The sequence below is a fragment of the Arthrobacter pascens genome (genome assembly GCF_030816475.1).
GTDB lineage: Bacteria > Actinomycetota > Actinomycetes > Actinomycetales > Micrococcaceae > Arthrobacter > Arthrobacter pascens_B.
In genome coordinates, this window is sequence record NZ_JAUSXF010000001.1 from 2807244 (window position 1) to 3268616 (window position 461373).

Annotated in this window: 401 protein-coding genes, 5 tRNA genes, 3 pseudogenes and 2 riboswitches (1 of these 411 cut by a window edge); of the genes and pseudogenes, 169 read left to right on the top strand and 240 right to left on the bottom strand. The window is 64.7% G+C overall.

Annotated elements, in window-relative coordinates; genetic code table 11:
• The 6 genes from kynU to truB all read right to left on the bottom strand — a co-directional run.
• Positions 1 to 94, bottom strand: the beginning of a protein-coding gene (gene kynU, locus QFZ40_RS12885) for a kynureninase (protein ID WP_373427429.1). The gene continues 1142 nt to the left of window position 1, outside the view; only the first 94 of its 1236 coding nucleotides appear in the window; it begins with the start codon at positions 92 to 94; its stop codon lies beyond the left edge, outside the window.
• 20 nt (positions 95 to 114) lie between these two features.
• A complete protein-coding gene (kynA, locus tag QFZ40_RS12890) occupies positions 115 to 969 on the bottom strand; it encodes a tryptophan 2,3-dioxygenase (protein ID WP_306904847.1) in 855 nt (284 codons plus the stop codon).
• A gap of 38 nt (positions 970 to 1007) precedes the next feature.
• Complete coding sequence (locus tag QFZ40_RS12895; protein WP_306904848.1) at positions 1008 to 1991, bottom strand: bifunctional riboflavin kinase/FAD synthetase; 984 nt, start codon at positions 1989 to 1991, stop codon at positions 1008 to 1010.
• 96 nt (positions 1992 to 2087) lie between these two features.
• Positions 2088 to 2564 carry a hypothetical protein gene (locus QFZ40_RS12900; RefSeq protein WP_373427430.1) on the bottom strand — a complete coding sequence of 159 codons (477 nt, stop codon included), beginning with the start codon at positions 2562 to 2564 and terminating at the stop codon, positions 2088 to 2090.
• A gap of 19 nt (positions 2565 to 2583) precedes the next feature.
• Complete coding sequence (locus QFZ40_RS12905; RefSeq protein WP_306904850.1) at positions 2584 to 2937, bottom strand: hypothetical protein; 354 nt, start codon at positions 2935 to 2937, stop codon at positions 2584 to 2586.
• Between the two features lie 2 nt (positions 2938 to 2939).
• On the bottom strand, positions 2940 to 3863 hold the full coding sequence (gene truB / locus QFZ40_RS12910; RefSeq protein WP_306904851.1) for a tRNA pseudouridine(55) synthase TruB: 924 nt from the start codon (positions 3861 to 3863) through the stop codon (positions 2940 to 2942).
• A 153-nt stretch (positions 3864 to 4016) separates the two neighbouring features.
• Here truB and QFZ40_RS12915 point away from each other — a divergent pair, with 153 nt between their 5' ends.
• The gene (locus tag QFZ40_RS12915; RefSeq protein WP_306904853.1) at positions 4017 to 5216 is read left to right on the top strand and encodes a pyridoxal phosphate-dependent aminotransferase; all 1200 of its coding nucleotides are present in this window, start codon (positions 4017 to 4019) and stop codon (positions 5214 to 5216) included.
• Here QFZ40_RS12915 and trxA read toward each other — a convergent pair.
• Positions 5178 to 5624, bottom strand: coding sequence for a thioredoxin (gene trxA / locus QFZ40_RS12920; RefSeq protein ID WP_306904855.1), 447 nt, complete (start codon positions 5622 to 5624; stop codon positions 5178 to 5180). The two genes, QFZ40_RS12915 and trxA, sit on opposite strands and share 39 nt — an antisense overlap.
• A gap of 1 nt (position 5625) precedes the next feature.
• A complete protein-coding gene (locus tag QFZ40_RS12925; protein WP_306904856.1) occupies positions 5626 to 6111 on the bottom strand; it encodes a nucleoside deaminase in 486 nt (161 codons plus the stop codon).
• A 204-nt stretch (positions 6112 to 6315) separates the two neighbouring features.
• Between QFZ40_RS12925 and QFZ40_RS12930 the strand changes: the two genes are divergently transcribed.
• A complete protein-coding gene (locus QFZ40_RS12930; RefSeq protein WP_306904857.1) occupies positions 6316 to 7323 on the top strand; it encodes a ScyD/ScyE family protein in 1008 nt (335 codons plus the stop codon).
• 192 nt (positions 7324 to 7515) lie between these two features.
• Here QFZ40_RS12930 and rbfA read toward each other — a convergent pair whose 3' ends face one another.
• The 5 genes from rbfA to rimP all read right to left on the bottom strand — a co-directional run bounded on the left by rbfA (position 7516) and on the right by rimP (position 13580).
• Complete coding sequence (gene rbfA / locus QFZ40_RS12935; protein ID WP_306904858.1) at positions 7516 to 8025, bottom strand: 30S ribosome-binding factor RbfA; 510 nt, start codon at positions 8023 to 8025, stop codon at positions 7516 to 7518.
• Between the two features lie 300 nt (positions 8026 to 8325).
• Positions 8326 to 11268 (bottom strand): translation initiation factor IF-2, encoded by a 2943-nt coding sequence (infB, locus tag QFZ40_RS12940; protein WP_306904860.1) that lies wholly within the window; start codon positions 11266 to 11268, stop codon positions 8326 to 8328.
• A 152-nt stretch (positions 11269 to 11420) separates the two neighbouring features.
• Positions 11421 to 11783, bottom strand: a complete 363-nt coding sequence (locus tag QFZ40_RS12945) for a YlxR family protein (protein ID WP_306906915.1) — start codon at positions 11781 to 11783, stop codon at positions 11421 to 11423.
• Positions 11784 to 11985: 202 nt separating this feature from the next.
• The gene (gene nusA, locus QFZ40_RS12950; RefSeq protein WP_306904861.1) at positions 11986 to 12966 is read right to left on the bottom strand and encodes a transcription termination factor NusA; all 981 of its coding nucleotides are present in this window, start codon (positions 12964 to 12966) and stop codon (positions 11986 to 11988) included.
• Complete coding sequence (gene rimP / locus QFZ40_RS12955; protein ID WP_306904862.1) at positions 12966 to 13580, bottom strand: ribosome maturation factor RimP; 615 nt, start codon at positions 13578 to 13580, stop codon at positions 12966 to 12968. Before rimP ends, nusA begins: the two co-directional genes overlap by 1 nt.
• A 106-nt stretch (positions 13581 to 13686) precedes the next feature.
• Here rimP and QFZ40_RS12960 point away from each other — a divergent pair, with 106 nt between their 5' ends.
• The 3 genes from QFZ40_RS12960 (at position 13687) to QFZ40_RS12970 (ending at position 17007) form a co-directional block, all read left to right on the top strand.
• Positions 13687 to 14979, top strand: a complete 1293-nt coding sequence (locus QFZ40_RS12960; RefSeq protein WP_306904863.1) for a DUF4439 domain-containing protein — start codon at positions 13687 to 13689, stop codon at positions 14977 to 14979.
• A gap of 145 nt (positions 14980 to 15124) precedes the next feature.
• A complete protein-coding gene (locus tag QFZ40_RS12965) occupies positions 15125 to 15898 on the top strand; it encodes a VIT1/CCC1 transporter family protein (RefSeq protein ID WP_306904864.1) in 774 nt (257 codons plus the stop codon).
• 68 nt (positions 15899 to 15966) lie between these two features.
• Complete coding sequence (locus tag QFZ40_RS12970) at positions 15967 to 17007, top strand: aminoglycoside phosphotransferase family protein (RefSeq protein ID WP_306904865.1); 1041 nt, start codon at positions 15967 to 15969, stop codon at positions 17005 to 17007.
• 16 nt (positions 17008 to 17023) lie between these two features.
• Here the strand turns inward: QFZ40_RS12970 and QFZ40_RS12975 are convergent, their stop codons facing one another.
• The 3 genes from QFZ40_RS12975 to QFZ40_RS12985 form a co-directional block, all read right to left on the bottom strand.
• On the bottom strand, positions 17024 to 18421 hold the full coding sequence (locus tag QFZ40_RS12975; protein ID WP_306904866.1) for a pyridoxal phosphate-dependent decarboxylase family protein: 1398 nt from the start codon (positions 18419 to 18421) through the stop codon (positions 17024 to 17026).
• 106 nt (positions 18422 to 18527) lie between these two features.
• Positions 18528 to 19322, bottom strand: coding sequence for a sulfite exporter TauE/SafE family protein (locus QFZ40_RS12980; protein WP_306904867.1), 795 nt, complete (start codon positions 19320 to 19322; stop codon positions 18528 to 18530).
• A gap of 19 nt (positions 19323 to 19341) precedes the next feature.
• Positions 19342 to 21153: a proline--tRNA ligase gene (locus tag QFZ40_RS12985; protein WP_306904868.1), complete on the bottom strand. Its 1812-nt coding sequence runs from the start codon at positions 21151 to 21153 to the stop codon at positions 19342 to 19344.
• Positions 21154 to 21576: 423 nt separating this feature from the next.
• Here QFZ40_RS12985 and QFZ40_RS12990 point away from each other — a divergent pair, with 423 nt between their 5' ends.
• Genes QFZ40_RS12990 through QFZ40_RS13000 form a run of 3 tightly spaced genes read left to right on the top strand, consistent with a single transcriptional unit; the run spans position 21577 to position 23839 of the window.
• Positions 21577 to 22446, top strand: coding sequence for an ABC transporter ATP-binding protein (locus tag QFZ40_RS12990; protein WP_306904869.1), 870 nt, complete (start codon positions 21577 to 21579; stop codon positions 22444 to 22446).
• 8 nt (positions 22447 to 22454) lie between these two features.
• A complete protein-coding gene (locus QFZ40_RS12995; protein ID WP_306906916.1) occupies positions 22455 to 23198 on the top strand; it encodes an ABC transporter permease in 744 nt (247 codons plus the stop codon).
• The gene (locus QFZ40_RS13000) at positions 23195 to 23839 is read left to right on the top strand and encodes a TetR/AcrR family transcriptional regulator (RefSeq protein ID WP_306904871.1); all 645 of its coding nucleotides are present in this window, start codon (positions 23195 to 23197) and stop codon (positions 23837 to 23839) included. The genes QFZ40_RS12995 and QFZ40_RS13000 overlap by 4 nt, the downstream gene beginning before the upstream one ends.
• On the opposite strand, the gene QFZ40_RS13005 is transcribed toward QFZ40_RS13000, so the two are convergent.
• From QFZ40_RS13005 to dxr, 8 genes are all read right to left on the bottom strand, one after another.
• Complete coding sequence (locus QFZ40_RS13005) at positions 23832 to 24590, bottom strand: hypothetical protein (protein ID WP_306904873.1); 759 nt, start codon at positions 24588 to 24590, stop codon at positions 23832 to 23834. The genes QFZ40_RS13000 and QFZ40_RS13005 overlap by 8 nt on opposite strands.
• Positions 24591 to 24628: 38 nt before the next feature.
• Positions 24629 to 25519 (bottom strand): GNAT family N-acetyltransferase, encoded by an 891-nt coding sequence (locus tag QFZ40_RS13010; RefSeq protein ID WP_306906917.1) that lies wholly within the window; start codon positions 25517 to 25519, stop codon positions 24629 to 24631.
• Positions 25482 to 26648, bottom strand: coding sequence for a flavodoxin-dependent (E)-4-hydroxy-3-methylbut-2-enyl-diphosphate synthase (ispG, locus tag QFZ40_RS13015; RefSeq protein WP_306904874.1), 1167 nt, complete (start codon positions 26646 to 26648; stop codon positions 25482 to 25484). The genes QFZ40_RS13010 and ispG overlap by 38 nt, the downstream gene beginning before the upstream one ends.
• Positions 26649 to 26694: 46 nt before the next feature.
• Complete coding sequence (locus QFZ40_RS13020; protein ID WP_306904875.1) at positions 26695 to 26988, bottom strand: YciI family protein; 294 nt, start codon at positions 26986 to 26988, stop codon at positions 26695 to 26697.
• 82 nt (positions 26989 to 27070) lie between these two features.
• Entirely contained in the window at positions 27071 to 27595 is a 525-nt protein-coding gene (locus QFZ40_RS13025) for a hypothetical protein (RefSeq protein ID WP_306904876.1), read from the bottom strand.
• Positions 27592 to 28296, bottom strand: coding sequence for a MarR family transcriptional regulator (locus QFZ40_RS13030; protein WP_306904877.1), 705 nt, complete (start codon positions 28294 to 28296; stop codon positions 27592 to 27594). The genes QFZ40_RS13025 and QFZ40_RS13030 overlap by 4 nt, the downstream gene beginning before the upstream one ends.
• A 113-nt stretch (positions 28297 to 28409) precedes the next feature.
• The gene (locus tag QFZ40_RS13035; RefSeq protein WP_306904878.1) at positions 28410 to 29741 is read right to left on the bottom strand and encodes a M50 family metallopeptidase; all 1332 of its coding nucleotides are present in this window, start codon (positions 29739 to 29741) and stop codon (positions 28410 to 28412) included.
• A gap of 18 nt (positions 29742 to 29759) precedes the next feature.
• Positions 29760 to 30944: a 1-deoxy-D-xylulose-5-phosphate reductoisomerase gene (gene dxr / locus QFZ40_RS13040; RefSeq protein ID WP_306904879.1), complete on the bottom strand. Its 1185-nt coding sequence runs from the start codon at positions 30942 to 30944 to the stop codon at positions 29760 to 29762.
• Positions 30945 to 31250: 306 nt separating this feature from the next.
• On the opposite strand from dxr, the gene QFZ40_RS13045 reads away from it, so the two are divergent.
• Positions 31251 to 33056, top strand: coding sequence for a vWA domain-containing protein (locus QFZ40_RS13045; RefSeq protein WP_306904880.1), 1806 nt, complete (start codon positions 31251 to 31253; stop codon positions 33054 to 33056).
• A gap of 110 nt (positions 33057 to 33166) precedes the next feature.
• A complete protein-coding gene (locus tag QFZ40_RS13050; protein ID WP_306904881.1) occupies positions 33167 to 34639 on the top strand; it encodes a lipase maturation factor family protein in 1473 nt (490 codons plus the stop codon).
• A gap of 9 nt (positions 34640 to 34648) precedes the next feature.
• Here QFZ40_RS13050 and QFZ40_RS13055 read toward each other — a convergent pair whose 3' ends face one another.
• From QFZ40_RS13055 to QFZ40_RS13085, 7 genes are read right to left on the bottom strand one after another with little or no spacing between them, the layout of a single operon-like run.
• Positions 34649 to 35488 (bottom strand): HpcH/HpaI aldolase/citrate lyase family protein, encoded by an 840-nt coding sequence (locus QFZ40_RS13055; RefSeq protein WP_306904883.1) that lies wholly within the window; start codon positions 35486 to 35488, stop codon positions 34649 to 34651.
• Positions 35485 to 36078 (bottom strand): MaoC family dehydratase, encoded by a 594-nt coding sequence (locus QFZ40_RS13060; protein ID WP_306904884.1) that lies wholly within the window; start codon positions 36076 to 36078, stop codon positions 35485 to 35487. The genes QFZ40_RS13055 and QFZ40_RS13060 overlap by 4 nt, the downstream gene beginning before the upstream one ends.
• Positions 36075 to 36836 carry a CoA transferase subunit B gene (locus QFZ40_RS13065; RefSeq protein WP_306904885.1) on the bottom strand — a complete coding sequence of 254 codons (762 nt, stop codon included), beginning with the start codon at positions 36834 to 36836 and terminating at the stop codon, positions 36075 to 36077. Before QFZ40_RS13065 ends, QFZ40_RS13060 begins: the two co-directional genes overlap by 4 nt.
• Before the next feature lie 2 nt (positions 36837 to 36838).
• Positions 36839 to 37678: a CoA transferase subunit A gene (locus QFZ40_RS13070; protein WP_306904886.1), complete on the bottom strand. Its 840-nt coding sequence runs from the start codon at positions 37676 to 37678 to the stop codon at positions 36839 to 36841.
• A gap of 20 nt (positions 37679 to 37698) precedes the next feature.
• A complete protein-coding gene (locus tag QFZ40_RS13075; RefSeq protein WP_306904887.1) occupies positions 37699 to 38862 on the bottom strand; it encodes an acyl-CoA dehydrogenase family protein in 1164 nt (387 codons plus the stop codon).
• A gap of 2 nt (positions 38863 to 38864) precedes the next feature.
• Entirely contained in the window at positions 38865 to 41117 is a 2253-nt protein-coding gene (locus QFZ40_RS13080; RefSeq protein WP_306906918.1) for an acetyl/propionyl/methylcrotonyl-CoA carboxylase subunit alpha, read from the bottom strand.
• Between the two features lie 26 nt (positions 41118 to 41143).
• Positions 41144 to 42751: a carboxyl transferase domain-containing protein gene (locus QFZ40_RS13085; protein ID WP_306904888.1), complete on the bottom strand. Its 1608-nt coding sequence runs from the start codon at positions 42749 to 42751 to the stop codon at positions 41144 to 41146.
• A gap of 189 nt (positions 42752 to 42940) precedes the next feature.
• Here QFZ40_RS13085 and QFZ40_RS13090 point away from each other — a divergent pair, with 189 nt between their 5' ends.
• Positions 42941 to 43621, top strand: coding sequence for an SACE_7040 family transcriptional regulator (locus QFZ40_RS13090; RefSeq protein ID WP_306906919.1), 681 nt, complete (start codon positions 42941 to 42943; stop codon positions 43619 to 43621).
• 111 nt (positions 43622 to 43732) lie between these two features.
• Here QFZ40_RS13090 and QFZ40_RS13095 read toward each other — a convergent pair whose 3' ends face one another.
• Genes QFZ40_RS13095 through pdhA form a run of 3 tightly spaced genes read right to left on the bottom strand, consistent with a single transcriptional unit; the run spans position 43733 to position 47471 of the window.
• Positions 43733 to 45274 (bottom strand): dihydrolipoamide acetyltransferase family protein, encoded by a 1542-nt coding sequence (locus tag QFZ40_RS13095; protein ID WP_306904889.1) that lies wholly within the window; start codon positions 45272 to 45274, stop codon positions 43733 to 43735.
• An 8-nt stretch (positions 45275 to 45282) separates the two neighbouring features.
• Positions 45283 to 46293: an alpha-ketoacid dehydrogenase subunit beta gene (locus QFZ40_RS13100; protein WP_306904890.1), complete on the bottom strand. Its 1011-nt coding sequence runs from the start codon at positions 46291 to 46293 to the stop codon at positions 45283 to 45285.
• Positions 46293 to 47471, bottom strand: coding sequence for a pyruvate dehydrogenase (acetyl-transferring) E1 component subunit alpha (gene pdhA / locus QFZ40_RS13105; RefSeq protein ID WP_373427431.1), 1179 nt, complete (start codon positions 47469 to 47471; stop codon positions 46293 to 46295). The genes QFZ40_RS13100 and pdhA overlap by 1 nt, the downstream gene beginning before the upstream one ends.
• 195 nt (positions 47472 to 47666) lie before the next feature.
• On the opposite strand from pdhA, the gene QFZ40_RS13110 reads away from it, so the two are divergent.
• The 4 genes from QFZ40_RS13110 to QFZ40_RS13125 all read left to right on the top strand — a co-directional run bounded on the left by QFZ40_RS13110 (position 47667) and on the right by QFZ40_RS13125 (position 50108).
• Positions 47667 to 48140 carry an Lrp/AsnC family transcriptional regulator gene (locus QFZ40_RS13110; RefSeq protein WP_306904891.1) on the top strand — a complete coding sequence of 158 codons (474 nt, stop codon included), beginning with the start codon at positions 47667 to 47669 and terminating at the stop codon, positions 48138 to 48140.
• 157 nt (positions 48141 to 48297) lie between these two features.
• On the top strand, positions 48298 to 48972 hold the full coding sequence (locus tag QFZ40_RS13115; RefSeq protein ID WP_306904893.1) for a hypothetical protein: 675 nt from the start codon (positions 48298 to 48300) through the stop codon (positions 48970 to 48972).
• Positions 48973 to 49101: 129 nt separating this feature from the next.
• On the top strand, positions 49102 to 49506 hold the full coding sequence (locus QFZ40_RS13120; protein WP_306904894.1) for a DUF4383 domain-containing protein: 405 nt from the start codon (positions 49102 to 49104) through the stop codon (positions 49504 to 49506).
• A 5-nt stretch (positions 49507 to 49511) separates the two neighbouring features.
• Positions 49512 to 50108, top strand: coding sequence for a hypothetical protein (locus tag QFZ40_RS13125; RefSeq protein ID WP_306904895.1), 597 nt, complete (start codon positions 49512 to 49514; stop codon positions 50106 to 50108).
• Between the two features lie 120 nt (positions 50109 to 50228).
• Here QFZ40_RS13125 and QFZ40_RS13130 read toward each other — a convergent pair whose 3' ends face one another.
• The gene (locus QFZ40_RS13130; protein ID WP_306904896.1) at positions 50229 to 51845 is read right to left on the bottom strand and encodes a solute symporter family protein; all 1617 of its coding nucleotides are present in this window, start codon (positions 51843 to 51845) and stop codon (positions 50229 to 50231) included.
• Positions 51842 to 52222 carry a DUF485 domain-containing protein gene (locus tag QFZ40_RS13135; RefSeq protein WP_306904897.1) on the bottom strand — a complete coding sequence of 127 codons (381 nt, stop codon included), beginning with the start codon at positions 52220 to 52222 and terminating at the stop codon, positions 51842 to 51844. Before QFZ40_RS13135 ends, QFZ40_RS13130 begins: the two co-directional genes overlap by 4 nt.
• A gap of 178 nt (positions 52223 to 52400) precedes the next feature.
• Between QFZ40_RS13135 and QFZ40_RS13140 the strand changes: the two genes are divergently transcribed.
• From QFZ40_RS13140 to QFZ40_RS13160, 5 genes are all read left to right on the top strand, one after another.
• Positions 52401 to 53630: a sensor histidine kinase gene (locus QFZ40_RS13140; RefSeq protein WP_306904898.1), complete on the top strand. Its 1230-nt coding sequence runs from the start codon at positions 52401 to 52403 to the stop codon at positions 53628 to 53630.
• A gap of 10 nt (positions 53631 to 53640) precedes the next feature.
• Positions 53641 to 54360 carry a LytR/AlgR family response regulator transcription factor gene (locus tag QFZ40_RS13145; protein ID WP_306904899.1) on the top strand — a complete coding sequence of 240 codons (720 nt, stop codon included), beginning with the start codon at positions 53641 to 53643 and terminating at the stop codon, positions 54358 to 54360.
• Positions 54357 to 54704, top strand: coding sequence for a hypothetical protein (locus QFZ40_RS13150; RefSeq protein WP_306904900.1), 348 nt, complete (start codon positions 54357 to 54359; stop codon positions 54702 to 54704). Before QFZ40_RS13145 ends, QFZ40_RS13150 begins: the two co-directional genes overlap by 4 nt.
• 7 nt (positions 54705 to 54711) lie before the next feature.
• Entirely contained in the window at positions 54712 to 56178 is a 1467-nt protein-coding gene (locus tag QFZ40_RS13155) for a sodium/solute symporter (RefSeq protein ID WP_306904901.1), read from the top strand.
• A 73-nt stretch (positions 56179 to 56251) separates the two neighbouring features.
• Positions 56252 to 56953, top strand: a complete 702-nt coding sequence (locus QFZ40_RS13160; protein WP_306904902.1) for a hypothetical protein — start codon at positions 56252 to 56254, stop codon at positions 56951 to 56953.
• Between the two features lie 21 nt (positions 56954 to 56974).
• Here QFZ40_RS13160 and QFZ40_RS13165 read toward each other — a convergent pair whose 3' ends face one another.
• From QFZ40_RS13165 to rpsB, 6 genes are all read right to left on the bottom strand, one after another.
• Positions 56975 to 57559, bottom strand: coding sequence for a DivIVA domain-containing protein (locus QFZ40_RS13165; RefSeq protein ID WP_306904903.1), 585 nt, complete (start codon positions 57557 to 57559; stop codon positions 56975 to 56977).
• Positions 57560 to 57648: 89 nt separating this feature from the next.
• Positions 57649 to 58572: a phosphatidate cytidylyltransferase gene (locus tag QFZ40_RS13170; RefSeq protein ID WP_306904904.1), complete on the bottom strand. Its 924-nt coding sequence runs from the start codon at positions 58570 to 58572 to the stop codon at positions 57649 to 57651.
• Positions 58572 to 59129 (bottom strand): ribosome recycling factor, encoded by a 558-nt coding sequence (gene frr, locus QFZ40_RS13175; protein ID WP_306904905.1) that lies wholly within the window; start codon positions 59127 to 59129, stop codon positions 58572 to 58574. The genes QFZ40_RS13170 and frr overlap by 1 nt, the downstream gene beginning before the upstream one ends.
• Positions 59130 to 59255: 126 nt before the next feature.
• Positions 59256 to 59993 (bottom strand): UMP kinase, encoded by a 738-nt coding sequence (pyrH, locus tag QFZ40_RS13180; protein ID WP_306904906.1) that lies wholly within the window; start codon positions 59991 to 59993, stop codon positions 59256 to 59258.
• Positions 59994 to 60119: 126 nt separating this feature from the next.
• Positions 60120 to 60956: a translation elongation factor Ts gene (gene tsf, locus QFZ40_RS13185; RefSeq protein ID WP_306904907.1), complete on the bottom strand. Its 837-nt coding sequence runs from the start codon at positions 60954 to 60956 to the stop codon at positions 60120 to 60122.
• Positions 60957 to 61085: 129 nt separating this feature from the next.
• Positions 61086 to 61973, bottom strand: a complete 888-nt coding sequence (gene rpsB, locus QFZ40_RS13190; protein ID WP_306904908.1) for a 30S ribosomal protein S2 — start codon at positions 61971 to 61973, stop codon at positions 61086 to 61088.
• A gap of 475 nt (positions 61974 to 62448) precedes the next feature.
• Here rpsB and QFZ40_RS13195 point away from each other — a divergent pair, with 475 nt between their 5' ends.
• On the top strand, positions 62449 to 63003 hold the full coding sequence (locus QFZ40_RS13195) for a M23 family metallopeptidase (protein ID WP_306904909.1): 555 nt from the start codon (positions 62449 to 62451) through the stop codon (positions 63001 to 63003).
• A gap of 2 nt (positions 63004 to 63005) precedes the next feature.
• On the opposite strand, the gene QFZ40_RS13200 is transcribed toward QFZ40_RS13195, so the two are convergent.
• From QFZ40_RS13200 to QFZ40_RS13225, 6 genes are all read right to left on the bottom strand, one after another.
• Positions 63006 to 64196 (bottom strand): acyl-CoA dehydrogenase family protein, encoded by a 1191-nt coding sequence (locus QFZ40_RS13200; RefSeq protein ID WP_306904910.1) that lies wholly within the window; start codon positions 64194 to 64196, stop codon positions 63006 to 63008.
• Positions 64197 to 64403: 207 nt separating this feature from the next.
• Positions 64404 to 64477, bottom strand: a tRNA-Ile gene (locus tag QFZ40_RS13205).
• 79 nt (positions 64478 to 64556) lie between these two features.
• A complete protein-coding gene (locus QFZ40_RS13210; RefSeq protein ID WP_306904911.1) occupies positions 64557 to 65753 on the bottom strand; it encodes a glycosyltransferase in 1197 nt (398 codons plus the stop codon).
• Positions 65754 to 65865: 112 nt separating this feature from the next.
• Positions 65866 to 66774, bottom strand: coding sequence for a DMT family transporter (locus QFZ40_RS13215; protein WP_306904912.1), 909 nt, complete (start codon positions 66772 to 66774; stop codon positions 65866 to 65868).
• Positions 66774 to 67400: a CDP-alcohol phosphatidyltransferase family protein gene (locus QFZ40_RS13220; protein ID WP_306904913.1), complete on the bottom strand. Its 627-nt coding sequence runs from the start codon at positions 67398 to 67400 to the stop codon at positions 66774 to 66776. The genes QFZ40_RS13215 and QFZ40_RS13220 overlap by 1 nt, the downstream gene beginning before the upstream one ends.
• Before the next feature lie 109 nt (positions 67401 to 67509).
• On the bottom strand, positions 67510 to 68364 hold the full coding sequence (locus QFZ40_RS13225; protein ID WP_306904914.1) for a phage holin family protein: 855 nt from the start codon (positions 68362 to 68364) through the stop codon (positions 67510 to 67512).
• 142 nt (positions 68365 to 68506) lie between these two features.
• Between QFZ40_RS13225 and QFZ40_RS13230 the strand changes: the two genes are divergently transcribed.
• From QFZ40_RS13230 to QFZ40_RS13240, 3 genes are all read left to right on the top strand, one after another.
• Positions 68507 to 69763 carry a multidrug effflux MFS transporter gene (locus QFZ40_RS13230; protein WP_373427432.1) on the top strand — a complete coding sequence of 419 codons (1257 nt, stop codon included), beginning with the start codon at positions 68507 to 68509 and terminating at the stop codon, positions 69761 to 69763.
• 58 nt (positions 69764 to 69821) lie between these two features.
• A complete protein-coding gene (locus QFZ40_RS13235; protein WP_306904916.1) occupies positions 69822 to 70001 on the top strand; it encodes a hypothetical protein in 180 nt (59 codons plus the stop codon).
• Positions 70002 to 70119: 118 nt separating this feature from the next.
• A complete protein-coding gene (locus QFZ40_RS13240; protein WP_306904917.1) occupies positions 70120 to 70527 on the top strand; it encodes a hypothetical protein in 408 nt (135 codons plus the stop codon).
• A 102-nt stretch (positions 70528 to 70629) separates the two neighbouring features.
• On the opposite strand, the gene QFZ40_RS13245 is transcribed toward QFZ40_RS13240, so the two are convergent.
• From QFZ40_RS13245 to QFZ40_RS13290, 10 genes are all read right to left on the bottom strand, one after another.
• A tRNA-Asn gene (locus tag QFZ40_RS13245) sits at positions 70630 to 70702 on the bottom strand.
• Between the two features lie 124 nt (positions 70703 to 70826).
• Positions 70827 to 70899 (bottom strand) — tRNA-Asn (locus QFZ40_RS13250).
• 136 nt (positions 70900 to 71035) lie between these two features.
• Positions 71036 to 72961, bottom strand: coding sequence for a DNA primase (dnaG, locus tag QFZ40_RS13255; RefSeq protein ID WP_306904919.1), 1926 nt, complete (start codon positions 72959 to 72961; stop codon positions 71036 to 71038).
• Between the two features lie 52 nt (positions 72962 to 73013).
• Entirely contained in the window at positions 73014 to 74312 is a 1299-nt protein-coding gene (locus QFZ40_RS13260; RefSeq protein ID WP_306904920.1) for a deoxyguanosinetriphosphate triphosphohydrolase, read from the bottom strand.
• Complete coding sequence (dusB, locus tag QFZ40_RS13265) at positions 74296 to 75477, bottom strand: tRNA dihydrouridine synthase DusB (protein ID WP_306904921.1); 1182 nt, start codon at positions 75475 to 75477, stop codon at positions 74296 to 74298. The genes QFZ40_RS13260 and dusB overlap by 17 nt, the downstream gene beginning before the upstream one ends.
• Positions 75478 to 75565: 88 nt before the next feature.
• On the bottom strand, positions 75566 to 76177 hold the full coding sequence (locus QFZ40_RS13270) for a response regulator transcription factor (RefSeq protein ID WP_306904922.1): 612 nt from the start codon (positions 76175 to 76177) through the stop codon (positions 75566 to 75568).
• A complete protein-coding gene (locus QFZ40_RS13275) occupies positions 76174 to 77277 on the bottom strand; it encodes a sensor histidine kinase (protein ID WP_306904923.1) in 1104 nt (367 codons plus the stop codon). Before QFZ40_RS13275 ends, QFZ40_RS13270 begins: the two co-directional genes overlap by 4 nt.
• A 22-nt stretch (positions 77278 to 77299) precedes the next feature.
• A complete protein-coding gene (locus tag QFZ40_RS13280; RefSeq protein ID WP_306904924.1) occupies positions 77300 to 78076 on the bottom strand; it encodes an ABC transporter permease in 777 nt (258 codons plus the stop codon).
• The gene (locus QFZ40_RS13285; RefSeq protein WP_306904925.1) at positions 78073 to 79014 is read right to left on the bottom strand and encodes an ABC transporter ATP-binding protein; all 942 of its coding nucleotides are present in this window, start codon (positions 79012 to 79014) and stop codon (positions 78073 to 78075) included. Before QFZ40_RS13285 ends, QFZ40_RS13280 begins: the two co-directional genes overlap by 4 nt.
• Before the next feature lie 157 nt (positions 79015 to 79171).
• Positions 79172 to 80617 (bottom strand): YibE/F family protein, encoded by a 1446-nt coding sequence (locus QFZ40_RS13290; RefSeq protein ID WP_306904926.1) that lies wholly within the window; start codon positions 80615 to 80617, stop codon positions 79172 to 79174.
• A 160-nt stretch (positions 80618 to 80777) separates the two neighbouring features.
• Between QFZ40_RS13290 and QFZ40_RS13295 the strand changes: the two genes are divergently transcribed.
• Positions 80778 to 81461: an alpha/beta hydrolase gene (locus QFZ40_RS13295; RefSeq protein WP_306904928.1), complete on the top strand. Its 684-nt coding sequence runs from the start codon at positions 80778 to 80780 to the stop codon at positions 81459 to 81461.
• 1 nt (position 81462) lies between these two features.
• On the opposite strand, the gene QFZ40_RS13300 is transcribed toward QFZ40_RS13295, so the two are convergent.
• From QFZ40_RS13300 to QFZ40_RS13310, 3 genes are all read right to left on the bottom strand, one after another.
• Positions 81463 to 82506 carry a GNAT family N-acetyltransferase gene (locus QFZ40_RS13300; RefSeq protein WP_306904929.1) on the bottom strand — a complete coding sequence of 348 codons (1044 nt, stop codon included), beginning with the start codon at positions 82504 to 82506 and terminating at the stop codon, positions 81463 to 81465.
• Between the two features lie 2 nt (positions 82507 to 82508).
• On the bottom strand, positions 82509 to 83894 hold the full coding sequence (locus QFZ40_RS13305) for a glycine--tRNA ligase (RefSeq protein WP_306904930.1): 1386 nt from the start codon (positions 83892 to 83894) through the stop codon (positions 82509 to 82511).
• A 146-nt stretch (positions 83895 to 84040) separates the two neighbouring features.
• Complete coding sequence (locus tag QFZ40_RS13310) at positions 84041 to 85039, bottom strand: DMT family transporter (RefSeq protein ID WP_306904931.1); 999 nt, start codon at positions 85037 to 85039, stop codon at positions 84041 to 84043.
• A 33-nt stretch (positions 85040 to 85072) separates the two neighbouring features.
• On the opposite strand from QFZ40_RS13310, the gene QFZ40_RS13315 reads away from it, so the two are divergent.
• Positions 85073 to 85306 (top strand): RNA-binding S4 domain-containing protein, encoded by a 234-nt coding sequence (locus QFZ40_RS13315; protein ID WP_306904932.1) that lies wholly within the window; start codon positions 85073 to 85075, stop codon positions 85304 to 85306.
• Positions 85307 to 85334: 28 nt separating this feature from the next.
• Here QFZ40_RS13315 and QFZ40_RS13320 read toward each other — a convergent pair whose 3' ends face one another.
• Positions 85335 to 85985 carry an alpha/beta hydrolase gene (locus QFZ40_RS13320; protein WP_306904933.1) on the bottom strand — a complete coding sequence of 217 codons (651 nt, stop codon included), beginning with the start codon at positions 85983 to 85985 and terminating at the stop codon, positions 85335 to 85337.
• Positions 85986 to 86080: 95 nt separating this feature from the next.
• On the opposite strand from QFZ40_RS13320, the gene QFZ40_RS13325 reads away from it, so the two are divergent.
• From QFZ40_RS13325 to QFZ40_RS13335, 3 genes are read left to right on the top strand one after another with little or no spacing between them, the layout of a single operon-like run.
• The gene (locus tag QFZ40_RS13325; RefSeq protein WP_306906921.1) at positions 86081 to 86932 is read left to right on the top strand and encodes an SGNH/GDSL hydrolase family protein; all 852 of its coding nucleotides are present in this window, start codon (positions 86081 to 86083) and stop codon (positions 86930 to 86932) included.
• Between the two features lie 37 nt (positions 86933 to 86969).
• Positions 86970 to 88169 carry a winged helix DNA-binding domain-containing protein gene (locus QFZ40_RS13330; RefSeq protein WP_306904934.1) on the top strand — a complete coding sequence of 400 codons (1200 nt, stop codon included), beginning with the start codon at positions 86970 to 86972 and terminating at the stop codon, positions 88167 to 88169.
• Positions 88170 to 88182: 13 nt separating this feature from the next.
• A complete protein-coding gene (locus QFZ40_RS13335; RefSeq protein WP_306904936.1) occupies positions 88183 to 88665 on the top strand; it encodes a hypothetical protein in 483 nt (160 codons plus the stop codon).
• Between the two features lie 29 nt (positions 88666 to 88694).
• On the opposite strand, the gene metX is transcribed toward QFZ40_RS13335, so the two are convergent.
• Positions 88695 to 89810, bottom strand: coding sequence for a homoserine O-acetyltransferase MetX (gene metX, locus QFZ40_RS13340; RefSeq protein WP_306904937.1), 1116 nt, complete (start codon positions 89808 to 89810; stop codon positions 88695 to 88697).
• Between the two features lie 12 nt (positions 89811 to 89822).
• A riboswitch (SAM riboswitch) is annotated at positions 89823 to 89938 on the bottom strand.
• A 113-nt stretch (positions 89939 to 90051) separates the two neighbouring features.
• Entirely contained in the window at positions 90052 to 91392 is a 1341-nt protein-coding gene (locus tag QFZ40_RS13345; protein WP_306904938.1) for a bifunctional o-acetylhomoserine/o-acetylserine sulfhydrylase, read from the bottom strand.
• 44 nt (positions 91393 to 91436) lie between these two features.
• Positions 91437 to 91550, bottom strand: a riboswitch (SAM riboswitch).
• Between the two features lie 170 nt (positions 91551 to 91720).
• On the opposite strand from QFZ40_RS13345, the gene QFZ40_RS13350 reads away from it, so the two are divergent.
• Positions 91721 to 92359 carry a VOC family protein gene (locus QFZ40_RS13350; protein ID WP_306904939.1) on the top strand — a complete coding sequence of 213 codons (639 nt, stop codon included), beginning with the start codon at positions 91721 to 91723 and terminating at the stop codon, positions 92357 to 92359.
• A gap of 163 nt (positions 92360 to 92522) precedes the next feature.
• Here the strand turns inward: QFZ40_RS13350 and QFZ40_RS13355 are convergent, their stop codons facing one another.
• Positions 92523 to 93302, bottom strand: coding sequence for a CPBP family intramembrane glutamic endopeptidase (locus QFZ40_RS13355; protein WP_306904940.1), 780 nt, complete (start codon positions 93300 to 93302; stop codon positions 92523 to 92525).
• A 111-nt stretch (positions 93303 to 93413) separates the two neighbouring features.
• Here QFZ40_RS13355 and QFZ40_RS13360 point away from each other — a divergent pair, with 111 nt between their 5' ends.
• Positions 93414 to 94094, top strand: coding sequence for a histidine phosphatase family protein (locus tag QFZ40_RS13360; protein WP_306904941.1), 681 nt, complete (start codon positions 93414 to 93416; stop codon positions 94092 to 94094).
• Positions 94095 to 94145: 51 nt separating this feature from the next.
• Here the strand turns inward: QFZ40_RS13360 and QFZ40_RS13365 are convergent, their stop codons facing one another.
• The 5 genes from QFZ40_RS13365 to tdh form a co-directional block, all read right to left on the bottom strand.
• Positions 94146 to 94940 carry a DeoR/GlpR family DNA-binding transcription regulator gene (locus tag QFZ40_RS13365; RefSeq protein WP_306904942.1) on the bottom strand — a complete coding sequence of 265 codons (795 nt, stop codon included), beginning with the start codon at positions 94938 to 94940 and terminating at the stop codon, positions 94146 to 94148.
• Positions 94941 to 95044: 104 nt separating this feature from the next.
• Positions 95045 to 96256 (bottom strand): imidazolonepropionase, encoded by a 1212-nt coding sequence (gene hutI / locus QFZ40_RS13370; RefSeq protein WP_306904943.1) that lies wholly within the window; start codon positions 96254 to 96256, stop codon positions 95045 to 95047.
• A gap of 11 nt (positions 96257 to 96267) precedes the next feature.
• A complete protein-coding gene (locus QFZ40_RS13375; protein WP_306904944.1) occupies positions 96268 to 97374 on the bottom strand; it encodes an NAD(P)/FAD-dependent oxidoreductase in 1107 nt (368 codons plus the stop codon).
• A gap of 70 nt (positions 97375 to 97444) precedes the next feature.
• Positions 97445 to 98653: a glycine C-acetyltransferase gene (locus tag QFZ40_RS13380; RefSeq protein WP_306904946.1), complete on the bottom strand. Its 1209-nt coding sequence runs from the start codon at positions 98651 to 98653 to the stop codon at positions 97445 to 97447.
• Between the two features lie 8 nt (positions 98654 to 98661).
• Positions 98662 to 99708 (bottom strand): L-threonine 3-dehydrogenase, encoded by a 1047-nt coding sequence (gene tdh / locus QFZ40_RS13385; protein WP_306904947.1) that lies wholly within the window; start codon positions 99706 to 99708, stop codon positions 98662 to 98664.
• A gap of 133 nt (positions 99709 to 99841) precedes the next feature.
• Here tdh and QFZ40_RS13390 point away from each other — a divergent pair, with 133 nt between their 5' ends.
• On the top strand, positions 99842 to 100753 hold the full coding sequence (locus QFZ40_RS13390; protein WP_306904948.1) for a LysR family transcriptional regulator: 912 nt from the start codon (positions 99842 to 99844) through the stop codon (positions 100751 to 100753).
• A gap of 104 nt (positions 100754 to 100857) precedes the next feature.
• Here QFZ40_RS13390 and QFZ40_RS13395 read toward each other — a convergent pair whose 3' ends face one another.
• The 5 genes from QFZ40_RS13395 to QFZ40_RS13415 form a co-directional block, all read right to left on the bottom strand.
• A complete protein-coding gene (locus QFZ40_RS13395; protein ID WP_306904949.1) occupies positions 100858 to 101472 on the bottom strand; it encodes a hypothetical protein in 615 nt (204 codons plus the stop codon).
• A 188-nt stretch (positions 101473 to 101660) separates the two neighbouring features.
• Positions 101661 to 103169 (bottom strand): Asp-tRNA(Asn)/Glu-tRNA(Gln) amidotransferase subunit GatB, encoded by a 1509-nt coding sequence (gene gatB, locus QFZ40_RS13400; RefSeq protein WP_306906922.1) that lies wholly within the window; start codon positions 103167 to 103169, stop codon positions 101661 to 101663.
• Positions 103166 to 104773 carry an Asp-tRNA(Asn)/Glu-tRNA(Gln) amidotransferase subunit GatA gene (gene gatA, locus QFZ40_RS13405; protein WP_306904950.1) on the bottom strand — a complete coding sequence of 536 codons (1608 nt, stop codon included), beginning with the start codon at positions 104771 to 104773 and terminating at the stop codon, positions 103166 to 103168. Before gatA ends, gatB begins: the two co-directional genes overlap by 4 nt.
• Before the next feature lie 6 nt (positions 104774 to 104779).
• Positions 104780 to 105076, bottom strand: a complete 297-nt coding sequence (gatC, locus tag QFZ40_RS13410) for an Asp-tRNA(Asn)/Glu-tRNA(Gln) amidotransferase subunit GatC (RefSeq protein WP_306904951.1) — start codon at positions 105074 to 105076, stop codon at positions 104780 to 104782.
• Positions 105077 to 105221: 145 nt separating this feature from the next.
• Positions 105222 to 106694: a CitMHS family transporter gene (locus tag QFZ40_RS13415; protein WP_306904952.1), complete on the bottom strand. Its 1473-nt coding sequence runs from the start codon at positions 106692 to 106694 to the stop codon at positions 105222 to 105224.
• A gap of 171 nt (positions 106695 to 106865) precedes the next feature.
• Here QFZ40_RS13415 and QFZ40_RS13420 point away from each other — a divergent pair, with 171 nt between their 5' ends.
• Together QFZ40_RS13420 and QFZ40_RS13425 are read left to right on the top strand one after the other, a co-directional pair.
• A complete protein-coding gene (locus QFZ40_RS13420) occupies positions 106866 to 108623 on the top strand; it encodes a sensor histidine kinase (RefSeq protein ID WP_306904953.1) in 1758 nt (585 codons plus the stop codon).
• Positions 108616 to 109278 (top strand): response regulator, encoded by a 663-nt coding sequence (locus QFZ40_RS13425; protein WP_306904954.1) that lies wholly within the window; start codon positions 108616 to 108618, stop codon positions 109276 to 109278. The genes QFZ40_RS13420 and QFZ40_RS13425 overlap by 8 nt, the downstream gene beginning before the upstream one ends.
• Before the next feature lie 58 nt (positions 109279 to 109336).
• Here the strand turns inward: QFZ40_RS13425 and QFZ40_RS13430 are convergent, their stop codons facing one another.
• Positions 109337 to 109720, bottom strand: coding sequence for a RidA family protein (locus QFZ40_RS13430; protein WP_306904955.1), 384 nt, complete (start codon positions 109718 to 109720; stop codon positions 109337 to 109339).
• Between the two features lie 46 nt (positions 109721 to 109766).
• On the bottom strand, positions 109767 to 110270 hold the full coding sequence (locus QFZ40_RS13435) for a GNAT family N-acetyltransferase (protein WP_306904956.1): 504 nt from the start codon (positions 110268 to 110270) through the stop codon (positions 109767 to 109769).
• Between the two features lie 332 nt (positions 110271 to 110602).
• Between QFZ40_RS13435 and QFZ40_RS13440 the strand changes: the two genes are divergently transcribed.
• Positions 110603 to 111952 carry an LLM class flavin-dependent oxidoreductase gene (locus QFZ40_RS13440; RefSeq protein ID WP_306904957.1) on the top strand — a complete coding sequence of 450 codons (1350 nt, stop codon included), beginning with the start codon at positions 110603 to 110605 and terminating at the stop codon, positions 111950 to 111952.
• A 110-nt stretch (positions 111953 to 112062) separates the two neighbouring features.
• On the opposite strand, the gene QFZ40_RS13445 is transcribed toward QFZ40_RS13440, so the two are convergent.
• Together QFZ40_RS13445 and ligA are read right to left on the bottom strand one after the other, a co-directional pair.
• Entirely contained in the window at positions 112063 to 112881 is an 819-nt protein-coding gene (locus QFZ40_RS13445; protein WP_306904958.1) for an inositol monophosphatase family protein, read from the bottom strand.
• Positions 112878 to 115160: an NAD-dependent DNA ligase LigA gene (gene ligA / locus QFZ40_RS13450; RefSeq protein ID WP_306904959.1), complete on the bottom strand. Its 2283-nt coding sequence runs from the start codon at positions 115158 to 115160 to the stop codon at positions 112878 to 112880. The genes QFZ40_RS13445 and ligA overlap by 4 nt, the downstream gene beginning before the upstream one ends.
• Positions 115161 to 115326: 166 nt before the next feature.
• Here ligA and QFZ40_RS13455 point away from each other — a divergent pair, with 166 nt between their 5' ends.
• Complete coding sequence (locus QFZ40_RS13455) at positions 115327 to 115866, top strand: hypothetical protein (RefSeq protein WP_306904960.1); 540 nt, start codon at positions 115327 to 115329, stop codon at positions 115864 to 115866.
• Between the two features lie 120 nt (positions 115867 to 115986).
• On the opposite strand, the gene QFZ40_RS13460 is transcribed toward QFZ40_RS13455, so the two are convergent.
• From QFZ40_RS13460 to QFZ40_RS13530, 15 genes are all read right to left on the bottom strand, one after another.
• A complete protein-coding gene (locus QFZ40_RS13460) occupies positions 115987 to 116553 on the bottom strand; it encodes a hypothetical protein (RefSeq protein WP_306904961.1) in 567 nt (188 codons plus the stop codon).
• Positions 116554 to 116694: 141 nt separating this feature from the next.
• Positions 116695 to 121140 carry an FtsK/SpoIIIE domain-containing protein gene (locus QFZ40_RS13465; protein WP_306904962.1) on the bottom strand — a complete coding sequence of 1482 codons (4446 nt, stop codon included), beginning with the start codon at positions 121138 to 121140 and terminating at the stop codon, positions 116695 to 116697.
• Positions 121137 to 121841, bottom strand: coding sequence for a hypothetical protein (locus QFZ40_RS13470; RefSeq protein ID WP_306904963.1), 705 nt, complete (start codon positions 121839 to 121841; stop codon positions 121137 to 121139). The genes QFZ40_RS13465 and QFZ40_RS13470 overlap by 4 nt, the downstream gene beginning before the upstream one ends.
• Before the next feature lie 63 nt (positions 121842 to 121904).
• Positions 121905 to 123740, bottom strand: coding sequence for a serine/threonine-protein kinase (locus QFZ40_RS13475; RefSeq protein ID WP_306904964.1), 1836 nt, complete (start codon positions 123738 to 123740; stop codon positions 121905 to 121907).
• A complete protein-coding gene (locus QFZ40_RS13480) occupies positions 123737 to 125569 on the bottom strand; it encodes an FHA domain-containing protein (RefSeq protein WP_306904965.1) in 1833 nt (610 codons plus the stop codon). Before QFZ40_RS13480 ends, QFZ40_RS13475 begins: the two co-directional genes overlap by 4 nt.
• Complete coding sequence (locus QFZ40_RS13485) at positions 125556 to 126470, bottom strand: PP2C family protein-serine/threonine phosphatase (protein WP_306904967.1); 915 nt, start codon at positions 126468 to 126470, stop codon at positions 125556 to 125558. The genes QFZ40_RS13480 and QFZ40_RS13485 overlap by 14 nt, the downstream gene beginning before the upstream one ends.
• Complete coding sequence (locus tag QFZ40_RS13490; protein WP_373427433.1) at positions 126467 to 127909, bottom strand: RDD family protein; 1443 nt, start codon at positions 127907 to 127909, stop codon at positions 126467 to 126469. Before QFZ40_RS13490 ends, QFZ40_RS13485 begins: the two co-directional genes overlap by 4 nt.
• Positions 127906 to 130233, bottom strand: a complete 2328-nt coding sequence (locus tag QFZ40_RS13495; RefSeq protein ID WP_306906923.1) for a transglutaminase domain-containing protein — start codon at positions 130231 to 130233, stop codon at positions 127906 to 127908. The genes QFZ40_RS13490 and QFZ40_RS13495 overlap by 4 nt, the downstream gene beginning before the upstream one ends.
• Before the next feature lie 86 nt (positions 130234 to 130319).
• Positions 130320 to 131651: a DUF58 domain-containing protein gene (locus QFZ40_RS13500; RefSeq protein ID WP_306904969.1), complete on the bottom strand. Its 1332-nt coding sequence runs from the start codon at positions 131649 to 131651 to the stop codon at positions 130320 to 130322.
• 43 nt (positions 131652 to 131694) lie between these two features.
• A complete protein-coding gene (locus tag QFZ40_RS13505) occupies positions 131695 to 132666 on the bottom strand; it encodes an AAA family ATPase (protein WP_306904970.1) in 972 nt (323 codons plus the stop codon).
• A 76-nt stretch (positions 132667 to 132742) separates the two neighbouring features.
• Positions 132743 to 138823: an Ig-like domain-containing protein gene (locus QFZ40_RS13510; RefSeq protein WP_306904972.1), complete on the bottom strand. Its 6081-nt coding sequence runs from the start codon at positions 138821 to 138823 to the stop codon at positions 132743 to 132745.
• A 280-nt stretch (positions 138824 to 139103) separates the two neighbouring features.
• On the bottom strand, positions 139104 to 140285 hold the full coding sequence (locus QFZ40_RS13515) for an adenylate/guanylate cyclase domain-containing protein (protein ID WP_306904974.1): 1182 nt from the start codon (positions 140283 to 140285) through the stop codon (positions 139104 to 139106).
• Entirely contained in the window at positions 140275 to 140874 is a 600-nt protein-coding gene (locus tag QFZ40_RS13520; protein WP_306904976.1) for a PH domain-containing protein, read from the bottom strand. The genes QFZ40_RS13515 and QFZ40_RS13520 overlap by 11 nt, the downstream gene beginning before the upstream one ends.
• Positions 140867 to 141775 (bottom strand): biotin--[acetyl-CoA-carboxylase] ligase, encoded by a 909-nt coding sequence (locus QFZ40_RS13525; protein WP_306904977.1) that lies wholly within the window; start codon positions 141773 to 141775, stop codon positions 140867 to 140869. Before QFZ40_RS13525 ends, QFZ40_RS13520 begins: the two co-directional genes overlap by 8 nt.
• 114 nt (positions 141776 to 141889) lie before the next feature.
• Positions 141890 to 142789, bottom strand: a complete 900-nt coding sequence (locus QFZ40_RS13530) for an SDR family oxidoreductase (protein ID WP_306904978.1) — start codon at positions 142787 to 142789, stop codon at positions 141890 to 141892.
• Positions 142790 to 143035: 246 nt separating this feature from the next.
• Here QFZ40_RS13530 and QFZ40_RS13535 point away from each other — a divergent pair.
• From QFZ40_RS13535 to QFZ40_RS13555, 5 genes and pseudogenes are all read left to right on the top strand, one after another.
• Positions 143036 to 144620 (top strand): annotated as a pseudogene (locus tag QFZ40_RS13535) (acyl-CoA carboxylase subunit beta).
• Positions 144617 to 144847: an acyl-CoA carboxylase subunit epsilon gene (locus QFZ40_RS13540; protein ID WP_306904979.1), complete on the top strand. Its 231-nt coding sequence runs from the start codon at positions 144617 to 144619 to the stop codon at positions 144845 to 144847. Before QFZ40_RS13535 ends, QFZ40_RS13540 begins: the two are co-directional and overlap by 4 nt.
• A gap of 78 nt (positions 144848 to 144925) precedes the next feature.
• On the top strand, positions 144926 to 146611 hold the full coding sequence (locus QFZ40_RS13545) for a DUF885 domain-containing protein (protein WP_306904980.1): 1686 nt from the start codon (positions 144926 to 144928) through the stop codon (positions 146609 to 146611).
• Positions 146612 to 146782: 171 nt separating this feature from the next.
• Positions 146783 to 148216 (top strand): dicarboxylate/amino acid:cation symporter, encoded by a 1434-nt coding sequence (locus QFZ40_RS13550; RefSeq protein WP_306904981.1) that lies wholly within the window; start codon positions 146783 to 146785, stop codon positions 148214 to 148216.
• 209 nt (positions 148217 to 148425) lie between these two features.
• Entirely contained in the window at positions 148426 to 149460 is a 1035-nt protein-coding gene (locus QFZ40_RS13555) for an AAA family ATPase (RefSeq protein WP_306904983.1), read from the top strand.
• Between the two features lie 166 nt (positions 149461 to 149626).
• Here the strand turns inward: QFZ40_RS13555 and QFZ40_RS13560 are convergent, their stop codons facing one another.
• Positions 149627 to 150193: a hypothetical protein gene (locus QFZ40_RS13560; protein WP_306904985.1), complete on the bottom strand. Its 567-nt coding sequence runs from the start codon at positions 150191 to 150193 to the stop codon at positions 149627 to 149629.
• A gap of 191 nt (positions 150194 to 150384) precedes the next feature.
• On the opposite strand from QFZ40_RS13560, the gene QFZ40_RS13565 reads away from it, so the two are divergent.
• From QFZ40_RS13565 to QFZ40_RS13590, 6 genes are all read left to right on the top strand, one after another.
• Positions 150385 to 151074: a TetR/AcrR family transcriptional regulator gene (locus QFZ40_RS13565; RefSeq protein ID WP_306904986.1), complete on the top strand. Its 690-nt coding sequence runs from the start codon at positions 150385 to 150387 to the stop codon at positions 151072 to 151074.
• 1 nt (position 151075) lies between these two features.
• A complete protein-coding gene (locus QFZ40_RS13570; RefSeq protein WP_306904988.1) occupies positions 151076 to 153607 on the top strand; it encodes an MMPL family transporter in 2532 nt (843 codons plus the stop codon).
• 65 nt (positions 153608 to 153672) lie between these two features.
• Complete coding sequence (locus QFZ40_RS13575; protein ID WP_306904989.1) at positions 153673 to 154320, top strand: Maf family protein; 648 nt, start codon at positions 153673 to 153675, stop codon at positions 154318 to 154320.
• Between the two features lie 128 nt (positions 154321 to 154448).
• A complete protein-coding gene (locus QFZ40_RS13580; protein WP_306904991.1) occupies positions 154449 to 156266 on the top strand; it encodes an acetyl/propionyl/methylcrotonyl-CoA carboxylase subunit alpha in 1818 nt (605 codons plus the stop codon).
• Positions 156267 to 156285: 19 nt separating this feature from the next.
• Positions 156286 to 156726 carry a YybH family protein gene (locus tag QFZ40_RS13585; RefSeq protein ID WP_306904993.1) on the top strand — a complete coding sequence of 147 codons (441 nt, stop codon included), beginning with the start codon at positions 156286 to 156288 and terminating at the stop codon, positions 156724 to 156726.
• A 74-nt stretch (positions 156727 to 156800) separates the two neighbouring features.
• Positions 156801 to 157532: a glutamine amidotransferase gene (locus QFZ40_RS13590; protein WP_306904994.1), complete on the top strand. Its 732-nt coding sequence runs from the start codon at positions 156801 to 156803 to the stop codon at positions 157530 to 157532.
• Between the two features lie 230 nt (positions 157533 to 157762).
• Here QFZ40_RS13590 and QFZ40_RS13595 read toward each other — a convergent pair whose 3' ends face one another.
• Positions 157763 to 159175 carry an MFS transporter gene (locus QFZ40_RS13595; RefSeq protein WP_306904995.1) on the bottom strand — a complete coding sequence of 471 codons (1413 nt, stop codon included), beginning with the start codon at positions 159173 to 159175 and terminating at the stop codon, positions 157763 to 157765.
• Positions 159176 to 159438: 263 nt separating this feature from the next.
• On the opposite strand from QFZ40_RS13595, the gene QFZ40_RS13600 reads away from it, so the two are divergent.
• Genes QFZ40_RS13600 through QFZ40_RS13610 form a run of 3 tightly spaced genes read left to right on the top strand, consistent with a single transcriptional unit; the run spans position 159439 to position 164712 of the window.
• Entirely contained in the window at positions 159439 to 160914 is a 1476-nt protein-coding gene (locus tag QFZ40_RS13600; RefSeq protein ID WP_306904996.1) for an MFS transporter, read from the top strand.
• 1 nt (position 160915) lies between these two features.
• The gene (locus tag QFZ40_RS13605) at positions 160916 to 163156 is read left to right on the top strand and encodes a molybdopterin oxidoreductase family protein (protein WP_306904997.1); all 2241 of its coding nucleotides are present in this window, start codon (positions 160916 to 160918) and stop codon (positions 163154 to 163156) included.
• Positions 163153 to 164712, top strand: a complete 1560-nt coding sequence (locus QFZ40_RS13610; RefSeq protein WP_306904998.1) for an FAD-dependent oxidoreductase — start codon at positions 163153 to 163155, stop codon at positions 164710 to 164712. The genes QFZ40_RS13605 and QFZ40_RS13610 overlap by 4 nt, the downstream gene beginning before the upstream one ends.
• 445 nt (positions 164713 to 165157) lie before the next feature.
• Here the strand turns inward: QFZ40_RS13610 and QFZ40_RS13615 are convergent, their stop codons facing one another.
• Positions 165158 to 165343 (bottom strand): PspC domain-containing protein, encoded by a 186-nt coding sequence (locus QFZ40_RS13615; protein WP_306905000.1) that lies wholly within the window; start codon positions 165341 to 165343, stop codon positions 165158 to 165160.
• Positions 165344 to 165409: 66 nt separating this feature from the next.
• Positions 165410 to 166825, bottom strand: coding sequence for an NAD(P)H-quinone dehydrogenase (locus QFZ40_RS13620; protein WP_306905001.1), 1416 nt, complete (start codon positions 166823 to 166825; stop codon positions 165410 to 165412).
• 127 nt (positions 166826 to 166952) lie between these two features.
• On the opposite strand from QFZ40_RS13620, the gene QFZ40_RS13625 reads away from it, so the two are divergent.
• Positions 166953 to 167771: a purine-nucleoside phosphorylase gene (locus QFZ40_RS13625; RefSeq protein ID WP_306905002.1), complete on the top strand. Its 819-nt coding sequence runs from the start codon at positions 166953 to 166955 to the stop codon at positions 167769 to 167771.
• A gap of 86 nt (positions 167772 to 167857) precedes the next feature.
• Here the strand turns inward: QFZ40_RS13625 and QFZ40_RS13630 are convergent, their stop codons facing one another.
• Positions 167858 to 168361 (bottom strand): RrF2 family transcriptional regulator, encoded by a 504-nt coding sequence (locus tag QFZ40_RS13630; RefSeq protein ID WP_306905004.1) that lies wholly within the window; start codon positions 168359 to 168361, stop codon positions 167858 to 167860.
• Positions 168362 to 168476: 115 nt separating this feature from the next.
• On the opposite strand from QFZ40_RS13630, the gene QFZ40_RS13635 reads away from it, so the two are divergent.
• Positions 168477 to 170216, top strand: coding sequence for a phospho-sugar mutase (locus QFZ40_RS13635; RefSeq protein ID WP_306905005.1), 1740 nt, complete (start codon positions 168477 to 168479; stop codon positions 170214 to 170216).
• A 34-nt stretch (positions 170217 to 170250) separates the two neighbouring features.
• Here the strand turns inward: QFZ40_RS13635 and nirD are convergent, their stop codons facing one another.
• A complete protein-coding gene (gene nirD, locus QFZ40_RS13640) occupies positions 170251 to 170616 on the bottom strand; it encodes a nitrite reductase small subunit NirD (protein ID WP_306905006.1) in 366 nt (121 codons plus the stop codon).
• A gap of 322 nt (positions 170617 to 170938) precedes the next feature.
• Here nirD and nirB point away from each other — a divergent pair, with 322 nt between their 5' ends.
• From nirB to QFZ40_RS13670, 6 genes are all read left to right on the top strand, one after another.
• Positions 170939 to 173584, top strand: a complete 2646-nt coding sequence (nirB, locus tag QFZ40_RS13645; protein ID WP_306905008.1) for a nitrite reductase large subunit NirB — start codon at positions 170939 to 170941, stop codon at positions 173582 to 173584.
• A 2-nt stretch (positions 173585 to 173586) separates the two neighbouring features.
• Positions 173587 to 174621: a uroporphyrinogen-III C-methyltransferase gene (gene cobA, locus QFZ40_RS13650; protein WP_306905009.1), complete on the top strand. Its 1035-nt coding sequence runs from the start codon at positions 173587 to 173589 to the stop codon at positions 174619 to 174621.
• A 14-nt stretch (positions 174622 to 174635) separates the two neighbouring features.
• Positions 174636 to 175790: a uroporphyrinogen-III synthase gene (locus QFZ40_RS13655; protein WP_306905010.1), complete on the top strand. Its 1155-nt coding sequence runs from the start codon at positions 174636 to 174638 to the stop codon at positions 175788 to 175790.
• A gap of 229 nt (positions 175791 to 176019) precedes the next feature.
• Complete coding sequence (locus tag QFZ40_RS13660) at positions 176020 to 176877, top strand: FAD-dependent oxidoreductase (RefSeq protein WP_306905012.1); 858 nt, start codon at positions 176020 to 176022, stop codon at positions 176875 to 176877.
• 228 nt (positions 176878 to 177105) lie between these two features.
• Complete coding sequence (deoC, locus tag QFZ40_RS13665) at positions 177106 to 177831, top strand: deoxyribose-phosphate aldolase (protein WP_306905013.1); 726 nt, start codon at positions 177106 to 177108, stop codon at positions 177829 to 177831.
• Positions 177832 to 177882: 51 nt separating this feature from the next.
• The gene (locus QFZ40_RS13670) at positions 177883 to 178128 is read left to right on the top strand and encodes a hypothetical protein (RefSeq protein WP_306905015.1); all 246 of its coding nucleotides are present in this window, start codon (positions 177883 to 177885) and stop codon (positions 178126 to 178128) included.
• Between the two features lie 126 nt (positions 178129 to 178254).
• Here QFZ40_RS13670 and QFZ40_RS13675 read toward each other — a convergent pair whose 3' ends face one another.
• Together QFZ40_RS13675 and mfd are read right to left on the bottom strand one after the other, a co-directional pair.
• Positions 178255 to 179076, bottom strand: a complete 822-nt coding sequence (locus QFZ40_RS13675; RefSeq protein ID WP_306905017.1) for a metal-dependent hydrolase — start codon at positions 179074 to 179076, stop codon at positions 178255 to 178257.
• A gap of 4 nt (positions 179077 to 179080) precedes the next feature.
• On the bottom strand, positions 179081 to 182737 hold the full coding sequence (gene mfd / locus QFZ40_RS13680) for a transcription-repair coupling factor (protein ID WP_306905018.1): 3657 nt from the start codon (positions 182735 to 182737) through the stop codon (positions 179081 to 179083).
• Between the two features lie 224 nt (positions 182738 to 182961).
• On the opposite strand from mfd, the gene QFZ40_RS13685 reads away from it, so the two are divergent.
• The 3 genes from QFZ40_RS13685 (at position 182962) to nhaA (ending at position 185069) form a co-directional block, all read left to right on the top strand.
• Positions 182962 to 183459 (top strand): DUF2505 domain-containing protein, encoded by a 498-nt coding sequence (locus tag QFZ40_RS13685; protein WP_306905020.1) that lies wholly within the window; start codon positions 182962 to 182964, stop codon positions 183457 to 183459.
• 3 nt (positions 183460 to 183462) lie between these two features.
• Complete coding sequence (locus tag QFZ40_RS13690; protein WP_306905022.1) at positions 183463 to 183684, top strand: SCO4848 family membrane protein; 222 nt, start codon at positions 183463 to 183465, stop codon at positions 183682 to 183684.
• Positions 183685 to 183755: 71 nt separating this feature from the next.
• Positions 183756 to 185069, top strand: coding sequence for a Na+/H+ antiporter NhaA (gene nhaA, locus QFZ40_RS13695; RefSeq protein ID WP_306905023.1), 1314 nt, complete (start codon positions 183756 to 183758; stop codon positions 185067 to 185069).
• A 103-nt stretch (positions 185070 to 185172) separates the two neighbouring features.
• On the opposite strand, the gene sufU is transcribed toward nhaA, so the two are convergent.
• From sufU to QFZ40_RS13740, 9 genes are all read right to left on the bottom strand, one after another.
• Positions 185173 to 185622, bottom strand: coding sequence for a Fe-S cluster assembly sulfur transfer protein SufU (gene sufU, locus QFZ40_RS13700; protein ID WP_306905025.1), 450 nt, complete (start codon positions 185620 to 185622; stop codon positions 185173 to 185175).
• Between the two features lie 25 nt (positions 185623 to 185647).
• Complete coding sequence (locus QFZ40_RS13705) at positions 185648 to 186973, bottom strand: SufS family cysteine desulfurase (protein ID WP_306905027.1); 1326 nt, start codon at positions 186971 to 186973, stop codon at positions 185648 to 185650.
• Positions 186974 to 187606: 633 nt separating this feature from the next.
• A complete protein-coding gene (locus QFZ40_RS13710; protein ID WP_444861240.1) occupies positions 187607 to 190363 on the bottom strand; it encodes a LuxR C-terminal-related transcriptional regulator in 2757 nt (918 codons plus the stop codon).
• Positions 190350 to 193088, bottom strand: a complete 2739-nt coding sequence (locus QFZ40_RS13715) for a helix-turn-helix transcriptional regulator (RefSeq protein ID WP_306905031.1) — start codon at positions 193086 to 193088, stop codon at positions 190350 to 190352. Before QFZ40_RS13715 ends, QFZ40_RS13710 begins: the two co-directional genes overlap by 14 nt.
• A gap of 111 nt (positions 193089 to 193199) precedes the next feature.
• The gene (gene pth, locus QFZ40_RS13720; RefSeq protein ID WP_306905033.1) at positions 193200 to 193799 is read right to left on the bottom strand and encodes an aminoacyl-tRNA hydrolase; all 600 of its coding nucleotides are present in this window, start codon (positions 193797 to 193799) and stop codon (positions 193200 to 193202) included.
• A gap of 78 nt (positions 193800 to 193877) precedes the next feature.
• The gene (locus QFZ40_RS13725; protein WP_306905035.1) at positions 193878 to 194462 is read right to left on the bottom strand and encodes a 50S ribosomal protein L25/general stress protein Ctc; all 585 of its coding nucleotides are present in this window, start codon (positions 194460 to 194462) and stop codon (positions 193878 to 193880) included.
• Between the two features lie 255 nt (positions 194463 to 194717).
• Positions 194718 to 195698, bottom strand: a complete 981-nt coding sequence (locus QFZ40_RS13730; protein ID WP_306905037.1) for a ribose-phosphate diphosphokinase — start codon at positions 195696 to 195698, stop codon at positions 194718 to 194720.
• Positions 195698 to 197194 carry a bifunctional UDP-N-acetylglucosamine diphosphorylase/glucosamine-1-phosphate N-acetyltransferase GlmU gene (glmU, locus tag QFZ40_RS13735; RefSeq protein WP_306905039.1) on the bottom strand — a complete coding sequence of 499 codons (1497 nt, stop codon included), beginning with the start codon at positions 197192 to 197194 and terminating at the stop codon, positions 195698 to 195700. The genes QFZ40_RS13730 and glmU overlap by 1 nt, the downstream gene beginning before the upstream one ends.
• A 109-nt stretch (positions 197195 to 197303) precedes the next feature.
• A tRNA-Gln gene (locus tag QFZ40_RS13740) sits at positions 197304 to 197375 on the bottom strand.
• A gap of 133 nt (positions 197376 to 197508) precedes the next feature.
• On the opposite strand from QFZ40_RS13740, the gene QFZ40_RS13745 reads away from it, so the two are divergent.
• Positions 197509 to 198135, top strand: a complete 627-nt coding sequence (locus tag QFZ40_RS13745; RefSeq protein WP_306905041.1) for a TetR/AcrR family transcriptional regulator — start codon at positions 197509 to 197511, stop codon at positions 198133 to 198135.
• A gap of 480 nt (positions 198136 to 198615) precedes the next feature.
• Here the strand turns inward: QFZ40_RS13745 and QFZ40_RS13750 are convergent, their stop codons facing one another.
• The 5 genes from QFZ40_RS13750 to QFZ40_RS13770 all read right to left on the bottom strand — a co-directional run bounded on the left by QFZ40_RS13750 (position 198616) and on the right by QFZ40_RS13770 (position 204802).
• Positions 198616 to 200442, bottom strand: a complete 1827-nt coding sequence (locus QFZ40_RS13750) for an ABC-F family ATP-binding cassette domain-containing protein (protein WP_306905043.1) — start codon at positions 200440 to 200442, stop codon at positions 198616 to 198618.
• A 38-nt stretch (positions 200443 to 200480) separates the two neighbouring features.
• On the bottom strand, positions 200481 to 201443 hold the full coding sequence (locus QFZ40_RS13755; RefSeq protein ID WP_306905045.1) for a 4-(cytidine 5'-diphospho)-2-C-methyl-D-erythritol kinase: 963 nt from the start codon (positions 201441 to 201443) through the stop codon (positions 200481 to 200483).
• The gene (rsmA, locus tag QFZ40_RS13760; protein WP_306905047.1) at positions 201440 to 202312 is read right to left on the bottom strand and encodes a 16S rRNA (adenine(1518)-N(6)/adenine(1519)-N(6))-dimethyltransferase RsmA; all 873 of its coding nucleotides are present in this window, start codon (positions 202310 to 202312) and stop codon (positions 201440 to 201442) included. The genes QFZ40_RS13755 and rsmA overlap by 4 nt, the downstream gene beginning before the upstream one ends.
• Before the next feature lie 147 nt (positions 202313 to 202459).
• Entirely contained in the window at positions 202460 to 203614 is a 1155-nt protein-coding gene (locus QFZ40_RS13765) for a resuscitation-promoting factor (RefSeq protein ID WP_306905049.1), read from the bottom strand.
• A 279-nt stretch (positions 203615 to 203893) separates the two neighbouring features.
• The gene (locus tag QFZ40_RS13770; RefSeq protein ID WP_306905051.1) at positions 203894 to 204802 is read right to left on the bottom strand and encodes a TatD family hydrolase; all 909 of its coding nucleotides are present in this window, start codon (positions 204800 to 204802) and stop codon (positions 203894 to 203896) included.
• Between the two features lie 166 nt (positions 204803 to 204968).
• On the opposite strand from QFZ40_RS13770, the gene QFZ40_RS13775 reads away from it, so the two are divergent.
• Genes QFZ40_RS13775 through QFZ40_RS13785 form a run of 3 tightly spaced genes read left to right on the top strand, consistent with a single transcriptional unit; the run spans position 204969 to position 210137 of the window.
• On the top strand, positions 204969 to 206087 hold the full coding sequence (locus QFZ40_RS13775; RefSeq protein WP_306905053.1) for an AAA family ATPase: 1119 nt from the start codon (positions 204969 to 204971) through the stop codon (positions 206085 to 206087).
• Between the two features lie 13 nt (positions 206088 to 206100).
• Positions 206101 to 207549, top strand: a complete 1449-nt coding sequence (locus tag QFZ40_RS13780) for a DUF58 domain-containing protein (protein WP_306905055.1) — start codon at positions 206101 to 206103, stop codon at positions 207547 to 207549.
• Positions 207546 to 210137, top strand: coding sequence for a DUF3488 and transglutaminase-like domain-containing protein (locus tag QFZ40_RS13785; RefSeq protein WP_306905057.1), 2592 nt, complete (start codon positions 207546 to 207548; stop codon positions 210135 to 210137). Before QFZ40_RS13780 ends, QFZ40_RS13785 begins: the two co-directional genes overlap by 4 nt.
• 87 nt (positions 210138 to 210224) lie before the next feature.
• Here the strand turns inward: QFZ40_RS13785 and QFZ40_RS13790 are convergent, their stop codons facing one another.
• Both QFZ40_RS13790 and rsmI read right to left on the bottom strand, forming a co-directional pair.
• On the bottom strand, positions 210225 to 211724 hold the full coding sequence (locus tag QFZ40_RS13790; RefSeq protein ID WP_306905060.1) for an NAD-dependent succinate-semialdehyde dehydrogenase: 1500 nt from the start codon (positions 211722 to 211724) through the stop codon (positions 210225 to 210227).
• A gap of 275 nt (positions 211725 to 211999) precedes the next feature.
• On the bottom strand, positions 212000 to 212902 hold the full coding sequence (gene rsmI, locus QFZ40_RS13795) for a 16S rRNA (cytidine(1402)-2'-O)-methyltransferase (RefSeq protein WP_373427434.1): 903 nt from the start codon (positions 212900 to 212902) through the stop codon (positions 212000 to 212002).
• Positions 212903 to 212948: 46 nt separating this feature from the next.
• On the opposite strand from rsmI, the gene QFZ40_RS13800 reads away from it, so the two are divergent.
• Positions 212949 to 214676, top strand: coding sequence for a dolichyl-phosphate-mannose--protein mannosyltransferase (locus QFZ40_RS13800; RefSeq protein WP_306905062.1), 1728 nt, complete (start codon positions 212949 to 212951; stop codon positions 214674 to 214676).
• A 93-nt stretch (positions 214677 to 214769) separates the two neighbouring features.
• On the opposite strand, the gene QFZ40_RS13805 is transcribed toward QFZ40_RS13800, so the two are convergent.
• Both QFZ40_RS13805 and QFZ40_RS13810 read right to left on the bottom strand, forming a co-directional pair.
• Positions 214770 to 215954 (bottom strand): TIGR01906 family membrane protein, encoded by a 1185-nt coding sequence (locus QFZ40_RS13805; RefSeq protein WP_306905064.1) that lies wholly within the window; start codon positions 215952 to 215954, stop codon positions 214770 to 214772.
• Between the two features lie 123 nt (positions 215955 to 216077).
• Positions 216078 to 217070 carry a stage II sporulation protein M gene (locus tag QFZ40_RS13810; protein ID WP_306905067.1) on the bottom strand — a complete coding sequence of 331 codons (993 nt, stop codon included), beginning with the start codon at positions 217068 to 217070 and terminating at the stop codon, positions 216078 to 216080.
• 73 nt (positions 217071 to 217143) lie between these two features.
• Here QFZ40_RS13810 and QFZ40_RS13815 point away from each other — a divergent pair, with 73 nt between their 5' ends.
• Complete coding sequence (locus QFZ40_RS13815; protein ID WP_306905069.1) at positions 217144 to 217944, top strand: RDD family protein; 801 nt, start codon at positions 217144 to 217146, stop codon at positions 217942 to 217944.
• Between the two features lie 109 nt (positions 217945 to 218053).
• Here QFZ40_RS13815 and QFZ40_RS13820 read toward each other — a convergent pair whose 3' ends face one another.
• The 4 genes from QFZ40_RS13820 to QFZ40_RS13835 form a co-directional block, all read right to left on the bottom strand.
• The gene (locus QFZ40_RS13820; protein WP_306905071.1) at positions 218054 to 219316 is read right to left on the bottom strand and encodes a L,D-transpeptidase; all 1263 of its coding nucleotides are present in this window, start codon (positions 219314 to 219316) and stop codon (positions 218054 to 218056) included.
• A gap of 63 nt (positions 219317 to 219379) precedes the next feature.
• Positions 219380 to 220864, bottom strand: coding sequence for an adenosylhomocysteinase (gene ahcY, locus QFZ40_RS13825; protein WP_306905073.1), 1485 nt, complete (start codon positions 220862 to 220864; stop codon positions 219380 to 219382).
• A 69-nt stretch (positions 220865 to 220933) separates the two neighbouring features.
• Positions 220934 to 221200, bottom strand: coding sequence for a Trm112 family protein (locus QFZ40_RS13830; protein ID WP_306905075.1), 267 nt, complete (start codon positions 221198 to 221200; stop codon positions 220934 to 220936).
• A gap of 77 nt (positions 221201 to 221277) precedes the next feature.
• On the bottom strand, positions 221278 to 221667 hold the full coding sequence (locus tag QFZ40_RS13835) for a DUF3499 domain-containing protein (RefSeq protein WP_306905077.1): 390 nt from the start codon (positions 221665 to 221667) through the stop codon (positions 221278 to 221280).
• 116 nt (positions 221668 to 221783) lie between these two features.
• On the opposite strand from QFZ40_RS13835, the gene QFZ40_RS13840 reads away from it, so the two are divergent.
• Positions 221784 to 222299 carry a metallopeptidase family protein gene (locus QFZ40_RS13840; RefSeq protein ID WP_306905079.1) on the top strand — a complete coding sequence of 172 codons (516 nt, stop codon included), beginning with the start codon at positions 221784 to 221786 and terminating at the stop codon, positions 222297 to 222299.
• A 54-nt stretch (positions 222300 to 222353) separates the two neighbouring features.
• Here the strand turns inward: QFZ40_RS13840 and QFZ40_RS13845 are convergent, their stop codons facing one another.
• The 3 genes from QFZ40_RS13845 to QFZ40_RS13855 are packed head-to-tail and all read right to left on the bottom strand — an operon-like array spanning position 222354 to position 228017.
• Complete coding sequence (locus QFZ40_RS13845) at positions 222354 to 224126, bottom strand: DUF5719 family protein (protein ID WP_306905081.1); 1773 nt, start codon at positions 224124 to 224126, stop codon at positions 222354 to 222356.
• Positions 224119 to 227448 carry a glycosyltransferase family 2 protein gene (locus tag QFZ40_RS13850; RefSeq protein WP_373427475.1) on the bottom strand — a complete coding sequence of 1110 codons (3330 nt, stop codon included), beginning with the start codon at positions 227446 to 227448 and terminating at the stop codon, positions 224119 to 224121. The genes QFZ40_RS13845 and QFZ40_RS13850 overlap by 8 nt, the downstream gene beginning before the upstream one ends.
• A gap of 29 nt (positions 227449 to 227477) precedes the next feature.
• On the bottom strand, positions 227478 to 228017 hold the full coding sequence (locus tag QFZ40_RS13855) for a WhiB family transcriptional regulator (protein WP_306905085.1): 540 nt from the start codon (positions 228015 to 228017) through the stop codon (positions 227478 to 227480).
• A 412-nt stretch (positions 228018 to 228429) separates the two neighbouring features.
• On the opposite strand from QFZ40_RS13855, the gene QFZ40_RS13860 reads away from it, so the two are divergent.
• Positions 228430 to 229128, top strand: coding sequence for a TIGR03089 family protein (locus QFZ40_RS13860; protein WP_306905088.1), 699 nt, complete (start codon positions 228430 to 228432; stop codon positions 229126 to 229128).
• Positions 229129 to 229173: 45 nt separating this feature from the next.
• Here QFZ40_RS13860 and QFZ40_RS13865 read toward each other — a convergent pair whose 3' ends face one another.
• On the bottom strand, positions 229174 to 229758 hold the full coding sequence (locus tag QFZ40_RS13865; RefSeq protein WP_306905089.1) for a GtrA family protein: 585 nt from the start codon (positions 229756 to 229758) through the stop codon (positions 229174 to 229176).
• Between the two features lie 170 nt (positions 229759 to 229928).
• On the opposite strand from QFZ40_RS13865, the gene QFZ40_RS13870 reads away from it, so the two are divergent.
• The 5 genes from QFZ40_RS13870 (at position 229929) to QFZ40_RS13890 (ending at position 235666) form a co-directional block, all read left to right on the top strand.
• The gene (locus tag QFZ40_RS13870) at positions 229929 to 231125 is read left to right on the top strand and encodes a 5-(carboxyamino)imidazole ribonucleotide synthase (RefSeq protein WP_306905091.1); all 1197 of its coding nucleotides are present in this window, start codon (positions 229929 to 229931) and stop codon (positions 231123 to 231125) included.
• A complete protein-coding gene (purE, locus tag QFZ40_RS13875; RefSeq protein ID WP_306905094.1) occupies positions 231122 to 231706 on the top strand; it encodes a 5-(carboxyamino)imidazole ribonucleotide mutase in 585 nt (194 codons plus the stop codon). The genes QFZ40_RS13870 and purE overlap by 4 nt, the downstream gene beginning before the upstream one ends.
• A gap of 10 nt (positions 231707 to 231716) precedes the next feature.
• The gene (locus QFZ40_RS13880; RefSeq protein WP_306905097.1) at positions 231717 to 233372 is read left to right on the top strand and encodes an LCP family protein; all 1656 of its coding nucleotides are present in this window, start codon (positions 231717 to 231719) and stop codon (positions 233370 to 233372) included.
• Between the two features lie 80 nt (positions 233373 to 233452).
• The gene (manA, locus tag QFZ40_RS13885; RefSeq protein WP_306906925.1) at positions 233453 to 234703 is read left to right on the top strand and encodes a mannose-6-phosphate isomerase, class I; all 1251 of its coding nucleotides are present in this window, start codon (positions 233453 to 233455) and stop codon (positions 234701 to 234703) included.
• Positions 234704 to 234706: 3 nt separating this feature from the next.
• On the top strand, positions 234707 to 235666 hold the full coding sequence (locus QFZ40_RS13890) for a lipid II:glycine glycyltransferase FemX (RefSeq protein ID WP_306905099.1): 960 nt from the start codon (positions 234707 to 234709) through the stop codon (positions 235664 to 235666).
• Between the two features lie 200 nt (positions 235667 to 235866).
• On the opposite strand, the gene glpX is transcribed toward QFZ40_RS13890, so the two are convergent.
• Positions 235867 to 236889: a class II fructose-bisphosphatase gene (gene glpX, locus QFZ40_RS13895; RefSeq protein ID WP_306906926.1), complete on the bottom strand. Its 1023-nt coding sequence runs from the start codon at positions 236887 to 236889 to the stop codon at positions 235867 to 235869.
• 216 nt (positions 236890 to 237105) lie between these two features.
• Between glpX and QFZ40_RS13900 the strand changes: the two genes are divergently transcribed.
• The 5 genes from QFZ40_RS13900 to QFZ40_RS13920 all read left to right on the top strand — a co-directional run bounded on the left by QFZ40_RS13900 (position 237106) and on the right by QFZ40_RS13920 (position 242383).
• Positions 237106 to 237786, top strand: coding sequence for a DUF4245 domain-containing protein (locus tag QFZ40_RS13900; protein WP_306905101.1), 681 nt, complete (start codon positions 237106 to 237108; stop codon positions 237784 to 237786).
• 9 nt (positions 237787 to 237795) lie between these two features.
• Positions 237796 to 238410: a carbonic anhydrase gene (locus tag QFZ40_RS13905; protein ID WP_306905102.1), complete on the top strand. Its 615-nt coding sequence runs from the start codon at positions 237796 to 237798 to the stop codon at positions 238408 to 238410.
• Positions 238411 to 238486: 76 nt separating this feature from the next.
• Positions 238487 to 239908, top strand: a complete 1422-nt coding sequence (locus QFZ40_RS13910) for a class II fumarate hydratase (RefSeq protein WP_306905103.1) — start codon at positions 238487 to 238489, stop codon at positions 239906 to 239908.
• 187 nt (positions 239909 to 240095) lie between these two features.
• The gene (locus QFZ40_RS13915) at positions 240096 to 240755 is read left to right on the top strand and encodes a TetR family transcriptional regulator (RefSeq protein ID WP_306905104.1); all 660 of its coding nucleotides are present in this window, start codon (positions 240096 to 240098) and stop codon (positions 240753 to 240755) included.
• Positions 240752 to 242383, top strand: coding sequence for an MDR family MFS transporter (locus QFZ40_RS13920; RefSeq protein ID WP_306905105.1), 1632 nt, complete (start codon positions 240752 to 240754; stop codon positions 242381 to 242383). The genes QFZ40_RS13915 and QFZ40_RS13920 overlap by 4 nt, the downstream gene beginning before the upstream one ends.
• Positions 242384 to 242392: 9 nt before the next feature.
• Here the strand turns inward: QFZ40_RS13920 and QFZ40_RS13925 are convergent, their stop codons facing one another.
• Both QFZ40_RS13925 and QFZ40_RS13930 read right to left on the bottom strand, forming a co-directional pair.
• On the bottom strand, positions 242393 to 242863 hold the full coding sequence (locus tag QFZ40_RS13925; RefSeq protein ID WP_306905106.1) for an NUDIX hydrolase: 471 nt from the start codon (positions 242861 to 242863) through the stop codon (positions 242393 to 242395).
• Between the two features lie 54 nt (positions 242864 to 242917).
• The gene (locus QFZ40_RS13930; protein WP_306905107.1) at positions 242918 to 243475 is read right to left on the bottom strand and encodes a prepilin peptidase; all 558 of its coding nucleotides are present in this window, start codon (positions 243473 to 243475) and stop codon (positions 242918 to 242920) included.
• 59 nt (positions 243476 to 243534) lie between these two features.
• Between QFZ40_RS13930 and QFZ40_RS13935 the strand changes: the two genes are divergently transcribed.
• Positions 243535 to 244326, top strand: a complete 792-nt coding sequence (locus QFZ40_RS13935; protein ID WP_306905109.1) for a hypothetical protein — start codon at positions 243535 to 243537, stop codon at positions 244324 to 244326.
• Positions 244327 to 244376: 50 nt separating this feature from the next.
• The gene (locus QFZ40_RS13940) at positions 244377 to 245024 is read left to right on the top strand and encodes a GNAT family N-acetyltransferase (RefSeq protein WP_306905110.1); all 648 of its coding nucleotides are present in this window, start codon (positions 244377 to 244379) and stop codon (positions 245022 to 245024) included.
• 77 nt (positions 245025 to 245101) lie between these two features.
• Here QFZ40_RS13940 and QFZ40_RS13945 read toward each other — a convergent pair whose 3' ends face one another.
• Together QFZ40_RS13945 and QFZ40_RS13950 are read right to left on the bottom strand one after the other, a co-directional pair.
• Positions 245102 to 246532 carry a PhoH family protein gene (locus tag QFZ40_RS13945; protein WP_306905112.1) on the bottom strand — a complete coding sequence of 477 codons (1431 nt, stop codon included), beginning with the start codon at positions 246530 to 246532 and terminating at the stop codon, positions 245102 to 245104.
• Positions 246533 to 246799: 267 nt separating this feature from the next.
• A complete protein-coding gene (locus QFZ40_RS13950; protein ID WP_373427435.1) occupies positions 246800 to 247606 on the bottom strand; it encodes an isoprenyl transferase in 807 nt (268 codons plus the stop codon).
• A 196-nt stretch (positions 247607 to 247802) separates the two neighbouring features.
• Between QFZ40_RS13950 and trhA the strand changes: the two genes are divergently transcribed.
• Complete coding sequence (gene trhA, locus QFZ40_RS13955; RefSeq protein ID WP_306906928.1) at positions 247803 to 248444, top strand: PAQR family membrane homeostasis protein TrhA; 642 nt, start codon at positions 247803 to 247805, stop codon at positions 248442 to 248444.
• 27 nt (positions 248445 to 248471) lie between these two features.
• Here the strand turns inward: trhA and QFZ40_RS13960 are convergent, their stop codons facing one another.
• From QFZ40_RS13960 to mca, 3 genes are all read right to left on the bottom strand, one after another.
• On the bottom strand, positions 248472 to 250778 hold the full coding sequence (locus tag QFZ40_RS13960) for a thioredoxin domain-containing protein (RefSeq protein ID WP_306905113.1): 2307 nt from the start codon (positions 250776 to 250778) through the stop codon (positions 248472 to 248474).
• Positions 250741 to 251082 carry a hypothetical protein gene (locus QFZ40_RS13965; protein WP_306905115.1) on the bottom strand — a complete coding sequence of 114 codons (342 nt, stop codon included), beginning with the start codon at positions 251080 to 251082 and terminating at the stop codon, positions 250741 to 250743. The genes QFZ40_RS13960 and QFZ40_RS13965 overlap by 38 nt, the downstream gene beginning before the upstream one ends.
• A gap of 104 nt (positions 251083 to 251186) precedes the next feature.
• Complete coding sequence (gene mca / locus QFZ40_RS13970; protein WP_306905116.1) at positions 251187 to 252092, bottom strand: mycothiol conjugate amidase Mca; 906 nt, start codon at positions 252090 to 252092, stop codon at positions 251187 to 251189.
• 135 nt (positions 252093 to 252227) lie between these two features.
• Between mca and QFZ40_RS13975 the strand changes: the two genes are divergently transcribed.
• Entirely contained in the window at positions 252228 to 252683 is a 456-nt protein-coding gene (locus QFZ40_RS13975; RefSeq protein ID WP_306905118.1) for a DUF4307 domain-containing protein, read from the top strand.
• A gap of 157 nt (positions 252684 to 252840) precedes the next feature.
• A complete protein-coding gene (gene greA, locus QFZ40_RS13980) occupies positions 252841 to 253335 on the top strand; it encodes a transcription elongation factor GreA (protein WP_306905120.1) in 495 nt (164 codons plus the stop codon).
• 33 nt (positions 253336 to 253368) lie between these two features.
• Here greA and QFZ40_RS13985 read toward each other — a convergent pair whose 3' ends face one another.
• The 4 genes from QFZ40_RS13985 to QFZ40_RS14000 all read right to left on the bottom strand — a co-directional run bounded on the left by QFZ40_RS13985 (position 253369) and on the right by QFZ40_RS14000 (position 257684).
• Positions 253369 to 253986: a rhomboid family intramembrane serine protease gene (locus QFZ40_RS13985; protein WP_306905122.1), complete on the bottom strand. Its 618-nt coding sequence runs from the start codon at positions 253984 to 253986 to the stop codon at positions 253369 to 253371.
• Positions 253987 to 253994: 8 nt separating this feature from the next.
• Positions 253995 to 255233, bottom strand: coding sequence for a threonine ammonia-lyase (ilvA, locus tag QFZ40_RS13990; RefSeq protein WP_306905123.1), 1239 nt, complete (start codon positions 255231 to 255233; stop codon positions 253995 to 253997).
• Positions 255234 to 255236: 3 nt separating this feature from the next.
• Positions 255237 to 256496 (bottom strand): AI-2E family transporter, encoded by a 1260-nt coding sequence (locus QFZ40_RS13995; RefSeq protein WP_306906929.1) that lies wholly within the window; start codon positions 256494 to 256496, stop codon positions 255237 to 255239.
• A 228-nt stretch (positions 256497 to 256724) separates the two neighbouring features.
• Positions 256725 to 257684 (bottom strand): aldose 1-epimerase family protein, encoded by a 960-nt coding sequence (locus tag QFZ40_RS14000; RefSeq protein WP_306905124.1) that lies wholly within the window; start codon positions 257682 to 257684, stop codon positions 256725 to 256727.
• 108 nt (positions 257685 to 257792) lie between these two features.
• On the opposite strand from QFZ40_RS14000, the gene QFZ40_RS14005 reads away from it, so the two are divergent.
• From QFZ40_RS14005 to galK, 3 genes are read left to right on the top strand one after another with little or no spacing between them, the layout of a single operon-like run.
• Positions 257793 to 258704 carry a DeoR/GlpR family DNA-binding transcription regulator gene (locus QFZ40_RS14005; protein ID WP_306905125.1) on the top strand — a complete coding sequence of 304 codons (912 nt, stop codon included), beginning with the start codon at positions 257793 to 257795 and terminating at the stop codon, positions 258702 to 258704.
• Positions 258701 to 259861, top strand: coding sequence for a galactose-1-phosphate uridylyltransferase (galT, locus tag QFZ40_RS14010; RefSeq protein ID WP_306905126.1), 1161 nt, complete (start codon positions 258701 to 258703; stop codon positions 259859 to 259861). The genes QFZ40_RS14005 and galT overlap by 4 nt, the downstream gene beginning before the upstream one ends.
• Complete coding sequence (gene galK / locus QFZ40_RS14015; protein WP_306905129.1) at positions 259858 to 261036, top strand: galactokinase; 1179 nt, start codon at positions 259858 to 259860, stop codon at positions 261034 to 261036. Before galT ends, galK begins: the two co-directional genes overlap by 4 nt.
• A 127-nt stretch (positions 261037 to 261163) precedes the next feature.
• Here galK and QFZ40_RS14020 read toward each other — a convergent pair whose 3' ends face one another.
• From QFZ40_RS14020 to QFZ40_RS14160, 29 genes are all read right to left on the bottom strand, one after another.
• The gene (locus QFZ40_RS14020) at positions 261164 to 262063 is read right to left on the bottom strand and encodes a Bax inhibitor-1/YccA family protein (RefSeq protein WP_306905130.1); all 900 of its coding nucleotides are present in this window, start codon (positions 262061 to 262063) and stop codon (positions 261164 to 261166) included.
• 129 nt (positions 262064 to 262192) lie between these two features.
• Positions 262193 to 262906: an ABC transporter ATP-binding protein gene (locus tag QFZ40_RS14025; RefSeq protein WP_306905131.1), complete on the bottom strand. Its 714-nt coding sequence runs from the start codon at positions 262904 to 262906 to the stop codon at positions 262193 to 262195.
• Complete coding sequence (locus tag QFZ40_RS14030) at positions 262893 to 263828, bottom strand: ABC transporter ATP-binding protein (RefSeq protein WP_306905133.1); 936 nt, start codon at positions 263826 to 263828, stop codon at positions 262893 to 262895. The genes QFZ40_RS14025 and QFZ40_RS14030 overlap by 14 nt, the downstream gene beginning before the upstream one ends.
• Positions 263825 to 265072, bottom strand: coding sequence for a branched-chain amino acid ABC transporter permease (locus QFZ40_RS14035; protein WP_306905135.1), 1248 nt, complete (start codon positions 265070 to 265072; stop codon positions 263825 to 263827). Before QFZ40_RS14035 ends, QFZ40_RS14030 begins: the two co-directional genes overlap by 4 nt.
• The gene (locus tag QFZ40_RS14040) at positions 265069 to 266076 is read right to left on the bottom strand and encodes a branched-chain amino acid ABC transporter permease (RefSeq protein WP_306905137.1); all 1008 of its coding nucleotides are present in this window, start codon (positions 266074 to 266076) and stop codon (positions 265069 to 265071) included. The genes QFZ40_RS14035 and QFZ40_RS14040 overlap by 4 nt, the downstream gene beginning before the upstream one ends.
• 192 nt (positions 266077 to 266268) lie before the next feature.
• Positions 266269 to 267501 (bottom strand): branched-chain amino acid ABC transporter substrate-binding protein, encoded by a 1233-nt coding sequence (locus QFZ40_RS14045; protein ID WP_306905138.1) that lies wholly within the window; start codon positions 267499 to 267501, stop codon positions 266269 to 266271.
• A 320-nt stretch (positions 267502 to 267821) separates the two neighbouring features.
• A tRNA-Leu gene (locus QFZ40_RS14050) sits at positions 267822 to 267895 on the bottom strand.
• 20 nt (positions 267896 to 267915) lie between these two features.
• Positions 267916 to 268860, bottom strand: coding sequence for an N-acetyltransferase (locus tag QFZ40_RS14055; RefSeq protein ID WP_306905139.1), 945 nt, complete (start codon positions 268858 to 268860; stop codon positions 267916 to 267918).
• Positions 268861 to 268997: 137 nt separating this feature from the next.
• Positions 268998 to 270479, bottom strand: coding sequence for an NAD(P)/FAD-dependent oxidoreductase (locus QFZ40_RS14060; RefSeq protein WP_306905141.1), 1482 nt, complete (start codon positions 270477 to 270479; stop codon positions 268998 to 269000).
• Between the two features lie 38 nt (positions 270480 to 270517).
• Positions 270518 to 271894, bottom strand: a complete 1377-nt coding sequence (locus tag QFZ40_RS14065) for a S8 family serine peptidase (protein ID WP_306905142.1) — start codon at positions 271892 to 271894, stop codon at positions 270518 to 270520.
• An 18-nt stretch (positions 271895 to 271912) separates the two neighbouring features.
• Positions 271913 to 272860 (bottom strand): Ppx/GppA phosphatase family protein, encoded by a 948-nt coding sequence (locus tag QFZ40_RS14070; RefSeq protein ID WP_306905144.1) that lies wholly within the window; start codon positions 272858 to 272860, stop codon positions 271913 to 271915.
• On the bottom strand, positions 272857 to 273528 hold the full coding sequence (locus QFZ40_RS14075) for a DUF501 domain-containing protein (RefSeq protein ID WP_306905145.1): 672 nt from the start codon (positions 273526 to 273528) through the stop codon (positions 272857 to 272859). Before QFZ40_RS14075 ends, QFZ40_RS14070 begins: the two co-directional genes overlap by 4 nt.
• A gap of 26 nt (positions 273529 to 273554) precedes the next feature.
• Positions 273555 to 274223: an FtsB family cell division protein gene (locus QFZ40_RS14080; RefSeq protein WP_306905147.1), complete on the bottom strand. Its 669-nt coding sequence runs from the start codon at positions 274221 to 274223 to the stop codon at positions 273555 to 273557.
• Positions 274224 to 274379: 156 nt separating this feature from the next.
• Entirely contained in the window at positions 274380 to 275660 is a 1281-nt protein-coding gene (gene eno, locus QFZ40_RS14085) for a phosphopyruvate hydratase (protein WP_306905149.1), read from the bottom strand.
• A 117-nt stretch (positions 275661 to 275777) separates the two neighbouring features.
• A complete protein-coding gene (locus QFZ40_RS14090) occupies positions 275778 to 276407 on the bottom strand; it encodes a MazG nucleotide pyrophosphohydrolase domain-containing protein (RefSeq protein ID WP_306906930.1) in 630 nt (209 codons plus the stop codon).
• A gap of 151 nt (positions 276408 to 276558) precedes the next feature.
• Entirely contained in the window at positions 276559 to 277710 is a 1152-nt protein-coding gene (locus tag QFZ40_RS14095) for an adenosine deaminase (RefSeq protein ID WP_306905150.1), read from the bottom strand.
• Between the two features lie 39 nt (positions 277711 to 277749).
• Entirely contained in the window at positions 277750 to 278478 is a 729-nt protein-coding gene (locus QFZ40_RS14100) for a DedA family protein (protein ID WP_306905152.1), read from the bottom strand.
• An 82-nt stretch (positions 278479 to 278560) separates the two neighbouring features.
• On the bottom strand, positions 278561 to 279196 hold the full coding sequence (locus tag QFZ40_RS14105; protein ID WP_306905153.1) for a DedA family protein: 636 nt from the start codon (positions 279194 to 279196) through the stop codon (positions 278561 to 278563).
• A 4-nt stretch (positions 279197 to 279200) separates the two neighbouring features.
• Positions 279201 to 280550 (bottom strand): thymidine phosphorylase, encoded by a 1350-nt coding sequence (locus tag QFZ40_RS14110; protein WP_306905154.1) that lies wholly within the window; start codon positions 280548 to 280550, stop codon positions 279201 to 279203.
• On the bottom strand, positions 280547 to 280987 hold the full coding sequence (locus QFZ40_RS14115) for a cytidine deaminase (RefSeq protein WP_306905155.1): 441 nt from the start codon (positions 280985 to 280987) through the stop codon (positions 280547 to 280549). Before QFZ40_RS14115 ends, QFZ40_RS14110 begins: the two co-directional genes overlap by 4 nt.
• Positions 280987 to 282489: an ABC transporter permease gene (locus QFZ40_RS14120; RefSeq protein WP_306905156.1), complete on the bottom strand. Its 1503-nt coding sequence runs from the start codon at positions 282487 to 282489 to the stop codon at positions 280987 to 280989. Before QFZ40_RS14120 ends, QFZ40_RS14115 begins: the two co-directional genes overlap by 1 nt.
• Positions 282486 to 283877: an ABC transporter permease gene (locus tag QFZ40_RS14125; RefSeq protein WP_306905157.1), complete on the bottom strand. Its 1392-nt coding sequence runs from the start codon at positions 283875 to 283877 to the stop codon at positions 282486 to 282488. The genes QFZ40_RS14120 and QFZ40_RS14125 overlap by 4 nt, the downstream gene beginning before the upstream one ends.
• Positions 283870 to 285459, bottom strand: coding sequence for an ABC transporter ATP-binding protein (locus QFZ40_RS14130; protein ID WP_306905158.1), 1590 nt, complete (start codon positions 285457 to 285459; stop codon positions 283870 to 283872). Before QFZ40_RS14130 ends, QFZ40_RS14125 begins: the two co-directional genes overlap by 8 nt.
• Positions 285460 to 285640: 181 nt before the next feature.
• Positions 285641 to 286753, bottom strand: coding sequence for a BMP family lipoprotein (locus tag QFZ40_RS14135; protein WP_306905159.1), 1113 nt, complete (start codon positions 286751 to 286753; stop codon positions 285641 to 285643).
• A gap of 243 nt (positions 286754 to 286996) precedes the next feature.
• Positions 286997 to 288019, bottom strand: coding sequence for an NADP-dependent oxidoreductase (locus tag QFZ40_RS14140; RefSeq protein ID WP_306905161.1), 1023 nt, complete (start codon positions 288017 to 288019; stop codon positions 286997 to 286999).
• Positions 288016 to 288447 (bottom strand): organic hydroperoxide resistance protein, encoded by a 432-nt coding sequence (locus tag QFZ40_RS14145; RefSeq protein ID WP_306905162.1) that lies wholly within the window; start codon positions 288445 to 288447, stop codon positions 288016 to 288018. Before QFZ40_RS14145 ends, QFZ40_RS14140 begins: the two co-directional genes overlap by 4 nt.
• A gap of 87 nt (positions 288448 to 288534) precedes the next feature.
• A complete protein-coding gene (locus tag QFZ40_RS14150; RefSeq protein ID WP_306905164.1) occupies positions 288535 to 288969 on the bottom strand; it encodes a MarR family winged helix-turn-helix transcriptional regulator in 435 nt (144 codons plus the stop codon).
• Positions 288970 to 289061: 92 nt separating this feature from the next.
• The gene (locus QFZ40_RS14155; protein ID WP_306905165.1) at positions 289062 to 290261 is read right to left on the bottom strand and encodes an amidohydrolase; all 1200 of its coding nucleotides are present in this window, start codon (positions 290259 to 290261) and stop codon (positions 289062 to 289064) included.
• Between the two features lie 77 nt (positions 290262 to 290338).
• The gene (locus tag QFZ40_RS14160) at positions 290339 to 291472 is read right to left on the bottom strand and encodes a mannose-1-phosphate guanylyltransferase (RefSeq protein ID WP_306905166.1); all 1134 of its coding nucleotides are present in this window, start codon (positions 291470 to 291472) and stop codon (positions 290339 to 290341) included.
• 256 nt (positions 291473 to 291728) lie between these two features.
• Here QFZ40_RS14160 and sdhC point away from each other — a divergent pair, with 256 nt between their 5' ends.
• The 6 genes from sdhC (at position 291729) to QFZ40_RS14190 (ending at position 300201) form a co-directional block, all read left to right on the top strand.
• Positions 291729 to 292109, top strand: coding sequence for a succinate dehydrogenase, cytochrome b556 subunit (sdhC, locus tag QFZ40_RS14165; protein WP_214958684.1), 381 nt, complete (start codon positions 291729 to 291731; stop codon positions 292107 to 292109).
• A 3-nt stretch (positions 292110 to 292112) separates the two neighbouring features.
• Complete coding sequence (locus QFZ40_RS14170) at positions 292113 to 292592, top strand: succinate dehydrogenase hydrophobic membrane anchor subunit (RefSeq protein ID WP_306905168.1); 480 nt, start codon at positions 292113 to 292115, stop codon at positions 292590 to 292592.
• 103 nt (positions 292593 to 292695) lie between these two features.
• The gene (sdhA, locus tag QFZ40_RS14175) at positions 292696 to 294501 is read left to right on the top strand and encodes a succinate dehydrogenase flavoprotein subunit (protein ID WP_306905170.1); all 1806 of its coding nucleotides are present in this window, start codon (positions 292696 to 292698) and stop codon (positions 294499 to 294501) included.
• 1 nt (position 294502) lies between these two features.
• On the top strand, positions 294503 to 295285 hold the full coding sequence (locus QFZ40_RS14180; protein WP_306905172.1) for a succinate dehydrogenase iron-sulfur subunit: 783 nt from the start codon (positions 294503 to 294505) through the stop codon (positions 295283 to 295285).
• 100 nt (positions 295286 to 295385) lie between these two features.
• Complete coding sequence (locus QFZ40_RS14185) at positions 295386 to 296156, top strand: alpha/beta hydrolase family protein (protein WP_306905174.1); 771 nt, start codon at positions 295386 to 295388, stop codon at positions 296154 to 296156.
• Between the two features lie 124 nt (positions 296157 to 296280).
• Positions 296281 to 300201, top strand: a complete 3921-nt coding sequence (locus QFZ40_RS14190; protein WP_306905176.1) for a galactose oxidase-like domain-containing protein — start codon at positions 296281 to 296283, stop codon at positions 300199 to 300201.
• Positions 300202 to 300220: 19 nt separating this feature from the next.
• On the opposite strand, the gene QFZ40_RS14195 is transcribed toward QFZ40_RS14190, so the two are convergent.
• From QFZ40_RS14195 to glyA, 13 genes are all read right to left on the bottom strand, one after another.
• Positions 300221 to 301282 carry a YihY/virulence factor BrkB family protein gene (locus tag QFZ40_RS14195; protein ID WP_306906931.1) on the bottom strand — a complete coding sequence of 354 codons (1062 nt, stop codon included), beginning with the start codon at positions 301280 to 301282 and terminating at the stop codon, positions 300221 to 300223.
• A 55-nt stretch (positions 301283 to 301337) separates the two neighbouring features.
• Positions 301338 to 301925 (bottom strand): 2'-5' RNA ligase family protein, encoded by a 588-nt coding sequence (locus QFZ40_RS14200; protein WP_306905177.1) that lies wholly within the window; start codon positions 301923 to 301925, stop codon positions 301338 to 301340.
• Positions 301926 to 301929: 4 nt separating this feature from the next.
• Positions 301930 to 303069 (bottom strand): tryptophan--tRNA ligase, encoded by a 1140-nt coding sequence (gene trpS, locus QFZ40_RS14205; RefSeq protein ID WP_306905178.1) that lies wholly within the window; start codon positions 303067 to 303069, stop codon positions 301930 to 301932.
• An 18-nt stretch (positions 303070 to 303087) separates the two neighbouring features.
• Positions 303088 to 303921, bottom strand: coding sequence for an exodeoxyribonuclease III (locus QFZ40_RS14210; RefSeq protein ID WP_306905179.1), 834 nt, complete (start codon positions 303919 to 303921; stop codon positions 303088 to 303090).
• 10 nt (positions 303922 to 303931) lie between these two features.
• The gene (locus QFZ40_RS14215; protein WP_306905180.1) at positions 303932 to 304501 is read right to left on the bottom strand and encodes a hypothetical protein; all 570 of its coding nucleotides are present in this window, start codon (positions 304499 to 304501) and stop codon (positions 303932 to 303934) included.
• A gap of 140 nt (positions 304502 to 304641) precedes the next feature.
• Positions 304642 to 305475, bottom strand: coding sequence for an ABC transporter permease (locus tag QFZ40_RS14220; RefSeq protein WP_306905181.1), 834 nt, complete (start codon positions 305473 to 305475; stop codon positions 304642 to 304644).
• Complete coding sequence (locus tag QFZ40_RS14225) at positions 305472 to 306323, bottom strand: ABC transporter permease (protein ID WP_306905182.1); 852 nt, start codon at positions 306321 to 306323, stop codon at positions 305472 to 305474. Before QFZ40_RS14225 ends, QFZ40_RS14220 begins: the two co-directional genes overlap by 4 nt.
• Positions 306316 to 307293 carry an ABC transporter ATP-binding protein gene (locus QFZ40_RS14230; RefSeq protein WP_373427436.1) on the bottom strand — a complete coding sequence of 326 codons (978 nt, stop codon included), beginning with the start codon at positions 307291 to 307293 and terminating at the stop codon, positions 306316 to 306318. The genes QFZ40_RS14225 and QFZ40_RS14230 overlap by 8 nt, the downstream gene beginning before the upstream one ends.
• Positions 307294 to 307377: 84 nt before the next feature.
• On the bottom strand, positions 307378 to 307680 hold the full coding sequence (locus tag QFZ40_RS14235) for an SHOCT domain-containing protein (RefSeq protein ID WP_306905184.1): 303 nt from the start codon (positions 307678 to 307680) through the stop codon (positions 307378 to 307380).
• A gap of 133 nt (positions 307681 to 307813) precedes the next feature.
• Entirely contained in the window at positions 307814 to 308479 is a 666-nt protein-coding gene (locus tag QFZ40_RS14240) for a response regulator (protein WP_306905185.1), read from the bottom strand.
• The gene (locus QFZ40_RS14245) at positions 308476 to 309618 is read right to left on the bottom strand and encodes a sensor histidine kinase (protein ID WP_306905187.1); all 1143 of its coding nucleotides are present in this window, start codon (positions 309616 to 309618) and stop codon (positions 308476 to 308478) included. Before QFZ40_RS14245 ends, QFZ40_RS14240 begins: the two co-directional genes overlap by 4 nt.
• A gap of 102 nt (positions 309619 to 309720) precedes the next feature.
• Entirely contained in the window at positions 309721 to 310632 is a 912-nt protein-coding gene (locus tag QFZ40_RS14250; protein ID WP_306905189.1) for a bifunctional methylenetetrahydrofolate dehydrogenase/methenyltetrahydrofolate cyclohydrolase, read from the bottom strand.
• A gap of 8 nt (positions 310633 to 310640) precedes the next feature.
• The gene (glyA, locus tag QFZ40_RS14255; protein ID WP_306905191.1) at positions 310641 to 311939 is read right to left on the bottom strand and encodes a serine hydroxymethyltransferase; all 1299 of its coding nucleotides are present in this window, start codon (positions 311937 to 311939) and stop codon (positions 310641 to 310643) included.
• Between the two features lie 284 nt (positions 311940 to 312223).
• Here glyA and purU point away from each other — a divergent pair, with 284 nt between their 5' ends.
• The 3 genes from purU to QFZ40_RS14270 are packed head-to-tail and all read left to right on the top strand — an operon-like array spanning position 312224 to position 314320.
• Positions 312224 to 313084: a formyltetrahydrofolate deformylase gene (purU, locus tag QFZ40_RS14260; RefSeq protein WP_306905193.1), complete on the top strand. Its 861-nt coding sequence runs from the start codon at positions 312224 to 312226 to the stop codon at positions 313082 to 313084.
• Between the two features lie 6 nt (positions 313085 to 313090).
• Positions 313091 to 313774, top strand: coding sequence for a class I SAM-dependent methyltransferase (locus tag QFZ40_RS14265; protein ID WP_306905195.1), 684 nt, complete (start codon positions 313091 to 313093; stop codon positions 313772 to 313774).
• Between the two features lie 24 nt (positions 313775 to 313798).
• Positions 313799 to 314320 (top strand): gamma carbonic anhydrase family protein, encoded by a 522-nt coding sequence (locus tag QFZ40_RS14270; protein WP_306905196.1) that lies wholly within the window; start codon positions 313799 to 313801, stop codon positions 314318 to 314320.
• 19 nt (positions 314321 to 314339) lie between these two features.
• Here the strand turns inward: QFZ40_RS14270 and QFZ40_RS14275 are convergent, their stop codons facing one another.
• Positions 314340 to 316073 carry a flavin monoamine oxidase family protein gene (locus tag QFZ40_RS14275; RefSeq protein WP_306905197.1) on the bottom strand — a complete coding sequence of 578 codons (1734 nt, stop codon included), beginning with the start codon at positions 316071 to 316073 and terminating at the stop codon, positions 314340 to 314342.
• Complete coding sequence (locus QFZ40_RS14280; protein WP_306905198.1) at positions 316073 to 317608, bottom strand: amino acid permease; 1536 nt, start codon at positions 317606 to 317608, stop codon at positions 316073 to 316075. The genes QFZ40_RS14275 and QFZ40_RS14280 overlap by 1 nt, the downstream gene beginning before the upstream one ends.
• A gap of 228 nt (positions 317609 to 317836) precedes the next feature.
• Between QFZ40_RS14280 and QFZ40_RS14285 the strand changes: the two genes are divergently transcribed.
• Complete coding sequence (locus QFZ40_RS14285) at positions 317837 to 319459, top strand: PucR family transcriptional regulator (protein ID WP_306905199.1); 1623 nt, start codon at positions 317837 to 317839, stop codon at positions 319457 to 319459.
• On the opposite strand, the gene QFZ40_RS14290 is transcribed toward QFZ40_RS14285, so the two are convergent.
• Positions 319438 to 320232, bottom strand: a complete 795-nt coding sequence (locus tag QFZ40_RS14290; protein WP_306905200.1) for a nitrilase-related carbon-nitrogen hydrolase — start codon at positions 320230 to 320232, stop codon at positions 319438 to 319440. The genes QFZ40_RS14285 and QFZ40_RS14290 overlap by 22 nt on opposite strands.
• Positions 320233 to 320436: 204 nt before the next feature.
• On the opposite strand from QFZ40_RS14290, the gene QFZ40_RS14295 reads away from it, so the two are divergent.
• From QFZ40_RS14295 to QFZ40_RS14345, 11 genes are all read left to right on the top strand, one after another.
• Entirely contained in the window at positions 320437 to 321627 is a 1191-nt protein-coding gene (locus tag QFZ40_RS14295; RefSeq protein ID WP_306905202.1) for an ROK family transcriptional regulator, read from the top strand.
• A 133-nt stretch (positions 321628 to 321760) separates the two neighbouring features.
• Positions 321761 to 323320, top strand: coding sequence for a multiple monosaccharide ABC transporter ATP-binding protein (gene mmsA, locus QFZ40_RS14300; RefSeq protein ID WP_306905203.1), 1560 nt, complete (start codon positions 321761 to 321763; stop codon positions 323318 to 323320).
• A gap of 46 nt (positions 323321 to 323366) precedes the next feature.
• Positions 323367 to 324650 carry a multiple monosaccharide ABC transporter permease gene (gene mmsB, locus QFZ40_RS14305; protein ID WP_306905204.1) on the top strand — a complete coding sequence of 428 codons (1284 nt, stop codon included), beginning with the start codon at positions 323367 to 323369 and terminating at the stop codon, positions 324648 to 324650.
• A gap of 72 nt (positions 324651 to 324722) precedes the next feature.
• Positions 324723 to 325823, top strand: a complete 1101-nt coding sequence (locus tag QFZ40_RS14310; protein WP_306905205.1) for a substrate-binding domain-containing protein — start codon at positions 324723 to 324725, stop codon at positions 325821 to 325823.
• A gap of 230 nt (positions 325824 to 326053) precedes the next feature.
• A complete protein-coding gene (locus QFZ40_RS14315; protein WP_306905206.1) occupies positions 326054 to 327499 on the top strand; it encodes an ABC transporter permease in 1446 nt (481 codons plus the stop codon).
• A 2-nt stretch (positions 327500 to 327501) separates the two neighbouring features.
• Positions 327502 to 328212, top strand: coding sequence for an ABC transporter ATP-binding protein (locus QFZ40_RS14320; RefSeq protein ID WP_306905207.1), 711 nt, complete (start codon positions 327502 to 327504; stop codon positions 328210 to 328212).
• 131 nt (positions 328213 to 328343) lie between these two features.
• Complete coding sequence (locus QFZ40_RS14325; RefSeq protein ID WP_306905208.1) at positions 328344 to 329414, top strand: Gfo/Idh/MocA family protein; 1071 nt, start codon at positions 328344 to 328346, stop codon at positions 329412 to 329414.
• Between the two features lie 439 nt (positions 329415 to 329853).
• The gene (locus QFZ40_RS14330; protein ID WP_306905209.1) at positions 329854 to 330525 is read left to right on the top strand and encodes a hypothetical protein; all 672 of its coding nucleotides are present in this window, start codon (positions 329854 to 329856) and stop codon (positions 330523 to 330525) included.
• A gap of 87 nt (positions 330526 to 330612) precedes the next feature.
• Positions 330613 to 332184: an LPXTG cell wall anchor domain-containing protein gene (locus tag QFZ40_RS14335; RefSeq protein ID WP_306905210.1), complete on the top strand. Its 1572-nt coding sequence runs from the start codon at positions 330613 to 330615 to the stop codon at positions 332182 to 332184.
• 323 nt (positions 332185 to 332507) lie between these two features.
• A complete protein-coding gene (locus QFZ40_RS14340) occupies positions 332508 to 333761 on the top strand; it encodes a serine/threonine-protein kinase (protein WP_306906932.1) in 1254 nt (417 codons plus the stop codon).
• On the top strand, positions 333758 to 334261 hold the full coding sequence (locus QFZ40_RS14345; RefSeq protein ID WP_306905211.1) for a hypothetical protein: 504 nt from the start codon (positions 333758 to 333760) through the stop codon (positions 334259 to 334261). Before QFZ40_RS14340 ends, QFZ40_RS14345 begins: the two co-directional genes overlap by 4 nt.
• 128 nt (positions 334262 to 334389) lie before the next feature.
• Here QFZ40_RS14345 and QFZ40_RS14350 read toward each other — a convergent pair whose 3' ends face one another.
• Positions 334390 to 336609: an NADP-dependent isocitrate dehydrogenase gene (locus tag QFZ40_RS14350; RefSeq protein WP_306905212.1), complete on the bottom strand. Its 2220-nt coding sequence runs from the start codon at positions 336607 to 336609 to the stop codon at positions 334390 to 334392.
• Positions 336610 to 336825: 216 nt separating this feature from the next.
• Here QFZ40_RS14350 and QFZ40_RS14355 point away from each other — a divergent pair, with 216 nt between their 5' ends.
• Both QFZ40_RS14355 and QFZ40_RS14360 read left to right on the top strand, forming a co-directional pair.
• Positions 336826 to 337044 carry a hypothetical protein gene (locus QFZ40_RS14355; protein ID WP_306905213.1) on the top strand — a complete coding sequence of 73 codons (219 nt, stop codon included), beginning with the start codon at positions 336826 to 336828 and terminating at the stop codon, positions 337042 to 337044.
• 273 nt (positions 337045 to 337317) lie between these two features.
• Positions 337318 to 338301, top strand: coding sequence for a trypsin-like serine peptidase (locus QFZ40_RS14360; protein WP_306905214.1), 984 nt, complete (start codon positions 337318 to 337320; stop codon positions 338299 to 338301).
• A 248-nt stretch (positions 338302 to 338549) separates the two neighbouring features.
• Here the strand turns inward: QFZ40_RS14360 and purH are convergent, their stop codons facing one another.
• On the bottom strand, positions 338550 to 340226 hold the full coding sequence (purH, locus tag QFZ40_RS14365; RefSeq protein ID WP_306905216.1) for a bifunctional phosphoribosylaminoimidazolecarboxamide formyltransferase/IMP cyclohydrolase: 1677 nt from the start codon (positions 340224 to 340226) through the stop codon (positions 338550 to 338552).
• A 152-nt stretch (positions 340227 to 340378) separates the two neighbouring features.
• Here purH and QFZ40_RS14370 point away from each other — a divergent pair, with 152 nt between their 5' ends.
• Complete coding sequence (locus tag QFZ40_RS14370) at positions 340379 to 341731, top strand: MFS transporter (protein WP_306905218.1); 1353 nt, start codon at positions 340379 to 340381, stop codon at positions 341729 to 341731.
• Positions 341732 to 341797: 66 nt separating this feature from the next.
• Here the strand turns inward: QFZ40_RS14370 and QFZ40_RS14375 are convergent, their stop codons facing one another.
• Complete coding sequence (locus QFZ40_RS14375; RefSeq protein WP_306905219.1) at positions 341798 to 342307, bottom strand: hypothetical protein; 510 nt, start codon at positions 342305 to 342307, stop codon at positions 341798 to 341800.
• 546 nt (positions 342308 to 342853) lie between these two features.
• Positions 342854 to 343435 carry a phosphoribosylglycinamide formyltransferase gene (gene purN / locus QFZ40_RS14380; RefSeq protein WP_306905220.1) on the bottom strand — a complete coding sequence of 194 codons (582 nt, stop codon included), beginning with the start codon at positions 343433 to 343435 and terminating at the stop codon, positions 342854 to 342856.
• Between the two features lie 39 nt (positions 343436 to 343474).
• On the opposite strand from purN, the gene QFZ40_RS14385 reads away from it, so the two are divergent.
• Positions 343475 to 343906 carry a hypothetical protein gene (locus QFZ40_RS14385; protein ID WP_306905221.1) on the top strand — a complete coding sequence of 144 codons (432 nt, stop codon included), beginning with the start codon at positions 343475 to 343477 and terminating at the stop codon, positions 343904 to 343906.
• A 39-nt stretch (positions 343907 to 343945) separates the two neighbouring features.
• Here QFZ40_RS14385 and QFZ40_RS14390 read toward each other — a convergent pair whose 3' ends face one another.
• Positions 343946 to 345256 (bottom strand): cell division protein PerM, encoded by a 1311-nt coding sequence (locus QFZ40_RS14390; protein WP_306906933.1) that lies wholly within the window; start codon positions 345254 to 345256, stop codon positions 343946 to 343948.
• A 176-nt stretch (positions 345257 to 345432) separates the two neighbouring features.
• Here QFZ40_RS14390 and QFZ40_RS14395 point away from each other — a divergent pair, with 176 nt between their 5' ends.
• Positions 345433 to 345894 (top strand): DUF4383 domain-containing protein, encoded by a 462-nt coding sequence (locus QFZ40_RS14395; protein ID WP_306905222.1) that lies wholly within the window; start codon positions 345433 to 345435, stop codon positions 345892 to 345894.
• A gap of 254 nt (positions 345895 to 346148) precedes the next feature.
• On the opposite strand, the gene QFZ40_RS14400 is transcribed toward QFZ40_RS14395, so the two are convergent.
• Positions 346149 to 346958, bottom strand: coding sequence for a PRC and DUF2382 domain-containing protein (locus QFZ40_RS14400; RefSeq protein ID WP_306906934.1), 810 nt, complete (start codon positions 346956 to 346958; stop codon positions 346149 to 346151).
• A gap of 281 nt (positions 346959 to 347239) precedes the next feature.
• Here QFZ40_RS14400 and QFZ40_RS14405 point away from each other — a divergent pair, with 281 nt between their 5' ends.
• The 10 genes from QFZ40_RS14405 to QFZ40_RS14450 all read left to right on the top strand — a co-directional run bounded on the left by QFZ40_RS14405 (position 347240) and on the right by QFZ40_RS14450 (position 361627).
• The gene (locus QFZ40_RS14405; RefSeq protein ID WP_306905223.1) at positions 347240 to 348169 is read left to right on the top strand and encodes a hypothetical protein; all 930 of its coding nucleotides are present in this window, start codon (positions 347240 to 347242) and stop codon (positions 348167 to 348169) included.
• Between the two features lie 472 nt (positions 348170 to 348641).
• Positions 348642 to 350075, top strand: coding sequence for a flotillin family protein (locus tag QFZ40_RS14410; protein WP_306905225.1), 1434 nt, complete (start codon positions 348642 to 348644; stop codon positions 350073 to 350075).
• A 33-nt stretch (positions 350076 to 350108) separates the two neighbouring features.
• A complete protein-coding gene (locus QFZ40_RS14415) occupies positions 350109 to 350363 on the top strand; it encodes a hypothetical protein (RefSeq protein ID WP_306905226.1) in 255 nt (84 codons plus the stop codon).
• A 97-nt stretch (positions 350364 to 350460) separates the two neighbouring features.
• On the top strand, positions 350461 to 351627 hold the full coding sequence (locus QFZ40_RS14420; RefSeq protein ID WP_306905227.1) for a glycosyltransferase family 4 protein: 1167 nt from the start codon (positions 350461 to 350463) through the stop codon (positions 351625 to 351627).
• Positions 351624 to 352994 carry a UDP-glucose dehydrogenase family protein gene (locus QFZ40_RS14425; RefSeq protein ID WP_306905228.1) on the top strand — a complete coding sequence of 457 codons (1371 nt, stop codon included), beginning with the start codon at positions 351624 to 351626 and terminating at the stop codon, positions 352992 to 352994. Before QFZ40_RS14420 ends, QFZ40_RS14425 begins: the two co-directional genes overlap by 4 nt.
• Positions 352995 to 353184: 190 nt before the next feature.
• Positions 353185 to 353451 (top strand): GlsB/YeaQ/YmgE family stress response membrane protein, encoded by a 267-nt coding sequence (locus QFZ40_RS14430; protein ID WP_306905229.1) that lies wholly within the window; start codon positions 353185 to 353187, stop codon positions 353449 to 353451.
• Between the two features lie 237 nt (positions 353452 to 353688).
• Positions 353689 to 355812 carry a sensor domain-containing protein gene (locus QFZ40_RS14435; RefSeq protein ID WP_306906935.1) on the top strand — a complete coding sequence of 708 codons (2124 nt, stop codon included), beginning with the start codon at positions 353689 to 353691 and terminating at the stop codon, positions 355810 to 355812.
• Between the two features lie 77 nt (positions 355813 to 355889).
• On the top strand, positions 355890 to 357224 hold the full coding sequence (locus QFZ40_RS14440; protein WP_306905230.1) for an MBL fold metallo-hydrolase: 1335 nt from the start codon (positions 355890 to 355892) through the stop codon (positions 357222 to 357224).
• Between the two features lie 105 nt (positions 357225 to 357329).
• On the top strand, positions 357330 to 360722 hold the full coding sequence (locus tag QFZ40_RS14445; protein ID WP_306905232.1) for a response regulator: 3393 nt from the start codon (positions 357330 to 357332) through the stop codon (positions 360720 to 360722).
• The gene (locus QFZ40_RS14450) at positions 360719 to 361627 is read left to right on the top strand and encodes a GGDEF domain-containing protein (RefSeq protein ID WP_306905233.1); all 909 of its coding nucleotides are present in this window, start codon (positions 360719 to 360721) and stop codon (positions 361625 to 361627) included. Before QFZ40_RS14445 ends, QFZ40_RS14450 begins: the two co-directional genes overlap by 4 nt.
• An 88-nt stretch (positions 361628 to 361715) precedes the next feature.
• Here QFZ40_RS14450 and QFZ40_RS14455 read toward each other — a convergent pair whose 3' ends face one another.
• Entirely contained in the window at positions 361716 to 362204 is a 489-nt protein-coding gene (locus QFZ40_RS14455) for a hypothetical protein (RefSeq protein WP_306905234.1), read from the bottom strand.
• Positions 362205 to 362367: 163 nt separating this feature from the next.
• Between QFZ40_RS14455 and QFZ40_RS14460 the strand changes: the two genes are divergently transcribed.
• Complete coding sequence (locus QFZ40_RS14460) at positions 362368 to 362919, top strand: dihydrofolate reductase family protein (RefSeq protein WP_306905236.1); 552 nt, start codon at positions 362368 to 362370, stop codon at positions 362917 to 362919.
• A gap of 69 nt (positions 362920 to 362988) precedes the next feature.
• Here QFZ40_RS14460 and QFZ40_RS14465 read toward each other — a convergent pair whose 3' ends face one another.
• The gene (locus QFZ40_RS14465; protein WP_306905237.1) at positions 362989 to 364401 is read right to left on the bottom strand and encodes an aminotransferase-like domain-containing protein; all 1413 of its coding nucleotides are present in this window, start codon (positions 364399 to 364401) and stop codon (positions 362989 to 362991) included.
• Here QFZ40_RS14465 and QFZ40_RS14470 point away from each other — a divergent pair.
• The 3 genes from QFZ40_RS14470 (at position 364400) to QFZ40_RS14480 (ending at position 366813) form a co-directional block, all read left to right on the top strand.
• Positions 364400 to 365341: a DMT family transporter gene (locus QFZ40_RS14470; RefSeq protein ID WP_306905238.1), complete on the top strand. Its 942-nt coding sequence runs from the start codon at positions 364400 to 364402 to the stop codon at positions 365339 to 365341. The genes QFZ40_RS14465 and QFZ40_RS14470 overlap by 2 nt on opposite strands.
• Before the next feature lie 22 nt (positions 365342 to 365363).
• On the top strand, positions 365364 to 366002 hold the full coding sequence (locus QFZ40_RS14475; RefSeq protein ID WP_306905239.1) for an FMN-binding negative transcriptional regulator: 639 nt from the start codon (positions 365364 to 365366) through the stop codon (positions 366000 to 366002).
• 289 nt (positions 366003 to 366291) lie between these two features.
• The gene (locus tag QFZ40_RS14480) at positions 366292 to 366813 is read left to right on the top strand and encodes a hypothetical protein (protein ID WP_306905240.1); all 522 of its coding nucleotides are present in this window, start codon (positions 366292 to 366294) and stop codon (positions 366811 to 366813) included.
• Between the two features lie 75 nt (positions 366814 to 366888).
• Here QFZ40_RS14480 and QFZ40_RS14485 read toward each other — a convergent pair whose 3' ends face one another.
• A complete protein-coding gene (locus QFZ40_RS14485) occupies positions 366889 to 367707 on the bottom strand; it encodes an SDR family NAD(P)-dependent oxidoreductase (protein ID WP_306905242.1) in 819 nt (272 codons plus the stop codon).
• Between the two features lie 188 nt (positions 367708 to 367895).
• Between QFZ40_RS14485 and QFZ40_RS14490 the strand changes: the two genes are divergently transcribed.
• Positions 367896 to 368273: a TfoX/Sxy family protein gene (locus tag QFZ40_RS14490; protein WP_306905243.1), complete on the top strand. Its 378-nt coding sequence runs from the start codon at positions 367896 to 367898 to the stop codon at positions 368271 to 368273.
• A gap of 161 nt (positions 368274 to 368434) precedes the next feature.
• Positions 368435 to 370189 (top strand): aa3-type cytochrome oxidase subunit I, encoded by a 1755-nt coding sequence (gene ctaD, locus QFZ40_RS14495; RefSeq protein WP_306905244.1) that lies wholly within the window; start codon positions 368435 to 368437, stop codon positions 370187 to 370189.
• A 134-nt stretch (positions 370190 to 370323) separates the two neighbouring features.
• Here the strand turns inward: ctaD and QFZ40_RS14500 are convergent, their stop codons facing one another.
• Together QFZ40_RS14500 and QFZ40_RS14505 are read right to left on the bottom strand one after the other, a co-directional pair.
• Positions 370324 to 370527 carry a cold-shock protein gene (locus QFZ40_RS14500; protein WP_024365339.1) on the bottom strand — a complete coding sequence of 68 codons (204 nt, stop codon included), beginning with the start codon at positions 370525 to 370527 and terminating at the stop codon, positions 370324 to 370326.
• A gap of 401 nt (positions 370528 to 370928) precedes the next feature.
• Positions 370929 to 372464, bottom strand: coding sequence for an LCP family protein (locus tag QFZ40_RS14505; RefSeq protein ID WP_306905249.1), 1536 nt, complete (start codon positions 372462 to 372464; stop codon positions 370929 to 370931).
• Between the two features lie 239 nt (positions 372465 to 372703).
• On the opposite strand from QFZ40_RS14505, the gene QFZ40_RS14510 reads away from it, so the two are divergent.
• Genes QFZ40_RS14510 through QFZ40_RS14525 form a run of 4 tightly spaced genes read left to right on the top strand, consistent with a single transcriptional unit; the run spans position 372704 to position 375066 of the window.
• Positions 372704 to 373054 carry a PadR family transcriptional regulator gene (locus QFZ40_RS14510; protein WP_306905250.1) on the top strand — a complete coding sequence of 117 codons (351 nt, stop codon included), beginning with the start codon at positions 372704 to 372706 and terminating at the stop codon, positions 373052 to 373054.
• 2 nt (positions 373055 to 373056) lie between these two features.
• Positions 373057 to 373434: a DUF1048 domain-containing protein gene (locus QFZ40_RS14515; RefSeq protein ID WP_306905251.1), complete on the top strand. Its 378-nt coding sequence runs from the start codon at positions 373057 to 373059 to the stop codon at positions 373432 to 373434.
• 4 nt (positions 373435 to 373438) lie between these two features.
• Positions 373439 to 374305: an ABC transporter ATP-binding protein gene (locus QFZ40_RS14520; RefSeq protein WP_306905253.1), complete on the top strand. Its 867-nt coding sequence runs from the start codon at positions 373439 to 373441 to the stop codon at positions 374303 to 374305.
• Complete coding sequence (locus QFZ40_RS14525) at positions 374302 to 375066, top strand: ABC transporter permease (protein ID WP_306905255.1); 765 nt, start codon at positions 374302 to 374304, stop codon at positions 375064 to 375066. Before QFZ40_RS14520 ends, QFZ40_RS14525 begins: the two co-directional genes overlap by 4 nt.
• A gap of 31 nt (positions 375067 to 375097) precedes the next feature.
• Here the strand turns inward: QFZ40_RS14525 and QFZ40_RS14530 are convergent, their stop codons facing one another.
• The 6 genes from QFZ40_RS14530 to QFZ40_RS14555 all read right to left on the bottom strand — a co-directional run bounded on the left by QFZ40_RS14530 (position 375098) and on the right by QFZ40_RS14555 (position 378946).
• Positions 375098 to 375841 (bottom strand): class I SAM-dependent methyltransferase, encoded by a 744-nt coding sequence (locus QFZ40_RS14530; protein ID WP_306905257.1) that lies wholly within the window; start codon positions 375839 to 375841, stop codon positions 375098 to 375100.
• A 115-nt stretch (positions 375842 to 375956) separates the two neighbouring features.
• Positions 375957 to 376229, bottom strand: a complete 273-nt coding sequence (locus tag QFZ40_RS14535; RefSeq protein ID WP_306905259.1) for an SRPBCC domain-containing protein — start codon at positions 376227 to 376229, stop codon at positions 375957 to 375959.
• Between the two features lie 306 nt (positions 376230 to 376535).
• Positions 376536 to 376877, bottom strand: a complete 342-nt coding sequence (locus tag QFZ40_RS14540; protein ID WP_306905261.1) for a PRC-barrel domain-containing protein — start codon at positions 376875 to 376877, stop codon at positions 376536 to 376538.
• Positions 376864 to 377259, bottom strand: a complete 396-nt coding sequence (locus QFZ40_RS14545) for a hypothetical protein (RefSeq protein WP_306905262.1) — start codon at positions 377257 to 377259, stop codon at positions 376864 to 376866. Before QFZ40_RS14545 ends, QFZ40_RS14540 begins: the two co-directional genes overlap by 14 nt.
• Positions 377256 to 378485, bottom strand: coding sequence for an Nramp family divalent metal transporter (locus QFZ40_RS14550; protein WP_306905264.1), 1230 nt, complete (start codon positions 378483 to 378485; stop codon positions 377256 to 377258). The genes QFZ40_RS14545 and QFZ40_RS14550 overlap by 4 nt, the downstream gene beginning before the upstream one ends.
• Complete coding sequence (locus tag QFZ40_RS14555) at positions 378482 to 378946, bottom strand: hypothetical protein (protein WP_306905266.1); 465 nt, start codon at positions 378944 to 378946, stop codon at positions 378482 to 378484. Before QFZ40_RS14555 ends, QFZ40_RS14550 begins: the two co-directional genes overlap by 4 nt.
• A 182-nt stretch (positions 378947 to 379128) precedes the next feature.
• Between QFZ40_RS14555 and QFZ40_RS14560 the strand changes: the two genes are divergently transcribed.
• Both QFZ40_RS14560 and QFZ40_RS14565 read left to right on the top strand, forming a co-directional pair.
• Positions 379129 to 379908: an alpha/beta fold hydrolase gene (locus QFZ40_RS14560; RefSeq protein WP_306905268.1), complete on the top strand. Its 780-nt coding sequence runs from the start codon at positions 379129 to 379131 to the stop codon at positions 379906 to 379908.
• 138 nt (positions 379909 to 380046) lie between these two features.
• A complete protein-coding gene (locus tag QFZ40_RS14565; RefSeq protein WP_306905269.1) occupies positions 380047 to 380451 on the top strand; it encodes a carboxypeptidase-like regulatory domain-containing protein in 405 nt (134 codons plus the stop codon).
• A 60-nt stretch (positions 380452 to 380511) separates the two neighbouring features.
• Here QFZ40_RS14565 and QFZ40_RS14570 read toward each other — a convergent pair whose 3' ends face one another.
• From QFZ40_RS14570 to QFZ40_RS14590, 5 genes are all read right to left on the bottom strand, one after another.
• Positions 380512 to 381762 carry a CBM96 family carbohydrate-binding protein gene (locus tag QFZ40_RS14570; RefSeq protein ID WP_306905270.1) on the bottom strand — a complete coding sequence of 417 codons (1251 nt, stop codon included), beginning with the start codon at positions 381760 to 381762 and terminating at the stop codon, positions 380512 to 380514.
• Between the two features lie 552 nt (positions 381763 to 382314).
• Positions 382315 to 383367, bottom strand: a complete 1053-nt coding sequence (locus QFZ40_RS14575; protein ID WP_306905272.1) for a CU044_5270 family protein — start codon at positions 383365 to 383367, stop codon at positions 382315 to 382317.
• The gene (locus QFZ40_RS14580) at positions 383333 to 383929 is read right to left on the bottom strand and encodes an RNA polymerase sigma factor (RefSeq protein WP_306905273.1); all 597 of its coding nucleotides are present in this window, start codon (positions 383927 to 383929) and stop codon (positions 383333 to 383335) included. The genes QFZ40_RS14575 and QFZ40_RS14580 overlap by 35 nt, the downstream gene beginning before the upstream one ends.
• A 97-nt stretch (positions 383930 to 384026) precedes the next feature.
• Entirely contained in the window at positions 384027 to 385496 is a 1470-nt protein-coding gene (locus tag QFZ40_RS14585) for an HNH endonuclease signature motif containing protein (protein ID WP_306905275.1), read from the bottom strand.
• A gap of 60 nt (positions 385497 to 385556) precedes the next feature.
• Positions 385557 to 386114, bottom strand: coding sequence for a TetR/AcrR family transcriptional regulator (locus tag QFZ40_RS14590; RefSeq protein ID WP_306905276.1), 558 nt, complete (start codon positions 386112 to 386114; stop codon positions 385557 to 385559).
• A 115-nt stretch (positions 386115 to 386229) separates the two neighbouring features.
• Here QFZ40_RS14590 and QFZ40_RS14595 point away from each other — a divergent pair, with 115 nt between their 5' ends.
• Positions 386230 to 387639, top strand: coding sequence for an MFS transporter (locus tag QFZ40_RS14595; RefSeq protein WP_306905278.1), 1410 nt, complete (start codon positions 386230 to 386232; stop codon positions 387637 to 387639).
• Between the two features lie 20 nt (positions 387640 to 387659).
• Here the strand turns inward: QFZ40_RS14595 and QFZ40_RS14600 are convergent, their stop codons facing one another.
• From QFZ40_RS14600 to QFZ40_RS14625, 6 genes are all read right to left on the bottom strand, one after another.
• Complete coding sequence (locus QFZ40_RS14600; protein ID WP_306905279.1) at positions 387660 to 388271, bottom strand: hypothetical protein; 612 nt, start codon at positions 388269 to 388271, stop codon at positions 387660 to 387662.
• Between the two features lie 249 nt (positions 388272 to 388520).
• Positions 388521 to 388973, bottom strand: a complete 453-nt coding sequence (locus QFZ40_RS14605) for an SRPBCC family protein (protein ID WP_306905280.1) — start codon at positions 388971 to 388973, stop codon at positions 388521 to 388523.
• 58 nt (positions 388974 to 389031) lie between these two features.
• Positions 389032 to 389862 (bottom strand): IclR family transcriptional regulator, encoded by an 831-nt coding sequence (locus QFZ40_RS14610; protein WP_306905281.1) that lies wholly within the window; start codon positions 389860 to 389862, stop codon positions 389032 to 389034.
• 87 nt (positions 389863 to 389949) lie between these two features.
• The gene (locus QFZ40_RS14615) at positions 389950 to 391206 is read right to left on the bottom strand and encodes an aminopeptidase P family protein (RefSeq protein ID WP_306905283.1); all 1257 of its coding nucleotides are present in this window, start codon (positions 391204 to 391206) and stop codon (positions 389950 to 389952) included.
• A 48-nt stretch (positions 391207 to 391254) separates the two neighbouring features.
• Positions 391255 to 392589, bottom strand: a complete 1335-nt coding sequence (locus QFZ40_RS14620; protein ID WP_306905284.1) for an MFS transporter — start codon at positions 392587 to 392589, stop codon at positions 391255 to 391257.
• A 394-nt stretch (positions 392590 to 392983) separates the two neighbouring features.
• The gene (locus tag QFZ40_RS14625) at positions 392984 to 394531 is read right to left on the bottom strand and encodes a PucR family transcriptional regulator (protein WP_306905285.1); all 1548 of its coding nucleotides are present in this window, start codon (positions 394529 to 394531) and stop codon (positions 392984 to 392986) included.
• A 109-nt stretch (positions 394532 to 394640) separates the two neighbouring features.
• Here QFZ40_RS14625 and QFZ40_RS14630 point away from each other — a divergent pair, with 109 nt between their 5' ends.
• Both QFZ40_RS14630 and QFZ40_RS14635 read left to right on the top strand, forming a co-directional pair.
• On the top strand, positions 394641 to 396170 hold the full coding sequence (locus tag QFZ40_RS14630) for a purine-cytosine permease family protein (protein ID WP_306905288.1): 1530 nt from the start codon (positions 394641 to 394643) through the stop codon (positions 396168 to 396170).
• A 17-nt stretch (positions 396171 to 396187) separates the two neighbouring features.
• On the top strand, positions 396188 to 397147 hold the full coding sequence (locus QFZ40_RS14635; RefSeq protein WP_306905290.1) for a polysaccharide deacetylase family protein: 960 nt from the start codon (positions 396188 to 396190) through the stop codon (positions 397145 to 397147).
• A 31-nt stretch (positions 397148 to 397178) separates the two neighbouring features.
• Here the strand turns inward: QFZ40_RS14635 and QFZ40_RS14640 are convergent, their stop codons facing one another.
• Positions 397179 to 397598, bottom strand: a complete 420-nt coding sequence (locus QFZ40_RS14640) for a hypothetical protein (protein WP_306905291.1) — start codon at positions 397596 to 397598, stop codon at positions 397179 to 397181.
• 312 nt (positions 397599 to 397910) lie between these two features.
• Between QFZ40_RS14640 and QFZ40_RS14645 the strand changes: the two genes are divergently transcribed.
• Both QFZ40_RS14645 and QFZ40_RS14650 read left to right on the top strand, forming a co-directional pair.
• Positions 397911 to 398753 carry a phosphotransferase gene (locus tag QFZ40_RS14645; protein ID WP_306905294.1) on the top strand — a complete coding sequence of 281 codons (843 nt, stop codon included), beginning with the start codon at positions 397911 to 397913 and terminating at the stop codon, positions 398751 to 398753.
• A 103-nt stretch (positions 398754 to 398856) separates the two neighbouring features.
• Entirely contained in the window at positions 398857 to 399123 is a 267-nt protein-coding gene (locus QFZ40_RS14650) for a type II toxin-antitoxin system Phd/YefM family antitoxin (RefSeq protein WP_306905295.1), read from the top strand.
• 68 nt (positions 399124 to 399191) lie between these two features.
• Here QFZ40_RS14650 and QFZ40_RS14655 read toward each other — a convergent pair whose 3' ends face one another.
• Entirely contained in the window at positions 399192 to 400079 is an 888-nt protein-coding gene (locus tag QFZ40_RS14655; RefSeq protein WP_306905296.1) for an SDR family oxidoreductase, read from the bottom strand.
• Positions 400076 to 400528 (bottom strand): nuclear transport factor 2 family protein, encoded by a 453-nt coding sequence (locus tag QFZ40_RS14660; protein ID WP_306905298.1) that lies wholly within the window; start codon positions 400526 to 400528, stop codon positions 400076 to 400078. Before QFZ40_RS14660 ends, QFZ40_RS14655 begins: the two co-directional genes overlap by 4 nt.
• A 97-nt stretch (positions 400529 to 400625) precedes the next feature.
• On the opposite strand from QFZ40_RS14660, the gene QFZ40_RS14665 reads away from it, so the two are divergent.
• Complete coding sequence (locus tag QFZ40_RS14665; protein WP_306905301.1) at positions 400626 to 401306, top strand: TetR/AcrR family transcriptional regulator; 681 nt, start codon at positions 400626 to 400628, stop codon at positions 401304 to 401306.
• A gap of 44 nt (positions 401307 to 401350) precedes the next feature.
• Here QFZ40_RS14665 and QFZ40_RS14670 read toward each other — a convergent pair whose 3' ends face one another.
• A complete protein-coding gene (locus QFZ40_RS14670; protein WP_306905303.1) occupies positions 401351 to 401908 on the bottom strand; it encodes a hypothetical protein in 558 nt (185 codons plus the stop codon).
• A 130-nt stretch (positions 401909 to 402038) separates the two neighbouring features.
• On the opposite strand from QFZ40_RS14670, the gene QFZ40_RS14675 reads away from it, so the two are divergent.
• From QFZ40_RS14675 to QFZ40_RS14705, 7 genes are all read left to right on the top strand, one after another.
• Positions 402039 to 402254 (top strand): hypothetical protein, encoded by a 216-nt coding sequence (locus tag QFZ40_RS14675; RefSeq protein WP_306905305.1) that lies wholly within the window; start codon positions 402039 to 402041, stop codon positions 402252 to 402254.
• Positions 402229 to 402645, top strand: a complete 417-nt coding sequence (locus QFZ40_RS14680) for an alpha/beta fold hydrolase (protein WP_306905307.1) — start codon at positions 402229 to 402231, stop codon at positions 402643 to 402645. The genes QFZ40_RS14675 and QFZ40_RS14680 overlap by 26 nt, the downstream gene beginning before the upstream one ends.
• Before the next feature lie 1108 nt (positions 402646 to 403753).
• Complete coding sequence (locus QFZ40_RS14685) at positions 403754 to 405115, top strand: ice-binding family protein (RefSeq protein WP_306905309.1); 1362 nt, start codon at positions 403754 to 403756, stop codon at positions 405113 to 405115.
• Between the two features lie 100 nt (positions 405116 to 405215).
• Positions 405216 to 407312 (top strand): alkaline phosphatase D family protein, encoded by a 2097-nt coding sequence (locus QFZ40_RS14690; RefSeq protein ID WP_306905311.1) that lies wholly within the window; start codon positions 405216 to 405218, stop codon positions 407310 to 407312.
• A complete protein-coding gene (locus QFZ40_RS14695; protein ID WP_306905312.1) occupies positions 407266 to 407538 on the top strand; it encodes a hypothetical protein in 273 nt (90 codons plus the stop codon). Before QFZ40_RS14690 ends, QFZ40_RS14695 begins: the two co-directional genes overlap by 47 nt.
• An 85-nt stretch (positions 407539 to 407623) precedes the next feature.
• Positions 407624 to 408709 carry a C2 family cysteine protease gene (locus tag QFZ40_RS14700; RefSeq protein ID WP_306905313.1) on the top strand — a complete coding sequence of 362 codons (1086 nt, stop codon included), beginning with the start codon at positions 407624 to 407626 and terminating at the stop codon, positions 408707 to 408709.
• 8 nt (positions 408710 to 408717) lie between these two features.
• The gene (locus tag QFZ40_RS14705; RefSeq protein ID WP_306905314.1) at positions 408718 to 408981 is read left to right on the top strand and encodes a hypothetical protein; all 264 of its coding nucleotides are present in this window, start codon (positions 408718 to 408720) and stop codon (positions 408979 to 408981) included.
• 24 nt (positions 408982 to 409005) lie between these two features.
• On the opposite strand, the gene QFZ40_RS14710 is transcribed toward QFZ40_RS14705, so the two are convergent.
• Both QFZ40_RS14710 and QFZ40_RS14715 read right to left on the bottom strand, forming a co-directional pair.
• Positions 409006 to 410268, bottom strand: a complete 1263-nt coding sequence (locus QFZ40_RS14710; RefSeq protein ID WP_444861238.1) for a S8 family serine peptidase — start codon at positions 410266 to 410268, stop codon at positions 409006 to 409008.
• Positions 410269 to 410580: 312 nt separating this feature from the next.
• Positions 410581 to 410955: a hypothetical protein gene (locus QFZ40_RS14715; RefSeq protein WP_306905315.1), complete on the bottom strand. Its 375-nt coding sequence runs from the start codon at positions 410953 to 410955 to the stop codon at positions 410581 to 410583.
• 162 nt (positions 410956 to 411117) lie between these two features.
• Between QFZ40_RS14715 and QFZ40_RS14720 the strand changes: the two genes are divergently transcribed.
• Together QFZ40_RS14720 and QFZ40_RS14725 are read left to right on the top strand one after the other, a co-directional pair.
• Positions 411118 to 411759 (top strand): response regulator transcription factor, encoded by a 642-nt coding sequence (locus tag QFZ40_RS14720; RefSeq protein ID WP_306905316.1) that lies wholly within the window; start codon positions 411118 to 411120, stop codon positions 411757 to 411759.
• Positions 411756 to 413504: a sensor histidine kinase gene (locus QFZ40_RS14725; RefSeq protein ID WP_306905317.1), complete on the top strand. Its 1749-nt coding sequence runs from the start codon at positions 411756 to 411758 to the stop codon at positions 413502 to 413504. Before QFZ40_RS14720 ends, QFZ40_RS14725 begins: the two co-directional genes overlap by 4 nt.
• A 44-nt stretch (positions 413505 to 413548) precedes the next feature.
• Here the strand turns inward: QFZ40_RS14725 and mgtA are convergent, their stop codons facing one another.
• Positions 413549 to 416227 carry a magnesium-translocating P-type ATPase gene (gene mgtA / locus QFZ40_RS14730; RefSeq protein WP_306905319.1) on the bottom strand — a complete coding sequence of 893 codons (2679 nt, stop codon included), beginning with the start codon at positions 416225 to 416227 and terminating at the stop codon, positions 413549 to 413551.
• 507 nt (positions 416228 to 416734) lie between these two features.
• On the opposite strand from mgtA, the gene QFZ40_RS14735 reads away from it, so the two are divergent.
• A complete protein-coding gene (locus QFZ40_RS14735; protein ID WP_306905320.1) occupies positions 416735 to 417919 on the top strand; it encodes a cation:proton antiporter in 1185 nt (394 codons plus the stop codon).
• Positions 417920 to 417989: 70 nt separating this feature from the next.
• On the opposite strand, the gene QFZ40_RS14740 is transcribed toward QFZ40_RS14735, so the two are convergent.
• The gene (locus QFZ40_RS14740) at positions 417990 to 418112 is read right to left on the bottom strand and encodes a hypothetical protein (protein ID WP_306907017.1); all 123 of its coding nucleotides are present in this window, start codon (positions 418110 to 418112) and stop codon (positions 417990 to 417992) included.
• Between the two features lie 2 nt (positions 418113 to 418114).
• Here QFZ40_RS14740 and QFZ40_RS14745 point away from each other — a divergent pair.
• The 7 genes and pseudogenes from QFZ40_RS14745 to QFZ40_RS14775 all read left to right on the top strand — a co-directional run.
• Positions 418115 to 418336: pseudogene (locus QFZ40_RS14745) on the top strand (DeoR/GlpR family DNA-binding transcription regulator); the annotation flags it as partial.
• A 220-nt stretch (positions 418337 to 418556) separates the two neighbouring features.
• A complete protein-coding gene (locus tag QFZ40_RS14750; protein ID WP_306905321.1) occupies positions 418557 to 419900 on the top strand; it encodes an MFS transporter in 1344 nt (447 codons plus the stop codon).
• 66 nt (positions 419901 to 419966) lie between these two features.
• Positions 419967 to 422321: a polysaccharide lyase family protein gene (locus tag QFZ40_RS14755; RefSeq protein WP_306905323.1), complete on the top strand. Its 2355-nt coding sequence runs from the start codon at positions 419967 to 419969 to the stop codon at positions 422319 to 422321.
• 268 nt (positions 422322 to 422589) lie between these two features.
• Positions 422590 to 423423 (top strand): alpha/beta fold hydrolase, encoded by an 834-nt coding sequence (locus QFZ40_RS14760; protein ID WP_306905324.1) that lies wholly within the window; start codon positions 422590 to 422592, stop codon positions 423421 to 423423.
• Between the two features lie 543 nt (positions 423424 to 423966).
• On the top strand, positions 423967 to 424596 hold the full coding sequence (locus QFZ40_RS14765) for a hypothetical protein (RefSeq protein ID WP_306905325.1): 630 nt from the start codon (positions 423967 to 423969) through the stop codon (positions 424594 to 424596).
• A 125-nt stretch (positions 424597 to 424721) separates the two neighbouring features.
• On the top strand, positions 424722 to 425297 hold the full coding sequence (locus QFZ40_RS14770; RefSeq protein ID WP_306905326.1) for an HNH endonuclease: 576 nt from the start codon (positions 424722 to 424724) through the stop codon (positions 425295 to 425297).
• Between the two features lie 128 nt (positions 425298 to 425425).
• On the top strand, positions 425426 to 426151 hold the full coding sequence (locus tag QFZ40_RS14775; protein ID WP_306905327.1) for a hemerythrin domain-containing protein: 726 nt from the start codon (positions 425426 to 425428) through the stop codon (positions 426149 to 426151).
• Between the two features lie 67 nt (positions 426152 to 426218).
• On the opposite strand, the gene QFZ40_RS14780 is transcribed toward QFZ40_RS14775, so the two are convergent.
• The 3 genes from QFZ40_RS14780 to QFZ40_RS14790 all read right to left on the bottom strand — a co-directional run bounded on the left by QFZ40_RS14780 (position 426219) and on the right by QFZ40_RS14790 (position 429266).
• The gene (locus tag QFZ40_RS14780; RefSeq protein ID WP_306905328.1) at positions 426219 to 426389 is read right to left on the bottom strand and encodes a dihydrofolate reductase family protein; all 171 of its coding nucleotides are present in this window, start codon (positions 426387 to 426389) and stop codon (positions 426219 to 426221) included.
• 748 nt (positions 426390 to 427137) lie between these two features.
• Positions 427138 to 428220 carry a hypothetical protein gene (locus tag QFZ40_RS14785; RefSeq protein WP_306905329.1) on the bottom strand — a complete coding sequence of 361 codons (1083 nt, stop codon included), beginning with the start codon at positions 428218 to 428220 and terminating at the stop codon, positions 427138 to 427140.
• Positions 428221 to 428678: 458 nt separating this feature from the next.
• Positions 428679 to 429266 (bottom strand): DUF4268 domain-containing protein, encoded by a 588-nt coding sequence (locus tag QFZ40_RS14790; protein WP_306905332.1) that lies wholly within the window; start codon positions 429264 to 429266, stop codon positions 428679 to 428681.
• Positions 429267 to 429717: 451 nt separating this feature from the next.
• Here QFZ40_RS14790 and QFZ40_RS21710 point away from each other — a divergent pair.
• Positions 429718 to 430010 (top strand): annotated as a pseudogene (locus QFZ40_RS21710) (DUF4383 domain-containing protein).
• A gap of 38 nt (positions 430011 to 430048) precedes the next feature.
• On the opposite strand, the gene QFZ40_RS21715 reads toward QFZ40_RS21710, so the two are convergent.
• The 3 genes from QFZ40_RS21715 to QFZ40_RS14805 form a co-directional block, all read right to left on the bottom strand.
• Positions 430049 to 430243 (bottom strand): hypothetical protein, encoded by a 195-nt coding sequence (locus tag QFZ40_RS21715; protein ID WP_373427437.1) that lies wholly within the window; start codon positions 430241 to 430243, stop codon positions 430049 to 430051.
• A 191-nt stretch (positions 430244 to 430434) separates the two neighbouring features.
• Positions 430435 to 430890 carry a hypothetical protein gene (locus QFZ40_RS14800; RefSeq protein ID WP_306905334.1) on the bottom strand — a complete coding sequence of 152 codons (456 nt, stop codon included), beginning with the start codon at positions 430888 to 430890 and terminating at the stop codon, positions 430435 to 430437.
• On the bottom strand, positions 430887 to 432233 hold the full coding sequence (locus QFZ40_RS14805) for a hypothetical protein (protein WP_306905336.1): 1347 nt from the start codon (positions 432231 to 432233) through the stop codon (positions 430887 to 430889). The genes QFZ40_RS14800 and QFZ40_RS14805 overlap by 4 nt, the downstream gene beginning before the upstream one ends.
• A gap of 212 nt (positions 432234 to 432445) precedes the next feature.
• On the opposite strand from QFZ40_RS14805, the gene QFZ40_RS14810 reads away from it, so the two are divergent.
• On the top strand, positions 432446 to 432943 hold the full coding sequence (locus tag QFZ40_RS14810) for a hypothetical protein (RefSeq protein WP_306905337.1): 498 nt from the start codon (positions 432446 to 432448) through the stop codon (positions 432941 to 432943).
• Between the two features lie 222 nt (positions 432944 to 433165).
• Here QFZ40_RS14810 and QFZ40_RS14815 read toward each other — a convergent pair whose 3' ends face one another.
• Positions 433166 to 434422, bottom strand: a complete 1257-nt coding sequence (locus tag QFZ40_RS14815; protein ID WP_306905339.1) for a serine/threonine-protein kinase — start codon at positions 434420 to 434422, stop codon at positions 433166 to 433168.
• Positions 434423 to 434654: 232 nt separating this feature from the next.
• Between QFZ40_RS14815 and QFZ40_RS14820 the strand changes: the two genes are divergently transcribed.
• Positions 434655 to 434921, top strand: coding sequence for a helix-turn-helix domain-containing protein (locus tag QFZ40_RS14820; RefSeq protein ID WP_306905340.1), 267 nt, complete (start codon positions 434655 to 434657; stop codon positions 434919 to 434921).
• A 289-nt stretch (positions 434922 to 435210) separates the two neighbouring features.
• Here QFZ40_RS14820 and QFZ40_RS21720 read toward each other — a convergent pair whose 3' ends face one another.
• The 3 genes from QFZ40_RS21720 to QFZ40_RS14830 are packed head-to-tail and all read right to left on the bottom strand — an operon-like array spanning position 435211 to position 439368.
• Positions 435211 to 436161 (bottom strand): DUF3883 domain-containing protein, encoded by a 951-nt coding sequence (locus QFZ40_RS21720; RefSeq protein WP_373427438.1) that lies wholly within the window; start codon positions 436159 to 436161, stop codon positions 435211 to 435213.
• The gene (locus QFZ40_RS14825) at positions 436158 to 437945 is read right to left on the bottom strand and encodes a DEAD/DEAH box helicase (RefSeq protein WP_306905341.1); all 1788 of its coding nucleotides are present in this window, start codon (positions 437943 to 437945) and stop codon (positions 436158 to 436160) included. Before QFZ40_RS14825 ends, QFZ40_RS21720 begins: the two co-directional genes overlap by 4 nt.
• A gap of 1 nt (position 437946) precedes the next feature.
• A complete protein-coding gene (locus QFZ40_RS14830) occupies positions 437947 to 439368 on the bottom strand; it encodes a transcriptional regulator (RefSeq protein ID WP_306905342.1) in 1422 nt (473 codons plus the stop codon).
• A gap of 900 nt (positions 439369 to 440268) precedes the next feature.
• Here QFZ40_RS14830 and QFZ40_RS14835 point away from each other — a divergent pair.
• Complete coding sequence (locus tag QFZ40_RS14835; RefSeq protein WP_306905343.1) at positions 440269 to 441288, top strand: DNA cytosine methyltransferase; 1020 nt, start codon at positions 440269 to 440271, stop codon at positions 441286 to 441288.
• 959 nt (positions 441289 to 442247) lie between these two features.
• Here the strand turns inward: QFZ40_RS14835 and QFZ40_RS14840 are convergent.
• Entirely contained in the window at positions 442248 to 443186 is a 939-nt protein-coding gene (locus QFZ40_RS14840; RefSeq protein ID WP_306905344.1) for a DNA-methyltransferase, read from the bottom strand.
• 659 nt (positions 443187 to 443845) lie between these two features.
• On the opposite strand from QFZ40_RS14840, the gene QFZ40_RS14845 reads away from it, so the two are divergent.
• A complete protein-coding gene (locus QFZ40_RS14845; RefSeq protein ID WP_306905345.1) occupies positions 443846 to 444298 on the top strand; it encodes a helicase associated domain-containing protein in 453 nt (150 codons plus the stop codon).
• A 384-nt stretch (positions 444299 to 444682) separates the two neighbouring features.
• Here QFZ40_RS14845 and QFZ40_RS14850 read toward each other — a convergent pair whose 3' ends face one another.
• From QFZ40_RS14850 to QFZ40_RS14860, 3 genes are all read right to left on the bottom strand, one after another.
• Entirely contained in the window at positions 444683 to 445525 is an 843-nt protein-coding gene (locus tag QFZ40_RS14850; RefSeq protein ID WP_306905346.1) for a sulfite exporter TauE/SafE family protein, read from the bottom strand.
• Between the two features lie 301 nt (positions 445526 to 445826).
• A complete protein-coding gene (locus QFZ40_RS14855; protein ID WP_306905347.1) occupies positions 445827 to 447017 on the bottom strand; it encodes an McrC family protein in 1191 nt (396 codons plus the stop codon).
• A gap of 3 nt (positions 447018 to 447020) precedes the next feature.
• The gene (locus tag QFZ40_RS14860; RefSeq protein ID WP_306905348.1) at positions 447021 to 449192 is read right to left on the bottom strand and encodes an AAA family ATPase; all 2172 of its coding nucleotides are present in this window, start codon (positions 449190 to 449192) and stop codon (positions 447021 to 447023) included.
• 152 nt (positions 449193 to 449344) lie between these two features.
• Between QFZ40_RS14860 and QFZ40_RS14865 the strand changes: the two genes are divergently transcribed.
• The 4 genes from QFZ40_RS14865 (at position 449345) to QFZ40_RS14880 (ending at position 456142) form a co-directional block, all read left to right on the top strand.
• Positions 449345 to 449743 (top strand): ATP-binding domain-containing protein, encoded by a 399-nt coding sequence (locus QFZ40_RS14865; protein WP_306905349.1) that lies wholly within the window; start codon positions 449345 to 449347, stop codon positions 449741 to 449743.
• A 77-nt stretch (positions 449744 to 449820) separates the two neighbouring features.
• Positions 449821 to 449961 carry a hypothetical protein gene (locus tag QFZ40_RS14870; RefSeq protein ID WP_306905350.1) on the top strand — a complete coding sequence of 47 codons (141 nt, stop codon included), beginning with the start codon at positions 449821 to 449823 and terminating at the stop codon, positions 449959 to 449961.
• Between the two features lie 56 nt (positions 449962 to 450017).
• Positions 450018 to 452846, top strand: a complete 2829-nt coding sequence (locus QFZ40_RS14875) for a PD-(D/E)XK nuclease family protein (protein WP_306905351.1) — start codon at positions 450018 to 450020, stop codon at positions 452844 to 452846.
• Positions 452843 to 456142 (top strand): UvrD-helicase domain-containing protein, encoded by a 3300-nt coding sequence (locus QFZ40_RS14880; protein WP_306905352.1) that lies wholly within the window; start codon positions 452843 to 452845, stop codon positions 456140 to 456142. Before QFZ40_RS14875 ends, QFZ40_RS14880 begins: the two co-directional genes overlap by 4 nt.
• Positions 456143 to 456265: 123 nt before the next feature.
• On the opposite strand, the gene QFZ40_RS14885 is transcribed toward QFZ40_RS14880, so the two are convergent.
• Entirely contained in the window at positions 456266 to 456460 is a 195-nt protein-coding gene (locus QFZ40_RS14885; protein ID WP_306905353.1) for a hypothetical protein, read from the bottom strand.
• 12 nt (positions 456461 to 456472) lie between these two features.
• A complete protein-coding gene (locus QFZ40_RS14890) occupies positions 456473 to 456718 on the bottom strand; it encodes a hypothetical protein (RefSeq protein ID WP_306905354.1) in 246 nt (81 codons plus the stop codon).
• Positions 456719 to 457220: 502 nt separating this feature from the next.
• Here QFZ40_RS14890 and QFZ40_RS14895 point away from each other — a divergent pair.
• On the top strand, positions 457221 to 458138 hold the full coding sequence (locus QFZ40_RS14895) for an endonuclease NucS domain-containing protein (protein WP_306905355.1): 918 nt from the start codon (positions 457221 to 457223) through the stop codon (positions 458136 to 458138).
• Between the two features lie 262 nt (positions 458139 to 458400).
• Positions 458401 to 458589, top strand: a complete 189-nt coding sequence (locus QFZ40_RS14900) for a response regulator transcription factor (protein WP_306905356.1) — start codon at positions 458401 to 458403, stop codon at positions 458587 to 458589.
• A 111-nt stretch (positions 458590 to 458700) separates the two neighbouring features.
• On the opposite strand, the gene QFZ40_RS14905 is transcribed toward QFZ40_RS14900, so the two are convergent.
• From QFZ40_RS14905 to QFZ40_RS14915, 3 genes are all read right to left on the bottom strand, one after another.
• Positions 458701 to 459837 (bottom strand): epoxide hydrolase family protein, encoded by a 1137-nt coding sequence (locus QFZ40_RS14905; RefSeq protein ID WP_306905357.1) that lies wholly within the window; start codon positions 459835 to 459837, stop codon positions 458701 to 458703.
• Positions 459838 to 459922: 85 nt separating this feature from the next.
• Positions 459923 to 460282 (bottom strand): hypothetical protein, encoded by a 360-nt coding sequence (locus QFZ40_RS14910; protein ID WP_306905358.1) that lies wholly within the window; start codon positions 460280 to 460282, stop codon positions 459923 to 459925.
• Positions 460279 to 461292, bottom strand: a complete 1014-nt coding sequence (locus QFZ40_RS14915; RefSeq protein WP_306905359.1) for an NADP-dependent oxidoreductase — start codon at positions 461290 to 461292, stop codon at positions 460279 to 460281. Before QFZ40_RS14915 ends, QFZ40_RS14910 begins: the two co-directional genes overlap by 4 nt.
• Between the last annotated feature and the right edge of the window lie 81 nt (positions 461293 to 461373).

A 461373-nucleotide genomic window follows, 5' to 3' on the forward strand; every position in this document is an offset into this window, starting at 1 on the left:
TTCCGATGAAGAGGTCGCGGTAGTGGGCCAGGGGGTCCTGGCCATCGAGGTGGGCAGCCCTTTCGCGCAGCGCGCCGTCGTCGTGATTTTCCACTGCGGGCTGTCCTTCCTCCCTCATTGGCCGATCTCCGTCCGGACGGCGAACAGTTCGGGGAAGAAGGTCAGTTCCAGGGCCTTCTGCAGGAACGCGGCGCCGGTGGAGCCTCCGGTTCCGGATTTCATTCCGATGGTCCGCTGCACCGTGCGCAGGTGCCGGAAGCGCCACAGCTGGAAGTTGTCCTCGAGGTCAACGAGTTCCTCGCAGGCTTCGTAGGCGCCCCAGTTGTCCGCTGCGTTTTCGTAGATGTGCTTGAACAAGGGCACAAGTTCGGGGCGGAACTCGTGGGCCCTGGTGACATCCCGTTCCAGGACTGACTGCGGCACGTCGAAGCCCTGCCTAGCGAGGTAGGCGAGGAATTCGTCGTAGATGCTGGGGGCGTTGAGCAGTTCCTCGAGCATGGCGTGCGCTTCGGGGTCGGATTCAAACACGGGAAGCATTTTGCGGTTCTTGTTTCCCAGGACGAACTCCACGGCACGGTACTGGCTGGACTGGAAGCCCGATGAGTTGCCCAGGAAGCCGCGGAACTGCGAATATTCGGTGGGCGTCAGGGTGGCCAGGACGGACCACTGCTCCGTCAGGGTCTTCTGGATGTGCTTGACCCGGGCGATGCCCTTGAGCGCGGAACCGAGATCGTCTTCACGGAGCCAGGCAGCGGCACTTCGGAGTTCGTGCAGGACCAGTTTGAGCCACAGCTCAGTGGTCTGGTGCTGGATGATGAACAGCAGTTCGTCGTGGTGCTCAGGCTCGCTGACGGGCTGCTGGGCACTGAGCAGGATCGGCAGCTGCAGGTATGATGCATAGCTCATCCGGGAACTGAAGTCGCGGACGATGCCCTTGTCCAGCTTACGGGTGTTCTTTTCAACGGACACAGGTGCCGCCTTCCTGGCTGATGGTTCCCGGGACCGGGTCAGCGCCGAACCAGGAGATCATGCGCCTGGACCACGTCGAGGCGCATCTGGTCAACGAGTGCTTCAGGCCCACGGTATGCCACCATGCCACGGAGCCTGGCCACGAATTCCACCACAACTGTCTGGCCGTAGAGATTGAAGTCCTCCACTGACTCTTCCGGGCGGTCGATCACGTGGGCCTCGACCTGGCGGCTGACGCCGTCGAAAGTGGGGTTGGAACCGACGGAGATGGCTGCCGGCCAGCGGGTCCCGGCCTGGTCGACGAGCCAGCCGGCGTAGATCCCGTCCGCGGGGATGAGCCCGCTCGCGTTGCTTGCCAGGTTCGCGGTGGGGAACCCGAGCGCGCGGCCCCGGGCGGCCCCATGCACTACTTCGCCACGCATCCGGTGCGGACGGCCGAGCACTTCAGCGGCAGTGGCCACATCGCCCTCCTGCAGCGCCTCACGCACCCAGGTGGACGAGCAGCGGCGGTCCTTGCCGTCGTCGTCGTGCAGGGGGTAGCCCTCGGAGCCGAACTCGCTGATGACCTGGACGTCGAAGCCGAACTTCTCGCCCAGCTTCTTCATGGTGTCCAGGTCGCCGGAATTCCCACGGCCGAAACGGGCGTCGTGCCCGATCACCACGTGGCTGGCGTGGAGGCTGTCCACCAGCACCTGGCCCACGAACTCCTCAGGAGTGAGGCTGGCAAGGTTCAGCGAATATTTCATCACCAGGATGGCGTCAAGGCCCAGCTCTCCGAGCGCCTCCAGCTTGTCCTGCAGCCCCATGATCATCTCCGGGGCGGACTCCGGACGGTGAATCAGGGCCGGATGGGGGTCAAACGTCACCGCTACCGCCTTGGTCCGGTTGAGACGGGCGGAGCGGATGAGCTGGGACAGCACCTGCTGGTGGCCACGGTGGACGCCGTCGAAATTGCCAAAGGTGACAACTGATGGACCGAAGTCCGCCGGGACCTCGGACGGATCGTTCCAGATGTAGACCATCACCCTCGCCTTTTACTGCCTGCAACTGACATGTCCCGGAACCTGACCGGCCGCGGAACTCTCTAAGATTACCCGCAAACCCGGCGGGCCCGACTGCTAGCCCCTGGCGCTGGCCGGACGCTTGCCTGGCCGCCGCCGGTACAGCCAGGCCAGCCCCAGGATGGGCAGCAGCAGCGGAATGAAGGCGTAGCCGCGGCCAAAGAGGGACCAGACTGTTTCGTGCGGGAACTGGACCGAATCGAAGATGCTCAGTGCGCCGACCACCAGGACGCCGACCAGCTCCACGAGTACAGCCGTCACGGACACCTTGAACCAGGTGCGGCCCGGCTTGGCCAGGGACACCGTGGCTATGACGTACACCAGGGCCGCAAACGCGGAGAGCAGGTAGGCAAGCGGTGCTTCGGAGAACTTGGTGAGGATCTGGTAGCCGGCGCGGGCGGTGGCCGAGATGGCAAACACCGCGTACACGGCAATCAGGAGGCGGCCGGGTCCGGTGTTGCGTGTGTCCTTGGCCGGTACGGGCGTTATCCCCGGTGTCGCTTCGGAGCTGGATTTCGCAGGACGGGGATTCACGTTGCGGGCTTCTTCCACTTCAGTACCAGATCTGGTTCATTCGGGCGGTCATCACCAGGGCGGTGACGCCGACGGCGGCCAGGACAAAATTGCTCCAACGGGTCCGTTCCAGGATGGACCAGTACACGGCGCCGACGGGGAGCAACAGGGCGGTTGCCTGGTATCCCCAGAATTCCCAGGCTTCGCCGGCCATGTGTTCACCGGCGGCGACCCTGACGATGGAGCCCACGAGGTACACCAGCAGGCCCAGTTCAACGGCGGCGACGGAGAGGATGGTGACGTCATTGGGAGCTTTTTTGAGGATGCCGGCCACCAGGCAGATTCCGCTGGAGACAAGACCGACCACCAGGATGATGTAGAAATATGCGTCCACGCTTAGGCCTCCGGGCCTGTGGAGTTGCCGGGCGCGAACACCAGTACGGGTTTGGCAAAGCTGCCTGAATCCGCCAGCAGCGCCACGAGGCTGCCGTCGGGGGCAAATGCCGCGGCCGGATGCTCTGCCGAGGCCGCCCCCGGGCTTCCTGCCGGTGCGCCGGCCGCAATCCTGCGGCCGAAGGAGATCTCGGTGGTTTCTTCAGGGGTGAGTTCCCTGTTGGGCATAAGGGCGCGGGCGGCTTGTGACATTTCCAGGACATTGAGTTCCTCTGCCAGCTGCTCCAACGTGCCCGCCTGCTCCAGGGAGTAGGGCCCGACCTGCGTGCGCCGCAGCGCGGTCAGGTGGCCGCCGACTCCGAGTGCGTTGCCGAGGTCGCGGGCGAGGGCCCGGATGTAGGTGCCGGAGGAACATTCCACGGTGACGTCGACGTCCACCACGTCCCCGCTTGGTTCCCGCCTGATGCCGTGAACCTCGAACCGGTGGATGGTGACAGGGCGCGCCATGAGTTTTACTTCTTCACCGGACCGCACCCGCGCATAGGCCCGTTCACCGTTGACCTTGATGGCGCTGACGCTGCTTGGCACCTGCTGGATCAGCCCCGTCAGGGCCGCGACGCCGTCGTGGATTGCCTCATTCGTGATTGCTGCAGTGCTGGCGGATGCGATCACGTCACCTTCGGCGTCGTCAGTGATGGTGGACTGGCCAAGCCGGATGGTCGCGGTGTACGTCTTGGACGTCCCCACAATGTAAGTGAGCAGGCGGGTCGCCTTGTTGATTCCCAGCACCAGGACACCGGTGGCCATGGGGTCAAGGGTCCCGGCATGGCCCACTTTCCGGGTACCGGCGAGGCGCCGCATCCGGCCAACCACATCATGGCTGGTCCATCCCTGCGGTTTGTCCACTATCACCAGTCCAGAAAGCACGCTTCCCAGTATATCGGCGCTCGTTCCCGCCCCGACCCACGCTCGTTCCCGCCCTCCCGCGGGTCCCCCGTGCCCGCTCCCTCGCTCCCAGAGCTCCTTCCCACGACCCCTCGCGCCCTCCCCCAAGGAAGGTGCACGGTTAGGATGGCAGACATGCCAGAGCTTGCCCCGCATGTCCGCGACGTTCCCGTCAACCAGATCCGCGAGATCACCGAGGCTGCATGGCGTATTCCCGAAGCGGTGGTGCTGAGCATTGGCGAGCCGGGCTTCCCCCTCCCCCGGCACGTCCTGGACGCCGGCATTGCGTGCCTGGACCGGGACGAGACCAACTACACGCCAAACGCCGGCCTTCCGGCACTGCGGGAGGCTTTCGCCGCCAGGTTCCGGGAACAGCACGCCGCGGGCGGCCACCAAATCGGCATTGGCGCCGACCGTATCTATGTCGTGGCTGGCGCGCAGCAGGGACTCCACCTGGCGATGAGCCTCCTGCTCTCCCCCGGGGATGAAATCCTGATCCCGAATCCCGGTTACCCCACGTTCGCCATGACCAGCAGGCTCCTCAATGCTGTACCGGTTGGCTATCCGCTATATCCCGAACAGGACTTCCAGCCCCGGATCCAGGACATTGAGGCACTCATCACGGAACGGACAAGGGTGCTGATGCTCAACTCACCGTCCAATCCGCTGGGGGCAGTGCTTGGCGAGGACCTGACCCGCCAGCTGGTGGATCTTGCCAGGCGGCGTGACCTCTGGATCATTTCGGATGAATGCTATGAGGCGTTCACCTATGGTGTCCCGCATATCAGCCCGGCGAGCTTCGACAGCGACGTTCCCGGCGAGGCACGCGTATTCACGTCGCTGACGCTTTCCAAGACGTACGGCCTCACCGGGCTCAGAATCGGCGCTTTGGTGTGCCCGCCGGGGCTGGAGCAGAAAATGAACAACGTGATGGAGGCTGTCGTCTCCTGCGTTGCCGCGCCCTCGCAGTATGCAGCGCTCGCCGCGCTGACCGGTCCGCAGGACTATGTGGAGCAGGCCCATGCCCATTACCTGGCCAACAGGGACGCAGCCTCCGCCATCCTCAAGGCGAAGGGCATTCGCTACCTGACGGCACAAGGTGCGTTTTACCTCTGGGCCGACGTCTCGCATGCCAGCGGCGGCGACGTGCGCGCCTGGACACATCAGTTCCTCGCCGAGTCAGGGGTTGCGCTGGCGCCCGGGACCGCCTTTGGTTCCATCGGCGAGGGCTGGGTGCGGATCGCACTGTGCGGCACCCTTCCGGATCTGATGGAAGGCGTGGGCCGGCTGCCGGCGCTAGCCGCGGTTGTTGGCCAGGGCCCCATCCAGCCATGAGCGCAGGACCTGGGCAGGAGCGGCACCTGCCTGGCGGGCCACCACCCTGCCGTCGACGATGACCATCAAGGTGGGAATAGCCTGCACATCAAACCGCCTGGAAAGCCCCGGAGCGTTGTCCACGTCAACTTTGACCAGCTTGATACGGCCGGCCTTTTCGCGGGCCAGCTTGTCCAGCACCGGAGACACCATGCGGCAGGGGCCGCACCATTCGGCCCAGAAATCGATAAGGGCCGGAACCGGTGACTGTTCGGCAACCAGGCCGAAGTCGTGATCGCCGGCGTCGACAATCCAGGGCAGGTCCTGCCGGCAACTGCCGCAGCGCGGGCGGCCGGATGCTGCCGCCGGGATCCGGTTCGTCTTCCCGCAGTTGGGGCATGTGACCAGCGCTGAGCCCGAGTCCGCCACGTCAGTACTCCACCCGGTCCACGAAGTGGCGCCATGCCTCAAAGGGTGCGTTCGACGTCGGAATGTCACTCCTGGTGACGGGCATCAGTTCAGGACGGGAACCTTCGAAGTACTCGTAGAACATAGCGTCGTCGAATCCGGCGGCGGCTGCGCCGTGGCGGTCCGCCGCAAAATGGACTCTCACGATTCGCGCCCACAGGGCCGCAGACAGGCATAACGGGCAAGGTTCGCAGCTCGTGTACAGTACCGAGCCTGCAAGATCGAAGTTCCCAATGGCGGCGGCCGCCGTGCGGATGGCCACTACTTCCGCGTGGGCTGTGGGGTCATTGTCCCGGGTGACCCTGTTGACCCCCTCGTACACCCGGCCGTCCGGTGTCACCACCACCGCGCCGAAGGGTCCGCCGCCATCCCCGACATTTCCTGTGGCGAGCTCCACAGCCTGTTTCAGGTACCGGGCGGACTGGTCGGAATCTTGTGCCATGGTCATAGCTCGATCCTAGTCATGGGGATTCAGGTTAGGGGATGAAATAGGGGGCGCATTAGGGGGCAGCTCCCCAACAACTACCCGCCGGTACAGGCCTAGAGTCTTTACGCCGGGAGCTGCCTGGTCTCGACGCCGGGAGCTGCCTGCCGTTCCTCCCATCCACTCCATATCCCCAGCCCGTCAAGCGCAAAAATCACGGAGTACCCAATGATGAAACGAAAACTCGCGTTTATTGCCTGCTTAGCCGCGATGCTCCCAGCCGCTCCGGCTTACGCGTCCAGCCAGGAACCTGGTATCGAAGTCATGGCAACCGGCCTGGTCTCGCCCCTCCACCTGGCTGTCGGCCCGGGCGAATCCGTCCGCGTCAGCCAGGACTTCGCCGGCATTCTCACCCGGGTGGAGTCCGATGGTGCCAGGAAAGATGTGTACACCACTAAACCGGGCTGGGAAGTGGCCGGCGTGGAAATCCGTAGCGCCGGCACGTATTTCCTCGAGAGCGTGGGCGCGGGCCAAGGTGATCCTGCGAAACTCGAGGGCTACCTGAAACTTCTGGGACCGGAGAATGACGTCCGTACCCTCGCCAGCTTCGCCGACTTCGAACGGAATCATAACCCGGACGGGGACCAGCACTACGGCTTCGCGCCTGATGCCAGCGAGAAATGCCTTGCTGAAGCAGCGTCCCTCCCGAATGCACCTGCACCGCAGTACACGGGGGGCGTGGACTCCCATCCGTACGCCCTGGCGGTCCGGGCAGACACAGCCTATGTTGCGGATGCCGGCATGAATGCTGTCCTTAAGGTTGATCTCGAATCCGGCAAGGTATCAACCCTGGCCGTCCTTCCACCGCGTCCGGTGAAGCTCTCCACGGATGTTGCGGGGTCTTTGGGCGTGCCTGCCTGTGCTGGGTACGAGTACGCTTTCGAACCGGTGCCCACGGATGTGGAGATTGGTCCGGACGGCTGGCTGTACGTCTCATCGCTGCCTGGCGGTCCGGAGGTACCCGGACTCGGCGCACGGGGTGCGATCTTCAAGATCAACCCGTGGAGCGGTGACACGAGCGTTTGGGCCGACCATATCTTGAGTCCTACCGGCCTGGCCGTGGCGGAGAACGGCGACGTGTATGTGGCGTCCCTGTTCGGGGGTGGAGATCCTGAAGTTCAACGGCAATGCAGAGCGGTCCCAGTTCCTGGCCGTGAACCAGCCCGCGGATGTTGAGTATAGGGCCGGTGACGTCTTCGCCACTGTGGACGCCCTGGTGGGGCTGCCGGACCCGTCAGCTCCGGACGCCCCCGCCTCTCAGCCTGGAGGCAGGGTGATCGAAGTCGATTAGTTGCTCAGGAGAGCATTAAATGAAACAGGACCCGGATTCGCATCCGGGCCCTGTTTCATGCTTGCCGGCGTCTGCCGTTACTTGTTGCTGTCTTCTTCGAATTCGCCGTCGTCGCTGAGGTCCAGGTCCTCTTCGTCGAAGTCGTCCTCGTCGATCTCCACATCCGCGGGGATGTCGCTCTTGTACGGATCAGCATCGCCGGCGTGCTTGGCGTTTTCAGCCAAAGCCGCCACCTCGGCGTCGCGCTTCTTCGCCGCCCGGAGGAGTTGCTCCAGGTTAGAGGCGTTCACGGGGATCTGGTCCGCTACAAACTCCAGGGTAGGTGTCAGGCGGACAGTAACGTTGCGGCCCACTTCCTGACGAAGCACACCCTTGGCCTTCTCCAGCCCCTTGGCAGCATCAGCCTGCACAGCCTGGTCGCCGAAAACCGTGTAGTAGATCGTGGCATGCTGCAAATCGTTGGTCACCCGGGCATCCGTAACAGTGATGCCCTCCAGCCGGGGATCCTTAACCTTCCGGCCCAAGGCCTCAGCAACAACAACCTTAATCCGCTGCGCCAACTTGGCAGCCCGTGCGGGATCAGCCATGAACAACTCCTAAAAAAAATTTGGATGTACGACGGCGGCTTACGCCAGCGCACACAGGTTCAGTAATTGCCACGAACTCAGGCGAGGTCACAGCGGACCCGCGTTGGATTTTTCCGGCGGCCAGGGAGTGGCATCCAAGGCGGCAGCCGAGGGCCCCGATGCGAGCTTGCGAGCATTGGGACGGCTGACGCCGCTGCCGGAGCTGGGCGGCCGACGTCGTAAGACGTTGGCCGCCCAGCGTAGGGGCGGGGCCGCCGGAAAAATCCGACGCCCCCGACCCGGCACAGCTAAACGAACAGCTTAGACGCGCGGCTTTTCGCGCATCTCGAAGGTCTCGATGATGTCGCCTTCGGTGATGTCGTTGAACGAGCCAAGACCGATACCACACTCGAAGTCCGTGCGGACCTCAGTGGCGTCGTCCTTGAAGCGCTTGAGCGTCTCAACGGTGAGGTTGTCACCGATGATCTTGCCGTCGCGGCTGATGCGTGCCTTCGTGTTGCGTCGGATAACACCCGAGCGGACGATGGAACCGGCGATGTTTCCGAACTTGGAGGAACGGAAGACTTCGCGGACCTCGGCGGTGCCCAGCTGGACCTCTTCGTACTCCGGCTTGAGCATGCCCTTGAGGGCCATCTCGATGTCATCGATTGCTGCGTAGATGACGGAGTAGAAGCGCATGTCCACGCCTTCGCGGTCTGCCAGTTCGGCAACCCGCTCGGCAGGCTTGACGTTGAAGCCGATGATGACGGCGCTGTCGACGGTTGCCAGGTTGACGTCGTTCTGCGTGATGGCACCGACGCCGCGGTGGATGACGCGCAGCTGCACGCCTTCGCCGACGTCGATCTTGAGCAGTGCGTCTTCGAGGGCCTCCACGGCACCGGACACGTCACCCTTGAGGATGAGGTTGAGGGTGTCGATCTTGCCTTCGGCCACGGCCTGGTCGAAGTCTTCCAGGCTGATGCGCTTGCGGCGCTTGGCCAGTGCGGCGTTACGGTCGGCTGCTTCACGCTTCTCGGCGATCTGACGGGCGGTGCGCTCGTCGGCGGTCACAAAGAAGGTGTCGCCTGCGCGCGGCACGTTGGACAGACCCAGTACCTGCACGGGGCGGGACGGGCCGGCCTCGGTCAGGGCGCTGCCGTCGTCGTCGAACATTGCACGGACACGGCCGTGGGCGGTGCCGGCAACAATCGTGTCACCGACACGGAGGCTACCGGACTGCACCAGGACAGTGGCCACGGAACCGCGGCCCTTGTCCAGGTTGGCCTCGATTGCGATACCGCGGGCGTCCTTGTTCGGGTTGGCGCGCATGTCCAGGGCGGCATCTGCGGTCAGCAGGACGGCCTCGAGCAGCTCGTCGATGTTGAGGTTCTGGCGGGCAGAGACCTCTACGAACATGGTGTCGCCACCGTATTCTTCGGGAACCAGGCCGTACTCGGTCAGCTGGCCGCGGACCTTGTCCGGGTTGGCGCCTTCCTTGTCGATCTTGTTCACGGCCACCACGATGGGCACATTGGCTGCCTGCGCGTGGTTGAGGGCCTCAACGGTCTGCGGCATCACGCCGTCGTCCGCTGCGACCACCAGGATGGCGATGTCGGTGACCTTCGCACCACGGGCACGCATTGCGGTGAACGCCTCGTGGCCAGGGGTGTCGATGAAGGTGATCTTGCGGTCTTCGCCTTCATGGTTGTGCGTGACCTGGTAGGCACCGATGTGCTGCGTGATGCCGCCGTGCTCGCCGGCCATGACGTCGGACTTGCGGATGGCATCGAGCAGGCGGGTCTTACCGTGGTCGACGTGGCCCATGACGGTGACAACAGGAGGACGTGCCTCGAGGTCTTCATCGCCTTCAGCTTCGAGCTCTGCTTCGAAGTCGATGTCAAAGGTGGAGAGCAGCTCGCGCTCCTCGTCCTCCGGTGACACAACCTGGAGCTTGTAGCCGAGTTCTTCACCCAGGAGGGCGAAGGTTTCCTCGTCCAGCGACTGGGTAGCCGTTGCCATTTCACCAAGGTGGAACAGCACGGTCACCAGTGCGGCGGGGTTCGCCTCGATCTTGTCGGCAAAGTCCGTGATGGACGAGCCACGGCGAAGCCGGACGACGGTGTTGCCGTCCCCGCGGGGCACACTGACGCCACCCAGCGACGGAGCACTCATCTGCTCGAGTTCCTGGCGCTTGGCACGCTTCGACTTGCGCTGCTTGCCGCGTCCTGCGCCACCCTTACCGAAGGCACCCTGGGTACCACCGCGCCCGCGGCCACCCTTGCCGAAGCCGCCGCCTGCGGGAGCTCCGCCGCCGGCACCGGGAGCGCCACCTGCACCTGGAGCGCCACCCGGGCGTCCGGGGCCGCGACCGCCGGCAGCCGGGCGTCCGCCGGCACCAGCCGGTGCGGGACGCTCAGTGCGGTTGGGCATCATGCCCGGAGTAGGACGGTTTCCGCCGGCGCCCGCGGGGCGGGGGCCGCCGGGACGGGGGCCACCGGCACCTGCTGCGGGACGGGGACCGCCCGGACCACCTGCGGTACGCGGAGCACCAGCCGGACGGGGACCACCGGCACCTGCTGCGGGACGGGGGCCACCTGGACGGTCGCCGTCGGTGCGGCTTCCACCCGGGCGGGGCATGCCCTGTGAAGGAGCGAACGGGTTGTTACCCGGACGCGGGGGACGTTCTCCGTCGCCGCCGCGGCCGCGGGGCATGCCCTGGGACGTGGCGAACGGATTGTTGCCCGGACGGGGACCGCCGGGACGGGGTGCTGATCCGCCCTGAGCTGATCCACCCTGGCGGGTGGAAGGAGCCGGGGTCTCAGCTTTGGGGGCAGGCCTCGCACCGGGCTTGGCGCCGGTGGAAGGTGCACTTACGGACGGGGCACTTGCAAACGGGGCAGTGGCCGTGGGGCCAGTTGCGGCCGATGCCGCCGGTGCTGCGGGGGCAGCCGGCGCGGCAGGTGCCGAAGCCGCAGCGGGTGCCTCGGCCGGAGCCTTGGGTGCTGCGGGGCGGGAGTCTGCCGACGGGGCAGGCGCCGCGGGACGTGATTCAGCCGACGGGGCGGTCGCCTTGGGCGCAGCAGCCGGAGCTGACGCCTTAGCAGCAGCGTCGGGGTAGGCGTTGCGGAGTTTCCGCACCACCGGGGCCTCAATGGTGGAAGAGGCGGAGCGAACGAATTCGCCCAGTTCCTGCAGTTTTGTCACTGCATCTTTGGAAGTAATACCGAGCTCTTTTGCAAGCTCATGTACGCGGACCTTGGCCACATTTCTCCTGTCTCGGTCCGCACCGAGCCAGGCACGAACCGTCTACTTCTTACTGCGGACCCTCGCCGCGGTTGCAGCTGAAGGGCCCATTGCAGAGCGCAACAAAGTTGTCATCGTTGCGCACTCATCGCTGGGAACTCATCGGGTTTCCATCAGATTTCTGACCCGCTTTCAGGTTGGACGGTTGGTGCTGCTTCTACCGGAGGTATCGGCAGCGTGCCTGCAGCATTCGTGCCCGGCTTGATCCGGCGTTCGACGGCGGCGGTTCCGGTTGCGCCGTTGAGGGCACGTCCGAAAGCTCGCCGCTTGACCGCCAGAGCCAGGCACGATTCGCTGGGGTGCAGCCATGCACCCCGGCCAGGCATCCGGCGTCGTTCATCCACCAGGACAGCGGCGGAACCGCTGCCTTCGGCGACGAGCCGGAGTAACTCAGACCGCGGGGCCTTCTTCCGGCATCCGATGCAGGTACGCTGCGGTTGATCCTCGCTGTGAAGCACTTCTGCCACGGTGAGCATCTTCCTGACGTACATATCTGCCGGCCTGGACCGGCCTGTTCCCCCTTGTCAGCGGAACGGGCAGGCGCAAGGCACACGAATACCGGCCGTTAGGCGCGGTCATTGTCTATTCTAGCCCCTTCGGGCCGTTGTACCGGAAACGCACGCGCGATCCGACACGGCAGGCGTGCTGCCGCGCCCTCGGTCCTGCCCGGCTTCGGCGTCAGTTCTCGCGTGGCGTCGCAGCGTCGGAGACGATGTCGATGCGCCAGCCGGTCAGCTTGGCTGCCAGCCGGGCGTTCTGTCCCTCTTTGCCGATGGCCAGCGAAAGCTGGTAGTCCGGCACTACGACCCGGGCGGACCGGGTGGCCTCGTCAACGATGGTGACGGAATTCACGCGTGACGGCGACAGTGCGCTGGCGATGAACGTGGCTGGATCCTCGCTGAAGTCCACAATGTCGATCTTTTCATCGTTGAGCTCCGTCATGACCGCGCGGACGCGGGAACCCATTTCACCGATGCAGGCACCCTTGGCGTTGATGCCGGAGGTGTTGGCCTTGACGGCGATCTTGGTGCGGTGGCCCGCCTCGCGTGCCAGGGCAACAATCTCAACGGACCGGTCGGCGATCTCCGGCACTTCCAGTTCGAAGAGCTTCCGGACCAGGCCCGGGTGCGAGCGGGAGAGCGTCACGGACGGGCCCTTGGTGCCGCGGTGCACATCGATGACCAGCGCGCGGAGCCGGTTGCCGTGGATGTACTTCTCCCCCGGCACCTGCTCGGGCGGCGGCAGCAGTGCCTCCACCGTGCCCAGGTTGACCTGGATCATGTGCGGGTTGTTGCCCTGCTGGATCAGGCCGGACACGAGTTCACCCTCCCGGCCCTTGAACTCGCCCAGGACGTTGTCGTCCTCCACATCGCGCAGGCGCTGCAGGATGATCTGGCGGGCGGTGCTCGCAGCGATGCGGCCAAAGCCCGCCGGGGTGTCCTCGAACTCGCCGATGGGTGCTCCGTCGTCGTCGATTTCCACAGCCCAGATGGTTACGTGGCCGCTCTTGCGGTCCAGTTCCGCGCGGGCCTTCTCAAAGGCGCCGGGCGACTTGTGGTAGGCCACCAGGAGCGCCTGCTCGATGGTGGGGATCAGGAGGTCCAGCGGGATTTCACGCTCACGCTCCAGGAGTCTCAGTGCGCTCATGTCAATATCCATCAGGCCTCCTCAGAAGGTCCATTGTGCTCAGGTTCCAGACCAGCCTCGTCGAGGTGGCTGAATTCGATCTCGACTTTTCCGGTGCGGATCCTGTCGAAAGGAAGTTTCACGGGCTCGCCCTGCTTGGGCTTCATGCCTTTCTTCACTGCGATTTCCGGGACAATGGTCACTCCGGAATCATCCACGGACTGGAGCCGGCCAGTGACGTTCTCACCCTGGATGACATTGACCTTCACCATGCGGCCGCGGGCCCGGTGCCAGTGCCGGGGCTCGGTCAGCGGCCGGCCGACGCCGGGCGATGAGACTTCAAGGTCGTAGGGACGGCCGTCATCGTTGGGATCGTTGTCCAGGACGTCCGAGAGGACCTTGGAGATGTCCGCGATGACGTCCAGGTTGACGCCGCCTGTTTCCTCCTGCGGCAGGTCCACCACCACGTGGACCACCCGGTGCGAACCGGCGATGATGGAGACGTCCTCAAGGTACAGGCGGTTGGCCTGGACCGCGGGTTCAAGCAATGCCCGGAGCCGGGCGGCTTCCGGATTCTGGGCAGGCGAAGCGTCAGCCCTACCCGAACCGGTATGGCCTGATGAAGTCGTGGCTTCTGCGCTACTCACGATGCCGGACGCCTCCCGATAGATGATGTTGTGACTACTAGCCTAACGATTTTCCGGAGGCAGTGGTGCACGGAGTATGCCCCCAGGCGTGACAACATGGTCTGTTGTGAAAGACGACAGCCAGGAAATCAGCCCCAACAGGCGCTATTTCCGGTACGCAGTCTTTTCGCTCACAGCCCTCCTAGTCCTGAGCCTGGGCATCGCCCTCATCCCCCGGCCACCCGCTCCCCCGGCGGAGCCGCCGTTTTCGGAGAAAGCCAGGGCAGCGGCCTTTGCGGACACCGTGTCCCTGCGCTCCGCGACCCTGGAACTGGCGGGCGCTGCGGGCGGCCCCGGTTCGGCAGTTGCTCCGGCGGCCGGCTCCGGGGCGTTGGACCGCATTGTGAATTTGCTGACTACCCAGGCCAGGGCCCTGATGCTTGCCGGAGACCTCATGCCTCCCGGAGATTCATCATCAGCCCCCGGGACGTCGGATTCGCCTGCGGCCGGAACGACGCCAGCACCCACGGCAGGAACCACTACAGCCACCGGAGGAACCACGGCAGGACCTGCCGGCGGTCCTTCCGCCCGGGCATCAATGCCTCCGCGCCCGTCCTCTACAGCGGAGCTGGCTGTGGCGCTGTCGGCCAGCGGGGTGCAGCGGCTCAAGGATTCGGAAACGGCCGACGGCGGCATGGCCCGCCTTCTCGCCGGCGCCGGTACGGCACAGCTCCTGGCTGCCCAGGACCTGGCCGCCACTGCCGGGGTACCCGCGGACGCGCTTCCTGCTCCCGCCCCGGACCCGGGATCCGCGACCGGTCAGGCCGGGGACCTCGGCGGAGCCGGGGACCTCGGCGCCACAGAACAGCCCGAAGCCACTCCCGCCCCGTCAGGGACCCAGGCTGGCCCGGCCTGTGCCGGCCCTGTTCCGTCGGCCGGCGCTTCCGCTGCCCCGTCCGCCGCCGCATCCGGAGCGGCGACCAGTGCAAGCCTGGCGTCGGCCTTGTCAGCAGCCGTGGAAAGTGAACAGGAAGTGGTCTACGGCTACCAGGCGGCGCTCACGAGGTTGGACCAGGCGTCAGTTGTTCCGGCATCCCACCTTCTGGAACAGCATCAGGAGCTAGCAGCCGAGGCTGCGGCGCAGGGCAGGATGCATTGCGCCGCTGTTCCGCCGCAGCAGCCGGGCTATGCCCTTACCGAGGCCTTCCTTGCCGCTCCGGCAGCCGGACTGGGGCAGCTGGAAGCCGGCACATTGACGGTCTATGGAGATGTAGTGGCCCTCAGCGCGGGCCCGACCCGGAGCTGGGCTGTCGCGGCGCTCCTGGGGGCCGCCCGGCGGACGCTTCATTGGGGCGCCGACACCGGGCCACTCCCCGGCGTACTCCTGGACCAATCCGAGCTACCGCAGCTTCCCGGCTAGCCTACCCAAGAGCGTCCCCGGCCCGCAGGAACGTTCCGCCCCCGCACCGGTTATGCGGCCCCGGACCGTTCCTGAAGCAGGATTGTTCCCCTCGCTCCAGCCGGGGCTGCTGGCACTGGGCTGCAAGTGGTGGTTTGCTGAATTCATGGATTCCCACAACCCATCCGAGCCGGCCGAACCAACAGGCGTCGCGGGTAACCGAGACCTGGAACGCCACCTAGAAAGTGAGCCGCATGACAACGATGCGGCACAGCGGCTCAACTGGCTCCGCGCCGGGGTGTTGGGGGCCAATGACGGCATAGTCTCCGTCGCCGCCATCGTGGTGGGCGTGGCCGGAGCGACTTCGGCCACAGGGCCGATCCTCGCCGCCGGGGCAGCCGGGCTGGTCGGCGGAGCTGTCTCCATGGCCCTTGGCGAATATGTCTCCGTGAGCAGCCAGAGCGACAGCCAGAAAGCACTGATCGAAAAGGAACGCCGGGAACTTGCCGAAGAGCCCGAGGAGGAACTTGCCGAGCTGACTGCCATCTACCGTGAGAAGGGCCTCAGCCCCGAAACCGCCCGCGCTGTAGCGGTCGAGCTGACAAACCACGATGCCCTCGCGGCGCATCTTTCAGCAGAGCTCAACATCGACGAGTCCGATATCGTCAGCCCCTGGCACGCCGCTGTAGCCTCGGCGGTCGCATTCACCCTGGGCGCCGCCCTGCCGATGCTTGCCATCCTCCTGCCGCCGCAGGGCATCAGGGTTCCGTTGACCTTCGGCGCCGTACTGGTGGCGCTGGCCCTGACAGGGGCAGTGGGCGCCTGGATCGGCGGCGGTTCGAAGTCGCGGGCTGCCGTCCGTGTGGTGGTTGGCGGTGCATTGGCCCTTGCCGCGACGTTCTCGATCGGCAACCTACTGGGTGCCACCGGCGTCGTCTGAGCCCGACGCGCTGCTTTGATGGCGTGCGCCGCGGACCGCAAAACCCAGTGTCAACTACGCTGGAGCTGATGAACCAGCAGACCGAAGTTCCGATTCCCCCGGATCTCACCGCGCGGTACAGCCGCAGCAGTGCAGGCCGGGCATGGCTGGCTGCGCTGCCCGGCCTGCTGCAGGGCCGGCTTGAGCACTGGGAGCTGGAGGCGGAGCTGGCCCCCGGCGCCTTCCCGTGGAACGGTCATGGTGGCCTGGTCATTCCCGTCTGCCGGTACGACGGCACGCCAGCGGCGCTGAAGATCGCCTTCCCGCATGATGAAGCGCGGGTCGAGCGCCACGCCCTGACCCTCTGGGGCGGGCACGGCGCTGTACGCCTCCTGGAATCCGATGCCGGTACCTGCGCCATGCTGTTGGAGCGCCTTGACGCGGACTACTCGCTGCAGACCGTCGCGATGGAAGACGCCGCGACCGTCTGGGGCGCACTGATGCGACAGCTCAGCCTGGTTCCCGATGGCAGGCAGCAGTGGCAGGAGTTCGACCACATCGCCGGGCGGGCCGAGCAGTGGAGCGATGACCTTCCGGCGGAGTGGGAACAGCAGGGCCGCCCGTTTCCGCGCTGGCTGCTGGAAGCCGCCCTCGAAGTCTGCCAAACCCGGGGCGCGGTGGGACGGCGTTCGGGCCACGACGTACTGGTACACACGGACTTCCATTTCCTGAACATCCTGGCCAGGCCAGACACCGCAGGCGAACGCTTGCTTTCCGGGGACGGCTTCGCCGCCATCGACCCGCAGCCGATGATCGGCGAGCCGGAGTTTGCGGTGGCTCCGCTCCTGTGGAACCGGATCGGGGACCTCCCGCGAAGCGACCCGCAGGAAGGCCTCAGGCAGCGCTGCCGGGACTTCAGCGTCGCGGCAGGCCTGGATGCGGAAGTGGCCCGCCAATGGGGCATCGCCCGGGAGGTCGACAACGCTCTCTGGTACGCGTCCAAGCCGCACCACCAAGGGGATTTGGCACGTTCGCTGTGGGTAGCCAGCACCCTGGCAGGCAGGACTTTGGACAGCCTTCCCGCTGCGCATTCCCTGCCCGAACCAGGACAGGAACAGACCGCCGGCTGACGGACTGCCTTCCGGGTCAGCCGGATTGCGACCGGACGGCCGCGAAAGCCGAACTGACGGCGTCCACCGCCGTGCCGACGTCGTCCGTGTCAGTGCTCCAGTTGCTGACCGACACGCGCAGCACATCGCGGCCCTTCCAGCGTGACCCGGACATCCAGACTTTGCCGTCCTCGATGACGCGGGCCGTCACGGCGCGGGTGGTGGCGTCGTCTCCGAAGGCAAGCGAAACCTGGGTGTAATCGACAGGGTTCAGCACCTCGATGCCTTCCACCTGGTCCAATCGTTCGGCGATCAAGGAAGCGGCTTCCGCAAGTCCGCGGACCTGCGCTGCCACCCCTTCCCGGCCCAGCGAGCGGAGGGCGGCCCACACCGGGACGCCGCGTCCGCGCCGGGAGAGCTCAGGCACTTTCTGGAACGGATCGCCCGGGCCTTCGGCGTCCGGGACCAGGTAGCTCGTGGTCAGCCCCATGGCACTGCGAAGCGCCACCGAATCGCGGACGATGCTGATTCCGCAGTCGTAGGGAACGTTGAGTGTCTTGTGGGCGTCAGTCCCCCACGAATCGGCCGCTTCCATGCCCTCAGTAAGGGAGGCAAATTCCGGGACTGCTGCTGCCCACAGGCCGAAGGCGCCGTCGATGTGGACCCAGGCGCCATGCCGGCGGGCAACCCTAATTGCATCGGCGAACGGGTCGAAGGCCCCTGAATGCAGGTTCCCGGCCTGGAGAAAGACAAGGGCGGGCCCCGTGTCCTCTGAGAGCAGCCTGTCCAACTCGGCGGGAATCAGTCTTCCCCGGTCGTCAGCGGCTACCGCAGTGGGCCGGCCAAGGCCGAGGTAGCGCAGGCCCAGGTCGATCGTCTCGTGCCGTTCCTGCCCTGCGAAACACCTGATCCGCGGCGCTCCCGACAGCCCCTCCCGGTCAAGGTCCCAGCCGGCATCAGTCATCAGCCGCCACCGGGCAGCTGCCATTCCGGTGAAGTTGGCCATCGTGGCACCTGTCGTAAAGCCGACGTCGGCCTCCTCCGGAAGCCCCAGGAGCTGCAGCAGCCAGTTGCCGGCGGCTTCTTCGATGGCTGCAATCGCAGGGGTGGCGTAGCGCATGCCCGAGTTCTGGTCCCACGCGCTGACCAGCCAGTCCGCGGCCAGCGCGGCCGGCAGGGTACCGCCGATCACCCAGCCGAAGAACCGGCCGGAAGGCATGGCCATCAGCCCCGGCTCCGCCTTGGCTGCGAGGTAGTCCACGACGTCGGCGGCGGGCATCCCGCCGTCAGGGAGGGGCCCGCCGAAGTCCTTCGCCAGGTCATGGGCTGTCACTCCGGGACCGACGTGCCGGCCAGGCAGGCTCCCCAGCCAGTCAGCCGCATGACCGGCCGCAGCGGACAATGCTGCCGAATACGGTTCAGCGCCTGCGGACATACCAGCATGCTACGCCTGCCCCGGACCAGGCACGAGGCCTTGAATGTGACCTGCCGCGGACCGCGGGCAGGGCGCGTTCCGCTGGCGGAGAGCCGGCAGAAGCGGGCTAGGTGAAGTTTTCCTGCCACACGTCATAGCCGAGCTTGATGATCAGGGCGCCCACCACGAGCAGGAAGACAACCTTGATGAAGCCGCTTCCCTGCTTCACCGCGGTCCGCGCGCCGAGGTAGCCTCCCGCCATGTTGGCCACCCCCAGCAGCAGGCCGACACCCCACAACAGGGAGCCGTGCGGCAGGAAGAAGAGCAGGGCGCCGGCGTTGGTGGCCATGTTAACGATCTTGGCTTTAGCGCTGGCCTCCAGGAAGGCGTACCCCATGGCGGAGACCAGCGCGATGACCAGGAAGGAACCGGTGCCCGGGCCGATCAGCCCGTCGTAAAAGCCGATCACGGCCCCAATGAGGCAGGCCACCACATAGTGTTTGCGGCCGTTGTGCCGGAGCACCGTGATCTCCCCGACGTCAGGCTTGAGGGCGGTGAAAAGGGCGACGGCGACCAGCGCCACCACGATGATGGGCTTGAAGACACTCGAGGGCAGGTTTGCCGCCAGGACGGCGCCCCCGAAACTGCCGCCCAGGGCGATCACCGCCATCGGCACGGCAGTTCGGAGGTCCGGCTTAATGCGTCCGTAGTAGGTGACGGCACTGGTGGTGGTGCCGAAAATGGACCCCATCTTGTTGGTGGCAAGGGCCTGGACAGGCGTAATGCCGGGTACCAGCAGCAGGGCGGGGAGCTGGAGCAGTCCGCCCCCGCCGACCACTGCATCCACCCAGCCTGCGGCGAACCCTGCCACCACAATCAGGATGAGAGTGCCGAGCTGAACCGACTCGAAACCCGAAACCATTGCCTACAGCGAACGCGTATCAGCTGGCGCGGACGGCATTGACCACATAGTCAACAGCCTTGTCCACTGCCACGTTTTCCGCGTCGCCCGTGCGGCGGTCCTTGATCTCGACCACGCCGTCCACCAGCCCGCGGCCGACGGCGAGGATGGTGGGGACGCCCACCAGCTCGGCGTCGCCGAACTTCACGCCGGGGGAAACCTTCGGGCGGTCGTCATAGATGACGTCCAGGCCGGCTGCTTCAAGATCCAGGGCGAGCTGCTCCGCAGTGGCGAAGATCTCCTCGCCGCGGCCGACAGCCACCACGTGAACATCGGCGGGGGCGACGGCGCGAGGCCATACCAGGCCCTTCTCGTCGTGGTTGGACTCCGCGAGGGCTGCGACTGCCCTGGTGACACCCACGCCGTAGGAACCCATGGTGACCACCACCTGCTTGCCGTTCTGGTCCAGCACCTTCAGCTCGAGGGCTTCGGCGTACTTGCGGCCCAGCTGGAAAATGTGGCCCATTTCGATGCCGCGGGCGAGAGCCAGCGGTCCGGACCCGTCCGGGGCGGGGTCGCCTTCGCGGACGTCCGTGCATTCGATGACGCCGTCCCAGCTGAAGTCGCGCCCGGCCACCAGGCCGTACACGTGCTTGCCGGCCTCATTGGCTCCGGTGATCCAGGCGGTGCCGCTGACAACGCGGGGATCAACGAGGTACAGGAGCCCGGTCGTGCTTTCGGCGCCCAGCAGGGGCTCGTCCAGGGCCAGGCCGGGGCCAAGGTAGCCCTTGACGATGAGGGGCTGCTTCTTGAGGTCGTCGTCATTGGCAGCCTCCAATCCGATCTCCCCCGCGATGGGCAGGAAGGAACCGATGTTTGCTTCCACTCGCTTCAGGTCAACGCCGCGGTCACCCGGCAGGCCAATGACCACAAGCTGGCGTTCACCGGTGGGCAGGGTGACCGCGAGGACAACGTTCTTGAGGGTATCTGCGGCAGTCCAGGCGCCGCCGTCGGCCTCGCTGCGGGGAGCCAGTTCGTTGGATGCCGCCACCAGGGTATCGATCGTGGGGGTATTAGGTGTGTCCAGCACCTCGGCGGGGGGAGCTGCGGTGAAGTTGATGTCGGCCGGGACCACTGTGGTAACGGCCTCGACGTTGGCAGCGTACCCGCCGGCTGAGCGCACGAAGGTGTCCTCGCCGACCTCGGTGGGATGCAGGAACTCTTCGCTCTTGGACCCGCCCATGGCGCCTGCGGTGGCGGCCACCGGAATCACTTCCAGGCCCAGCCGCTCGAAGATCCGCAGGTAGGCGCCGCGGTGGGCCGCGTAGCTGGCATCCAGGCCGGCGTCATCCACGTCGAAGGAGTAGGAGTCCTTCATGATGAACTCACGGCCGCGGAGGAGCCCGGCACGGGGCCGTGCCTCATCACGGTACTTGTTCTGGATCTGGTACAGGCTCAGCGGCAGGTCCTTGTACGAGGAGTACAGGTCCTTGACCAGGAGGGTAAACATTTCCTCGTGCGTGGGGGCCAGCAGGTAATCGGCGCCCTTGCGGTCCTGGAGGCGGAAGAGGCCCTCGCCATACTCGGTCCAGCGGTTGGTGACCTCATACGGCTCACGCGGCAGCAGGGCCGGGAAGTGGACTTCCTGGGCGCCGATGGCGGCCATCTCCTCACGGATGACGGCTTCAACCTTTCGCAGGACGCTGAGGCCCAATGGCAGCCAGGTGTAAATTCCGGGTGCGGCACGGCGGATATAGCCGGCGCGGACCAGGAGCCGGTGGCTGGCGACCTCGGCGTCGACGGGGTCTTCACGCAGGGTGCGCAGGAAAAGCTGGGACAGTCTGAGGACCACGGGCGGGTATCCGTTTCTGGGGGAAGTGCTGCTGGGAAAGCAGGGCCGGGCAAATCGTCTGCGTACTAATCTACCGGCAAAGCCCGCCTTGCCCTGCGGAGCTTGTCCGCAGCCGGGGTCCTGGACGGGACAGCGAAGAGCCACGTCCGGTGCTGCAAAGCCCCTGGCCCCCCATTCGGGCTGGTCATTGCAACCGGACGTGGCTCCTCTTGCGTTAACGCCGTTGATACTGGTGAGGACTGGTGAGACCGTCCACCCCACTCCAGCGCAGCTAGATCGAACCTATGTGATCGCCGTCCCCGTGACAAGGGTTTTTTCAATTCGACAGGTTATTGACGGACTTATTGACGGACGGACAGGTGAGGCCTACTTTCAATTCATCAGCTGGTGAATTAAGCCGGAACCGCGACGATGGAGGCATTGATGTCCCATTCAGCAACAGCAGCAACAAGTGTCACCCTGGCTGGCGACGCAGCGGTGGTGACGAGCGGCCTGCAGGTGACGAGGGGCAGGACTCCTGTCCTCCGGGGGCTGGATTTTTCGATTCCCGCGGGCCGGATTACAGGCCTGCTGGGGCCGTCCGCCAGCGGCAAGACCACCCTGATGCGGGCCATCGTGGGAGTCCAGCGGTTCTCTTCCGGAACTGTGCAGGTCCTCGGCCTTCCCGCAGGCCATCCCGCGCTCCGGCACCGTGTGGGCTATGTGACACAGTCTCCCAGCGTCTACCCCGATCTGACGGTGGAAGCCAATGTCAGGTATTTCGGCGCCATGCACCGGAAGGGCCGGGCCGACGCGGCCGAGGCGATCGCCGCCGTCGGACTTGAACCCCAGGCCAGGCAGAAAACCGGCGACCTGTCGGGCGGGCAGCTAAGCCGGGTGTCACTCGCCTGCGCTTTGGTGGCGCATCCCAAACTCCTGGTGCTGGACGAGCCCACCGTCGGCCTTGACCCTGTGCTCCGGGCCGACCTGTGGGACCGTTTCCGGTCGATGGCCCAGGCCGGCACCACCCTGCTGGTTTCCAGTCATGTCATGGAAGAGGCAAGCCACTGCGAATCCCTCCTGCTGCTAAGGGAGGGCAGGCTGCTGGCCCAGATGACGCCGCAGGAGCTGAGCCGGCGCGGGCATAGCACAGACCTGGAAAAGGCCTTCCTGCACATCATCCGGGACGCGGAGGCAACGCCCGACGGCGGTGCGGAGTCCTCGGGAACGGCACCTTCCGATACAGGTCCGGTTCCGGAAAGCGGACCGCCCCTGCCGGGCCGTCCGACTCCTGAAAGCACGGTGCGGTCATGAACCTGCTGATGATGCTGGCCACCACCAGGCGGGTTTTGGACCAGCTGCGCCATGACCACCGAAGTGTGGCGCTGATCCTTGTGGTGCCGGCCCTGCTGCTGGCGGCAGTCTACTTTCTCTTCGAGAACGAGACGCTGCCGCCGGGGATTCCCCGGACATTCGACCGCGTAGGCCTGATGATGCTGGCCATCTTCCCGTTTGTGGTCATGTTCCTGGTCACGTCCATCACCATGCTTCGGGAACGGACCTCCGGGACCCTGGAGCGGCTGTTGACCACGCCCATCCACAAGGCAGACCTGCTCTTCGGCTACGGCCTGGCGTTTTCCATCATGGCCGCCCTGCAGTCACTGGTTGCCACGGCCGTTGCCTACTGGATTTTCGGCCTGGACATCAAAGGCAGCCCCGGCCTGGTGGTCTTGATCGCGGTAATAAACGCGGTCCTTGGCGTCGCGTTGGGGCTGCTCTGTTCAGCCTTTGCCCGGACGGAGTTCCAGGCCGTGCAGTTCATGCCGGTGGTAGTGGTGCCGCAGATACTGCTCTGCGGACTGTTTGTTGCCCGCGACCGGATGAACGAGGTCCTCGAGGCGGTATCGAACGTCCTGCCGCTCACGTTCTCGGTGGATGCCCTGGAGGAGGTTGCGGCCAACGCAGAGGCGACAGAGCAGCTCTGGCAGGATGCCGGAGTGATGCTGGCGATAGTCCTGGGCGTCCTGGTGCTCGCATCACTCACGTTGCGCCGGCGGACGGCATGACGGGGACCCGGCCTGTTGAGCGCGCCGCAGCTGTCCGCAGGGGCCGGAGGGGCGGGAGCACCCAATCCCGGGCCCACATCCTGGAAACGGCCCGCAGGCTGTTCGCCGAGCACGGCTTCGACGGCACAAGCCTCCGGCAGGTGGCCCGCGAGGCCGGTGTTGACCCGGCCATGATCCACCATTTCTTCAAGGGCAAGGACGAACTCTTTGCCCGAAGCGTGGCCCTGCCGGCGGACCCCGCCCAGGTCCTCGCGGGCGTTGACCGCGTCGATCCCCGGCAGCGCGCCGAGGCGATCGTGTGGGCTGTGCTCCGTCTTTGGGAGAGCCCCGCCCAGCACAGCCTGGAGGCGTTCTTCCGGGGCGCCATCGGGTCGAAGGCAAAGACTTTGCTGCTACGGGAGATGGTGACCCGGACCGTCCTCACCCGGATCATGGCCGGTGTGCCGGGTCCGCCCGGGGAGGTCGCCACTCGGGCTAACCTCGTGGCGACCCAGGTGGTCGGGCTCATGCTGGTCCGTTACGTGGTCAGGCTGGAACCCCTGGCCTCGGCCCGGCCAGAAGATGTGGTCACGCTGATCGCACCGAACATCCAGCACTATCTGACCGGTGACCTGAAGATGACGGGGCCATCAGCTACTTGATTTGGGCAGCCGCCTGGTCCAACATTGCTCCGGTCCTGGAATATGCGGCTTCCTCGGTGGCCCCACCCATGGAAATGACGGTAACCAGGACGCTGTGGACTACTGCCTGTGCCGTGATTATTGACTGCTTCCGGCCATCGGGCAAGGTAGTGTCCGTGCGGTAAGCCACGGATCCGGGAACCGTGCCGATCCCGTCAACCTTGGCGAGGGCGACGTCGAGTTTAGTTCCGGCCGTACCGATGGACATTTTTGCGCATTTTGAGAGTTGGTCCGCTTGGGCCATCCCCTTCTCCAGGAACGCCGGATCGAGCCCGGAAGTCATGGACACGATTGTGGTTGCTCCCTCGGCCGCGTCCAGGCTGGTCCCCATGGCAAGCGTCGCGCCCTCCACGGAAGGTGCCGTTCCGGAAACGGCCATTTCCTGGCACTCCGCAGGTTCTACGGACATGGAGGAGATCATGGCTTTGCTCTGGGCCAGGGATCCGGTCAAATCAGTGCTGGACATCACGGAGAGCTTGACTCCCTTGGCGTCGTTCAGCTGACCCAGCAGAGCACCGAGTTCATCGCTTGAATAGATCTTTGCAGGCGTCGGAGTCGGCGAAGGCGTTGGGCTGGGGGAAGGCGTGGAGACTGCAGATGATTCGGTGACTGCGCTTTGTGCCCCGTTGTCCGCAGGTGCGCCCGCGCAGCCCGTCAGTCCGATGACGAGCAAGGCAACGAATCCGATGGCACGTGCCACGACTGTATTCAAGTGTGTTCCCCCAAGTTGACCGGGGCAGCCGTCTGTCCCTAGAAAAGAACTGTAGCGAAGGTTCCAACCTCGCGGAAACCGACCCGCTGGTAGGAAGCCCTGGCCCGCGCATTGAAGCCATTGACATACAGGCTAGTGACCGGCGCGATCTTCCTGGCCTGTTCCACCACCGCAGCCATGTAGCCCGCACTCAGGCCCTGGCCGCGGAACAGGGGGTTCATCCATACTCCCTGGATCTGCGTGACGTCGGCCGTCACTGCGCCCAGTTCGGCCTTGAACACCACTTCGCCGTCTGCGTTGAGGTGCACCAGCGAATGTCCTTGCCTGATCAGCCCCTCCACCCTGCGGCTGTAGAACTCCCTGCCGCCGAGGAAGGGCGAATAGCCCACTTCCTCTTCGAACATGGCGGCGCAGGCGGGGAGGATACGGTCAAAGTCAGCCATCCGGCCCAGCGTCAGATTCCTGTTCGGTTCCACTGACGGCGGCCCGGCAAGCGTCATGAGCGGCTGTTCGTGGCGTACTTCGTGGGCGGCGTGGCCGAGTTCTTCCAGTTCCGCATGCAGTGCAAGGACAGGCTCCGCGGGACCAAAGGCCGAGGCGTAACGGCGTCCGGCACTGTGTGCAGCTGCGGCAACGGGTCCGGCAAGGGAAGGGTCGAGCTGGACCGGGACAAGATTGGCACCTGTCCAGCACGCACCCACCAGGATGCCGTCGTCGAACACCCCCAGGACACTGGCGCCCCCGGTGGTGGGCGCGGCGGTGCCGGCCGTGCGCAGGTGCGCCAGGATAAAGACGTTAGCTACAGGATCCTGCAGGGCAAGGCCCCGAAGGGCAGCCGTGTCCGCCCCGCCCAGGGTGCGGACCAGAACGCCTGCGGGTGCGGCGCCGTCCTTATGAGACGCTAACCACGGGGCTACCCTTGACAGCATCTTCGCCATCGGCCTCCCCCATCTCTTCGGCAATACGCATGGCTTCTTCGATCAGTGTCTCAACAATCTGGCTCTCAGGCACAGTCTTAATGACTTCACCCTTCACGAAGATCTGCCCCTTGCCGTTGCCGGATGCGACTCCAAGATCGGCTTCGCGGGCTTCGCCCGGTCCGTTAACCACGCAGCCCATGACAGCCACCCGGAGCGGGATCTCCATGCCCTCGAGGCCCGCGGTGACCTGTTCGGCCAGGCTGTAGACGTCCACCTGGGCCCGTCCACAGGAGGGGCAGGAGACGATTTCGAGCTTGCGCGGCCGCAGGTTGAGCGATTGCAGGATCTGGTTGCCCACCTTGATTTCCTCCACTGGCGGGGCGGAAAGGGAAACCCGGATGGTGTCGCCGATGCCCTTGGACAGGAGCGCACCGAAGGCCACGGCCGATTTGATGGTTCCCTGGAAAGCCGGGCCGGCCTCGGTCACGCCGAGGTGCAGCGGCCAGTCACCCTTTTCTGCCAGCATTTCATAGGCGGCAACCATGATGACGGGGTCGTTGTGTTTGACGGAGATCTTGAAGTCGTGGAAGCCGTGCTCCTCGAACAGGGAAGCCTCCCACACGGCAGACTCCACGAGTGCCTCGGGCGTGGCCTTGCCATACTTCTTCAGGATGCCCGGCTCAAGCGAACCGGCGTTCACGCCGATGCGGATGGACGTCCCGTGGTCCTTGGCCGCCTTGGCGATCTCCTTGACCTGGTCATCGAACTTGCGGATGTTGCCGGGGTTGACGCGCACGGCGGCGCAGCCGGCTTCGATGGCCGCAAACACATACTTGGGCTGGAAGTGGATGTCCGCGATGACAGGGATCTGCGACTTGCGGGCAATGATGGGCAGCGCGTCGGCGTCATCGGCTGACGGGCAGGCGACGCGCACGATGTCACAGCCTGAGGCGGTAAGTTCGGCGATCTGCTGCAGGGTGGCGTTGATGTCCGTCGTGGGCGTGGTGGTCATGGACTGCACGCTGATGGGAGAGTCCGAGCCCACTCCCACCGATCCGACCTTTATCTGGCGCGTCTTGCGGCGGGGGGCAAGGACGGGCGGGGGTGCTGACGGCATTCCCAGGCTGACCGAGGTCACGTGGACTCCTAGAGTTGGAAGGTGGATCTGTTGAGGAGATCCGGGATCAGGACGCGTGCGGTGCGAGAATGCCGATCACGGGCGTCCATTCGGTGGTCCGGATACCTGCAATGGTGCCTGCCAGGGCGAAGGGATCCTGCTTGAGCAGTTCGTTCAGCTCGGGCTCACCGTTGGCCTTGAAGATCAGCAGGGCGCCTGCCCCGTCCCCGTACGGACCGCTGGTCAGCAGCTGACCGGCATCGGCAAGGCCGGAAAGCCAGGCACGGTGGGCGGGCCGGTTCTCATCGCGGGCAGGTGCGGAATCGGCGGCATAAACGTACTCAACGGCAAAAACAGTCATACCGCTACCCTATCGCCCCGGCAGCATTCCTTCCCATCCGGGCAGGTACCGGAACCGGGAACAACCCGCCGCCGACGGGTCCTTAGCCAAGGAACAGTGCTTTGACCGTGGCCGCAACACCTGCCGCCCACAGCATGGAAGTGAGCGTCCCGATGATGAACCTTTCAGCCGCGACAGGGGTTTCCTTCAGCTCCGCGAACCTTCCCAGGCCTTTGATGGCCACAACATAGGCGATGGCCACAGGCTGCCCGGCGAGTATGGCAAGGCACACAGCGAGCCGTTCGAGGATGCCGATGATGGCCCCGCCGCGAAGAATCCGCTGGCTTGGAGCCGCAGGCTGGCTTGCACCGGGCGGCGGCTGCTGGCCGGGCTCGGCCGTCAACTCACCATCGACCGCCTGCCCTGCGCCCGCACCGGCGCCCGCGGGAAACGAATCCGCCGTCACATCGGCCGACGGATCTTCGGCTTTCCGTGCAGCCTCGTCGCCTGCGGTGGCGGCATCGGCTTTATCGTCGATGGTCCTGGCCAGCTTGAACACGAGGGCGGTCACGGGCCAGCCCAGGAGTCCGGCCACCAGCAGGGCCGCGGTTATCCAGAGTGCGTTCACCGGTCTCCTTCGTTAGGTGTTCCAGCTGCTTGGATGCTTCCGGATGCCAGGATCCGCGAGTGCGCGTAATCCAGGAGCATCGCCGCTGCCGGCCTGGCAGCCCATTCTTCCTGCCATCCGGACCTCAGTACGGCACGGCTCACCGATTGTTCCGTTATTCCCAGTTCCTTGGCCACGCTCTTCTGGCTGCCGTGCTTGCCGCCGCTGCGCTGGATGATGCGGAGCAGGTCAACAACCCTCCATTGGGCCTCTGTCCTTTCCTGGACAAGCCGTCCGATCAGGCGGAGCACAGCTTCGGCATTGGCGCAGGCCAGGGCTCCTTCTTGGGCGTCGCGGGGTATATCCATTCCACGACCGATATTGCCGGAGACCACCGACAATGGGACCTGGCCCGCCGCGTTCTTGGCCCGGTCAACGGCTTTCCGGGCCGCAACGAAGCCGCTTCCGGTTCCCTCGCGGGGCGGGGCAGCGGCGGCAAGCTGAACCCTGCCGATGCCGATGCCCACATACCAATGCCCCCCGCGCAATGCATGCAGGGCGATATCCACCACCGCATCGGCATCATCCACCACACCCTGGAGTTCATCGCCGACGGAACGTTCAAAGACGGCGGAAGTAATACCACGCAGTTGTGAGACGAGTTCTGGCACCCGGTCCACGTCATTGCTGCTGCCGCGCTGGTCGATAGTCATGACGTACATACCTCAACCATAGCCGGCTGATTTTTAATAATCAATCAGATTAGGCTGATGTGCTGATATCAGCCTAAATCGGCTAACTATGGCTTATCAGCCAGAAAGGGATTCTCCCTTACCTAGCCGAACAGGTTTACCGGCTTCACGATGTCGGCGTAAATCAGCAGCGCGCTCATCCCTATCAGCAGGACCGCCACCACGTAGGTCACCGGGAGCAACCTGGCAATATCGAAGGCGCCCGGATCCGGCTTGCCGAACAGCTTCGCCACCCGACGTCGGGCACCTTCATACAAGGCGCCGGCAACATGGCCGCCGTCGAGCGGCAACAGCGGGATGAGGTTGAAGACAGCAAGCGCGAAGTTCAGCCCGGCGAGCAGCCCCACCAGGGCTGCAAGCCTGGACTGCACCGGTACCTGTTCCATGGCTGCCACCTCACCGGCGACCCGGCCCACGCCCACCACGCTGATGGGTCCGTTGGGATCACGCGGTTCGGAGCTGAAAGCTGCCTTCGCCACCCCGACAACGCGTGCTGGCAGGTTGAACACGACCCCCGCCACCTGACTGATGTTTTCCCCCGCCACGGGCAGGACGGACGACGCCGGCTGGGGCACCAGTGCGGTCTGCGCACCGATGCCGAGGAAGCCGACGTCCTGGTACAGGAGGTTGCCGGCGTCGTCCTTTGCCTGGCGACCGTCAGGTCCGATGACCGGCCGGGCGGACAACACCGGCGTGATGGTCATGGTGACAGGAGAGCCGGCACGGTCAACGGTAATGCTGACCTCCTTGCCGGCCGAAGCACGGATCCACTCTGTCAACTGGTCCCAGGCAGTCACCGCTTTTCCGTCAAAGGAGGTGACCACGTCGTTGGGCTTGAGCCCCGCCGCAGCGGCCGGAGTCAGTTTGCAGTCCGGAGAGTCGGGATCAACCGTCTGCCCGGCAGCGACCTGGCATTTCGAGACATCCGAGATGGTGGTGGTAGCCGTGGCAACGCCAAAGCCCATCAGCAGGACGGCGGTAAGCACTACCCCGATCAGCAGATTCATGGCCGGCCCGCCGAGCATCACGATGATTTTCTTCCACACGGGCAGCCGGTAGAACACGCGGTTCTCATCCCCCGGCCCCACATCCTCATGGGCAAGGGACCGTGCTTCCGTGGCCAGGGTCTGGAACATGCCGGTGCTGGACGGACGCACCGTTCCGTCATCCTTGTTGGGCGGGTACATGCCGATCATGGACACGTAGCCTCCGAGCGGAATGGCCTTGATGCCGTATTCGGTCTCCCCTTTGCGTTGTGACCAAAGCGTCGGGCCGAAGCCGATCATGTACTTGGTGACCCGCACCTTGAACAGCTTGGCAGGAACCAGGTGCCCCACTTCGTGCAGCGCGATGGACACGGCGATGCCGATCGCCACGAAAATGACACCGAGGACAAAAAGTAGAACGGGACTCATGGGTGGTTCTGCTGCTTCCTAGAGACTGCTGACTGCTAAACGTTCATGGGCCCGCGCGCGTGCCCAGCTTTCAGCATCCAGTACCGACTCCAGCGTCAGCCCGGAGGATCCTGAGTGTTCGCTGAGAACAGAATGGATGGTTTCCACGATGTCCGTAAATCTGATGCGGCCATCATGGAAGGCGGTCACCGCCTCCTCGTTCGCGGCGTTGAAGACTGCGGGGAAGGTGCTGCCCTGTTTGGCGGCATCCTTGGCAAGGTCCACGGCAGGGAAGGCTGTGGTGTCCAGGGGCTCGAATGTCCAGCTTGTGGCCTTCGTCCAGTCACACGGCCGGGCAGCCTGGGGCACCCTGTCCGGCCAGCCCAGTCCCAATGCTATCGGCAGCCGCATGTCCGGCGGGGAAGCCTGGGCGATGATGGAACCGTCCACGAACTGGACCATTGAATGGACCACCGACTGCGGATGGACCACAACATCGATCCGGTCCAGCGGGACGTCAAAGAGCAGGTGCGCTTCGATCAGCTCCAGGCCCTTGTTCACCAGGGTGGCGGAGTTGGTGGTGACCATCGGTCCCATGTCCCACGTGGGGTGCGCCAGCGCTTCCCCGGGAGAGACGTCATGGAGTTCTTCCCTGCTCCGGCCACGGAAGGGGCCGCCGGACGCTGTGAGGATAAGCCTCTCGACCTCGTCGGCGGAGCCGGAGCGCAGGCACTGGGCAATGGCCGAATGTTCTGAATCCACCGGTACGATCTGGCCTTGCGCTGCGGCGGCTTTGACCAGCGCCCCGCCCACGATCAGTGATTCCTTGTTCGCCAGTGCCAGTACGGCACCAGATTTCAGCGCGGCAAGCGTGGGGGCAAGGCCGATGGAACCCGTAATGCCGTTGAGCACCACGTCGGCTTCCACTGCGGCGATGCGGGTCGAGGCATCAGGCCCGGCGAAGATTTCCGGGCGGAAATCTGGCCTTCCGGCGGTCCGTGCGGCATCGGCAATGAGTTCCTGCAGCCGCAGGGGGTCGCCGGTGGCGATACCGACAAACGCGGCACCCGTGTGAACAACCTGGCGCGCCAGAAGCTCCAGGTTCCCACCACCGGCACTGAGTGCCACTACCTCAAACAGGTGCGGGGCGCCGTCGACGACGTCAATCGCCTGGGTGCCGATGGAACCGGTGGATCCGAGGAGGACGATTTTGCGTGGCTGCATTGCTTAAGTATCCCGCACGGCCCTCGATCCGAACGTGGCACGATCCCTTGCCCGGTTGGCGGATGACCTGAATGTGACGTGGATTTCACCCCTCCGCGGCCGGCCTTGTATACCATCGAAGGTGCGTATCCGGGTGCCATGTGCATCGGGGCGGGGGCTAGACGCATTGACGGCAACCCCGCCGCGAACCAGTTTCTGACGGTATGTCGCCACTGCGACATACCCCTGGATATCAAGGATACGAATATGGGCCGTCGCCGTGCCCCCACCAGGCCTAGCTACCCACGTTGGATCCGGAAGGCAGTAGTGGCTGCAGCTGTACTTGCCGGCCTCATCGCCGGGGCTCTGGTTCTCCCGGCCTTAATCAGTCCGGCCCGTGTGGGCTCCGCACCGTCCACCGCCCCGGAAACGCAGGCAGAAGTTGTCCTTTCGGAGGACCGCCCTGCCGTCAGTGCGGGCGCAGGGCCCTGCATTTCCCTCAAAGTCCTCGCATCGCTCGAAAACGCCGACATGGTGCGGTCGCTGGCGGCTTCCTACATTGCCAAGCCCCGCAGCGTGGACGGCAGGTGCGTCACGGTGGACGTAAGCCAGGATAAATCCGGGGTAGCGGCCATCAATGCGGCAGGCGGGTTTGCCTCCATTCCTGCGTCCGGGCGTCCTGCCGTGTGGCTTCCTGATTCCAGCGCCTGGCTGCGCGTGGCCGAGGACCAGGCCGGGAATTCCCTCCACCTGGACGGCGGCAGCGTGGCCAGGAGCGGGATTGTGGTCGCTATGCCGGCCTCCATGGCCAAGGCCATCGGTTGGGACACGAAGGCGCCCAGCTGGGCCGACGTCATTGCCGCCTCAAAGGACCCGGGCGTCTGGGCACGCCTTGGCCATGGGGACTGGGGCAAATTCAAGTTCGGCAAAGCCAGCCCCACGGTTTCCACGTCCGGACTCATGGGCCTGCTGGCGTCCTATGGCGTGGCCGCAGGGAACCTTACGGACTTGACGAAGGAACAGCTGGCTCAGCCCGCTGTCATCAGCAAAGTCAAGGATGGCGAGCTGAGCATAAGCCATTACATGGCCACCCCGGAGCACTTCCTCTGGCATGCCCGGCAGGCGGACGACGGCGGTGCGGTTTCAGATTTCCTCTCAGCGGTCATTGTCGATGAAAAATCGGTATGGGACTACAACAGGGGAATTTCAAGTAACGACGGCGTCACCAAACAGGCAGGCTCGCCGCCAAAAGAACAACTGCTTCCCATCTACCCCAGTGGCGGCGTCCTGGTTGCCGACAATCCAGCTGTGAGCCTCACCGGTGACTGGGTCAGCAGCCAGCAGCGCCTTGCCGCCGATGACTTCCTGGCGTACGCACGGACGCAGCAGGGACAGGAGGCAGTCAAGACCACCGGATACCGCACCATTCAGGACAAGACGGATCCTGGGATCGCCGAAACAGGCCACTACGCGCAGTCCCTTCCGACGGTCCCGCTTCCCGGCGCAGACGTCCTGGTCAGTGTCCAGAAGAGTTTTCCAGAGGTCCGCAAAAGGGCCCGGGCGCTGTTCCTGGTTGACGTCTCCGGATCCATGGGCCAGGAGATTGCCCCGGGCCGCACCCGGCTGCAGGGCGCCAAGAACGCCATTACCCGCGCCCTGGACCACTTCACCGGCGATGACCAAGTCGGACTGGCAGCGTTTTCCCAAGTGGGGAACGGCCCGCTGGCGCCCGGTCTGGTCAGCCCGGTGTCTGCCTTCAAGACAAACAAGACGGACCTGTTGGCAAAACTGAACGCCCTGCAGCCTATGACCGCCACGCCGCTATTCGAAGCCGTGGGCGAGTTCGCCGCCAAACAGGCAAGGGAATACAACGAATCCGAGATCAACACGATAGTGCTCCTCAGCGACGGCAAGAATGACACAACCCACCCTGGTGACCTCAAGTCGCTGACCGAGCTGCTGGGTCACCAGCACCACAGCACCCCGGTGCTGGTGTTCACGCTGGCCTATGGTGCCGACGCCGACACCGATTCCCTGCGGGCGATCGCCAAGGCCAGTGGCGCCCACTTCTATGACGCGACTGACCCGAATCGCCTGGACGCCGTGCTGGGCGATCTCGTAACCAGCTTCTAGGCAGGACCAGCTTCCAGGCGTGACCAACTAGGCCCGGACCTTCCGACGGGGCGGGCAACGTCGTCCGATGCTATGGCGGCGCCGGGATTTTCCGGCGTAACGTGGATTGCGTGGACTGGCTTTCCTGGTTGGATGCGCCGGATTACGAGTTCGCCCGGCAAGTGCTGCAGCGCGGCGTCGCGGCACTCTACTTCGTTGCGTTCTTGTCCTCGCTCAACCAGTTCCCGGCGCTCCTCGGTGAACGCGGGCTTCTTCCCGTTCCCGACTATCTGGAGGGATTCGGCACACGAGGCCGGCCCACCCTTTTCCGCTGGCGCTATTCGGACCGGCTGCTGCGTGCGGTCTGCGCAATCGGACTGGCCGTCTCGGCGCTGCTGGTGGCCGGCCTTCCGCAGCTCGGGCCGCCATGGCTGCCCCTGATTGCATTCCTCTCGCTGTGGCTGCTGTATATGTCGATCGTTAATGTTGGCCAGACCTTCTACGGCTTCGGCTGGGAAATGCTGCTCCTCGAGGCAGGCTTCACTGTGGCTTTCCTGGGCTCGGACCAGACGGAACCGCCCCGCACCATCATGATCCTGGTGGCATGGCTGGTGTTCCGACTGGAGTTCGGCGCGGGCATGATCAAGATCCGGGGCGGCCGGGAATGGCGTGACCTGACCGCCCTGTACTACCACCACGAGACCCAGCCAATGCCGGGGCCGCTGAGCCGGCAGGCGCATCTCCTGCCGCGTCCGTTCCACCGGCTGGAGGTGCTGGGCAACCATTTCGCGCAACTGGTGGTGCCCTTCTTCCTCTTCGCACCCCAGCCACTTGCCAGCGCGGCCGCCGGCATCGTCATCTTCACCCAGCTGTGGCTCGTGGCCACCGGAAATTTCGCCTGGCTCAACTGGATCGCCATCGTGCTGGCGTTCTCTGCGGTCAGCGACCAGGCCGCCCATGCCGTGCTGCCATTCCTGCCGCTGGACTGGCATCCGGAGGTCACCCCCGGCAGCCGGGTCACTCCGCTGTGGTGGCTGGTTATCACGCTCGCCGCGACGCTCCTGCTGGTGGTCCTTAGCTACTGGCCCGTGCGCAACCTGTTCTCGAAGCGCCAGCTGATGAACGCGAGCTTCAACCGCTGGCAGCTGGTCAATACCTATGGGGCCTTCGGCACTGTCACCAAGCAGCGGATCGAGATTGTGGTGGAAGGCACCCTGGATGAGATTCCGGACGACTCCGCGGACTGGCGCGAATACAGCTTCAAGGGAAAGCCCGGGGACGTGCGCCGGGTGCCGCGGCAATGGGCCCCTTACCACCTGCGGCTGGACTGGCTGATGTGGTTCCTGCCGCTGCGTACCGTGCATGAGGAATGGTTTTACGCCTTCCTCTCCAGGCTGCTCGAAGCGGACCGGCAGGTCCTGCGCCTGCTGCGCCACGACCCGTTCGACGGCGGCCCGCCCCGCTGGGTGCGCGCGCGAAGTTACCTGTACCGCTTCGCCACCCGGGCCGAGTTCCGCGAAACCGGCGACCGCTGGGTCCGGACTCCGCTCTATGAGTCGATCCCGCCGCTGTCCCTCCGCCGGTCCCCGGGGCGGGCCGTCTAGGAGCGGAGGCTAGGTGCGCGCTCCGGCCCTGCGCAGCGTGGCTTCAGCGTGCTTGAGGATGGGACCGTCGATCATCCTGCCGTTGTACTGGAAGACGCCTGTCCCTGCCCGCGCGGCGGCCTGCAGCAGGGAGTTGGCGGCGGCGACGTCGGACTCGGACGGCTCGTAGGCACTCCGGACCACGTTCGCCTGGCTGGGATGGATGCACGCTTTGGAGCTGAACCCTGAGGCCACTGCATCGCCGGCTTCCACGGAAAGGCCGGCGAGGTCCGGGATGTTGACGTAAACGGCGTCCACCGCTTCCTTCCCGAGGGCCCGCGCGGCCAGCAGCACGGAGGAGCGGGCGTGCAGGGCAACAGCCCGGTAGCCGCCGGCATCCGTCCTGCTGGACGTGCCGCCGAGCGAAGCCAGGAGGTCCTCCGCGCCCCACATCAGCGCCACGACGTTGGGCTCGGCCGCGATGGCCGGGGCATTCAGGACCCCTATGGCTGTCTCGCACAGGGCGATCACGTGGTAATCCTCAAGTAGCCTAAGTTGTTCAGCGGTCTCGGCCTTGGCCAGCATCACTGTCTTGTAGGGCGTGTGCGCAAGGCAGTGGAGGTCCTTTTCGAACTCTTCGGTTCCTGCCGGGTTGATCCGGACGATGGTGCGGCTGGGATTCAGCTCCGGCACCTCGCCGCCGGAGCCGAGCTGCGCCAGGATGGCTCCCCGGGCACGCTGCTTGTCCCCCGGGGCTACCGCATCCTCCAGATCCAGGATCACGGCGTCCGCGCGTTCGGCGGCCTTCTGGTAGCGCTCCGGCCTGTCGGCAGGGCAGAACAGCAGGGCAGGTCCCATCACGAAGGTCATAAGGACATTCTCCCCTTTTCGCGCCCCTGCCGGCTCCCCTTCCGGCGCTCCTGTTGGCTGTTTTGTGGCTCCTCCGGGGCGCTGTCCACCTGACGTCCGCCGTGCGCTTCCCGTGTCCACATCAGGCAGCTTCGGCTGGCCAGGGCCACCACCGTTCCGTCCTGGTTCCTGCCGGTGTGCGCCATGGTCACGATTCCCTGGCCGGGCCGGGAATCCGACAGCCGCTTCCGCGTGATCACGGTCTCGGTGTAGAGCGTGTCGCCGTGGTAGAGCGGATGCGGGAAGGATACGTCCGTCAGGCCCAGCTGGGCGACGATGGTGCCCTGGGTCAGCTGGGAAACGGACTGGCCCACCAGCGTGGCCAGGGTAAACATCGAGTTCACCAGGCGCTGGCCGAACGGCTGCCCGGCGCTCCAGGCCGCGTCCAGGTGGAGCGCCTGGGTGTTCATGGTCAGGGTGGTGAACAGGACGTTGTCCGCTTCCGTCACTGTCCGCCCGGGCCGGTGGGCGTACACCACCCCTTCTTCGAGTTCCTCGAAGTAGAGGCCACGCTGTTCGATGATGCGGGGCGGCGGCGGCATGTCCGTCATACGGTCAGTTCCCGGTCCTCTTCGAACAGCTCAGCCCCGGTTGCTGCCGCCACATCCTCAATGGACACATTCGGCGCCAGCTCGCGCAGCACCAGCCTTGACGCCCGCCCGTCAGGGACGACGTCGATCACGGCAAGATCGGTGATGATCCGGTCCACGCAGGCCTTGCCTGTCAGCGGCAGCGTGCACTGCTGCACGATCTTGGGCTTGCCGTTGCGGTCCACGTGTTCCATCATCACAATCACCTTCTTGGCGCCGAAGACCAGGTCCATGGCTCCACCCATGCCCTTGACCATCTTCCCCGGGATCATCCAGTTGGCCAGGTCCCCGTTGGCAGCGACCTCCATGGCACCGAGCACTGCGACATCCACATGCCCGCCGCGGATCATGCCGAACGATGACGCGGAGTCGAAGAAGGCCGCGCCTTTGTTGACCGTGACGGTTTCCTTGCCCGCATTGATCAGGTCCGGATCCACCTCATCCTCGCCCGGATAGGGCCCGACGCCGAGGATGCCGTTCTCGGAATGCAGCACCACTTCAACACCGGCCGGAATGTAGTTGGGGATCAGGGTGGGCATGCCGATGCCCAGATTCACGTACTGCCCGTTGCTCAGTTCCTGTGCCACCCTTGCCGCCAGTTCGTTGCGGGTCCAGCCTTTGCTGCCGGGCGCGGCGGCTGACGGGTGCGCGACGGCGGCACGGCGGTACTCAGGCCGGACCCCTTCCGGCCGGGGAGCCTGGGGGCTGTTCGGGTCCATGGCTAAGCTCCTGCCTGATCTGATGCCGGTGTATTTGCTGTAGCTGCTGTTGCCGTGGTTGCTGCTGCCGGCGGGTGGGATGCGGACCCCGCCGCCAGGGACACCGTCCTCTTTTCGATGCGTTTCTCGGTCTGTCCTGCCAGAACTACCCGCTGGACGAAGATGCCCGGTGTGTGCACGTGCTCCGGATCCAGTTCCCCCGGCTCCACCAGCTCCTCCACCTCGGCAATGGTAATCCTGCCTGCCATGGCGCAGAGCGGGTTGAAGTTCATGGCCGTCGCGTGGAAGACCAGGTTGCCGTGGCGGTCACCCTTCCAGGCGTGGACCAGGCCGAAGTCCGGCGTCAGCGATTCCTCCAGGACATAGTCAACGCCGTCGAACGTGCGCACTTCCTTGGCTGCAGAGGCTATGGCGATGCCGCCGTCGGGGTCGTACTTCTGCGGCAGGCCGCCGTCGGACACCTGTGTGCCCACCCCCGCCTTGGTGTAGAACGCGGGGATGCCGGCCCCGCCGGCCCTCAGTTTCTCGGCCAGGGTTCCCTGCGGCGTCAGCACCACCTCCAGTTCACCGGAAAGATACTGGCGGGCGAACTCCTTGTTCTCGCCCACGTAGGAGCTGACGGTGCGCCGGATGCGGCCGTCGCGCAGCAGGACGCCCAGGCCCCAGTCGTCCACCCCGCAGTTGTTGCTTACCGTTTCCAGGTCCTTGGTGCCGCGGCGGTGCAGGGCATCAATCAGGGCCACCGGAATCCCACAGAGACCGAACCCGCCGACAGCCAGGGACGCGCCGTCGGGAATGTCCGCGACGGCTTCCTCGGCGCTGGCAACAACCTTGTTAATCATCAGTGATCCTCTCAGGCCGGCTACAGTCCCAGTTCACGGGCGATCAGCATCAGCTGGACCTCCGTGGTGCCCTCCCCCACTTCGAGGATTTTGGAGTCGCGGTAGTGGCGCGCCACGGTGAATTCGTTGATGAAGCCATAGCCGCCAAATACCTGGGTGGCATCCCGCGCATTGTCCATGGCTGCCTCGCCTGCGACCATCTTAGCGATGGCCGCCTGGGTCTTGAACGGCTTGCCCGCCAGCATCCTCGCGGCGGCGTCGTAGTACGCCAGCCGGGCTGTGTGGGCCCGGGCCTCCATCCGGGCGATCTTGAAGGAGATGGCCTGGTACTTGCCGATATGGTGCCCGAAGGCCTTCCGCTCCTTTGCGTACTTCACTGACAGGTCCACGCATCCCTGCGCGGCTCCAGTGGCCAGGGCGGCGATGGCGATCCGGCCCTCGTCCAGGATGGAGAGGAAGTTGGCGTAGCCGCGGCCTTCCTCGCCCAGCAGATTTTCTTCCGGGACGCGGACGTTATTCAGGGTCAGCGGATGGGTATCCGACGCGTTCCAGCCCACCTTGTTGTACGCCTTCTCCGCTTTGAAGCCCGGGGTGCCGGTGGGCACCAGGATGGTGGAGATCTCCTTCTTGATGCTGCCGTCCTTGCGCTCCTTCTGGCCCGTGACGGCGGTGACGGTGACCAGGCGGGTGATGTCGGTCCCTGAGTTGGTAATGAACTCCTTGTTGCCGTTAATCACCCAATTCCCGTCCTCACGCCGGGCGTGGGTCTTGGTGCCGCCGGCGTCCGAGCCGGCTTCCGGCTCGGTCAGGCCGAAGCCGGCGAGCGCCTTTCCTGAGGCGAGCAGGGGCAGCCATTCCTTCTTCTGCGCGTCGGACCCGAACCGGTACACGGGCATGGCGCCCAGGGAGACCCCGGCCTCCAGCGTGATGGCTACAGATTGATCCACCCTGCCCAGCTGCTCCAGCGCCAGCGCGAGCGCAAAGTAGTCGCCTCCCATCCCGCCGAACTCCTCCGGAAACGGCAGCCCGAAGAGGCCCATGTCCGCCATGTGGGAGATCACTTCATAAGGGAAGCTGTGTTCCTCGTCGTGCCTGGCGGATACGGGCGCCACGACGTTGTCCGCGAAGTCACGGACAGTATCGCTGAGGTCCTGGTATTCCTCGCTGAGGTCAAAATCCGGCATGTCTAGGCTCCTTTGCCAGTGGTGGTTGGATCCCCGTTTGTTGGATCCGCGTTTGTTGGATCCCCGTTTGTTGGGTCCCCGGCGGCGGGGCCGGTTCCTGGGGGTGTTTCCGGGTGGATGGTGGCGACCACCTGGTCAACCTTCACAAGGTCGCCGGACCTGATGCTGATGTGGACAGTACCGTCCAGCGGCGCCAGAAGTTGATGTTCCATCTTCATAGCCTCCACGGAGAGCAGCACCTGTCCGGCTTTCACGGTGTCGCCGTCGCGCACCGGAACTGACACCACGGTTCCGGGCATCGGCGAGCGCACCGCCGGGTCCGCGGTTCCCTCCTCGCGTTCGATGGCAGCCAGCACACGGGCCAGCCGCGATTCACGGGTGAGCACCTCAAGCCGGCAGGACCAGCCGCCGTTGCCTACGTAGACGGTCAGGGGGTTCCCCTCCCGCGGGCTTTCTTGCAGGGGCGGGCCAAGGGCGAACCTCAGTTCCCCGCCGTCGATCTCCAGGAACACGTTGTCATCCGAGAGCCCGATGACGTTCACCAGGTGCTCTGCGCCCCCGTTTACTCTTACTCTGGCGTCCCCCGTGCCGCTGTTGCCCTGCCAGGTGACTGCCACGGTGGACATCGTGCCGTCGGGGACGCCGAAGCTCTTCGTCCAGGGGGCGCGTGTACCCAGGCGCCAGCCTTCGACGGTATTCCACGGGGAGTGCACCGACGCCGGAGGCCCGGCCAGGATCCGGAGCTGCATGGCTGCGGCGATGAGTTCGGCATCGCCGACCTGGCGGAAGCTGAAGTGCGGCATCTTGCGCTCGATCAGGCCGGTGTCGAGCCGGCCGGCCCTGACGTCAGGGTCGTTGATCAGCAGGCGCAGGTATTCGACGTTCGTGTCGATGCCCAGCACCGTGTAGCGCCCGAGTGCCTCGTCCAGTTTGTCCAGCGCGGCTCCTCGGTCCTGGCCCCAGGCAATGACCTTGGAGACCATGGGATCGTAGTCGCTGGAGATCATGAGTCCCGCCAGCAGCGAGGAATCGATCCGGACGGCAGGGTCCGCCGGCGCCTGGGTACGCCCATGGTGCGAGCCGGTGAGACTGCCCCGCTCATCCAGGAGCACTACCTCGCCGGCCGACGGCAGGAAGTTCCGTTCCGGGACCTCGGCGTAGACACGCGCCTCCACGGCGTGACCGTTGAGGACGACGTCGGCCTGTGCCACGGTCAGCTGCTCACCCGCGGCGATGCGCACCTGCCATTCGACCAGGTCGACGCCGGTGACCATTTCCGTGACGGGATGTTCGACCTGCAGCCGGGTGTTCATCTCCATGAAGAAGAACTCGTCCGGCGCGTCGTCCGAGACCAGGAACTCCACAGTGCCGGCCCCACGGTAGTTGACGCTGCGGGCCGCGTTGCAGGCGGCTTCTCCGATCCGGGCGCGGGTGGCGCCGCCATTATCCAGCGATTCCAGGAGCGGTGACGGTGCCTCCTCGATGACCTTCTGGTGCCGGCGCTGCAGGGAGCATTCACGCTCGCCAAGGAAGATGACATTGCCGTGGTTGTCCGCCAGGACCTGCACTTCGATGTGTCGCGGCGCCTTGATCAGCCGTTCCAGGAACAGGGTGTCGTCGCCGAATGCGCTGGCCGCCACGCGGCGGGCCGCAGCCAGGGTGGCCTGCAGTTCTTCGGGACGCTCCACAACATGCATGCCCTTGCCGCCGCCGCCCGCGGAGGGCTTGATGAGCAGCGGAAAGCCGACGCCGGATGCGGCCTCGGCCAGCTCGGCATCAGTCAGGCCCGGCCGCGCGATGCCCGGGACCACGGGAACCCCGTACCCTGCCACGTGGTTCTTTGACCGGATCTTGTCGCCCATGATGTTCAGCGCCTCGACGCCGGGACCGATGAAAGTGATGCCTGCCTTTTCCAGTGCCCGGGCAAAGTCCACGTTCTCGCTCAGGAAGCCGTAGCCGGGGTGGACGGCATCGGCGCCGGTGTCCCGGCATGCCTGGATGATGGCTTCGGTCTTGAGGTAGCTCTCGGAGGCGGCGGCGGGGCCGATCAGCACCGCTGTGTCCGCCTCGCGCACGTGCCGGGCGCCGGCGTCGGCCTCGCTGTAAACGGCGACGGAACGGATGCCCAGGGTGCGCAGGGTCCGGATCACGCGACAGGCAATCTCGCCCCGGTTGGCCACAAGGACGGTGTTGAACAGCGCAGGATCGAACTGGGCAGGATTGAACGGTGCAGGCTCGGCTGCACTCTGGGGCATGTGGGGTGCTTGGCTCATGTGCTGGCTCACATCCTGAAGAGGCCGAAGGAGGTCTCCGGCAGCTGGGCGCGGGAAACGACGTCGAGCGCCAGCCCCAGGACGGTGCGGGTGTCAGCGGGGTCGATCACGCCGTCATCCCATAGCCGGGCCGTGGAGTAATACGGGCTGCCCTGCTCCTCATACTGCTGCCTGATCGGGGCCTTGAAAGCTTCCTCGTCCTCGGCGGGCCAGTCCTGGCCCGCCGTCTGGTACTGGTCCCGCTTAACGGTGGCCAGCACGCTGGACGCCTGGTTGCCGCCCATCACCGATATCCGGGATGCAGGCCACATCCACAGGAAACGCGGTGAATAGGCCCGGCCGCACATGGAGTAGTTGCCCGCGCCGAAGGATCCGCCAATCACCACCGTCAGCTTGGGCACCCGGGCCGTGGCCACGGCAGTGACCATCTTGGCGCCGTTCTTGGCGATGCCGCCTTGCTCGGAGTCCTTGCCCACCATGAAGCCCGAGATGTTCTGCAGGAAAACCAGCGGGATGCCGCGCTGGTCGCACAACTCGATGAAGTGCGCGCCCTTGAGGGAGGACTCACTGAACAGCACGCCGTTGTTGGCCACAATGCCCACCGGGTGGCCGTGCAGCCTGGCGAAGCCGGTGACCAGGGTGGCGCCGTATTCCTTCTTGAATTCGTGGAACCTGCTGCCGTCCACCAGCCGGGCTATAACCTCGCGCACGTCGTACGGCGCGTTGACGTCCGTGGGCACCGCACCGTAGAGCCCGGCGGGATCGACGGCGGGTTCGACGGCGGCATCGACATCCCAGGCGGGCGCGGCCGGGCGGGGCAGGGTGGCCACGATGTCGCGGATGATCTGCAGGGCGTGTTCGTCGTTTTCGGCCAGATGATCCGTGACGCCGGAAATCCTGGAATGGACCTCGCCCCCGCCCAGTTCCTCCGCAGTGACGATTTCGCCGATGGCCGCCTTCACGAGCGGCGGCCCGCCCAGGAAGATGGTGCCCTGGTTGCGGACAATGACTGTTTCGTCGCTCATGGCCGGCACGTAGGCGCCCCCGGCTGTGCAGGAGCCCATCACTGACGCGATCTGCGGGATCTTGGCAGCGGACAGCCGCGCCTGGTTGAAAAAGATCCGGCCGAAGTGCTCCTTGTCAGGGAAGACCTCATCCTGTTTGGGCAGGAAGGCCCCGCCGGAGTCCACCAGGTAGATGCACGGCAAACGGTTTTCGAAGGCAATTTCCTGCGCCCTCAAGTGCTTCTTTACCGTCATGGGATAGTAGGTGCCGCCTTTGACCGTGGCGTCGTTGGAGATCACCAGCACATGGCGGCCGTGGACCAGCCCGATTCCGGTGATGACCCCTGCCCCCGGGGAGTCGTCGTCATACATTCCGTTGGCGGCGAGCGCCCCGATCTCCAGGAACGGGCTGCCGTCATCCAGCAACCGGTCGATGCGTTCGCGGGGCAGGAGCTTCCCCCTGGCCACGTGGCGCTCACGCGACTTTTCCGGCCCGCCCTGCGCAGTCCGGGCCAGCCTGTCCCGCAGCTCTTCCGCGAGCACCTGCTGCGCTTTGCTGTTTGCGGCGAAAGACTCGCTGGATGCGTCAAGCCGGCTGACGAGGGTCTCCATGGACTGGATCCGTTCCTGTTCCGTTCAAAGCCGTAAAAGGCAACTCGGTTAGTGCTCAGTAACTGGGATTTAGGTTAGTCTCTATTAACTGTGATGTCCAACACGTAGCAGCCAAGCTAGAATTTTCAGGTCCGAGGAGGAAATGTGCCCACCACCCAGGCCCGGCAATCAGAGCAGCGCAGCGCTTTGGTGCAACCTGGCCAGTTAGCCCAATCAACACAGCCAGGCCAATCAACCCAGCCAAGCCAATCAACGCAGCCGGCCCAGGCGACCCAGCGCAGCCAGGCCAAGGAGAACCGGCGCCAGGCGCTGCTGGCGGCGGCAGCCTCCCTGTTCGCCGTGAACGGATTCAACCGCGTGTCGCTGGAGGACCTGGGCGCGGCTGCCGGGGTCAGCGGACCTGCGGTGTACCGGCACTTCTCCGGCAAGCAGGCTGTCCTGGGCGACCTTCTGCTCACCGTGAGCCGTGAACTGCTCGACGGCGGCCGGCGGGTGGTGGCCGAATCGGCAGATCCACTCGTGGCCTTGGGCCGGCTGGTGGAATTCCAGGTGGACTTTGCGCTGGGCAAGCCCGACGTGATCCGCGTCCAGGACCGGGACTTCAGCAACCTCACCGAACAGGACCAGGCCGAGGTGCGGGCTTTGCAGCGCAACTATGTCGAGGTATGGGTTGAGGTCCTTGCGGCACTGCATCCCGACACCGACGCCGCAGATCTCCGGATGCGCGCCCATGCCACCTTCGGCCTCATCAACTCCACGCCCCATTCGGTCCGCAGCCATGGCCGCAGGATGGCGCCCAAGACCGCCAGGCCGCTACTGGAGAGCATGGCCCTGGCTGCCCTCACGGTTGACGCAAGGCCGGCCTCCTAGCAGGCACGACTCCTAGCACGTACGAACGGCCCGGACCCGCATGAGCGTTGCCGGGCAGCAACGCTCATGCGGGCGCGGGCCGCTTGTGAGGCGGAGGCGGAGCCTGGCCGCCTAGATCATCGTCAGGACCATGCCGGGTTCGGCCAGGATCATGCCGACGTCGGCCAGGAACCTCGAGCCCTGCTCCCCGTCCACGAGCCGGTGGTCAAAGGACAGGCTCAGTGTCATGGCCTGGCGCAGGGCCACCTCGCCGCGATACTCCCAGGGAGCCTTCCGCACGGCTCCCACGGCCAGGATGGCTGCCTCGCCGGGGTTGAGGATGGGCGTTCCTGCATCGATGCCGAAGACCCCGATGTTGGTGATGGAGATGGTGCCGCCGGACAGCTCGGCCGGCGATGTCTTGCCGGCCCGGGCAGTCTCGGTCAGTCCTGTCAGGGCTTCGGACAGTTCCGTCAGGGAAAGGGTGTCTGCGTCCTTGATGTTCGGTACGGTCAGTCCGCGGGGCGTTGCCGCGGCGATGCCCAGGTTCACGTAATTGAACTGCACGATCTCCTGGCTGGCATCGTCCCACCGTGAGTTCAACGTGGGGTTCCGACGGAGCGCAATCAGTACTGCCTTGGCCACCAGTGTCAGCGGCGTGAGCTTGTACCCGGCAAAAGCGTTGCTTGCCTTCAGCCTGGCGAGCAGGTCCATGGCGGGCGTGACATCAACGGTCAGGAACTCGGTCACGTGCGGGGCGGTGAATGCGCTGGCGACCATGGCTGCAGCGGTGAACTTGCGTACTCCCTTGATGGGCGTGCGGATCTCCCGCTCCCGAACAGCGCCCGCGCCGGCAGCCGTTCCCTGCCCGTCCCTGGCCGGGGTAGGGTACTCGGCCGCCGCGGGAAGTTCCCCGCCGCCGACAAAGTCCAGGACGTCGTCCCGGGTGATCAGCCCGTCCGGCCCGCTGCCTTTAACCTCTGCCAATTCCACGCCAAGATCCTTGGCCAGCTTCCGCACCGGGGGTGTGGACCTGGGCCGTTCACCCGCGGGGGCACCTCGGGTTTCCGGAACATGAGGCTCCGGAACAGGTGCCACCGGGGCTTGCACCGTACCCGCTGGCAACGCGCCGGCAGACGCAGTGCCTGAAGACACAGTGCCCGCAGACGGAGTGCCCGCAGACGCAAAAGTGCGGGCGGCAGGGGCGCTTGCGGCGGCACCGGGGGCGGCAAGAGCGCGGGGCCGCCGGACCGGCCGCCCTGAACTTTCGACGACGGCGCCGTACCCGACCAGGTTCGGCTGCCTGGTGGGCGTCCCCGCTTCAGCCGTCTCGGCGCCGGTGCTGCCAGTGCCTGAGCTGGCGGCCGACCCGGCCCGTCCACCCTGTGTGTCCGCCGCGGCGGGCCTGGCAGCGGAAGGCGATTCGCCGCCGTCGTCCGCTACCTCGAAGGAGACGATCGGCTTGCCCACCTCCACGATGGTCCCGGGCTGTTCGTGGAGGGCCGTGATAACCCCCGCGAATGGTGACGGCAGTTCCACCACGGCCTTGGCGGTTTCAACCTCGGCAATGACCTGGTTGAGGCTGACGGTGTCGCCGACTCCTACCTTCCAGCTGAGGATTTCGGATTCCGTGAGGCCTTCGCCGAGATCCGGGAGCCTGAATTCCTTGATCATGGTGGCGTTCACCCTTCCAGCCCGCTGAGCGAGTTCGGACGGCCAAGGGCGCGGTCCACACCGTCAAGGATCCTGTCGAGGCCGGGAAGGTGATGCATTTCCAACTTTGAGTACGGGTACGGGATGTCGAAGCCGGTGACCCGGACCGGCGCGGCTTCCAGGTGGTAGAAGCAGCGTTCGGTGATGCTGGCTGCCACCTCTGCTCCGAGGCCGCCCGACTGGCCCGCTTCGTGGGTGACCACCAGGCGGCCCGTCTTCCGCACGGATGCTTCGAGGGTGGCGTAGTCCACTGGTGCCAGCGAGCGCAGGTCGATGACCTCGATGGAGATGCCCTCGTCAGCGGCGGCCGTGGCGGCATCCCGGGCGGTCTTGACCAAGGGGCCGTAGGCCACGAGCGTCACGTCGGCGCCTTCGGTGAGCACGCGCGCCTTGTCCATGGGCAGGGCAGAGCCGGGATCAAGGGACTCGTCGACCTCGCCCTTGTCGTGATAGCGCCGCTTGGGTTCGAAATAGAGGACGGGGTCGTCGCAGGAGATTGCCTGCTGGATCATGGTATGCGCGTCCTGCGGGTTGGAGACGCTCACCACCCGGAGCCCGGATGTATGGGTGAAGTAGGCCTCCGGCGATTCGGAGTGGTGTTCGGGCGAGCCGATTCCGCCCCCGAAGGGCACGCGGATGGTGATGGGCATCTTCACAGCGCCCTGGGTCCGGTAGTGCATCTTGGCGACCTGGCTGACGATCTGGTCGAAGGCCGGGTAGATGAAGCCGTCGAACTGGATTTCCACCACGGGCCGGTAGCCGCGGTAGGCCAGGCCGACGGCGGTGCCCACAATGGCCGACTCGGCCAGGGGCGTATCCACCACGCGGTGCTTGCCGAAGTCTTTCTGGAGGCCGTCGGTCACCCGGAACACACCGCCGAGGGTCCCGATGTCCTCCCCCAGCAGGATGACCTTGGGATCGTTCTCGAGTGATTTGCGCAGGCCGGCGTTAATGGCACGGGCAAACGTCATCTGGGTCATCAGCGTGCACCTTCTTCTGAAACGGCTCCTGCGGGATCACCAAAGGAAGCCAGGTAACGTGAGTAGTGGTCCTGCTGACGGTCCAGCCAGGTGTTCGGTGAGCTGTAGACATGCTTGAAAATATCCAGCGGCTCCGGGTCAGGCATGGTGGTGCAGCCCAAGCGCATCTCCCGGGCCACGGCATCCGCCTTCGCCTGGACGAGCTGCCGCAGTTCATCGGTGAGGAGGCCCTTGCGGTCCAGGAGGGACTCGAGGCGGGAAATGGGGTCCTTGGCTGCCCAGTCCTCCAACTCGTTGGCGTCGCGGTAGCGGGTGGGGTCATCGGCCGTGGTGTGCGGGCCCATGCGGTATGTGACGGCTTCGATGAAGGTCGGTCCGCCGCCGCGCCTGGCACGGTCAAGGGCAACGCGGGTCGCGGCCATCACGGCCAGGACATCGTTGCCGTCCACCCGCATGCTCGGAATGCCGAAGCCTGCAGCCCTGTCAGCAAGCTGGATGTGGGACTGCAACCGCACCGGCTCCGAAATGGCCCACTGGTTGTTCTGGCAGAAGAAGACCACGGGCGCCTGGAAGCTGGCAGCGAAGACCATGGCCTCATTGACGTCGCCTTCGCTGGTGGCACCATCGCCGAAGTAGGTGATGGCCACCGAATCCGCACCGTCGTTCTGGATTCCCATGGCATAGCCCGTGGCATGCAGGGTCTGCGCTCCAATGATGATCGTCGGCGTGGCCATGTTGATGGTGTAGGGATCCCACCCTGATGATGCGTTTCCCCGCCACACCCTGATGATGTCTGTCAGGCCCACGCCGCGGCAGTACGCCACCCCGTTTTCGCGGTAGCTGGAAAAGACAAAGTCGTCACCGCGCAAGGCCCTGCCTGAACCGATCTGGGACGCTTCCTGTCCCAGCAAAGGGGGCCAGAGAGCCAGCTCTCCTTGCCGCTGGAGTGCGGTTGCCTCCACATCGATCCGCCGGACAACCATCATGTCCTCGTACAGGGAGCACAGGGTTTCGTCAGTGATGTCCTGCACCCAGGGATCGAATTCCGGATGGCTGATCCGCTCCCCCGCGGGGGTGACCAGCTGGATCAGGTTCCCTTTTGGACCGCCGTGTTCTTCTGTGCTGTTGCCGGGGCCTCCGGCGCTTGGTCCGCCCTGGCCCGCTTCGTCTGTAGACACGATCGCCCGCCAACCTTCTCACGTCGTTTGACCGGCTCCTAGGGACTTGTGGTCCCGCCATTGCCGGCCGCCCGGGCACCGTTGCCCCGGTTAATTGTGACCCTACTCACAATGCTCAATGGGTACAACTACCGCGCGAATCGCTGAGCATAATGCTCTGTCTGGCGCCTCCGGACCGTGCTAGCGTTGCGCATTATGCAAGCTTTGGATGGCACTGATACCCGGCTGCTTTCGGCCCTGGCACGGGACCCCCGGCGCACGGTCGTGGCGCTCGCGCAGAAGCTTGGCCTGTCCCGGAACACGGTCCAGGCCAGGATGGCCCAGCTGGAGAAAAAACACGTCTTCCTGTCTTTTGAGCGGCGCATTAATCCGGTGTCACTTGGATATCCCTTGATGGCATTCATCTCGGTCCATGTGCAGCAGCAGAAGCTGGGCCAACTGGCCAGGGACCTGGCCGGCGTCCCTGAAATCCTTGAAGGATACGGCCTTACCGGTTCCGCCGACCTTCTGCTGCGGGTCGTGGCGCTGGACGCTGAAGACCTGTTCAGGATCAACGGCAAGATCCTGGCGTGCGACGGGGTGGAACGGACCGACACGGCACTGGCCATGAGCGAGCTCATTCCTTTCCGTATCCAGCCGCTGCTGGAGCGGAGGTCCGCAGAGGGCTAGGACACTGCTGGCAGACCGCGGCTCATTGACCTGAAGGACCCAGTCAGGACGCCGCCCCGGATTCCGGGTTATAGGCTGGTGCAGGTTGAATACAGGGGGCGCCGCACAGGGGTCCCTGCAATAAGGCAGCGCCCCGCCCTGCCGGAAAGGCTCCATCTTGGGCATTCCTCCGGAACCGCACCGGCCGCCGCGCCAGCCTGACACGGTGCCGCCGGCACAGCAGCACCCGGCAGAGCCGCCAGAACAGGAGCCCCTGGCAGAGCCACTGGAACAGCAGTTCCAGCCGAATGCAGCAGCCCCCGACGCACCCCGATTCCGGCGTCGGTATGTGGCACCGGGCAACTTCGCCACTGCGGGCAAGGATAGTTCCCCTTTCGGGCTCCCGGGCCGGCCACGGGGCAACGGCCGCAGAAAGCTGTGGACGGTCCTGGGAATCGTGGGCGGTGCGCTCCTCCTGGTGATCATCGGAGTAGTCATCCTGGTCAACGTGGCGGGCGGAGCGACCAACAAGGCCAGGGGCCTGGCAGACAACTTCACGAAACTGGTCATCGCGGGCGAAAGCTCCCGGGCCTACGACGACTATCTGGACCCCGCGCTGAAGGAACAGCTGTCGAAGGAGGACTTCATCGCCGGCGTCCAAAGCCTGCAGATGGACGATACCTGCAAGACCGCCTATGACAACCTCAAGGTCAGCTCGGACAACGGCACCAATGCGGCCGAGGTGACAGGTCACATCTCCTGTAAAGGCGATAAGAACATTGACCTGGCATATCGCTTTGCCGGCAGGGACGAGCTCAGGATGATGGACATCAAACTGAAGCCCAAGGTGTAGCCCCGGCATCTGCCGAAAACTTCACCCATCCGCGCCAGCCCGTGCCCCGAATTGCTTCCTGAGGATCCCGTCCGGGATCCCGTAGTCAGGCGGGACCGAATCGTCCTGCCTTACCGGAAGGACTCGGCCATGCGCACATCCCCGAACCGTCTTATCGCCACCGTTTTCGGCGCCGTTTACCTGCTTGTCGGCCTTCTCGGCTTCGCGGTAACCTCCGGCGTCGGCTTTTTCGCGACCGAGGGCAACAACCTCATCATTTTCGAAGTCAACCCGCTGCACAACGTCATCCACCTCGCCATCGGTGCGGCCCTGCTGTCCGCCGGCCTCAAGAACACCACTACGGCCCGCACAGTGAACGCCGCCGTGGGCGGGGTGTACCTCCTGGTCGGTGTAGTCGGTCTGTTCCTCCTGTCATCGCCGCTGAACATCATTGCCCTCAATGGCGCTGACAACGTGCTGCACCTCGCCAGCGCCGTCCTCCTCCTCGGCGTGGGCCTGTCCCTGGACAAGTCCCCCGCCACTGCCCGGGCCTAGCGGCCATGGCGCCCGTGCCGGCGGAGGGGTCGGCCGCGATCGCTGTCCGGCTCTTCGCCGGCTTCGCAGGATTCGGGGCAGGGGCAGTGAACCTGGCCCTCTCGTCCAGCCTCCTGGTGGCGCCGGCAGGAGGCGGCACTCCCCTGCAGGCCGCATCGGGGATCCTCGCAGGACTGTGGGGAACCGCGCTTATCCTGGCGGCAGTTCTTTCGCTGTATCGCGCCCGCGTTCCGGCAGGTCCAGGCTGGTTCGCTCTGCTGGCGGCGGCTGCGGGGATCCACGCGGCTGCCCTCCTGCTAAGCCGCGGACCCGCTTCCAGCCTCAACATCAGCCATCTCGCGGCCCTGCTGCTGACACTGATGATTGTCGCTTCGACCGCCTGGCTTGGCAGGCAACGAACGGGGCACGACGACGGCGGGGCTCCCGCCGTCGTCCGGCCGGGAGTGCTGTTGCTGGCGGCCTTCGGCGGCGCCGTACTGGTTGCCGGAATCGCGACGCCGGGCCTTGCCGCTTCCGCTGCCGGCCAGTATGCCGTTCCCCATGGCCAGCACGGGGAGCCGGCCGTGCCAGGTGACCATAATCCGGGCCATCATCAGCAGTGACCACATGCCGGTCCAGAAGCTGCAAACGGAAAGAGTCCCTGTGGCTCGCGAGCTGTCCGCTCCACAGGGACTCTTTCCGTTCCTCAACTGCTCAGCTCACGGCTGACGGACCTCCGGGCGTCAGTGGTTGACCGCCTTCTCGGCGCCCACTCCCGTGAGTGACCTGACTTCCATCTCAGCCTGCTTGGCGATGTCCTCACGCTTCTTGTCAAGAACCGTGCCAAGCCAGCCCAGCAGGAACGCCAGCGGAATGGACACTATGCCCGGGTTGCTCAACGGGAAGAGGGCGAAATTTGCACCCGGAATCATGGACGTCTTGGCGCCGGAAACCACCGGCGAGAAGATGATCAGGATGATCGCCGAACCCAGGCCGCCGTACATGCTCCACACGGCGCCCTGGGTGGTGAACCTGCGCCAGAACAGCGAGTAGACAATGGTGGGCAGGTTTGCCGAGGCGGCCACGGCGAAGGCGAGCGCCACGAGGAAGGCAACGTTCTGGCCGTTGGCGAAGATGCCGCCCAGGATCGCCAGCACGCCGATGACCACCACGGTCCGACGCGCCACCTTCACTTCAGTGTCGGCGTCGGCCTTCCCCTTGGAGATGACGCTGGCGTAGATGTCATGGGCGAAGGAGGCGGCTGCGGTGATTGTCAGGCCGGCCACCACTGCCAGGATAGTGGCGAAAGCAACCGCGGAAATGAAGCCCAGGAGCAGCGGTCCACCGAGGTGGAAGGCAAGCAGCGGGGCCGCTGAGTTGACGCCGCCCGGCGCCGCCTTGATCGTTTCTGCGCCCACCAGCGCTGCAGCGCCGTAGCCCAGGACCAGAGTGAACAGGTAGAAAAGGCCGATCAGGCCAATGGACCACACCACGGATTTGCGGGCTTCCTTGGCGGTCGGAACCGTATAGAAGCGCATCAGCACGTGCGGCAGGGCAGCGGTGCCCAGAACCAGCGCCAGGCCCAGGGACATGAAGTCCAGCTTCGACGTTTCGGTCTTGCCGTACTGCAGGCCCGGGTTGAGCATGTTCGGGTTGCCCGAGGTCTCCACGGCGCCGCCCAGCAGGTCGGAGAGGTTGAAGCCGTAGATGGCGAGGACCCAGAAGGTCATCACGGCGGCGCCGGCAATCAGGAGCATTGCCTTGATGATCTGGACCCAGGTGGTGCCCTTCATTCCGCCGATCAGTACGTACATGATCATCAGGGCGCCGACGACGATAATTACCAGCGCCTGTCCGCCCCAGTCGCTAATGCCCAGGAGCAGGGAGATCAAGCTGCCGGCGCCCGCCATCTGCGCCAGCAGGTAGAAGAAGCAGACGGCAAGTGTGGAGATGGCAGCGGCAATCCTGACCGGACGCTGTTTTAGCCGGAAGGAGAGCACATCGGCCATGGTGAACTTCCCGGTATTGCGGAGCAGTTCGGCGACGAGCAACAGCGCAACCAGCCAGGCAACCAGGAAGCCGATGGAGTACATAAAGCCGTCGTAGCCGTTGATGGCAATGGCACCTGTGATCCCCAGGAACGATGCTGCGGAGAGGTAGTCGCCGGCGATGGCGGTGCCGTTCTGCGGGCCGGTGAACGAGCGCCCCGCGGCGTAGTAGTCCGCCGCCGTTTTGTTGTTTCGGCTGGCCCGGACCACGATCACCATGGTCACGGCGACAAACAGGCCGAATATCCCCATATTGAGGAGTGTGGTTTCTTTGAGGTCGGCGACGTCAACCGCAGTGGCAATCCCGATCATTTGCTGACTCCACTCACTCGGTTGCCGTCCTTGTCGAACTCATGGCCTTCAATTTCGTTGCGGATCTCGGCCGCGATGGGGTCCAGCCGGCGGTTGGAATAGCTGACATACCAGCCGGTGATGGCGAACGTCGACACGAACTGGAGCAGGCCCAGGATTAGGCCGACGTTGATGTTGCCCCATACCTTGGTGGACATAAAGCCAGCCGCGTAGTCGGCCAGCAGGACATACGCGAAGTACCACAGCAGGAACGCGATGGCCATGGGGAAAACAAAGCTGCGGTGACGTTTGCGCAGTTCCTGGAACCGCTCGGTCGACTGGACCTGCTCGAAGTCCACGGACGCCGCAGCGTCCGGAGTCGGGGCATCATGACCCATCTTTCCTCCTCATTGAGACTTGCCTGGTTCACGCCGGCGAGCGCCTTACGCAAGATGCCGCCAATGTGACTGCAATCACTGTGCATCGTGAATGGTGCGGGACACCATGGACTGCGAGGGGCGCTCGCCCAGCGGTCCCAATGCTGCGGCAAACGGCACCCGCGCTACGCTGGGCACCATGCCGGACTCCCCACTCCTGACCGCCGCGGCAGTTGCCGTCATCGCCCTGGCGGTTGCCGCCGTCGTGGCCGTGGGACTCAAGGTGCTGCATTCCTTCCGGGCGCTGGGTACCGACGCGGAGCGCGCAACCTACACCACCCTTCATGCGGCATCCGTAGCGGGGCAGCATCTGCGCTCGGGCCTGAACCCCGCCGGGGCGGCCAAGGCGAGCCGCCAGCTGCGTACCCTGCTCGGGTGCGACGCCCTGGCCATCACCGATACAGCCGGCGTGCTCGCCTGGGACGGCGCCGCCGAGGACCTGGAGCTGCGGCTGATGGATCTGGCTGCAGGCGTCCTGGCCGGAGGCAGGACCACCGTGCTCCACGCGGGTGATCTCGCGGGGACCAATGCGGCTGGCGCAATTCCGGCCGGCCATCTTGCCGGCGTCATCGCTCCCGTCCGGGCAGGCTCGCGCGTAGTAGGCGTCGTGGCTGCTTTTGCCCCGGCGGCGGGTGCGGGGCTGGTAAGGGCAACGAGCGAAGTTGCGGACTGGGTATCCGTCCAGGTTGAACTGGCGGAACTTGATGCTTCCCGGACCCTGCTGATGGAAGCGGAAGTGCGGGCGCTGCGGGCCCAGATCAGCCCCCACTTCATCTACAACTCGCTCAACGCCATCGCGTCGTTCATCAACACCGACCCTGCCAGGGCCCGTGACCTGGTGGTGGAGTTCGCCGATTTCACGAGGTACTCCTTCCGGCGGCACGGCGACTTCACCACCCTCGCCGAGGAACTGCGCTGCATCGACCGGTACCTGCTGCTGGAGCGGGCCCGCTTTGGCGACCGGGTGCAGGTAAGCCTGACAATCGCACCGGAGGTCCTGAGTACGGTGATTCCCTTCCTGAGCCTGCAGCCTCTCGTGGAGAACGCGGTCCGGCACGGGCTGGAGGCCAAGGAAGGCCCGGGCCGCATCAGCATCATCGCCAAGGATTCGGGGGCGTTCGCGGAGGTGAGCATCGAGGACGACGGCGTGGGCATGGACCCTGACCGGCTGCGCTCGATGCTGGCCGGACACAGCGACGGAGACCATGTGGGACTGCGCAACGTGGACGTCCGGCTCAGGCAGGTGTACGGAGACGACCACGGCTTGGTGATCGAAACCGCGCCAGGCGAAGGAACGCTCATCACCATGCGCGTGCCCAAGTCCCAGCCGGGCCACGATACAGAAAAACTTCCGCGTCAACGCAGCTAATGTAGGGACCATGATTAGTGTCCTCGTCGCTGATGACGAGTTACCGGCCGTGGAGGAACTGGCTTACCTTTTGGGCAGGGACGACCGGATCGGGACCATTCACCGGGCTTCCTCCGGCAGTGAGGCATTGCGGGTGCTCACCACGCAGAGCGTCGATGCCGTTTTCCTGGACATCCATATGCCTGCGGTTTCCGGCCTGGACATTGCCCGCGCCATAGCCCGCACGGGCGACCCTCCGGCGATCGTATTTGTGACGGCGGACGAGGACTGCGCCCTGGAAGCCTTCGAACTGGCCGCCGTGGATTACCTGCTGAAACCTGTCCGTGCCGAACGGCTGGCCCGCTCGGTGGGCCGGATCAGTGAGCTAATGCGCGACGGCGCGCTGGCACCAGAGATGATTACCGTGGACCAGGGCGGCACCACGCGAATGATCAGGCGCGACGACGTCACCTACGTCCAGGCGCAGGGAGACTACGCACGGCTTCACACCACGGACGCCAGCTTCCTGATTAGGGTGCCGCTGGCAGATCTTGAGCAGCAGTGGGCGGAGGCCGGCTTTATCCGCATACACCGGTCCTATCTGGTGGCGCTGAAGCACATCACGTCCATGAAGCTCGCAGCAGACAAGCCGAGCGTCACGGTGGCGGGGGCGGGCCTGCCCATCAGTCGCCGCCACCTTCCCATGGTCAGGGAGAAGCTGGAAGCCACGCGGATCCGGCCGCAGGCATGACACGCGTCAGGGTTACAGCCCCCCGGACGGCGGCCCTGCCCGCCAGTGACACGCGTGAGGCGGCTCAGGAATCGGAAGTCGGACAGGTGTTTGTGCGGTCCCTGATCCGATCCCAGTTGTGGTTGGCACTCGTGGTGGCCGGCGGGTTCCTGCTGGTCCTCTGCGCGTTCGGGCTGCTGGCGGCCGTCCCCGGCCTTGCCGATGCGCGGGTGGCGGGCATCCCCTTCGATTGGCTGCTGCTCGGCGCCGGCATCTACCCGGTGATAGGCCTCAGCGCCTGGCTCTACATCCGCACCGCCGCACGTAATGAAGCCAAGTACCGCGATCTGGCGGAGGACCAGTGAGGCTGCCATGAATCCTGCCGTCGGCGTGGCTGCCCTGGCAGTCGTTTCCCTGGCCACCGCGGGGATCGGTTTCTACGGCCTCCGGATCTCGCGCACGACTGGCGACTTCTACGTGGCCTCCCGTACCGTGCCACCCTGGTGGAACGCTTCGGCCATCGGCGGTGAGTATCTGTCCGCTGCAAGTTTCCTGGGTGTTGCCGGGCTGATCCTGCTTTCCGGAACGGATGCTCTGTGGTTCCCGGTGGGCTACACCGCCGGATACCTGATGCTGCTGCTTTTTGTTGCTGCGCCATTGCGGCGTTCCGGCGCCTACACCATCCCGGATTTCACCGAGGCCCGGCTGAATTCCAGGGCCGTGCGCCGGGTCACCAGTCTGGTGGTGGTTGCCGTGGGTTGGCTGTATGTGGTGCCGCAGCTCCATGGTGCGGCCCTGACCATCAGGATCACCACCGGCCTGCCGTCGTGGGTGGGATCGGTGGCCGTGGTTGTAGTGGTGTGCCTGACTGTGGTGGCCGGCGGTATGCGTTCCATAACTTTTGTGCAGGCGTTCCAGTATTGGCTGAAATTGACGGCCCTGGCCGTTCCAGCAGTGTTCATCGCTTTTGTTCTGGCGGGTAACGGAACTCCTTCTGTCGCTCAAGCCTCCACCAATCCCACCGGGCTCGCTCCTGCCGGGCCCTATCAGAACATCTCCCTGCTGGTGGCGCTGCTCTTCGGGACACTGGGGCTGCCGCACGTCCTGGTGCGGTTCTACACCAATCCTGACGGGCACTCTGCGCGGCGCACCACCCTGATCGTGCTGGGGCTCCTGTCTGTCTTTTATCTCTTCCCGACCGTGTACGGGCTGTTGGGACGCATTTTTGCACCGGAACTTGCCCGCTCGGGCCAGGCTGATGCCATCGTGCTCCTCCTGCCGGGCCAGTTGCTGGGAGGAGCCGCAGGTGACCTGCTGTCTGCGTTGGTGGCGGGCGGGGCTTTCGCTGCTTTCCTCTCCACCACCTCCGGCCTTGTAGTGTCCCTGGCTGGTGTCATCAGCCAGGATGTGCTCGGCGGCAGTGTCCGCGGTTTCCGGCTGGCCGCCGTCACATCGGCTGTTGTCCCGCTGGGTTTCGCCCTCATGACGGACTCACAGGCCCTTGCGGGCAGCGTGGGCCTGGTGTTCGCCTTCACTGCCTCCACGGTCTGCCCGGTATTGCTGCTGGGCATCTGGTGGCGGGGCCTCACAGACGTTGGTGCCATTTCCGGCATGGTGACCGGCGGCCTGCTCTGTGGCGGTGCCATGATCTTCGGAGCAGCGGTGGGGGCTGCCCGCACCCCCTTCTGGCTGGCCCAACCCGCCGCGTGGACCGTGCCCGCTGCCTTCGCGGTGATGGTTATCGTCTCGCTCGCCACGAAGGGGCGTGTGCCGGGAACGATGCCGCGCATCATGACCCGTCTGCACACGCCTGAACGGCCCCTCGTCACGGAACGCTGAGTGCTGGTCCGTCCGATACAGCTGGCGCTGATAGGCCCTCGCGCTGCGGTGCCTGAGGGGGGAGAATTGCCGCATGTCCACTCAGGACCGAGGCCCGCTCCCCGAACGGCAGGAAAGTCACCAGGAGGTCATCCCGCCGTCCGTCCGGGCGCAGCTGCTGGCGACTGAGCACTGGAGCCTGCTTGCCTCCCGCAGCACCACGCAGGGTGAGGTGCTGACGCGGATCAGCATGTTTCTGACCTTCACCTCGGCAAGCCTGGTGAGCGTGGCCCTGGTGGGCCAGGCTACAAGGTTCTCGGACATGTTCATCCTGCTCGCGGTTGTTGTCCTGGGCATCGATGTGCTGATCGGCTGCCTGACTCAGGTGCGCGTGTTGAACGTCGCGATAGAAGACCTGATGTACGTTGTGGCGATGAACCGTCTTCGCGCGGCCTACGTCGAACTTGATCCCGGCATTGCTCCGTACCTGATGGCTGCCCGTTTCGACGACGAAGCGGGCTCCCGTCAGACGTATTTCTTTCTTGGACACCGCAGCATGTTCAGCCATGTGGCGGGAAGCAGCATGGTGTTCATTAACACCGCGAACACAGCGCTACTTGCGATCCTGCTGGGCCTGCTCACATCACTGCTCGGAGCCAGCACCGCCACGGCCGTAACCGTGGGCATCGTCTGCGGGATTGGCTACTTCACCGCCTCATCCATGTACGGCAACCGGCTCTACAGGGCGGCGTGGCGAAGCTTCACACCACTTTCGCCGACGCCGGGCGGGAGCTGAACCCGGACCCTCAGCCGCGCGTCAGTCGATGGCAGCCATCAGCTCAACCACCCGGTCCAGGAACGCGTCAACCTGGTTTTCCTCGTACCCGTCATGACCCACGGCAGGCCGGAAAACCGCCCTGCGGACGTTGTCAACGCTGAGCGGCTTGTCCTCCTCAAGGTAGCCGATCAGGTCACGGCAGAGATTGTCCACGTCTACGGTGTTGTAGCTGCGGATCTTCTTCTTCGACGGGCGGCGGAAGCGTTCGCCGTCGGGCCTGTGCAGCCGTCCGCGCAGGATGCCGGAGAGCTGTCCGATGTCGCGCAGCCATGCTTCCTCGCCGCTGGAGGCGATCAGTTCGTCCCGCTCGCGGCGGGCGAAGGCGTCCTCGAGCCTGTCCAGCGCTGCGTCTACCACAGACGCCGAGTAGCCGCCTTTGACGGGATCAAAGCTGACGCTTCGGACGTCGGCGCTCCCGATGGCATGGACGGCCGCATTCGGCGTCTCAAGGGACACGCGGGCGCGCTGGAGGAACTGGTCCACCTGCTTGGCGTTGTAGCCGTACTCACTGCGCTGCACGCGTTCAAAGGACGCGGGAATCTGCCGTTGGAAATCCACTGCCACTTTATGTTCCTTCAATGTTCTTCGGCCGGGGTCGGTGTCGCACCAGTATATTGGCGGCCCCGGGGATTCTACTGGCGTTGCGGGTCGGGTCAGGCTCCAGCGACGAACCCGTAGAGGACAATCGCTACGGGCGAGGCGAAAACGATGGAGTCCAGCCGGTCCATCACCCCACCGTGACCGGGGAGGATGCTGCTCATGTCCTTGATCCCCAGCTCGCGCTTGACCATTGACTCGGCGAGGTCGCCGGCAGTGGATGCCGCGACAAGGCCGACGGCCAGGACCACGCCCACCCACCAGGGCTTGTCCAGGAGGAAGATGCTGGCCAGGACGCCGATCAGTATGGCGCCGGCGATGGAGCCGGCAAACCCTTCCCAGGACTTCTTCGGGCTGATCTTGGGCGCCATCGGGTGTTTCCCCAGCGACGCGCCCACCAGGTAGCCGAAGGTGTCGTTGGAGACCACCAGCAGCAGCATGACGGCCACTTCCCAGGCCCCGTGCGGGACGGTTCCGCCCGGCCACAGGCCAAGCGGGGTGGCTGCTCCTGAAGCATGGAGCGGCAAGGCGGCAAAGCTGATGAAAAAAGGAACCCAGCCGAGGGTGAAGACACCGGCGAAGATGCTGTTGGCCGACCCTGCCGCGCTTTCGACCGAACGCCAGAGCAGCACGGCCACGCAGCTGAGGAGCATGGCGAAAAGAAGGCTCTCCAGCCCGCCGAAGTACGCGGCAAAGGGCATGGCCACTGTCCCGGTCATGACCGGGACAATGGGCATCCGGGTCCCGTTCGCCTCAAGGGCGCGGAAGATCTCCCACACTCCGAAGACAGCAAAGGTGGTGGTGATGGCAACGAAGCCGAGCGGGAGGAAGAGCAGTCCGCAAAGGACCGCGATGAGCATGGCCAGCCCCACCACCGTCGCCGCCGGAAGGTTCCGCCCGGCCTTCGGTGTCGGGTTGCTTCGGGGCAGCTTTCCCCTCGTGCGCGCCCGTTGTGCGGGTGCCTGCTCTGCCTGGCTCATCAGACTTCGAGCAGCTCCGCTTCCTTGCGCTTGAGCAGCTCGTCGATGCCGTCCACGTGGGACTTGGTGAGGGCGTCGAGTTCCTTCTCCGCACGGCTGCCTTCATCTTCGCCGGCCTCGCCGTCCTTGACCAGCCTGTCCAGGGTTTCCTTCGCCTTGCGCCGGATGTTCCGGATGGAGATCTTCGCGTCCTCGCCCTTGGTCTTGACGATCTTGACGTATTCCTTGCGGCGTTCCTGGGTCAGGTCCGGGATGGTGATCCGGATGACGTTGCCGTCGTTGGACGGGTTGGCGCCGACCTCGGAGTCGCTGAGGGCGCGTTCGATGTCCCGCAGTGCGGTCTTGTCAAAGGGCGTAATGAGGATGGTGCGGGCATCCGGAATGGCGAAGGACGCGAGCTGCTGCAGCGGGGTGGGTGAGCCGTAGTAATCCACCAGGACCTTGTTGTAAAGGCCCGGGTTGGCCCGCCCCGTACGGATCGAGGCGAAGTCTTCCTTGGCTACCTCAACAGCCTTGTCCATCTTGTCCTCGGCTTCGAGCAAGGTATCTTCGATCACGGTCTCTCCTCAGAAGTTGGTGCAGTCCGGGATGCCGGGTCCATGCACAAATCGTGGTTCAGTGTTCCTGGTTCCATCCCTGCTCCGTTGCCGGAAGGGAGCGTCCTCAAAACATCCTAGCTGTAGCTAGGCGGTCACCAGCGTGCCCAGCTTCTCGCCGAGGATGGCGCGGGTGACGTTCCCTTCGCCTTCCATGCCGAAGACAACCATGGAGAGGTTGTTGTCCTTGCACATGGTCATCGCTGTCTGGTCCATGACCCGGATGTCGCGACGCAGGGCGTCGTCGTAGCTGAGGGTTTCCAGCCTCTCGGCGGTGGGATCAGTCTTGGGATCGGCGGTGTAAACGGCGTCAACACCGCTCTTGGCCATGAGTACGACGTCCGCGTGGACTTCCAGTGCCCGCTGGGCGGCCACTGTGTCCGTGGAGAAGTAAGGGAGACCGGCGCCGGCACCGAAGATGACCACGCGGCCTTTCTCCATGTGCCGGATGGCGCGGCGGGGAATGTAGGCTTCGGCGACCTGGCCCATGGTGATGGCGCTCTGGACCCGGGTTTCAACGCCGGCCTGCTCCAGGAAGTCCTGCAGCGCCAGGCAGTTCATGACGGTTCCGAGCATGCCCATGTAGTCCGCCCGCGAGCGGTCCATGCCGCTCTGGGAGAGTTCGGCACCGCGGAAGAAGTTGCCTCCGCCGACGACGATGGCAACTTCGACTTCCGGAACGGCGGCGGCGATCTGTTTGGCTACGTCGCGGACGGTGTCGGGATCAACGCCAAGCTTTCCACCGCCGAAGACCTCACCGGACAGCTTGAGGAGAACGCGGCGCCTGGTCTTCTCCGGCTGGACTGAAGTGTTGACGGCTTCCATGGTGCCTTCCCGTTGTTTTACTCTGAGCTAGGTTATCGTGCCGGGGGGCCAAAGGTCTCATCTGACGTTTAGCCCGTGCATGCAAAAGGGGCGGCCACCGAAGTGGCCACCCCCTTGCAGTTTCGACTAGGAGCCGACGCGGAAACGCGCGAATGCGGTCGGCTTGACGCCAGCCTCTTCGAGGACCTGCGCCACGGACTTCTTGGCATCCTTGGCGAATGCCTGGTCTACCAGGACCTCGCCCTTGTAGAAGCCCGTCACGCGGCCTTCCACAATCTTGGTGAGGGCTGCCTCGGGCTTGCCTTCAGCCTTGGCGGTCTCTTCGGCAATGCGGCGCTCGGACTCGACCAGCTCGGACGGAACGTCTTCGCGGGTCAGGTAGTTCGGCGCCATGGCGGCAACATGGACGGCGACGTCGTGTGCGGCGGTGGTAGCGGCTTCGCCTTCACCGTCGACAGCGAACAGAACGCCGACCTGGGCCGGGAGGTCCTTGGACGTCTTGTGCAGGTAGGCGTCAACCGTGCCGCCCTCGATGCGGGAGATGCGGCGGACGACAACCTTTTCGCCCAGGACAGCGCCCTCTTCGACGACGACCTCGGACAGCGGCTTGCCGTCAACAGCGGTTGCCAGCAGGGTGTCGAGGTCGGCTGCGCCGGACTCCACAGCCACGGCCAGGACCTTGTCGGCCAGCTGGATGAACTTGTCGGCTTTGGCAACGAAGTCAGTCTCGCAGTTGACCTCGATCATCACGCCGACACCGTTGGTGACCTTGGCAGCGACCAGGCCCTCGGCGGTGGAACGGCCTTCGCGCTTGGTGGCGCCCTTCAGGCCCTTGATGCGGATGATTTCGATGGCCTTCTCGGCGTCACCGTTGGCTTCGTCAAGAGCCTTCTTGACATCCATCATGCCGGCGCCGGTGCGCTCGCGCAGAGCCTTGATATCAGCGGCAGTGTAGTTCGCCATGTGAACCCCTCTGTCTAGAAAATTTATGTGGTGTACGGACCGACAGGACGGCGGCCCACGAGGTGAGCCGCCATCCTGTCAGGTGCTCCTGCGCTGCGGGCAGCGCCGGAAAATCCGGATGTACTTGTGTTACTTGTCAGCGTCAGCGGCCGGGGTTTCCTCAGCAGCCGGAGCAGCCGGGGCTTCCTCGGCAGCGGCGGGTGCTTCTTCAGCAGCCGGAGCAGCTTCAACGGCCGCAGCCTCTTCAGCCTTGCTGCCTTCGAGGAGCTCGCGCTCCCACTCAGCCAGCGGCTCTTCCGGAGCTTCCGTGGTGCCGGTGGCGCGCTGGTTGCGGGCGATCAGGCCCTCGGCAACAGCGTCAGCAACAACGCGGGTCAGCAGGTTCACGGAGCGGATGGCGTCGTCGTTGCCCGGGATCGGGAAGTCGACTTCGTCAGGATCGCAGTTGGTGTCCAGGATGGCCACCACCGGGATGTTCAGCTTCTTGGCCTCGTCAACAGCAAGGTGTTCCTTCTTGGTGTCCACGATCCAGAGCACCGAAGGCGCCTTGGTCAGGTTGCGGATACCGCCGAGGTTGGTCTCAAGCTTGGTGAGTTCGCGGCGAAGGAGCAGCAGTTCCTTCTTCGTGTATGCGGAACCGGCGACGTCGTCGAAGTCGATCTCTTCCAGTTCCTTCATGCGCTGGATGCGCTTGGAAACGGTCTGGAAGTTGGTCAGCATACCGCCGAGCCAGCGCTGGTTCACGTAGGGCTGGCCGACGCGGGTGGCCTGCTCGGCAATCGCTTCCTGTGCCTGCTTCTTGGTGCCGACGAACAGGACGGTGCCGCCGTGTGCAACGGTGGCCTTGACGAACTCGTAGGCGCGGTCGATGTAGGACAGCGACTGCTGAAGGTCGATGATGTAGATGCCATTGCGTTCCGTGAAGATGAACCGCTTCATCTTCGGGTTCCAACGGCGGGTCTGGTGTCCAAAGTGGACGCCGCTGTCAAGCAGCTGGCGCATAGTTACGACGGGCATGCCGGCGCTCCTTCCGGCAGGTCATTCATGAGAAGGCCCTGAGGCCCTCTTACCCTGCCAATAGTTGACGGTTGTTTTAGCGTGGTCCGGGACGGACCGTGCTCCTGGCATCCTTTGCGCTTCCCATCAGGACCATGGGACCCTGACCGCAGGAGGCGCAATCCTCCTCACACAAAGCCATTGGCTTCAGAGTTGGAGGTCTGGATGCGCGTAGTCAGCCACTGCTCCCCCACACCTCTGAATGAGACGTGCTGACACAGTCCGGTCAGGCGGTTGATACGTCAGGTGTTCACCTTGAGATACAACCGCTGATGCGAAAAGCGTTGAGGGCACAGCAAACTGCTCCACCAAGTGTACTACAGGCCCCTCCTGCCGCCGGACAGCTCCACACCCCGTCCACGTACGGCAGGGAGGGTTTTCCACATGGCCAAAAACGCCACTTTCCGGCTGGAGCCCGCCCGGCCATGCTGGGCAGATGAAAGCCTCCGCCCTCCTCGCCGCACTGCTTCTGCTCCCGGCATCGGTGGCCCCCGCCGGGGAAGTGATGTCCGCGCGGCCAGGGCCGCAAGCGGTCCCTCTTGCCCCTGGCTCCCTTCATGCAGCGCCGCGGGAAACCTGGAAATGGCCGGTGTCCCCGGAGCCTGCTGTAATCCGCGCCTTTGACCCACCGGACAAGCCGTGGATGAGCGGCCATCGCGGGGTGGACCTGGCGGCGGCGCACGACGGCGTTCCTGTCACCTCGCCGGAGGCCGGTACCGTGAGTTTCGCTGGCCTGGTGGTTGACCGGCCGGTGATCACCATCGACCACGGGAACGGTCTCCGCAGCAGCTTTGAGCCCGTCGAGAGCCCCTTGACGGCAGGGGACGTCGTAGCTAAGGGAGACGTCATCGGGACCCTGCTGCCCGGCCACTGCGGGACCGTCGCCTGCCTGCACTGGGGAGTCCGGCGAGGAGATGAGTACGTTAATCCGCTGGAATTCGTACTGGATCTCCGCCCGTCAGTCCTCCTGCCGGTGACAGGTCCCCCCTAGGCTCAAACGATGGCAGAAATGCCCGTGATGGCCCGGCCTGTCACCAGGGTGTTGACCTCGTGCGTTCCCTCATAGGAGTAGATGGCTTCGGCGTCGGCGAAGATCTTCGCCATTTCGAAGTCGGTCACAATGCCGTTCCCTCCCAGGAGGCTGCGGCCGATCGCCACGCTTTCGCGCATGCGCGCTGTGGTGAACGCCTTCGCGAGGGCGGATTGTTCATCCTTCGCCTGCCCGGCGTCCTCAAGCTGTGACAGCCTGACCATCATCCCCATGGAGCTGACGGCATTGCCGAGTATCTGCACCAGCTGGCTCTGGACCAGCTGGAACGAAGCCAGCGGGCGGCCAAACTGATGACGCTCAACGGCATAGCGGCGGGCCACATCAAAGGCTGCCAACTGCTGGCCCACCGCCTGCCAGGCGACAGCCAGCCGGGTGACCTTCAGGACTTTGTTGGTGTCACGGAAACTGTTCGCGTGAGCCAGCTTGAAGAAATCAGGAACCACCACGTTCTCCAGGACGATGTCCGCGTTCTGGACCGTACGCAGGGAGATCTTGTTTTCAATCTTGGTGGCACTGAAGCCTGGAAGGCGGGTATCGACCAGGAAGCCTTTGACCTGGTTGTCGGCCAGGTCACGGGCGTAGATCACAACCCAGTCCGAGAAGGTGGCGTTGCCGATCCAGCGCTTGGCGCCGTTGAGGATCCAGGTATCCCCGTCGCGCCTGGCAGTAGTGCGGGTGCCTCCGGCCACATCGGAACCGCCCAGCGGCTCAGTCAGTCCGAAGGCACCGATCTTCTTGAGCGCATAGATGTCCGGCAGCCAGGCTTCCTGCTGCTCCGGCGAGGCTAGCGCCTCGATGGAACCGGTGAACAGCCCGTCATGAACGCCCATGAACGTGGCGATGGAAGTGTCAGCGCGGGTCACTTCGGCATGGACCAGACCGGCGAACAGGTTGGAGTGGCCCTGCCGCCTCACGGGACTGACCAGGTCGATTTCGGCGAGCCTGGGAATGAGCTCCATCGGAAATTCACCCCGGTTCCAGCAGTCCACAGCGATCGGTCGCACTTCACGGGACAGGAATCCGCGGATCTCCGCGAGCCGGTCCTGCTCCTTCGCGCTGAGCAGTTGCTCAAAGGCAAAGAAGTCACCATCGGCGTACGGAAGGTCGTTGATGTCAATAGCTGTGGTGGGCATGGTCCCTCGCATAGGTCAGCAGTGGCAGGCAGGGTCCGGGGCGCGCGCCCGGCATATGTTACTCGTCAGTAACTTACCGCAGGTGGTGACGGGAACACAAGAAACCGCAACAAAAAACCGTGGCCGGCGTTTTGGCGCCGGCCACGGTTTTCCGCTGTCCGAAGTTGTCCTGCTGTTGGAGGTCTCCCTGGTGTTCAGGGTTTTGTGTAGGGCTACTCGGACTTGAACCGAGGACCTTAGGATTATGAGTCCCGCGCTCTAACCAGCTGAGCTATAGCCCCGTGTGCCCTGCAGCTCCGGTCCGGTGAAGGACTTCAGCTCCTGCGGGGCAAAAACACTCTAGCAAACCGCGGAATGCCTTCAGACCACTTTGTCCTCGAAGCCGGCTCCCCGGTAAAGATCCTCGAAGGTCTGCAGGGTGCCCTGAATGCTGTGCGGTTCCACCAGCCGGCGGCTGGCCTTACCCATGGCTGCACGGTCCTCGGGCGGCAGTTCCAGGATCCTGGTGATCTTGGCGGCCAGATCGTCGCTGTCATTGGGCTTGAACAGATAGCCGTTTTCGCCGTCCCGCACCAGATGCGGCAGTGCCATGGCATCCGCAAGCAGGACGGGCGTTGACGCGGACATCGCCTCGAGCGTGACCAGGGACTGCAACTCGGCAGTTCCGGGCATGCAGAACAAGTCGGCCTTGATGTAGGTCTCGCGGAGCTCGTCGTCGCTCGCCAGGCCGCGGAACTTCACCCGGTCTTCCATTCCGAGCCTTTCCACCAAGGCTTCAAGGGCGGGCCGGACCTCACCTCCGCCGACGATTTCGAGGTGGACGTTCAGCTCAGGAGGCGTCTTGGACACCGCCTTGATCAGGACATCCACATGCTTTTCCTCGGCCAGCCGCCCAACGAAGACCACGACGGGGTGAGGGTTGGGTTCGATGACCTCCCCCGGTTGCAGTTCATAAGCGGAGGAGTCGATGCCGTTGGACAGGGGCAGCACCTTCCGCAGGAAGGCGTGCTGGTGCATCGCTTTTGCCGCCAGCGGGGTGGGGGTGGTGATGACGTCGGCCTGGCCCATGACCTTGCCCATGTCCTTCCACGAGATCCGGCCGATGATGTCCTTGAACCACTGCGGGAACGGCAGGAACGGGTTGAGGTTCTCCGGCATGAAGTGGTTGGTCGCCACGATCCGGATGCCCCGCTTCACGGCTTCATACAGGACATGCTCACCGATCATGTAGTGGCTCTGGATATGCACCACGTCGGGGTTGATGCGGTCGAACAGGAGGCTGATCTCCCTTTTGATTTCCCACGGGAAGCAGATGCGGAAGTACTCGTGGGTGAATACCCCGTGCGAGCGGAGCCGATGCACTGTGGCCTCGGAACGGAATTCGGTGAAGCTCTTGCCGTTGTCCGCCCGGCAGGCCAGCACGTGCACGTTGTGCCCCCGGCCGGTCATTCCCTTGGCCAGGCGGTAGCCGAACTGGGCCGCTCCGTTGAGGTGGGGCGGATAGGTGTCAGCGGCAATCAGGATGGTCAGGGGTCGCTGGTCGTCGGGCGTTGTCACGTGGAGAGCTCCTGATGGTCACGGCGCAGCCAGCTGACGCTGACAGCACCGGTTGGCCGCTGGCACTGTGGCGCCGGGCCTCTTTGCGAAAATCGGTTTAATCGGAAATGGGCTAGTGGGATGCCCTGCCCGCAGCCTTCCTCGCGTCCTTCTTGCGCTTGGTGACCTCGGGGTGGTGCCTGGAGAGGGCGATCACCCCAACGATAGCAAGCGAAGCCGCCGTGGCCATCGCAATCGCCATCACGGCGTGGACGTCCGGCCGCAGTTCCCCCAGGATGACGATGCCGATGGCGATGCCCACAATCGGATCGATAACCGTCAGGCCGGCGATGACCAGGTCCGGCGGTCCGCTCGAGTAAGCATTCTGCACGAACCAGGAACCAAGCCCGCCCGCGGCGGCGATGGCCACCACTGAATACCACTGCACGTTGAGCAGGAACAGACCGTTCGGGTCCAGCAGGTGCTTGCCGATGATGCGGGTCAGGACAGCAACAAAGCCGAACAGGACCCCTGCCCCGAGGATGTAGACGAAGGCACTCATCCGGTGCCTGAACATGGCTGCCAACGTGCCGAACACGCCAACGGCCAGGGCCAGAAGCAGGACGATGGTGAGCTCGTCCTCCGGGCTGACGTGGTGGTTCTCCTGGGTCACGAAGACTGCAAGGACCACGAACAGGGCCGAGCCGGCGACGCAGGCAGAAATGGCCACAACTGTGGCCCTGTTGATTGTCAGGTCCTGGTCCCGCGCGTTGACTACGGTGGTGATGACCAGGGCTATGGCACCAATGGGCTGTACGACCGTCAGCGGCGCAGACACCAGGGCCACGGCGTTCAGCCCCATTCCGGTGCAGAGCAGGAGGACACCGAGCAGCCAGCGGGGGTTCCGCAGCAGGCGCAGGAAGCCGTTGGAGCTCAGGCCCAGCCCGCCGGTATCCGCCTTGACGGCACTCCCCTGCCTCTGCGCGCCGAAGGCAAGGAAAAAGGCGCCTAGCACCGCCAGCAGGACAGCAAACCACACCATCAGGCGGTCCCGCCGTCGTGATCCGGTTGCCGCATCCTGCCCTTTTGCAGGATGGCCCAGAAATAGTTGTACGCGGCAATCCAATGCCCGGCCAGGCCAAGCCCCAACACAATCCAGGCGGCAACATACAGTGCACCGGAAACTGCGGAATCCAACCGTGACAGGACCAGCAGTGGTGTCCCAAGGAGCAGGAGGCCGGTGCGGATCTTCCCGATGCGGCTCACTGGCAGGTCCGGATGTCCGCCGAAGAAGGACAGCGTCAGCGCCAGCAGGACAGCGTCGGGAACCACCAGGGCGGCCAGGTAAAGCCAGTTCACCACGCCGGCAATCACCAAGGTGACCGCCACAGCGATCAGCGCCAGCCGGTCTGCGACGGGATCCATGATGCGGCCAAGGTTGGATGCCTGGTCGAAACGGCGTGCCACGTAGCCGTCAATCCAGTCTGTGCCGGCCATCACTGCCAGGACCACTACCGAGAGACCGTAATCCTTCTGTGCCAGGACCAGCCAAATGAAGAGCGGCACTCCCATGAAGCGCAGAACGGTGAGCATATTGGGGATGGTGAAGACAAGGTCGCGATTGACCTCCGGGCGCCCAGGACGGGAGCCGGCACCGATAAACCTCATCCCGTCCCCCTTCCTTCCCGCAGCCTCTGAGGGCGTGAGTGGTTCCTGTTGTGAGTGGACCGGTGTCCGGGCCCTTGTCCGGGGCAACGCCGTGCAGCCGGTGTACGTGTTAGTTGTCCTTCAGGAGCTTACGCAACAGCACCACAAATACTGTGGCTGCAGCGGCGAAGGCCGCAAGCGGCTTCCAACGCGGTCCGGACTCGCCGGAGGCGTCCTTCATTGCGGCAATCTTTTGTCCGGCGAATGCCGAGGCACGGTTCACCAGCAACCGGCCCTCCCGTAGCTGGTCCTGCGCTGCTCCAAGCACATATTGGGTCTGTGCCTTGACGTCGAGTTCCGTGTCCAGCTCGTCGCGGACCTCACCCAGGTGGCGCCGTCGCAGATTCAGGCGGCGGTGCAGCTCAGGTTCGGAAGCATGCGGGAACTCCTTGTCATGGGCCTCGGCCTTTGCCTGCTTCTCGGCCTTGGCCTTCGCCGCAGCTTCATCCTTGGCCGCCTTGGCTGCCTTCGCTTCCGGACTCGCCGGGTCGAGGAGTGCGGCATTGAAGTCCGAGCCCTCCTTGGCAATCCCCAAGTCGTGCTTGATCCCCCGGATGGCCTCCTCCGGAACCAGCGGCATGGCCTTCTTGAATTTCCGGACGCCGATCAGGGCACCGATCAAGGCAACGAGCAGGAAGGCTGCGCTGACCAGCAGCGCTGCCAGCCACGCCGGCATGACAGTGGCGAGACCCATGATCGCTGCAACGATCAGCCCCACGACCAGGAAGACGGCAAAAATAAGGGCGACGGCGAAGAAAGCCGCAGCCACACCGAGCTGGATGCCCTTGCGCTTGATCTCGACCTTGGCGAGGGCGATCTCGTCATTAAGCTGGCGAGGGGCCAGCCGGAAAAGGAGTTTAAGCGTCCTGGGCAGCGCGGTGATGCGCAGCCCCTGGCTGGTCCGCCCGCTGTGACGTCCGCTCATCGGTTCCGCCTTACTGGTTACATGGTCGATTCGGCTTACGTGTCTGCGGAGAGTGTGCTGTACAGTCCCCGCCACAAAGCTATCATTCAGGTTCAGGCCGAACTTCGGGGCTTACCGTGCGGCGTGCCCTCCAACGCTGTAAATGAAAACTGTTCCGGGCCTAGGATTGTTCTCCGTGACCAATTCCCCCAATCCGGGCGATTTACTGAGCCGCCGCCGGAAACTTCTGTACATCCTCCTGCTTGGCGCCCTTACCGCCCTGGGCCCCTTTACGATCGACCTGTACCTCCCTGCGTTTCCCGCTCTGGAAACCAGCCTGGGCGTAACCGAGGCGCAGGTGCAGCTGACCCTGGCCGGCACCACAGTCGGCTTCGCCCTGGGCCAGTTGGTGGTGGGTCCCTTCAGCGACAAGTTCGGCCGGCGGGGACCCCTGATCCTGGCCACGGCCGTGCATATCATCGCTTCGGTGGGCGCCGCGCTCTCCACCGATATTGCCACCCTGGGACTGTTCCGGATTCTGATGGGCGTGGGCGCGGCCGGCGGCGGGGTGGTTGCCATGGCCATGGTCCGGGACCTCTTCTCCGGGTATGCGATGGTCCGGATGTTCTCGCGGATGGCACTCGTGAACGGCCTGGCTCCGATCCTGGCCCCGGTCATCGGCTCGCAGCTTCTCCTGGTGATGCCTTGGCCCGGCATCTTTGTGTTCCTCGCCTCGTACGCCGCACTGGTGATCGTGGCCGCGCTCTTCCTGGTCCGCGAAACCCTGCCCCCGGAAAAGCGCGGCCAGTCAGGCATGACCGCCCGGCAGCGGTACACGGTCCTCTTCACCGACCGGATCTTCGTCGGGCTCCTGCTGCTGGGCGGGATGAACTTCGCCGGCCTGTTCACGTACCTTTCCGCATCGCCGTTCCTCTTCCAGGACGTTTTCGGCTTCTCACCCCAGCAGTACGGCCTCCTGTTCGGCATCAACTCGCTGGGCATCGTCGCCGGGGTGCAGACAAGCGCGAGGCTGATCAGACGTGTACCGCCGCAATGGATCCTTGCCGGTTCCACCGCATGGATGTTCCTGATGGCTGTGCTGATCGTGATCTTCGACCAGCTGGGCCTGGGGTTATGGGGCGTCATGGTGCCGCTATGGTTCTACATCCTGGGCACGGGCTTCACCTTTCCCTGCGTCCAGGTCCTGGCGCTGGCCAGCCACGGCGCACAAGCCGGAACTGCGGCTTCCCTGCTGGGTGCCGCCACCTTCCTGATGGCCGGCCTCATATCTCCCGTGGTGGGGTGGCTGGGCATCCAGAGCGCCACTCCCATGGGTGCTGTGCAGGCCGCCTGCATCCTGCTCTCGATCAGTGCCCTGTGGCTCGTGGTTAAGCCCCGCACTGTCCCGTCAATTCATTAGGCCCGTCAATTCATTAGGCCCATCCGTCATTAGGCCGTCCATTCACTAGGGTGGAACGATGAAACGCAAACCGCACCGGAACCGGCGGGGACTCTTCGTCGGGGCGGTGCTGGGCGCCGTCGTAGGCTATTTCGCCGGCCGCGCACTGGGCAGTCCCGGCATCGGGATCATCCTGGGGACGCTGGCAGGCTCGGCCCTGCTGTACCGGATCAACCCCGGCCCTTGGAACCTCCCCTGACCATCCTCCGGCCCTCTCCGGACCCGGCGCCGTTCCGGCCCTGGCGAAGCGCGCCACCCTGGCCGTTGCGCCCGGCTACCACTGCCGCCCGGGACCATTAGAGCGATAAAATGATTCCGTGCCCAGCTGGCAGGACCAACCGCCACTTCCGGCCACGTGGCAACGGTGCGACTCCGGCATTTTGCCTCTGTGGTGGGAGCGCCTGTGTGCCCAGACCGGTCAGCAGTCGGCTGCGCTCTACGCTGCGGGGCTGTTCACCGAAGACAGGCGGCGGCCTATCGCCCAATGGTTCAACCCCGCGTTCAATGCCGCACTCCTGGTAGCCCCGGAGACCTCGCCTGAGTGGCCAGTGCAGCGTTTCGGCATCTTCTACGCTCCACCGGACACCGGCTTCGTACGCGTGCACTCCGCACCCCACGAATGGCATCCCCGCGAGCCGCGCAAGTCGCCCACGGAGCGTGAGGCGTTCCTTGCAGCGATCGCCGAAGCCGAGCGCTTCCTGCAGGTGGAGATGGATTTCGTCTGACACGTCGCGCCCGACAAGCGGCGGCGGCCTCCCGAACAAGCACCGGCAACCAAAGCAAAGATCCCCGTCCTCACACTTGAGGACGGGGATCTTCGGGGTTTGCTCCTCCTGCTGGACTTGAACCAGCAACCCTTCGATTAACAGTCGAATGCTCTGCCAATTGAGCTAAGGAGGAATGAAGCAGGTATGACCTTAGCAAAGGTTCCACGGCTATGGGAAATCGGCGGCGGAACGGGAGTAAATACCCGCCTGGGGTATAAAAAAACCCCGTTCCGGACATCCGGAACGGGGGCTGCGCGCTCCTCCTGCTGGACTTGAACCAGCAACCCTTCGATTAACAGTCGAATGCTCTGCCAATTGAGCTAAGGAGGAATGAAGCGGCTACAAGCCTAGCAAGGCCCAGCGGGGATGTGAAATCGGAAGTGAATCGGGAACCAAAAGCGCGAGCTAAAAGCGGATCGCGGCCAGCGTCCTGCGGGAGTCCGCCGTCCCCTGCACAAGTCGTGTTCTATGCGTCGGACCGCAGTGCCCGGCGCTCCATTTCCAGAATCATCAGTTCCCGGTTCAACCGCTGGAACTCCTCAGGATCGGCCGCAGGGTCCAGCCGCTGCAACTGTCCCATCTTGTCCGCCTTCACCCGCGTGATCTGCAGCTCGAACAGCCGCGCCAGGATATCCCTGCAGTACTTCTGGACGGCCTCCTCGGTGCTTGCCGGAAGGGGGACCACCGCGAGCTCGGAAACCAGCGGCCGGAGCGGTTCCGGCACTTCATCCATGACCTGCTCAACCCAGCGCACAGGGTCACCGATGAGCCCGGGTCCTGAAGCCCGCATGGCATCATGGACGGCCTGGAACGCCGGTGTGATGAATCTCGCAGCCGAGAAACGTTCCCAGATGCCGCCTCCCAGGAGTGCGGGCTCCTGCAGCGCCACCTCCAGTGCCTGCCGTTCCATGGACGCGACGGGGTCGCGCGGGTCCGGACGGTGGAAGGAAGGGACAGCGCCCGACGCCGGTCCTTGCGCAACGCCGGGTCCGCCGGGTTGCGCCGGCCTCCCCTGGGCCTGGACACCGGCGGCAGCAGGGTTGCCAGGGCCCGCCTGGTCGCCGCGTTTGACCGCGGCGTTGACCATCCGCAGCACCTCGTTGGGATCCGGCATTCCCAGCCAGCCGGTCAACGCCTGGCAATAGCCTGTCCTCGTGGAGGCGTCCCTGATGGCCGCCACTACCGGCACCGAGGCCTTCAGGCCCTGCACCCGCCCTTCCACAGTGTCCAGGTTGAACTGCTTGAGCGTGGTGCGGATGGCGAATTCGAACAGTGGCCGGCGCGACTGAACCAGCGCGTGGACTGCCTCGTCGCCTTTGCTCTGGCGCAGGTCGCAGGGGTCGGCGCCGGTGGGCTCTACCGCAACATAAGTCTGTGCAGTGAAGCGCTGGTCCTCTTCGAAGGCCCGCAGGGCCGCCTTCTGCCCGGCGGCGTCGCCGTCGAAGGTGAAGATGACTTCTCCCCCGGTGCCGTCGTCGGACAGCAGGCGGCGGGCGATCTTGATGTGTTCGGTGCCGAACGCTGTACCGCAGGTGGCCACCGCCGTCGGGATTCCAGCCAGGTGGCAGGCCATCACGTCCGTGTAGCCTTCAACCACCACGAGCTGCCGGTCCTTGGCGATGTTGCGCTTGGCGAGGTCGATGCCATAAAGGACCTGGGATTTCTTGTAGAGCGTGGTCTCCGGGGTGTTGAGGTATTTGGGTCCCTGATCATCCTCGTAGAGCTTGCGGGCGCCGAAGCCAATGGTGTCCCCGGCGATATCCCGGATAGGCCAGATCAGGCGGCCCCGGAACCGGTCATAAATGCCCCGATTGCCCTCGGAAAACATTCCTGTCAGCTTGAGTTCCTGGTCGGTAAAGCCCCGCCCCCTGAGGTGTTTGAGCAGCGCATCCCAGCCCTGCGGCGCGTAGCCCACTCCGAACTGTTCGGCGGCAGCCCGGTCAAAGCCGCGGCCGTGCAGGAAACTGCGGCCCTCTGCGGCGCCGGGAGTGAGCAGCTGGGCACGGAAGAACTCGTCGGCAATCTTGTGCGCGTCCAGGAGCCGTTGCCGCTTGCCCACTTCCTCGCGGTTGGGGCCGGTGCCGCCGTCTTCGTAGCGGAGCTCGTAGCCGATGCGGGCGGCCAGTTTCTCCACTGCCTCCTGGAAGGAGGTGTGGTCCTGCTTCTGCACAAAGGCGATGACGTCGCCGTCCTCGCCGCAGCCAAAGCAGTGGTACCTGCCTACCTGCGGGCGGACTGTGAAGGACGGTGACCGCTCGTCGTGGAAAGGGCACAGGCCCTTGAACGTTCCCAGCCCGGCACCCTTGAGCGTGACGTAGCCGTCAACCACTTCCTTGATGTCCGTGCGCTGGCGTACTTCGTCGATATCTTCACGTTTGATCAGGCCAGCCACAGAGTAATCCTAATGCGGGGGTACGACGGCGGTAGCCACCTTCCGGCGATCCTCACCACAGCGACGGCAGGCTGCCGACCAGCCGTTCATACATTGCCAGGGCGGACACGTCGGTCAGCGAGGCGACCTGGTCGATCACCACCCTGAGCCGGGCGCCGTCGTCGGGAGCGTCCCGCCAGTCAGCCGCGAACATCGGTTCCAGGTGCCGGTCCCCCGTGGCGCTGAGGGCGGTGACCAGGGCGTGCAGCACTTCGCGCTGGCGCTCATAGATGGGCTGCCGGTGTTCGGTGGTCATCACGAAGGTGGTGGCCAGGCCTTTCATGACGGCGATTTCCATCACTGTCTCGTCCGGGACCATCAGCTGGGCGTTATAGCGGGTGAGGTTTTCGGGGCCGTACACGGCGCGGGTGGTTTCCAGTGCGCTCTGGCAGAACCGGCCGATCAGCTGGCTGGTCATGTTCTTCAGGGCAGCCATGGATTTGCGGCTGCCATCGGCTTCCCGGACCCAGACATCGGTTGCCTCGAGCCGGGCGAGGGCGGCGTCGATCGCGGCGGGGTCATTGTGCGGGAGGTACCACTGCTTGGCGTAGCCCACCACGCGGGCGCGGTGGTCCGGGTTGTCCATCCAGCGCAGCTGGAAGTGCCCGGCCACGATCGCGTCCTCGACGTCGTGCACTGAGTAGGAGATGTCGTCTGCGAGGTCCATGACCTGTGCCTCCAGGCAGGACCGGCGCACCGGCGCTCCCTCCCTGATCCAGGTGAAGATGGGCAGGTCGTCCTCATAGGCGCCGAACTTGCTGGTGCGCTGCCCGTGGATCACGGGAGCCTCCAGTGCGGACCACGGGTACTTCGCCGCGGCATCGAGGCTGGCGCGGGTGAGGTTCAGCCCCGCGGGGCTGCCGTCCGGGGCCAGGACTTTTGGCTCGAGGCGGGTGAGCAGCCGGAGGGTCTGGGCGTTCCCCTCGAACCCGCCGATGGCGTGCGCCACCTCGTTCAGGGCCGATTCGCCGTTATGCCCAAAGGGCGGGTGCCCGAGGTCATGGCTGAGGCACGCTGTGTCCACCACGTCCGGATCGCAGCCCAGGGCGCGGCCCAGTTCGCGGCCCACCTGTGCCACTTCCAGGCTGTGCGTCAGGCGGGTCCGGACAAAGTCGTCGGTGTCGGGGGCCACCACCTGCGTCTTGGCACCGAGGCGGCGCAGGGCCGAGGAATGCAGCACCCTTGCCCGGTCTCGCTCGAAGTCGGAACGGTAGGTGCTTTTGGGCGGCTCCTCCACCCAGCGGGCGAAGTCATGGGCTTCGTAGCCGGGCAGGACAGGTGCGCTGGTACGGGTTTCAGCCACCGGAAACATCCAGTTCCGCAGCCGAGATGTCCCGGGACTGGGCGTCGTTGAGGGCGCGCGAGTCGAGCCAGTCCTTGGGCAGCGCCGGCTTCTTGGGCGAGCCGGCACGTCCGCGGGGGCCTTCCGCGTCGACGCCTGGATATGGCGAGTCCAGGTCCAGTTCGTCCAGGGTCTCCCTGAGCCCCTCGAGAGTTGCCACCATGGCCAGCCTGGTGCGCAGTTCGCTGCCGACAACGTAGCCCTTGAAGTACCAGGCCATGTGCTTGCGGATCTCGCGGAGCGCCTTGCCTTCGTCGCCGCCGAAGGTTTCGATCATGAGCTGGGCGTGCCGGTACACGCCTTCCGCCACCTGGCGAAGGGCCGGCTTGTGGCGCTCATCGCTGCCCTCGAAAGCCGCCATCAGGTCCCCGAACAGCCACGGGCGACCTTGGCAGCCGCGGCCAATCACGACTCCGTCAACCCCGGTTTCACGGACCATGCGGACGGCATCTTCTGCGGACCAGATGTCCCCGTTGCCCAGGACGGGGATGTCCGGGAGCGCTTCGCGCAGGCGTGCAATGGCTGTCCAGTCCGCCTGTCCGGAATAGAACTGCGCCGCGGTGCGGCCGTGGAGTGCGACGGCGGCCACGCCGGCATCGCGGGCGATCCTCCCGGCGTCGAGGTACGTCAGGTGGTCTTCGTCGATGCCCTTGCGCATCTTGATGGTGAGCGGCACGTTGCCCTTGGAGGCTTCCCTGACCGCAGTCTGGACGATGGAGGTGAAAAGGTCGATCTTCCAGGGCAACGCCGAGCCGCCGCCGCGCCGGGTGACCTTGGGAACGGGGCAGCCGAAGTTCAGGTCGATGTGGTCCGCACGGTCCTCCTCGACGAGCATCCGTACGGCCTGGCCCACGGTGACCGGATCCACGCCGTACAGCTGGACGGAGCGGACCTTCTCGTCGTCGTCGTGCGAAATGATCCGAAGCGATTCCGGGGTGCGTTCCACCAGCGCGCGGGAGGTGACCATTTCCGCGACGTACATGCCGCCGCCGTATTCACGGCACAAGCGACGGAAGGCGGAGTTGGTGATGCCCGCCATGGGGGCAAGGATCACGGGGGTGTCCACCGTGATGGGGCCCAGCTTCAGGGGAGGGAGTTCCAGCTTGGGGGCAGGAGGCGTTGCTACAACAGTCACCTGTCCATTGTCGCAAAGCCGGGCAAATCGGCGCGCCCGGCGGGTCCTGCCCCCTGGCTGTCCATGCCAATCCGCAAAGCAGTTAGGCCTAAAGCAGCCAGCCGTTGTCGGCTGCGATCCTTGCGGCTTCGGCTCTGGTCCGGCCGCCGGTCTTGGCCATCGCGGCCGACAGGTAGTTCCGGACGGTTCCTTCCGACAGGATGGCTGCCTTGGCGATGTCCGCGACTGTCCCTCCGCCGGACGCCGCCCGGAGCACGTCCGCTTCACGCTCGCTCAGCGGACTGTCCCCGGAAGCCAGCGACTCGGCCGCGAGCGCCGGATCGACGACACGCAGGCCCATATGTACCCGGCGTACCGCCTCGGCGAGTTGCCGCGCAGGCGTGTCCTTCACCACGAACCCGGAGGCTCCCGCCAACATGGCGCGCTTGAGGTATCCGGGCCGGCCGAAGGTGGTAACCATCAGGACGCGACAGGACGGCGCCGCCCGTCGGACGGCTGCCGCCGCCCTGATGCCGTCCAGGCCGGGCATCTCGACGTCGAGCATCGCCACATCGGCCGAATGCTCGACGACGGCGGCCGCCACTCCGGCTCCGTCGCCCAGCTCTGCCACCACCTCGATGTCGGGTTCCAGCCCGAGCAGGGCGGCGAGGGCTCCCCGCACGAGGGCCTGATCGTCTGCAATTACCAACCGGATGCTCATACGTCGACCTCCAATCTGAAACCACCCATGTCACTGATGCCAATGCTGAGCGTTCCCCCGGCGGTACCCACCCGTTCACGGATACCTGACAGCCCGGTGCCGAAGGCGGCACCGGAAACGGGACCGACACCATCGTCTTCCACCACGACAGTAGATGCCGTCAGCCCGACGCGGCAGCGCGCGGCGCCCGAGTGCCGCAGGACGTTTGTCACCCCTTCCCGGAGTATCCAGCCGAAGAGCTCGCGATGCCGGGATGGCACCAGATCCGCCGTCCCCGGGAGTTCAGCGTCGATCCCGGCCGACTCCAAGGCATTCCTCGCCACGGCGAGCTCAGCCAGTACGTTGACACCGCGATAGCCGGCCACCGTGGCACGGATGTCGGCGAGCGCACCCCGGGCAAGATCCTGAACCGCGGTGATCTCTGCCGCGGCCCTGGCCCCGGCGGGATTCGCGGGAGCCTCTTCCAGCATTCGCCCCGCGAGCTCTGCCTTGATGGCTATCACCGTCAGGGAGTGGCCCAGGATGTCATGCATGTCCCGGGCCATCCTGCTCCGTTCGGCGGCGACGGCGGTGTCCGCCAGTTCTGTCTGCGCCGCCCGAAGACGGGCAGTCTGCCGGATCAGCCTGCCAAAGGCTGACATCATCAGCCCCAAGGACAGCACCAGGGCAGGCTGCGTGAACGTCTGGTGCAGGTTTCCGGCCATGACCTGGGCGGCCAGGGATGCTGCCGACAGGCCGATGATCAGGGCAAGGTCCAGGCGCCGCGGAAGGGCCGTCATGGCGATGGCGCAGGAGAGGAACGGCCATGTCCACAATGCTTCTGTCCCCATCATGGCAATGATCGCCACGTTCAGGGCCAGCAGGGTGCAGACGGTTGCGATGCCCGTCCGGACTCCCCTGCGCCAGCTGATCGGGGGAAGGAAGGCGTATGCGGCAAAGAATGCGACCAGCAGGGCGGAGGACACGGCCTTCCAGCCGAGGGGCTCCTCCACGGACCACACGAGGTCCCAGGTGGGCCATGCCCATAGGAGGATCGAGAAGCCCGCGCCGACAATCCAGCCGCGCGGCCCTCGCCGGCCTGCTGTCATCGTCTCTGTCATCGTCTCTGCCATCGGCCCGCGTTCAGACCCGTTTCGTGTCCCGGCGGAAGGCCAGGGCGGCCCCGGCCACGAAAATCACCAGCCACAGGACCACGTTGACGATCCATGCCGCATCGAATTCGCCGGTAATGGGGCTGCGCGCCAGTTGCCCTATTCCGTAGGCAGGGGTGAATCTGGCAATCTCCCCGAAGGTGTCCCCCATGACCTCAATCGGCATGAACAGGCCGCCGAGCATGGCCAGGATGGCGAGGACCGGGCCGAGGATCTGCATGACGTTCTGGCTTGGCATCAGGTATCCGACGAACAGCCCCAGTGCCGCGAAGACCAGGGAGCCCAGCCATGCGACGATGCCTGCGGTGAACCAGGCCCCGACGTCCAGGGAGACCCCCGCGAGGGCGCCGATGGTGAACTGGGCCACGACAGCCACGAGCGAGAGGGTCAGCGCTGCCGCTGCCTTGACCGCGATGTACGCTCCTGGCAGGAGCGGGGTGAGCCGAAGCTGCCGGCTCCACCCCTGCGCCCGTTCGACGGCGACCTGGCTGCCAGCGGCAGTGGCCGCGGTCATGGCGGCATACACGGTGAGGCTGATGAGTATGTACTGCCCGTAGGTGTGTCCGTTGGGGAGGTGCTGGTCCTTGTTGGACAGCCCGAAAATGAAGAAGAACACGGCCGGCATGAACAGCGTGAAAATGATGGTTCGCCGGTTGCGGAGCATCCGCTTGATTTCGATCCACAGGAACGTGCGGTTGACGCCCCCGGCTGACGGCTTCCGGCTCTGGATGGCTGCTGCTGCGCTCATGATGCGCGCTCTCCTTCGAGGGCAGTGTCGCTGGTTTGCGGTGCTGCATCTTCCCCGGTGAGCGCCAGGAAGGCCTCCTCGAGGTTGTTGGAAGCCACTTCGACGTCGTGGGCGTCGGTTCTGTTGAGCAGGTAGCGGACGACGGCGTCCGAGTCGCGGGTGCGGACGGTGACCCGTGCTCCCTCGAACGCGACGCTGTCAGCCGATGGCAGCCCGGCCAGCAACTCCCGGTCCTCCACCGGCACGGAAGCCTTCACCGTGCGGCCGGACGCGAGGTTCTTGATCTGCGCTGCGGTGCCGTCCGCTACTACGGTTCCCTGCCGGACCAGGATGATCCTGTCCGCGTAGGCGTCGGCTTCCTCCAGGTAATGGGTGGCGAAGATGACGGTTCGTCCGCGTACGGCATCGGCACGAATGGCGGCCCAGAAGTCGCGGCGTCCGGCCACGTCCATGCCTGTGGTGGGCTCGTCGAGGATAAGCAGTCCGGGGTCCGAGACCAGGGCCATGGCAAAGCGCAGCCTCTGCTGTTGTCCTCCGGAGCACTTTTCCACCCGGCGGTCGGCGATCTCCAGGATGCCTGCCCGGTCCAGGACCTCGTCCACCGGGCGGGAGGAATCGAACATGGCGGCATTAAGCTGGACGGTTTCGCGGACCGTGATGTCCCGCAGCAGGCCTCCGGTCTGCATCACGGCTGCCACCTGGCCCCGGGATATCGCTCCCCGCGGTGTGTGCCCGTAGACAGAGACGGTCCCTTGGTCCGGGGCGCTCAGACCCAGGATCATGTCGATGGTTGTGGTCTTGCCCGCACCGTTGGGTCCGAGGAAGGCCACCACCTCCCCCTGCTGCACGGTCAGGTCCAGGCCGCGCACAGCGTGGACCTTCCCGAACCGCTTGTGCAGTCCGGTGGCGTGAACTGCCGGCATACTCGCGACTGTCATGGCTCTCCTTGGCTAATGGCTTTCTCCACTGTCAATCAAAGCCGGGACCAGCTGCCGGGACTGGGGAGGAGTGTAACGAATCCCCCATGACAAATGTCATTCGCAGGATACCGCGGTCAGCCTCAAGTGCTTCTGTGGACACCCCGGCAGTACACCGTCAGCCGCGGTCGGCCCTGCGGCCCCTGCGGCTCGCGGGGGTGTCGGAATTTTCGTACGTCTGGTGAGTGGACCGGCTGCTGGCGGCGGCTGCGGCGAGCGTGCCAGTATCGCCGACATCGTCCGGGTCAACTGAGCTGTCACCGGCACGCAGGCCGTCCGACGCCGGTTCAGCGGTCTTGATGCCCGTAGCTTTGACCACCAGCACGGCAATCAGGGTGGTGACCGGGATGGCGAGGACCAGGCCGATGGAACCGACCAGGGTCCGGATGACTTCCTCGGACAGCTCGGCACTCGTCAGGGCGTCCGCCAGCGGGCGGTCATACAGCATCACGATGATGAGGATCGGCAGGGCGGCACCTGCGTAGGCGAACGCGATGGTGTACACGGTGGAGGCAATATGGTCGCGGCCGATCCGCATGGCGGATGTGAAGAGTTTGCGGGCGCTGGAGCCCGGGGCCAGCTCGTAGAGTTCCCAGACTGCCGACGATTGTGTGATGGTCACGTCGTTGAGGACGCCGAGCCCGGAGATGATCAGGCCGCAGAGGATGACGCCGCTGATGGAGATGTTGGCGGATGTGTTGACCAGCGTGGCAGCGTCGTGGCTGCCCACTCCGGCGAGGTTGGCAGCATCGGTGGCCCAGGCAGCGAGCAGCGCCGTGATGGCGAGGCCGAAGATCGTGCCCAGCAGCGCCGTCGAGGTTCTGGCGGAGAAGCCGTGGGCGAAATAGAGCACGCCGATCATGATTACCGTGGCGCCTACCAGGGCCAGCAGCAGCGGGGGCTTGCCCTCCACCAGTCCGGGCAGCATGAAGCTGGCCAGGACAAAGTACGCACCCACCAGGCCGATCAGCGCCCGGAGGCCGCGCCAGCGGGCTACCGCAATCACCACGGCCGCGTAGAGCAGGGCGAGCAGCACTATCGGCAGGGTCCGCACAAAGTCCACGAAGATGTAGGCCGGGGATCCCTGCGATGCCGATGCCCCCGCAGCCTGTGAAAGATTCAGGTACCTGATCTGGTCCCCGGGCTTGACACCATGGGATTTGGCCACATCCGGGTTGATGACCACCTTGACCGGGCTGCCTCCCCGGTCCGGCTCGGTGAAGGCGAAGGTGCAGTCGGTGCCCTGCTGACCCTGGCCCTGCTGCTGGTCGCCGGAACCGGAGGACGGGCCGGCAGCGGATCCCTGCATGCAGCTTTCCACCACGACGCTTTGGATTTTTCCGGTGTCGAAGGTTACGCCAGGCGCTGCCGAATAGGGGTTGGCGAGGGTGATGCCTTCCTTGCTTCCGGAGGGCCACAGCAGGGCCATCCCCGCGAGGGTAAGCAGTGTCAGCGGTATCAGCACGGCCGCCAGGATGCGGTTCGCTCTCCTTCGCGCGGCAACCGCCTGCGTCGTCGGTTCCGAATGCCCTGTGGAAGAAGAGTGGGAGTGACCGGACCCCATTAGACGTTAGACCTCATACCTTGAACTCTACGGCCGGCACCTTAGGGTTGGTAAATGAACCACCAGCACGTCGGAGGGACCGGAGTGACCAGGCGCAGGACTGAGGAAAACGGCAGGCTCGGCCCGGCCGTCGCGGCCGCCGCGGCCTAAGCACGAGGCCGTGCTCACGGTCCTGGAGCCTGCCGGCCCCACACTGGGCGTCGTCCTGGTGTTGCACGGCGGCCGTTCCCGCAGCTACGCGCCAGTGACTGCCCGCCACGCGAGTCCTGCCAGGATGATTCCCTTCGCAAGGCACCTGCACCGGGCAGGCAAGCGCCACGGACTGGCAGTCTGGTCGCTACGGAACAGCGTGCGCGGCTGGAACGGCGAGGACATGACGCCGCTGCAGGATGCACGGTGGGCGCTCAAGCAGATCAGCGCACAGCACCCGGGCGTTCCTGTCTATCTGCTGGGGCATTCCATGGGAGGCCTGACGGCCGTCTGCGCTGCCGACGATCCGCAGGTGGAGGCCGTGGTGGCCCTCGCCCCGTGGCTCAGCGCCGAGGCGCCCGCCTCCCGGCTGGCCGGCCGGAAAGTGCTGATCGTTCACGGCACGGGCGATCACCTGACCAGCCCGTCAGAATCCCTCAAGTTCGCCCGCCGTGCAGCCGGGGACGCAGCGTCCATGCAGTACGTCGCGCTCAAGGGGGCGGGGCATTTCATGGTCCGGCGGGTCGGGCTATGGCAGGCACTGGCCACGGGCTTCGTGATGAAGGCGTTCGGCGAACGGACCGGCGCCGACCTGCCGGCCGCACGGGCCCTGGACGAGCTGCTTCCGGGATCCGCCGATCACGTCACCCTCTAGGTCAGTCCGAGACGATCAGCGTTTCCGCGCCCGCCAGCCGCGCCTTGCCGTTTTCGAGCAAAGGCTCGACGGCGGCACGCAGGGCAGTCATCGAATCGTCCAGTTCCAGCATGACCGGATGCTGGTACGCGATGAGGGCGAGCATGTCCCGCACCGCAGCGGCCGCGTCCTCAGGCTCCAGGGCCGGATCGTGACCGACAAAAACGTCAGTTGCGGCAGCGCCCGGGGATGTTCCGTCCTGGGCCGCCCGCTCCTGCGCGGGATCCTGGGACGCCTCCGCGTAGCTGACCGCAAAGGCCCTGATCCGGCCCTTCCTGCTGGGGGCAACGCCGGCACCGAATGCGGACTCCGGCTCGGCGCGCAGCACAATCGCCCCATGAGCGCCCGTCAGGTCGTCCAGGAACAGCTTCTGCACCTGTCCCACGGAGAGCACCCCCGGGGAGTCCCAGCCGTGGATAGACGTGTAGTACCGTCCCACCACGTCGGTCAGCTCGACGGAACCGGTGGCAAGGTCCATCACCACGTCAGACCCGGCGTTTTCGTCGTTTGCCGGCCGGCCGCCGTCGTCCTTTGCCGGGAACACGGGCAGCTTCAGGGCACCCGGCTCCACGATGACCAGCCGGGACCGCTGGATCGGCGAAAGCCCGAACGCCTCGGCGAAAGCGGCACCGGGAGTGTCCGGCTGCACTTTTGCGCGGAGCCTGGTGACTCCCGACGGCGACCGCTCGGCTTCGCGGCGCAGCATGGTCAGGAGGGTGGCGCCGATCCCTGACCGGCGGTGGTCCCGCGCCACCTCGACATAGCTCCACAGCCGTTCGGGATGCAGGGTTGCCTCGTAGACGACGCCGGCAGCAACAGGGATACCGACACCGTCCTGGACGTCCTCGGCCACGATGGTGCGGCGCCATGGCGTGCCGTCAGCGCCGTCCGAGGAGGCCGTCAGGGCACCGCGGAACTGGCCGGCCTGGAACGTGTCCGGATCCCCCCAGATTTCCAGCAGCGCCAGGTCATCACCCTCCCGCCATTCGCGGTATTCGATGGCCATGCTCAGGCGCCGATCAGGCGGGCGGCCAGGTAGCCTTCCACCTTGTCCAGCGACACGCGTTCCTGGGTCATGGTGTCCCGCTCGCGGATTGTCACGGCGTGGTCGTCGAGGGTGTCGAAGTCCACGGTGATGCAGAACGGGGTGCCGATCTCGTCCTGGCGGCGGTAGCGGCGGCCGATCGCACCGGCGTCGTCGAAGTCGATGTTCCAGTTCTTGCGCAGCTGCGCACCCAGGTCCTTGGCCTTTGGCGAGAGGTCCTCGTTCCGGCTCAGCGGCAGGACCGCCGCCTTGACCGGGGCCAGGCGCGGATCCAGTTTCAGGACGGTCCGGACGTCGACGCCGCCCTTGGCGTTGGGTGCCTCGTCTTCGGTGTAGGCGTCGATCAGGAACGCCATGAAGGAGCGGGTGAGGCCGGCGGCGGGCTCGATCACGTACGGCGTGTAGCGCTCGTTGGTGGCCTGGTTGAAGTAGCTCAGGTCCGTGCCGGAGGCTTTGGCATGGGTGGAGAGGTCGAAGTCGGTGCGGTTGGCGATGCCTTCAAGCTCGCCCCATTCCGATCCCTGGAAGCCAAAGCGGTACTCGATGTCCGTGGTGCCCTTGGAGTAGTGGCTGAGCTTCTCCAGCGGGTGCTCGAAGAAGCGAAGGTTATCTTCCCGGATGCCCAGGCCGGTGTACCAGGACATGCGCTCCTTCATCCAGTACTGGTGCCACTCTTCGTCCGTGCCGGGCTCCACGAAGAACTCCATTTCCATCTGCTCGAATTCACGGGTGCGGAAAATAAAGTTTCCGGGCGTGATCTCGTTGCGGAAGGACTTGCCGATCTGGCCGATGCCGAACGGTGGCTTCTTCCGTGACGTGGTGAGGACGTTGTTGAAGTTCACGAAGATGCCCTGGGCAGTTTCCGGCCGCAGGTAGTGCAGTCCTTCATCGTTGGCCACCGGGCCCAGGAAGGTCTTGAGGAGTCCCGAGAACTCCTGGGGCTCGGTCCATTGACCGCGGGTGCCGCAGTTGGCGCACGCGATGTCCTTCAGGCCGTTTTCCGCCGGGCGGCCCTTCTTTTCCTCGTACTCTTCCTCCAGGTGGTCCGCGCGATAGCGCTTGTGGCAGGACAGGCACTCCACCAGCGGGTCGGAGAAGACCTCGACGTGGCCGGATGCTTCCCATACCTGGCGGGGCAGGATGACGGAGGAGTCCAGGCCGACCACGTCCTCGCGGCCGCGGACCATGGACTGCCACCACTGGCGTTTGATGTTTTCCTTGAGCTCGGCGCCCAGGGGCCCGTAGTCCCAGGCAGAGCGGGAACCACCGTAGATCTCACCGGCCTGGAACACGAAGCCCCTCCGCTTGGAAAGGGAAATGACCTGGTCGAGAACGGATTTTGCTGCCATGGTGGAACTCCAATTTCTACAGGGCCGCTGGGTGCGGTCCGCGGTTTCTGGCCCCGGTGACACCGTTGGTATGGCACCACTGGCTGCCGGGCGGGACGGGCGAAGGAAGTAGATGCAGAAAGCTGCGTGTCCTAGCCTACCGGCCGTTACCTCCGGAAGGCGCCCCGCGGCCACGGCAGGGTTGCCAGGATGATGGCTGCCAGGGTCAGCAGCGTGCCCAGCACCGTGGCCGGCGCCACAATGGAGCCCGGGGCGGGCAGCAGCAGGTCAAGGCCAAGGGAGCCCAGAAGCTGCCCGGCGATCATGCCCAGACCGGTGACCAGCACGCCCAGGCTGCGGACCAGCAGTGCGCCCAAGGCGATAAACACGCAACCCATGGGGCCGCCCAGGTAGTACCACCAATCCGCCGGCAGCGGATTGCCGGCTCCCAGCCAGGCAAGCTTGAGGGCCCACGCAATCCACAGCACTACGCTGCCGGCGACAAAGTTCACCAGCGTGGCAGCGATCGGAGTCCCGTAAGTGACAGTGGCCGTGCCGTTCATGGCCTGCTGGAAACTCATCAGGAAGCCCGCCAGGACAGGAAGCAGGAGCGGAAGAATCAGCGCTGCCGGTCCGCCGGGCCCCGAGCCATCCGGGGCGGCCGAAGCACCGGTCCCCGCGAACCTTGGCGAGACAGCCCAGGCAACTGCGCCGATGGTGAGGACGCAGCCGATGACCCTGATGCCGGTCACCGATTTCCTGCCGGCCGGACCGATTCCCAGCCGGTCAACGAGCAGGCCGCTCACCGTCTGCCCCGTCACGGTGGCGACGGTGAAAAGCGCCACTCCCAGCAGACCCACGGTGAAGGACTGCGCGAAGACGAACAAGGCACCGATTCCGCCGGCCATGACATATACACGGGGAAACGCGCGGCTGCGGACGGCGGGAACGATCCTGGCCAGTCCGGCGCGGCCAGCGGGCAGGCTCAGGGAGATCAGGACCATCAGGACCAGGCCCGTGCTGAAACTGACAACGGCGGCGGCGATGCCATCGTTGAGCCGGGCCCCCAGGGCGCCGTTGATACGCCCCTGGACAGGGATAGCCAGCCCCGCTCCTACTGCCAGCGGGAGTCCTGCGAGCAGCGGCAGCCGCGGGACATGGGTCATTGGATTCACCTTACGTCAGGCATCATTGCTTGTATGAGCAACCAGGACATCGAAGAGATCACCATCCGCGACAGCATGATCCGGCTTGGCCAGCTCCTGAAGCTCGCCAGCCTCGTGGAAGACGGCGTCGAGGCCACCGAGCTCATCAAGAACGGGCTCGTCAAGGTCAACGGAGAGATCGACGACCGCCGCGGCCGCCAGCTGCACAACGGCGATACCGTCACGGTCAACGGGCAGACCGTGAGGGTCGTGGCTCCGGCAGCCTGAACTCTGCGGCCGGCGCCAGGGCAGGACTCTACTTTTTCAGCACCTCATGGGTGAGGAACTCGGAAACGTGCCCGATCTCCTGCTGGTTGATGCCGTGCCACATTCCCGTGTACAGCACTTTGGTGAGCTTGACGTGTTGGCGGACCCAGGCCATGGTGTAGTCGATCTTGTCCGGCGTGATGACCGGATCCTGCTGGTCCCTGCCCCAGAACAGCGGCACGGAGCCGTCCAGTTCGTCGTCCCGGAACGCGGGATCGCCGTCGGCATCAACCACAAACCCTGACAGTCCGACGACGGCGGCAAAGTCCGTGGGACGCTGCCGCAGCAGCGTGGTGGCCATCGCCATCCCCATGGAAAAGCCGAGCAGCGTCACGGACGGATGCCCGGCTTTGATGGTGTCGATCCAGTCCAGCACATAGGCCGAAGCCCTCTTGACGCCGTCGAGCGAATAGTCGACTGACGCCGTCAGCGGAAACCAGGTAAATCCCGGTCCCATCGCCAGGGGCGCCCGCACTGAAGCCACGGCAAATTCCCCGGGCAACAGGTCCGCCAGGCTCAGGAGATCCTGCTCGTTGGCGCCGTAGCCGTGCAGCAGGACCAGCAGGGGCTTACCGGCTCGCTGGTCCTCGGGCTGGGACCACAAAACAACAGGGGCGGGAAATACAAGGGCGTCGGTCATGGTTTCCATTGTTACAGTTACCCCACGGTAACAACCTACGGTGGCGTAGCTTGAGACGCGGAAGGCAGGATAGGACCGTGAGCGAAGCAAGAGCCATGCCGAATTCCACGGCAGCCGTAGAATCCCACCCCTGGAGCCGGTACGTTGCCCTCGGAGATTCCTTCACGGAGGGCATCGGCGATCCCGAACCCTCAAGCCCCGGCGGCTACCGCGGCTGGGCAGACCGTGTGGCCGAGGAACTGGGCCGCGGGCACAACGACTTCGCCTACGCCAACCTGGCCGTCCGCGGCAGGCTCCTGCAGCAGATCGTCGACCAGCAACTCGCCCCGTGCCTGGCCCTGAAGCCGGACCTGATCACCCTTTCCGCCGGGGGCAACGACCTCATCCGGCCCGGAGGCGATCCTGACGCCCTCGCGGAAAAGCTCGATTCTGTGGTCCAGATCCTGGCCGTGGGCGGTGCCACCGTGGTGCTGTTCAACGGCCCGGACACCGGCTCCTCGGTTCTGGGCCGGATCCGGAGCAAGGTGGCCATCTACAACGAGAACCTCCGCACCGTTGCCGCCCGCCACGACGCCATCATTGCCGACATGTGGTCGCTCCGGCAGCTCAGCGATCCGCAGATGTGGGACGAGGACAGGCTGCACTTTTCACCCCTTGGCCACCACACCATCGCTGCCATGGTCCTTGACTCGCTAAACGTTGACCACAGCCTCGAACCGCTGGTACCTAAACCACTGCCGGCCCGGACGTGGCGGGAAGCCCGCACCAATGACCTCGTGTGGGCACGTGAATACTTTGTCCCCTGGGTTGTGCGGAGGCTCCGCCGCCGCTCGTCCGGAGACGGGGTGACGGCAAAGCGCCCGACGGCGGGACCCGTCTTCGGGCCCGGTGTCCCGCTGGGATCGGGCGAAGGACCGCCCGGCACAACCGACGCCAGCCGCCACTAGCGCGGACCTGCGGGTGGAAGCGCATAGGGCACAGGGAATGGATCCTGACGACGTGGTGCCGCTGAGGCTGAAAAGCCAGATGCTGCGGGAACCTGGCGCTGCCTCCCCTGGGGACGCACTCAGGAACCTGCTGGCCGTCCAGGCGCAGGAGTTCGCGTACGCCCGCTGGAGCCTGGCACAAAGGACCTCCGCCCAGGGCACGTCCGGGCGTACGCCCGCCGCCACTGCAGCTGATGTTGAACTGGCCGTCGCCGACGGCCGCATCCTGCGCACCCATATCCTCAGGCCCACCTGGCATTTCGTGCACCGGGATGACCTGCGCTGGCTAATGGCCCTGTCCGCGCCCCGGCTTCACCAGGCGAACGCCGGGATGTACCGCACGACCCGCATTGACGCAGCGGCCGCGGAACGGAGCGGCCAGGTCCTGGCCGAGGCGGTCCGCGGCGGGAACCATCTGACCAGGGAGGAGCTCGCGGTGAGGCTTCAGGACGCGGGCTTCGCGGCCAAAGGAGTGGAACTGGCCTACCTGATCATGCATGCGGAAATCAGCGCGGTCCTGGTCAGCGGTACGCCCGTGCGGAGCCCGGGCGGCGCCCTGAAGCAGACGTATGCCCTCTTTGACGAACGGGTGCCGCCCGGGCCGGATGCTCCCCTGTCCCGGCCCCTGTCCCGGGCGGAGGCGCTCGCCGAGCTGGTCCGGCGCTACTTCACCAGCCGTGGTCCGGCCACCGTGAAGGACTGTTCCGACTGGTCCGGACTGACAATGGCGGACATCCGGCAGGGCCTGCTCAATGCGCTTGAGGACGACCGGGCCGCACCGGAGACCACGGTGATTGATGGCATCGAATTCTATTCCAGCCCGGAAACCGACCCCGGCGCAGCGCCGGCCCCGGGCAGGCCTTTCGTGGACCTGATCCAGTGCTACGACGAATACGTCATGGGTTACTCGGCCACCCGGCATTACCTCGGAGGCACCGCGCCTGCCATTCCTGCCGACGGCGCCCTCATGCACGTGGTGCTGCTGAACGGACGGATGATCGGGTCCTGGCGGCACGTCCTGCTGCCCGGACGGTGCGAACTGGACATCCGCCTTTCCACCTCGGCTGCACCGGCTTCGGCAGCAGCGGCTGAACGGCTCGACGCCGCGGTGAACGACGCCGTCGCACGCTACGCGGCCTTCCTGGGCATCCCGGCCACGCGTGTGCAGTCCGGGGCTAAGCTGGAAGGACACATATGAGAGGCGCCACGCTGTGAACAATCTGTTTTTCTGGATCATCGTTTTGTCGTTCGTGATACCCATGGCGATGCGGATGTACCGGAAGTCCGTCCGGCGCCGGAACCAGGAACAAAGCTTTTCCGGCCGGTACCCCGAACAGTTTCCCGGCGCCCGTCCCGGACCGCAGAGCAGCCAGCCCCGCGACGGCTACACGCAGCAGGACTACATGGCCGGCGGCTTCCGCCAGATCGACAGGCCCCAGCCGCTGCCCCCGGTCCAGCCCCTTCCGCCGCTGAACGAGCCCTTCCCGCCATATGACCAGCCAATGGCTTCCCGGGAGCAAGGGCCCGGCCAGGAAACGCGGCAGCAGCCGCCTGCCCCTGCGGCTCCCCCGCCGCCGTCGGCCCAGCAGGGCTTCCGGGCCCGGAAGCTCGCCGAACTGGACCAGCAGTACAGCAACGGCGAGCTGGCCATGGAAGACTACATGGCCCGCCGGGCCGAAATCATGAACGGCTAGATTCCCGCCTGTGGCAGGATCACTAAGGGCTAGACCAGGAACGTCTTCCCGAGCTGGCTGCCGAGCTGTCCGATCTCTGTGAGGAACCCGTCGTGGCCGATGGGCGCTTCAATGACGTGGACGTCCACGTCTCCGGGCAAGGCTGAGGCCAGTTCGCGTGACTGGGACGGGAAGTACAGCCGGTCGCTGTCCACGGCTGCCACGAAAAACCGCGCGGTGGCCCGGTCAAGGGTCTCACGCAGGGAACCCCGCCCGCGGCAGATATCGTGGCTCATGAGTGCCTCGGTGATGGCGATGTAGCTGTTGGCGTCAAAGCGCCGGACGAGTTTGCTGCCCTGGTGGTCCAGGTAGCTTTCCACCTGGTAGCGGCCCCGGTCGCCCAGGGATGCGGCCTGCAGCGGTGTTTCCGCCGCCTGGGCCGTCCGGCCGAACCGTCCGTCGAATTCCGCGGCCGAGCGGTAGGTGATGTGCGCGATCCGCCGAGCCAGCGCGAGGCCGTCCTCGGGGAAAGGACCGCCGTAGTAGTCGCCGTCGTTGAAGTTGGCGTCCTGCCGGATCGCCAGGGTCTGCGCCTGGGCAAAGGCGATCTGTTCGGCGGTGCTCGCCGCTCCGATCGAAATCACCGCGCAGCGCTGCACGCGTTCCGGATACGTGACTGCCCACTCCAGTGCCCGCGCGCCGCCCATCGAACCGCCCATGACCGCGAACCAGCTCCGGATGCCCAGCTGGTCAGCCAGCCTGGCCTCGGCAACAGTACTGTCCCGAAGGGTAACCAGGGGGAAGCGGGAGCCCCACGGCCTTCCGTCCGGAGCAGGCGACGACGGCCCGGTGGATCCGTAGCAGCCCCCCACGATGTTGATGGACACAACGAAGAACCGGTCCGTGTCCACGGGTGCCCCGGGTCCGGCCAGTTGCTCCCACCAGCCGGGCTCGTCGCTGTCGCCCCGGGTCACGTGGGTGCTGCCTGTCAGGGCGTGCTCGATGAGGACGGCGTTGGATCCGTCCGCGTTGAGCGTGCCCCATGTTTCGTACGCCAGGGTGACGTCGGGGAGGAATCCGCCGGCTTCGAGCTGCAGCCCCCCGATGGCGGCATAACGGAGCACTCCGTTTTCGGGTACGGCTGTACGGGAGACGGTAATCGTCATCTGAGGACCTTTTCTACGCGCTTGCCTGCCGTCAAATGACCGGCAGGCCAGGTCTTCACCCGGGGCACCCCACCGCGGAAGGAGGGTTGCCGGCCAGCAAGCCGGGGCTGTCGCTGGCACTCATGACCTCCATTGAGTGTACGAAACAGCCCCGGCCTATGGCTAAGAGTGTGACTGGATTATGACTTTCCGGGGCGCGGCCTGCCAGACCGGACGCGCCGCACCCGGGACTATGCCCCGCTCACTTCCCGGAGCTCACTGCCTGGAGCGCCGCCTTGGCCGCCCGGAAACCCGCTTCAAGGTCAGCAAGGATGTCATCGATGTGCTCGATTCCCACAGACAGGCGGACCAGGCCCGGCGTGACGCCGGCAATGGCCTGCTGCTCCGGGGAGAGCTGGCTGTGGGTCGTGGACGCCGGATGGATGACCAGGGACCTGACATCGCCGATGTTCGCCACATGGCTGTGCAGCTCCAGGGCATCCACAAACCGCTTGCCGGCCTCGGCACCGCCGGCCAGGTTGAACGCCACCACGGCTCCCGTACCCAGGGGACCGTACTTGCGTCCACGCTCATACCAGGGGCTGGAGGGAAGGCCCGCGTAGGCCACTGATTCGACGTCGTCCCGAGCTTCCAGCCACTGCGCCACCGCGACGGCGTTCGCTACGTGCCGCTCCACCCGCAGGCTTAGGGTCTCCAGTCCCTGCGCTATCAGGAAGGCGTTGAACGGTGACACCGCAGAGCCCAGGTCACGGAGCAGCTGGACCCTGGCCTTGAGGATGTAGGAGAGGTTGGCCCCGAGTGCACCATCGGCGCCGAGGTCACGGGCGTAGACCAGGCCATTGTAGGTGGGGTCCGGCGTATTGAAGCCGGGGAACCGTTCCGGGTCCTTCCCGAAGTCGAAGTTGCCGGAGTCCACAATCACTCCGGCGATCGCCGAGCCGTGCCCGCCCAGGTATTTCGTGGCGGAGTGGACCACAATGTCAGCGCCCCACTCCAGCGGACGGATGAGATAGGGGGTGGAGAGCGTGTTGTCCACCACCAGCGGCACGCCGGCCTCGTGGGCGGTCCGGGACACTCCCTCAATATCCAGGACGTCCTGGCGCGGGTTGGATACCACCTCCGCGAAGAACAGCTTGGTGTTCGGCTGCACCGCCGCACGCCACTGATCCAGGTTGTCCGGGTCCTCCACGAACGTCACCGAAATGCCGAACTTTTTGAGCGTATGCCCCAGCAGGTTGTAGGTACCGCCATAAAGGCTGGGGCTGGCTACGACGTGGTCTCCGGCCTCGGCGATGTTCAGGATGGCAAAGGTTTCGGCAGCCTGCCCCGAACTCAGCAGCAGGGCAGCGAGTCCGCCTTCAAGACTGGCGATCCGCTGCTCCACGGCGTCCTGGGTAGGGTTTCCGATGCGCGTGTAGATCGGTGCCAGCTCGGCCAGTGCGAAGCGGTTGGCAGCACTTTCGGCACTGGGGAAGACGAACGACGTCGTCTGGTAAATCGGGAGGGCACGGGCGCCGGTGGCGCTGTCCGGCTCCTGCCCGGCATGGATCTGGCGGGTTTCAAAAGACCATCCGTCGGACATTCAAGGCTCCTTTGACATGGGCCCGGGAATGCTGGGTATGCCACGGGCCGCGCTTGCCATCCGGCCGTTGTCGGACAGCCAGGTCCTCATCCGGGGCACCCCGCCGCGCGGAGGGTTGCCGGCCAGCCAGCCGGGGCTTGGCGCTGGCACTCATGACCTGCGTTCAGTGTAGGAAGTGCCGCGCCGCCCGGGACAACATTGTGACGAACATTGTCGGCGCGGATCCGCCGGGGCCGGAGGAAAGGCGAATGTCCACTCATGACAATGGCGGCTTTTAGTAAGGGTACCCTTAGCTGAGAGCCGCATCACAAGATGCCAAGATGATGGCATGCGCATGGATCACGTCTCTTACGCCTGTGAACACGATGGCCTGGCTGCCACCACCGATCGTATTTCGTCCGCCCTCGGCGTTGAAGCCGTGAAGGGCGGCGTACACCCCCGTTTCGGAACCCGGAACATGATCATCCCGCTCGCGGGCCACAAATATGTGGAAGTTGTTGAAGTCCTTGACCACCCTGCATCGGACAAGGCCCCTTTCGGCCAAGCCGTCCGTGCACGTTCCGCAGCCGGCGGCGGATGGATGGGCTGGTGCGTCGAAGTGGACAGCCTCGCCCCCTTCGAACAGCGACTGGGACGGGCCGCCGTCAACGGCAACCGGAAATTCCCGGACGGCCGCGAACTCGTCTGGAAGCAGATCGGGATCCTCGGCCTTATTGCTGACCCGCAGGTTCCGTACATGCTGAAGTGGGAAGGCGATCCCGCCCTGCACCCGTCCAACGCCTACCCCAGCAACGTCAAAATGTCCTGCCTGACCATTGCCGGTTCGGCCGAGCGGGTTACCGAGTGGCTGGGCGAGCCCGTTGAGAGGCCCCTTGAGGACGTGGCGGTTAAGTGGGTGGCTCCGCATGGAACCCCCGGTATCCTGTCTGTCACTTTCGAAACCGCCACCGGAGCAGTCGTTATCTGATTGTTCTCCATCTGATTATTCGCCGGCCGGTCTCCCCCCCGGCCGTGACTATCCGGGCCATGATGCCCCGGATAGCTGTCTAATCTTCGGCCGCCATCAGCGGGTGCCAACGACGTCACCTACCGATGGCGGCCGAATTACTTTAAGACGCATTGTCTTTGGGTCAGCCCAGGCCCACTGCCCTGCCGAAGAGGCTGAAGCCCACGAAGGCCACGATGTCCAGCAGTGAATGGGCGATGACCAGCGGCATCACGCGCTTGGTCCGGGTGTAGAGCCAGGCGAAGACCACTCCCATCACGGCATTGCCGATGAACGGTCCGAAGCCCTGGTAGAGGTGGTAGCTGCCGCGCAGCATGGAGCTGGTGAAGATAGCCAGCGGCATGCTCCAGCCGAATTTCCCGAAGCGGTCCAGGAGGTAGCCCACCACGATGACTTCCTCCACCACGGCATGCCGCACCGCCGACAGGATGAGCACGGGAACTGTCCACCAGTAGGAATCGAGGGCGCTGGGGATGATGGCCGTGGTGATGCCGAGGGCCCGGCCGGCGGCATACAGCCCCAGGGACGGAATGCCGATCACGGCGGCAAGGCCCAGGCCCTGCAGGAAGTCACGTCCGGGTCTGTCAAAGTTGAATCCGAGTTTCCGGAAGGCGGAGCCGCTGTGCAGCCCCTCCCCCGCGCCCGGCTGCCGCTGGTCCGTCAGGAAGAAGATGACCAGCAGCACCGGTACCAGGGCGAAGATGATGTCCAGCAGCTGGTAGGTGAGGTCGAAGTACTCGCGGGTGCTTTGCGACGGGTTCAGGGTGGAGGTGCCCTGCGCCAGAGGGGCGCGCGTCATCTTGTCCAGCAGCTGCACCACCGAATAGACGGCGGACTGCCCCAGGGACAGTCCCAGTACTATCCAGACTTCAATGCGCAGACGACGGCGTGAGGGAACCAGCATGTTCCCATCTTGCCTGCAGTTTCTGGTTCTTTGCTGGTTGCCGGGCAACCTCGCAGTGCACGGCTTTCCCAGGACCAAAGGCTCCGCGGGCTGCACATATGCTTGGGGCTTATGAGTGCGCCCGGGAAAATCATCATGATCCGGCACGGCCAGTCCGCCGCCAACGCCGATACGTCCATCTACAACAGGGTGCCTGACTACCGGATCCCGCTGACCCCGCTGGGCGCGGAGCAGGCCAGGGCCGCCGGCGAACACATCCGGAGGGAGCTGGACGGCCGCCAGGCGTGCGTCTACGTGTCTCCCTACCTGCGGGCCTACCAGACCCTTGAGGCCCTCGATCTGGGCAACCTCACCGAAAGAGTGATCGAGGAACCGCGGCTCCGCGAGCAGGACTGGGCAAACTTCCAGATCAGCGGTGACATCGAGGACCAGAAGGAACTCCGCAACGCTTACGGCCACTTCTTCTACCGATTCCGCGAAGGCGAGTCCGGGTCCGACGTCTACGACCGGATTTCCTCGTTCATGGAAACCCTGTACCGGCACTGGTCCAAGCCCGACTACCCGCCGAACACCCTCCTGGTCACGCACGGGCTGACGATGCGACTGTTCTGCATGCGCTGGTTCCACTGGTCCGTCGAGTATTTCGAGTCACTCAACAATCCGGACAACGCCGCCGTCAGGACGCTGGTCCGCACCGAGCTGGACAAGTACGAACTGGACATCCCGTTCAGCCAATGGGTGGACCGCAGGGTGGACGAAACGGTACTGGATGCTCCTCCGGTTGTCTTCTAACCGCCGGCTTTCCAACCACCGGCCTTCCGGCCCCCGGACTTTCCCGTGCCTTCAGTCGGTGTGCGGCGCGACGATGACTTCCGTGCCCGAAGCCTCGAAGGCTGCCTTGTCCTTGGCCGATATCCCCGCATCAGTGATCAGCCGGGTGAATTCGTAACCGTCCATCGTGGCGAAGGCCCGGACGCCCACCTTGGAAGAGTCAGCCAGCACGTAGGAGACCCTGGCCCGGCTGGCCAGGAGGGCGTTCACGGACGCCTCGCCTTCTCCGGTGTTGGTGGGCCCCACCTCGGGGTCGATGCCGTTGACGCCGATGAAGGCTATGTCCAGGACCACCTTCTGCATGATGATGTCGGTGTACGGACCCACGAGTTCGTAGGAGCGTGGATTGAGGATTCCGCCGGTCACCATGACTTTGATGTTGGGCCGCACGGCAAGCTGGCCTGCGATGTTGATGGCGTTGGTGACAACGGTCAGCGTGGGCTGGTTGGAGGGCGAGTTCAGGTCCTCCCGGGTGGCAAGGATCTGGGCCAGCGCGGTGCTGGTGGTGCCGCCGCAAAGACCGATCACGGCGCCGGGGGCAATGAGCTCCGAAGCTGCCCGGGCGATCTCTTCCTTGGCCTGCGCATGGTCGTCGCGGTTGTACCGCCCGGGAAGGTCGTAGGCCAGGGCTCCTGTGGTGGCGCCGCCCCGGGTCCTGGTCAGGAGCCGCCGTTTGGCCAGGCTGTCCAGGTCCCGCCGCGCAGTAGCGGGCGAGACGCCAAGGGTGCCGACGATCTCCTCCACTTCCACCTGGCCGGTTTTGGCCAGGAGGTCAAGGATGGCGGTCAGGCGGTCGGTGCGGGTCATGCGGGCCTCTCAACGTCGGAAGTCATCCAAAAGTGACGTTTTCTGATCATAACAGAGACCAAACAATCATGTAACGTCATTTTGTCAGCTGTGCTTGCTGTAAGTCAGCGCTCCCGAACTCCTGCCCGCCACACAGCGTACGTGAGCGGCATCCCCGGACGGTAGGCGAGGTGGGTGGCCGATGGCGCATTCAGCATGTGCAGGTCCGCGCGATGGCCGACGGCGAGGGAGCCCACCGCCCGTTCGCCGTCGTCGTCGTGCCCGGTGTCCCGGTGCAGCGCCAGGGCACCGCCGTACGTCGCTGCCCGCACGGCCTCATGGACGCTCAGCCGCATCTGCAGCACGGCCGTTGCCACGCAGAACGCCATCGAGCTTGTGTTCGAAGTGCCCGGGTTGCAGTTGGATGCCAGGGCCAGCTGCACGCCCGCGTCCAGGAGCCGGCGTCCCGGGGCAAGCGGCTGCCGGGTGGAGAGGTCGCACGCGGGAAGGCAGGTAGCCACGGTGCCGCGGGTTCCCGTGCCGGCTGCCGGATCCCAGCCGGACCAGGTGCCGGCCAGCGCCGCCACGTCGCCGTCGGACAGGTAGTTGACATGGTCGACGCTTGCCGCGCCGAACTCCACGGCGAGCCGCACCCCCGGGCCTTCGCCCAGCTGGTTGCCGTGGACGCGCAGTCCCAGCCCGGCGTCGCGGCAGGCCTGCAGGACCCGGCGGGACTGCGCCTCGCTGAAGGCGCCTTCCTCGCAGAACACGTCCGCCCAGCTGGCATAGGGGCGGACGGCGTCCAGCATGGGCCCGCAGACCTCTTCCGTGTAGGCGTCGGCATCCGAGCCGGCAGGGACCAGGTGCGCTCCGAGGTAGGTCACCTCATCGGCAATGGTGGATGCGATCCGGGCGCTCCGGGCCTCGTGCTCGGCATCCAGTCCGTACCCGGTTTTTGTTTCGATGTAGGTGGTGCCTTGGGATAAAGCCTCGGCCACCCTGCCAATGGCCAGCCTGGTGAGATCGAAATCCGAGGTGCGGCGGGTGGCGTCCATGGTCACGGCGATGCCTCCCGCCGAGTACGACTCGCCGGCCATGCGGGCCTCGAACTCGGCGGTCCGGTCTCCGGCGAAGACCAGGTGCGTGTGCGAATCCACCCAGCCGGGCAGCACTGCGCGGCCGCCTGCGTCCACGGCGTCATCGGCCGCGGGGGCGCTTCCGGCCGCCCCGATCCAGGCTATCCGTTCACCGTCAATCACCACCGCGGCGTCCCTCAGGACCCGCTGTTCCAGGTCCTGGGTCATCAGCTCGGCAATATTGGTGATCAGGGTGCTCATGAAACCATTCTTCAGCGCCGGATGGACCAGCGGGCGGCGGCGAGCGCCTGCTCTGTCCGGGATGCCGGACGGTGTCCCGGTTCCCGGGCCTGTCCCGCCAGGATCTGGGCGGCCGCCAGCTCGGCCATGGCCGCGGAGGTCTGGAAACCGTAGCCGCCCTGGCCGGCGAGCCAGTAGAACCCCGGAGCCTCGGCGTCGAACCCTGCTACCGGGATGCCGTCCGCTGCCTCGGTTCGGAGTCCTGTCCACGCTCTCCGCACACCGCGGATGCCGAGGGTGGTCACCTGGTTGAGCCGTGCGACCAGGCGTTCGACGTCGCCGGGCCTGGGCTTCGCGTCCTCCGGTCCGCTGGGTACCGCCTCCGACGGCGACACGAGGACGTCGGTGCCGTCACGGCGGAAATAGAAGGAGTTATCCGCGGCAGCCACCATGGGGCAGTGTTCCGGCAGCGGATGTTCGACGCCGACAATAGCCGCCGTGCGCCGGTACGGCTGCAGTCCGAGCTTCTCCACCCCGCTGATCACCGCGAGCTCGTCTGCCCAGGCACCGGCGGCGTTGACCAGGACTCCGGCCTGGAACGCTTCCTGCCCTGCGCCGATCTCCCAGCCGGAGCCGAGCCGCTGGGCGGAGTGCACCCGGGCGCCCGTGATGATGTCCGCTCCGGCGGCCTCCGCCCGCTGCCGGTGGTCAGCCAGCAGCAGGGGTGTGTTGCAGGCAAAGGCCCCCGTGTCCAGGCCCGCCGCCGAGAATGATTCGGGGACCAGCGCCGGGCACAGTTCCAGTGCCTCGGCATGGGAGATGGGGCGCATGTGGCCGCTGGCTTCGGCCCTGACGCCGTCCTCACTACCGATGAGCATGAAGCTGCGCGGCGTCAGGACAGGCTCGGGCAGTTCCGCGTCCCGGGCGGACATTAGTTCCAGCGTGCGCACTGTCAGCTCCTGGACCACCGGAGGGCCGTAGCTGGGAATCAGGTTCCGGGCGGAGCGGGAGGACGTGTGGTAGGCCAGTTCCTGCTCCGCTTCCACCAGCGCCACATTGCAGCTGGGTGCGAGAGCCGATGCCAGGGACAGGCCGGCAATGCCGCCGCCCACAATCAGGACGTCGTAGTGTGCTGTCATGGCTCCATCCTTGCAGAGTCACCCGCTGGCAGTTGCCGTTCGGCTGCCGGTTACCTGTGCCGCGGCCGGGTCAGGCGGCCACTGCCGCGCGGCTGGCGACGAAGGCACCCACGCACGCTTCGACGTCGTCCGCCGAATGCGATGCCGAAAGCTGCACCCGGATGCGGGCGGCGCCGCGCGGGACAACCGGAAAGCTGAAGGCGGTGACAAAGACGCCATGCTGCAGCATCCGGTCGGCGACCTTGGCGGCCAGCACGGCGTCACCGAACATCACCGGAACGATAGCGTGTTCGCCGTCCAGGAGTTCGAACCCTTCCTCGGTCATCCGGCGCCGGAACAGCCCCGCATTTTCGAACAGCCGGCCGCGCAGCTCGCCGGAAGTTTCCACCAGGTCCAGTGCCTTGATGGTGGCCGCAACGATGGCCGGGGCCAGGGAGTTGGAGAACAGGTAGGGGCGGGCCTTCTGCCGGAGCATGGACACCACTTCGCGGCGCCCGGATACGTAGCCGCCGGAGGCTCCGCCGAGCGCCTTGCCGAACGTTCCCGTGTAGATGTCCACGCGCCGTGATACGCCGGCATGTTCGGGTGTCCCCGCTCCGGTGGCGCCCATGAAGCCCACCGCGTGGGAATCGTCCACCATGACCAGGGCGTCGTGCTTTTCCGCAAGGTCGCAGATGGCTTCCAGCGGCGCCAGGTAGCCGTCCATGGAGAACACCCCGTCCGTCACGATGATCTTGCGCCGGGCAGGTGATTCCCCGGTGGACGCCTCAACGAGTTTCGCTTCGAGGTCTGCCATGTCCCGGTTGGCGTAGCGGTACCGCCGGGCCTTGCAGAGGCGGATGCCGTCAATGATGGACGCGTGGTTGAGCGCGTCGGAGATGACCGCGTCTTCCGGTCCGAAGAGTGACTCGAACACCCCGCCGTTGGCGTCGAAGCAGCTGGAGAACAGGATGGTGTCCTCCGTGCCCAGGAATCTGGAGACCCTGGCCTCCAGTTCCAGGTGCAGGTCCTGGGTGCCGCAGATGAAGCGGACGCTCGCCATGCCGAAGCCCCGCTCGTCCATGGCGGACTTGGCGGTCGCGATGATGTCCGGATGGTCGGCCAGGCCAAGGTAGTTGTTGGCGCAAAAGTTCAGGACGCTGGCGCCCGGCTGCCCGATCTGCCCTGCCGTGACGTGGCTGGACTGCGGTGAATTGATGCTTCGTTCGGTTTTGAAGAGCCCGGCGGAGCGGATTTCTTCCAGCTCTGCTTGCAGCTGGTCCTTGATCGTCGTGTACATGGTGCTCCTTAGAATTCGGTCCAGTTGAGGACAACTTTGCCGCCCATGCCGGCACGGGCAATGTCAAAGCCTTTTTCCCACTCAACGGCAGGAAGCGTGTCTGTGACCACGGCCGAGACGGCCGCGTGCAGTGCGGGGTTGGAGGACAGCATGGCGCTCATGGCGTACCAGGTCTCGAACATCTCCCGGCCGTAGATGCCCTTCAGGGTCAGCATGTGGGTGACCACCTTGCCCCAGTCGATGGTGATCGGCTGGCTGGGCAGGCCGAGCATGGCGATGCGGCCGCCGTGGTTCATGTTGTCGATCATCTCAGGCAAGGCCGTGGGGTGGCCGGACATTTCCATGCCGATGTCGAAGCCTTCCCGCATGCCGAGTTCCCGCTGCGCATCCCGGACCCGCGTAGTGGACACGTCAATGGCAAGGTCCACGCCGAGCTGGCGGGCCAGTTCCAGGCGGGGCTTGGATACATCGGTAATGGCGATCTTGCGGGCACCGGCATGCCGGGCTACGGCGATGGCCATGAGGCCGATGGGCCCCGCGCCGGTGATCAGGACGTCCTCGCCCACCAGCGGGAAGCTCAGGGCGGTGTGGACAGCGTTGCCGAAAGGATCGAAGATGGCACCCAGTTCCGGCGTGACCGAGGGATCGTGGTGGACCCAGACGTTGGTTTCGGGGATCACGACGAACTCGGCGAAGGCGCCGTCGCGCTGCACGCCCACGCTGACGGTGTGGATGCACATCTGCCTCCGGCCGGCGCGGCAGTTGCGGCAGATGCCGCAGACAACGTGTCCCTCGCCCGAGACCCTGTCACCCACCTTCACGTCGCGGACGCCGGTGCCTGTTTCCACCACTTCGCCGTAAAACTCGTGGCCGGGGATGAGCGGCGCCTCGATGATGCCCTGCGCCCAGGCGTCCCACGACTGGATGTGGAGGTCGGTGCCGCAGATGCCTGTTGTCATGACACGGATCTTGACCTCGTCCGGGCCTGCCTGGGGCTCCGGCCGGTCCACCAGTTCGAATCCGGCCTGCGGACCGGCCTTATATAGAGCCTTCATCGGCTTCCTCACTCTAGAAACGCTGAACCTTCGGCATGTGCTGCCCGTCCCATTACAGCGAGTAAGACGCGTTAGCACAACATCAATCTTCTCAATCGACGATGTAGGCAAAGCTAAATAGTAGAGTGGCCTGATGGAAATTCATCAGCTGGAGATTCTCCGCGAACTCGGGGCCCTGGGGAGCGTCAAGGCCGTGGCGGAAACGCTCATAGTCACCCCTTCTGCCGTTTCCCAGCAGCTGGCCCTGCTGCAGCGGAGCGTCGATGTCCCGCTGACCCGCAAGGAGGGCCGGAACCTGGTACTCACCGAAGCCGGGCAGGTACTCGCCGACGCAGGCGCCGCCGTCGTCAGCGCCATGGCCGACGCGAGGACAGCGATCGGCGCGTACCACGGTTCTCCGGCCGGCCCCGTGACGGTCAGCGGCTTCCACAGTGCCGGGCAGGCGCTCTTTGCACCCCTCGCCAGGATGCTCGACGCCCCCGGCCAGCCGCGGCTCCAACTGTCTGACGAGGACGTAGCCCAGCAGGACTTCCCCGCGCTCACCGCCCGGTACGATCTGGTCTTGGCGCACCGCATGGACCACAGCCCGCGCTGGCCGGAGGAAAGGGTCGCCGTGATCCCCCTGGCCCACGAGCCGCTGGACGTCGCACTGCCGGCCGGACACCGGCTGGCCGGCCAGGCCGCGGTGACGGCTGACGACGTCGTCGGTGAACCCTGGGTGACCAGCCACACCGGCTACTCTCCCTCGGACGTGCTGTCCGCCGTCGCGGCCGTCTCCAGCAAGGAAGTGAATATTGTCCACAGGATCAACGACTACTCCACCGTTGCCGCTTTGGTGGCGGCCGGGGGCGTGGTGGGCCTGCTCCCGCGCCATACGGCCAGGCCGGTTTTGAATCCGGACATCGTGCTGAGGCCCCTGGAAGGCATCAGCACCCGGCGGCGGATCGACATCCTGGCACGCCCGGAGAACCTGAAGCGCCAGTCCGTCATGATCGTCTGCGAGGCGCTGCAGGCCATCATGACCGGGCTCGTGCAGGGCAGTTGAACGCCGCAGCACCCAAGTAGGTAGCAGCAGGTGTCGTTATGGACGCTCAAAACGACACCTGCTGCTACCTAGTTGGGAAATAGGGACCCGGTTCTGTTGTTCGTTCAGCCGTTGTTGGGCTTCCCCGGCGCTTGGCCGTGGCCCCTGCCGTGGCCCGGGCCCTTGCCCAGTCCCAGGCCGTTGCCGTGTCCCGCCATGGCGCCTTCCACCAGCCGGCGCGCTGTGACGTCGCTGCCGTTCTTGACGCCGGAAATGCTGACAGTGTTACCGGCAGCGATGTCCTTGATGGTGGCCTCTGAAGGCTTCAGCCGCTTTCCGTCGTCGCCCTTTGCCGGGCTGCCGTCAGCAGCCGGTGCGGGGACCTTGACGATCCTGGTTTCGGCGTTGACGGCGTACGTCTGGGTGAAGCCGTCCTCGCTCTTGACCGTGACAGAGGACTCACTCACCGCGTCAACGGTTCCCCGCTGATTCACCACCGTTTCAAATGTGCCGTCGCTCTTCTTCACGACGCTCTCGCCGTGCAGGTGCTGCGGGCGCTGCGCTTTGGCGGCTTTGGCTTTGTCCTGCCCGTTGGCCTTTCCTGAGGCGGAGTTCGACGGCGAAGGAGAGGGCACGTCTGTGGCCGACCAGGCTATGGCCACCCCCGTCCCTGTCAGTGCCAGTGCCACCGCCCCGGCCAGCAGTGCTTTGCGGATTCTCAGCGGCTCTCGGACTGACATGGCGATCCCTCTCGCGGTGCAGGGCACCTGCGCCCTGGGAATTTCAGTCTACGGCCGGGAGTACAGTCCTGAACACGAGTACTTTGCGGGGGCTGACGTGAGTACTTAAAGCCAAGTGGGTCACAGTTAATGTCGTTATGAGGGCTCAAAACGACACTAACTGCGACCCAGTTGGGTTAAAAAGGTACTCAGGCGTTGACGCCCAGCTTTTCCAGTATCAGTTCCTTGACACGTCCCGCGTCGGCCTGCCCGCGGGTTGCCTTCATCACGCCTCCCACGATGGCCCCGATGGCCTGGAGCTTCCCGTTGCGGATCTTGTCCGCGATGTCAGGCTGCGCGGCGAGGGCGGCGTCGATGGCTTCCAGCAAGGGCCCATCGTCCGAGACCACGGCAAGCCCGCGCTTGTCCACGATCTCCGACGGGGTGCCCTCGCCGGCGAGCACGCCGTCGAGCACCTCGGTGGCCATCTTGTTGTTGATCTTGCCGTCCTCCACCAGCTTGGCCAGCTCAACGATCGTGGCGGGCTGGACGCCCAGCTGGCCGGGATCGACGTCGGCGTTTTTGGCCCGGCCCACTATCTCGCCCATCCACCACTTGCGTGCCACGGAAGCGGAAGCACCGGCGGCGATGGTCTCCTCGATCTCGACCAGGACGCCGGCGTTGACCACGTCGCGGAATTCCAGGTCGGAGTAACCCCAGTCCGCCTGCAGCCGCTTGCGCCGGGCAGCGGGCGGCTCGGGCAAGGTGGCACGCAGTTCCTCGACCCATTCACGCGAGGCAACCACCGGAACAAGGTCAGGCTCCGGGAAGTAGCGGTAGTCATCGGCGTCGGACTTGGGGCGTCCCGAGGTGGTGGTGCGGGTGTCCTCATGCCAGTGGCGGGTCTCCTGGACCACGGGGATGCCGGAGTCCAGGACGGCGGCGTGCCGCTGGATTTCGTACCGGACGGCGTGTTCGACGGCGCGGAGCGAGTTGACGTTCTTGGTCTCCGAGCGGATGCCGAACCGTTCGCGGCCGTGCGGGCGCAGCGAGACGTTCGCGTCGCAGCGCACGTTGCCGCGTTCCATCCTCGCGTCGGAGACGCCCAGGTTCTTGACGATCTCGCGCACGGCGGCCACGTAGGCCTTGGCGAGTTCGGGGGCCCTGGAACCGGCTCCCTCGATCGGCTTCGTGACGATTTCCACGAGCGGGACGCCGGCACGGTTGTAGTCCACCAGCGAGAAATCGGCGCCCTGGATCCGGCCGGTCGCGCCGCCCATGTGGGTCAGCTTGCCGGCGTCCTCCTCCATGTGGGCGCGTTCGATTTCCACCCGGAAGACTGTCCCGTCCGAGAGTTCGACGTCCAGGTAGCCGTCGTACGCAATGGGTTCGTCGTACTGGGAGGTCTGGAAGTTCTTCGGGGTGTCCGGGTAGAAGTAGTTCTTCCGGGCGAAGCGGCAGGCCTCGGCGATCTTGCAGTTCAGTGCCAGGCCGATCTTGATCGAGGATTCCACTGCGGTCTTGTTCAGCACGGGCAGGACGCCGGGCATGCCCAGGTCCACCTCGTTGACGTTGGTGTTGGGCTCATCACCGAAGACGTTGGGCGCGGAGGAGAACATCTTGCTCTTGGTGTTGAGCTCCACGTGGACCTCGAACCCCAGCACGGGATCGTACTTCTCCATGGCCTCTTCAAAGGTCAGGATTGCATCAGTCATCAGTGTGAACCTCCGTGGGCCGGGACGGCGCCAGCCGTGGAAACAGTAAGGTCGGGGGCCGTCAGTGAGTGGGCCGTGAGAGAGGGCGCACGGTCCAGGAGCGGCCCGCCCCACTTCGCTTCAAGCAGGGATTCCAGGACAGCACCCACCCGGTACAGGCGGGCATCCTCACGGGCCGGGGCGAGCAGCTGGATGCCGACCGGCAGCCCGTCCTCGTCGGCCAGTCCGCCCGGCAGTGACAGCCCGGGGACGCCGGCAAGGTTGGCAGGGATGGTGGCGACGTCGTTGAGGTACATCGCCAGGGGGTCATCCAGCTTCTCCCCCAGCTTGAAGGCCGTGGTGGGGGCCGTGGGCGAGATCAGGACGTCGGCCACCGTGAAGGCGGCGTCGAAGTCGCGCTGCACCAGGGTGCGCACCTTCTGGGCAGAGCCATAGTAGGCGTCGTAGTAGCCGGCGCTCAGGGCGTAGGTGCCCAGGATGATGCGGCGCTTGACCTCGTCGCCGAATCCGGCGGCCCGGGTGGCCCCCATGACCCGTTCGATGGTCATGGGCCCGTCCTCGGGCAGGACACGCAGGCCGTACCGGACGCCGTCGAACTTGGCCAGGTTGGAGGAGGCCTCCGACGGCATGATCAGGTAGTAGGCGCCCAGGGCGTACTGGAAGTTGGGGCAGGAGACCTCAACAATCTCTGCGCCCGCCTCCTTGAGCAGCTCCAGGGAGTCGTTGAAGCGGTTTTCGACGCCGGCCTGGTAGCCCTCGCCGTGCAATTCCTTGATGATGCCGATCCGCATGCCCTCGACATTTCCGATCCTGGCTGCCGCGACGAGGTCCTCCAGGGGGTCGGGCAGGGAGGTGGAGTCGAAGGGGTCGTGCCCGCCGATGACCTGGTGCAGGAGCGCCGAGTCCAGGACTGTCCGTGTGACCGGTCCGATCTGGTCCAGCGAGGAGGCCATGGCGATGGCTCCATAGCGGGACACGCTGCCGTACGTGGGCTTCACGCCCACGGTGCCGGTAACAGCACCGGGCTGGCGGATGGAGCCGCCGGTGTCCGTGCCGAGGGCCAGCGGAGCTTCGAAGGCGGCGACGGCGGCTGCCGAACCGCCACCGGAGCCGCCGGGGATCCGGTCCAGGTCCCAGGGGTTCCTGGTGGGACCGTAGGCTGAGTGCTCGGTGGAGGAGCCCATGGCGAATTCGTCCAGGTTGGTCTTGCCCAGGATGGGCATCTTGGCGTCGCGCAGCCGCTTGACCACGGTGGCGTCATAGGGACTGTGCCAGCCCTCGAGGATCTTGGAACCGGCCGTGGTGGGCTGGCCGATGGTGACGATGAGGTCCTTGACCGCGATCGGAACGCCCGCCAGCTCGTGGAGCTCCTCGGCAGCGGCGCCGCCGGCAGCGCGGATGGCGTCAACCTCGGCCGCGACAGCGAGCGCTTCCTCCGCGTTGACGTGCAGGAACGCGTGGACGCCGCGGTCACCGCCGTCGACCTCTGCGATCCGGTCAAGGTGCGCCTGCACCACCTCGACGGAGGTGATTTCGCGGGCTGCGAGCTTCCGGGCCAGCTGGGCTGCGGACAGGCGGATGAGCTGGTTGCTGTTGGTTTCAGTCATCGTGTCTTATTCCTCATCCAGGATTGCCGGGACCTTGAAACGGTTCTCAACAGAATCGGGAGCTCCCGAGAGCGCCTGTTCAGCGGTGAACGTGTGGCCCACGACGTCCTCGCGGAACACGTTGCTCAGCGGAATCGGGTGGGAGGTTGCCGGGACGTCGTCACCGGCGGCTTCACTCACTGATTTGACCGAATCAACGATGACGGCCAGTTCGCCGGCCATCCTGTCCAGCTCTTCAGCATTCATCTCGATGTGAGCGAGCCGCGCGAGGTGCGCGACGTCGTCACGGTTGATCGCAGCCATGGATCTCCCCTGCAAGTTCGAATTGTTTTCCGAACCAGTCTAGTGGGGAAACGTCGGTGCCCGTCTGACGACCCCCAGCGGGCGTCAGACGGGCACGTCGGTGCCGTGGTCCCGGCCACGAGGGCCGGCCACAGGCAGCTCAAGACTAGCCGATGCCGATGGCTCCGGTCAGCATTCCCACGCCGAGCATGACGAGGGAAATGACTGCTGTGCGCCACAGGACTTTCTTGTGGTGGTCACCGAGGTCCACCTTGGCCAGGGACACCAGCAGGAGGATGGCCGGAACCAGCGGGCTCTGCAGGTGGAAGGGCTGGCCGGTGATAGAGGCCCGTGCCATCTCGGCGGCGCTGATGCCATAGTGTCCTGCGGTCTCGCTGAGCACCGGAAGGACGCCGAAGTAGAAGGCATCGTTGCTCATGAAGAACGTCATGGGAATGCTGAGTACGCCGGTGATGACAGCCATGAACGGACCCATGCTGGACGGGATGATCTGGACGAGCCATGCGGACATGGCCTCGACCATTCCGGTGCCCTTCAGGACACCGGTCAGGACTGCAGCTGCCATGACCATGCTGACCACGGCCACGATGGACGGCGCGTGGGCAATCAGCTGGGCACCCTGCTCCTTGACCCTGGGAAAGTTCACCAGCAGGGCGATGGCGGAACCCACCATGAACACAAACGGCAGGGGCACCAGGTTGGCGACGAGCATGACCATCATGGCGACCGTCAGGCCGAGGTTGAACCAGATCAGCTTGGGCCGGAGCGTGCTGCGGTTGGGATCCAGGGCGGTGTCGGCCATGGCGGTATCGCGCTCGTCCACGAGTGTTTCGGTGCGTTCGAGGACAGCTACTCCGGATCCTTCCGGGGAGAAGCCGCCGACGGCGGGGGTTCCGTTTCCGGGCGTGCGTGACCCCCTGCTTCCGGTACCGGCGGAGGAAGCGGCTGAGCCGCCGTCGAACTTTTCAGCAGTTTCCGGCGTTCCCCAGATTTCAGGGGCGGTGGCGCGGAGCCGGTTACGTTCCTGCAGGCCCAGCAGCCAGGCGAAGGCAAACACCACAACCAGGCCGGCGATGAGGGACGGAACCATGGGAACGAAGACGTCATTGACGTCGATCTTCAGGGCAGTGGCTGCGCGGGCCGTGGGACCGCCCCACGGCAGGATGTTCATGGTGCCGTTGGCCAGGCCGGCCACGCAGGTCAGGACCACGGGGCTCATCTTCAACCGCAGGTATACGGGCAGCATGGCCGCCGTGGTCAGGATGAACGTGGTGGAGCCGTCGCCGTCCAGGGATACGGCCGCGGCCAGGATGGCCGTGCCCAGCACCACTTTGGCGGGGTCGTTGCCCAGCTTGCGGAGAATGAACTTCACCAGCGGATCGAACAGGCCGACGTCGATCATCAGGCCGAAGTAGATGATGGCGAACATCAGCAGGGCGGCCGTGGACGTCATGGACTTCATCGAATCCAGGACCATGTCCCCGATGCCGAGCCCGGCGCCCGCAAAGAGGCCAAAAATAGTAGGGACAATGATGAGCGCCAGGACTGGCGTCAACTTCTTCGTCATGATCAGCACCATGAATACCGCGATCATGGCGAATCCAAGTAATACCAGCACAGCCGGCTCCTTCTTGTGAACGGCGCCACAACGGTGTGACGCGTGCTACAGACGTTATAGTGGCGGCCGTCACGGCAGTGCCTTTGGTTCAATTGATTGGCATACTGCTTGTTGGGAGCATTTTGCGCATTGTGCTCACGCGGGCCCGATGCCCTGGAATCAAGGAGGATCATGCAGCGTTCCGCGCCCCGGCCGCCCTTGCGGTTCTCCACCCAGACCCTTCTCCTTCAGCTCGGGGTGGTCCTTCTGGTGGTTCTGCTCAGCGCCACCGTCCATGCCTGGCTGACCTATGACAGGGTGGGCCGGGAAGCGGAAAGCCAGGCGCTCACGCTGGCACGGGCCGTCGCTTCGGATCCGTCCGTGCAGGCTGATGTCCTGGCCATCAGTGAACGGCCCGGGACTCCCCCGCCGTCCGAACTCCGTACGGGACCGCTGATGGGGGTCGCCGAGGGAGCCCGAATCCGCACCGGGGCACTTTTCGTCGTCATCACCGACGAGACCGGCCTGCGGCTGGCGCATCCCGACCCGGAGCGCCTGGGCGAGAAAGTCAGCACCGATCCTTCCGAAGCACTGTCCGGCCAGGAGATCACGACCCGGAACACCGGCACGCTGGGCCCCTCCGCCGGCGCCAAAGTGCCCGTGTACGCCCCGGGCACCAGCAACGTGGTGGGCGAGGTGAGCGTCGGCTACTCCATGGAGACCGTGGGCCAGAGCGTGGCACGGGACATCGGTCCTGTAGCGCTGACCGCCGCCGGGGCGCTGCTGGCCGGTGTCCTGGCGTCCTTCCTGCTGCGGCGGCGCCTGCAGCGGCTCACCCTGGGTCTGGAGCCGGAAGAGATCAGCACCCTGGTCCACGATCAGGTCGCCGTGTTGCAGGGCGTGGACGACGGCGTGATCGGCGTCTCCGCAGACGGCAGGATCAGCGTGTTCAACGCAGCCGCGCAACGGCTCCTGGGGCAGCCTGACCTGTCCGGAACACCGTGGGCCGACGCGCCGGTTCCGGAGCAGCTGAAGTCCCTGACACGGCCCGATGCGGGCGAGGCTGATGCCCAGGAGCTGGTGGCAGGCGGGCGTGTGCTGGTGGCCAGCGCACGGAAGGCGCTGCACCGGCGTGAGGACCTGGGCTGGGTGGTGATGCTTCGCGACCGCACGGAGTTGCAGCAGCTCACCCGGCAGCTGGACGCCGTGGGGACTATGTCCACGGCCCTGCGGGCCCAGCGCCACGAGTTTGCGAACCAGCTTCACACCATCGCCGGTTTCATGGGAATGGGCCAGCACCAGCAGGCGCGGGAGTACCTGGCACGGCTGGCGGCCACAGGCCCGCTGAAGTTCCCGGTGGACCAGGCAGAGCTGCTCCAGGACCCCTACCTTCAGGCCTTCGTGGGTGCCAAAGGCGTGGAGGCCGACGAACGCGGCGTCTCGCTGCGGATCGGCCCGGAGACCCTAGTCCGCGGCCAGGTCACCGAACCCCAGGACGTGACCACGGTGCTGGGCAACCTGATCGACAATGCCGTGAACGCCGCCGTCGTCGGGTCGGCGCCGGAGCGGTGGGTGGAAGTGGAAGTCCTGGATGAACCGGACGACGACGGCGGGACCCTGCACATCGTCGTCGCGGACTCCGGCGACGGGCTGGGGACCGCAACGGATCCCGAGGCAGTTTTTGCCGAAGGCTTCACGACCGCGTCCGGTCCCGTCGCAGCAGGTTCCCTCCGGGCGGGCGGTGGCCAGGGGCTGGGGCTCGCGCTTGCGCGTCAGCTTGCCCGCCGGCGCGGCGGGGACGTACGGGTCCTGGAGCCGGGCTCCAAGGGCGGACCGGGGGCGGTATTCATGGCATCGCTGCCGCATACGACGGCCGGCAGCCAGGGCGCAGGACGTCCGGCCGCTGATCGCGGCGTAAAGGACTTCGCTGGAAAGGACACCGATGACTGAGGATTTCCGGGTGCTGATCGTGGACGACGACTTCCACGTTGCCAAACTGCACGCAGCCTATGTGGATTCGGTGGGGGGATTCCTGGCCCTTGCGCCCGTTGGCTCGGCGTCGCTGGCGCTGCAGGCCATCCACAGCCTCCGCCCGGACCTGGTCCTGCTGGATGTCTACCTGCCGGACGCGTCGGGCCTTGACCTGCTGCAGCAGCTCGACGTGGACACCATGATCCTGAGCGCGGCGTCGGACGCCGCCTCGCTCCGAACGGCCTTCCGCCGCGGCGCCCTGGGATACCTGCTGAAGCCGTTCACGGCCGAGTCCCTCTCGCAGCAGCTGCGCTCCTATGCCCGGTACCGGCGCATCCTGGGCCAGCCCGGGGTCCTGGACCAGGACTCGGTGGAGCGCGCGAAACGGGCGCTGATCCCGGGCGACGTCACGCCGTCGGCTAAGCCGCGTTCCGCGACGGAGGCTGCCGTGCTCGAATCGCTGGTTCCCGGCGAGCAGTACTCGGCGACGGAAGTGGCCACCCGAGTGGGCGTCTCCCGGGCCACGGCGCAACGGTACCTGTCCTCGCTGGCCGATGACGGCGCCGTCGATATCCAGCTGCGCTACGGGACCACGGGCCGCCCGGAACACCGTTACGGCCTCCCGGCCAAGTAGCCGCACCCCGCCCCCGGCACCCTCCCCCGGCCCCAGGGAGACGGGGCGCAGCAAGGGACTATCTGGCGCTCTTCTGGGCCACCAGCTCGATTTCGACCAGCATCTTCGGGTCAAGGAACGGGAGCACATGCACCAGGGCAAGGGTGGGGCGAATGTCGCCGAAGACCTCGCCGTGGGCACGGCCGGCCTCTTCCCATTTGCTGATGTCCGTCACGTACAGCTTCGACTGCACGACGTCCTCGAAGCTGAACCCGGCATCGGCCAGGACGGCCCCGAGCTTCTTGAGGATGTACTGCGTCTGGGTGTAGAAGTCATCACCGACGATGCCGTCCTCACCACTGGCGGCCGTGGCGGAGATGTAGAGCGTGTTGTCCACCTGGACGGCCCGGGAATAGCCGAGGGTCTGTTCCCAGACGGAGCCGGTGCCGAATGTTTTGCGCATGGTGGGCCTTTCAGTGCTGAAATGAGTCGGCACCACTTTAGGGTGGCTAAACCTCCAGCCGGTAAACCTGCAGCTTTGTGTCGGTGCCGGGCACGAACCAGTCGCGCTCTGGGACTCGCTGGAACCCGGCTTTCCTGTACAGGCCATGGGCGCTCTCCCAGGTCCTGCCCGTGGTGAGGGCCACCGCTTTGGTGCCCTCCAGCGACTTCGCATGCTCGATGACGGCATCCAGCATCGCCTTGCCGGCCCCGCTGCGCTGCACCGCGGGATCCACCACGAGCATGCGGAACTCGAGCTCGTCCTCCAGTGCGATGTCAGCATACGGCTCGCCGGCAACGGCCAGGGTCACCGAACCCACCACCTTGCCGTCCCGCTCGGCGACCCAGACGGTCGCTTTGCCAGCCCGTCCCGCTACGTCCTGGATCTGCAGCATGTACGGGTGGTCCGGGCTGTCGAAGTGGCCTGCCGCCAGGTAGGAGTCCCGCGTGATCCGGGCAACGGCGTCGAAATCGGCTTCGACGGCGGGACGGATGATTATCTGCTGCTGCACGCCACAATGCTAGCGCCGGCCGGGGCAGGCAAACCGTGAAACAGTCCTTTCCGTGATTGAACTATCACACCTGACCACTCCACACCGCTCCACGCAGGGTGAACCCGCGTGACGTCCTGCGGCGCTGAGTTACCTGTCATTGCGGGGGTTTGCGGGGCGTTTCGGCAGACGTCAGCACCGCTGGCGGGCTTGTCCAGCGGTGTGGTTGATTGTCCTCATCCCGCTCGCACAGGACCACGCAAAGGAGGATTCGGTGCCCAAATCCATGCCGGCCGAATCCCTTCGCAGCCACCAACGAATAGATTCCAACGCCTAGATTAAGGACACCTGACATGGGCACTGCTCAACGAAAACTCCACCTGAATGCCTTCCTGATGAGCACCGGGCACCACGAGGCCTCATGGCGGCTGCCCGAAAGTGATCCGCTGGCCGGCACGGACATCCGGCATTACCAGAACCTTGCGCGCATAGCGGAGCGCGGAACCTTCGACTCAGTCTTCTTCGCCGACTCCCCCGTGATCTTCGGAGATGTGGGGCGCAGGCCTGCCGGAAAGCTCGAACCAACAGTCCTCCTGACAGCCCTGGCAGGTGCCACGGAAAAGATCGGGCTGATCGCCACGGCATCCACCACATACAACGATCCCTTCAACCTTGCCCGGCGCTTCGCCTCGGTGGACGTCGTCAGCGGAGGACGGGCCGGCTGGAACGTGGTGACCACAGCCGGGCCTGATGCGGCCCGCAACTTCGGGGTTGACGACCAGCCCGCCCACGCTGCGCGGTACGAGCGCGCCGCGGAATTCCTGGACGTGGCGGGGAAGCTGTGGGACAGCTGGGATGACGACGCCGTCGTGGCGGACAAGGAATCAGGGGTCTGGGCTGACGCGGACCGGGTCAGGCCCATTGACCATGAAGGGAAGCATTTCAAAGTTCGCGGGCCCCTTAACGTTCCGCGCTCCCCCCAGGGTTACCCGCTGATCGTTCAGGCAGGTTCTTCCGAGGACGGCAAGGACTTGGCCGCCCGGTACGCCGAAGCCGTCTTCACTGCCCAGCAGACGCTCGAGGACGCCCAGGCTTTCTACTCGGACCTGAAGGCGCGGACTGCTGCCGCCGGCCGGGACCCGGAAGGAATTAAGATCCTTCCCGGCATCGTTCCGGTCATTGCGTCCACTGAAGCGGACGCCAGGCGGCTGGAACAGGAGCTTGACGACCTGATTAAGCCTGAATACGCGAGGGCCCAGCTGGCAAAGACCCTCAGGGTTGCCCCTGAGGAGCTCGCCCTGGACCGGCAGCTGCCCTCGGATCTTCCGTCCGAGGATTCCATCGAGGGAGCCAAGAGCCGGTACACCCTGATTGTGGAACTGGCCCGCCGGGAAAGGCTGACGGTCCGGCAGCTCATCGGGCGGCTCGGCGGAGGTCGCGGACACCGGACCTTTTCGGGAACCCCGGAGCAGGTAGCGGATGCGATCCAGCTTTGGTTCGAGAACGGCGCCGCTGACGGCTTCAACATCATGCCCCCTGTGCTCCCCGCGGGCTTGGAGATTTTCGTGGACCACGTTGTTCCCGTGCTCCGGGCCAGGGGCCTCTTCCGCACCGAATACTCGGGCAGCACGCTTCGGGAACACTACGGCCTGGAGCGGCCGTTGAACCGTTACTCCGGCGCGCTCGCGGGACTGACGGCATGAAACCCCAGCTGAAGCTGAACCTGTTCACCCGTCCCGGCGGACTGCGCCGCCGGAACCGATAAACAGGAGTGCCGGGCCGGGTCTCAACAGCCCTGTCCGGCACCCTTCGCTCACTCCAGCGGAAAGCGGCCGGAGAACTCGATGCTTCCGGCGCAGGTCCAGGCCGCCAGCCGTTCGTCATCCGACGGCCCGCCGTCCAGGGGGCTGGTAAGCCTCGGCCTGCGCACCCAGCAGCCGGCTTCCTCGGCAATCAGCGCGCCGGCGGAAAAATCGTGCTCGTTGAGTCCGCGCTCGCCGAAGGCGTCATGGGTTCCGTCAGCCACCATGCACAAGTCAAGGGCGGCGGAGCCCAGGCGGCGGACGTCGGCGAAGCCATCCATCAGCCCGCCGAGCAGCTGCGCCTGCTCGGCCCGGACACGGGGATCGTAGCTGAAGCCGGTGGCCAGGATCTGACCGGTACGCCCGGCCACCGGGCCTGCCAGGCGCGTCAGGCTGCGCTCCTGCTGTTCCAGCCAGGCACCCTGTCCCCTCGACGCGTAGTAAACGCGTCCAAGCGCAGGCGCGTTCACGACGCCGGCCTGCCACGCGCCGTCGGGATCCACCACCGCCACGGACGTGGCGTAGTAGACGATATTCCGGATGAAGTTGGTAGTGCCGTCCAGCGGATCGATGGACCAACGGTAGCCGCTGGGCAACTCCGGAAGGGTGGTGCCGTGTTCCTCGCCCGTGATGGTATCAGCCGGCCTTGCCGCAGCTATGATGTCCCGCACAGCGTTCTCGGCAGCGATATCGAAGGCTGTTACCCAGTCCCCCGCTTCACCCTTGTTGCTGACATCCAGCGCGGCGCTGTTCCGGGCGGACAGGACGGCGGCGCCTGCAGCAGCCGCCGCCTTGGCTACCTCGAGCAGCTCCGCCGGATCCGGCTTCATTCGGAACCGCCCAGGGCATCCGATACGGCTGCAGCTTCCTCCGGGCCACCGGCATCAGGGGCCTTGGCGGGACCGTTCGCCAGCAGTTCCCGGAAGCCGTCCTCATCCAGCACGGGCACGCCCAGCTGCTCCGCCTTGTCCAGCTTTGTCCCCGCGTTCTCGCCTGCCACGACGTAGCTGGTGTTTTTGGACACCGATCCGGCCGCCTTGCCGCCCCTGAGCAGGATGGCCTCCTTGGCTTCATCGCGGCTGAAGTTCGGGAGCGACCCGGTGACCACGATGGTCAGGCCTTCAAGCGTGCGCGGCATGGATTCGTCGCGCTCGTCCTGCATGCGGACCCCGGCGGCAGCCCAGCGGTCGATGATCTCGACGTGCCAGTCCTCAGCGAACCATTCCTTGAGCGCGGCCGCAATGGTGGGCCCAACGCCGTCCACCCCGGCGAGCTCCTCCTCGGACGCCTGCCGGATAGCCTCCATCGTGCCAAAGGCATTGGCAAGCGCGCGTGAGGCCCGCGGGCCCACGTGCCGGATGGACAAGGCCACGAGCACCCGCCACAGCGGCTGGGTCTTGGCTTTTTCGAGTTCCCTGAACAGCTTCTCCGTGTTGGCTGTGGGCCTGGACGGTGACTTGGCAGTTCCCTTGCTGTAAAAGTATGGAACCAGTTCAAACTCGCCGGTCGGCACGCCCTTGGATCTCTTTTCACGCCGGATCCGGACATCGGCCAGGTCCTCGGGGGTGAGGTCAAACAGGGCCGCTTCCGAAGTCAGGGGCGGTACTGCCGGCTCGGCCGGCTGGGTCAAGGCGATGGCGGCTTCCCAGCCCAGCGCCTCGATATCGAAGCCTCCGCGGCCGGCCAGATGGAAGACCCGCTCCCGCAGCTGGGCCGGGCAGGACCTGGCGTTGGGGCAACGGATGTCCACATCCCCTTCCTTAGCCGGGGCAAGCGGTGTTCCGCAGGAAGGGCATTCGGCAGGCATGACGAAGTCGCGGACCGGCGGCTGCTGCTGATCCCGCAGGGCGAGCACCGGGCCCACGATCTCGGGGATCACGTCGCCGGCTTTGCGCAGGACCACGATGTCGCCGATTTTCACGCCTTTGGCCTTAACTACATCCTGGTTGTGGAGCGTGGCCATCTCGACTGTGGAGCCGGCAACCTTGACCGGCTGCATCACCCCGTACGGGGTGACACGTCCCGTGCGGCCCACGTTGACGGCGATGTCCAGCAGCTTGGTGTGGACTTCCTCCGGCGGGTACTTGTAGGCCACCGCCCAGCGCGGCACCCGGGACGTGTAGCCCAGGGACCGTTGGGTGGCATAGTCGTCGACCTTGATCACAATGCCGTCGATTTCATGCAAAAGGCTGTGCCGCTTGTCGCCGTAGCGCTTGATGAATTCGAGGACCTCCGGGAGTCCGCCGAGGACCTCGTAGTAAGGACTGACGGGCAGCCCCCATTCCTTCATCTGCTCATACGTTGCGGACTGGCTCAGGGTTCCGAGGCCTTCCCGCGCACCGATTCCATGCACGAACATCCTGAGTGGCCGCTTGGCCGTTTCGGCGGGGTCCTTTTGCCGGAGGGAGCCGGCCGCCGCGTTGCGCGGGTTGGCCAACGGCGCTTTGCCCGCGGCGATGAGCGCGTCGTTGAATTCGGCGAAAGCTGTTGAGGGGATGAACACCTCGCCCCGGACTTCCATTTCGGCGGGGAAACCGGTCCCGGACAGCTCCTGCGGGATTTCCTTGATGGTCAGCACGTTGTGGGTGATGTCCTCGCCCGTGGTGCCGTCACCCCTGGTGGCCGCCCGGATGAGTTTCCCGTCCCGGTACAGCAGGTTGACCGCCAGGCCATCAATCTTCAGTTCCGTTAGCCAGGCCGGCGGCATTCCGCCGTTACCTATCTTGGCGATGCTGGCCGTGGCTTTGTCGAGCCAGGCTTCAAGCTCTTCCAGGGAAAAGACGTCCTCGAGGCTGTACATCCGCTGCAGGTGTTCGACGGCGGCAAACGCGGAGGAAACCTCGCCGCCCACCTCCTGGGTGGGCGAGTCGTTGGCCACCAGTTCCGGGTGGAGTGCCTCTATCTCCTCTAGGCGCCGGAACAGTGCGTCGAACTCGGCGTCCGAGACCAGGGCGTTGTCCTCCTGGTAGTAGGCGAACCTGTATTTCCTGACCAGGTCAACCAGGTTCTCGTATTCCTCGCGCACTGACCCCGACGGCACCACCTCCGGTTCCGTGAATTCCTCTGTCCGGGTTGCTGTCTCTTCGGCGGGGCCTGGTGCTGTGCTCACAGACCTATCTTGCCCTACACCCCGGACATTCTGCTGGCACTTCGCTGACCACGGCAGTAACAGGCGGGGTTAGTGGGAGGAGCGGCGGTTCCGGCCCCACCAGGCAAAGGACACGCCGCTGAGACCAACCAGCAGCACGCCGGCAGTAACAGGCAGCAGCTTTTCATTGCCGGGACCTGGTCCGTCATGGGTGGATGAGGCCGGCGTCCGGGTGGGATTTGCGGACTTCACGATCGGCTTGTTCCAGTTCGATTCCGCTGACGGGCTGTCGGTGGACGAAGCGCCCGGGGCGCCAGCGGTCCCCTGGGCGGAAGGCGTTGCGGCAACGCTTGGTTCCGGCGCCACGCTCTGGACCGGCACAGGGACAGGAGCCGCCGGTGGTGCGGGTGGTGGTGGCGGTGTCTGCGTGGGGACGGCGGGCTGCCCGGTACCTGGCGGATCCGGCGACGGTTTCGGCTCGGGTTTCCGCTGGATGTCCGGGGTTCCAGGATCGCCGGGACCCTGGGCAGGCGTGCTCTGGCAGGACGCCGCGCAGGTAGCTGTGGGGTCAGCCGTGGGGGATTCCGAAGTCACTGCCGCCGCCGCTGACAGGCCCATCGAGATCGCCAGGACCGCAGCTCCGGCTGCCGCGGAAGCCGCGCGAAGTACGGATGAGGGCAGGGTCATGGCTACCTTTTTCGACGGCGCGCGGCCCCCACCGCAATGAACTCATGTTCCCCGGTAGTCTGCTACAACTCGCTGCGGGGCAGCAAATCCCGGGATTCACGGGCGGGCACGGCCGGAAACGGCCCGTTGGTTGGTTCCGGTGTGCGGCGACCGGGCCGCCTCAGTGCATGAAGTGGCGGTTCCGGCTCCACCACGCGAAGGCCAGGCCTGCGAGGCCAACCAGCAGCACGCCCGTCATGATGGCCGGCAGCCCGGGGCTGCCGAAGCCCGGACCGTCGCCCCTGGACACTGCGCCGGCCCGTGTGGCCTCTGAGGATTTGGAGATCGGCTTGTTCCAGTTCGACTCCGTTGAGGGGCCTGCCGTGGACGCAGCGGTCCCCGGGGTACCGGCGGTGACGTCCAGGGACGGCGTCGCCACCACGAGGGTCGGGCTTGGTTCCGGAGCGTGGGTGGCTGAAGGTGCCGCGGGCTGGGGCGGCGGAGGCGCGGGGGCCGGCGGTTTTACCGGCGCGGAAGGTTCCTGCACTGTCGGTTTCGGGCTGGGACTGCGTGGAACCTCGGACGGGGATTCGGACGGGACCGGCAGGCAGATCAGTCCACAGGTGGGTGGAGATTGCGGCGTTGCGGCGATTGCGGGCGACATTCCGGAAAGGCCGACCGAGAGCGCCAGAACTCCAACTGCAGCCAACGCTGCCATAGCGAAGAGCACGTACGGGGATCGGGTCATGAATACCTTTTCGAGAGCGCGCGGCCCCCTCCGCACCGGACTAGTGTCCCCGGTAGTCTGCTACAGGTACTCCGACTGGCTGGCGGCAACACGCCGGGCGGCGCCAAATCCCCGAATAAAGGGCTGCCTGCTGTCAACCGGTCATTCCCTGTTTTCCGGGGGCAGCGCGATCTGCACTTTCCGCGCCTTGCCGCGTCCCACGATATAGCCGCGGCCCGGGATGAAGTCGGGGCTGACCCGTCCCAGCGAGGTGTTGAGCAGGCTGTCCCCCTCGATATCGCCAGGGTTGATGAGCAAGCCGCGGCGGCCGGATTTGAACGGCTGCGACAGGGACCATGCGGAGGACCAGGTGGACGTTTCGGACTCCCCGATAACCCACTGCTCGGCCTTGATGGACGCGGCCACCAGCTGCGCCACCCCTGATTCAGCGACCGTATCCGTGAACTCGGTCAGTCCTTCGATGAAGATGGCCAGTTTTCCCGGGTTCCCTGAGGAATGCTCAGTCAGGTCCTCCACGACGTCGGACAGGTCATCGGCTCCGACCACCGAACGGTTCCAGATGGGCAGCGAGGCGACGGCGGAGCGCCGGGAGCCGATATAGATCAGTTCCGCCTCCGGGTTGGACCTCCGGAGCGCATATGCCAGCGTCACCAGCGCCACGGTCCGCCCCGCCCCCGGCGGACCCGCCAGGAGCAGCGGACCCTTGGCCATGATCTCGGCTGGCTGAAGGTTTTCGTCGTCGACGCCGATCACCGGCAGCTCCGGCCTCCCGGCAGGAAGCACATCCAGCTCCACCTGTTCCGGCAGGCGTTCTATCCCCGGCGCCCTGTCCAGTCCCTGCCGCACCATCGCTTCGCTGAGCTTGTGGACTTCGCGGGCCTGCAGCGCCAGGTTCGAGTTGCCTCCCAGCACCGCCAGCTGGACTTCGAGGCCGCCCAGCAGCCCGCGGCCGGGAGGAGACGAACTGCTGAGCACGTCCTTGGGGACGTCCATGGACAGATAGTCGTCCTCGGACGAGAGGCGCAGCACCAGCCGGCGCTGAATGGACGCAAGCAACGACGCCGGAACGGCGTTGGGGCGGTCACCGGTCACCACAAGGTGGATGCCGAGGGGACGGCCGTCGGTTGCCAGCTGAAGGAAGATGTCCCAGAGCGCTGACAGGCGGCTGTATTCATACGTTTCGCGAAAGGCGGACATGCCGTCAACCAGCACAAAGATCCGTTTTTCATCGGGCCGGCCGGCGAGCGTGCGGTAATCCACGATGGTCGAGGCCCGCACCTCTGCGAACCGGGATGAGCGCTCATCGGCGATGTCTCGCAACAGGCGCAGCAGGCGTCCGACGCGTTCCACGTCGTCCCCGTTGATGATCTCGCCGACATGCGGGAGCTCCTCGAGCATCTTCAGCCCGGAGGATCCGCAATCGATGCCGTAAACGTGCACGGGGCCGCCGCGCGGGGTGACCGCTGCTGCAATGGCTATCCCGCGCAGCGCTGCCGATTTCCCTGACCCGCCGGTGCCGTAGATGGCCATGTTGCCGTCTTTGTCCGGTTCGTAGAACACCGTGGGCTGGTCCTGCAGGGCCGGATCGTCCGCGACTCCCAGGAGCAGCCGTTCGTCGGTCCGAGGATTGGGCAGCTTGGAGAGGTCGTAGGTCTTGGCGAGCTCGTCCAGCCAGGGCTTCCGAGGTGGGCGGATGTTGAGCGACTCGGCAGCCCTGACAATGTTGGTGGTCATCCGGGCGATGTCATTGGGCCCGGCCGGTTCTTCCGTTACCGGTTGCTGCGGTGCAGGCAGGTCCCAGCTGGGTCCGGACCCGAAGGCCATTTCCACGATGTCAACCTGGGGCCGCTGCGGTTTTTCGGTGGTCCAGCCGCCGACGTAGCCGGTCTGGAATCCCTGGATCCGGCCGGGACCGGTCTTTGCCGCGCCGCGGCCCGGGATGGACGGATCGAAATACGCCGCATCCGGTACGCCCAGGATGTCCGTGGCATCTTCTTCGTCGGCCATGCGGAGTGCCACCCGGAGGTTGGTGTTGGCGCGGAGGCTGTCCTTGATCACGCCGGCGGGGCGTTGGGTGGCAAGGATCAGGTGGAGGCCCAGGGACCGTCCCCGGGCGGCCACGTCCACGACGCCGTCGACGAACTCAGGCACTTCGGTAGCCAGCGCTGCGAATTCGTCCACGATGATGATCAGGTAGGGCGGCGCGTCCGGATCAGCCTCACGCTGCAATGCCAGCAGGTCCTTGGCTTTTTTGCGGTTCAGCAGGTGCTCGCGGTAGCGGAGTTCGGCCCGGAGCGAGGTCAGGGCCCGGCGGACCAGGTGCTGGGAGAGGTCAGTGACCAGGCCTACGGTGTGCGGCAGATGGAGGCAGTCGGCGAATGCCGCTCCGCCCTTGTAATCCACGAACAGGAAGCTGACCCGGTCCGGGCTGTAGGCAGCGGCCATCCCCATGACCCAGGACTGCAGGAACTCGGATTTACCAGCGCCCGTGGTGCCGCCCACCAGGGCATGCGGGCCCTCGTTCTTCAGGTCAAGGTAAAGGGGTTCGATGCCTTTGGAGCCGACCAGCGCGCGCAGCGTCCCGTTGTCCTTGCGGTTGGCCACCGCCGTCGTGTGTACGGAGTTGTTTTCCGTCCAGCGTTCCGCCACGGCCTGGGGGTTGTCCAGGAAGTCCTTCCCGATCAGGGTGGCGTAGGACACCGCGCGGGGCAGGTCCGAATCGTCGTTGACAGGCTTGCCGACGTCCACCACAGGCGCGAGCATCCTGGCCAGCTGGGCCGCGAGTCCGGCGTCGAGGCTTTCGCAGCTCACCGGATAGCTGTGGCGGCCTAGCCGGACCTGGCCGGTGGTGGTGCCGTGATCGCCGTCCACCACCATGAAGTCCCGGCAGGCAGCAGGAAGCGCCTGGATATCGGTGGCCACCCACATCACGTGGACGCCGGAATCCGGGCCGCGTTCCGCGAGCCGGGTCAGCCTGCCGCGGTCAACCGGCGCGTCGTCCTCAACGATGACCAGGACGGCAGGAACCACCGGTGCCGGGATGTCATCCTTGGCCGGATCGATGTTCGGCCTGAGGTCCGGTCCCGACCGCCTGGCTAAGGCTTCCCTGGCGTCCAGGAGGTCCTCAAGGCGGGCCAACAATGACGTTCCGCTGGCGGAGCCCGCGGCCAGGTGGTCCCCGCTGAGCGGGCTGTGGCCTGACCCTACGTGCGGCAGCCACTGGAGCCAGTTCCAGCGTTCCCTGGACTGTGCGGAGGTCATGGCCGTGACAATTGCCTCGGCCGGCGAATGGAGTCCTACGAACTGCAGGACCATGCCCCGGGCAACGTCGTCAACGAGGCCGCGCGCCCCGGCCACCCCGAAGGATCCGGCCGTGCGCAGCTGGGAGACAACAGGCACACCCTCAATATCCTTGAACTGCTTCAGGCAGTCCTGGATTTCGAGCATGTGTTCGACATGGGTTTCATTGCTTGCCGGCTCCTCAAGGATGATGCGGGACGGCGCCGTGCCCAGCCCGAACCGCAGGCCCAGGAAACCGGCATGCTCGGGGCGGTGGGTCCAGAGCAGCGGCCCGAGTTTGTAGATCGAATCCACGATGTCGCTGACCGATGGCGCTTCCTGCAGGCGGACGGCGCGTTCCACGTGCTGCAGTTCGGTGATGTCATGCCGGAAGGCGGCCATCGACTCCCGGAAGTGCTTCAGCTGTTCCTTCTGCTGGCGTTTGGTCTGCATTTTGTGGTCCACGTAGTGCCCCACAATGAACAGCGGCATCATCATCATGAACACCACGGAGAGCAGGTTCCCGGTGACCCCGAACATGATGCCACCCATGAGCAGCGGCGCCATCAGCATGATGTACGGAAATGGCTGGTGTTCGGGCCGTTTCGGTCCGGCAGGCAGCATCCGCTTGGGCGTATCGAAGCGGGGTACCACGCGTGGTGACCGGTTGAAATCGACAAGGGGCGACGACGGCGCTGCCGCATGGTTCCGTCCCAGCGGAACCACTGTAACGGTGGTATCGCCCAGGGTCACAGTGTCCGAGGAGTTCAATGTGGCGCGGGTGACCGGGAGGCCGTCCATCAGCAGCCCGTTGGCCGAGTTGGTGTCCACGATCTCCACGGTTTCGCCCACGGTGATGCGGGCGTGGCGTTTAGACGTCATGGGATCGGAGAGACGGATGTCCACGTCCCGGTCCCGGCCGATGTAGCTGGTGCCGGACGGAAGCGAGAACTCCTGGCCGACGTCGGGCCCGGAGAGAATGCGCAGGGTGGCAGCAGCAGGGCCCCGGTTGGCGCCGGGCACGTCAAAGTGGTCGCTAACCTGGGTCAGTGAGACCACGGAGCCGGGGCGCAGGCCCGATTCCAGCAGGTTGTCCGCGCGGGTCAGGACGTTGCCCCGCATCCCGCCGGCCACGAAGGCCTCGTCAATGCGCAGGGACAGGTTGTCCGGCACCGGGGTCCCTTTCCGCTCCGGGTCCGCGGCCCATAGCTGCGCGGCGATGTCCGCCACCGTTGCGAGTCCGTCCACGGTGACCGCAAGGTCCTTCGTTTCCGCCGGCTCCCGGCGCAGTGTCAGCCGTATCCTCATCCTTCGTCCGCCCCGCGCATCTTTTCCAGGAGGTGCAGGTCCGCCGCGGTGACCAGGTGTGAGGTGACGGCATGTTCCACGAGCCTGGCACGGCGGTTAGTGGCCAGCTTGCCGCCGCCGCCGCGCAGTCCCACAACGCCCACACGGTCAAGTTTGTCGCAGACGTTGTCAAGCTTCCGGTTGAAGCGCGTGAGCGCCCAGCCGAGTGTCCTGGCGGCCGCCGCCGAGGACGGGATGGCGCTGAAGCCGGTCCCTTCGCGCCGGAGCATGGGTTCCGCGAGCGCCACGATCAGGGCCTTCTGGGAGTCGGTAAAAACCACCGGGCCGATGGTGGTGTCACCGTTACTGTCGTCGTCGCGGGCTTCCTGGCGGAAGGACGGCGTCTTGAGGTGGACGGCGAACTCGTAGGTGGTGGGGCCTGCGGTGAAGATCACGCTGGTATGGCTGAACACCAGCGGAATGCGCGCTCCGGGTGAAAGCCACGCCTGCATCCCGCCCGAGCCGTCCGCAACGGTTGCCGAGAGCATGCTGCCCACGTTGCTGAGCCACCAGATCCCGTCGTAGCGGGCCACCTGCAGGAACTGCCGGTGCAGGTACGGGTTGTCGTCCACTTCAAGGTCGCCTTCGCGGCCGATGTTGAAGACATCCTCATCTGAGGGTTCATACCACTCACCACAGAAATCTATTGCTAGATCCCCCATTTTCCGTGCCTCCTCGTTGGGCAGTTCATCATGCTTTTCCGTGTCTGCTGTGCCAGGCCGTCCTCAGTTGCGGATGCACCCGATCGAGTCGTTTTCCAGAGGTGAGGACGATCCGTCGCTCCTGACGATCATCACCTGTATGCAGGTGGGTTCTGCCGGGTTCACCGCCACCTGCGCAGTGGGATTGGGCGTGGACTGGTACTCGCCGCTGCCACCCAGTGTGTAGACCCGCCATTTGTAGGCGTCGCCAGCTTTCGGCTGCGGGTTGGTCCAGGTGAAGGTCGCCTTGCCGTTTCCGTCCAGCTTGCCTGCCAGGCCGGCGACGTCGGGGACTGTTCCGTTGTCCAGGGCATCCGCCGGGGGCTTGCCGGGCTGGTCCGTGACAGCCACCTTCGGCGCCGGCGCTGACGTTGCCAGCACGATTCCCACGATGATGGCAAGGACCAGCAGGGTGGCCCCGGTAATGGCAAGCCACAGGTTCCGCCTGCCATGGTCGGCCGGCGTTTCCGAGGCGGACGCTTCGGTCGTTTCGGCACCCGCCGGCCGGCTGATGGTGGCGTCCAGTTCGGGTTCCGCAATGCCGGTCCGGCGGGCCTGCACTGCCTGCTGTCCGCTCTGCCGGCCAGGGCCCGGCGCCGGGAAAGCAGGCCGCTGAACGGTTGCCTCCTGGAGCGGGCCGCCCTGAACCACTTCGTCCCGGGGCGCTGCATCCTGAACCTTGCCGTAGTCTGCAGCCGCCACGCTGCCGCGCAGCATGGTGGCCTGCGCCCACTCCCCTGCCGAGTTTGCGCCGTCCGGCGTGTTAGCACTCTGCTGCTCGCCGGTAGGGGGCTGGCCTGTGGAAGGCTGACCGGAAAAGGGCTGGCCGGTGAAACCTTGGCCTGTGAAGACGTGGCCGGGGAGCTGGGGCCTGGTCCGGGCGGGAAAGGTCGGGGCGCTGCCGGTCCGCTCAGGATCAATCGCGGCGATGTTCCGGACCCGGGTCTCTTCGAAGCCGTCGTCGGGGTGGTTCTCCTCCTGGCGCGGTTCTTCGAGCACCTCAAACGGAGTGACGGAAAGGTTGAGCTCGGCCTGGATCCGCTGCAGCGCCAGCGCGAAGGCGTGAGCGGAGGAATATCTGGAAGCCGCCGACTTTGCCATTGCAGTGGACAGTGCCAGTTCGAGCGATTCCGGAACGTCCCCCCGGCCAAGTCTCGGTACCGGCATGCTGGTGATGCGGGAGATGAGCTGGCGCTGCGAATTGTCGGTGCCAGGCAACACGAACGGGGACCTGCCGGCGAGCAGCGTGTAAAGGGTGGCCCCCAGCGCCCAGACGTCCACCAGGACCCCGTCGATGGCGCCGCCGGTGAACTGTTCCGGCGGGGACCAGGGGATGGACATTCCGGCGTCCTCGTCAGCATCGCTGCCCAGCGTTCCGGAAATGCCGAAGTCCGTCAGTGCCGGCCGGTTGTAGTCGGTGACCAGGATGTTTGCAGGTTTGATGTCACGGTGGGCGATGCCGGCCCGGTGGGCGGTCTCGACGGCGGACGCCACCTGGATGCCTACCGCCAGGACTTCATCCACGCTGAAGCGCTGGCGCCGGTAGCGGACGTCAAGGCTTGGCCGGGAGCAGTACTCCATCGCCAGGTAGGAGTGTCCTGCCTCGGTCACCTCGGCTTCGAAGATCGTCACGATGTACGGGTGCGAGGAGAGCTGGGCCATCAGGTTGGCCTCTGACTCGAACCTCCGCCGGGCACCCTCTGTCTTCAGGTCGGACAGCAGGACCTTGACGGCCACCTTGCGCCGAGGCCGGTCCTGCTCATAGAGGTAGACGTCGGAGAACCCGCCGGAACCCAGCAGGCTGTGGTAAGTGAACCCCGGGATGTGGGGTGGCGGCGCGGCCGGCCGTTTGGAACTCAAAGAATCTCCTCAAAGCGCAATGAGATGTCGTCACCAATTTCTGCGATGTCGCCGTCGAGCAGGATAGCCATTTCGTTCTGGGCCAGGCGCCGGGGTGGCTGGCCTTCGCGCACGAGGACGGTGCCGTTGGTGGCTTTGAGGTCGCACAGCATGACATGCCAGCCCTCGAGCCTGACCTCCACGTGTGACCGGGAAATGTCGCCGCTGGGACTGGCCACCTGCACAAGCCTGGGCATCACACCGCCCTGGACGCGGGACACGGACGGCTGCCTTCCAATGACCAGCGACTGGTCAAGATCCACCAGTTCTCCGGTCGAGACCCGCATCCGGCCCAGCCGGGGCCGTGCCACCTGGACTGCATCTGACAAAAGGGGAAGTCCGCACACGGCGCACTGTGCATGGGTGGGCGGGTTCGCGTGGCCCTGGCCGCAAACACGTGCCAGCACCCGGGGGCCGGCAGCATCTGCCGCCGGTGTTGTCGGTGCCGGATGTGCGGCCATGCCGGCGAGATCGCTTTTCATGACGGTCTGGCCGTCATGGTCTGCGTCGTCGAACCCTGCCCGATCCGCACCTGCCCCGTCCGCACCTGCCCGATCCACAGCTACCCGGTCCACGGTGCCCTGCCCCGTGGTCATGGGCCGGGGCCGGCTGCCGGGTGTTGTGGCCTGGCCCGGGGCAGGAACAGTGAACAATGGCGGTGTCTGCGCCTTCGGAACGCTGTCTCCCCCTGTCCGCCACGGGACTGAGTCGATGAGTCCGCCAGCGGCCGGTCCGCTCAGGGGCGCCGAAACGGGCCCCGCCTGCGACGAAGTCGCGCCGGGGGGAGCCGCGGCCGGCGGAGTTGCGGCCGGGGACGTGGGGAGGGCCATCGGGGCAGGCTCGATGCCGTCCGTGACCGTCGCAGCGGCTGCCGGCGGCTCGGATGCTGCTTCCACATCCTCGGGCCCATCCTCGGCGGGCGGCAGGACAGTGGCGTTGCCATCCGGCGCTTCCGGGTCCTCGCGCATCGCGGCGTCTTCTATGCTGCGCACCACTGTGCGTTCCCAGAGGTGGTCGTATGTTCCGGTCAGTTCGTGCGCAGGCATCTGGTCCGGCACGAGTACCTGCCGGGCGTGATCAGATGCGGGTTCCCCGTCCTCCGGGGTTTCGGGCATACCCGTCGGGTAACCGGCATCGTCGTCGAGGACACCGATGACCGTCTCCGCGGAGGCACCGTGTTCACCCGATGCCTTTCCCTGTTCAAACACGGGCTCCGGTTCGACCGGTTGCTTTTCGACCGGCTCTGCTTCAGCGGGCTCTGCTTCAACCGCGTGTTGTTCAACCGGCTCTGCTTCAACGGGCTCTGCTTCAACGGGCTCTGCTTCAACCGGCTGTGCTTCAATGGCAGCGCGGGCCAGGGCCATGGTCAGGGACTGCAGCAGGACCACCCCTTCCCCGACGGGGAGCTCCTGGGTGCCGCGTCCGCCTCCGGGGACGGTGAGCCGGAACCATTCAGGGGCGGCAAAATGGCGCTCCGTCCACGTGGTCACGTCGCGACCGTTAAGGTCCACGGATCCCCCGGGCAGCCCCACCGTCAGATCCAGGTCGCCGCGCAGGAAAACGCGGAGCGGGTCACGGAAGTCCACTATTCCGAACGACGGGATGCGGGCCAGCGACACACCGAAGCTGCTCGTGACCGCTGACAGTACTTCGTGGGCTTCGGGCCCGCTCTCCAGGAGTTCCCACAGCGAGCGGACCAGCGCCGATGGTGTGTCGGATCCCAGGATGACGGCCGTCCGGGACCGGACTATCCCGAGCCAGCTCCCGGGCGCGTAATTACCGGCGGCCATCCCCGGGCTCCCTGCTCTCGTCGTCGGAGGATGCTGCCCGCCCATCCGCAGCCTGCGGCCGGGGCAACGTCGTTTCTTCTTCTGCCCCCGCAGCGGTGCGGGGGGCTGTGGTGGCGGTGCCGCCGTCGTTCATCACGTTCCGGGCATCAACCACGATCACCGTGACGTTGTCCCTGCCGCCGTTGCGGAGCGCGGCCTGAATCAGTGCATCCACGGCGTCCTGCGGATCCCCCACGGTGCTCAGGATGCGGAACATGTGTTCGTCTGTCAGTTCAGAATTGAGCCCGTCGGAGCAGACCAGGATACGGTCGCCCTCCTCGACCGGAAGCAGCCAGTAGTCGGCCTCCGTCTCGTCGCCTGTACCCAGTGCCCTGGTGACAACGTGGCGCCGGGGATGGACAGCTGCCTCTTCAGGAGTGATTTCCCCGGCATCCACGAGCTCCTGAACCTCGGAATGGTCCACGCTGACCTGGGCGAACTCTCCCTGGCTCAGCCGGTACGTCCGGGAATCGCCGATGTTCATGACCAGCCAGTACGGCATGCCCATTTGTTCGACCACCACGGCGCCGGCCAGCGTGGTTCCGGCACGTGCGCCGGTGGCCTGCCGGATGGCACTGTCAGCCCTGACCAGGTACTGCTGGAGGACCGCTGCTGTGATGCTCCGCTTCCCCGTGGCCAGCTGTGGCATCGCAGCCAGGGCCCGGACGCACATGCCGCTGGCAACCTCGCCGGCCTCATGGCCTCCCATGCCGTCGGCAACGGCGAATACCGGGTCCGAGGCTATGAAGGAATCTTCGTTGAGTTCGCGGCGCAGGCCCCGGTCGGTCCCGTAGCCGTAGCTCAGGCTCAGCCCGGGTTCGTGGCCTGCGGGCGGGGAAATGCTTGCGGGGTGGGAGTTCATGCCTGTCCTACGTGGAAGGAGCGGTCACCAAAATGAACAGTGGATCCCGGATTGACAAAGGCGGGCACGCCCGGCTGGAGCGGGGTCCGGAGGCCGTCAGGGGTGGTAACCGCGCTCCCGTTGGTGGAGTTCCTGTCGGTTACCCAGATCCCGGCGCCGTCGGTCAGAAGGTGGAGGTGTGTCTTGGAGATCGTGCGGCCCGGATCAGGGACGGGCAGGAGTTGGGCCTGCAGCTCGCCTTCCCGGCCGACCGGGTTCCGCCCCACCAGAACGTTGCGGTCGAGCTGGAAGTCCCGGCCGTCGTCGAGCCTTATCCGCAGGACGGCCACCGGAACGGGTTCGCTGGTACCCCCGCGCATCTGCGTGCGGTCGTGATCGTCGTCCGGATGTTCCGGGTTCACAAGTGCCGGCGAGTCCCTCACCTGGGCCGGGTGGGGACTGATGGCCTGCGGCGCGCTGATCACCGGCGGCATCTGGGCATGAATGACCTGGGGCGCCTTGGCGGCGCCGGCTACGGGTGAGACGACCTGCTGAACCGGCGGCAGGTCCAGGGGCGCAAAACTGTAGGGACCCTGGATACCGCCGGTGCTAATCGGATTACGGCCGGCCTTGATGTCGAACATGAGGGTCCCGGCGGCGGAATCGTGCCAGCCGCGAAGCCCGCCGTTCTTGTCCCACGTGCTGGACACCACCACCAGGACAGCCCATGCGGCGCCGAGCAGGACCAATGGCCCAAGGACCAGGAGGGCGGCATCGAACCACATGAAAATGGCCAGCACAATGGCTGCCACTATCGCCAGGAGGATTCCCGCGCCTGTGACCAGGCCCCGGAGGAAGACTGCCCCGGCCCCCGGGGCATAGCCGTCCTTGTCCGCGCTGCGGATACCCATGAGCCGGTTGCCGATCGTGTTCCCCGATCGGCCCTCCACAGCCACGAGGACAAACACGTAAGCCAGTGTCAGCCCGGCACCGATTCCGCCGAACAGAACCAGTGAGCCGGTGCCGTAAACGATGAAGCCGCCGCTGTGCGTGCGGGTGATGCCGGCGAAACCAACAGTGAAGGCCACGACGAGGATGGCCACCGGAGCCAGCCAGTCGAGCACGGCGGCACCAAGGCGCTTGGCCACGGGAGCCGGACACAGCTCAAGGTTTACTGCCATTCCTGTTCCTCCCCCTGGAGCGTGACCCGCCAGCTGTTCAGGCGCCTTTTCAGGCGCCGAAGCTCTTATTGTCGGGATAGCCCGTACTACCGGGATATTACCGGGATTCCTCCCCGCTTGCTCGGCCCGCTGGTCCATCAGGGCCCTCTGCGCATGGTCGACATTGCGGACGTTGCGCGCCGCCCGGTTGGGCAGCGGAGCCCCGCAGGCCTGGCAAAAGGTGGCGCCGCTGCGGATCTGCTGATGGCAGCGCTGGCAGCGCTCGGCGTCAGTCGTCATGGTTCGTCACGGCGCCGGTCCCCGCGCAGCTTGAGGGCATTGCGGCCGTCGGCCAGCAGGGACCGGGGCGAGAACCGTGCCTGCTGCCTGCGCCAGAAACCCACTGTCCCGGTCATTTCCTTCAGCGACCCGTCAACGATGGTCCAGTACTCCCGGACCTCCTCCTCGCTGGGCTGGCCGGCACCGAAGATGGAGGCATCGGCCCGGTTGGCAAGCAGGATCGTGGTGGGCGCGGATGTGGGAAAGGCCCCGGCAACCACCGAAGCGCTCTCACGTCTGGTGGAGCGGGTGTCGATTCCGGCTCCCAGGTCAGTCGCCAGGCTGACCACTTCATTCCAGCCGCCTCCCACGCGCTGGGCAGGAGGACCGTCGGTGAAACGGGCCTTCCGGCGTCGCGATTTAAGCAGTGCGATAAGCAGGAGCGGCACGGCCAGGACTGAAAGCGGAATAAGCGCAACTCCGAGGGCACCCAGCAGCGCCCCCCAGAAGAGCCAGGGATTGTTTTTCTTCTGGTCAGCGTCCAGGGCGTCTGGGGAGGAGTCCGGCGGCAGGTCCGCCGGCTCCTGCGGCGGAGGTGGCGGCTGGAGGACCTGCGGCTTGGGCTTGGACTTGGTTTCGGGATCCGGCGGGATAGGGACGTTGTCCTTGGGCGGGGTGGGATCGAAGCTCACCCAGCCCACGCGGTCGAAGGCCACTTCCACCCAGGCGTGGACGTCCTTGCCGGTGATCTTGACATCGCCTGCACCGTTTTCCGGGCTTGTGGGGTCAGGGTAGAAACCCATCACCACGCGGGAGGGGATGCCGAGGTGGCGGAGCATCAGGGACATGGCCACGGAATACTGCTCGTCGTCGCCGAGCATCTGCTTGGCCGTCAGCAGGCTCTTGATCCTGGCGGAGCCGTGCCCGGAGACACTGGGCAGCTGGCCTTCGGTGACCAGTCCGTTGCTGAATGCCCCGTTCTTCTGGAAATGGGCCTCGATCTGGCGGACCCGGTCGGCGGCCGTGGGGGCGTCCGCCGACAGGTCGTTGGCCTGGGAGTCCACCACCGGCGGAACATCCAGCGGGTCCGGAAGGGAGATTTTCGCAAAGTCATACTGTGTCAGCTGCCCGTGCTCGAGCTTGACGGGGTCAGAGACCTGGACGCTGTAGGTATCGCCTTTGGACAGCCCCTTGGTGGTCACGGCGGTGTCCGTCCCCGAGTTGAAGTAGAGCCCGGAAGCAGCTGCCGAGGAACCCTGGTCAAAGCTGATGCCGGTGGTCTTCCGGCCACCGGGGACGAAGTAGCCCTGGTAATCCTCGATGGTGATGTTCAGCGAGTAGTCGTTGGTGGGCACGATGCTGGAACTATCAGCAAGGGTGTTGATGGACTTGGTGTCCCCCACTTTGCTGAAGTTCCCGGAGCCGTTGGGGTCCATGGTGTAGTTGGTGCCGTTGAAGGCGTCCAGTGCACCCAGCCTGACCCTGCCGTCCCGGGGCAGGCCCTTGACGGTAAAGAGCGTGTCGTCCTTCTTGTCCTTGACGAAGTTCCGGAAGCTCGCCAGCGGCGTGACGTAGTCCCTGGGGTCGAACGGCGGAACCACCACGTTCCGCAGGACTTTGCGGTCGTCGCTGGCGGTGACCAGCGGCGCCGCCAGCGCCGTGATGGACACGCTTGCCGCGATCACGGCAGCCGCCGTGCCGAGCCGGCGGATCCTGGCACGCCTGGCCGTGGAGGTATCGCCCTGGGGACTGTTGACGGACACCTTCCGCGTATCGCTTCTGCGCAGGGCATCGCGCCGGAAGGTAGCCCAGGCGATGGCCACGACGGTAAGGGCGATGCCGCGTTCAACCGTCAGGAAGGCAGCGTTGGTGCTGAAGGCGATGCCGGTGACAAACAGTGCCAGCACCGGGAGCAGCGGCCAGTAAGGCCCCTTCAGCCGCCAGATCAGGGTCCCGGCGACGAGTGAACTGAGCAATGAAGCCAGGAACGGGACAATCAGCACCCCGCCGGCCGTTCCCACAGGCACGCCGACGGTGAGCATGTCCTTCCAGGCGAACACCACACCCAGGAGCAGTGTCCTCAGCGAGTCGAGGCTGGGAAGGAACCCGGCGATGGCCGAATCCGGCACCGCGAGGGCAGTGCCGAATATAAGGTAGGCCGCCAGGGCGATCGCCGAGGTGATCAGCAGACCCAGCCGCAGATGGGCGTTGCAGGCGGCTATCGCGAGGCCCAGCAGGATGCCTCCGAACCCCGAAACCAGGTAATGGGGATCCCCGCCGAAGCTGAGGCTGAAGCCCAGGACTCCCAGCCCCAGCAGGACGGTGAGGGCAGCGGCGTCGAGCATGAAATGCCAGATCGGCTGGCCGTCCGCAAACGCGGATTCGTCCTGCCGGCGCGGCGCCCGCCGGGGACGGAGGTCGGATCCGGAGCTCACGCTGCCGCCTTTCTCAGGATGATGGCAAGATCGGAAAGATCGCCAAGGGTCAGGACGGTCAGGTCGCCGATGTTGGCCCGGGCCGGGGCGGCGCCGGGCTGGAGCCTGACGGCAAGGCTGCGGACCCCCATCGGCACTGAGGCTGAGGCGGAGCGAAGCTGGGTGGGAGTCACGTTGCTGCCCACGACGATGAAGACCACCGAGGCGTTCGGCACGGTGTCCGTGAGTGTCCTGGCAAGGTCGACGGCGGTCCGGCGCATCGGAGTCCCTACGATCCTGGTCATGTCATCCAGCATGGTGCGCCCGGTTTGGCAGCGCAGCGGGCCTGCCTGGGTGAGGATGTCCAGCTCGCGCTGATCACGGATTGCCTGGCGTCCGATCGAGGCGGCGGCGGAGATGGCCAGCTCGAATTCCTGCTCCGACCCGTACTCATCCGTATTGATGGAGAGGGAGATTGCCAGGTGGGCCCGGCGGGTTTCCTCGAACTGGCGGACCATCAGTTTGTTTGTCCGGGCCGTGGTCTTCCAGTGGATATGACGCCTGTCGTCCCCGGGCACGTAGTCGCGCAGGGCGTGGAAGGAGACGTCGGCGCTGGAAAGGTCGGTGGTCGGCATGCCTTCGAGGTCCCGGATGAAGCCCGCGGCTGATCCGGCCAGTGCCACGGTGCGTGGATGAACGTAAAGATCTTCCGGCTCGGTCCACAGGACCTGGCGCCGCAGCAGGTGCAGGGGATCTGCCCGGACGGAGCGGACAGGTCCCACGACTATGACCGCCCGGCGGGCGGTGGGAATGGTGAAGAGGTCCTCGTGGACCTGCTGCGGCTTCATCCGCGGCAGGTGGAAGATTGCGGTGGCGGCACCGACCGGAAGTTCCAGGGCGGCCGGCAGCAGCGGCCGGGCAGAGGTGTTGGAGACAGCGATGCTTCCGACGGCGCTGTCCCCCACCGCCACCCTGGTCCGGGCTAGGTCCAGGACCACACCGTAGGAGGATCGGCCCAGGATAAAGCCAATAGCGATGACGAAGAGCACGAAGGCCGCAATCGCCGCGGCTTTGGCTTCCTGCCAGCCGAAGGCCTGTCCCGCGGTCCAGAGCAGGATCGCGGCGGCAAGGACTGACCAGCCCAGGACGCTGACAACCGAGAGGACCGGCCAGGCATAGCGAAGCCAGAGACCGCGGGATTTCTTCCAGGCCGGGGCAAGAGCGAGCCCGGCGGTGCTGGTGGCGTCTTCCCAGACAGCCGATGGCCGGAGCCTGCCGGGCCGGGCGTCCCGGCGGAAGGGCTGCCGGAGTCGGTCAGCAAGCCGGTTCAACGGTGTGCCGCTGGACATATTGGTGCCTTCGTTCGCACTGAGGATGGTCTGTGTGGAGGCGTCAGGCGCTGGCGCGCTGCTGCGGCGCCGCAACGTCTGAGAGGACCCTTGCCAGGACGGCCTCAGCCGTTGCTCCGGAGAATTCGGCTTCCGGGTCCATCACGAAACGGTGCGTCCACACGACGGCGGCGAGTTCCTTGATGTCGTCCGGCAGGACAAAATTCCTGCCTTGGCCTGCTGCCCAGACCTTCGCGGCCCGGACCATTGCCAGGGCGCCGCGCACGGAGACTCCGAGCCGGGTTTCAGGGGCGCTCCGGGTCTCCTCGCAGAGCCGGGAGATGTATTCGAGCACCGCGGTGTCCACGTGCACCGTTGCTGCCAGGTCCGCCATGTCGGCGACGGCCTGGGTGGTGATGACCGGGGAGATTTCCTTGGACCTGTCCTTCAGGTTCGCCCCGCCAAGGAGCCGGACGGTTGAGGCGTGGTCCGGGTATCCGATGGAGGTTTTGATCAGGAACCGGTCCAGCTGCGCCTCCGGAAGCCGGTAGGTGCCGGCCTGCTCGATGGGGTTCTGGGTGGCCATGACCATGAATGGCCTGCCGGCCTCATAGGTGACACCGTCCACCGTGACGCGGGATTCCTCCATGACTTCCAGCAGGGCGGACTGGGTCTTCGGCGAGGCCCGGTTGATTTCGTCAGCCAGGACGATGTTGTTGAAGATCGGGCCCTTGTGGAACTCGAACTTCTGCGTCTTCTGGTCATAGATGGTCACACCGGTGACGTCCGACGGGAGCAGGTCAGGCGTGAACTGGATGCGGTTGTTGGAGCCTTGGACTGTGGCCGCAAGGGCACGCGCGAGCGAGGTCTTGCCGGTTCCGGGTGCGTCCTCGAACAGCACGTGGCCTTCGGCGAGCATTGCCGTGAAAGTCAGCCTGATGACATGCTCCTTGCCGAGCACGGCTTGTCCCACGTTGGCAACCAGCTTGTCGAAGGTGCCTGCAAACCATACGGCCTGCTCGGTTGTCATGGTCATGGAGTGAATCCTTTTCTTCTGGTTCTCGTGATGGGAACGGTCCGCAGTCCGGCAATTAGTCCAGTTCGTTGAGTGGTCAGCATCCGCCAGGCCTGGATCCGTACAAGTCCACCGTCGTGGACTTTACATACCATCCCGCTTTTCCTTCGGTCAGCCGGTACCACGGCGTACCGTTGCCATAGATGTCCTTGGTGCAGTCAATGGACAGCCTGCCCCAAGAGCGTTCCACCCAGCCGGCACCACAAGTCTTGGGGGGACCCGGGTTATACGTGTCGCTCTGATTCGGCTTGCCCGGGCAGGTCCGGACGCTAGAGGCGTCCACCTGGATCTGGGACAGGGGTGGGGTGGGGTCCGCGCCGCTGGTTGCGCTGGCGGAGTCAGACGGACCACAAACGACGGAGCAGGCCCGGACCTTGAGATCCTTCGTGGAACTCCACGCGTTGGTATCGCGGTCGTAGCGGTTCGCGAGTCCCACACTCGTCCAGCTTCCGCCTTCGTAGCTCACCTCGAAGCGCTGGATGGGCCGGCCGTTGTCCGCGGGATTGGTCCACGTCCAGTGGACCTGCTGCGTAGTGGAGCCTTGGCCCTTAAGCACTGGAGCGTTGGGCGGCCCGTACGGGTTGCCGCTACCTACGGCCTTGGCATCACCGGACACGTTGTTCTTGGTGGAGGTGGCGATGATGGTGATGGTCACGTCGGTGCCGTTGGGTAGCCCGTTGATGTTTCCGCCCGGGGCATTTATGGCGCCGGACTGGCCGCTGGATGCGCGGTAGGAGTAGCGGATCTCGTTAGACGTTGAGCCGTTGCGCTGGGCTTCGGTCAGCGGGGTGAACGTCACCGCCAGTTGTCCGCTGTTGCCTGTTGCCGCGACAGTGCCGCTGCTCACCTGGCCTGGCTTTCCGGCAGCCCTGATGGGCGCTGACGGACTGCTGGTTCCGCTGGTTCCAGCCTTGTTGGTCGCGGAGACGGTGAACGTGTAGTCGGTCTCCGAGTTATCCACCGTGACGTTCTGCGAGGTTCCGCCCGTCACCGGCTGTGAGGCGATGACGGCGCCGCCCCGGAACGTGTTGAGCGTGTAGGAGGAAACCGGGTCACCGTTGTTGTTCGGCGCAGTCCAGCTGACCCTCATCTGGCTTGTTGAGCCGACGGGCGGCGCTTGCGACGCCGTCGGGGCCGCAGGGGTGGCCGGGGCGCCGGCAGGCACCTCCGCCGCGGAATACGCGCTCCACTCCGACGGGTCCTTGGCGTCGTTCCGTGCCAGCACGCGGACCTTGTAGGCCACGCCGTTCTGGAGGCCCTTCCAGACGTAGCTGACCGCAGTCAGGTTCTGGATCTGGGCGTTCTGCCCCGGCGGTGCAGGCGAAATTTCAAGATCGTAGGACTTGATCGGAGAGCCCTTGGTTGCCGGAGCCACCCAGTTCACGGCGAGCTGCTTGTCGCCGAACTTCAGGGTGGGAGCCAGCGGGGTGTCGGGCTTGACGTCCGGCCTGACTTCCGCCGAAGCGGGCGACCTGTCGGACTCGCCGAACTCATTGGTGGCAGTGACCTGGAAGTGGTACCTGGTGTCGTTGGACAGCCCGTTCAGAGTGCAGGTGTTGGCAGGGCAGGCCTGCTGGAAGCCGGCCTCACCGTACACCGTGTACTTGGTGATCGGCGAGCCCCGGTCCGCGGGCGCGGACCAGCTAAGCAGGGCCGTGCGGTCCCCTACGCTCTGTGCCTGCGGCGTGGTGGGAGCAAGCGGCTCATCCTTGACAGTCAACCGGATACGGGCCGTCGCGTTGCGCGAGTCATCATCGGTTTTGTCGGCAACGGTGTAGGCCACAATCATGGTTCCGGTGAACCCCGCGGCCGGTGTCACGGTGACGGAATCGTCCGTAACGGCGGCACTGCCCTGCCCTGTCTCGGTGGATGCCGAGAGGATCTTCAGCGCGGATTCCGGGAACGGGTTGGAGTCGTTGGCCAGGACCTTCACAGTGACTGGTTTTCCGGCCGCCGCATTGGGTTCCAGGTCGTCGTTAGCCACCGGTTTCGGCCTGTTGGAGGCGGTAACTGACAGCTTGTACGTGGCAGTTGCTTCCAGGCCGCGGGAGTCCTTCGCCTTGACCTGGACCGCCCCGGTCGCGCCGGAGCGGCTGCCGTCGGTGGCGGAAACCTTCAAGGACTTGCCTTCAATGCTGGCGTTGAAGCCCGCAGGCGCGCCGCCCACCAATTCGTACTGCATCCTCTCGAGATCGTCGCGGTCCGGATCCGCGGTCAGCTTGCCAAGATCGGTGCTGGCCGTATCCCCCTTGGGCACGTCGACGTCCGCGCCCAGCAAGGTGGGCGGGTTGTTGCGATTTGGATCGGGCAGCACCTTGGTGCGGATACTCAGCGTGGATTTCAGGCCGGCGGGATCATCCGGGCCGGTGCCGTCCGTCACCTCGAAACTCAGGGAACCCGGACCCACGTAGTCCGTTCCTGCAGTGTATTTCAGGGCGGTGCCGTCCCCGGAAACGGGGTCGCTCCCGTCCGAACCGATGAGCTTGATCCGGTCCGTCTGGGTCAGGCGGGCTGAGCGCCCTTCGCGGACCTTCACCCACTCGTTCAGGTTCAGCGTCACTGACTGCCCGGCAATGACCTCAACCACCTCGTCCTTGGCAAGTGTGGGCACCTGCTGCCCGATGCCCGGGACCCAGATGATGGCCGTGGACTTCAGGCCGTCCACGTCTTCCACGGTGTACGGGATCAGCTGCGGCTGCTCGGTCAAGTCCACGATCATGTTTCCGTCGGTGCCCGGACGGGCTGTGGTGGCCTCGGTGCTGATCTTCAGGTTCTCGCCCACGCCGTCGGGGTCTTCATCGTTCTTCAGGACAGGTACATCCACGGCGGTCTTGCCGAGGGTCTGGGCTGAGGTGACCCTGTCGTCCCGGGCAATCGGAGCCTGCAGCGGGACCTCGTTGTCCACCACCACGCGGATAGCCGCCTGGGCGGAAGCGTCACGGTCGTCGGCGATGGTGTAGCGCACGTTGACGGTCCCGGCCGCCCCGGGGGCCAGCAGGATGATGCGGCCGCTTGCCTTGCTGACGGTGGCCTGCAGGGCAGGGTCCGCTTCGATGCCGTCGGTAAGGATCCTGATCGGGTCGCCGTCCGGATCGGTGTCGTTGCCCGTTGCGTCGACGGCGATCTGCCGGCCCGGACGGACTTTGACCTCGTCATCCACGGGCGTGGGCTTCTGGTTGGTGTCGCCGCGCGGGGCGATGCCTACCGTCACGGTTCCGCTGTTCACAGCGCCCTGGCGGTCCACCACTTTATAGCGGAAGGAGTCGGTCCCGGCTCCGTCGCCGGCGGCGGTGAAGTCGATGAAGTTGCTGCCGACGGTGGCAGTTCCCATTGCGGGCGTACTGTCGATGCCCGTCAGCTGCACGGAGTCGCCGTCGGGATCGATGCCGTCCAGCGGTACAGGGATGCGCACCGTTCCGCCGGCCACGACGCGGGCGGTGAGGTTCCTCGGCTGGGGCCGTGAGTTCTGGGCTCCTTCAAGCGGCAGGATGTGGATGGTCACGGCGGCGGCGCTCTTCTGCCCCTGCGGGTCCACGGCGTTGTAGATGGCCCTGACGGTCTTGGGCTGGGGCCCGGCTATGAACCGCAGGGTGTTCTCGGACACGAAGCTCTTGCCGTCGGCCTCATCCACTGCCTGCGGCAGGACGGGGTCAACTGTCAGCTTCTCACCCTGAGGGTGGGTGTCGTTGTCCAGCACCGGAATGGTCACGACGTCGTTGACGCGGACGTTCACTTCGTCGGGTTTGGGCTGCGGCGCCTCGACGACGGCGGGAGCCGGGACCGGGACCACGGAGACGCTGCCGGTAGCCGACTTCGTGCCGTTGGACATGGTGTATTCGAAAAGGAAGGGATCCTTGGTGCCCAGCACGTCGGTGATCCGCAGCACGCTGTGGTCGATGACGCTGACGGACGCGGTGGTGTTGTCCGGAAGCTTCACTGACTGCAGGACCAGGACTCCGCCGGAGGGATCGGAGTCGTTGGCCAACGGATCCAGGAGCACGCTGCCGCCCACCGGCATCAGGGCGACGTCGTGCACGGCAACGGGGTCTCCGCTGTCCTTGCCGGACTCCACATCGACACGGATGAGGCCCTGGCTGCTTTGCGGACCGTTGCTGGCAATGTACGTCAGATAGACGGGGCCGGGGGTGGTGCTGCGGAACGTGAAGGTCCCGCCGTCGGTGACGGGACCCAGCTCGGCGGTGCCGCTGGCTTCCACCTGGGCCAGGCGCAGGGCACCGCCGTTGGGGTCGACATCGTTCTTCAGCGGCGCGATCACCAGGTCCTGCCCCGCCACTGCCGTGACGTGGTCGGCGTTGACAACCGGTGCGAGGGCGCCCGGTGGCTGGACGTTCACCACCACCTTGCCCGTGACCGTGGCGCGGCCGTCCCAGATGGTGACGGTAACGCTCTTCTTGCCCGCGGTCGCGCCGGAGTCCTGGAACGTCAGCAGCCCGTCGCGCCGGACCTTGACCTGGTCCTGGTCGTTGTCGGCCTTGGCGTCCATCAGGACCAGGTCGTCGCCGTCGGGATCCACCCAGTCGGTGAGGATGTTCTGGCTGACGGTCTTGCCCTGTTCAACCAGCATGGTGGTGGCGTCGCCGCCGCGTTTGAACTGCGGCGGACGGTTTTCGTCCGGGCCCACCACGCTGAGGGTAACCTGCCCGCCGGCGGACAGGCCCCTGCCGTCAGCGGCGTTGTAGTCGAAGGTCTCCGTGCCGGGCTTGGCATCAGCCGGGACGGAGATCTGGAAAGCAGTCCCTCCATAGATGCCCTCAAGGGTGCCCGCTTTGGGACCGGAGTTGCCGACGGCGGCTGTCAGGACGTCGCCGTCGGGGTCGGAGTCGTTGTCCAGCACGCTGAGGACGGTGGTGCGTCCCGGCCGCGCGCCCACCGCGTCCGGTTTGGTTTCCGGCGGCCGGTTGGGCTTGGTGCGGTCCGGAAGCACGTTGATGGTGTTGTTGTCCGCGGACTCCTGGTCCTGTTCATCGGACTGGTTCTTCGGCGGGACGACGTCGTCCCAGTTGTTCACGAGCTGCATGTTCTGGTTCACCAGCCACACGTTCCCGGAATTCACGTCGTTCAGGACCACCAGATCACGGTTGACCCGGAAGACATATGACGGCGACGCACTCGCCTTGGGCACATCGACGTTCTTGTCATCGGCGTCGTTCGTGCAGTCGCGCACATACTTGTTGGCCCCCGACCAGGCAGCATGGACGCACCCGCCCAGCTGCACGGGGGCGGCCGGTACGCCCTCGCCGTCGAACGTCACTGTCTTCGCGGTGGAACCGTCCAGCGGCTGCTCCAACAGGGCCTTTTTCGTCGAGATTGCGACGAAGTCGCTGGCAGGGCCGCCCTGCTGCAGCCTGGCGTCGCCTGCGCTGGCAAGCTGGAGCCGCTTGCCACCGGGAAGGAGGAGCCTTCCGTTCGCGGCGTCGAGCACCACCGGCTTGTCCCCGACCACCGTCATCTGGAGGTCACCGGCGCCCTTGAGGTCAGACCAGGTGCTGGACTCCGACGACGTCACATCGCCATTCGCGTCCACGGCCGTCACTGTCACTACACCGGATTTGGGGTCTGCTGAATAGATCCGGTTGTCAGCTCCCACCGCTGAGACCAGGCCCTCCGAGCCCACCATCACCGGTTCGCTGGCTTCCCGGTCAAAACCGTTCACGGTGGAGGGTGACACCGCCCAGACCTTGCCCGAGGCCGGATCCGTCACCGAGATGACCTCGGAACCGAAGCTCACATCCGCTGCCCCCGGCAGCTGCTTGTCTCCGCCCAGGCGCATGTTTGCAGGAGAAACCTGGTTCAGGGTGGAGCCAGTCTTATCGTCCACAAAGACATTTCCGGCGTTCTGGAGGATATCGAACGTCGTACTGGCCGGGGTTACCGCACCGTCCAGGACACGGGACGGATAGTTCAACCTCCCCACGGCATTCTTCGACTTACTAACAACCCACACGCCGCCGTCGTTCAGGTCCACCTCTGTGGTCTTGAATCCCGGGTACAGCACTGCGCCGGTTATCAGCACCACCGCCGCCGCCCCGAAGGCAGTACCTGATATGAGTTTGTTGTGTCGCTTCTTCAGCCCAAGCTTCCCCAGCAGCGTTGTCACAGCGTCATTATTCCCTTGAAATCACTGCTGCCCTGACGGCAGCAACCTAGCCCCCGGCGCATGCCGAGGGCAGTGAAATTCCGCCACTCCCCCATAGAGACGCCGGAATAATCCTGAACGGCAGCTTACCCAGAGCCGCATCCGCCCGCGATGGGGAGCACTCCCCACCAGGCAAGATGGCGCCGTACGTCGACTATATCGTCATAGACCAACAACTGGATAAACCCCTGATCCGTTCAGGACCCCGAGGGGGCCGGCTCAGCCCGGGATCAGGGCAGCCTCAGTCCAGGATCAGGCCCTTACCGCGCCCCCGCGCCAGCCGGACAGGATGGATCTCACCAAAGCCGCGGACGTTTTCGGCGGGTTGTGGCAGCAGCACGAACCTTTCGTCCTGGTCCAGGGCGGTGGCAGTCATGGAGTCCACGAGGACAGTTCCCGGATCCGCGAGGGTGGTGAGCCGCGCCGCGAGATTTACTGTTGGGCCGTAGATGTCCCCGAGCCGGGACAGGATCCGGCCCCAGACCATGGCCACCCGCGCCTCCGGCAGGATCTCATCCTCGGTGAAGGCCTGCGCCAGGGCCAGGGAGATCTCTGCGCCTGCTGCGGGGGTTTCGGCTATGTAGAGCACTTCGTCGCCTACGGTTTTGACCAGCCGGCCGCCGCCTACGGAGATGATCTCCGCGCATTTGTTCTCGAAGCGCTGGACCAGCCGGGCGAGGGTTTTTTCGTTCATCCTCCGGGACAGGCTGGTGTAGGACACGAGGTCGGCGAAGCCCACGGCGCGCGCCAGGGGCAGGGGTGCGTCATCCTCATCACCTTCGCGGCCTTCTTCGCTGGCCTGCAGGCCCGCCTCGGCCCGGACGGCCAGCCGTTGGACGCCGGCGTTGAGCTGGCGCCGCCAGGAGTAAACCAGCATGTCCTCAAGGGCGTCCACCAGGGCCGGAAGTTCATTGACAAGCCTCTTGCGGGCCACAGCATCGCTGACACCCTGCTCGTGGACCATGTCCTCCACCAGGGCCTCAATCTGCCAGACCACCATGCGGTCCGTCATCTGGCCGATGGACCGGGTCACGGAAATCGCAGCCTCTTCGGTCAGCATTCCGGACCGGACCAGGTCAACCACAGTGGAGAGCGCGGCCTGGTCACGTTCGGTGAAGGCGACGTCCTCATCGCCGAAGTTCGGAAATCCGAGAGCGCGCCAGAGCTTGCGGGCCGAAAGGAGCGAGAGTCCCGCGCCGGCGGCAACTTCGCGGCGGCGGAGCTTCCGCTCGCCGCCCAGCAGCCGGGCTTCGAGGGCCTTGGCCGCCAGTCGTTCCGCTGAGAGCGTGCCGGTGGCCGGGTGCGCTGAGGCGGGGTGCGCTGAGGCGGGGTGCGCTGAGGCCGGGGGGGCTGACACCGGGTGGGATGAGTCAGCGGCTGGAGCCAGCGTGTCCGTCTGCTCCTGTTGGTCCTCATCGTTCATCTCGTCCACCTTCTCTCAACTCCCACGGCAAAGCTCCCCCGCTGTGGTCGGTCATGTCACCCGTCCCTGGTTCCCCGCGCTCCGGAAGCTCGTCGATGGCGTCCAGAACGAAGTCCCGGAACCGGACTGCTTCCGGCGCGTCCTGAAGGATGACAACGCCCTCGTATCCGGTCTCCAAGGATATATTCCCTGACCGCAATATGCGTTGCAGGACCGACTGGTGGACCGTGACGCCGCGCACGGCCGCCAGGTTCACCTGCTGGTCCCGCCGCCGCAGCATGCCGTACCGGGCAACCACCCTGCGGCTGGTGAGCGTATAGCGGGTGCCCTGCCACCGCAGCAGCCGTGGCAGGCAGTATGCCAACCATATCCACGCGGTGGCGAGCACGCACCCCGTGACCAGCCAAGGCGACCACGCCGCGGACACAGCAGGCACGAGGCGGGTGGCCTCACCGCGGATGATCCAGGCGCTGGCAAATGCAGCGGCAGCCGGGGCCGCAATGAAGGCGGCTGCTGCGCCAGCCAGTTTCCTCGGCTGCGGGCGCGTCGTAACGATGACCTGCTCGCCCGGAACGAGGTCTTTACGCATAACCGCCTTCGCCACCCTGGCCCGGCGGGGTCCAGGGGCGCAGGTGGACCACGTCACCGGCCGTGACAACATGTTCGCGCCCGTCACTGTCCACCACCAGGAGCGAGCCGTACTCATCAAGCCTGGAAGCACGCCCGATGATCTCGTGGTCGCCGGGCAGCTGCGCCCGCACCGGCTTGCCGATCGTCACCATCACTGCCTCCACCCGTTTGTGGAGCGATGGGCCGCCGGCCAGCCCGGCGGCGGGATCGCCGTCGGCGTTGCAGAAACTGCGGTAGAGGACTGCGAACTGGGAGAGGTAGTTCTTGAGCAGCAGGGTGCGGTCCACGGTGCGCGGCTGTTCCAGCGCCACGGACGTCGCTGTCGGGACCGGAAGGTCATCCGAACTGAGGGTGACGTTCAGGCCCGTGCCAAGGATCACCGGCGGCGCCGAACCGTCAACCATCGGACCCAGCTGGGCGAGAATCCCGGCGATCTTGCGCCCGCGGACCAGGACGTCATTGGGCCACTTCAGCTCGGCCGGTATGCCGGCGGTCTCCAACAGCATCTCCCGGAGCGCCAGGGCAGCCAGCAGCGACAGCCAGGAATAGCTGTGAGTGGGAAGGGGCCTGCCCTCGGCATTGGCGGGCCGCAGGACAACGGAGACGGACAACGAACTCAGGGGAGGCGCCTCCCAGCGCCGGTCCAGGCGTCCGCGGGCAGCCGTCTGGTATTCGGCGGTCAATACGGACAGGTCAGGCCACAATGCAGGTTCCACCGCCGCCGAGCGCAGGAGGTCTGCGTTGGTGGAGCCGGTAGAGTCCACGACAATAAGTTTGGAGATGCCGGTGGCAGTGAGAAAATCCTGATCCGCCAGGGCTCCGCGGTTCAACGGGGCCCCCTGGGCGTGCACGTCATCCATAGTTGAATCCTATCGACTCGGACCCGGGTGTCCGCTGACCAGCGGCGGCGCGACGCCGACAACCCAGGGCGACATCGACAACCCGGACTCGGCGATGCGGCCGCCGGAGAAGGCCTACAGGAAGATGTCCGGAACCAGCTCGTCCTCCGCAGCCCCAAGGCTGTAGGGACGGAAGTCCGTTACCCCGGCGGCCGCCAGTACCTGCTCGTCGGTATAGAAGTTTCCGGTGCCTGAACCGCCTTCATCAGGATTCCCGGCCAGGTTGCTGCCGGTGAGGACAGCGTGCGCAGCGTCCGCCATGATCTGCGGCCCGCGGGCGGCACGGACCATGTTCTGGCCGCCGGGCATGTTGCGGATGGCGGCTGTATCGATCAGGGTGCAGGGCCAGAGCGAATTCACGCTGACTCTGTCCCCCCTCAGCTCCTCGGCCAGCCCAAGGGTGGTCAGGCTCATCCCGTACTTGGCCATCGTGTACGCGAGGTGCCTCCCGGCCCACTTTGGATCCAGGTTCAGGGGCGGGGAGAGCGTCAGGATGTGGCCGTTGGGCGACTTGCGTAGTGCCGGCAGCGCCAGTTTCGACAGCAGGAACGTGCCCCTGACGTTGATGTCCTGCATGAGGTCGTAGCGCTTCATGTCCACGTCGTCGGTCTTGGACAGGTCAATGGCGGAGGCGTTGTTGACCACGATGTCGATGCCGCCGAAACGCTCGATGGCTGCGGCAACGGCGCCGGCAACGTCGTCGTCGTTGCGGACATCGCCCACCAGGGGCAGCGCCTGGCCGCCCGCCTTTTCCAGCTCTTCGGCAGCGCTGTAGACAGTCCCGGCGAGCTTGGCGTGCGGCTGGCCGGTCTTGGCCAGCAGGACAATGTTCGCGCCGTCACGTGCGGCCCTGGCGGCGATGGCCAGCCCGATGCCCCGGCTGCCGCCGGACATCAGAATGGTGCGGCCCTGAAGGGTACCGGCGGCCTGGTACGGCGCTGCAGCGGCACCCGAAGCATCGTTGCTTGAAGTCATGGGACAACTGTAGCCGAGTTATGTTACTGACGAGTAACTTAGGGCTGCCGGTTTGCGGCAACGTGGAAAATTGTAGGTTTTCTACAGCTGTCCCCGTCACGGGCCTCACTAGACTAGCCAGCAGGGTTCGTTTGTTGTGCGGAAGCTACTTAATTCCGCGCCGGCCGGACCGACCATGAACGCAGCGCTCTTTGTCAGAGCACTGCATTGCTAAGCGCCAATCTGCTACAGAGCCGGAGACACTTGATGAGCCACGATCTGACAACGACAGCGGGAAAGATAGCCGATTTCCGCGACCGCCAGGCCCGTGCAGAGCAGCCCTCCGGCCCCGAAGCCATCGAAAAGCAGCATGCGCGCGGCAAGAACACCGCCCGCGAGCGCATTGACCTCCTGCTCGACGAGGACTCGTTCGTGGAATTCGACGCTCTGGCCGTGCACCGCTCCACCGCCTTCGGGATGGACAATGAAGAAGCCCCTCGGCGATGGCCTGGTTTCGGGCTACGGCACGGTGGACGGCCGCCCGGTAGCCGTCTACAGCCAGGACTTCTCCGTTTACGGCGGTTCGCTGAGCCAGGTCAATGGCGAGAAGATCGTCAAGGTCCAGGAGTTCGCCCTGCGCAACGGCTGCCCGGTGGTGGGAATCCTCGACGGCGGCGGCGCCCGGATCCAGGAGGGCGTTGCCTCCCTGGCGATGTTCGCGGACATCTTCCGGAACAATGTCCACGCCTCGGGGGTGGTGCCGCAGATCTCGCTGATCATGGGTCCGTCCGCCGGCGGTGCGGCCTACTCCCCCGCGCTCACCGACTACGTGGTGATGGTGGACAAGACCTCCCACATGTTCATCACCGGCCCGGACGTCATCAAGGCCGTCACGGGCGAGGACGTGGACATGGAGACCCTGGGCGGCGCCCGCCAGCACAACGCCACCACGGGTACCTCAACGTACCTGGCATCTGATGAGTCCGATGCCATTGAGTTTGTCCGTGAACTGCTGGACTTCCTGCCTTCAAACAACCTCTCCGAGGCACCGGTGCTGGAGCACCAGCAGGAGCTGGACATCGACGGCGACGATCTGGCCCTGGACACGCTCATCCCGGATTCCGCCAATCAGCCCTACGACATGCGCACGGTCATTGAGCAGATCGTGGACGACGCCCACTTCCTGGAGATGCAGGCGCTGTACGCCCCGAACGTGATGATCGGCTATGGCCGGATCGAGGGCCACACCGTGGGGATCGTGGCCAACCAGCCGCTGCAGTTCGCCGGCACACTGGATATCGCCGCATCCGAAAAAGCCGCCCGCTTTGTCCGGCATTGTGATGCCTTCAACATCCCCATCATCACCCTGGTTGACGTTCCGGGGTTCCTGCCCGGCAAGGACCAGGAATTCCAGGGCATCATCCGCCGCGGCGCCAAGCTGCTGTACGCCTATGCCGAGGCGACGGTTCCAAAGCTGACCGTCATCACGCGGAAGGCCTACGGCGGCGCCTACATCGTGATGGGTTCGAAGAAGCTCGGTGCCGACCTGAACCTCGCCTGGCCCACCGCCCAGATCGGCGTGATGGGCGCCCAGGGCGCGGTCAACATCCTCTACAGGCGCGACCTCACTGCCGTGGCGGAGGCCGGCGGGGACGTCGAGGCCCGGCGGGCCGAGGTCATCCGGCAGTATGAAGAGGAGCTGCTGAACCCTTACCAGGCTGCCCAGCTGGGATACGTGGATGCAGTCATCGCCCCGTCAGAGACGAGGCCGCAGATCATCAAGGGACTCAGGGCGCTTCGGGACAAGCGGGCGAGCCTGCCCACCAAGAAGCACGGGAACATCCCGCTGTGACCGAGCCGACCAGTGACCCCGGGCAGCCGGCGGCACCACTGTTTTCCGTTGTCAAAGGGCAGCCGTCAGCGGAGGAGCTCGCGGCCCTTACCGCCGTCGTACTCTCCCTGGGAAGTACCGAAAGCGCGGAAACCCGGCAGCCGACGGTCCGCAGCTGGGTGCGGCGCCAACAGCTGAGGCTGGCGCCAACACCGGGACCCGGGGCGTGGAAGCGGAGCGGCGGCTAGCGGAACCGCCGCCGCCCCCCGGCCGGCCAAAGTTCAGTACAGCTTTCATCACCCGGTGGGCACGGTTAGTCTCGTGTGGTGACCATCCACACTGCACCTGCCGCCCGTCCGCACTCCGCCATCGACACCGTGGCTGATGATTACACAGACACGCTCATCCGCCTGAATCCCTCATTTGCCACCACCCTTGGCCTGCCGGGACACGAGACGGAGTACCCCGACTACTCCCCCGCCGGAATCGCGGAATTCGCTGACGCAGCGCGCGGTGCACTTGCCGCCCTCGACGGCCTGGAAGCCCAGGACGACGTCGATGCCGTCACGCTGGACGCGATGCGCGAGCGCCTGGGCCTGCAGCTGGAAATCCACGAATCCGGCTGGGACGAAGCGGAGCTGAACAACATCGCGTCACCGGCGCAGGACATCCGCGCGATCTTCGACCTCATGCCCGCCGCGACCGGGCAGCACTGGGAACACATCGCCGGACGCGCCCTCAATGTTCCGGCCGCCCTCGGTGGCTACATGGACTCCCTGCGGCACGCCCGCGATGCCGGACGCGTTTCGGCGGCACGGCAGGTCTCCATCGTCATCGAGCAGGCCACCAAGTACGCTGCCGCTGACGGCTTCTTCGCCAAGCTGGCCGCCGGAGCGAAGACTGCCGACGGACCGCTGGACGCGTCCTTGCAGGAAAGGCTCGACGCCGGTGCTGCCGCGGCCCGGAAGGCCTATGCGGAACTGGCTGATTTCCTCCGGACGGAGCTGCTGCCCGCAGCCCCGGAGAAGGACGCCGTGGGCCGGGAACGCTATGCCCTTGCCTCGCGCTCCTTCCTGGGGGCCACCGTTGACCTGGAAGAAACGTATGCCTGGGGAGTGCAAGAACTCGACCGGCTGATAGCGGAACAGGAACAGGTGGCCGACACCATCAAGGCCGGTGCCACTATTGCCGAAGCCAAGGAGATCCTCAACAACGATCCCGCACGGCAGCTCAAGGGCACCGACGCACTCCAGGCCTGGATGCAGGAGCTCTCGGACAAGGCCGTAGGCGAGCTCGCGGGAGTGCATTTCGAGATCCCGGACGTGATGAAGAAACTGGAGTGCCTGATCGCGCCCACGGACGAGGGAGGCATCTACTACACCGGCCCCTCCGATGACTTCAGCCGTCCCGGGAGGATGTGGTGGTCCGTTCCCGCCGGCGAGGACACCTTCACCACCTGGGCGGAAACAACCACCGTTTTCCATGAAGGCGTTCCCGGCCACCACCTCCAGGTGGCCACAGCAACCTACCGGCGGGAGCTCCTCAACAAGTGGCGCCGCAACGTCTGCTGGACGTCCGGCCACGGGGAGGGCTGGGCCCTGTATGCGGAAAAACTGATGCAGGAACTCGGGTACCTGTCCGACCCGGGCGACCATATGGGCATGCTGGACATGCAGCGCATGCGTGCGGCCCGGGTGGTCTTCGACATCGGCGTCCACCTCGAACTCGAGGTCCCTGAACGTTGGGGATCCGGACCCTGGACCCCTGACAAGGGTTACGGATTCCTGAAGGAGAATTTGCCTATCAGCGAGGGCCAGCTCAACTTCGAGTTCACCCGTTACCTCGGCTGGCCGGGACAGGCCCCCTCCTACAAGGTGGGCCAGCGGCTGTGGGAACAGATCCGCGCCGAACTCGAAACCAGGCCGGGCTTTGACCTCAAGGCCTTCCACACCAAAGCATTGAACATCGGCTCCGTGGGACTCGATACCCTACGGCGGGCGCTGCTCTCGTAGTCGCCCCCTTCGCCCGCGAGACATTTCCCACACCGATCACGGGAATAAGTAACAAAGGCCGCTGTCCGCCTTGGTTTTCCGGGGTTTTCCGGTTCCTGGCGCATCCTACCTCACGTAATATTTCTCAATGTACGTTCGCCATGGTATGCGGCGTGACTCTAGCGTATTCGGGTGAGCACTCAAACCCGCACCCCAGATTCCCGAGGAAAGACCGGCTTCCAGCTGCCCAAGTGGGCTGGCTCGTTCGGCTTCCAGATCATCGCCGCCCTCATCGTTGGGCTGGGCCTCGGCCTGCTGGCAAAATACACCGGCAGCACCAAGACCAGCCCCAACGGCCTGGGCGCCACCCTCCAGACCATTGGCTCCAGCTACGTCTCGTTGCTGCAGACGGCCGTGGTGCCGCTGATCTTCACCGCAGTGGTCAGTTCCATCTCCAACCTCCGCCAGGTGTCCAACGCCGCGAAGCTGGCCTGGAACACCCTGCTCTGGTTCGCCATCACCTCACTGATCGCCGTGCTGATCGGCATCGGACTTGGCGTGCTCCTGCAGCCCGGCGCCAATACCGGGATCACCGAGCAAGCCAAGTACGCCGGAAAGTCGGGTGACTGGTGGTCCTTCCTGACCGGGCTCTTCCCGAAGAACTTCCTGGGCCTGGGCGCCAGCACCACCATCACCGAAGGCGTTGCCACCACCTCCGTGAGCTTCAACGTGCTCCAGATCCTGGTGATCGCCATCGCCGTCGGTGTGGCCGCACTCAAGGTAGGCAAGGCGGCGGAGCCGTTCCTGAACCTCAACGCTTCAGCCCTCGCCGTCATCCAGAAGGTCCTGTGGTGGATCATCCGGATCGCACCGCTGGGCACTGTTGGCCTCATCGGCAATGCAGTGGCGGTCTACGGCTGGGACACCATCGGCTCGCTGGGCAAGTTCACCGTGGCCATCTATGCCGGCCTGGCCTTGGTTCTCTTCGTCGTCTACCCCGTGCTCGTCCGCGCCCACGGACTCTCCGTGAAGCAGTATTTCTCGGGCGTGTGGCCGGCCGTGCAGCTCGCCTTCGTGTCCCGCTCTTCGGTAGGCACCCTCCCCCTGACCCAGCGGGTCACTGAGCGCAGCCTTGGCGTCCCCCGCGCCTACGCATCCTTCGCCGTACCGCTCGGCGCCACCACCAAGATGGATGGCTGCGCCGCGATCTACCCGGCCGTCTCGGCAATCTTCGTGGCCCAGTTCTTCGGCATCCAGCTGGACTTCAGCCAGTACGTGCTCATTGCCCTGGTCTCGGTTCTGGGTTCGGCCGCCACGGCTGGTACCACCGGCGCCGTCGTGATGCTCACGCTGACCCTCTCCACGCTGGGACTGCCGCTGGCCGGCGTCGGACTCCTGCTGGCAATCGATCCGATCCTGGACATGGGCCGCACGGCGGTCAACGTCGCGGGCCAGGCATTGGTACCCACGCTCGTGGCCAAGCGCCAGGGCATCCTGGACGAGGCGCTGTACAACGCGCCCCGCAACGGCACCCCCTTTGTGGACGACGCCGACTCCGCCGCTGCCGATCCCTCCGCCTCCGCGGGCCCGGCGGCCGGCCGCGAACTGGCGGACGCCAAGGCGTAACTGCCGGCGCTGTCACTGCCGGCACTGTCACTGCCGGCACTGTAATTGCCGCCAGGGCGTCACAGGCAGGAAATTGGCGTCATTTTGAACTGCTCCCCGAAAGTTGGACTGAAAATTCAGTTCTGACTTTCGGGGAGCAGTTCCCATGTCCAGGCCCTTCTTGTGAGGCAACCCCACCCCGGTCGGGAATCGAGTACTACAGTGGATGTATGGCTCCCAGCCGCCATCCGCTCGACGACCTGCGCGAAACCATCGGCCATCTGGCCGATCAGCTCAGGCTGACCGGTTCAGAGCGCGTCGACGACCTGGTCGGCGATCTCATGGGTGCCAGGCCCGGGCCGGCCCGGCCGCTGTCCGAGGTGCAGGCCGAGCTCGACGCGCTGGTCGGACTGGAGACCGTGAAGGAACAGGTGCGGGCCCTCGTCGCACTGCTCCAGGTCCAGGCCCGCCGTAAGGCGCACGGCCTGCCGGAGGTGGCCACATCACAGCATCTGGTGTTCCTCGGAAACCCCGGCACGGGCAAGACCACCGTGGCGCGGCTCCTGGCTGAGATGTACCGCGCGGTCGGCCTGCTGCAGAAGGGCCATCTGGTCGAGGTCGATCGTTCGGGCCTGGTGGGGCAGTACGTCGGTGCGACGGCCATCAAGACGGACCGGGTGATTCGGCGTGCGCTGGACGGCGTCCTGTTCATCGACGAGGCCTACGCGCTGGCCCCGGAGGACGGCCGGATGGACTTTGGCCCCGAGGCGATCGAGGTCCTGCTCAAGCGGATGGAGGACCACCGCCACCGCCTTGTCGTGATTGTGGCCGGGTACCCGCGGCTGATGGAGTCCTTCTTGCTCTCGAACCCCGGACTGCGCTCCCGGTTCGCCCGCGAGATCACGTTCCCCGACTATTCCGTCGACGCACTCCAGACGATTTTCCACCAGATGCTTGCCCAGCACGAGTACACGCTGGAGCCGGGTGCCGACCAGATGCTGCGCCGCATCCTGGCCGGGCTCCACGCGGGCGAGGACTCCGGCAACGCACGGTTCGCCCGCACGCTGTTCGAGCAGGCGCTCAACCGCCAGGCGCTGCGGCTGTCGCTCAACGAGGAACAAAGCCTCGACGCGCTCGATCGTGAGGCCGTCATGACGCTCACCGCGGACGACATCGTCGAGGCCGCGCTGGCCTTGGGCGAGGAGCCGGAGCCGGAACCGAGGCCGGAACCGGAGCAGCCACGCTGGTGGCGCTGGCTCGCCTGACTGGATCCGCGGCGCCTGTCAGGCGATACCCGTCCCGCCCCGAGCGGGAAACATGAACCTGCTCCCCGTAAGTCAGAACTGAATTTCCAGTCCAACTTTCGGGGAGCAGTTCACCTCCGGGGATTTCTTTGTCGCCGAACGTCCGAGGGCGCTGTCCCCACGGGTATTAGCGGCCGCCGCCTCCAATCACACCGTTCTGGACGGCCTTGGTCACGGCGTCGGCTTCGGCCTGGGTCAGCTTGCCGTCCGTGACTGCCTTGTCCAGCCTGGTCTTGAGGGCCGCGGCCCGGTCCGCCTGTTCAGCCGTGCGCAGCTCGTCCAGCGCCGCAGTGACCTTGGCTTCATCAATGCCCAGCGACGCTGCGAGCGACTTCGCCAGTTCCGCCTGCCTGGCCGCGGGGTCCGGCCGCGTTCCGTTTGCCGGCGGAGTGGCTGGCGGAGTAGCGGGCTTATTGGCATCGCGGAACGCCTTGAGGGCGTCGGCGACCTTGCTCTCGTCGACCCCGAGTTTGGCAGCCAGGTCTGCTGCCTTCACCCCGCCGAAGCCTCCGCGGCCGCCGTGCCTGCCCCCGCCATCGGCCGGAGGAGTGCCGTCCGTCGAGGCGCTGGAGCTTGTACTTGGCGTAGGCGTAACCGTGGTGGTTGCGGAGGCGATACCTGCAACGCCGATGCCGGCGCCGAGGGCGAGGGCCGCGGCCGAAAGGCCAAGGGTGATTCTCTTGGTGCGTGACATAGCTTGTCTCCTGGATCCGCCGTGTGGGAACGGCATGAGTTGGTCCCTTCCGGGCTATTCCAAGTCTCCAGCGCCAGGTTTTCGCGGAGCTGTCGGGAACCTTTCATCTTCCTGTGAATGCCGGAAGCCGGTCTCAAACGACGACATAGATTAACTTGCGCTGAGTGCAAAATTGCACATAGTGTAGGTTCATGCCTTCCAGCTTGCCGGACACCGGCACTTCGCCTGCCCCGACCTCGCGGCGGGAAAAGAACAAGGCCGCCACCCGCCAGGCCATCACTGACGCGGCCATGGCCCTTCTCCGCAGCGAGGGCCCCGGAAACTTCACCGTGGAGGACATCGCGGAGGCGGCGGGGATCTCGCGGCGCACGTTTTTCAACTACTTCGGCAGCACCGATGCGGCGCTCGCCTCCGTGACCCACGGCTTCCTGGACAACGCCCTCCAGCAGTTCCGGCTGCGCCCGTCGGATGAACCCATCCTGGAATCCGCCCGCGCCGCGCTGATGGCATTGGCAGATCCCATGACTGTTGCCCCGATGGCCGAGCTGTTTACCCTCACCGAACAGAACCCGCAGCTGTCCCGTTCAGAACTGGAAGCCTGGGACCACTGCACCGAACAGATCATCACCGCCGCGCGGGAACGGGCCGCCGAGACTCCCGGCGTCGTGATCGATGAACTGTATCTGCGCGCCCTTGCAGGTTCGGTGATTTCCTGCGGCAAAGCAGCCATGGACGTGTGGTTCGCGCGCCGCGGCGCTGATCTGTCTCCGGCCTCACTCACCCTGCTCCGGCAACTGCTGATCGACGCCATCGGCCACCTTGGCTCCGGTTTCGATGGCCGTGAACGCTCCCAATCCACCCTCCTCGAAGATCGGCGCTGACATGGCCCTCTTGCTATACCGCCTTGGCAAGTTCTCGTACCGCCACCGCTGGCTGGTCATTTCCGCATGGCTGGCCGTCCTCGTGGGTGTCGCAGGCTCGGCCGCCGCATTCCACGGCACTTTGTCGAATAACTTCCAGATTCCTGGCACAGAGACCCAGCAGATGGCGGACAAGCTCAAGAAGGAGCTGCCCTCGTCCTCGGGCGGTTCCGCCAGCATCGTCTTTGAAGCCAACGATGCCCGGTTCAGCCAGGCCGGCAAGGACGCAGTGTCCGCCGTCCTGGCCAAGCTCAAAACCCTCCCGGACGTGCAGGGAACTGTTGATCCTTTCACCACCCAAGCCCAGCTGGACAAGGCCGCAGCCGACGTCGCCGCTGGTCAACAGCAGGCTGCGGACGCCAAGGCCCAACTCGACCAGTCCGCCTCGGAGTTGGCCGCCGGGAAGGCGCGGCTGGCAGCCGCGGAACAGCAGATGGCTGCTGCCGGCCTGCCGGCCGCCGCGATTGAGGCCCAGCTCGGCCAGCAGAAGGCCGCGGCCGCAGCAGGGCAGGCAAAACTCGACGCCGGCACCCGGGAACTTGCCGCCGGGAACGAAAAGCTGGAGCTCGGCAAGCGCCAACTCGATGCCTCACAGGGCCTGCGCTTCGTCTCCGAGGACGGCAAGGCAGCCATCGCGCAGGTCCAGTTCAAGACCTCCATCAACGGCCTCACCCCTGACATCCGCCGGGAAGTCCAAGACCTCGTCAAGGAGGTCTCCGCCGCGAATGTCACCGCCCTGCCCAGCAAGGAAATCAGCGAGGACATCTCCGAGCTCTTTGGCACCGCGGAGATCATCGGCATCGCCGTTGCCGCCCTGGTCCTGATCCTCATGCTCGGCACCTTCATCGCGGCCGGCCTTCCGCTGCTGATGGCCATCGTCGGAGTCGCCGCGGGTGTCGGCGGGACCATCGCCCTCAGCAGTGCCGTGGACATGAGTTCGATCTCCCCGATGCTGGCCCTGATGCTGGGCCTGGCCGTGGGCATCGATTACTCCCTGTTCATCGTCAACAGGCACCGCGGCCAGCTGCTCGCCGGCATGGACGCCGAGGAATCGGTGGCATTGGCCACAGGAACCTCGGGCAATGCCGTGCTTTTCGCCGGACTCACAGTCATCATCGCCCTTGCCGCACTGGTGGTCCCCGGCCTGCCGTTCCTGGCTGTGATGGGCCTGTCAGCCGCCGCCACGGTCGCTGTCGCAGTCGCCGTCGCGCTGACCCTGACACCTGCCGTGCTCTCCCTGGTAGGCCGGAAGCTCATCTCCAGGAGGGCCTGGGCCAGGGCCCAGGAGCACAACGCGGACCCCTCCCACGGCTACCAGGACAGTGCCAAGGAGGAGTACCGCAGCACCCACGGCTGGGGCGGCCTGGTCACGAACCATCCCTGGCTGGCCCTGCTGGCCGGCGTTGTCCTGCTCGGCGTCATGGCCCTCCCGGCGGGCCAGCTGCGGCTCGCACTGCCGGACGCCAGTTCCCAGCCGGTGGCCTCGCAGGCATTCCAGGCCTACGACGTGACCAGGCGGAGCTTCGGCGAGGGCATGACAGGGCCGATCATCGTCGTCGGTGACCTTCCGGAGGGCCTGAGCGAAGCCGAGGCGAAGGCGCGGCAGTTCGACGTCGCCGACATCCTGCGCGGGACGGAGAACGTTACCGCCGCCGTGCCGCTTGCCCTCAGCCAGGACCGCCGCACCGCGGTGTTCCAGGTCATTCCCAAGGAAGGCCCGGCGAGTGCCAGCACCGTCCGGGTGGTCTCCGAACTGCGCGCCGAGAAGCCGCGGATCCAGGACAGCACCGGCGTGAGCATCGGCCTTACCGGCCAGACCGCCGGCAACGTGGACGTCTCCACCAAGCTCGGCGATGCCCTGCCTCCGTATCTCGCGATCGTCGTCGGGCTGTCCCTGCTCCTGCTGCTGCTCGTGTTCCGGTCCATGTGGGTGCCGCTACTGGCAACCGGCGGCTTCCTGCTTTCGCTCGCCGCGTCCTTCGGCGCCGTCGTCGCGGTTTACCAGTGGGGCTGGCTTGGACCCGTTTTCGGCGTGGAAAACCCCGGCGCCGTGCTGAGCTTCCTGCCCATCATCCTGATCGGTGTGCTGTTCGGACTGGCCATGGACTACCAGGTGTTCATCACCTCCGGCATGCGTGAGTCCTATATGCATGGCGAAACGGCAAGGCACGCCGTGCGGACGGGCTTCAGCCACGCCGCCGCGGTGGTCACCGCGGCTGCGATCATCATGGTCAGCGTGTTCTCCGGCTTCATCTTCAGCCACTTGAACATGGTCCGGCCGCTAGGCTTCGCGATGGCCTTCGGTGTGCTGATCGACGCTTTCGTGGTCCGGATGACCATCGTTCCGGCAGTGATGTACCTGCTGGGCGGCAAAGCCTGGTGGCTGCCGGGGTGGCTGGAGCGGATCCTTCCGGACGTCGACGTTGAAGGCGCCAGGCTACGGCAGCCGGCACCCGTCAGTTCAGAGCAACGCGGGGTCACTTCGCGCCTATAAATCCGGTCCGCGTGGGCCATAAGTGACCCCGCGTTGTTCTGCCGGGGGTGAATTAGGCTGGAGCCGTGACCCGTCTTATTCTCGCCTCCCAGTCCCCCGCCCGCACCAAGCTCCTGGCAGACGCGGGCATCAGCCACTCCGTCCTGGTCTCGGACGTGGACGAGGATGCCGTCCAAGCCCGGTACGGCATCACGGATCCGCACGATACCGCGCTGCTGCTGGCACGGGCCAAGGCGGAGGCCGTGGCGGCCCTGCCGGAAGCGGAGGGTGCGCTGGTGCTCGGCTGCGACTCCGTCTTTGAGTTCGCCGGCGAGGCACACGGCAAGCCGTACACGGCAGGCGTCGCACGGGAACGGATCCTCAGGATGAGCGGAAACACCGGTGTACTGCATACCGGGCACTGGCTGGTGGACTGCCGTGACACAACGCCCGACGACGACACCACGGCCCCGGGGTCCGGCGCCACCCTCGGGGCAGTCGCCTCAGCCGAAGTCCACTTCACGGAGATCGAATCCGACGAAATAGACGCGTATATCGCCACCGGCGAGCCGCTGCACTGTGCCGGATCCTTCACAATCGACGGCCTGGGCGGTGCGTTCATCCGGAAGGTGGACGGCGACCCGCACGCCGTCGTCGGCCTGTCCATCTCCACGCTGCGCACTCTTCTGGCCCACGCAAACGTGCGCATCACGGAGCTTTGGCCTGCCCGGTAAATGAACCGATTTCGGGCCACTTGTAGCATCCCTACAAAGCCTTGGCCGTTTACACGCGGAATCCGCAAGTAATATCGGCCGAACCCACAAAATCGCGCTAGGCTCCCTCAAGGAAAGAAGGAGACACCTTGTCAGCAAATTTGGAGCAGTCCGCTAGTCCCGTGCAGTCGAACCTCACAAAGGTGCTGATCGCCAACCGTGGCGAAATCGCAGTGCGGATCATCCGTGCAGCACGTGATGAAGGCATTGCCTCCGTGGCTGTCTACGCGGATCCGGACCGGGACGCGCTGCATGTCCGCCTTGCTGACGAGGCCTACTCCCTGGGCGGCAACACCGCAGCCGAGTCCTACCTGGTCATGGACAAGATCATCGATGCGGCACGCCAGTCCGGCGCGGACGCGATCCACCCCGGCTATGGCTTCCTGGCTGAAAACGCCCAGTTCGCCGCCAAGGTTATCGAAGCCGGCATCACCTGGATCGGGCCCTCCCCCGATGCCATCTCTGCCCTCGGTGACAAGGTCCAGGCCCGGCACATCGCCGAGAAGGTGGGCGCACCGCAGGTCCCCGGCACCGCCGACCCCGTACAGTCCGCCGAGGAGATCCTCGAATTCGTCGACAAGTACGGGCTCCCGGTCGCCATCAAAGCTGCCTTCGGCGGTGGCGGCCGCGGCATCAAGGTGGCCCGCAGCCGCGAGGAAATCCCTGAACTGTTCGAATCCGCCGTGCGCGAGGCGACTGCTGCGTTCGGCCGCGGCGAGTGCTTCATCGAACGCTTCCTGGACGCGCCCCGGCACGTGGAAACCCAGTGCCTCGCCGACGCGTACGGCAACGTTGTGGTGGTCTCCACGCGCGACTGCTCGCTCCAGCGCCGCAACCAGAAGCTCGTCGAGGAGGCGCCGGCTCCGTTCCTCACCGAGGAACAGAACCGCCGGCTGTACGAGTCCTCCAAGGCCATCCTCAAGGAGGCCGGCTACCTGGGCGCAGGCACCTGCGAATTCCTGGTCGGCCAGGACGGCACCATCTCCTTCCTGGAGGTCAACACCAGGCTCCAGGTGGAGCACTGCGTGTCCGAGGAAGTCACAGGCATCGACCTGGTCCGCGAGCAGTTCCGCCTGGCCCGTGGCGAGAAGCTTGGCTACGACGATCCCGAGGTGCGCGGGCACTCGATCGAATTCCGTATCACCGGTGAGGACCCGGGCCGTAATTTCATGCCTGCACCAGGCACACTTCGTGTCCTGAAGAACCCGACCGGTCCCGGAATCCGCATCGACTCCGGCGTCGAGCAGGGTGACGTCATCAGCGGAAACTTCGACTCCATGCTGTCCAAGCTCATCGTGACCGGCGCCAGCCGGCGGCAGGCCCTTCAGCGCGCCCGCCGTGCCCTGGAGGAAATGGTCGTGGAGGGCATTCCCACGGTCATCCCCTTCGACCTCGACGTCGTCTCGAATCCCGCCTTCGCGCCGGAGGAGGGGCCGTTCACGATCCACACCCGGTGGATTGAAACCGAATACGTCAACAACCTTCCCGCCTGGATTCCGGACGGAGCCGGACAGGAAGCGGACGACGCCGGGTCCCGGCAGCGTGTAGTCGTTGAAGTCGGCGGCAAGCGCCTCGAGGTGGTACTGCCCGCATCCCTCGGCTCGCTCGGGTCCGGTTCCGGCGCCGCTGCAACGAAGTCCGGAAAGGCCAAAAAGCGCTCACGCTCGGGAGGTCCCGCGGCCGCAGCAACCGGTGACGCCCTCACCTCACCCATGCAGGGCACCATCGTGAAGGTGGCCGTCGCCGACGGCGATATCGTCTCCGAAGGCGACCTCGTGGTGGTGCTTGAGGCGATGAAGATGGAACAGCCACTCACCGCCCACCGCTCCGGTACCATCACCGGACTCAGCGCACAGGCCGGTGAGACGGTCTCGGCCGGCGCCGTCATCGCCACCATCGAAGACTAGCTAGCCCGGAGGGGGACCAATGCTCGCACCAAGTTTCACAGAAGAAGTAGACCGCTACCACCTGGCAGTTCCGGAAATCACCCGGGGAAATCCCGGCCCCGTCAAGGAACTGTATTCCCGGCTCGACGACGTCACACTTGCTAACCCGTTCGGCGGCATCGCCCGCGGCTGGGCGCAGGTTGAGGCCAGGCTCGACCAGGCGTCCCGGCACTATCACGAGGGCGAGATGCTTGGGTTCGACACCGTCACGTCCTACACTGCCCGCGACACGGCCTACCTCGTCGAGACCGAGCATTTCCGCGCCCGCCTGGATGGCGCCGCGGCCCCGGAGGAGTTCGCGCTCCGCGTGACCAGCATCTTCCGGCGCGAAGAGGGTTACTGGAAGCTGGTCCACCGGCACGCGGATCCGGCGGCGCAGCCGCAGTCGCGGCGGTCCCTGGCAGCAGCCGCCGCCGTCTGACCGCGGCTGCCGTTCCGGGTCCCTCAGGCCCCGCCCACTGGCACATCACCCGGGGGCGCAGGCAGACTTAGCCTGTGAAGCCTTTCCTGCTCCTGGCGTCCCGGGCCGAAGACACCGCCGCCGAGGATGAGTACGCCGCCTACCTGAGGTACGGCGGCCTGGCCCCGGCGCAGCTGCGGCGCATCAGGCTGGAGGCCGCTCCCCTGCCCGAGTTGAAGCTGTCTGACTATTCCGGGGTGATCGTTGGCGGCAGCCCCTTCACTTCCAGTGACCCCGACGAGCAGAAAAGCGCTGTCCAGCACCGGGTGGAAGGTGAGCTGTCCGGCCTGCTGGACCGCCTCGTGGCCGCTGACTTTCCGTTCCTGGGTGCCTGCTACGGCGTGGGCACGCTCGGCACCCACCAGGGCGCAGTCATCGACAGGACGTTCGGAGAACCGCTGGGCGGAGTGGAGATTGAACTGACGGAGGCCGGGCTCGCCGATCCGCTGCTGCGCGGCATGCCCCGCCGCTTCACCGCCTTCACCGGACACAAGGAGGCGTGCACGTCGCTGCCTGCCCACGCGGTGCTGCTGGCAACATCCAAGGCCTGTCCTGTCCAGATGTTCCGGATCAAGGAGAACCTGTATGCGACCCAGTTCCACCCAGAACTGGACGTGGAGGGCCTCGTGACCCGGATCGACATCTACCGCCATGCCGGGTATTTTCCGCCGGAGTCCGCCGAGGAACTCATGGAGAAGGCCCGGCAGTTCACGGTCACGGAGCCCACCAACATCCTGAAGAATTTCGTGGCCAAGTACGGCAGCTGAACGTCCTTCCCGGTTCGATACTGTGGCGGGATGGACGCGTGGAAGAACCTGGCTGAAGCCTACGACTCATCGTTCGGCCGGCTGTGCGCCGGAACGATAGACGCTCCACTGACTGTCCGGACCGGACTTTACAGGACCGGCCTTTACCGGCGGCACGGACGCAGCAATGCCCGCCGTGCTCCCTGAACACCAGGGAGCACGGCGGGCATTGCGGTCAGCGGGCTGGAACGTCAGGCGACGTTGTTCTCGTAGTCCAGGTCCCGGGTTTCCTTGCTCACGAACAGGGCGATGAGCGTCAGCACGGCCATGACGCTCAGATAGACGCCTACCAGCACGGGGCTGCCCTTGGCCGATTCCCACAGCCACACGGCGATGAAAGGTGCCACTGCCGCGCCCAGGATGCTGGACACGTTGTAGCTGACAGCGGATCCGGTGTACCGGACGTTGGTGGGAAACAGCTCGGGCAGCAGTGCACCCATGGGCCCGAACGTCAGACCCATCAGGGAGAAACCGATGATCAGCAGGGCCATGGTGCCGGCAAACCCGCCGCTGAACAGCGGGACGAAGAGCAAGCCGAAGGCAAAGATGCCCGCCGTCACGGCGATCAGCATCTTCCGGCGGCCGTACTTCTCCGCCAGGGGGCCCGAGACCAGGGTGAAGATACCGAAGAATACGACGCCGGCAATCAGCATCCAGAGGAAATCGTTGCGGGTGTAGCCCAGGCCCGGGACGAACGCCGCGGCGGCCGCCTCCGTCATCGGCTTGCCGGTCTTCTCGGCGGCTGCCTTGGCGGCGTCGAGGCTCGAGGCGCGGGTGCCGTAGGTCAGCGTGAACGTCGTCATCAGGTAGAAGAGCACATAGGTGGCGAGCATGATGAACGTGCCCAGGATGAGCTGGCGCCAGCTGGTCTTGAAGACCCGGCCAAGGGGCAGTTTGGCCACCTCGTTGGATTCGAGCACCTTGGTGAACGCCGGCGTTTCGATCAGCTTGAGGCGGACGTAGAGGCCGATGATGACCATGACGGCGCTGAGCAGGAACGGGATGCGCCAGCCCCAGTCCGCGAAGGCGTCGGCGGAGAGGGCATAGCTGAAGACCAGGAAGATCACGTTGGCGATGATGAAGCCGATGGGAGCGCCCAGCTGCGGGAACGTGCCGTAGATTGCCCTCTTGTTTGCGGGCGCGTTCTCGGTGGCCAGGAGGGCTGCGCCGCTCCATTCGCCGCCGAGGGCCAGGCCCTGGGCGAAGCGCATGACCACCAGCAGTGCCGGAGCCCAGAATCCCCAGCCGGGAACGAGGGCGGTGGGCAGGCAGCCGATCAGGAAGGTGGCAATACCCATGGTCAGCAGCGAGGCCACCAGCGTCCCCTTGCGGCCGAACTTGTCCCCGAAGTGGCCGAAGACGATGGAACCAAGGGGACGGGCAATGAAGGCGACGCCGAAGACGGCGAAGGAGCTCAGCAGCTGGGTGGTTTCATTCTGGCCCGGAAAGAACAGCCGGGGAAACACCAGGACGGCCGCGGTGGCGTAGACGTAGAAGTCGTAGAACTCGACGGTGGTGCCGATCAGGCTGGCAACAATCACGCGTCCGCGCGAGTTCACCGCCTTGGCGGAGCCTGGCTCCGCCGAGGTTTCAATGGATGACATGTATGTCCGCTTTCGTGAAGTCCGGCGGACACGCACTGCCGTGCCCGGGAACGATAGTTAGGGTTCAATATTAGTTCCGGCCGTCCAGTGAATGGACAAAAGGTCCGGCATGCGGACCAGTGCGCTCCGTCTCATTTTCGGTTCCTCACGCCGTCCCGGAGCCTCCGATAGGCAAATGTCACAGCGCGTTAACAAACAGCGACAGTCCGCGAAACGCGCCTTCTCTACCGTGGAAGGACAACAACCCCCAAAGGAGGTACACCGTGACTGTTGACCGCACCGCAGATGCCGGCGCCGGCAATTCCGTAGATCTTGCAGCCGAACCGTTGCACGGAAGCGTGTCAGAATCCGCCAGTGCCCGGCCGGGCTCAGCCCGTACAACCGATGCCCCCGCCCTTGAATTCCGCCCAGGCCGCTGGATCGCCAACTGGGACGCAGAGAACAAGGAGCAGTGGGAATCCGCCGGACGCTCCATCGCCCGCCGCAACCTGAACTGGTCCATCTTTGCCGAGTTCCTCGGCTTCGTGGTCTGGCAGCTCTGGTCCATCGTCGTGGTTCAGCTGCCCGGGGCCGGCTTCAAGTTCGACACGAACCAGATTTTCTGGCTGATCTCCATGCCGAGCCTGGTTGGCGCAACCCTCCGCATCCCATACACCTTCATGGTTCCGCGCTTCGGCGGACGGAACTGGACCATCGTGTCCGCCCTGCTCCTCCTGATCCCCTCCATCGGGCTGGCGCTCTGCGTCTCCAACCCGGGAACCCCGTTCGGCGTCATGCTGCTCGTGGCGGCCCTGGCCGGCTTCGGCGGCGGCAACTTCGCCAGCTCCATGGCCAACATCACCTTCTTCTACCCGGCCCGCGAGAAGGGCTGGGCCCTGGGCCTGAACGCCGCCGGCGGCAACATGGGTGCGGCCGTTTCACAGCTCGCCGTCCCCATCGCTATCACCCTGCTGGCCGCGGGCTCCGTCAACCTGCCCATGGCAGGCTGGATGTGGGTCCCCTTGATCCTGATCGCCGCTTTCGGCGCCTACAAGTACATGGACAACCTCTCCAGCGCCAAGGGGGATGTTGCCGGTTCGGTGGCTGCACTCAAAGAACCCCACCTGTGGATCATGGCCCTGCTGTACATCGGCACCTTCGGCTCCTTCATCGGCTTCGCCGGCGTGTTCCCCAAGCTCATCAAGGACTACTTCCCGGCGTTCTCCTCCATCGGAGTGGGCACCGTGGCGCTGTCCCTGGCCTTCCTGGGTCCGCTGGTCGGTTCCCTCGCCCGCCCCTACGGCGGACGGATGGCTGACCGCATGGGCGGCGCCCGCATGACCGTGGCAGCCTTCGCTTCCATGGCTGTCATCACCCTCACCATGATCTGGACCCTTCCGCTGAAGAACTTCTGGCTCTTCCTGGTCCTGTTCCTGATGCTCTTCACCGCCAGCGGCTTCGGCAACGGTGCAACGTACCGTATGATCCCCATCATCTTCGCCACCTCCAGCCGGGCAGCAAAGGCAGGTGCAAGCACCGTGGCCACCCAGCGGCTCGCTTCCTCGGCCCTCGGCCTGATCTCGGCGATCGGCGCCTACGGCGGCTTCGTCATCCCGCAGGTACTGAACGCCTCCAACACCGCCAGCGGATCCTACACTCCGGCGTTCTACGGTTTCGTCGGGGCCTACGTCCTGATGCTGGTTGTCTGCTGGGCCTTCTACATCCGCAACGCCAACCGAAATGCGATGGGACACGTCTAACATGACCAAAAGCGCCGACACGCACTGCCCTTACTGCGCCCTGCAGTGCGCCATGACGCTCAAGTCTCCAGCGGTTCTGACCCCGGCTTCCCAGCCGGGGTCAGTTCCCGTGCCGGCGGAACCCGCCGGAAAGAGCCCTGCCCTGAACGCGCCGCTCCTGGCGGCGCCTCTCACAGTCAGCGGGCGGGATTTCCCCACCAACCGCGGCGGCCTCTGCCGCAAGGGCTGGACCTCGGCCACCCTCCTGAACCACCCCGGCCGGGTCACCGAACCGCTCCTGAAGGGTCTGGACGGAATCCACCGGCCCATCGGCTGGGACCAGGCCCTGGCCCTGGTCACCACCGCAGTCAAGGACACCCGCGCGAAGTACGGGGCGGACGCCGTCGGAGTCTTCGGCGGCGGCGGCCTCACCAACGAAAAGGCCTACATGCTGGGCAAATTCGCCCGCCTGGCCCTGGGCACGTCCCGGATCGACTACAACGGCCGGTTCTGCATGTCCTCCGCTGCGGCCGCCGGGATGCGCGCCTTCGGCGTTGACCGCGGACTCCCCTTCCCGCTTGCGGACCTGGACAATGCCAGCACCATCATGATGCTCGGCTCCAATGTCGCAGAGACCATGCCTCCCTTTGTGCAGCACCTCAAGGGCGCCCGCGACGCCGGCGGGCTGATCATCGTCGATCCCCGCCGTTCCGCAACCGCCGCCTTCACGTCCGACGGCGGCGGCATCCACCTGCAGCCCCAGCCCGGCACGGACCTCACCCTCCTGCTGGGACTGTCCCACGTGGTGGTCCACGAAAACCTGGCCGACACCCGCTTCATCGAAGAGCGCACCTCCGGCTACGAGGCCGTGGTCCGCAGCGTGAACTCCTTCTGGCCCGAGCGGGTACAGTCCCTCACCGGTGTCCCCGCGGAGCTCATCCGCGAAGCCGCCAGGAGGCTGGCCGACGGCGCCCGCAAAGGCGGCAGCTACATCCTCACCGGCCGCGGCGTGGAGCAGCACGTGGACGGCACGGACACGGCCACCGCCGCCATCAACCTCAGCCTCCTGCTCGGCCTGCCCGGCTCGGGCCGCAGCGGCTACGGCACACTCACCGGCCAGGGCAACGGCCAGGGCGGCCGCGAACATGGCCAGAAGGCGGACCAGCTTCCGGGCTACCGCAAAATCACCGACCCCGCCGCCCGCGCCCACATGGCCGGCGTCTGGGGCGTCCCGGAAGAGACCATTCCCGGGCCCGGCCTGCCCGCCGTGCAGCTCCTGAAGTCGCTCGGCCAGCCCGACGGCGTCCGGTGCTTCCTCGTGCACGCCTCCAACATCGCGGTCGCCTCCCCCGACGCCAACTCCGTCATCGACGGGCTCCGCAGCCTGGACTTCCTGGTGGTCTGCGATTTCTTCATGTCCGAGACGGCAGCCGAGGCCGACCTCGTCCTGCCAGTGCTCCAATGGGCCGAGGAGGAAGGCACACTGACCAACCTTGAGGGCCGGGTCCTGCGCCGCCGTCGCGCCCTGCAGCCTCCGGCCGGTGCGCGCAGTGAGCTCTGGATCATGGCGCGGCTGGCGGAAGCCCTGGAGGCCCCGTCCACTTACAGCGAGGACCCGGAGACGGTGTTTGAGGAGCTGCGCCTCGCCTCAGCGGGCGGCCTGGCTGACTACTCGGGGATCGACTACGCGATGCTGGACCGCGGCGAAGCGGCCTACTGGCCGTACCCGGCCGGCAGCACCGGTACCCCCCGGCTCTTTCTGGACTCCTTTGCCCACGCCCACGGCAAGGCGGTGATGACACCGGTGACGCCCCGCCGCCGTCGGACTCCTGCCGCCAACCCCGACTCAGGCGCCACCACCATGACCCTCATCACCGGCCGCCTCATGGAGCACTACCAGTCCGGCGCGCAGACCCGGCGTGTGGCGGAGCTGCTTGCCACCCGGCCGGAGGCCACGCTGCAGATCCACCCCGCCGCCGCGGCGGGAGTGGGCATCACCGAGGGTTCCTTCGTATCGGTGGCCAACGAGCGCGGCGAGGTGGTCTGCCGGGCAGAGCTCAGCACTGCCATACGCCCCGAAACAGTCTTCCTGCCCTTCCACTTCCCTGAGCTCGAAAGCGCCAACCGCCTGACGGAAGCCGCCACGGACCCCATCTCCGGGATGCCCGAATTCAAGTTCAACAAGGTGTGGGTGCGGCTGGCCGCGAACCCAGTCCTGGATTCGCCCCGGAACAGCATTCTTCAGACGACGGAGGCCTCATGAGTGAGCAGATTGTCATTGTGGGCTTCGGCCCGGTTGCAGCACGCCTGATCGATGAGCTGATGCCGGCGGTCCGTGACGGCCAGGTCCGGCTGACGGTTGTCGGCGAGGAATCCGAGTCAGCCTACAACCGGGTCCTGGTCGCCGACCTTGGCGTGGGACGAACCACCGCGGAGGCGCTGGCCCTGTCTGACGCCGGCACACTGGCAGCCGACGGCGTAGACGTCCGGCTGGGGGTGCGGGTGCGCCGCGTGGACCGTGCGCGGCAGCAGGTAGTCCTGACCGACGGCTCGGCAGTCCGCTACGAACGCCTGGTCTTCGCCACCGGTTCGCGCCCTGTCATCCCCAACCTCACAGGCATCAACCCCGATCCCACGGCCCCGGTGCTTCCGGCCGGCGTCACTGCCCTCCGCGACCTCCGGGACGCCGCGGTACTCCGGCAGGCCGTCGACGGCGGCAAGCGCGTGGTGGTGCTGGGCGGCGGAGTGCTGGGGCTGGAGACAGCACTGGCTGCGGCCGAAGAAGGCGCCACCGTGACGGTGGTCCATAACGGCCCGCACCCGCTGGGCCGCAACATCGACCGCGGCGGCGGAGCGGTGCTCGCCGCCAGCCTGCGCCAGTGCGGCGTGCGGATGGCCGCCAACGCCCGGTCCACGGGGGTTGAGCATAACGCGCCCGACGGCGGGTTCTCGGCGTTGCTGCTGGACGACGGTTCGGCGATCGACGGCGATCTCCTGGTCATCTCCTGCGGGGTCCGCCCCCGGACCGAGCTCGCCGAGGGCTGCGGCCTCTCCACTGCCACCGGCATCCTGGTGGACCACCGGCTCCGGGCCCACCACGAGCCGCACATCTTCGCCATCGGTGACTGCGCCGAGGTCCGCTGCCCGGACGCGGCCTGCCCTGAATGCCGCACTGCCAAGGGCCCTTCCGGACTGGTGGGGCCGGGCTGGCGGCAGGCAGAATGGCTTGGCGAGTACCTCACCCTCCTGGCCACCGGAACGCAGGACGAGGCGGACGCCCTGCCGGCACTGCCGCAGGAACAGGCCGGCGTGATTGTGCTCAAGGCCCGAGGCCTGAACATGGCCGTGGCCGGGGACAACGCTGCTGAGCCGTGGGACGAGGAAGCCCTGACCGCTGGCGCCGTCAATGGACGGCCCCGGCTCCAGGTCGCCCAGTGGTCTGATCCCGAGCATGGCCGCTACGTGAAGATGACCACCCGCGGAGGAGTGCTGGAAGGACTCGTGTCCGTCGGTATGCCGCGCACCGCAGCCGAACTGGTGGGCCTGTTCGAACGCACCGCAGAACTGCCGGCTGACCGCTCTCTGCTGCTCCGCCTGGACGGGCCCGACCAGCTCGCCGCCGCACCTGCCGATCCGCAAGGCACCGTCTGCCGCTGCGCGGGAGTCAGCGGTGCCAGGATCCAGGGCGCGGTAGAGGAAGGCTGTTCCACCGTGGCCGAGGTCTCCAAGGCCACCCGGGCCGGCACCGGCTGCGGCGGCTGCCACGAGGACATCAAGGGCCTCATCGAAAAACACTTCCAGGCGGCTCCTGCCGCCTGACTAAGGTGGAGTTTCCGGTTTACGGGGACCATTCGTGCGGCTGTTCCCGGGCCCGCGGGAAAATGTTCCGAAGTTCCCCGACCTTCACTAGACTCACGGCACGGGCCTTTGTGCCCGTAGGTAGCAGACCTGGGCTGGGCAGTGTCATGGTTTGCACCACCTTGCAGCGTCTGCGACCTGGCAGAATGTCACTTCGAAAGATTGAGGCACGCGATGCGCAAGAAGTCATTACTATGCGCCGCCGTTTGTACGGCGGCATTATTCGGGTTGCAGGCAGGCCCTGCGTTGCTCAAGGGCAGGCGGAACGGGGACCCGATCACGCCAATTCGATTTGCTCGGGATGCCGTATCCCGAGGCATTCCAGCCGCCGGCTCCATAGCCGCCGGCCTGATGCACCACCTGTTGGCCCCCGGGTCTCGGGGCCAACCCCAGGCTTGCGTCGCCCCTAAGCGGGTGCCTTGGGAATCATGATCCACAGGGCAATGTAGACCAGTTCGCCGATCCCCACCACACCGAAGATCACGAAACCCAGCCTGACAAGGAACTTCGGCAGTCCGAACCTGGCTGCCAGGGCGGCGCACACGCCACCGATGATTTTTCCGCTGCGCGGCCGCTCAAGAACTGAAGTCATGCCGCAACCGTACGCCGATCAGCGGCCCGTGGCCACGCTTGCGGGCGGATGCATGCGCCGTCCCGGCTACAGGTGAACGTGCAGCCGCCGTGCCGCTTCGGAGATGGAACCGCTCAGTGACGGGTAAACCGTGAAGGTGCTGGCGACGTCGTCGACGTGCAATTTCTGCTTCACCGCGATGGAAATCGCGAAGATCAGCTCAGAGGCGTTCGGCCCCACCACCACGCCGCCAATCACGGTCCCCGAACCCTTCCGGGCGAAGATCTTAATGAAGCCGTCTTTGTTGTTGCGCATCTTGGCGCGGGCGTTGCTCTTGAGCGACAGCTTGATGATGTCACCCTGATACTTGCCGGACTGGATCTCAGCCTCGGAGACACCCACGGTAGCGATCTCGGGCGAGGTGAAGATGTTGGACGCCACCTGGTGCAGCTTGATGGGCGTCACGCTGTCACCGAGGTAGTGCGCGATGGCAATCCGCCCCTGCATTGCCGCGACTGAAGCCAGCGGAAGAACGCCGGTGCAGTCGCCCGCGGCGTAGATGTTCGGGGCAGTGGTGCGCGAAACGCCGTCGACCTTGATGTGGCCGCTCTCGGTGAGCGCGACCCCGGCCTCTTCCAGGCCGATGCCGGCAGTGTTGGGGATGGAGCCGACGCAGACCAGGCAGTGGCTGCCGGTGACCTTGGAGCCGTCGCTCAGCGTGACCACCACGCCGTCGTCGGTGCGCTCCACGGTCTGGGCGCGGGAGCGGGACAGGACGGTCACGCCCCTGCGCTTGAAGACCCCTTCCAGGACCTCAGCGGCATCCGTGTCGGAACCGGGCAGCACCTGGTCGCGGCTGGAAATGAGGGTGACCTTGGAGCCCAGGCCGTTATAGGCGGACGCGAATTCAGCACCGGTCACACCTGAACCCACCACGATGAGTTCCTCGGGGAGCTCGTCAAGGTTATAGATCTGGGCCCAGTTCAGGATCCGCTCGCCGTCCGGCCGGGCGGTGGGAAGTTCCCTCGGGTGGGCGCCGACGCTCAGCAGGATGGTGTCCGCTTCGACGGTTTCCGTCCCGTCGACGGTCAGCACCTCGATAGTGTGGCTGTCCACCAGCCGGCCGGAACCGATGAGGATGCGGACGTTCTGGTGTTCCAGGCCGGAGGTGATGTCCCTGGACTGCTGGCGGGCAAGCCCCAGCAGCCTGTCGTTGATGTGCTTGAGGTCCGCCCGCATCACCGGCACAAAGTCTCCGCCGTCGACGTCGAACTTCACTCCCAGCTCCCCCGCCTCCCCGACGCGGGTCATCAGGTCCGCCGTCGCGATCAGGGTCTTGGAAGGAACGACGTCGGTGAGGACTGCCGAGCCGCCCAGCCCGGCGCGTTCGATGATGGTGACCTGCGCTCCCAGGGAGGCAGCGACCATCGCGGCTTCGTAACCGCCCGGGCCACCTCCGAGAATTGCGAGCCGGGGTGAGCTGAAATCAGGATGCGTAGTCACAATCAACCATTCTCGCCTATCCGGGGCCGCACCACCAATAAACGTGCGCTCCCCCGGTACCGTTCCTGACGCTCCGGAACGGTAGCCGGCGCTGTGCACAACGGCAGCGGCACGATAGCTTGTACCAGTGAGTAATACAGACTTCCTGGCTACAGACCCCTTCGCTGCCGCGCGCGCCGCTGCCGACTACATCGCCGAGGAGACGGGCGTGGACAGCCATGACGTTGCCCTGGTCCTGGGTTCCGGCTGGGGTGAAGCCGCGGACCTGATCGGTGACACCACTGCCACACTCTCCGCGGACGAAGTCCCCGGCTTCCACGCCCCCGCGGTCGAGGGCCATGTGGGCACTATCCGCTCGGTCCTCACGAGGGAGGGCAAGCGCGCACTGGTGCTGGGTGCCCGCACCCATTTCTACGAAGGTAAGGGCGTGCGGGCCGTGGTGCACGGCGTGCGGACCGCGGCTGCAGCCGGTTGCAGGACCCTTGTCCTCACCAACGGGTGCGGGGGCCTGAATGAAAGCTGGGCTCCCGGCACTCCTGTCCTCATCAAAGATCACATTAACCTCACCGCTGCGTCACCGCTGGAAGGTGCCACTTTCGTTGACCTGACAGATCTTTACTCCTCGCGGATCCGCGGCCTGGCCCGGGAAGTAGATTCCTCGCTGGAAGAGGGCGTCTACGCGCAGTTCACAGGTCCCCACTACGAGACCCCCGCCGAGGTCCAGTACGCCAGGCGGATCGGCGCTGATCTGGTGGGCATGTCCACTGCACTGGAGGCCATCGCCGGGCGCCATGCGGGCATGGAGGTGTTCGGCATTTCACTGGTGACCAACCTGGCCGCCGGAATCAGCCCCGTACCGCTCAGCCATCACGAGGTCATCGAAGCAGGCCAGGCTGCGGGTCCGCGCATCTCCAAGCTGCTCGCGGAGATCATCGGCAGGCTTTAGCCCAACGCGGGGTCACTTAGCGCCCATCAGATGCCGTTCCAAAGGCCGTAAGTGACCCCGCGTTGGTCTAAGTGGCCCCGCTTTGTCTAGGCGCTGCGGGGCTCCTGCCGGCCCCTGGCTCCGGTGAGCTGCCTGACTGTTTCCTCACGGGCGTCCGGAAAACGGCGTTCGATGGACTGGGCAATCCCGGCGATGCTCTGCCGGGAAAGCTCGGTCCGCCACGTGACCTCGGCGTGGCGCATGGTCTGCGAAATGAGGCACGTGCGGGCGTAGTCTGCCTCCATGCCGCCCGGGGCGTCCTTGAGGATGCCCTCACAGCGGAAGGCGTCGTCGTTCCCTTCGATGGCCAGAACCACGTCCAGGACGGAAATCCGGTCCGGCCGCCGGGCGAGCTGGAAGCCTCCCCGAGGCCCCGAAACGGAAGCCAGGATCCCGGCCCGGACCAGGGCCTGCAGCTGTTTGTTCAGGTACGCCGCCGGAAGCCGGTAAAAAGCCGCCAGCCGGGCGCTGCTCACAGCCTCCCCTACAGGGGTCCAGGACATATTGACACAACTGTGCAATGCCCACTCCACACCCTGCCCCATCTTCATATCCTCGACATTACTTGTCCAGAAAAAATGGTGTCAAGGAACTGCCCCGCTTTTACACCGGTCAGGGCGGGTGTTCAGGGAGTGTTCAGGGAGCAATAACGATAGCGTTGTGCCCATGACCTCCTCCCATGCCGATTCCCTCCTGTTAAGCCAGGCCCGTGAATGGGCCGCCCAAGACCCGGATTCCGCGACCTCAGCCTCCCTCAAGGACCTGATACGACGCGCAGAGGACGGCGTCCCGGCCGCGCTGCAGGAATTGGATGACAGCTTCAACGGCACCCTGCAGTTCGGCACTGCCGGGCTCCGCGCAGCCCTGGGACCAGGCCCCAACCGGATGAACCGGGTGGTCGTGCGTCGCGCCGCGGCCGGGCTGGCGGCATTTCTGGGGGAAGCTGTCGGCGAGGCGGCCCCCGGAACACGGCCACGCGCCGTCGTCGGCTATGACGCCCGTTATAACTCGGACATCTTTGCCGAGGAAACCGCGGCAATCTTCACAGCCGCCGGGATCGATACCTTCCTGATGCCCGCCGCGCTGCCCACTCCGCTGCTCGCTTTTGCGGTGCGGGCGCTCGATTGCGACGGCGGCGTGATGGTCACCGCCAGCCACAATCCCCCGCAGGACAACGGCTACAAGGTCTACCTCGGCCGGAACGCCGTGGAGGAAAGCGGCAAGGGAGCGCAAATCGTGGCACCTTACGACTCCCGGATCGCCGCGAAAATCGACGCCGTGGGCCCGCTGGACGCCATCAGCCTGGCGGCCGGAGGCTGGACCGTCCTGGACCGGTCGATCGCAGCGGATTACCAGCGGGCGACGGCGGCGCTCGCCCTTCCCGGCGACTTCCCGGCGCGTGACCTGCGGATTGTCCTCACACCCATGCACGGCGTCGGCGGGGAAACCGCGGTGGCTGTCCTGAACGAAGCAGGCTTTGCCGATGTCACGCTGGTGGCGGAGCAGGCCGCCCCGGACCCTGATTTTCCCACGGTGAGTTTCCCTAACCCGGAGGAACCCGGCGCGCTGGACCTGGCACTGGAAACGGCCGCTCGGGTGGGCGCGGACATCGTCCTGGCCAACGATCCCGATGCGGACCGTGCGGCCGTGGCTGCCAAGGACCCTGACTCAGGTATGTGGCGCATGCTCCGCGGTGACGAGGTGGGGGCGCTCCTCGGGGCACACACTGTGGCGCGGCGGGCGGCCCGCGGCAAGGAAATCGCTGGCGGCGTGTTCGCCAATTCGATTGTTTCCTCCCGGCTGCTGTCGCGGATCGCGGCAGCGGCCGGCTACGCACACGAGGAAACGCTGACGGGGTTCAAGTGGATTTCCCGGGTGCCCGGGCTGGTCTACGGCTACGAGGAAGCCCTGGGTTACTGCGTTGCGCCAGAACTGGTCCGGGACAAGGACGGCATTTCAGCGGCCGTCCTCATTGCGGAACTGGCCGCCACAGCCAAGGCGGAGGGTAAAACCGTCTTCGACACCTTGGATGAGCTCTATCTGCGGCATGGCCTGCACGCCAGCGACCAGCTCAGCATCCGCGTGGCCAACCTCGGCCTGCTGGACGCCATGATGAACAGGCTCCGGGTCAGTCCGCCGGAGTCATTCGCTTCGTCCGCCGTCGAATCCTTCGTGGACCTTGCCGAGGGCAGCGATAATCTGCCGCCGACTGACGGGCTGCTTTATCTCACCAGGGACCTGACCCGGGTGATCATCCGGCCCAGCGGCACCGAGCCGAAGCTCAAGTGCTATCTGGAAGTGATCCGACCGGTGGAGTCGGCCGCCGAGCTCCCGGAGGCAAGGCAGGCAGCGCGCACCGCCCTGGACCAGGTGCTCGACGACGTCCGCGAGGCCCTGGGTCTCTAGCAGTTACAGTCTTTAGCCGCTAAATACACAGCAGTTACAGCTCGACTTCGATGTAGCCGTCGGAAATGCGGGTCTTGAACGTGTCCAGGCTCAGCCCGGCCGTCCCGAAGCATTCTCCGGTTTCCAGGTCGTAGACCTCTTTGTGCAAGGGAGAGGCAATGGTGGGACGGCTGCCGCGCGATCCGATGATGCCTCGGGCCATCACGTGGGCGCCGGTGGCCGGATCCTCCTGTGCCACCGCGTAAACCTCACCGGGACCGGTACGGAGGAGGGCCACCTGCCTGCCCCCGATCAGGGCTGCCTCGCCCCAGGCAAGCTCCAGCTCCTCCAGTGCGCAGACACGGTGCCAGCCGGTGGCGGTGCCGGTTGCCAGTTCCCCAAGTTCCAGTGTTGCCGTCATGTCGGCTCCTCTCCCTGTGCTTTCAAATGCCTGTGACTCAAAATCCTGTGGTTGCAAAACCCTGCATGCTTCATCGCTGCATGCTTAACAGGCCTTGACTGGCCATCTGTGTGGCCGTACTACCAAGCTAGGCCGGAGGTGTTTCGAGGGCATGCAGCGATTGTGTCCGGCGCGTAAAAGAGACCTCACCCATCCGGAAATGCGTTCGTGATGCAGAAGTTAAGTTCACGAAACAATTGGGAAACTGAAGCGAAACTGCACTTCCCTAGGCTGGATGCACAAGCTGCAGAGAACCGTCTGCGGCCTATGCGAAAGGCCCACAGTGACCGAACTGACTTCAAGCACAGAGACTCCGCGCCGCATCGTCGTCGCCGGCGGCGGCCCGGCGGCCCACCGTTTTGCGGATGCGATGCATGCCCGCGGCCTCGAAGGCTGGCACGTCACGGTCCTCACTGAGGAAACCCACCTCCCCTATGACCGCGTGGCCCTGAGCAAGGCTCTGACGGACATGGACTACGACCTCACCCTTGGCGAGGCGAACATGTGGGACCACGAGGCCCTGACCCTCAAGACCGGTGAGCGCGTCGTTAAGATCAACGCCGAAGCCAAGACGGTGGAAACCGCGGCCGGCAGCATCTTCGAATATGACCACCTCGTGGTTGCCACTGGTTCAAATGCCGCCAGGCTGCCGATCCCCGGCGCCGAGCACACACACGTGTACCGGACGCTCGAAGATGTCTGGGCCATCAACAAGGCCATTGCCGAACTCACGGAGAAGCTGGGCCGCAGGGTCAATGCCGTGACCATCGGCGGAGGCCTCCTCGGGCTTGAATCGGCAGCCGGCACGGAGCAGCTGGGCGCCAACCCGATCGTCATCGACGGTTCGCAGTGGCTGATGGCCACGCAGCTGGACGAAGGCGCCGGCCAGGCAATGGGCCGGCTCATCAAGGCCAAGGGCTTCGAAGTCCATGGCGGTGTCTTCCCGTCTGAAGTATTGTCCGACGACGACGGCCAGGTCACCGGTGTCCTCATGGCCGATGGCCGCGTCATCGACGCTGACATTGTTATCGTCGCGATCGGCGTCAGGCCGCGTGACGAACTCTTCCGAGCAGCTGAAGGCGAGGAACAGATTTTCTCCCTGGGCCAGCGCGGCGGCGTTGTCATCAACGAATACTGCGCCACCGAGGTGGACGGAATCTGGGCCATCGGAGAAGTGGCCAACTTCGGTGGCATGTGCCTTGGCCTGGTTGCCCCGGCCAATACCATGGCGGAGATCGTGGCTGACCGGCTCCACGGCGGCGAGGCCACGTTCCCGGGCTTCGACACCGCGACAAAGCTCAAGCTGTCCGGCGTCGACGTGGCCAGCTTCGGTGACGCGTTCGCCAAGACCGAGCACGCACTTGAAATTGTCTACGCCGACCCGGCCCGCGGCGTGTACCAGAAGATTGTCACCACGGACGATGCCAAGACCCTGCTGGGTGGCATCTTCGTCGGCGACGCGGCCCCTTACACCAGCCTGCGCCCGCTCCTGGGCCGCGAACTCTCAGCCGAACCCGGAGCGTACCTGACAGCCGCGGGCGGCGGAGACGCCCCGGACACTGACCTCCCGGACGACGCCACCCTGTGTTCCTGCAACAACGTGACCGCCGGAACCATCCGCGACACCATCAACGGCTGCGGCGCGTGCGACGGCAACGCTCCCGTCCGGGAACTCGGCGAGCTCAAGGGCTGCACCCGCGCCGGAACCAGCTGCGGTTCCTGCGTACCGATGCTGAAGAAGCTGCTCGAAGGCGAGCTGACCAAATCCGGCATCGAGGTCTCCAAGGCCCTCTGCGAACACATCGAGCTGTCCCGGCAGGAACTCTTCGACGCGATCCGTGTCCTGGAACTGACCTCCTTCGAAGAGATCATGGCCAAATACGGCACCGGCGCGGGCTGTGACATCTGCAAGCCGACCATCGCCTCCATCCTGGCGAGCCAGCACAACGCCTACGTCCTGGACGCCGGCCGCGGCGCGCTGCAGGACACCAACGACCGCGCCCTGGCCAACATGCAGAAGGACGGCACCTACTCGGTGGTTCCCCGCATCGCCGGCGGCGAGATCACCCCGAAGAAGCTCGGCGTCATCGCCGCTGTCGCGGAGAAGTACAACCTGTACACCAAGATCACCGGCGGCCAGCGCATCGACATGTTTGGAGCCCGGCTGGAACAGCTTCCGGAAATCTGGAAGGAACTGGTGGACGCCGGCTTCGAGTCAGGCCAGGCCTACGGCAAGAGCCTGCGCACGGTGAAGTCCTGCGTCGGTTCCACCTGGTGCCGGTTCGGAGTGCAGGACTCCGTGGCCATGGCGATCCAGCTGGAACTGCGCTACCGCGGCCTGCGCAGCCCGCACAAACTCAAGATGGGCGTTTCCGGCTGCGCCCGCGAATGCGCCGAGGCCCGCGGCAAGGACGTCGGCGTGATCGCCACCGCCGACGGCTGGAACCTTTATGTCGGTGGCAACGGCGGCGCCACCCCGGCGCACGCCCAGCTGCTGGCCAAGGACCTCGACGACGAAACCCTGCTGAAGTACATCGACCGCTATTTCATGTACTACATCCGCACCGCGGACCGCCTGCAGCGCACCGCTCGCTGGCAGGAGGAGCTCGACGGCGGCATCAAGCACGTCGAGGACGTCGTGGTGCACGACACCCTGGGCATCGCCGAGGAGCTTGAGGCCGCCATGGCCAAGCACGTTGACACGTACGTGGACGAGTGGGCCGACACCCTGAAGGATCCCGAGCGCCTGCGCCGGTTCCGCTCCTTCGTCAACGCCCCGGACCAGAAGGATGATTCCATCACCTTCGTCCCCGACGAGCGCGGCCAGTTCCGTCCCGCTACGCCAGAAGAGAAGGGGAAGGTCCTGATCGGAGCTTCCATCCCGGTGCGGCGCTCCGCTCCCGACCAGCTGGACGAGAACGAGGTATAAGCATGCAGCTCAGCATTGATCTCACCGGCCGCGAAGTCCTGGTCACGGGCTCGGACCATGCCGCCCGCCAGGCGGTCCGGCGCTACACTGCCGCCGGTGCCGTCGTCTTTCGACTCAGCACTCCGAAGGGTGCCGCGCATGACGGCCCGTTGCCCGAGCGCCCCTTCCTGGTGGCAGCGGTCGACGACGGCCAGCCCGGCTGGGAGGCCCTGCTGGAGCGGTGCCGTGAAACCGGCATTCCTGTTGCCAACGAGCCGGCAGCCGGCCCCGTTGGCCACGTCACCCTCGTCGGCGGCGGCCCGGGCACCACAGAACTGCTGACCGTGGCGGCCGTCAACGCGCTGCGCGATGCCGACGTCGTATTCTTCGACCGGCTGGCTCCCTGCCAGGAACTGCCGTCCCTGACCTCGGCCGAACTTGTGGATGTGGGCAAGAAGCCCGGCCACCACAAGGTCAGCCAGGGCGACATCGAAAAGCTCATGGTCCAGAGCGCCCTTGCCGGAAACAACGTGGTCCGGCTCAAGGGCGGAGACCCGTACGTCTTCGGCCGCGGCGGCGAGGAAGTTGCCTCCTGCGTCGCTGCCGGCGTGCCAGTCCGGGTGATATCCGGCGTAACCAGTGCCATCTCCGTCCCGGCGGCTGCCGGGATCCCCGTAACGCACCGTGAAGTCAGCCACATGTTCACCGTGGTCTCCGGGCACGCCCCGCTGACCGAGAAGGAGCTCGGCCACCTGGCGGGGCTCGGCGGCACGATCGTTGTCCTCATGGGCATCGGCACCCTGCACCATCTGGCATCCGGCCTGCGCCGGGCTGGAATGCGTGCGGACATGCCGATGGCTGTCGTTGAACGTGGCTACCGGCCCGGGCAGCGCACCACCATCGCTGACCTGGGCACCATCGCCTCCGCCGCCGCCGGCTGCAGCAACCCCGCTGTCCTGGTCATTGGCGAGGTGGTTCGGGTGGCTGAGGCCAACCGCGGGCATGCTGAGGCCGCCGCCGACCTGGACAGGCTGGCGGCCTCGCTGCTGGGTTCGTGAAAGGATTGACACCCATGAATGCACTTGCACCGGCTGAACCGCCGCAGCTCGAAGAGGCGCCGGGGCAGGAGGCATCAGACTCTCCGCTGGAAGGTTTCCGCATCGGAGTCACCTCGCACCGGCGCTCCCGGGACCTTATCGAGGCCCTGGAACGCCGCGGGGCGGAGGTCCTGCACGCCCCTGCGCTGAAGATCGCCCCCGTGCAGGAGGACATCCGCCTGATTGAGGACACCAGGGCAATCATCGCCGCCCGCCCGGACCTCTGCATCGCCACAACTGCCTACGGCATGCGCCGCTGGTGCGAGGCTGCCGATTCATTCGGCATCGGCGAGGAACTGCTGGAGACCCTTGGCGCCTGCCGGATGTTTGTCCGCGGGCCCAAAGCCCGTGGTGCCGTCCGCGCGGCGGGCCTTGCCGACGTCGGAATCAGCAGCGACGAAACCACCGCGACGCTGGTGGACATGCTGCTCGCCGAAGGCGTCCGCGGCAAGACCGTGGCCGTGCAGCTGCACGGCTACACGGACGTCCGCCAGCTGGAGCGCCTCAGGATGTCCGGTGCCACCGTCCTCACGGTTACCCCCTACCGTTGGGTGAAGCCCGACGGCGAGGACCGGCTGCCCCGGCTCATCGAGGCGGCATGCAGCGGCAACCTGGATGTGCTCACCTTCACGAGCGCTCCCGCCGTGGACGCCATGTGGAGTACCGCGCACGAAATGGGCGTCTACAAGCAGCTGATCGAGAGCCTCAAGACCACTGTCACCACCGCCGTGGTAGGTCCCGTCACCGCGCAGCCGCTGCTCGATGCCGGTGTGACGCCACTGATCCCGGAGCGGTTCCGGATGGGCGCGCTGATCCGGCTCGTCTGCGAGCACCTTGCCCTCAACCACGTCCGCCGCCTGGACACCAGGTCCGGCAACATCGAGCTGCGGGGCCGCAGCCTGAGGATCGACGGCCAGCCGGTGGAGCTGGCGCCCGCGCCGCTGTTGCTGCTGCGTGCCTTGCTCGGTGCTGGCGGGGCCGTACTTTCCCGCGAGTCCCTCTCCGACCTGCTGGAGCTCAGGGGTTCGGTCCATGCGCTGGACATGACTGTCAGCCGGCTCCGTTCCTCGCTGCCGGACGGCCGCCTGGTGGAGACGGTGGTTAAAAGGGGTTACCGGATCCGCGTCTAGCTGTATTCCTATCGCAACGGGCCAGCCTCGCACGCCCGTGTGTGACGTTTGCCGTTCGGATGAGATACAGGTCACGGGATCTGTTACCGGACGGTAAACGTTGGCGAACAAGGGCCGTAATGACGGCAACAGGCGGGAAACACCACGGAAAAAGCGGAGGCCTACGCTGGGGTTCATCAAGAACTTCCCGGCCCGTGCACTACACGGCCGCCAGCGAAAGGGCCAGCACATGTCCGCTCCGGCACCCTCTATTCCCTCCCCTGCTACCCGCATCGTCATCGCCGGCGCCGGCCCGGCCGCGCAGGCACTTGTCAGGCAGCTGGAGCTGGCACGCTTCAGGGGAAGCATCACGGTCCTGAGCAACAGGGACGACGCCTCGGAGGAACTCCTGGAACTGGCCGGTTTGCCCTGCGTGTCGGTCCGGTTCGGCCAGCCGGCGAGCTTCATCGACGCCGAAAGCCGAAGCGTCGCCACGGCGGATGGCATGGAATTCAGCTACGACCAGCTCGTGATTGCCACCGGCTCAGCGCCGGTGGCGGCCCCCGTCGAGGGGGCAGGCCGGTGCCTGAGCTACTCCACCATCGACGACGCCACCCGGATCGGGGAAGCGGTCAGGGAAGTCACCAGGAAACTTGGGCGGCGTCCCCTCGGGATCCTGGTGGGCACGGGCGCGGCCGCCGGGCAGGCAGAAGCAGTGCTCCGTGCCCGCGGCGTCCGGCCGATCCGCACCACCGTCCGGCCCGCCACGGTAGTCCCGTCTATTTCCGGATCAGGCCTGGCAGCGTCCGGCGTCGTCTTTGAGGACGGTAGCAGCATGAACGGGGATCTGGTGGTGCTGGCGGAGGAACGGGTTTCACGTGACGGACTTGCGGCAAGCGCCAGCCTGCGGACAGCGCCCAACGGCGGCATCGAAATTGGGCAGGACTTCCGGACCTCAGTCCCGGGTATCTGGGCCATCGGGGATGCAGCAGCCTTCGACGGCGTCCGGCTGGGACTGCTGGTGGCAGCGGCCTCCGCTGCCGGTGCCTGCGCCACCCAGCTGATGACTGCAGCCCCGGCCCGGCAGCCGGCGCAGGTTGCCGCCTGACAAGCAACGCGGGGTCACTTACGGCCCAATAATCCGTTCGGATTGGGCCGTAAGTGACCCCGCGTTGCCGCACCCTAGCCTCGCCAGCTCGGCCAGGGAACCCTGCAGGCGTGGGCCCGCGTTGCCGTTAGTCCTCGGAGTTTTGGCGGACTGCGCGTTGTGACAAGATGGTTCCCGAACCGAGTCAGGACGCGTGCCGGGCCCACAAGGCCCCTGGAGAGGAACATCATGAGCAACGAAGCCACTCCCGCCATGCAGCCTGCCGTCCGGACCCACCCCGTGCCCGGGAACATCGCTTCCTTCATTGACCACACTCTGCTGAAGCCGGAAGCCAGCGAGTCGGAGATCCTCAAGGTCTGCGCAGAAGCTGCCGAGTACCACTTCAAGTCGGTGTGCGTGAACCCCATCTGGGTCAAGACGGTTCACACGGCGCTCAAGGGAACGGGCGTACTGGCGTGTTCCGTGGTCGGCTTCCCACTGGGTGCGACGCCCACCGACGTGAAGGCCTTCGAGGCCCGCGGCGCCGTGCTGGACGGCGCAGATGAGATCGACATGGTCATTAATATCGCTGCTGCCCGGGCCGGGGACAAAGGGGCCCTTGTGGAGGACATCTCGGCAGTGGCGGAAGCCGTCCACGCGGGCGGAGCCATCCTAAAGGTCATTATCGAAACGGCGCTCCTTGATGAGGCCGGGAAAGTCCTCGCCTGCGAGGCGGCGGTGGAAGCCGGCGCCGACTTCGTCAAAACCTCCACCGGATTCAACGGGGGCGGCGCGACTGTCGAGGACGTGGCGCTCATGCGCCGGACCGTAGGCTCCGGCCTCGGGGTCAAGGCCTCCGGCGGTGTCCGGTCCCTGGCGGACGCTCAAGCTATGATTGCTGCAGGTGCAACACGTATTGGTGCCAGCTCCGGGATTGCCATTGTCAAGGGTGAACAGGGTTCATCCGCCTACTGACAGCAGCCCGGGCCGCCACAGTTTGAGCCCCCCGGGGCCGAGGAGGAACGAATGTCCAGCAAGACCACCACGACCGGCGCAACCCGCGTGCAGACCCCGGAGAACGAGAACAGTCTCGTGACGAGCATCGTCCTGTTTGTCGTCATGATGGCACTGTTCCTTGGCGCCATCTACTCGCTCTCCTTCCTCACCTTGGGCAACCCGTGGCCAATGGCGGCCTGCCTGATTCTCTTCGCCCTCGCCTTCTGGATCCCGCAGACCATTCTTGGCCGCTCCGATTCGGCCGGCGAGCACTAGGAACGAGCAGCAGGAACAAAAGCAAAAGCCAAAGGTCTGAGGCCCCGGTTAGTCCCGGGGCCTCAGACCTTTAAGTCCGATAACGCGACAAATCCGATAAATCGGTGTGCCGGTGCGGCTTCCGGTTCAGACCCGGCCGAGCAGGCTGCTGACCAAGGTGCTGCCGAGCGCAAGGGCGGACGGAAAAAGCGCCTTCGCCAGCGCCCACGCAGCCACAGCCATGCCCACCATGGCGTAGGCACTGACAGGAATCAGCACCAGCCACTCGCGCCGGGAGCCGGCCCTTCCCAGCAGCGGCAGGGAGAACGCACCGTTGGCTTTCCACACGTCATTGAACACTGGCAGTTTCCGCAGGAACTTCGGCGGCTTGATCACCAGTGGCCACAGCAGGGGCACTCCGCCGGTAGTGATCATGTCCCCGACGATGTGAACCGCCACTCCGGTCAGCATGGAGACCGGAAGCCAGGTCCACTGATCCGGGGCGAACCAGGTGACCAGTCCGGCCATGGTCAGGGCGAAGATCCAGTTGCTGAGGAAACCAGACTTGGGAAACAGCTTCAGCGCCTTGGCCGCAATGTTGATCATGAACATGCACAGCAGGCCCGCACCCACGGAGAGCAGGCCCCAGTCCGTATGGAGCTGGAACTGTCCTGCCATCATGGCGAGCAGCACAAAAAAGGCCGCCCCCAGCACTGAGTGGGTTCCCTGCCGGTGCCCTCCGCTCGCGTTCTCGATGCCCACCGCTATGGCGTTGGACAGCGGGGGCAAAGAATGCGCAACCGTGCTGGCACGATGGTCCCAGTCGCACACCAGGGCCGTTCCGGCCGTGGCCATCCCGCCGATCAGGATGCCGGTGGCGTCCAATGGGTACCAGCCCAGGGCGTAGGGCCCCGTCGACGCAACGGCTACCCACGCCGCGGCTCCCGACGCGGCGTGGTGTCCTCCCATCACCTCAATTCACCGAGGGGGCGACGGCAACTGGTGCGTCAGTGAAGATGTTGCGGATGACCCCGTGGGCCCACTCCAGGATTTCGGCGTCCTGCAGGTCCCGGCCGCCTATTTTCGCGGTCTTGGGTTTGGGGATCAGCACTGCATCGAGGGCGGGCTTGGACTGGGCGCCGGGGTACATGCGTGCCAGGCGCATGAGCTTGGATTCCGGGAGCTGCGCGGGAGAGAACTTGATGAAGTTTCCCTGCAGTGCGACGTCGGACAGGCCTGCCTCCCGGGCGTCGACCCGGAACCGTGCCACAGAGATCAGGTTCTGTGCCGGGAGGGGAGGCTCGCCGTAGCGGTCCACCAGCTCGGCCAGGACCTCGTCGATTCCTTCGTGGGTCAGGGCGGAGGCGAGCTTGCGGTAGGCCTCCAGGCGCAGACGCTCCCCCGGCACGTAATCGTGGGGCAGGTGGGCGTTCACGGGTAGCTCGATCTTCATTTCGGCGGCCTTTTCCTCGGCTTCGCCACGATAATCCGCCACGGCCTCACCCACCAGCCGGATGTACAGGTCGAAGCCGACGCCCTGGATGTGGCCCGACTGCTCGCCTCCCAGCAGGTTTCCCGCGCCGCGGATTTCGAGGTCCTTCATTGCCAGCTGCATGCCGGCACCGAGCTCGTTGTGGGTGGCCACGGCCTTGAGCCGCTCCAGTGCCACCTCGCCCAAGGGCTTTTCGGAGGGGTACAGGAAGTAGGCATAGGCGCGCTCCCGGCCGCGGCCCACCCGTCCGCGGAGCTGGTGGAGCTGGGACAGCCCGTATTTATCCGCGCCGTCCACGATCAAAGTGTTCGCATTGGAGATATCCAGCCCGGTTTCGATGATGGTGGTGCACACCAGCACATCAAAGCGCTTCTCCCAGAAGTCCACGATGATCTGCTCCAGCCGGCTTTCGGACATCTGCCCGTGGGCCACTTCCACCCGTGCCTCAGGGACCAGCTCACGGATCTTGGCCGCGGTCCGCTCAATGGTGGAAACCCTGTTATGGACGAAGAAGACCTGTCCTTCACGCATCAGTTCACGGCGGATCGCCGCTGAGGTCTGCTTGTCCGTGTACGGCCCGACGTAGGTGAGCACAGGATGCCGTTCCTCCGGCGGCGTGGCCAGTGTGGAGGTCTCGCGGATGCCGGTCAGCGACATCTCCAGGGTCCGGGGAATCGGCGTTGCGCTCATGGCGAGGACGTCCACGTTGGTGCGCATCTTCTTAAGCGCCTCCTTGTGCTCCACCCCGAAGCGCTGCTCCTCGTCCACGATCACCAGGCCGAGGTCCTTGAACTCAAAGTCCTTGGACAGCAGCCGGTGCGTGCCGATCACCACATCAACGGAACCGTTCTTCACCCCTTCCACGGTCTCCTTGGTTTCCTTCGTGCCCTGGAACCGGGAGAGCGGCTTCACCCGGAGCGGGAACCCGGAGAAACGCTCCGTGAACGTCTCATAGTGCTGCTGAGCCAGCAGGGTGGTGGGCACGAGGACCGCCACCTGCTTTCCGTCCTGCACGGCCTTGAATGCGGCCCGCACGGCAATCTCGGTCTTTCCATAACCGACGTCACCGGAGACCAGGCGGTCCATGGGGATTTCCCGCTCCATATCGGCCTTCACCTCGTTGATGGTGGTCAGCTGGTCCGGCGTTTCCACATACGGGAAGGCCTCCTCCAGTTCACGCTGCCACGGCGTGTCCGGCCCGAACGCGAATCCCCTGGATGCCATCCGGGCCGAGTACAGCCGGATCAGTTCACCGGCGATCTCCTTGACGGCCTTGCGTGCCTTGGATTTGGTGCTGGCCCAGTCGGAGCCGCCCATTTTGCTCAGCCCCGGCGTATCACCGCCCACGTACCGGGTCACCTGGTCCAGCTGGTCGGTAGGGACAAAAAGCCTGTCGCCCGGCGCTCCCCGCTTGGACGGCGCATACTCCAGGACCAGGTATTCGCGGACACCGTCTCCGCCACCGGCAACCTTGCGCTGGATCAGTTCGACGAACCGGCCGATGCCGTGCTGCTCATGCACCACGTGGTCGCCCGCAATGAGCTGCAGCGGGTCCACGGCGTTCCGCCGCTTGGACGGCATCCGTCGCATGTCCTTGGTGGACCCGGCGGAGGTCCTGCCGAGCAGGTCAGCTTCGGTCAGCAGCCCCAGTTTGAGGCTGTCCAGGACAAAACCGCGTCCGACGGCGGCGGTGGTGATCTCGATGATGCCCGCCTGCGGTTCATGCTCAAGGGTGTCCACCCGCGCGCAGGGAATGTCGGCGTCGTGGAACAGTTCCGCCAGCCGCTGCGCGGGCCCGGGGCCTTCGGTGGCTATCACGATGCGCCACTGGTCCCGCACGTGCGAGCCGATGAAGTCCATCATTTCAGCCACGTCGCCCTGGTAGCCGCGGGGTTCGCGGGCATGGAGGTTCAGGACGTCAGCCTCCGGGAGTAACTCCTCGTCCTGGGCCAGCGAGGTAATGGACCACCAGGAAACTTCATGCGCAAGTGAGGAACTCCGCGTCTCAGTCAGCGAGCGGAAGCTGGCCGAGTGGAGGGCGGCGGAGGCCTGGGAACTCAAATCCAGGGGCGCAGTGCCTCCATCCGAGGCGGTAGACCAGGCCGCTTCCAGGAATTCCTCGTTGGTGGCGGCAAGGTCGTGTGCGCGGGTACGGACTTTTTCGGGTTCGATCACCACGGAAATCGACCCCGCCGGGAGCTGCTCCACGAACGGGACCATCGAGTCCACCAGCACCGGAGCCAGCGATTCCATCCCTTCCACGGCAATGCCGCCGGCGATCTTTTCCAGCATGTCCGCCGCGGCGGGCAGCTGTGCCTTCAGCGTGGCAGCGCGGGACATGACCGACGGCGTGATCAGGATTTCGCGGCACGGCGGCGCGTGCAGTTCGGTGGGATGGTGGACGCCCGGCGCGGACAGCGAGCGCTGGTCGGCCACGGCGAACCAGCGCATCTGGTCCACCTCGTCGCCAAAGAAATCCACCCTGACAGGGTGGTCTTCAGTGGGCGGGAAGATGTCGAGGATACCGCCGCGGACGGCAAACTCGCCACGATGGGTGACCATGTCCACACGGGCGTACGCTGCGTCGGCCAGGCTCCGGACCACGTCCGAGAAGGAGACCTCCTGGCCTACCTTCAACGTGACGGGAACCAGGTCCCCGAGGCCGGCTACAATCGGCTGGACCACAGCGCGTACGGGCGCAACCACCACCCGCAGCGGGCCCGACGTCGAACTTTCCGGATGAGCCAGCCGGCGCAGGACGGACAGCCGCCGGCCCACCGTGTCCGAACGGGGCGAGAGCCGCTCGTGCGGGAGGGTTTCCCAGCTGGGGAATTCCGCCACCGAGTCGGCGGGCAGGTAGGCGCGGAGGGCTGCTGTCAGGTCTTCCGCTTCGCGTCCCGTGGCGGTGACGGCCAGGACCACTGCCGGTGTTCCGCCGTCGGGCTTCAGGCCCTCTGCCATTTCCGCCAGGAGCACGGCGCGGAGCCCCGCGGGCGCGCTGATCTGGTAGTCCTGCCCGCGGACGGCAAAACCCCTGGCTGCCTCGGCCTGGACGCGGGCGAACGTCACGTCGCCGGCAAGGACGCGGCGCAGGCCATCAAGGGACGGACCGTGCTGGGACTGGCCGTTGAGGCTCATGGCAGTAGCTCCTGTGGTGTTCATGGGGGTCGCAGGCAACACGAAAACCCGAAATCCGCAAAGAATTCCAGGTGTGTCCAGCCTACCCTTGCCGTCGTTGCGGAGGGGACGGTTGCGCCGCCGGCAGATGACGGGACTGCTAAAGCCGGTTCCAACAAGGCGCCGGCGTCCCCGTAGGATGTGGGGAGCAAAAAGCGTTCTGACCCCGAATCACTGGAGGATCCATGGCACTGAGTGCAACCACTACCCTTCCCCACGCCGTCGGCAGCGTGGCAGCTGTCTTCGCGAACGAGGATTTCCAGCGTCACACGAGTGAATACGTTGGTGGAACGCTGGAGTCCTTCGCGGTGTCCGGAGACACTGCCGGAGCTTTCACCACCACCTCCGTCCGGACCCTTCCCACCACCCGCCTACCGGAGATTGCACGCAAGTTTGTGGGCGAAAAGCTCACCGTTACGCAGGTAGAGAACTGGGATGCCCCTTCTGCCGACGGATCACGCCAGAGCAACATCACCCTCAAGATCTCGGGTGCCCCTCTCGACGTGACGGCTGTCCAGCGCCTGGTGGCGGAAAACGGAAGCACCCGGATTGAGCTGGAGGGCAACGTGACCTCGTCGGTGCCGTTCCTGGGCGGCAAGATCGCCGAGGCAGCGGAACCCATGGTGGCCAAGGCACTGAACATCCAGTCCCAGCAGGCCCAGGCCTGGCTCGAGAGCCACTAGGACATGCAGCTCCCGGTACACGCCGCCTTGATCCTGGTCATCGCCGGAGCCTGGTCCCTCGTGGTCTGGCCGCAGTTCCTGCGCCGCGTCATGAAGGACCCCAGGGCCCGGGACTCGGCGGGAGCGGCTACGAGATTCCTCACGGTGCATGTCGTTCTGGTGGGCGTCTCCATGGTACTGGGAGCTGCCACGGCTGTCATCGGCGTAATGGCCATGCTCGGCTAGACTGAAAACAGGTGCGCCGGGAAGTCTGGTCGGCAATGTATTTGTCGACCCCCTAATGTCCAGGAGCCTTCATGGCCAACCGCCCTGCCCGCCCCTTCCTCGCCGTCAAGGTCCTCAGCCGATCCAGTTACCCGGAGTACCTGCGGATCTCCCAGATCCTGCGGCTCGAGACGGTCGGCGGGGCCCTGCTCCTCGTGGCTACCGTGGCCGCGCTGATCTGGGCCAACTCACCGGCCGCGGAATCGTACTTCAGCCTCCGGGACGTGAAGCTGGGGTATGAGCCGTGGCACCTGAGCCTGTCGCTGGGCCACTGGGCCTCTGACGGACTGCTGGCCATCTTCTTCTTCATCGCCGGCCTGGAACTCAAACGCGAGTTTGTCGCGGGCGAGCTGCGCACATTTTCCAAGGCCGTGGTTCCGGTGGCTGCGGCGGTAGGCGGCGTAGCGGTTCCGGCCATCATCTATATCCTTTTCAACCTCGGCCAGGGGGCGGAGAGCCTGCGCGGGTGGGCGATCCCGACAGCCACGGACATCGCCTTTGCCTTGGCGGTACTGGCCGTCATCAACACCCACCTCCCGGCCGCACTCCGGACCTTCCTGCTGACGCTGGCCGTAGTGGATGACCTGCTCGCCATCGGCATAATCGCGTTCTTCTACTCGTCCGGGCTTCAGCCACTCCTGCTGCTGGCGGCTCTGATACCGCTGGGCCTGTTCACTCTGCTGGTCCAGAAACGGATCAGCAGCTGGTACCTGCTGCTCCCCCTGGCGGCGGCTACCTGGGCCTTGGTCCATGCCTCCGGAATCCACGCCACCGTTGCCGGCGTGCTGCTCGGCTTCGCTGTGCCGGTGCTGGTCTCGCGGAAACGCGGAGAAACGGCGGCCGGCATGGCCGAATCCCTGGAACACAGGCTACGCCCGCTCTCGGCGGGATTCGCCGTTCCGGTTTTCGCCTTCTTTTCGGCCGGCGTGGCCATCGGCGGACTCCAGGGCTTCCAGTCTGCGTTGGCAGACCCCGTGGCGCTTGGCATTGTGGCTGCCCTGGTGGCAGGGAAGACAATCGGCGTGTTCGGGACAACCTTCGTCCTGACCAAAACAACCAAGGCAAAACTGGACGAGGACCTCGCCTGGGTGGACGTTGCCGGCCTTGCCCTGCTGGCCGGCGTGGGCTTCACCGTCTCGCTGCTCATCTCCGAGCTGAGCTTCAGTTCAAATTCGGCCCACAACGACCACGCGAAGGTGGCTATACTCTCTGGCTCACTGCTGGCGGCCCTGCTGGCTACCGTTGTGCTCCGCCTGCGCAACCGGCATTACCGCACCGTACGGGAAGCCGAACGGAGGGACGCTGACGGCGACGGCGTTCCGGACCTCTTCGAGCACAAGTCCTGACCCCGCTCGTCCCCGGGCACGTGATGACGCGCCTGCCATCATGCTGCACCGGTTCCACATAGTCCCAGGGCCGCCCAGGCCTTTTATGCCGTCTGGTTCCGACTTATGCTGTCTGGTTCAAGGCGTCCTCGGCTGCAACCCAGGAGATCATGGCGCACTTAACCCGGGCAGCATAACGGGCCACTCCCTCAAAAGCCGCCGCATCGCCCAGGATTTCCGGATCCGCCTGGATCTTCCCGCGGGAGCGCAGGACCTCCCGGAAGCTCCGGATCACAGAGTGCAGTTCGGTGACTGACATCCCCTCGGCCATCTCGCTCAGGACAGAAGCCGAGGCCATGGAAATCGAGCAGCCCGCCCCGTCCCACGAGACCTGCGCCACCTTGTCCCCTTCCACCGCCACGCGGACAGTGACTTCGTCGCCGCACACGGGATTGAGTTGGTGCGACTGGCCCGTCGAGGCGCCTTCCGGGGCTGCTGTTTCGGACAGCCCGCTGCCGTGACGGGCTTTGGCATGGTCAAGGATGATCTGCTGATAAAGCTGGTCAAGGCTCATGTTCTTACTTTCGATGGTCCCGGTGCTATACGCGGAAGTAGCTTCGGACTCCAGCAACGGCGTCCAGGAACACATCAACGTCGTCGGTGGTGTTGTAGAGGTAGGCGCTCGCCCGTGTTGTCGCCGTGAGACCCAGGCGCCGGTGCAACGGCTGGGCGCAATGGTGCCCCACCCGGACGGCGATGCCCTGCGCATCCAGGAATTGGCCGACGTCGTGGGCGTGCACCCCGTCGACGTCGAACGCCGCCAGCCCGATCCTGTCCAGCCCCGCCGCGGGCCCCAGGACACGGATCCCGGGAATGCCCTCCAGCCCGGCCACCATCCGTTGCCCGAGCTGCGATTCCCAGCGATGCACGCGGTCAAGGCCGGTCTCGGTGAGGTAGTTGGCAGCCGCGGCCAGGGCAACTGCCTGGGAGATGCGCTGGGTGCCGGCCTCAAAGCGCTGCGGCGCGGGCAGGTACTCGGCCCGCTCCATGGTCACCGTGGTGATCATGGAACCGCCGGTGAGGAACGGCGGGAGGATGTCCAGAAACTCCTGCTTCCCGTACAGCACGCCGATGCCGGTGGGGGCCAGCATTTTGTGGCCGGAGAAGACGGCGAAGTCCACGTCCAGTTCGTTGACGGCGAGCGGAAGATGCGGAGCGGACTGGCAGGCGTCGAGCACGACGAGCGCGCCGGCGTTCCGGCCCAGTGCCACGAGTTCCTGCACCGGGTTGATGGTTCCCAGCACATTGGATGCATGGGTAAAAGCCAGTACTTTTGTCCGCTTGCCCAGGATGTCAGCGGCGGCGTCCATCCGCAGGGCGCCGGCATCGTCAACGGGGATGTAGCGAAGTGTGGCGCCGGTCCGGAAAGCGAGCTCCTGCCAGGGAATCAGGTTGGCATGGTGCTCCATTTCAGTGACGACAATCTGGTCACCCGGGCCGACTGCCAGGTCCTTCAGCCGGGCATCGCCCCGCCCCTGCGCGGCCCATAGACCCGCGTTGGACAAGGAGTAGCTGATGAGGTTCAGGCCTTCTGTGGCGTTGGATGTCCATACGGTCTCGGCATAGTCCGCCCCGATAAAGTCCGCCACCGTCTGCCGGGCATCTTCGAACGCCTCCGTGGCTTCCACGGCGAGGTAGTGTGCACCGCGGTGCACGGCCGCGTTCCGCTGCTCGTAGAACTCCTGCTCGGCCTCGATCACACTGAGCGGGTTCTGCGATGTGGCGCCGGAGTCGAGGTAGACCAGGGGGCGCCCGTTCACGAGCTGGTCCAGTACCGGAAAGTCATTCCGGATCCGCAGGACTTCAGCGTTATCCATGGCCGGCAATGCGCGTTTCAGGGTGGCAGGCGTTGATACTACAGCCAAAGCTAACTCCTTGAGATGCCAATGGATTGACACTCAATTGTCCCACAGCACGGCTGTGGCGGCGTCCCCGGAGGGAGCCGCCACAGCCGCTCCGGGCTTCAGCCGTCGGAGCTGAGGGCCGGCGACGGCTGGGGGGAGAGCCTCGGTCTCAGAAGACTCTGACGTCGCCGGCCCCGTCTTTACCCGGCCCTGGCGGACCGGAAGTTTGAATGCGAAGAGGCCTGTTATGTTCCGTTGGCTTCGGTCTGCGGCCTCACCCTCGCCGCTTCCTTCTGCACTCTCCTAGTAAAGCCCGTGCGGCGGGCGCGTACACGAGTAGGCGGTACTCGTCTTTGATGCCTAGGCACTACGGGGGTACTACTCCCCATACGCGCATTCGGGCTGCCACCACTTGGGGGTACCTGCAGGCCCTTGCGCCGGACGGCAGGCAGGACCTTGGCGGTGCTGTGGACAGCAGCGGGGGCAGCGGCCGCACTTCCTCTGTGCCCTCCGCCGAATTCGCGGTAAAGCAGGGGTACCAGCAGCCTGGACTGCCCCGCCGGGCAGCGTCGAGTGAGGGGCTTTGGACGGGGGTCCAGGGGTTGCGGAAGCTTACTTGGACGCCCTACTTCGCCAGCGCTTCTTCAGGCAGCCCTACTTCGGCAGCGCGGTGGAGAGCTCGTCGCGGCTCCGCACGCCGAGCTTGACGTAGGTTCGGTAAAGGTGGCCTTCCACGGTACGCACGGAGACCATCAGCCGCTGGGCGATTTCGCGGTCGGTCAGTCCCTGCAGTGCCAGTTCCACGATGTCCTGTTCACGGCGGGTCAGGTGGACAGCAGGTGCGGCGGCAATGAAGTGCCCCTCACGGAAGCGTTCACCCAATTCATGGTCGCATTTCTCCCGCAATGCCACTGCCTGCCTTGAGCGCCGGCGTTCGCCGGCCTGCTCGAGCAGCGTGCTTGCCTTGGCGTAGGCCTCCCTGGCCAGGTTGACGAATCCGGAAGCTTCCAGGTCGGCAGCCGAAATCATCAGGTCATCGGCGTCCTCTGACTCCCAGTTCCTGGCCAGTGTCTGCATGGCCGTCGCCCACCGGCCCTCCACGTCCTTCGCCAGGGAATGCACGAGGGAGATGACCGAGTGATCCCCCAGGTCCCAACAGATGGACAGGAATTCAAGCAGCGTTCCAGCCCTGGCCGATACTTCAGGGGTAGTGGCCAGGGTGTGGAGCGACGCCAGGCCTTTTCCATCCCGCGCAAGGTACTCCGAGGCCGCCGCGGCGTAGGCCGCTGCCAGCAGTTCGTAGGACGGTCCGTGACTGGAGTCCTTGTAATCCTGTTCCAGTCGTTTGGCCTGGGCGGAGTCTCCGAGCCTCGCCGCAACGTAGAAGCCCAGGGCCGAACCGAAGCGGAAAAGCTGCTGGGGGTCGTTGAGCCTGAGCGCTTCCACCGCCGGGAGGAGCATCTGGTAGGCGCGCTCGATCCGGCCCTGTCGCAGCAGTGAGTAGCCGCGCAGGATCTGGACGCTGCCGCCGAACGTGGCCGCTGCCTGCGCCTGCTCGGCGGTGTAGTTGGCCAGCTCCCGTTCGGCGGACTCCCACTCCCCCATGGACAGGTAGCCGGTCACAAGCCTGCCCAGCACGAATTCGTTGAAGAAGAACAACCCGTCCCGGAGCAGGGGAAGTTCGGAGGCTGCCAGAAGCGCGGCATCAAGCCCCTGGACGGACCGGCCGGCAGCCGACAGTGTGTGAGACAGCAAGGCCATGCCGACGGCGCGCAGGGCGTCGTCTGCGGGTCCTCCAGGGTTGGGGTTTCTCAGGTCCTGGACTTCAGTTCCGAGAGCTGCATGGTCACCCGCTGCTCCCAGTTCCAGCAGGTAAAGCATCCGGTCCTGCCAGGCCCTGGATTCCGCCCCGGCAGGACGGCTGTCAGTCCCGTCGGAAGCTGGACCCTGTGCCTGGACTGGGCTCTGAGTCTGCACTGTGCTCTGAGCCTGGGTGATGAGCCCGGCCCGGAGAAGGAGCTCCCGCGATTCCGCCGCGAGAGCTCCGAGCGATTTGCCGAGGGCCTGATGAGACGAGGCCCTGAGCATCAGAGCCTGGGCAGCGTCAGGCGTGTCCTTCAGCTGCAGCCAGGCTCCGTCCAGGATGGTGGCCGCTTTCTCGTAGTCGCCCTGGTTGAACAGGGCCCGTGCCTGGATTGCCCGGGCGTGCGGTGCCAGGTCGGGATCGTGCACCCTGGCGGCCATCGTCCTGGCGACCGTGTTGCGGAACCGGACTACGGCGGCGCGGGCTCCTTCGAGCAGGTCGGCGTCGTGCACACGCTGCCCGCATTCGAGCGCCCATTCCACAGCCCTCAGACGGCCTTCGGCAGTTACATGCGCTGCCTCGCCCTGGCCGCGGATCTTTTCCAGAAGCTGGAGGCTGCGTGAGACGGACACATTCTTCCTCAGCGCCTCGCCGATCAGGGTGTTCCACATCCGGAGCTCGGCGGGGTGGCCGGAGCTCTCAACGATCATCTGCTGGTCCAGAAGGGACCGGACGACGTCGGCTCCGCTGATGTCCTCGATAACTTTGCGGGTCACTGGTTCGGCCAGGGCAATCAGTTTCAGGGCATCCTGTTCCTCGGTGCGGCGCCTGAGCAGGTCCTTCGTGACAACGCCCGTGAGCCTTGCGCCGTCGGAGGGCAACGGTCCCAGCAGCACCCAGATGCCGTTCCGTTTGACCAGGACTCCCCGCTCGGCTGCGTCATGGAGCAGCGCGTCCAGGATCCGGGGATTGCCGCCGGAAGCGCTCCAGATAGTATCAACGGTGCCGGACGGAATTGTTCCATCAAGAATGTGGGAGAGCACTTCCTCGATCTGTTCCCGGTTCAGCGGCCGGAGATCCACCCGGTCCGCCAGGCCGTCGTACCAGAGCTGGGCCAGCGGTTGCGGCAGCCCGGGACGCGGCCTTCCGGCCGCGACCAAGCTGACCCAACCGGCCGAAATCATGTCCGCCACGATGCTCGCCGTTGCTTCATCAAGGTGGTGTGCGTCATCCACCATCAGCAGCAGTGGAGTGTCCTTGCCGGCCTTGAGCTTCTCGAAGTAGGTCCACACGGACCTCAGGACTGCTACCGGGGAAACCGAGTCCTCCGCAGACAGCTCAGCCGTGTAGGGGGCCAGGACACCAAAAGGGACCCCCGACAAGGAGGAGCTTCCGTGCATCTGGACGATGATCATTTCCGGTGAAAGTCGCTCGCTAATGGCTTCGGCCAGCGCGGACTTCCCGACGCCGGGCCCGGCCATCAGGAAGACGGCCTGGCTGGTGCGGCTGCGGATGATGTTACAGGTCCGGTCCAGCGGCTCCCGCCGTCCTGTAAGCAGCCGGGATGCCGGTCCTAGTTTCGGGCTGTGGCCGTTAGACGAGTCCAGTCAGATCACCCCTGGAAGTTACCCCGAGCTTGGTGAAGACCTGGTACAGATGGCCTTCGACGGTCCGGACCGAGACGCCCATCTCCAACGCGATGTCCCGGTTTGATGAGCCCCTGCCCGCAAGCCGTGCGATCTGGCGCTCCCTGCTGGTCAGGAGGGGACTGCCGCTGCTGGGCACGATCGGCAAACTGGCCACAGTGGCAGCAAGAACATCAAGCCGGGCCTGCGCTGTCCTGGCAGATACGGAGTCTCCGGCCTGGCGGGCGTAGTCCACTGCCAACGCCATGCACCTGGCCTCCACCGCATCCAGTTCCAGCGTCGCGGCCAGCTCCCCGCCGGCCAGGAGTGTCTTGGCGTCCTTGCTCCTGCTGCCCACAGCGATCAGGCGCGAGATTTCCGCGAGCGGGCCCTGACGGTGACCGGCCACGTCCTCCATCAGCCGGAAGTCGGCCTCGGTTCCGTTGACGGTGGCCCCGAGCAGGCTGATCCCGGCCAGGGTGTACCTCCCGGCCGCGATATTCTGCCGGGCAGACTCTTTCAGGCGGGCCGCGGAGTCGGCTTCACCCAGCCAGCGGCCGGCCATGTCCGCGCAGAATTCAATGATGCTGCGGGTCGGGAAGCTGCAGGGTCCGGCGGGCCTCCGGAGCTTCTCCAGATACTTGCGGGCCTGTCCGGCGTTGCCGATCTGCGCATAGGCCAGCGCAATGGCGGCATAGGCGGCATGAAGTGAGCTGTGGGCCGGCCGGAGCTCCAATTGCGCCGCTGCGGACAACAGGGAATCCAGGGCGGCCGCACCACGGCCCGAGTAGACGTAGGCAATTCCTGCTGACAGCTCAGCCGCGGCGCTGCGGTATGGAAGCCGGTGCGCTTCCCGGGTGCCGGGCGGATCCAGGAGGTCGATGCAGCGGCGCCATTGTCCTGCCATCAGCAGAACGAGGTAGGCCTCGGCAGCAAACCGCTCGCGCAGACCCACGATGTGGGCGGCGTCAGAGATTTGGCCTCCCAGCTGCCGCATCAGGCGCAGCGCGTCCATCTCACGTCCGGTCAGGGAAAGGGCGGTCATCAGAATCACGGAAGAGTTCATCCGGAACCAGGTGTCCGCGTTCCGGGCGGGATTCGCGGCCGCTTCGAGAGCTGGAATCATGGAGGAGAAGTCGCCGACGAAAGCCTTATACTCGAACTCGCTCAGGCTGATGCGATTCGCGGCGGCAGCGAGCGGGTCAGGCCAGCTGTCAGCCAAGCCTTGTTCAACTCCGAGCCTTCTCCTTGCTTCCTCAAGCAGGCCGGGGACCCGTTCGGTGTGCTCCGGCAGCCACACCATCACCTGTGACTTGGCAGCTACGACATGGGCGTATTCTTTCGCACTCAGGCTGTCCAGCTGCGGCCTGGAGATGTCGTCAAGGGCTGCCATCGCCTGGATGGGAAGGTCAAGCAGCAGGTAGGCAGCCGCCTTCTGCCGCTGGGCGGGCACCCACTGGGGGTCATCTCTTTTGAGCGCCTCGGCATAGGTGAGGGCGAGATGCGGGTCAAAGAGCTGGACCGCGGCCTCGGCTGCGGCCAAAGCCATGTCAGGGCTCAGCTCAGCTTCGCACTCATGCGTCCAGGCAGCGAAGGCCATCAGTTCGTCCACCGTCATGGCCGAGGGATCCGGCTCCACACCGCCCAGCAGCAGGTTCCGAAGCTCCCGCCGCCTGGCGATGCTTAGCCAGGAGCGGACCACGTCTCCAACGTACTTTTCCCGGAGCGATACCCACCGGCTGTCAGAACCGTCAATGTCGAGGAGACCGGCGTCCTCCATGTCTGCCACGATCCCCGCACCGTAAAGAGTGGTGAGCCTCGAGAGCTCCACGCTCCTGGCGCAGGACAGCATCTCAATGACTTCCCGGGTCTCCGGGGTCTTCCTCGCCCAGCGGGACCGGACGATATCGTCGAGGCTGGCCGCGCCGTCGAGCACCACCTTGTCGCGGAGGGTCCACACCGAATCCGCGAGCACCAGGTTCCCGGATTGCTGCTGTTCGGTCACGAGCGCCTTCAGCAACAGCGGATTTCCGCCCACGATGCTGTGGTAGGCGCTGACGAGGGAGGCGGAGACGCGGTGCCCGAGCAGGGACAGAAGTACCTGGCGGGTCTGGAGCTCGTTCAGGTTGTCCAGCCTGACCTCGGTCAGCCGGCGGTCCGTCAGGAGCCAGTGGAAATCCGCGGGCAGGTCACTGCTCTTGGGTGCCACCGCAACGATGCGCGCTGTGCCGGTGAGCAGGACGTTCAGGAGCACGCCGGCACTCATATCGTCGATGCTTCCGGCGGTGTCAAGGGTGATGATGCACTGACGTCCGGCGGCATCGCTCTTAATCAGGGACGTGATGCCGCGAAGAATCGCAGTAGGGGAACCCATATATGCCTGCGGAAGCCGCGCCAGCAGGAAGGCGAGGCACCCGTAAGGGGTTTTCTCGGCGGCGGGTCCCCCGCGCAGCTGCAAGCTCCAGACGTCGGGGCCAAGTTCAGAAACGGCGGTCCGGGCCAGGGATGACTTGCCGACGCCACGGCTGCCGGTGATGACGACACCGAGGGATTCCTTGCTGGTAAGAGCTATGCGGACGGCTTCGAGGTTGGCGCTTCGGGCAGGCACAGACCAACGCTGAAGCTCTGACGTGCCAGCGGTGTCCGTGTTTGACTCAACAGTATTGAGCATTGACCCACGTCCCCAGCTGAGTGGCTCGATTGACATGAACTTATCCCCTAGATCCCGCTATAACGGGATTAAGCCCCATCGCTCCCCCGCTTACGAAGAAGACTACCCCTTGGCACAGACACTAAAACAGGGCGGCCGGGTTTTAAGTTATTTTCCCTGGAGCTCCGACTTCACAGGATGGAACTTCTGCTGGGCCGCAGTCAGGCCGTCCCGGACCAGCATGTCGACGGCATCCGCGGCCTCATCCAGAAGGAACGGAAGGTCCTTCCGCTCGGCCGGGGAAAAATCACGCAGTACGTAATCGGCGGTATCCATCCGGCCGGGGGGCCGGCCCACTCCGACCCGCACCCTGAGATATTCCTTGGTGGCGAGTGCCTTGGAAATGTCCCGAAGCCCGTTGTGGCCGCCTTCTCCGCCTCCGGTCTTCAATTTCACCGTATTAAAAGGGATATCAATTTCATCGTGCACGGCCACGATGTGATCCGTCCCGATGCCATAGAAGTTGGCCAGGGCGGACACCGGGCCACCGGAGACGTTCATGTAGCTCATCGGTTTGGCCAGCACAACTCTGGGTCCGCCGATGCCCAGCCGTCCTTCAAGCACCTGTGCACGCGCTTTATGGGTTTTGAAACTGGCGCCCAGCCTGCCGGCGAGCTCATCGAGAACCATCTGGCCGACGTTGTGCCTGTTGCCTTTGTACTCTGCCCCGGGGTTTCCGAGGCCAACGATGAGCCAGGTGTCAGTCATGGGTTAATCCTAAGGTGGGCTGAAACGGCAGTGGCCGGACCCCGCCAAGGGTCCGGCCACTTAAGCCAAGGGGTGTGATTACTCGGCGGCGGCTTCGGCCGGGGCTTCAGCGCCTTCTTCAGCGGACTCGGTGGCCTCGGAGATGTTGACGACCAGCGCGTCGGCGTCGGCGAGCAGGATGGAGCCCTTCGGAAGGACCAGGTCGGAAGCGTGGATGTGCTGTCCGGCGGTGCGTCCTTCGATGTCGACCTCGATGGCGGTGGGCAGGTGCGTGGCCTCGGCTTCGAGGGAGATGACCGTGAGCTCCTGGTTGTAGACGTTGCCCGGGGCGAGTTCGCCGACAACGTGGACCGGGATGTCAACCGTGACCTTCTCGCCCTTGCGGACGGTCAGCAGGTCGATGTGCTCGATGATCTGCTTGATGGGGTCGCGCTGGATGTCCTTGACCAGGGCCAGGTGGTCCTCGCCGTTGACGTCCAGGGACAGCAGGGCGTTGGCCACACGGACGGCCAGGGTGGTGGACTTCGCCGGCAGGGTGATGTGGATGGGCTCGGCACCGTGGCCATAGATGACAGCCGGGATCTGGCCGGCGGCACGGGCACGGCGGGCGAAACCCTTGCCGAATTCGGTGCGGACTTCTGCTGCGAGCTTCTGCTCAGACATGTGTATCTCCTCGGAACTGGAACGGTGTTCAGCAAGGGCGGAGGTCTGTTTGCGACCTTCAACGCCGGACAGCCCTTGGGCGGCCCTTCACGAAGGGAGATTCAGACCCAGTCGATAACGGAGACCTGCAATCCGGTTTCCCGTGCAGACCGGTTTCCCGATGCTCTCCCTCGCCAAGGTATCGTCAAGTAGCTTACCAGCGCCCGGCCCGATTACTGAAAATGGGCCGACGGCGGGCAATGCATTCGCGGCAGGTCAGGCGTTGCCGTCGAACAGGCTGGTGACAGAGCCGTCGTCGAACACTTCACGGATGGCGCGCGCGATCAGCGGCGCGATGGACAGCACAGTCAGCTGACGGAACTGCTGCGAGGACGTAATGGGAAGAGTGTTGGTGACCACGACTTCCCGGGCGCCGGACTCAGCCAGGCGCTGCGCGGCAGGGTCGGAGAAGACCGCATGGGTGGCGGCGATGATGACGTCCTTGGCACCGGCATTCTTGAGGACCTGGACGGCCCCGGAGATGGTTCCGCCGGTGTCGATCATGTCATCGATCAGGACGCACGTGCGGCCTTCGATCTGACCCACCACGGTCTTGGAGACGGCCTGGTTGGGCACCGTCAGGTCCCTGCTCTTGTGCACAAATGCCAGCGGCGCGCCGCCCAGGCGTTCAGCCCACTGCTCTGCGACCCGGACCCGGCCGGTGTCCGGGGACACCACTGTAATGTTCTCGGCGTCCACCCGTGTGCGGATGTAATCGGCGAGGAGCGGGATGGCCATGAGGTGGTCCACCGGTCCGTCGAAGAAACCCTGGATCTGGGAGGTGTGCAGGTCCACGCTCATGATGCGGTCGGCACCCGCGGTCTTGTACAGGTCCGCCACCAGGCGCGCGGAAATCGGCTCGCGGCCGCGGCCCTTCTTGTCCTGGCGGGCGTAAGGATAGAACGGGGAAACCACGGTGATGCGCTTGGCTGAGGCCCGCTTCAGCGAATCGATCATGATCAGCTGTTCCATGAGGTGGTTGTTCAACGGCGCAGGGTGGGCCTGGATGACAAAGGCGTCAGTGCCCCGCACACTTTCGCCGGCGCGGACGTAGATCTCACCGTTTGCGAAATCATAGGCGTCAATGGGCAGCAGTTCTGTTCCGAGCTCCTTGGCGATTTCCCGCGCAAGTTCAGGGTGGGCCCGCCCGGCGGCGAGCACCAGCTTCTTCTCGCCGTGCGCCGTTATTTCGGTCATTATTGCTTGCCCTCTTCTGTAGGTGCGTGTTCTGTAGGTGCATGTTTAGGTGAGGAGTCTGAGGCGGCTGCCTGGGCCAATTCGGCCGAGCGGGTTCCGGGGCGGTGTGCAAGAACCCAGCCTTGGGCGTTGCGCTGGGCTACAACGGACAGTGCCAGGGCTCCGGGCGGGACGTCCTTGCGGATCACTGCGCCCGCGCCGCTGTAGGCGCCGTCCCCTACGGTGACCGGCGCGACAAACACTGTATTGGAACCTGTCCGGACGCCCGAGCCGATCACCGTGCGGTGCTTCTTCTCGCCGTCGTAATTGGCCGTGATGTTGCCGCAGCCGATGTTGGTGTCCTCGCCAATTTCGGCGTCGCCGGCGTAGCCCAGGTGGGAGAGTTTCGAGCCACGGCCGATGGTGACGTTCTTGGTTTCGTAGAACGCGCCGATCTTCCCTGTCGCGCCAAGGACGGTGCCGGGGCGGAGATACGTGAAAGGTCCGACGGCGGCTTCCGCCCCGATGACCGCGCCTGAACCGTGCGTGCGTGTCACTGTGGCGGCCTCCCCGACGCTGACGTCCGTCAGGGTTGTGTCAGGGCCGACAACGGCGTCCCTCGCCACAGTGGTTTTGCCGTGCAGCTGCGTGTTGGGCAGGATTCGGACGTCTTCCTCGAGGGACACGGTGCCGTCGATCCAGGTGGTGGCCGGATCGACCACGGTGACACCCGCGCGCATCCAGGCTTCCACGGTCCTGCGATTCAGTTCGGCTCCCAGGGCGGCCAGTTGCACGCGGTCGTTGGCGCCCTCGACCTGCCAGCGGTCCTGGGTGATGACGGCGGCGACCCGGCCGCCTGCCTGGCTCGCCAGCCCGAGGACGTCTGTCAGGTATTTTTCGCCTTGGGAATTGTCAGTGGTGACGTGGCTCAGCGCATCGCGGAGAAAACCCGCGTCGAATGCATAGATTCCGGAGTTGACTTCGCGAATGAGGTGTTCGGTCTCCGAGGCGTCCTTGTGTTCTTTGATGCCGGTCACTGAGCCGTCCTCGCCGCGGAGGATCCGGCCGTAGCCGGTGGCGTCATCGAGCCGGGCGGTCAGCACGGTGACCGCGTTGGCTTCCCGCTCGTGGGTGGCTACGAGTTCGGCCAGCAGGCCGCCGGTCAGCAGCGGAACATCGCCGTACGTCACCACGACGGTGCCGGTAAGGGTTTCTTTCGCATCCAGGGCCTGGAGGGCAACCTCTACTGCGCGTCCAGTGCCGGGAATCTCGTCCTGGTCCACGATGACAGCGTTGGGGTCCAGCTCGGCAACGTGGCCTGCCACGAGGTCTCGCTCATGACGGACCACGAGGGCCAGCTGTTTGGGGTTGATGCTGCGTGCCGCCAGCAGGGCGTGCCCGACCATGGAGAGCCCGCCGATCTCGTGGAGGATCTTGGGGATACGCGATTTCATCCGGGTACCGGCGCCTGCTGCCAGAACGATGACGGCGGCTGGGCCGGTAGTCTCGGGGATCACGTACGGCCTCTCGTTGCATGGTTGCGCATTGCGCCGGTCGCAGTGCCATCCGGACCAGCTGCCCGGCTCGGCACCGCATCCATCCTACTGGACGCTCATCGCACAGCAGTTCCGCCCATAGGATTCGAACCTATACTCCACGGCTCCAAAGGCCGGGGTGCTGCCGTTACACCAGGGCGGACCATGCCACCGGCGCAAGGCCCGGGCACAAGTACTTATTTTGCCATGGGTTCAGGGCGGGACGCGACACAGAGGGAATCGGACCACGTCAGCCGCCTGCAGCCGCCTGCAAATCAGTAGGGCATGATGGAAATGTGAGCAACAACGTTCCCCGGACCCGGATGACAGGCATGCAGCGCCGCAGCCAGCTGATCGACGTGGGACGCGGCCTCTTCGCCGTCCGTGGGATGGACGGCACCACCATCGAGGAAATCGCCGCCTGCGCCGGCGTCTCCAAACCCGTGATTTACGAACATTTCGGTTCGAAGGAAGGCCTCTACACGCAAGTGGTGGACTTCGAGTTCCGGATCCTGCTCGACTCCATCAACGCCGCCCTTGCCGAAGAGGCCAAGCCACGCGTCCTCGTGGAACGCGCCGCCCTGGCGCTGCTCACCTACATTGAGGACCGAACTGACGGCTTCCGGATCCTGATGCGTGACGCCCCTCCCTCGCAGCCGGAAGGCGCCTTCTCCACACTGCTTTCGCACGTCACTGCCCGCGTGGAGCACATCCTGTCGGACGAGTTCCAACGGCGCGGGTTCAGTGCACAGGACGGCGCCATGTACGCCCAGATGCTGGTCGGCATGGTGGCGATGACGGGCCAGTGGTGGCAAGACAGCCGCCTTCCTGACAAGCACACTGTCGCGGCGCACCTCGTGAACCTTGCATGGAACGGCCTGACCGGCCTCAAAAAGGATCCGGAGCTCAAGAGCGAGACCTAGGTCGTACCGTGCTCACGTCCGCGGCGCAGCGGCCCTTCGCCGTCGTCCGTGCTCACCTAAGCGGCGCAGCCGCCCTTCGCCGTCGTCCGTGCTCACCTAAGCGGCGCAGTGGCCCTTCGCCGTCGCTTAGACACGACGCATAGGTGACGCTCCTTCGCTGAGCGACCTCCACGCCACGATGCGCCGCGATGCGCGACTACGCGAAGGTCCCCCGCACCGCTAATGCCGGAGGTTCCGTTCGGAGGTCGGCCGCACCGCACCCTCACCCCCAACCTGTCGAAGGTTCCGCACGGGTTGCCTGCTGTTTCACGACGGCAAGGTGACATTCCCCGCCGGAGGCGGTCCTTCGGAAAGGAGCGCATCGCAGGGCATCGGGACGTGGAGGTCGCCCAGCGACCGGAGCGTCCCATTTGCCCTGTGTCTAAGCGACGGCGAAGGGCCGGCTCCGGCACCCAGCCGGACCCCGCCACGCTGTTAAACTTACTCGCCGAGGACTTCCAGGGCTTCGAGCCATTCGAGTTCCAGGGCTTCGCGTTCGCCGGCGAGGTCCTTGAGTTTCTTGTTCTGCTCCGCCAGCGCGTCAAAGTCGCTGTCAGCGGTGCTTTTCACCATCTGGTCGTGGACCTTCTTTTCCTGCTGTTCAAGTTTGCCCAGCTGGCGTTCGATCCGGTTCTTCGCCTTGCGGGCGTCACGCTTTTCGGCTTCGGAAGCTCCTGACGCCGCGGGTGCGGAGCTGCCGCTGGAACCAGTGACGGGGTTTCCCCCGCCGGTGATGGTGGAACCCGCGAGCGCGGATTCGCGCAGCTCCAGGTACTGGTCCACGCCGCCGGGCAGGCCGCGGATCTTGCCGTCGCCGAGGAGTGCCATCTGGTGGTCGGTCACGCGCTCCAGCAGGTATCGGTCGTGGCTGACCACTACGAGTGTTCCGGGCCAGCCGTCGAGGACGTCTTCGACGGCGGCAAGGGTGTCGGTGTCGAGGTCGTTGGTGGGCTCATCGAGCATCAGTACATTGGGTTCGCCCACAAGCAGGCGGAGCAGCTGGAGGCGACGGCGCTCACCGCCGGAGAGGTCCTTGACCGGGGTCCACTGCTTCTCGTTGGTAAAGCCAAGCTGCTCCACGAGCTGGCCCGCTGTGAACTCCTTGCCGCCAACATTGAAGGAGCGTTTCTCGCGCTCGATGACCTCGATAACGCGCAGGTCGGAGACGTCGTCGAGCTCTTTGACTTCCTGGGTGAGCACGGCGGTGACCACTGTCTTGCCGCGCTTGACCTTGCCGGAGCTGGGCTGGATCTCGCCGTTCAGGAGCTTCAGCAGGGTGGTCTTGCCGGCGCCATTGACGCCCACCAGGCCCAGCCTTTCCCCGGGGGCAAGGCGCAGGGTGATGTTGTCAAACAGCTTCTGCCCGGGCTCGCCGCCGAGGAAGTCAAGCGAGACGTTCTCGAGGTCCAGGACGTCCTTCCCGAGCCGGGCGGTGGCCATCTTGCTCAGCGCAGTGGAGTCGCGTGGTTCCGGGACGTCGGCGATCAGGGCGTTGGCGGCCTCAATGCGGAACTTCGGTTTGGCGGTACGGGCCGGAGCGCCCCGGCGAAGCCAAGCGAGCTCCTTCTTGACAAGCTGCTGGCGCTTGCTTTCGGTGACCGATGCGGCCCGGTCGCGTTCGGCGCGTGCCAGCACGTAGGCGGCGTAACCGCCGTCGAATGGGTCCATGATGCCGTCGTGGATTTCCCAGGTTTTGGTGCAGACTTCGTCGAGGAACCAGCGGTCGTGGGTGACCACAAGGAACGCACCCTGGTTGGCCCGCCAGCGGGTCTTCAGGTGCCGGGACAGCCAGGCGACGCCTTCGACGTCGAGGTGGTTGGTGGGCTCATCGAGCATGATCACGTCATGGTCCTCGATCAGCAGCTTGGCCAGGGCAACCCGGCGCTTCTGGCCACCGGAAAGGGCATGGACGTTCGCGTGCCAGTCGACGTCGGACACCAGGCCGCCCATGACTTCGCGGATCTGCGGGTTTCGGGCCCATTCGTAGTCGGCCTGGTCCCCCACAATCGCGGCACCCACCGTTAGGTCACCGTCGAGCACGTCACTCTGGTCCAGGTACCCGACGTTGACGTCACCGCGCTTGGTCACCCTGCCGGAATCCGGGGTGGAGCGCAGGGACAGCAGCCGCATCAGGGTTGACTTGCCGTCACCGTTCCGGCCAACCATGCCGATCCGGTCACCCTCCTCCAGTCCGAGGGTAATGCCGTCCAGGACGGTGCGCGTTGCGTACGAGACGGTGAGGTTCTCGCCGCCAAGAAGGTGTGCCAAGGGGACTGCTTTCTGCTGCTGAAAATGTGCCGGGGTTCTTAAAGGAGGGTATCGGAGATGATGCGGGCGCCATGCACTGGCCCGTGGACAGCGATGGCTGTCAGCCCGTAGTGCTCCAGGTCCGCGGCAAGGCTCTCGGCGGCCGCGGGGCTGTGCGTCAGCAGTGCCACTGTTGGCCCTGAGCCGGAGACGATGCCTGCAATGGCCCCGTGGGATTCGCCGATTCCCAGCGTATCCCGAAGTGCGGGCGCCAGTTCAATGGATGCCCGCTGGAGGTCGTTCACCAGGACGCGGCTGAGCGCATCGGCGTCCCCGCTCCGCAGCGCCTTCAGGATCTTTGGATCCACTGCTTCTGGCTCGGCTGCATCCACACCTTCGGCGTCGCGGAGCCGGTCGAGGGTGCGATAGACCTCGGGCGTCGGCAGCCCGTAGTCGGCGGCCACCAGCACCCAGTCAGTCTGAGCCTTCACCAGGGCGGGTGAGAGTTCGTCGCCCAGTCCGAGGCCGACGGCGGTCCCGCCAAGCAGGGAAAAGGGGACGTCAGCGCCCAGCTCAGCGGCCAGGTGCGCCAGCTCGTCCCGGGAGAGCCCGCTGTTCCAGAGCGCGTCGCAGGCTAATAGCGTTGCAGCGGCATCCGCCGAGCCTCCGCCCATGCCGCCGGCCACGGGAACGCGCTTGGTGATCTCCAGGTGGACGCCGGTCGGATGCTCCGACACATCAGCCATGATCGCTGCGGCCTTGTACGCAAGGTTTGTTTCATCCAGCGGGATGTCAACACCGTCCAGGTCAAGGGTGCTGTCCCCGCTGATGCTGATGGTAATGCCGGGCACCTCCGTGCTGGTAGCGGCCACTTCCTCGTAGAGGGACACGGCCAGGTAGACACTGGCTACGGAGTGGTATCCGTCGGGGCGCACGGGGCCCACATCCAGGGAGACGTTGACCTTGCCGGGCGCCTTCACGCGAACTGTCCGCGCCGCAAAGCGGCCCGCCCGCGCGTTCATGCCGTCGCCTGACGGGCTTCGGCGATGCGGGCGAAGGCCGCTATGTCAATGACTTCACCCCGGGCCGTAGGATCAACCCCTGCTGCAAGCAGGCAGCGTTCGGCCTCGGCGGCGCTGCCGGCCCATCCGGCAAGGGCTGCTCTCAGGGTCTTGCGGCGCTGGGCGAATGCAGCGTCAATCACGGCGAACACCTGCTCGCGGGTGGCTGTAGTCACCGGCGGTTCCCGCCTGGTAAAGGACACGAGCCCGGAATGGATTTTGGGTGCCGGCCAGAAGACGTTCATACCGATCACGCCGGCCTTGCGCATGCTGCTGTACCACGCTGCCTTCACGGAGGGCACCCCATACGTCTTGGACCCGGGTCCCGCCGCAAGCCTGTCCGCCACCTCGTCCTGGACCATCACCAGCCCGTGCCGGAGACTCGGGAAATGCTGGAGCAGGTGCAGCACAACAGGTACTGCCACGTTGTAAGGGAGGTTGGCCACGATCGCCGTGGGCTCCACGGGCAGCTCGGTCACTTTCATGGCGTCGGCCTGGACCAGGTGGAAATCCGCTGCGGCATCCGGCCGCCATTCATTGACTGTTTGGGGCAGTTTGGCCGCCAGGACCGGATCGATTTCGACGGCAACCACCGCCTTGGCTGCATCGAGCAGCCCTAGAGTGAGCGAACCGAGGCCGGGCCCCACTTCCAGGACTGTCTCATCGGGGCCGATGTTGGCGACTGAAACAATCCTGCGGATGGTATTGCCGTCGATGACGAAGTTCTGACCCAGCATTTTGGTAGGACGGATTCCAATTTCCTCGGCCAGCCGGCGAATGTCGGATGCACCGAAGAGGGGTGCGGGCGCGGCGGAGTTCGGTTCAGTCACCTAGGTATCCTATCCCGCCTGCTTTGACCGCCGGGCGCGCGTTAAAAGCAGCGGCCGGACCCGGAAATCCCGGAATCCGGCCGTTCAGCCTCTCATCATTGCCCCTCCGCGCCGCGGTCAGCCGCCGCGGAAAGGCGATTGGGCTAATTAGCTGCTGGCAGCCCAGCCGCAGCCCCACGGCTGCAGTCCGCGCTGGGCATACACACGGTTTGCGATGTCGATCTGCTGGGCCTTGGTGGCAAGGCTGGCGTTCGGGGCGTAGGCGCCGCCTCCTGAGCCGATCCAGGTCCTGATATCAAACTGCAGCCCGCCGTAGTAGCCGTTGCCGGAGTTGATAGCCCAGTTTCCACCTGATTCGCACTGGGCGATCTTGTCCCACATCGCCTCGTTCATCATGGCCGGAGCGGCAGCACCAGTGTTGGCTGGGGCGGCCTCGGCGACAGGCTTTGCCTTCGTGCCCACGGTGACCTGTTCCGTCACAGGCTGGACGGAAACCGTCTCGGCCACCAGGGTCCGTGAAGCTTCCCGTCCGTCCACCAGCACCAGCTTGAAGGTCCGGTCCACTTTGCCGGGCGTCCCGGCCTGGGTCACCTTCTTGTCGCCCTTGAACAGGTCGCCGCTTTCGGTGGCCAGAGTCTCGAACGGGACGTCATCGGTGCTGGCGGCAGTCTGGCCAGTGTCCACCCGGGACACTTTGACCACCATGTTGTTGACGACGTCGGCGTTCCCTGGCTGGGAGCTGCGGTCGTTCGGGCCGAGTGTCACTCCGGCATCCTCGAGCACCTGGGCCACGGTTGCCGCCGTAGTGGTGGTCGTGGATGCTTTGCCGTCGGCAACGACACTGACGGTTTTCGGTGTCGAGATGGAAACGAACGATCCATCCACTGCCAGCGGCGCGTCCTTCGGGACGGAGACGGAGGAAGCGCTGGCCACGCCGAGTTCGGTCACGAGGCCGGCCACATCCGGGGCCGTGGTACTGACAGTCTTTTCCGAGCCGTCAAGGCTGACCGTCACGGCCTTGGCCATGTTGACGTTGATGACTGTTCCGTTCTCCACTGTGGCGTCCACCGACGGCGATACGCGGTCGGCGGGCTTCAGGTCCAGCTTGGCACTCTTCACCACTTGGCCCACAGTGCCGCCGAATGTCTGGACCGAAGCCACTTTCCCGTCGACGTTGAGCGTGATGGTTTTGTTATTTCCGACGAAGGCAACGAGTCCAACAACCAGCGCGCAAAGCACCAGCAGCTGGGTACCGACCTTGACGAAGCTGAACTTTCCGTCCGATGTGAAGAACTTGACCACGATTGCCCGTAACTTTAGGACCATCCGGGCACGGGGAAAAACACAGTGAAATGCCCGGGGCATGACCCTTTTCAGGGCAGCTCCGGGCATCATTGCGCCGCCACACTCCCGCGCGGGCGTGCAGGAACAAGGTCCTGCAAAGTCCTTTGCAAATGAAGTGAAATTATCCGAAGGCCTTCCCCGACCCCGGCTAATAGTTCTCCACTGTAACCGTAGCGTTATAAACTGACCAAGAAATGTATATACCGAGTATTTGAAGACCGTGCGGTTTTTAACCCTTCAGGAGTCCCAGGAACCGTACATCCGCACGGTATTTTCGCTGATTCTGCTGCAAAGCTCGGCGAGGTCCATTCCTGTCAATTCAGCCATTGCCCGTACCGTGTACGGCACCATGTAGCTCGCGTTGGGACGTCCCCTGTGCGGGTGTGGAGTCAGGAAGGGCGCATCGGTTTCGACCAGGACGAGGTCCGGGTCCGCCACCGCGAGCGCGGCACGGAGGCCCACCGCATTCCTGAAAGTCAGCGTTCCGGCGAAGGACATGTTCCAGCCCGCCTCATTGCAGATCCTCGCCAGGCTCTCATCGCCGGAGAAGCAGTGGAAAACGACACGTTCCGGTGCCCCCTCTTCGCGGAGGACCTTGACGACGTCGTCGTGGGCGTCACGGTCGTGGATCTGGAGGGTCAGGCCCAACCGCTTGGCAATGTCAATGTGCCGCCGGAAAGAGTACCGCTGGGATACCAGGCCCTCCCCCTGAGTGCGGAAGAAGTCCAACCCGGTCTCGCCGATCGCACGGATACGCGGATGGGCGGCGAGCTGCTCAATCTCTGCCAAGGCGTCCTCCAGCTCTGCGCGGAGCGCGTAGCCCGGGGCATCGTTGGGGTGAAGGGCCACAGCTCCCAGCAACCGGCTGTCCAAATCAACAGCCTTCACCGTGAAACGCGAGGATTCCAGGTCGCAGCCCACCTGGACCGCACCCTGCACGCCCACCGACTGGGCCGCATCCAGCGCGGCGGCGACGCCCACCGGCGCATCGCCGTCGGGGAAGTCGAGGTGCGTGTGGTTGTCCATCACCGGTACCGGCAACGGCTCGGGAGCAGGCGGAAAACTCCGAGGTTCCGGGCGCCCGGACCCGGCGGTACCCTCCGTCCGCGGATCGCGGTAAGCGGCGGGAATCAGCGAATCACACATCCCCCTAGCCTAGCTTCGGCGGATGCCCACAGAATTCCCGGAACTCTCTGTCAGGCATGGCAGTTGTGTTAGTAGTCTGGTTACGAACAGTATGCGAACGCCCACCGACGGGCGAAGGCAGGCCTGCTGTCCCGTCCCAGGTGATTCCCGGGCTGAAAGGTTGCCGATGGATACCCAGCGACGTACCGCCGTCAATGAAATCGAACCTGCCAGCCGCAATTTCGCAGAGGTCACCGAACCGGTCAGCCAGCTGAACGGGCACAAGACGCCGGCCATGGACGCAGCAGCCTTCCACTCAGCCAGCCGGCGCATCCTCGACTCGGTGAACACCGTGATTGACGGCAAGTCGGAAGCCGCCCGGCTGGCACTGACCGTCCTGCTGGCGCAAGGCCACCTGCTCCTGGAAGACGTGCCGGGCGTGGGCAAGACCCTCCTCGCGAAAACGCTGGCGAAAACGATCGACTGTACCGTCAGCCGGATCCAGTTCACCCCTGACCTGCTGCCGTCCGACGTCACCGGCGTCTCCATCTACAACCAGTCCTCCCGTTTGTTCGAATTCCGGCCGGGCGCAGTGTTTGCCAACATCGTCATCGGGGACGAAATCAACCGTGCCTCCGCCAAAACGCAGTCAGCCCTGCTTGAGTGCATGGAGGAGCACCAGGTCACGGTGGACGGCACCTCCTACAAGCTCGACGAGCCCTTCATGGTCGTCGCCACACAGAACCCGATTGAGATGGAAGGCACCTATCCGCTCCCAGAGGCCCAGCGTGACCGCTTCATGGCGCGGATTTCGATGGGCTATCCGGATAAGGATTCGGAAATCGAGATGCTTGAGACCCACCAGGCAACGTCGCCTCTGGCCAAGGTCTCCGCCGTGGTCACAGCAGCTGACGTGGCCGCAATGATTGCCTCGGTCCAACAGGTTTACGTGTCACAGGCCGTCAAGGAATATACGGTGTCCGTGGGCAGGGCCACCCGTGAGAGCCCCCTGCTTCGGCTGGGTGCCAGTCCCCGCTCCATGCTCCAGCTGCTTCGCGCCGCGAAAGCCACCGCGGCACTGGACGGACGCGACTTCGTGCTCCCGGACGACGTCGTCAACGTGGCCGAATCCGTCCTGGCGCACAGGATCATCCTTGACCGCAAGGCTGCGAGCGCCGGGGAGTCCCCGAACAGCGTGATCAGGGGCATCCTGTCCCGGCTTCCGGTGAGCCAGGACCTGGCTGACGCGTCCGCGCGTTCCGCAACCCGGACTCCGCCCGTTTCCCGGCTGCGCGGGAACCATTAGGCGGGATCACCCCATGGCGCTCCTGGACCGGCTGCCCCGTCATCTCTTCAGCCACCGCGGCTGGGGTCTTTTGGCCGCCGGCGCGGTTTCCCTGCTGTCAGCGCAAATCATGGGCCGGCGGGACCTGCTGACCCTGAGCGTCCTGCTGATCGCCCTTCCCCTTGTTTCCCTGGCCGGTATCAGGCTCGTCAAGCCCCGCTTCAAAGTTTTCCGTGAGTTCAACCCGTCACCGGTGGAAACATCCTCCGCCACGACTGTCCGGCTCGCGGTGGCCAGGACCGGCTACGGTGCGGGCCGTGCGGTCATGGAGGAGCGGCTCCCCCCCCAGTTCGGGGAATCGCCAGCGTTCCGGTTCCCTGCCCGGTCAGCCACCGGAGGCACCAGCAGGTATGAATACCAGCTGCGCTCGGCGAAACGCGGCCAGTTCCTCATCGGCCCGGTAACGGCAGAGTTCACGGACCCCTTCGGGCTCTCCCTGCATCGCCAGGCCATCGACGACGGCGACGTCCTCACCGTCACGCCGGCCGCCGTCGAGCTCCCCGTTACTGGCCTCGCGGGCGCGCGCGGCAATGACGGCGTCACGGCTACCAGGATCAGGGCCAACCCCAGCGACGATGATGTCATGACCCGTGAATACCGCCACGGCGACCCCATGCGCAGGGTCCACTGGGCCGCGACCGCCCGGCACGGCTCGCTGATGGTGCGGCAGGAGGAATCCGTGACCACTCCGGAAGCCACCATCATCCTGGACCAGCGGTTCATGGCATTTTCCGGCGGCTCCGGGTCCGGGTCCGGGTTCGCCGGATACGCGGGACCCGATGGCCACGAGATGGTCAGCAGCCACAGCTTCGAGTGGGCTGTGGTGGCTGCGATGTCCATCAGCGCCCACCTGGCGGAGCGCAACTATTCCCTGCGCCTGCTGGATGTCCGCGGCGATGCGGCTTTCCTGCGGTCACCGTCGGCACCCGAGCCCGAAGTCGAGGAGTACTCAGGCGCCGGGGGGCTCCAGTCGATTGCGGAAAGCCTGGCAGCCATCCAGCTGTCCGGACCTCACCATGCCCGTCGCGGCTCCGGGCGTAAGGATGCAGGTGCTTCCGGCCGGGATCACGGCAGCGCCCAGGACTCCGGTCCCGCGCCTTTCGATGACCACCTGATGGACAAGCTCTCGGCACACCGCATGCGTGGCCCGCTCATCGCCGTCCTTGGCCAGATCTCGATGCCTGAAGCAACCGCCCTTGCTCCGGCGGCCGGGTACGGTGCCAATGCCTTCGCCATTGTCGTCGCCGAACGCCCTTCGGAATCCGCGGATGTGCTGGAGGTGCTGCGACGCGGCGGCTGGCGGGCGGTCGCGGTGGCGCCCTCCGTCTCGGTCCAGGCGGCGTGGAGCCACTTTGATCAGGGCGGACCGTCCCTGGCAGCAGCGGCGGCTGATGTCAGGCGCGGGGCGGGGGTGGCACGATGACTATTGCGCCCGCACGGAATAAGGCCCGCGATACGCAGCCCGGCCCCTCGACCGACACTGCAGCTGTGGAAGGCCACGGACGTGCAGGCGTATATCCATGGGCCATGGCCGGGGCAGTGGCACTCTCAGTATGCGGGGCTGCCTTGTCCCTCAACGGCGTCCTCAGGGGCTGGGCCTGGTACCTTCCGGTACTGACCACCGTCCTGGTTGTCTGCCTGGCCATGGCTGCCCTGCGCGCCCTCAGGGCTCAGCCCCTGCTGGTCACGGCAGGCGGTTTCGCATCACTCGCAGCCATATTGACCTTCACGTTCTTCCGCGGCTCCAGCATCGCCGGGTTCATCCCCTCCGGAACCACTCTGGCGGACCTGCAGCGATTCATCCGCCGGGCCAGCGAGACGGTGCTGGCGGAAAGCGCCCCGGTAGCGCCGAACGCCGGGATAGTGATGGTGACCTGCGCCGTGCTGGGCCTGACCGTGATCCTGGTCGATGCCCTCGCAGTTCCCCTGGGTATGCCGGCCTCCACCGGAGTGGGACTCCTGGCCATCCTTGTGGTGCCAGCGATGGTGAAGCCGCAGAGTGTAGGCATCTGGGGCTTCACAGTCACGGTGGCAGGATACTTGCTGATCCTGGCCTTCAGCCAGTGGTTTGCCCCTGATGCCCGGACCGCCGCGGACACCGCGCGCAACCCCGGCCAGCTCAAACGGGCAGTACTGACGGGGACGGTGGCACTGGTGGCCACCCTGGTTGTTCCCCTTGCCATTCCTGGCTTTGACCAGGGAACGTTTCCCCAGGGCTCGCGGCTGAATCCCTGGGGTAGTTCCACCGGACTTAATCCGATGATCACGCTGGGCAACAGCCTGCGTACGCCGGCAGGGAGCGGGCGGATCACCTACGCGACGAATGCTGTGACGCCGCTGTACCTGCGGTCAGTCACGGTGGATAACTTCGACGGCGACTCCTGGGGCCCCGACGACCGGGACGGAACACGGCTGCCGCTGACGGGACAGATCGAAACCGGATACGAGGTCCTCGCCGACGAACAGCTCCGCCAGGTCACAGCGGTGGACACGGGAAGCTTCACGAGTCCTTATCTGCCGGTTCCTTACGCGCCTGAATCCGTGCGCGGGCTGAACGGCCGCTGGACGTTGGATCCGGCGACGCTCAGCATCAAGGCCATCGACACGAATTCGAGGAGCCAGCAATACATCGTGGCGTCCTCCGTCCCCAAGCTCACCGCCACGCTCCTCGCGCGTTCCTCCGGGGCGGTGCGCGGGATCTCCGAGGACTTCACCCGGGTTCCCGGGAACATTCCGGACATCGTCCGGACCACCGCTGATACGGTGACGGGCTCAAGCGGGACGTCCTATGCGAAGGCCATGGCCATCCAGAGATACCTGCGGTCTGCCGAATTCACCTATTCCCTCCAGTCCCCCGTCCAGGGCGGCTACGACGGCAACGGCCTGTCGGTGCTCGCGGACTTCCTGACCCAGAAAAGCGGATATTGCATCCACTACGCGTCGGCCATGGCTGTGATGGCCCGCCTCGAAGGCATCCCCAGCAGGATCGCAGTGGGATATGCACCGGGCCGTCTGACCGGGGCTACCATCACCGTCGCCGGGCAGGGGGCCCTTCCGGAATATGAAGTGGATGCCCGGGACGCCCATGCGTGGCCAGAGCTCTACTTCCAGGGCCTGGGCTGGGTGCCTTTCGAACCCACGCCTTCGCGGGGCGTGGTCCCGGACTATGCAACCGAGGCGGCCGTTGCCGGCTCCACGGCTATTGAAAACAACAACGACCTGTTCCCTTCGGATGCTGCGTCAGGGAGTCCTGCACCAAGCACAGCTCCGCTACCCGTACCAGGCGCGGGCAGCGGCAGCACCTCAGGGTCCCAGCTGCTCCCTTGGCTGCTGGGCACGGCCGGCTTCCTTGGCCTGATGCTGGTCGCGGCGTCTCCCCGGCTGGTGCGGATGGGCGTCCGTGCCAGGAGGCTGAGACGCCGCGATGCTGCCGCCAACGATCCCGTTCCGCCAGCCTGGGCCGAGTTGCTGGATCTTGGCACCGACTACGGGCTCCCGCCGGGTCCCAGCGAAACGCCGCGAAGATACTCCGAGCGGCTCCGCGGTTCATCTCTGCTGGGCGAAGCCGGCGGAATAGACGACGCCGGGCACCGGGCGGTCAGGTCGCTCACTGCAGACTTCGAACGCCGCAGGTATGGCCCGCCGGCATCGCGGGTTGCACAGCCGGTCACCGGAACAGTAACTGCCAGACCGGCTACGGGCAGTCAGACTCCCCCAGTCACATCCGGCGCTGTCACATCCGGCGCTGTCACATCCGGCGCTGTCACATCCGGCGCTGAGGAAAGCATCCCCCTCCGCATCGCAGCGGTACAGCGGTCATTGCGGGGCAATGTCCCTCTCGCCCGGCGGCTGCGCGCCGACTGGCTGCCGCCGTCGGTCATGGGTCGCTGGGGCCGGATCATCACCGCCCCGTTCAGGGCGCTCGGCAGGCAGTCCCGGCGAACGGCGCAAGCCGCCGCGCGGTCCTGGTTCAGGGCGCGCGACGGCTTACGGCATCTCAGCGAGGGCTAGTTTCCCCTATTCCCTCTGGGAGATGGATCCCTCTGGGAGGTGGCTCCCTTTTGGATGGCTTCCTGTGGGGATGCCGCGTAGCTGCGGTCAGCCGGCGTAGGGGTCGGCGATTCCGATGTACTGGGTGTAGAGGTATTCCTCGATGCCTTCGAGCCCGCCCTCGCGTCCCAGCCCGGACTGCTTGACGCCACCGAACGGGGCCGCAGCGTTGGAGATCACACCTGCGTTGAGGCCAAGCATGCCGGTCTCGAGCTTTTCGCCCATCCGCAGTCCCCGGTTGAGGTCCCTGGTGAAGACGTAGGCCACGAGGCCGTACTCGGTGTTGTTGGCCAGCCGGATGGCCTCCTCTTCGGTGCCGAACGTCGTGATCGGGGCAACGGGGCCGAAGATCTCCTCGGACAGGATACGCGTGCCCTCGGCGACACCGGCGAGGATGGTGGGCTGGTAGAAGTAGCCCGGACCGTCCACCGGCGCGCCGCCCAGGACGGCCCGCGCGCCCGACGCCACGGCGTCGGAGACGAGTTCGTGGACCTTGTTCCGGCTCTTGGCATCGATCAACGGACCCACCTTTGAGTTTTCCTCCGTTCCCCGCGCGGTGGTCATCTCAGCCATCCTGGCGGCGAACTTCTCAGCGAACTCATCAGCCACGGACTCATGGACAATGAAACGGTTGGCGGCGGTGCAGGCCTCGCCCATGTTCCGCAGCTTGGCCAGCATGGCGCCGGCGACGGCGGCGTCAAGGTCCGCGTCTTCGAAAACTACGAACGGGGCGTTCCCGCCGAGTTCCATCGAGGTCCGCAGGACGGTCTCGGAAGCGTCGGAGAGCAGCCGGCGGCCCACCTCGGTGGATCCCGTGAAGGACAGTTTGCGCAGTCGGGAGTCCTTGATCAGCGGACCCGTGGTGGCACCGGCCGTGGAGGTCGGGATGACGTTCAGGACACCGGCAGGCAGCCCGGCCTCCATCATCACCGATGCGAATAGCTGTGAGGTCAGCGGCGTCAGGTTCGCGGATTTCAGGACCATCGTGCAGCCTGCGGCCACGGCTGGGGCTACTTTGCGGGTGGCCATCGCCAGCGGGAAGTTCCAGGGCGTGATCAGCAGGCAAGGGCCCACGGGCTTCTTCGTCACGAGCAGCCGTGACTTCCCGTCGGGGGATACAGAGTAGCGGCCGAAGGCACGGACGGCTTCCTCTGAAAACCAGCGGAGGAATTCGGCGCCGTAGGTGACCTCACCGCGGGCTTCGGCCAGCGGCTTGCCCATCTCAAGGGTCATCAGGAGGGCGAAGTCCTCGGCCCGTTCGGTGACCAGCTCAAAAGCCCTGCGCAGGATCTCCCCGCGCTCACGCGGCGGAACGTTGGCCCAGGACTCCTGCGCAGCCGCGGCGGCGTCAAGGGCTGCGGCGCCGTCCTCCGGGCCGGCGTCGGCAATGCTCAAAAGGACTTTCCCGGTCGCAGGGTCCTCAACCTCGAAGGTTTTTCCCGAAGCGGCGGGCCGCCATTCGCCGTTGATCAGCAGGCCCGTGGGAACGGAGGCCAGCAGTTCGCTCTCGCGCTCTGCGGTAACAGCCGGCAGTGCAGTGACAGTCACGATGACTCCCTCGTCAGTAGGTTTGTTGCAGCCGTGCGCAAGCCGGAATGGCTCATCTGGCTGATTAACTGCCAGACTACTGCCGCGCCCTTCCACGGTCTACGCCTGGACGCACTACGGAAACGGGGGTGCTTTGTGCATCCGCACAGCCGCCCCGGGGCAGTCCGCTTCGGTCCGGCGGAGCTTCCTTCCGGCCTTCGGCACGGCATAACGGCCAGGATTGGTGCGGTTTAGAGTGGGGCCAGGAGAACTGCAGGACGCCACAGCGGCGTCCGTCAGCGCGCGGCCAATACCGCCGAGTAGAGTTCACGCTTGCTCACGCGGACGTCTTCCGCGACTGCGGCCACCGCCTCCTTGAGCCGGATTCCCTGTGATACCAGCTCGTTCACAGCCGCCACGTGGTCTTCCGGGGTGCCGGGAGCCTGCTCAGGTGCTCCGCCCAGGACAACTGCTATCTCCCCGCGGACCTCGTTGCCCTCTGCCCAGATCAACAGCTCCCCCACTGACCCGCGGATGACTTCCTCGTAGGTCTTGGTCAGTTCACGGCAGACGGCGATCCGCCGGTCGGTGCCGAAGCGCTCCCGCAGTGCGCGCAACATTGATTCAAGCCTGTGCGGCGCTTCGAAAAACACCATGGTCCGCCGCTCCGCTGCAAGATCGGCGAGGCGTGCGGCGCGCTCACCCGCCTTCCGTGGAAGGAATCCTTCAAAACAGAACCGGTCGGTGGGCAGGCCGGACAAGGCAAGGGCAGTCAGGACAGCCGATGGGCCCGGGACCGCCGTCACGGTGAGACCGGCGGCAACGGCGCCCTCCACCAGCCGGAAGCCGGGGTCCGAAACTGACGGCATACCGGCGTCGGTGACCATGACCATGGTCTTGCCTGTCCGCACCTGTTCCAGCAGTTCAGCGGTCTTGGTGGCCTCGTTGTGCTCGTGGTAGCTGATCACACGGCCGCCCACCGTCACTCCAAGGCTCTGGACGAGCCGATGCAGGCGCCGGGTGTCTTCCGCCGCCACGATATCTGCAGAGCCGAGCAATTCGATGAGGCGTGCTGACGCATCCCCGGTGTTCCCGATCGGTGTGGCCGCGAGCACAATCCGGCCGGGGCCGGAGGACCCTGTTGCGCTGGAGGCGTCGGTCGCGCCGGAATCGGGGGAAGTGCTCGGGTTAGGGTCCACGCCACCAGCCTACTGCTGGCAGGCGGCACCAGTTGCAAAAGGTAGCATGGGGCACGTGACGCAGACCTCGACGCGGCCTGCCGAGGCCGGCCAAGCCGCCCTGGCCGCACCCGCCGCCGGCCCGCGGGAACTCGCCGTTCAGGGCGTCGGCAGCCGCCGGCCCTGGATCAGCCGCCCGGACCAGGCCTTCTCCGCCCAAGCCCTTCAGGAACGGCTCATCGGCTGCATCCGCAGCTGGCGGGACTATCCGCCGTCGCTGCGGCTGTGGTTCTGGCTGGTGCCCGTGCTGACCACGGTAATAGGCGGAATCCTCCGCTTCGTCCGGCTGGATGCACCGCACAGCCTGGTATTTGACGAGACCTATTACGTCAAGGATGCCTACTCATTCCTGATCAGCGGCTATGAACGGAGCTGGCCGGACAAGGCCAACGATTCCTTCAACGCCGGCAATCCCGATGTCCTCCTGAACACGCCCGAATACGTGGTCCACCCTCCGGTGGGCAAGTGGATGATCGCCGGCGGCATGTGGCTCTTCGGCGCCGACAATCCGTTTGGCTGGCGATTCGCTGCCGCCTTGACGGGCACCCTGTCCATCCTGCTGCTCACACTGATCGCACAGAAGCTCTTCCGTTCCCTCCCGCTCGCTGCCGCTGCAGGGCTGCTGCTCGCCGTGGACGGCCATCACCTGGTGATGTCCCGGACGTCGCTGCTGGATATCTTCCTGATGTTCTGGATACTGGCTGCGTTCGGCGCACTGCTGATGGATCGCGACGACGGACGCCGCCGGCTGGCAATCCGGCTGGCTCGTCAGGGGGCTGCGTCCGGGGACGGTCGCCCGACCGCCAAACAGCTCCTGGCCGGGCCCTGGCTGGGGGTCCGCTGGTGGCGGATTGCGGCCGCCGTCTGCCTTGGCCTCGCCGTTGGCACCAAATGGTCAGGGCTCTTCTTCCTCGCGGGGTTCGGACTGCTCACTGTCCTGTGGGACCTGAGCGCCCGGCGTATTGCCGGCATCCGCGGCTGGATCAGCGGCGGCATCATCAAGGACGGGCTGCCGGCATTCCTGAGCATCGTGCCGGTGGCCACAGCGGTGTACACCGCCACGTGGACGGGCTGGTTCCGTTCCGACGATGCCTACTTCCGCCATTGGGCGGAGACCAATCCCTCCTCCGAGTGGGGATGGGTGCCGGACTCTCTCCGCTCTCTGGCCCACTACCACCTGGAGGCATACAACTTCCATCAGGGCCTCAGCGCCGACCACCCGTACAAGGCAAGCCCTTGGACCTGGCTGGTAATGGGCAGGCCGACATCGTTCTTTTACGAATCGCCGCCACAGGGAACCGGGAGCTGCAACGTCTCAAACTGCACCTCCGCTATCCTCTCGGTGGGAAACCCCATCATCTGGTGGAGCGCAGTGATCGCCCTGGTGGTGCTCCTCTTCTGGTGGGCCGGCCGACGCGACTGGCGCGCCGGGGCAGTGCTTGCCGGCGTAGGCACAGGCTACCTGCCCTGGTTCATGTACCCCGAGCGCACCATGTTCTACTTCTACGCCGTATCCTTCGAGCCGTTCCTGGTGCTGGCCCTGGTCTATTGCCTGGGCCTTGTCCTGGGACGGGAAACCGATCCGCCGTGGCGGCGGCGCTCAGGACTCTACCTTGTGGCCCTTTTCGTGGCCGGCGCGGTCCTGCTGTCCGCCTTCTTCTATCCTGTCTGGACAGCCGAAGTCATTCCCTATCAGGAATGGCGTTACAGGATGTGGATGCCATCGTGGATCTGAGAGAGGTGAAACCGGGTAGCCGGACTGTACTGCCCGCGGTCTCTACTGCTCTGCTGTCTCTACTGCTCTGCTGTCTCTACTGCTCTGCTGTCTCTACTGATCTTCTGCTGATCCATTCCTGGCAATGCCCGCGGGGACGGCATCAGGACCGTTGGCCAGGCCCCGCCGGCGACGCGTGGGCCAGGTCAGGATCAGTGTCAGTACCGCGGTAAGGAAGACCAGCGCGCCGATGACGATTCCCGCGTCAATCCAGAACTGGCCGGGAAACAGCCGGATGAGGGTGTCGTCCAAGGAGAACGTCCAGGTTCCGTTGGCAAAGAAGATGTGGTGGAAGTCCGTGAAGAACTGTTGCCAGCCCAGGACAGCCAGCGCGCCCAGTCCCAGTATGACCACCAGAGTGACGATGGAACCGGCGAACAGTCCCCTGCGCACTCCCCCGTTACTGCGGCGGCGAAGGTAGGCGATGGCCACGATGCTGACCAGGATCAGGACAGCACCGGCGCCGAATGTGGACAGGATCACTGACTTCACGTCCGCCATATGGCTGACTTCGCCGTCCTTGAAGAGCTTTTCTCCGCTGCGGTTAACCAGTTCGCCCAGATAGCGCGGGCCGGCCCAGTTGCTCAGGTAGTCAACGGAGTACGAGCCGTAGGTCATCCTGTCATCGGTGCTGAAACCATAGCCGTCACCGGGAAATCCCGGCCGGTTATATTCCACCCAGAGAAACAGGGGGCTGGTCACCGCCCGCACCGCCAGCACCATCAGGATCACCGGATAGAACACCGCCAGGAGGATCTGCATGATGCGCGGGGCGACGGGTTTGGCGTTCGCTGCACTTTCACGCTGGGCGTTACGCCGCTCCACTTCCTCCTGCGGAGGACGTACCTGCAGCGCTGAGGTCGGGAGCCGCTCATTGAACGGCTGGCTCCCATGCCTGGCTGGCGCTGAGGTGCTGGCCGGTCCAGGAGTACCGGCAGATCCTGGTGCATCGGCAGGCCCGGGGGCATCGGCAGGCCTGGGGGCACCGGCAGGTCCGGAGTTCTCCGCAGGGTCGACGCCGGCCTCCGCCGCTTTGCGGTCGGCCCGGCTTTCAGGCTGCGCGGACGCGCTCAGGTTTGCGTCGGACGCCTCGTCGGATGGGCTGGTTCCCCGTCCCGTGCGGGTGCTGCCGGAGCCGGAAGCGTTCATCCAGGAAAACGCTGGCTCGTCCGGGTTGTCCTGGTCAGGATCCGGCTGCGGTTCCGCGCGTTTGGCAGGGGTCGAAGAATTGTCGTTCACTGCAGCGTCACTTCCGTTGGGGTCAGCGCCCCGGCTCTGGTCCGGGCAGCGCCAAGTATCTGTTGACGAGCCTACAGTCCGCTCCTTGGGGACGGCGAGGTGCCACACCCCGAGGCCTCGGATTCAGGCAGCTATTTCGGTGTAGCCGGCATCCCCGGCACCCAGGTCCCCCCGGGCGCCGGCCAGGTAGGCCCTTCTGCCCCACACCAGGACGTAGAGCCAGTACAAGGCCAGGGCGGCGGAACCGATGCCGATCTTGGCCCATACCGGGAGCTGGCTTGGTGTGACAAACCCTTCAACAAGACCGGAGACGAACAACACCAGTACAAGCCCTAAAGCCACGGTGATCAAGGACCTGCCTTCCTCGGCCACAGCCCGGCCCCTGGTGCGCGGGCCGGGAGAGACCATGGCCCAGAAAATACGTAATCCCGCAGCACAGGCGATGAACACTGCCGTCAGTTCCATCAGGCCGTGAGGCAGGATGTAGCTGAAAAAGACATCGGATTTGCCAGTCGCCGCGAAGATCCCGGCTGCGATCCCGACGCCCTGGGCGTTGCTCAACAGGATCATGGGCACCCAGAGCCCCGTGATGCCCAACGCGACTGCCTGGGCACTGATCCACGCGTTGTTGGTCCACACGGCGCCCGCAAAGGACGCGGCCGGGTTTTCCGAGTAGTAGCCGATAAAGTCCTCCTCCACGTACTGCCTGACCGCGGAGTCGGAAGCCAGGGACCGCAGGGCGTCAGGGGAGCTGCCGATCCACAACGCGTAGGCGCCGCCGACCAGGACGAATACCGTTCCACAGGCCAGCGTGAGCCACGTCAGCCGGTACAGCGCGGCCGGCAACGCGACCACAAAAAAGCGGGCCAGGTCTGCGGTGAAATTCGACCGTGCGCCCGTGAAGCGGGTCCTGGCTTGCGCGAGGGCAGCCGACAGGGACGCGGACAGGCCGCTTTCCGGTGCCAGCGACCTGATAAGTGACAGATGCGCGGAGGTCGCCTGGTACAGCCGGAGCAGCTCGTCGGCCTCCTGGCCGGTGAGCCGCCGCTTGAAGGCAAGTTCACGTAGCCTGGACCATTTGTCCCCGTTCACGGCGGTGAAGGCATCCATATCCACGGAATCAGCCTAGCCGCACCCGATTAGACTGTGAGCGTCCGCAGGACGATTCGCGAGGAACGGGGAGCCTGGGTTGAGTTCAATTGTCACGGGAGAGGCCGTTGTCCTGGAACTGCGGCCCGCATCTTTCGCCGCCCGCGCCCTTGGCCTCCTGCTGGATGTCCTGGTCAACGTCGTGCTTCTGGTGCTGGTCCTGATTGGCATTGCCGCTGCCGGCCCGGAACTTGATGAAGCGGCCGCCCGCGCCCTGGCACTGGTGGGCACCGTGTTCTGTTTGGTGATCGTCCCGGTCACCGTGGAGACGCTGAGCAGGGGGCTGTCGTTGGGAAAACTGGCGGCCGGCCTTCGGGTTGTGCGTGACGACGGCGGGGCCATCCGCTTCCGCCATGCCGTGATCCGGGGGCTCACGGGCTTCCTGGAGATCTATTTCACCTTCGGCGGCCTGGCCATTGCAGTGGCACTGTTCAACGACAAATCCAGGCGGCTGGGAGACATCCTGGCCGGAACGTATGCCCTGCGGACCCGCGTGCCGGTCGAAGCCGCGGTTCCCGTTTTTGTCCCCCCGCGGCTGCGCCCCTGGGCGGCAGCCGCGGACATCGGGCGGATTCCTGATGCGACAGCGCGCCAAGCCTCACAGTTCATCCGGCAGGCGGGCCGGATGTCTCCGCTGTCGCGGACGGGAATGGCAACGTCGCTTGCCACGGAGCTGGCGCGGCATGTGGCACCGCCTCCGCCTCCGGGAACCACGCCTGACGAGTACCTGGCGGCCGTCATCGCTGAGCGTCGCAACCGCGAACTGACGAGGCTCCAGCAAGCCCGCCGGCGCAGTTCTGCGATGGGTGAGCGGCTGGACCGCCTGCCGTTCGGTCCCTGACGCTGGTCTCCGTACCAGGCTGGCCGCTGTTTCAGCTGCTTACGGGCTGGCCGGTTGGTCGACTCAGCTGTTTACCGGACTCAGCTGTCCGGGTTAGTTGTCGTACTGCTTAGTTGTCGTACTGCGCCCAGGGGATGTTCCAGTCGCCGTAGCCGTCGTCATAGGCTGCATAGTCGCCTTCGGTATTAATGACCTGGACAACGTCGCCGGTGGTCATGGCATCGAAGACCCAGGCCGCGCCGTCGGGGGCGAAGCCGATGCAGCCGTGCGAGACATTCGTGTTCCCGATGTAGGGGAACGCAGAGTCAAGTGCCTGGTGGATGTAGGCCCCGCTCAAGGTCAGCCGGATGGTGTACTGCACATCCACTTCGCCGTAGTAGGCGGGGTCGCCCGGTTTGAGTCCGATACTGTCGGCCACGAAGTGGTCGTACCGGTGTTTATCCATCAGCACCAGGTAGCCGCGGGCCGAGGGAAAGCGCTTGGACCCCATGCTGACGGGGACCGTCTTGACCACCTGGTCATTGACGCTCAGGGTGAAGGTGTGCGCCGCAGCGTCCGCCACGGCCAGCCGCTTGTCCCCGATGTGGACATTGACCTTCTTGTTGAAGTTGGCGATCTGGCCGTTGCCCAGGTCGACACCGAAGAGCTGCATGTCCATCGTGACGGTGGAGTTTGCGGCCCAGAACGCCTCCGGACGGTAGCGGACCATGGTATCGCTGAACCAGTGGAAGGCACCCGTCTGGCCTGAACTGGACGTGATCTTGATGGCATTCTCCACCGCAGCGCGGTTTACGACGGGCTCGCTGAAGATGACCTGGAGCGGCTGCGCGACTCCCACCTTCATGCCGTCAAGGGGATAGATCGCCGCATCCGCTTCGTGGGAGCTGGAGACCGTGCTGAAGGACCGGGTAGTGCTGGTCTCGCGCCCTGCGCCGTCCTTGACGACGTAGGTGTAGCTGTAGTCAGCATTGAACTTCAAGGGGCCGGCCGCCGTCCAGCTGGTGCCGTCCGCCCCGAACGCACCCTTGACCGCTTCCCCGGCTTTGCTGGTGAGGGTGACCCGTTCAATTTTGCCGTTGGCTACTGTGAGCGATACCGGAGCCGCAGGATTGACTTGCTTGGCGCCGTCGGCAGGCGAAACGTCCAGCTTAACGGGCGCAACTATCGGAGAAGCCACACCGGGAGCCGAACGGACGGCGGAGCCTGCTTCGGATTCCATGGACCCGCGGGCAAACCCTGGCGCGACAGCGGAGAACGCTCCACCGCCGGCGGCCAGGATGCAGACCGCGGCCAGAAGGGCAATCTTCTTGGCGGTTCCCCTGCGGCGCGGTGCTGGCCCGGGCCTCGACCCGGGCTTAGACTCAGACTCCATGCAACGATCTTAAGCCTTGCCGCAGCGTCCCCTGCGCCGGCGAGGCTCCAGCAGCGTCACGCCTCAGTAACGATAGTGCTCGGGCTTGTACGGGCCGGCCACGTCGATATCCAGGTAGTCCGCCTGTTCCTTGGACAGCTCGGTAAGCTCAACTCCCAGGGCATCGAGGTGCAGCCGGGCCACTTTTTCGTCCAGGATCTTGGGAAGCACATACACCTGGTTGGAGTACTCGCGGTCACCCTCGGGCTGGTCCTTCTTGGTCCACAGCTCGATCTGGGCGATGGTCTGGTTGGCAAACGAGTTACTCATCACGAAGGACGGGTGGCCGGTTGCGTTGCCCAGGTTCAGGAGCCGTCCTTCGGAGAGGACGATGATGGACCGCGCCGAGTCCCCCTCGGCGTCCGCGTCAAAGACCCACTCATGAACCTGCGGCTTGATCTCCACCTTCCTGATCCCGGGGATCCGGGCCAGGCCGGCCATGTCGATTTCATTGTCGAAGTGGCCGATGTTACCCACGATGGCCTTGTTCTTCATTCCGGCCATATGCTCGGCCATGATGACGTCCTTGTTGCCCGTGGTGGTGATGAAGATGTCACCCTGGGCAAGCACGGACTCAAGCTTGGCCACCTGGTAGCCGTCCATGGCCGCCTGCAGGGCGCAGATGGGATCAATCTCGGTGACGATGACACGTGATCCCTGCCCGCGGAGCGCCTCTGCGGCGCCCTTGCCCACGTCGCCGTAGCCGCAGACCACTGCGACTTTTCCACCCATCAGGACATCGGTGGCCCTGTTCAGTCCGTCCGGCAGCGAGTGGCGGATACCGTACTTGTTGTCGAACTTGCTCTTCGTCACGGAGTCATTGACGTTGATGGCGGGGAACAGGAGTTTCCCCTGCTCTGCCAACTGATACAGGCGATGCACACCCGTAGTGGTTTCCTCGCTCACTCCCTTGATGCTTCGGGCGGTGCGGGTCCACTTCTGCTGGTCCTGCCCGATGGACTTGCGCAGGACTTCAAGGAATATCGCGTATTCTTCGGAGTCTGCCTCGTCGGTTGCGGGGACAGCCCCTGCAGCCTCGAATTCAACGCCCTTGTGGACCAGCATCGTGGCGTCGCCGCCGTCGTCCAGGATCATGTTGGGACCCAGTTCCGGGTTGGTCTCGGCGCCCGGCCAAGTCAGGATCTGCTCCGCCGTCCACCAGTACTCTTCGAGCGTTTCACCCTTCCACGCGAACACCGGCACCCCCTGGGGATCCTCAACCGTTCCCTTGCCCACAACCACGGCAGCGGCCGCTTCATCCTGGGTGGAGAAAATGTTGCAGGAGGCCCAGCGGACCTCCGCTCCGAGGGCGGTCAGGGTTTCGATGAGCACGGCAGTCTGCACCGTCATGTGGAGCGAACCGGCGATACGGGCGCCTTGGAGAGGCTGCGCGGGGCCGAATTCCCTGCGGAGGGACATCAGGCCGGGCATCTCATGTTCCGCCAGGCGGATCTGGTGGCGGCCGGCCTCGGCCAGCGAGATGTCGGCAACCTTGTAATCAAATGTCATGGGGAATCCTTTGCTATGTCCGGTGGAAGCGACGGCATTCAGGCGTCGGCGGAAGTCGTTGGGCGGTGCTTAGTCTGTTCCGGCCGGACGGGCAGCGGAGTCGTGCCGGACCGGGTCGTGCACGCCTGAATCGTGCTCATCTGAGCCGGCCGAGTTGGCGGCCTGCAGCAGTTCCGGCGGCAGGAGCAGGGGTATGCCGTCCTCAATCGCGTAGCGCAGTGGCACGCCCGACTCCGCGACCGCCGTCGAGACGAGTTCGTCACCCTCCTGGACCAGGGGTGAGCCGGTCACGGGGCACCGCAGGACGGACAACAGTTCAGGACTGATCTTTGGCATGGATGATGCTCCCTGACGGGCGCGATTGCGCCGGTGGCTGACTGATTAGCAGCTTCAAGCCTACCGCCAGATAGGACTCAGGACGGTTCACGGAGTACGCGCAGGTGCCCTCGGCGGGTGCCCTCGGCCGACGTCGGCGCTTCCAGGACTGAGTGGACGGAGCGCTGGGTCTGGGCCGGTTGGGCGTGCACGGGCAGGGCAGCAGCTTCACGAACTGCATTCGCGAGGGCCAGCAAGTCATCAGGCCCCGGCTGCTGCGGCGTGGACGGCATGGCCAGGCGCAGGACTTCCCACCCGCGCGGGACAGTCAGGGATCCGGCGTGCTGCTCGCACAAATCGTAACAATGCGGCTCCGCGTAAGTGGCCAATGGCCCCAGTACGGCTGTGGAGTCGGCATACACGTATGTCAGAGTAGCCACCGCCGACTGGCGGCAGGCTGATCTTGAACATTCACGGATAGCTCCCACGACATCCCAGACTACTCTGTGTCCCTGCCCGTTCGGCGTATTGCCCCCTTAACGCCGCGCCATGGTGCGGCGTGGATTGTGTCGCGTAAATGTTCGGCCGGGTTTAGAGTCAATGTATGCAGTCATCGAACCATGATTCAGGTTTTACGGTCCGGTTGGCTGACCCGGGCGTCCGCAGTGATGGCACCGGTTCGGGCACGTTGGGCAAGAGCTTTGCGATGCGCCGCCGTAACCGGCACGGCCGCGGCCTGCGTGGGGAACTGATGCTGCCAACGCACCCCGGCTACCGAACCCGCTCCGACCGCTTTGACGATATGGTGCTGGACTCCGCACAGCGCCTTCACGACATCTGGGGCAAGACGCTCGACGGGGTGCGGTTTGCCGTTGACGAGATTCCGCCGCAACTGGAACAGCTCGTGGCCGATGGCCAGGCCGCCCCGATGGGTTCCTACACGCCGGCAACCGCCGACGAAGGACCTGTCATCACCTTGTACCGCCGGGTCGTGGAACAGGGCTGCGCCAGCCGTGAGGAACTGCAGGACCTGGTCCATGACGTTGTGGTGGAACACACCGCTGAGATGCTCGGCGTGGCGCCCGAGACCCTGGACCCGGTCTACAGGCGCCGTTACTGACGCACCGGCCTCAATACCGACGCTTCACTAACCCGACGCCGCAGTGCGCGACGCTCAGTAACCCAACGTGACAGGAACCTTCTCCTGGCCTGACGCCGCGGGCATGAAGGCCAGCGACGAGATGTCCTCCCGGCCGTCCTGCTCGAGCAGCAAAGCGCCGTAGGCAGCATCCCCGGAGGCAGATACCACGTAACCCACCACCACTGAATCATCCACAGTCTCCGGAATGGTGATGGACGTGGTGGTCTCTCCGGCGATGTCCGCCGACGCCGCGGGATGGAGTTTTCCATCCGATGTGATGGCCGCGTAAGAAATGGTGGCTCGGTCCGCCAGGGCACCGAATACCAGGATCCGGTCCCCGCCCTGAGGCACCGGCACCACGTGCTGGCTGCCCAGCCTGACGCCTGATGCAGACCAGGCGACGTCGGAAGGGGCGTCACTGCTGACCCCGCGGGTTACCCTCGCGGCAGCCACAATCGATACGTCCGAGCTTGCGGAAACCGTGTAGTGGTCTGCAGGAACGCCGGCGAGGGAAACCTCCGTCACCGACCCTCCCTTTGCGGTGACCACGCCGCCAGCCGGAAGTGCCACCTGTCCGGCCCGGCCGAACAGTTTGACCTCCACGACGGCATCGGAGGTTCCCGGAACGGTCAGCTGGAGTGCCGGCCCCGCGTCTGCAAAGCCTTTCTGCCCCGTCATTGCTGCGACACCACCGGCATCCTGGATGTCCACGCCGGTCATCACCTGGCGTGCTGCCGGGCCTGTCCCAGGCGCAATGAAATCAACCCCGCCGGGAGTGAGCCCCCGCAGGACGCTTTGTTGGATGGTTGCAGCGACCGGACCGCCCGTGCTGCGCACGTGGACACTGAGCCGGGCCTCTGCCGGCGCCAGCCCGGCCAGGACAATGGACCGGGTGGTTCCCGGGGCCACCAGAAGGCCTCGGCTTCCCGGAGCCTGGATCTGGCCTTTGCTCCCAAAGAGTTCGAGGTTGACCGTCGCCGGGGTGCTGGAGGCGTTGCTGAGGATCAGGACCGATGTCCGGCCCACGGTGGTGGTGGCGCCGGCGAGCCACAGATCGTTGGACGGCTGCTGGCAGTTGGCTGCCGCCGAACCCTGCAGATCCCCGTCAGTGGCCTTGTACTGCATCAGGGCGGCAGCTGAGGGCTTCTGGTTCGACTGGGGATCCGCGCTCAGGACGCTCACCCCGTTGACGGCATGCCCCGCGACCACGCCGGCGAGAAGTTCCTGCGGGCCTGCGGCAGCGTTTGGCCTGCCGTTTCCCTTGGCGATTTCGACGGCGGCTTTCCCGTCCAGTGCGGACAGCCGGCTGCCCGGCAAAACGCCGCCGGCGGCACTCAGGACCGCGCCCGTCACGGCACTTGCCGCCGTCGCGGAGACAGGGCTGAATTGTGGATCAGTTCCTGCCTCGGTGCCTTCGAGCAGCCTTGCCGGTCCGGGGCAGACGCCCACGCTGGAGCCGGCAGGGACTGCGGCCAGCGCTGGAGGGATGCTGCGGTTCCCGGCCGGCTGCACTGCAAGCGAGCCGGCGGCCACTACTCCACCGGCGGCGGCCAGAATCGCTACAGCGGACAGGACGCCGGAGAGGATTCCCCTGCGCACGGGGCCGCTGGCTGGACGGGACTTTAGCCGGTCACCGCCGGGCTTTACCGGGCGGCCGCTCGTTGCCGGCTCGCCAGCCTGTCTGCCGGACCCGGTGTGATCCAGGCCGGTCCCGGCGGCGTCCGTCTCTGCGGCGTCCGTCTCTGCGGCGTCGGTTTCTGCGCCGTCGGTCCGGAGCTCATTGGGCCGGGCTGTGTCCTCATGCATTCTGGTGTTCCTTACGCAAAGAGCCTTCGTCCCTTGACAGGCCCGTGTTCGGCCTCCGGGCAGGCATCGGGATCGCAAGCATGACGGTAAGCCCGATGACGGTGATCTGCGCAATTCCGGCCCACAGTGCCAGCGGGTTTTCGTAGCGGATGGTCAACTGGCCGGCGGAGGGCGGCAGGGTGAACGCCTGGGCCCAGCCGGAGGTTGTGGCTGTGAGCTTCCGGCCGTCCAGCCAGGCGGTCCATCCGGGGTCGGCCCGTTCAGCAAGCACCACCAGCCGCCCCTCCGGTCCCGCCGGAACCGCGGTGTCGACGTCGTCGTATCCGGATGGCAGCAGCGCGACCGCGGCTCCCTTGCCGTCGACTATCCGCACACGATGTGCGACGTCGGCGGCCTGGAGCGCCGGCTGGTTCAGGGGCGTAATCCGCCAAAGCCAGCCAACATCCGTCTGCCCCACGGCGACGAGCCCTGGTACGGCGTCCATCCTGCTGGCCGTCAGTTGGGCAGCGGTGTCGGCCGAACGCAGGACGACGAACCCGACGCCCAACTGTTCAAGCTGGGGCCTGGGGTCAACTCCCTGTCCGGCCACCAGGGTGGCGACTACAGACCGGATGGCAGACGTGGCGTCGTCATCCTCCCTGACGGTTTCAGTTCCCGGTTCGCCCAGGATGTTCCGCGTGGCTGCGATGGCAGAAAGGCTGTCGAGGGTGGTTCCAGCGCCGCGCATCAGGGCTGTATCAAAGGTCCCGTTTTCCCGCGTGCTGATGATCAGCGTACGGGTCTGCTCAGGCCCGGTCCCGCGGTCAATGGCGGTGGCCGGAAGTGTCCGGCTGTTACCGGCCTCAACCAGCCGGGGGGTGCCGAGGGCTTCCTCGCCAGCGGCGTGCGGCGTGGCGTCGGCTGTGGCAGACCGCAGCAGGTTCTGCGCGGACCACGCTGCCATACCTGCCAATGGCCCGGCCAGCAGCAGGACCATGGAAAGCGCGACGGCGGAACGAAGCAGGACATTCCGCCTGGGGCTCACTGACGACGCCCTGTCAGCAAAGCCGAGCAGGCGTTCCCCTCCGATAAGACCCGCTCCGAGGAGCGCGAATCCGACGGCCGAGACCGCAGGTCCGGGGAAGGGGGTCACCATGGTGTCTGCATTGGCGCCGGTGGCTACACTGCCGGCCAGCCAGCCGCCCGCAAGGATGATCAGCGCGGCAACCCAGAGGGCCCGGGCTGTCCGCGTCCTTTTGCCGGGGACGAAGAGCGCTGCGGCAGCAAGGAGCAGCACGGGAACGCCCACAAGCAGCGCCAGCAGGAGGGCCCAGGGTATTGACTGGCCGCTGAAATACGGCAGGCCTGCCAGGCCGCCGTCGGGCGTGAAAGGCAGGGGCCGGCCCAGTATTTGCTGCCACAGCGGCGCGGCATCAAATCCGAGCGGAACACCGGGATCGGCAAGTATTGCCCGCGGCCTGTCCAGCACGGACAGCGCGAAGGGAATGAACAGCGCGGCCGCGGGAAGCAGCGCCCACCACACGGTGCGCCCACGGCGTCCGAGCATGACACCGCACAGGACGATGATCAACACCAACGGGATCAGCAGCGAAGGGGCTGAAGCGCCCACTACAGCCAGGGCCAGGCCGGCGGCGGCGGCAGCGGTCCAGGACGGCATGCCGTTGATTCCCGGCCGGGCAGGGGGTTTATCGGTGTAGCGCCGCTCTGCGGGGGAAGGCAGCACAAAACGGCCGTGGCCCACGGCCGTCCCGGTTGCGCGCAGCAATGCCAGGACCAGCACGGGAATCATGACGTGGGCCAGGACAGCTCCCACGCGGCCCTGGTTCAGCGAAACCTGCAACGCGGGGAACGCCGCCCAGGACAACGCTGCGACCAGGCGCAAGCGGCGCCGGACGGTAAACGCCCCGGACGCGAACCAGGCTGTAAGCGCGGCAAGGGGCGTGGCGAGCAGGAGCAGCCATGCCATGGCGCTGTTGGCGTCGCCGCCACCCAGGAGGCCAAGGATCCACAGCACATAGCCAAACGGGTCCCCCCGGCCGGGCAGGCCTGCACCCAGGCTGATCCACCAGCTCGAGGCGTGGTGCCAGATTTCCCCGAGGGTCGACGAGACCGGGATGAGGGCGCCGCCGGAGACCGCCTCGGCCCGGAACAACCCGGAGAGCCCGATCAGGGAGGCGACGGAAGCGATGAGCACCGCAGCCAGCGCGCCGCTCCCCGCCCAGCCCCGCTCGGTGGTTGTCAGGGCAGCGAAGTCATCTGCGGAATCGCCGCTTGGCTGGTCGGCAAGGGGATCATGCTCCAGGCCGTCAGCCGAATCGTCCGCCCCCAGCGCCTCGATCAGGGACCGGCGATGGTTCCAGACATCGCGCCTGGGCGTCTGCAGCTTCCTGATCACTGAGCGACGAATCCGCCGCGTCCTCGCGGCTGTCCGCCTCGCCCTCATTACTGCCGCTGGACGCCCCAAAGCCGTGAAGGTTGCGGCCAGCTGGGTAAAGCCGTGCCCGGGATCCTTGACGGCGATGCTGAGCACAAGCTTGAAAACACTGCCCAGCAGCGCCCCCGCGGCGTGCAGCGGAACCTTCCACAGCGGAGCATGCTTGAGACGGAGGTGCACCTGGGCCTTCCGTGCGGCCGAGGCGTTGCCCAGTGCATGGGGCCGGTGCGCGACATGGAACATACGCGCAGTGGGTACCACCACCACCCGGTGTCCGGCGAGGCGGTTGCGCCAGCAGAAATCGACGTCGTCGCCCGTCCCGGACAAAGCCGGGTCAAAGCCTTGGAGGTGCTCCCAGATATCCCTGCGGACCAGCATGCCCGCCGAATTCACCGCGAAGGTGTCGCTGCGGCCATCGTATTGGCCCTGGTCAAGCTCGTCGGCATCGATCAGGGTAAGGCGCTCGGCCCATCCGCTGGTGGACAGTCCGACGTCGATCAGGCGGCGTCCGGCGTGCCAGTCCAGCTGCTTGCAGCCGGCAACTGTTACGGAAGGAGCGCGTTCCACTGCACCCAAAAGCTCAGCCAGAGCCTCCGGGGCCGGGGCCGCGTCGTCGTGGATAAGCCAGATCCATTCGGCGGCGGCAACCTCTGATTGACCGGACCAGGGTGCAAGGGCGTCGAGGCCGGCACGGACAGCCCCGCCCATGCCGCCTTTGCCGTGTGCGACGTGCAGGACGTTCGCTGCGCCGAGGGACCGCTCAAGGAGGGCCGCGGAATGGTCGCGGGACCCGGTGTCCACCCCGACAATGGAGTCGGCTGGCCGGGTCTGGTCCGCCAACGCAGCCAGGGTTCTGGGGAGATAGTCACTGCCGTTGTGGGACACCACAACAGCAGTGACGTGCACTTCCTGATGAATTAGATTGCCCGCTTCCTTAGCCGCCGGCGCTCGCGCTCGGAAAGGCCTCCCCAGATGCCAAACCGTTCGTCGTTCGCCAACGCGTATTCAAGGCATTGTGACCGCACGTTGCAGGCGCCGCACACCTTTTTGGCGTCCCGCGTCGATCCGCCCTTCTCCGGAAAGAAGGCTTCCGGATCGGTCTGCGCGCACAGCGCGTCAGTCTGCCAGCCGAGCTCGCCTTCGTCGTCGAAGTCCTGCCGGAAAGGCAATCCGATCCATACCGGCTGAAAGTTCCTGGCGTTGTCAGCCTGCAATTCCATCGGCGGATCGAGGTCGTCCTCATCAGGATCGTGGCCGCCATCAAGAAGGGCCTCGTGCGCTGCGAGGAAGGCCGTGGCCTGGTCCTGCAGGGAGTCTTTGTTTCGGTTATACCGTTCCGCGGCGTCAGGGTCCGCGGGATCTACGTACCAGTCACTGGGAACTCCCCGTGCCCGGTATTTTGCCGTTGCCTGACCGGCGACGACGGCATCTTCTTGGATACGCTCTACTTGCCCCAATGCGACCCTCCTGATGTTGCAGCCTTTGCCTGGACACTTGGACACTCGGTTGTGTGCCGTATCTGCGCAATGGCCTTCGATACCTAATTACACGCGTGTAACTAGGGATGAGTCAAGCCGTGGACCGGATAATAATCAATTTCACCGGCGAGTCGCGGTCACGCCACGCCCGAAGATTTTTAGGTCGGCCCGACATCCCGTCCGGCCGAATCGAAGGCACGACCCGCCGTCGACCCCGATTGCCATGGATCACGGGAAAAAATACAGTGCGGGCCGCAATAAGGCAAGCGAAATGACAAACCCCTGTGAGTAAAATCACATCGTTTTCGCCCGTCCTGAGCCCCCAAACGGATGGCCTCCCGGCCCTTCGGATCCCGGTGACCCCCGCCGGACACCGTGGCAAGATGTAGCCATGAGCATCCCGGCGATCGAATTGATGACAACCCTGCGCTCCGGCCACTCAACATCACCCCGCCTGACCTGGTACGGCCCGGAGGCCGAGCGGGTGGAGCTTTCCGGACGTGTCCTGGATAACTGGGTGGCCAAGACCAGCAACCTGCTGCAGGACGAAGTGGATGCCGAACCGGGAATGCGGGTTCGTCTCGACCTCCCCGCCCACTGGAAGTCGCTGATCTGGGCGCTTGCTGCCTGGCAGTTGGGCATGGAAACCGTCCTCGACGGCGGCGGGGGTGATTTTCTGGTCACTGACCGGCCCGGGGCCCGCGAAGGGACCTACGACGCCGTCATTGCGGTTGCGCTGCCTGCCCTCGCCATGCGGTGGCCCGGGGAGCTGCCGGCCGGCGTGATCGACTACGCTTCCGAAGTGCGCTCCCACGGCGACGTGTTCATGGCGCACTCCGAGCCTGCTGCGAGCACCTGCGCCGTCACGGGCCGTGACGGCAACCAGCACCTGCACGAGGCCCTGCTGGATGGATTCGCCGCCTCCCACGATGAAGGAGTCCGGCTCCTCGTCCCGGCGGCAGAGGGCCTGGAAGCAGCGCTGTCCAACGCGCTGGGCGCCTGGCGAAGCGGCGGTTCAGTGGTCCTCGCCCACCCCGACGTTCAGCTGACAGACAAGCTCCTCGCCGCCGAACGGATCCGCGGCGCCTAACCTGGCATCTAAGCCTGGCGCCTAAGCCTGAAGACAGACCTGAACCTAGGGGCGGCCCGGACCCTCCGATGCGCCTTCGCGAGTACCTTCCGCGGCCCGCTCGTCCTGGTCCGCCGGTGCGGCCGCATGATCTTGGTGGTGGTGGAGCTCGATGAGCTCGTGGTCGTGGGAGAACTCCGGTTCCTGGTCCAGCTCCTGGTTGAAAACAAGGAACCGGTAGGCGAAAAAGCGGACGACTGTGGCCACGAGGATTCCCACCACTCCCGCGGCAAACAGCATGTTCTTTTCTGTAACGCCCAGTGAATACTTGGCGAACGCCGTGAAGCCGGTGGAGATGCCGATGCCGATCCCGTTGATGAGAATGAACATCAGGAATTCACGTAGCATATTCGCTTGCCGCCGGTGCCGGAAAGTCCATAGCCGGTTGGCGATCCAGGAGAAAATCGTCGCCACTGTGGCACCGACAAAACGCGCCTTCGCTTCGCTGTCCGTCATGGGGCCGTGCATCAGGTAGTACGTCAGGCCGTTGTCGATGACAAAGGCGACACCGCCCACTGCTCCAAACTTGGCCACCTCGCGCCAAAAAAGTGAGGCGAGCCCCCTGATACGATCTGCAAGTGCGCTAAACATGACCCTCCATGGCCGAACGAAATGTGGGCCACACGGCCAGAGGCCATTTTAGCCTTGTTTCCTGAACGTCCGCCCCTAGACGGGCAGGCAGGGGCCGGATTCAGCGGAAAATCCGGCCCGATGGCAGGCGAAAGCGGGGATCCAGCGCGGTCTTCTGTAGGCTGGCTCTTGTGACTTTTCCAGTAATCGGCGTGGTTGGCGGCGGCCAGCTCGCGCGCATGATGGCCCCAGCCGCCACTGCTCTTGGCTTTGAATTCCGTGTCCTGGCTGAAGGCGAGGACGTCTCAGCCGTTTCGGCCGTTTCCACCTCCCCGGTGGGTGACTACAAGGACCTCCAGACCCTTCTTGAGTTCGCTGACGGCCTGGACGTGATGACGTTCGATCATGAACACGTACCCACCGGCCACCTCCGCGCGCTGCAGGAAGCAGGGGTGAACGTCCAGCCCGGACCGGACGCCCTGGTCCACGCCCAGGACAAGCTGGTGATGCGCGCGGCCATCGACAGGCTGGGGCTTCCCAACCCGGTCTGGGCTTCCGTTGCTGACGTGGAGGCCCTGGCCAGCTTCGGCGACGAAACCGGCTGGCCTGTCGTCCTGAAGATGCCCCGCGGCGGCTATGACGGCAAGGGCGTCCGGATCGTCGAATCGGCGGCGGACGCAGCCGCCACCGCCGAATGGTTTGAGGCCATGAGTCCGCTGCTCGCCGAGGCCAAGGTCGAGTTCAGCCGGGAGCTGTCAGCTTTGGTGGCGCGGACACCGGACGGCGAAGCCCGGGCCTGGCCTGTCGCCCACACTATCCAGGTCGACGGCGTCTGCGATGAAGTGATCGCGCCCGCACTGAATATCCCGGTGGAAGTGGCTGCGTCCGCGGAGGACGCAGCGCTGCGCATCGCCAGCGAACTCGGCGTCACCGGAGTCATGGCCGTGGAACTCTTCGAAACCCCGGGGAAGGGTGCCGGATTCCTGATCAACGAGCTCGCGATGCGCCCGCACAACACGGGTCACTGGACCCAGGACGGTTCAGTGACCAGCCAGTTTGAGCAGCACCTCCGGGCCGTCCTCAACCTCCCCCTGGGCGCCACGGATATCCTGGGCCCGGTGGTCGTGATGAAGAACTTCCTGGGCGGCGACAATCAGGACCTGTTTTCGGCCTATCCCGCCGCGTTGGCCAGCGAACCGGCAGCGAAGGTGCACTGCTACGGCAAGGCCGTGCGCCCTGGCCGGAAGATCGGCCACGTCAACCTGGTCGGAACGTCAACAGCCGACGTCGAATCCCTGCGGGAACGCGCCACCCGTGTGGCCGGGATCATCCGCGACGGCCGGGCGCCTGCCGAAGAATCGCCACGGATTTCAGAGGAGAACGCATGACCGCCGGACGCACCCCCGCCAGCAGCTCTCCGGCCAGCCCGATTGTGGGACTGGTCATGGGCTCCGATTCGGACTGGCCGGTGATGGAGGCCGCGGCCGACGCCCTGGCCGAATTCGGCATTCCTTTCGAGGCGGACGTGGTATCCGCCCACCGGATGCCCCTCGAGATGATCCGGTACGGGCAGACAGCGCACCAACGAGGACTGCGGGTCATCATCGCCGGAGCCGGCGGCGCTGCCCACCTTCCGGGCATGCTGGCCAGCGTCACGCCGCTCCCTGTCATCGGTGTCCCCGTCCCGCTGAAGACCTTGGACGGTATGGATTCCCTCCTGTCCATTGTCCAGATGCCCGCAGGAGTCCCTGTTGCCACGGTTTCCATCGCGGGCGCACGCAACGCCGGTCTCCTCGCGGTGCGCATGCTCGCGTCCGGGACTGATGAGCTGGCCGCTTCCCTCCGCGCCGACCTCCTCGAATTCGCCCAGGACCTCAACGACGTTGCAACCCGCAAGGGTGCCAGCCTCCGGCAGAAGGTCAGTGAAGTCTTCGCGGATGGCAACGGCGTCTTCCGGGGCAGCCGTTAAGGCCCGCGATATGTCCAGAAGCGAACTGCAGCGGGGCGCCCCCGTCACAGCCATGACCGACCCCATCAGGTATCCTGCGGGCGCCTCCTCCCCTATCCGGACGAAGCGCGCCTTCTTCCTGCTGCTGCTGACCCTCCTGGTTCCGGGCAGTGCGCAGATTGTGGCCGGGGACCGCAAGCTGGGACGAATCGCCCTGCGGGTCACCCTGTGTGCCTGGGCGCTGCTGCTGGTGGCGCTGCTGCTGCTGGTGGTCAACCGGCCGTTCCTCATCAACATCATCACCAATCCCTTCGCTTCACTGCTGATTGTCCTGCTGCTCACGGCCCTCGCCGTCGGCTGGGCAGTCCTGTTCATCAACACGCTGCGGCTCATCCGCCCGGTGCTGCTGGCACCGCCGATGCGTCCCGCCGTCGGCCTTGCCCTGGTCCTGTCCTTGGTCCTGAGCAGCGGATCCCTGGGCTACGCTGCCTATCTGCTGAACGTGGGCCGGAATGCGATCGGCAGCATCTTCAACGCGGGCGGCCCCTCCATCCAACCCGTTGACGGCAGGTACAACTTCCTCATGATGGGCGGCGACGCCGGCGCCGACCGTACCGGGCGCCGGCCGGACAGCCTCTCGGTGCTGAGCGTGGATGCCAAGAGCGGACAAACCGCCATCATCTCCGTCCCGCGGAACCTCCAGAACGCCCAGTTCAGCGAGGGCTCCCCCATGCGCAAGATTTATCCCGACGGTTATGACTGCGGCGACGACTGCCTCATCAATGCCATCAATACTGAGGTCACGAACGAACACGCTGACCTCTACCCGGGTGTCGCGGACCCGGGGGCGCAGGCCACGCTGGAAGCCGTCTCCGGAACCCTGGGCATCACCGTGCAGGCCTACGTGCTGGTGGACATGGACGGCTTCGCCAAGCTCATCGACGCCATGGGCGGCATCAGGATCAAGGCCGGCGGCTGGGTGCCCATCAGCGGACCCATGGTGGATGAGGCCAACGGCATCCATGGCATGCCTGACGGCTGGATACCCGCCGGGGAACAGAAGCTGGATGGCTTCCACGCCCTCTGGTATGGCCGGTCCCGCGAATTCGTTGACGACTATGCCCGCATCCAGCGCCAGCAATGCGTCCAGCAGGCCATGCTGAAACAGCTTGACCCGGCCACGCTGCTGTCCAAGTTCGAGGACATCGCGAATGCCGGCACCAAGGTTGTGGAATCGAACATTTCCGCCAGCCAGCTGGGAAGCTTCCTAGACCTGGCCATCAAGGCGAAAGGCCAGGAGGTTAAGCGGCTCACGATCGGGCCGCCGGATTTCCCCGCCGCGTTTTCCACCACCCCGGACTTTAACGTCATCCATGACCGGGTGGACGAGCTGCTTGCCTCCGCGTCATCACCCCAAGCGGCAGGCGCGCCGGAAGACACCGTCGTGGAACCCTCAGTCACGGTCGGCCACCTCCAGGCGTCGGGACCGCGGCAGCCGGCCTCCCTGTCGACAACAGCCGGAAGCGAGACGCCGCCGGCACCGTCGTCGTCGGACTTCACCCCGGTGACCACCACGCCGGATGGCCGGCCGATCACCGAGGCAATGCTGAACCAGCTCAAGAGCCAAGGCAACGAACAGGCAATCCGGGACCTCGTGGCCACCAACGGTCAGTGCGCTGCCCTGTAAACCCTGCGCGTCCCTGGATGGGAGCCACCCGTTGGACCAGTAGCCCTATACACCTGCAGACCAAAGAAATGGACATGGCTGTGTACGAGATTGAGAACGTCCTCCGCGATTACGCCTGGGGTTCGACGACGGCGATCGCCGGACTCCTTGGCCGGCCGGAGTCGGGCCGGCCGGAAGCCGAACTCTGGATCGGCGCCCACCCGGACTCCCCCTCCGTTGCCCGCCGCAGTGACGGGACGGAAATCCCGCTGCATGCCCTGATTGCGGAAGACCCGGAGCATTTCCTGGGCGGGGCATCCGTTGCCAAATTCGGGCCGCGGCTCCCGTTCCTGGCGAAAATCCTGGCCGCGGCACAGCCCCTGTCGCTGCAGGTACACCCCAGCATCGGGCAGGCGAAGGCCGGGTTCGAACGGGAAAATGCTGCCGGCCTGGCACCTGACGCGCCGAACCGCAACTACCGCGATGACAACCACAAGCCGGAAATGATCTTCGCCCTGACGCCGTTCGAGGCGCTGTGCGGCTTCAGGGCTCCTGACGAGACGCGGAAGATCCTGCTGCACCTGGCCGGCTGTTTTGACCTGGTCGAATCCGAAGTGCCCAGGCTCGTCCAAGACCTGCTGGATGACCTTGCCGACGCCGACAGGAGTGCCGGGCTGCGGAAGGCCTTTGAACGGCTCATCACCGGCGGCCCGGCCGTTTCCGAGGCCACCGCGCTGGTGGCGGCGGCCCTGATTTCCGCGGCCCGCCTGGCCCCGTACCAGGCCGAGCTGTCCACTGTGGTCAGCCTGAACGAGAAATACCCGGGCGATCCCGGCGTGCTGATTTCGCTGCTGCTCAACAGGATTTCCCTGGCACCGGGCCAGGCCGTCTACCTGCCGGCTGGGAACGTGCACGCGTACCTGCATGGCCTGGGCGTGGAGGTCATGGCGTCGTCGGACAACGTGCTCCGCGGCGGCCTGACCCCGAAGTTCATCGACGTTCCCGAACTCCTGCGGACGATCGAGTTCCAACCGGTCGGCGTGCCCATGTTGTCCCCGGAAGTCTCGGGGCTGGGCCAGGAGCTCTACCAGCCGCCCTTCCGCGAGTTCCAGTTGCAGCGGATCCAACTGGAACCCGACGGCGGCCCTGTTCCGCTGGCACAGTCGGGTGCCGCCGTCGTGATTGTGGTTTCAGGCTCCGTGTACCTGGACTCGCCCAAAGGCGACCTGCAGCTGTCCCGTGGCGGCAGCGCCTTCCTGCCCGCCTCCGAAGCGCCCGTCAACGTCCATCCCGTCGCGGGTGCCGCGGATCCCGCCGTGGCCTTTGCTGTCACCACGTCCATGAAGGGCTGAGGCGTGGAATATTTCCTGCAGACCCAGGCCTGGGCGGATTTCCAGGCGTCCCTTGGACGCAGGGTCCACCAGCAGTCTGGACCGGGGTGGAGTTTCCTGGCTGTGGAGGAGAGGAACCCCGCCGGCAAGGTGCTCTACTCACCCTATGGCCCGGTGGCCTCGTCCCCTGAGGCCTTCGACGATGCCCTTGCCGCCCTTGTACGGGTGGCAAGAACCTGCGGTGCTGTGTTTGTCCGGATCGAACCTGCGTCCGCCGGCCTGGAAATGCCCGCTGCAGTCGTGGAGCTGCGGCGGCGGAGGCTGCAGCCGGCCCCGGTCAACCAGCAGCCCGAGCTCAGCTGGATCGTTGACCTGGATGGTGACTTCAAGGACGTCCTGGCTGCCATGAAGCCCGTGAACCGGAACCTGTACCGGAACATCCACAAAAAGGGCGTCACTTTCCGGAAGTCCCAGGATCCTGATGACATCCGGATCCTGCTGAACTTCCTGCACATGACCGCCAGACGCAACGGATTCAAGCCCCAAAGCGATGAATACCTGACCCAGGTGGCCGCTTCGCTGATGCCCGCCGGCGCCGCCACGCTCTTTGTCGCTGAGCTGCACGGCGGCCCCATCGCCGCCGCCCTGGCCTACGACTCCGCCGACACGCGCACGTACGCGCATGCGGCCATGGACGACTCCCATCGCAAACTCAGTGCAGGGATCCCGCTCCTGGTGACCCTGATGGCTGACGCCAAGGACCGCGGCCTCAAACATGTGGACCTCTGGGGTGTGGCGCCCTCAGATCAGCCGGACCACAAATGGGCAGGCTTCACCGCGTTCAAGAAGTCCTTCGGCGGCCGGGAGGTCTTGTATCCCGGAACGTGGGACCTGCCGGTGAAGAAGCTCCGGTATGCGGCCTATCAGCTCGCCCGCAGGCTGCGGACCAAGCTCCCCTCCCTCCCCGCGCGAACTGGCCCATAAAACGCTCAAAACCCCCGTTTGGGGTCATGAGGGTGTCCGGGGCATGCTTCATGCTGCCCCGTGGCAGCCTCCCCAATCCGTTATCCACAGGACAGGTTCGAGGGTTAACGCGAACTGGCAGCTTACGACGCCAAATCAGGGGGGATTTGAGGTCATCTGCTGCCAGTTCGAGCCGCTGGAGTCCGTGCGCCGCTGAGCTTCTAGTGCTTGCGGGCGTAGCCTTCCCACTTGCTGGCCTGGTGCTCGCCGTCCACGAAGCGGATGGTGCCGGACTTGGACCGCATCACAATCGACTGGGTGAGGACCTTGTCCTTGGAGTAGCGCACGCCCTTGAGGAGGTCGCCGTCGGTGATGCCGGTGGCCGCGAAGTAGCAGTTGTCGCTGGTGACGAGGTCGTTCGTGGACAGCACGCGCTCGAGGTCGTGGCCGGCGTCGATCGCCTTCTGCTTCTCTTCATCGCTGGTGGGCCAAAGGCGGCCCTGGATCACACCGCCAAGCGATTTGATGGCGCATGCTGCGACGATTCCTTCGGGAGTGCCGCCGATGCCCATCAGGGCGTCAACACCGGTGCCCGCACGGGCAGCCGCGATGGCACCGGCGACGTCGCCGTCCATGATGAATTTGGTGCGCGCACCGGCTTCGCGGATTTCCTCCACGAGCGGGCGGTGGCGGTCGCGGTCAAGAATCATGACGTTGAGCTGGTTGACTTTGACGCCCTTGGCCTTGGCGATGAGGTGCAGGTTCTGCTTGACGGGGAGGCGGAGGTCAACCATGTCGGCAGCCTCGGGGCCGGTCACCAGCTTCTCCATGTAGAACACGGCAGAGGGGTCGAACATGGAGCCGCGCTCGGCCACGGCCAGGACGGCAAGGGCGTTGTTGATGCCGAGGGCAGTCAGGCGGGTACCGTCGATCGGGTCCACGGCAACATCGCATTCCGGGCCCGTGCCGTCACCAACGTGTTCGCCGTTGAACAACATGGGGGCTTCATCTTTTTCGCCTTCGCCGATGACCACAACGCCGTTGAAGTGGACCGTCTGAAGGAAGGAGCGCATGGCGTCAACGGCTGCACCGTCCGCCTTGTTCTTGTCGCCGAAGCCAACCCAGTGGCCGCCGGCAATGGCTGCAGCCTCGGTGACGCGGACAAGCTCGAGTGCAAGGTTGCGGTCCGGCTCATCGAGCCCGACTGCCAGAGCCGGGGAGAGTGTGGAGTACTTCTGGGTCATGGACGCTGGTGACACGTGAACCTCTTCTTCGAGTGGCGATCATTGAACCCGCTCAGCCGGATTCAGCTGGCGGGGCGATTCCTCTGGTACTGATCATAGTCCGGGCCCCGCCGTCGGGCGGCGGATGACGCGGGCGCGCAACATGCCCTGCTGACCCCGCGCCATCCCGAATGTGAGTTGGAGCCCTGCATGGGCGACTATAGAAGGGTGAGTGAAATGCAGGAAAAGAGTAGCCCCGCGCCCGGTCCCTCGGATCCCGCAGGTAAGGACGGCGCCAGCGGGAGCGGTGCCCAGGCACCCGTAAAGCCCGTGATTCCGGCCGCAGCGGCAAAGCGCGCGAATGCCTCGGTGATCGGCATGATCATTGCGCTGGTGATCAGCATCGCCGCCTTCCTGCCCATCATTTTGATGAATCCCTCGCCCAAGAGCGACGGATACAAGCCGAATATCGACGTCACTGCGGTGGCCCGGAACGCCACGGATGTGGCAGGATTCACACCCGTCGCCCCGGACACGGGCAACACCTTCACCTCAAACTATGCGCGCTGGGAGTCCGGCAGCGGGAGCGGAGTTCCCGCCTGGGAAGCCGGATACCTGACGCCCAAGCAGTCCTTCATCGCGCTGGTGCAGACACGCCAGGCAAATCCCACCTGGCTGCTGCAGCAGACCAAAAGCGCCCCTGTCACCGGAAGCCGCAGTGCCGGCGGCCGGGACTGGGAGTTGCGTGACACGGGCAAAGGCGAGAAGAGCATGGTGCTCGCGTACCGCGGCACCACTGTTGTCCTGACCGGGCCGGCTCAGCTGGACGAGTTCTCCGTGCTTGCAGCCGCCGTCGTCAAATCACTGGACAGCAATCCCGCCGTAACGATTTCCCCCTCGGCCAGCACCGCACCGTAAGGTAGGCGCGTGGCTACCTATCTGACTCCCGCTCTCGCCTGGCGCCGGATGCGCGAAGGCAACGAACGCTTTGTTGCCGGCGAATCCTCGCACCCGAACCAGGACGCCTCCCGCCGGTCCTCGCTTGTGGAAAACCAGCATCCCTTTGCCGTGATCTTCGGCTGCTCGGATTCCCGGCTTGCTGCCGAGATCATCTTCGACCTGGGTCTCGGGGATGCTTTCGTCGTCCGCACCGCGGGACAGGTGATCGACGACGCCGTGCTGGGCTCCCTTGAGTACAGCATCAGCGAGCTGGGGGTACCGCTGATCGCGGTGCTGGGGCATGACAGCTGCGGGGCCGTCAGTGCCACCAAGGCAGCCGTCGATACAGGCCAGATGCCCATCGGCTTCATCCGCGACCTCGTGGAGCGCATCACCCCGTCGGTCCTGACATCCATGCGGAACGACCGGCACGAGGTCAACGACATGGTGGTGGAACACGTGAAACAGACATCGAAGCGCCTCGTGGACAGCTCCCGTGTGATTTCCGCCGCAATTGATGACGGCCGGACAGCCGTGATCGGGCTTTCCTACAGCCTTGCGGAGGGCCGGGCGAACGTAGTTTCCGGCATCGGAGACCTTTAGGCGGCAGCGCCAACAGTGCCGGTAGCATGCGGTTCACGGTTTTCAATGGGGCGCCAAACCGCCCTAAGCTAGCCCCATGACTTCCACTGAAGAGTTCCGCATTGAACATGACACGATGGGCGAAGTCCGCGTCCCCGTGAACGCACTGTACCGCGCGCAGACGCAGCGGGCAGTGGAGAACTTTCCGATTTCCGGCAAGACCCTGGAACGCGCGCACATTGAGGCGCTTGCCCGGGTCAAGAAGGCCGCTGCCCAGGCCAACGCTGAACTGGGCGTGCTCGACGGCGAGCTTGCCAAGGCCATCGCAGACGCAGCCGATGAGGTAGCAGCCGGCAAGTACGACGGTGACTTCCCCATCGATGTCTTCCAGACCGGCTCCGGCACATCCTCGAACATGAACACCAACGAGGTCATCGCCGAGCTCGCTTCGCGTGCCCTCAAGGCGGCGGGAAGCGACAAGGTTGTCCACCCGAACGACCACGTCAACGCCTCCCAGTCCTCTAACGACGTCTTCCCCACGTCGGTCCACGTCGCCGCCACCTCTGCCTTGATCAACGACCTCATTCCTGCGCTGGGCTACCTCGCCGAGTCGCTGGAGCGCAAGGCAGTGGAGTTCAAGGACGTGGTCAAGTCCGGCCGCACCCACCTCATGGACGCCACTCCGGTGACCCTGGGCCAGGAGTTCGGCGGCTACGCTGCCCAGGTCCGCTACGGTATCGAGCGAATCAACGCTTCCCTCCCCCGCGTTGCTGAGGTACCCCTCGGCGGCACAGCTGTGGGCACCGGCATCAACACCCCTGCCGGCTTCCCGGAGCGGGTCATCGAGCTGCTGGCCACGGACACCGGACTCCCGCTGACCGAGGCCCGCGACCACTTTGAGGCCCAGGCCAACCGCGACGGCCTGATTGAGGCCTCCAGCCAGCTCCGCAACATCGCCATCTCCTTCATGAAGATCAACAACGACCTCCGCTGGATGGGCTCCGGCCCCAACACGGGCCTCGGCGAAATCGCCATCCCGGACCTACAGCCGGGCTCGTCCATCATGCCCGGCAAGGTCAACCCCGTCATCTGCGAGGCCTCCATCATGGTGGCCGCCCAGGTCATCGGCAATGACACCGCCATCGCTTGGTCAGGCACCAACGGCGCCTTCGAATTGAACGTCGGCATCCCGGTCATGGCCGCCAACCTGCTGGAGTCGGTACGCCTGCTGGCCAACACCAGCCGCGTGATGGCGGACAGGATGATCGACGGCATCACCGCCAACGTGGAGCGCGCCCGCTTCCTCGCCGAAGCCTCACCGTCCATCGTCACCCCGCTGAACAAGTACATCGGCTACGAGAACGCCGCGAAGATCGCCAAAAAGGCCGTGGCCGAGGGCCTGACCATCCGTGAGACCGTCATTGCCATGGGTTTCCTGGAGCGCGGTGAGGTCACCGAGGAGCAGCTGGACACCGCCCTGGACGTGATGTCCATGACGCGCCCTCCGCACAAAGCCTAATTCCCCACCGCCTCCCTAGCTTCGCTCCGCTCAGCCAGGGAACCCTCGGCGGCGGAGGCCCCGATTAGACCGCCGGCCGCCCGCCTTCCCAGTGAAGGCGGGCGGCCGCGTCGTTAAGAAAGTTGCCGCTAGAACCCGCCATCCAGCAAAGTTGCACTGATTTGAAAAGAGTGCAAACATTTACTGTATGACTGATAGTGCACTAATTGACGGTGGACTGCGTGAACGAAAGCGCGCCGCCACGCGCGGGGCCATCACCGCCGTCGCCCGGAACCTAACCGCAGAGCGCGGGTTCAACGGATACACCGTGGAGGAAGTCTGCGACCTGGCGGAAATTTCACGCCGGACCTTCTTCAACTACTTCCCCACCAAGGAAGACGCCATTCTGGGGCACATGGCCGATGAGGTTCCGGCCGGCATTTTTGACGATTTTGTTGCCGCCGGGGCCTCGTCTCCCTCAGGCCAAATCTCCGAAAGGCTGTTCCAGGATCTGATTCAGCTATCACTGAAGCTGTCCGAGCACCTGAGCGGGTCCGAGGAAGAAACCCGGCAGCTGATTGGCGTCATCAAAAAGGAACCCCAGCTGATCCTCCGGATCATTGGAGCCACCGAAGAACGCGAGGCGGAATTTGCCCGGGTCCTGGCACGCCGCGAAGGCGTGCCGCCGGACCACCCTGTGGTGACGATGGCTGTGACCCTGCTGGGCAGCATCAGCAGGAAGACCAGCATGGTCTATTTCTCTGACGGCAACACCAGGCCCTTCCGGGAACTCCTGCTCGAGAACATTTCGGCTGCCCGGCAGCTGTTCACCCAGCCTTACCAAGAACCCGTAGAAGGAACCCGATGACTAGCACGCTCAGTCCCACCGCAACGGCCCGGCCGTTGCTGCTTACCCAGAGGCGGATCTGGATCATCTTTTCCGCGCTCATTGCGGGCATGCTCCTCTCAAGCCTGGACCAGACCATAGTGTCCACGGCCATGCCCACCATCGTGGGCAAGCTGGGCGGGGTGGAGCACCAGGCCTGGATCACCACCGCGTACCTTCTGGCCACCACCATAGTGATGCCGATCTACGGCAAGTTCGGTGACATCCTGGGCCGCCGCAACCTGTTCCTCATCGCCATTGCGCTGTTCACGCTCGCTTCCCTCGGGTGTGCATTCGCCACGGATTTCTGGGGTTTCGTCATCTTCCGCGCCATCCAGGGTCTGGGCGGTGGCGGCCTCATGATCCTCTCGCAGGCCATTATCGCTGACATCGTGCCCGCAAAGGACCGCGGCAAGTACATGGGCCCGCTCGGCGCCATCTTCGGCCTCTCCGCCGTCGCAGGGCCGCTCCTTGGCGGCTTCTTCGTCGACCACCTGACCTGGGAATGGGCCTTCTACATCAACATCCCCATCGGCATCGCAGCCTTCGCCATTGCCTGGTTTACCCTGACCCTGCCAAACAAAAAGGCCCAGAAGCGCATCGACATCCTGGGCGTTGTGATGCTGTCCGCGGCCACGGCGTGCCTGATCTTCTTCATGGACTTTGGCGGAAAGAAGGATGAGGGCTGGGACTCTCCGCTCACCTGGGCCTTCGGAGCCGGACTTCTCATTTCCGCAGCCGCATTCGTTCTGGTGGAACGCCGCGCCGAGGACCCCATCATCCCGCTCAGCCTCTTCAGGAACCGGATCTTCGTCAACGCCACGGCAATCGGGTTCACCCTCGGCCTGGGCATGTTCGCCGCCATCGCGTTTGTTCCGACATTCCTCCAGATGTCCTCGGGAACGTCGGCGGCCGAGTCAGGGTTGCTGATGCTGCCCATGATGGTTGGCCTGATGGGCATGTCCATCTACTCCGGCATCCGGATCTCCAAGACCGGCAAGTACAAAATGTTCCCCATCCTGGGCGCAGCCCTCACGATGGCGGCCATGCTGTGGATGACAACGCTCACTGCGGAAACGCCCATCTGGGTCATCTGCGTCCAGCTGTTCATCTTCGGCTCCGGGCTTGGCCTGATCATGCAGGTCATCGTCCTGGTGGTCCAGAACTCGGTGCCTCCGGAACAGATCGGCACCGCCACCAGCACCAACAACTACTTCCGTGAAGTGGGCGCCTCCATGGGCGTGGCGGTTTTCGGATCAATCTTCACCACCCGCCTTGCCGAATCCCTCTCGACCGCCTTCAAGGGGGCCGGAGCCTCTGCCGACCAGGCCTCGCAGGCCACCAGCACGCTCGATCCGCAGGCACTGAGCCAGCTGCCGGAACAACTAAGGGACGCCATCGTGAACGCCTACGCTGAATCCCTGGCTCCCGTCTTCTGGTACCTGGTCCCGTTCATCGCGGCCGCCCTGCTCCTGGCGATCACCCTGAAGCAGATCCCCCTTTCGGACACCGCCGGAATGGTGGCCAGCGGGGAAGCCGTCGGCGGGGAGGAGGCCGAACGCCTCGAGGCAGGGCTTCGGGCGGAGGAACTGGTCTCCCCGGGCCGCTGACCGTGCCTGTCAGGGCTCGAAGTGCGTCGCCTCACCGGGTGCCAGGGCGCGGCGGATGGCTGTGAGGTGGCCAGGCATCAGCTCTGGCAATTCGTCCAGGCCGAACCAGCCCACAGCCAGGGATTCGTCGTCGTTGACCCTTGCCGTGCCCGAGATGTAGCGGCAGCGGAAAACGACGTCCAGGAATTCGCAGACATCGCCGTTCGGGTAGGTGAACGGTCCCACAGCACCCACGGAGACTACCTGCTCCGGCTCCGCCACCACGGCGGTCTCCTCAAAAATCTCACGCACCAGCCCCCGCGCCGGGTGCTCGCCGGGCTCCAGCATCCCGGAGATGAGGGCCCACTGGCCATTATCGGCACGCCGGGCCAGCAGAACGCGGCCCCGGCCATCAACGACCACCCCTCGGACACCAGGAACCCACAACGGGTCGTTGCCGATTTTTTCACGGAGTCGCAGGATGTAGTCAGGAGCCGGCATCCTGCCAGCCTACCGCGCTCGTCAGGCGGGGCCGAGTAGCAGGAGCCGAGCGCGTCAGGCGGGAAGCAGCATGGCTGCGGCAGCTCCGGCAAGCATGAACGGGCCGAACGGGATGGAGGATTTCAGGGTGCCCCGGCGGGCGGCCAGGAGTCCCAGGGACCAGAGCCCGCCCAGCAGGAAGGCCGCAAAGGTACCGGCAAAGACATGTGCCCAGCCCAGGTAGCCGAGATACATGCCGAGGACCCCCGCGAGCTTGACGTCGCCAAAGCCCATCCCCGGCGGATAAAGGAGGCGGAGGACAAAGTAGAAGGCCCACAGGACGGCGCCTCCGGCGAGGATACGAAGGGCAGGAACCCCGAGAAACTCGGCGGCGCCATCCGGCATCGCCCCGAACCCCGCGGGCCCCGCAGCACTGTGCACGATGACCGCCGCGAGCAGCAGGATTCCCGCCACGGCATAGCTAGGGAACACGATCCGGTTGGGCAGGAGGTGGTGGCGCACGTCGATAACAGTGAGCCGCACCGCCATCACGGCAAAATAGGCGCAGGCTGCCAGAACCAGCCAAAACGCCAGCGGTGTGGCAACCCACAGTTCATCCAGTCGTCGGATCACACCTCGGATGCTACTGGATTTCGCATCCGCGCCGCAGAGCCCGCGCGTAAACTGTGGATATGGCGACATGGGACACCAGGCACCGGCCCGATCCGGACAGCAGCGCCGGGTCCGCGGACGTGGCCACCTTGTTCCGGAACCTTTGCAGATCCTCCCCCTGGAAATGGCAGTCCCTGCGCTTTGAATACTGGGATGAGCCGTTCGCGCAGGCCCCTGATCCTGCGGCTCCCCTGGTCCGCGCCTGGCTGCGGAGGCCGGGCGCCCTGCGCCTGGAGACCGCGGACGGACTTGTCCTCCACAGCACCACCGGGATCAATGATTCCAAGGACGGCTTTTACGTCAGCGCCACGCGGAAGTCGTGGCTGCTGCCGCCCCATCTGGTGGCGCCCGTCTACGAGGAAGGCCTGGTCAGGCGCCGTCCCGAGGCCGCCTACGGGGAGCCCGGGTTCGGCAACGGCCGCTTCTCCGCCGCCTTGGACCCGGTGGAGCTCGCAGGAAACGCGCCTGTCCCGCTTGAGTTCCCCGGCAGCAATGCGGTGGAGCTCGTGGATGTGCACCGGGTTGACCATGACGGCCGGCCGGCGCTGGAGGCCGTCGTTACTCCCACGGCGGCGTACCAGGCCTCAGACCCCGGCGCGCCGCTGTGCCTGCCGGGCAGCAACCGGGTGCGGATAGACCTTGGAACAGGCGTCTGCGTGTCCAGCCAGTCACTTGAACCGGCGACTCAGGACTACGGGCACTGGCTGAGAATCCTCGGTGTGGATGAGTACATGCTTGATGACCTCTTCGTGGCGGAGTCCATGAACCTCACTGATGTCCGCCGGCACATCAGCTGGGACATCCCCGCCTGAACTGCAGCCGTGACAGGGCGGAAGCCCGGCGGCTCGGCTAAGCTGCCCTGATGACTGCGCTGACGTCCTTCTGGCCCTTCTTCGACCTCACCCTGACCACCCCCAGGCTGGTGCTCAAGCCCGTTGCGGATGATCACATCGGGGCCGCAGTGGCAGCAGCCCGGAGCGGCATACACGAGCCCGGAAAGAGCCCCTTCAGCACACCTTGGACGGAACAGCCCGCGGAGGCCCTCGGGCCTAACATGGCCCGCTGGTACTGGCGCTGCCGGGCCGAGTTTACGCCGGAGTCCTGGACGCTGCTCCTGGGCATCTGGCATGACGGCGAGTTCATCGGGTGCCAGGATGTGGGAGCCAGGGACTTCGCCGCCCTGAAGACCGTCTCGACAGGCTCCTGGCTCAAGCAGTCAGTCCAAGGCCTGGGATTCGGCAAGGAGATGCGCGCCGCCGTCGTTCTGTATGCCTTTGACTGGCTCAAAGCTGAGGTTGCAGAGTCAGAAGCGGCGACGTGGAACGCCGCATCCCTTGGCGTGTCCCGTTCTCTGGGCTACGAGCTGAACGGCGTCACCAGAACAACCTGGGGCGACAGGGTCGAGCACGTCCAAAAGATCCGGGTCACTCCTGAAACTTTCAAGCGTCCCGACTGGACCCTCAAAGTAGAAGGCCACGAAGCCGCGGCCAGCTTCCTCGGGGTCAGCTAGAGCGTTGCCGGAGAAGGGCCGTGGCCCGACGAACGGAACCACGGCCCTCCCGACCCCAACCTGCCGGGTTAGTACATCTAGACTTCGGCGCCTTCGAGCAGTTCCGTCACCAGGGCGGCGATGGGTGAGCGTTCGGAGCGGGTCAGGGTGATATGGCCGAAAAGCGGATGTCCCTTCAGGGTTTCGACGACGGCGGCGATCCCGTCGTGCCGTCCGACGCGCAGGTTGTCGCGCTGGGCGACGTCGTGCGTGAGGATGATCTTGGAGTTCTGGCCGATACGGCTCATCACGGTGAGGAGCACGTTCTTCTCCAGGGACTGGGCTTCGTCCACGATCACGAAGGCGTCGTGCAGAGAGCGTCCGCGGATGTGGGTCAGCGGCATGACTTCGAGCATGCCGCGATCCATCACCTCTTCAACGACTTCCTGGCTCACCAGGGCACCGAGGGTATCGAACACGGCCTGCGCCCAGGGGTTCATTTTCTCGGATTCGGAGCCGGGCAGGTAGCCGAGTTCCTGGCCGCCAACGGCGTAGAGGGGGCGGAACACGATCACTTTCCGGTGTTCGCGGCGCTCCAGGACAGCTTCAAGTCCCGCACACAACGCCAGGGCGGACTTGCCGGTTCCGGCCCGGCCGCCGATGGACACGATTCCGACGGCGGGATCCATCAGCATGTCGATGGCCAGCCGCTGCTCGGCGGAGCGTCCATGCAGTCCGAACACGTCACGGTCGCCCTTGACCAGCCGGACCTGCTTGTCCGATCCAACCCGGCCCAGGGCTGATCCCCTGTTGGACAGGAGCACCAGGCCTGTGTTCACGGGCAGCTCCGCGGCCGCCGGGATGAATACGGGCTCGTGGCCATACAGGGTGGAGATCTCATCCTCGCTGGCCTCCACCTCCGCCATCCCTGTCCAGCCCGAGTCCTTCACGAGCTCGTTGCGGTACTCGTCGGCGGTGAGTCCCATGGCGGACGCCTTGACCCGCATCGGCAGGTCCTTGGAGACAACGGTGACATTGCGGCCTTCGTTGGCGAGGTTCTTGGCCACTGCCAGGATCCTGCTGTCGTTGTCCCCGCTCCGGAACCCCAGCGGGAGCACTTCCGCGGAAATATGGTTCATCTCCACAACAAGGGTGCCACCGTCGTCCCCGATAGGAATGGGCCGGTTGAGTCCGCCGTGTTTGACCCTGAGGTCATCGAGGAGCCGGAGTGCTTTGCGCGCAAAGTATCCCAGCTCCGGATCATGGCGTTTTGCCTCCAGCTCGCTGATGACAACGATCGGAACGATAACGTCGTGCTCGGCGAAATGCAGGAGCGCCCGCGGATCCGAGAGCAGGACCGAGGTGTCAATGACGAAGCTGTGTATGGTTGCTTCCCGTCCAGAGACAGCAAAACCGGCCGCGCCTTGTTCAGGTGCCGGACCGGTCTTTGAGGTAGCTCGCGTGGCGCGAGAGGTAGCTTTCTGTCCCTCGTCCACAACGACCTCGGGCAGTTGTTCAGAAATAGCCACATCGACTCCAGCCCCGGGCGCACCCGGATTTGTTATTGGTGAGGCGGCTCGGCCTGGAGGCCGAAGTCGGCCTCCCATACAACCGGTGCGAAACTTCGCTCCATGTACTGGCCTCCCCGATCAGCCGGCGGTTTTGCCTGCTGATGGTTACAACGTAAATCCACGGCCGGTAATTTCCAATTCCCTCGCCCGGCGATTCCTGTTGCGGCCTTGTGAATTCGGCGTGAACGGACTTAGAGGGCGTGAACCGACTATGGAAGCCACGGCTCAGGCGCCGAAGCGCCGCTGCCTGCCGGCGTAGTCCCGCAGCGCCCGGAGGAAATCCACTTTGCGGAAGGCCGGCCAGAGTGCTTCGCAGAAATAGAACTCGCTGTAGGCGCTCTGCCACATGAGGAAGCCGGAGAGCCGCTGCTCCCCCGAGGTCCTGATCACGAGGTCGGGATCCGGCTGGCCCCTGGTGTACAGGAAGCGGGAAATGTCATCAACTGACAGATTGTCCGCCAGCACGCCGATGTCCGTTTCTTTCGCAACGGCGTCATGGAGCAGCTCCCGGACGGCGTCCACGATCTCGCGCCGTCCACCGTAGCCGACGGCAACATTGACATGGATCTTCTCCCGAACCGGGGTGCGGGCGGTGAGCTTGTTGAGCCTCTCAGCCAGGTAGTCGGGCAGCAGTTCCGGGGCGCCCATGGCATGGACGGAAATATTCGCGTCGTCGTCCAGCCGGTCCAGGGTGTTTGCGATAATCCCCATCAGCAGGTCGAGTTCCTCACTGGACCTGTTCATGTTGTCAGTGGACAGCATGTACAGGGTGACCACCTTGACGCCGAGCTCCTGGCACCAGCCGAGGAATTCATGGATCTTGTCGGCGCCAGCCTGGTGGCCCTGGCTCGTGGGCGCATTGAACTGCTTGGCCCAGCGGCGGTTGCCGTCCACCATCACACCGATGTGCCTGGGGATGCGGTCTCCGGCGAGGCCCTTGAGCAGCCGGCGCTCATAGAAGCCGTAGAGGAACCCGGGCAATTCCACGCGGACACTCACCTGACTTCCTTGCTGAACGACGGCATTGCACATCCTAGGCTACCGTCCGGAGTCGTACGGCTGCGTCACGGAACCGGCCATGGAACGAAGTCACAGGGCACAGCAATACTACTGACCAGTAACTTACTCGAACGTAGGATATTCTGGATCCATGACCGGCGAGACGCCCGAAGGCCCCAGAAGCGAAGCGGAGACCGGGCAGGGGGCAGTTGATGAAGCCGCGGTCCGGCTGGCTGAACTCCTAATGATCAAACCCAAATGGCGGGGGTGGATCCATACCGTGACGGCCCCACTGGCACTCATTGCGGGGATCGTCCTGGTCCTCCTTGCTCCCACGGCAGACCGCAAGATCACCTCAGCAGTTTATGCCGCCACCGGTGTACTGCTTTTCGGTATCAGCGCCGTCTACCACCGGGGCAACTGGTCCCCCGGGGTGAAGATGGTCCTCAAACGCCTGGACCATACCAACATCATGCTGGTCATCGCGGGCAGCTACACGCCCCTGGCCTGGACGCTGCTCCAGCGGCCCAATGCCGTTTTGCTGCTCTGGATCATCTGGTCCGGAGCGATTCTGGGAGTCCTGTTCCGGCTGCTGTGGACAGGTGCCCCGCGCTGGCTTTATGTGCCCATCTACATAGCCCTTGGCTGCGGTTCGCTGTTCTACCTCCCCGAATTCTTTGCGGCGAGTGTTCCTGCCGCCATCCTGATCTGCGTGGGCGGCGTCCTCTACATTACCGGCGCCGTTTTCTACGCCCTCAGGAAGCCCAACTTCAGCTACCGGCATTTCGGTTTCCACGAACTGTTCCACGCCCTGACGGTCCTTGCCTTCGGCGCGCATTTCACCGCGATTTCCATAGCCGTTCTCGGCTGACAATGGGCCCGCCCGGCACCCGACGGCTTAGCCGGTCATGGCCCCAAGCCGATCCCGGAGATCAGCCAGGGTGCCCACGGGAAGATCACACACCATGTTCCTGCACAAGTACACCAGCGGGCGTCCACCAGGCCCCGCGGACCTCCCCCTGAGCAGGGGCACGCGGTTGTCCCCTGAGGGCGCGTCCGACGGCGGCACTGAAGTATCGCCGTCGTCCTCCACAGCGATCACCAGCCCGGGGCTGGGCGAGTTGAGCAGTTCACGGTGCAGGGCAGTCCTTTCAGGGCTGTCAGGGCCGACGACGGCGGCCTCCACTGGTCCCGCCAGGGCAGCCTGGGCGACGGCCAGCAGCCAGCCCGCCGCACGGGGTGCCCTGCCGGCAACGGCGGGCAGCAGCGCCAGGATATTGGCGGCCATTGCCCGGTGTTCTGCCGAGCCGGAGAGGGCCGCGTAGCCAAGGAGAACCCCCGAGAAGGCGGCGGCACCGCTCGGAGTGGCATTGTCAAAGGGATCCAGGCCTGACTCGCCGCCCTGGGCAGAGCGGACCTGGCCCGAACCACCGGACGTGTCCGCCAGCCGGCCCGCCATGACGAACCGGCGGCATGCCGCCTGAACGAGCTGTTCGCCGAACTCATACCATCGGGTCCTGCCGGTCACGGCGTAGACGGCGAGCATCCCCTCCGCGCAGAACGCGTAGTCCTCCAGGAGGCCCTCTATCCCCCTTGCCGTCCCTGCATGTGAGACGCGGACCAGCACCGGCAAAGCGTCATCACCTGCACCGGAATTCGCCCTGCCGGCGGGTTGCCAGTGGACCCGTTCCAGGTAGGCGGCGATGGAGCCGGCTGCGGCGATGAAGTCCCCGCGTTCCAAAACCGCCCCTGCTTCAGCGAGCGCCGCGACGGCCAACCCGTTCCAGCCAGCCACGATCTTTTCATCCCGGGCCGGCTGCGGGCGCTCCCGGCGAGCCGCCAGCAACGCCGGACGAGCCTGGGTCCAGAGCTCGGCCTCATCGCTGTTCAATGCCCTTGCCGGGTGCAGTGGCGAGCCATAGCCGGACACGGTTCCTTCCGGGCCGACGTTCATCATCCCGGCAACAGCGGCCCCGGCATCCGCGCCCAGAACCTCCTGGAGCGCCGGGATGGTCCACAAGTAAGTGGCACCCTCGTGATGTTCGCCGTCCACCACCGAATCGGCGTCCAAAGACGACGCAAGCGCGTCGGGGCCGTCCGCGCCGTCCGGCCCGCGGTTAGTGTCCGGACCAGCCAGGCCCAAAGACCCAAGCAGCCACTCCGCGGTGCGGGCCGCCACCTCCGCCGCCTCGGCCGCCGGAAAGGCGTCATTTCCGCCGAGCCGCACCCAGTGAACGTAGACACGCAGTAACTGGGCATTGTCGTACAGCATCTTCTCGAAGTGCGGAACAGACCAGTCAGCCGTGACGGAGTACCGGGCAAAACCGCCATCCGCCTGGTCAAACAGCGCGGAACGCGCCATCGCCGCCAGCGTCCGTCCTGCCATATCGCGAGCCAGGCCGGCAGTGCCTGAATCCTTGCCCGAATCCGAACCGTCGGCGGCCGCGTGCCGGATGAGGAATTCCAGCACCGCAGACGGCGGGAATTTGGGGGCACCGCCGAACCCGCCGTCGGTCGGGTCTTCTGAACGCGCCAGGGACTGCACGGCCAGCGGCAGGAGGCCCGAATCCACGAGGGGCGCGGGTCCGTCCACCGTGACGGCCGCGGCAAGCTGCGCTTCGCCCATGCTTTGCGCCAGCGCACGGGCGTTCTGCTCGACGGCTGCACGGCGTTCCTGCCACGCCTCCGTCACGGCCTCAAGGACCTGCCGGAAGGATGGCCTGCCGGGCATCGGCCGTGGCGGGAAATACGTGCCGGCGTGGAAGGCGCGGCCGTCCGGGGTGAGGAACACGGACATCGGCCAGCCGCCCTCTCCGCTGATGGCCTGGGTGGCGGCCATGTACACGGCATCGACGTCCGGCCGTTCTTCCCTGTCCACCTTGACGGGCACGAAATGGGCGTTCAGGTAGTCTGCGGTGTCCTGGTCTTCAAATGATTCGTGCGCCATGACGTGGCACCAGTGACAGGCGGCGTAGCCGATCGAAAGGAACACCGGGACGTCACGCGCGGAGGCGGCGGCGAATGCGGCATCGCCGAACGGCCGCCAGTGCACGGGATTCCCGGCGTGCTGGCGGAGGTAGGCGGAAGGCTCCTGCGCCAACAGGTTCCGCGCCCCGAGGTCCTGCCCTTCGGATCCGTGGTCACCGGACCCGCCTGCGGCAGCCGTCTCAGGCCTGGGTGCGTCCCGCATCGCCGTTTGATTCATGCCGGGAAGGTTCAGCCTGGCCGTAGGTTTGACCGTAGTCCTGGGCGGAGCCGGCTGCGTCCTCGGCCTCGGTGTCTGCCGCCGCAGCCGCCATGCGTTCCTCCTCCACCTGGGCCCGGTAACGGACCCGCCGGATTCGGCGCACCATGTCGACAATCAGCAAGGTGGTGGCGAGAACAAAGAAGGCGGTCATGATGAATCCCCACAACCCGGGCGTGATCTGATCCTCGGACATCCCGTCACGCAGTGCGGGCGTGGGCAGGGGCGACGGCGTGGTGGCCAAAGACAGGAGCAAGTGATGCACGGTTCAAACCTTCTGTGGAAAACGATGGCAGCCGGCCGTTGATTCCGGGCACGGGCCAGAGTCCCGGCTCATCTTCTACGCGGCATAGAAATTGCCTGCTGTATCTATCTTATCCCCGCGAAAAGGTCCTTCTCCGGCAGCTGGGCGGGCACCCTTGACTGGATCAGGGAGTAGTCCTCCCACGGCCAGGCACGGCGCTGCATGTCGGGCGAGACGGCAAAGAAGAACCCCAGCGGGTCGACCTGGGTCCGGTGTTCGCGCAAGGCATCATCGCGGACTTCAAAGTAGTCACCGCAATCCACCTGGGTGGTGGTGGGGTGGACGGCAGGCGGCGGCGTATGACCCTCGGCATCTGTCTCCAGCCAGGCCGCGAGCCTCTCCGCGTAAGGCGACTGCAATCCCGCTTCTTCAAGGGCAAAGTGGAGTGCCCGGAAACGCTCGGGGCTGAAAGCCCGGTCGTAGTAGAGCTTGCTGGGCTCCCACGCATCACCCGTCCCGGGATAACGGCCCGGATCCCCCGCCGCCTCGAACGCCTCCACGGCAACCCGGTGCGCCATGATGTGGTCCGGGTGCGGATAGCCCCCGTTTTCGTCGTAGCTGATCAACACATGCGGCCTGAAGCGTCGGACCAGCCGAACCAGTGGCGCCGCGGCGCGCGCCAGCGGCTGAGTAGCAAAGGAGCCGGTGGGCAGGGGAGGGAGCGGATCACCCTCGGGCAGCCCGGAGTCAACAAAGCCGATCCAGCGCTGCTTGATGCCCAACACCTTGGCAGCCCGGTCCATCTCCAGCCGCCGGGCGCCTGCCATGTCGCGCTTGGGATGCGGCTCCCCCTCCACTGCAGGGTTCTGGATACCGCCCCTGGATCCGTCAGTGCAGGTAGCCACCATGACGTCCACGCCGGCGGCGGCATACATGGCCATCGTGGCGGCGCCCTTGCTCGACTCATCATCAGGATGCGCGTGAACGGCGAGCAGCCGGAGCGGGGCCGAGGGTGTGCTGGACGCTGTCATCGGGGACGGCTCCTCTTTTCTTATGTAGCAGCCCGGCGGCTACGGCCGGGCGGTCATGTAAGGCTATGGCATCGGGCGGGTCAGGCATTCCGCAGCCCGGAGAACCGACTCCCGGATCCGCACTAAACTGAATTGGTGACTTCCCAGGATCAGCCGGCCGTTTCCCCACCAGCAAGCACTAGCCTAGCCAATCGATATGGCGGCCAAAAGCGCCGGCTGTCCCGCAAGGCCAAGCGGGCCATCGGAATTACAGCCGTTGCCGCCGGAATAGGCATCATGGCCTGGATTTCCACCTCTCCTGGCTCCAGTGGCGTGACCTCCAAGGACATCGGCTTCAGCGTTACGGACGCCACCCGGACGGAAGTCGACTTCCAGGTGACCCGGGAGCCGGGCACGGCAGTCAGGTGCGCCGTCAAGGCCCTGGACTCCAAGTTCGCCGTCGTCGGCTGGAAAGTGGTGGAGATCCCGGCCGGAGAGAAGGACGGTACGGCGGACAACGGCCGCACTGTCTCCCAGCGCGTTGCCCTTCACACGGAGTCACTTCCCGTCTCGGGGCTGGTGGACAGCTGCTGGGTTCCGGGCGGCAAATGAAGAGGAAAATGTGATCTGCACCGCTTGCCGGTTGGGTTAATCCATAGGATTGACTACAATAGATCAATACCTTTACCCCGCTGAGCTGGTTGCTGAGTTCCACAAGTGGCCACCGTGGCGGGGTCTTTTGCTGTATGACCCACAAGAGGAGAAGTCCGTGTCTACCACCAACAGCGCGCCTGCAGCCTGGCTCACCCAGGAAGCTTTTGACCGCCTGAAGGCAGAGCTGGACCACCTTTCCGGCGCTGGCCGGGCGGAGATTGTCCAGAAGATTGAAGCTGCCCGCCAGGAAGGCGACCTCAAGGAAAACGGCGGCTACCACGCTGCCAAGGAAGAACAGGGCAAGATCGAGGCCCGGATCCGCCAACTGACTGCCCTGCTGCGGGATGCCCATGTGGGTGAAGCCCCCGCCGACGACGGAATTGTAGAACCCGGCATGATCGTCGTGGCCAGGATCGCCGGGGATGAAGAAACCTTCCTGCTTGGATCCCGTGAAATCGCAGGGGACTCCGACCTTAATGTCTTCAGCGAAAAATCCCCGCTCGGTGCCGCGATCGTCGGCCACAAAGAGGGCGAAAAACTAAGCTACACGGCGCCCAACGGCAAGGACATCACGGTGGAGATCCTCTCCGCCAAGCCCTACGCCGCCTAGTGGCCCAGCCATAACCGACACACCGGCCGCCCGTCAGGGGCGGCCGGTGTTTCCGTTTCGGCGGCCGAGCAGCATCGCGGCTGCAACGCCGCCCAGGGCGCCGCCCAGGTGTGCCTGCCAGGAAATGTACCCCGCCACAACGGGCAGCACGCCCAGGAGGATGCTGCCGTACACCATGAACAGCAGGATCGACAGCAGGATCTGCCCCCAGCTGCGGTTGAAGAATCCCCTCACCAGGAGGAAGGCGAACAACCCGAAAACGAGCCCGGAGGCGCCAACTGTGATGCCGCCGTCGCCGATCAGCCAGACCGTGATCCCGGAGCCCAGCCAGCTCAATGCCAACGCGGTCAGGAACACCCTGAGCCCGGACAGGAACACCAGGAACCCGAAAATGATCAGCGGAAAAGTGTTGGACAGCAGGTGGTTGAGGCTCGCATGGAGCAGCGGAAACGTGAAAATATCCAGCAGCCCGTCAGGGCTGCGCGGCCGGAGGCCGAAGGTCCTGTTCAGGGCGTGCAAGGTCAGCATGTTCACGACCTCGATCGCCAACAGCATCACGGCGAATCCACCCACCACCAGCAGGCCGCCCTTGGCCCGCGAGGCAGTTGTTGCCCGGCTTCTTGGACTCCCGTCCCCCATGGCGTCAAGCATGTGTGCTCCTAGTGGACCACGATGGGCTGGAAGCCCTCGGCCCGGAGGGCACTAAGGACCTGCTCACAGTGCTGGTGGCCCTTGGTTTCGAGGTTCACGGTGATGGAGACGTCGCCCATGCTGATGGAACCGCCCACACGGGTGTGGTCCAGGCCCGTCACGTTCGCATCGTTTTCGGCGATGATGCGGGCGATCGTTGCCAGTGATCCGGGACGGTCGTCGAGCATCATCCGTACCGTCATGTAGCGGCCGGCGGCGGACAGGCCGCGCTGGATGACCTTGAGCATGAGCATCGGATCGATGTTGCCGCCGGAAAGGATCACGGCTGTGGTGCCGGGATTTTCGATGGTGCCGTCCATCAGTGCGGCCACTCCTACTGCGCCGGCAGGTTCCACCACCAGCTTTGCCCGTTCCAGCAGGAAGATCAGGGCGCGTGCCAGGGAATCCTCGCTGACGGTCACCACGTCGTCCACGAGTTCCCGGATGATGCTGAACGGCAGTTGCCCGGGACGGCCGACGGCGATGCCGTCCGCCATGGTGGACACCCTCTTCAGCGGGACCAGGGCATCAGCGGCCAGCGACGGCGGATAGGCGGCGGCGTTCTCCGCCTGAACCCCGATGATCCGGATTTCCCGTCCCAGTTCCCTGGCCCTTGCCTTGACCGCGACAGCAACCCCCGCCAGCAGCCCGCCGCCGCCAACGCCCATCAGGATGGTGTCCACGTTGGGGATCTGTTCCAGAATCTCAAGGCCTACTGTGCCTTGGCCTGCCACGACGTCCACATTGTCGAACGGGTGGACAAAGACCGTTCCCGATTCGTTGGCATAACGCTGCGCCTCCGCAAGCGCCTCGTCAACGTTGTGTCCGTGGAGGATCACCTCGGCGCCGTGGCTGCGCGTCGCGGCCAGCTTGGGGAGGGCGACCCCCATGGGCATGTAGATGCGCGCTTTGATGCCAAGGCTCTTCGCGGCGACGGCCACACCCTGGGCATGGTTCCCGGCGGAGGCAGCGACGACACCGCGTTTTTTCTCCTCGGGGGAAAGCCTTGCCATCCGGACGTAGGCCCCGCGTACCTTGAACGATCCGGCCCGCTGCAGGTTTTCGCATTTGAAGTAGACGTCGCCGCCGACCAATCCGCCCAGCGCCCGCGATGATTCCACCGGTGTCCGCGCAATAATTCCCTCGAGCAGCTTCTGCGCCTCCAGGACATCGTCCAGCGTGACGGGAAGGGTTTCAAGGATGTTCACGGACTATTCTCCTTTGGCGGATTCGGCTCCGGCGCCCGGTCCCGCAGATCCGGTCTGGGCATCCGGATTGGATGCATTTGTGCTGGGCGCGGCGCCCTTGCCTCGCCAGTATTTGACGCGGGGCAGGCTGACCTCCTTGAAGGTGTCGTCTTCGCCCGCGCCGACTGTCACCGCCACTCCGGGGGCTGCCAGCACTTGTTCATGTTCCCACGTTCTGCCGGCGATGTAGCGAATCGCCGAGTTTGCTACGGCGAGGATGGGCACCGAGAACAGGGCCCCGGGGATTCCAGCCAGGTAGGAGCCCGCCGCTACGGTAAGGATCACCGCCACCGGATGCAGTGCTACTGCTTTGCCCATCACCAGCGGCTGGAGGATGTGGCTCTCCAACTGCTGGACCAGCAGGACGATGCCAAGCATGATGAGGGCGTTGACCGGCCCGTTGGCCACGAGGGCCAGGAGGACGGCGACGGCACCCGTCACCAGGGCACCCACCACCGGGATAAACGAGCCGATGAACACGAGCACGCTCAGGGGCAGGGCCAGGGGAACCCCGATGATGGCGGCGCCGACGCCGATGCCCACCGCATCGACAAAGGCGACAAACATCTGGATCCGGGCATAGCTGACCATGGAGGTCCATCCACGGCGGCCGGCGCCAAAGGTCGCTGCACGGGCATTCCTGGGGAGCAGCCGGACCAGGAAAGCCCAGATCCTGTCGCCTTCCAGGAGGAAGAAAATCAGGATGAAAAGGGCGAGCACAAGGCCCGCCGCAAAGTGCCCGGCAGTGCTGCCGAAGGACAACGCACCGCTGAGGATACTGCTGCTGTTGTTCTGCAGGGCGGCGGTGGCTTCCCTGAGGTATTGATCCATCTGATCGGCGGTCACGTGCAGCGGGCCGTCCGCCAGCCAATCCTGGACCTGCTCCACGCCAACCAGGGCTTCGGTCCACAGTTCCCCGAATCCCGAAACCAGCTGCCGGCCCACCAGGGCAAGGGAGCCCGCGATCAGGCCGATGAAGCCCAGCACGGTGATCGCTACGGCTGCCCCGTTGGGCAGCCCGCGGCTCCGCAGCCAGCCCGCCACGGGATTCAGGAGCCCGGCCAGCAATGCCGCCACCATGACAGGGATAATCAGGAAGCTGACCCTGCTCAGCAGCCAGATCAACCCGCCGCCCACCACCAGGATCAGTCCCAGCCGCCATGCCCAGGCCGCGGCGATCCGAACGCCATAAGGGATGTCCCCGTCAAGTTCCCGGTCTCCCATGGCCCGCAACGTCGGGGCCTCTTCTGCCGCCACGGCAGTGTCAGCGGCACGGGCGGCCGCGGCTGCTGTCTCGGCATGCGGATTGGTGGCAGTCGGATTCGATGCAGCCGGGTTGGATGCAGCGGGGTTCGATGCAAGCGGGTTCGGTGCAATGCGGTTCTGTAGTGTGGCGTCGTCAGCTGGCGTCATAGCCTAATACTTCCCCAGCAGCGGCCTTATGGGAAACCGCTACCCGCCGTCTGCCAGGGCGGCCTTGATCCCCCAGGACATGGTGAAGGAGTCCCCCGGCTCAAGCCAGCGGAGCCCGTCACCCGAATTAAAGGCGTTGGCAGGTCCGGTCATCGGTTCTATAGCCACAGCGCGGGTCCTGCCCGGAAATTCCGTGGTGACAAACACGTGCACAAACGTGCAGGCCTCGTCCTGCCACAGAGTGACCGCCCTGCCATCCGGAGCCGTCAGCGTATGGCGGGCCACCCCGCCGTCGAACCCGATGTCCGTCAGGGCGACGTCGACGGCGAGGCCTCCAACCCGCCGGCCTCCGCGCAGGTCAGTATCCCCACTGACGGCTTCCGCGCTGCGCGGGATAAGCCGGTTGTCCGCCACCAGCCGTGTCTCAGCAGCCACAGTCAACGTCAGCTCGTCCATGTCGACGTCCCCCAGCCTCAGATACGGGTGCGCGCCCAGGACGAACGGCGCCCTCGCCTGCGAATCGTTGATCAGCGTCTGCGTGACCACCAGGCCCAGGTCCTCGGCGAGGGAATACTGAACGCGGTGCCGGAGCAGGAAGGGGTAGCCGTGCTGCGGGAAGACGGTCGCCTCAAGGGTCACAGAGTAGGGGGACTCGTCGATGAGCGCGTAGGCGCTGTTCCGCAGGAGTCCATGACTGGCGTTGTTTCTCGAGACTTCCGTGATGTCCAGCTGCTGCTTCCTGCCGTCCAGATACCAGACCCCGTCCTCCACCCTGTTCGCCCAGGGCGCCAGGGTAATACCGGAAGCCCCTGGTGGAATATCCGCATCCCCGTAGGTCTCGGTGAGGAGTACCCCGGAACGGCTGTAGAGCCGAAGGCCTGCCGCGAGCTCGGTGACCACAGCGAGGGCGTCACCGCGTCGGATTTCGTGCTGCCGCCCTGTGGCATAGGTCCCGGGTCCCCCGGAACGGTCCGCGGCCGGGTCTGAGCTGGAAGTCATGGGCACCACCGTACAGGGCCGGGGGCCGTGCAGCCATCACGTCTCCCTGTTGTCTTTTGTTTGAATCTATTCTTTTCTGAGCGCAATATGTAACAATTGGAAGACGTGATGACATCCGAGGAGGAATCCATGCTGGCAGCACAGCGGCAGCACCTGATCCTCCAGGAGGTCCAGGCCCAGGGGACGGTCCGGGTGGCTGTCCTCGCCGGGCTCTTCGAGGTCTCCGAGATGACCATTCGCCGGGACATCGATGCGCTGGATGCCAGCGGCCTGGTGCTTCGGGTCCACGGCGGGGCCGTGCGCACGGACAGCCTCAGTGCGCTGGAGCCTGCTTTCGCGAGCAAGTCCGCCCGGCAGCTCGCAGCCAAGGCCGCTATTGCGGCCGAGGCAGCGCTCCTGGTGGAACCCGGAATGACCCTGCTCATCTCCGGCGGCACCACCACCTTTGAACTTGCCAGGATCCTCCCCCGGAACCTGGGCCTCACCGTCGCCACGAACTCAATCATGGTGGCCAATTCACTGGCCGGCAGTTCCGCGGACCACGACGGCGGCATCCGGACGCTGATTCTGGGCGGGGAACGCACTCCCTCCGAAGCCCTGGTCGGCCCGTTGGCAGCCGGTGCTGTCAGGACGGTGGATGCCGACCTGTGCTTCATGGGCGTCCACGGCATGGATCCCCAGGCCGGGATCACCTCTCCGAACCTGCTCGAAGCCGAACTCAACGCCGCCATGATCGAAGCTTCCCGGAAACTCATCGTGCTGGCCGACGCCACCAAATACGGGGTCGTGGGCCTGGCGGGAATCTGTGCCCTCTCCGCCATCGACACTCTGATCACCGACACGGGCATCACGGAGCTCCCGGCAGGTTTCCTGGCGGCCCTCCGTGAAGCCATCCCAGACGTTCGCGTCGCTGCGGTCCCGGCAGGCCGGGACGGGCCAACCGAACAACCCACCATCACTGCCAGCCCGCCGGAAGCCGAGCAGCTTCCCGTACCAGTATCCAAAGGACAAAAACCATGACGGGTATCACCAGCACCAGACTTGCCGACGGCAGGGAGCTGATCTATTTCGACGATGCGGAATCGCCCAAGCCCCGTACCGCCGAAACAACGACTGACCACCGGGACCTCCCGGAACGCGGAGAGCCCGGAGAAGTGCGGTTCGATGCGCTGACTGACGAGTGGGTGGCGGTGGCAGCACACCGGCAGACCAGAACGCACCTGCCTCCCGCGGACCAGTGCCCCATCTGCCCCACGACGGCGAACAATCCATCGGAGATTCCCGCGCCCGACTACGACGTCGTGGTGTTTGAAAACCGCTTCCCGTCCCTCGGCCCTGCCCTGGGCAGCGTACCCGCGGATCCTGCCTGGGGCACCACCGGTCCCGCTTACGGACGCTGTGAAGTGGTGTCCTTCACCCCCGAGCACACGGGATCGTTCAGTGGACTGAGCGAAGCCAGGGCCCGGACCGTGGTGGAAGCCTGGTCCCAGCGCACCGAAGCCCTGAGCGCACTGGCGGGCATCAAGCAGGTGTTCCCGTTCGAAAACCGCGGGGCCGACATCGGGGTCACCCTCCACCACCCGCACGGGCAGATCTACGCCTACCCCTATGTGACGCCGCGGGCCGGCGTCCTGGGCGCGGCTGCGCGGAGGTTCTACGATCAGGCGGACGGCCGGCAGACGCTCACGGGTTCGTTGCTGGCTGCCGAACGGAACGACGGAGGCAGGATGGTGATGGAAGGCGAAAATTTCAGCGCCTACGTGCCCTTCGCCGCGCGCTGGCCGCTGGAAATCCATCTGGTGCCGCACCGCCAGGTTCCCGACCTCGCGGCCCTGAGCGGGGAGGAGAAAGACGAGCTCGCCCATGTCTACCTTGACCTGCTCAAACGGCTTGATGCCCTGTACCCGACGCCGACGCCATACATTTCGGCGTGGCACCAGGCCCCACTCGACGACGTCCTGCGGCCGGCGAGCTACCTCCACCTCCAGCTGACGTCGCCGCGCCGGGCGGCCGACAAGCTCAAGTTCCTTGCCGGTTCCGAGGCCGCCATGGGCGCCTTCATCAATGACACCACTCCGGAAAGCGTGGCCGAACGCCTCCGCGCCGTTGTGGTCCCGCCTTCCACACCCTCCCCTGCCGCCGCCCCGGCGGCCGTACCCGAAGGAGCACGCGCGTGAGTGCCGCACCCGACCCGCTGACCGCTCCCGTTGCCGCCGGGCTCGCCGGCCGCTTTGAGCGTGAATTCGGCCACGCCCCCGACGGCGTGTGGCAGGCGCCCGGGCGCGTCAACCTGATCGGCGAACACACGGACTACAACGAGGGCTTTGTGCTTCCGTTTGCCATCGACAAGACGGCCCGGGTGGCTATCGCTGTCCGTCCGGACTCCACCGTGAGGTTGCTGTCAACGTACGGCGACCAGGGAGTCTTCAGCACCGACCTCGGCGCCCTGGACCCGGCAGCCGCCAAAGGCTGGACCAAGTATCCGCTCGGCGTCATCTGGGCCCTCCAGCAGCGTGGAATCACGGTTCCCGGCCTGGACCTGCTCCTGGATTCCAGCGTCCCCCTGGGCGCCGGGCTGTCCTCCTCCCATGCGATCGAATGCGCTGTAGTATCGGCCTTGAATGAGCTGACTGGAGCCGGCCTGGAGCCCGAGGCCATGGTGCTGGCCACCCAGCAGGCGGAAAACGACTTCGTGGGCGCCCCCACCGGCATCATGGACCAGTCGGCATCCCTTCGCGGGGCCAAGGGCCACGCAGTATTCCTCGACTGCCGGGACCAGAGCGTGCGCCTGGTGCCTTTTGAGGCTGAGCCTGCCGGGCTGGTAATGCTGGTGATCGACACCAAGGTTTCGCACTCGCATGCCGATGGCGGCTATGCATCGCGTCGGGCAGCCTGTGAACTTGGCGCAGAGATTCTTGGTGTCAAGGCCCTCCGTGATGTCGAGATAAACGACCTTGGAGAAGCCAGCGGACTCTTGGATGAGGAGACGTTCCGGCGGGTTCGCCACGTAGTCACCGAAAACGACCGCGTGATCCGGACGGTGGACCTGCTGGCAAGCAAAGGTCCCGGGTCCATCGGTGCGTTGCTCGACGCGAGCCACGCCTCCATGCGGGACGACTTCGAGATTTCCTGCCCGGAGCTTGACCTCGCTGTTGACACTTCCCGCGCCAACGGAGCCATTGGCGCCCGGATGACCGGCGGAGGTTTTGGCGGCTCGGCCATCGCGCTTACTCCGGCGGCGGCAGAGCAACAGGTGCGAACCGCCGTCGAACGCGCTTTCGCCGAAGCCGGCTTCACGGCACCGGACATTTTCACGGTGACCCCGGCCGCCGGAGCCATGCGGATCTCCTAGGACCGTCCTTTTCAGGACAGCACACAGCGCGAGAGGACCCCCGCCAGCAGGAACTGCAGCTGGCGGGGGTCCTCTCCCGTTGTTGGTAAGAGCCTTCGGAAAATACGACGGCTGCAGGGGCCGGGTGCTAGTCGTCGCCGCGGAGGATGGCCAGCAGGCGGATGATCTCCACGTACAGCCAGACCAGCGTCACGGTAAGGCCGAATGCCGCTGTCCAGGAGAAGCGCTGGGGCGCCCCGCTCCGGACGCCTGCCTCGATGCTCGTGAAGTCCATGATCAGCGAGAAGGCTGCCAGGCCGATGGCCAGGACTCCGATGAACACACCCAGCGGGATGCCGAAGATGATAACGCCGCTGCGGAGCCCGAACGGTGAATCCACGGCGCCTGTCAACATCAGGACCATGTTGACCAGGGCGAAGACCGCGTAGCCGATCGTTGCGATCATGAAGAACCGCATGGCCTTGGGAGTCGCCCGGACCTTGCCGTTCTTGAACAGCAGAAGCGTGACGCCGAAGACGGACAGAGTGCCGATGACGGCCTGCAGCCCGACCCCCGGGTAGAGGGCATCAAGGAAACGGGTGAGGCCGCCGAGGAAAAGCCCCTCCAGTCCCGCGTAGGTGAGGATCAAGGCCGGGGACGGCTGCTTCTTGAAGGTGTTGACCAGTGCCAGCACGAAGCCGCCCAGGGCGCCGACAACCATCAGCAACATGGCCAGGCTTTGGCCGACGAACAGGGTCACCGCTGCGCCGGCAACCAGGACGCCCAGGCACGCCGCAGTCTTGACGATGACGTCGTCGAACGTCATCCGGCCGGTATCGGCAGGGCCCGCCGCCGGCTGGGTGTACATCTGCTGCAGTTGCTCGTTCGTCATGTTCTGCTGCTGCGGCCCGCCCCCCTGGGCATAAGGCTGCTGGCCATAGGGCTGGCCGTAAGGCTGCTGGCCGTAGGGAGCCTGCGGGACAGGCGGTGCCTGCGTGGCGCCACGGAAATTCTTTCCGTTGAAGATCGGGTTGCCGCCAAGTGCCATTGCGGGTGTCCTCCATATAAAGGGCTGGATACTGAACTTATGGTTCACGTTACCAATTTCCACGTCCAGCCACGGCTGAAAGTTCCCTCTCCTGGAGTCGCAACCCAACTGTGACATGGTGTTTTACGGCTAGCCCACGCCCAGGTAGGCCTCCTTGATAGCCGGGTTGGCCATCAGTTCCTTTCCCGTTCCGCTGTGCGTGATTTCACCGGTTTCCAGAACAAAGGCCCGGTGCGCTCCTGCCAGGGCCTGGTTGGCATTCTGTTCGACCATCAGGACGGTGGTGCCCTGGTTGTTGATCTCCTTGATGATCTTGAAGATCTGGCGGATAAACTGTGGCGCCAGGCCCATCGACGGTTCATCCAGGAGCAGCAGCTTCGGGTTGGACATCAGCGCCCTGCCGATGGCGAGCATCTGCTGCTCCCCGCCGGACATGGTGCCGCCATACTGCTTCTCCCGTTCCTTCAGCCGTGGGAAGAGATCGAACACGCGTTCCAAGTCCCGGGGAACGCCGTTCCTGTCCTTGCGGCCGAAAGTTCCCATGTCCAGGTTCTCCAGGACAGTCATGCCGGGGAAGATCCCGCGCCCTTCCGGAGCCTGCGAGATGCCATGGACCACCCGGATGTGGGCCTTCATTTTCGTGATGTCTTGCCCGGCGAAGGTGATCTTACCAGTCGAGCAGTTGAGTAGCCCGGAGATCGTCTTCATCGTGGTTGTCTTGCCGGCCCCGTTAGCGCCGATAAGTGAAACGACCTCGCCCTCGTTGACAGTGAAGGACATGTTCCGGATGGCCTGGATCCGGCCGTAATGGACTGATACGCCTTCGAGTTCAAGCAATGTCATCTTCGGGCTCCCCCAGGTAGGCCGCGATCACGCGCGGGTCTTCACGGATTTCGCGCGGCAGCCCGTCCGCGATTTTCTTGCCAAACTCCAGGACGACGATCCGGTCGGTCACACCCATGACCAGCTTCATGTCGTGCTCGATCAGCAGCACGGTATAGCCCTCATCCCGGATAGTGCGGATGAGAGCCATCAGCTCTTCCTTTTCAGCCGGATTGAACCCTGCCGCCGGCTCGTCCAGGCACAGCACCTTCGGGTCCGTCGCCAGGGCGCGGGCAATCTCCAGGCGGCGCTGGTAGCCGTAGGGCAGGTGCCGGGAGAGGAAGTGTGCATGGTCAGCGATGCCCACGAAGTCCAACAAGGCCATTCCTCGCACAATGGCCGATTTTTCCTCCCGGGTATGCGTCGGCAGCCGCAGCAACGCTCCGCCCACACTGGTACGGTGCCGGGCGTCAAGGCCCACCACGACGTTCTCAAGAGCCGTCATCTCGCCAAAAAGCCGGATGTTCTGGAATGTGCGCGAAAGTCCAAGCCTGGTGATTTTGTGTTGCTTCAGTCCGTTGAGGGACTGACTCTCCAGTACCACTTTTCCGCTAGTGGGTTTGTACACCCCGGTCATGGCGTTGAAGCACGTGGTTTTGCCCGCGCCGTTCGGTCCGATCAGGCCAAGGATTTCGCCCCGCTTGATGTTGAAGCTGACGTTGTCCAAGGCGACGAGGCCGCCGAACTTGATGGTCAGGTTTTGCACTTCGACAATGTTGTCCCCCACCTTTACCGCAATATCGCGGTCCGGGGCCACTTTCTCGGCCAGCTCCAGGTCAACCCCGGCTTCCGCCAGTGCTTCGACGTCGATTTCAGCCGGTTGAGCAGCCTGGCTGGCCGTCTCTGTGCCCGAATTAACAGGCGCTGCGCCGTCGGTGGTCATGCCTGTGCTCCCTTCTCATGGCCCAGTCCGGAGCGGCCGGCCGGCGGCACGTCGCCGCCCGCGAGCCCGCTGGAGTCCTTCTTGGCAACCTTGTTATAGGCGGTACGCCCGTAGGCCAGCAGCCGCTGGCGAGCGGGCAGCAGGCCCTGGGACCGGAAAATCATGATCAGCACAAGCGCGATGCCGAAAATGAGGTACTTGTACTCAGCAATGGCCGTGAAGCGCAGCGGGATGTAACTGACCAGTGCTCCGCCGACGATGGCTCCGACCTTGTTGCCGGCGCCTCCCAGCACCACGGCCGCGAGGAACAGGATCGAGGTGGTGACGTCGAATTTCTGGTTGTTCACAAAGCCCACCTGCCCGGCGAACAATGCCCCCGACATGCCCCCGATGGCTGCTCCGATGGCGAAGGCCCAGACCTTGTACTTGAAGGTGGGAACGCCCATGATTTCGGCGGCATCCTCATCCTCCCTGATGGCAATCCATGCCCGCCCCACGCGGCTCCGCTCAAGGTTGCCCACGAGGAGGGTGATGACGATGATGATGGTCAGCGTGAGCCAGTACCACGGCACCCCATTGGAATTCGAGAAGATGGGAGCACCGTCCGGCTCTGTACCCGGCGGGTGGCCCACGTTCTGGAAACCCACCTGGCCCTTCATGGCGGGGATGATCGTGGCGAGGATGCGGACAATTTCACCGAAGCCAAGAGTCACGATGGCCAGATAGTCGCCGCGCAGGCGCAAGGTGGGAACACCCAGCACCACGCCGAAGAACATGGTGATCGCCATCGCTACGGGGATTGTCCACAGGTAGGGAATGTGCAGGAACGGGGAGTCCGGGCTTGTCAGCATCGCCGCGCAATAGGAGCCCACGGCGAAGAATGCCACGTAGCCAAGGTCCAGCAGCCCGGCATACCCCACCACCACGTTCAGCCCGACGGCAATGAGCGCGAAGCGGGCCATGTCGAAGCAGGCGAGGGCGAAGTTGTTACCGGGCTCCGTGGTGATAATCGGCGGGTTGATCAGCGGCAGCAGGTAGGCCAGGACCACGACGACGATGAGGAAGGCCCATTGCTGCTGGCGCGGCAGGGCGTTCCAGCGTTCACCGAGGGAACCGAAGATGCCGTGGCCTCGTTTTTCCGGGGTGACGCTGGTGCCGGGCCCCGCGGACTTGGCCTCGCGCTCCTCGGCAGCTTGCTCCGTGGCCGCCTCCGGAAGTGGCGTGGGTCCATCGACCATGCTCATGCTTTGCTCCTTCCAAGGGAGGTGCCCAGGATACCCTGCGGACGAAGCAGGAGGACCAGGACCAGGATGACGAAGGCGACGACGTCGGTCCACTGCGAGTTGCCCAGGAGGATCTGCCCGTAGTTGCCGATGAGGCCGAGCAGCAGTCCGCCTAGGAGCGCGCCGCGCACGTTGCCGATACCGCCAAGTACCGCCGCCGCAAACGCCTTGATCCCCAGCACGAAGCCGCCGCTGTACTGGACGCCGGAAGGAATCTTCATGACGTAGAACAATGCGGCGGCTCCTGCCAGCACACCGCCGATCACGAAGGTGGTGATGATAATCCGCTCTTTGTTCACGCCCATCAGCGTGGCAGTGTCCGGATCCTGGGCGACGGCACGGATGCCACGGCCGGTGCGGGACTTGCTGATGAACCGCTCCGTGGCCACCATCATGATGATGGCCGCGATGACGATCACCACCTGTTGCGAGTCAACGATGGTACCGAAAACGTCGAAGATCGCCAGCGGGCGGAACATGGTGATGGCGACTTCGGGGCTCGGCCCGCGCACGAGGTAAATGATGTACTGGATGGTGAAGGATGCACCGATGGCGGTGATCAGGAAGACCAGTCGCGGTGCATTGCGCCGCCGCAAGGGTTTATAGGCCACACGCTCCAGCAGGAAAGCTGTTGCAGCGGACGCCACCATGGCGAGTACCAGCGCCAGTATGAGGTTGAGGATGATCGCCGTTAGCCCCAGCCGCGGCACTGACGGGCCGAATCCCAATGAGGTCAAGGTGAACACCACGGCATAACAGCCGACGATGAAGACCTCGGAGTGGGCAAAGTTGATGAGGTTGAGGACACCGTAGACGAGGGTGTACCCCAGGGCCACCAGCGCGTAGATGGCTCCGAACGTCAACCCGTCAAAGGTTGCGCTCCAGAAATTCTGCATGAGGGACGGTATGTCGAAGGAAATCCAGTCGTTTTCCATCGGAGGCAAGGGGACAAGCAGGGGAAGCATTGGCACATCCTGATCCAGTCGGGCCCGTCAGTTGGGGGCGGTGCCGACACTCGGTACTTTGATGCTCTGTCGATTTTTGGTGCTCTGCCGATTCCAGCGGGGCGGCGAGCAAGCCGGTCAAGAAAACCCGGTCAAGAAAAAGCTGTGGGGTCCGCGTTTAGCTGACCCCACAGCCGATTCTGGTCGGGCCCGCTACTCGCCGACGGGTCCGATCGGAACTATCTTCCCATTTTCAACCTTGTATCCATAGACCGTAGGCGCCTGGAGTTCGCCCTTGGCGTTCCACTTGTAGTGCTTGCTCAGGCCGTCCTTGTCGTAGCTCTTGACCCAGGACAGCAGATCCGGCCTGGACTGCTTGCCTGCATCAATGCCCGAGAGGAGGACTGTCGCGGCATCGTAGCCCTCGATCGAGTACGTTCCAGGCTCAGCACCCTTGGACACCTCTTTGTAGGCGGAGGCGAAATCAGGAATCAGCTCACCCGGGATGCAGGGGCAGGTGAAGTAGGCGTTGCTGGATGCATCACCAGCCTGCTTGATGAACTGATCGTCCTTGACGCCATCAGGGGCGACGAATGTACCAGTGAATCCCTTGCCCGAGAGCTGCTGGTCGAAGGGCGCTGCCTCGGGATAGTAGCCAGAGTAGAAGACAGCATCGGCCTTGGAGTTCATGATTTTGGAAATAACGGCCGAGAAGTCCTTCTGGCCGGTGGTGACCTTGTCGGAGCCGGCAAGGGCACTTCCCAGGCCGGCGGTAGTCGACGCGCCCAGTCCGATGCCATAATCCGAGTCATCCTGGACCAGGTAGACCTTCTTCGCGCCGAGCTTGCCGGTCAGGAATTTGGCAGCAGCCGGCCCCTGGACGGCGTCGTTGCCCAGGCCACGGAAGAACGTGGTCCAGCCGTTTTCGGTCAATGACGGGTTCGTGGCGGAAGGCGTGATGTGGACCAGGCCCTTCTGCTCAAAGATGTTGCCGGTGGCCTTGGATTCTCCCGAGAAGGGAAGACCGAGGACGCCGATGATGTCGGCCTCGCTGACTATCTGCGTCACCGGACCGGTGGCCTTGTTCGGGTCACCTTCGGTATCAAACTTCTTGAACACGACCTGGCAGCCAGGGTTGGCGGCGTTGTGCTGGTTGATCGCAAGCTGGATGCCGTTGAAGATGTTGATGCCGAGCTGGGCATTAGGACCCGTCTGCGCTCCGGCGTAGGCCAGCGTTGTCGTGGCAGGGCAGGTTGCTTTGCCGTCGCCCTTCGGAAGGACCGCGGCGGGTGGCACGTCGATCTTGGAAATTGCGGGAATGTTCACTTTGTTAGCGGCCCCCGAGGTGTCATTCGTGGTGGGGCCGGCCTGATTGGCGCAAGCCGACAGCAGCATGCTGAGTGTGGCTGCCGCTGCCAACGAAGTGAGGACGTTCTTTCGATACATTTATTTGCCTTCCGAGCCGGATCCGTTGCGTGGCTACCCGGATGGAACCGGGGCGGCCGCGCCTACTTCCGAATATGTTTCCTGAGACTACTACCAACTCTGTGTCGTGGAACACATGCCCCTCTTCAGGGCGTGGCCAAAACATGCGATGCGAGGGATGGATCAGGAGTTCCTGATTCCACTTCAAGCTAATGCATATCCTGCGGGAAAATAAGTGACTATGGTCACATACTTATAACAGTCGTTGCATATGCGGAATCAGACGCGAAGCTGCAGACACTGAAGGCCCGGAAGAGGGCATGGGAAGAGAAGGGTTCTTGTGCCCCAGGCGAGACTCGAACTCGCAACACGCGGATTTTAAGTCCGCTGCCTCTGCCAATTGGGCTACTGGGGCGCCCGGTCAATGGTATCCCGTCACAACCCCTCAAATGGGGCGGCATACCGGAAGGTGCCGTGAACTCCCCCGGGCCACAACGCGAGCGGCAGCAGTTGGAACCCATCGCCCCAAAGCTCTTCGGGAGGCAGAACACCAAGGGACGTGGCAGGCACAAAGCCGAAACGCGGGTAGTACTCGGTACTCCCCAGCAGCGCGATGCCGCTCTCCCCCGCAGCGTTGGCCCGCGCGATGGTTTCATTCATCAGCGCGCTTCCGATGCAGTGCCGTTGGAGCCTGGGCGTCACGCCGATCGGGCCAAGTCCCAGCAGTTGATGCTCGGCCACCCAACCGCGGGAACTAATAACATGGCCCACCACCTCGCCGTCGAGGACTGCCACGATGCTGAATTCCGGCAGATACCCCTCCGAGTCAAAGAGCTGGCGGAGCAGCTCCACTTCAATCGGCTCTCCCTCCGCCGCCAGGCCTGTCGCGGGCGAAATGGCGAACGCCTCTGCCGTCAGGGCAAGGATCTTTTCCCGGTCCTCGGGCTCTTCACTGCGGAGAACCAGCTCAGGCCGGGGCTGGTGCCGGCTCTCGGCGGAGAGTTCAGCCAGGACTTCAAGAGCGCGGGCAGCATCCGCCACCGGCACCAGCAAATGATCACGGTGGAAGCCCGTCAGCACATTGCAGCTGATCCTGGCATCGGTCAGGGCCCTGCCCACGGCGGCGGTCAGGCCGACTGCCTCCAGTTCGGAATGGACCTGCAGCGTTATCCAGGCGGCCACAAAGTCATAAGGCAGGCCCAGGCTGTCCGCCTCCGCCCGGGACAGGACCGCCGTGAGTCCCTCGGCCTCGCGGACCGCCGCCTCGATGTCTGCCTCCAGCGGCCTGCCCCGCGGCCACAGAACGTAGACGTACTCCCCTTCCCGCAGCACCGGATGGATGGAGGCCAGCAGGGTCTGGAGGTTTTTGTCGCCTGTCATGGTGCCCAGTCTAGGATGCCAGGGCATGCCTGCGGGGGCGTATCGTGTGCGTTCACGCCGCCCACGCAAACGGCGGCTGTCCCCTGAGGGGACAGCCGCCGTCGGACGTTACTGCAGGTGGGCCTTAGGAAACCAGCCTATTTGGCGTTGGCCGTGACTGACTGCTTGGGATCGAAGCTCGTGGCGGCCGCGGATCCGGGCTTGGCGGACTCGGGAGCTTCAACGGGCGGGGCCGCGGCGGCCGGCTTGGGCGCCGGCGTTGCAGCTGCCACGAACGCACCGCGGGGGTTATCCAGGTCGATCAGCTGGGTGGTGTCGCGGCCCAGGAAGAAGGCCAGGATCCAGCCAAGGATGACACGTACCTTGCGTTCCACGGTGGGCATGGCCATGCCGTGGTAGCCGCGGTGCGCCAGCCAGGCCAGAGGGCCCTTGAGGCCGATGCTGCCGACGAGGTTGATGTTGGCAACGCCCTTCCATTCGCCGAAGCCGGCCACAGCACCGAGGTTCTTGTGCTTGTAGTCCTTGAGCGGCTTGTCCCAGCGGGAGGCCCACAGGTTCTTGGCAAGCCGTTTGGCCTGGCGCAGTGCGTGCTGGGCGTTCGGCACGCAGGTCCCGTCCGGGAGCCCGCTGCCGGTGAGATCCGGAACCGCGGCGATGTCGCCGGCGGCCCATGCGTTGTCGATGATGCCCTCGTCCCCGGCGATGCGGAGATCCGGGAGGACCCGGACCCGTCCGCGCGGCTCCAGCGGGAAGTCCGACGAGCGGATCATCGGGTTGGCCTGCACGCCGGCGGTCCAGACCAGGGTGTCGGCCTCGAACTCCTGGGCCAGCGTCTTATCCGGGAGGTTGATGAGCTTCAGCGTTCCCTCGGCGCTGTCCAGTGAAGTGTTCAGCAGGACTTCGATGCCGCGGCTGCGGAGGTGCTCCACAACCCATTCAGCCTGCTTGGCGGTGACCTCGGGCATGATGCGGCCCATCGCCTCGACCAGGACGAAGCGAACTTCTTCCTGCCGGACGCGCGGGTTGTTCCGGACCGCCGCGCGGGCAAGGTCCTCCATCTCGGTAATGCATTCGATGCCGGCGAAGCCGCCGCCGACCACCACGAACGTCAGCGCCTTCGCACGTGCTTCCGGATCGGTGATCGTGGATGCGGCTTCAATTCGGTCCAGCACCTTGTTGCGCAGAGCCACGGCTTCTTCAATGGTCTTGAGGCCGATGCCCTTGTCCGCCAGTCCCTTGATCGGGAAGGTGCGGGTGATGGCGCCCGCGGCCACGACGATGTCGAAGTAGGGAACTTCGATGTAGTCCCCGCCATCGGCGGGAGCCACGACAGCTGTGCGGTTGGCGTGGTCGATGGACGTCACGCTGCCCTGGATGAGTTCCGTCTGCTTGAGGTGCTGGCGGTGTGAGACCACTGCATGGCGAGCCTCGATATTGCCGCCTGCAACTTCGGGCAGGAACGGCTGGTAAGTCATGTAAGGCAGTGGATCCACGAGGGTGACGATGCCACCGGCATTCGCGATCTTCTTCTGCAGTTTGAGTGCTACGTACAGGCCGACGTATCCGCCGCCGACGACGAGTACCCGGGGACGGTCCTGGAGCTCTGGGGTGGTTGCCATGATTTAAGAGTACAGCACTTTGTGAAAATCTTCACTAACTACGTTTTGCCGCCGGAGTGGACCCTATCCAGCGTCCCCGTGTCCGGATCCTCCTGGGCCGGACGGGGGTTCCGGGCGGCCTTGCGCAGTTGGAAAACGGCAGCGGCAATGATGGCCAGGAACAGCAGAGCAAAGCCGACAACGACGGCGGCTGCGAGGGCGCTGTCCCGCTTTGAGGGAGCCTTCACTGCCGGCACAGTTGCCTCCGGCAGCGTCGCGACGGCGCTGGGCACATCAGCAGTGGGCAGGGGGACGGATGGCGCCCCCACGTTTCCGCGCCGGTGCACTCGGATCCAGTCCGAAATGGATCCCAGCGGATTGCTCGCGGCCTCGGGTACGGGATCCTTCAACGCACCTTCGGCATTGAGCACCCCGAAGCCATAAAGCGGGTCCTTCCCCGGAGTGCCAGCGTCCTTTGCCGTACTGACGATCCGGTTGATGACCTGCTTGGCACTCATATCCGGCCACTTGGAGCGGATGAGGGCCGCTACCCCGGCCACAATGGGGGTGGCTCCGGACGTGCCGGCCCATTCGGCGTAGCCGCCGCCGGGGATTCCGCCGAGCAGGTTTTCCGCGGGGGCCGCCACTCCGATGCTGATCCCCTGCGAGGACGCGTCGATACTTGCCACGCCTTTCCGGTCCAGGCCGGCAACGGTAAGCACGCCCGGGATAGTCGCCGGCGCACCTACTTGGATGTTGCCGCCCACCCTGTTTCCGGCCGCAGCAACTATCACCACATCTTTCTGCTCGGCGTACAGAAAGGCGGCGTCCCAGCTTTGGGGCCACTGCGGCGTAGTGCTTCCCAGCGAAATATTGATGACCTTGGCACCGTTGTCCACCGCCCAGCGGACTGCCTCAGGGATCTGGTCCTGGTCGCTCTTGCCAGCGGGGTTCGGTGAGCCAAGCCAGGTGGAGACGGACAGAATCTGGGCCTCAGGGGCCACACCAACAATGCCATCCGGGCCAGGGCCGGAAGCGTCGGGGCTCGGCGAGGCCGTGGATCCTGCGGGCTGGTGGCCGCGCCCGGCCAGCATGGTGGCCACTAGCGTGGCGTGTTCCGGCTTGGCGCCGATGCTCTTCTGTCCGTCCGGGCTCCCGGAGCCTGAGACATCGAAGCCGCCCACCACGGCGCCCTTGAGGTCGGGGTGCTGGGCGTCCACCCCGCTGTCGATCACGGCAACCTTCACACCTGCCCCCTTGGAGACCTCCCAGGCCTTGGTGATGCCCGACTCGGCCAGCCAATACTGCTTGTCCCGCCAGGAGTCCGCGTGCGCCGCCGGCGCCGCCGCGAGTCCGGCACTAAGAGTGCCGAAAGTGAGGATTATCGCCAGGAGAGCGGAGGCGGTCCGGCGGAACCGGGCTGTTGCTCTGGTCATTTGGGGTCCCATGGTCGGCTAGCTGATGCTCAGGGCAATGCCATCAAGAATGTCGTGTTCGCTGGCGGTGGCCGTGACGATACGGCCTTCCGTGAGCTCATTCAGTCGCTCCAGGACCCGGCGCCACACCAGCCCGCCTGCGCCGATCACGTCCACCCGGCCTGGATGCATGTACGGCAATTCTGCACGTTGTGCCTTTTTCATCTCCAGCAGATCCGTCGCGGCCCCGCGGATGGCGTCGATGGACAGTTCGGTTCCGTGGATCACCTCGGGGGAATACTGCGGCAGCCGCAGCGCGTGGGCGGTGATAGTGGTGACCGACCCCGCAACGCCGACGACTGCGGTGGCGCGTTCCAGCGGAACGTCCCGTTCCACCCGGGTGATGGCGGCGTCGACGTCGGCCTCGGCGGCGGCGATCTGCTCCGCCGTCGGCGGATCGTCCCTGAGGTGCCGCTCGGTCAGGCGCACGCACCCGACGTCGACGGATTTCCCGGCGGTCACGCCGTCCGCAGTGCCGAGGACGAATTCCGTGCTCCCGCCCCCGAGGTCAATCACCAGCACCTGGTGGCCATCCAGGATGGGCAGGACACTGCTCGCCCCGGCGAAGGACAGCGCGGCTTCCTCGTCGCCGGTGATGACTTCCGGTTCCACGCCGAGCAGGCTGCGGATTCCGTCCACGAAGACCTGGCGGTTGCGCGCGTCCCTGCTTGCGGATGTGGCAACAAAGCGGACCGCGACTACGCCGTTTTCACCGATCATCCGGGCGTAATCCGCGGTGGCGGCGAACGTGCGCTCCAGCGCCTCGGGCGCCAGCTCTCCGGTGGCGTCCACTCCCTGGCCCAGCCGGACGACGCGCATCTCGCGGACCACATCCGTGAGCTTCGCCCTCCCGTTACTGCGGTCGACGTCGGCGATCAGCAGGCGGATGGAGTTGGTACCGCAGTCGATGGCAGCAACCCTTGTCATAGGCCTGCCCCTGCTGTTCCGGCGGCCTTACGGACGGGAGCCGGCCGGCCCACGATCTCGGGTAGGCCCTGCGGTCCATGCCGACTCAGGTCCCTGGACGGGGCCTCCCCCGCGGTGTCCCAGGCGCCGTCGCAATAGCAGCGCTCGGCGGTCCACCACTCGCTAATGGCGGCGATTGCCTCATCTCCCAGCGGATTGACCCCTGGCCCGGCGGCCAGGGAGTGGCCTACCAAGACATGCAGGCATTTGACCCGGGCAGGCATGCCGCCAGCGGAGATGCCGTCAATCTCGGGGACCGCACCGATGCCGGACCGTTCCCCGATGGCTGCCCGGGCTGCCAGATAATCCTCGTGTGCTGACCGGTACGCGGCTGCAAGTGTTTCATCGGCGGCGAGGCGGCCGTTCATGTCGTTCATGACTCCGGCGGCCTCCAGGCGGGACACAGCCGAGGTGATGACGGGATGCGTCAGGTAGAACGTGGTGGGGAACGGGGTGCCGTTGCCCAGCCGCGGGGCCGTGGCGGCCACGAGGGGGTTGCCGCAGATGCAGCGCGCCGGGATTTCCACTACGTCGCGGACCGGCCGCCCCAACTGCCGGCTTAATACGTCGAGATCATGTGCTGATGGCTGGCGGGACATCTCCGGCGCAGTCGCCGTGTTTTCTTCCACTGGCGCGGCCATCCTTCCTCTTTGGTTCAGTCTGTGGCCGCACGCCGGATGGACTCCCACAGGGAATCCACCCACGGCAGATCGGCGGGGTCTTGTGCTGCGCCGGCCTGGCTACTGCTTGTTCCGGCCGGCAGATCGCTGCCGAACACCCAGTAGCCGGTTTCCCCCGGCATAACCATGTTAATCCGGTCGCGGGCCTGCTGTTTCACATAATTGGGGTCCTGCCAGCGTGATATCTGCTGCCTCAGGCCGTCCTGCTGGGCCTGGCTGGCGGCGATATCGGCCTTGAGACCGTCGATCTCGGCCTTTTTGTCGAAAAAGATCTTAACGGTGGGCGCCAGCATGATGGTGATGGCGATCATCACCACCGCCAGCGCGAGCATGCGGCCCGAAAACGCCTTGGCCGGTACCGGGTGCGGCTCTTCCTCGTTCCCGCTGTCCCTGGACTGACCACCGGATCCCGCATTCACGGTGCCGACTTTTCCCGACCCGGCGCGTTCCCGCGACGCCTTTCCAGCGGCTGGGTTTCCCTTGGCCGTGATTCCCTTGGCAAGATCTTCCCTGGCTCCGCCAAAATCGGCGCGGATGACGTCGGCGGTGTCAGGGGCTTCCCTGGCTCGCTCCGTTGTGGCCGGCTCCGTTGTGGCTTGCGGCCTCTGGGCGGCCCTGGGAACTTTTGGACGGCGGGTAGCCATGACACTCCTGAAACGTTTGGCCTGCCTGGGGCCGAAACTGTCGGCGCTGGAACACACCTGCGCTGATACGAACCAGCCTGATACAGCCTGGCTGAAACAGAAACCGGTGGCTATGGTCTTTCAACCATAGCCACCGGTCAGCGGTATACGCGGCTACTAGCCCTTGAAACGCGGGAACGCGCTGCGGCCGGCGTAGCGTGCGGCATCGTCGAGTTCCTCTTCGATGCGCAGCAGCTGGTTGTATTTGGCAACACGCTCGGAGCGGGCCGGGGCACCGGTCTTGATCTGACCGGCGTTGGTGGCCACGGAGATGTCAGCGATGGTGGTGTCCTCGGTCTCACCGGAACGGTGCGAGGTGATGGTGGTGTAACCGGCGCGCTGGGCCAGGCTGACGGCGTCCAGCGTTTCGGTCAGGGAACCGATCTGGTTGACCTTCACGAGCAGCGAGTTTGCGGTCTTGGTCTCGATGCCGCGCTGAAGGATGGAGGGGTTGGTGACGAACAGGTCATCGCCCACCAGCTGGACCTTGTCACCGATGGTGTCGGTGAGGGTCTTCCAGCCGTCCCAGTCGTTCTCGTCCAGCGGGTCCTCGATGGAGACCAGCGGGTAGTCGGCGACGAGTTCGGCGTAGTAGGCGCTCATCTCGGTTGCGGACAGTGCCTTGCCTTCAAACTGGTACGCGCCGTCCTTGAAGAATTCAGAGGAGGCAACGTCCAGTGCCAGGGCGATGTCGGTGCCCGGCGTGTAGCCGGCGTTCTTGATGGCTTCCTGGATCAGATCCAGCGCTGCACGGTTGGACGGCAGGTTCGGCGCGAAGCCGCCTTCGTCGCCAAGGCCGGTGGACAGGCCCTTTTCCTGGAGCACGGCCTTGAGCGCGTGATAGACCTCGACGCCCCAGCGGAGGCCCTCGGAGAAGGTTTCGGCACCGAGCGGGACAACCATGAATTCCTGGATGTCGACGTCGGAGTCGGCGTGGGAGCCGCCGTTGAGGATGTTCATCAGCGGCACGGGCAGCACGTGGGCGTTCGGGCCGCCCAGGTACTTGTACAGCGGCAGGTCTGCAGAGGCGGCAGCGGCGTTGGCCACGGCGAGGGAAACACCCAGGATGGCGTTGGCGCCGAGCTTGCCCTTGTTGGCCGTGCCGTCCAGGTCGATCATGGCCTGGTCGATGCTGCGCTGGTCCGTCGCGTCAAAACCGGTCAGGGCCGGAGCGATCTGGTCGATGACGGCGTCGACGGCCTTCTGGACGCCCTTGCCGAGGTAACGGCCCTTGTCACCGTCCCGCAGTTCGACGGCCTCGTGCTCACCGGTGGAGGCACCTGAGGGAACTGCAGCGCGGCCGATCTGGCCGTCGGAGAGCAGGACTTCAACTTCTACGGTCGGGTTGCCTCGGGAATCGAGGATCTCGCGGGCGTGGATGGCATCGATGAGCGCCATGGATAGGCTCCTTATGGGCGATTTACTGGGAAACTTGCGGAAAGACTCGACGTCCTCGTCAGGGTCTAGCGTAGTCGAGAGTGGGAAAGGTTACGGAAACCTATCCACCCCTGGACGTCATGATTGCGTTGGCCTGCTCCAGCCGTGTTCAGCACCGTGCTCCTGGTAGCGCCGGACAGCGCCCCTGAGGGCGCGTTCTGCGTCGAACCCCTTGGTGCGTGCGGAACGAACGACGGCGAGCAGCAGCTCACCGAGCTCCTCCTCGGTATCCGGAACCGGCACGCCGCCCGGCGGCATGTGGTGGGGAGGCACAGCTGCTTGGGGAAGCACAGCGCCGGCCCGCTCGGCCCTGTCCAGGGACTTCTGGGCCCGTGCCAGCGCAGGCAGTGCCTCCGGGATTCCCTCAAACGGGTGCTTCCGTTCCGGACGTTCCGCCTGTTTGACGGCGTCCCATTTCTGCACGATCTCCTCCACTGTGGCTGGGAAGCTGTCCCGCAGTGTGCCGTCAGGCCGGAAGACGTGCGGATTGCGGCGGATCATTTTGGCACTGATCCCGCGGGCGACGTCGTCGAAAGTAAACGCGCCCCGCTCCTCAGCGAGCCGGGCGTGCAGCACCACCTGGAGCAGCACGTCACCCAGCTCGCCACGGAGTTCAGCGTCATCCCCGCCGGCTTCAATGGTCTCCGCCAGCTCATAGGCCTCCTCGAGGAGGTATTCCACCAGGGAGTCGTGGGTGAGTGCCCCCATCCACGGGCAGTGCTCGCGGAGGGAAGCGATTATCCCCAGGAGCTCCCCCAGCTCGCAAGCTCGCTCGGGGATCCCTGCTGCTGTGGGCCCACCCGGCAACTCCCCCGTCGGTTCCGGGACGGGAGGCTGGCCGGCGCCTGCAGCCTGCTGGTTAGCCCAGGTTGGCATAGGCGTCGTTGATGTACTCCACCAGGGCTTCCTTCTCCTCGAGCGGAAGGAAGGATGCCTCGGCGGCGTTGAGCGTGAGCTCGAGCAGGTCGTCGAGATCGTAGTCGAACGTTTCGACGAGGAGTTCGAACTCGTCCGTCAGGGTCACGCCGCTCATCAGCCGGTTGTCGGTGTTGATAGTCACGTTGAAGCCCAGCTGGTAAAGCATGTCCAGGGGGTGGCTTTCGATGCCCTCACCGAAGCCGGCGATTGCACCTGTCTGGAGGTTGGAGGAGGGGCAGATCTCCAGGGCGATGCCGCGGTCCCGGATCCAGCTGGAGAGGTCGCCCAGGGTGACCAGGCCGATGCTGTCCCCGCCGTCTTCGGCGCTATCGTCGTCTTCGTCGTCGAATTCCACCATGATGTCCTCGGCGATCCTGACTCCATGGCCCAGGCGCAGCGCCCTGCCGTCCACCAGGGCGGACTGGATGCTCTCCAGCCCGGCGGCCTCACCGGCATGGACTGTGGCCGGGAAATTGTGCTCGGCCAGGTAGGTGAAGGCATCCCTGAAACGGGACGGCAGGAAACCGTCCTCGGCGCCTGCGATGTCAAAGCCAACGGCACCCTTGTTGCGGTGGCGGACGGCGAGCTCGGCGATCTCCTGGCCGCGGTCAGCGTGCCGCATGGCGGTGATCAGTTGGCCCACCTGGATCTGGCGGCCGGTCTCGGCCACGGCGTCGACGCCGGCATCGAGGCCTTCCTGCACCGCCTCCACCACCTCATCGAGGGAGAGTCCCTTCTGCAGGTGCTGCTCCGGCGCCCAGCGCACTTCCCCGTACACGACGCCGTCGTCAGCGAGGTCCTCCACAAATTCCTTGGCGACGCGGAAGAGGCCATCCTTTGTCTGCATCACAGCAACGGTGTGGTCAAAGGTCTCCAGGTAGCGGACCAGTGAGCCGGAGTCCGCGGACTCCCGGAACCATTCCCCGAGGGCCACCGGATCGGCGGAGGGAAGGCTATGGCCAACGGCTTCGGCCAGTTCGATGATGGTGGCCGGCCGGAGACCGCCGTCCAAGTGGTCGTGGAGGGAAACCTTCGGCAGGCTTTTCAGGTCGAAATCAAGGGCAGGGGCAGCGTCAACGATAGGCTCAGTCACGTTCCAACCTTAGGGTTGGCGGGCTCCTTACGCCAGCCGCTACTTTGTGCCGGTCTCGGTATCCCCGGTTGCGGATGCCAGCATCGATGACGGACCCGACACCGTCGGGCGTGCCCCGGCAGGGCCGCCGTCCAGCCAGTCATCAGCGCGCCGGGCGTCGTTCCGGGCCAGGTGCTGGTGCCACAGCCGCAGGCCGTGGTCCAGGAGGACTCCGAGCACGATGGCGAACACCACGGCGATGCCGGCGCTCAGCAGGGGGTTGTGGTGCAGCCAGGGGAAGGAGCTGGCCAGGAAGCCGATGCCGATGGAGTACCCCACCCAGGTGAAGCAGGCGCAGGCATCCAGCACGAAAAACCGGCGGTGCGCGAACCCTGTGCTGCCGGCCACGTAGTTGACTGCCACCCGGCCCCAGGGGATATATCGTGCGGTGAAAATCAGGACCGCACCGCGCTTTTCCAGCTCATACCGGGCCCACGCAAAGACTTTCTGGACCTTGGGACGGCGCATCCACTTCCACCGCTCCAGGCCGATCTTGCGGCCCAGCATAAACGCCATGTTGTCACCCGCCATGGCGCCGACGAGGGCGGTCAGGCCCAGGATCCACAGGTTCGGCTCGCCGCTATGCCGGGAAAACGCTGCCAGCGCAACGATCAGGGTCTCGCTGGGCACCACCATGGCAAAACCGTCCACAAAGAAAAAAACCAACAGGACGGGGTAGATCCACCACTGACCAGCTGCATGGAGCACGGCCTCATTAATAAACTCCACGCGGTCTTGCTCCTAGACGAAAATGACGCAGCCAAAGTGACGAAAGTCGCTCTTCAGTGTCCCATGGCAGGGGCGTGGTCCGCTACGCCCCGCCGTCGGGATCCTTCAGCCGCTCTACCACCGGGACCTTGCCGCGCAGGCGGTTGATGGCCAGGTCTACGATGATTCCCAAAGCCACGGCGCAGATAATCGCGATGACCGCGCCCAGAAAGTGGTTGTTTTCGAACCATTGGCCGAAGAACAAGCCGATCGCCACCGAATATCCGGCCCATAGAGTGGCGGAGAGAATGGTGAGCCCGATGAAGCGAAAGTGGTGATAGTGCGTCACGCCTGCTGTGAGGTTCACGGCCACCCTGCCGATCGGGATGAACCGCGCCACGAGGATGAGGGAGGCAGGACGCTTCCGCAGCTCGTCCCCGGCCCAGCGGAAGGCAGCCTGCATCCGCGGCCCGCGCATCCACTGCCAGCGGCGGATCCCCACCCTGCGCCCGATCAGATAGGCGATGTTGTCCCCCGAAAAAGCCCCTAAGGCCGCAACAAGCGCCAGCAGCCATGGATTGGGAACATCAGCGGTGGCGGCGACGGCAGCCAGCCCCACCACCACTGACTCGCTCGGGATTGGCGGAAAAAACCCGTCAATGATGCAGCAGGCGAGCACCAGCAACAGCACCCAGGGCTGCCCGGCGGCAGCGAGGATGAAATCGTTGATGGCCTGCATGGGCTTATGCTATGCGGTCAATGATCAATTGCTGGGCAGGCCGGGAGCCTTCCGGAGCTATCACGACGGCATGCTCCAGCGATTCCTTGGCACGGGCGAACTTCTCCGGGGTGTCGGTCAGCAGAGTCATCAGCGGTTCACCGGCGCGGACCACCGCGCCGGGCTTCGCATGCATGCGGATCCCGGCGCCCGCCTGGACAGCATCCTCCTTGCGGGCACGGCCGGCGCCCAGGCGCCACGCCGCCACGCCAACTGACAGGGCATCAAGTTCAACCAGTACGCCGTCAGCCGGTGCATAAATGACCTCGGATTCCCTGGCAGCCGGAAGCTTGGCCCGGGGGTCTCCGCCCTGCGCCTCGATCATCCGGTTCCACACGTCCATGGCCCTGCCATCCTTCAGGGCGGCGCGGGGATCGGCGTCGTGAACGCCTGCGCATGCGAGCATCTCCTCCGCGAGCCGGACCGTCAGCTCCACCACGTCGTCAGGGCCACCGCCGGCCAGGACCTCCACGGATTCCTCTACTTCAATCGCGTTACCGGCTGTGAGCCCGAGTGGCGTACTCATGTTGGTCAGCAATGCGACGGTATTAACACCTGCATCCTTACCCAGCGCCACCATGGTTTCGGCCAGTTCCCGCGCGCGGGCTTCATTTTTCATGAACGCCCCGCTGCCCACCTTGACGTCGAGGACGAGCGAGCCCGTCCCCTCGGCGATCTTCTTGCTCATGATCGAGGAGGCGATGAGCGGGATCGCCTCCACCGTGCCGGTGACGTCGCGCAGCGCATAAAGCTTCTTGTCCGCCGGAGCCAGGCCTGCGCCAGCCGCGCAGATGACGGCGCCGACGCCCTGCAGTTGCGCCATCATCTCGTCATTGCTCAGGGCGGCCCGCCAGCCGGGGATCGATTCCAGCTTGTCGAGCGTGCCGCCGGTGTGGCCCAGGCCGCGTCCGGACAGCTGGGGCACGGCGACGCCGAACACCGCCACGAGCGGCGCCAGGGGCAGGGTGATCTTGTCCCCCACTCCCCCGGTGGAGTGTTTGTCGCTGGTAGCCTTCACGCCGCCGTCGGGCCGCCGCAGGCCCGAAAAGTCCATCCGCTCCCCTGAAGCGATCATGGCGGCGGTCCAGCGAGAAATCTCTGCCCGGTCCATGCCGTTCAACAGGATGGCCATGTTTAGCGCAGCCATCTGCTCATCGGCAATGACGCCGCGGGTGTAGGCATCGATGGTCCAGTCGATCTGTTCGGCACTCAGAACGCCTTTGTCCCGCTTGATGCGGATGATGTCGACGGCGTCGAAGGCTTCGGTTTTGTTCGTGCTTCCTGCGTTTCCTGCGTTTTCAGTCTGTGCTGTCATTGAGGTTCCTCCAGGTGTTGGGGGCCAAATGCATCGGGGAGCACCTGGTCCATGGTCTTTATGCCCTGAGTGGTCATCAGTTCCATGCCCGGTGCGCGGAATTCGTAGAGCAGCTGGCGGCAACGGCCGCATGGCATCAGGATGTTTCCGCCAGCATCCACGCAGTAGAACGCTCGCAGCAGCCCGCCGCCCGTCATGTGCAGGTGACCCACCAGCGCGCATTCGGCGCAAAGAGTGAGGCCGTAACTGGCGTTTTCCACGTTGCAGCCGCTGACGATCCGGCCATCCCCGGTGAGGGCTGCGGCCCCCACCGGAAACTTCGAATACGGGGCATAGGCGTTTTTCATGGCGGCGACTGCTGCAGCCTTGAGCGCTTCCCAGTCAACGCCGCTACCAGGCGCGCCAGCTTCTGAAGTCCCGTTGTCTTCCACTGCCATCAACCCTTGACATAGGGTATGCCGCTGGCGGCCGGTGGCCGGGAAGGGCCCACAAGTCCGGCCACGGCGATCACCGTCAACGCATAAGGCAGCATCGCCATAAACTGGCTCGGTACCGGTGAGCCGATGATCGTGATGATGCTCTGGAGGTTGTCGGCGAAACCGAACAGAAGCGCAGCCAGGAACGCCCCGATGGGATTCCAGCGGCCGAAGATCAGGGCCGCAAGGGCGATATAGCCGCGGCCGCCGGACATGTCCTTGCTGAAGGCATCCACGGACACCAGCGTAAAGAAGGAACCGCCGATGCCGGCAATGGCGCCGCCCATGAGTACATTCCTGAACCGGGTGCGGTTGACGTTGATGCCGACGGTATCCGCGGCCTGCGGGTGCTCCCCCACGGCCCGCACGCGCAGGCCCCACTTGGTATGGAAGAGGCCTATGTAGACCACGATCACCGCGGCGTACATCAGGTAGCCGACCAGGGACTGGTGGAAAAGGATGGGGCCGATGATCGGGATGTCTGCCAGGAACGGGATGTCCACGGGATCCAGCCGTCCCGGTTTGTTCAGGTGCTCCGGGTCAGCTGTCAGCAGCGTGGAAAACAGGAAGCTGGTAAGTCCACTGATCAGGACGTTCAGTACCACGCCGACGATGATCTGGTTCACCAGGTATTTGATGCTGACAATGGCGAGCACCAGCGACACCAGGGCGCCGGCTACCGCCGCTGAGATCAGGCCGAGGTAGACATTGCCGGTCACGGTGGCCACGACGGCGGCCGAGAAGGCTCCCAGCAGAAGCTGACCTTCGATGGCGATGTTGACCACGCCCACGCGCTCGCACAGCACGCCCGACAGTGAGCCGAAGACGAGGGGAACGGAGAGAGTAACTGACCCTGCCAGCAGCCCGCCGAGCGATATCGACGGCTCATTGTCACGGCCGCCGGCAACGATCCAGACGAGGAAACCAACGAGGAATACGACGGCGAAGACTCGACCCACCCAGCGCGGGGTGGGCCGGCGCCGGCTCGTCAGGAAGATGGCGCAGCCAGCCAGTGCCAGGAGGACTGCCGAGCAGATCCAGCCCACGGCCACCGACGGAACGGAAACCTTTTCCACCCCGGCAACACCCAGTGCGGCAAGACCCAGGACCACGACCGCTGCGAGCAGAGCCGCCGGAATCCAACGGTCCACCGGTCCGCGCTGCCGCCGCCGCGCCGCCCAGAGATAGCCCAAATAGGCGGAGACGGCCAGAGCCACTGCAAGTGTCACCCAGCCGGCGGCGGTCGAAGCATTCGGGTCACGGGCCTCCGCGATCCTGAAACCGGCCACCTTTCCGTTGGTCAGCAAGCCAAAGAGCACTGTGCCCAGGAGCGCCAGCAGCCCGAGTCCGATGCCGGCCTTCCAGCTGACCAGTTCGGAGGCGGCAGCGGCTGCGGTCGCGCCGTTCGCGGCCGCAGCGTCAGCGTCCCGCTGCCTGGCAGGAGGTTGGGTCGTGGCGCTCATGCTGCCGCTCCGCTCTTCACGCCGCGGGTCATTGAACCGGCGGTCCCACCCTGGGTGGGCTTTTTCTTACGGGGGTTGAGTCCGAAAATCGCCCGGACCAGCGGGGGCGCTGCGATGAACAGCACGATCAGTGACTGGATCACGAGGACAATGTCGATCGGCGTCTGGGTCTGCGCCTGCATGGCCACCCCCCCGGCACGGAAGGCGCCGAAGAGGAGACCGGCGAAGAAGGTCCCCCACGGCGTCGACCGGCCGAGCAATGCAACCGTGATGGCGTCGAAGCCAATGGAGGCGGCGACACCGCCTGACAGGTACTTCTCCGTACCCGACACCTGCGCGATGCCGGCCAGGCCGGCCAGGGCCCCGGCGATCGCCATGACCAGGATGGTGGTCCTGGCCACGTTGATGCCGGCAGTCTGGGCGGCACTGGCGTTGGCCCCGACGGCGCGGAATTCGAAACCGACAGTGGAGCGGTTAAGCAGCCACCAGACGAAGGCCGTGGCAAGGACTGCGACAAGGAAGCCTGCGTGCAGCCGGAACTGCGGACCGAGCAGCTCAGGAAAGAGCGCATTCTGGTCCAGGAACGGCGAAATCGGATTCGTGGAGCCTTTGCGCTGGAAGGCCGGAGTGGTCAGCAGGAACAGCAGCAGGAAGTTTGCAATGTAGTTCAGCATGATCGTGACGATCACCTCGTGGGCACCCGTGCGCGCCTTGAGCAGGCCCACCACACCGCCCCAGACGGCGCCGCCCACCAGGCCGGCAATAATCACCACGAGCAGATGCAGGCCGATCGGAAGGTGCCAGGTAAAACCGGCGTACGCGCCGAACAGGGCGCCGAAAATGATCTGGCCCTGGGCACCGATGTTGAACAAGCCGGCCCGGAACGCGAGGGCGACACCCAGGCCGGCGCAGATCAGCGGGGTAGATACCGTCAGGGTTTCCGTGATCGGGTACAGCTGCGCGGCCGGATCGGCGCCGGCCCAGTTAAAGATGGAACCCTGCACCAGGGCCGCGTACGGACGGAAGACTTCTGTTATCAGGTCACCGGGCTGGGCCAGGAAATATCCGGCTGTGGCGGCGACCCTGGGATTGGTGACGGCCATCAGGATGCCACCCAGGACTATCGCGAGGACCACTGACAGCAGCGACACCATGGCGTTGCCAGTGAAAATCTGGCGCAGCAGGGAACCGCCTGTGGCGGCCCGGATGCTCCCGCTCTGGCTGGTGCTCGGGACGGCCGACGGCGGAATATGGCCGCCGGCGGTGTCAATGACCACGTCGGTGACGACGTCCTCTACCGGCGAAGCCTGCACCGGGCCGTCTTCGGCCGGAGCTTTCGCCGCATGTTTGCCGCCCGGCACGGATTCCGGCGTCGTCTTCTCAGACATGTGATTCTCCTTCTCGGCCGGACGCTTCCGGTACGGCAGGCGGGTTAGCGACCGCGTGCGCTTTGACACTGGCTTCGGCTTCAGCCGCGGGAACCCCTGCCATCATCAGGCCCAGCACATCGCGCGAGGTACTTGCCGGCACGATGCCCACAAGCCGGCCCCGGTACAGCACGGCAATACGGTCCGCCAGCTGTACCACTTCATCGAGTTCGGTAGAGACGATCATGACCGGGGTTCCGTTGTCGCGTTCGGCGATAACGCGTTTGTGGACAAATTCAATGGAACCGACGTCAAGGCCGCGCGTCGGCTGGGAGGCGATGAACAGCCGCAGCGGCCTGGACAGTTCGCGGGCCAGTACAACTTTCTGCTGGTTGCCGCCGGAGAGCGTGCCGACGGCGGCCGTCACCGAGGGGGTCCGGACGTCGAATTCTTCGACTTTCTTCGCGGCGTTCTCCGAGATGACCGACGGTTTCATTCCCAGTCCGCTGGCGAACGGCGCCTTGTCGTACAGATCCAGGATCATGTTCTCCGAGACGGAGAAGGTACCCACCAGGCCGTGGACCGTCCGGTCTTCGGGAACGAACCCGACTCCCGCGCCCAGGACCTGCTTCACGCTGCGGCCCAGCAGCTCCTCGCCGTCGAGCGTCACCGATCCTGTGACATGCGGCTGGACACCCAGGATGGCCTCGGTGAGTTCGGTCTGGCCATTGCCCTGGACACCGGCGATGGCCAGCACCTCGCCCTTGGCGATGTCGAAAGAAAGACCATCCACGACCCGCTGGCCATTGGCGTTGACGACTGTCAGGTTCCGGACCTTGAACGTGACATCCCCGGTCCGGGGCTCGCCCTTCTCGAGTGTCAGCTTCACCGCGCGTCCCACCATGGCGGAGGCAAGCTCCGTGGTGGAGGCTGTGGGCTCGGCCTGGCCGACCACCTTTCCCCTGCGGATAACCGTGATGGTATCCGAGATCTCCTTGACCTCGCGGAGCTTATGCGAAATGAAAACGATCGACTTACCGTCCCGCTTCAGCTGACGGATAATGTCGAGGAGCTCATCGGTTTCCTGCGGCGTGAGCACTGCCGTCGGTTCGTCCAGAATGAGGATCTCAGCGTCGCGGACCAGGGCCTTAATGATTTCCACCCGCTGCTGGACCCCCACAGGGAGGTCTTCGACCAGGGCGTCCGGATCGACGTCGAACCCGTACTGGTCAGAGATCTGGCGGATCCTGCGCCGGGTCGCCTCGACGTCCAGGAATCCTGCTGTCCTGGTGGTCTCATTGCCCAAGGCCACGTTTTCGGCAACTGTGAAAACCGGGATCAGCATGAAATGCTGGTGCACCATCCCGATGCCCGCGGCCATCGCCTGCCCCGGGTCCTTGAACACCACAGGCTTCCCGTCGATCAGGATTTCGCCCTCGGTAGGATCGTAGAGGCCGTAGAGGACGTTCATCAGGGTGGATTTCCCTGCGCCGTTCTCCCCCAGCAGGCAGTGCACCTGTCCCGGCTCGACCACAAGGTCGATGTGGTCATTGGCTACAAGGGATCCGAATCGCTTCGTGATCCCTCTCAGTTCGAGTTTCAAGACCCCAACCAATCTGTATGTGTATGGATCTGCCCCGGCGTTGTTGCGGCAGGGCACCGGGTGGTCCCAGCCTAGTGTCCGCCGTCGTGCTTGGGCAGTATGGGCTGGTGGAACGCGACAAGGCGCACTGCCCTTCAGCCGATGTGCCGGCGGAAGGGCAGTGCGCCTCCGGGTGTGGTTCCTACTTCGTCGGGCTGGACTTCGATTCAACCTTGACGGTTCCGGAAATGATGTCCTTCTTCAGCTGGTCCAGCTCACTCTTCATGTCCGCCGGCACTGCCGAGTCCAGATCGTGGAAGGGTGCCAGGGCAACCCCGCCGTTCTCCAAGGTGCCTACGTACGGCGTGGCGTCGAACTTGCCGTCCTTGTCGTCCTTGATGACCGTCTCAACGGCTGTGGCCATGGTCTTCTGGACGGATGACAGGATGACGGACTTGTAGTCGGGCGCCGTGAGGTAGCCGTCGGAGTCGACCCAGATGAGCTTGGCATCGGTGCCCTTGGACTTGGCCTCGAGAATGGCGCTGCCTGCACCGGCCCCCACCGGGCCCGCCACCGGGAGCACGATGTCAGCGCCCTGATCCAGGAATCCCTGGGTCAGGACCTTGCCCTTGTCCACCTGCTTGAAGTCACCGACGAAGGTGCCGTCCTGCTTGGCCTTGTCCCAGCCGATGAGTTGGACGTTCTTGCCCTTTTTGTCGTTGTAGTACTTCACGCCGTCGGAGAAGCCGTCCATGAAGATCGTGACGGTGGGGAGGTTGATGCCGCCGAAGGTCGCGACCTTCCCGGTCTTCGACGTTCCGGCCGCAAGATAGCCCGCCAGGAACGCAGCCTGGGCCGTGTCATAGACGATCGGCTTGACGTTCTTGGGGAAGGTGGGGTCATTGACGTCGATGATCGCGAAGTGGCTGTTCGGGTTGGCCGTGGCGATGGTCTTCGTGGCGTTGTCAAGCAGGAAGCCGACTGTGACAGTGAGCTTGCAGCCCTGCTGGACCATGGAGCGCAGGTTGGGATCGTAGTCGGTGTCAGCCTTGGACTGGACGTGCTTCTCCTGGATACCCAGGTCCTTGACAGCGTTCTGAAGACCTTCGTAGCCGGACTGGTTGAATGACTTGTCATCGAATCCGCCGGAGTCGGAGACCATGCAGGCGGTGTAGTCCGACTTCGCGGCGCCACTGGAGCTGCCGGAAGTGGACGGGGCTGCGCCACAGCCGGTCAGCAGGAGTGCCGTGGCACCCACGGTGGCCACGCCGGCCATTGAACCGCGCTTGAAATTGGCACGCAGTGATGTCTTCAATTTTCCTCCAGGATGAAGAGAGTGGCGCTACGACTCGAATCCAATGAGTGTCCGTTTCTGCACTGAAATTCTGTTTTCACTGTCGGCTTCGCAGCACTGCGCCGAAGCGCACTGATGTAAGTAACTTTAGTGGCCTGCGACACGTCCCATCACGCCTAAGGGGCGGTATCCGGCCAATCGTTGAGAACTTGTTACCAATCAGTAGGCGTCGACGGAGCACTCAGTACTGCGCCCGGGTCCCGGTTAGATCCGGACCAGCATCTTGCCGGTGTTCGCGCCGTCAAGAAGGTCCATAAACGCCCGGGGTGCGTTCTCCAGCCCGTCCACCACCGTCTCGTCGTAACGGACCGAACCATCGGCAAGCCAGGCCGCCATTCTTTCCGCAAACTCTGCGCTGTGCTGGCGCTGTCCTCCCACCAGGAAGCCGCGGAGGGTCAGCTGCTTTCCGATTGCCAGCATGAGGTTCCGCGGTGCCGGCGTCGCCTCCGTGGCGTTGTACTGGGAGATGGCTCCGCACATGGCCACCCTGCCGCCCACGTTCATTTCGGCCAGGGCTGCCTCGAGGTGGTCACCGCCCACGTTGTCGAAGTAGACGTCGATCCCGTTGCCACCGGCGGCAGCCCTGAGCTGTTCCCGGACCGGGGCGTCGCGGTAGTTGAAAGCAGAGTCAAAGCCCAGCTCCAGGAGCCGGGCCACCTTCTCCGGTGTCCCGGCACTGCCGATGACCCGGGACGCGCCCATGGCCTTGGCAATCTGCCCGACCAGGGAGCCCACGGCGCCGGCGGCTCCGGAGACGAAGACAACATCGCCGCGCTTGAATTCGGCAACCTTCAGCAGCCCCGCGTACGCGGTCAGCCCGGTCATGCCCAGCGCACCGAGGAACGCCGACGCCGGGGCCAGGTCTGTCCGGGCCAGCGTGGTGGCGCCGGCCTCCAGGACGGCGTACTCGCGCCAGCCCAGGGAATGGACGACGGCGTCCCCCAATTTCCGGGCGTCGGACCTGGACGCGATGACCTCACCGACAGCGCCGCCGTCGAGCGCTACATCCAGCGCGAAGGGGGCTGAGTAGGACTTGACGTCGTTCATCCGGCCCCGCATGTATGGGTCCACCGAGATGTAGAGGTTGCGCACCAGGACCTGGCCCTCCCGCAGTTCGGGCAGCGCGGATTCGGCCAGCCGGAAGTTCTCGTCGGTGGGGCGCCCTTGCGGGCGGGATGCGAGGCGGATCTCCCGGGTTGTCGCGGGCAAGGCGGTAGTGGTGCTCATGCTGCGAACTCCAGGATCTTGATGTCGACGGTGATGTTTCCGCGCGTCGCGTTGGAGTACGGGCAGATCTGGTGGGCCTTGGCTACGAGCGCTTCGGCTGTGGCAAGATCCAGGGCCGGAACCGCTATTTCGAGTTCGGCAGCGAGGCCGTAGCCTTCGCCGCCATCCAAGGCGCCGAAGTGGATGCGTGCTGCTACGGCCGAATCGGTCAGGTCCGCCCTTTCCTTGCGTCCCACGAGGCGAAGGGCCGAGTGGAAGCAGGCTGCATAGCCGGCGGCAAAGAGCTGCTCCGGGTTGGTGCCATCACCATTGCCGCCCAGCTCCACGGGGCTGGCAAGACTGACGTCCAGCTTGCCGTCCTGGGTGCGTGCGTTGCCGTCTCGGCCTTCGCCCGAGGCCAGGGCCTCAGCAGTGTAAAGGGTCTTCACGGTGTGTCCGTCCTGTAGGAATGTATGGAAAATTTCGATTGACCTGAAGCGCGCTGTCCCGTGTGAAATCCGGTCAGCGCAATCCGGTCAGCGCGAGTCGTGGAGGGCAGCGGTGAGCCTGCCCAGGGTGGTGCGGAGCTGCTCCAGTTCGGCGGGTGACAGCCCTGCTGCATCGGCCAGGCGCTGCGGAATGGCCGTAGCACCGCTGCTGAGGTTGCGGCCCGCTGCCGTCAGATGAATCGCCACCCTCCGCTCGTCCTCCCCCGACCGGCGGCGCTCCACGAGCCCCAGGGCCTCGAGACGCTTGAGCAGGGGCGAGAGGGTCCCGGAGTCCAGTCCCAGCTCCTCGCCCAGTTCCTTGACGCCCCGGGGGTCCTCTTCCCACAGGACCAGCATCACCAGATACTGCGGGTAGGTCAGGCCCAGCTCGTCGAGAAGCGGCCGGTACACGGCAGTTGCCGCGCGGGACGCTGAGTAAAGGGCAAAGCAGACCTGGCGGTCAAGTCTCGGAGCATCGGTCATGGCTCTACGCTAGTACACAATTAAATTGTGCACAACTTACCCATCCCACCAGCCCCAACAAGGCGCGAATGGGGTGGGCTGAATGCCTGGTTTTACAGGTCCCGGATGGTTCGAAGGGCTGCTGCCGTGAGCACCTGAATGCCAAAGCCCAGTGCCCGCTCGTCCACGACGTAGTCACCGCGGTGAAGGTCGTATTCCTCGCCGCCGGGGGTCTTGGTACCAAGGCGCATCATCGCTCCCGGGCGCTCAGCCAGGAACCAGGCAAAGTCCTCACCGCCCATGGACTGCGGCGTCAGCATGACCGCGCTCTCCCCGATTTCGGCACGGGCGGCGGCCTCGATCAGGGCCGTCTCATGCTCGGAGTTCACTACGGGCGGGACTCCCCTGGTGTGTTCAAGGCGGACGTCCACACCGTACGGCGCGGCCACCTGATGCACCACTTCATCCAGGAGTTCGCCGGCGTCTTTCCAGGCGTCGCGGTCCAGGCAGCGCATGGTGCCGGCCATGAAGCCGGTACCGGGAATGGCGTTTGGTGCCGAGCCTGCGGAGATATGGCCCCACACCACCGAGACGCCGCTGCGCACATCAACCCGGCGGGACAGCACGGCAGGCACGTTAACGGCGATCTGCGCCAGCGCGAATACGAGGTCTTCCGTAAGGTGCGGCCGGGAAGTATGGCCGCCGCGGCCGCTCAGCTCGATCCTGATGGTGTCCGAGGCGGAGGTGATGGCACCGATGCGCGTGCCGATGCGTCCGACGTCGATCCTCGGATCGCAGTGCAGCGCCAGGATGCGGGGGACGCCGTCCAGGACGCCCTGCTCGATGCAGGACAGTGCACCGCCGGGCATGGTCTCCTCCGCCGGCTGGAAGATGATCCGGACGGTGCCGGCCAGCGGCGACTCCAGGTGCATGCTTTGCAGGACCAGCGCCACGCCGAGCATGGTGGCGGTATGGATGTCATGGCCGCAGGCATGCGTGACGCCGTGGTTCTTCGACGCGAACGGCAGGCCGGTCTCCTCGATGATCGGCAAGGCATCGATGTCGCCGCGCAGGGCCGTCGCAATAGGTCCGTCGCCGATGTCAACCGTGAGGCCGGTGCCTTCGAGCCGGCGCGGCGCCAGGCCCGCCAATTCCAGCCGCTCCACGAGCTTGTCGGTGGTGCGGAATTCTTTGAAGGAAAGCTCCGGGTGCGCATGGAGGTCCCTGCGGAAATCGATCAGTTCCGGAAGGAGCGGGTCCAGCCAAGGACCCACCAAGGCGGTAGGTTCAGCTTCAGTAGTGTAATTGCGCACAGATTCACTCTAGCGAGGGTCCAGGGAATACAGGCATCAGCGGCCCGCGCGTTACGGCTTTCCCGGCGCAGGAACGGCTAGAGGACGTCGAAATCACCGCTTGCCTTCAGCGCGTCCACTGCGCCCTTCACCCGCTGGGCATGCTGCTTGGTGGTCACCAGCAAGGCGTCGGGTGTGTCCACGATGACAACGTCCTTGATACCGATCAGGGCAATGACGCGCTTGGTGTCGGAAACCACCACGCCGCTGGCGTTTTCGGTGAACACGCGCGCGCCTTCACCGATGACTGTGACGTCGTCGACTTCCCGCGCACTGTTGAGCCGGCCTACTGAGGCGAAGTCCCCGACGTCGTCCCATCCGAAAGTGCCGGGCACGACGGCGACGTCCCCGGCAGCGGCGGCAGGTTCAGCCACCGCGTAGTCGATAGCGATTTTCGGCAGCGTGGGCCAAACCCGCGCCGTGACCTCATCGCGATCAGGAGTGTCCCACGCCTGGGCGATCTCCTGGAGTCCCTCGAAAAGCTGTGGCTGGTTGGCTTCCAGGTGCTTAAGCATCAGCGCCACAGGGGCCACGAACATGCCGGCGTTCCAGACGTACTCGCCGCTGTCCAGGTACTGCTGGGCCACGTCCTCGTCGGGCTTTTCAACAAACTCCACCACCGCTTTGGCGCTGGGAGCACCTTCGATGTTGAGTTCCCGCCCTGCACGGATGTAGCCGAAGCCCGTGGAAGGATGCGTCGGTTTAATGCCTATGGTCACGATCTTTCCGGCGGCAGCCGTGTGGATCGCCTCGCGGACGGCGTCCTGGAAGAGGTGCTCCGGGCTGATCACCTGGTCCGCTGCAAAGGAACCCATGATGGTGTCGGGATCGCGCTCATGGAGGATGGCCGCGGCGAGGCCGATGGCGGCACCGGAATCCTTCGGTTCGCTCTCGAGAACCAGGTCCGAGTCCTGGAGCTCGGGCAACTGGCGGCAGACGGCAGCGCGGTGTGCGGTCCCGGTGACCACCAGGACACGCCTGCCCGCAAGCGGCTCCAGCCGGTCGAAGGTGGCGCGCAGCAGTGTGCTGCCCGAGCCTGTGAGGTCATGCAGGAATTTGGGAGCTGCCGCGCGTGACAGGGGCCAGAGGCGTGTCCCCACTCCGCCTGCCGGAATCACCGCAATGAAGCGGCTCAAGGGTGAGTCCGGGCTGGTCATTTTGTCTGTAGTCATCACGGCTACTTTAGCCGACGCGCCGCCGGGCACCCTTTCCGGGACGGTCAGGTGCCGTCCGGAACTGCCAGATAGTGTGGCGTTGGTCTCAAACAACCGCAAATCCCGCGCTGGAGAGGGCACCAAGGAACTCCTAAATTGAATAAGCTGTGAGCGAAGCCTAGATTTAGGCCTGAGCCATGAGTGCTCTCGCAGCAGGCGTTCCCCCCGCGTGGATCCCATGCCAGCGCCGCTGTGTTGCAGGAAGGTTGATTCAGTGCCGACAAAACCAGCTGGCACCTTGTACCGCGGCCGTGAAGGCATGTGGTCCTGGGTAGGACACCGTATTACCGGTGTTGTGATCTTTTTCTTCTTGTTGGTCCATGTGCTGGACACCTCACTGGTGCGCGTGTCCCCCGAGGCCTACACGGCTGTTATCGGTACCTACAAGAATCCCCTGATGGCCCTCGGTGAAACGGGCCTTGTTGCCGCGATCGTGTTCCACGCCTTTAACGGCCTGCGCATCATCGCCGTCGACTTCTGGAAGAAGGGCGCGAAGTACCAGCGCCAGATGCTCTGGGTGGTCCTGGCTCTCTGGATCGTCACCCTGGCGGCATTCGCCATCCGCCACCTGTCCCTCGCCTTCGGAGGCCACTAAGCCATGACCGCAACGATTGAAAACCCGCGCAGTGGACAGAACCGCAGCGGAAAGATCGCCCCCCAGTACCGCCGCACGGGCGGATCCCGGGGTAACTTCGAGATGCTGGCCTGGCTCTTCATGCGCCTGTCAGGTGTGGTCCTGGTGGTGCTGATCTTCGGCCATCTCTTTGTGAACCTCATGGTCGGCGACGGCATCCACGCCATCGACTTCGGCTTTGTCGCCGGCAAGTGGGCCGACCCGTTCTGGCAGGTCTGGGACCTGGCCATGCTGTGGCTGGCCATGCTCCATGGCACCAACGGTGTGCGGACCATCATCAACGATTACGCCGAGAAGGACTCCACCCGCCTCTGGCTCAAGATCGTGCTCTACGCCGCCACCACCGTGATCGTCGTTCTGGGAACCTTGGTGATCTTCACCTTCAACCCGTGCCCGGTAGTGGACGGTGTGCAGCTGCCCGGCGGTTTCTGCCCCGCTGCGTAACGGAATCATCCCCGGGCCTGCGTTGGCCACGGAAGCAGATTTGCGGAGCAGGCTTCGCCGGTCCGTTGTTTTATAGCGAATTTTGAGAGAAAGAGCGTCTGGTATGCAGGTCCATAAGTACGACGTAGTCATCGTCGGTGCCGGTGGCGCTGGCATGCGCGCCGCGATCGAATCCGGTCAGCGCGCCCGCACAGCAGTACTGACCAAGCTCTACCCCACCCGCTCGCACACAGGTGCGGCGCAGGGTGGCATGTGTGCGGCCCTTGCCAACGTCGAGGAAGACAACTGGGAATGGCACACATTCGACACCATCAAGGGCGGCGACTACCTGGTTGACCAGGACGCCGCCGAGGTCATGGCGAAGGAAGCCATCGACGCCGTGCTGGACCTTGAGAAGATGGGCCTGCCTTTCAACCGCACGCCGGAAGGCCGGATCGACCAGCGCCGTTTCGGCGGCCACACCCGTGACCACGGCAAGGCCCCCGTCCGCCGTGCCTGCTATGCCGCTGACCGTACCGGCCACATGATCCTGCAGACGCTGTACCAAAACTGCGTCAAGCACAACGTTGAGTTCTACAACGAGTACTACGTCCTGGACCTCCTGACCGTCGAAGAGGACGCTGTCCGCGAGGACGGCACTGCGTACAAGCAGAAGCGCGTGGCAGGTGTGGTCTCCTACGACCTCGCCTCGGGCGAACTGCACGTGTTCCAGGCCAAGTCCGTAGTGTTCGCCTCAGGCGGCGCGGGCAAGGTGTTCAAGACCACTTCCAACGCCCATACCCTGACCGGGGACGGCATGGGCATCGCCTTCCGGCGCGGCATCCCGCTGGAGGACATGGAGTTCTTCCAGTTCCACCCGACAGGCCTTGCAGGGCTGGGCATCCTCCTCTCCGAGGCAGCCCGCGGCGAAGGAGCCATCCTGCGCAACTCGGAGGGTGAACGTTTCATGGAGCGCTACGCTCCCACCATCAAGGACCTGGCGCCACGCGACATCGTGGCCCGCTCCATGGCCAACGAAGTCCGTGAAGGCCGCGGCTGCGGGCCCAACAAGGACTACGTCCTCCTGGACCTGACCCACCTGGAGCCGGCGCACATCGACGCCAAGCTCCCGGACATTACCGAGTTCGCCCGCACCTACCTCGGTGTGGAGCCCTACACGGAGCCGGTCCCTGTGTTCCCGACGGCGCACTACGCCATGGGCGGCATCCCCACGAACATCACCACTGAGGTGCTGCAGGACAACGACACCATCGTGCCGGGCCTCTACGCGGCCGGTGAGGTTGCGTGCGTGTCCGTCCACGGTTCCAACCGCCTGGGCACCAACTCACTGCTGGACATCAACGTCTTCGGCAAGCGTGCCGGAATCGCCGCTGCCGAGTACGCCAAGACAGCTGACTTCGTGGAACTCCCGGAAAATCCGGAGGCCTACACCATCCAGCTGCTGGATATTGCCCGCAACGGCACCGGCGACGAGAAGGTGGCGGTGATCCGCAAGGAACTCCAGGACACCATGGACGCAAACATGCAGGTGTTCCGCACGGCCGACACGCTCAACCAGGTACTCAAGGACATCGCGTCCTTCGAGGAGCGGTACCGGCGCATCAGTGTCCAGGACAAGGGCAAGCGCTTCAACCTTGACCTGCTCGAAGCCGTTGAACTGGGCTTCCTGCTGGAGCTCGCCAAGGTCATGACCGTGGCTGCGCTGCACCGGGAAGAATCCCGCGGCGGCCATTTCCGGGAGGACTTCCCCGAGCGCGACGACGAAAGATTCATGAAGCACTCAATGGCGTACAAGGACTACTCCGCCCCGGCTGACGGAACGGCATCCGCGGAAGCGATTGCCGGAATCCGGCTGGCCACCAAACCGGTTGTCTTTACCCGCTACGAGCCGATGGTGAGGAAGTACTAAGATGTCCGCCGAACTTGCTGAGCCAGCCTCAAAGGTCGAGCTGCCCGCCCACGTTGGAGGCGGCGGCGAAATCCCCACCTTCGACGTCACCCTGCGGGTACGACGCTACAATCCTGAGGTTTCCGAGGACGCCACCTGGGATGACTTCAAGCTGACCATGTACGGTACCGACCGCGTGCTGGATGCACTGCACAAGGTCAAGTGGGAGATCGACGGCAGCGTTTCCTTCCGCCGCTCCTGCGCGCACGGCGTCTGCGGCTCCGATGCCATGCGCATCAACGGCCGCAACCGCCTGGCCTGCAAGACCCTCCTCAAGGACCTGGACACGTCCAAGCCCATCACTGTCGAGCCCATCAAGGGCCTGCCGGTGGAGAAGGACCTCATTGTGGACATGGAACCGTTCTTCCAGTCCTTCCGGGAGGTCATGCCGTTCCTGATCAACAAGGGCCACGAGCCCACCAAGGAACGCCTGCAGTCCGCCGAGGACCGTGAGCGCTTTGATGACACCACCAAGTGCATCCTCTGCGCCGCGTGCACGTCCTCCTGCCCGGTGTTCTGGACGGATGGCCAGTACTTCGGCCCGGCTGCGATCGTCAACGCCCACCGCTTCATCTTCGATTCCCGTGATGACGCCGGCGACATGCGCCTGGAGATCCTGAACGACAAGGAAGGCGTGTGGCGCTGCCGCACCACCTTCAACTGCTCCGAAGCATGCCCGCGCGGCATCCAGGTCACGCAGGCCATTGCCGAGGTCAAGCAGGCTATTCTTTCCCGCAGGATCTAGTTTCTACCAGGCTTGAGCAACGCGGGGTCACTTCGCGCCCATTCCATCCACGAACATGGGCCGGAAGTGACCCCGCGTTGCTGTAGTTGAAAGGTCATCGATGTCACGCTCCGAAAAAGTCACGTTCGAAGGATCCACCGGTGAGGCCCTCTCCGGGATCCTGGACGTCCCGGAGGGGCCCGTGAGGGGCTGGGGGGTCTTCTCCCACGGCTTCACTCTGGGCAAGGACAGCCCCGCGGCTTCCCGCATGTGCAAGGCCCTGGCAGACACCGGCATCGGCATGCTCCGCTTCGACAATCTGGGGCTTGGCGATTCCGCCGGCCTGTGGTCGGAGGGTTCGTTCAGCCACAAGGTGGCTGACACGGTGAAGGCAGCCGAGTTCATGCGTGCCCAGGGTAAGAGTATTTCCCTGCTGGTGGGGCACTCCTTCGGCGGTGCTGCAGTGCTTTCGGCCGCCCGGCAGATCCCGGAGCTCGACGCCGTCGCAACGGTGGGTGCCCCGTTCTCCCCCAAGCACGTGGAGCACGTCTTTGACAGCGCTCTGGACAAGATCCTCAGCGAGGGCAGCGCGGAAGTGGACCTCGGCGGCAAGCGGCTGGAGATCCGCAAGCACTTTGTGGAGGACCTGGCGAACGCCGACCTCACGGACTGCATCAGGCAGCTTCACAAACCGCTGATGGTGATGCACTCCCCCACCGACAACACCGTGGGAATCGAGAACGCCAGCACCATCTTCCAGACGGCCCGCCATCCGCGGAACTTCGTATCCCTCGAGGGCAGCGACCACCTGCTGACCGGCAAGGGCCAGGCGGCACGGGCCGCCCGGATCATCTCTGCCTGGGCCGAGCAATACCTCGACGCCGGGAAGTAACCGGCGAAAAAAGGCGGGCGCTTCTTCGCAGATCCCCTAATGCCCCCTAATTGGCCGCAGCTTCTTTACATTCCGCCGCGACGGGGCCACATTCAAGGGATATCCGTGAGTTTGCGAGGACCCCATGCGGCGCAGCACCAGGGCACGACCGTCCCACCTGTCCATTGTGCTGATGATCAGCCTTTTTGCCTTCGCCTACAGCGTGATCCTTCCGCCGCCGGCCAGCGCTGCCGGGCTCGCCGTGGACAAGGTGGTGAGCACGCACCAGTCGGCACCGTCAACGAGCATCGTGTCCCCAACCTTCACCACCACGCAGCCCGGCGAGCTCGTCGTCGCCTTTGTGTCGGCGGACGGTCCCGCGGTGAGCCGGGGCCAGCAGTTCACCGCTGTCACAGGCGGTGGCCTCAGCTGGCGGCTGCGCCAAAGGACCAACCTTCAGTACGGGACGGCCGAGATCTGGCAGGCGGTGGCCAGCGGGATCCTCACGAACGCCCGAGTCACAGCCAACCACCCGGGTAACTATCAGGCCTCCATGACGGTTGCCACCTTCACGGGGGCGGACATCACCTCCGACGGCGCCGCGTCCGGCGCCAGCGGTCCCACGGGGGCACCAACCGCCGCGCTGACCACAACCAGGAACGGTTCATGGGTCTGGGGAGTGGGCAACGACTGGAGCAGGTCCGTAGCCAGGACTGTGGGCGCCAGCCAGAGCATGGTGGACGAATACACTTCCAGCCACGGCGACACGTTCTGGACCCAGCGGCAGACGGCGCCCACCGCGGTGCCGACGTCTGTCACTATCAACGACACCGCACCCACGAATGACATGTGGAACCTGTCGCTGATCGAAGTCCGTGCCGCCAGCGGCACCGTGGACAGCACACCGCCTATCCTCTCAAATGTGTCGGCCGGAACGCCGGGCCAGACCGGGGCCACGGTGACGTGGACGAGCGATGAACCATCCACCAGCCAGGTTGAATACGGCACCACAACGTCCTACGGATCCAGCACAGTCCAGGACTCAACGCTGACCACCTCCCACAGCCAAGCACTGTCCGGGCTTACTGCCGGCACGCTGTACCACTACCGGGTGAAATCTGCCGATTCGTCAAACAACCTTGCCACCTCCCCTGATGCCACGTTCACCACCGCCACGCCGGCACCCGACACCACCCCGCCGACTGTCAGCGTCACCGCCCCAGCAAACGGTGCCACAGTGTCCGGGCAGGTAACAGTGGCCGCAACAGCTGCCGACAACGTCGGAGTGGCCGGAGTCCAGTTCACTTTGGATGCTGCCAATCTGCAGGCCGAGGACACCGTTGCCCCTTATTCGCTGACGTGGAATACCACCACAGCCAGCGCAGGCGCGCATACCATCACGGCCAGGGCACGGGACGCCGCAGGTAACGTGACCACCGCGGCCCCCGTCTCCGTGACCGTCAATAACTCGGGGGCAGACCCGGCCGTCGTCGGGTCCTGGGGTCCCCTGCAGCCCTGGCCAGAGGTGTCCATCCATGCGGCTTTGACCAGCACCGGCAAGATCCTGACGTGGCAAGGGGACTTCACCCAGGGCGGCGAGCAGTACCTGTTGGATCCCGCAACGGGCAGCTACGTCCGCGTTCCAAATGCGGCAGCTGACTTGTTCTGCGCGGGTCAGGCGGTACTGGCCGACGGACGGATCCTGGTGATCGGCGGGACGGCAACCAGCGGTGGCTTGGGCATCCGGGATGTTACGGCGTTCAATCCCGCCACGGAGATCTGGCAGGTGCTGGCTCCCATGCATTACCCCCGCTGGTACGCGACCGGGACAACGCTGGGCGACGGCAAGGTCCTGGTCACGTCGGGCGCAAATGTAAATTCGACTGACATCGTCCGGATCCCCGAGCTCTATGACGCCCAGCACAACTCCTGGAGTGACCTGGCCTCGGCCAGCCGCAACATCCCGTACTACCCGTTCATGTACCAACTGCCGGACGGACGCGTACTTCAGGCAGGAGCGTCCGAAGAGGCAACATCGACCATCGCACTCAATGTCGCCACTCAGCAGTGGACCACAATCGATGGCCGCATCATCGACGGCGCCTCCATCACCAACTACGCACCAGGAAAGTTCATGAAGGCAGGGTCGGCAGCCGACGGCGGCTTCACGGGCCCGTCGTCGAACACCGCATTTACCTTGGACCTCAACGCCGGAAATCCCATCTGGCAGCCAACTTCCGCGATGCAGTATCCGCGCAGCTTCATGAATCTCACCAACCTGCCGGATGGCTCCGTGCTTGCAACAGGAGGCGGCACTGAGAGGTCGGGCCAGGACGACACGAAGGCCGTCAAGGCCGGAGAAATCTGGGATTCTTCGACAGGCCTGTGGCGGACGGTGGCCGCGATGGCGGCGCCGCGCCTTTATCATTCCACAGCACTCCTCCTCCCGGATGGCCGCGTCTTTGTTTCCGGGGGTGGGGGCGACACCGGCGTAACTGACCAAAGGAGCTACCAGGTCTACTCCCCGCCGTACTTGTTCAAGGGTCCTCGGCCAGCCATCACCTCGGTTCCCGGCACCGTCCAGTACAACGCCAGCGTTCTGGTGGAAACCCCCGACGCCGGCTCAATCCAGTCGGTCTCCCTGATCAGGACCGGTTCGGTGACGCATGCTTTTGACCAGAACGAGCGGGCCCTGTCCCTGCCCTTCACCCAGACCGCCGGCGGGCTCAGCGTGAAGATGCCCGCCAATGGCAATTACGCCCCCCCAGGGCACTACATGTTGTCCATCGTTAGCAGCAACGGCGTTCCCTCAGTGGCTTCCATGGTCAGGTTTCCTGCTCCCTTCGAGGACGCGGCGGCCCCCACCGCGCCCACGTCGCTGACAGGGACAGGGGCCGTGGGACAGGTGGACCTGGCATGGGGACCGTCGAGTGACAATGTCGGCGTAGCCAAGTACGACATCTACCGCTCGACGACGGCTGCCTTTACCGCCGGTCCGGTCAGCCAGGTCGCGCAGGTCGCGGGGTCCGTCACGTCCTACCGCGACTCCGGTCTGGCCGCCGGTACCTACTACTACCAGGTAAAAGCTGAAGACGCCGCATCCAACTTGAGTCCGCCGTCGAACGAGGCACGAGCTGACGTTTCCGGCGATACAACGCCGCCCAGCGCACCGGCGGGCCTTACCGCGGCGGCCGGAAGCGGGCAAGTCTCGCTTGCATGGAGCGCAAGTACCGACAACGTCGGCGTCACCCGGTACAACATCTCCCGGAACGGCGCGGCGCTGACCAACGTAACGGGCACCTCCTACGTGGACAGCTCGGTGACAGCCGGGATTGAGTACACCTACACCGTGACAGCACAGGATGCCGCAGGCAACGTCAGCGGCCTCTCGAATGCCGCCACCGCCACTCCGTCAGGCGGTGTCCGGACGGTCACCGTTGACAGGATTGTCACGGCACATCAGGGCACCAACTCCTCCACGGTAACCAGCACCGGGCTGACCACCACGGGCTCCAACGAACTGTTGCTTGCCTTCATCAGCTCCGACGGACCCAGCGGCGGCGGCACCGCCTCCATCCGTTCTGTGAGCGGAGCGGGCCTCACGTGGTCCCTGCGCCAGCGCACCAACGCCCAAGCCGGCACGGCCGAAATCTGGCAGGCTGTTGCGCCCGGGCCGCTGAGCAATGCCACAGTAATCGCAACGCAGAACTCTGGCACGTGGCAGTCGTCCATGTCCGTGGTCGCCTTCCTGAATGCCGACACTGCCAGCGGCGCCGTGGCCGGAGCCAACGCAGCTTCTGGCCCGCCAACCGCCAACCTGACCACCACCAGGGCAGGCTCATGGGTCTGGGCAGTCGGCACAGACTGGAGCGCCTCCCTGGCCCGCACGGTCGGGCCGAATCAAACGCTGGTTGACCAATACTTCCCTCCGGCGGGCGACACGTATTGGCTGCAGCGCCAGAACTCCCCTACGGCCACAGCAGGAACCACCGTAACGATCAATGACACTTCGCCTATCACCGACCGGTGGAACCTCGCACTGATCGAGGTGCTCGCCGCGCCGTAGGCAGTGCGGGCAGCGCGCATCATTTCTGCCTGGGCCGAACAATACCTCGACGCCGGGAAGTAGCAGCCGCGGCGGGCCTGTCCCGGGCACGCACCTCCACCGGTACCTTGCCTGGCTGGATCTGGCGCGACGCCCTGGGCGCTTTTTCATGGGCGGACGGAACGTTCTTCAGGTCCTCTTCACGGATCGCTGCCCAGCCGGCGGACACAAGGTAGACCTGGCTGACCAGGTTGAACCAGATCAGCAGGCCAATGATGATGGCAAACGGCGCCAGGATGGGGTTCCGCCCGGCCCCGGCAAGCAGTTCCGTACTGAAAACCTGAAGGACAGTTGTGCCGACACCGGCAAGAATGGTGCCCTCCAGGAGTGCCCGGCGGGACAGCCTGAGCGCAGCGGCCAGCCGGAACATGATGACGGCCGTGACCCAGCTCAGGACCAGCGGCACTCCGATTTTCACTGAGGTGGTCAGCGGGCCGGACAGCGCCGGATCCAGCTGCAGGAAATCCGAGACCCAGCCCGCGGCTGTGCCAAACACCAGGGACGCCCCTGCGCTGATTACCAGGGCCACGCCGAGCAGCAGCAGGGTCCCGGCATCGCGTAGCTTGAGCAGGGCGGGATTAACCCTGAGCGGCGGGAGCTGCATGACCACCCGGAGGCCGGCACGGACGCCGTCGACCCAGCCGAGCGAGATGACAAAGGTGACTGCCCCGGCGACTACCGCCGTCCAGCCAAGTCCGTCCGGATTCAGCAGGTCCGCCGGGTCAACCAGACCCTCGCCGCCGTCGACCTTCAGAAGCCCCGGGGCACTCTGGGCAACGGTGTTGATGACACGCTCCAAAAGGGGGGGCTCGCTGCGTAGCGCCAGGCCCGCAACCGAGAATCCGGTGGTGAGGAGTCCTGTGATGGAGAAGAACATCCTGAAACCGATACCCGCGCTTAGCAACGGACCGCGCTGGAGGTTGTAGTGCTGGAACACTCTCATCGGCCGCAAGGTATTGAGCCGGGCCTGCAGCCATTGGAACATGGCCAGCAGGCTGGCTAGCGGGCCGCCGTCGGACCTTCTGGCCCTTCCCCACTCCATCCGCTTTCGGATGGCGGCGAGCTTCAGTTGTGCCAGATCAGTGGGGGGCGGTGGGTCAATCGGCGTCGGCGGCGGCGTTCGCTGCGCAGGCACGGGCGTCGTCGTCGGTTTCCGTCCCAAAGTCCAGCTCTTCCCTTAGCTGCCAAATGCCGTTCGCATCGTGCTCGTAAAGTCCCATGCTAACCACGGGGAACGTGGCCCTGTAGTCCTTAAGGACCGTTTCGGCTTCGTCGAGGCTTTCCGGAGCGACATCATGGGCGATGGTCACGTGGGGGTGGTAGGAAAAAGGCAGGTCCCGCTCAAGGGGGCCGGTCTGGAGCTTCTCGTGAAGATCCACGCAGGCGCCGAAGCCGTCCTCCACGTTGATGAACACCACGGGCGAGACCGGCCGGAACGTTCCGGTTCCGGCGATAGTCACCATGAACGGGGCTTGCTGGCGGGCAACCTCACGGACGTGCGCCCGCGTTGCCTCCCAATCCTGGGTGGGCGTGGTGGTGACCAGCGTGATGTGGGCAGGAATAACTGCCGCCATGGGATCCCCAAAGGAAGCGCGCCATCTCTGGAGTTCTTCAGAGATGGCAGGCGGGAATCCAAGAATGACGCCTACGCTCATTCCTTCGCTGGCCTTGCGCGAAACCGACATCGGGCTAGCGGGCTCCTGGTGCGCCGCCATAGGGCAGGAACCCCACCTTGGCATAGACGTCGCTCAGGGTGGCCGCTGCGATCTCCCGGGCCTTGTCCGCACCGTGGGCAAGGAGCCGGTCCAGTTCCGCAGGGTCATCCAGCAGTTCGTTGGCGCGGTCGCGGATCGGTGACAGCCGCGCCACCACCTCTTCCGCGAGATCCGTCTTCAGGTGGCCGTACATCTTGCCCTGGTAGGCCGCAACGAGCTGCTCCACGGTCTGGCCGCTGATCCCGGAGAAGATGGTGAGCAGGTTCGAGACGCCGGGCTTGGCCTCACGGTCAAAGCGGATTTCCGTCTCGGCGTCGGTCACCGCGGATTTGATCCTCTTGGCGGTGACCTTCGGATCATCCAGCAGGTTGATCAGCCCGGCTGGGGATTCGGCAGACTTGGACATCTTGGCTGTAGGGTTCTGCAGATCGTAGATCTTGGCGGATTCCTTCTGGATGAAGGGCTGCGGAACCGTGAAAGTCTCGCCAAAGCGGGAGTTGAACCGGGTGGCAAGGTCACGGCTGAGCTCCACATGCTGCCGCTGGTCCTCTCCGACGGGGACGCCGTGCGGCTGGTACAGCAGGATGTCCGCGGCCTGCAGGACGGGGTAGGTAAAGAGCCCCACGCTGGCGAAATCGGAACCCTGTTTCTGTGCCTTGTCCTTGAACTGCGTCATCCGCGAGGCTTCGCCAAAACCGGTGATGCAGTTCAGGACCCAGGCAAGCTGGGCGTGCTCGGGCACCTGGGACTGGACAAAGAGCGTGCATTTCTCCACGTCCACGCCGCCTGCGATGTACTGGGCCGCTGTCACCCGGGTGCGTCGCGCAAGCTCCGCGGGATCCTGCGGCACTGTGATGGCGTGCAAGTCCGGGATAAAGAAGATGGCGTCGTACTCATCCTGCATCCGCACCCAGTTCACCAGTGCGCCGAGGTAGTTTCCCAGGTGGAGGGAGTCGGCTGATGGCTGCATGCCGGACAGGACACGGTGCCGGACCCCCGCGGCGGGCTGCCCGGTGGCTGAAAGCTCGGGCCGGACAGACGTTTCGGCATCGGGGGCAACGGCAGCGGCGTCAGCAGCTGCGGAGGTCCCGGTCACGGTGGAAGAAGTGGTCATTCGTTGGAAGCCTTCAAACTAGAGCCGGTAATCCACTACCAGCGGGGCATGATCGGAGAAGCGGGTGTCCCATGAGGCCGCCCGGTCCACGACCGCCGAGAGGGCGGCGGAAGCCAGTTCAGGGGTAGCCAGATGGTAGTCGATGCGCCAGCCGGTGTCGTTGTCGAAGGCCTTCCCGCGCTGCGACCACCATGTGTAGGGCCCATCGATGTCGCCGGCCAGGCCCCTGTGAACATCCTTCCAGCCGATTTCCTCGCCGAAGAACCGGTCGAAGTACTCGCGTTCCTCCGGCAGGTGTCCCGCTTTCTTGACGTTTGCCTTCGAGTTTCGGATGTCCAGGGGTGTGTGGGCCACGTTGAGGTCGCCCACCACCAAAGCGTGGTCGCTGTGCTTCGTCAGTTCCGGCAGGCGCGTGCTCATCACATCGAGGAAACGGAACTTGTCCTCTTGCTTGGCGGTTCCCACCTCACCGGAATGCACGTAGGCGCTGGCAACGGTCAGTTGAACCCGGTTGCCGGCAGCATCGGTCATCCGGAAATCTGCCTCCACCCAGCGGCCGGCGGTGGCGAAGTAGTCATCGCCAATGCCGTTACGGGTGTCCAGCGGCTCTTCCCGTGAAGCAATGGCCACGCCTGCGCGGCCCTTGGCCTCTGCCTCAGCGTGCAGGATATGCCAGCCCTCGCCCAGCAGCTGGCGGACGATCGCGTCAGGCGCCCGGACCTCCTGGAGGCACAGGATATCCACCTCGCGCGGCTCCAGCCAGGCCGCCATTCCGTTCTTGTAGGCAGCCCGAAGGCCGTTGACGTTGACTGATGCGATGCGAAGGTGGTCCTTCTTCAATGCCGAGCTCACCCGCTCCACTCTAGTCGATGATGGTTCCGGTGACCGGCTCTCCGCTTGAGCCCGGGGACTTGATCATGTCCCGGGCATTCGTCGCTGTGATCTCGATCGTTTCCAGGGCACGGTTGATGGTGTCCTGGTTGGCGGCTGCACCCTTGGCGCGCTCCTGCTCCACCACCCTGAGCTGCACCTGCACGATCTTGAAGGAATGATCCAGCTTGAGGTCGCGGACTTCGTCCGCTTCGGTCCGCTCGGACACGATGCGGGTGCCGCCATGGTCGGCAGAGGACGACGACGGCGCGCGGCCGGTAGCTGCGTTGAAGGCGTTGTGTGCCTCACTGAGTTTTACCCCCGCCTTCTTGGCGGCCTTCTGGATGCTGAACACCACGAAGGCTGCGAGCGCGAGCCACATGGCGGCGATGACCGCAACAACCCAGCCCACGACGTCGTTCTGGTTGGCTGCGAAGATGACCGCCACGACGAAGGCGATGACGAACAGCATCATTCCCGGCCCGCTGATGCGGAGCATGGAGAATCCGCCCTTGCGAGGGAAGGAGCCTGATGATGACTTGGAGCTGCCCAGAGATTGCATGACGCTATTGTCTCAAATGCCGCGGCCGGCCAAGCACCCTTCCACCCCCGGCGAACACCTCCCCCAAGTAAGTATCAGCAGGTGTCGTTCTGGGCGCCCAAAACGGCACCTGCTGCTACTCAGTTGGGGAACCCGCGTGCTTACTTGAGGAAGAGCTTCCGCAGCCTCACTGTAGTCAGCAGCATCCCCAGCACGGTCATCAGCAGGTAGTAGCCAATGTGGACGCCCGTGGCGGCTGTGAACGTGCCAACGCTGATCTGGCGCATCAGTTCCACCCCGTGCCACAGCGGCATGGCCTGGATGAGCCACTGAATGTACTGGGGGTAGACACTGAGCGGGTAGAACGTGGCGCTGAACAGGAACATGGGCATCATGATGAAGTTGATCCAGTCCATCTGCTGGAACGTCTTCAGGAAGCTGGTGATGCCCATCCCCAGGCTGGCGAAGCCGAAGGCGATCAGCACCGAAGCCGGAATCATCAGGATGGCCCACGGCGTGGTGATCAGCCCCATCAGTCCCATGACCGCGGTGAATCCGGTGGCGTAAAGCAGCCCTCGCAGGAGCGCCAGGAAGATCTCCCCCAAGGCAACGTCAAGCGGACCAAGAGACGTGTAGAGCATGCCCTGGTAGAGCTTCGCGAAGGTCATCTTGAAAAAGACGTTCCACGTGGAATCGTAGACGGCGCCGTTCATGGCAGAGACGGCCAACAGCGCAGGGGCAATGTAAGCCGCGTAGCTGATCTCACCGCCGCCGGGGCCGCGGACCGTGCCCACGATGGCGCCCAGTCCTACTCCCATGGAGATCAGGAACAACACGGGCTCGAAGAAGCCGGAGAGCATCACCATCCAGTTGGTGCTCTTCGTGGCCATGAGGCCGCGTGCGATCACGGCCCTGGCATTCCGGGAGTACAGGGGCCCGAACGTCCTGTTCCGGGCTTCCTCCGTGACACTGTGCCCTCCGGTAAGGACGCTCATTGTCCCATCCTTTTCACGAACTGCCGCTTGGTGAGCTTCCATCCCACGACGGCGAGCGCCAGCAGTACGACGATGTGCACGACGGTCAGCAGAAGCGGCTCCTGGTACCCGTAGCTGAAGACCCGGCCGAGCTCCGTGCCGTGCCAGATGGGCGAGATCCAGCCGATCCAGCGGACGGCCAACGGCAGGCTGTCCAGCGGGAAGAACGTTCCGGAGAACAGGAAGAACGGCATGACGATGAACCGCATCACCAGCGCGAACTGCCCCTTGTCCTCCGTGATCGACGCGGAGTAGGCCATCAACGGCAGCCCAAAAGAGAGACCGGCCGCGGTCGCCACCAGGATGCCCACCCACCCCCAGCCGCCGGGCGAGGCACCGAATAGCGCCACCGCCACGAAGTAGATGGCCGACTGCACCAGCAAGCGCACCGTCACCGCGATGATGTGCCCGGCGGCGATCTGCTCCGGCGTCAGTGGTGAGGCGTGCGGTCCGTAGTAGGTTCGGCGCCACTTGAAGCCGCCCATGACCGGGAAAGTGAACTCATTGGCTGCCGTCATAACGGCGGCAGATACCAGGAGTGCCGGGGCGATGAAGGCCAGGTAGCTGACACCGCCGAAGGCTGCTGCGCCCTCGGCGTCGACCAGCGTGGCGAGTCCCACCCCCATCGCGAACAGGTAAGCCACCGGCTGCCCCACGCTGTACATCAGGATGGAAAAGGCGTAGCCCTTCATGACCCGGAGTACCTGCTCGGCAAAGTAGAAGGCCCCCCACCGCCGGGCCCTGGCCGCTGAGGTTTCCGGGCCGTGCGCACGGCCTGCTTTTGCCGTCAACGCTGCTGTTTCACTCAACGAGGCTCCTGCCAGTCAGCCGGAGGAAAACGTCCTCCAGAGAGGACCTGCGCACCAGCGATGTCAGTGGCCGCAGGCCGCGCGAGGAGATCTGCTCAAGGGCTGCCTCGCCGTCGTGCGTGTAGATCAGTACCCTGTCAGGAAGGGCCTCAAGCCGTTCGCCGATTCCGCGCAGCTCAGGTCCGATGGTGGCGTTGCGTTCCGAGCCGAACCTCAGCTCCAGGACTTCGCGGGTGGAGTATTGCCTGATCAGCTCGGCCGGCGAGCCTTCCGCCATGATCCTGCCCTTGTCAACGACGATAAGCCTGTCGCACAGTTGCTCGGCCTCGTCCATGTAGTGGGTGGTGAGGATCAGCGTGACGCCCTGTTCCTTGAGCCTGAACAGCCTGTCCCAGAGAATGTGCCGGGCCTGCGGGTCCAGCCCGGTGGTGGGCTCGTCCAGCAGCAGGATGCGGGGTTCGTTGATGAGCGAGCGGGCAATGGTCAGGCGCCGTTTCATGCCGCCTGAGAGGGCATCGACCTTGGACTTCGCCTTGTCAGTCAGCTGCGCAAACTCGAGCAGCTCGTCTGCTTTGGGCCTGAGGTAGCTCATCGGCAGGCCGAAGTAGCGCCCGTAGACCAGCAGGTTGTCCCGCACCCTGAGTTCCTCATCCAGGTTGTCCTGCTGCGGAACCACTCCCAGGTGGGCCCGGACCTCAGGACCGTTGCTGTCCGGGTCCAGGCCCATGATTCTGAGGGTTCCGGAGGTGCGCTGGGTGACCCCGCCGATCATCTTCATGGTGGTGGACTTGCCCGCCCCGTTGGGACCGAGCAGCCCGAAGGATTCCCCCGCGCGGACGCTGAAGGAAATCCCGTCGACGGCGGCAACATCGCCGTAGCGCTTGGTCAGGCCCTGCGCCGAGATCACGCTCTGCTGCTTGTTCTGGCTGGCGGCGGATGTGTTGGAGGACACGATCGCTTCATTGTGCACCTCAGCAGACTAATAGAGCATTACCCCCAGCGGAAGGGGTAACCGTGAACGTTCACAAACGGGGCGGCAAAGTGCCGGCACCCGTTAGCGAAGCTGGTCTGAGCGCAGCACTTCCAGCCGCTGCCTGAACTCTGTCTCGTCAATCTCACCGCGGGCGTACCGTTCCCGGAGGACCCCTTCACCTCCCTGCGCGGCAGCCCACCGACGGTTCCTGCGCCATGCCCGGCGCCCGATGAAAATGAGCAGCCCGATGACCAGGATCCAGAACAGGGGGAACAACAGGAACAGCGGCCAGTAGGCCCCGTCCCCCCAAGGTCCATGGGCGGCGACGCCGGCCGGCACCTGCGCGGCCGCGGTACCGATGACGGTGCTCAATGATGTCAACATGTCAGCTCCAAACTCTCGACAAGCCGTATCTCGGCTCTGCTTCCAGTGTGGTTCGGGCCCGCATTGGGGGCGTCCGCCGCCGGGAGGCACTTCGGGCGGCGGACCTACTCCCCCGGGAGGCGATGCAGCCCGGTCAGCTGCTCCAGCCGGGCCTGACCAGGCCGGACTCGTAGGCCAGCACCACCAGTTGCGCCCGGTCCCGGACAAGCAGCTTGGTCATGATGCGTGAGACGTGCGTCTTGGCTGTCAGCGGGGTGATGAACAGCCGTTCGGCGATCTCGGCGTTGTTCAGGCCTTCGCCCACGAGCTGCAGGACCTCGCGTTCGCGGTCAGTGATCTGATCCAGAGAGGCCGGCGGCTTGGCTGCCCGGGACTGCACGGCCAGCTGGGCCATGATGCGGCGGGTCACCGACGGCGAGAGGAGGGCGTCGCCGTCGTGCACCACCCGGACAGCCCGAAGCAGTTCCTCCGGTTCGGTGTCCTTGACCAGGAAGCCCGCGGCGCCGGCCCGGACGGCCTCGCTGATGTACTCATCCAATTCGAAGGTGGTCAGGATGATTACCCGCGTGCCGCGCAGCCCCGGGTCGGCCAGGATCTTCCGGGTGGCGTCCAGTCCGTCCCCCTGCGGCATCCGGATGTCCATCAGGACGATGTCCGGCCGTTCCCGGTCGGCCAGCATCACCGCGTCGGCGCCCGTGCCGCATTCGGCCACCACTACCATGTCGGGTTCAGCGTTCAGGAGGGCACGGAATCCTGCCCGGATGAGGGCCTGGTCGTCGGCCAGCAGGATGCGGATCATGACGCCGCCCGGCCGGCAGCCTGGAACTCCAGCGGCAGCATCGCACGCACGCGCCAGCCCGGATCGAGGGCGATGGTATCCAGTGTGCCGCCCAGCCTGGCCGCCCGTTCCCGCATGCCCTTCACGCCGTTTCCTTCGGGTTTCCCGGCGGCCCCGCCGCCGTCGTCGTCGATGCTGACCGTCAACCTGCCACCCGCGCTCCCCGGTTCCCACCCGACCACGACGGCGGCCTTCCGCGCACCGGCGTGCCGCACCACATTGGTCAGGGCCTCCTGGACGATCCGGTACACGGTCTCCTGTATAGCGTCCGGAAGGTCCTGTGGGGCGTCAATGTCCATCCGTACGGTGAGCCCTGCACGCCGGGCGTTATCCGCCAGTTCCGGCAGGCGGGCAAGGCTTGGTCCGGCTGCCGGGGCCAGCGGAGCGTCGTCGCGGAGCACGCCCAGAAGCTGACGGACCCCATCGAGGGACTCCTTGCTCGCGGACTTGATGGCCTCCAGTGCGGGACGGAACTGGTCCGGGTCCCTGTCCCCCAGGTGCAGTGCCACCGAGGCGCGGACGTTGATCATGGACAGGGAATGGGCCACCACGTCGTGGATGTCGCGTGCGAGCGTGAGGCGGTATTCGTCGCGGGCTGCCTGCTCCCGGGCCTCGCGCTGCCTGTGCCGTTCGGCCACGCGCTCGCCGCGCAGCCGGATGCCCTCGCCCAGGAGGACCAGAATGGCCAGCCATGAGGTGCCGGCGAGTGCCCGGACAAGGGACGCATCATCACCGGCCGCCAGGGACATGGCAATCAGCACGGCGGCGCACGCTCCCACTACCATCCATGTCTGCCAGCGCTTGCCTGCCGCGGCCGAGAACACGATGGCCAGGGCCAGGGAGAGAAAAACCGGTCCCCATGCGTAGCCCAGCGCCAGATAGGCCGCAACGGCGGCAGCCGCTACCGGGAGCATGAGCAGCGGGGCGCGTCGGCGCAGCGACAACGTGGCAGGCCCGAGCAGGAGGAGGGCGAACGCGAGGACGTCCAGCGGACGGTGATCCGGCTGCCTGGCAGAGGCAAAGACGGTGCCCGCCACCTGGATCACTGCCACCACCGCCACGATGACAACAGTGGGCGGTCCCCGGAAACGGTGCTGCATAATCCGAGCCTAGCCTCCGAGTGACTGGTTATCGTCCGCTTAACGGCGTAGGGCGCCTACTCCGGCTGGAGTAGGCGCCCTTGCTGGCGGCGGGAGGCGAAATCAGGCGACGCCGGAGGTGCTGCCCGCTGCCAGCTGGCGTTCAGCTGCTTCCACGACATTGGTCATGAGCAGCGCCACGGTCATGGGGCCGACACCACCGGGGTTCGGCGAAATCCAGCCGGCAACCTCGGCAGCGGCGGGCTCAATATCGCCGTGGACCCTGCTTTTGCCGGTCTCCGGGTCGGTTTCACGGGTGACGCCGACGTCGAGCACTGCCGCGCCCGGCTTCACGTCAGCGGCCTTGACGATGTGCTTGGCACCCGCCGCGCCCACGATGACGTCAGCCTGCCGCAGCAGCTCCGAGAGGTTCTTCGTCCCGGTGTGCGTCAGGGTCACGGTGGCGTTCACGGCCCGCCGCGTCAGCAGCAGACCGATCGAGCGGCCAATCGTGACACCTCGGCCGACCACCACGACGTGCTTGCCCGCGAGGCTGTAGCCGTTGCGCTCCAGGAGCTCAATGACACCGCGGGGCGTGCACGGCAGCGGCGAGGTGATCTCGCCGTTGACGTTCAGTACCAGCCGGCCAAGGTTGGTCGGGTGCAGGCCGTCGGCGTCCTTGGCGGGGTCGATCCGCTCAAGGATTGCGTCGGTGTCCAGGTGCTTGGGCAGCGGCAGCTGCACGATGTACCCATGGCAGTCAGGGTCCGCATTGAGTTCATCAATGAGGGCCTCAATCTGCGCCTGCGTGGCATCCGCCGGAAGCTCACGCTGGATCGAGTTCATCCCGATCTCCACGGACTGCTTGTGCTTCATGGACACATACAGCTGCGAGGCAGGGTCCGCACCCACGAGCACCGTGGCAATGCCAGGAGTGACCCCGCGGGCCTTCAGGGCCGCAACACGCTCAGCCAGCTCGGATTTGATGGCGGCAGCTGCTGCCTTGCCGTCAAGGATCTTCGCGGTCTGGGTCATGGACGGGTTTACCACTGCTCGTGCTGCGGGTACAGCGGGAAGTCCGCCGCGAGCTTGTCGACGCGGACCTGCAGGGACTCCACGTCAGTGGCGGAGCCGGCCTTCAGCGCGGTGGCGATGATGTCAGCCACTTCGGTGAATTCCTCGGCGCCGAAACCGCGGGTTGCAAGGGCCGGGGTGCCGATGCGCAGCCCGGAGGTGACCATCGGCGGGCGGGGGTCGAACGGCACCGCATTGCGGTTGACGGTGATGCCTACGGAGTGCAGGAGGTCCTCTGCCTGCTGGCCGTCCAGCTGGGAGTTGCGCAGGTCCACGAGCACCAGGTGCACGTCAGTGCCGCCGGTGAGGACGGACACGCCTGCCTCGGCGACGTCGGCCTGGTTGAGGCGGTCGGCAATGATCTTGGCGCCTTCCAGGACACGCTCCTGGCGCTCCTTGAATTCAGCGGTGCCGGCGATCTTGAAGGCCACGGCCTTGGCGGCGATGACGTGCATCAGCGGGCCGCCCTGCTGGCCCGGGAACACGTTGGAGTTCAGTTTCTTGGCCCACTCCTGCTTGGCCAGGATCACGCCCGAGCGCGGACCCGCGAGGGTCTTGTGCACGGTGGAGGTGACGACGTCGGAGTGCGGCACCGGGCTCGGGTGCAGGCCTGCTGCCACGAGTCCGGCGAAGTGCGCCATGTCGGTCCAGAGCAGTGCGCCCACTTCATCGGCAATGGAGCGGAAGGCTGCGAAGTCCAGGTGGCGGGGGTACGCGGACCAGCCGGCGATGATGACCTGCGGCTTCTCGGCGATGGCCTGCTCGCGCAGCTTGTCCATGTCCACCCGGAAGTTGTCCGGCTCAACCTGGTACGCGGCGACCTGGTACAGCTTGCCTGAGAAGTTGAGCTTCATGCCGTGGGTCAGGTGGCCGCCGTGGGCCAGGGACAGGCCCAGGATCTTGTCGCCCGGAGTGATCATGGCCGAGAGGGCCGCGGCGTTGGCCTGGGCACCGGAGTGCGGCTGGACGTTGGCGTACTCGGCGCCGAACAGTTCCTTGACGCGGTCGATGGCAAGCTGCTCCGCGACGTCCACGTATTCGCAGCCGCCGTAGTAGCGGCGGCCCGGGTAGCCCTCGGCGTACTTGTTGGTCAGGACCGAGCCCTGGGCTTCCATCACGGCCCGGGGGGCGAAGTTTTCGGAAGCAATCATTTCCAGGGTGCCGCGCTGGCGGCCAAGTTCCTGGTCGAGGACTGCGGCGATTTCGGGGTCCAGCTCTGCCAGCGACTGGTTGCTGACGGCGGCTGTGGTGGTGGCGGTAGTAGTCACGGAAAACTCCTGGCTAGGGGTACGGGCACTGCTAAGGTCAGGTTACCGGCTGGCGCACCGCACAGCCCGTTGATGACTGGGCGTGCAACTGCGCAGGAAGACGCTGCCCCAAGGGGTTGGCGGCTCATTTCCGGCAAAACATGACCCTCGGCCCAGGCGTACGATCCGTGGTCTTCGTGATTGCCGCTCCCTGGTGGTAAGCCACCCAACGCCAGTTGCGACCCGACAAGACTACCAAAGCCGGCCACGAAACACGGCCGCCCGGCGCGGGTACGCTGGTAGGCGTGAGTGAAGAGAAGCTGAAGCAAGCGTACGTAGTGACCCTGTCCTGCCCGGACCGCCCCGGAATTGTCCACGCCGTGGCAGGAGCCCTGCTGGCGGCGGGATGCAACATCACTGACTCGCAGCAGTACGGCAGCCCTTCGACGGGAAACTTCTTCATGCGCGTGGAAGTCACGACGTCGGCCTCCCGCGGGGAGCTCCACGCCGCCCTTGAACCTGTGCTCCGGTCCTTCGGAATGCAGTGGAGCCTCAACGCCGTCGGCCAGAAGGTCCGCACCCTGCTGATGGCGAGCACGTCCGCACACTGCCTCAATGACATTCTCTTCCAGCAGCGCTCGGGCACATTGCCCATCGAAATCCCGGCCATTGTCTCCAACCACCAGGACCTGGCCGGGCTGGCGGGGTTCTACGGGATTCCGTTCCACCACATCCCCGTCACGCCGGACACCAAAACCCAGGCGGAAGACAAGCTGCGCGCTCTCATGGCGGAGCACGATATCGAGCTGACGGTCCTGGCCCGCTACATGCAGATCATTTCCGATGACCTCTGCGCGGAACTCACCGGCAAGGCCATCAACATCCACCACTCGTTCCTGCCGTCCTTCAAGGGCGCCAAGCCCTATCACCAGGCCCACGCCCGCGGCGTGAAACTGATCGGTGCCACCGCCCATTACGTCACGGCGGCGCTCGACGAGGGCCCCATCATCGAGCAGGAAGTGATCCGGGTGGACCACGCGCGGACCCCGGAACAGTTTGTACAGATGGGCCGCGACGTGGAAGGCCGCACCCTGGCCCAGGCCGTCCAATGGCACGCCGAGCACCGGGTGCTGCTGGACGGCAACCGCACCGTGGTCTTCAACTGAGAGACCATGGAAACTGCAGCGGGGGACGGCGTGGAGGAACATAGCGAACAGCGCCTGGCGGACTTCTACAACCGCCGCGCGGCTTCCGGCACTGAACATCCGTTGTCTCCCCGGCGGGTGGAACAGCGGGAGCGTTTCATTACCCTGCTCAAGTCCGAGGGCCGCCACAGCGTCCTGGAGATCGGTTCGGGCACGGGCCAGGATGGACTGAAGTTCGTCCAGGCCGGCATCCGCTACACAGGCGTCGACCTGTCCGAAGGGCACGTCCGGCTCGCCAGGACCAAGGGACTGGACGTCTCGGTTGCCAGCGCTCGGAGGCTCCCCTTCCCGGACGCTTCGTTCCCCGCGATATGGTCCATGAGCACGCTGCTGCACATTCCGGCCAGCGACATCGACACCGTCCTGCGGGAACTGGTGCGGGTGGCGGCACCGGGGGCGCCCATCGCCGTCGGCCTCTGGTCCGGTGAGGACGAGGAGGTACTCAACCCCGAGGACGACGTCGACCCTCCACGTTTCTTCAGTCGGCGCAGCGATGAGACGGTCCGGCGGGTTTTTGGCCGGCATGGTGCGATAGAGGACTTTGTCACCTGGCCCGAAGGCCAGGGGCCGGAATCGGGGCCGGGGGCCGGGAACTGGACGCAGCATTACCAGCTCCTCATCCTCCGCACCCCCGCTTCCCCAGATATGTAGCAGCAGGTGTCCTAGGCTTGGCCCATGGCACCTCTCCACACTTTTGCCGGCGACACCCCGGCCGTCCACGAAACCGCCTTCGTAGCCCCCACCGCGTCGATCATCGGCAAGGCCAGCCTCGCCAGGGATTCCAGCGCGTTCTATGGGGTCTCAGTGCGGGCCGACACCGCGGCCATCACGGTGGGCGCCGGGAGCAACCTGCAGGACAACGTGGTGCTGCACGCGGACCCCGGCTTCCCCTGCAGCGTGGGCGCAGGTGTCAGCGTGGGCCACGCCGCCGTCGTCCATGGCTGCACCGTCGAGGACGACTGCCTGATCGGCATGGGTGCCACCGTCCTTAACGGCGCGGTCATCGGCGAGGGCTCGCTGGTTGCGGCCGGCGCCGTGGTCCTGGAAGGAACCGTCGTCCCGCCCCGCTCACTGGTGGCCGGTGTCCCTGCCAAGGTGCGCCGGGAACTCACCGACGACGAGTTTGAGGGCGTGAAACAGAACGCCGCCCGCTACGTCGAGCTGGCCCGCGCGCACCGGGAACTGCACGCGGGCTAGCCGCCAACCAGGGCCATACTCAGTCCAGGCTGATCGGGCCCAGCGCGTCCAGTAGCTCGCCGGGCCCGGGGTTGCCGGCTGCCGATGAACCGCCCAGGTGATTGACCACGCCCCAGACGGCGTTCAGGCCGGTGGTGACGGCGCCTTCGGCCCAGCCGGCGGTGAAGGACACATCATCCCCGGCCAGGAAGATCCCGCGTTGGCGTTCCGGCAGCCCGTCCTGCTTGAAATGGGTGAACAGACGCTGCTGATAGCGGTAGTGCCCGGGCAGGTTGGCCTTGAACGCCCCCATGAAGTTGGGGTCCGCTTCCCAGGAGACCGTGATGGGCTGGCCCACGATGTGGCTGGCGATGTCCACCCGCGGGTAGATCTGCTCGAGGGAATGCAGCATCAGTTCGACGCGCTCGTCCGCGTCCAGCGCCAGCCACTTCAGGGCGTCATCGTTCCAGGTATAGGACAGCAGGATCACGGCAGGCTTGTCCGGCCCGTCATCCAGGAGGTACGTGGCCCTGTTGAGGCGGTCCGTCAGGGTCATGGACAGCACCTCGCGTCCGGTTTCGGGATCGGTGTCCTTCCAGAACGGCCGGTCCACCATCACGAAGGTCTTGGAGGACTGCATGTAGTGCGAGCGCTCGATGGCGGTCCACAGCTCAGCCGCAAACAGGGCCTCCTCAGTATGGATGCGGGTGGACAGCAGCCAGGACTGGCACGTGGTCACCACTGCCGGGTAGGTGGCTTCCCGGCCCCAGCGCTCACGGATGCGCAGGTCGCCGCCGGCATCGCGGCTGATCCTGCCCACGGCGCCGCGTGGCGAGCCCGAGTGCAGCGAGGCCAGTGATGTCCCTTCCGGCCAGTGCGCCATGCCCGACGGCGTATGCTGCCACAGCGCCTCGGGGAGCCGTTGTGCCCCTCCGGTGATGAGCCGGTGCTGATCGTCGGCATCCGTATAGACAACGCGGAGGATTTCAAGGATGGAATTGGGAAAGTCCGTGTCCCAGCCGCCGGTGCCGAAGCCGACCTGGCCGAACGCCTCACGGTGCGCGAATCCCGCCTGTTTAAAGGACTCGCTGGCCGCAATGAAGCCGTAGAAGGTCTGCTCGTCCATGAGCGGCAGGAGCTCGTTCCAGATTTCCTTGATCCTGCCTGTGTCCCGCGATCGGATGGCATCCTGCATCTCGCTGAACTTGGCCCCGTCATTCACGGCGGCCTTCCAGGCATCCGCGACCTCGCGGAAGAACGGCGGCAGGTCCCGGGCACTTTCGGCGTAATGCTTCTGCCCCGCAAGTTCGATCACGGTGCTTGACGTGACGGGCGCCAGCGGGTTGGGGAAGTCCTGGGTCTCCAGGTTCAGCAGGTCCACATAGTGGAAGAATGCCTTGCCGGACACGGGGAACCGCATCCCGCCAAGGTCCGCGACCACTCCAGGGGCTGAGGGGAAGCTTGCCGTCCGCAGGCGGCCGCCGATCTGATCCGCCTCATAGACGACCGGGCGGAGGCCCAGCTTCATGAGCTCGTACGCCGTCACCAGCCCGGAAAGTCCTGCCCCGACCACGGCTACCTCGGTGCCATAGAGCTCGGGCGGCACTGCACCCAGCCCCGCCGGGTGGGCGAGGTAGTGGTCATAGCTGAACGGGAAGTCCGGGTTCAGCATGGTGATCGGGCCGGCCTGCCCGTCAAGAGGTGCCGGGGCTTCCAGTACTGCTGCTGAGGTGCTGGACGGATCGGAGGCCGGCAGTTCTGTGGCGATGGTCATCAATTCTCTGCCTTCGTCGGTTCGGGGATGGACAGTGCTGAAGGTTCGCGCCCGCTCAGTTCACGGTATTCCTCGTTGCTCAGGGCCGCCACCCGGGAGTTGCGGCGTCCGTAGCCGAAGTAGGCCGCTAACCCCACGAGCATCCAGACGCCGAAGGTCACCCAGGTGTCCACGCCGAGGTTGACCATCAGGTACCCGCACATCAGCGCTCCAAGGATGGGTGTGAGAGGGAACAAGGGCACCCGGAAGGTCCGCTTGAGCTCGGGCCGGGTGCGGCGGAGGTAGATGACGGCGACGTTCACCAGCGCGAAGGCGAAGAGGGTTCCGATGCTGGTAGCGTCTGCCAGGGCGCCGAGCGGAACCAGGCCAGCGGTGAGTGCCACCAGCGTGCCCACGATCAGGGTGCCTGCCACCGGGGTTCCGGTACGGCGGGACACCCGGCTGAAGATCCGGGGGATCAATCCGTCCCGGGACATGGAGAGCAGAATGCGGGTTTGCCCGTACAGGACGGTAAGGACGATGCTGGCGATGGCAAGGACGGCTCCCACGGCGAAAACCAGGGCGATCCAGGGCTGTCCGGTGGTTTCCTCGAGGATCTTGACCAGGGCCGCTTCATTGCCGTCGAACCATCCCCAGGGCCGGGCTCCGACAGCGGCGACGGCAACCAGGACGTAGATGGTGGTGACGATCAGCATGGACAGCATGATGGCCCGCGGGAGGTCGCGTTTGGGGTTGCGCGCTTCCTCGCCGGCAGTGGAGGCGGCATCAAAGCCGATGTAGGAGAAGAAGACGCTTGAGGCTGCGGCCGAGACACCGGCGGCGCCCATGGGGAGCAGAGGCTCGAAGTTGCCGGTGTCGAAGGCCGTGAATGCCACAGCGCAGAAGAAGACCAGGATGCCTATTTTGATGACGACGATCGCCGTGTTAATCCAGGCGCTTTCCTTGGCTCCGCGCACCAGCAGGATCATCGCCAGCACCACGATGACCATGGCCGGGATGTTCATCACGCCGCCGTCACCGGGCGGTTGAGAGACCGTATCCGGAAGCACCTGCCCAAAAACGGAGAGCGCCTCGTTGACGTACTGGCCGGCGCCCACAGCCACTGCCGCTACCGAGACCGCGTATTCAAGCACGAGGCACCAGCCGCAGATCCAGGCCATGCCCTCCCCCAAGGTCGCGTAGCTGTACGAGTAGCTGGAGCCCGCGACCGGAACGAGGCCGGCCATTTCGGCGTAGGACACCGCGGACAGCAGGGCGGCAACACCGGCGATCGCGAACGAGATCCAGATCGCCGGACCGGCCAGCGGCACGGATTCGCCCAGGATCACCAGGATTCCGGTGCCCAGGGTGGCGCCGACGCTGATCATTGTCAGCTGCAGGACACCGAAGCTGCGGACCAGTCTGGTGCCGCCATGGCCTTCCTCCGCCTCGGTGACCATCTGGCCGATCGGCTTGCGGCGGAGCAGTTGCGCGGCCAGTCCGGGACGGCCGGCGGCTGCCGCGGGCCGCTGTCCGGTAAGGGTTGGCACAGTCATCGTTGACGTCCGTTCAGAAGTAGTTGTCGGTTTCCCGAGGTTCAGCTTAGGCGTGTGAGCCACCTCTCATGGTGTGCAAAGTGCCCTATAGTGGTCTGGCATGAGAGGTTTTGCACACATGAATAGCGCTTCTTCCAGCGTGTTTCCGGGGCAGTTGAGCGCGGGAATGGCCGCAGCCTTCGGCGCCGGCACCGCCTGCCCCGGAGGGCAGCCCCGGAGGCGAACGTAATGCCTCCCGGGGCCGGAACAGAGGGGCTGAGTGCTGTCACCCTGCGGCAGTTCCTGGACCAGTTGCCGCCGGAGCTGCAGGTTCTGCACGACGGCGGCAACGGTGCCGGGACGCTGCGATGGGTGGAGCCCAGTGAGCTGGAGGACCCGACGCCGTATCTGCTCGACGGCGAGTTCCTCCTCACAGCCGGGCTGCCGTTTGTGGGCGACGAGGGCACTGCGGCTGACAAGGTTGACGCGTATGTGGCCCGCCTGGTGAATGCCAGGGTCGCGGCTCTTGGCTTCGGCCTTGAACCCTATTTCCGGTCCGTGCCGGACGCGCTGCGGGAAGCATGCGCCCGCCATAACCTGACGCTTGTGCAGGTCCCGGACACTGTTCCGTTTGCGGCCCTGGGTCTCAAGTTCTCCCAGCTGCTGGAATCGGATAAGGCCAAACTGCTCAGGCACCTGGCGGACACCAACCGTGAACTCATGCGCGCGGTTCTCTCAGCCCGGCCGGAGCACGAACTCCTGGCCGCACTGGTGCAGCGGGTTCCTGTGTGGGCCACTCTGGCAGGCGCGGACGGGCGGGTGCGTGCCCGCGCCGGAGCGGGCCCGGAATCGGCGGCGCTTCAGCCCCTGCTCGCGCGGCTCCTGGCCGGGAGCGGCCCGCGCGTGGAGACTGAATCGCTGGACCTGCCCGGCTCCAGGCTTGTCGTGGGACATCCGCTCCGCAGTACGAGGGATGCAAACCTAGGGGCCCTTGTCTTGGGCAGTGACAGCGCGCTGACAGCTGCGCAGAACAGTGTGGTGTCATCCGCCGTCGGACTCCTGGAGCTGCTGGCGCGCCAGCGGACCAGCGGTTCCCTGGCCCCAAGCCAGCTGGCCACTGCCCTGCTGCTGCACCCGGACAGCGTGGGATCGGGAGGAACGCGGCACGTCAACACCCTTAGGGACCTGCTGGCGCAAAGCACCGCTTCCTCCCGCTCGGCTCCTCTCCGGGTAGTGCAGGGAATCAAGGCAGATGCTCCTGCCTGGCCTGCCGGCGATAGCCCGGTGCGGGAACTGCTGCAGTGGCGGCGGATGTTTGACACCAAGCTTGTGGAGATCACGGAGTACGGGTTCGCTGCAATTACCCGGTTAAAGGTCGACGACGGTTTGCTCGCCGACGTGGAAATGCTGGGGTGGAGACTGGTCATCGGGGATGCCACCGAGCTTGGCGGCCTGGCGGCCGCCTATCAACGGGTGACTTCCCTCCGGTCCCGGGTCAGGACTACAGGCAAGAGCGCCAGGGTGGACGACATCAGCTGGTCGGTCACCGGGCTCCTGGGCCGGGACGCTGGAACCATGCTGGCCGCCCGGCTGCTTGACCCTGTCCTTCAGCAGGACGCTGACCGCCGGGATGCGCAACTCGGGGTGCTCCGGACATGGCTCGGCGAGAACGGAAGCTGGGACGCAACGGCGAAGGCATTGGGCCTGCACCGGAACAGTGTGCGCCGGCAGATCAATGCCCTGGCGGATGTGCTGCAGATGGACCTCAATGAGGCCCAGGTGCGCGCAGAGCTGTGGTTTGCGTTGCAGTTCGCCGCTGACGTTTCTGCGGCACCCGCTCCTTCCCCCGGTCAGGCTTCCCAGGAGCGGTAAAGATCGGGCCTGCGCTCCGCGAGGTAGGGCACCGCCTCCCGGGCCTGCCGGGCGGCGTCGGCTCCGACTTCTGCAAAGAGGAGCTGCGGACCTGTACCGGCAGCGGCCAGCAGGGAGCCGTCCGGTCCCGCGATCACGCTTCCGCCCAGGAACTGGCAGCCGTCTTCCAGCCCCGAATGGTTGGCGTAGGCGATCGTGACCTGGCTTTCCAGCGCGCGCGCCCGGAGGAGCACCTGGGGAACGGCATCGAAGCCGTGGGCCAGCGCTGTCGGAACCAGGAGCAACTCCGCCCCGCCCACCGCCGCTGCCCTGACTGTCTCCGGGAACTCCACGTCATAGCAGATCACCATGGATGTCCGGATTCCGTTGAAATCGACGACGCCGGGACGGCTCACTGCCGGGCTGAAGGCCGCGCGCTCCTCCGGGCCAAAGAGGTGCACTTTGGCATAGGTCAGAAGCTCGCTCCCCGCGGAATCCAGCAGCGTGGACGTGATCTGCCAGACGCCACGGGACGTCACCGCTGGAAGGCTGTAAACCAGTCCGATGCCATGGCGGCTGGCGATGTCGGCAAGGCGCTTCCGAATGGCCGGAAGAACGGCCGGGTCAAGCCCGGCCCGGAGCTGGAGGGGCGCGTAGCCGACGGGAAAGAGTTCGGGTGTCAGCAGCAGGGACGAGCCCGCGGCGGCCGCGGAACGCGCGGCCGCTTCCACCGCGGCGCAGTTGGCCTCGACCTCAAGGACCGCAGAGTTTGCCTGCATGAGCGCCAGCAGCACCGTTACCACCTCACATCGTCGGGGCGGCCGCCCGAAGGAGCGCCGCTTTTCCCAGCCTAGCCACCGCGGCATCCTGCCCGGGGGGCGATTTGCACCGCAAAACGATGGTGCAAGTGCGGTTCGTCCAGCAACAGGACAAAGCAGCCGCAATTGTTTGCGTTAACTTCTTGACGACAAGTGGGCGGATAGGGCAATCTTCTTTGCATGTCCGCATCACCGAGCCCAACGAGGAGCAAGCCCAAAAACCCGGGCTCCCAGTCTGCCTTGAGGCAGCTCAACCAGCAGCGGATCATTGAAACCCTGATGAGCGGACCGTGTACGCAGGCCGAGCTCGCCCGCCAGACCGGCCTGTCAACAGCCACGGTCTCCAATATCGTAAAAATCATGCAGGACGCGGGCCTGGCATCCACCGAACCGATCACCAGTTCAGGCCGCCGGGCGCTCAATGTGAGGCTCAACAGCAACGGTGCCGTAGCCGTGGGGATCGACTTCGGCCGCAGGCATCTCCGGGTTGTGCTCGCCTCCCTGAGCTACCACGTGATAGCCGAAGAATCGGTCATGCTGCCGTTGGGCCACCATTCCGAGGAAGGCATCCGGTCGGCCGTGGTGCTCCTGGAAAAACTGCTGGCCGAAAGCGGCGTTGATCGAAGCGCGGTGGTGGGTGCCGGAGTCGGAATTCCGGGCCCGATTGATCGCCGGACGGGCACTGTGGCGCAGGGGGCGATCCTGCCGGAATGGGTGGGCATCAACATCCTCCAGCACCTTGAAGAGACCCTGAAAATCCCCGTGTTCATTGACAATGACGCCAACCTGGGTGCCTGGTCCGAGGTGACCTGGGGACAGCATTCGGGCGTCAGCAACCTGATGTTCCTGAAGATCGGGTCGGGCATCGGTGCAGGCCTGATCCTCAACGGCGCCCCCTACTACGGCAACGTGGGAATCACGGGCGAAATTGGCCACGCCACCATCCACGAACATGGCCTCGTGTGCCGCTGCGGGAACCGCGGCTGCCTGGAAACAATCGCCTCCACCACCACCATGATCGAACTCCTCGGCCGCGGCGAGGACCCGCCGCTCAGCCCGGCCGACATTGTCCGTAAGGCAGTGGCACGCGACTCAGCAACCCTTCGGGTGGTCGATGACGCGGGCCTTGCTGTGGGGCGTGCACTGGGCAACGTGGCCAACCTGATCAACCCTGAGGTCATCGTCGTCGGAGGCCCGCTCGCAGGCCTGGGCAATCTCCTGCTGGACCCCATCCGGCGCGGGCTGGTCAGGCATGCCGTGCCGGTTATCGGGGAGACCACCACACTGACTATGTCCTCGCTGGGTGACCGGGCCGAGGCCTTGGGAGCAGCAGCCCTGGTGTTCCAACACGCCGGGATCCGACGCACCTAGACCATTTCGTTATCAGGCAATTGCGTTAAAGACTTGACGACAACTGCGGTAATCCAGTTTACTTTTTCATCAGACGGCCCTTGCGTTTTGCAGGGCGACAACGAAGTCAGATGCATTGGAGGCGTAAGGGCAAATGACGGTCCCCACCACGCAAAACGAGCCGATCATCCTGGAGATGCGTTCTATCACCAAGGAGTTTCCCGGGGTCAAAGCACTCTCGGACGTCAGCCTCAGGGTCAAGGCTGGCGAGATCCACGCAATCTGCGGCGAAAACGGCGCCGGAAAATCCACCTTGATGAAAGTGCTCTCGGGTGTGTACCCATACGGGAGCTACGACGGCGACATTGTCTACCAGAACGAAATCCAGCAGTTCAGGGACATCCGGGCCAGCGAGCATGCTGGCATCGTGATCATCCACCAGGAGCTGGCGCTCATCCCTGAACTCTCCATCACGGAGAACATTTTCCTGGGCAACGAACCTACCAAGCGCGGAGTGATCGACTGGGCCGAGGCCCGCCTGAGGACCACGGAACTGCTGGCGAGGGTGGGACTGAGGGAGAACCCGGACACCCCCGTCAAGGAAATCGGCGTCGGCAAGCAACAGCTGGTGGAAATCGCCAAGGCGCTCAACAAGTCGGTTAAGATCCTTATTCTCGACGAGCCCACGGCGGCATTGAACGAGTCTGACTCCCAGCACCTGCTGGACCTGATGCTGGGTCTGAAGGGACGCGGCATCACGTCGATCATCATTTCGCACAAGCTGAACGAGATCGAGCAGATCGCCGATTCCATCACCATCATCCGCGACGGAAAGTCTATCGAGACCCTCGACGTCAAGGCCGACGGCGTTGACGAGGACCGGATCATCAAAGGCATGGTGGGCCGCGCCCTGGAATCCCGGTTCCCGGACCACACGCCCCGGATCGGCGAGGTGTTCTTCGAGGTCAAGAACTGGAACGTCGCCCACCCGCAGATACAGGACCGGCTTGTCTGTAAAAACTCGAGCTTCTTTGTGCGGCGGGGCGAAATCGTGGGCTTCGCCGGACTTATGGGGGCCGGCCGGACGGAACTCGCCCGTTCCGTCTTCGGCCGGTCCTACGGCCACTTTGTGTCCGGCCAGGTCTACGTGAACGGCAAGGAAGTAACCCTCAAGAATGTGCACCAGGCGATCGACGCCGGCCTCGGCTATGTGACGGAGGACCGGAAATCGTTGGGACTGAACCTCCTGGACGACATCAAGACCACCACGGTCTCGGCGAACCTGGAGAAGATCAGCAAGCACAGTGTGGTGGACACCAACAAAGAGTTCGCGGTCGCCGAGCAATACCGGAAGTCCCTGCGGACGAAGGCCCCTTCGGTTCAGGAAGGGGTCGCCAAGCTTTCCGGCGGTAATCAGCAGAAAGTGGTCCTGGCCAAGTGGATGTTCACCGAACCGGAACTGCTGATCCTGGACGAACCCACCCGCGGGATCGACGTCGGGGCAAAGTACGAAATCTATGGGATCATCCAGCAGCTCGCCAACCAGGGCAAGGGAGTCATCGTGATTTCTTCCGAGCTGCCTGAGCTGCTTGGCCTCTCGGACCGGATCTACACCATCTTCGAAGGTGCCATTACCGGCGTCCTGAACAAGGAGGAAGCGAGCCAGGAAAGCCTGATGAAGCTCATGACCTCCGCCCGCAAAGCAGCAGCTTAACCGCTGCGGCCTTCAAGAACCTTCCAGATACAAGGGACCGAAAAACATGAACGCGCTCAAGAAACTCTTCGGTGGCGACACCCGCCAGTTCGGCATGATATTTGCCTTGGTGGCTCTGATAGTTCTCTTCCAGTGGCTCACCGGCGGCATCACGCTCACTCCGGGCAACGTCATCAACCTGTTCAACGGCAACTCCTACATCCTGATCCTGGCCATCGGCATGGTGCTGGTCATCATTGCCGGACACATCGACCTGTCCGTCGGTTCCGTGGCGGCCTTCGTCGGCATGGTGGTGGCCATCGCGATGCGGGACTGGAACATTCCATGGTTCCTGGCTATCCTGCTCGGCCTGGGCCTGGGTGCCCTGATCGGAGCATGGCACGGCTGGTGGACTGCCTACGTGGGCATTCCGGCGTTTATCGTCACCCTGGCCGGTATGCTGATCTTCCGCGGGGCGCAGCAGTTCGTTGGCCAATCCAACTCGATTCCCGTTCCCAGGGAGTTCCAGTTCATTGGGGCCGGATACCTCCCGGAGGTGGGACCGAGTACCGGCTACAACAACCTGACCCTGCTGATTGGCCTCGCCGCGGTCGCTTTCGTCGTTTATGGCGAAATCCGGCGCCGCCGCACCGCAAAGGCCCTGGGCGCTGAGGTGCCCGAAACCTGGGTGGTCGTCCTCAAGCTCGTCCTGATCTGCGCCGCAATCCTGTACGCCACGTACCTTTTTGCCACCGGCCGCCCGGGCACCTCGTTCCCGATTCCAGGTCTGATTCTCGCCGTCATGGTCCTGATCTACGGCTTCATCTCCTCCAAGACAGTAGTTGGCCGCCACGTTTACGCAGTGGGCGGTAACCGCCACGCAGCCGAACTCTCCGGTGTGAAGTCAAAAAAGATCAACTTCCTGGTCATGATGAACATGTCCATCATCGCCGGACTGGCCGGAATGATCTTCGTGGCCCGCTCAACCTCAGCCGGCCCGTCCGACGGGACAGGCTGGGAACTGGACGCCATCGCGGCCGTCTTCATTGGCGGCGCAGCGGTGACCGGCGGCGTCGGCACCGTGATCGGCTCGATCGTCGGTGGCCTTGTCATGGCTGTGTTGAACAACGGCCTGCAGCTTCTGAGCGTCGGCGCCGACTGGCAGTCCATGATCAAAGGCCTGGTGCTGCTGGTAGCCGTAGCCATTGACGTCTACAACAAGTCGCAGGGCCGGGCATCGATTATCGGGCTGATGATGAAGAACTTCAGCCGTCCTTCCGGCGGGCCCGGCACACCGCTGCAGCCCGACGAAGTGACCTCCACCAAAGAAACCATTGCCAGGGAAGCCTGAGTCATCAGTTTTCCTGACAAACACCACCCCAATAAGCCGGAGCTAACACCCGAAAAGAAAGTGAACCAAGAAATGGGAATGATTGGTAAAGCAGGAAAGGCGGCAGCGATAGCTGCGATCGCGGCACTGGCGCTGACGGCCTGCGGACGTGCCGACACCGGCACTAGTAGCGGCACCAGCGGTGCAACGGGCGGCTTCGCGCAGGACTCGGCGATCGGCGTCGCGCTTCCGAAGAAGACCAGTGAAAACTGGGTCCTGGCCGAGAAGCTTTTCAATGACGGCCTCACCAGCGCAGGTTTCAAGCCGACTGTCCAGTTCGCCAACAACGGCGTGGCCGAGCAGCAGAACCAGATCAGCGCCATGATCGCCAAGGGTGCCAAAGTCGTCATCGTCGGCGCCCTCGACGGTTCCCAGCTGGGGACCCAGCTTCAGCAGGCTAAAGACGCCGGTGCGACGATCATTGCCTATGACCGCCTGCTGCTGAACACCGCGAACGTTGACTACTACGTGGCCTACGACAACTTCAAGGTGGGTGTCCTGCAGGGGCAGGCGCTGCTTGACGGCATGAAAGCCAAGAAGCCCGCCGGTCCGTACAACATTGAACTGCTGGCCGGCTCTCCGGATGACGCCAACGCGAAGGTCTTCTTCGACGGCGCCATGAGCGTCCTGAAGCCGAAGATCGACGACGGAACGCTGAAGGTCCTCTCCGGCCAGACCACGTTTGAAAAGGCTGTAACCCAGGACTGGAAGGCCGAGAACGCCCAGCGCCGCATGGATACCCTCCTGACAGGTTCGTACGGAGCCCAGTCCCTGGACGGCGTACTCTCACCGAACGACACCCTGGCCCGGGCGGTCATCACCTCCGTCAAGGCGGCTGGCAAGCCGATTCCTGTCGTTACCGGCCAGGACTCTGAAGTTGAGTCTGTGAAGTCAATCATTGCGGGCGAGCAGTACTCCACGATCAACAAGGACACCCGCAAGCTCGTTGAGCACGCGATCGTCATGGTCAAGGACCTGCAGGCTGGCAAAAAGCCTGAGGTCAACGACGACAAGTCCTACAACAACACGGTGAAGACCGTTCCCGCCTTCCTCCTGCCGCCGGTCATCGTGACTGCAGCAAACGTGAAGACGGCCTACGTGGACGATCCGGTTCTCGGCCCGCTGACCAAGTAGGACCGCCAACCACCTAGGATCTGCCCACAAGGCAGTACCACCCGGAATGCCCCGGCACCCCTAACAGGGAGCCGGGGCATTCCCCTTTCCCGCACAACAGCTTTCCCTCCTTCACAGCTTTCCCGGCTTCACAGCGCAAACATAGCTTTGGCCCGTTTCCTGCACAGCCAGGGAGGCGAGCCTTGGATCCATAGCGGGCCTTTGGTTGGCCCCGGATCCTTAGGAGTACAGTGAGCGTCCTCGCCCGAAGTGTAGGCAATGCCTTCAGAAACAAGGTACGAACGGCCGCAGTGGTTGCGGTGCTGGCCGTCGCCATCGGACTGGCACTTGCCATGCTGGTGGCGAATCAGGCAGTGGGCGCGAAGGTCCAGGAGCTCAATGCCTCAGTGGGCACCGTCCTGACCGTCAACCCCGCCGGAGGCCAGGGCTTCGACGGCGGCGGCGAGCCGCTGACCTCGGCCCAGGCTGCCACAGCAGCCGCTGTGCCTAATGTCACCAGCGTGGTGGGCACCAAGGCACTCCGCCTTACCAACGCGGCCGAGGCCGCAGCCCAGGCTGCCGCAGGACAGGCTGGAACCGGGCAGGCGGGGCCCGGCGGGGGTGGCCAGGGTTTTCCCGGCGGGGCCTCGGCCACAACCGTTACTACCAGCCTTACCCCCGCAGTTGACGCCGGCACCCTGGGCAACCGGAACCAGGCCGCCAGTGGCTCCGGAACTACCACCCAGGCCGCGCCGGCAAGGTCCCTGCCCGTCACCGCCACCGGCATCGGTGCCGAAGTGGATAGCACCGGAAGGGCCCTTGTCCTGACGGCAGGAACAGGCCTCGGAGATTACACCGCCGCATCCACCAGCGCGTTGTTGGGAACCACGCTCGCCGAAAAGAACAACCTCACTGTTGGTTCCACGTTCACGATCAGTGACCAGACCTTCACCGTGGCCGGACTGTTCGACGCCGGGACCGCCTTCGGTAACAACGCCCTCTACGTGACCCTGCCTGAGGCCCAGACACTTGCTGCACTCCCCGGTGAGCTGTCATCCATGATTGTCACCGTCAACAGCATGGAGAATGTGGACGCTGCCAAAACCGCGCTCCAGGCTGCCCTCGGCGCGGACAAAGCCGACGTCACCCAGGGCCAGCGCAACCTCGAAACGGCCGTCAGCTCCCTCGACAGTGTCAAGAACATCTCGTTCATCGCTTTCGTGGCCGCCCTCGGCACCGCCGGCCTCATCATCCTGCTGATCATGGTCATGCTGGTCCGCGAGCGCCGTCGGGAAATTGGTGTCCTGAAAGCGATCGGGGCACCCAACCGCACCATCGGCACGCAGTTCGTCCTGGAGGCCCTCGTGCTGGTGGCCATGGGCAGCGCGGTGGGCGCCGCCATCGCGTCCTTTGCCAGCGGCAGCATAGCCTCGGCCCTCATCAGCACCAACAGCACGACGGCGGCAACTAATTCCGGGCGCGGTGCAGGCGCAGCAGGATTCCCCGGCGGGGCAGGCTTTCCGGGCGGGCCTATAAACGGCGCCTCACAGCTTCTGACCTCCGTCACTGCCAGTGCCTCCCCCAACGTCATTGCCGCCGGCATCGCAGCGGTGTTCGGCGTGGCCATCATCGGCGCGCTCGTCCCGGCGCTGCTCACGGCACGCATCCGTCCCATCGAAGTCCTGCGAGGAGAATAGCCATGATTGAAGTCAAGAACCTGGTCCGCACCTTCAACTCGGGTGACCGCACCATCAAGCCGGTCAACGACATAAGTTTTGAACTCGAACAGGGCACCCTGGCGTCCATTGTCGGAAAGAGCGGCAGCGGCAAGAGTACTCTCTTGTCCCTCCTGGGCGCGCTGGACAAACCCACCAGCGGAGACGTCGTCGTCAACGGTGTCAGCCTGGCCAGCCTTCCGGACGGGAAGCTGACCGAATACCGGCGGCGGGACATCGGATTCGTTTTCCAGCAGTTCAACCTGATCCCGAACCTCACCGCGCTGGACAACGTGATGCTGCCACTGGAGTTTGCCGGCGTGCGCAAGGCCGGGCGTGTGAAGCGCGCCAAGGAGCTCCTGGAACAGGTACAGCTGGACCCGGACAAGCAGCTGCGGCGGATCAACAGGCTCTCCGGTGGGGAGCAGCAGCGGGTGGCCATTGCCCGTGCGCTGGCCAATGAACCCAAGCTCATCCTGGCCGACGAGCCCACGGGAAACCTGGACGAGCAGACGGGCGATCACATTATCGAACTGCTCAGTTCGCTGAGCAGGGACCACAACACCACCATCCTGGTGGTCACCCATGACAGGGCACTGGCGAACAAGACGGAGCGCCGCTTCAGGCTCCAGCATGGCAAGCTGGCCGAAGAGCCGGCGCGCGCCAGGGCCGGTACAGTTGCCGCCTCAGCCTAGACACTGGACACCGAAGCTGAGGGAGGCCCCCCGCACCCTCCCTCAGCTTTCGCCCCCTTTATCCAGACGCTTCCTCATATCCTGCAGGTATTATCCGAACGCTTCCTCACCTCAATGAGAGGATAGGCACCATGAGTGCCCCCATCGCGAAGCCATGGCTGTCCAGCCAGTCCGATCAGGACCCCTGTTCCGCCACCGGAACCGCCTTACGATGGGGCGTCATCGCCACCGGCGGGATTGCCCGATCCGTATCGCAGGACCTCTCGCTGCTGGCGGACGCGGAGCTCTATGCGGTAAGTTCCCGGACCCAGGCCGGGGCTGATGATTTCGCCGCAGCCTACGGTTTCGCCAAGGCATACGGGGACGACGACGGCGTGCACGGCTACCAGCGACTTCTCGCCGATGAGGCTGTGGACGTTGTCTATGTCGCCACTCCGCACGCCCAGCACCATCAGATAGTGCTCGCTGCCCTCAATGCGGGCAAGCACGTCTTGTGTGAGAAGGCCTTCACGATCAACGCCCGGGAGGCGGCCGAGCTGATTGGCGTCGCCCGCGAGCGGAACCTCTTCCTGATGGAAGCCGTGTGGAGCCGCTTCCTGCCAAGCATGCAGCGGGCCTTCGAGATTGCCGCATCGGGAGAACTCGGCGAGGTCCATTGGGTCACCGCCGATCTTGGCTTCCCGGCGCCCTATTCACCGACCGCCAGGCTCTGGGCACGGCGGGACGGTGGCGGCGCGCTCCTTGATATCTCCGTCTACCCGCTGCTGTGGGCCCTGGGAACACTGGGGTTCCCGCAGATTGTCAGCGCCACCGGCTTTATCAACGACGACGGTGTGGACGCCCAGAATGCCATGACACTCGGCTACCACCGTGGCGCCCAGGTGCAGCTCACCTCCTCGTTGTTGGCGCATGGTCCGCGGACTGCGACGGTAGCGGGAAGCCTGGGCTATCTTCAGAGCGTCGGTTCCATTAACAACCCACGCGAGCTAGTGATAGGCATCGGCCGCGCGGAGCTCCGCAAGGAGGTGTTCGACGTCGTCGGCCTGGGTTATACCTATGAGCTTCGGGAGGTGACGCGTTGCATCCAGCAGGGCCTCACGGAAAGCCCTGTGATGCCCTTGGAGGATTCACTCAATACGATGCGCCTTTTCGATGGGGTACGTGCCCAGCTTGGTGTGAGTTATCCCAACGATGCCCACTAAGGCAAAGCAACAACCCGCTGGTTTACCATAACCAAATTTTGTAAAGGCCATTGACGTGCTATTACAGCATTGTTTTGACTGGTGACAATGTAAGTAAATTTGATGGCTATATCTCCTTTTTCCCTAGACGTGCTGCACGACCAGTCATACGCTGTAGAAACCGGAGGTCTCAACGGTACTGGGGGTGATACGCATGGCTAAGGCTCGTTTGCCGTGGCATGTGTTCCGTCCGGTTCTTCTGGCTGGTGCCGCTACCCTCGCATGGTTAGCGCTTTCCACTTCTGCCGCCACCGCTGACTCTTCGACAGATTCTTTGCTCAGCGGCGTAACGTCTTCGGTATCGTCCCTTTCTGCACCATTGACCGGGCCAGCCGGCCCCGCATCAAATGCAGTCATCCCCGCTTCCGAACCTTCCGCCTACGGGCTTCTTCAGCCTGTCGTGGGAAGCATTCCCGGTGCAGCCGATCAGCTGATTGGCCGGACTCCGGTGATCAACCAGGTAGTACCGGCAGGAGCCGTTTCCGCGGTCTCAAGTCCCGCCGTCGCAGTGGTCAACGATACCGCCGCAGGTTTGGTAGAGACCGTGAGCACGCCGCTCGTCGAAGCGGTCCCTGTGCTTGAACCCGTACTGCTGCCCGTTGCCGAACTCGTGAATGACATCGTCCCGCTGCCGGTTTCGATCCCCGACCTCGAGTCCGCAAACTTAGAGCCTGTCGCTGCACTTCCCGTGGATCTGGCGGTAGCCGAAGGCACTGCAAACCAGGACTCGGAGTTCGTCGCCGCCGCTATCGGTCCTGCTGCCGGTGCAGTGGCGCCGCAGCAAGACTCAGCCGGGATGCCCCTTTCTGCCTCACTGGCCAGCGCAGGCGCGGGCTCGCCTTGGGCGGGGACCCCGGTCACTGCAGATCCACCGCCGGCTCCTGCCCCCGCCCCGCCAGGCCCGTCTTCTGGCTCGGGCGGCAGCATTTCATCCGCCGGCTCTGGCGGTTCAGCCGCGTGGCTGGCCTTCTTAGATTTTTACCTTCCCCCCGCCGGCAGTGTTCCGCTCAGCGGAACCTCCACGCATGCCCCTTCCGCGGTCTCCTTCGACCCCGGCTCATCCCCTGACTAGTTAGGCCCTTTTCTGCCCTTCGCCGGCAGAACACGGCCATTCGGGTTGCTCTCGGGCGCCTACATCAACTTGTCAGGAGACAGCATCATGCATTCCAATTTTCGCAGGGGGCTGCTTAGCACCCTCTTCGCCGGAGGGCTACTGGCCCTCGGCGCCACCGCAGCAAGTGCTGCGGATACTACAAGCGGAGCAGATCTTTCCGCATCCGCCCAGGTCTCGGCGGCAACATCCGCTGATGCGACGTCGTTGAACCTGCTGGGTGGCTCAACGCCGTCAGGAACCGCGGATGTTGCCGCTGCCGTCGATGTTGCCGTTGGCAGCGGTAGCTCTGGACCGGCAGCCGGCAACACTGTTCTCGCCGCGGCAGCCGACGTAGCCCTCGGGCTCGGCAGCGCCCCGGCAGGCACCACTGACGTGACCGCGGCAGCCGACGTAGCCCTCGGGCTCGGCAGCGCTCCGGCAGGCACCGCCGACGTGGCGGCAGCAGCCGACGTAGCCCTCGGGCTCGGCAACGTGGCAGGTACTGGCACCACGAGTGACGTAGCGGCAGCAGCCGACGTAGCCCTCGGGCTCGGCAACGCCCCGGCAGGCACCGCCGACGTGGCCGCAGCAGCCGACGTAGCCCTCGGGCTCGGCAACGCCCCGGCAGGAACCGCCGACGTGGCCGCAGCAGCCGACGTAGCCCTCGGACTCGGCAACCTCACAGGCACCGGAACCACCGGCGACCCCGCCGCTGACCTCACCGCAGCAGCCGACATCGCCCTCGGACTCGGCAACCTCACAGGCACCGGAACCACCGGCGACCCCGCCGCTGACCTCACCGCAGCAGCCGACATCGCCCTCGGACTCGGCAACCTCACAGGCACCGGAACCACCGGCGACCCCGCCGCTGACCTCACCGCAGCAGCCGACATCGCCCTCGGACTCGGCAACCTCACAGGCACCGGAACCACCGGCGACCCCGCCGCTGACCTCACCGCAGCAGCCGACATCGCCCTCGGACTCGGCAACCTCACAGGCACCGGAACCACCGCCGACGTGGCGGCAGCAGCCGACGTAGCCCTCGGGCTCGGCAACCTGACAGGCACCGACACCACCGGCGACGTGGCGGCAGCAGCCGACGTAGCCCTCGGGCTCGGCAACCTGACAGGCACCGACACCACCGGCGACCCCGCCGCTGACCTCACCGCAGCAGTCGACGTAGCCCTTGGACTTGGCACCTCTGATCTGCTGGGTGATGTGACCACGGGCATCGGTGGATCAGTCATCATCGGTGGTGGAACTGACGGAACCGGCACCCCCGGGACCGGAACGCCCGGAACCGGAACCCCGGGAACCGGAACCCCGGGAACCGGGACTGGCAGCACCGGGACAGCTGGCGACACCGACCCGACAGGAACTAGCGGAACTGGAACAACCGGAACCAACGCGGGAACGGGAACCGGCAACGGCGGCATCACAGTTACTCCTGCCGGGTCAACGACGGCGGGGACAGTGGCGGCCGTGGGAACCTCACTGGCTAACACGGGCAGTGCTCCCGCTCAGGGTTCCAATACGCTGGCCAAGACCGGCGTAAACGGGACTGTGGTCACTGCAGCCCTGCTCCTTCTCGTTGCCGGACTGCTGCTGCTTCTCTACCGGCGCCGCAGGACGTCCTAGACGTCTGAGACGGGACCCGGAGCAGACCAGTTGGCAGTCTGAATTCGTCGCCAGTCATGGCACCAGGCAACGACCCAGAGGAAAGGAGGTGGCCGCCCGAGCATCCTAATTAATTAGCACTTGTCCTTGTGACGGTGGTCCGGCCCGAAGGTCTCGTTTGACGTCGGCGCCGGGCCGCCTGCGGCCGTTTGGCCATCCGTCGGGCACCCCCGCACTGCCCGATCCGAAAGGAGTCCAAACCCGGATGACACCGTGCCCCCATGCCTTCCCGCCCGTATAATTTTGGGTAGAAAGTGCCGCATCGCACGGGGAGGGAACGGGTCATGGTGGCGGATTCGCCCAGCTCCATCAGGAATGAGGTGGTTGGCGGACGCTACCGGCTCGGCGAAGTGATCGGCCGCGGCGGAATGTCCTCTGTTTACTGTGCCCGGGACGAGAACCTGGGCCGCGACGTGGCCTTGAAGCTCTTCGCCCCCCAGGCTCCGGATGCTGAGGAGCTGAAGCGACAGGAAGCCGAAATACAGCTGCTCGCCACGCTCAACCACCCCGGCCTGGTAACGCTTTTCGATGCCGGGATCGACACACGTATCCCGGATGAGCCCCGTCCGTTCCTGACCATGGAACTGGTGGATGGACAGGACCTGCGGACCCGGATCGGGCTTGGCCCTGTCCCGTTGGATGAGCTTGCGGTCATCGGGGCGGGCATCGCTGACGCGCTTGCCTACGTGCACGGGCTCGGCATCATCCACCGGGATGTCAAGCCTGCCAATATCCTGCTGGTGCAGATCCGTCCCGGCGAACCGCTGCGGCCCAAGCTGACCGATTTCGGCATCGCCAGGATCGCAGACTCACCGCGGCTCACGGCCACGGGGACGATGGTGGGAACGGCAGCCTACCTCAGCCCCGAACAGGCCATGGGTTCGCCCGTTACGCCGGCCTCGGACATCTACTCCCTCGGACTGGTCCTGCTCGAATGCATCAAGCGCACCGTGGAATATCCGGGAAACGCTGTGGAGTCAGCTGTCGCCCGCCTCCACCGCGCACCGGAGATCCCCGATGATGTCCCGTCCGAATGGGCAGACCTGATCAGGTCGATGACTGCGGTTGAACCGCTGATGCGCCCGGCAGCCGGGGACGTCGAAATCGCCCTGCGTCAGGCCCTGGTCTCTCCGGGCTCCACCCCCGGCGAACTGTCGCCGGAACCCACTCTGGTGCTACCGGCCATGCCATTCCGGCCTCCGTCCATCTCCTCCCCCGAACCTGCCCGGGAAGTTCAGGAGAGCACCGCCGGGCATACGCTGACGCTTACCGATCGAACGCCACCTTCCAGGCGCCCGGCAACCGGCCATCCCCGGACTCGGCTCCAACACAAGCGGAAAGGCAGGGGCAGAACCAGGGGCATTGCCAACTGGATCTGGCTCGCCGCCGTACTGGCTGCCGTTGCCATTCTGGCGGGGGCAGCGGCACTGACAGCGGGCGTGTCCAGATCCTCAACATCCGACGTCGTTCCTTACCCGACCGTCACCGGCACCCTGGGTGACCATCTCAAGGAACTTCAGAAGAGCGTGCAACCATGAACCGGCCAAAGGACAGACACCGGAAATTCGCGCGCCTCACCGCGGTTATCACCGTCCTAATTCTGATGCTCGCATCAGCACTTGTGGCGTGCGCTCCCGTCGACTCCGGCCTGCAGCGCGACGCTGCCCGCCAGCTTCAGGAACGCGTGCTCGGCGTTAGCCAGGCAGCCGCGGGCAACGACCCCGCTGGGGCGTTGTCGGCCCTGGAACGCCTGGAAGCGGATCTCGCTGCTGCATCATCAAGCGGCCAGGTCTCCGAGGACCGCCGGCGAAGCATCATGACCGCCGTTGCCGCGGTCCGTGCCGATCTGGCCGCATCGAAGGCGGCGGCTGACGCGGCAGCAGCCAAAGCGACAGCGGAAGCAGCAGCCGCCGAAAAGGCCACAGCGGACGCAGCTGCTGCGGCAAAAGCTGCCGAGGACGCTCCGGTCTCCGTGGCGCCGCCACCATCGGATAACGGCAAGGGAAACGGGGGCAAAGGCAAAGGCAAAGCCGGGTGACGCAAGGTCGGTTGACACAAGGTGTTTGCGCGCAGGTACTGAAGATCCAAAACTAAAGGCGGCGCCCCGGTTGCCCGGGGCGCCGCTTTCATGGATTGCCGGCTGGTGAGACGCCGGCCTGGAACCTCTTAGTTCAGGGTCCCGATGACCTTGTTCAGCGTGGCGGAGGGACGCATGACGGCTGACGCCTTGGCGTCATCGGGGCGGTAGTAGCCTCCGATGTCCACCGGGGAACCCTGGACTGCGGCGAGTTCACCCACGATGATCTCCTCGTTGGAAGACAGCTCGTTGGCCACTGCGGAGAAGGACGCGGCAAGATCGGTGTCGTCGGTCTGCTTGGCCAGTTCCTCGGCCCAGTAGCGAGCGAGGAAGTAGTGGCTGCCGCGGTTGTCCAGCTCGCCGGCGCGGCGGCTGGGCGACTTGTTCTCCAGCAGGAACGTTCCGGTGGCCTTGTCCAGGGTGTCAGCAAGGATTTGGGCGCGCGCGTTGTCCGTGGTGGTGGCCAGGTGCTCAAAGCTGACCGCCAGGGCGAGGAATTCGCCCAAGCTGTCCCAGCGAAGGTGGTTTTCCTTGAGCAGCTGCTGGACGTGCTTGGGAGCGGATCCGCCGGCGCCGGTCTCGAACAGCCCGCCGCCGTTCATCAGGGGAACGACGGAGAGCATCTTGGCGCTGGTGCCCAGTTCCAGGATCGGGAACAGGTCCGTGAGGTAATCGCGGAGCACGTTGCCGGAGACGGAGATGGTGTCCTCTCCCTTGCGGATGCGCTCCAGGGTGAAGGCCGTGGCCTTCACCGGGGACATGATCTGGATATCCAGGCCCTGGGTATCGTGCTCTTTAAGGTACTCGCGGACCTTGGCGATCAGGGTGGCGTCGTGTGCGCGGTCCTCGTCCAGCCAGAACACGGCGGGCATCTGCGAGGCGCGGGCGCGGGTGACGGCCAGCTTGACCCAGTCGCGGATGGGGAGGTCCTTGGTCTGGCAGGCTCGCCAGATATCGCCGGCTGCCACCTGGTGTTCGATCAGCACGGCGCCCGAGCCATCGATGATCTGCACCGTTCCCGGTTCCTGGATCTCGAAGGTCTTGTCGTGGCTGCCGTATTCCTCGGCTGCCTGTGCCATGAGGCCAACGTTCGGCACGGTGCCCATGGTGGTGGGGTCATAGGCGCCGTTGGCGCGGCAGTCGTCAATGACCACCTGGTAGATGCCGGCGTAGGAGCTGTCCGGCAGGACCGCCAGTGTGTCTGCTTCCTTGCCGTCCGGGCCCCACATGTGGCCCGAGCTACGGATCATGGCCGGCATGGACGCATCCACGATGACGTCGCTGGGGACGTTAAGTGTGGTGATGCCCTTGTCAGAGTCCACCATGGCCAGGGCGGGCCCTTCTTCAAGGCCCTTCCTGATGAGGTTCTGCACGCCCTCGCGCACGTCCTCGGGCAGGTCCTCGAGGCTGCTCAGGATCGCCGCGAGGCCGTTGTTGGGGCTGATCCCGGCGGCGGCGAGCTGTTTGCCGTAGGTCTCGAAGAGCTCAGAGAAGTAGGCTTTCACGACGTGGCCGAAGATGATGGGGTCCGAGACCTTCATCATGGTGGCCTTCAGGTGCGCGGAGAAGAGGACGCCCTCTTCCTTGGCCCGGGCCACCTGGGCGGCCAGGAACTCGTCCAGCGCGGCGGCGCGCATCACGGTTCCGTCGATGACCTCGCCTGTAAGGACGGGGAAAGCCTTCTTGAGGACCTTGACTGAGCCGTCTTCGCGGACCAGCTGAATGGCAATGGTTCCCTCGGACCCGACAACCACGGACTTCTCGTTCGAGCGGAAGTCGTCCCTGCTCATAGTGGCAACGTTGGTCTTGGAATCCGCGGACCAGGCACCCATGGAGTGCGGGTTCTGGCGGGCATAGTTCTTGACGGAAAGCGGTGCGCGGCGGTCCGAGTTGCCTTCACGCAGGACCGGGTTCACAGCGGAGCCCTTGATCTTGTCGTAGCGCGAGCGGACAGCCGTCTCTTCGTCGGAGGAGGGGTTGTCCGGGTAATCCGGGAGGTCGTAGCCCTGGCTTTGCAGTTCCGCAATGGCGGCCTTCAACTGCGGGATGGAGGCGCTGATGTTGGGAAGCTTGATGATATTGGCTTCGGGCGTCTTCGCCAGCTCACCGAGTTCGGAGAGGGCGTCAGGGATCTGCTGTTCGGGTGTGAGGTAGTCACCGAACACGGCGATGATGCGGCCGGCGAGCGAGATGTCACGGGTCTCCACCTCCACACCTGCGGTCGAAGCAAAGGCCTCGATGATCGGCAAGAACGAATAGGTAGCCAGCATCGGCGCTTCGTCGGTGTGGGTATAGATAATCTTGGACATGCGCGGGCGTCTCCCTGGAGGTCGGCTTATTTTTGGAAATCCGGTCTATTCACCACGTCTAACTTACCTGAGGACGAGGCTCAGAACCCTACCAAAAAGCTTGGACTCCATTTGCGTTACTGCCCTGATTAGCGCGCAAAGTGCCCGACGGCGGCGGCCCATTTCAGCTGGCCGGCCGCCCTCGCGCTTTACGTCCGGAAAAAACGGCTCCCGACTTTGTCTGATCCGTCAGCGGCGTTTGTGGGGAAGATCACTGGGCCACAGCTGTACGTACTTGGGGTCTTGGCGGCGGAGCTGTTCCGTAGCCGTGAACGAGTGGACAGGATCCACGTCACGCAGCTGGAGGGCATCGGCCCGGGCGGCAATCTCGGAGACGGCGTCCCGATCGCTTTCACCCGCGGCAGGCTGATGGCCGTCAAGCTGGGACTGTTTTGATGATCGCCGGAAGGGAAACATGACGTGGGCCCCAATTCGTTTCGTGTCCGGAGCCCAGTCGGACAAACCACTGCTGATATGAGCAAGATACTCGCCTTGGCGCGGCCGCACCAGAGGACGCGCTGTTACCACCTGGGAACGCTGTAGCTGGACTCGCCCGGTGAGCGCCTACGCGATACGTCACTCCTATTTACAAAGCTGTCATATCCGGATAAATTCGTAGGCCACAGGCGGGCTCGGCGGGCCTCCCCCACAAGTTCAGACAGGACAACGATGACACATACCAGGTCTCTAGCTGCCGGCCTTTTAAGCCTCTCGGCGGCAGCCCTTCTGGCGCTTGGTGCAGCGGGTGGTGCCACGGCCGCTCCGTCGGGATCGGACGACCATAAGGCCCCCTCGGTGACGAGCGCCACGGTGGACAGCTCAGGGGTGGCGGACTACTGGACTGCCGACCGCATGCTCAATGCCGTCCCCGGTGATGTCCTGGCCGGAAAAGCCCTGGAACGTGGGAACACCACAAACGCCGCGGCAGTGGAGAAGGGCGCCGACACGAAGGTCGCTCCTTCAAAAGGCAAATCGACCATCGCCGTGAGTGAGTCTCCCGTGGACCACATCGGCAAAGTCTTCTTCACCCTGGCCGGCGTGAACTACGTCTGCTCCGGCAATGCCGTGACGTCAGCCAACAAGAGCACCGTCACCACCGCTGGCCACTGTGTGAATGAAGGGCCTGGGGCCTTCGCCACCAACTTTGCCTTTGTTCCTGCCTACCTGAACGGCACAGCGCCCTACGGGAAATGGACAGCCAGGGCACTGTACGCACCAACGCAGTGGAGTTCGAAGGGTGACATGCAGTATGACACCGGGTTTGCAGTGATGAACCAGCTCAACGGCAAGTACCTGTCTGACGTCGTGAACGAATCCGGAGTGGAGTTCAACGCCCCTCGTGGCCTGGCATACAAGGCCTTCGGCTATCCGGCAGCGTCGCCCTTCAACGGCGAGAGCCTCAAAAGCTGCTCCGGAACGGCCACCAACGACACCAACAACCCGCAGTTCAACACCCAGGGCATCCGCTGCGACATGACCGGCGGATCATCCGGCGGCCCTTGGATCATCCAAGGCAGCACCCCGGAAACGAGCGGTTCGAGCGGCCTCCAGAATTCCATCAACAGCTACGGCTACAGCGGCTCGTCCGTGATGTATGGCCCCTATTGGGGGTCGGTCATCCAGCAGACCTACTCAAGTGCAGCGGCATCCTAAGGAGCCCTCGCCCGGCGAGGAACCCGTAAGCCACAGCGATCTTGCCCAGACGCACAGGGAGATCCTCGAGTACTGGACTCCCCAGCGAATGGCGGGTGCCAGGCCCCGGGAGCTTCGGTTTCCGGAGGGGGGTCCGCGTCTCAAGCAGCGGGGCGCGGACACTCAACCAGCCGAGTCCTAGGTAGCCCCAAAAAGCCCGACGACGTCTCTCCCCTCACGGGGAGAGATGCCGTCGACGTTTTAACTTCTTAGTGGAAGAAGTGGCGGGAGCCCGTGAAGTACATGGTGACGCCCGCGGCGTTGGCTGCGGCGATCACTTCCTCGTCCCTGACTGAGCCGCCGGGTTGGACCACCGCGCGGACTCCAGCATCGATCAGGATCTGCAGGCCGTCAGCGAACGGGAAGAACGCATCGGAGGCTGCCACTGCACCGCGGGCACGCTCCGGAACCTCGGTTCCGGTGTTTGAGGCACCAGATGCGCCGCCGGCCGCATCGACATCGGATGTCACCGTGACGCCAAGCGTGTTGGCCCGCTCCACAGCCAGGCGGCAGGAATCGAGCCGGTTCACCTGTCCCATGCCGATGCCTACTGCCGCGCCTTGGGAGGCCAGCAGGATGGCGTTGGATTTGGCGGCACGGCAGGCGGTCCAGGCAAACGCGAGGTCAGCCAGCGTGCTTTCATCAGCGGCTTCACCCGCTGCAAGGGTCCAGTTGGCGGGGTTGTCGCCGTCGGCGTCCACCTTGTCCGTTGTTTGGACCAGCACGCCGCCGGAGACCTGCCGAATCTCAGCCGGGTAGCGGCCGTAGCCCTCGGGCAGGGCCAGCAGCCGGATGTTCTTCTTCTTGGACAGGATCTCCACGGCCTCGGGCTCGAATCCGGGGGCGATGACCACCTCCGTGAAGATGTTCGCCACGGTCCGGGCCATCCCGGCAGTCACCGTGCTGTTGGCGGCGATGACGCCGCCGTAGGCGGAGACGGGGTCGCAGGCGTGGGCCTTGGCGTGGGCGTCGGCGATGGGGTCCGCGGCATCGGCTGAACCGACGGCGATACCGCACGGGTTGGCGTGCTTGACGACGGCAACGGCAGGGCTGGAGAAGTCGTAGGCGGCGCGAAGGGCGGCGTCGGCGTCAACGAAGTTGTTGTAGCTCATGGCTTTTCCATGCAGCTGGTCCGCCTGGGCGATGCCTGCGGGAGCAGCCTTATCCACATAGAGCGCTGCCTGCTGGTGCGGGTTTTCGCCGTAGCGGAGAACCTCCGAGCGTTCCAGCGCCAGGCCGGCGTAGGCGGGCCAGTCGATCACGCCGTCGCCGTCTTCATCGAGGAACTGGCTGGCGGTCCACGTGGCCACGGCGTTGTCATAGGTGGCGGTGTGGGCGAACGCCTTGGCGGCCAGCCGGCGTCGTGTCTTCAGGTCAAAGCCGCCTTCGGCTGCCGCGGTGACCACCTCGCCATAGAAGGCAGGGTCAACGACTATGGCGACGGCGGCGTGGTTCTTGGCTGCCGAACGCACCATGGCGGGCCCTCCGATGTCGATCTGCTCGACGACGTCGTCCTGCGCTGCGCCGGACTTCACGGTCTCAACGAACGGGTAAAGGTTCACCACCACCAGGTCAAAGGTTTCGATGTCCATGCTGGCGAGGGTTTCCATGTGCGCGTGGACGCGGCGGTCAGCCAGGATGCCGCCGTGCACCCGGGGGTGGAGGGTCTTGACGCGGCCGTCCAGCATTTCCGGGGAGCCTGTGACTTCCTCGACTTCCTGGACGGGGATGCCGGCCTCGGCGATCTTCTTGGCGGTGGAGCCGGTGGAAACGATCTTGACTCCGGCTTCGTGCAGCCCCTTGGCGAGCTCCTCCAGGCCGGTCTTGTCGTAAACCGAGATCAAGGCCCGGCGGATGGGAACACGGTCAAGCTGCGTGAAGCTCACAAAAGTCTCCGTCTTATCTCGCGGATCAACGCCGCGGTTGGTGGGGATAGGGCCAGTTTATCGTGAAGGCGGGGCCGATCCTCCAGCGGAGTGTCTACCGGCCGGAGTGTGAAGGTCTGTAGGCGCGGCTAGAGTTTTGGCAGGAGGCTGAGATGAATACGTACACCACTGTGCCCAGCGGCGAACAGGTGGTCCAGGAACTGCCTTGGCGTTGGAAAGTCCAAGGCAGGATCTTCGTGATCGGCGGCCTGGGGTTCATGTTCGATGCCTGGGACGTGACGCTCAACGGCATCCTCATCCCGCTGCTTTCCACCCACTGGTCCCTGACCCCTGCCGAAGCCGGCTGGATCGGCACCGCAAATTTGATCGGCATGGCCCTTGGTGCCTTTGTGTGGGGAACCATCGCGGACACGATCGGCCGCAAGAAGGCGTTCACCGCGACGCTGCTGATTTTCTCCCTCTTCACCGTCCTGGGCGCGTTCTCCCCCGACTTCATCTGGTTCTGCGTGTTCCGCTTCCTGGCCGGCTTCGGTTTGGGCGGCTGCATTCCTGTGGACTACGCCCTCGTGGGTGAGTTCACTCCCCGGAAGCAGCGGGGAAGGGTCCTCACGGCTATGGACGGCTGGTGGCCAGTGGGTGCCGCGCTCTGCGGCTTTGTCTCCGCTGCGCTCGTGGCGGTGTTCGCCGACTGGCGGCTGACCATGCTGGTGATGGTGCTGCCCGCGCTCTTGGTGTTCTGGATCCGCCGCAGCGTGCCCGAATCCCCGCTGTTCCTTATCCGGAAGGGCCGCCGTGAGGAAGCTGCAGGGGTGATCGATGGCCTGGTGGCAGCCACGGGGGCGGAGCCGCGGGCATACAGCCTCCCCGACGCCCGGGCCGTTCCGCGGCTGTCGGCGGGGAGCGCGTGGCAGCAGCTGCAGCTGGTGTGGCAGTTCAACTGGAAGATCACGGCCGCGGCCTGGTCCCTGTTCTTCAGCATCCTGCTCGTCTACTACCTGTCGCTGACCTGGATGCCGAGGATCCTTATCGGTGCCGGGTTCGCCGAATACAAGGCTTTCGTGACCACCGCGTCGATGGCCGCCGTCGGCCTGCTGGGAGTGGTCGTCGCGGCGCTGCTGGTGGAGCGGGTGGGCCGTAAATGGATTCTGGCGGTCACCGGTCCGTTGTCCGCGCTGACGCTGGTGATCGTGGCTTTTGTGGTGGACATACCCATGGCCGCAGTGTTCTGGCTGCTGGTGTTCGGTTTCGTGGTGCAGGTAGCCATTCCCGTGCTCTACGCCTATGTTTCCGAGCTTTATCCCACCGAGCTGCGCGGCACCGGTTTCGGCTGGGCCTCGACGTTCTCGCGGTTGGGAGCCGGGTTCGGTCCGCTCATCTTCGCCAGCTACTTCTGGCCGGAGCTCGGCCTGGCCACTTCGTTTGCCCTCGCCGGCGTGCTGGTCCTGGTGGCCGTGCTTTGGATGGCGTTCTTCTCCCCCGAAACCAAGCAGCGCCGCCTCGAGTAGTTCCCCCTCCCCAACTAGGTAGCAGCAGGGGTCGTTTTGGGCGTCCAGAACGACACCTGCTGCTACCTACTTGGGCGACCAGCCGCGGCTCACCAGCGCTGAAGGGATTTTGGCCACGGCGAGCCGTGCATCGTTGTGCATGTGCCGCTTCGAGACTCGCACCGCTAACCAGCCTGCCCTCGCAAAATCCTCTTCCCGGGCAATGTCCCGGATTATTTGCGCGGCATCGGAATGCCCTTCGCCCTCGTATTCGACCGCCACCTTTTGCTCCGGGTAGGCAAGATCCGGTTGACGCACGACGCCGGCACTCAGTTCCGTAGGCACGTTCAGTTGCGGTTCCGGCAGGCCGGCGTATTCCAGTGCCAGCCGCAGCCTGGTCTCGGGGGCGGAGTCGGATCCCACACGCGCGAGTTCGAGCGCCAGACGGGCCTTGCGGATTCCAGGGGTCCCTTTGTGCCGGTCAAGCATGTCCGCCAATTCCTCCCGGGTGGCGTACGGCTCCGACCTGGCCTCGAACCCCGACCTCGGAATCCGCAGCAGGTGGTCTGCCACCACCGTCAGTTCCTCAATGCTCATCTTCCTGGCGCAGTCCAACCAAGTCCTCGTCCGGGAGGTTATCAGCAGGCCATGGAAGTCCACTATTTCGTCGGCAAAGAACTGACCGCGGTGGCCCCGGACTCCGGCGCGCCGGGGAATTGCCATCGTATCCGGCCTGGAAATGTGAATGATCGGATCGTCCGCGGCCGGAAGGAACCCGGGAAATAACCACAGAGAGAACGCGGTCGCGTGCGACGCCGCCGAAAATTCCGTGATCAAAGTCAAAGGGCGGGTGCGCGGCAGAAGCTCAGGTTCTTTCTCCTGCCATGGCTCCCTGATCCTTCTGCTTGGGATATGAAGCGAAGGGTGCCGCAACCGCCGTCGCGACACACCGGCGTCGACAGCTTCCCGATACGTGAACGCAACGGAGGCGAGCGGTCCGGGCAACGGCCCTGGTGTCTTCATCGCCCCATGGTGGCAAAATCCAAGCCTCCGTGCGGAAGTTATCCACAGGTGAAATCACCCTGGCCCAACTGGGTAGCAGCAGGGGTCGTTTTGAGGGCCCAAAACGACCCCTGCTGCTACTTAGTTGGGAGGAGGAGCGGAGGCTGCGGCGAGGGAGGCCAGGGTCGACACCAGGAGCCGCCGCTCCACCGCCTTGATGCGCTCGTGCAGGGTCTCCTCGGTATCCGAATCCTCGATAGTCACGGCTTCCTGGGCGATGATAGGACCGGTATCCACCCCGGCATCTGCCCAGTGCACCGTGCACCCCGTGACCTTCACCCCGTATGCCATGGCGTCACGCACCCCGTGCGCCCCGGGAAAGGCGGGGAGCAGCGCGGGGTGGGTGTTGATGTATTTGCCGTTGAAGGCGTTGATGAAGTCGGGGCTCACGATCCGCATAAAACCGGATGACACCACAACATCGGGTTCAAATGCCGCCACGGCCGTCGTCAGGGCAGCATTCCATTCAGCCCGGTGTGCGTAGGCCTTGAAGTCCACGACAAAGGTTGGGATTCCCGCAGCGTCGGACCGCTCCAGCCCATAGGTCCCGTGCCTGTCCGATCCCACAGCCGCGATCTCCACATCCAGCTCGCCTTCCTTCACGGCGTCGATGACCGCCTGGAGGTTGGAGCCGGTACCGGAAACGAGGACTACGATGCGCATGGGTCTAGCTTATGGGCAGGCTCGCGTAGGCTGGAAAACATGAACACGACACCGGAGCCGGCTGGGCAACAGCGGACCAGCACCCAGCTGAGCGAGGCTGCCAAGAGCTCGCTGAGCACCACGCACAACCTGTTCCGGATCTTCGTTCTCACCGTGCTGGGCTCGTTTTTCGTGATCCAGCTGGACCTGAATTACCTCTGGCTGGCGGCCATACTGACGGTGGCGAGCTTTGTCCTGGGCATCCTGCTGCTAATTAGGGCGGTGCAGCTCAAAGAATCCAAGCTGGTCCTGTTCGGCACCATTTCGGGGCTGGCAGTTTCGCTGGTCATGGTGCTGCTGATCCTGGCGGTTTCCGCGTTTTTCAACCAGTTCCGCGACTTCCAGGATTGCTCGCGGGCAGCCCTGACGGACCAAGGCATGTCCGAGTGCCGGATCCAGCTGGAGAACTCCGTGCCGATGCAGCTGCGCTGACGCCGGCGCACTCAGGAAACGGCGCAATCAGGAGAGGCGCTAGCGCGCCAGTTCCACTTCCTCTTCCACCTGCGGCTGGCGTTCCAGCCACGGTCCCGCCGCGTAGCCGATCACGACGCCGATGCCCACTTCAGCGGCCAGCCAGACGGCCGTCCACAGCGGGTCCGGCCCAATGTCCTTGAGGCGGCCAAGTCCCCCCGAGCCGCCGGCGAGCCACGCCAGGGCAGCAGCCAGTACGCCGGCCACCAGGCCCACCAGCACACCGAGCACAAGGGTGGAAACCGGGGCAGTAAACCAACGGGCATGGACCTTGATGGCGAGCCATTCATCGAAATGGTTTTCGCCTTCGCGCAGGAACCACCACCCGGCCAGCACGCCGGCAAGGGCAGGAACAACCAGCGCCGCAAAACCGTAGTCCAGCGAACCTGACGGAATGGCCGCAAAGACGGGGACAGACGGCAGCGGACCGATAGCCGTGCCCAGCGGACCCGCCTGCGAACCCACACCCAGATGGAAGCCGGAACCGGAGACCCAGGCCAGGGCAAACACGGCGAGGTTGGGGAGGAAGCCCAGTTGCGCAATGGTGAGGGCGGCACCTCCCACGGGGCCGGCGTCGAGCGCTTCATAGACGGCGATCACCAGGTTCCAGTGGATGAAGAAGTCCACCGCCAGCAGCAGGCAGGCCAGCGCCAACGCGGACGCCATGGCCACAAAGCCGGCCTTCGCGGCCGAGGCGAAGTACGATCCGGCCCAGCGGGAATGCTGGCTAGTGCGGGAGATCCAGGCCACCGCGTCCACGCCGATGAGCCGGCTCCAGGAGCCTGCCTCGCGCCGGGCACCGGTCACCATGCCGAGGGCAAACGGGATCAGCGGTATCAGCAACGCGTACCAGAGGTTGATCACGACGTCGGCGCTGCGGCATATGAAGCCGGTGGCCGCGCCGAAGGCGGCGTAGACGAGCCACGACCCGAGCAGCGCCTGCCATAACTGGTCCGTGTAGGACGCACGGGCAAGCCGCCTCCCCGCCCGCCAGGCGAGCAGGAAGGGGATTAGTGTCAGCCCCAGCGGAGTCAGGGTCAGCATTCCCGACCCGGCACTGCCCGCCGCACCGGATCCGAGCGCGGCCAACTGCAGGGGCACTCCGTGGATCAGAAGCCATGACTGGCCTGCGAGGCGCGCCAGGACGTCGAAGGCGGAATTCTGGAAGCCGGAAGTCGCCCATACGGCCGCGATCGGAACCACCACCACCAGTGCGGAAATGATGGCTGCCTGTGCCGTTTCCAGCGCCCCCTGCAGCCACAAGGGCATGGGAAGGCCACGGTCTCCGGTCTGATCAGCGCGCAGTTTCATCGCTTTCCATGGTGTCACGGCGGGACCCTCTCCCCTGTTTACGACAGGCTCAATGGCTGCTGGAGACTGTGGAGCCTTTGGCGTGAACGGCATTGCGTGGCCCCCCGGTTCCGGCGCTTTTTCCATGCGACCGCCGTAAAATTGGAATGTCCGCAATCAGTGGTTGGAGGCAGAAAATGACTACCGCATCCCCACACGCACATGGCGTTCATTTTGGACGTGCAGACGTCCAGAACGCCGGCATGGGTGTGGGAATTGTGTTGATGGTGGTGGGTGTCCTGGGCTTTATCCCCGGCATCACCACCCGCTACAGCGAATTGATGTTCCTTGGGCCTGATTCGCACGCGATGTTCCTTGGCCTGTTCCAGGTATCCATGCTGCTCAACATTGTGCAGCTGGCAATCGGGGCAACCGGCTGGGCAATGTCACGTACCGAACGTGGCGCACGAAACTACCTTTTGGGTGCCGGCGCGCTGTACATCATCCTCAGCATTTTTGGGCTAAGTGTCGGAGTTGATTCGGCGGCCAATTTCCTGTCGCTGAACATGACGGACAACTGGACCCACCTGGTGCTGGGTGTACTGATGATTGCTGCTGGCTGGCTGTTCTCACGGAACATGACCGGCGAGAGGAAATAAACCCGGATATCAAACCCCGGGAAATAGGAGCCGCGAATGAGGAAAGATTCATAAGTTCTGAATATTCGTCCTACTGGCTGGTGCAGTTGACGCGGTCCCCGCGAACGGCTGCACCGGCTTTTTCATGCCCCGTGCCAGCCAATTCAGGGAACTCCGTGAACTACGACGGGGGTAAGAGGCCGGGGCCGCCTAAGGCGACTCCCGGCGTGGTTGGTTATGCGCCCTTCGTTGGACGGCTCATATGGGACGCCGCGCTAGCGGCGTGTATCGTCGATGCCGTCCGTTTCGATGCGTTCCTTGCGGACTTCCTCATCGACAGTAACGTCGTCCGTGACGGTCTCCTTGTCCAGGCGGACCCGCTCTACCGGCACCGTTTCCTTGTCAATCACCGGCCTCTCCTCGTGCAGGACCACCTCGTGCTCCTCGTCGCTGAGATCCGGTCCGTCCATAGCCTGGCCGCGGTTCTGGTCGGTGATTGGCTCGCGCTCCAGACGGACTTCCTCCCGCTGCACCGGCACTGTCTGCTGGACGTTTTCCGTGGTGACGTACTTGCGCAACCGGGCGCGTCCGGTGGCCTGCCGCTCAGTGCCCACATTCAGGCGTTCCTCTGAGCGGGTCATGGCGTCGTCGGTGGTAGGGCCGGACACATCCCGCCCTACTGCTCCGGCGCGTGCGCCCGTTTCCTCGCGGTAGCCGGCTTCCTCCTGGTAGCCGGCGTCGGTACGTGCCTCCGAGTACGTCCTGTTTCCTTCCCGTTCATAGTGGGCATACAGGCGGTCCTCTTCCTCCGGTTCCAGGTGTCCGTCAACTTCGACCCGTGGTGCGTCCTTCACGTGGTCCTTGGTGTATGGGACCACCAGATCACTGCCTTCAATCCGGGCCCCCTCGACCGGAATGAACGACTGAGAGGCTCCGAACAGTCCAGTTTTAACGGTGATCCACGTGGGCTCGCCCGTATCGTCATCAGCGTAGAGCTGGCCGATGGAACCAATCTTCTCGCCGTCCAATCCGACGACGTCTCCACCATTGTTGAGCAGGCTTTCGATGTCTTCCCTCGTGAGCATGATTTCTCCCTTGTTTGCGCTTTCGCGCTGGCTTGGGCTTGCGGTGGATGCGCTCATGATGCCGGGAAGTGTGCTCCGGCAGGTTTGGCAACCGCCCCATCTTCTTGAGGTTCCGCTATAGCTGCCCCTACATACTAAGCTTGCTTAGCATTAATGAGAAGAGTGAATTTTCCGGTCGTCAGGGCGGCTGACGGGTGCTGTCCTATGGACGAACAGGACCACCAGGCGTAGCGTGATATTCCATCGGCGAGGGGGTGGACCGGATGGGGGCAGGACTGCTGATGCGTCTCCGCCCTGCTGCGCGCCCCGTGCTGTTAGCTCTCCTGGCGGCCATGGCCTGGCTCATCTGGGGAGCCGCCACCGCGCAGGCCGACGTTTCCGCCCCGGACGCCGGCGCACTCCTGCAGAACGCCACGTCATCCCCGCTTGTCCAGCCTGTCCAGTCTGTCCCGCTGCCTCCGCTCCCAGCCCCGGCAACGGGCGGCGCAGGAAACCCTGCACCGGTCTCTGCAGCCGCCGTTCTCCGCCCTGCCGCCGGCCTTACCGACGCCCTGACTGCTGCGGCCGGCCCAGTCGTGTCCGGAGTCTCAGGTACAGTCACCGCCCTTGCACCCACACTTCCCGCACTCCCCCTGGTACAGGCGCCCCTGGAACTTCCGCTGGCTGATTTACTGCCGCTTCCGGCTATCCTGCCCGACCTCCTTCCGGCTCCCCTCCCTGTCCCCCTTCCCGGACTTCCGCCGCTTCCGACGCCGGCACCCGGCATGGCTCCGGTGGCGGAACCCGACGGAACGGCGTCGGCAGTAGCGCCCGGAACTGCCGCAGTCCCGGAGCCGGTGTCCGAGTCCGGGCGAGGCATTGCTGTCGCTGCAGACGTCCCGGACCCAATCGTCGCCGCCGCTGCAGTATTCGACGTGAGGTTCGGCTTCACTCCCGCCCGGGACCTGGCCGGATCCGGTGCGCGTCCGGCAGCAGCACCGACCGCGTCCACCCCTAGCGACACGCCGGTCCCGCAAGAGCCGCTCCGGGTTTCGGCGCTGCCGGCCCATGCAGGGCACGGCAGTTCCGCATCCGCCGGCGGTTTCGGCGGCGCAGCGGATATCGCCGAATCCTGGCCCGGGCTCCCTGCTACCACCGGGACAACCAGCCCGCCGGCTGCAGAGGCCGCGCCCGCCAGCCCTTCCTACGACCCCGGGTCTTCTCCCGACTGAACAGGTCATCCCTGCCCTTTTTGAGGCAGGCCTTGACCACCGTGCGCCGTCGGCGTCCGGACACCAACATTCAGTCAGGAGAAACAGTCATGTCCCCAACAATCCATGAGCTCCACCGCGCCTGCGCCTCGTACGGCGTAGGCAACTGGCCCGACCCCGTGCGCAGGGTGCACTAGGGCGCGGATTCAATGGCGGGGAGAGCTGAAGCAGCACACTCTGCCCTCCCCGCCAACCTGAAGCGCCTCCCGGACGGCCAGCAGACGGCTGTGCGATACCGCCGTCGGGCACTTTCACAGTTGCCGCAGGCAAATATCGCCAAGACTCTGGACTCTTCGGAGGGAGCCAATCAGACTGACTACAGCAGCAGGATTCCATGCCGGAATTACCGTCTTCAAGCCCGCAGGGATTGATCAGCTGCATTATTTGGGGTGTGGCGCCATGCCTGTTCCATAACCATGAAAGGGCCTGGTCAATGCCGGACTTCTCAGCTCTCTTCCCGCTTATTGCCGTCATCATCGGGGCAATCGCAGTTATTGCCTTTATTTGGGTTGCTGTCAGGCTGACGTGGAAAGTGGCTGAACCGAATGAGGCCCTCATCATTTCCGGGCTGACGCGCGGATCCCTCGAAACAAGGGAGGGAATGGACTTCAAGATCGTCACGGGCAAGGGTGCCCTGGTTTTTCCGGGCCTCCAGACGGTCCGGACGTTGTCGCTCACACTAAACGAAACCGAGCTCAAAGTGTCGTGCGTGACATCCCAGGGCATACAGGTGGTCGTGGAAGGCGTGGTGATATACAAAATCGGTGACGCGCCGCCCTTCATTGCCAATGCGGCCAGGCGTTTCCTCGGTCAACAGCCCAAAATGGAAAGCCAGGTGTACAACGTCTTCGAGGGGCATCTGAGGTCCATCATCGGCAGCATGACCATGGAAGAAATCATCCGTGAGCGGGACAAGCTTGCATCACAGGTCCGTGGCGCCAGCGGCGTGGAAATGGAGAAGCTGGGCCTCGTCGTGGATTCGCTCCAGATCAAGGACCTGCAGGATCCTACGGGGTACATCCAGAACATCGCCAAGCCGCACATCGCCCAGGTGAAAATGGAAGCCCGGATTGCCGAGGCCACCAGGAACCGCGAGGCAGCGGAGAAGGAAGCGGAGGCCGCAGCACTTATTGCCGACGCCCAGAGTGTCTCCGCCATCAGGCAGTCCGTGGCGCAGGCGAACGCCGAAAGGGCTAAGGCCAACGCCGCCCAGGCCGGCCCGCTCGCCGACGCTACAGCGCGCCAGCAGGTAGTAGTGCAGGAAACGGAAGTAGCCAAGCTCGAGGCTGACCGCGAGGAGCAGAAACTCCAGACCACCGTGCGGAAGCCGGCCGATGCCAAGGCCTACGCCAAGCGCACCGAGGCTGAAGGCCAGAAGGCCGCAGACATCAGCGCCGCCGAGGCATTGGCCCGCCGCACAGAACTTGAAGCCCAGGTCAACGCGCGGCGGACAGAGCTCCAGGCCCAGGCGAACGCTACCGCTGCTGCGGCAGCCGCCGGCGCCACGAAAGTCACGGGCGAGGCGGAAGCCGCGGCCACCAGGGCCCGCGGTGACGCCGCAGCGTCTGCCATTAAGGCCAAGGCCCTGGCCGAGGCCGAGGGCATCAAGGCGCGCGCCGAAGCCCTCGGAACCAACCAGGACGCCGTCATCTCGCAGCAGCTGGCCGAAAACATGCCGGCCATCATCGCTGCGGCGGCCGAGCCGTTCTCCCATGTCGGCCAGATGACCGTGCTGAACGGCGGCGACGGCGTCAACCGGATGCTCGGCGGGATCCTGGCCCAGGCGGGCGACTATCTCCCGACCCTCGCCTCCGCCCTGAAAAACGGCCGGGAAGCGAAGCGGCCGCCGAAGGCTCCCGAGACCTAGGGGCCGGGAGGATACGGACACAGAAGGGCTCCGATGCACAGGGACGTTGATCGAAGCCTGACCGGCCAGATCGGGCGGGTGACGGGGCGGATCGGGCCCGGCACCATAGGCGAAGTCATGCTGCCGTATCTGGGCGGGACCAACGCTTTCCACGCCCACCCGTTCGACAAGACGAGCGTGTTCCGGGTGGGAGATGAAGTGCTGGTCATCTACTTTGAGCCGCCCCAAACGGTCTATGTGGATGAACTGCCGGAGGTTCTGAAGCACGGCGGGCCCGGCTCCCGCTGAGGCGGGCCTGGCGACCAAACCCGCTGTTAACCCAACCTTTCACTGCCTGTCACGCCCCCTCTCCCGTCACGTCAGGCGGGGCGCCCACCGTGGAGGCGTGAGGATCGCAATTGTGGCCGAATCATTCCTGCCCCTGATGAACGGGGTAACGCACTCCATCCTGCGGGTGCTGGAGCATCTTCAGGACCGCGGCGACGAGGTGCTGGTGATTGCCCCGTCGACGCAGGCAGCAGAGCCGGCCGCAGGTCCTGAGCTGGTCCACGGTGCGCTGGTGCACCGGCTTCCCTCGGTACCGCTGGCCGGCTACACCAACGTACGTGTGGCGATGGGCGGTGTGTACCGGGTCAAGCGAATCCTTGCCGATTACGCGCCGGACGTCGTCCACCTTGCCTCGCCTTTCGTGCTCGGCTGGCGCGCTGTGCAGGCAGCACACCAGCTGGGGATCCCCACCATCGCCATCTATCAGACCGAGGTCCCCAGCTACACCGCCCGTTACGGCGTGCCGTTCCTGGAGAACTGGGCGTGGAACCGCGTGGAGAACATCCATCTGCTGGCCACCCGGACCCTGGTGCCGTCCACATTCGCGCTGAATCAGTTGCGCGGCCGGGGCATTCCCCGGGTTGCCATGTGGCGGCGGGGTGTGGACACGGCGCGGTTTTCGCCGGAAAAGCGCGACGCCGGGTGGCGGGCCTCCGTGGTGCCGGGCGGTGAGCGGATCATTGGCTATGTGGGCAGGCTCGCCGTCGAGAAGCAGGTCGAGGATCTGGCAGTCCTCGCCGATGTCCCTCATGCCAGGCTGGTGATAGTAGGTGACGGTCCGCGGCGTGCTGCCCTGGAGGAAGCCTTGCCGGGGGCGGTGTTCACGGGTTTCCTCGGAGGTGAGGACCTGGCACGCGCCGTTGCGTCGTTCGATCTCTTTGTCCATCCGGGTGAGTTCGAGACATTCTGCCAGACCATCCAGGAGGCCATGGCATCGGGAGTGCCGGTGGTGGCCACGGGACGCGGCGGGCCGCTGGACCTGGTGGAGAACTCGCGCACCGGCTGGCTCTACGAACCCGGGGATCTCGCCGGGCTCCGCGCGCAGGTCATGGACCTGATGGGGGACGATGCCAAGCGCCGCGCGTTTGCAGCAGCAGCCCACGCCTCGGTCCAGCACCGGACCTGGCCGGCGCTGAGCGCAGAACTTGTGGGGCACTACCGCGAAGTCATCTCAGCATCCCCGCTGGCGGGGTTGCACGGTTCCAGGCGAGGTGCAGCGCTGTGAAAATCTCCGTGATCGGCTGCGGGTACCTGGGCGCGGTGCACGCCGCCACCCTCGCCTCCATGGGTCACACCGTGGTGGGGATCGACGTGGACGCCGGCAAGGTGGACCGTCTGGCCCGGGGCCTGCCGCCGTTCTTTGAACCGGGGCTGGACGAGCTCCTCCGGGACGGCCGCACCACCGGTCGGCTCACGTTCTCCACCGAATTCGCGGATGCCGCGGACGCGCAGGTACATTTCCTGTGCGTGGGGACGCCGCAGTCAAAGACGTCCGACGGCGCCGACCTCAGCTTCCTGGTGTCCGCTGCGGAGGCGCTGCTCCCGCACCTTGCGAGGGGGGCCGCCGTCGTCGGTAAATCTACGGTGCCCGTGGGCACTGTGGACATGCTCCGCGGAATCCTCGCCGGCCGTCCTGACGTGCCGCTGGCCTGGAATCCCGAGTTCCTCCGGCAGGGCACGGCAGTGAAGGATTCGTTGGTTCCGGACCGGCTTGTCTACGGCGTCGAAGGCGGGAAGGCCGCGGCGTTCAATCCAGCGACGGGTGCGCCCAGGGCAGTCACCGCTGCGCTGGACGCCGTGTATGAACCGCTGCTGAACGCCGGAATTCCCCGGCTCGTGTGCAACTTCGCCACCGCGGAACTTATCAAATCAGCCGCCAACGCGTTCCTGGCCACCAAGGTCAGCTTCATCAACGCCGTCTCGGAACTCTGTGACGCCTCAGGCGCGGATGTCACGGAGCTCAGCGAGGCAATGGGGATGGATCCGCGGATCGGCAGCCGTTACCTGCATGCCGGGCTGGGATTTGGCGGAGGCTGCCTGCCCAAGGACATCCGCAGCTTCCGGTCGCAGGCATCTGCCCTGGGAGTGGGCTCCGTCGATGACTGGATGGGTGTGGTGGACTCCATCAACCTGCACCAGCGGTCCCGCACGGTGGATTTGGCTGCTGAGCTGTGTGGCGGCCTGGCCGGGCGCTCGGTTACTGTCCTAGGCGCCTCCTTCAAGCCGGAGACGGACGATACCCGCGACTCCCCTGCACTGGATGTCGCAGCCCGGCTCGCGGCCGCGGGCGCGCATGTGACGGTCACGGACCCGAAAGCCGTGAACCACGCGTGGATGCGCTATCCGCAACTCCGCTTTGAGGCATCCACAGAGCGGGCCCTGGAGGGTGCCGAACTGGTGCTGCTGCTCACTGAATGGGATGAGTACCGGCGGCTGTCCCCTTCAGCGGTTGGCGGGCTGGTGCGCCGGCGGGTGGTCCTCGATGCCCGAAACGTCCTTGATCCGGCCGCCTGGGAGGCGGAAGGCTGGACTGTCCGCGGACCGGGACGGGCCGGAAGCACCGTGAGGCTGGCGGAGATTCCTCACTTCTGACGCACCGCGCACGTCGGACGGACGGACCAGGGCTGATCCGGAGCGGGTCCGGTCGTCTCCAGGCGTTTCCACGCCTGCGTAGAATCCGCACCTTTGATATCCGGAATCCTTGCGCAATAGTAAGCACACTGATTGAATTGGATGACCGGGGTGAGGCGTCGGCACCAATTATCGACAAGGAAGTGTGATCATGGGAATTCTTGGATTTCTCATTTTGGGCCTGATAGCTGGAGCTATTGCGAAGGCCATCCTGCCCGGCAGGCAAGGAGGGGGCTGGCTGATCACCCTCGTCCTGGGCGTCGTGGGCGCCATTCTGGGCGGCTGGATCGGTTCCCTGATTTTCGGCGGCGGATTGGCCGAATTCTTCGACCTCCGGACCTGGCTGTTGGCCATTCTGGGCTCGATTATCGTCCTGCTGATCTACGGTGCGGTAGCCAACCGCAGCAGCCGCGTATGACGCGCATCTGACACGAATAAGCCAGAGGCGCCCCCTTCATCCTTGAAGGGGGCGCCTCTGCTTGGCATCACGAAAGGCCCCGTGCTGCAGGGCCCGAATGGAGAACGATTCCTCCCGGCACCATTGATATGGCTCCACTGCACTTTATGATGTGGTGGGGGTGGTTGTGCCATGGGGGATTCCGGGCCTCACAACGACGAGCTGGCGAAGTTCGGCAATGACGCTGATGCACTGGGGATGTCCGCTGCCCAACCGATCGTTCGTGCCCAGGGCGCCGCAGCCACTGACGCAATCCTCGACGCAAGCCCCGATGCGCTGCTGGGCATCGCGGTTGACGGCACCATCAGCATGGCCAACACGGCAGCCACACGCCTGTTCGGTATTGCCCGGGATCAGCTGGTCGGCAGCGATCACAGGAAGCTGCTAAAGAAGGGATCCAGGAAGGAAATCGTCCGGATCTTCAAGCACCTGAAAAAACATCGGGAGGAACCCGTGCCGCCCCGGGAAGTATACGGCGTGCGCAGCGATGGCACGGAGTTCGCCGCCGAAGCTGCCGGCGCCCTGCTGGAATCCGGCAATGAAACCCAGCTGCTGGCTTCCATCCGGAGCATCTCGCACCGAAAGGCGGATACGGATCTGCACGAGGCACTGTCCCTCCTGACGGCAACGCTTGAATCAACTGCCGACGGCATCCTGGTCATCAGCACGGACGGCAGGCTCTCCGGAATCAACGAGCAGTTCCTCAAGATGTGGGGCATCCCGCCGGAACTCCTCGATGGTTCCGAGGCTGCGCCTGTCATTCGGCTGGTTCTGGAACGGGTGGCCGACCCGGACGCCTTCCTGGCCAGGATTGCCGAGATTGAGAAGGACCCGTCCTGTGAGAGCCACGATGTCCTGGATTTCAAGGACGGCAGGACGCTGGAAAGGGACTCGCGTCCGCAGAGGGTGGGCGACCGGATTGTGGGCAGGGTGTGGAGCTTCCGCGACGTCACGCCACGCCGTCGCGCCCAGGAGCAGGCGCAGCAGGCCATGACGGACCTCGCGGCCCAAGCCGAACAGTTGCGCGCCATGGCCTTCCAGGACCCGCTGACGGGGCTGGCCAACCGTGCTGTGTTCAATGACGGGCTGGCCGCCGCCCTGCGAGCCCCAAGGCTCAAGTCAGTGGATGTCCTGCTGATTGACCTGGATGACTTCAAGGAAGTCAACGACATCCTCGGCCACCAGGCGGGCGACGCCATGCTGGTGGAGGTCGCCCGGAGGCTCCGCGGCTGTGTGCCTACCGCCGACGTCGTAGCCCGGCTCGGCGGCGACGAGTTCGTTGTCCTGCTGACCGAATGCCCCGACGCCGACGAAATCGCTGCCTGCATTGTCAGGTGCCTGCACGTGCCGGTGACCATCGCCGGCACAGTCCTTCGCCCGAGCCTGAGCATGGGCCTTGCGTCCTTGGGCCAGGAGGAGATCGGCACGAACGAGCTGCTGCGCCAGGCGGATATTGCCATGTACGCGGCCAAAGCGGCGGGCAAGAACCGGTTCCTGAGGTTCCACCCGGACATGATGACTGCACTGGTGCAGCGCACGGACATGTTGACGGGGCTGCAGCTGGCCGTGGCCAGGCGCGAGATCTCCGTGGGGTTCCAGCCCATTGTGTCTCCGCGGATGGCACAGGTGGTCCAGTTTGAGGCTTTGGCCCGATGGAACCGCGACGGCGAGCGCGTCCCGCCGTCGGTCTTCATTCCCATGGCGGAGCGCAGCGGCCTGATCGGGGAAATCGGGGCCGAAGTGATGGCGCGGGGACTGGTGCGGCTGGCGCCGTGGCTGAGCCAGGACCTGTCGCGCTCGCTCGCGGTGAATGTGTCCGGAGTCCAGCTGCAGGAGCCTGATTTCGCCGACGGCGTCATCAGCCTCGCCGAGGCCAGCGGAGTGGGCCTCTATCAGCTGGTCCTGGAAGTCACCGAGAGCGTCTTTTTCGACGCCGACTCCAGCCTCATCAAACAGCTGGCAAGCCTGCGGGAAGCCGGGGCCCGGGTGGCGCTGGATGACTTCGGCACCGGGTATTCATCCCTTGGCCGGCTGCAGGACTTGCCGGTGGACACTGTGAAGATCGACAAGAGCTTCGTCTCCATGGTGCGCACCGGCCGGGAGCGGCTGCCGATTCTGAGCTCGATGATCAACATGGCTCACAGCCTGGGGCTGACCGTCACCGCCGAGGGCGTTGAGACCGCCGCCCAGGCCGATTACCTGATGGCGCTGGAGTGCGATTCGCTGCAGGGCTACCTGTTCTCGCTCCCCGTAGCCGGCAGCAGGCTGGAGCTCGCCGTCCAGCAGGCGGACGAGGCCATCAAGGCGCTGAGGGGCCGGTAGCGAAGTGCATCCGGAGCAGCCGATTCCGGGCGATCGCCCCAGGCCGGATTGACGTCTGACCGAGGACAATGGGTTCCATGGACGTCGTCGTCATCGAAACACCGCCGCTCGGGGACCGCAGCTACCTGGTCCATGACGGGCAGGTGGCGCTGGTCATCGACCCGCAGCGGGACACGGACCGGGTGGAGGTTGCCGCAGCCGAGGCGGGCGTGCGGATCACCCACGTTGCCGAGACCCACGTCCACAACGACTACCTCAGCGGCGGCCTGATGCTGGCCAGGGCCCACGGCGCAACGTATCTGATCAACGGCGCCGACGCCGTCCGGTTCCAGCACCAGTCAATTGCCGACGGCGGCACGGTCCGGGTTGGTCGCCTCACCGTCAAGGCTGTTGCTACGCCCGGCCACACCCACCATCACCTCTCCTATGTGGTCACCGACGGACCGGACCGGGCGGTGTTTTCGGGCGGAAGCCTGCTGTACGGATCCGTGGGCCGAACCGACCTGGTGGACCCGGAAGACACCGAGCAGCTCACCCACGACCAGTACGCCTCGGTCCGCCACCTGGTCGAGGAGGCGGGGCCGGATGCGGCTCTCTACCCCACGCACGGGTTCGGGTCGTTCTGTTCGTCGGGGCCGCCCTCGGGCGCCCACCGGTCCACCATCGGCGAGCAACTGGCAACCAACCATGCCCTGATGGATCCCGATGAGGATCACTTCGTCCAGGAGCTCATCGCCAACCTCACGGGCTACCCCTCGTACTACGCGCACATGGCCCCGGTGAACAGGAACGGCGCGGGCCCGGCAGACCTCACGGTCCCGGAATCAGTGGACCCCACAGAGCTTTCCCGAAGGCTCGACGACGGCGAGTGGGTGGTAGATCTGCGCAACCGCGTGGCCTTCGCGAGCGGCCATCTCCGGGGCTCAGTCAGCTTCGAATACGGCCGCGGGTCCAGTTTCACCGCCTATCTGGGCTGGGTCCTGCCGTGGGGCGAGAACCTGACGCTGGTGGGCGGACGGGACGACGTCGAGAAGGCGATCCGGGACCTTTCGCGCATCGGCATCGATTCCCCCGCCGCCGCGCTGGGAACCGAACCTGCGGCCCTCGCCGCGGGCACCGCCGTCGTGCACTATCCCCGGGCGGGCTGGGACGAATTGCTGCGCCGGCGCAGTGCCGGAGACGTTGTCCTGGACGTCCGGCGGACGGATGAGTACGACGGCGGCCACCTCCCCGGGGCGGTGAATGTCCCGCTGCATGAGCTGCTTTCCCGGATGGACGAAGTGCCCGCCGGCAGGGTGTGGGTCCACTGCGCTTCGGGCTACCGCTCAGGGGTGGCAGCGAGCCTGCTGCAGCGGGCCGGCCGGGACGTGGTCCACGTGGATGCACGCTACCGGCCCGCGGCTCCTTCTTGAGGTGTGAGGGATATCATAGCCTTGCGTCTCCACCCTGGTCTCGGGTGGCTCAAGTCCGGTAACCCCGGGTCTGGGTAAACGGCGCACCTAGGGGGAAGGACCCGCGTGTCTCAGACTGGTCTCCTCGAGCAGCGGCCCGCCGTCGACAGCAGCAAGACCCCGCTGGGACCGCTGATCTTGCTCGCTTCCGTGGCGGTTGCCGCCCTCGGACTATATTTCACCGCCAACAACGGCACAACACCCGCCTTAGTAGTGGGCGACTTCGCCATTCTGGTGTCAGCCCTGCTGGCCGGAACCAGTTGCGCCCGTGCCGCGCGGCGCGGCGGACCCAATGCGCGCGCATGGACATTCATGGCCCTGGCCGCTTTCATTTGGGCGACCGGGCAGGCTCTGTGGACATCCTTCGGCCTCGCCACCGGCCATGCCTATCCATTCCCATCATTGGCCGATGTCCTGTTTCTGGCTTATTCGGTTCCGGCAACAGTGGCATTGTTCGCCTTCAAACGGCAGCAGGGCGGCCGGGTGGCCCTGCTCCGAACGGTCCTTGACGCCGCCGTCATCGCAGGTTCGGTGCTGGTGATCAGCTGGTATCTGGTTCTGGGGCCTGTATTCAGCGGGGACGATTCCGACACCCTCACCCGGCTGACCAGCCTGGGATATCCGGTGGTGGATGTAGTCATCACGTCGCTGGTGCTGGTACTGGCGATGCGCCGGCAACCGGGTGAGCGACTGCCTTGGCTCTGTTTTGGCGGCGGGCTGCTGGTGCTAACCATCACTGACAGCGTCTATGTCCGGCTGACATTCGAGGGTATTTCCGGGGTGACCGGCTCTCCTCTCGCACTGGGCTGGATCATTGCGTACCTCCTGATTGCCCTGGCACCCCTTGTTCCGTTTGCGGAGAATCCGCGCCCTGACCGGCGGGCCTATGCCCTGGCCCTGGAGCTCGTGCCGTACATCCCCCTCCTGGCCGCCATAGCTCTGGTTGCGGCTCCGCATGTCAACGAACTCGGGCCGTTCCTGGTGGCCGTCGGCAGGGTCACCCTGGTTGTGGTGCTGGCGCGGCAGGTGCTGATCATCATCGAGAACCTCACCCTGACTACCGGCCTGGAGCAGGAGGTTGCCGTCCGCACGCAGGAGCTAACGGGGCTCGCTGCGATCGTCAACTCGTCAGGCGACGCCATCTTCGGCACCGAGCAGGACGGGATCATCACCAGCTGGAACCCCGGCGCGGAACGGCAGTACGGCTACAAAGCCGAGGAAGTAATCGGCCGCGACGGGCGGTTCCTCCTGACACCGGCAAATGCACAGCGCGATATGGAGGCGTTCGGGCAGCTTTATGAAACGGATGCCATGAGCCATGAGACGGAGCACCTAAGGAAGGACGGGAGCGTCATTGCGGTGTCCCTGACCATCTCTGCCATCCGCGATGGCGGGCAGCTCCTGGGGACCGCGACCATTGCCCGCGACGTCACCGAGCGCAGGGCCGCGGAGCTGGAGTTGCAGGCGGCGCGGGAGGCAGCCCTTGAATCCAGCCGGCTGAAGTCCGAGTTCCTGGCCACTATGAGCCATGAGATCCGTACGCCCATGAACGGCGTGGTGGGCCTGACCTCCTTGCTGCTGGAGACGCCCCTCAACGAGACGCAGCAGCAGTATGCCCAGGGCGTCAAGGGCGCTGGTGAGTCGCTACTGGCGCTTATCAACGACATCCTCGATTTCTCCAAGCTGGAGGCGGGCAAGGTGGACCTGGACATCAGGCCATTCGACCCGCGGCTCCTGGTGGAGGAGGTGGCAGGGCTCCTGGCAGAGGCTGCGCAGGCCAAACAACTGGAACTCATCGCGTACTGCGATCCTGATGTTCCGTCGCGGCTGCAGGGCGACGTCGGCCGTATCCGCCAGGTCCTCCTGAACCTGGCGTCCAACGCGGTGAAATTCACGCCCTCCGGAGAGGTTTCCATCCGGGTGCGCGCGAAACTCAACCAGGAGCGCGGCCCCCGGACAGGCGGCACAGACCAGGGCACGGCCGATGTGTACTTTGAAGTGCGCGATACAGGCATCGGCATCGATCCGGCAGACCACGCCCGCCTGTTCGAGTCCTTCTCGCAGGCTGATGCCTCCACCACCCGGCGCTACGGCGGCACGGGATTGGGGCTGGCTATCTGCAGCCGGCTGACCGAGGCCATGGGCGGTGAGATCGGGCTGGAAAGCGCACTCGAGGAAGGCAGCACCTTCTGGTTCCGGATCCCGCTGCCGGTGGCTCCGCACTCCACCGCGCCCGTCCCGGCTGCCGGTTTCCTGAACGGGCTCCGCGTGCTGGTGGTGGATGACAACGCAACAAACCGCCTGGTCCTCGAATCGCAGCTCCGCGGCTGGCGGCTCCGGCCTGAGGCCGTGCCGGACGCCGAGTCCGCGCTGGCGCGGGCGCGGGCGGCAGCCGCAGCCGGCGAGGCTTTCGACATCGCGGTCCTGGACCTCTGCATGCCCGGCGTCGACGGGCTGGAGCTTGCCCGCGAGATCAAGGCCGACGCCCGACTGGCGAGCCTCGAGCTGATCCTGCTGACGTCCAGCATGCAGGTCAACGCAGCAGAAATAGCTGACGCCGGCGTCCGTGAATGGCTCATGAAGCCAGTCCGAAGTTCCGAGTTCTACAACCGGCTGGTCCGCCTGATGTCCACCCGGGAATCCAAGGTTCCGGCAGCGAAGGCAGCAGGAGCGAAGGCACCGTCGCCGGTGGAGATCGAGCAGGCCGGGCCGTCCCGCGGCCGCATCCTGGTAGTGGAGGACAACGAAGTAAACCAGCTCGTGGCCCGCGCCACGGTGAAGAAATTCGGATATGCCGTGGACGTTGTCGCTGATGGCGCTGAGGCCGTTGCTGCCACCGCGGCCACAAAGTACGCGGCGGTGCTGATGGATTGCCATATGCCGGTGATGGACGGCTTCGAGGCCACGCGGCTCATCCGCAACAGGGACCGGCAGCAGAGCCGACTCCCCATCATCGCCATGACCGCCGGTGCCCTGGACGGTGACCGTGAACGCTGCCTCGCCGCGGGCATGGATGACTACCTCTCCAAACCGGTGGACGCCGCGGAACTCGAGGCAGCCCTGGCCCGCTGGGTGCCCGAATCGGACGACGACGCCGAACGGCCGCCGTCGGTGGACCCGGAACGGCTGGCCATCCTGCGTGAGCTGGGTCCCGAGGATGGCATGGGCCTGCTGCCTGCCACAGCGGAGGCTTTCCGCCGGGACGTCCCTGCCCGTTTGGCGGCACTGCGCCAGGCAATTGACGACGGCGGCGGCCCGGCTTTGTCCCAGGCCGCCCACGCGCTGAAGGGGGCCGCGGCCAACATTGGCGCCACTACCCTGGCAGGCCTGTGCGCCGAGCTTGAACTCATGGGAAGGAACGGAAACCACGACGGCGGCCTGCAGCTCCTCAGCCGGCTGGAGCGGGAACTGGCCCTGGTGGACGCGGAACTGGACAACGCATTGGCGGTGGCGCGATGAAAGTCCTGGTCGCGGACGATGATCCAGGATCGCTCCTGGTGGCCAGGGCCGCCGTCGAACGCTCCGGCCATTACTGTCTCGCCGCGGCCGACGGCGACGAGGCGTGGGCGCTCTACCTGGAGCACCAGCCGGATGTGGTGGTCACGGACTGGATGATGCCCGGGATGGACGGGCTGGCGCTGTGCCGCGCCATCCGGGCGCGGGAAGCGGACCTGTACACGTATATCGTCATGCTGACGTCGCAGGGGTCCCGGGACGATGTGCTGGCCGGTCTTGAGGCCGGAGCCGATGACTACGTCACCAAGCCGTTGGATCCGTTCGTGCTGCACGCCCGGCTGCTGGTGGCACTGCGGGTGACCACCCTGCACGCGGACCTGGCGCATTACCGGAAGGTACTGTCGCAGCAGGCGAGGACTGATCCGCTCACGGGCCTGCACAACAGGCTGAAGCTGTCCGAGGACCTGGAGCAGCTGCACGCTCGCAGCGAGCGGTATGCCGAGGAATACTGCCTGGCCATGTGCGACGTGGATAACTTCAAGAGCTATAACGACATTTACGGCCACCAAGCCGGCGACCTCGCGCTGCGGGAAGTCGCGACCTCGCTGGTGGGCCAGGCGCGCACGAGCGACGGCGTGTACCGGTTCGGCGGTGAAGAGTTCCTTGTGGTCCTGCCGAACCAGACGCAAGAGGGCGCCCGGATCTTCATGGAACGGGCGCTGGACAGGGTGCGCGAGCTGGAGATCGAGCACACGGGCGACCCTGCCGGGCTGCTAACGCTGAGTGCCGGGATTTCGGCGTTCACCATGGAGCACAAACTGGACGCCGAGCAGCTGCTGGGCGAGGCGGACGCCGCACTTTACGCAGCCAAGGCAGCCGGCCGGAACCGGGTGGAGCTGGCTCGCTAGCCCTTGGCTCCAGCAGCCCTTTGGCTCCAGCTTTTTGACCGTTTCTGCCTCTGGCTCTTTGGCCTGGGCAGTTACGCTTCCGTGTTGACTACGCTGCCTTGTTGTGGGACGCCTTGGCCGGCTGGTTCATCGTTGCCGGCTGCCTTGCTGATGCAGGCCGGTTCACGGGTGCAGGCCGACTCTCCCGAGCCGGCTCGACGGGGGCTGGCTCGACCAGGGGTGCGTCTGAAACCTGCTCATCCTGGGCTGGCAAACCGTGGGCAGGTACAGCCTGGGCGGTGTCGATCTCCGGCTCTGCTTGCCCCTGCTCAGCCAGCACCGGCTCATACTGGACCGCGTTACGGTTGCGGAGCCAGCGCCGGACCAGATCGACGGCGGCCATCAGGCCGGCGAGCGGGGTGAGAACGGCCGCAGCATAGACGAACAGCATCCACGTCAGGGTGGCGATGGGCGGATTGTTGTCGTTGAGCATAGACAGCCCGCCCATGATGCCCGCGGCCCAGAACAGCACGACCGCCGCCAGCACGGCGGCTGCGGGGAAATACTGGCTTGTCACGATTTTCTTCAGGGTTTCCATGCAAATCCTCCTGCCTGTCCGGGGGCGCGGTCATGGCCGCTCAACACCAGTATGCGGCTGCCGGACCAAGGAACCGTGCAACACGCAGGCAGTGGTGATGAACCTAACTCAGGATGGCGTTTTAGGCTGATGAACATCCTGTCCGCACCACTTGGAGGTTCCTATGCGCAAAGTCACCGCTGGCCTTTTCCACTCCGTCGATGGCGTGGTTTCAGATCCGAATCTCTGGCAGTTCGACAGCTTCGACGAAGATCTGGGCAAGGGCATGACCACGTTCATGGGCCGGACGGATACTGTGCTGCTGGGCCGGGTCAGCTACCAGGAGTGGGCGGGTTACTGGCCCAACGCATCAGCGGATGATGCCTTTGCCGGCTTCATCAACCCGGTGGAGAAGTTCGTCGTTTCGAATAGCCTGACTGAACCGCTGGAGTGGCAGAACTCGCAGCTCATTGAGGGCTCGCTGGAGGAGTTCGTGGCCGGGCTGAAGCAGCGCGACGGCGGCGAGATCGCTGTGTGCGGCAGCATTTCCGTGGTACGCCAGCTGCTGTTCGCCGGACTGCTGGATTCCCTGACCCTCATGACCCACCCAGTGGTGGCAGGGAGAGGCCGGCGCCTGTTCGAAACCGACGACCCCGTAACCCGGCTCAGCCTGCAGGACCAGTACAAGACCAGCAAGGGCAACGTCGTCAGCACCTACGGATTGCTCGCCGAATAGGCATCTGAAACTGTGGGCCCCTGCCCCTGCCTGTTTTCGTAGGACCGGTTGATCTAGGACCTGTTGTTCCTAGGACGCGTTGCGTTCCAGCGCCTGGCCGATGATCCGGGCACCTTCAGGGAAGGCGCCCGGATTGGAGCCCGAGTAGTTGAGCCGGATGAACTGGCCGGCCGGTTCGGCCGGGAACCAGTCGCGGCCGGCAGCGATGATGACCCCGGCGGCCTCGCAGTCCCGGGTCAGCCGATCAAGGTCAGTGCCGTCGGGCACCCGTGCCCACAGGTTCAGGCCGCCCTTGGGGACCTGCTCGATGTGCGCCTGCGGGGCATGCTGGCGCAGGCTGGTGACCAACAGGTCTCGGCGGGATTCAAGCTGGTGGCGGAGGCTGCGCAGGTGAGTCGCCCACCCGGGCTGCGTCACGACGTCGAGCGCTGCCGCCTGGAGCAGCCCGCTCACGTACATCGACTCTGCCGCCCGGTCCGCAAGGATGCGCTCACGTGCCGGGCCCCGGGCGATGACGGCCGCGATGCGGATGGCCGGCGACACGCTCTTGGTCAGGGAACGAAGGTAGACCACGTGGCCGGAGTCGTCGCGGGAGGCGACGGGTACGGGGCTGGTGGAGATCCCGAAGTCGTGCGCCCAGTCGTCCTCCACCAGAAACGCCCCCTTCGCGCGCACCACCTCCAGGACCTGTTCGCCCCGCCCAGCAGCCCATTGCGCGCCGGTGGGGTTGGCGTAGTTGGGTTGCGCATAAAACAGCCGGGCACCGGTTTCGTCAAAGGCCCTGGCCAGTTCCGCCACGTCAGGACCGTCGGGCCCGCTGGGCACAGGGACAACACGCACTCCTGCCTGCGCCGCCGCCAGGATGGCGCCCCAGTAGGTGGGCGACTCCATCAGCAGCGGCTGCCCGCTTCCCGCCAGTGCGCTAAAGATGGAGCTGAGTCCGCTCTGGCTCCCCGGGAGGACGACGACGTCACTCCGGTTCGGCGGGGTTGTCCCGGCCGGCGTCAGGGCACCGAGTTCCTGCGCGAACCACAACTGCAGTTCCGGCAGGCCGGCGGCGGGTGGACGGGAGAGGGCCGCATCGCTGCGGGCCGCACGCGTGAGGGCGGCCCGCACCAGCCGTTCCGGCAGGAGTTCCCGGTCCGGGTAGCCGGAGTGGAAGGCAATGGCGTCGTTTGCCACGTCACGCATGGTGCTGGAGGCAGGCGGCAACGGCGCCAGCGGGGACCGCAGAGCCGCCGTCTGCCAGCCATAGTCCGACGGACGCGCGGTCCGGATGGCGCGCACGAAGGTGCCAACCCCGGGCCTACTCTCAATCAGGCCCTGCGCCGTGAGGGTATGCAGGGCCTTCTGCACCGTCACCGGACTCGCCTGGTACTCGGCCACCAAGGACCGCGTCGACGGCAGCTTGGAACCCGGCGGGGCAGTGCCGATCCATTCGCGCAGTCGCACAGCAATCCTTGAACTGCTATCGTTGTTCATGAGAGACAATAGTAGCGCTACTATCCTAGAACGGCCAGCGGTATCGTCCCGACAGCCATCCGGACTGCGGTGGGGGCTGCTTGGAGTAGCGGCCTTCTCCTTCACGGTTCCGTTCACCAAAGTGGCCGTCGCCGGCCTGTCCCCGCTATTCATCGGTTCCGGCCGCGCGGTCGTGGCCGCCGTGCTGGCCGCTTTCGCCCTGGCACTGACCCGGCAACGGCTCCCCCGCGGCGTGCAGTGGGCGCGCCTCGCGACGGTGGCCGCCGGCGTCGTCGTCGGGTTTCCCCTTCTCACGTCATTCGCGCTGACCAGCACCCCGGCCAGCCACGGCGCGGTGGTCATTGGCCTGCTCCCGGCCGCAACCGCCACGGCGGCAGTGCTCCGGGGGCGCGAGCGCCCCCCACTGGCGTTCTGGCTCATCACCGGCACGGGTGCGCTGGCCGCCATCGCCTTCGCTTCCCTGCAGCCGGGCGGCTTCGGACAGCTGCACCGGGCGGACGTGCTGCTCCTCGGCGCTGTGATCGCGGCTGCCATCGGTTACGCGGAGGGTGGCCTGCTGGCCCGGGAGCTCGGCGCCTGGCAGACAGTCTCCTGGGCGCTGGTGCTGGCGTCGCCGCTGATGGTCTTCCTGTCCATGCTCTCCATGGCCCAACAGCTGCCATCCGGCACGCCTGTCCAGTGGGCGGCCTTCGGCTACCTGGGCGCGGTGAGCATGTTCCTGGGCTTTTTCGCCTGGTACCGCGGCCTGGCAATCGGCCCCATGTCACAGGTCAGCCAGGTCCAGCTCATCCAGCCGGTGCTCACCATCTGCTGGGCGGGCCTCCTGCTGGGCGAGACCCTGACCTGGACCACCGTCATCGGCGGCCTCGCCGTCATCTTCTGCGCCGGCGCCGCCATACGCGTCCGGCTCAGGCCCGCACCGGCAGACCAGACCCGTTAAACATCAAAAGCAAAGGAACACCATGTACATCCCAGCTCACTTCGAGGCCGGACCCGAGGCCACCCGCAGCCTCCTCACCAGGCCGGGCACAGCAAACCTGGTCACCGTGACCCCGCAAGGACTGCTCGCCACGCTGCTCCCGTTCGTCTACGACCAGTCCGTGGGCGAACACGGCGCGCTGCACACCCACGTGGCCCGAAACAATGCGCAGTGGTCCCAGCCTGCCGCGGGAGAATCGCTCATGATCATCCAGGGCGCGGACGACTACGTTTCGCCGTCCTGGTACGCTTCCAAGGCCGAGCACGGACGAGTCGTTCCCACCTGGAACTATTCCACGGCACATGTGTACGGGACTCTCGTGGTCCACGAGGACCCGGCCTGGATTGCCGGCCAGCTCAGGCGCCTGACCAACGTCCACGAGGCCGGCTTTGACCACCCGTGGAGCATGGACGACGCTCCGGAGCGATACATCTCGGGCCAGCTCCGCGCCATCGTGGGACTGGAACTGGTGATCACCAGGATCGAGGCGAAGGCCAAACTCAGCCAGAACCGGCCGGACGCGGACATAGATGGCGTTGTAGCAGGACTGAGCGCCCGCGGGCGCATGGAGAGTGCCGCCGACGTCGAACGTGCCAGGCCGGCTGATAGGCCTGAGTCGTAGACCCGGCTCCCAAGGACCGCTACAGGGATTGACGCGAACTGCCGGGCCAATGGCTGCGTTGGCCAGGAAAAGGGTCTCCCCGCTCATAGCCGAAAAAACTAGTGGCGGGTTGCTGCCTGCGGGAGTACTGTCCTAGCCGTGCGCCGCATCCATCCGCAGCGCTCGTGTCAGGCCGTTTTTCAGGCCTACGTCAGGGATTCCCCCGCAACGCAGGCATCCGGTCTCCTTCCTTCGCATGAGGTTGTGCCGCTCCAACTGATCAAATGCGCGCGAAATTCGAGGAAACCAAATGAAAAGCAAACTCACCCGTGGCCTGACACTTGCCGCCCTGGCCGCAGCCGCCTTGGTGGCGCCGGCGCAGCCGGCAGTTGCCGATTCTTTCTTCATCCTTCCAGCCGGTACCGCATGTGAATTCAACCTCGGTTTTCAGTCCACAGGAGGGAATCTGCATACCAAGGAATTCACGGACGCAAACGGGGATACGGTGCGGCTTCTCACGGCCGGCAAAGGCGTGCTCCTGACTTACACGAATTACGGCACGAAACCCAAAAAGCCCGTCGCAGGCGAGTCCATCACCATCCGGACGGACGGATCAGTAGCGGAAACGGTGGTCAATCCGGACGGCACCCTGACAGTCACCGCGACCGGCCATAACGGACTCATCATGTTTCCCAGTGATGAGCCTGCCGGCCCTACAACGACTCATTACATCGGGAAGATCGTATACAACATCGATCCCAACACCGGCGTCTTCACGCTGGTGAGCACTTCGGGCCAGTCCCTCGACATTTGTGCTGAGCTGGCGTCGTAACTCGAGAACAAAGAGAACAAAAACAGCCCGCAGCCAAGACAGGTAGGGCTGGCCGCTGGCCGGCCCTACCTGTTCTCAGCCCGCGACGAGTCCCGCGCTCTGCTCCCATAGGCCGCGGGCCAGTGCGGCGTCGTACGCCTGGGGATTGGCCTTGGCCAAGGCGCGCTTGGCGTAGTAGGCGCCGGAAATCCAGTCGGTGCCGGCCGTGCCGTTGATGAGCCACAGCAAAGTGTCGGCGCCCTGGTCCGGTGTGAGCATGAAACGGTTAAGCAGCGTTTTGTAGGCGTGGCGCCAGGGGCTGGTTGAGTCTGCAGCGAAGTTGGTGGCCACCACGCCTGGGTGGAAAGCCGCCGTCGTGATTCCCGCATCACCGTAGCGGCGGTGCAGCTCGCTGGTGAAGAGGATGTTGGCAAGCTTGGCCGTGCCGTAGGCACGGTTGGTGGAGTACTTGTGCTCCGCGTTGAGGTCCTGCAGGTCCAGCCTGCCGAAGCCGTTGGCGCCGCTGGAGGTGTTGATGACCTTGGCGCTGCTGGCGGTGAGGACGTCCAGGAGCGCGGTGGTGAGCAGGAAAGGGGCAAGGTGGTTGACCTGGAACGTGGACTCGTTCCCGTCCACAGTGAGCCGGCGCCCGCCCATGATGCCGCCGGCGTTATTCGCCAGGACATCGATCCGGGAATAGTTTTCCCTGAGCTGCGCGGCGAGCGTGCGGACCTGGGCCAGTTCGGCGAAATCGCTGACGAAGTAGTCGGCGTCGAGTTCCTTTGCAAGGGCCTGTGTCTTCTCCGGGGAACGTCCGACGACGACAACTCGCTCCCCTGCCCTAGCAAGCGACCGTGCGGCGGCTGCGCCGATGCCATCGCTTGCTCCGGTGATCACGATGGTGCGAGGGGTCACGGTGTGTCCTTTGGTTGGGCGGTCACGGCGGCAGTTTGAGAGACGATGCCGTTGGCATAACGACGGCGGGGCGGCCGCCGTTCCCCGGCAGCCCGGCGTCGGGCTCCCTCAGCATGTCTGTACCGGGCGCCGCCGCAGGCATATCCTGCACTCAGACCTGCACGTCGCCGGAAATCGGGGGAAGAACAATGGAGATGCCCAAAGCGTCAGAGGCAGATAAGGAGCGCTTCCGGTCGGTAGTGCCAGCCAGGGCAGAAGTAGTGGTCAAACCGATGTTCGGCAATCTCGGGGCATTCGTGAACGGCAACATGTTCGCTGGATTGTTCGGCCCCACCATCGGCGTCAGGCTCTCCCCCGAAGACCGCGCGGAACTGGAAAGTGCGGAACGGACAGTCCCATTCGGCCCCGTGGAGCGCCCCATGGGCGGCTACACCGGGCTGCCCGAGGTCTGGAACGCCGAAGGCGACGGAGATGAGGCGCGGATACGGGCCTGGGTGGAGAAGGCATTCGCCTACGTCGCGGATCTCCCGCCGAAGGCAGCCAAAGCACCGGGATCCCGGAAGTAGGCGTCTCCTTTCGAAGCGGGCACTCTCGCGCTTCCAGGCTCTTTCCCGAAGCTGCGTTCATGGGTAACCTGAAGGAAACCACAGCCTCAGAAAACTAGTTCCGGAGCTGTGGTGGGGCTCATGCAGGAAGGCCCCTTGGTACCCGTCTGGACGAGGTGAAAATGGCCATCACAGGACATTCATCTAGAGGCGTCGCCGCTACCGCCGCGCCTGCAACTGTTCCGCGGCGTAAGGGCAGCCTCGTCGTCACCTGGATCACTTCCACCGACCATAAGGTCATCGGGTACATGTACCTGATCGCTTCGTTTGTGTTCTTCATGATGGCTGGAGTGATGGCCCTGCTCATCCGGGCCGAGCTCTTCGAGCCAGGCATGCAGATCCTGCAGACCAAGGAACAGTACAACCAGCTGTTCACCATGCACGGCACCATGATGCTGCTGATGTTCGCCACTCCCCTGTTCGCGGGCTTCGCGAACGTCATCATGCCCCTGCAGATCGGCGCGCCTGACGTCGCCTTTCCGCGGCTGAACGCCTTGGCATTCTGGTTCTTCCTGTTCGGTTCAACCATTGCCGTCTCCGGATTCATCACCCCGCAGGGTGCGGCGTCCTTCGGCTGGTTCGCCTACGCCCCGCTGAACAACACCATGTTCACGCCCGGAGTGGGCGGCGACCTCTGGGTGTTCGGCCTGGCCCTGTCAGGGTTCGGCACGATTCTTGGCGCCGTCAACTTCATCACCACGATCATCTGCATGCGCGCTCCCGGCATGACGATGTGGCGCATGCCGATCTTCACCTGGAACACCCTGGTCACGGCAATCCTGGTGATCATGGCCTTCCCGCCGCTGGCCGCAGCGCTTTTCGGCCTCGGCGCTGACCGCCGGTTTGGTGCCCACATCTATGACCCGGAAAATGGTGGAGCGGTCCTCTGGCAGCACCTGTTCTGGTTCTTCGGCCACCCTGAGGTGTACATCATCGCGCTGCCGTTCTTCGGCATCGTCTCTGAGATCTTCCCGGTCTTCAGCCGCAAGCCGATCTTCGGCTACAAGGGCCTGGTCTACGCGACCATCGCCATTGCTGCCCTGTCCGTCACCGTGTGGGCGCACCACATGTACGTGACCGGTTCCGTGCTGCTGCCGTTCTTCGCCTTCATGACCATGCTCATCGCGGTGCCCACCGGCGTGAAGTTCTTCAACTGGATCGGCACCATGTGGGGCGGTTCGCTGACCTTCGAGACCCCCATGCTGTGGAGCCTCGGCTTCATCGTCACGTTCCTCTTCGGCGGCCTGACCGGCATCATCCTGGCCTCGCCTCCGCTGGACTTCCACGTTTCCGATTCCTACTTCGTGGTGGCGCACTTCCACTACGTCGTCTTCGGCACCGTGGTGTTTGCGATGTTCGCAGGCTTCTACTTCTGGTGGCCTAAATTCACCGGCACCATGCTTAATGAGCGGCTAGGAAAGATCCACTTCTGGATGCTGTTCCTTGGCTTCCACGGCACGTTCCTGATCCAGCACTGGCTTGGCGCAAAGGGTATGCCCCGGCGCTACGCGGACTACATGCCGCAGGACGGTTTCACCTGGATGAACCAGTTCTCCACTATCAGCTCGTACCTGCTGGGAGCTTCGCTCATCCCGTTCCTGTGGAACGTCTACATCACCTGGCGGGCCGGCGAAAAAATCACAGTTGACGATCCGTGGGGCTTTGGCGCGTCACTGGAATGGGCCACGTCCTGCCCGCCGCCGCGGCACAACTTCACCTCGCTGCCGCGGATCCGCTCGGAGCGGCCCTCACTGGACTTGCACCACCCGGAGATCCGGGTCCGCGAACACGAACCCGTCCACTCTCCCGCAGCCGCCGCCCTCGGTGCCGCGGACATCGGGGAAGAAGACGTCCGGGATCCCAACCCCGACAAGTAGGCCACCGGGCTACGAGGCAGACTGGGCCAGTCGGCAACACAGCACACCCGGGTTAACAAAAGCAGGGCCGGTCATTTGAAATGACCGGCCCTGCTTTGAAAATGAAACCCTAAGGCCCCAGAATCTCTAAGGAATTAGAGTGCCTGGATGTTGACGGCCTGGGGACCCTTGGGGCCCTGCTCGGTTTCGAAGGAGACCTTCTGGTTCTCTTCGAGTGAGCGGAAGCCGGAAGAGGCGATCGCGGAGTAGTGAGCGAAAACGTCCTGTGAGGAGTCATCGGGGGAAATGAAGCCGAAGCCCTTTTCAGCGTTAAACCATTTGACGGTACCAGTAGCCATTATTTTTGTCCTTCGTGAAGGTAGAGGAAAAGTCCCGACTTTCGGGTCCTCCGGTGTGGGGTGTTCAAAACCGCTACTTCAGAAGAACGCGGACTTTCGACCGCGCGTACTGCCTGAACTACGAACTGCTAAAAACACAACAACAGAAACGACTCTACACGAAGTTTGTTGGACGGCTGACCACAACCCCCGCTGGGTGCCATTGTGAGCCCGAATGCCCGATGCCGGCCACAGCAGCCCCGCCGGGTACATCTCCCATCCCCCTGAACGCCGGACTGGGCGAAATTCCGACTCCCCTCTGCCGCCGATCCCCTAACCGATCAGCAGAGCCTGATGTGGCTCCGCCACCATCATCCGGATGCTTAGACCCCGGCCCGCCTGGGCTGTTCCCCACGGGAGGGTCAGTAGCCGGCCGGGTTGGCCGACTGGCAGGTTTGGTCGCTACCCGTCTGCGCCACCACGCTCCCTGAGGAGTCAGCGGACGACGGCGCCGGGACGGGTTTGGTGCCGGAGGCAAAGTCCGCGCCGGCGTACAGTTCCACGCCGTGGATGTTGGCCACCTGCTGCACGCTGCTAGCGGGAAGCCCGAACATTGCTGCCACGTCAGCGGCAACGTCATCGAACCCCGCGCTGAAGTACACCATGGTCTCTGGGCGTGCCTGGGCCTGGACCCGGGTGAGCTTGGTGAACCCGGCGTCGGAGAGCAGGCCGGCAATCGCCGTGCTGCGCCCCGTCAGGCCGGTGCCGTTGGCAATGGTGACCGGCTGGAGCGCCTTGTTGTAGGCCGCGGGTGCCGTCGTGGACGGCGCATTGCTCGGAGCAGCAGGAGCTGGCTGGCTCAGGTCGGCGCTGTTACGCAGCTCCGCGAAGAAGTTGGCGGCTGCCGGTTGGTCCAGTGTGAGCCTGTTGGGGTCCGACGCCGGAACGGTGGGCACCGTGATGAAGTTGACGTTCGCAGGGTCAATATTCTTGAGGCGGTTGGCGATGGTGAGAAGCGAGGGAACCGAGGCCAGCCCGGAATCGACCGTCAGGTTCTTGGTGACGGTATCTGCGATGGTCAGCATTTTCTGAGGATCGCCCAGGGTTCCCTCCGACTTGAGTTTGCGGGACAGGGAGGCCAGGAAGCCTTGCTGCGCTTTGATCCTCCCCAGGTCACCGCCGTTGGCAAAGGCGTGGCGGGTACGCAGGAACGCCAATGCCTGGTCGCCCTTCACCTGGGACGTTCCGGCGGGCAAGTGCAGCCCCGATTCGGGATCATCCACGGCGGCACTCACGCACACGTCCACCCCACCCACTGCGTTGGAAAGCTCCTTGACGGCGTTGAAGTCCGCCATCATAAAGTGGTCCACTTCCAGCCCGGTGAGTTTGTTCACAGTGTCCACCGCGCAGCCGATTCCGGCCTGGGCCATGGCGCTGTTGATCATGGCTTCCTTCTGCTCCGGGTAGTTCTGGTTCGTCTTCTTGTCAGTGCACGCCGGGATGTCCACGAGAAGGTCGCGGGGGAAGCTGATGACGTTGACATGCTTGTTGTCGGCGGAGATATCCAGCAGCATCATCACGTCCGATTGGCCATAGCCGGAGGACTGGTCAACTGTGCCGTACTGGCTGTCGCTGCCGCTCCTGGTGTCCGAGCCCAGGACCAAAATCTGCAGACGGTCCTTACTGTCATCGACGCTGCCCTCGCTCCGCTGCCCCCCGGCGGTCAGATCCGAGGTGCTGATGTTGGACTGCAGGCGCCAAGCCCAATAGCCGCCGAAAGCCAGTACGCCCAGGAGGAGCAAGGATACGGCGGCCGTGACAATCCTTATCCAGCGCGGTGCCCCGCGGAGGCGTGGGAAGCGGCGGGAACTGACAGCCACCAGCTTGCCCTGGCCGGGGTACGCCGCAGGGCCGGATCCGTGTTGATCCGGGCTGGGAGAATTTTTGGAACCGAGCACAGCAAAACTTTCTGGAGGGGACAGATTGTGAAGATGCTAGCGGCCGAAGCTGGCAATTTGGCCGGAAAGGCATCGCTGTCCCCTGGCAGAAATCCTGGCGGCGGGCAGGATTTGATCGGGCCTCCTGAATCGCTTCGACCCGCAACATATTCCGCCGCCTTTCCCCTTGCGGCCCGGCTACTTAGTGCCACTATTTACCAGTAGTCAGTAACACTGAGTAGCTGAGGGAGAAGAGTTCCATGGGCAATCAGACCACCGAGATGCTCAAAGGCACGCTTGAGGGCATCGTCCTCGCGATCCTGGCCGTGCGGCCGGCGTACGGCTACGAGATCACCGCCCAGCTGCGCGACCAGGGCTTCTCCGAGATTGCCGAGGGCACCATCTACGCCCTACTGGTCAGGATCGAACAGCGCGGCCTCGTGGACGTTGAGAAGGTCCCGTCGGAGAAGGGGCCCCCGCGCAAGGTCTACTCGCTGAACGCACTAGGCGGCGGGTACCTCGAAGAGTTTTGGAGGACATGGAGTTTCCTCGCAGAACGTATCGAACAGCTCCACCACAACATCAAGAACCCGCAGGACGAAGGAGAGTAACCATGGCCGCCAAGTGGATCGAGACCCTCACCGGGTCGCTCGAGCAGAAGAAGCAGTACAAGAAGGACAAGACCCGCATTGATGCCCTCCTCGAGCCGTACGCAACTGCAGCAAAGGCCATGCACCGGTACGTCATGTACTACGGGGGCATTACGGACGGCGACATGCTCATGACGATGTTCGGCGACCTGGCCGATCTGTGGGAGCGGGCCGCCGTCGACGGGACGCCGGTGCGCGCGATCGTGGGGGACGATCCGGTGGAGTTCGCCGAGGCCTTTGCACAGGCGTACTCCGGCAGGCAGTGGATCGACAAAGAGCGCAAGCGCCTGACCGAAGCCATCGACCAGGCCGCCGCCGACGACAACAGCGAGGGGAGCTGACCCGATGACCACCGACCAGGCCCTTGCACCTGCGATCCGGGTGCAGGGCATCGGCAAGTCGTTCAAGGACCTGCAGGTGCTGCGGGGCGTCGACTTCGACGTGAGGGCGGGCAGCATCTTCGCGCTGCTCGGCTCGAACGGTGCCGGCAAGACCACGCTGGTCCGGATCCTGTCGACGCTGCTGAAGGCCGACGCCGGCACCGCCACGGTCAATGGCTTCGATGTCGGCGAGAAACCCGGTGAGGTGCGCGAGTCGATCAGCCTGACCGGCCAGTTCGCCGCGGTTGATGAAGTACTCACCGGCCGTGAGAACCTCGTGCTGATCGCCAAGCTGCGTCACCTGAAGAACCCTGGCGCGGTCGCCGACGGCCTGCTTGCCCGCTTCGCCCTTACCGACGCAGGGAACCGCACGGCGTCCACGTACTCGGGCGGCATGCGCCGCCGGCTCGACATCGCCATGAGCCTGATCGGGAACCCGCCGATCATCTTCCTCGACGAACCCACCACCGGGCTCGACCCCCAGGCGCGGATCGAGGTATGGCAGACCATCAGGCAACTGGCCAGTCAGGGCACCACGGTGCTGCTCACCACGCAGTACCTCGACGAGGCCGAACAGCTTGCCGACCGGATCGCCATCCTGCACAAGGGCACGATCATCCAGAACGGCACCCTCGCCGAACTCAAGCAACTCCTCCCGCCCGCCAAAGTCGAGTACATCGAGAAGCAGCCCTCCCTCGAGGACGTCTTCCTCGCCCTCGTCGGGGAAGCTGGCGAGGACGACACCGGGGACGCAGACACGCGCGAGGCAGACTCCGCCGGCGCCGACGGCCGAACCCGCGGCAGGGTCCCGGCAGGAAAGGAAAAGCAATGAACACCCACATCCTCGGCGACACCGGCGTCCTCACCGCACGCTCGCTACGCCACATCCTCCACAGCCCCGACACGATCATCACCACTGCTGTCACACCGATCGCGCTGATGCTGCTTTTCGTCTACGTCTTCGGCGGCGCGATCAACACCGGCTCGGACCAGTCGTACGTCAACTACATGCTCCCCGGCATCTTGCTCATCACCATCGCCTCCGGCATCGCGTACACCGCGTACCGGCTGTTCCTGGACCTGCAGGGCGGCATCTTCGAACGCTTCCAGTCCATGCCGATTGCCAGGTCCAGCGTGCTCTGGGCGCACGTGCTCACCTCCCTGGCAGCTAACCTGGTCTCCTTAGCAATCGTTATCGGCGTCGCGCTGATCATGGGATTCCGCACCGGCGCATCCCTGACCGCCTGGCTCGCCGTCGCCGGCATCCTGGTCCTGTTCACCCTCGCACTGACCTGGATCGCCGTGATCGCCGGACTCTCAGCGAAGACTGTCGACGGCGCGAGCGCGTTCAGCTACCCGCTGATCTTCCTCCCATTCATCAGCTCGGCGTTCGCGCCTACAGACTCGATGCCCGGCCCGGTCGCATGGTTCGCCGAGAACCAGCCCGTGACCTCCATCGTGAACACCGTCCGGGCCCTGTTCGCCCAGGAACCCGTCGGCAGCGACATCTGGGTCGCACTCGCCTGGCTCGTCGGCCTGCTAGCCATCGGCTACGCCCTAGCGAGCGTCATCTACCGCCGCAAGATCACCTGAGGCCGGGCCCTGCGCAGCTGCGGCGTTTCATTCAGGCTCTGTACCGTGCGAGCAGGCTGAACGCATTCGGAACCTGGCCGTCCCAAGCGGCTGCGTTCATGCCCTCTGGCCGCCAGAACGGTTCGGAGTGCTCCTCGAGGTGCAGGAGCTCGAAGTCTGCACCGGTGATCGCCATGATCGTCTCTGCGAATGTCCGCTGGTACTCGACAGCACCGCCCGCAGGAAATGAATCATTAACATGGCTTCGGGCGAAGTACCCACGGTCACTGCGCACCTCGACCTTGTCGCGGTCCCAACTCCACAACGGCGTCAGAGGGTGCGCTTCATAGATGAAGAGATGGCCTCCCGGTCGCAGCAGGCGTTGCATCTCGGACAGCCATGCCTCAAGATCCTCGACCCAGATCAGCGCACCTTTGCCCGTGTAGATGAGGTCGGCCGAGTTATCGATGAGGCCACTCGCCGGCAGCGTCGCGGTCACATACCTGCAGTCGACGCCGAGTTCGTCTGCCCGGCGTTGCGCTGCGGACGCCGCTGAGGGGCTGTAATCGACGCCGGTGACGCTGCGGGCACCAAGGCGTATCAGTGCCACGTCGTCTATGCCGTGGCCGCTCATCGGGTGCACCACGTCCGCGCCGACGACGATTTCACGGAGCACAGTTTCCTCGATGGGAAGCAGCCTGGCGGACTTCGCCTCGTCCAGCACCTCTTCGTACTCGTCGATGTACTTGTGGGACGCTGATTCCCAGGCCTGCTGCGTGTTGTTGTGAACGCTCATCTCCCCCACTTTTCCAGAGGATTCGTGCTGACACCATCCCTCCGGACACCTGTGGGGCCGGCACACAGTGAACCTCAGCGCCGTCGGATTCAAGCCTGTTCTGGGGCGGACCCCCTCAATCCAAGGCTGACAGGAGGCCGTTGAGGCGGAGGCGGGTCGCGCCCCGGAGGTGCGGGAGATCGCGGCTTCCGTCGCCCGAGAGTTTGACGAACACAACCTGCTCGGTCCACCGTATCTGGGTGCCATCCTGGACTGCATCGAATTCGATCGTTGCGAGCGAGGCCCACCTCAAGACATCATTCACGGCCGACTCGTAGGTGTAGACGATCCTGCTGGCAGGGACAATGTCGATGTACCTGGACCGGTATCTAAGAGATTCCGGTGGCATGTCAAAGGAGGTGAAGACGCTCGTCGCGGTGTCTCCATGCCCACCCGGAAGTCGTGATCATACGAAGCTCGGCTGCCAGGGAGCTTGAACCACCGCCGCCACATCGCAGTATCGGCAAAAGCCTGGAACGCCTTGTGGGGCGAGGCAGGCAGGTAATGGGAGATCACGAAGGTTTCGTGCCGGATCCCCTGCGTTGGCTGTTCTGCGAACTCCTGATTTTCCGACACGTGTATCGTCCCCTTCGTGCGTAGCTGCAGCTCGGTGCCCTTGCTCACTCTCAACACGAGAAGGCTGCAAGCGTAAGCATTATTCCGGTCCGCCGACAAGCTCCGGCGAGTACGCGGTGAATCCTTCCCGCAGCCGCACGGATTCGCCCATCACGGCGATGTCCTCCCACATCACCAGGAATGATCCGCGGTGCCGCCACCTGAGCATCCGGGGCAGGGGCCACGGCTGGGTGACGCCGGTCCGTTCGTAGCCGAGGAACGAGGAAACGCTGTGCGGACTGACTACCAAGCCCAGAAGGCGGGCTTCTGCCATCAGCTGCTGCGGGGCGCCGTCGACCACGAAGCGCGCGTCCGCCACCCGGCCCAGCTTCACGCCGTCGCTGTCGTGAACCGCCCTGCCCAGGAGGTCACCGAGGATCATGGCGTCCTCCTGGGATGCGGGCGATGATCTTGTCCCGGATCCAGCGCTCCACCCAGTCGGCGTCGAGGCTGTCACCACTGACACCCAGCTTGATGACCACGCCAACGTCGGCCACGTCCTTCCACGGGATCCGGATCAGCCGGGACGACGGCGGCCTGCCGCCAAAGATCCTGGTGCCCAGGACGGGACCGGTGAGCAGGGCCGTGATGACGGGGGCGGGGGTTCCTTCGGGTATTTCAGTCCCGGGCTCGGGCCCGCTGAGTTCGAGGTCGTCCACCGTGGTGACCGGGACGCCGTCGTTATCCAATGCCTGCCGGTCCAGCAGGTGGAGCTGGGCGTCAAGGGTGCGCCCGGCGATCGGGGGTACCGGGACCAGTTTCATGATCCTGCTCCTGTCACGATCATCAGGGGTATGGCTGCCAGCGAAGCCGCCAGGATGATGACCAGGTAGATCATGGCGAGCACGTTGACGGGACGGCCGTTGACATGCTTGCCCATGTACTGCGGATCGTTGGCCACGATCAGGATGGGTAGATAGGTCAGCGGCAGCGCGATCGCGGAGAACACCACGGAGTATTCGGTGATGAGCACGGGATCGACGCCTGTGGACAGAACCGCAATGCCGATCAGCAGGGTGATGATCATGGACAGGTGGAAGCGGGCGGCCTGCGCGGGGCGGCGGAACTTTCCCCAGGACCAGCCGAAGAACTGAGCCAGGGTGTAGCCGCTGGAGAGGGTGGTTTCCAGGGCTGCACCGAACGTGGCGGCCACGAGGCCAACCAGGACGAAGGCCAGCCCGAGTTTCCCGGCCCCTTCGGCGACGGGCAGGATCACCTGGGACAGCGAGGTGACGGCGATTCCGGCCGGCAGGAGCACGACGGCGGCGCAGCCGGCGATGGCCACGGACAGCACCCCGCCGAGCGGGAAGCCGACAAGGACGTTGATCCGTGACTGGATCAGGTCCTTGATCGACCAGCCTTCCTCCACAGCCCCGGAGGAGAAGAAGAACACTTCGTACGGCGTCATGGCGGCGCCAAACAGGGCTATGGCGTAATACCAGTACGAGGAGGCGGTCTCCTCGTCCGGAACGGCCGGTGCCAGGGCCTGCCCGGCAAGGTTGCCCCAGTCCGGTTTGAGCAGGAAGAGCGCCACCGCGAACACGATCAGGGTCAGCCCGAGGAGGCCCGTGACGTTTTCCATGATGGAGAATTTGACCCGCCAGACCACCAGCCACACGGCGAGCGCCGCCACCGGGATCCACAGCAGGTAGTGGACGCTGCTGGCCAGCTGGAGCGCCAGGGCCACCCCGCCGATCTCGGCCGTCACGGTCATGAGGTTGATCAGGAAGGATGCGGACAGGTTTGCCAGCCCCGCCCGCGGCCCGAGCCGTTCGCGGATGACCTCGAAGGTGGCCCGGCCGGAGACTGCGGCCACCCGCCCGGACATGTTGGCGAACAGGCAGATGCCCACGACCCCGACAAGCACCACCCACACCAGGGACATCCCGAACCGGGACCCGACGACGGCGTTGGTTACCAGGTCCCCGATGTCCACGAAGCCGCCGATTGCGGTGAGGATACCGAGGGCGACCCCCAGGATGCGCTTCATTGTGCGCCCACCTTGGTCTTCAGTTCGGACAATCGGCGTGCCGCTTCGTCCAGTGCCTGCTGGCCGTCCTCGGCGGAGGGGGCGCCGTCGTTGCCGGCCACCGCATCCCGGGCGGTGTTCAGGCCCGCGGTGCAGCCGTCCAGGACGGCCAGCGCTTCCTGGCGCACCTGCCGGTCCTCCTGGCTGTTCGGCGAGAGCCGGACCACGCTGTCCCGGCTGGTCTGGAGTTCCCTGAGGGAGTCGTCGAGTGCCGTGGCTGCGGCAGCGGTGGTCAGTTTGCCGGTGGATTCCTGCCGGAGGGCGAGCCGGGCTGTGGCAATGGCTGAAGCGGAATCTTCGACGGCGGTTGAGACGGTGTCCGTGACGCCGCCGCAGCCGGTGAGGAACGCCGCGGCCGCAAGGCACAGGGCGAGGAGGAGTGTGCGCTTCGACGTCCGGGTGTTGCCCGGCCGGGTCTCCACATCCGCCTCCAGCCTCCGGACCCGGGGTCCGGTCGATCGGAACAACCTGTTCCGCGGCTGACCAGCGGAAACAGCTTTGACTTGAGTCAGTTATAGCACTCCGGGCCGGGGTTTGGGCGGATACCGTTGGGGCATTTGTGCTGGTGGTAGCCGGGTAGGCCGCCCCGGCGTAGCATCCAGCCATGGAACCAATTCGGGTCATCTTTCTACCTGGCAGCGTGCTCCCTGCCCAGCCGGCCTATGGCGCGCTCATCAACGCCCTGGGGCCCGACATCCAGGCCGTGGCCAAGGACCTGGAACTGTATGCGGGGGACGCGCCTCCGCCCGGCTGGAGCCTGGACACGGAGATCGACGGCGTGCTGCGCGACGCCGACGCCCGCGGCTGGGAGACCTTCCATCTAGTGGGCTACTCGGGCGGCGGCGCTGCCGCTCTGGCCTTTGCTGCCAGGCACCCGGAGCGACTGCTAAGCCTGACCCTGCTTGAGCCCGCCTGGGCTGGAAGTTGGGACTGGAGCCCTGCGCACGCGGAGCTCTGGAAGAAGTACGAGCAACTCGAAGCTCTGCCTCCCGAGCAGTTCATGCCTGCCTTCATGAGGCTGGGTGTGAAGCCCGACGTCGTCCTTCCGCCACCGCCTCCCGGTCCCCCGCCGCCGTGGATGGCGAAGCGCCCGGCCGGCATCAAGGCGTTCCTGGAGACCTTCAAGAGTTACGACCTGGACCGTGCACGCCTGGCTTCCTTCGCCAAACCGGTGTTGTTCGTGCTCGGCGCTCTGAGCAACCCTGACGACTACGGCGAGATTGCGAGTCGGCTGGCAAGGGTCTTCTTCCCGGACTTTCACCTGGAGGTGTTCCCGAAGCGCCACCACTTCGACCCGCCGCACCGGATCGAGCCCGAGCGGCTGGCTGAGTTACTGCACCGGCATTGGGAAGGGGCCGAAAGCGAGCGGCAGGCCACGGGGTAACGCGCCGCTGGCAAGGTTCCTCCACCAGGGCGGCCGCTGACCTTTCCCAGGTGTTCGCGCGCCTGACCGTTGCGCATGCAGGGTGGGATACTCGGTGTTGTGGGGTACCCATCTTCTTGGTGTGTGCAGGATTGGTTGGTGAGTGGTGTGGCACGCTTCGCCGTAACTTTGCTGGCGGCGGCCGCGCTGCTGTGCGGGTGCACCACCTCATCAGGGCAGGTGACTGACCGCTCAGGGACTGACCACTCAGGGCTTGTCGGAGGGTACGTCCTGACCGCACCGGTCTGCCCAGTCGAACGTATTGATCAGGAGTGTCCGCCACGCCCCGTGTCGGGAGCCAGGGTCGTCGCACTGGACGGAGACGCCGTCCGCGGTTCAACTATCACGGACAACGACGGTGCCTTCCAGCTCACACTTCCTGACGGCCGCTACTTGATAAAAGCAACCAATGTCGGCGGCTACGCTTCGACAGCCACCCAGGAAGTTGCCGTCTCGGACGCTCCCCGTCACATCACGCTGGTCGTTGACAGCGGCATTCGCTGAACCTACTGATCCTTCAGTGCCCGCCACAAGGAGAACCCTGTTGATTTTCTGACTGGGCCTTCAAGCAGCCGCGTACACGCGTACCCAGTCAACCCTCATTTCACCTGGGCCGTTAGTAGTTGCATCAGGGAACCAGTCCAGTTGCAAGGTCTGGTGCATCGGACCGGGAGGCTGATGTGCCGGGTCGGTGTCCCTGAACCATTCCACACCATCCACGTAACCGACAATCCCGGTGGCAGACCAGTCAACCGCGTAGTTATGGAGCTGCGAAACGTCCAGGTTCCGGCTGGCTATCGTTTGCTTGTTCTCGCAAGAGTAGTGGTGGAAGAAATTGATGATGTTCCAGTCACCGGTGGTCTCGGCGTAGTCGATCTCACCGTCACAGGGCCAGTTCTCGGAGTCAGGCCACAGGATCGATACCATGTGGTATTCGTTATCGCCTGAGCCGGCTGCCCGAACCTCCCAGCGCCCGTACTTCTGGTTCGCGAACTTGGCACCCATCCCGGCAGTGGTGCCGTCAGCGGTGCCCTTGATTACCATTTTTGAACCGTCTACTGATACCTGCTGCGGGCTGCGGATGCCATTACCCGCGTGTCCCGGGCTGTTGTACACATTCCACTTGGTAGCGTCCGGCGCGCCCGTGTAATTGAACTCGTCGCCAGCTGCAGGCGTGCCCCAGTTGAACGTGGCAGCGGCAGTAGTGCCGTCACCCGAAGGCGGCGGGGGCGGGGGAACGGCAGGGTCCGCTTCCGTTGTCACTACCAGCTTTGGCCGTAGCGCCGGATTAGAGTACTCATCGGACTTGAAGCCGAACCACTTTTTGGCATTGGATTCCAGCTTGAAATTCCTGTCACCACTGCCTGTACCCATACCGGCCGTAACGTCCCACTCAACCCATCTGCCAGCGCCGAAGCCGCCGGCCTTGCCCAGCCAAGTTGCGCGTGCCGGGGCGTTGTTCCATGTAACGCCGGTTTCCGTCCAACTGCCGGAAGTTGTGTAAATGTCCACAAACTCAGTGGACGACGCAGAGGATTCGGAATAGGCCCGGAGCTTCGCCGACTTGATACGCTCCCCGGCGGGAACCTGGACATTGAACCGCAACAGCGCGTTCCGCCAGGCACCTCTGCGTCCATCGGTGGACCAGCGGATGTCGTTACCGTTGTTCACAGATGGACGGTCAGCCTGCACGAAGGTATCCGCAGTTGGAGCCAACGTGAACGTGCCGGCCGCGGTCGCGCTGGTGCCTGTCACAACAAAGGCGACCAGCATCACGAATGACACTGCAGCGGCAGTAATCCGGCGTGGATGCATTGATTTTCCTTTCAGACTCATGGTTCAGGTATCCGTTCAGACATGGCTACTGGGGCATTCCGTTTCTTTCCAGGGTGATCCTGTGCCTTGACCACAGAAGGCCGCCTGAGGCAATCCAGGTCAGACCGAAAGGAATGAGGACGAGAATCCGCTCGTTCGGTGAGGTGCGGAAACAGCCGCTCCGCTGTCACGCCCAACCTGTTCGCTCCTGTTGGGGCATCCGCAGCGATCTTGTCGGCGGTACAACCGCATGCCACTTGATGCCCGGCACGGGCAAGGTCATTGACATCCGGCACTTTGCGGCCAGAGGGTGGCGGCATGCAGCGATGCTGGAGATTGCGCAAAGACATGGCGACCTACTTTTCTGCCAAGTCGCGGGAGTCCCAGCGCGCCAACCGTGAGCGGATGTTCGATGTTGTTAGGCGTTTCCGAATTCACGCCAGCAACGGAATGAATTCAGTGCTTTGAGATTGGCCCCGCCGCTTGGTTTTGTCAATAGATTGTATAAACCCGGCTCTCGCCTTGCCGTTTCTGCTCGGGCTCCCGGTTCGGCTATGGGGCTGAATTGACCACCGAGGTCTGGACCGAAGTCCAGGCGGTCGCTGTTCCGGCCGGGAAGGTCTCGCCGGCTGTCAGCGTGACCTCCCGTTCTCCAATCAGCAGCCCGGTGGCGGGATCAATGATGATGTCCATCCGGGTTTCTCTGTCCGGACGCTCTATCCCGATCGCTGTGCCTACCTTGCCGTCAAGGTTCGCTTCCTTGTCTACGACGGTGACTCCGGGAATGAGCGCGGCCGCTTTGTACAGTGCAGCGCGCAAGTCGGCCGGGACAGCTCCGGTCCGCAGGGCAGCCGCGATGCTTTCCAGCGTTTCGGCTTCCGGCCTGCCTTGCTTGCCCCGCTTTCGAATTGTGTCCAGGAGTGCTTGTGGGTCGCGGGGCAGATTCTTCACGCCTTCCTCCATAGGCAAGCCTGCGAACAGCAGCCGCGGCCCTCCATAGAAGTTCCCTCCCGGTGCCCGCAGCAGCTCTCCCGTGCTGGGGTTACCAGACAGGTATTTGGTCGCCTCTGCCTTGGCTTCCTCGCTGAAGAACGTCGTCGGTATGCGGGCTTCCCGGTTCCAGATCCATTCGGCTGCATGATCGGCGGGGATGAAGAGCTGGTCGGAGGACTTGTCCAGCCACTCCACCGAACGGCCGCCTTTTCCAGGATCCCCCAAAGCGACACTGGCGACGTAGACGGCCGTGGTATCGATCTTCAGGTACTGGCCCGGTCCCACTACCGGGTCGGAGGTCAGGAGGGTGGCCGCCGCCGCGTCGTTCAGGATCTCCGCGGCTTCGGCGGTTGCTCCCGGACCGCTGGGCCTGACTACATCTGCCACGACGATTCCCCCCACGAGCAGAGCCGCAGCTGCCGAAGCGATCAGGACACGGCGCCGGAAGCGGATCGGGTGCACCTGATCCGGGGCGTGCGTGATGGTCGTTGCCTCGGAACGGGAGGCGGAGCCGATCCTGGTCATGAGTGTGTTCCGGCCACTGGCCAAGGTAGCCGATGGGGCCGAACCGATGTCGCTACGCATTTCGCGGAGCAGCTGCAAGTCGTCCATGGTCGTTCTCCGTTTCATCAAGTAGTCCTAGGTTGAGCTCGGTGCGTAGCGCTCTGCGGGCGCGGTTTAGCCGGGAGCGCACGGTTCCTACCGGAACGTCCATTGCCGAGGCGATGCCTTCATAGGTCAGGTCCGCCCAGGCATAGAGCAGCAGGGTTTCGCGGTCGATGGCCGCCATGGACCTCAGGGTGCGGGCGATCCGCCCCGTGGCCACGGCGGCGTCCACCTGCGCGACGATCCGGTCGGAATCATCAGTAATGGATTCTCGTGAAGAGGCTCTGGCCGCGGCTTTCAGTATCTTGGCTTCGGCGCGATGATGCCGTCGGAGCAGGTTTGTTGCGATGCCGAAGAGCCAGGGCCGGGCATCATGCCGGTCAAGGTCGTAAGCCTCAAGATGTTCCCAGGCGACCAGAAAGGTTTCCGAGGTTACGTCGTCGGCGGCAAAGTCACCGGCCCGCCTGGCTGCATACCTGTAGATGACTGAGGCATGTCTGTCATACAGCTCCCCGAAAACTGCGGGGCTGTCCCTGGACCGCCTGATGATGTCGCTGTCTGTGCTCACACTAGGTATTGCCCGCCGGCCGCAAAAGGGTTCATGGACCAAGGGCAGGTTCGATGGTGTGTTCCGGAAACTTCACGCGCCCACAAACTCCCCCAATTCAGCTGTCGGCCGTTGGCAGCCGGCTCATCTGAGATTGTTGCATGCGCAGCAACTTGTGCCGGTCGGGGAAAGGGTCCGGCGATAGTTGTGCGCCCGGGTTATGGATGCCCGGGTTATGGATGTCGAACAGCTTTTCGTCAGGCCAGTGGGGTGGTTCCCAGTCTTGTTGTTCGCTTTGGTAGTGGCGTCCGGTGGGTGAGGTCCAGCCTGGTGGTTTGTTTTTGGTGGCTTGGGTTGGTTTCCACGCGGTGGTGTGTCGGAGTTTGTGGTGTTTCGGGCAGGGCTGGCCAAGGTTGGTGATGCCGGTGGTGCCGCCGTGGGTCCAGGCGAGGAGGTGGTCTGCTTCGTTGTCCAGCGAGTGGTTGTTGCAGCCAGGGAACGGGCATTTGCCATCCCGAAGCCTTAGCCATTGCCGCATGGATGTGGGGATGCGGTAGCTGGTGCGGCCGATCTCCAGTGGTGCGCCGTCGCGGGGGTCGGTCAGGACCCGGTGGAACGAGTCCGCGCCGTCGGCAATCAGCCGGCGAGCCATGGAAGGCGGGATCGGGCCATACCCGTCCAGGGTGGCGGGTTCATCAGTCAGACCCATCAGGGCGAACACCGGAACGGTCACCAGGACCTTCGCGGCCGGTACCGGAATATCTTCAGCTGTGCCACCGAGAAGCAGAGTGGCGGCGATATCGGCACGAAGCTGGGTCAGCGTCCGCGACTCGCTGGGAGCCTGGAGGGCTCTGGCTGTGCTGGTGATGCGATCCCATATCCCCGCGACCTGGTCTGCCGGGAGGTAGGCGGAGAGCCAAGCCATCCCGTCCCGGTCCGCTGCGTACTCGACCCTCCGATCCAGTGCGCTCCTCGCGTGTCGGACCTCGATGCTCTCAGGGTGGTGGCGCTCCCGCCAGGTCCGGGCCTTGGTACGGAATCGGGACGGGACCATCTCCCCGGGCGGGCATCCCTGCGCAGGGTGCACCGTTTCGGGGTCCAGGAAATGGGCTTCCAGCGCCGCAGCGCCGGCGGGGTCAAGATTGGCGGTTTCGTCGACCATGACCCTTGCGTGCTGCCACGAAATCGACCCGTCCTCCAACGCGGCGAGGGTCAACGGCAGGGCGGTGGTGAGCTCTCGGGACTCCGCGAGCAAGGCCGCGGCGGCGCGTTCACCGACGGTCAGGAGGCACGCCACCTCTGCGACCACAGCCATTTCCTGGGCGGTGTGTTCCTGAGGTGATGCAGCTTGTGGCGCTATAGCCTGGGCAGCACAGTTGAACCCGGCTGCGCCGCGGACTGTTAGGGCCGCCGTCTTTGCTTGAAGCCGGGCAGCCTCCGCCAGGATGTCAAGCCAGACATCAGCCTGCTGGCGGAGCGGATCAGCGTCCGGCGAAATGGTTTCGGGTGGGCGATGGACAAGGACGGAAAGCGCAGCGACAGAAGCCTTAATGGCCTCCAACACCTCAGCCGCCGCCCTGTCTTCCATACCCAAAGCATGTCAGGGGGCACTGACATTTTTAAGGGACTGCGCAGGTTAGACCATCACTCATACGTGGACGGGAGCGAGCAGTCCGTCGGCGACGACTGCGAGCATCGATGCCACTGCGTCGTCCGGGAGCTCGCTGTTGTCAGCGACTGCAGCGACCCCGCCCACCAGACGGCTGATCCCCATGGCGTCAACCTCTGGACGCAGGGCCGAGTCCATCCCGTCAATCAGCCGCTGGTTGGCGGCGAGATAGGTCTGGCACTTCGCTGCGAACGGCGAACCGGGGTCGCCGAGCGCCGCAGTAATCCGGGCTGCGGCCCCTTTGTGCTGGGTCAGCATCGCCGTGTAGTCGCTGAGCCAGGTCAACAGCCGTACCCGCGCCGGGCCGTCGAGGGCAAGGGCACGGTCGACGGCGGCATTGACCTTCCCTGCCCAGGCCTCGATGATCGCGTCGTACAGGGACTCTTTGGTCGGGAAGTGCCGGTAGAGGGTGCCGGGACCCACTCCGGCTCCTTTGGCCACCTCGTCCATCGACACGGCGTCGAAGCCCTTGGCGCGGAAAATCTCGCGTGCGACCTCCACGATCCGGTCGCGGTTCCGTTGAGCGTCAGCGCGCACAGAAACACCTCTCAAGCCAGTATTGCAAAACGGAGAGTGTCTCCGTATAGTTCTAAGCGGAGCATCTCTCCTCTTAGTGTACGTCAGCCCATCGGCTAGAACAGGACACCCTCCCATGACATCCACCACCGCCACCCGCGTGGCCGCCGGCATCACGTCGTCGGGCTCCCGCGTTGGCAGCATTGGCCTCTGGCTGGTCATGCTTGCCCAACTCATGCTTGTCCTCGACGCGACGGTCGTTAACGTCGCCCTCCCCCACATCGCCACCGACCTCCACTTCACCAGGGCCGAACTCAGCTGGGTCCTGAACGGCTACGCCCTAGCGTTCGGCGGCCTCCTGCTGCTCGGCGGACGGATCGGAGACGTCTACGGCCGCCGTCGGACGTTCCTCATAGGGGTTGCCGCCTTCACAGTCTTCTCCCTGCTCGGCGGGCTCGCCACCTCGCCCCTTCTCCTTGTCGTTGCCCGTGCACTCCAGGGCCTCGGTGCCGCGTTCGCCGCCCCGAGCGTGCTCGCTCTCATCACCACCAGTGCAAGGGACGACGCCGCGCGGAACCGTGCCCTCGCACTGTTCTCCGCCATTGCCTCGATGGGGGGCGCGCTCGGACTCATCCTCGGCGGCCTCCTCACCGACCTGACCAGCTGGCGGTGGACCCTGTTCATCAACGTGCCCATCGGCGTCGTGGTCCTCATTACGGTGCCGCGCCTTGTCGCTGAGACTCCGCGCCGGCCCGGGCGCTTCGACCTCGTCGGAGCAGTGACCGCGACAGGCGGCGCCGTCGCCATCGTGTGGGCCCTCATCCAGGCGGGCGACGCCGGGTGGTCCAGTCCGCGCACTATCGGCGGCCTTGCGGTCGGCGCGGTACTGATCGCCATCCTGGCCTTCACGGAGCGGAGGGTGGCCCACCCCCTCCTCCGCCCGCAGCTGCTCCGCAGTCCGAGCCGGGTGGCGGCGCTGGCGGCGATGGCTGCCACCTATGCCGGGATGCTGGCGATGTTCTTCCTCATGGTCCAGTACCTCCAGGACGATCTGCACCTCACGCCGCTGGTCACCGGGCTGGCGTTCCTGCCGATGCCCCTGAGCATCTTCGCGATGTCCCGGATCGTCCCGCGGCTGGTCGAGCGTTTCGGGGCCGTCCGCCTCGTCATCCTCGGCGCCGCCCTTCGCGTCGTTGCTTTCCTTCCGCTCACCCAGCTGGGTCCGGACACCCCCTTCATGATCGTGATGGCGGCCCTGCTGGGCACCGGAATCTCAGCCGGCCTGACGTTCATGCCGCTCACGACGCTGGCGCTTCGCAACGTCGAAGCCGAGCATGCAGGATCAGCCTCCGGGCTTTTCCAGACGATGCAGCAGCTGGGCGGCGCCGTCGGACTGGCCATCGTGGCTTCGACCTATGCGGCATTCGCCGTCCCCAACGACTTCCTGACCGGAGGCCGCGCCGGATTCTGGTCAGCGACGATCCTCTCAGCCGTTGCTCTGGCAGCCGTCCTGGGACTGGTGATCAAGCGCCGACAGGCCGTGTGAGGACACTCCCGCCGGCGCCGCTACGCCGATGGAACCAGCCTGAAGGCATAGCGGGCGGCGTCCGGGCCGCTGGCCGGTTTCATTGTGAAATCTGCTCCCTCAGTCGCCAGCTGAACGGTGGCCTTGAAGACGCTCCCGGTGCAGGCGACCCGCGCCGGGGCAAGAACTTCGGCACCTGCCCAGGTGAACACTGATAGCTCGGCCTCGGCCGGTCCTTCACATAAGAACCACAGTTCGTACCTGCCGGGTTCGGCCGACATTCCGAAGCCGCTATTAGAGCTGGTGTACCCGGACGATTCACCAGGCAACGCGGGCTTAAGCTTCTGCGACGCCCACTCTCTCATGTCTTCCAGTTCTGAAGCCCGGGGGTCGCTGTTGGGCTTCACGGCAACGCCGGCCACATCCGGTTTGACCGCCCCCGCGGCCGCGCTGATGCTGATGGGGCCGCCGGCATGCCTGACGAACCGCTCAAGCCGCTGGTCACAGGTAAAGTCCATTCTTTCCGGAGTACCGCCGCCCTTCACAATGGTCAGCTTGCCGCCTCGCGCGCCGGAGCAAGCAGCCGAAATCTCGTAGTCTCCAGCAGCCAGGTCGGTGGACAGCTTCCCTGCGGGCTCCGCGTCTGAAGGCATTCCAGGATCAGTTACGGATGCCTCCAGCAAACGGGCCACCTCGGCACGGTTTTCCTCCAAGGACCGGGGTGGCTTCGAGGATCCCTGGGAGGAAGTTTGAGCAGGCGGCTCGGCCGGGCTGTACTCACACCCCGCCAGTGGAACAATGAGCGCGGCCAAAATGAACAGTGCTCTCCTACGCTGAGCAAGCATCCCCCAATGTGCTGACATGCCCAGAGTCTAGCCCGGCCGACCGGGCGTGCGTCGCTCTTATTGCGGCAGGTCCAGTACCAGGTGCCGGTTTCGTGTCTCGATCAGCTTCTGCAGGTAGCCGGCCAACACCAGTCTCTCGACCAGGCGTCCGATGAGTCCGAACGGTGCTGCGAACTCGATGCGGTCCACCATCGTGGTCCCGGAGGCATCCTGGCTGAACTCGTGGACGTGCCGGAACCGTCGGAAGGGCCCTTTGACCTGCTCATCGACAAAATAGTCCGGTGACTTCATCTCGGTGATCCGGCTGGTCATCTGCAACGGAATCCCGAAGTGCCAGGCCCGCCAGGTCACTTCCTGGCCCAAGGAGAGCAGGCCGGTGGTCACGCCGCCTACGGCCGCTTCACGGGAATGCGCCATCGAGTCCATGTGGACGTCGACGCTTCGAGCCAGGTCAAAGAGCTCTGGTCTTGGCTTGCTTGTCCGTGTGGTGCACTCAAAGTAGACGGCCATGGTCAGAGTATTGCAGCTCTTTCCGTCGCCGCCTGAACACCCAAGGGCACCAAAGGGGCTACCGCTGCTTCCCGCCGTCGGGATTCTCCGGCAACCGCCCTCCCAGGCGGGTGGTGACCCTGCGGGCCGCGGCCGCACATGCCTCGCCCAGGCTTTGCAGGCGGTCCTCGGAGACGCGGAATCGAGGGGCCGGGATCAGGACCGCGGCCACGATATCGCCCCGGTGGTCAAAGACAGGCGCGGCGACTCCCACTTCGTCGATCGAGGACTCGCCATAGTTGATGGCCCAGCCTCTGCGCGCCACCTCCTTGAGCCTGACCTGATAGCCGTCCAGGCCGGCGTCGTCCAGTCCGGGATAGGTGATGCCGCCGCTGCGCAGCAGTGCACCCACACGTTCCACCGGTTCAGCGGCCAGGAAGACCTGCACGGATGCACTCATGGCGTCGTTGTAGCGGGCGCCGAGCGGGGTGGTGTGCTTGATCTGGTGCCGGCTGGCGATCTGTTCCACGCACATCGAGGCGCTGTCGTTCCACACCATGAGGGCGCTGGTTTCGCCGGTCTGTTCAGTGAGTTCAAGGAGGACGGGGTATGCCACCCGCCGTTCTTCCAGTTCAGCCAGCAGCGGCCCGGCGACGGCGATCAGCCCCAGGCCGAGGCGGAACCTCCGCGTTTCCGGGTCCCGTTCCACCAGGTGTTCCTGTTCGAAGGTGGCCAGGATTCGCGAGACGGTGCTTTTGTGCAGGCCCACCCGATTGGCTATCTCGGTAACTCCCAGCAGCGGTTCATCCGCGCTGAAGCTCCGCAGGACGGCAATTGCGTTGACGATGACGGAGGCCCCTTTGGTGTCACCGTTGCCTGTGGTGTCAGTGGGTTCTTCTGTTGCGCTCATGGTGCTATCCATCATTCCCTAAGCAAGGGCCCGAAAGCGGCGCCGCAATGATTGCGGCGCCGCTTTCGGGTCTGGTCACGTCGCGGGTCAGGCCCCCACGATGTTGTATTCCGGGCCGAACGGGAACTTGGTGATGTTCTCCGCACCGTCGTCGCCGACCACCAGGATGTCGTGTTCCCGGTAGCCGCCGGCGCCCGGCTGGCCATCGAGCACGGTGATCATGGGCTCCATGGACACCACCATCCCCGGTTCGAGCACGGTGTCGATGTCCTCGCGGAGCTCCAGTCCCGCTTCGCGGCCGTAGTAGTGGCTGAGGACGCCGAACGAGTGGCCGTAGCCGAACGTGCGGTTGGCCAGGAGGCCATGGCCGATGTAGATCTCGTTCAGTTCCGCGGCGATGTCCTTGCACACGGCGCCCGGCTTGATGAGCTCCAGGCCGCGCTTGTGGACCTCAACGTTGATGTTCCACAGCTCCAGCGAACGCGGATCGGGTTCGCCGTAGAACAGCGTGCGCTCCAGTGCCGTGTAGTAGCCGGAGGTCATGGGGAAGCAGTTCAGGGACAGGATGTCGTGTTCCTGGATCTTCCGGGTGGTGGCCCAGTTGTGCGCGCCGTCGGTGTTGATGCCTGACTGGAACCAGACCCAGGTATCGCGGATTTCGGAGTCCGGGAACGTCCGTGCGATCTCGTGGACCATGGCTTCGGTGCCGATCAGCGCCACTTCGTATTCGGTGATCCCGGCGGTGATGGCGTTCCGGATAGCTTCCCCGCCCAGGTCACCGATGCGGGCACCATGCTTGATGACCTCGATCTCCTCGGCGGATTTGATCATCCGCTGCCGCATGGCGGCCTGTGCCACATCCACCAGGGTGGCCGACGCGAAGGCGGCCTGGATCTTGTTGCGGTTGTCCAGCGGCAGCGAGTCGTCCTCGACGCCGAGGCGCCGGGGGCTGATGCCGCGAGTCCGCAGCACCTCCTGGATGGCGAAGATGTAGTTGTCCCGGCGCCAGTCCGTGTAGACCAGGTTGTCGCCATAGCCGCGGCGCCAGGGCATACCGGCGTCGATGTTGGCGGTGACGGTGACGGTGTCATCTTTGGTGACCACCATGGCATAGGAGCGGCCGAAGTAGGTGAACAGGAAGTCGGAGTAGTACTTGATGGAGTGGTAGCTGGTGAGGACGACGGCGTCGAGCTCCTTTTCAGCCATGATCCGGCGGAGGCCAGCGAGCCGGCGCTCAAATTCGGTGTCCGAGAAGGTCAGTTTGACCTTGTTGCCGTTGTGGAGGACCTTGGTGCGCTCCAGTTCGGCGACCGAGGTAGCGTTCCCTGATGTGGTGATGGTCATCGTGGTGGTGCCTTTCGTTGTGCGGTTTCGTAAGGGAAATATGGGGGCCTATGCGTGGCTCAGCGGTTCCTTGCTGGTTTCACGGGAGAGGACGACGGCGATCAGCGAGATGACCGCGGCGGCCACCAGGTACCAGGCCGGAGCCAGATCGTTTGCCGTGGCGGCGATCAGCAGGGTGGCCATGAACGGGGCCGTGCCTCCGAAGAGCGCATTGGAGAGGTTGAAGCTGACGGCGAAGCCGCTGTAGCGGACGCGGGTGGGGAACATTTCCGCGAGGAAACTGGGGAGCGTGCCGTCATTGAGCGTGAGCATGGCACCCAGCAGGATCTGGACGAGGACGATCACCAGGAAGCTCCCGGTTCCCAGCAGCGCGAAGGCGGGGACCGTCAGCAGGATGAAGGTGACGGATGCCGTGATGAGCACCTTTTTCCGTCCAAAGCGGTCCGAGAGCATTCCGGTCAGGAAGATGAACCCGATGTAGGTGGTCAGCGCGATGGTTGTTGCCAGGAAGGATTCGGTTGCTCCTAGGCCCAGTTCCGACGACAGATAGGTCGGCATGTAACTGAGAATCACGTAGAAGCCGACGGCGTTGAGCAGCACCGCTCCCACTGCCCGCAGCAGCTGGCGCCAGTGGTTCCGGAACAGGCTGGACACGGGAGCCTTGACGGCCTCGCCCTCGACAGCCAGTTCACGGAACACCGGCGTGTCTTCGAGCCTGGTCCGGATGTAGCGTCCGATCAGGCCCATCGGGGCTGCGAGCAGGAACGGCAGGCGCCAGCCCCAGCTTTGCATGGCCTCGGAGCTGAGCACAGTCGTGAGCAGGCCCGCAATCAGGGAGCCAAGCAGCAACCCTGCCGCTGTGCTGGCGGGAACCACTGCCGCATATACCCCGCGCCTGTTGACGGGGGCGTATTCAACCAGGAAGGCCGATGCTCCGGCGTATTCACCGGAGGCGGAGAAGCCCTGCGCCACCCGCACGATCAGCAGCAGGATCGGAGCCCAGACGCCGATCGTGTTGTAACCGGGGATCAGCGCAATGCAGAAGGTCGCCGCGGACATGATCAGGATGGACAGTGAGAGTGCATTCCGCCGGCCGACCCTGTCGCCGATATGGCCCCACACGAAGCCGCCAAGCGGACGCACCAGGAATGAAATTGCGAACAGGGCAAACGTCAGCAGGAGCCCCGTTTGTGGATTGGACTCGGGGAAAAAGACAGCGGCGATACTGGCCGCCAGATAGCCGTACACGGCGTAGTCAAACCATTCGACGAAGTTGCCGATGAAGCTGGCGGCGATCACCCTGCGGCGGGTGTCCTTGCTGACCACGGCTGACTTGCTGTCCGGAAGAGTGGCTGCCGTCGTGGAGTTTGGTTCGTTACTCATATGTCCACCAATGAAGGTTAGGGTTGCATCTAACGCAACGCTGTTGCACCAGAGTATGCGTGACGCGCAACACAGTCAAGAGCCCATTGGCGATGTAATCGACAAGTTTTCTTCGGGGCAGCAGCTAACGACCGTGTTCGACCGAAAACTGTGCCCAATTCTTAGTTGCACCAAACGCAACTAGGTTGCGTTAAAGGGAGCAATCAGACGGTGCTATGACCCGCTGGCCCCGCGACGCTCCCTCACTTCCCGCACATAAGAACGGAACCCTTCCGCACTGATTGCGGTAGGGTTCCGGCCTTTCCTGCGAAAGGTGAGGAAGCGTTCCGGCCTTTCCTGCGAAAGGTGAGGAAGCGTTCCGGCCTTTCCTGCGAAAGGTGAGGAAGCGTTCCGGCTACTTCGACTGCAGGGCGGCGAGCCGGGCGGCCAGGTGCAGCGCGGCCAGCCGGCCGGTGCCGCGGGGGTCGCCCCCGCAGAGCGAAAAAATCCTCTGCAGGCGCTGGTGCATCGACTGCCGCTCGACGTGCAGTTCACGTGCAGCCTGCGCTGTGTTGCAGCCCGAATCGAGCCAAACCCTCAGCGTTTCCACCAGCTGCGAATGGCGCTGGGCGTCGTGCTCAAGGACACCCGCGAGCTGCTGGTTCACAAAGTCCCGTCGCAGCGTTTCATCCACGGAATGAACGGCCAGCCGCTCGACGGCGAACGCCTGGGAGTCCAGGACGGCGGCACGCTGGCCCGTCCCCGTGCCGGATCCGGCGCTGCCGTCCGCGAGTTCTAACGTGAGCCGGGCCTCCGCCAGTGACCACGAGGCGGAGGATATCCCGGAGGCCATAGGGCCCACCGCGGTGACCGTGCCATCCGGCACGTCCAGCGCCTGCAGCCCGGCCACGATCTTCTGCCGGGAGTCCTGGGGATTGTCGGGGCGAAGGACGGCCAGCGCCAGCAGTTCGGCATTGTCTGCATAGCTGGCGCTGCCCTGCCCTGCCCGATCCAGAATCTTCTCCACGGCCATCCTGAGCTGCTTTGATCCCGGAGATCGCACCACCACGGCCACCAGCTGCGCCGACGCCGGGATGCCGGCAGCAGGAGCAAGTTCGGGAAGCCTCCAGTTCTGGGTGCCGGAATCTATGGCACGGATCAAGGCGGCGCCTGCCATTTCCTTGAGTCCCGGGGGCATGCGCTGCAGCAGAGCCAGGGCCAGGATGTCCACGGACCGGGCGCCGGCGATGCGCGCCAGGTTGGCATCGGCCTCCCCGGCGACATGGAGGGTGAGGCGGGCGGAAGGTATTCCCCGCACGGGAACGTCGATATGGATGGTGTTGGCATGGTCCCGGCCGGAGCCAGGTGTTGAAGAACCTGACTCCTCAGCCGCCCCTGCCGCCACGGCGCTGGCCAAGGCGGTTCCCGCCGTCGACGTGAGAACAACCTCGGAGCCGGTGGCATCGGCGAGGACAGCAAGGATCCGGTCCAGGCTGCCGCCGTGGGCCAGTTCCACCGCCATCGCGTGGCTCGCCCGGTCAGCCTGCTGCAGTTGGGCGGCTGACTCACTGACCAGGATGGAATTGATCGCCTCCATCACGCCGACAAAGGGCACCACCTTGCGAAATTCAATCAGGGGAAGGCCAGCTGCTTCAGCGGCCGAGACCATCGAGGAAGGAATGGAGGGCAGCTCCTTGCCGGTCTCAATTGCCAAGGCGGCCACACCGCGTGCGGCCAGTTCCCGGATGTAGCTGATGCGACGGTCATCGGCTGCCAGGGCAAGGGCCTGGCCGCCGGTTAGGAGGAGCTCGCCGCCTTCCAGCAGCGGGGCGATGTCCAGGACTTCGCTGGAGTGGATCCAACGGAGCTGGGTATCCGGGACCAAGGCGGCCCCAGCGCGGACTACGGGGTCGGCAGGGGCCACCGTCGAATGCTTCAAGACATCTTGCAGCCGAACCGGCATGACACTCCGTCGTGTGAATCGGGGAACTTCCATACACATTGTAGATGGTGGATGTGGTGGCCGACACATAATCTTGAAGAATCCCCATCCCCTCAACCAAGAGGCCCTCATGCAACAGCAATCCGCAACGCCAGGAGTTGAGCAGTCCGCTCATTCCGAAGACTACGAAGCCTGGCTGCAGCCCATCCCCGAATCCCATCGAACGCGTAAGGTTTCAGGCCAGTTCTGGATCTGGGCCGGCGCCAACCTGGCACCCATCAACTGGGTATTGGGAGCCCTGGGAATCCATCTGGGACTGGGTTTCGCGGACACCGTCACTGTGCTGGTGCTGGGAAACCTGATCGGGATGCTGCTGTTCGGCTGCTTCGTCCTCCTCGGCCAGAAGACGGGGGCAACCGGCATGGTCCTTGCCCGGGCGGCATTCGGGCGGCGTGGAAACTACCTTCCCGCAGCCATCCAGGCGCTCCTGGTGATCGGCTGGTGCGCGGTCAACACCTGGATCATCCTGGACCTGGTTATGGCGCTCTTCGGAACGCTTGGCTGGGTGGATCCCACGGCGCACAACTACGCGTGGAAAATCGGCGTGGCCACCACCATCATGGCCGCCCAGGTAGCCATCGCCTGGTTCGGCTACAAGGCGATCGCCGCGTTCGAAAAGTGGACAGTCCCTCCCACCATCGTCATCCTGGCTGTAATGTCCGCAGTTGCCTGGTTCGGCATGAAGATCGACTGGGCCTACGCCGGCCCGGCAGGCAATGTGCTGGAAGGATCCGAGCGGATCGCTGCCATGAGCGCGGTGATGACTGCCATCGGCATCGGCTGGGGCATCACCTGGTTCACCTACGCCGCCGACTACTCCAGGTTTGTGAGCGCCGAAGTGCCCAAGCGGAAGGTCTACCTGGCGTCAGTGCTGGGCCAGTTCATTCCCGTCGTGTGGCTGGGAATCCTGGGCGCAAGCCTCGCAACCAACAGCGGTGAAATCGACCCCGGGAAACTGATTGTCCAGAACTTCGGTGTGCTGGCGCTGCCCGTGCTGCTGATGGTCCTCCACGGCCCCATCGCCACCAACATCCTGAATATCTACACCTTCTCCGTCGCGACCCAGGCCCTGGATATTTCCATCAGCCGCCGCAAGCTCAACCTTTTCGTCGGGGTCTTCTCCCTGGCCGCCGTCGTGTTCTTTATCTTCCAGGAAGACTTCGCGGCGGTGCTGGACGCCTGGCTGATCGGGCTCGTCGCCTGGGTTGCCGCCTGGGGCGGAGTGATGCTGGTCCACTACTTCTGGATCGAAAAGCGCTGGCCGGGCGATCCAGCGAGACTGTTCGACGCCGTCGGCACCAAACGGCTTCCCGGCGTCAACTTCGCAGGTGTCATCTCCCTCCTGGTCGGCATCTTCGCCACCTGGCTGTTCATGTACGGGCTGGTTCCCGCGATGCAGGGCCCTGTCGCCGTAGCCCTGGGCGGCTGGGACCTGTCCTGGCTGGCCGGCGGGCTGGCGAGCGCCGCCACCTACGCCTTCCTCGGCCCGAAGTTCCACCGCCGGTTTCTGGATGTCCCGGAGCCGCGGCCGGGCATAAGGGAGTCCCCCTTGGACCTCGAAGACGTTCCCGCTGCAGCCTCCTCCCCCACCGCCCTCTAGCCTCAAGGACACCCGCCATGAACATGCCAGCCTTCCCGGATTCCGCCCACCCGATCAGCTGGCCCGAGGGGAAGCAAGCGGCAGCGTCTTTCACCTTCGACGTCGACGCCGAATCCTGCACCATCGCCCATGACCCTCAATGCACCCGCCGGATGTCGCTCATGACGCACCAGTCCTACGGGCCGAAAGTGGCGGTTCCCCGCCTGCTGCAGATCCTCGACCGGCAAGACATCCGGGCAACGTTCTTCGTCCCGGGGTTCACGGCGGAATCCTATCCGGACACGGTGCGGCGCATCGTGGACGGCGGGCATGAAGTGGCCCACCACGGCTATCTGCACGAACCCATGCAGGGCATCGACGCCGCCACGGAGGCCCGCTACCTTGACCGGGGCCTCGAAGCGCTCGCCAAGGCCGCCGGCGTCGAACCTGTCGGTTACCGTGCACCCTGGTGGGAGCTGAACTGGCACTCTGCGGCGCTCCTGGCGGACCGTGGTTTCCTCTACGATTCAAGCCTGCTCGACGGCGACGCACCCTACCGCTTCAGCGTCGCCCCCGGCGACAGCCGGGATCTCGTGGAAATCCCGGTGGACTGGGCGCTGGACGACTGGGAGCAGTACGCCTTCTACCCCGGCGTCACCGGCAGCGGCGTGATCGAAAGCCCAGTCAAGGTGCTGGAGCTGTGGACCCTGGAGGCGGAAGCGCACCATGCAGCGGGAAGCTGTTTCGTCCTGACCAATCACCCGTTCATTTCCGGCCGCCCCTCCAAAGCCGTAGCCCTGGAGCGGCTGATGGAACGCGTCAGATTCATGGACGGAATGTGGGTCACCACCCTGGAACAAATAGCCGAACACACCCGCAGCTCCGTCACCGAGATCCATAGCCACGCCCGGATCGAGGTCCCCTCCTTTCCGGATACCGGCGCCGTCTTCACGCCAGCCGCTGTCCGCGAGGGCGTGAGCCGGTTGGCTCAGCGGTGAGCCGGCCGCCAGCCGGGCACAGGCTGGCGGCCTATCGCAGCTTGGGAAGTCCCTCGATGACCCGCTCGGCAATGTCGTCGGAGGACAGTTCGTCGGTGTCGAACTGGAGGTCAAAGGCGATGTCCGGCCGCGTCTGCTCGAACCGGCGGTGCATCCGGAGCAGGAATTCCGGGTCCTTGGACAGCCCGCGGGTCGGGTCGGCGGAGGCGCGAGCCAAGGCGGTTTCGTAGCTGGTGGTGATCAGCACCTTCCGGACGCCGACATCCGGGCCGATGTGGCGCATGATCAGCTCGACCTCCTCAGGCGTTGCAGGCCCCTCGGCGATCACGGTCGGGATCGGCTTTTCCAGCCAGGCACCCACGAGTTGCCCGTGGACTTCATGTGCCCAAGTCCAGTCGCCCAGTGTTGGCAAGGCCATCTCGGCCACGGTGTCGAGCCCGACCACCGTCACGGCCTCGCCGCTACTGCGGAGTGTGGGCGAGGGTGTCCGCCAGCGTGCTTTTTCCTGAGGCGATTGGTCCGATGATGAGAACCAGGGGGCGTGCGGGATCGGCGATTTCTGGAAAAAGTTGCGCAGTCATTGCCCCAAGTCAACCGGCACGCCACCTTGCCTGCAACTGTTGGGCCTCCAATGGACCCGGACACCAGCTGAAACGGTGGACGCCATCCTGGCCTCGCTCTAGGGGCCAGGTATTCGTTTTACGTCAACTGTTCGTGCGTCATTCTGCAGCCCGGTCACCGAAGGCCATGCAAGACTCTTCGAGTGAACGGTGATTCCGGAACGACCCTGCCTCATCTTGACCGGCCTCCCTCCGATGAAGTCCTTGCCGACTTCCGGGCCGTCGGGACCGTGTCAAAGCTGCCGGGCGGCCGAGGAACTGCTTGGAAAGCCGGCGATGTAACGCTGAAGCCACTCGACGTGCTTCCGGAAGAATTGCTGTGGCAGGACGAGGTTGCCCGGAGGCACCTCGGGGACAGCCACTTGCGGCTGTCCCTTCCGATCAGAAGCCAGTCCGAGAGGTTGATTGTGGATGGCTGGACAGCGTTCCCGTACCTGGCCGGGGAGCACAGTGCGGGTCGATGGTTGGAGATCGCGAAAATTGCCCGTGAGTTCGCGGTGATTTTCTCGGGAGTGCCGCGCCCTGCGTTCGTCAATATGCGGACCCACGCCTGGGCAAGGGCGGACCGCTTCGCTTGGAGCGAGGACCATGACGGTCTGCGCGTCAATGCTCCCTACGTTGCGGACCTCCTGACCGCCCGCCGGCCCGTGTCCGATCCCCCCGCCCTCATCCATGGCGACCTGACTGGAAACGTCCTGTTCGACTCAAGCCTTCCACCGGCGGTTATCGACCTGACCCTGTACTGGCGTCCCGTCGAGTGTTCTGTCGCAGTCATCGCAATGGACGCTGTCTGTTTCGAGGGCGCTGCGCTGTCGCTCCTAGAGACGATCAGCCCAAACCCGGCTTTCCCTCAATACCTCGTCCGCGCGGCGCTGTTTCGCATCGTCACCGACCACTTCAATGGCAGGCCCGTCTCCGACTACGCCCCTTATGACGATGCTGTGAGCAGAATTCTTGAACTCATAACCGTCCAAAGACAGGACTAAGGCCTCGATTGAGCGGTCTACGGGCTCGCATCCTCGTACGCGTGCACGTGGCTGGGACTTACCTTCAAGCCGAGGGATTGCAACAATTGCTACGGAGGCAGCCATGACAACCATTTCGCAGTACGAACTTCGCACTCAGAGCAGCAAGATCCTGCAGCGCGTCAAGAACGGCGAAACAATTGACGTCACGAACAACGGAGAAATAACCGCCACGTTGGTCCCACCCTCAACGTTGCCTTTTGAACATCTTCTCCAGACAGGTCAGGTGCGTCCCGCAGCGGACGGCCCCGTCGATTTCCCGGCTCTGCCCCGCGTCACCTCGGCGACGAGCACGGCAGAAACGTTGGATGACCTCCGCGGGGACCGTTGATCATCACGTGGACACGTCGGCTGTCCTCAAAGTCTCCGGGGAAACCACCACGCTCGCCCGGCCGCACCTCATCGTGGACCTGGCTTAACCGCAGCCTCAAGGACCTGCTGCAAACCCGCAACAGGAATGTCAGGGAACTCCGCGCGCGATGGGACCGGGTCGAAGGCTAGGCCTCCCGAATCCTCCCAGATCGCGGCCTTCGCGACCCTGGCAAGGAAGGGTGAGAACGGCCTTGCCGCGACGGACAGGAGACGCACCGCGAGGGGCGGGATTCGCTGGAGCGACCCGTGGCCGGCCCGGGTCAGCAAAGCCTCGGCCAGCTCGTTGGCCGTGGCCGTCAGTGAACCCCATTCAATGACACGGTTCCGCAGCGCCGGGTCCGAGAGCGCACGCACGACGAGCGCCGCCGCGTCCCGGACAGACGTGTAGGTAGCCGGCGCAGACCCGGAGCCGAGCACCAACACCTTGCCCTTTGACTCGAGCGGGGCGGCCATGATCTCCAGGCGCTGCTCGAGGAGTATCCCGAGCCTGACGACAGTCCAGGCCATGCCGGATGTGCGCACGGATTCCTCGGCTGCCGCCTTGCAACGCAGGAACTCGATGGGCCCGTCGGGGGCTGCGCCGTGCATGGACATCATGACCACGTGCCCGACCCCTGCGGAGGCCGCCGCCCGGACGAGCCGGATGGCACCGTCCCGGTCGACCGTCTGGGGGTCGGAGTCCTTGATACCGAATCCCGACGCCGCGAACACGGCTGCCGTGCAGCCTGCCACCGCCTCCCGGCAGTCCGCTTCAGAGGCGAGGTCCCCTCGCAGCAGCTCGACGCCGTCGTCCGCTCTGTCCGGGAAGGGCTGGGAACCCCCGCGTGCCATGACGCGAACCTGGTGGCCGGCGCTGACGAGCATGGGGACAAGGGCGCGGCCAAGACGGCCGGTGCCGCCGACGACAAGGATCATGACCCGCCACCGCGCGAGTCAGTCCCGTGAACCACCATGCTGACCGCGGCGTCCACATCCACGGGCTCGTGGTCGACCGGCTCAAGGTAGAAGTGCGCCGCGGCGATCCTGTCGTCGCGGACGGTGAGTATGGCGACCCCCGCCGACGACGTCACCGATCCGTCCGGCCGGGTCCCCCGGTTGCTCCATTCCATCCAGACCTTGTTGCCGGGGCCCGTCGTCGCATCATGCACGGTGAGGCTCAGGTCCGGCAACCCGGCAAAGATCGTGGCCCAGTTCTTCCGCACCTGGGCTGAGCCCTTGAAGCTGCGCGCCGGGTGGACGGGGGTGGTGTTCTCGTAGTCGTCGGCGAACTCGGCCACCATTCCCTCAAGGTCGTGGCGGTTCGCGGCAGCCACCATGCGCTGCACGGGTCCGGCGGGAAGGAGATCCAGCCCTGAAGCGTCCATGTTCTGCTCCTTGAGGTTCATCCGTCGCAGGAGGCGGAGAGGCTGCTAAATTGGATACAGTCAGGTGTAATTAACTGTTATAAGGAGTCTATTCCCGGTGGGACAGGTGGTCAACGAATCACGCGCTCCCCGTCCCCGCGGCTACGACGCCCGACGGCGGCGCGAAGCGGCCGGGGAGTCGAGGGAGCGCGTGCTGGTGCAGTCGCGCCAACTGTTTCTGGCGAACGGGTATGGGCGGACCACCATCGCCGCGATAGCCAGGGCGGCCGGCGTCTCCAAGGAGTCCGTATACAAGGGCTTCGGCGGGAAGCCGGGGCTCGTCAGGGCCATCTACGAGCAGAGCCTCCTCGGAGCAGGCGGCCCGCCGGCCGAGGATCGGTCGGACCGCGCGCAGGCCACAGTCCCAGACGCCCGTGAGCTCATGGAGCAGTTCGGCCGGTTCACCACTGAAGTCAGTCCCCTCGGCTCCCCCGTCTTCCTGCTGATCCGGGATGCCGCTGCGAGCGGGGACTCCGACATGGCGGCGCTCCTGGCCGACGTCGAGGAGCAGCGGTACCGCCGGATGCTGCACAACGCACGTCAGGTCCTCGGCAGGGGATTCCTCAGGGCGGACCTGACGGAGGAGGAAGTGGCCGATGTCATGTTCACCTGCACCTCGGCGGAGTTGTATGAAACCCTCGTCCTCAAGCGCGGCTGGGACGCCGGGCGCTATGGCCGCTTTATCGCCAGGACGCTGGCAGCCAATCTCCTGCCCGAACCCTCCCCCAGCTCGGGTTGATGTCAGCCCGCCAGGCAGCCCAGCAACACACTTAGCGGCGAACGTTACGGCCGCTTCGCCGGTTGATCGCGGGCCGACGGGCTGCCCCGAAAGATGGGGCGATATGAGAAGGCAAGGGCGAAAACCCAAACCGCGAACCCCGCTGCTAACGTCGGCCAGCCGAACCCGCGGTTTCCGTCGGCGGGAGTGGGTAACAGGGGCAGGCCATGCGGATATATGGTCAGCTCGTAAATGTCTGCGGATGCAATGACCAGCAGGACCGTCAGCAAAGCCCACCACGCCCACTTTTCCCTCCGGGGCAGGGCGGCATGAGCCACGAACACGGCAAGGACGAGGCCGGCCACGGACATGCCCGCTCCGCCGAACATGTGAGCCAGGGTGTGCGGTTGCACGAGGCCAAGCACGCCGTCCTGGGTCCCCACAGGTGTGGAGGCCATGAACACCAGTTGCCACGGGTCTTCCCCTGCCAGCAGGAGCGCAGCCACTGCCATCATCCACGCCGCGGCCCTCAACGTGCCGATCCGGTGTGAGGCAAGAGCCAGGGCAACTACAGCAGCGATGCAAATGCCTGTCCAGATTGCGCCGACCATGGCTTGGGTCATGATCCATTGGAGACTTCCTTGGAGCTTGAGTCAATGGCATCCCCTGGCTGCCGGTCGCCCAATCAGCGATGTGTCCGCAACGCCCGTTTGCCCCGTTGGCCTGCAGGAACACCGGGCGTAGGGTTCTCCCATGGAACCGTTTCGGACCATCCTGCTTCCCGGGAGCGTGCTCCCGGCCCAGCTGGCATTCGCCGACCTGATTGAAGCCCTGGCCCCCGGAGTGGACGCCATCGCCAAGGAGCTGGAACTCTACGAGGGTGACGAGCCGCCGCCGGGCTGGAGCCTGGATACGGAGATCGAGGGAGTGCTCCGGGAAGCCGATGGAGCTGGACACTCTCCCTCCTGATGAGTTCATGCTGGAGTTCATGCGGCTGGGGGTGAGGCCCGACGTCGAACTTCCGCCGCCGCCCGAAGGCGCCCCGCCGCCGTGGATGGCCAAGCGGCCGGCCGGCATCAGGGCCTTCCTGGAGACTTTCAAGAGCTATGACCTGGACCGGGAGAAGCTGTCCGCTTTCCGCAAGCCAGTGTTCTTCGCCCTCGGCGGCCTGAGCAATCCGGCCGATTACGGCGAGATCGCGGACCGGCTAGCCAAGGTCATTCCGGACTTCCAACTCCACATGTTCCCTGAACGCCACCACTTCGATCCGCCGCACCGCATCGAGCCGTTGAAGCTGGCGGCGCTGCTGAAGCAGCATTGGGACCGGGCGGAAGGCACGGATCGAGCTCGGATCATCTGACCTGCCGGCAGCAACTGAGGGCTGACCAGGAAGTTCAGACGGCTCGGGATAATCAGGCTGTTGGTTCGGCAGTGGTCTTGACCGTGGTCGGTTGTGCCTGTTCGTTCGCTTCCTCGGTGGTGATCGTTTTCTGTTCGGCCATCCACTCCCGAAAGGACCGATCGCTATGAACGTGGATATTACTCAAGATTTTCCCTTTCCTTGGCTCATGCTCGGGTTCAATTCCACTCACGTCCGGCCGGGCCGGCTTTGGTTCAGCAATGCCTGCACTGCTAGAGCGGGTTTCCGCTCTCTGCCCCTGACCCGGGCCCCTGCCGTCTCACCCAAATGAAAATCAGAACTCGTGCACTGATGGTGGCAACTCTGATCCACTGTTCGTTTTGTCCGCTCATGAGAACCTGCAACCAAGAGCGTAAACGCTTACATTTTTGTAATTCAACAGAACGAAGATTATTGAGGGATTGTGACGTACGCCTCACCTTGGATTTGACGGAGCCTGATGCCCTGACCCGGATTCCGGGTGGATAGAGCATCGCCGCAGCAGCGCACCGACGAGGCATTTGGGTGACGGACGACGGCGCCGACGCGGCTCGGGTGCAAAAGTTCCGGGCCGCCGGAGTTGCGGTTGAGGTGGTTGGCTGATGAGTCTTCGCTTCCGGCGCAGGGAGCTATTGACTTCATCCTGTATGAGGTTCAGTGTGGGGGCCTAGTCACCAGTCGTTGGTGATATTCGTTCATGGTGGGGGCCACAGAACGTCTTCTCAAAGGTCTCTCCTACGCAGAGATCCAGTAATTAACAGCAGGCCGGAAGCCGGTCCTCTTCAACGCGCCCAGCGCGATCGCGCAGCTCTCCCAGACCAGAGCGGGCGCCAGCATGCCCGGAATCGTCGAAGCGCCATCAAACAGGGCCGATTGCGGTTTGATCAACGCCCGTCTCAACACAACGTATTGATCGCTAAGAGTCTCCGGCGGGATACCGCCGGGGCAATCAACCTGGGGGAAGACCATGATGTTTAGCAATATTCTTCGGACCAAAGCTGTAGAAGATCCCGGAACGACCCGTTGGACAGCGGTTATCTGCGCGGCCGCGCTGACATGCATACTGCTGTTGGCGGGTCTTCTGTCAACGCCGTCCACGGCTCATGCGTCGGGTGCGATGGTGGAGTTGGGTGCTGCCGGGAGCTTCTCCGTGCTGGGTGCTTCGACGGTGACCAATACCGGTCCGACCAACCTTGGCGGGGATCTGGGAGTCAGTCCCGGGACCGCGATGACGGGGTTCCCGCCAGGCACTCTGCAGGGCACCACCCACTCCGCCGACGTGCAGTCCGGCGCCGCGCACGCGGACCTGCAGGCCGCCTACAACAACGCCGCAGGCCGCACCCCAACCGAGGCAGTAGCCGGGGATCTGGTAGGCCGCACACTCAACGCCGGCGTCTATAACTCAGCCAGTTCACTCGCGCTGAGCGGGACACTAACGCTGGACGCACAAGGCGACCCGGAAGCCGTCTTCATCTTCCAAATGGGTTCCACCCTCACCACAGCCTCAGCCAGCCACGTCACACTGATCAACGGCGCCCAGGCATCCCACGTCTTCTGGCAGGTCGGAAGCTCCGCAACACTCGGCACAGGATCCACCATCACCGGAACCATCATGGCCCTGGCATCAATCAGCGTAACCACCGGCGTGACCATCCAAGGCCACGCCCTGGCACTCAACGGCGCCGTCACCCTGGACACCAACACCATCACCACCACCCCCGCCGCCACCCCGCTGCCTGCGGGTGCGATGGTGGGGTTGGGTGCCGCGGGGAACTTTTCAGTCCTGGGTGCGTCGACCGTGACCAATACCGGCCCGACCAACCTTGGCGGGGACTTGGGAGTCAGTCCCGGGACCGCGATCACGGGGTTCCCGCCAGGCACCCTGCAGGGCACCACCCACTCCGCCGACGTGCAGTCCGGCGCCGCGCACGCGGACCTGCAGGCCGCCTACAACGACGCCGCAGGCCGCACCCCAACCGAGGCAGTAGCCGGGGACCTGGTAGGCCGCACACTCAACGCCGGCGTCTACAACTCAGCCAGCTCACTCGCGCTGAGCGGGACACTAACGCTGGACGCACAAGGCGACCCGGAAGCCGTCTTCATCTTCCAAATGGGTTCCACCCTCACCACAGCCTCAGCCAGCCACGTCAAGCTGATCAACGGCGCCCAGGCATCCCACGTTTTCTGGCAGATCGGAAGCTCTGCAACACTCGGCACAGGATCCACCATCGCCGGAACCATCATGGCCCTGGCATCAATCACCGTAACCACCGGCGTGACCATCCAAGGCCACGCGCTGGCACTCAACGGCGCCGTAACCCTGGACACCAACACCATCACCACCAACCCGGCCACCACCCCACTGCCTCTCCTACCTGCTGAGCATCCGGCGCTGTGCAGGTCCGGGAAGCGCGATCCCGGAGGTAGTTGACTCTCCGGAACCCGCCGCACTCAGCGTTTTGTCACGCAGTTAACCTGCCATTCACATCATCCTCAGAACCTGTCCAACCCCTGTGAATAGCGTGGGAGCCATGGACAACATCTCACGCAGGTCCCTCATCTCCGCCGGCCTCGGGGCCGGGCTGGTCGCCGCGCTGCCGGGTGCCGCCGTCGCCGTTTCAACAGCTGACGACGCCGGGCTCCGCACCGATCCGTTCCTGCTGGGCATCGCCTCCGGCGAGCCGTGGCCGGACGGCTTCGTAATCTGGACCCGCCTGGCACTGGACGCCATCGCCGAAGACGGACTGGGCGGGATGCCCTCCCGCAACGTCGCAGTCGCCTGGGAAGTGGCTGAAGACGCAAGCATGCGCACGGTAGTAGCCCGCGGCGTCGAGCAGGCCCGAATCGAAACCGCCCACTCCGTCCACGTGGAACTCAAGGGCCTCAAGCCAGGCCGCGAATACTTCTACCGGTTCCGCACCGGCCGGCACATCAGCCCGGTGGGCCGAACCCTTACCAGCCCGGCGCCGCACGAGACGCCGGCGGCGCTGGCCATGGCGTTCGCCAGCTGCGCGCAGTACGAGCACGGCTACTTCACCGCCTACTCGCGGCTGGCGCAGGACCACCCGGACCTGGTGCTGCACCTGGGTGACTACCTGTACGAGTACAAGAAGGACAGCTACGTGATCGGCGGCGGCAACCCGCGCGATCACGCGGGTCCGGAGACCGTTAGCCTGGCCGGCTACCGGCAGCGGCACGCGCAGTACAAGGCCGACGCCGATCTGCAGGCTGCGCACGCCATCGCGCCGTGGCTGGTGGTGTGGGATGACCACGAGGTGGACAACAACTGGGCGGACGACGTACCTGAGAACACCGACGCCGCCCAGCTGAACGACACCACGGAGCATTTCCGGCAGCGCCGGGCCGCCGCGTTCCAGGCGTACTACGAGAACATGCCGCTGCGGGCCTCGTCCGTGCCGGCCGGGTTCGACATGAAGATCTACCGGACCATCCAGTGGGGCCAGCTGGCCAACTTCCACATGATGGACACCCGGCAGTACCGCGACGACCAGCTGGCCGGGGACGGCTGGCAGAAGAACGTGGCCGGGCGCCTGGCCGAGGACCGCACTATCACCGGCGCGGAGCAGGAAAAGTGGCTGCTGGACGGGTTCAGGAACTCCACGCAGCAATGGGACATCCTGGGCCAGCAGGTGTTCTTCGCCGAGCGGGACAGGAACCGGGCGCCGGAGATCGACGACGTCTCCATGGACGGCTGGGACGGCTACGCCGCGTCCCGGCGCCGCATCACGCAGGGCTGGGTGGACGCGAACGTGCGCAACGCCGTGGTTCTCACCGGCGACGTGCACCGCAACTGGGCCAACGACGTCAAGGTGGACTACAAGGACCCGGCCTCCCCCGTGGTGGGCTCGGAACTGGTGTGCACGTCCATCAACTCCACCGGCAACGGCACAGGCTCCACCACCGACCCGACCATGGCCTGGAACCCGCACCTGAAGTTCACCAACGACAACCGCGGCTACGTGAACACTCGCCTTACGAAGGATGCGATGACTGCCGAGTTCCGGGTGCTGGACTACGTCACGACGCCTGGATCCCCCGTCAGTACGAAAGCCTCCTTCGCCATCCAGGATGGTGTGCCGGGGATGCAGGCGCGGCAGCCGAAGAACCCCTGTGCTGGGGGCCGACGACGGCGGGCGCGTGCCCGCCGGCGGCCACCCACTTTCCCGAGGGGTAGTTGTGCCCATGGCCAGACGCGGCTCAGGTGTGACAGCATTCCTAGTGGGCCGGTCACTGACGCCCGTCATCAGAACTTGGGGGAAAATGAACGGCCCAATGCAACCGCAGCTTTCGCCCCGGGTCGTGGCAGCTCTCATGATCCTGGGGACGGCCCTCATGGCCGGCTGCACGGCACCGGAGAAGCCCACGGTGGTGGCAAGCAGCGTCCCGCCTGTCACCGTGGGCCCCGCCCCAGTGGCGCAAAGCTTCCCCAAGTACGACGCCCTGCGTGCAGAGATCATCAGCGCCCTGGAACAGAAGATGCCCGAGATCAGCTGGACCGAGGACGAACCCGCCACTTTGGCCAGACTGAAGGATGGCAGATGCATGCTCTACCCCCAGACCATGAAAAGCAACGCCGACATCGTGGAGCCGTCAAACCATTTCGCTGACATCTTCTCCGCAGGCGACCCCGTCTTGGCGCAGCACGGCTTCCCCGCCTTCGACGGAACAGACCCGGTTCCCGGCGGCTGGGTGGTAACCCGTAGCACTGACCCGGCCGGAGCCACCCTGACCATCGAATCAAAGAGCCCGGCCTATCTGCGGCTGAGTGTCCCGGTGGACTCACCCGCCTGCGATCCGAAAGAGATTCCAGCGAAAGAGATGCCCGCGAGCTGACGGGAAGTTCTCCCCATCGCGGCACGTACCGCGGCCCGCATACGATGACCATGGCTTGACGCTCAACTAAAAGGGGGACCAACGGATGCCTGGATTCTACGGCGCCGACATCGAACAGCTGCGGGCACTCGCCAGAACCATGTCGCAGCATTCCGGAAAGATGGTCTCGCTGTCCATGGAACTGGGCCAGTTGCTTTCCCGTGCTCCCTGGGACGGGCATGACGCCACCCGGTTCCGGGCCGCCTGGGATTCGGAACACCGGCCGGTGTTGAAGCGCATTGCCGCGGAACTCCAGAGCCAGGCACAGCAGCTGAACCGCAATGCCGACGAACAGGACAAGGCCAGCTCGGGAGCATCTGGATCTGACAGTTCAGGAAAGCCGGACTCGAACCCTCCCGGAGATCCGGGGCCGTTGGATCCGGACAGGCCCGATGTCGACGTACCCGGCGACGTCCGCGAGGACCCCGACGCCGGCGATCCCAGCGATATCCGGCAAGGACAGATCGGTGATTGCTGGCTCTTGGCCGGTATAGGCTCGGTTGCCCAGACGCTGGAGCGGGAAGGCAAACTGGATGAATTCCTCGCCGAGCACATGCGGCCTGTCGGCGATCCGCCCACGCACTGGGTGGTAACCCTGTACGAGGACGGCAAGCCCGTGGAAGTCACGGTCGAGGCCAAGTCCACCGAGGGCGGCGTCCGGGGTGCGGACGGCCAGCCGAACTGGCTTTCCATCTACGAACGCGCCGCGGCTGAGCACCGGGGCGGGTCCTATGACGACATCGACGGCGGGCACAGCAGCGACGCCATGGAGCTCATGACGGGGAAGTCCGCGGACAAGGACGGGGAGCTGGACCTGGATGAGATCGAGGACAAGCTCGGTGATGGCCAGGCCGTGTCCGTTGGCTCTCAAGACACCAAGGACGACGACTTTGACTGGTTCTGGGATTCCGACGAAGTCAGCCGTGACGACGTCGTTCCCAACCATGCGTACATGGTTGTTGACGTAAAAACCAACGACGACGGCGAGAAAGTAGTCATTCTCGCCAACCCCTGGGGTCCCGCCGGTGGTCACATGGCGGGCGACGACCACCTCAAGTCCGGCACGCTGGAACTGACCGAGGATGAGTACAAGGAGAACTTCGACTCCGTGTACTCCGTGGACACGAAGTAAGGATGGCCGTGGAACAGCTCGTAACAGTCAAACAGGGCATGCAGCCCAGCTTCGGCGGTGTCCTGGTGGGCATCGTGAAGATCGGCGTGGCCGACGGCGCCCCGGCCATTCAGGTGTGGATCAGGACCGCGGAGCAGGAACGCAAGCAAGCGTTCCGCGAGGGCCAGTCCGTCCCCCTGCCCGGCGCCGGGACCTTGCGAATTGATTCAATCCGGCCTGCTGATGACAGCACTGCAGCGTCCGCCGTCCTGGCCTACGACGCGAACAGGTAGCTCCTGCGACCCCTAGCGCCTCCCCTACCGCACTGCCCTGTCTGCGTTCACCCGGCCATTCGCCCAGTAGGCCTCCTGACCGGTGATCTTCTCCGCGGTGGATTCGACGTTGGCCCGGACCGACGTGTTCGTGGCGCCAGCATGTGAGCTCCAGGCAAGGGCGGCTGTGGCGGCGACGATTGCTGACGACATCGAGGTTCCGTTGCCGACGTCGTAACCGAAGGAGCGGTTGTTCTGCGTCCCGAGGACGAACGCGTGATTCGGGAACGTCGAGTAGACATTGACACCCGGCGCTGCGATATCCACCCAGCTGGCGCCGTACGTCGAGAATGAGGCCTTGGCGTCTTTGTTGTCGGTGGCGCCGACGGCGATGACGTTGGCGTAGGCCCCTGGGTAGATCTTGGTCTGGTTACCGCCGTTGCCCGCTGCGGCGACCAGCACGGCACCTTTGTTCCACGCGTTGTTCACGGCTGTCTCGAGGGTGCGTGACGCCCGCACTCCGAGGCTCATGTTGATCACCTTGGCACCATTGGCGACGGCCCAGTTGATACCGTCCGCAAGGTCTGAGCTGGATCCGATCCCGCTGTCATTCAGTACTTTGCCGTCCAGGATGGTGCAGCCCGGGCACGTTCCGGCTACGCCTTGCGTGTTGTTGGCGGTGGCCGCAACGATGCCGGCCACATGGGTGCCGTGGCCGTAGTTGTCGTCACCGGTTTCCCCATTGGTGAAGTTGGCACGGGCGACGACCTTCGGATTGATGTCGGGGTTGTCGTTGGCGACGCCTGAATCGAGCACGGCGACTTTGATGCCGGCGCCGGTGGTGACGGTCCACGCTTCGACCGCGTCGACGTCAGCGTCCGGTGTGCCGGCGGCCACGAACAGGTCGCCTTTGGTATTGGTGAACGACTGACCGGTGTTTTGCAGGGCGTACTGGCGGCCGAAGTATTGATCATTCGTGGCCGCGGTAACGGTCTCGTCAGGCTCGGCGTACTCAACGGCCGGGTTGTGGCTGAGCGCTTCGATGAGTTGAAGCTCCTTGCCTGCCGGAACCTTGATCAGGTGGGCGCCGGTGCTGCCGATGCCGGGGCCGTCGCTGAGGCCATGCCGGCGCAGGGTGCCCGCTGCCGCACCATCATCGCGGAACTTCACCAGGATCTGCCCCGTTGTGTGGGATGACTCGGCTGGCGACTGGGGCGCCGCGTTGCCTGGGACCGCGACCGTGACGGCACCCAGAGCCATGATGGCTGCGGTGAAACCGGCGATGATGAGTTTTTTCATAGGGGTCATCTTGCGCCTCCCTGCACTGGGTGGATAGGGGCAACCGGCAAATAGCCCTACCCAATTAAGCAGGTGCCGGAACCGCGGGGGTGAGGGCCGCCGTCGTACGTTCTGAAGGGTGAGCAGTACGGCCCACGGGGCGGCTCAGGCTTTGCCTTACGTAGGCGGCCGGACGGCTCGCGCACGGGCTGTCATTCCGGCGTCGCTCAACCGGCCATCCCAGCTACGAAGGCAGTTGCGCCGATCCCGCCTTCGCGGGCGGAGGAATGGCCGGCCGCGAAGGCGATACGGACCGGGACGACTGCGATCGGAGTGTCAGACTCAGTCCAGGACCGGCGTCGAGCGGCGCCCCGGCGAGAACATGAGTACCACGGCCGCGATCGTGATCAGCACGGCTACGCCAACCAGCAGCTTGATGGCTGCCGGCACGTCGACGAAGAACGCCGGCAGTGCGGTGAGGGTCATGATGATGATCGCGCCGGCCGCGACGCGAAGCGCGGCGCGGTTGCCCGTACGCCACGTGATGATCACGGCGACCAGGCCAACCAGGCCGAGCACGGCGTCGATGATGAGGATGCCGATGGGCGGGCCATCCTGGCCTTCCGGGGTGGGGAACAGCACGCCCAGGATGTTCAGCGCGCTGTACAAGCCGGCCAGCACGAGCCCGACCTTCTGTCGTTTCGATGTGGTGTTCATGGTTGCTCCTCGGATGGGTCGGATGGAGTGGACCACTCCACTGTCGGCCCGCGCCACTTCCCTCCATGAGGGACGGCCTGCCCGTCCATTTTCCCGCGGATCCCGGGTGAAAGGGAGGAAGTTCCCGGATCACCCGGGAGCGGACGCGCCCATAATGGGTTCATGAACCTCAGGGTGCTGATCGCGGACGACCATCCTGTGGTGCGCGGCGGGCTCCGGGCGCTGATCGAGACCCTAGAAGGACTCGAGGTGGCCGGCGAGGCAGGCGACGGCGAGACCGCCGTACGAGAGGCCCAACTCCTGCGGCCCGACGTCGTGCTCATGGACGTCCGGATGCCCGGTCTCGACGGCGTGGAGGCCACCCGCCGGATCCGTGCCGCGGTGCCGGAGACGGCCGTGCTCATGCTGACCATGTACGACGACGACGCGACCGTCTTCACCGCGATGCAGGCCGGAGCCCGTGGCTACCTGCTCAAGGGGGCGGATCAGGAGGAGATCGTCGCCGCCATCCGCGCGGTCGTCACCGGGCAGGCGATCTTCGGCCCGGGCGTGGCGGCACGCATCCTGGGCTACTTCACTGCACCACCCGCACCACGGCCCGCCCCCTTCCCGGAGCTCACCGCGCGCGAGCGCGAGATCCTCAATCTGCTCGCGTCCGGACGGCGGACGACGGCGATCGCCGAGGCGCTCTTCCTCTCCCCCAAGACGGTCAGCAACCACCTGACCAGCATCTTCGCCAAGCTCGAGGTGTTGGACCGGGCCGCCGCGATCATCCGCGCCCGTGAAGGCGGGCTCGGCACGTGACCGCCTACCCTGCGCTGCTCGCGCTGGCCGTCCTTGGTATGAGCGCGGCCGTCAGCGGGCTGGCGTTGCTCGGCGTGCGGCGGGTCCGGCCGAGCGCCGTACTCATGTTCCTCGCAGGATTGGCCATCATCTCGGGGGCCATTCTGGAAGCGACAGGGGGAGGCTACGTGCCGCGCCTGGCATTCATCATCGGCGGCATGTTGCTTGCGCCGCTCGCACTGACCGCGTACCCGGCGCTCACCTGGCGTCACCCGGTGGACTTCGTCTCGCTGGTGGTGATCGGAGGCTCGGGCGTCCTGGCGGTGGTCTGGGCAGAGAGCGAAGCGGCCGTCATCACGATGGTCCTGGTCGTCGGATGTGCCCTGGTCGCGCACACCTGGTGGAAGATCGAACGTGCCACGGACCCCGACCGGTGGGCCCTTAAGTGGATGGCCCTCGCGGGTTCACTGGTGGGGATAATCATGTTCATCACGCCGTTCCTGCCGCTCGGCACGGCCGGAGAGGTGATTGCCTACCTCGCCATGAGCACCGTCGCACCGGCCCTGTACATCGGGGTCCGCCGGCCCGAGGTGGTCGACGTCAGGGGTCTGATGGTGCGGTCCGTGGTTTTTGTGACCGCGGTGGTCGGCTACGTGGCCCTCTTCATGGCCGTCGAGTCGCTGGTCGAGATCCTGGGCGGCCGCGTCCCGCCTCCGGGCACACTGGCGATCATCGGCGCCGTCGCGGCGACAACGTTCCATCCGCTGCAGGTGGTTCTGCGGGCCGTTGTCGACGAGCTCCTCTTCGGCGTGCGTCCGGATCCGCTGGGGGCGGCCACCCGGGTTGTCGGCCACATCGGTGACGACCCGGTGCTCGCACTGCGGGCGATTCGCGAGGCACTGGTCCTCCCGTACGCTGCGCTCCGGCTGGACGGGAGTACCATCGCCGAGTCCGGGGCAGAGGTCACCCACACCAGGATCCTCCCACTCGCCCTGGGCCCTGACCGGTCGGGCGAACTCGCGGTGGGCCTACGTCCGGGTGATCTGACTCTGTCCGCGGGTGACAGCCACGTGCTCAGCCTGGTGGCGCCGCTGCTGGCCCAGACCCTGCGCGCCCGGGCACTGGCCGACGAGCTGCGGGAGTCACGTGGCCAGGCCATCACCGCAATCGAGGAGGAACGCCGTCGGCTCCGCCGCGACCTCCACGACGGCCTCGGCGCCCGGCTGTCCGGGATCGCGTTCACGTCGGACGCCTTAGGTAATACCCTGCGCACCGATCCTTCCGGAGCAGAGGACCTGCTGCGGACCCTGCGCCAGGAGACAGTGACCGCGCTCGAGGACATCCGGGGGCTGGTCTACGCGATGCGGCCACCTGCGCTCGACGAGCTCGGTCTCGTCACCGCCCTGCGGCAGCAGGCACTGGCCCTGCGGGCTCCTGACGGGACAGCACTGCGGGTCGATCTGCGCGCAGACAGGCTGCAGGCGCTCCCCGCCGCCGTCGAGGTGGCGGTCTACCGCATCGTCCTCGAGGCGCTGACCAACGTGGCCAGGCACTCCACATCTACTAATGCGGCGGTCAGCCTCACACTCCGTGAGCAGGCCCTCGAGATCGAGATCACCGACGACGGGAGCACCGGTACTCCGTGGCAGACCGGCGTCGGCATGGCCTCCATGGGCGAGCGGGCGGCCGAGCTCGGCGGCACGCTCTCCGCCGAGAGCACCCCCAAGGGCGGCCGGGTGCACGCTGTGCTGCCGATCCCGCCGTGACACGATGTGGCATACATTCGGGGTGTCGGCGGCCTCGATAGCGATCACGGCAGCATGCGGCGCCGGTGCCGCGGCGCGGCCACGGGAACCGGGGCGCTGAAGCGGAAAGCCCGGCGAGCGATGTGGTGGGTGTCCGGCCGGGGGCGGACGGGCACCGGCCCGGCGGGGATCTTTTGGGCGTCGCGGGAGAAGAACCACTGCTTGGCGCCCTCCACCAGGACCAGATAGACCACGATCATGCCCAGCAGCGCCAGGAAGAACGGGACCGGGAGCGGGTCGAAGCCAAGCAAACCGGCCAGGGGTGAGAGCGGCAGCAAGATGCCCAGCACCACCACGCCCAGCGAGGCGACGATCAGACCGGCCGAGGGCCGGCTGCGCAGGAACGGCACGCGCCGGGTCCTTATGGCGAAGATGATGAGCGTCTGTGTGGCAATGGATTCGATGAACCAGCCCGCCCGGAACTCCCCCGGCACGGCGTCGAACGCGAACAGCATCAGAGCGAAGGTGGCGAAGTCGAAGAGCGAGCTGATTGGCCCAAAGAGGAACATGAAGCGCCGGATGAAGGCGATGTTCCAGTGCGACGGGGCCCGGAGCTGTTCCCTGTCCACGCGGTCGCCCGGGATGGCAAGCTGGCCGGAGTCGTAGAGCAGGTTGTTGAGCAGGATCTGGCCGGGCAGCATGGGCAGGAAGCTCAGCACCACGGATGCCGTGGCGGCGCTGAACATGTTGCCGAAGTTGCTGGACGTTCCCATCAGCACGTATTTGATGGTGTTCGCGAAGATCCGCCGCCCCTCCATCACGCCCTCCGCCAGGACCCCGAGGTCCTTGTCCATCAGCACGACGTCGGCGGCGTCCTTCGCGACGTCGGTGGCGCTGTCCACGGATATGCCGATGTCCGCCTTGTGCAGGGCCAGGGCGTCGTTGACGCCGTCGCCCATGAACCCGACCGACCCGCCGCTCTGCCGCAGCAGCTTGATGATCCGCGCCTTCTGTTCGGGTGAGACGCGGGCGAAGATGGTGGCGGTCCGGGCGGAGGCGGCGAGTTCGGCGTCGGACAACTTTTCGATGTCTGCGCCGGTCAGGGTCCCGCCGGACAGCACGCCCACCTCGGCGCAGACTTTTTCGGCGACCTTGGCGTTGTCCCCGGTGGCGATCTTCACCGAGATACCCAGCGCCGCCAGCTGGTCCAGGGACGACTTGGCGTTGGCCTTGGGCCGGTCCAGGAAAATCAGGAAACCCGCCAAAACCAGGTCCCGCTCGTCGTCCGGGGCGATTTTACCAAGTCCCGCGGCGGGCCGGGTGGCCACTGCCACCACCCGGGAGCCGGCGTCGAACTGTTCATCCAGCATTGCCTGCACGGCAGGCGGGGTGGGTCCGCAGAGGGCCAGGACGTCCTCGGGCGCACCCTTGGTGACCAGGCGCGCCGGGCCACCGGCCTCCCGCACCAGCACGCTGGTGCGCCGGCGCTGGTGGTCGAAGTCGATCAGGTCAAGGCGCTCGAAGCGGGAAGGATCGAAGCCGACCGCTTCGGAGCTGTCCCAGAGGGCCGCGTCCAGCGGGTTCTGCCCGGCGGAGGAGAGTTTGGCCTCGGTGTAGTCGGACTCAGTGGCCAGGAGCCCCAGGGTGAGCAGATCGGCGTCGGACAGGTCCGGGGTCACCGGAAGCGCGCCGGTGAAACTGATCCGCCCCTCCGTCAGGGTGCCGGTCTTGTCGGTCACCAGGATGTCCATGTCCCCCAGGTCCTCGATGCAGACCAGCCGTTTGACCAGGACCTTCCGCTTGGCCAGCTGCCGGGTGCCGGTGGCCAGGCTGGTGCTGACGACGGCGGGAAGCAGCTGCGGCGTGATGCCCACCGCGATGGCCAGGGAGAACAGCAGCGATTCGATGAGCGGGCGCTGCAGCAGCAGGTTGGCGATGAAGATCAGCGAAGTGAGCCCGATGGCCACCTGGAGCAACAGGAAGGAGAAGCGTTTGAGCCCCAGCTGGAATTCGGTCTGCGGCTGCCGTTCGCCCAGGCCCAGGGCGATCCGGCCGAATTCGGCACGGCCGCCCGTAGCCACCACCACGCCGGTGCAGCCGCCGGACTGGATGACGGTGCCCATGAAGACGCAGGAGGCGAGGTCAGCCAGGGACGAGGCGGCCGCCACCGTCGCCGGGTCCTTGGCGGCCGGCAGCGACTCCCCCGTCAGGATGCTCTCGTCGCAGAGGAGGTTCTTGGTGCCCAGGAGCCGTATGTCGGCGGGAATGATGGCGCCCAGGGAGAGATGGACGACGTCGCCTGGCACCAGGGCGGTAACGTCCACGTCCTTGGTGGTCCCCTCGCGGAGCACCACTGCGCGGTGGGTGACGCGGGAGTGCAGGGCCTCGGAGGCCCGCTCGGCGCGAAATTCATTGGTGAAGCCCAGGCCCACGCTGACCAGCAGGATCACGCCGATCACGATCGAATTGGTGGCGTCGCCCAGGAACAAGGACAGCCCGGCGGTGATGAGCAGCAGGATGAGGATGGGGCTGGCGAACTGCCGGCCCAGCACCGCCCAGCCGTTGGCCCGGTGGGTGCGGACGGCGTTGGGTCCGAGTTCGGCCAGGCGCGCCGCTGCTTCCGGGTCGGACAGCCCTGCGGGGCCGGAGTTCAGCTGCTCCAGCACCTGCTCGGCGGCAAGGCTGGCGGCGTCGACGATAGGCAACTGGAGGGAACTCCGCTCGCGGACGTTCAGCTCTGGCATACGGATCCGATCGGACACGCCGACCTTCGGATAGTCGGTTTACGGTAAGCGTACGACGCGGGTCTGGGTGCGCGGTGGATGAGCCTGTGGATCAAAGCAACTGCTCCGGCAGACCGGCCACCCGGGGCTGCGGGCTCGCTAGCCGAAGAACCCCCGCGCTGGGGGCGGAAGACGGCGGGTGCGTCCCGCCTTCTAACTCCCATCCTCCCGAGGGGTTGTTGCGGCCGTGGCCAGGCGCGGCGCAGGTGTGACAGCATGAGTCCACTATCCATCCGCGCCGTGGAAAGGCAGCAATGGGCGGCAATTCCAAGAGCAGCACTGACTATGAACTCCTGACCGTCTGGCGCGTTGCGGGGACCCCTCGGGAAGTCATGGATGTTTTGGGCGACGCCGGGACGTTGGCCCGCTGGTGGCCCTCGATGTATTTGACCCCTGAAGACACTCAAACTGGCTGAAGCGGCCCGCTAACCACCGCAAACGAACCGCAATGCCGGTAGAAGGAGGGACGTGTCGTTCTTTCAGCTTTCGCTGATCGCCGCTGTCGCGCTCCTCGGTCCGCTGCTGGCGCTGTCCCAAAAATGGCACCTTCCCGTGGTGCTGGGGCAGTTGCTGGCCGGTATCGCGATCGGGCGCACGGGACTGGGACTGGTGGACTCCTCGGATCCCACGTTCACCTTTGTGGCCGACGTCGGGTTCGCCCTCATCATGTTCGTCGCCGGGACGCATGTCCCCATGCGGGACCAGGCCATCCGCCCCGCACTGGGTGGTGGCGCCCTGCGTGCCGGCATCGCCGCCGTGCTCGCGGCCGCCGTCGGAATCGTCATTGCCTTTGCCTTTGGCACCGGACATGCTCCCCTTTACATCGTTCTGCTCGCTTCCTCTTCGGCAGCCTTGGTCCTGCCGATCGTCGATTCGCTGCGGCTGACGGGACCAAAGGTCCTGACGACGACGGCACAAGTGGCGGTAGCGGACATCGCCTGTATTGTGGCGCTTCCGCTTGCTGTCGATCCGCCCAATGCGCCGAGGACAGCCGCCGGCGCAGCCGTCGTCGCGGCGTGCGCTGCAGTCTTGTTCTTTGTCCTTCGATGGCTGGAGCGCAGCGGCACGCGCGCACGGATGCATGATTTGTCCGAGGAGCGGAAGTTCGCCCTGGAGCTCAGGATCCAGCTTGCCTTGCTCTTCGCGCTCTCCGGGCTTGCCGTCGTGGGCCACGTGTCCATTATGCTGGCCGGGTTCTCCTTCGGCCTGGTGGTCGCAGCGGTGGGAGAACCCCGGCGGCTGGCCCATCAACTCTTCGCCGTCAGCGATGGCTTTCTGGGGCCGGTGTTTTTCGTATGGCTGGGCGCATCGCTTGACTTGCGCACCCTTGCGGGAAGCCCAAGGATGATTCTCCTCGGGATTTGCCTGGGGTTTGGAACGCTGCTGGTCCATGGAAGCCTGCGGCTGCTCGGCCAGCCTCTGTCGCTCGCGGTGCTTGCAGCGTCCCAGCTGGGAGTGCCGGTTGCCGCCGCCACTGTCGGCTCCCAATTGCATCTGCTGGAACCGGGAGAAGCCGCGGCCATGATCCTCGGGGCCCTCATCAGCATTGGGGCGAGCACCGTCGCGGGCTCCCGGGCCGCCCGCACGTTTACGCAGCCCGCCCGAGCGCCCGAAGGCAAGCCATCCGAGGGCGGCCCGACCGTGGCTGCCTAGCTCACCCACAGCACAGGGTTGAGTCCACCCACGGAGGAACCGCAGCAACCAGTGCCCGTGCGCACGGACCCTAGGGAACCGGGCGGCGAGGGTTGTGGAGGGGACGGTGGGCAAAGAAGACAATGGCGGCGTAGCCGGCAGCGAGGACAACCAGGCTGCCCAGCCAACCGGCTGACAGGAACAGCAGGACCATCCGCCGACCATGCCCAGACCCGGCTCAAGGAGCTGATGGCCCGCCGCGGCCGTAAATTCTATGTGTTGGCGGACTCCTCTAACCCTGGACTGCGTCCGTTCCACGCCTGGGCGCGTTTGGCTTTGCCCTGGACCCTGGTGACGGACGACGGCGCCGACCTGAGTCAGGTGCAGAAGTTCCGGGATGCGGGGGTTGCCGTTGAGGTCGCCACCGTCGCTGGTTGAGCGCGGCGAAACGCCTCACTCCCGCACGTCCCGCTCAGGCTCCGCGGTCCCCTGATCCCGTGTTCCGAAAAGACTGAAACGAACCATTGACGAACCGCGCATCCGCCGCCTATGCTAAATGAAACGATTCACTGGAAAGGGCTTTCCAACCCTTTCAGGGACAATTTCCCGGAAATGCTTTCCGGTTCCTTGCCACCGTCGCCAAAGGAATATTCATCCAATGAGCACCACTTCAGGGGCTGTCAGCCCTACCCTCGAAACGAACATCAGCCCGCGGGATCCCAAGAAAGCCGCCATGAGCGGGTGGATCGGCGGCGCGCTCGAGTACTACGATTTCGCGCTGTACGGCCTCGCCGCCACGCTCATCTTCCCTGCCATCTTCTTCCCGTCCGAGAATCCGACTGTCGCGATCATCGCCTCACTGGCGACGTATGCGGTGGGCTATGTCTCCCGCCCGCTTGGCGCTGTTGTGCTCGGCGCCTATGGTGACAGGCACGGGCGCAAGCATGTTCTCGTCTTCGCAATGCTGCTCATGGGTTTCGCTACCTTCGCAGTGGGGCTGCTGCCCACGTACGGGCAGGTAGGCGTCCTGGCACCCGTGCTTCTCGTGATCCTCCGCCTGATCCAGGGATTTGCTGTGGCAGGCGAACTCGGGGGCGCCAGCGCCATGATCGTCGAGCACTCCCCGGACGCCAGGCGAGGCTTCTTCTCGAGCTTCAGCCTTCAGGGCACGCAGGTCGGCTCGATCCTGGCCACTGCTGTCTTGCTTCCCCTGGCCGCCGTTCTGCCCCGCGACCAGCTGGAAGCCTGGGGCTGGCGAATTCCGTTCCTTCTCAGCGCCGTCGTCATCCTGGCCGGGTACCTCATCCGCCGTCGGGCCCAGGAGCCTCCGGCCTACCTGGCCCAGACCGAAACGGGCAAAGCGAAGCAGCGGTTCCCGCTCATGGAGATCCTCCGCACCCGCCCGGGGGTCCTGGTCCGCTGTGTCATCATGACCTTTACCAACGTGATCGGCATGGCAACGCTCATCTTCGGCGTCTCCTACGCCACCCAAAAGGGCTACGGCATCGGCTTCTCCAGCAGCGAATTCCTCTGGGTAACCCTCGTGGCCAATCTGGCCGCCGTCGTGACCATCCCGCTGTTCGGTGCGCTTTCCGACAGGATCGGACGCCGATGGCTCATGGTGACCGGCGGGATCGCTGGCGGCCTGCTCGCCGGGGGCTACCTGTGGGCCATCGACCAGCGGAGCCTGGTGCTGGTTTTTGTGTGCGTCGTCCTGGTGCAGGGCATCTTCTTCCAGATGTGGAACGCCACCTTCGCCACCTTCTTCCAGGAGCAGTTCCCCATGCGGATGCGGGTCACGGGATTTGCGGTGTCGCAGAACCTCGGCCTCATGATCGCGTCCTTCTTCCCGAGCATCTTCACGGCCATCGCTCCCCCGGGGTCGGCGAATGTGCCGCTGGTCATCGGGCTCACAACATTCGGCATTTGCGTTGTTGCGGCTGCGGCAACCCTCCTGTCGTCGAGCACCAAGGGCAAGTCGCTCCAGGATCTCGAAATCTAGGAAGCCCCTCAAAGCGCCAGCTTCCCCCAGCGAAACAGTTTCGAAAAACTCAATGAGGAGCCAGGAATGACGTCAGATCAGGTGCACCCGGTGCAGGCAAAGGGCATCACCCGGCGGACCGCAGTCCAGGCATTTGGAGGAGTCACACTCGGCGCCGTCCTGGCCGGGAGCGCGGGCGCTGGTGCCGCAGCCGCGGCGACGCCGGAAGGGCAGGGCGTCAAGGTCCTGATCGGCGGAGTGCCGGCCAAGGTCGGAAGCTACGCATTTCCCGCCGCGGTGCCCGAGCTGGTCCTGGACAACGGCCTGGTCCGCGCCACCTTTGGCAGGGACGATGCCGGGGTGCTTACCGGCTGGCCAGACGTCTCGATCACGGCGACCTCGATTGTGGTTGACGGGACGGAGCTGGCGCATAACCTGAACGGTGTGGACCCGCGTGACCCGGACCGCCAGCACTCCTTTTATGTGGACGCCTCGGGAGGAAAGACCCGGCTGGTGTGCTCCCGGGTGGACGTTCTCCGGGCCGAGCCTGGACTGGTCGAGGTGGCTTTCGTGGATACCACCAGCACTCCGCTGCGCCACGAGCACCACCTGGTGATGAGGGCCGGCCGCCGCGGCATCTATGGCTACGACATCATGACGGCCGTGACGGACACCGTCATCAATGAAGTGCGCATGAACACCAGGTGGGACCGCAGCCTGCTGGATCATGCGTACAACTGGGAACGGGGTGCAGGGCAGCAGCCAACGTACGCCTACCTGGCCGCGCAGCAAAGCGTGCAGGACGAGACCTGGCGTGTGGACGGGGCCAATAGGGCGGACCTTCCCAGCCCGAACAGCAACTCCGGCAACCTGCCTGCGGGCTCTGTCTACAGCAAGTACGACTGGAGCCTCTACCACCATGAGAACCCCATGTTCGGGCACTTCGGGCACGGTTTCGGAGCCTGGTTCACACCGCTCGGCGGTGTCACGGAGGACACGCTCTGTGCCTTCTACGGCGCCGGTCCCCAGCATCAGGACCTGGCAATCCACCAGGATGCCCTGATCCTGAACTACTTCTCCCGCAACCACTACGGCGAGCCCGCCTACCCGATACCCGCGGGTTACAAGCGGCTGTACGGGCCCTGGCTGACCTTCTTCACCGTGGCCGACCCGTCCGAACCTGATGCGTTGATCGCGCAGGCTGCACGCACTGCCCGGGCGGAGATCAGCGAGCACAGGGACGGGGCAGCCTGGATGGCCGATCCCCTCTACCCGTCGCCGAGTGACCGCACCACAATCACCGGACGCGTCCGCCTCACTGACGGGCGCCCTGCCGCGGACTTCCACGTCATCCTCTCCACCCAGGACAGCGAGAGTGTCTTCCCGATCGCCGAACCCACCTACTTTGTTAAGACCGACGGCGACGGACGCTTCCAGCTGCCCGGCATCCCGCAGGCGTGGAAGCCAGGAAGCACGGCGCCTGGCTCATATGTCCTTTACATCCAGCCTGCGGAGGGCTCGGTCACTGACCTGTACCGCCGTCTCGGCGTCGTCGTCTCTGGACGTTCGCAGGACCTCGGCGAGATCACGTGGACTCCTACAGCGCATGGCACCTTCCTTTGGCAGATCGGGCGCTCTGACCGGAGCGCCGGGGAGTACGCCCTGGCCACCAACTCACCGGTGATGGGCAAGCCGCGAGGCTACGCGAAGCCCTCCTTGATTCCGGCCGACCTGACGTTCACCATCGGCCAGAGCTGGGAGCCAACGGACTGGTACTACGCGCAGACCAACAACGGCACCTGGACAGTACGGTTCAACTTGGACCGTGCGTTCAAGCGAACCGCCTACCTCACAGTGGCTACCGCCATGCAGCAGGGAGGCGCCCCGTCGGTGGCAGTCAACGGCAACAGCTCCGCCGTCTCGGGTGCCCTTCCCGGGAACAACGACTCCACCATCGCCCGGCAGGCTGACCGCAGCGGCTATCCCCGCACCGCCGTCCTGTCGTTTCCGGCGGAGCTGCTCGTTGCCGGCGAGAACAGCATCACTTTCACCCATGGCGCTCCGGCGCCGGCAGGGAAGGGCCTTGGTTGGGATACCCTCGTCCTTGAAGTCGACGAGGGTGCACCTTCGGAGTCCGCCCGGCTAGAAGCGTCCATGGTCAGGACGTTCACCGGCGCCGGGACAAGCACCTGGGAAGTGACCGTCCGTAACGACGGCCCGGGCACTGTCTACGATGTGCGAATCCAGGGCATCACCACGCCATCGGGCCAGCCCGCGCAAATTATCGGCCGTGATCCCGACAAGTTCGCCGTTCCCGTCGCCGCGTTCCTGCCGGCGGCTGCCAGCACGGTCGCCCACATCACCGTTGCCGGCGGCCAGCCGGTTTCCGTGACCTTCACGGCCGACGGCGGAAGGACCACGGCCACCGCCGCCGGTAACTGACGCCGGAGGTGTAGTTACTGGCCTTGCGGGAGCCCGGGCGGCTGGCTGCCAGCACTCTTTTAGGGAGTCTGCACCCCCGGTGACCTGACTCGCGCCGAGGTATTCCGAGGCCATGCGGGTGGCCCAGGTAGTTTCAGGGCACGACGGCGGCACCCGGCTTTGACACGGACCGCCGGGTCGCCGGGGCCTCACCGTGACCGCTCGGCCGGTACTACACACCGATGTCTTGAGATTGGTGGAAGAAGCGTTGGACGGAGAGGATGGAGGGATGACCAGCGTGGGGGAACGAATGGATGATTCTGGTACTGCCGGGCAGTTCAGCGCTGTGACGGTCGAATCTAGGGACGGAACGCTCACCGCACTTGTCCGTCCTGGACAAGGAGTCCCGATCGTCATCGTGCACGGGGTCATCGCGGACGCCTCTGCCTGGAAGCAGGTAGCCGAAAAAGTATCGCCCGAGCGTCCAGTCTTCGTGCTCAATCGCCGAGGCCGCGTCCCGAGCGGTCCCCTGAGTGAAGGGTATGGAGTCGAGACGGAGGTGGAGGACCTCTTGCGGTGGCTGTCGACTCTTGAGGGTCCGGTTGACCTAGTTGGGCACAGCTACGGCGGTCTCATAGCGGTTCAGGCTATTCGACAAGGTGCCAATGTTCGCTCGCTCGTCCTTTACGAGCCGGTCGCACACCCCTTCGGCCTCGAGGCGCTGCCGCTCGTGGCGGCAGCCATCAGCGCCGGCGACCTAGACGCTGCGGTCGAAATCATCAATGTTGATCTCTCCGGCTATTCCCAAGCGCATGTTCAGACACTCCGGGCTGGCCCAGCGTGGCCTAAGCTCATGCAGCTAACAGAGCCGGCCGCTGCCGAGCTGCAGGCAATCAACCAATTCGTTCTCACTGTCCCACCAGCATGGACTACTCCTACAACGTTGATCGCAGGCGAACTGAGCAGGAACCGCCCACCATACGGTCCGAGCGTTGACAAGTTTATGGAAACCCTAGACGTCGGCAGGGTCACAATCTTGGCCGGCCAAGACCACCTGGCGCACGTGACCGCTCCGCAGGAACTGGCGCACGCAATCAACGAGGGCCTTGCGACTGGACGGTGACAGGTACCTCGTACCAACCCCTGACACTGCCGGGCCATTGAACTCCAGCCCGCTCCCCGTCGTACATCGCTTCGATAAAGGTCAGCGCTGTGGACGCCGAGCGCCTTGCTGCCTTCTGGTCCCAATTTCTTACGCTGCATCGGACGCTTTCGTGTCAGCTGACAGTGAAGCAAGGCGAATTTGATCCAGGCTCGGTTGTTCCTTGCGCCAAAGCTGGGAAGAAACTGCGGAGGCCTTGAGGCAGGAGGGCCAGAATTGCGGCCATTGGCCCTGGTCTTCCGCAGTGATGACCAGGCCCCGGAGCATGACAACGGCGTCGGTCTCACATGGCTTTTGTAATGCTCATGACCCGTTTCGCTTCACCTTACGGGCCTACGATTCGGCGAGTAATTCGCATCATTTTTTGAAATTTGGGGGCAACAAATGAATACACGTTTTCGGCACAATCACGCGCCAAATCCGGCCAACAACGGGGTGGCCGGAACCTCAGCGAATTCATGGATTTCTCGACGTCGAGTGGCTGGTGCGGCTGTAGCTATTGTTATGGTCATTTCAGCGACGGCATGCGGTCAACAGGCAGCCTCGTCCACGACTGCTCTGGCCAGCAAGTCGGAATCCTCGACGGCGACGCCAACATCCACTCCAACCGCCCCCGCCTCTTCCTCCTGCGTCACCGGGGGCGCGACCGAGCAGTACTCGCCCAAGGTCTTCATCTGCACGAAAAGCGACGCAGGGACTCTGCTGTGGATGGAGCAGTCGGAATCGAAACGGGTAACGGACGCGCGCGCGGCGGCTGAGAAGGCCGCAGCTGAGAAGGCAGCCGCCGACAAGGCAGCGCAGGACGCTGCGGCGAAGGCGGCACAGGAACAGGCCGCTGCGGAGGCGGGGCGCCAACAGGCTGCAGCCGAGGAGGCGGCGCGCCAGCAGGCCGCAGCAGCCGCAGCGGCGGCGGCAGCGGCGGCGAAAGTCCAGGCGCCCGTAAAGCCTGCCGCCCCCGTAGCCCCTAGCGGATGCGACCGAAACTATGCAGGCGCATGTGTCCCGATTGCGTCCGACGTCGATTGCGCCGGAGGGAGCGGCAATGGTCCCGCGTACGTGCGCGGACCTGTCACCGTCGTCGGATCTGACATCTATGGTCTCGACAGGGATGGCGACGGCGTGGGATGCGAGTGATGACCTGCTAATCCATCCGCAGCAGGCCGGTCGACGATAGCTTTTCAAAATGCCGTCGTCGGCTGGCCTGCCTCGAATGCTAGAAAAATACGAAGTCGGGCAGAGCGAAGTTATGGGGGAACTCGATGGTGGAACTGAAGCGTATCTATTGGAGCCGCCAGGCCCTGCGTTTGGCCTACTCGGCTGCGATCCTGTGGTTGGCCGCATCCATTATGCTGGCGCTGATGCCGAAGGTGAACGCCGGCGCCGGTCACAGCGTCTCTTCGGTCGGCGACATCTTTCGTGGCATGTTCTATGGCGTGCTGGCCGCTATCGCCCTGCCTGGTATGGTCGCGGTCGCCCTGACCATCGCGGCGGCCGTGATCCGCGCCCAGGACGTCCGACGCCGGGACCCAGTCCGGCGGTTCAACCGGCAGCAGCGACGTGAGGGCATGGCACGGGCAGGCGGCCGGTGTGAGATGGAAGCAGGGTTCCGGCGCCGTTGTTCCCGGCCGGCTGAGCACGGCGACCATTTCTACCCGTGGTCCAAAGGCGGATCCACCACCCTCGATAATTTCGTTGCGGCCTGCGCCAGATGCAATCGCACGAAAGGGGCAGTAGTTCCTTCGCCGAGTAAACAGGAAAGACTGGAACGACGACGTCGGGACTACCTCGCGCCCGACGCATCCGTCAGCGTCGGCGAACGGCAGCCGCTCCCCTAACGCCTTGGGTCACCGGCTGGTCGGAGTAAGCCGGGGCCGACTCTTGCGATTGTGCCGCATGGGGGCAGACGTTAAGATGCTGGCGGGGAGAGGTCCTGGTCGCACTGACTAGCGTTAGGAGCAATCCAATGACTGACTTCTTCACCATGCAGCCCGGCGAAACCGCAGCGCCTTTGCCACAAGGACCAGTCCTGTGTGCGGGAACGGCCGGCATGCGGCGCATCCACCGCTTTTTCCTGTGGGCGTACGACGAGGCGCCTGGCCTGGTGCGCTCCGCCGCTGCCGGTGACACCGCCCGCGCCGCGTACGTGGGCGAAGTGTTGGGGAACTTCGACAAGGTGCTCCACTTACACCACGAGGGCGAGGACCAGAATATGTACCCGCAGCTCGCGGCAAGGGCACCGGCGTGTGCGTTGCACGTGGCGCAGATGCTTGAGCAGCACCGGCAGGTGACGGACAGGCTCGAGAGCATTGAGCCGGTCCGCCTTCGTTGGATGGAGACGGCGGACGCCGAAGTTGGCCGGGAACTCGCGGAGCGCTACGAGGACCTGAAGGCCGTCCTCAACGTCCACCTACGCCGCGAAGTCACCGAAGTGATGCCCGTCGTGGACAGGGTGCTGACCGAGAAGGAGATGCAGGAGGCCGGGAAGCACGGGATCGATCAGCTCGACAAGAAGTTCCTGGTCGGCTACCTCGGGATGGTGTTGTCCACGAATCCACCCCAGGAACAGAAGGAAATGTTCAAGGAGATTCCCGCCCCGGTCCGACTTGGCTACCGTCTCATCGGGCGCAGGATGTACCGGAAACAGTACGCGACGCTCTTCCCGGGACGACCGATACCCAAGACGATGTAGTCGTCCACGCGGGCTATTCGTTGGCCGGGACCGGGAGGAGATGCACCTACTGCATCCCACGCTGTTGCTAGTCCTGGCCGCACCCGTAGTGGAGCCGGACCACCCCGTTGCCAAAGGCCCGCGTTCCGATCAGCGTGAGGTTCACCGTGACGTCCGGCGACAGGAACAGCCGCTGTCCCTCGCCCACCACCACGGGGTGGACGTAGAGCAGGTATTCGTCGATCAGGCCGAGCCGCATGAAGGGTTTGGGCCAGGTTGGGGCCGCTCAGCACCAGGTCACCGCCGGGCCGCGCCTTCAGTTCCGCGATCTGTTCAGGCACGACGTCGTGGATCACCGTCGTGTTCCAGTCCGCTGTTGTTTAGGGTCCGGGAGAAGATGAACATGGGCATGTCGCGCCAAATTCCGGCGAATTCGACCATAGCCGGGGTGATGGCCGGAGCCTGGTCGGCCGTGGGCCAGAAATGTGCGTGATCCGCCCACTCAGGAACCCGCCCTTCGAACCCAGGTCATCGTTGATGTATTGGAGCAGTTCCTCGTCCACACGGTGCCAGCTGATATCACGGCCTGGCCGTTCGAAGAATCCGTCAACGGCTACTGACGTCATTAGGGTGATCTTTCGCATGTGGATCCCCCTTGATGCGCCGGTACTGGCGGGCCGGCGCCATGGCTTCCAGTGAAGCACCAAGGGAACGGTTGGACCAGAGCATGCTTTTGGTTGGGAGGCGCCAACTGATCAACCCGGATCGGCACAGCCCGCGGCAACTGCACGACGTGTCCGAGGTGCTGGAGCTGCGGCGGGAGCACCGGCTGCAGAAGGGACGCCCTGCTGGGGTCCAGCACCTTGATACGTCCACCCGATCCTTTCACTTAGGTTTCCCCCGCGCCGGCCCATGGACCCCATCTGCACAGGTTCTTCTTCCCGGGCGTCCGCCGGGAGGTGTCGGAAAGAACCCAGGCCTCGACTCGACCGACCGATGCCTGCCCGTCAACCGGTGAGGACGCCAAGGGCAACGAAAGCTTGGCGAATGGATTCCCGCGATAGCCCTGCAATGGGGACATTCGGCCGCCGGCTGGCGAACTGTGACGAGCGCAACGATTCCGCCAACTCGTTTAGCCCTGCAGCCTGTCCTAATTGATCAACGAACTCGCGCAGGACAGACGTGTCCGGCATCTCATAAGTGGACACTCGGGAGAGTCTCGTGAAGTCGAACTCCACCGACGTGCGTTGACCAGTGAAGTAAAAGAGCGAAACGGTCCCCAGCCGCCGACGCCTCCCGTCAAAGATCTCCAGATGAGCGGCCGGAAAGTGGGCTTTTGAACCGATGAAAGCCAGCCCCGCGTCGGACGCTTCGCTGACGAACAGGTCAAAGTTTTCGATGCTCGCGCTGTCATTCAACTCCAGCCACGCGCGGTAGGTCCCGACGTCCCACACCACCTGGTCGCCAGCCGCAGGTTTGCTCGCCCCTGTCCTAACTTCAGCCAGTTCCTGCCCGTAGATGCGCGGCGCCAGTATTTCGATACTTCCCTGTGTGAGGCGTGAGTATTCAACGGCGACCACCGAAGTGTTTGGACCGGACATGAAGTTGAGGTACTCCACCATTCTCTTCAGCGCCGTGTTGATCGCATCCACGGCCAATACGATCCTGAACCTTCCCTCCGCAAGGTTCCGTGCAAGCGCCTCTCGAAGAGGAAATCCGTCCTCCGAGTCTTCACCGAAGAGGGATTCGTGCGTGCGGCTTTGCCATCGTGCGGCGAAGTCGTCAACATCCATCTTCCATAGCCGCGATGCGTAGTCGAACATTTGCCCGACGATCTCTCGTCTCACCTGCGGGTTAGCCGCCAGCTTGCATTCAACCAGTGTCACGTCTCCGTCGGCACCGACAACCACAACGTCCGCTGGACCGACCTCGGATTGAAACTCACGGCATGTCCTAGCGCCCTTGCCAACACCAGGGATCAGGTCCGGATGCGCAGCGAGTATGGCCTGCAGATCTGATTCCAAGGCATACCCCGCGTATGCCGCCTCGCGCCAGGTTCCGTCGGTCTGCCGAATCAATATGTCACTCATAGCAGTGCCTCCGGTGGACTGGAGCTGGGCATTCCCCCTGCCGGAGATAATCCAGTCGGCTGCACTAGACCTCCATGGCCGGTTATTCGTCAGTCTGCACCTGCGGCTGGGAATACTCAATGCCTAATAAGGCAGCTGGAACGCGGCCCCGAAGGAGGTGGCGCCGGTGTGGCAGGCGGTGACGCGCTGCCGACCGCCCAGGCCCTGCCCGCCGGGGACTCCCCTTCGTCTCCTCCGCATGAGCACCCAGTCTCGCCCTGTTAGGGCCGAGATGGGTTCCGTACCGGCCAGCTCGTCAGCGTGTGGGCCGCACTTTCACCAGCCCGACGCCGCACGAGAACGTGAGGCTACGTGCCCGGTGCCAGTGGACGATATGAGGAGCCGTTCCGCTGCGGCAGGGGCGTAACTGCTTGCCGGGCTCCAGCCTGTCCACTACGATCGCCCCTTGTCGAAGGCCTTTACAAGTACTTCGACAAGACCCGCGCGAACGTGTCTCCCGTCGGCACGAGCCACTCCACGAGTTCTTGCGACTGAGTGTCGTCCAGGAAGTCGCCCGGACGACTGATGACGAGCTTGGATGCCTTGCGGTCGGGCTTGTCATCCCATTCGAGGCTGAAACCGAGGTCGGCTTCGATGGCGTCGCGCTGGGCAAGTAACTTCGCGAAGAGATCCTTGTCGTGGTTGATCCAGAACAGCGTGGTGACAAGTTTCCTCTGGGAGTTGACCGTGAGCAAGATCTGCCCACGGGAGTCTCCAAGGCTAACGTCGTACCAGTTTTGCGGATAGGGCTCGCGCCAAGTATCGATGTTCGTTGCGTGTTCAAGGCCATAGTCACGTACCCGCTCGAAGAACGCACGTTGGGCATCCTTCACGGACACTTCCCGCCCGGCCCTGGAGGGAGGCCTGACCTTCCGGCGGCGTGCGGCAATCACGTCCTCGTCGACGTCGAGGCCGGCGGCTTCCGCGAGTTCCTCAGCGCCGATGAACTGCTCGGGATCCCCGTGTCCTTCCGCATCGAACCGGAGCCTTTCTTCCTCAAGCACCACGCGCGGGTCGTCGTCGCGGCCAGGCTCAGTCCAACGAAAACCAGGCGAGATCGTCCCCCGCTCTGCAGGACTCGCCAAGCGTTGGCCATAGGGAAGGTCGCCACTATCGCAGCCAACGGCTGGGCCCAGGTGCCAGCCACGATCGCGACGTCGCCGTACGTACTCCAACGCCCCGCCGGGATTTCGGCGACGATCGCAGCAACTTGGCTGCGAAGCGCTGACGGCTCGTCGCCCACAGCTGTGATGCTCTCGTCAGGGCCTGGCCACAGCTCAATGATCTTTTCTGCTAAGCCAGCGCTACGCGCGTTGATCTCGTCTACGCCCCATTTAGCGTGAGCAGCGATCGCTTGGTTCACCGATATGCGATATCGACCGAATAGCTGGCATAACCCCTTGGGTTGGCATTAAGAAACCGGCCGGCCCAGGACCACAGCGCATTCAGGAGATCACCATGGCAACACACACCAGCACCGGCATCGCGGCCCGCAGCAACGTCCAGAAGGCATCGTTGGCTGTGGGTGCCGTGTTCCTACTGGCCGGGGTCCTGGGCTTCGTCCCGGGCATCACGGCCAACTTCGACCAGCTGCACCTCGCCGGCCACCACTCCGAGGCCATGCTGCTGGGCCTTTCCAGGTCTCGGCCCTGCACAACATTGTCCACCTGCTGTTCGGCGCGGCCGGCATCGTCCTGGCCAAGACCGTCGGCGGCGCCGGCTCGTACCTGCTCTACGGCGGCATCATCTAGCTGGTTCTGTTCGTATATGGCCTGGTGGTTCCCAGGATTCAGCCGGGAACTTCGTGCCGCTGAACGGCTTCGACAACGGCCTGCACCTGCTGCTCGGCGTCGGCATGGTGGCCTTGGCACTGGTCCTCACCAGGGTCGCGCGAAGGCACGGGCTTAGGCAGTCCGCGGCGGTAGACCAGCAACACGCAAGGGGCCATGGCCCCGATCGCAGCTTCGGCTGTTATCGGGGCCATGGCCTTTCCGGCTCTAACGCGTGGCCAGGCGCTTAGCTCTCGTTGCTTCTTTCGACATGGCTGCAAGGTAACGCGGTCACGGCGCTAAATGCCTCAGTGAAAAGCGCCTATTTCAGAAGCCCAGGAACTACTTCGTAGGCCGCGAGACGGGCCAGTTTAGCCTTCCAGGCGACTGGAAACACGTCATCACCTCATGCCGACTGAGACTCTATTTCTCCCCACTTCAAAGCGTGCGCATAAAGGAGGCCGCGCAACCGTCTTTGTTCCTTTTTGTCGTCGATAACGTGCTGGAAATCGACAAAGCAATGTCCCGGCGCACGTTTGTCGCCGAGAGGAACGGGACACCCACTGTCATCGACGGCACGGAGCGACGCTTTGACCACTTCGTCTACTGTGACTTTGTAGACACCCATCGAGGCGGATCTCGCATTACCGTTGTGCCAGGCGCGGCTTTCGTCAGCCGTGACCTCAGTGGATCGCGAGTACGATACCTTGCCCTTGTCTGCGTCGCTTGGTCCAAAAGCAGCGGCGCGGGGGCGCCCCACTTGGCTATCCCAGTGGTGAGCCGGTATCTGGCGAAACAAGTCTTCGCCTTCGTCTTGGAGCAACTCAGCTTCGCAAGAAACGAGCTTCACAAAATCAGTCACGACAGAGCCTCCCCGACTCGCTCAATTACTTCTGATAGGTCCTCGGGGTCGAACTCAATTGCTTCGCCGGAGACCACATCAAGATGGAACAGGAAAAAGTCGAGTTCAGGAGAAATTTCGAGCGTCACAACTCGTTGCGGAGAACCCCATTCAACAATTACGCCTCCGTCTTCGCCGGGATAGATGCCCGGTGAAATCTCGCTCTCCTGCGTGGCTCGCAGCACCTCCCGCGCGGCATCGATTGCAACGAACGAGATAAGTGGGCTCTTACCGAGTTCTGGATGCCAATTCTTTGCAAGGCTGGCGAGTTCCACTATCCGTCTCGACCAGGGCTCCGTCTCAATTTCGAGCAGTTCAACCTCATCCACGTTGAGGATCTGCCTTAGATGGTCACCTAGCCAGCTCATTCGGCCCGTGACACGAATGAGAGGAGCTTGAGCGTTCGATTCGAGGACTTTCTTCAGGTCCTCCAGCCTCTCGGCTTCCTTGTATCGCCCGTGCACCTGACCGAAGAGCAGGGTCTTGATCTTGAAGTTTCTGGCTTCAGCATTGACCGCGATCAGGCGGCCAGCCACTGTTGAGGTGTACTTGCGCCTTTCCGGCGCCTCTTCTTCAGTTTCTACCAACTCAAGCGCCAGCCGCTCGAAGATCGGGCGAAAAACCCTCGGTGCAGTCTCAGATGTGATGCAGACTTCTTCATGCGTTTCGGTACCGGACAATAGCAACGAGTCTTCCTCGCGGAGGCTCGAACCGAAATCTCGGAAGGCATCGAGTGACGCTAGGCTCGATAGCAGTCGTTGTTTCGACTGCCTAGTCGTTTCCTCTTCATCCTCTGATTCTGCATCGGCCTCGTCGCCTGGACCTACCTCGTCGGGCGGCGTAGCGTCCCCATCCTGGTCCCCACCGACCGACGGCGATTCCTGGTAAGCGGCACTCTCTTGTCCGCTGTCATTGAGAATGACACCAAAGTTGCGATTGACTATGTCCGCAAAAAGCGCTTCGACGTCGAGGCGCCCGGCATCGTAAAAACTGTCGTAAGCAGATCGCGTTTTTTCCATTACCGGAACAGCGCTGCCGTCCTCAATTTCAGTAACAGCCAAATCAAACTCACTGGAAAAGTCAGCCGGGACTTCTTCTCCAGGATTAGCCTCACGCCACGCCAGCTTGGCCGCTTCGAGGATCAATTCCCTGTACCGCTGCAATTCGACTAATGCGTCGATTGGCAGTCTTCCCCCGTTGAATCGTGCACCATCCAGTTTGAGGGTGGCGAAAACGCCAGACTCGTCTTCCACTGGATTTGCGTCGACTTCATCTTCGCGTGCGGCGTCGTCGTCATCGTTCACTTGCTCAACCTACAGGAGGGGTCTGTCAAAAATGGTTCTCCGCCCCGAACGGTCACCATTCGTTACAAAACCACAAAATGGTTGGGTCACCATTGCACCCGCTCCGACCGGGCGCGGCCCGCCATTCTGCGCCATCAGGCCCAGCCATATCATGCGCACCACGAGGGCGAGGACCAGAGCATGTACCCGCAGCTCGCGGAAAGGGCACCGGCGTGTGCGTTGCACGTAGGCAGATGCTTGAGCAGCACCGGCAGGTGACGCAGCGGCTCGAGAGCATCGAGCCGCTCCGCCTTCGCTGGATGGAGACGGCGGACGCAGATGCTGGCCGGGAACTTGCTGCGCGCTGCGAGGACCAGAAGGCCGTCCTGAACGTCCACCTGCGCCGCGAAGTCACCGAGGTGATGCCCGTGGTGGACAGGGTGCTGACCGAGAAGGAAATGCAGGAGGCCGCGAAGTGCGGGATCGATCAGCTCGACAAGAAGTTCCTGGTGGGCTACCTCGGCATGGTGTTGGCCACGAATCCACGCCAAGACCAGAAGGAAATGTTCAAGGAGATCCCCGCCCCAGTCGGCCTTGGTTACCGCCTCATCGGGCGCAGTATGTACCGGAAACAGTACGCGACACTCTTTCCGGGGCGCCGGATTCCCGAGGGCGCTGTAGCTTTGCGGGCGGTCTCATTGCCCCCCGTGGACTGGAGGGCCGTTGGGTAGGATCCGGTGTTGCGGAACACTGCCCATCGCATCGAGGTCCTCGGGCACCGGCGTTCCTTCGCCGACGGGGACGCCGTGCAGGTAGGTCAGCTCGCTGCTCAATGTAGTCGGGGTCAACGTCGGCGCTCACTTGAATCTGTCTGCCGGCTCGGTATTGCTCGATGCCTTGAGGCGGAGGTGCTCCGCTTTAGGCAGCGAGGCCACAGCGATCAGGGTGCCGATTTAGTCCTCTCGTAGTCGCTGCACCAAGTCACTTTCACCCTTCGATTCCCACCTGTCGCTTGCCTGCTGCTTGAAAAAGTCCCACGACGAGGAAGTGTGCAGCGCGGTCTCCATCGCCCGCTGTGCCGGCTTGTTTAGACCTGTCAGCCAATCGAGGATCACCTTCGCTGGCTTGAACTGATGTATGTTAGCAGTTGCTCCAAATAATGCGGTCGCAACCCGCTCGGCGGCATCGTACTCACCTTCGTTGATCAGAACCCGAAGAACAATCACGCCCCAAGTCAGGAACTTGTCGATGGCATCGAATGGCAGACCGCGAGTATTGCCAGCCAGGTCATCCAACGCATCGCTGACAGCCGCAGCCAGACCAGTGCGATCTGCGTGAAACCAGTCATGTACCTGTGGCTGCTGCAGCTTTGGAAGCCCATCAACGGATCGAGTGAGCCGATTTGGCTGACCGACGTAGGAACTGACTCGTGGCCAATCACCTGCTTGCACAAGAGATTCGAGGCTAGCGGTACTCGCAATAACCGAATCTCTGACAGCCTTCAGAAAGTACTCAAGATTCGAATAGCGGCCAGCCGGATCTGCGTTTGTCGCTCGTCGGAGCACCGCCCTCAGCTGCGGTTCGTCGACAAGCTTGACGTGGCCGAAGCTTGGGCGTTTTCCGGTCAGCATCCACGAGAGGATGGCACCCGCCGCGTATACGTCGGCTGTGATCGTTGACTCGTGAGCATCATCATGCTGCTCAGGCGCAGCCCAGCCTTCGGTTCCCGTTAAGCCGTTGATGCGAGTCAGTTGCTCAGTGGTAAGTCCGGCAGGATTTCGAACGATCCCGAAATCAGCCACAACCCACCGCGCGCCGACTTCATCCTCCAGCCACAAGATATTCTGTGGCTTTAGATCGCGGTGCACCTGCCCCTTGGCATGAATCGGATTGAGCGCCACGGTGATGGCATTTAAGACCAGCAAGCACTCTTCGAAGGCCGTCGGCACTCCAGTGTCGTACAAGGTTCGAGCCGCGACTGGCATCGAATACCAACTGTACGAATCGTCGCAGTCCAGAACCGGCATGACATGAGGACCTGCTGCAAGCTGCATCGCACCGATCTCACGCTTGAATCGTCGTTCGACGCGAGAGTTGTTTGCTGCCAGTTTGAGCACTATGGACGAACCGGAAGGGTTTCTTGCCAGCCAGACTTGAGCGGATTGGGTGCTGCTGATCTGGTTATCAAGCTCATAACCGTCAGGTATCAAAGAGTAACTCCTCGTAATAGTTTCGCTGAAGAATACCGGTCCAGGCTCTGTGGCTTAACCGCTCCGGGAGCCCGCTCGTCATCCTAATGCCCGCCCAGACCGCCAGTTGAGAACGCGGGCGGAGTGTCTGAGCGACATGGAAATGCGGTCTTACAACGCAAGGAATCAGAGACAGCTTTACGACAGCGACGCCTGAGCCTGACTTCACACTGTTTTTGGTTATGGTTGTCGGGTGGCTGATGATGTAACGCCGAAACGCCCGAGGTTCTTGACCATCGAGCAGGTCGCCGAGGAGCTGGCCGTTGGTTCGCCGACTGTCCGTCAGTTGTTAAAGTTGGGTGAGTTGCGGGGGTTGCAGATCGGTGGCCGCGGCATGTGGCGTGTGGCTGCGCAAGACCTCGAGGACTACATCGAGCAGGCATACAGGGTCACGGCTCAGCGAATCGCGTCCGACGAAATGCCAGACGAAGGATCACTCATGGAGACTTCGGAAGGTTAGGCGCCTGCTAGGAGTCAGACCCTGTCTTTCATGATGGCCAGTCTGGCTCCGCTGTTCAGTTTCGTTAGCGTCATGGTGTCGTGAACTTCAGAAAGGGCTGCTTGTCGGCTTGTTGTAGAAATGCATAATGCGCTCCTGAATCCGCCCGTAGTCTGCTCACAAATTACCCCCGCAAGTGAGTTTGGAGATCCTGCACTAGGGCTCGAGTGGGGTTGAACTCGTGCGTTGTCATCGAAAATCCAGAAAGGACTGCTGCCGTCATCGCTTAGCAACATATAGGGTTTAGCGTTCAAACTGATGACCTTCCTTCACCTGAACAAACTTCTTTTGGCATCCAAGCGAAAGCTGGGCCCTGGCACCGTGTGCCTAGGGCGAGCAATCTGTGCGTCCTCATATCTGCTTCGTCCCAACGGAGAAACGCCAAACCAGGAATGAGATGGCCTTCTCCCACGTCAAATCTCGCGCTTTCCCAGCTTGCTGACGTCGCTCGATCTATTGGGGCAAACCTTTTCAACGCTGATTTGTCCACCTCGGCGACGCAGCTGGCTCTGAGCTCATCGTCTAAGCCCACAACAAGCAACTTCCACTGCTTGTCCGCCAACCCAGTCTCGAACTCGTGACGGCTGACGAAAAACGTAAGTCGACCTCTACGAGTAGTAGATTTCACTTCGAGGTGCCATTCAACTCCTTGGATGGAAGCTGAGACATCGTACCCGAACCCGTCATCCATTTCGGCCACGTGATTGATCGCGCTGGGCCACTTGGCCTCGAGGAGCCTACACAGCGCGATTTCTCCTGCGCTCCCAACCTGTGCTCGCCGGGCTAGATCTATCTTTCCGCTTATCCTGCGTACGACACGTAACCCTGAACTGGCCGGAAGCCCCAGCAAATCGGACCATCTCTCTATGTCCTGCGGCAGGTCATCACTGCTGTGAACCAGCACGTCGGCATTTTCCAGCCAAGGAGGGTCCGCGGCTTCCAAAAGACTGGCCAGAAGGTATTCCCTTCTGCCCTGTGATGTCATTTTCTCCAGTGCTGGGGAACGCCCTGAACTGCCCTCCGGCAGGTTCGTCCAAGCCAATGAGTGCAACCACTCGAGGGCAATGGAGTATTGGGTTGGAGTCAAATCTGTGTATCTGGAGTTGGACCGGATAAGGACAGAAGCTTGGAGTTCACTGGAACGTCCCAGCAAATCAAGCCACCGAGCAGCTGCGATAATTACTCCTTCGGCGGGAATCATCGGTTCAGATAGGTAGTAAAGGCCGCCAGGTCGGACATGTCCATTCCGACAGATTCGTCAACTTCCTCTTCGAGGTCACCGAGAACACGCACGTTGGGATCGTCAAGAATACCGCCCATAAATTCCAGCTTCCGCGCAAGCCGATCTTCGACTATCTCGTCAATGGTCCCAGAGGCGGCCAAGACCGTGATCTTGGTTATGGTGGATGGAGCCAGGCCCAACCGGTGGATGCGGTCAAGACTTTGTAGGAAACGGCCAGCAGAAAAATCACGGTCCACATAGACGGCGTCGTGACACTCGTGATGGAGGCTGACACCTTCGCCCAGCGTGGCTGGATTGGACAACAGTACGGCGCAGGCCGGGTCCTCCCGGAAGCGTCTGAGCTCCTCTTCCCGATTTATTGTCCCGCCATGAATCAACGCCGGATTGAATTCTGCCAGCATCCTTTCCAACGACTTAAGGTTTCGAACGAACGTCGACCAGATAAGGGTTTTTCTGCCTCTGGCAACATTCTTTTCTACAATGCTGCGTACTTGCTGGTACTTGGGGTTGAGCTCGTAGAGCGGCAAGTCCCGAAGAAGCTCCATGGCAGAAGTGTTCTCGGGAACCTGATAGGGAGGCACCCGGTAAGGCAGCGCTTCGTGCTTGTCCGAGCCAACGGCAAGGAGTGCAGGCGAAGTGGCAGCCATCAACAAGTACAGCAGGATCCTGCCCAGTGCAGCCATATCTCCGGCCTCAGAGGCTGAAGCCAGCTTTCCCTGCCCAAGAAGCGCATCGTAAATTTCTCGGTGTAGAGGCGGTAGATCCACTCGGCGGATCGATACTTCAACTGGGGGCAAGTTCAACTCGGACTTCGTTGTCCGCGTAAAGAGTGGCTTGAGCGCTCGGCTGGCAACGGAGAGATCCTCGTGCGCCACCGCCCGCTGGACGGCTGCCCTGCCCTGTCCTGGCCACACGAATGAAAAGAGGCTTTCTAGGTCCCTAGAGCCGTTCGGGGCCGGCGTACCGGTCAGTATCAGACGATTCGTCGCGTATGGGCCAAGAGTCAAGCACGCGCTGCCCCAGGCTCCTGCACTGCCAAGTTTCATCCGGTGCGCCTCGTCCAAGACCAAAAGGGTGGAGGCAGCCTTCATCCATGTAATAAGGGGCGGGATTGAATTTGGCAGGCGTTCGTAATTGACCAGCAGAATGTCGACATCGGGAGGAGGGCCCCCAGTCCATACATAAGTGGTTATGGCGTCGCCACTAAAGCAGACTCCGGCTTCGTACGCCCAGCTTTCGAACGCTGATTTAGGACAAACAACGAGCATGCGTTCGATCGACCCACCGGCACGACGAGCCGCGTAGATCGCCATGCTTGCCCTGGTTTTTCCAGCACCAGGAACACTGAAGTTTGCTCCATGATTGAGCGCCATAAGCTTAGATAGATCGCGGGTCTGGTGCTGGGTAAGCGGAGCAACCCAATTGGGCGGAAGGACGGGGGCCGGCAGCTGATCGACTTCCTCGGCCCTGAGCCGAGCATCCACCAGAGCGGAGTCCTGAACGTTCCCTTCCACGAGTCTGAGAAGACCGCTGTCCCAACGGACATCAACGTCATCGCTGGGCCATCTCGCTAATTCACGCAGGTTAACCAGGAAATCATCAAGCTCAATGCTGATCGACGTCTTATGCAAGCTCAGACTTGTCGAAAAACGTGTCGACAGCATCCGAAGATGAGGGGCATTAATCTCATCGCACGAAAGATCAATCCTCCCTGCTGTGAGAGAAAACCGGAGGTCGAGCACTCTAGTTTTCCGCCCCGATCTCTACACGGGCAATTGCCTGGAGCCACCGGACGCCGTCCGTCGGTTCGCTGGGGCCACGGCTGACAATCTGTGCAAGCTTGTGGAGATTCTCACGGATTGCTCCGATCTCATCTTCCAGATCGGACACACTGAAATTTCCTGTAGCTCTAGCACTCGAGACAGCCTCCAAAGCCAGCTCAAGAGCGTCGTTCGCATCGGACAACCGGTCCGCTGCTGCCAGTTTCCTCTTGAGGACCCTGCCTTGGCGGCCGGCAAGATCCAACCCATCGTCAAGGGCACTATGGGTATTTGCCAGCAATTGCTGGGCTGCCACCCGCTCGCTGCTGGATACATCCACATGAGGTTGAGTGGCGGCTTTCGCTTGGAGTACGGCGGTGGTGGACGCTTTCAATGCCTCTACCACTGCGCTCGGGCCGGGCGCAGACAAATGAGTACCAGGAATACGGACAGTAGTCGCCTCATTGGACGTCTGCTTCGGCATAAGAGGTTTAGCGTACTTACCCACAAAATCTGATTCGATCAACCGCAGGTCTGTCTTGGACTTGTTGAGGGCTATGGCCAAGAGCCGCTGTTCTCTGAGAGCTTCGGCCTCATCAGGTGCCTTTATCTTAAGTGCCGAGTAGGTTCGGTAGAGCTCTTCTAGTTTCCCCTGTTGTTCTTCGAAATCCACCAGACGCAGGGAAACTTGCTGACCGTCCGAACCCACGATTCTGCTTCTGTCGATGGCCTCTCGGATGAGGCTCAAGATCCATAGGTGGCGTTCGAGAGTCGCCGCTTTGATCCGGAAGTCAGCCGTGATCTCCGAGGTTGGCCGTCCCTGGAGGATCCTTTCCTCAATAGCCAGCAGAAAATTCATGAATGAGTAGTCGCGTTTGTAGTCTTTCCGCAGCTGCAAAGCAAGCTCAATGGAACGGAGATCATCCAGGCTCGCATCCGGCGGAAGAACTCCGACGCGCATGTGCTCCTGCTTAAGTTCCGACAGTGCCGCACGCCGAGTATTGCCGTTTATCAGAACTCCACTCCGAGTAATGATTCCCGGGTCGCTTTGACCGTGTACCTTCAAGTCCTCTTTGAGCGCATCAAAAGCGGGATCGACGGACTCAGGGTTCGTAGGGTCGCCTTTGAGCAGCTGATGAAGGTACGTCTGCCCCAGGTCTCCATATGGATCATTGTCCAAGTCCTGGTCTTTGGCCCTGTCGATGCTCCGCTGGGCGCGTATGCGGTGAGTTGCGGGGTTGTAGTACAGGATTTCCACAGGCATGGAGATCACCGGCAAGTGCATCGAGCGTCCACGCCATTCAATCGAGACAGTCTCCTGGACTCCCTCTGCCGAGCGGCTGGCCGCCAGCCGCTCCTCAATGATGGCCTTGTTGTCCTGCGCACGCCCTGGAAGGTTGCTCACAGTTGTCCCCTTAAGCTTAATATCCCTACCCCATCCTATGTCCTTGCCCTCGTCGACCTTTCAGCCGGGGGGTTTTGAGCACACACCATCTCCTGCATTGCCTATAACGCTCCGAATCAAAGATGATTGGCGACATGAACTTTCCGGACTGGAGAACGAGCAGCGCTGGGACGCGCACCCGAGCGGCCTTATGGTTGGCCTCACAAATTGGCGAAGGCGGTGTGTTTACCAAAGCTCAGCTAAGGGAGGCTTTTCCTGGAGTTGAACAAATCGACCGTCGTATGCGGGACCTAAGGCAAGACGGATGGATCTTGTCCACATATGCGCAGGAAAGATCACTGGCCGTGGACGAGCTTCGCCTGGTCAAGATCGGCGGCCATGTATGGGAAGCTAGCTACAAATCCAATGTCACTCGCAGCGCCAGCGACCGTGAGCGCCGAGAAACTCTCGCCAGGGACAACTTCGCCTGCGCGTTCTGCGGCATAGGTGCCGGAGAAACGTATACCGATGACCCTGCTCGTTCCGGCCAACTGAGCGTTACCTGGTGCGGGTGGGCTGGACCAGCAGGACGTTATGTGACCACATGCAAACGGTGCCGAAATCCCCTCGCAGGAAACGACTCGAGTGGTGCCGCATATGAAGCAGCGGCGTTGCTCGCACCTGTTGAGATGCGGACACTAACGGAGTGGATACGAGTTGGACACAGGACCCCGCAGCAAATTGATAAGGCATGGGCCCTTGTAAGGCTGCTTTCAAAAGCGGACCGCGATGACCTGCTAACCAGGCTCGGACCGATCCCCTGAAAGCTTCCTGCGCACCGCTTCTCAGGACCACTTGAGATCGATACTCAGTGCGACGACGCGTGTCGCACAGCGGGAGCACCACCGATGCAATGAGATGATGGACGACATGATCGCCACCTCCTCACAGCTCAACGTGCTCGAAATCTGCGCCGGAGCAGGTGGTCAATCGGTCGGGCTGGAAAAGGCCGGATTCGGACATTCCCTGGCCGTAGAAATCGACGTCGACGCAGCGGCCACTCTTCGGCTGAACCGTCCCGAATGGGATGTACATCAGGGTGACGTCCGAGAAATCAGTGGTAAGGGCTACCGAGGCGTCGACCTCCTAGCCGGCGGAGTTCCCTGCCCGCCATTTAGCATTGCTGGTAAACAGCTGGGCGCTGATGACGAACGCGACCTTTTCCCGGAGGCGCTTCGCCTCGTCCGCGAAGCCTCGCCGACCGCCGTCCTGCTTGAGAACGTAAGGGGCTTGGCCTCTGCTCGATTCACACCGTATCGGCAATCAATTTTGGATGCCCTCGACAAGCTTGGTTATGACGCTGATTGGCAGCTATTCAATTCCAGTGAATTCGGTGTCCCCCAGCTGCGCCCCCGGTTCATCCTCGTAGCAATGAAGCGGCGCCACTTCAGGAAATTCTCGTGGCCCTCGGCGCAAGGCACACCTCCGACAGTAGGAAAAATCTTGCTGCCATTGATGCAAAGCGGCGGCTGGCCGGGCGCAGAGGCTTGGGCAGCCAGGGCCAACTACATTGCTCCAACAGTTGTCGGGGGCTCGAAAAAACACGGCGGCGCGGACCTCGGTCCCACCAGGGCCAAGGTAGCGTGGCTGCAGCTGGGCGTCGATGGTAAGGGGATCGCCAACGAAGTGCCTGGACCTGAAACCCCACACAATCATGTACCGCGGCTGACGAACGAAATGGTAGCCCGCGTCCAGGGCTTCCCCCCAGAGTGGCAGTTTGCAGGACTTAAGACTTCGGTTTACCGCCAGATTGGTAATGCCTTTCCACCGCCTGTCGCATGCGCAATCGGGACTTCCATAGCCCAAGCTCTCGGCGTTAAGAGCCGTGCTGCTAAGATCGGAATCGATTTGGTCGACCGTCATCTTCAAGCTGTGAGCTGACGCCTCAACAAGCAGAGAGCATTACCAAACGCGCGGCAACAAGTATCCTTCGACCGTGAGCATCCATTCCCCGTCTCCGAAGCCGGTCTCAATCAAAGTCATTCCCTTTGAGTCGGCGGCTCGTGCTTCGGCCTCAAAGTAAGGCCAGCCATCACTCTGGACTTACGCAACTGCGTCACGCGTTTTAACAGCCTGCAACCAACTCAAGGCTGGAGCCGGTTAGTGCCCTCCACCATTTCAAAATTTCATTCAGTCTCTCGGCTTTTGCTTCGCGCCTATAGCCGCAGAGTGTACTCGCGCGCCTAGTAATCAGCAGCGGCCGCATATGATCACCCGACGCTCAATTCCACGCCTTCCGCCCGAAGGTGAGATGACGGGTGGGACGCGCGATCTTGCTCGCCTGCAGGGTAAATCCGCATCGAAGAGAATCGCCTACTTCTGAACTTTCTCCAGCGTAGATCGCACGCTTTCTAGAGTATCTCCGTATGGGCGCATCCACTCATGGACAGCGCCAGGGCGCACCTCTAACCAAGCCGTTTCGCTAGCCCCTGAGCCTGTGTGTTGCCCCATGTGTCCGATGACATGCTGCTTGATTACGCTTTTCGGCAGCAGCCATGCGTGGACTTTTAAAGGTGAAATTCCCAGGCAGAGACAATATGCATAGTCTTGGTCGCGAATTTGTTGAAACTTATAGAACCCTGCGTCCCAAAGGGTAGACATCTTTATCTGGATTAGGTGCCCATTAATCCAACGATCACCTTTTCCATCGGGGGCTCCGTCTACAAAAAGTCCGACAGCGCGCGCCCATTCAGTTATTAGGGCCTTACCGACCCGACCCTTCGTAGCCGAAGGAACTCCGCGAATCCATTCGAAAGAACTCCCCGACCATGCATCGTTTGGCGCGATATTCCTAAGAAGCTTTTCAGAAGCGGAGGTCATGATCTCATAGTCGTTTATAGTCATCCCGCGAGATGGCGTTCTGGTGAACTAGAGGCGCAAAATTGAACAGTTTCCTGCGTGTCGCCAGAGCTTCGCAGATGAGGACTGAGCCGGACCTTAATAGTCGCTATCGACGCTGGATTTTGGTCGATCAATACAAATTTCCGTCCGAGGGCTTGCGCGACCGCTCCTGTCGTTCCGCTTCCTGCAAAGAAATCGAGAATCCAGTCTCCTGGTTTGCTACTTGCTTGGATAATTCGTCTGAGGACGCCTTCTGGTTTCTGCGTAGGATACCCCGTTTTTTCCTTTCCCATTGTGGACACGATAGTGTGCCACCAGACATCGCTAGGAAGAAAATCTCTGCCTGACGGCTCAACTGCCAGACCGGGGGTCTTATACCGTTCACTATCAACGTCGTGTTTATTGAAAATATAGTTGTCAGGATTCTTCACATAGATCAAGATATTGTCGTGCTTTGTTGGCCACTTCTTCCGGGCTCTTGCGCCGTAATCGTAAGCCCAAATAATCTCATTCAAGAAGCATTGACTTCCAAAAATTGAATCCAAATAGACCTTAGCATAATGCACTTCTCGGTAATCAAGATGCAAATACAAGGTGCCGTCGTCGGTCAACAGCCTCCAGGCTTCAGTCAAACGTGGCTGAAGGAAAGACCAATAGTCTTCAAAGGTATCGTCGTAAGCTACCTTCGCGCCCTTAACCGTTTCGTACCTCTCGCCCTTGAAACCTAGCCTAGAACCAGTAGCAGATCGTATCGTTTTCAGTGAGTGGCGAACCTGTGCCTTGCCGGTATTGAAAGGCGGGTCGATGTAAATCAGTCGAAAAGTTTCATCCGGCAACGAACAGAGTGCGGCCAAGTTGTCACCTTCAACAATCAGGCTCGGTCCGGAGGGACTCCAGTTCATGGTCTTTGGTTTTTCACGCGCTGTCGCATCCGCCATGACGACGACCCTACTTGGGACCGGCCTCTTTGCACGACAACGACAGCCTCAACACGACTGCTAGGTTGACGGCCGTCAGTTCTCGAGAGTGCTCATTAGGGTGGACGAAGCTGGCCGCTCACACCATGCCGCTCCAGGGGTGCGTACTACTGCGGGGCAATGGCACTAGCCGGGGGCTTTTGACAGCGCTAGAGAATTCACAGCGTCGCGCCATAGGCCGACCCTTTGCCCCTGAAGCCTTCAAAAGTCCCCGGTGTTTTAGTAAGGAGTCATTAGACTGGCCCGACAGTAATGAGGGAATTGGCTCGTTTCGCGTGCAGTGTTCCAGAAGTCATGTCTCTTGGGCGAGTTGGATACTAGCTCTCGGTACTGCGAGGTCTGGATGATGAGAGGGCAGGAGTGGAGGCGGAATCAAAGAGAGCCGGGGAAGATAGAAGGCAACGATGACGAGAGTTAAACGAAGGGCCCCACACCCGGAATGGGTTCAAATGTACCGGCAGGGCATTCCATCACCGAAGATTGCCGCGGAGGCCGGGGTAGCCGCCAGCACGGTCCGCTACCATCTCCATCTTGCCTTTCAGGCCGAGCCGTCCATACGTAAGGAACACAACAGAGCTGCCGGCTCAGCTCCTAGGAACTCCCCCGCCGGCGTACGGAACATGAATGACATCATAGCTTTCTATACGGCTGAAGGCCGGCTCCCTTCCACCCATGGCACTTCTTCACGGGAGCGGGCAATCGGCGTGTGGCTGCACCGCCGCAAACAGGACGCCGCCCAGGGAACCCTCTCCCTCATCTACAGGGAAGGCCTCAGGGGCATCCCCGGCTGGGACAGACCGTCTACCCGCAATGCGGACGACGAAGCACGCTGGCACCAGCGCCTGGCTGAACTCATCGCTTTCAGGGCCGTCGGCAACGATTGGCCCCGTCACAAGAAAGCCGAGACCGAGCAAGAACGGGTCCTGGGCGTGTGGCTCCATAGCCAACGCATCAAACACCGCCGCTCCGAACTGAATGAGGGCAAGGAAAAACTACTGAACACAATTCTCCCCGGATGGCGCACCGGCAGGAAACGCGCTGACCGCTTCACCAGGACCGCCAGCACCCGATAGTCAGATGGGTCCATGACTTCAACGGCTGCAATTCTCGTCAGCCGCATATGCTTTTCTGTCTTCCGGTGCTTCGGGGTCAAGGAGAAGCCCCAGCCGTCCCAATGGACCGTACCTAAGTACTGATGCATTGAATGATAGGGGCGCAGACAACCCGCTTCCCAACTGGCCTGGAGCGATGAGGACGGCAAACCCGCGCAAGCAATTTGGATTGCGGTTGGCAACGCCGACCTGGGGTTTTGCCAGGTGCATTGAGACGGATCCGGGGCCAGCCGTCTCACTTGAGTTGGCAATTCCGTACTTGTGTCGCGGACTGCGCCGGCCGTGCTGAAATTCTCATGGCCTGATTCTTGGCGATGTCCGGACTGGCTGTCTGCCCGGCGTAGGTTAGGGCGACGGGCTGTTGTTAGTCGTGGTTCCAGACTTTGATCGATGACAGAAGCAGGAGCAGGACCAACAGGGGGATGAGGACCAGGTTTGGGACGACTCCCAGGAGTAGGCCGCCGAGTACGGTTCCGTGATGGAGCCGAGCGTCATGGTGATGAGGAAGGGCTTGCTTTGCCCGAGCACGGCGAAGCTCTTGTCTCTGCTGAAGCGGGCGAACGGGACGAGCATGGTGGGCAGTGACACGACCAGGGAGAGGCTTCCGGCGATCTTGATGTCGGTTCCGTAGAGCAGCACGATCGTGGGGATCAGCAGCTCCCCGCCGGCGACTCCCATCCGAGCAGCGACCACTCCGATGAGGATCCCGGCTGCGACGCCGAGCACCGTGCGGGAAGCGGGGTCCATTGTGAGGGGCTCGACCGCGAAGAAGTGCGTGACGAAAAGCAGCACCGCGATCAGGACGAGCAGGACCGCGATGACGCGGAAGAGCGTTTTCGACTTCAGCCGGGTGGCCCAGTGGGCGCCGATCCAGGCGCCGAGGAGGCTGCCGGCGAGCAGGTTCAGCACGATGTACCAATGAGGGGATAACTCGCAGAGCGGGACGGCGAAGAGCCTCGCGGGCAGGGCCGTGATGACGACGATCAGGCTCATGGCCTTGTTCATGATGATGGCCTGCAGCGCGGCAAAGCCGAACAGCCCGATCAGCAGGGGAAGCCGGAACTCGGCGCCGCCCAGGCCGATCATGCCGCCCAGGACACCGATGATCGCTCCCGCGAGGAAGACCAGCGGGAAGGATTGTTGTCGTGCCTGTCCTGGTGTCAATAGCGGCAAGGCGGTGCTCTTCATACCGGCCAAATTATTAGCAGCACAAGTGCGGCCGGATGGTGCGGCGTTTGTGACTGGGTGCGTGACTGCTTGCCGGTGTGGGTTATGTGCCCCAGATTGTCCACGCCCGGCTGAGTGTTTGGCTGGGGCTGGTTGCCACCTTAAGTGAGACGGGGATCAGAAACCGTAGGTTGCAAGTGAGTTGAGATTCTTGCCAACAAGACTGAGAGGTGACACTGAGCCGGAGTCTCACGCTACGCAAGCACTAGCTGGACTCTGCCAGGACAGCGCTTATCGGTGAAAAGGTAGGGGCAGCCGCATGTCACTGTGCTGTGACATCGGCGTGTTCCAGGACCTTCGCAGCCAAGCGTTCGATTTGGCCCAAGAGCTCGTGCGGCTGCGCCTCAAGATCCAATGAATGAGTGAAAATACGAACGTCCGCCCGACGTATGTCATGAAACGTCTCCTCGCATTCACCTTTCGCGTAAACAAGGTGGCCAGCGCGCATGTTGAACCTCGTGCAATATGCGAGCATCTGATAAAGGTCGGCGTTCGGAAACCGCTTGTTCTTCTCGGCCTTGTACTTTGCATCCAGGACAGCCAAAACGTTCTGGTCGTCGCGCCAAACGATGTCAGGGCGCAGTGGCACCACTCCGCCAACGTCCAAGTGCTTTCCCCGGTATTGCAGGTCCACACTCCCACCGTGGGACACCATGGCTTCGCGGAGTGCTACGGACACGAAGTCCTCGAAAACCTCCCACATATCGAAAAGGAATGACCTCGCAGTAACCTTCCCTGCATGCTGTTCCAGAGACCCATGTTTAAGGATGATCTCAGCCAAGACGACGGCCGGAGCGTAGTGGGCGTTGAGCCGGGTAAACCGGATGCCCGGAAACACCGTAGGGTCAGCGACGAGAGTCACTCCGTCGAACTTCTGCAGCAGCTTGCGCAATGACTGCCTGTCGGTTTCTGCCAGGCGCGGGACGGTCAGCAGTTTGCGCGCTGCCGCCACCAGCATTTGGTTCTCAGCGATGTCGACGGTGTAGTCGTCGTATGTCACCTCCGCTGGCAAGGGAAGTCCGGCCCGCAGTCCAATCTGTGCCGGAATATTAAGTCTGCCCCGAATCATGGGCTCAGATTCCTGCACCGTCTTGTAATCCTGAAACAGACCTTGGACGGTTGCCTTCTTAACCTGACGGATGAAGGAGCTAACGATGCTGCTGACCAGATGCTCATCGGCTGAAAGCGCTACATCATCATCGCGCCAGTACTTCGGCGAACGCGAGTAACCCATCAGGAAGAACAAGCGTGGGATCGGCAGCTTGGGTCGAATGTATAGCTCGTGCTCACCTACTGAGACCACGCCAACTTTCGAGACGGAAGAGACAGTCCACAGTCCTTCCCCTTCCGGCAGCGCTGTGGCAATGTCCAGACTGTTTAGGGCTCGTCCGATGGTGTCCGGCAGCGCCAAAGTCCGGCTGACGGCCGCTTCACGGATTTCGAACGCTGGCACCGTCTATTCCCTCTCCCCGTCTGCCGGACCATCGCTGTTCAAGTCTTCAGCCGGAGTTCGGTTCTGCACAGCGAGCTCCGCCCTCAACGTGTCCAGACGGTACTGCTTCAGCACGTCCTTCCCCTCGCCATAGTGGTGCTCTTCTAGCAGCGGCAGGATCTCCGATTCCCAGATCCTGGTGAGGACATCCTGCGTGATCCCTCCAACCTTGGGCATGAGATAGGACGGGCCAATGCTGAAGGAGGCGTCATTGATCTTCTTGTTGAGTTGCTGGAGCAGCAGGGCTGGTTCTTGGCCGAGGTCATTGCTCTTGTGCGCAAGAAGCCATCCGCTGAGGACCTCGGATACCGGACGCTGCGCCGGATGCAGCTCCCGGAATGCGAATCGACGGCGCATGGCCGCGTCCATCAGAGCGATAGAACGGTCTGAGGTGTTCATGGTTCCGATGATGAAGAGGTTGTCAGGCAGTTCGAATGTCTCTTCACTGTACTGAAGGTTGATTTTCCGGTGTCGGTATTCGAGCAGGAAGTAGAGCTCGCCGAAGATCTTCGCCAGATTTCCGCGGTTGATCTCGTCGATGACCAGTACAAAGTTTCGGTGCTGGGCTTTGTTCGCCTTGTCGACGATTCGTCGCAGAGGTCCATCTTTGAGTTCGTAGCTCAGGGCTCCGTTTACAGTAACGGGCCGATATCCCTGAAAGAAGTCTTCATAGGAATAGCTCGGGTGAAACTGCACAAGTTCTGCCTCGTCACGGGCGATATGTTCGGCCAGTGCGAGGCCAATAAACGTCTTACCCGTCCCCGGCGGGCCGAACAAGATCAGTTGCCGCTTGTTCTTAAGAAGGTCCAACGCCTCCTGCAGCCACTTTTCCTCGATGTAGACCCGACCACTCAGCGCCGCGTTAGCGGCAGGGAACGGTTCGCGTTCGATCCCCGGAGCCAGCTGTCCGGCGTCCGTCGATGTGTCGCCGTCCACCGACTCCGGTTGCTCCGTTGGACGAGGAGCGCTCTTCTCCCAAAGGTGTTTGTGCTGTTCGTCGTAAAAATCCACGTGGGTGCCAGTCTCCTGCTGTAGGCGGAGGCCAATACTGAACAGATCACGGTCCACGTCCCCTGTCGAGTCAGCATCGCTGGTGATAAAGGTATTTCGGATCAGGCCCTTATCCTGGTCGGAGAAGCAATCTATGAATGATTCCGGGTGGACCATGTACAACAGCGCGTTTCTTTGGGTCGGGAAGCTTCGTCCCCTGACACTGAAGACGAATGACTTCCAAGCCCACGGGTCCGATAGGACTTGCTGCTGCACTTCGATCGGGGATTGCAAGTAAGCCTCGACGACGGAAAGCAGAAGGGCCATCGCTTGGAATGTGTTGCTGAGCATCGCTTGGCCGGGGTGGACGACGCCGGTCTTGAGTCCGCTGAGGACCTGGTCCGGGATCATGGCCGGCTCGTCCATGGTCTGGAGAATTGCGGAAATTCGCTCCTTCTTCTTGCCGAAGCCGATGGCCCCCTCATAAATAGGCAGAACCTGCCACGTCACAAGCTCGGCCATCAACAGCCGAGCCTCATCGGCGGCCTCGGCCAACTGCAGCCTTAGTTTGTCGACAAAGGTGCCCTCTCCTGCGTCCGGAGCTTCGATAAATCGGGTTCTTAGTTCAGAGATTGCGGGGACGGTCCAGACATCGCGGTCCGGATCGAATACCGAAGACCCTTCGCGGAGGCCCCTCTGCACGAAAAGTCCGGTCGTGGCGCGGAAAACGTCCTCTTGTGGGCGTCGTGAAACGAGGACCGTTCGGAGTTGCTCTGCGCGGTTAGCCTTTCGACGTGCCGTCTGTGCGGCGAACAGCTTTGACATCTGGCCGAAAAGTTCGTCAGCGCTTGGATAGTCCTCCAGAGCTTTCTGGCCCTCCGGAGTTATTCGCCAGATGCCGTGGGTCTTTGTAATCCAGCCCGCCGCCACTAGGTTGATGGAGTCGAAGGACAAGTTTGCGCTCCCGCGCACGAGACCGCTTGCATTGGTGGTGGCCTCAGCCGGGCTCAGCGGCACGCGCTCAACGGCGAGCTGAAACACGCCATCGGGGTCCTTCGAATTGGCGACGCCCTCTGGGTGTTCTGACAGGATCTCCAGAACTGCCCTAATGCGTTTGCGGCGGTTTGGTCCGGTGCTTTCGGTCATATCGGTGCTCGCCAACCTCTCGGGAAACGGCAAAAAGCAGAAGCGCAGACGGTTCCTAGACTGTAACTCCAGACTAACGATGCAAGAGCTCGCAGGTATAGAGAATCTCCTCGAAGGCCCGGCGGGCTGCCGGGCAGCGTACAGCTACACCGATGTCCCCTTTGAGTGGCGGCAGCAGCTTCATGGTGACCCGCTGGGCCAACAGCCAGATCGCCCTCCTCACTACCAAGGACAGGCACCCGATACATCAGCATTTTTTTGAGCGTGGCGCAACCGAAGAGTACTGGCGCGAGTTCCACACAGGCGAATCCGAATTCTACGGCCACGTGCTCGGCATCAAAGGACTGGAACGGTCCGTTGTGGTGCTGTGCGTCAACGGGTTCAAGGACATGGACCGGGCGGCCGAACAGCTCTATGTGGGGCTGTCCCGGGCAAGGAGGCTGCTCGTGGTCGTTGGCGATTCAGGGCTGCTGGAGGAAGCGGGCGGCCCGGACCTCAAGGTCGCGTTGTCACGGACGCAGGCATGGAAGCCGGTGCTGGAAACCGGCTAGGAACTGCTTTTCACGTTTATTGTCAGCGCCTCGGCATAGTCTTTAATCACTAGATTAAGAACCAGCGGGATCCTGTGGTGAAGCGTGCGGACAACGTGGTCGGCACGACGCGCGTCGTCATCACTGTCACGCCTCCCGACTACGGCATCACGAGCTTTGACCGTTTGCTTGCCGCCGCCGCAGAGGCTGGCGGGGACAGCGGCGCAGGAACTTCATAGCAATTCTGTCAGTACCCGTTGCTATGTTGAGTAAAACGTCAGGATGAGGGAACAGCATGATGCGCACTACGTCTTCGTCAGTGAGCGATGCCTTGTCAGAGCTGGCCCGGATGATCGGCCAGGCCCAGGCTTCGGATCCGCTTTCACCCGTCACCATCTTGGTGCCGTCCCATGGAGCTGGCCTGGACGTCACTCGGTTCCTCGGCAGGACGCTCAACTCTGGGGCGGGCAGTGCAGGCATAAAAGCCTTCACGTTGAAGGACCTGGCAACAGAACTCATCGCCGCGGACCCCGCAGTCACCGGAAGAAGTCCGCTCCCTGCGGTCTTGAGGCTGGGAGCCGTCAGTAAAGTTTTGATCGATGATCCCGGGGTCTTCAGGGATGTTGCCGCGCAACCCGCCACCGCCCGAGCCATAGCAAAGACAGCCGTCATGCTCGACGCCCTTCCAGACTCAACGCAGCCAGCCCTGCCAGAACTCATGCGAGAAGTTCTCCGCATACATGGGAAGGCCAGCGAATCACTGCGCTCCCGCTGGTACACCGACCATGAGGCCTTCACTCTCGCAGGCCGCAGGCTGGGAACCGCCACCGTGACGAGACAGCTGGGCACGGTCATTGGCTTCATGCTGGGAACTCAGATGCGTCCCTCCGAGACTGCCTACCGGCAACGCCTCGAAGAGGCCGGCATGCATAGCATTGCTGGGTCCCGAACGCCGGACGAGAACACCACGCTCATGACGGCCTCCGACGCCGATGACGAAGTCCGCGCCGTCGTCCGGCTTGTCGTTGAAAGGCTGGCAGGAGGCACGCCCGGCCACCGCATCGGTATTTTCCATTCAGTCTCCCAACCCTACGCCGCGCTGCTGACCCAGCGGCTTAGCCAGGCCGGAGTAACGTTTGTAGGTCCGGCAGCGCACCGGCTCATGGACTCGCCGCTCGCGCGTGGCCTGCTTCAACTATTGAAACTGGACCCACAGCATCCGGACGCTCGCGCCATTCTAAATATCCTCGCGGAAGGAACGCTGGTCTGGCGCGGGCACCAGCTCCCCAGTAGCAATGTCTGTGAAAGGCTGCACACCAATCCGCCGGCCGAAGACGCCGACGGCGAAGAAGTGTCCGAATACCGGGCCCTCCAACGTGAGGAACTCCAAACTTTTCGGTCCTTCGTTGTCGCGCTTGCCGCCTGCATCGGTGACATCCGCAGTGCTGCTTCATGGAGCGATGCGTCCGCAGGCCTCGCCACACTGGTTGAAGGCTTCCTGGGCCCCCGCACGGCTTCCGAACGGCCCGAAAAGACCGCCGCCCGGGAAGCCCTGGTCCAGATCGTTGGAGACCTCCGCTACCTGGACATCATCGGCCCACCGGCCAGCCCTACGCTCATCCAGAGCGCGATGGAGGAGGGAATAGCCTCAAAGGGCGGTTGGACCGGGAAGAGCGGCACCGGCGTCGTCATCGGCAGCTATGCCGATGCCGTTGCCAGGGACCTAGATTTCCTGTTCCTTGTTGGAGCGGCGGAAGGGTTGGCACCGGCAAGGATTCGGGAGAATCCACTCCTTCCAGATAGCATCCGGGTTATTCTCGGCGGCGGTCTCCCCACTGTCGAGCAGCGGGCAGAAGCCAGCAAGGAACAGTTCTTCGCTGCCCTCGCTTCCGGGTCTGAACGGACCATCACCAGTCCGCGCGGCGATCTGCGCGGATCCGGCAGTTACCAGATTTCCCGGTGGATCACTGCTAAGCCCAACAAGGAACTTCAGTCCTTCGCCCATGGGATCGAGAATGGCGCCCCCACCTCGGCCGCGCTTCCCCCAACGGCGCAGGAATGGCGGCTGCGGCGGATTCTCACCGCCGAGGAGCGACTTTCGGTGCTTCGCGACGACACTTCACTGCAACGTGCATTGGCCGTTGCCCGGGACCGGCGCAATGGTGTTTTCTCCAGATTCAACGGCAACCTCAGCGCACATGCGGGAACCATTGTTGACCCAGGGAAAGCACTGTCTCCCACCGGGCTTGAGGACTGGGTGACAAGTCCGTTCAGCTACTTCCTGAAGCATGTCCTCAAAGTGAACATCCTTGAAGACGTCGAATTGGAGGTGCAGATCTCGCCACAGGAGCGAGGCATCCTGGTTCACAAAGTGCTCGAAGACTACGTCCGCAGCATCACAAAAGACGGCCTGCCAGCATCGTCGAGTCGCCTTAGGGAACTTGCCGATGCGGCCTTTGGGGAATTTGCCAACCCCTCTTGGCTGAGCCACGTCTGGGAGCGGAACCAGGCAATGATCCGCCAAGACCTGCAACGGGTATTCGAAGTGGATCACGCAAAGTCGGCTGACGGTTGGAGTTACCTGGCGGAGGAGGCAAGCTTTGGCCCTGAGGGGACCGACAGCTACCCGCCCGTCGAGCTGGTCCTTGACGACGGCACCGTGGTTCGGTTCCGCGGGAAGGTGGACAGAATAGACCAGCATTCGGATGGCAGCGTCAGGGTGATCGACTACAAGACCGGCAAGGCCGAGAAATACAAGCCGCTAAAAGACCATCCCACCGCGGAGGGCACCCGTTACCAGCTTCCGGTCTACGGTCTGTTCGCGCGAACGCTCGCCGCCCCGGGATCAGCCGTCGAAGCCGAGTATTGGTTCATCTCGAAGGCAGGCGACTTCGCGAGAATCGGCTACATCGTGACCGACGATGTGATCGAGCAGCTTCGTATGGACGCGGGCCTCATCATTTCTGCGTTGCGGGACGGGATCTTCCCCCCTCGGCCCGAGTCTGACCGCTATGTCAACTTCACCACCATAACGGGGGCCTCGGAGCTTGGCCAGCAGTGGCTGAAACTTCAGAACGCCCAAGAACTTCAGCCCTATGCCCGGCTCCTGAAGGCAGAGAAATGAAACCCGAAATCATGGATCTCACAGACCACGCTGACAGGACCCTTATCGAGGAAGAGCTCGAAGGCAACATCTTCGTCGAAGCAGGCGCGGGCAGCGGCAAAACCCGCGAACTTGTCGAACGAATCTGCGCAATGGTCGATGCCGGCGTGGAACTGAAGAGCGTGGCTGCCATCACCTTTACGGAAAAGGCAGCAGGTGAGCTTAGGGAACGAGTTCGCCGACGGTTAGCCGAGAGAAGCAGTACGGAACGGCGGCGGCAGGCTCTGAACCAGCTGGACACCGCTCCCATCGGAACGATCCACTCCTTCGCCGCACGCATTATCAGCGAGCATCCAATCGAGGCAGGCGTTCCTCCCCTCATCACTGTCGTGGACGAGCTGCGGTCGCAGATTGCTTTCACCCGCCGGTGGGAAGCGGCCCGTCAGAAGCTCTTCACAGACCCGTCCATAGACAACGCCCTGCGGATCCTTCTGGCCGTTGGCGTTTCCCTGGACCATCTGCAGAATGTTGCCGCCGACTTGGACGCGAACTGGGACCGGCTGGAAAGCCACCCACCCCAAAGGCGGCCTATTCCGGCCGTGGACCTCGGTCCGCTCCTGCGTCAGACGGAGGAGGTCCTCGCACGTGCTGATCACTGCGCAGATCCCGCCGATAAGTTGCTCACAGCCTTCGAACACATCAAGAGCTGGCATGGTCGCCTGGCGGAGGCAGCAACCGAGGAACTCGGAATGGTCCTCGAGCTCCTGCACGCTGTTCCCCAGAAGGGCTTCTCCGTCGGGAAACAAATCAATTGGTCAGGCAACGTCACGATCGTCCAGGAATCATGCAAGGACCTGGCTGAACAGGCGATCGCCTTGCGAAACAGCTTCGTGGAACCCGCGGTCCAGACGGTCACCGCCGCCATGGCCGAGGTGCTGGTCGAGGCGGCGCGCGAACGCCAGCGCAGTGGAGAGCTTGAATACCATGATCTCCTCATCCACGCCCGCGATCTCCTGGTCGGTGAGGGCAAACGGGCCGTGCATCGTGCCCTCCACGATCGATACCGCTACATCATGCTGGACGAATTCCAGGACACAGATCCGATCCAGGCCGAATTGGCCACCCGAATTTCAACCACTGACGTTTGCGGACCCGACGGATGGGAGCAGCTGCAGATTCCGCCCGGCAGGCTGTTCACGGTCGGCGACCCCAAGCAGTCGATCTACCGCTTCCGCAGGGCCGATATTGCTACCTACCTCGCAGCGCAGCGGCGCTTTTCCTCTGACGCGGCGTCCCGGATTGCTTCCCTCGAGACCAACTTCCGGTCCACAGGAAAGCTCCTCGAGTGGATCAACGGCACGTTCGAGGAGCTGATCGTGCCAAGCGGAACCATTCAGCCTGAATACCAGGCACTCACGCCCGATCCTCTGCGCCCTGAGTGGCGCGATGAGCATGGTCCCGCAGTTTCAGTCATCGGTCGCGCGGGGGCCCAGCCTGGCGAGTCAGGAAGGGTGTCAGCAGATGACATGCGCCGGCAGGAAGCGACCGATGTTGCCGCTGCGATCAGGATCGCGACGGGAACTGCTGGCCCGCCAGCATGGCAAAAACAAATCAAGCGATCCGATAGGTTCGAGAACAATGCAGTTGAGCTTAAGGACATCTGCATCCTGATCCCAACCCGCACATCGCTGGCCGCGATGGAGGATGCCCTTGACGACGCCGGCATCGAATACCGCGCCGAAGCATCTTCTCTGGTGTACTCCACACAGGAAGTCACCGACCTGCTCCTCGCGTTGAGGGCCATCTCCAACACCGCCAACGAAGCCGCGCTTGTGCTGACCCTGCGGTCAACGCTGTTCGGTTGCGGAGATGATGAACTCTTCGAGTGGAAGCGGGCCGGCGGCCGATGGAACATGTTCGCCCCTGCACCGGAAGGGCTCAAGGACTCCACGGTTGCGCAATCCCTTCGCTACCTTGCCGCCCTGTGTAGCGATATCGAGGTTCTGACCCCAGCTGAGATCATGGAGGGCGTTGTTACTGACCGGCGCATGCTGGAGGCAGCAGTTGATGCCCCGCGTTACCGGGACGTCTGGCGCAGGCTCCGATTTGTCATCGACCAGGCCAGGGCCTGGACGGAGGCGACCCATGGCGGGCTGCGTGATTACCTTGTTTGGGCCAGTGTGCAGCAGGAAGAAAACTCCCGGGTCAAAGAAGCGGTGGTGCCGGAAACTGATGTCCAGGCAGTGCGGATCATGACCATCCATGCTTCGAAGGGGTTGGAATTTCCCATGGTGATTCTGGCCGGCACCGGATCCGCCCCCAACAATCAGAAGGCCGCAGCTCTCTGGGATCAGGACTCGCAACTGCAGGTCCACTTCATCCGCGACATACGGTCGGCCGGATACAACGCCGCCGAGACAACCGAAGCGCAGTTTGCCGACGCCGAACGGCGCCGCCTGCTCTACGTTGCCTGCACCCGGGCGGAGAGCCACCTGATCGTCTCCTACTACGTGAATGCCAAAAACAGCCTCGGCCAATTCCTCAGGGATGCAGCCGACGCGGGTTCAGCACCTGACCTGAATATTCCTGACGAACTCCCAGAACCGGTCAAAGTGCCCCGGGAGGTTCGGTCAGTCGAGCCGTTCGACGTTTGGCAGCGAAGCCGCGAGACCTGGCAGGCGAACTCCGCGATCATCTCATCCACCTCGGTGACCACCATCGCCAAGGGCGCCGGAAACGGAAGGACCGGCGAGTTTCCACGAGACGACGCGGTGCGTTTTGTAGGTGCAGAAGAGGACGGCGGACTGCCGTCGTTCGCAGCGCCGGCTGGCGAGCACGGCAAGGAGTTCGGTACCGCCCTGCACCGGTTGCTTGAGCTGAGTGACTTGCGGGAGACAGAGGCGCTCGATGTGCTCGCCGAGAGCCTCGCCAGCCCATCAGGACTCGTGGATCCAGCTGGCCTCGCAGAACGCGCCCGGTCCGCGCTGAGGAGTACACCCGTTCAGCGTGCGGCGGAGCGGGAGCATTGGCTTGAGCTGCCCGTCGTCACGTCTGCCGGCGGCATAACACTTGAGGGCATCATCGACCTGATGTACCGGGACGACGATGGGACGCTGGTTATCGCCGATTTCAAAACGGACATCAGTGTCACGCAGGAGACCTTGGAATCGTACTGGCGCCAGCTATCCACCTACGCCCGAATGGTGGAGCGCATCACCGAGCAGACGGTAAGTGAGCTGGTGCTGATTTTCTGCAGGGCTGGGGAGGCCGAGGTCCGGCGACAGTCACGGGCGAGCCAGACCAACGGCGATTCTTAGCCTGATGGTGCCGGCTGCCGGGAAGTTCGTGCTGAAGCGATCGACAAACATCAAGCCTGGAATCCCGGAAGCTGCCCCAGCGCTATCCGCACGTCTGTTCCTTCCCTCGGCCCGGTAACCAAACTACAAGCTGACCAGCCTCAGGCGGCCTCGACCGTTGCCTTTTCTGTTACCGTCATCTCCGGCGGCGCCGCCTTGAAGCCGCGGGTGATCAGGGCCAGGACCACCCACGCCCAGCACCAGCCAGGAGACTCCCAGCGTAATGGCGTTGCTGACCAGCTGGGAGAGCAGGTAGGCGCAGATGGTGGCACCGATCACCGGGACCACCACTTAGGTCACCGGGTTCAGCCGGTGCCCGGCCCGGCGCTGGCGCACGTAGTGGAACACCACTGAGGCGTTCACCAGCTTGAAGGCGATGAAGGCACCGAAGTTGATGAACGACGTCGGCGTGGCCACGTCCAGGAAGATCGCGATCAGGCCGATGATGCCGGAGATGACGAGGTTCACCACCGGGGTGTGGAACTTCTCGCTGAGTTTGCCAAAGACGGCCTTGGACAGGACGGAGTCGCGGCTCATCGCGTACATCAGGCGGGAGTCGCTGGCCTGCGCGGCGAGGCCGGAGGGTCCCGCCCCGATTAAACGGGCAGTTCTGCAGTCGCTGAACTGGGACCAGAGTCAGTTGAGGTTTTCGGTCGCGCCTCCTAACGTGCTCGACGGCGGCAAGGTCCAGCTTCGCGGTGAGCAGCACCCAGGGCGTCGCCGCCGGCCTCGGCGAGAGTGTTGCCCTCCGGTCGACGATGATGCTCAGGACCTTGCCGGTGGCACCGCCGCAGTTGGCGCTGACCACTAAGACCTGGTCACGATGGCGCTGGCCTTGGCGGGCACCAGCTCCTGCCGGGGTCCGGCCTCGTGGTTTTGCCCACGCTGAGGATGAACTTAGCGGCCATGACCCGAGGGAAGCTCTTGACGCTGGCGAAGTGACCACCCCTCGCGCACAAATTCCCGGCTCTTCCCTATCCTTAGTGTTCCAACGCCCATAGCATCAAGAAGGGTTTCGAATTGAACGAATAGGGAGAAGATGACCGATTACTGGATTGTCCGGCAAGGCCGCGGCGGGATGCACACGGAGGAGATGGTCCAGTCCGGATACCTCGGCGTGGACTTCATCGGCGATTACGACATCCGCTCCCATCTGGGCAACGGCTCTAGGGCCTTCCATACCGCCATGAACAACGTCTTTCTTCGCCTGAACCCGGATAAATCCAAAGTAGCCGCGGGGCTGGCCATGGGAAATTTATGGGCAGCCTGTGAAGGTATAAAAGTCGGCGACGTTGTACTCGCCCCGAAACCGGACAGAACATATGCTTTCGGAACCGTCACAAGCGGGTATGAATACTCCCCCGGACAGATATTGCCACACCGAAGGAGGGTTGACTGGAAAGGCACCTTCGGTAGGGATGCCATGAGCCCGGAACTGGCCAACTCCGCCGGGTCCCTAATGACGGTTTTCTCCTTATCCCCATACGCCACGGAACTCGCCCAACTCACGCATTTGGCGGAACCTGCGGTAGTTGCCCTGGCGTCTGAAGTGGAGGAGCAGCTGGCGTTCCAGATGGAGAAGCAGCTTGAAGATTTTCTGGTGCACAACTGGCGCAACACAGAATTGGGCCGCGACTACGACATTTATGAAGAGGACGGTGAGGTGAAGGGCCAGCAGTATCCCTCCGATACCGGCCCGATGGATATTCTTGCTGTCAGCAAGGACAGAAAGCGCCTGTTGGTGGTCGAACTCAAACGCGAACGTGCCAGCGATGCCGTGGTGGGCCAGATTCAACGTTACATGGGCTATGTGCAGGAAGAACTGCTGGAACCAGGGCAAACCGTGGAGGGCGTGATTATCGCCCGGGGAGACGACCTACGCATACGCCGGGCCCTGACAATGACCCGTAATATCCGGTTCATGAAGTATCGCGTCGAATTTCACCTTGAAACCTAAACGCCAGCATCTGAGAATGACAGCGTCCGGCCGCGGGCCGCTCACTGAGCGGAAAGCAACTTGATGGCCCTCCAAATTGAACGAATTGGTTGCGGCATCGCACAACTGCGTAACCCGCAACGCTGCCCGATGCAGCTGCCAGGCTTCGGCAGGAAGTTTCAGCCGGCCGGATCAGCCCCGAGGCTGCGGACGCCGTGCTCGTCGCGGCCGGCCCGCAGCCCCACCGCCGGCCTGCCCCTCCGGCCAGGCTCACCCCAGGGAAGTGGAAATCCTCGGCATGCTGTGCCGCGGAATGACTCCGGCCGAGATAGCCGCCAGCCTGTTTCTCGCCCGCAAGACCGTCCGCAACCACGTGGAGCACATCAATACTAAGATCGGTGCAACCAACTGGGTGGGTGCGACACTGTTCGCGGTAAGGAACGGCCTGACCGAGCACGGGACCGGGCTGTGAACCCTTCCACCGCTCCGGCGACGCCGGCTGCCACCCCAGGTTCTACCGTCGAACTGGTTAAAGCAGAGGCGACCATGGAAGTGAGCCACGGGAACCCGGGCATCCGCAACATCAGAGCGTCTGCAGGAACGCGGTGATGTCGTTGGCGAGGAGTTCGGGTTCCTCGTGGGGAGCGAAATGTCCGCCCCGGGGCATCCTTGTGTACCGGGTGACTTGATATGACCGGTTGGCCCAGCTGCGGGGCGGCTGTGCGAGGTCGAACGGGAACAGGGCGACCGCCGTCGGGACCCGCACCTTTTCCACACGCGTGGTGAAGCCGGCTGCGAACTCGTAATACGGGCGGAACGACGTGCCGATGGAGTTCGTGAACCAGTACACGGATGCCAGGGTGGCCAGGTAGTCATCGCTGAACCGGGAGGAAACGTCCCCTCCGCAGTCGCTCCAGGCCCGGTGCTTTTCGAGGATCCAGGACAACAGGCCTGCCGGCGAGTCCGAGAGTGCGGGAGCGAGGGTGAGCGGACGGGTTTGCTGCTGATGCTGGTACGCACCCTCTGCTGCCACCCAGGCGTTCACGCGCTCCAAATGTTCTTGTTCTTCGGGGCTGACCGTCGCAGGGTCAAGATGGAGCGGCGCAGCAACTGCGAGGAGATGGATGCCGATGACCGCTTCGGGATGGGCCTGCGCCAGGCGTGACGTTATTCCTGCACCCAGGTCGCCGCCGTGTGCCGCGTACCGGTCAAAACCGAGGTGCTCAGTCATCAGCCGGTGCCAGAGCTCGTGTGTCTGCTCGTGCAGGGACGGACGTTGCGGGGAGAACGGCAGGCCCGGCAGGGCCGGAACGATCACCGTGACAGCATTCCCGGGACTGCCACCGAACCGCGACGGCGCCGCCAACCGCTCGGCAAGGGCCACCAGCTCGAGCGCGGTGCTTGGCCATCCGTTGGTGAGTATTACCGGCACGCCGCCCGGCCTTTCCGGGTCGAACCGAAGGTAGGCGAGGGCTGCGCCGTCGATCTGGGCCATATTCCAGGGCAACGATTCGATGCGGCGCCGTTGCGCTTCCCAGTCGAAGTCCTCCGCCCAGTAGGAGACCAGCCGACGCAGCTCTCCTTGGTCAGTGCCGGCGTCCCAGCCCGTCACAGGCCACGGGGCAGGCCACCGCGTCTCACGCAGCCGGCGCCGGAGATCACTCACGTCTTCGTTGGACGGATGCAGGGCGGCGAGGGGCGAACGGGACATAGCGCTCATTTCAATGATGCATACAGGGTGAGGTTGAACGAAGTATCGCAGCATGTGATCCTTCATTCTCCTTTGGGGCCAGCTCAAACAGGCGTCAGCCCGTGGGCCCGACCATGACAGTCGCTTCCTCGATGCGCTCGAAGCGTCCGTCCGGACCCAGACACGCGAAGACGTAGACCTCGTGGACGACGCGCCGGCCATCGGCACCGAGCAAATCGATGATGTGGCGTTCGGCGTAGCGGCTGCCGTCGGTGATTTCGTCCAGGACGGTTATGGTGACGTCCCGGGTGTTGCTCCGCAGGTGCCTGATGCGGGCGAGAAATCCGGCCCGGTCATCCCATTGCCCGTTGATCCGCTGGCGGAAGCCGGGCGCGATGTGCCGGTCGGCTGCCTCGTCCACGGGAAGATCGTGATTCTCGAGGAGGTCCGCGATGGCGCTTCTAAGTGTGGTCATCGCACCGTGAGCACAATCTTGCCCCGGATGTGTCCCTGGGCCGCCCGCTCGTGCGCTTGCCGGGCGTCGGCGAGCGGGAACGTGCTGTCAACGGCAACGCGTACTGTGCCAGCCTCGATGAGGCCCGCCAACTGTTCCAACTGCCGGCCGTCGGAGCGCACCTGGGTGGACGAGACCACCACTGCGCGTTCGGCGACCTCTTCGGGGTCAAAGTCCGCGAGATAGACCGGGAACAGCGCGCCGCCGCGCTTCAGCGTGCGGAGGAAGCGACCACTATGGGGACCGCCGACGGTATCAACGACGAGGTCGACGTCGCGCGCAGCCTCTTCGGGGCGGTTCTTGGTGTAGTCGATGAACTGGTCGGCGCCGAGTTCCCGCAGGAATTCTTCGTGCTCTCCCGACGCGACCGCGATGACGTGCGCGCCCTTCCATTTCGCAAGCTGGACGGCGAAGTGCCCCACGCCACCAGCGGCGCCGTTGACCAGCACCGTGGTGCCGGAGTCAATCCTGACCGGGCGGTGCTGCTCGGCCTGGAAAGGCGAGGGATGGTCGTGTCCCAGCTCGACGAGGAACTGCCATGCGGTCAGCCCGGACATTGCTGCACCCGCGGCGTGCAGGTGCTCGATGCCCGCAGGCTTGTGCGCGAGGTCTGAGGCCGGCACGGTCACGTACTCGGCATAGGCGCTGCCCTGGAGGCTGGTGGGGAAGCGGACCAGGCCGAAGACTTCTTCGCCCTCCTTGAAGCCCTCGACGTCGCCGGCAACAGCCTCCACGACGCCTGACACATCGGTGCCCAGGATGATGGGCAGGCTCATGGGCGGCAGCATCTCCCGCGGCACGCCGGGCATGCCCTCGCGCATGTACCAGTCCGGAGGGTTGACGCCTACCGCGGAGACTCGGACGAGCACCTCGCCCGGCCCCACCTCGGGGACTGGCACCTCCTCGTGGCGCATTACTTCGGGGCCGCCGAAGTGGTGAATTCGAATCGCCTTCATGGTGTTCGCGGGCATTGTGTGTCCTTTCAGTGGCCTGCCTGTACGATTAGTGGAGCAGTGCTCCGAATTTACTGGAGCACTGCTCCGGTTGTCAAA

Excerpts from the sequence above, each read along its gene's own strand:
- QFZ40_RS12895 (WP_306904848.1), bottom strand. The coding sequence starts at position 1,991 with ATGGTCTACATCTGGAACGATCCGTCCGAGGTCCCGGCGGACTTCGGT.
- QFZ40_RS12915 (WP_306904853.1), top strand. The coding sequence starts at position 4,017 with ATGCCAGAGCTTGCCCCGCATGTCCGCGACGTTCCCGTCAACCAGATC.
- QFZ40_RS12925 (WP_306904856.1), bottom strand. The coding sequence starts at position 6,111 with ATGACCATGGCACAAGATTCCGACCAGTCCGCCCGGTACCTGAAACAG.
- QFZ40_RS12930 (WP_306904857.1), top strand. The coding sequence starts at position 6,316 with ATGATGAAACGAAAACTCGCGTTTATTGCCTGCTTAGCCGCGATGCTC.
- rbfA (WP_306904858.1), bottom strand. The coding sequence starts at position 8,025 with ATGGCTGATCCCGCACGGGCTGCCAAGTTGGCGCAGCGGATTAAGGTT.
- QFZ40_RS12945 (WP_306906915.1), bottom strand. The coding sequence starts at position 11,783 with ATGCTCACCGTGGCAGAAGTGCTTCACAGCGAGGATCAACCGCAGCGT.
- nusA (WP_306904861.1), bottom strand. The coding sequence starts at position 12,966 with ATGGATATTGACATGAGCGCACTGAGACTCCTGGAGCGTGAGCGTGAA.
- QFZ40_RS12965 (WP_306904864.1), top strand. The coding sequence starts at position 15,125 with ATGGATTCCCACAACCCATCCGAGCCGGCCGAACCAACAGGCGTCGCG.
- QFZ40_RS12970 (WP_306904865.1), top strand. The coding sequence starts at position 15,967 with ATGAACCAGCAGACCGAAGTTCCGATTCCCCCGGATCTCACCGCGCGG.
- QFZ40_RS12975 (WP_306904866.1), bottom strand. The coding sequence starts at position 18,421 with ATGTCCGCAGGCGCTGAACCGTATTCGGCAGCATTGTCCGCTGCGGCC.
- QFZ40_RS12980 (WP_306904867.1), bottom strand. The coding sequence starts at position 19,322 with ATGGTTTCGGGTTTCGAGTCGGTTCAGCTCGGCACTCTCATCCTGATT.
- QFZ40_RS12990 (WP_306904869.1), top strand. The coding sequence starts at position 21,577 with ATGTCCCATTCAGCAACAGCAGCAACAAGTGTCACCCTGGCTGGCGAC.
- QFZ40_RS12995 (WP_306906916.1), top strand. The coding sequence starts at position 22,455 with ATGATGCTGGCCACCACCAGGCGGGTTTTGGACCAGCTGCGCCATGAC.
- QFZ40_RS13000 (WP_306904871.1), top strand. The coding sequence starts at position 23,195 with ATGACGGGGACCCGGCCTGTTGAGCGCGCCGCAGCTGTCCGCAGGGGC.
- QFZ40_RS13010 (WP_306906917.1), bottom strand. The coding sequence starts at position 25,519 with ATGCTGTCAAGGGTAGCCCCGTGGTTAGCGTCTCATAAGGACGGCGCC.
- QFZ40_RS13020 (WP_306904875.1), bottom strand. The coding sequence starts at position 26,988 with ATGACTGTTTTTGCCGTTGAGTACGTTTATGCCGCCGATTCCGCACCT.
- QFZ40_RS13030 (WP_306904877.1), bottom strand. The coding sequence starts at position 28,296 with ATGTACGTCATGACTATCGACCAGCGCGGCAGCAGCAATGACGTGGAC.
- QFZ40_RS13035 (WP_306904878.1), bottom strand. The coding sequence starts at position 29,741 with ATGAGTCCCGTTCTACTTTTTGTCCTCGGTGTCATTTTCGTGGCGATC.
- dxr (WP_306904879.1), bottom strand. The coding sequence starts at position 30,944 with ATGCAGCCACGCAAAATCGTCCTCCTCGGATCCACCGGTTCCATCGGC.
- QFZ40_RS13055 (WP_306904883.1), bottom strand. The coding sequence starts at position 35,488 with ATGACCTTCGTGATGGGACCTGCCCTGCTGTTCTGCCCTGCCGACAGG.
- QFZ40_RS13060 (WP_306904884.1), bottom strand. The coding sequence starts at position 36,078 with ATGACGGACATGCCGCCGCCGCCCCGCATCATCGAACAGCGTGGCCTC.
- QFZ40_RS13065 (WP_306904885.1), bottom strand. The coding sequence starts at position 36,836 with ATGGACCCGAACAGCCCCCAGGCTCCCCGGCCGGAAGGGGTCCGGCCT.
- QFZ40_RS13070 (WP_306904886.1), bottom strand. The coding sequence starts at position 37,678 with ATGATTAACAAGGTTGTTGCCAGCGCCGAGGAAGCCGTCGCGGACATT.
- QFZ40_RS13075 (WP_306904887.1), bottom strand. The coding sequence starts at position 38,862 with ATGCCGGATTTTGACCTCAGCGAGGAATACCAGGACCTCAGCGATACT.
- QFZ40_RS13080 (WP_306906918.1), bottom strand. The coding sequence starts at position 41,117 with ATGCCCCAGAGTGCAGCCGAGCCTGCACCGTTCAATCCTGCCCAGTTC.
- QFZ40_RS13085 (WP_306904888.1), bottom strand. The coding sequence starts at position 42,751 with ATGGAGACCCTCGTCAGCCGGCTTGACGCATCCAGCGAGTCTTTCGCC.
- QFZ40_RS13095 (WP_306904889.1), bottom strand. The coding sequence starts at position 45,274 with ATGATCAAGGAATTCAGGCTCCCGGATCTCGGCGAAGGCCTCACGGAA.
- QFZ40_RS13100 (WP_306904890.1), bottom strand. The coding sequence starts at position 46,293 with ATGACCCAGATGACGTTTGCCCGTGCCATTAACGCCGGCCTGCGCAAA.
- QFZ40_RS13110 (WP_306904891.1), top strand. The coding sequence starts at position 47,667 with ATGCAAGCTTTGGATGGCACTGATACCCGGCTGCTTTCGGCCCTGGCA.
- QFZ40_RS13120 (WP_306904894.1), top strand. The coding sequence starts at position 49,102 with ATGCGCACATCCCCGAACCGTCTTATCGCCACCGTTTTCGGCGCCGTT.
- QFZ40_RS13125 (WP_306904895.1), top strand. The coding sequence starts at position 49,512 with ATGGCGCCCGTGCCGGCGGAGGGGTCGGCCGCGATCGCTGTCCGGCTC.
- QFZ40_RS13130 (WP_306904896.1), bottom strand. The coding sequence starts at position 51,845 with ATGATCGGGATTGCCACTGCGGTTGACGTCGCCGACCTCAAAGAAACC.
- QFZ40_RS13135 (WP_306904897.1), bottom strand. The coding sequence starts at position 52,222 with ATGGGTCATGATGCCCCGACTCCGGACGCTGCGGCGTCCGTGGACTTC.
- QFZ40_RS13140 (WP_306904898.1), top strand. The coding sequence starts at position 52,401 with ATGCCGGACTCCCCACTCCTGACCGCCGCGGCAGTTGCCGTCATCGCC.
- QFZ40_RS13145 (WP_306904899.1), top strand. The coding sequence starts at position 53,641 with ATGATTAGTGTCCTCGTCGCTGATGACGAGTTACCGGCCGTGGAGGAA.
- QFZ40_RS13150 (WP_306904900.1), top strand. The coding sequence starts at position 54,357 with ATGACACGCGTCAGGGTTACAGCCCCCCGGACGGCGGCCCTGCCCGCC.
- QFZ40_RS13155 (WP_306904901.1), top strand. The coding sequence starts at position 54,712 with ATGAATCCTGCCGTCGGCGTGGCTGCCCTGGCAGTCGTTTCCCTGGCC.
- QFZ40_RS13160 (WP_306904902.1), top strand. The coding sequence starts at position 56,252 with ATGTCCACTCAGGACCGAGGCCCGCTCCCCGAACGGCAGGAAAGTCAC.
- QFZ40_RS13170 (WP_306904904.1), bottom strand. The coding sequence starts at position 58,572 with ATGAGCCAGGCAGAGCAGGCACCCGCACAACGGGCGCGCACGAGGGGA.
- pyrH (WP_306904906.1), bottom strand. The coding sequence starts at position 59,993 with ATGGAAGCCGTCAACACTTCAGTCCAGCCGGAGAAGACCAGGCGCCGC.
- tsf (WP_306904907.1), bottom strand. The coding sequence starts at position 60,956 with ATGGCGAACTACACTGCCGCTGATATCAAGGCTCTGCGCGAGCGCACC.
- rpsB (WP_306904908.1), bottom strand. The coding sequence starts at position 61,973 with ATGCCCGTCGTAACTATGCGCCAGCTGCTTGACAGCGGCGTCCACTTT.
- QFZ40_RS13195 (WP_306904909.1), top strand. The coding sequence starts at position 62,449 with ATGAAAGCCTCCGCCCTCCTCGCCGCACTGCTTCTGCTCCCGGCATCG.
- QFZ40_RS13200 (WP_306904910.1), bottom strand. The coding sequence starts at position 64,196 with ATGCCCACCACAGCTATTGACATCAACGACCTTCCGTACGCCGATGGT.
- QFZ40_RS13215 (WP_306904912.1), bottom strand. The coding sequence starts at position 66,774 with ATGGTGTGGTTTGCTGTCCTGCTGGCGGTGCTAGGCGCCTTTTTCCTT.
- QFZ40_RS13220 (WP_306904913.1), bottom strand. The coding sequence starts at position 67,400 with ATGAGGTTTATCGGTGCCGGCTCCCGTCCTGGGCGCCCGGAGGTCAAT.
- QFZ40_RS13225 (WP_306904914.1), bottom strand. The coding sequence starts at position 68,364 with ATGAGCGGACGTCACAGCGGGCGGACCAGCCAGGGGCTGCGCATCACC.
- QFZ40_RS13230 (WP_373427432.1), top strand. The coding sequence starts at position 68,507 with ATGAAAACTGTTCCGGGCCTAGGATTGTTCTCCGTGACCAATTCCCCC.
- QFZ40_RS13235 (WP_306904916.1), top strand. The coding sequence starts at position 69,822 with ATGAAACGCAAACCGCACCGGAACCGGCGGGGACTCTTCGTCGGGGCG.
- QFZ40_RS13260 (WP_306904920.1), bottom strand. The coding sequence starts at position 74,312 with ATGTTTCCGGTGGCTGAAACCCGTACCAGCGCACCTGTCCTGCCCGGC.
- QFZ40_RS13270 (WP_306904922.1), bottom strand. The coding sequence starts at position 76,177 with ATGAGCATCCGGTTGGTAATTGCAGACGATCAGGCCCTCGTGCGGGGA.
- QFZ40_RS13275 (WP_306904923.1), bottom strand. The coding sequence starts at position 77,277 with ATGACAGAGACGATGACAGCAGGCCGGCGAGGGCCGCGCGGCTGGATT.
- QFZ40_RS13280 (WP_306904924.1), bottom strand. The coding sequence starts at position 78,076 with ATGAGCGCAGCAGCAGCCATCCAGAGCCGGAAGCCGTCAGCCGGGGGC.
- QFZ40_RS13285 (WP_306904925.1), bottom strand. The coding sequence starts at position 79,014 with ATGACAGTCGCGAGTATGCCGGCAGTTCACGCCACCGGACTGCACAAG.
- QFZ40_RS13290 (WP_306904926.1), bottom strand. The coding sequence starts at position 80,617 with ATGGGGTCCGGTCACTCCCACTCTTCTTCCACAGGGCATTCGGAACCG.
- QFZ40_RS13300 (WP_306904929.1), bottom strand. The coding sequence starts at position 82,506 with ATGGCCATCGAATACCGCGAATGGCGGGAGGGTGATGACCTGGCGCTG.
- QFZ40_RS13305 (WP_306904930.1), bottom strand. The coding sequence starts at position 83,894 with ATGGCAGCAAAATCCGTTCTCGACCAGGTCATTTCCCTTTCCAAGCGG.
- QFZ40_RS13310 (WP_306904931.1), bottom strand. The coding sequence starts at position 85,039 with ATGACCCATGTCCCGCGGCTGCCGCTGCTCGCAGGACTCCCGCTGGCA.
- QFZ40_RS13315 (WP_306904932.1), top strand. The coding sequence starts at position 85,073 with ATGAGCAACCAGGACATCGAAGAGATCACCATCCGCGACAGCATGATC.
- QFZ40_RS13320 (WP_306904933.1), bottom strand. The coding sequence starts at position 85,985 with ATGACCGACGCCCTTGTATTTCCCGCCCCTGTTGTTTTGTGGTCCCAG.
- QFZ40_RS13325 (WP_306906921.1), top strand. The coding sequence starts at position 86,081 with ATGCCGAATTCCACGGCAGCCGTAGAATCCCACCCCTGGAGCCGGTAC.
- QFZ40_RS13330 (WP_306904934.1), top strand. The coding sequence starts at position 86,970 with ATGGATCCTGACGACGTGGTGCCGCTGAGGCTGAAAAGCCAGATGCTG.
- metX (WP_306904937.1), bottom strand. The coding sequence starts at position 89,810 with ATGACGATTACCGTCTCCCGTACAGCCGTACCCGAAAACGGAGTGCTC.
- QFZ40_RS13345 (WP_306904938.1), bottom strand. The coding sequence starts at position 91,392 with ATGTCCGACGGATGGTCTTTTGAAACCCGCCAGATCCATGCCGGGCAG.
- QFZ40_RS13350 (WP_306904939.1), top strand. The coding sequence starts at position 91,721 with ATGCGCATGGATCACGTCTCTTACGCCTGTGAACACGATGGCCTGGCT.
- QFZ40_RS13355 (WP_306904940.1), bottom strand. The coding sequence starts at position 93,302 with ATGCTGGTTCCCTCACGCCGTCGTCTGCGCATTGAAGTCTGGATAGTA.
- QFZ40_RS13360 (WP_306904941.1), top strand. The coding sequence starts at position 93,414 with ATGAGTGCGCCCGGGAAAATCATCATGATCCGGCACGGCCAGTCCGCC.
- QFZ40_RS13365 (WP_306904942.1), bottom strand. The coding sequence starts at position 94,940 with ATGACCCGCACCGACCGCCTGACCGCCATCCTTGACCTCCTGGCCAAA.
- hutI (WP_306904943.1), bottom strand. The coding sequence starts at position 96,256 with ATGAGCACCCTGATCACCAATATTGCCGAGCTGATGACCCAGGACCTG.
- QFZ40_RS13375 (WP_306904944.1), bottom strand. The coding sequence starts at position 97,374 with ATGACAGCACACTACGACGTCCTGATTGTGGGCGGCGGCATTGCCGGC.
- QFZ40_RS13380 (WP_306904946.1), bottom strand. The coding sequence starts at position 98,653 with ATGTACACGACGATCAAGGACCAGCTGCAAGCAGAGCTGGAAGAAATC.
- tdh (WP_306904947.1), bottom strand. The coding sequence starts at position 99,708 with ATGAAGGCTCTATATAAGGCCGGTCCGCAGGCCGGATTCGAACTGGTG.
- QFZ40_RS13390 (WP_306904948.1), top strand. The coding sequence starts at position 99,842 with ATGGAAATTCATCAGCTGGAGATTCTCCGCGAACTCGGGGCCCTGGGG.
- QFZ40_RS13395 (WP_306904949.1), bottom strand. The coding sequence starts at position 101,472 with ATGTCAGTCCGAGAGCCGCTGAGAATCCGCAAAGCACTGCTGGCCGGG.
- gatA (WP_306904950.1), bottom strand. The coding sequence starts at position 104,773 with ATGACTGAAACCAACAGCAACCAGCTCATCCGCCTGTCCGCAGCCCAG.
- gatC (WP_306904951.1), bottom strand. The coding sequence starts at position 105,076 with ATGGCTGCGATCAACCGTGACGACGTCGCGCACCTCGCGCGGCTCGCT.
- QFZ40_RS13420 (WP_306904953.1), top strand. The coding sequence starts at position 106,866 with ATGCAGCGTTCCGCGCCCCGGCCGCCCTTGCGGTTCTCCACCCAGACC.
- QFZ40_RS13425 (WP_306904954.1), top strand. The coding sequence starts at position 108,616 with ATGACTGAGGATTTCCGGGTGCTGATCGTGGACGACGACTTCCACGTT.
- QFZ40_RS13430 (WP_306904955.1), bottom strand. The coding sequence starts at position 109,720 with ATGCGCAAAACATTCGGCACCGGCTCCGTCTGGGAACAGACCCTCGGC.
- QFZ40_RS13440 (WP_306904957.1), top strand. The coding sequence starts at position 110,603 with ATGGGCACTGCTCAACGAAAACTCCACCTGAATGCCTTCCTGATGAGC.
- QFZ40_RS13445 (WP_306904958.1), bottom strand. The coding sequence starts at position 112,881 with ATGAAGCCGGATCCGGCGGAGCTGCTCGAGGTAGCCAAGGCGGCGGCT.
- QFZ40_RS13460 (WP_306904961.1), bottom strand. The coding sequence starts at position 116,553 with ATGACCCGATCCCCGTACGTGCTCTTCGCTATGGCAGCGTTGGCTGCA.
- QFZ40_RS13465 (WP_306904962.1), bottom strand. The coding sequence starts at position 121,140 with ATGAGGATACGGCTGACACTGCGCCGGGAGCCGGCGGAAACGAAGGAC.
- QFZ40_RS13470 (WP_306904963.1), bottom strand. The coding sequence starts at position 121,841 with ATGGGGGATCTAGCAATAGATTTCTGTGGTGAGTGGTATGAACCCTCA.
- QFZ40_RS13480 (WP_306904965.1), bottom strand. The coding sequence starts at position 125,569 with ATGGCCGCCGGTAATTACGCGCCCGGGAGCTGGCTCGGGATAGTCCGG.
- QFZ40_RS13485 (WP_306904967.1), bottom strand. The coding sequence starts at position 126,470 with ATGAACTCCCACCCCGCAAGCATTTCCCCGCCCGCAGGCCACGAACCC.
- QFZ40_RS13490 (WP_373427433.1), bottom strand. The coding sequence starts at position 127,909 with ATGACGACTGACGCCGAGCGCTGCCAGCGCTGCCATCAGCAGATCCGC.
- QFZ40_RS13495 (WP_306906923.1), bottom strand. The coding sequence starts at position 130,233 with ATGCTCGACGCCGCTGCCCTCACCGTCCTGCTGGGGCTGGGAGTCCTG.
- QFZ40_RS13500 (WP_306904969.1), bottom strand. The coding sequence starts at position 131,651 with ATGTCCAGCGGCACACCGTTGAACCGGCTTGCTGACCGACTCCGGCAG.
- QFZ40_RS13505 (WP_306904970.1), bottom strand. The coding sequence starts at position 132,666 with ATGACCATGACAACCGAGCAGGCCGTATGGTTTGCAGGCACCTTCGAC.
- QFZ40_RS13515 (WP_306904974.1), bottom strand. The coding sequence starts at position 140,285 with ATGAACGATGAGGACCAACAGGAGCAGACGGACACGCTGGCTCCAGCC.
- QFZ40_RS13520 (WP_306904976.1), bottom strand. The coding sequence starts at position 140,874 with ATGCGTAAAGACCTCGTTCCGGGCGAGCAGGTCATCGTTACGACGCGC.
- QFZ40_RS13525 (WP_306904977.1), bottom strand. The coding sequence starts at position 141,775 with ATGGATGACGTGCACGCCCAGGGGGCCCCGTTGAACCGCGGAGCCCTG.
- QFZ40_RS13530 (WP_306904978.1), bottom strand. The coding sequence starts at position 142,789 with ATGACTTCAAGCAACGATGCTTCGGGTGCCGCTGCAGCGCCGTACCAG.
- QFZ40_RS13555 (WP_306904983.1), top strand. The coding sequence starts at position 148,426 with ATGGCTCCCAGCCGCCATCCGCTCGACGACCTGCGCGAAACCATCGGC.
- QFZ40_RS13560 (WP_306904985.1), bottom strand. The coding sequence starts at position 150,193 with ATGTCACGCACCAAGAGAATCACCCTTGGCCTTTCGGCCGCGGCCCTC.
- QFZ40_RS13565 (WP_306904986.1), top strand. The coding sequence starts at position 150,385 with ATGCCTTCCAGCTTGCCGGACACCGGCACTTCGCCTGCCCCGACCTCG.
- QFZ40_RS13570 (WP_306904988.1), top strand. The coding sequence starts at position 151,076 with ATGGCCCTCTTGCTATACCGCCTTGGCAAGTTCTCGTACCGCCACCGC.
- QFZ40_RS13585 (WP_306904993.1), top strand. The coding sequence starts at position 156,286 with ATGCTCGCACCAAGTTTCACAGAAGAAGTAGACCGCTACCACCTGGCA.
- QFZ40_RS13595 (WP_306904995.1), bottom strand. The coding sequence starts at position 159,175 with ATGTCATCCATTGAAACCTCGGCGGAGCCAGGCTCCGCCAAGGCGGTG.
- QFZ40_RS13605 (WP_306904997.1), top strand. The coding sequence starts at position 160,916 with ATGACCAAAAGCGCCGACACGCACTGCCCTTACTGCGCCCTGCAGTGC.
- QFZ40_RS13610 (WP_306904998.1), top strand. The coding sequence starts at position 163,153 with ATGAGTGAGCAGATTGTCATTGTGGGCTTCGGCCCGGTTGCAGCACGC.
- QFZ40_RS13615 (WP_306905000.1), bottom strand. The coding sequence starts at position 165,343 with ATGACTTCAGTTCTTGAGCGGCCGCGCAGCGGAAAAATCATCGGTGGC.
- QFZ40_RS13630 (WP_306905004.1), bottom strand. The coding sequence starts at position 168,361 with ATGAAGATGGGGCAGGGTGTGGAGTGGGCATTGCACAGTTGTGTCAAT.
- QFZ40_RS13635 (WP_306905005.1), top strand. The coding sequence starts at position 168,477 with ATGACCTCCTCCCATGCCGATTCCCTCCTGTTAAGCCAGGCCCGTGAA.
- nirD (WP_306905006.1), bottom strand. The coding sequence starts at position 170,616 with ATGACGGCAACACTGGAACTTGGGGAACTGGCAACCGGCACCGCCACC.
- cobA (WP_306905009.1), top strand. The coding sequence starts at position 173,587 with ATGCAGCTCAGCATTGATCTCACCGGCCGCGAAGTCCTGGTCACGGGC.
- QFZ40_RS13655 (WP_306905010.1), top strand. The coding sequence starts at position 174,636 with ATGAATGCACTTGCACCGGCTGAACCGCCGCAGCTCGAAGAGGCGCCG.
- QFZ40_RS13660 (WP_306905012.1), top strand. The coding sequence starts at position 176,020 with ATGTCCGCTCCGGCACCCTCTATTCCCTCCCCTGCTACCCGCATCGTC.
- deoC (WP_306905013.1), top strand. The coding sequence starts at position 177,106 with ATGAGCAACGAAGCCACTCCCGCCATGCAGCCTGCCGTCCGGACCCAC.
- QFZ40_RS13670 (WP_306905015.1), top strand. The coding sequence starts at position 177,883 with ATGTCCAGCAAGACCACCACGACCGGCGCAACCCGCGTGCAGACCCCG.
- QFZ40_RS13675 (WP_306905017.1), bottom strand. The coding sequence starts at position 179,076 with ATGGGAGGACACCACGCCGCGTCGGGAGCCGCGGCGTGGGTAGCCGTT.
- mfd (WP_306905018.1), bottom strand. The coding sequence starts at position 182,737 with ATGAGCCTCAACGGCCAGTCCCAGCACGGTCCGTCCCTTGATGGCCTG.
- QFZ40_RS13685 (WP_306905020.1), top strand. The coding sequence starts at position 182,962 with ATGGCACTGAGTGCAACCACTACCCTTCCCCACGCCGTCGGCAGCGTG.
- QFZ40_RS13690 (WP_306905022.1), top strand. The coding sequence starts at position 183,463 with ATGCAGCTCCCGGTACACGCCGCCTTGATCCTGGTCATCGCCGGAGCC.
- nhaA (WP_306905023.1), top strand. The coding sequence starts at position 183,756 with ATGGCCAACCGCCCTGCCCGCCCCTTCCTCGCCGTCAAGGTCCTCAGC.
- sufU (WP_306905025.1), bottom strand. The coding sequence starts at position 185,622 with ATGAGCCTTGACCAGCTTTATCAGCAGATCATCCTTGACCATGCCAAA.
- QFZ40_RS13715 (WP_306905031.1), bottom strand. The coding sequence starts at position 193,088 with ATGTCAATCGAGCCACTCAGCTGGGGACGTGGGTCAATGCTCAATACT.
- pth (WP_306905033.1), bottom strand. The coding sequence starts at position 193,799 with ATGACTGACACCTGGCTCATCGTTGGCCTCGGAAACCCCGGGGCAGAG.
- QFZ40_RS13725 (WP_306905035.1), bottom strand. The coding sequence starts at position 194,462 with ATGTCTGAGCAGAAGCTCGCAGCAGAAGTCCGCACCGAATTCGGCAAG.
- QFZ40_RS13730 (WP_306905037.1), bottom strand. The coding sequence starts at position 195,698 with ATGACCGAAATAACGGCGCACGGCGAGAAGAAGCTGGTGCTCGCCGCC.
- QFZ40_RS13755 (WP_306905045.1), bottom strand. The coding sequence starts at position 201,443 with ATGAACGCGCGGGCGGGCCGCTTTGCGGCGCGGACAGTTCGCGTGAAG.
- QFZ40_RS13770 (WP_306905051.1), bottom strand. The coding sequence starts at position 204,802 with ATGTGTGATTCGCTGATTCCCGCCGCTTACCGCGATCCGCGGACGGAG.
- QFZ40_RS13775 (WP_306905053.1), top strand. The coding sequence starts at position 204,969 with ATGGATACCCAGCGACGTACCGCCGTCAATGAAATCGAACCTGCCAGC.
- QFZ40_RS13780 (WP_306905055.1), top strand. The coding sequence starts at position 206,101 with ATGGCGCTCCTGGACCGGCTGCCCCGTCATCTCTTCAGCCACCGCGGC.
- QFZ40_RS13785 (WP_306905057.1), top strand. The coding sequence starts at position 207,546 with ATGACTATTGCGCCCGCACGGAATAAGGCCCGCGATACGCAGCCCGGC.
- QFZ40_RS13800 (WP_306905062.1), top strand. The coding sequence starts at position 212,949 with ATGGGGCACGTGACGCAGACCTCGACGCGGCCTGCCGAGGCCGGCCAA.
- QFZ40_RS13820 (WP_306905071.1), bottom strand. The coding sequence starts at position 219,316 with ATGGAGTCTGAGTCTAAGCCCGGGTCGAGGCCCGGGCCAGCACCGCGC.
- ahcY (WP_306905073.1), bottom strand. The coding sequence starts at position 220,864 with ATGACATTTGATTACAAGGTTGCCGACATCTCGCTGGCCGAGGCCGGC.
- QFZ40_RS13830 (WP_306905075.1), bottom strand. The coding sequence starts at position 221,200 with ATGCCAAAGATCAGTCCTGAACTGTTGTCCGTCCTGCGGTGCCCCGTG.
- QFZ40_RS13840 (WP_306905079.1), top strand. The coding sequence starts at position 221,784 with ATGCAGTCATCGAACCATGATTCAGGTTTTACGGTCCGGTTGGCTGAC.
- QFZ40_RS13845 (WP_306905081.1), bottom strand. The coding sequence starts at position 224,126 with ATGCATGAGGACACAGCCCGGCCCAATGAGCTCCGGACCGACGGCGCA.
- QFZ40_RS13860 (WP_306905088.1), top strand. The coding sequence starts at position 228,430 with ATGAGCATCCCGGCGATCGAATTGATGACAACCCTGCGCTCCGGCCAC.
- QFZ40_RS13865 (WP_306905089.1), bottom strand. The coding sequence starts at position 229,758 with ATGTTTAGCGCACTTGCAGATCGTATCAGGGGGCTCGCCTCACTTTTT.
- purE (WP_306905094.1), top strand. The coding sequence starts at position 231,122 with ATGACCGCCGGACGCACCCCCGCCAGCAGCTCTCCGGCCAGCCCGATT.
- QFZ40_RS13880 (WP_306905097.1), top strand. The coding sequence starts at position 231,717 with ATGTCCAGAAGCGAACTGCAGCGGGGCGCCCCCGTCACAGCCATGACC.
- glpX (WP_306906926.1), bottom strand. The coding sequence starts at position 236,889 with ATGACCCAGAAGTACTCCACACTCTCCCCGGCTCTGGCAGTCGGGCTC.
- QFZ40_RS13900 (WP_306905101.1), top strand. The coding sequence starts at position 237,106 with ATGCAGGAAAAGAGTAGCCCCGCGCCCGGTCCCTCGGATCCCGCAGGT.
- QFZ40_RS13910 (WP_306905103.1), top strand. The coding sequence starts at position 238,487 with ATGACTTCCACTGAAGAGTTCCGCATTGAACATGACACGATGGGCGAA.
- QFZ40_RS13915 (WP_306905104.1), top strand. The coding sequence starts at position 240,096 with ATGACTGATAGTGCACTAATTGACGGTGGACTGCGTGAACGAAAGCGC.
- QFZ40_RS13920 (WP_306905105.1), top strand. The coding sequence starts at position 240,752 with ATGACTAGCACGCTCAGTCCCACCGCAACGGCCCGGCCGTTGCTGCTT.
- QFZ40_RS13925 (WP_306905106.1), bottom strand. The coding sequence starts at position 242,863 with ATGCCGGCTCCTGACTACATCCTGCGACTCCGTGAAAAAATCGGCAAC.
- QFZ40_RS13935 (WP_306905109.1), top strand. The coding sequence starts at position 243,535 with ATGGCGACATGGGACACCAGGCACCGGCCCGATCCGGACAGCAGCGCC.
- QFZ40_RS13940 (WP_306905110.1), top strand. The coding sequence starts at position 244,377 with ATGACTGCGCTGACGTCCTTCTGGCCCTTCTTCGACCTCACCCTGACC.
- QFZ40_RS13950 (WP_373427435.1), bottom strand. The coding sequence starts at position 247,606 with ATGTGCAATGCCGTCGTTCAGCAAGGAAGTCAGGTGAGTGTCCGCGTG.
- QFZ40_RS13960 (WP_306905113.1), bottom strand. The coding sequence starts at position 250,778 with ATGAATCAAACGGCGATGCGGGACGCACCCAGGCCTGAGACGGCTGCC.
- mca (WP_306905116.1), bottom strand. The coding sequence starts at position 252,092 with ATGACAGCGTCCAGCACACCCTCGGCCCCGCTCCGGCTGCTCGCCGTT.
- QFZ40_RS13985 (WP_306905122.1), bottom strand. The coding sequence starts at position 253,986 with ATGCTTGACGCCATGGGGGACGGGAGTCCAAGAAGCCGGGCAACAACT.
- QFZ40_RS13995 (WP_306906929.1), bottom strand. The coding sequence starts at position 256,496 with ATGGGAGACCGGGAACTTGACGGGGACATCCCTTATGGCGTTCGGATC.
- QFZ40_RS14000 (WP_306905124.1), bottom strand. The coding sequence starts at position 257,684 with ATGACTTCCAGCTCAGACCCGGCCGCGGACCGTTCCGGGGGACCCGGG.
- QFZ40_RS14005 (WP_306905125.1), top strand. The coding sequence starts at position 257,793 with ATGACATCCGAGGAGGAATCCATGCTGGCAGCACAGCGGCAGCACCTG.
- galT (WP_306905126.1), top strand. The coding sequence starts at position 258,701 with ATGACGGGTATCACCAGCACCAGACTTGCCGACGGCAGGGAGCTGATC.
- QFZ40_RS14020 (WP_306905130.1), bottom strand. The coding sequence starts at position 262,063 with ATGGCACTTGGCGGCAACCCGATCTTCAACGGAAAGAATTTCCGTGGC.
- QFZ40_RS14025 (WP_306905131.1), bottom strand. The coding sequence starts at position 262,906 with ATGACATTGCTTGAACTCGAAGGCGTATCAGTCCATTACGGCCGGATC.
- QFZ40_RS14030 (WP_306905133.1), bottom strand. The coding sequence starts at position 263,828 with ATGACCACCGACGGCGCAGCGCCTGTTAATTCGGGCACAGAGACGGCC.
- QFZ40_RS14035 (WP_306905135.1), bottom strand. The coding sequence starts at position 265,072 with ATGAGCATGGTCGATGGACCCACGCCACTTCCGGAGGCGGCCACGGAG.
- QFZ40_RS14040 (WP_306905137.1), bottom strand. The coding sequence starts at position 266,076 with ATGCTTCCCCTGCTTGTCCCCTTGCCTCCGATGGAAAACGACTGGATT.
- QFZ40_RS14045 (WP_306905138.1), bottom strand. The coding sequence starts at position 267,501 with ATGTATCGAAAGAACGTCCTCACTTCGTTGGCAGCGGCAGCCACACTC.
- QFZ40_RS14055 (WP_306905139.1), bottom strand. The coding sequence starts at position 268,860 with ATGACAGGCGACAAAAACCTCCAGACCCTGCTGGCCTCCATCCATCCG.
- QFZ40_RS14060 (WP_306905141.1), bottom strand. The coding sequence starts at position 270,479 with ATGGCAACCACCCCAGAGCTCCAGGACCGTCCCCGGGTACTCGTCGTC.
- QFZ40_RS14065 (WP_306905142.1), bottom strand. The coding sequence starts at position 271,894 with ATGACCAGAGCAACAGCCCGGTTCCGCCGGACCGCCTCCGCTCTCCTG.
- QFZ40_RS14070 (WP_306905144.1), bottom strand. The coding sequence starts at position 272,860 with ATGACAAGGGTTGCTGCCATCGACTGCGGTACCAACTCCATCCGCCTG.
- QFZ40_RS14080 (WP_306905147.1), bottom strand. The coding sequence starts at position 274,223 with ATGGCTACCCGCCGTCCAAAAGTTCCCAGGGCCGCCCAGAGGCCGCAA.
- eno (WP_306905149.1), bottom strand. The coding sequence starts at position 275,660 with ATGGCGCTCATCGATGCCATCCACGCCCGCGAGATCCTCGATTCCCGA.
- QFZ40_RS14090 (WP_306906930.1), bottom strand. The coding sequence starts at position 276,407 with ATGGGGGCACTCACCCACGACTCCCTGGTGGAATACCTCCTCGAGGAG.
- QFZ40_RS14105 (WP_306905153.1), bottom strand. The coding sequence starts at position 279,196 with ATGCAGGCCATCAACGATTTCATCCTCGCTGCCGCCGGGCAGCCCTGG.
- QFZ40_RS14110 (WP_306905154.1), bottom strand. The coding sequence starts at position 280,550 with ATGACAGCACAGACTGAAAACGCAGGAAACGCAGGAAGCACGAACAAA.
- QFZ40_RS14115 (WP_306905155.1), bottom strand. The coding sequence starts at position 280,987 with ATGGCAGTGGAAGACAACGGGACTTCAGAAGCTGGCGCGCCTGGTAGC.
- QFZ40_RS14120 (WP_306905156.1), bottom strand. The coding sequence starts at position 282,489 with ATGAGCGCCACGACCCAACCTCCTGCCAGGCAGCGGGACGCTGACGCT.
- QFZ40_RS14125 (WP_306905157.1), bottom strand. The coding sequence starts at position 283,877 with ATGTCTGAGAAGACGACGCCGGAATCCGTGCCGGGCGGCAAACATGCG.
- QFZ40_RS14140 (WP_306905161.1), bottom strand. The coding sequence starts at position 288,019 with ATGAGCACCACTACCGCCTTGCCCGCGACAACCCGGGAGATCCGCCTC.
- QFZ40_RS14150 (WP_306905164.1), bottom strand. The coding sequence starts at position 288,969 with ATGACCGATGCTCCGAGACTTGACCGCCAGGTCTGCTTTGCCCTTTAC.
- QFZ40_RS14160 (WP_306905166.1), bottom strand. The coding sequence starts at position 291,472 with ATGACTACAGACAAAATGACCAGCCCGGACTCACCCTTGAGCCGCTTC.
- QFZ40_RS14170 (WP_306905168.1), top strand. The coding sequence starts at position 292,113 with ATGACCGCAACGATTGAAAACCCGCGCAGTGGACAGAACCGCAGCGGA.
- sdhA (WP_306905170.1), top strand. The coding sequence starts at position 292,696 with ATGCAGGTCCATAAGTACGACGTAGTCATCGTCGGTGCCGGTGGCGCT.
- QFZ40_RS14180 (WP_306905172.1), top strand. The coding sequence starts at position 294,503 with ATGTCCGCCGAACTTGCTGAGCCAGCCTCAAAGGTCGAGCTGCCCGCC.
- QFZ40_RS14185 (WP_306905174.1), top strand. The coding sequence starts at position 295,386 with ATGTCACGCTCCGAAAAAGTCACGTTCGAAGGATCCACCGGTGAGGCC.
- QFZ40_RS14190 (WP_306905176.1), top strand. The coding sequence starts at position 296,281 with ATGCGGCGCAGCACCAGGGCACGACCGTCCCACCTGTCCATTGTGCTG.
- QFZ40_RS14195 (WP_306906931.1), bottom strand. The coding sequence starts at position 301,282 with ATGGAGTGGGGAAGGGCCAGAAGGTCCGACGGCGGCCCGCTAGCCAGC.
- QFZ40_RS14200 (WP_306905177.1), bottom strand. The coding sequence starts at position 301,925 with ATGTCGGTTTCGCGCAAGGCCAGCGAAGGAATGAGCGTAGGCGTCATT.
- trpS (WP_306905178.1), bottom strand. The coding sequence starts at position 303,069 with ATGACCACTTCTTCCACCGTGACCGGGACCTCCGCAGCTGCTGACGCC.
- QFZ40_RS14215 (WP_306905180.1), bottom strand. The coding sequence starts at position 304,501 with ATGCAATCTCTGGGCAGCTCCAAGTCATCATCAGGCTCCTTCCCTCGC.
- QFZ40_RS14220 (WP_306905181.1), bottom strand. The coding sequence starts at position 305,475 with ATGAGCGTCCTTACCGGAGGGCACAGTGTCACGGAGGAAGCCCGGAAC.
- QFZ40_RS14235 (WP_306905184.1), bottom strand. The coding sequence starts at position 307,680 with ATGTTGACATCATTGAGCACCGTCATCGGTACCGCGGCCGCGCAGGTG.
- QFZ40_RS14240 (WP_306905185.1), bottom strand. The coding sequence starts at position 308,479 with ATGATCCGCATCCTGCTGGCCGACGACCAGGCCCTCATCCGGGCAGGA.
- QFZ40_RS14245 (WP_306905187.1), bottom strand. The coding sequence starts at position 309,618 with ATGCAGCACCGTTTCCGGGGACCGCCCACTGTTGTCATCGTGGCGGTG.
- QFZ40_RS14250 (WP_306905189.1), bottom strand. The coding sequence starts at position 310,632 with ATGACCCAGACCGCGAAGATCCTTGACGGCAAGGCAGCAGCTGCCGCC.
- QFZ40_RS14265 (WP_306905195.1), top strand. The coding sequence starts at position 313,091 with ATGGAAACTGCAGCGGGGGACGGCGTGGAGGAACATAGCGAACAGCGC.
- QFZ40_RS14270 (WP_306905196.1), top strand. The coding sequence starts at position 313,799 with ATGGCACCTCTCCACACTTTTGCCGGCGACACCCCGGCCGTCCACGAA.
- QFZ40_RS14275 (WP_306905197.1), bottom strand. The coding sequence starts at position 316,073 with ATGACCATCGCCACAGAACTGCCGGCCTCCGATCCGTCCAGCACCTCA.
- QFZ40_RS14280 (WP_306905198.1), bottom strand. The coding sequence starts at position 317,608 with ATGACTGTGCCAACCCTTACCGGACAGCGGCCCGCGGCAGCCGCCGGC.
- QFZ40_RS14285 (WP_306905199.1), top strand. The coding sequence starts at position 317,837 with ATGCCTCCCGGGGCCGGAACAGAGGGGCTGAGTGCTGTCACCCTGCGG.
- QFZ40_RS14295 (WP_306905202.1), top strand. The coding sequence starts at position 320,437 with ATGTCCGCATCACCGAGCCCAACGAGGAGCAAGCCCAAAAACCCGGGC.
- mmsA (WP_306905203.1), top strand. The coding sequence starts at position 321,761 with ATGACGGTCCCCACCACGCAAAACGAGCCGATCATCCTGGAGATGCGT.
- mmsB (WP_306905204.1), top strand. The coding sequence starts at position 323,367 with ATGAACGCGCTCAAGAAACTCTTCGGTGGCGACACCCGCCAGTTCGGC.
- QFZ40_RS14310 (WP_306905205.1), top strand. The coding sequence starts at position 324,723 with ATGGGAATGATTGGTAAAGCAGGAAAGGCGGCAGCGATAGCTGCGATC.
- QFZ40_RS14320 (WP_306905207.1), top strand. The coding sequence starts at position 327,502 with ATGATTGAAGTCAAGAACCTGGTCCGCACCTTCAACTCGGGTGACCGC.
- QFZ40_RS14325 (WP_306905208.1), top strand. The coding sequence starts at position 328,344 with ATGAGTGCCCCCATCGCGAAGCCATGGCTGTCCAGCCAGTCCGATCAG.
- QFZ40_RS14335 (WP_306905210.1), top strand. The coding sequence starts at position 330,613 with ATGCATTCCAATTTTCGCAGGGGGCTGCTTAGCACCCTCTTCGCCGGA.
- QFZ40_RS14340 (WP_306906932.1), top strand. The coding sequence starts at position 332,508 with ATGGTGGCGGATTCGCCCAGCTCCATCAGGAATGAGGTGGTTGGCGGA.
- QFZ40_RS14345 (WP_306905211.1), top strand. The coding sequence starts at position 333,758 with ATGAACCGGCCAAAGGACAGACACCGGAAATTCGCGCGCCTCACCGCG.
- QFZ40_RS14350 (WP_306905212.1), bottom strand. The coding sequence starts at position 336,609 with ATGTCCAAGATTATCTATACCCACACCGACGAAGCGCCGATGCTGGCT.
- QFZ40_RS14360 (WP_306905214.1), top strand. The coding sequence starts at position 337,318 with ATGACACATACCAGGTCTCTAGCTGCCGGCCTTTTAAGCCTCTCGGCG.
- QFZ40_RS14370 (WP_306905218.1), top strand. The coding sequence starts at position 340,379 with ATGAATACGTACACCACTGTGCCCAGCGGCGAACAGGTGGTCCAGGAA.
- QFZ40_RS14375 (WP_306905219.1), bottom strand. The coding sequence starts at position 342,307 with ATGAGCATTGAGGAACTGACGGTGGTGGCAGACCACCTGCTGCGGATT.
- purN (WP_306905220.1), bottom strand. The coding sequence starts at position 343,435 with ATGCGCATCGTAGTCCTCGTTTCCGGTACCGGCTCCAACCTCCAGGCG.
- QFZ40_RS14385 (WP_306905221.1), top strand. The coding sequence starts at position 343,475 with ATGAACACGACACCGGAGCCGGCTGGGCAACAGCGGACCAGCACCCAG.
- QFZ40_RS14390 (WP_306906933.1), bottom strand. The coding sequence starts at position 345,256 with ATGAAACTGCGCGCTGATCAGACCGGAGACCGTGGCCTTCCCATGCCC.
- QFZ40_RS14395 (WP_306905222.1), top strand. The coding sequence starts at position 345,433 with ATGACTACCGCATCCCCACACGCACATGGCGTTCATTTTGGACGTGCA.
- QFZ40_RS14400 (WP_306906934.1), bottom strand. The coding sequence starts at position 346,958 with ATGCTCACGAGGGAAGACATCGAAAGCCTGCTCAACAATGGTGGAGAC.
- QFZ40_RS14405 (WP_306905223.1), top strand. The coding sequence starts at position 347,240 with ATGCGTCTCCGCCCTGCTGCGCGCCCCGTGCTGTTAGCTCTCCTGGCG.
- QFZ40_RS14410 (WP_306905225.1), top strand. The coding sequence starts at position 348,642 with ATGCCGGACTTCTCAGCTCTCTTCCCGCTTATTGCCGTCATCATCGGG.
- QFZ40_RS14415 (WP_306905226.1), top strand. The coding sequence starts at position 350,109 with ATGCACAGGGACGTTGATCGAAGCCTGACCGGCCAGATCGGGCGGGTG.
- QFZ40_RS14430 (WP_306905229.1), top strand. The coding sequence starts at position 353,185 with ATGGGAATTCTTGGATTTCTCATTTTGGGCCTGATAGCTGGAGCTATT.
- QFZ40_RS14435 (WP_306906935.1), top strand. The coding sequence starts at position 353,689 with ATGTCCGCTGCCCAACCGATCGTTCGTGCCCAGGGCGCCGCAGCCACT.
- QFZ40_RS14440 (WP_306905230.1), top strand. The coding sequence starts at position 355,890 with ATGGACGTCGTCGTCATCGAAACACCGCCGCTCGGGGACCGCAGCTAC.
- QFZ40_RS14450 (WP_306905233.1), top strand. The coding sequence starts at position 360,719 with ATGAAAGTCCTGGTCGCGGACGATGATCCAGGATCGCTCCTGGTGGCC.
- QFZ40_RS14455 (WP_306905234.1), bottom strand. The coding sequence starts at position 362,204 with ATGGAAACCCTGAAGAAAATCGTGACAAGCCAGTATTTCCCCGCAGCC.
- QFZ40_RS14460 (WP_306905236.1), top strand. The coding sequence starts at position 362,368 with ATGCGCAAAGTCACCGCTGGCCTTTTCCACTCCGTCGATGGCGTGGTT.
- QFZ40_RS14470 (WP_306905238.1), top strand. The coding sequence starts at position 364,400 with ATGAGAGACAATAGTAGCGCTACTATCCTAGAACGGCCAGCGGTATCG.
- QFZ40_RS14465 (WP_306905237.1), bottom strand. The coding sequence starts at position 364,401 with ATGAACAACGATAGCAGTTCAAGGATTGCTGTGCGACTGCGCGAATGG.
- QFZ40_RS14475 (WP_306905239.1), top strand. The coding sequence starts at position 365,364 with ATGTACATCCCAGCTCACTTCGAGGCCGGACCCGAGGCCACCCGCAGC.
- QFZ40_RS14480 (WP_306905240.1), top strand. The coding sequence starts at position 366,292 with ATGAAAAGCAAACTCACCCGTGGCCTGACACTTGCCGCCCTGGCCGCA.
- QFZ40_RS14490 (WP_306905243.1), top strand. The coding sequence starts at position 367,896 with ATGGAGATGCCCAAAGCGTCAGAGGCAGATAAGGAGCGCTTCCGGTCG.
- ctaD (WP_306905244.1), top strand. The coding sequence starts at position 368,435 with ATGGCCATCACAGGACATTCATCTAGAGGCGTCGCCGCTACCGCCGCG.
- QFZ40_RS14500 (WP_024365339.1), bottom strand. The coding sequence starts at position 370,527 with ATGGCTACTGGTACCGTCAAATGGTTTAACGCTGAAAAGGGCTTCGGC.
- QFZ40_RS14510 (WP_306905250.1), top strand. The coding sequence starts at position 372,704 with ATGGGCAATCAGACCACCGAGATGCTCAAAGGCACGCTTGAGGGCATC.
- QFZ40_RS14515 (WP_306905251.1), top strand. The coding sequence starts at position 373,057 with ATGGCCGCCAAGTGGATCGAGACCCTCACCGGGTCGCTCGAGCAGAAG.
- QFZ40_RS14520 (WP_306905253.1), top strand. The coding sequence starts at position 373,439 with ATGACCACCGACCAGGCCCTTGCACCTGCGATCCGGGTGCAGGGCATC.
- QFZ40_RS14525 (WP_306905255.1), top strand. The coding sequence starts at position 374,302 with ATGAACACCCACATCCTCGGCGACACCGGCGTCCTCACCGCACGCTCG.
- QFZ40_RS14530 (WP_306905257.1), bottom strand. The coding sequence starts at position 375,841 with ATGAGCGTTCACAACAACACGCAGCAGGCCTGGGAATCAGCGTCCCAC.
- QFZ40_RS14535 (WP_306905259.1), bottom strand. The coding sequence starts at position 376,229 with ATGCCACCGGAATCTCTTAGATACCGGTCCAGGTACATCGACATTGTC.
- QFZ40_RS14540 (WP_306905261.1), bottom strand. The coding sequence starts at position 376,877 with ATGATCCTCGGTGACCTCCTGGGCAGGGCGGTTCACGACAGCGACGGC.
- QFZ40_RS14545 (WP_306905262.1), bottom strand. The coding sequence starts at position 377,259 with ATGAAACTGGTCCCGGTACCCCCGATCGCCGGGCGCACCCTTGACGCC.
- QFZ40_RS14550 (WP_306905264.1), bottom strand. The coding sequence starts at position 378,485 with ATGAAGCGCATCCTGGGGGTCGCCCTCGGTATCCTCACCGCAATCGGC.
- QFZ40_RS14560 (WP_306905268.1), top strand. The coding sequence starts at position 379,129 with ATGGAACCAATTCGGGTCATCTTTCTACCTGGCAGCGTGCTCCCTGCC.
- QFZ40_RS14570 (WP_306905270.1), bottom strand. The coding sequence starts at position 381,762 with ATGCATCCACGCCGGATTACTGCCGCTGCAGTGTCATTCGTGATGCTG.
- QFZ40_RS14575 (WP_306905272.1), bottom strand. The coding sequence starts at position 383,367 with ATGGACGACTTGCAGCTGCTCCGCGAAATGCGTAGCGACATCGGTTCG.
- QFZ40_RS14585 (WP_306905275.1), bottom strand. The coding sequence starts at position 385,496 with ATGGAAGACAGGGCGGCGGCTGAGGTGTTGGAGGCCATTAAGGCTTCT.
- QFZ40_RS14595 (WP_306905278.1), top strand. The coding sequence starts at position 386,230 with ATGACATCCACCACCGCCACCCGCGTGGCCGCCGGCATCACGTCGTCG.
- QFZ40_RS14600 (WP_306905279.1), bottom strand. The coding sequence starts at position 388,271 with ATGCCTTCAGACGCGGAGCCCGCAGGGAAGCTGTCCACCGACCTGGCT.
- QFZ40_RS14605 (WP_306905280.1), bottom strand. The coding sequence starts at position 388,973 with ATGGCCGTCTACTTTGAGTGCACCACACGGACAAGCAAGCCAAGACCA.
- QFZ40_RS14610 (WP_306905281.1), bottom strand. The coding sequence starts at position 389,862 with ATGAGCGCAACAGAAGAACCCACTGACACCACAGGCAACGGTGACACC.
- QFZ40_RS14615 (WP_306905283.1), bottom strand. The coding sequence starts at position 391,206 with ATGACCATCACCACATCAGGGAACGCTACCTCGGTCGCCGAACTGGAG.
- QFZ40_RS14620 (WP_306905284.1), bottom strand. The coding sequence starts at position 392,589 with ATGAGTAACGAACCAAACTCCACGACGGCAGCCACTCTTCCGGACAGC.
- QFZ40_RS14625 (WP_306905285.1), bottom strand. The coding sequence starts at position 394,531 with ATGCCGGTTCGGCTGCAAGATGTCTTGAAGCATTCGACGGTGGCCCCT.
- QFZ40_RS14630 (WP_306905288.1), top strand. The coding sequence starts at position 394,641 with ATGCAACAGCAATCCGCAACGCCAGGAGTTGAGCAGTCCGCTCATTCC.
- QFZ40_RS14635 (WP_306905290.1), top strand. The coding sequence starts at position 396,188 with ATGAACATGCCAGCCTTCCCGGATTCCGCCCACCCGATCAGCTGGCCC.
- QFZ40_RS14650 (WP_306905295.1), top strand. The coding sequence starts at position 398,857 with ATGACAACCATTTCGCAGTACGAACTTCGCACTCAGAGCAGCAAGATC.
- QFZ40_RS14655 (WP_306905296.1), bottom strand. The coding sequence starts at position 400,079 with ATGATCCTTGTCGTCGGCGGCACCGGCCGTCTTGGCCGCGCCCTTGTC.
- QFZ40_RS14660 (WP_306905298.1), bottom strand. The coding sequence starts at position 400,528 with ATGGACGCTTCAGGGCTGGATCTCCTTCCCGCCGGACCCGTGCAGCGC.
- QFZ40_RS14670 (WP_306905303.1), bottom strand. The coding sequence starts at position 401,908 with ATGACCCAAGCCATGGTCGGCGCAATCTGGACAGGCATTTGCATCGCT.
- QFZ40_RS14675 (WP_306905305.1), top strand. The coding sequence starts at position 402,039 with ATGGAACCGTTTCGGACCATCCTGCTTCCCGGGAGCGTGCTCCCGGCC.
- QFZ40_RS14680 (WP_306905307.1), top strand. The coding sequence starts at position 402,229 with ATGGAGCTGGACACTCTCCCTCCTGATGAGTTCATGCTGGAGTTCATG.
- QFZ40_RS14690 (WP_306905311.1), top strand. The coding sequence starts at position 405,216 with ATGGACAACATCTCACGCAGGTCCCTCATCTCCGCCGGCCTCGGGGCC.
- QFZ40_RS14695 (WP_306905312.1), top strand. The coding sequence starts at position 407,266 with ATGAAAAGCAACGCCGACATCGTGGAGCCGTCAAACCATTTCGCTGAC.
- QFZ40_RS14700 (WP_306905313.1), top strand. The coding sequence starts at position 407,624 with ATGCCTGGATTCTACGGCGCCGACATCGAACAGCTGCGGGCACTCGCC.
- QFZ40_RS14710 (WP_444861238.1), bottom strand. The coding sequence starts at position 410,268 with ATGACCCCTATGAAAAAACTCATCATCGCCGGTTTCACCGCAGCCATC.
- QFZ40_RS14715 (WP_306905315.1), bottom strand. The coding sequence starts at position 410,955 with ATGAACACCACATCGAAACGACAGAAGGTCGGGCTCGTGCTGGCCGGC.
- QFZ40_RS14720 (WP_306905316.1), top strand. The coding sequence starts at position 411,118 with ATGAACCTCAGGGTGCTGATCGCGGACGACCATCCTGTGGTGCGCGGC.
- mgtA (WP_306905319.1), bottom strand. The coding sequence starts at position 416,227 with ATGCCAGAGCTGAACGTCCGCGAGCGGAGTTCCCTCCAGTTGCCTATC.
- QFZ40_RS14740 (WP_306907017.1), bottom strand. The coding sequence starts at position 418,112 with ATGGTCCTGCTGTTCCTGTCAGCCGGTTGGCTGGGCAGCCTGGTTGTC.
- QFZ40_RS14750 (WP_306905321.1), top strand. The coding sequence starts at position 418,557 with ATGAGCACCACTTCAGGGGCTGTCAGCCCTACCCTCGAAACGAACATC.
- QFZ40_RS14755 (WP_306905323.1), top strand. The coding sequence starts at position 419,967 with ATGACGTCAGATCAGGTGCACCCGGTGCAGGCAAAGGGCATCACCCGG.
- QFZ40_RS14760 (WP_306905324.1), top strand. The coding sequence starts at position 422,590 with ATGACCAGCGTGGGGGAACGAATGGATGATTCTGGTACTGCCGGGCAG.
- QFZ40_RS14765 (WP_306905325.1), top strand. The coding sequence starts at position 423,967 with ATGGTCATTTCAGCGACGGCATGCGGTCAACAGGCAGCCTCGTCCACG.
- QFZ40_RS14770 (WP_306905326.1), top strand. The coding sequence starts at position 424,722 with ATGGTGGAACTGAAGCGTATCTATTGGAGCCGCCAGGCCCTGCGTTTG.
- QFZ40_RS14775 (WP_306905327.1), top strand. The coding sequence starts at position 425,426 with ATGACTGACTTCTTCACCATGCAGCCCGGCGAAACCGCAGCGCCTTTG.
- QFZ40_RS14780 (WP_306905328.1), bottom strand. The coding sequence starts at position 426,389 with ATGCGGCTCGGCCTGATCGACGAATACCTGCTCTACGTCCACCCCGTG.
- QFZ40_RS14785 (WP_306905329.1), bottom strand. The coding sequence starts at position 428,220 with ATGAGTGACATATTGATTCGGCAGACCGACGGAACCTGGCGCGAGGCG.
- QFZ40_RS21715 (WP_373427437.1), bottom strand. The coding sequence starts at position 430,243 with ATGGCCCCGATAACAGCCGAAGCTGCGATCGGGGCCATGGCCCCTTGC.
- QFZ40_RS21720 (WP_373427438.1), bottom strand. The coding sequence starts at position 436,161 with ATGATTCCCGCCGAAGGAGTAATTATCGCAGCTGCTCGGTGGCTTGAT.
- QFZ40_RS14835 (WP_306905343.1), top strand. The coding sequence starts at position 440,269 with ATGGACGACATGATCGCCACCTCCTCACAGCTCAACGTGCTCGAAATC.
- QFZ40_RS14840 (WP_306905344.1), bottom strand. The coding sequence starts at position 443,186 with ATGGCGGATGCGACAGCGCGTGAAAAACCAAAGACCATGAACTGGAGT.
- QFZ40_RS14845 (WP_306905345.1), top strand. The coding sequence starts at position 443,846 with ATGAATGACATCATAGCTTTCTATACGGCTGAAGGCCGGCTCCCTTCC.
- QFZ40_RS14850 (WP_306905346.1), bottom strand. The coding sequence starts at position 445,525 with ATGAAGAGCACCGCCTTGCCGCTATTGACACCAGGACAGGCACGACAA.
- QFZ40_RS14860 (WP_306905348.1), bottom strand. The coding sequence starts at position 449,192 with ATGACCGAAAGCACCGGACCAAACCGCCGCAAACGCATTAGGGCAGTT.
- QFZ40_RS14865 (WP_306905349.1), top strand. The coding sequence starts at position 449,345 with ATGTCCCCTTTGAGTGGCGGCAGCAGCTTCATGGTGACCCGCTGGGCC.
- QFZ40_RS14875 (WP_306905351.1), top strand. The coding sequence starts at position 450,018 with ATGATGCGCACTACGTCTTCGTCAGTGAGCGATGCCTTGTCAGAGCTG.
- QFZ40_RS14880 (WP_306905352.1), top strand. The coding sequence starts at position 452,843 with ATGAAACCCGAAATCATGGATCTCACAGACCACGCTGACAGGACCCTT.
- QFZ40_RS14890 (WP_306905354.1), bottom strand. The coding sequence starts at position 456,718 with ATGAGCCGCGACTCCGTCCTGTCCAAGGCCGTCTTTGGCAAACTCAGC.
- QFZ40_RS14895 (WP_306905355.1), top strand. The coding sequence starts at position 457,221 with ATGACCGATTACTGGATTGTCCGGCAAGGCCGCGGCGGGATGCACACG.
- QFZ40_RS14905 (WP_306905357.1), bottom strand. The coding sequence starts at position 459,837 with ATGAGCGCTATGTCCCGTTCGCCCCTCGCCGCCCTGCATCCGTCCAAC.
- QFZ40_RS14910 (WP_306905358.1), bottom strand. The coding sequence starts at position 460,282 with ATGACCACACTTAGAAGCGCCATCGCGGACCTCCTCGAGAATCACGAT.
- QFZ40_RS14915 (WP_306905359.1), bottom strand. The coding sequence starts at position 461,292 with ATGCCCGCGAACACCATGAAGGCGATTCGAATTCACCACTTCGGCGGC.